Source organism: Kribbella aluminosa, assembly GCF_017876295.1.
In the GTDB taxonomy this organism is placed as follows: Bacteria; Actinomycetota; Actinomycetes; order Propionibacteriales; family Kribbellaceae; genus Kribbella; species Kribbella aluminosa.
Map to the genome: position 1 here is coordinate 1,354,820 of NZ_JAGINT010000002.1, position 461,373 is coordinate 1,816,192.

General features: G+C 68.0%; 416 protein-coding genes, 1 tRNA gene and 4 pseudogenes (2 of these 421 only partly in view). 221 read left to right on the forward strand and 200 right to left on the reverse strand.

Annotated elements, in window-relative coordinates; genetic code table 11:
• The 5 genes from tgmB (JOF29_RS27930) to JOF29_RS27950 form a co-directional block, all read left to right on the forward strand.
• Positions 1-797, forward strand: partial view of an ATP-grasp ribosomal peptide maturase gene (gene tgmB, locus JOF29_RS27930; RefSeq protein WP_209697399.1) — the 3' portion only. The gene continues 163 nt to the left of window position 1, outside the view; the window shows 797 of its 960 coding nt (coding positions 164-960); its start codon lies beyond the left edge, outside the window; the stop codon is at positions 795-797.
• Positions 798-938: 141 nt separating this feature from the next.
• Entirely contained in the window at positions 939-2,294 is a 1,356-nt protein-coding gene (locus JOF29_RS27935; RefSeq protein ID WP_209697400.1) for a hypothetical protein, read from the forward strand.
• Positions 2,291-2,899: a hypothetical protein gene (locus JOF29_RS27940; RefSeq protein WP_209697401.1), complete on the forward strand. Its 609-nt coding sequence runs from the start codon at positions 2,291-2,293 to the stop codon at positions 2,897-2,899. Before JOF29_RS27935 ends, JOF29_RS27940 begins: the two co-directional genes overlap by 4 nt.
• A gap of 98 nt (positions 2,900-2,997) precedes the next feature.
• Positions 2,998-3,357, forward strand: a complete 360-nt coding sequence (locus JOF29_RS27945; RefSeq protein WP_209697402.1) for a hypothetical protein — start codon at positions 2,998-3,000, stop codon at positions 3,355-3,357.
• Between the two features lie 386 nt (positions 3,358-3,743).
• On the forward strand, positions 3,744-4,109 hold the full coding sequence (locus tag JOF29_RS27950) for a transposase (protein WP_209697403.1): 366 nt from the start codon (positions 3,744-3,746) through the stop codon (positions 4,107-4,109).
• Between the two features lie 108 nt (positions 4,110-4,217).
• Here JOF29_RS27950 and JOF29_RS27955 read toward each other — a convergent pair whose 3' ends face one another.
• Both JOF29_RS27955 and JOF29_RS27960 read right to left on the reverse strand, forming a co-directional pair.
• Positions 4,218-4,793, reverse strand: a complete 576-nt coding sequence (locus JOF29_RS27955) for an HD domain-containing protein (RefSeq protein WP_307863732.1) — start codon at positions 4,791-4,793, stop codon at positions 4,218-4,220.
• 60 nt (positions 4,794-4,853) lie between these two features.
• Positions 4,854-5,012: a hypothetical protein gene (locus JOF29_RS27960; protein WP_209700305.1), complete on the reverse strand. Its 159-nt coding sequence runs from the start codon at positions 5,010-5,012 to the stop codon at positions 4,854-4,856.
• Here JOF29_RS27960 and JOF29_RS46115 point away from each other — a divergent pair.
• From JOF29_RS46115 to JOF29_RS27980, 4 genes are all read left to right on the forward strand, one after another.
• On the forward strand, positions 4,977-5,537 hold the full coding sequence (locus JOF29_RS46115; RefSeq protein WP_209697404.1) for a DddA-like double-stranded DNA deaminase toxin: 561 nt from the start codon (positions 4,977-4,979) through the stop codon (positions 5,535-5,537). The genes JOF29_RS27960 and JOF29_RS46115 overlap by 36 nt on opposite strands.
• A 15-nt stretch (positions 5,538-5,552) precedes the next feature.
• Positions 5,553-5,951 carry an Imm1 family immunity protein gene (locus JOF29_RS27970; protein ID WP_209697405.1) on the forward strand — a complete coding sequence of 133 codons (399 nt, stop codon included), beginning with the start codon at positions 5,553-5,555 and terminating at the stop codon, positions 5,949-5,951.
• A 190-nt stretch (positions 5,952-6,141) separates the two neighbouring features.
• Positions 6,142-6,447, forward strand: a complete 306-nt coding sequence (locus JOF29_RS27975) for a hypothetical protein (RefSeq protein ID WP_209697406.1) — start codon at positions 6,142-6,144, stop codon at positions 6,445-6,447.
• 421 nt (positions 6,448-6,868) lie between these two features.
• Positions 6,869-7,999, forward strand: coding sequence for a DNA-methyltransferase (locus JOF29_RS27980; RefSeq protein WP_307863733.1), 1,131 nt, complete (start codon positions 6,869-6,871; stop codon positions 7,997-7,999).
• On the opposite strand, the gene JOF29_RS27985 is transcribed toward JOF29_RS27980, so the two are convergent.
• The 6 genes from JOF29_RS27985 to JOF29_RS28010 form a co-directional block, all read right to left on the reverse strand.
• Complete coding sequence (locus JOF29_RS27985) at positions 7,996-8,388, reverse strand: hypothetical protein (protein WP_209697407.1); 393 nt, start codon at positions 8,386-8,388, stop codon at positions 7,996-7,998. The genes JOF29_RS27980 and JOF29_RS27985 overlap by 4 nt on opposite strands.
• Entirely contained in the window at positions 8,385-10,334 is a 1,950-nt protein-coding gene (locus JOF29_RS27990; RefSeq protein ID WP_209697408.1) for an AAA family ATPase, read from the reverse strand. The genes JOF29_RS27985 and JOF29_RS27990 overlap by 4 nt, the downstream gene beginning before the upstream one ends.
• A 261-nt stretch (positions 10,335-10,595) precedes the next feature.
• Positions 10,596-12,737 carry a DEAD/DEAH box helicase family protein gene (locus JOF29_RS27995; protein ID WP_209697409.1) on the reverse strand — a complete coding sequence of 714 codons (2,142 nt, stop codon included), beginning with the start codon at positions 12,735-12,737 and terminating at the stop codon, positions 10,596-10,598.
• Positions 12,734-13,306: a hypothetical protein gene (locus JOF29_RS28000; RefSeq protein ID WP_209697410.1), complete on the reverse strand. Its 573-nt coding sequence runs from the start codon at positions 13,304-13,306 to the stop codon at positions 12,734-12,736. Before JOF29_RS28000 ends, JOF29_RS27995 begins: the two co-directional genes overlap by 4 nt.
• A gap of 169 nt (positions 13,307-13,475) precedes the next feature.
• Positions 13,476-14,102 carry a DUF1643 domain-containing protein gene (locus JOF29_RS46120; RefSeq protein ID WP_372446365.1) on the reverse strand — a complete coding sequence of 209 codons (627 nt, stop codon included), beginning with the start codon at positions 14,100-14,102 and terminating at the stop codon, positions 13,476-13,478.
• Positions 14,103-14,553: 451 nt separating this feature from the next.
• On the reverse strand, positions 14,554-14,856 hold the full coding sequence (locus tag JOF29_RS28010; protein ID WP_209697412.1) for a hypothetical protein: 303 nt from the start codon (positions 14,854-14,856) through the stop codon (positions 14,554-14,556).
• 287 nt (positions 14,857-15,143) lie between these two features.
• Between JOF29_RS28010 and JOF29_RS28015 the strand changes: the two genes are divergently transcribed.
• The gene (locus JOF29_RS28015) at positions 15,144-16,247 is read left to right on the forward strand and encodes a metallophosphoesterase family protein (RefSeq protein WP_209697413.1); all 1,104 of its coding nucleotides are present in this window, start codon (positions 15,144-15,146) and stop codon (positions 16,245-16,247) included.
• A gap of 1 nt (position 16,248) precedes the next feature.
• Positions 16,249-19,425, forward strand: a complete 3,177-nt coding sequence (locus JOF29_RS28020) for an AAA family ATPase (RefSeq protein WP_209697414.1) — start codon at positions 16,249-16,251, stop codon at positions 19,423-19,425.
• Positions 19,426-20,033: 608 nt separating this feature from the next.
• Here JOF29_RS28020 and JOF29_RS28025 read toward each other — a convergent pair.
• The 3 genes from JOF29_RS28025 to JOF29_RS28035 form a co-directional block, all read right to left on the reverse strand.
• Entirely contained in the window at positions 20,034-20,933 is a 900-nt protein-coding gene (locus JOF29_RS28025) for an IS3 family transposase (RefSeq protein WP_209695550.1), read from the reverse strand.
• Complete coding sequence (locus tag JOF29_RS28030; protein WP_209695549.1) at positions 20,930-21,241, reverse strand: transposase; 312 nt, start codon at positions 21,239-21,241, stop codon at positions 20,930-20,932. Before JOF29_RS28030 ends, JOF29_RS28025 begins: the two co-directional genes overlap by 4 nt.
• A 198-nt stretch (positions 21,242-21,439) precedes the next feature.
• Positions 21,440-21,718 carry a YciI family protein gene (locus tag JOF29_RS28035; RefSeq protein ID WP_209697415.1) on the reverse strand — a complete coding sequence of 93 codons (279 nt, stop codon included), beginning with the start codon at positions 21,716-21,718 and terminating at the stop codon, positions 21,440-21,442.
• Between the two features lie 151 nt (positions 21,719-21,869).
• On the opposite strand from JOF29_RS28035, the gene JOF29_RS28040 reads away from it, so the two are divergent.
• From JOF29_RS28040 to JOF29_RS28060, 5 genes are all read left to right on the forward strand, one after another.
• On the forward strand, positions 21,870-23,216 hold the full coding sequence (locus JOF29_RS28040; RefSeq protein ID WP_209697416.1) for an AfsR/SARP family transcriptional regulator: 1,347 nt from the start codon (positions 21,870-21,872) through the stop codon (positions 23,214-23,216).
• Positions 23,217-23,295: 79 nt separating this feature from the next.
• On the forward strand, positions 23,296-25,614 hold the full coding sequence (locus JOF29_RS28045; RefSeq protein WP_209697417.1) for a fibronectin type III domain-containing protein: 2,319 nt from the start codon (positions 23,296-23,298) through the stop codon (positions 25,612-25,614).
• A 5-nt stretch (positions 25,615-25,619) separates the two neighbouring features.
• The gene (locus tag JOF29_RS28050) at positions 25,620-26,618 is read left to right on the forward strand and encodes an AAA family ATPase (RefSeq protein ID WP_209700039.1); all 999 of its coding nucleotides are present in this window, start codon (positions 25,620-25,622) and stop codon (positions 26,616-26,618) included.
• Positions 26,615-27,733: a DUF58 domain-containing protein gene (locus JOF29_RS28055; protein WP_209697418.1), complete on the forward strand. Its 1,119-nt coding sequence runs from the start codon at positions 26,615-26,617 to the stop codon at positions 27,731-27,733. The genes JOF29_RS28050 and JOF29_RS28055 overlap by 4 nt, the downstream gene beginning before the upstream one ends.
• Complete coding sequence (locus JOF29_RS28060; protein WP_209697419.1) at positions 27,730-29,769, forward strand: transglutaminase TgpA family protein; 2,040 nt, start codon at positions 27,730-27,732, stop codon at positions 29,767-29,769. The genes JOF29_RS28055 and JOF29_RS28060 overlap by 4 nt, the downstream gene beginning before the upstream one ends.
• On the opposite strand, the gene JOF29_RS28065 is transcribed toward JOF29_RS28060, so the two are convergent.
• Positions 29,770-31,266, reverse strand: a complete 1,497-nt coding sequence (locus JOF29_RS28065) for a protein kinase domain-containing protein (protein ID WP_209697420.1) — start codon at positions 31,264-31,266, stop codon at positions 29,770-29,772.
• Between the two features lie 119 nt (positions 31,267-31,385).
• Here JOF29_RS28065 and JOF29_RS28070 point away from each other — a divergent pair, with 119 nt between their 5' ends.
• Together JOF29_RS28070 and JOF29_RS28075 are read left to right on the forward strand one after the other, a co-directional pair.
• Positions 31,386-31,940, forward strand: coding sequence for a hypothetical protein (locus tag JOF29_RS28070; RefSeq protein ID WP_209697421.1), 555 nt, complete (start codon positions 31,386-31,388; stop codon positions 31,938-31,940).
• Positions 31,937-32,458, forward strand: coding sequence for a hypothetical protein (locus tag JOF29_RS28075; RefSeq protein WP_209697422.1), 522 nt, complete (start codon positions 31,937-31,939; stop codon positions 32,456-32,458). The genes JOF29_RS28070 and JOF29_RS28075 overlap by 4 nt, the downstream gene beginning before the upstream one ends.
• Here JOF29_RS28075 and JOF29_RS43665 read toward each other — a convergent pair.
• The 8 genes from JOF29_RS43665 to eccD form a co-directional block, all read right to left on the reverse strand.
• Positions 32,453-32,683, reverse strand: a complete 231-nt coding sequence (locus tag JOF29_RS43665; protein ID WP_245359521.1) for a hypothetical protein — start codon at positions 32,681-32,683, stop codon at positions 32,453-32,455. The two genes, JOF29_RS28075 and JOF29_RS43665, sit on opposite strands and share 6 nt — an antisense overlap.
• Positions 32,589-34,103 carry a right-handed parallel beta-helix repeat-containing protein gene (locus JOF29_RS28080; RefSeq protein WP_245359524.1) on the reverse strand — a complete coding sequence of 505 codons (1,515 nt, stop codon included), beginning with the start codon at positions 34,101-34,103 and terminating at the stop codon, positions 32,589-32,591. The genes JOF29_RS43665 and JOF29_RS28080 overlap by 95 nt, the downstream gene beginning before the upstream one ends.
• Positions 34,100-35,134, reverse strand: a complete 1,035-nt coding sequence (locus JOF29_RS45575; RefSeq protein WP_209697423.1) for a helix-turn-helix transcriptional regulator — start codon at positions 35,132-35,134, stop codon at positions 34,100-34,102. The genes JOF29_RS28080 and JOF29_RS45575 overlap by 4 nt, the downstream gene beginning before the upstream one ends.
• A 203-nt stretch (positions 35,135-35,337) precedes the next feature.
• Positions 35,338-36,339, reverse strand: a complete 1,002-nt coding sequence (locus tag JOF29_RS28090) for a type VII secretion protein EccE (RefSeq protein ID WP_209697424.1) — start codon at positions 36,337-36,339, stop codon at positions 35,338-35,340.
• Positions 36,336-37,553, reverse strand: a complete 1,218-nt coding sequence (locus JOF29_RS28095) for a hypothetical protein (protein WP_209697425.1) — start codon at positions 37,551-37,553, stop codon at positions 36,336-36,338. Before JOF29_RS28095 ends, JOF29_RS28090 begins: the two co-directional genes overlap by 4 nt.
• A gap of 12 nt (positions 37,554-37,565) precedes the next feature.
• Positions 37,566-37,880 carry a hypothetical protein gene (locus tag JOF29_RS28100; protein WP_209697426.1) on the reverse strand — a complete coding sequence of 105 codons (315 nt, stop codon included), beginning with the start codon at positions 37,878-37,880 and terminating at the stop codon, positions 37,566-37,568.
• A 22-nt stretch (positions 37,881-37,902) separates the two neighbouring features.
• Positions 37,903-39,318, reverse strand: a complete 1,416-nt coding sequence (gene eccB, locus JOF29_RS28105; protein WP_209697427.1) for a type VII secretion protein EccB — start codon at positions 39,316-39,318, stop codon at positions 37,903-37,905.
• A gap of 3 nt (positions 39,319-39,321) precedes the next feature.
• Positions 39,322-40,626, reverse strand: coding sequence for a type VII secretion integral membrane protein EccD (gene eccD, locus JOF29_RS28110; RefSeq protein WP_209697428.1), 1,305 nt, complete (start codon positions 40,624-40,626; stop codon positions 39,322-39,324).
• A 114-nt stretch (positions 40,627-40,740) separates the two neighbouring features.
• Between eccD and eccCa the strand changes: the two genes are divergently transcribed.
• The 5 genes from eccCa (at position 40,741) to JOF29_RS28135 (ending at position 47,281) form a co-directional block, all read left to right on the forward strand.
• Positions 40,741-44,607 (forward strand): type VII secretion protein EccCa, encoded by a 3,867-nt coding sequence (eccCa, locus tag JOF29_RS28115; RefSeq protein WP_209697429.1) that lies wholly within the window; start codon positions 40,741-40,743, stop codon positions 44,605-44,607.
• Entirely contained in the window at positions 44,607-44,996 is a 390-nt protein-coding gene (locus JOF29_RS28120; protein WP_209697430.1) for a hypothetical protein, read from the forward strand. Before eccCa ends, JOF29_RS28120 begins: the two co-directional genes overlap by 1 nt.
• A 4-nt stretch (positions 44,997-45,000) precedes the next feature.
• Positions 45,001-46,452 carry a hypothetical protein gene (locus tag JOF29_RS28125; RefSeq protein WP_209697431.1) on the forward strand — a complete coding sequence of 484 codons (1,452 nt, stop codon included), beginning with the start codon at positions 45,001-45,003 and terminating at the stop codon, positions 46,450-46,452.
• Positions 46,453-46,595: 143 nt separating this feature from the next.
• On the forward strand, positions 46,596-46,973 hold the full coding sequence (locus JOF29_RS28130; protein WP_209697432.1) for a hypothetical protein: 378 nt from the start codon (positions 46,596-46,598) through the stop codon (positions 46,971-46,973).
• Positions 46,974-46,987: 14 nt separating this feature from the next.
• Positions 46,988-47,281, forward strand: coding sequence for a hypothetical protein (locus tag JOF29_RS28135; RefSeq protein WP_209697433.1), 294 nt, complete (start codon positions 46,988-46,990; stop codon positions 47,279-47,281).
• Between the two features lie 43 nt (positions 47,282-47,324).
• Here JOF29_RS28135 and mycP read toward each other — a convergent pair whose 3' ends face one another.
• Positions 47,325-48,524 (reverse strand): type VII secretion-associated serine protease mycosin, encoded by a 1,200-nt coding sequence (gene mycP, locus JOF29_RS28140; RefSeq protein ID WP_245360546.1) that lies wholly within the window; start codon positions 48,522-48,524, stop codon positions 47,325-47,327.
• Positions 48,525-48,625: 101 nt separating this feature from the next.
• Here mycP and JOF29_RS28145 point away from each other — a divergent pair, with 101 nt between their 5' ends.
• From JOF29_RS28145 to JOF29_RS28155, 3 genes are read left to right on the forward strand one after another with little or no spacing between them, the layout of a single operon-like run.
• Entirely contained in the window at positions 48,626-48,952 is a 327-nt protein-coding gene (locus tag JOF29_RS28145) for a YbaB/EbfC family nucleoid-associated protein (RefSeq protein ID WP_209697434.1), read from the forward strand.
• Positions 48,949-49,311 (forward strand): hypothetical protein, encoded by a 363-nt coding sequence (locus tag JOF29_RS28150; protein WP_209697435.1) that lies wholly within the window; start codon positions 48,949-48,951, stop codon positions 49,309-49,311. Before JOF29_RS28145 ends, JOF29_RS28150 begins: the two co-directional genes overlap by 4 nt.
• A gap of 5 nt (positions 49,312-49,316) precedes the next feature.
• Positions 49,317-66,251, forward strand: a complete 16,935-nt coding sequence (locus JOF29_RS28155) for a WXG100-like domain-containing protein (RefSeq protein WP_209697436.1) — start codon at positions 49,317-49,319, stop codon at positions 66,249-66,251.
• Here JOF29_RS28155 and JOF29_RS28160 read toward each other — a convergent pair.
• Positions 66,218-66,805, reverse strand: a complete 588-nt coding sequence (locus tag JOF29_RS28160) for a TIGR03086 family metal-binding protein (RefSeq protein WP_245359526.1) — start codon at positions 66,803-66,805, stop codon at positions 66,218-66,220. The two genes, JOF29_RS28155 and JOF29_RS28160, sit on opposite strands and share 34 nt — an antisense overlap.
• Positions 66,806-66,857: 52 nt before the next feature.
• Between JOF29_RS28160 and JOF29_RS28165 the strand changes: the two genes are divergently transcribed.
• The 5 genes from JOF29_RS28165 (at position 66,858) to JOF29_RS28185 (ending at position 69,845) form a co-directional block, all read left to right on the forward strand.
• Positions 66,858-67,277 carry a MarR family winged helix-turn-helix transcriptional regulator gene (locus JOF29_RS28165; protein WP_209697438.1) on the forward strand — a complete coding sequence of 140 codons (420 nt, stop codon included), beginning with the start codon at positions 66,858-66,860 and terminating at the stop codon, positions 67,275-67,277.
• Between the two features lie 63 nt (positions 67,278-67,340).
• Positions 67,341-68,174, forward strand: a complete 834-nt coding sequence (locus JOF29_RS28170; protein WP_209697439.1) for a hypothetical protein — start codon at positions 67,341-67,343, stop codon at positions 68,172-68,174.
• 68 nt (positions 68,175-68,242) lie between these two features.
• On the forward strand, positions 68,243-68,650 hold the full coding sequence (locus JOF29_RS28175) for a DoxX family protein (RefSeq protein WP_209697440.1): 408 nt from the start codon (positions 68,243-68,245) through the stop codon (positions 68,648-68,650).
• Positions 68,651-68,676: 26 nt separating this feature from the next.
• Complete coding sequence (locus JOF29_RS28180) at positions 68,677-69,186, forward strand: sigma-70 family RNA polymerase sigma factor (protein WP_281067438.1); 510 nt, start codon at positions 68,677-68,679, stop codon at positions 69,184-69,186.
• Positions 69,183-69,845 (forward strand): anti-sigma factor family protein, encoded by a 663-nt coding sequence (locus JOF29_RS28185; RefSeq protein WP_209697442.1) that lies wholly within the window; start codon positions 69,183-69,185, stop codon positions 69,843-69,845. Before JOF29_RS28180 ends, JOF29_RS28185 begins: the two co-directional genes overlap by 4 nt.
• Positions 69,846-70,182: 337 nt before the next feature.
• On the opposite strand, the gene JOF29_RS28190 is transcribed toward JOF29_RS28185, so the two are convergent.
• On the reverse strand, positions 70,183-70,422 hold the full coding sequence (locus tag JOF29_RS28190; protein WP_209697443.1) for a hypothetical protein: 240 nt from the start codon (positions 70,420-70,422) through the stop codon (positions 70,183-70,185).
• A 63-nt stretch (positions 70,423-70,485) separates the two neighbouring features.
• On the reverse strand, positions 70,486-71,163 hold the full coding sequence (locus tag JOF29_RS28195) for an ArsR/SmtB family transcription factor (RefSeq protein ID WP_209697444.1): 678 nt from the start codon (positions 71,161-71,163) through the stop codon (positions 70,486-70,488).
• A gap of 66 nt (positions 71,164-71,229) precedes the next feature.
• Between JOF29_RS28195 and JOF29_RS28200 the strand changes: the two genes are divergently transcribed.
• Positions 71,230-71,844 carry a flavin reductase family protein gene (locus tag JOF29_RS28200; RefSeq protein ID WP_209697445.1) on the forward strand — a complete coding sequence of 205 codons (615 nt, stop codon included), beginning with the start codon at positions 71,230-71,232 and terminating at the stop codon, positions 71,842-71,844.
• A gap of 947 nt (positions 71,845-72,791) precedes the next feature.
• Positions 72,792-73,493, forward strand: coding sequence for a hypothetical protein (locus JOF29_RS28205; protein WP_209697446.1), 702 nt, complete (start codon positions 72,792-72,794; stop codon positions 73,491-73,493).
• A 622-nt stretch (positions 73,494-74,115) separates the two neighbouring features.
• Here the strand turns inward: JOF29_RS28205 and JOF29_RS28210 are convergent.
• Positions 74,116-74,901, reverse strand: a complete 786-nt coding sequence (locus JOF29_RS28210) for an arylamine N-acetyltransferase family protein (protein ID WP_209697447.1) — start codon at positions 74,899-74,901, stop codon at positions 74,116-74,118.
• Between the two features lie 41 nt (positions 74,902-74,942).
• Positions 74,943-75,716 (reverse strand): GntR family transcriptional regulator, encoded by a 774-nt coding sequence (locus JOF29_RS28215; RefSeq protein ID WP_307863734.1) that lies wholly within the window; start codon positions 75,714-75,716, stop codon positions 74,943-74,945.
• An 86-nt stretch (positions 75,717-75,802) separates the two neighbouring features.
• Here JOF29_RS28215 and JOF29_RS28220 point away from each other — a divergent pair, with 86 nt between their 5' ends.
• On the forward strand, positions 75,803-76,909 hold the full coding sequence (locus tag JOF29_RS28220; protein ID WP_307863735.1) for a YeiH family protein: 1,107 nt from the start codon (positions 75,803-75,805) through the stop codon (positions 76,907-76,909).
• Here the strand turns inward: JOF29_RS28220 and JOF29_RS28225 are convergent.
• From JOF29_RS28225 to JOF29_RS28240, 4 genes are all read right to left on the reverse strand, one after another.
• Positions 76,894-78,696 carry a glycoside hydrolase family 2 protein gene (locus JOF29_RS28225; protein WP_209697449.1) on the reverse strand — a complete coding sequence of 601 codons (1,803 nt, stop codon included), beginning with the start codon at positions 78,694-78,696 and terminating at the stop codon, positions 76,894-76,896. The two genes, JOF29_RS28220 and JOF29_RS28225, sit on opposite strands and share 16 nt — an antisense overlap.
• 160 nt (positions 78,697-78,856) lie before the next feature.
• Positions 78,857-79,027, reverse strand: coding sequence for a hypothetical protein (locus tag JOF29_RS28230; protein ID WP_209697450.1), 171 nt, complete (start codon positions 79,025-79,027; stop codon positions 78,857-78,859).
• Positions 79,024-79,782, reverse strand: coding sequence for a class I SAM-dependent methyltransferase (locus JOF29_RS28235; RefSeq protein WP_209697451.1), 759 nt, complete (start codon positions 79,780-79,782; stop codon positions 79,024-79,026). The genes JOF29_RS28230 and JOF29_RS28235 overlap by 4 nt, the downstream gene beginning before the upstream one ends.
• Positions 79,783-79,791: 9 nt before the next feature.
• Complete coding sequence (locus JOF29_RS28240; protein ID WP_307863736.1) at positions 79,792-80,274, reverse strand: GNAT family N-acetyltransferase; 483 nt, start codon at positions 80,272-80,274, stop codon at positions 79,792-79,794.
• A 176-nt stretch (positions 80,275-80,450) separates the two neighbouring features.
• Between JOF29_RS28240 and JOF29_RS44765 the strand changes: the two genes are divergently transcribed.
• Positions 80,451-82,226, forward strand: a complete 1,776-nt coding sequence (locus JOF29_RS44765) for a class I SAM-dependent methyltransferase (protein WP_209697452.1) — start codon at positions 80,451-80,453, stop codon at positions 82,224-82,226.
• 382 nt (positions 82,227-82,608) lie between these two features.
• Here JOF29_RS44765 and JOF29_RS44770 read toward each other — a convergent pair whose 3' ends face one another.
• Entirely contained in the window at positions 82,609-84,093 is a 1,485-nt protein-coding gene (locus tag JOF29_RS44770; RefSeq protein ID WP_281067534.1) for an HNH endonuclease, read from the reverse strand.
• Here JOF29_RS44770 and JOF29_RS28260 point away from each other — a divergent pair.
• A complete protein-coding gene (locus tag JOF29_RS28260; RefSeq protein WP_209697453.1) occupies positions 84,059-84,346 on the forward strand; it encodes a hypothetical protein in 288 nt (95 codons plus the stop codon). The two genes, JOF29_RS44770 and JOF29_RS28260, sit on opposite strands and share 35 nt — an antisense overlap.
• A 215-nt stretch (positions 84,347-84,561) precedes the next feature.
• On the opposite strand, the gene JOF29_RS28265 is transcribed toward JOF29_RS28260, so the two are convergent.
• The 4 genes from JOF29_RS28265 to JOF29_RS28280 form a co-directional block, all read right to left on the reverse strand.
• Entirely contained in the window at positions 84,562-85,428 is an 867-nt protein-coding gene (locus JOF29_RS28265; protein ID WP_209697454.1) for an amidohydrolase family protein, read from the reverse strand.
• A complete protein-coding gene (locus JOF29_RS28270; protein WP_209697455.1) occupies positions 85,421-86,650 on the reverse strand; it encodes an ATP-grasp domain-containing protein in 1,230 nt (409 codons plus the stop codon). Before JOF29_RS28270 ends, JOF29_RS28265 begins: the two co-directional genes overlap by 8 nt.
• A 120-nt stretch (positions 86,651-86,770) precedes the next feature.
• Complete coding sequence (locus tag JOF29_RS28275) at positions 86,771-87,517, reverse strand: esterase family protein (RefSeq protein WP_209697456.1); 747 nt, start codon at positions 87,515-87,517, stop codon at positions 86,771-86,773.
• Entirely contained in the window at positions 87,477-88,553 is a 1,077-nt protein-coding gene (locus tag JOF29_RS28280; RefSeq protein ID WP_209697457.1) for an alpha/beta hydrolase, read from the reverse strand. The genes JOF29_RS28275 and JOF29_RS28280 overlap by 41 nt, the downstream gene beginning before the upstream one ends.
• 43 nt (positions 88,554-88,596) lie before the next feature.
• On the opposite strand from JOF29_RS28280, the gene JOF29_RS28285 reads away from it, so the two are divergent.
• Positions 88,597-88,959 (forward strand): MmcQ/YjbR family DNA-binding protein, encoded by a 363-nt coding sequence (locus JOF29_RS28285; RefSeq protein ID WP_245359528.1) that lies wholly within the window; start codon positions 88,597-88,599, stop codon positions 88,957-88,959.
• Here JOF29_RS28285 and JOF29_RS28290 read toward each other — a convergent pair.
• The 3 genes from JOF29_RS28290 to JOF29_RS28300 all read right to left on the reverse strand — a co-directional run bounded on the left by JOF29_RS28290 (position 88,944) and on the right by JOF29_RS28300 (position 92,340).
• Positions 88,944-90,038, reverse strand: a complete 1,095-nt coding sequence (locus tag JOF29_RS28290; protein WP_209697458.1) for a winged helix DNA-binding domain-containing protein — start codon at positions 90,036-90,038, stop codon at positions 88,944-88,946. The two genes, JOF29_RS28285 and JOF29_RS28290, sit on opposite strands and share 16 nt — an antisense overlap.
• Before the next feature lie 209 nt (positions 90,039-90,247).
• Positions 90,248-90,988 carry a response regulator gene (locus JOF29_RS28295; protein WP_209700045.1) on the reverse strand — a complete coding sequence of 247 codons (741 nt, stop codon included), beginning with the start codon at positions 90,986-90,988 and terminating at the stop codon, positions 90,248-90,250.
• On the reverse strand, positions 90,985-92,340 hold the full coding sequence (locus tag JOF29_RS28300; RefSeq protein ID WP_209700046.1) for a sensor histidine kinase: 1,356 nt from the start codon (positions 92,338-92,340) through the stop codon (positions 90,985-90,987). The genes JOF29_RS28295 and JOF29_RS28300 overlap by 4 nt, the downstream gene beginning before the upstream one ends.
• Before the next feature lie 179 nt (positions 92,341-92,519).
• Here JOF29_RS28300 and JOF29_RS28305 point away from each other — a divergent pair, with 179 nt between their 5' ends.
• The 3 genes from JOF29_RS28305 (at position 92,520) to JOF29_RS28315 (ending at position 94,090) form a co-directional block, all read left to right on the forward strand.
• Positions 92,520-93,215, forward strand: coding sequence for a M15 family metallopeptidase (locus JOF29_RS28305; protein WP_209697459.1), 696 nt, complete (start codon positions 92,520-92,522; stop codon positions 93,213-93,215).
• 16 nt (positions 93,216-93,231) lie between these two features.
• A complete protein-coding gene (locus tag JOF29_RS28310; protein ID WP_209697460.1) occupies positions 93,232-93,600 on the forward strand; it encodes a hypothetical protein in 369 nt (122 codons plus the stop codon).
• A gap of 103 nt (positions 93,601-93,703) precedes the next feature.
• Positions 93,704-94,090: a pilus assembly protein CpaE gene (locus JOF29_RS28315; protein ID WP_209697461.1), complete on the forward strand. Its 387-nt coding sequence runs from the start codon at positions 93,704-93,706 to the stop codon at positions 94,088-94,090.
• On the opposite strand, the gene JOF29_RS28320 is transcribed toward JOF29_RS28315, so the two are convergent.
• A complete protein-coding gene (locus tag JOF29_RS28320) occupies positions 94,087-94,791 on the reverse strand; it encodes a YqeB family protein (protein WP_245359532.1) in 705 nt (234 codons plus the stop codon). The genes JOF29_RS28315 and JOF29_RS28320 overlap by 4 nt on opposite strands.
• A 64-nt stretch (positions 94,792-94,855) precedes the next feature.
• On the opposite strand from JOF29_RS28320, the gene JOF29_RS28325 reads away from it, so the two are divergent.
• The 5 genes from JOF29_RS28325 to JOF29_RS28345 are packed head-to-tail and all read left to right on the forward strand — an operon-like array spanning position 94,856 to position 98,878.
• The gene (locus JOF29_RS28325) at positions 94,856-95,869 is read left to right on the forward strand and encodes an ornithine cyclodeaminase family protein (RefSeq protein ID WP_209697462.1); all 1,014 of its coding nucleotides are present in this window, start codon (positions 94,856-94,858) and stop codon (positions 95,867-95,869) included.
• Positions 95,869-97,269 (forward strand): aromatic amino acid lyase, encoded by a 1,401-nt coding sequence (locus JOF29_RS28330; RefSeq protein ID WP_209697463.1) that lies wholly within the window; start codon positions 95,869-95,871, stop codon positions 97,267-97,269. Before JOF29_RS28325 ends, JOF29_RS28330 begins: the two co-directional genes overlap by 1 nt.
• A gap of 60 nt (positions 97,270-97,329) precedes the next feature.
• Positions 97,330-97,665: an ArsR/SmtB family transcription factor gene (locus JOF29_RS28335; protein WP_209697464.1), complete on the forward strand. Its 336-nt coding sequence runs from the start codon at positions 97,330-97,332 to the stop codon at positions 97,663-97,665.
• Positions 97,662-98,135 (forward strand): SRPBCC family protein, encoded by a 474-nt coding sequence (locus tag JOF29_RS28340; protein WP_209697465.1) that lies wholly within the window; start codon positions 97,662-97,664, stop codon positions 98,133-98,135. Before JOF29_RS28335 ends, JOF29_RS28340 begins: the two co-directional genes overlap by 4 nt.
• Positions 98,132-98,878: an SDR family NAD(P)-dependent oxidoreductase gene (locus JOF29_RS28345; RefSeq protein WP_209697466.1), complete on the forward strand. Its 747-nt coding sequence runs from the start codon at positions 98,132-98,134 to the stop codon at positions 98,876-98,878. The genes JOF29_RS28340 and JOF29_RS28345 overlap by 4 nt, the downstream gene beginning before the upstream one ends.
• A gap of 13 nt (positions 98,879-98,891) precedes the next feature.
• On the opposite strand, the gene JOF29_RS28350 is transcribed toward JOF29_RS28345, so the two are convergent.
• The gene (locus JOF29_RS28350; protein ID WP_209697467.1) at positions 98,892-99,473 is read right to left on the reverse strand and encodes a hypothetical protein; all 582 of its coding nucleotides are present in this window, start codon (positions 99,471-99,473) and stop codon (positions 98,892-98,894) included.
• An 80-nt stretch (positions 99,474-99,553) separates the two neighbouring features.
• On the opposite strand from JOF29_RS28350, the gene JOF29_RS28355 reads away from it, so the two are divergent.
• Entirely contained in the window at positions 99,554-100,030 is a 477-nt protein-coding gene (locus tag JOF29_RS28355; RefSeq protein WP_209697468.1) for a DnaJ family domain-containing protein, read from the forward strand.
• On the opposite strand, the gene JOF29_RS28360 is transcribed toward JOF29_RS28355, so the two are convergent.
• Complete coding sequence (locus JOF29_RS28360) at positions 100,023-102,113, reverse strand: thiamine pyrophosphate-dependent enzyme (protein WP_245359536.1); 2,091 nt, start codon at positions 102,111-102,113, stop codon at positions 100,023-100,025. The genes JOF29_RS28355 and JOF29_RS28360 overlap by 8 nt on opposite strands.
• 145 nt (positions 102,114-102,258) lie before the next feature.
• Between JOF29_RS28360 and JOF29_RS28365 the strand changes: the two genes are divergently transcribed.
• Positions 102,259-102,924 (forward strand): hypothetical protein, encoded by a 666-nt coding sequence (locus JOF29_RS28365; RefSeq protein WP_209697470.1) that lies wholly within the window; start codon positions 102,259-102,261, stop codon positions 102,922-102,924.
• Between the two features lie 24 nt (positions 102,925-102,948).
• On the opposite strand, the gene JOF29_RS28370 is transcribed toward JOF29_RS28365, so the two are convergent.
• Positions 102,949-103,815, reverse strand: a complete 867-nt coding sequence (locus JOF29_RS28370; RefSeq protein WP_209697471.1) for a hypothetical protein — start codon at positions 103,813-103,815, stop codon at positions 102,949-102,951.
• Positions 103,816-103,912: 97 nt separating this feature from the next.
• Entirely contained in the window at positions 103,913-104,704 is a 792-nt protein-coding gene (locus tag JOF29_RS28375; RefSeq protein WP_307863737.1) for a sigma-70 family RNA polymerase sigma factor, read from the reverse strand.
• A 168-nt stretch (positions 104,705-104,872) separates the two neighbouring features.
• Here JOF29_RS28375 and JOF29_RS28380 point away from each other — a divergent pair, with 168 nt between their 5' ends.
• Positions 104,873-105,583, forward strand: coding sequence for an NIPSNAP family protein (locus JOF29_RS28380; RefSeq protein ID WP_245359538.1), 711 nt, complete (start codon positions 104,873-104,875; stop codon positions 105,581-105,583).
• Positions 105,584-105,732: 149 nt separating this feature from the next.
• Positions 105,733-106,614: a serine protein kinase RIO gene (locus JOF29_RS28385; RefSeq protein WP_209697472.1), complete on the forward strand. Its 882-nt coding sequence runs from the start codon at positions 105,733-105,735 to the stop codon at positions 106,612-106,614.
• A gap of 11 nt (positions 106,615-106,625) precedes the next feature.
• Here JOF29_RS28385 and JOF29_RS28390 read toward each other — a convergent pair whose 3' ends face one another.
• Positions 106,626-108,281, reverse strand: coding sequence for an FAD-binding dehydrogenase (locus JOF29_RS28390; protein ID WP_209697473.1), 1,656 nt, complete (start codon positions 108,279-108,281; stop codon positions 106,626-106,628).
• Between the two features lie 36 nt (positions 108,282-108,317).
• On the opposite strand from JOF29_RS28390, the gene JOF29_RS28395 reads away from it, so the two are divergent.
• Entirely contained in the window at positions 108,318-110,174 is a 1,857-nt protein-coding gene (locus JOF29_RS28395) for a DUF5107 domain-containing protein (RefSeq protein WP_209697474.1), read from the forward strand.
• A 211-nt stretch (positions 110,175-110,385) separates the two neighbouring features.
• On the forward strand, positions 110,386-110,784 hold the full coding sequence (locus JOF29_RS28400; RefSeq protein ID WP_245359540.1) for a DUF3592 domain-containing protein: 399 nt from the start codon (positions 110,386-110,388) through the stop codon (positions 110,782-110,784).
• Between the two features lie 30 nt (positions 110,785-110,814).
• Here the strand turns inward: JOF29_RS28400 and JOF29_RS28405 are convergent, their stop codons facing one another.
• Positions 110,815-111,432 carry a TetR/AcrR family transcriptional regulator gene (locus JOF29_RS28405; protein WP_209697475.1) on the reverse strand — a complete coding sequence of 206 codons (618 nt, stop codon included), beginning with the start codon at positions 111,430-111,432 and terminating at the stop codon, positions 110,815-110,817.
• Between the two features lie 88 nt (positions 111,433-111,520).
• Here JOF29_RS28405 and JOF29_RS28410 point away from each other — a divergent pair, with 88 nt between their 5' ends.
• Together JOF29_RS28410 and JOF29_RS28415 are read left to right on the forward strand one after the other, a co-directional pair.
• Positions 111,521-112,663, forward strand: coding sequence for a phosphatidylinositol-specific phospholipase C1-like protein (locus JOF29_RS28410; RefSeq protein WP_209697476.1), 1,143 nt, complete (start codon positions 111,521-111,523; stop codon positions 112,661-112,663).
• A gap of 3 nt (positions 112,664-112,666) precedes the next feature.
• Positions 112,667-113,110, forward strand: coding sequence for an OsmC family protein (locus JOF29_RS28415; protein ID WP_209697477.1), 444 nt, complete (start codon positions 112,667-112,669; stop codon positions 113,108-113,110).
• A gap of 276 nt (positions 113,111-113,386) precedes the next feature.
• Here the strand turns inward: JOF29_RS28415 and JOF29_RS44775 are convergent, their stop codons facing one another.
• A complete protein-coding gene (locus JOF29_RS44775) occupies positions 113,387-113,509 on the reverse strand; it encodes a hypothetical protein (protein WP_281067439.1) in 123 nt (40 codons plus the stop codon).
• A gap of 59 nt (positions 113,510-113,568) precedes the next feature.
• Positions 113,569-114,723: an FUSC family protein gene (locus tag JOF29_RS28420; protein WP_307863738.1), complete on the reverse strand. Its 1,155-nt coding sequence runs from the start codon at positions 114,721-114,723 to the stop codon at positions 113,569-113,571.
• 57 nt (positions 114,724-114,780) lie between these two features.
• Here JOF29_RS28420 and JOF29_RS28425 point away from each other — a divergent pair, with 57 nt between their 5' ends.
• On the forward strand, positions 114,781-115,281 hold the full coding sequence (locus JOF29_RS28425) for a DUF5709 domain-containing protein (RefSeq protein ID WP_209697479.1): 501 nt from the start codon (positions 114,781-114,783) through the stop codon (positions 115,279-115,281).
• Between the two features lie 49 nt (positions 115,282-115,330).
• Here JOF29_RS28425 and JOF29_RS28430 read toward each other — a convergent pair whose 3' ends face one another.
• Positions 115,331-116,656: a cytochrome P450 gene (locus JOF29_RS28430; protein WP_209697480.1), complete on the reverse strand. Its 1,326-nt coding sequence runs from the start codon at positions 116,654-116,656 to the stop codon at positions 115,331-115,333.
• Positions 116,657-116,790: 134 nt separating this feature from the next.
• Positions 116,791-119,805 (reverse strand): alpha-mannosidase, encoded by a 3,015-nt coding sequence (locus tag JOF29_RS28435; RefSeq protein WP_209697481.1) that lies wholly within the window; start codon positions 119,803-119,805, stop codon positions 116,791-116,793.
• Positions 119,806-119,984: 179 nt separating this feature from the next.
• Here JOF29_RS28435 and JOF29_RS28440 point away from each other — a divergent pair, with 179 nt between their 5' ends.
• Positions 119,985-121,121, forward strand: a complete 1,137-nt coding sequence (locus JOF29_RS28440; protein ID WP_209697482.1) for a TAXI family TRAP transporter solute-binding subunit — start codon at positions 119,985-119,987, stop codon at positions 121,119-121,121.
• A 19-nt stretch (positions 121,122-121,140) separates the two neighbouring features.
• On the opposite strand, the gene JOF29_RS28445 is transcribed toward JOF29_RS28440, so the two are convergent.
• A complete protein-coding gene (locus JOF29_RS28445; RefSeq protein WP_245359543.1) occupies positions 121,141-122,514 on the reverse strand; it encodes a sensor histidine kinase in 1,374 nt (457 codons plus the stop codon).
• A gap of 3 nt (positions 122,515-122,517) precedes the next feature.
• Positions 122,518-123,183, reverse strand: a complete 666-nt coding sequence (locus JOF29_RS28450) for a response regulator transcription factor (protein ID WP_012918592.1) — start codon at positions 123,181-123,183, stop codon at positions 122,518-122,520.
• 389 nt (positions 123,184-123,572) lie between these two features.
• Between JOF29_RS28450 and JOF29_RS43690 the strand changes: the two are divergent.
• Positions 123,573-124,022, forward strand: a pseudogene (locus tag JOF29_RS43690) (TRAP transporter large permease subunit); the annotation flags it as partial.
• Positions 124,023-124,092: 70 nt separating this feature from the next.
• Complete coding sequence (locus JOF29_RS28460) at positions 124,093-124,503, forward strand: TAXI family TRAP transporter solute-binding subunit (protein WP_209700052.1); 411 nt, start codon at positions 124,093-124,095, stop codon at positions 124,501-124,503.
• A 422-nt stretch (positions 124,504-124,925) separates the two neighbouring features.
• On the opposite strand, the gene JOF29_RS43695 is transcribed toward JOF29_RS28460, so the two are convergent.
• From JOF29_RS43695 to JOF29_RS28475, 3 genes are all read right to left on the reverse strand, one after another.
• The gene (locus JOF29_RS43695) at positions 124,926-125,282 is read right to left on the reverse strand and encodes a hypothetical protein (RefSeq protein ID WP_245359544.1); all 357 of its coding nucleotides are present in this window, start codon (positions 125,280-125,282) and stop codon (positions 124,926-124,928) included.
• Between the two features lie 752 nt (positions 125,283-126,034).
• Entirely contained in the window at positions 126,035-127,069 is a 1,035-nt protein-coding gene (mgrA, locus tag JOF29_RS28470) for an L-glyceraldehyde 3-phosphate reductase (RefSeq protein WP_209697483.1), read from the reverse strand.
• A gap of 97 nt (positions 127,070-127,166) precedes the next feature.
• Positions 127,167-128,066, reverse strand: coding sequence for a phosphotransferase family protein (locus JOF29_RS28475; RefSeq protein WP_209697484.1), 900 nt, complete (start codon positions 128,064-128,066; stop codon positions 127,167-127,169).
• Between the two features lie 87 nt (positions 128,067-128,153).
• Between JOF29_RS28475 and JOF29_RS28480 the strand changes: the two genes are divergently transcribed.
• The gene (locus tag JOF29_RS28480; protein WP_307863739.1) at positions 128,154-128,777 is read left to right on the forward strand and encodes a flavin reductase family protein; all 624 of its coding nucleotides are present in this window, start codon (positions 128,154-128,156) and stop codon (positions 128,775-128,777) included.
• A 93-nt stretch (positions 128,778-128,870) separates the two neighbouring features.
• Here JOF29_RS28480 and JOF29_RS28485 read toward each other — a convergent pair whose 3' ends face one another.
• Complete coding sequence (locus JOF29_RS28485; protein WP_209697485.1) at positions 128,871-129,827, reverse strand: DUF1444 domain-containing protein; 957 nt, start codon at positions 129,825-129,827, stop codon at positions 128,871-128,873.
• A gap of 148 nt (positions 129,828-129,975) precedes the next feature.
• On the opposite strand from JOF29_RS28485, the gene JOF29_RS28490 reads away from it, so the two are divergent.
• Complete coding sequence (locus JOF29_RS28490; protein ID WP_209697486.1) at positions 129,976-130,485, forward strand: acyl-CoA thioesterase; 510 nt, start codon at positions 129,976-129,978, stop codon at positions 130,483-130,485.
• A gap of 88 nt (positions 130,486-130,573) precedes the next feature.
• Here JOF29_RS28490 and JOF29_RS28495 read toward each other — a convergent pair whose 3' ends face one another.
• Positions 130,574-131,176 (reverse strand): TetR/AcrR family transcriptional regulator, encoded by a 603-nt coding sequence (locus tag JOF29_RS28495; RefSeq protein ID WP_209697487.1) that lies wholly within the window; start codon positions 131,174-131,176, stop codon positions 130,574-130,576.
• A gap of 53 nt (positions 131,177-131,229) precedes the next feature.
• Here JOF29_RS28495 and JOF29_RS28500 point away from each other — a divergent pair, with 53 nt between their 5' ends.
• The 9 genes from JOF29_RS28500 to JOF29_RS28540 all read left to right on the forward strand — a co-directional run bounded on the left by JOF29_RS28500 (position 131,230) and on the right by JOF29_RS28540 (position 137,725).
• Complete coding sequence (locus JOF29_RS28500; protein ID WP_209697488.1) at positions 131,230-132,285, forward strand: DMT family transporter; 1,056 nt, start codon at positions 131,230-131,232, stop codon at positions 132,283-132,285.
• On the forward strand, positions 132,173-132,586 hold the full coding sequence (locus tag JOF29_RS28505) for a MarR family winged helix-turn-helix transcriptional regulator (RefSeq protein WP_307863740.1): 414 nt from the start codon (positions 132,173-132,175) through the stop codon (positions 132,584-132,586). Before JOF29_RS28500 ends, JOF29_RS28505 begins: the two co-directional genes overlap by 113 nt.
• 1 nt (position 132,587) lies before the next feature.
• Entirely contained in the window at positions 132,588-133,829 is a 1,242-nt protein-coding gene (locus tag JOF29_RS28510) for a glycoside hydrolase family 3 N-terminal domain-containing protein (RefSeq protein WP_209697489.1), read from the forward strand.
• Entirely contained in the window at positions 133,826-134,161 is a 336-nt protein-coding gene (locus JOF29_RS28515; RefSeq protein ID WP_209697490.1) for a YidH family protein, read from the forward strand. Before JOF29_RS28510 ends, JOF29_RS28515 begins: the two co-directional genes overlap by 4 nt.
• Before the next feature lie 8 nt (positions 134,162-134,169).
• Complete coding sequence (locus tag JOF29_RS28520) at positions 134,170-134,478, forward strand: DUF202 domain-containing protein (RefSeq protein ID WP_245359548.1); 309 nt, start codon at positions 134,170-134,172, stop codon at positions 134,476-134,478.
• 140 nt (positions 134,479-134,618) lie between these two features.
• Positions 134,619-135,251: a DUF47 domain-containing protein gene (locus JOF29_RS28525; protein ID WP_209697492.1), complete on the forward strand. Its 633-nt coding sequence runs from the start codon at positions 134,619-134,621 to the stop codon at positions 135,249-135,251.
• A 2-nt stretch (positions 135,252-135,253) separates the two neighbouring features.
• Positions 135,254-136,252, forward strand: coding sequence for an inorganic phosphate transporter (locus JOF29_RS28530; protein ID WP_209697493.1), 999 nt, complete (start codon positions 135,254-135,256; stop codon positions 136,250-136,252).
• A gap of 89 nt (positions 136,253-136,341) precedes the next feature.
• Entirely contained in the window at positions 136,342-137,478 is a 1,137-nt protein-coding gene (locus JOF29_RS28535) for an inorganic phosphate transporter (protein ID WP_209697494.1), read from the forward strand.
• A gap of 13 nt (positions 137,479-137,491) precedes the next feature.
• Positions 137,492-137,725: a hypothetical protein gene (locus JOF29_RS28540; protein WP_209697495.1), complete on the forward strand. Its 234-nt coding sequence runs from the start codon at positions 137,492-137,494 to the stop codon at positions 137,723-137,725.
• Between the two features lie 20 nt (positions 137,726-137,745).
• On the opposite strand, the gene JOF29_RS28545 is transcribed toward JOF29_RS28540, so the two are convergent.
• Together JOF29_RS28545 and JOF29_RS28550 are read right to left on the reverse strand one after the other, a co-directional pair.
• Positions 137,746-138,270, reverse strand: a complete 525-nt coding sequence (locus tag JOF29_RS28545; protein ID WP_209697496.1) for a hypothetical protein — start codon at positions 138,268-138,270, stop codon at positions 137,746-137,748.
• Positions 138,271-138,387: 117 nt separating this feature from the next.
• On the reverse strand, positions 138,388-139,140 hold the full coding sequence (locus JOF29_RS28550) for a lysophospholipid acyltransferase family protein (RefSeq protein WP_209697497.1): 753 nt from the start codon (positions 139,138-139,140) through the stop codon (positions 138,388-138,390).
• A gap of 195 nt (positions 139,141-139,335) precedes the next feature.
• Here JOF29_RS28550 and thiC point away from each other — a divergent pair, with 195 nt between their 5' ends.
• The 3 genes from thiC to JOF29_RS28565 all read left to right on the forward strand — a co-directional run bounded on the left by thiC (position 139,336) and on the right by JOF29_RS28565 (position 142,224).
• Complete coding sequence (thiC, locus tag JOF29_RS28555) at positions 139,336-140,937, forward strand: phosphomethylpyrimidine synthase ThiC (RefSeq protein WP_209697498.1); 1,602 nt, start codon at positions 139,336-139,338, stop codon at positions 140,935-140,937.
• A 136-nt stretch (positions 140,938-141,073) separates the two neighbouring features.
• Positions 141,074-141,673 (forward strand): helix-turn-helix domain-containing protein, encoded by a 600-nt coding sequence (locus tag JOF29_RS28560; protein ID WP_209697499.1) that lies wholly within the window; start codon positions 141,074-141,076, stop codon positions 141,671-141,673.
• On the forward strand, positions 141,670-142,224 hold the full coding sequence (locus JOF29_RS28565) for a hypothetical protein (RefSeq protein ID WP_209697500.1): 555 nt from the start codon (positions 141,670-141,672) through the stop codon (positions 142,222-142,224). The genes JOF29_RS28560 and JOF29_RS28565 overlap by 4 nt, the downstream gene beginning before the upstream one ends.
• Positions 142,225-142,226: 2 nt before the next feature.
• Here the strand turns inward: JOF29_RS28565 and JOF29_RS28570 are convergent, their stop codons facing one another.
• Positions 142,227-142,673, reverse strand: coding sequence for an RDD family protein (locus JOF29_RS28570; protein ID WP_307863741.1), 447 nt, complete (start codon positions 142,671-142,673; stop codon positions 142,227-142,229).
• A 207-nt stretch (positions 142,674-142,880) separates the two neighbouring features.
• The gene (locus JOF29_RS45580; protein WP_209697502.1) at positions 142,881-143,618 is read right to left on the reverse strand and encodes an RDD family protein; all 738 of its coding nucleotides are present in this window, start codon (positions 143,616-143,618) and stop codon (positions 142,881-142,883) included.
• A 106-nt stretch (positions 143,619-143,724) separates the two neighbouring features.
• Between JOF29_RS45580 and JOF29_RS28580 the strand changes: the two genes are divergently transcribed.
• Entirely contained in the window at positions 143,725-144,165 is a 441-nt protein-coding gene (locus JOF29_RS28580) for a DUF2752 domain-containing protein (protein WP_209697503.1), read from the forward strand.
• Between the two features lie 37 nt (positions 144,166-144,202).
• Here the strand turns inward: JOF29_RS28580 and JOF29_RS28585 are convergent, their stop codons facing one another.
• From JOF29_RS28585 to JOF29_RS28620, 8 genes are all read right to left on the reverse strand, one after another.
• Positions 144,203-144,784: a DUF4190 domain-containing protein gene (locus tag JOF29_RS28585; RefSeq protein ID WP_209697504.1), complete on the reverse strand. Its 582-nt coding sequence runs from the start codon at positions 144,782-144,784 to the stop codon at positions 144,203-144,205.
• 145 nt (positions 144,785-144,929) lie between these two features.
• Complete coding sequence (gene pstB / locus JOF29_RS28590) at positions 144,930-145,706, reverse strand: phosphate ABC transporter ATP-binding protein PstB (RefSeq protein ID WP_209697505.1); 777 nt, start codon at positions 145,704-145,706, stop codon at positions 144,930-144,932.
• 19 nt (positions 145,707-145,725) lie between these two features.
• Positions 145,726-146,646 carry a phosphate ABC transporter permease PstA gene (gene pstA, locus JOF29_RS28595; protein WP_209697506.1) on the reverse strand — a complete coding sequence of 307 codons (921 nt, stop codon included), beginning with the start codon at positions 146,644-146,646 and terminating at the stop codon, positions 145,726-145,728.
• Complete coding sequence (pstC, locus tag JOF29_RS28600) at positions 146,643-147,800, reverse strand: phosphate ABC transporter permease subunit PstC (RefSeq protein ID WP_209697507.1); 1,158 nt, start codon at positions 147,798-147,800, stop codon at positions 146,643-146,645. The genes pstA and pstC overlap by 4 nt, the downstream gene beginning before the upstream one ends.
• Before the next feature lie 117 nt (positions 147,801-147,917).
• Positions 147,918-149,030, reverse strand: coding sequence for a phosphate ABC transporter substrate-binding protein PstS (gene pstS, locus JOF29_RS28605; RefSeq protein ID WP_209697508.1), 1,113 nt, complete (start codon positions 149,028-149,030; stop codon positions 147,918-147,920).
• A gap of 371 nt (positions 149,031-149,401) precedes the next feature.
• Complete coding sequence (locus JOF29_RS28610) at positions 149,402-149,875, reverse strand: bifunctional nuclease family protein (protein WP_245359553.1); 474 nt, start codon at positions 149,873-149,875, stop codon at positions 149,402-149,404.
• A 297-nt stretch (positions 149,876-150,172) separates the two neighbouring features.
• Positions 150,173-151,051 carry an NUDIX hydrolase gene (locus tag JOF29_RS28615; protein WP_209697510.1) on the reverse strand — a complete coding sequence of 293 codons (879 nt, stop codon included), beginning with the start codon at positions 151,049-151,051 and terminating at the stop codon, positions 150,173-150,175.
• Between the two features lie 109 nt (positions 151,052-151,160).
• Positions 151,161-153,293 (reverse strand): RNA degradosome polyphosphate kinase, encoded by a 2,133-nt coding sequence (locus JOF29_RS28620; protein ID WP_209700054.1) that lies wholly within the window; start codon positions 153,291-153,293, stop codon positions 151,161-151,163.
• Positions 153,294-153,413: 120 nt separating this feature from the next.
• Between JOF29_RS28620 and JOF29_RS28625 the strand changes: the two genes are divergently transcribed.
• The 3 genes from JOF29_RS28625 to JOF29_RS28635 all read left to right on the forward strand — a co-directional run bounded on the left by JOF29_RS28625 (position 153,414) and on the right by JOF29_RS28635 (position 156,037).
• Positions 153,414-154,514, forward strand: coding sequence for an alpha/beta hydrolase (locus JOF29_RS28625; protein WP_307863743.1), 1,101 nt, complete (start codon positions 153,414-153,416; stop codon positions 154,512-154,514).
• Positions 154,515-154,597: 83 nt separating this feature from the next.
• Complete coding sequence (locus tag JOF29_RS28630) at positions 154,598-155,014, forward strand: hypothetical protein (RefSeq protein WP_209697511.1); 417 nt, start codon at positions 154,598-154,600, stop codon at positions 155,012-155,014.
• Between the two features lie 315 nt (positions 155,015-155,329).
• Complete coding sequence (locus JOF29_RS28635) at positions 155,330-156,037, forward strand: hypothetical protein (RefSeq protein WP_209697512.1); 708 nt, start codon at positions 155,330-155,332, stop codon at positions 156,035-156,037.
• Positions 156,038-156,496: 459 nt separating this feature from the next.
• Here the strand turns inward: JOF29_RS28635 and JOF29_RS28640 are convergent, their stop codons facing one another.
• The 3 genes from JOF29_RS28640 to mshD all read right to left on the reverse strand — a co-directional run bounded on the left by JOF29_RS28640 (position 156,497) and on the right by mshD (position 159,123).
• Positions 156,497-157,393, reverse strand: a complete 897-nt coding sequence (locus JOF29_RS28640) for a PKD domain-containing protein (protein WP_209697513.1) — start codon at positions 157,391-157,393, stop codon at positions 156,497-156,499.
• A complete protein-coding gene (locus JOF29_RS28645; protein WP_307863744.1) occupies positions 157,390-157,998 on the reverse strand; it encodes a DUF6318 family protein in 609 nt (202 codons plus the stop codon). The genes JOF29_RS28640 and JOF29_RS28645 overlap by 4 nt, the downstream gene beginning before the upstream one ends.
• A gap of 201 nt (positions 157,999-158,199) precedes the next feature.
• A complete protein-coding gene (mshD, locus tag JOF29_RS28650; protein ID WP_209697515.1) occupies positions 158,200-159,123 on the reverse strand; it encodes a mycothiol synthase in 924 nt (307 codons plus the stop codon).
• 94 nt (positions 159,124-159,217) lie between these two features.
• Here mshD and JOF29_RS28655 point away from each other — a divergent pair, with 94 nt between their 5' ends.
• A complete protein-coding gene (locus JOF29_RS28655) occupies positions 159,218-161,041 on the forward strand; it encodes a bifunctional metallophosphatase/5'-nucleotidase (RefSeq protein WP_209697516.1) in 1,824 nt (607 codons plus the stop codon).
• A gap of 105 nt (positions 161,042-161,146) precedes the next feature.
• Entirely contained in the window at positions 161,147-161,455 is a 309-nt protein-coding gene (locus JOF29_RS28660; RefSeq protein ID WP_209697517.1) for a hypothetical protein, read from the forward strand.
• On the opposite strand, the gene JOF29_RS28665 is transcribed toward JOF29_RS28660, so the two are convergent.
• Positions 161,452-162,165, reverse strand: a complete 714-nt coding sequence (locus JOF29_RS28665) for a response regulator transcription factor (RefSeq protein WP_209697518.1) — start codon at positions 162,163-162,165, stop codon at positions 161,452-161,454. The genes JOF29_RS28660 and JOF29_RS28665 overlap by 4 nt on opposite strands.
• A gap of 161 nt (positions 162,166-162,326) precedes the next feature.
• Here JOF29_RS28665 and JOF29_RS28670 point away from each other — a divergent pair, with 161 nt between their 5' ends.
• Positions 162,327-162,566: a MoaD/ThiS family protein gene (locus JOF29_RS28670; RefSeq protein WP_209697519.1), complete on the forward strand. Its 240-nt coding sequence runs from the start codon at positions 162,327-162,329 to the stop codon at positions 162,564-162,566.
• Between the two features lie 36 nt (positions 162,567-162,602).
• Complete coding sequence (locus JOF29_RS28675) at positions 162,603-163,970, forward strand: hypothetical protein (RefSeq protein WP_245360597.1); 1,368 nt, start codon at positions 162,603-162,605, stop codon at positions 163,968-163,970.
• Here JOF29_RS28675 and JOF29_RS28680 read toward each other — a convergent pair.
• Genes JOF29_RS28680 through arfB form a run of 4 tightly spaced genes read right to left on the reverse strand, consistent with a single transcriptional unit; the run spans position 163,933 to position 166,178 of the window.
• Positions 163,933-164,538: a hypothetical protein gene (locus tag JOF29_RS28680; RefSeq protein ID WP_209697520.1), complete on the reverse strand. Its 606-nt coding sequence runs from the start codon at positions 164,536-164,538 to the stop codon at positions 163,933-163,935. The genes JOF29_RS28675 and JOF29_RS28680 overlap by 38 nt on opposite strands.
• Complete coding sequence (locus JOF29_RS28685) at positions 164,535-165,101, reverse strand: hypothetical protein (protein ID WP_209697521.1); 567 nt, start codon at positions 165,099-165,101, stop codon at positions 164,535-164,537. The genes JOF29_RS28680 and JOF29_RS28685 overlap by 4 nt, the downstream gene beginning before the upstream one ends.
• A complete protein-coding gene (locus tag JOF29_RS28690; protein WP_209697522.1) occupies positions 165,098-165,733 on the reverse strand; it encodes a hypothetical protein in 636 nt (211 codons plus the stop codon). Before JOF29_RS28690 ends, JOF29_RS28685 begins: the two co-directional genes overlap by 4 nt.
• 31 nt (positions 165,734-165,764) lie before the next feature.
• Positions 165,765-166,178: an alternative ribosome rescue aminoacyl-tRNA hydrolase ArfB gene (gene arfB, locus JOF29_RS28695; protein WP_307863745.1), complete on the reverse strand. Its 414-nt coding sequence runs from the start codon at positions 166,176-166,178 to the stop codon at positions 165,765-165,767.
• A gap of 42 nt (positions 166,179-166,220) precedes the next feature.
• Between arfB and JOF29_RS28700 the strand changes: the two genes are divergently transcribed.
• From JOF29_RS28700 to JOF29_RS28730, 7 genes are all read left to right on the forward strand, one after another.
• Positions 166,221-166,634, forward strand: coding sequence for an HIT family protein (locus JOF29_RS28700; RefSeq protein WP_209697524.1), 414 nt, complete (start codon positions 166,221-166,223; stop codon positions 166,632-166,634).
• 45 nt (positions 166,635-166,679) lie between these two features.
• Positions 166,680-167,111, forward strand: a complete 432-nt coding sequence (locus JOF29_RS28705; protein WP_209697525.1) for a TlpA family protein disulfide reductase — start codon at positions 166,680-166,682, stop codon at positions 167,109-167,111.
• 60 nt (positions 167,112-167,171) lie between these two features.
• Complete coding sequence (locus tag JOF29_RS28710; protein WP_209697526.1) at positions 167,172-168,125, forward strand: RDD family protein; 954 nt, start codon at positions 167,172-167,174, stop codon at positions 168,123-168,125.
• A 270-nt stretch (positions 168,126-168,395) separates the two neighbouring features.
• A complete protein-coding gene (locus tag JOF29_RS28715) occupies positions 168,396-168,842 on the forward strand; it encodes a DUF4395 domain-containing protein (protein ID WP_209697527.1) in 447 nt (148 codons plus the stop codon).
• A gap of 13 nt (positions 168,843-168,855) precedes the next feature.
• Positions 168,856-169,704: a sulfurtransferase gene (locus JOF29_RS28720; protein ID WP_209697528.1), complete on the forward strand. Its 849-nt coding sequence runs from the start codon at positions 168,856-168,858 to the stop codon at positions 169,702-169,704.
• Between the two features lie 3 nt (positions 169,705-169,707).
• Positions 169,708-170,004, forward strand: a complete 297-nt coding sequence (locus tag JOF29_RS28725) for a DUF1416 domain-containing protein (RefSeq protein ID WP_209697529.1) — start codon at positions 169,708-169,710, stop codon at positions 170,002-170,004.
• A 364-nt stretch (positions 170,005-170,368) separates the two neighbouring features.
• Complete coding sequence (locus JOF29_RS28730; protein WP_307863746.1) at positions 170,369-171,535, forward strand: choice-of-anchor P family protein; 1,167 nt, start codon at positions 170,369-170,371, stop codon at positions 171,533-171,535.
• A gap of 94 nt (positions 171,536-171,629) precedes the next feature.
• On the opposite strand, the gene dtd is transcribed toward JOF29_RS28730, so the two are convergent.
• The gene (dtd, locus tag JOF29_RS28735) at positions 171,630-172,055 is read right to left on the reverse strand and encodes a D-aminoacyl-tRNA deacylase (RefSeq protein ID WP_209697531.1); all 426 of its coding nucleotides are present in this window, start codon (positions 172,053-172,055) and stop codon (positions 171,630-171,632) included.
• A gap of 92 nt (positions 172,056-172,147) precedes the next feature.
• Between dtd and JOF29_RS44780 the strand changes: the two genes are divergently transcribed.
• Positions 172,148-172,363, forward strand: coding sequence for a 3-keto-5-aminohexanoate cleavage protein (locus JOF29_RS44780; protein WP_281067440.1), 216 nt, complete (start codon positions 172,148-172,150; stop codon positions 172,361-172,363).
• On the forward strand, positions 172,278-172,970 hold the full coding sequence (locus tag JOF29_RS28740) for a beta-keto acid cleavage family enzyme (RefSeq protein ID WP_281067441.1): 693 nt from the start codon (positions 172,278-172,280) through the stop codon (positions 172,968-172,970). Before JOF29_RS44780 ends, JOF29_RS28740 begins: the two co-directional genes overlap by 86 nt.
• Here the strand turns inward: JOF29_RS28740 and JOF29_RS28745 are convergent.
• Both JOF29_RS28745 and JOF29_RS28750 read right to left on the reverse strand, forming a co-directional pair.
• Positions 172,916-173,353 (reverse strand): hypothetical protein, encoded by a 438-nt coding sequence (locus JOF29_RS28745; protein WP_209697532.1) that lies wholly within the window; start codon positions 173,351-173,353, stop codon positions 172,916-172,918. The genes JOF29_RS28740 and JOF29_RS28745 overlap by 55 nt on opposite strands.
• Positions 173,350-174,429, reverse strand: coding sequence for a molybdopterin-dependent oxidoreductase (locus JOF29_RS28750; RefSeq protein WP_307863747.1), 1,080 nt, complete (start codon positions 174,427-174,429; stop codon positions 173,350-173,352). Before JOF29_RS28750 ends, JOF29_RS28745 begins: the two co-directional genes overlap by 4 nt.
• Before the next feature lie 214 nt (positions 174,430-174,643).
• Between JOF29_RS28750 and JOF29_RS28755 the strand changes: the two genes are divergently transcribed.
• Together JOF29_RS28755 and JOF29_RS28760 are read left to right on the forward strand one after the other, a co-directional pair.
• Positions 174,644-175,201, forward strand: coding sequence for a hypothetical protein (locus JOF29_RS28755; RefSeq protein ID WP_307863748.1), 558 nt, complete (start codon positions 174,644-174,646; stop codon positions 175,199-175,201).
• A gap of 2 nt (positions 175,202-175,203) precedes the next feature.
• On the forward strand, positions 175,204-177,144 hold the full coding sequence (locus JOF29_RS28760; protein WP_209697534.1) for a hypothetical protein: 1,941 nt from the start codon (positions 175,204-175,206) through the stop codon (positions 177,142-177,144).
• An 840-nt stretch (positions 177,145-177,984) separates the two neighbouring features.
• On the opposite strand, the gene JOF29_RS28765 is transcribed toward JOF29_RS28760, so the two are convergent.
• Entirely contained in the window at positions 177,985-178,347 is a 363-nt protein-coding gene (locus tag JOF29_RS28765) for a DsrE family protein (RefSeq protein WP_209697535.1), read from the reverse strand.
• A 201-nt stretch (positions 178,348-178,548) separates the two neighbouring features.
• Here JOF29_RS28765 and JOF29_RS28770 point away from each other — a divergent pair, with 201 nt between their 5' ends.
• Positions 178,549-179,043, forward strand: a complete 495-nt coding sequence (locus JOF29_RS28770; RefSeq protein WP_209697536.1) for a heme-binding beta-barrel domain-containing protein — start codon at positions 178,549-178,551, stop codon at positions 179,041-179,043.
• A gap of 2 nt (positions 179,044-179,045) precedes the next feature.
• On the opposite strand, the gene JOF29_RS28775 is transcribed toward JOF29_RS28770, so the two are convergent.
• Both JOF29_RS28775 and JOF29_RS28780 read right to left on the reverse strand, forming a co-directional pair.
• On the reverse strand, positions 179,046-179,723 hold the full coding sequence (locus JOF29_RS28775) for a response regulator (protein WP_209697537.1): 678 nt from the start codon (positions 179,721-179,723) through the stop codon (positions 179,046-179,048).
• A complete protein-coding gene (locus JOF29_RS28780; protein WP_209697538.1) occupies positions 179,716-180,972 on the reverse strand; it encodes a sensor histidine kinase in 1,257 nt (418 codons plus the stop codon). The genes JOF29_RS28775 and JOF29_RS28780 overlap by 8 nt, the downstream gene beginning before the upstream one ends.
• 131 nt (positions 180,973-181,103) lie before the next feature.
• Between JOF29_RS28780 and JOF29_RS28785 the strand changes: the two genes are divergently transcribed.
• Complete coding sequence (locus JOF29_RS28785) at positions 181,104-182,501, forward strand: cation:dicarboxylate symporter family transporter (RefSeq protein WP_209697539.1); 1,398 nt, start codon at positions 181,104-181,106, stop codon at positions 182,499-182,501.
• A 157-nt stretch (positions 182,502-182,658) separates the two neighbouring features.
• Here JOF29_RS28785 and JOF29_RS28790 read toward each other — a convergent pair whose 3' ends face one another.
• Positions 182,659-183,480, reverse strand: a complete 822-nt coding sequence (locus JOF29_RS28790) for an LLM class flavin-dependent oxidoreductase (RefSeq protein ID WP_209697540.1) — start codon at positions 183,478-183,480, stop codon at positions 182,659-182,661.
• 112 nt (positions 183,481-183,592) lie between these two features.
• Here JOF29_RS28790 and ygfZ point away from each other — a divergent pair, with 112 nt between their 5' ends.
• Positions 183,593-184,585 carry a CAF17-like 4Fe-4S cluster assembly/insertion protein YgfZ gene (ygfZ, locus tag JOF29_RS28795; protein ID WP_209697541.1) on the forward strand — a complete coding sequence of 331 codons (993 nt, stop codon included), beginning with the start codon at positions 183,593-183,595 and terminating at the stop codon, positions 184,583-184,585.
• Between the two features lie 3 nt (positions 184,586-184,588).
• Here ygfZ and JOF29_RS28800 read toward each other — a convergent pair whose 3' ends face one another.
• From JOF29_RS28800 to JOF29_RS28820, 5 genes are read right to left on the reverse strand one after another with little or no spacing between them, the layout of a single operon-like run.
• Positions 184,589-185,830, reverse strand: a complete 1,242-nt coding sequence (locus JOF29_RS28800) for an ROK family transcriptional regulator (protein WP_209697542.1) — start codon at positions 185,828-185,830, stop codon at positions 184,589-184,591.
• A gap of 9 nt (positions 185,831-185,839) precedes the next feature.
• Positions 185,840-188,284, reverse strand: coding sequence for a beta-galactosidase (locus tag JOF29_RS28805; protein WP_209697543.1), 2,445 nt, complete (start codon positions 188,282-188,284; stop codon positions 185,840-185,842).
• Positions 188,281-189,189 (reverse strand): carbohydrate ABC transporter permease, encoded by a 909-nt coding sequence (locus JOF29_RS28810; protein WP_209697544.1) that lies wholly within the window; start codon positions 189,187-189,189, stop codon positions 188,281-188,283. Before JOF29_RS28810 ends, JOF29_RS28805 begins: the two co-directional genes overlap by 4 nt.
• Positions 189,190-190,077, reverse strand: coding sequence for a carbohydrate ABC transporter permease (locus JOF29_RS28815; protein WP_209697545.1), 888 nt, complete (start codon positions 190,075-190,077; stop codon positions 189,190-189,192). It lies immediately after the preceding gene.
• Positions 190,077-191,396: an ABC transporter substrate-binding protein gene (locus JOF29_RS28820; RefSeq protein ID WP_245359559.1), complete on the reverse strand. Its 1,320-nt coding sequence runs from the start codon at positions 191,394-191,396 to the stop codon at positions 190,077-190,079. Before JOF29_RS28820 ends, JOF29_RS28815 begins: the two co-directional genes overlap by 1 nt.
• Before the next feature lie 244 nt (positions 191,397-191,640).
• Between JOF29_RS28820 and JOF29_RS28825 the strand changes: the two genes are divergently transcribed.
• Entirely contained in the window at positions 191,641-192,642 is a 1,002-nt protein-coding gene (locus JOF29_RS28825) for an asparaginase (RefSeq protein ID WP_307863749.1), read from the forward strand.
• Positions 192,643-192,659: 17 nt separating this feature from the next.
• Here JOF29_RS28825 and JOF29_RS43705 read toward each other — a convergent pair whose 3' ends face one another.
• The 3 genes and pseudogenes from JOF29_RS43705 to JOF29_RS28835 all read right to left on the reverse strand — a co-directional run bounded on the left by JOF29_RS43705 (position 192,660) and on the right by JOF29_RS28835 (position 194,417).
• A complete protein-coding gene (locus JOF29_RS43705; RefSeq protein ID WP_245359563.1) occupies positions 192,660-193,046 on the reverse strand; it encodes a hypothetical protein in 387 nt (128 codons plus the stop codon).
• A 118-nt stretch (positions 193,047-193,164) separates the two neighbouring features.
• Positions 193,165-193,581: pseudogene (locus tag JOF29_RS46125) on the reverse strand (GNAT family N-acetyltransferase); the annotation flags it as partial.
• Positions 193,578-194,417, reverse strand: coding sequence for a GntR family transcriptional regulator (locus JOF29_RS28835; RefSeq protein ID WP_209697548.1), 840 nt, complete (start codon positions 194,415-194,417; stop codon positions 193,578-193,580). The gene JOF29_RS28835 and the pseudogene JOF29_RS46125, both read right to left, overlap by 4 nt.
• A 237-nt stretch (positions 194,418-194,654) precedes the next feature.
• Between JOF29_RS28835 and JOF29_RS28840 the strand changes: the two genes are divergently transcribed.
• From JOF29_RS28840 to tgmC, 4 genes are all read left to right on the forward strand, one after another.
• Positions 194,655-194,993, forward strand: a complete 339-nt coding sequence (locus tag JOF29_RS28840) for a hypothetical protein (RefSeq protein ID WP_209697549.1) — start codon at positions 194,655-194,657, stop codon at positions 194,991-194,993.
• A gap of 127 nt (positions 194,994-195,120) precedes the next feature.
• Positions 195,121-195,435 (forward strand): putative ATP-grasp-modified RiPP, encoded by a 315-nt coding sequence (gene tgmA / locus JOF29_RS28845; RefSeq protein ID WP_209697550.1) that lies wholly within the window; start codon positions 195,121-195,123, stop codon positions 195,433-195,435.
• 7 nt (positions 195,436-195,442) lie between these two features.
• Positions 195,443-196,420 (forward strand): ATP-grasp ribosomal peptide maturase, encoded by a 978-nt coding sequence (gene tgmB / locus JOF29_RS28850; protein WP_209697551.1) that lies wholly within the window; start codon positions 195,443-195,445, stop codon positions 196,418-196,420.
• 32 nt (positions 196,421-196,452) lie between these two features.
• Positions 196,453-197,622 carry an ATP-grasp peptide maturase system methyltransferase gene (tgmC, locus tag JOF29_RS28855; RefSeq protein WP_209697552.1) on the forward strand — a complete coding sequence of 390 codons (1,170 nt, stop codon included), beginning with the start codon at positions 196,453-196,455 and terminating at the stop codon, positions 197,620-197,622.
• A 174-nt stretch (positions 197,623-197,796) separates the two neighbouring features.
• On the opposite strand, the gene JOF29_RS28860 is transcribed toward tgmC, so the two are convergent.
• A complete protein-coding gene (locus tag JOF29_RS28860) occupies positions 197,797-198,432 on the reverse strand; it encodes a TetR/AcrR family transcriptional regulator (RefSeq protein ID WP_209697553.1) in 636 nt (211 codons plus the stop codon).
• A 269-nt stretch (positions 198,433-198,701) separates the two neighbouring features.
• On the opposite strand from JOF29_RS28860, the gene typA reads away from it, so the two are divergent.
• The 3 genes from typA (at position 198,702) to JOF29_RS28875 (ending at position 202,259) form a co-directional block, all read left to right on the forward strand.
• Entirely contained in the window at positions 198,702-200,564 is a 1,863-nt protein-coding gene (gene typA / locus JOF29_RS28865; protein WP_209697554.1) for a translational GTPase TypA, read from the forward strand.
• A 180-nt stretch (positions 200,565-200,744) separates the two neighbouring features.
• Positions 200,745-201,344, forward strand: coding sequence for a L,D-transpeptidase (locus JOF29_RS28870; RefSeq protein ID WP_209697555.1), 600 nt, complete (start codon positions 200,745-200,747; stop codon positions 201,342-201,344).
• Between the two features lie 123 nt (positions 201,345-201,467).
• The gene (locus JOF29_RS28875; protein WP_209697556.1) at positions 201,468-202,259 is read left to right on the forward strand and encodes a L,D-transpeptidase family protein; all 792 of its coding nucleotides are present in this window, start codon (positions 201,468-201,470) and stop codon (positions 202,257-202,259) included.
• Here JOF29_RS28875 and JOF29_RS28880 read toward each other — a convergent pair.
• The 5 genes from JOF29_RS28880 to JOF29_RS28900 form a co-directional block, all read right to left on the reverse strand.
• Positions 202,256-202,600 carry a DUF2516 family protein gene (locus tag JOF29_RS28880; protein WP_209697557.1) on the reverse strand — a complete coding sequence of 115 codons (345 nt, stop codon included), beginning with the start codon at positions 202,598-202,600 and terminating at the stop codon, positions 202,256-202,258. The genes JOF29_RS28875 and JOF29_RS28880 overlap by 4 nt on opposite strands.
• A 101-nt stretch (positions 202,601-202,701) precedes the next feature.
• Positions 202,702-203,223 (reverse strand): hypothetical protein, encoded by a 522-nt coding sequence (locus JOF29_RS28885; protein WP_209697558.1) that lies wholly within the window; start codon positions 203,221-203,223, stop codon positions 202,702-202,704.
• Between the two features lie 22 nt (positions 203,224-203,245).
• Positions 203,246-203,632 carry a helix-turn-helix domain-containing protein gene (locus tag JOF29_RS28890; RefSeq protein WP_209697559.1) on the reverse strand — a complete coding sequence of 129 codons (387 nt, stop codon included), beginning with the start codon at positions 203,630-203,632 and terminating at the stop codon, positions 203,246-203,248.
• Between the two features lie 120 nt (positions 203,633-203,752).
• Complete coding sequence (locus JOF29_RS28895; RefSeq protein ID WP_209697560.1) at positions 203,753-204,493, reverse strand: SDR family NAD(P)-dependent oxidoreductase; 741 nt, start codon at positions 204,491-204,493, stop codon at positions 203,753-203,755.
• Positions 204,490-205,485: a hypothetical protein gene (locus JOF29_RS28900; RefSeq protein WP_209697561.1), complete on the reverse strand. Its 996-nt coding sequence runs from the start codon at positions 205,483-205,485 to the stop codon at positions 204,490-204,492. Before JOF29_RS28900 ends, JOF29_RS28895 begins: the two co-directional genes overlap by 4 nt.
• Positions 205,486-205,578: 93 nt before the next feature.
• On the opposite strand from JOF29_RS28900, the gene JOF29_RS28905 reads away from it, so the two are divergent.
• Positions 205,579-206,805, forward strand: a complete 1,227-nt coding sequence (locus JOF29_RS28905; protein ID WP_209697562.1) for a metal-dependent hydrolase family protein — start codon at positions 205,579-205,581, stop codon at positions 206,803-206,805.
• On the opposite strand, the gene JOF29_RS28910 is transcribed toward JOF29_RS28905, so the two are convergent.
• The gene (locus JOF29_RS28910) at positions 206,777-207,520 is read right to left on the reverse strand and encodes an SDR family oxidoreductase (protein WP_209697563.1); all 744 of its coding nucleotides are present in this window, start codon (positions 207,518-207,520) and stop codon (positions 206,777-206,779) included. The two genes, JOF29_RS28905 and JOF29_RS28910, sit on opposite strands and share 29 nt — an antisense overlap.
• A 103-nt stretch (positions 207,521-207,623) precedes the next feature.
• Between JOF29_RS28910 and JOF29_RS28915 the strand changes: the two genes are divergently transcribed.
• The 4 genes and pseudogenes from JOF29_RS28915 (at position 207,624) to JOF29_RS28930 (ending at position 211,021) form a co-directional block, all read left to right on the forward strand.
• The gene (locus JOF29_RS28915) at positions 207,624-208,493 is read left to right on the forward strand and encodes a helix-turn-helix transcriptional regulator (RefSeq protein ID WP_209697564.1); all 870 of its coding nucleotides are present in this window, start codon (positions 207,624-207,626) and stop codon (positions 208,491-208,493) included.
• A 100-nt stretch (positions 208,494-208,593) separates the two neighbouring features.
• Positions 208,594-209,779 (forward strand): annotated as a pseudogene (gene mshA, locus JOF29_RS28920) (D-inositol-3-phosphate glycosyltransferase).
• Positions 209,776-210,264, forward strand: a complete 489-nt coding sequence (locus JOF29_RS28925) for a type III secretion system chaperone family protein (RefSeq protein ID WP_209697565.1) — start codon at positions 209,776-209,778, stop codon at positions 210,262-210,264. Before mshA ends, JOF29_RS28925 begins: the two are co-directional and overlap by 4 nt.
• A gap of 10 nt (positions 210,265-210,274) precedes the next feature.
• Positions 210,275-211,021 (forward strand): phosphoglyceromutase, encoded by a 747-nt coding sequence (locus JOF29_RS28930; RefSeq protein ID WP_209697566.1) that lies wholly within the window; start codon positions 210,275-210,277, stop codon positions 211,019-211,021.
• Between the two features lie 132 nt (positions 211,022-211,153).
• Here JOF29_RS28930 and JOF29_RS28935 read toward each other — a convergent pair whose 3' ends face one another.
• Positions 211,154-211,402 (reverse strand): hypothetical protein, encoded by a 249-nt coding sequence (locus tag JOF29_RS28935; protein WP_209697567.1) that lies wholly within the window; start codon positions 211,400-211,402, stop codon positions 211,154-211,156.
• 314 nt (positions 211,403-211,716) lie between these two features.
• Between JOF29_RS28935 and JOF29_RS28940 the strand changes: the two genes are divergently transcribed.
• The gene (locus JOF29_RS28940) at positions 211,717-213,726 is read left to right on the forward strand and encodes a hypothetical protein (RefSeq protein ID WP_209697568.1); all 2,010 of its coding nucleotides are present in this window, start codon (positions 211,717-211,719) and stop codon (positions 213,724-213,726) included.
• A 56-nt stretch (positions 213,727-213,782) separates the two neighbouring features.
• Here JOF29_RS28940 and phoU read toward each other — a convergent pair whose 3' ends face one another.
• Positions 213,783-214,493 carry a phosphate signaling complex protein PhoU gene (gene phoU, locus JOF29_RS28945; RefSeq protein WP_209697569.1) on the reverse strand — a complete coding sequence of 237 codons (711 nt, stop codon included), beginning with the start codon at positions 214,491-214,493 and terminating at the stop codon, positions 213,783-213,785.
• 196 nt (positions 214,494-214,689) lie between these two features.
• Here phoU and JOF29_RS28950 point away from each other — a divergent pair, with 196 nt between their 5' ends.
• The 3 genes from JOF29_RS28950 to JOF29_RS28960 all read left to right on the forward strand — a co-directional run bounded on the left by JOF29_RS28950 (position 214,690) and on the right by JOF29_RS28960 (position 217,678).
• Positions 214,690-215,904 carry a sensor histidine kinase gene (locus JOF29_RS28950; protein WP_209697570.1) on the forward strand — a complete coding sequence of 405 codons (1,215 nt, stop codon included), beginning with the start codon at positions 214,690-214,692 and terminating at the stop codon, positions 215,902-215,904.
• The gene (locus JOF29_RS28955) at positions 215,901-216,578 is read left to right on the forward strand and encodes a winged helix-turn-helix domain-containing protein (protein ID WP_141858161.1); all 678 of its coding nucleotides are present in this window, start codon (positions 215,901-215,903) and stop codon (positions 216,576-216,578) included. Before JOF29_RS28950 ends, JOF29_RS28955 begins: the two co-directional genes overlap by 4 nt.
• A gap of 80 nt (positions 216,579-216,658) precedes the next feature.
• Positions 216,659-217,678 (forward strand): iron-siderophore ABC transporter substrate-binding protein, encoded by a 1,020-nt coding sequence (locus JOF29_RS28960; RefSeq protein ID WP_209697571.1) that lies wholly within the window; start codon positions 216,659-216,661, stop codon positions 217,676-217,678.
• 236 nt (positions 217,679-217,914) lie between these two features.
• Here the strand turns inward: JOF29_RS28960 and JOF29_RS28965 are convergent, their stop codons facing one another.
• Positions 217,915-218,613: a hypothetical protein gene (locus tag JOF29_RS28965; RefSeq protein WP_209697572.1), complete on the reverse strand. Its 699-nt coding sequence runs from the start codon at positions 218,611-218,613 to the stop codon at positions 217,915-217,917.
• A 298-nt stretch (positions 218,614-218,911) separates the two neighbouring features.
• Between JOF29_RS28965 and JOF29_RS28970 the strand changes: the two genes are divergently transcribed.
• Genes JOF29_RS28970 through ispF form a run of 3 tightly spaced genes read left to right on the forward strand, consistent with a single transcriptional unit; the run spans position 218,912 to position 220,575 of the window.
• Positions 218,912-219,397 carry a CarD family transcriptional regulator gene (locus JOF29_RS28970; protein ID WP_130446326.1) on the forward strand — a complete coding sequence of 162 codons (486 nt, stop codon included), beginning with the start codon at positions 218,912-218,914 and terminating at the stop codon, positions 219,395-219,397.
• A gap of 12 nt (positions 219,398-219,409) precedes the next feature.
• Positions 219,410-220,108 (forward strand): 2-C-methyl-D-erythritol 4-phosphate cytidylyltransferase, encoded by a 699-nt coding sequence (gene ispD, locus JOF29_RS28975; RefSeq protein ID WP_209697573.1) that lies wholly within the window; start codon positions 219,410-219,412, stop codon positions 220,106-220,108.
• Positions 220,105-220,575, forward strand: coding sequence for a 2-C-methyl-D-erythritol 2,4-cyclodiphosphate synthase (ispF, locus tag JOF29_RS28980; RefSeq protein WP_209697574.1), 471 nt, complete (start codon positions 220,105-220,107; stop codon positions 220,573-220,575). Before ispD ends, ispF begins: the two co-directional genes overlap by 4 nt.
• Positions 220,576-220,651: 76 nt before the next feature.
• Here ispF and JOF29_RS28985 read toward each other — a convergent pair whose 3' ends face one another.
• The 4 genes from JOF29_RS28985 to JOF29_RS29000 all read right to left on the reverse strand — a co-directional run bounded on the left by JOF29_RS28985 (position 220,652) and on the right by JOF29_RS29000 (position 227,408).
• Positions 220,652-221,317, reverse strand: coding sequence for a hypothetical protein (locus JOF29_RS28985; protein WP_209697575.1), 666 nt, complete (start codon positions 221,315-221,317; stop codon positions 220,652-220,654).
• Positions 221,318-221,321: 4 nt separating this feature from the next.
• A complete protein-coding gene (locus JOF29_RS28990) occupies positions 221,322-222,605 on the reverse strand; it encodes a M1 family metallopeptidase (RefSeq protein WP_307863751.1) in 1,284 nt (427 codons plus the stop codon).
• A 14-nt stretch (positions 222,606-222,619) separates the two neighbouring features.
• Entirely contained in the window at positions 222,620-226,561 is a 3,942-nt protein-coding gene (locus JOF29_RS28995; protein WP_209697577.1) for a Pls/PosA family non-ribosomal peptide synthetase, read from the reverse strand.
• A 64-nt stretch (positions 226,562-226,625) separates the two neighbouring features.
• On the reverse strand, positions 226,626-227,408 hold the full coding sequence (locus JOF29_RS29000) for a Rossmann-fold NAD(P)-binding domain-containing protein (RefSeq protein WP_209697578.1): 783 nt from the start codon (positions 227,406-227,408) through the stop codon (positions 226,626-226,628).
• Positions 227,409-227,491: 83 nt separating this feature from the next.
• Between JOF29_RS29000 and JOF29_RS29005 the strand changes: the two genes are divergently transcribed.
• A complete protein-coding gene (locus JOF29_RS29005; protein ID WP_209697579.1) occupies positions 227,492-228,412 on the forward strand; it encodes an AraC family transcriptional regulator in 921 nt (306 codons plus the stop codon).
• Positions 228,413-228,480: 68 nt separating this feature from the next.
• On the opposite strand, the gene JOF29_RS29010 is transcribed toward JOF29_RS29005, so the two are convergent.
• The 4 genes from JOF29_RS29010 to JOF29_RS29025 all read right to left on the reverse strand — a co-directional run bounded on the left by JOF29_RS29010 (position 228,481) and on the right by JOF29_RS29025 (position 231,311).
• Positions 228,481-228,924: a hypothetical protein gene (locus tag JOF29_RS29010; protein ID WP_209697580.1), complete on the reverse strand. Its 444-nt coding sequence runs from the start codon at positions 228,922-228,924 to the stop codon at positions 228,481-228,483.
• 183 nt (positions 228,925-229,107) lie between these two features.
• Entirely contained in the window at positions 229,108-229,503 is a 396-nt protein-coding gene (locus tag JOF29_RS29015; RefSeq protein ID WP_209697581.1) for a hypothetical protein, read from the reverse strand.
• Positions 229,504-229,510: 7 nt separating this feature from the next.
• Complete coding sequence (locus JOF29_RS29020; protein ID WP_209697582.1) at positions 229,511-230,188, reverse strand: DUF3558 family protein; 678 nt, start codon at positions 230,186-230,188, stop codon at positions 229,511-229,513.
• Between the two features lies 1 nt (position 230,189).
• Positions 230,190-231,311, reverse strand: coding sequence for a neutral zinc metallopeptidase (locus tag JOF29_RS29025; RefSeq protein ID WP_209697583.1), 1,122 nt, complete (start codon positions 231,309-231,311; stop codon positions 230,190-230,192).
• A gap of 79 nt (positions 231,312-231,390) precedes the next feature.
• On the opposite strand from JOF29_RS29025, the gene JOF29_RS29030 reads away from it, so the two are divergent.
• Positions 231,391-233,100, forward strand: coding sequence for a DUF2207 domain-containing protein (locus JOF29_RS29030; RefSeq protein ID WP_209697584.1), 1,710 nt, complete (start codon positions 231,391-231,393; stop codon positions 233,098-233,100).
• A 336-nt stretch (positions 233,101-233,436) separates the two neighbouring features.
• Here the strand turns inward: JOF29_RS29030 and JOF29_RS29035 are convergent, their stop codons facing one another.
• Positions 233,437-234,444 carry a neutral zinc metallopeptidase gene (locus tag JOF29_RS29035; RefSeq protein WP_209697585.1) on the reverse strand — a complete coding sequence of 336 codons (1,008 nt, stop codon included), beginning with the start codon at positions 234,442-234,444 and terminating at the stop codon, positions 233,437-233,439.
• A gap of 3,085 nt (positions 234,445-237,529) precedes the next feature.
• Entirely contained in the window at positions 237,530-238,855 is a 1,326-nt protein-coding gene (locus JOF29_RS45590; protein WP_307863752.1) for a neutral zinc metallopeptidase, read from the reverse strand.
• 130 nt (positions 238,856-238,985) lie between these two features.
• Here JOF29_RS45590 and JOF29_RS29045 point away from each other — a divergent pair, with 130 nt between their 5' ends.
• On the forward strand, positions 238,986-240,689 hold the full coding sequence (locus JOF29_RS29045; RefSeq protein ID WP_209697586.1) for a DUF2207 domain-containing protein: 1,704 nt from the start codon (positions 238,986-238,988) through the stop codon (positions 240,687-240,689).
• 62 nt (positions 240,690-240,751) lie between these two features.
• Here JOF29_RS29045 and JOF29_RS29050 read toward each other — a convergent pair whose 3' ends face one another.
• From JOF29_RS29050 to JOF29_RS29065, 4 genes are all read right to left on the reverse strand, one after another.
• Positions 240,752-242,062 carry a C39 family peptidase gene (locus JOF29_RS29050; protein ID WP_245359565.1) on the reverse strand — a complete coding sequence of 437 codons (1,311 nt, stop codon included), beginning with the start codon at positions 242,060-242,062 and terminating at the stop codon, positions 240,752-240,754.
• Positions 242,063-242,123: 61 nt separating this feature from the next.
• Positions 242,124-242,681: a GNAT family N-acetyltransferase gene (locus JOF29_RS29055; RefSeq protein ID WP_209697587.1), complete on the reverse strand. Its 558-nt coding sequence runs from the start codon at positions 242,679-242,681 to the stop codon at positions 242,124-242,126.
• A gap of 31 nt (positions 242,682-242,712) precedes the next feature.
• Positions 242,713-243,534, reverse strand: a complete 822-nt coding sequence (locus JOF29_RS29060) for a lysozyme (protein ID WP_307863753.1) — start codon at positions 243,532-243,534, stop codon at positions 242,713-242,715.
• Between the two features lie 102 nt (positions 243,535-243,636).
• Complete coding sequence (locus tag JOF29_RS29065; protein ID WP_209697588.1) at positions 243,637-244,821, reverse strand: neutral zinc metallopeptidase; 1,185 nt, start codon at positions 244,819-244,821, stop codon at positions 243,637-243,639.
• Positions 244,822-244,895: 74 nt separating this feature from the next.
• Between JOF29_RS29065 and cysS the strand changes: the two genes are divergently transcribed.
• The 4 genes from cysS to JOF29_RS29085 are packed head-to-tail and all read left to right on the forward strand — an operon-like array spanning position 244,896 to position 248,028.
• On the forward strand, positions 244,896-246,326 hold the full coding sequence (gene cysS / locus JOF29_RS29070; RefSeq protein WP_209697589.1) for a cysteine--tRNA ligase: 1,431 nt from the start codon (positions 244,896-244,898) through the stop codon (positions 246,324-246,326).
• Position 246,327: 1 nt separating this feature from the next.
• A complete protein-coding gene (rlmB, locus tag JOF29_RS29075) occupies positions 246,328-247,293 on the forward strand; it encodes a 23S rRNA (guanosine(2251)-2'-O)-methyltransferase RlmB (RefSeq protein ID WP_209697590.1) in 966 nt (321 codons plus the stop codon).
• A 52-nt stretch (positions 247,294-247,345) separates the two neighbouring features.
• The gene (locus tag JOF29_RS29080) at positions 247,346-247,627 is read left to right on the forward strand and encodes a type II toxin-antitoxin system Phd/YefM family antitoxin (RefSeq protein WP_209697591.1); all 282 of its coding nucleotides are present in this window, start codon (positions 247,346-247,348) and stop codon (positions 247,625-247,627) included.
• Positions 247,624-248,028: a type II toxin-antitoxin system VapC family toxin gene (locus JOF29_RS29085; RefSeq protein WP_209697592.1), complete on the forward strand. Its 405-nt coding sequence runs from the start codon at positions 247,624-247,626 to the stop codon at positions 248,026-248,028. The genes JOF29_RS29080 and JOF29_RS29085 overlap by 4 nt, the downstream gene beginning before the upstream one ends.
• 48 nt (positions 248,029-248,076) lie before the next feature.
• Here JOF29_RS29085 and JOF29_RS29090 read toward each other — a convergent pair whose 3' ends face one another.
• The 3 genes from JOF29_RS29090 to JOF29_RS29100 form a co-directional block, all read right to left on the reverse strand.
• Positions 248,077-248,961, reverse strand: a complete 885-nt coding sequence (locus JOF29_RS29090; RefSeq protein ID WP_209697593.1) for a S1 family peptidase — start codon at positions 248,959-248,961, stop codon at positions 248,077-248,079.
• Between the two features lie 125 nt (positions 248,962-249,086).
• Complete coding sequence (locus tag JOF29_RS29095; RefSeq protein ID WP_245359567.1) at positions 249,087-249,965, reverse strand: S1 family peptidase; 879 nt, start codon at positions 249,963-249,965, stop codon at positions 249,087-249,089.
• Positions 249,966-250,049: 84 nt separating this feature from the next.
• Positions 250,050-250,634: a TetR/AcrR family transcriptional regulator gene (locus JOF29_RS29100; protein WP_209697595.1), complete on the reverse strand. Its 585-nt coding sequence runs from the start codon at positions 250,632-250,634 to the stop codon at positions 250,050-250,052.
• 86 nt (positions 250,635-250,720) lie between these two features.
• On the opposite strand from JOF29_RS29100, the gene JOF29_RS29105 reads away from it, so the two are divergent.
• From JOF29_RS29105 to JOF29_RS29115, 3 genes are read left to right on the forward strand one after another with little or no spacing between them, the layout of a single operon-like run.
• Positions 250,721-251,872 carry an acyl-CoA dehydrogenase family protein gene (locus JOF29_RS29105; protein WP_209697596.1) on the forward strand — a complete coding sequence of 384 codons (1,152 nt, stop codon included), beginning with the start codon at positions 250,721-250,723 and terminating at the stop codon, positions 251,870-251,872.
• Complete coding sequence (locus tag JOF29_RS29110; RefSeq protein ID WP_209697597.1) at positions 251,869-252,636, forward strand: SDR family NAD(P)-dependent oxidoreductase; 768 nt, start codon at positions 251,869-251,871, stop codon at positions 252,634-252,636. The genes JOF29_RS29105 and JOF29_RS29110 overlap by 4 nt, the downstream gene beginning before the upstream one ends.
• 26 nt (positions 252,637-252,662) lie before the next feature.
• Entirely contained in the window at positions 252,663-253,088 is a 426-nt protein-coding gene (locus tag JOF29_RS29115) for an NUDIX domain-containing protein (RefSeq protein WP_245359569.1), read from the forward strand.
• 91 nt (positions 253,089-253,179) lie between these two features.
• Here JOF29_RS29115 and JOF29_RS29120 read toward each other — a convergent pair whose 3' ends face one another.
• The 3 genes from JOF29_RS29120 to JOF29_RS29130 are packed head-to-tail and all read right to left on the reverse strand — an operon-like array spanning position 253,180 to position 256,801.
• Complete coding sequence (locus tag JOF29_RS29120) at positions 253,180-254,403, reverse strand: glycoside hydrolase family 27 protein (RefSeq protein ID WP_209697599.1); 1,224 nt, start codon at positions 254,401-254,403, stop codon at positions 253,180-253,182.
• An 8-nt stretch (positions 254,404-254,411) separates the two neighbouring features.
• Complete coding sequence (gene dgoD, locus JOF29_RS29125; RefSeq protein WP_209697600.1) at positions 254,412-255,557, reverse strand: galactonate dehydratase; 1,146 nt, start codon at positions 255,555-255,557, stop codon at positions 254,412-254,414.
• Positions 255,554-256,801 carry an ROK family transcriptional regulator gene (locus JOF29_RS29130; RefSeq protein ID WP_209697601.1) on the reverse strand — a complete coding sequence of 416 codons (1,248 nt, stop codon included), beginning with the start codon at positions 256,799-256,801 and terminating at the stop codon, positions 255,554-255,556. Before JOF29_RS29130 ends, dgoD begins: the two co-directional genes overlap by 4 nt.
• 135 nt (positions 256,802-256,936) lie before the next feature.
• Here JOF29_RS29130 and JOF29_RS29135 point away from each other — a divergent pair, with 135 nt between their 5' ends.
• From JOF29_RS29135 to JOF29_RS29165, 7 genes are all read left to right on the forward strand, one after another.
• The gene (locus JOF29_RS29135) at positions 256,937-257,731 is read left to right on the forward strand and encodes an NAD-dependent epimerase/dehydratase family protein (protein ID WP_209697602.1); all 795 of its coding nucleotides are present in this window, start codon (positions 256,937-256,939) and stop codon (positions 257,729-257,731) included.
• A 10-nt stretch (positions 257,732-257,741) separates the two neighbouring features.
• Positions 257,742-259,115 carry an ABC transporter substrate-binding protein gene (locus JOF29_RS29140; protein WP_209697603.1) on the forward strand — a complete coding sequence of 458 codons (1,374 nt, stop codon included), beginning with the start codon at positions 257,742-257,744 and terminating at the stop codon, positions 259,113-259,115.
• Positions 259,112-260,095 carry a carbohydrate ABC transporter permease gene (locus JOF29_RS43710; RefSeq protein ID WP_209697604.1) on the forward strand — a complete coding sequence of 328 codons (984 nt, stop codon included), beginning with the start codon at positions 259,112-259,114 and terminating at the stop codon, positions 260,093-260,095. The genes JOF29_RS29140 and JOF29_RS43710 overlap by 4 nt, the downstream gene beginning before the upstream one ends.
• A complete protein-coding gene (locus JOF29_RS29150) occupies positions 260,092-260,913 on the forward strand; it encodes a carbohydrate ABC transporter permease (protein ID WP_209697605.1) in 822 nt (273 codons plus the stop codon). Before JOF29_RS43710 ends, JOF29_RS29150 begins: the two co-directional genes overlap by 4 nt.
• Positions 260,910-261,752, forward strand: coding sequence for a glycoside hydrolase family 16 protein (locus JOF29_RS29155; RefSeq protein ID WP_209697606.1), 843 nt, complete (start codon positions 260,910-260,912; stop codon positions 261,750-261,752). Before JOF29_RS29150 ends, JOF29_RS29155 begins: the two co-directional genes overlap by 4 nt.
• A 108-nt stretch (positions 261,753-261,860) precedes the next feature.
• Positions 261,861-262,133 (forward strand): type II toxin-antitoxin system Phd/YefM family antitoxin, encoded by a 273-nt coding sequence (locus JOF29_RS29160; RefSeq protein WP_209697607.1) that lies wholly within the window; start codon positions 261,861-261,863, stop codon positions 262,131-262,133.
• Positions 262,133-262,534, forward strand: a complete 402-nt coding sequence (locus JOF29_RS29165; protein WP_209697608.1) for a type II toxin-antitoxin system VapC family toxin — start codon at positions 262,133-262,135, stop codon at positions 262,532-262,534. The genes JOF29_RS29160 and JOF29_RS29165 overlap by 1 nt, the downstream gene beginning before the upstream one ends.
• Positions 262,535-262,751: 217 nt before the next feature.
• On the opposite strand, the gene JOF29_RS29170 is transcribed toward JOF29_RS29165, so the two are convergent.
• The gene (locus JOF29_RS29170; RefSeq protein WP_209697609.1) at positions 262,752-263,978 is read right to left on the reverse strand and encodes a DUF4032 domain-containing protein; all 1,227 of its coding nucleotides are present in this window, start codon (positions 263,976-263,978) and stop codon (positions 262,752-262,754) included.
• A gap of 109 nt (positions 263,979-264,087) precedes the next feature.
• On the opposite strand from JOF29_RS29170, the gene JOF29_RS29175 reads away from it, so the two are divergent.
• The 5 genes from JOF29_RS29175 to JOF29_RS29195 all read left to right on the forward strand — a co-directional run bounded on the left by JOF29_RS29175 (position 264,088) and on the right by JOF29_RS29195 (position 270,108).
• Entirely contained in the window at positions 264,088-265,080 is a 993-nt protein-coding gene (locus tag JOF29_RS29175) for a LacI family DNA-binding transcriptional regulator (RefSeq protein WP_209697610.1), read from the forward strand.
• Between the two features lie 162 nt (positions 265,081-265,242).
• Complete coding sequence (locus JOF29_RS29180) at positions 265,243-266,616, forward strand: ABC transporter substrate-binding protein (protein ID WP_245359571.1); 1,374 nt, start codon at positions 265,243-265,245, stop codon at positions 266,614-266,616.
• A gap of 188 nt (positions 266,617-266,804) precedes the next feature.
• Positions 266,805-267,623, forward strand: a complete 819-nt coding sequence (locus JOF29_RS29185; protein WP_245359573.1) for a carbohydrate ABC transporter permease — start codon at positions 266,805-266,807, stop codon at positions 267,621-267,623.
• Complete coding sequence (locus JOF29_RS29190) at positions 267,620-268,489, forward strand: carbohydrate ABC transporter permease (protein ID WP_209697612.1); 870 nt, start codon at positions 267,620-267,622, stop codon at positions 268,487-268,489. The genes JOF29_RS29185 and JOF29_RS29190 overlap by 4 nt, the downstream gene beginning before the upstream one ends.
• Positions 268,490-268,566: 77 nt before the next feature.
• The gene (locus JOF29_RS29195) at positions 268,567-270,108 is read left to right on the forward strand and encodes a glycoside hydrolase family 13 protein (RefSeq protein WP_209697613.1); all 1,542 of its coding nucleotides are present in this window, start codon (positions 268,567-268,569) and stop codon (positions 270,106-270,108) included.
• A gap of 110 nt (positions 270,109-270,218) precedes the next feature.
• Here JOF29_RS29195 and JOF29_RS29200 read toward each other — a convergent pair whose 3' ends face one another.
• The 5 genes from JOF29_RS29200 to JOF29_RS29220 all read right to left on the reverse strand — a co-directional run bounded on the left by JOF29_RS29200 (position 270,219) and on the right by JOF29_RS29220 (position 276,673).
• Positions 270,219-272,447, reverse strand: a complete 2,229-nt coding sequence (locus JOF29_RS29200; protein ID WP_209697614.1) for a heavy metal translocating P-type ATPase — start codon at positions 272,445-272,447, stop codon at positions 270,219-270,221.
• Positions 272,448-272,463: 16 nt separating this feature from the next.
• Positions 272,464-273,426 (reverse strand): DUF8832 domain-containing protein, encoded by a 963-nt coding sequence (locus JOF29_RS29205; protein WP_209697615.1) that lies wholly within the window; start codon positions 273,424-273,426, stop codon positions 272,464-272,466.
• Entirely contained in the window at positions 273,423-273,644 is a 222-nt protein-coding gene (locus tag JOF29_RS29210; protein ID WP_209697616.1) for a heavy-metal-associated domain-containing protein, read from the reverse strand. The genes JOF29_RS29205 and JOF29_RS29210 overlap by 4 nt, the downstream gene beginning before the upstream one ends.
• A gap of 58 nt (positions 273,645-273,702) precedes the next feature.
• Positions 273,703-273,999, reverse strand: a complete 297-nt coding sequence (locus JOF29_RS29215; protein WP_209697617.1) for a metal-sensitive transcriptional regulator — start codon at positions 273,997-273,999, stop codon at positions 273,703-273,705.
• A gap of 169 nt (positions 274,000-274,168) precedes the next feature.
• Positions 274,169-276,673 carry a YfhO family protein gene (locus JOF29_RS29220; protein ID WP_209697618.1) on the reverse strand — a complete coding sequence of 835 codons (2,505 nt, stop codon included), beginning with the start codon at positions 276,671-276,673 and terminating at the stop codon, positions 274,169-274,171.
• Between the two features lie 105 nt (positions 276,674-276,778).
• Here JOF29_RS29220 and JOF29_RS29225 point away from each other — a divergent pair, with 105 nt between their 5' ends.
• Complete coding sequence (locus JOF29_RS29225) at positions 276,779-277,729, forward strand: glycosyltransferase family 2 protein (RefSeq protein WP_209697619.1); 951 nt, start codon at positions 276,779-276,781, stop codon at positions 277,727-277,729.
• 59 nt (positions 277,730-277,788) lie between these two features.
• Here JOF29_RS29225 and JOF29_RS29230 read toward each other — a convergent pair whose 3' ends face one another.
• Positions 277,789-278,865 (reverse strand): ABC transporter ATP-binding protein, encoded by a 1,077-nt coding sequence (locus JOF29_RS29230; protein WP_209697620.1) that lies wholly within the window; start codon positions 278,863-278,865, stop codon positions 277,789-277,791.
• A gap of 223 nt (positions 278,866-279,088) precedes the next feature.
• On the opposite strand from JOF29_RS29230, the gene JOF29_RS29235 reads away from it, so the two are divergent.
• Positions 279,089-280,108 (forward strand): LacI family DNA-binding transcriptional regulator, encoded by a 1,020-nt coding sequence (locus tag JOF29_RS29235; protein ID WP_209697621.1) that lies wholly within the window; start codon positions 279,089-279,091, stop codon positions 280,106-280,108.
• A gap of 145 nt (positions 280,109-280,253) precedes the next feature.
• On the opposite strand, the gene snpA is transcribed toward JOF29_RS29235, so the two are convergent.
• The 3 genes from snpA to soxR form a co-directional block, all read right to left on the reverse strand.
• Positions 280,254-280,928, reverse strand: coding sequence for a snapalysin (gene snpA / locus JOF29_RS29240; RefSeq protein WP_209697622.1), 675 nt, complete (start codon positions 280,926-280,928; stop codon positions 280,254-280,256).
• Positions 280,929-281,092: 164 nt separating this feature from the next.
• The gene (locus tag JOF29_RS29245) at positions 281,093-281,296 is read right to left on the reverse strand and encodes a hypothetical protein (RefSeq protein ID WP_209697623.1); all 204 of its coding nucleotides are present in this window, start codon (positions 281,294-281,296) and stop codon (positions 281,093-281,095) included.
• A 131-nt stretch (positions 281,297-281,427) separates the two neighbouring features.
• Positions 281,428-281,901 (reverse strand): redox-sensitive transcriptional activator SoxR, encoded by a 474-nt coding sequence (gene soxR / locus JOF29_RS29250; protein WP_209697624.1) that lies wholly within the window; start codon positions 281,899-281,901, stop codon positions 281,428-281,430.
• Positions 281,902-282,243: 342 nt separating this feature from the next.
• On the opposite strand from soxR, the gene JOF29_RS43715 reads away from it, so the two are divergent.
• Positions 282,244-284,169, forward strand: coding sequence for a DEAD/DEAH box helicase (locus JOF29_RS43715; protein ID WP_209697625.1), 1,926 nt, complete (start codon positions 282,244-282,246; stop codon positions 284,167-284,169).
• A gap of 127 nt (positions 284,170-284,296) precedes the next feature.
• Here the strand turns inward: JOF29_RS43715 and JOF29_RS29260 are convergent, their stop codons facing one another.
• Positions 284,297-285,409, reverse strand: a complete 1,113-nt coding sequence (locus tag JOF29_RS29260; protein ID WP_307863754.1) for an aminotransferase class V-fold PLP-dependent enzyme — start codon at positions 285,407-285,409, stop codon at positions 284,297-284,299.
• A 92-nt stretch (positions 285,410-285,501) separates the two neighbouring features.
• On the opposite strand from JOF29_RS29260, the gene JOF29_RS29265 reads away from it, so the two are divergent.
• Genes JOF29_RS29265 through JOF29_RS29280 form a run of 4 tightly spaced genes read left to right on the forward strand, consistent with a single transcriptional unit; the run spans position 285,502 to position 291,911 of the window.
• Positions 285,502-288,654, forward strand: coding sequence for a penicillin acylase family protein (locus JOF29_RS29265; RefSeq protein ID WP_209697626.1), 3,153 nt, complete (start codon positions 285,502-285,504; stop codon positions 288,652-288,654).
• A 32-nt stretch (positions 288,655-288,686) separates the two neighbouring features.
• Positions 288,687-289,280, forward strand: coding sequence for a YbjQ family protein (locus JOF29_RS29270; protein ID WP_209697627.1), 594 nt, complete (start codon positions 288,687-288,689; stop codon positions 289,278-289,280).
• Positions 289,270-290,661 (forward strand): GH1 family beta-glucosidase, encoded by a 1,392-nt coding sequence (locus JOF29_RS29275; RefSeq protein ID WP_209697628.1) that lies wholly within the window; start codon positions 289,270-289,272, stop codon positions 290,659-290,661. The genes JOF29_RS29270 and JOF29_RS29275 overlap by 11 nt, the downstream gene beginning before the upstream one ends.
• The gene (locus JOF29_RS29280; protein ID WP_209697629.1) at positions 290,661-291,911 is read left to right on the forward strand and encodes an MFS transporter; all 1,251 of its coding nucleotides are present in this window, start codon (positions 290,661-290,663) and stop codon (positions 291,909-291,911) included. The genes JOF29_RS29275 and JOF29_RS29280 overlap by 1 nt, the downstream gene beginning before the upstream one ends.
• Positions 291,912-292,038: 127 nt before the next feature.
• Here JOF29_RS29280 and JOF29_RS29285 read toward each other — a convergent pair whose 3' ends face one another.
• Genes JOF29_RS29285 through JOF29_RS29320 form a run of 8 tightly spaced genes read right to left on the reverse strand, consistent with a single transcriptional unit; the run spans position 292,039 to position 298,361 of the window.
• Entirely contained in the window at positions 292,039-293,313 is a 1,275-nt protein-coding gene (locus JOF29_RS29285; RefSeq protein WP_209697630.1) for a winged helix-turn-helix domain-containing protein, read from the reverse strand.
• 36 nt (positions 293,314-293,349) lie between these two features.
• On the reverse strand, positions 293,350-294,018 hold the full coding sequence (locus JOF29_RS29290) for a dihydrofolate reductase family protein (RefSeq protein ID WP_209697631.1): 669 nt from the start codon (positions 294,016-294,018) through the stop codon (positions 293,350-293,352).
• The gene (locus JOF29_RS29295; RefSeq protein ID WP_209697632.1) at positions 294,018-294,524 is read right to left on the reverse strand and encodes an SRPBCC family protein; all 507 of its coding nucleotides are present in this window, start codon (positions 294,522-294,524) and stop codon (positions 294,018-294,020) included. The genes JOF29_RS29290 and JOF29_RS29295 overlap by 1 nt, the downstream gene beginning before the upstream one ends.
• Positions 294,511-294,870: an ArsR/SmtB family transcription factor gene (locus JOF29_RS29300; protein ID WP_209697633.1), complete on the reverse strand. Its 360-nt coding sequence runs from the start codon at positions 294,868-294,870 to the stop codon at positions 294,511-294,513. The genes JOF29_RS29295 and JOF29_RS29300 overlap by 14 nt, the downstream gene beginning before the upstream one ends.
• Positions 294,871-294,900: 30 nt before the next feature.
• The gene (locus JOF29_RS29305) at positions 294,901-295,335 is read right to left on the reverse strand and encodes an EVE domain-containing protein (RefSeq protein ID WP_209697634.1); all 435 of its coding nucleotides are present in this window, start codon (positions 295,333-295,335) and stop codon (positions 294,901-294,903) included.
• 10 nt (positions 295,336-295,345) lie between these two features.
• Complete coding sequence (locus tag JOF29_RS29310) at positions 295,346-296,854, reverse strand: tripartite tricarboxylate transporter permease (RefSeq protein ID WP_209697635.1); 1,509 nt, start codon at positions 296,852-296,854, stop codon at positions 295,346-295,348.
• Positions 296,854-297,366, reverse strand: a complete 513-nt coding sequence (locus JOF29_RS29315; RefSeq protein WP_209697636.1) for a tripartite tricarboxylate transporter TctB family protein — start codon at positions 297,364-297,366, stop codon at positions 296,854-296,856. Before JOF29_RS29315 ends, JOF29_RS29310 begins: the two co-directional genes overlap by 1 nt.
• The gene (locus tag JOF29_RS29320) at positions 297,363-298,361 is read right to left on the reverse strand and encodes a Bug family tripartite tricarboxylate transporter substrate binding protein (protein ID WP_209697637.1); all 999 of its coding nucleotides are present in this window, start codon (positions 298,359-298,361) and stop codon (positions 297,363-297,365) included. The genes JOF29_RS29315 and JOF29_RS29320 overlap by 4 nt, the downstream gene beginning before the upstream one ends.
• Before the next feature lie 196 nt (positions 298,362-298,557).
• Between JOF29_RS29320 and JOF29_RS29325 the strand changes: the two genes are divergently transcribed.
• Positions 298,558-300,213, forward strand: coding sequence for a sensor histidine kinase (locus JOF29_RS29325; RefSeq protein WP_209697638.1), 1,656 nt, complete (start codon positions 298,558-298,560; stop codon positions 300,211-300,213).
• Complete coding sequence (locus JOF29_RS29330) at positions 300,210-300,875, forward strand: response regulator (RefSeq protein WP_209697639.1); 666 nt, start codon at positions 300,210-300,212, stop codon at positions 300,873-300,875. Before JOF29_RS29325 ends, JOF29_RS29330 begins: the two co-directional genes overlap by 4 nt.
• 202 nt (positions 300,876-301,077) lie before the next feature.
• On the opposite strand, the pseudogene JOF29_RS43720 reads toward JOF29_RS29330, so the two are convergent.
• The 3 genes and pseudogenes from JOF29_RS43720 to JOF29_RS29345 form a co-directional block, all read right to left on the reverse strand.
• Positions 301,078-301,637, reverse strand: a pseudogene (locus JOF29_RS43720) (DinB family protein).
• A complete protein-coding gene (locus JOF29_RS29340) occupies positions 301,634-302,158 on the reverse strand; it encodes a gamma carbonic anhydrase family protein (RefSeq protein ID WP_209697640.1) in 525 nt (174 codons plus the stop codon). The pseudogene JOF29_RS43720 and the gene JOF29_RS29340 overlap by 4 nt, the downstream one beginning before the upstream one ends.
• A 10-nt stretch (positions 302,159-302,168) precedes the next feature.
• Complete coding sequence (locus tag JOF29_RS29345) at positions 302,169-302,615, reverse strand: T6SS immunity protein Tdi1 domain-containing protein (RefSeq protein ID WP_209697641.1); 447 nt, start codon at positions 302,613-302,615, stop codon at positions 302,169-302,171.
• Between the two features lie 85 nt (positions 302,616-302,700).
• On the opposite strand from JOF29_RS29345, the gene JOF29_RS29350 reads away from it, so the two are divergent.
• Positions 302,701-303,063 (forward strand): cupin domain-containing protein, encoded by a 363-nt coding sequence (locus JOF29_RS29350; RefSeq protein WP_209697642.1) that lies wholly within the window; start codon positions 302,701-302,703, stop codon positions 303,061-303,063.
• Between the two features lie 13 nt (positions 303,064-303,076).
• Here the strand turns inward: JOF29_RS29350 and JOF29_RS29355 are convergent, their stop codons facing one another.
• A complete protein-coding gene (locus JOF29_RS29355; protein ID WP_209697643.1) occupies positions 303,077-303,676 on the reverse strand; it encodes a TetR/AcrR family transcriptional regulator in 600 nt (199 codons plus the stop codon).
• 106 nt (positions 303,677-303,782) lie between these two features.
• Here JOF29_RS29355 and JOF29_RS29360 point away from each other — a divergent pair, with 106 nt between their 5' ends.
• The 3 genes from JOF29_RS29360 (at position 303,783) to JOF29_RS29370 (ending at position 306,537) form a co-directional block, all read left to right on the forward strand.
• Positions 303,783-305,171, forward strand: coding sequence for an MFS transporter (locus JOF29_RS29360; RefSeq protein WP_209697644.1), 1,389 nt, complete (start codon positions 303,783-303,785; stop codon positions 305,169-305,171).
• Complete coding sequence (locus JOF29_RS29365) at positions 305,161-305,622, forward strand: GNAT family N-acetyltransferase (protein WP_209697645.1); 462 nt, start codon at positions 305,161-305,163, stop codon at positions 305,620-305,622. The genes JOF29_RS29360 and JOF29_RS29365 overlap by 11 nt, the downstream gene beginning before the upstream one ends.
• A 75-nt stretch (positions 305,623-305,697) precedes the next feature.
• Complete coding sequence (locus JOF29_RS29370) at positions 305,698-306,537, forward strand: EamA family transporter (RefSeq protein ID WP_209697646.1); 840 nt, start codon at positions 305,698-305,700, stop codon at positions 306,535-306,537.
• Between the two features lie 54 nt (positions 306,538-306,591).
• Here the strand turns inward: JOF29_RS29370 and JOF29_RS29375 are convergent, their stop codons facing one another.
• On the reverse strand, positions 306,592-307,911 hold the full coding sequence (locus JOF29_RS29375; RefSeq protein ID WP_209697647.1) for an FAD-binding oxidoreductase: 1,320 nt from the start codon (positions 307,909-307,911) through the stop codon (positions 306,592-306,594).
• A 94-nt stretch (positions 307,912-308,005) separates the two neighbouring features.
• Complete coding sequence (locus JOF29_RS29380) at positions 308,006-308,380, reverse strand: nuclear transport factor 2 family protein (RefSeq protein ID WP_209697648.1); 375 nt, start codon at positions 308,378-308,380, stop codon at positions 308,006-308,008.
• A 178-nt stretch (positions 308,381-308,558) separates the two neighbouring features.
• Here JOF29_RS29380 and JOF29_RS29385 point away from each other — a divergent pair, with 178 nt between their 5' ends.
• Positions 308,559-308,783 (forward strand): hypothetical protein, encoded by a 225-nt coding sequence (locus JOF29_RS29385; protein ID WP_209697649.1) that lies wholly within the window; start codon positions 308,559-308,561, stop codon positions 308,781-308,783.
• A 306-nt stretch (positions 308,784-309,089) separates the two neighbouring features.
• On the opposite strand, the gene JOF29_RS29390 is transcribed toward JOF29_RS29385, so the two are convergent.
• On the reverse strand, positions 309,090-312,107 hold the full coding sequence (locus JOF29_RS29390; RefSeq protein ID WP_209697650.1) for a PQQ-dependent sugar dehydrogenase: 3,018 nt from the start codon (positions 312,105-312,107) through the stop codon (positions 309,090-309,092).
• Between the two features lie 170 nt (positions 312,108-312,277).
• Here JOF29_RS29390 and JOF29_RS29395 point away from each other — a divergent pair, with 170 nt between their 5' ends.
• Both JOF29_RS29395 and JOF29_RS29400 read left to right on the forward strand, forming a co-directional pair.
• Positions 312,278-313,165, forward strand: a complete 888-nt coding sequence (locus JOF29_RS29395) for a GIY-YIG nuclease family protein (RefSeq protein ID WP_209697651.1) — start codon at positions 312,278-312,280, stop codon at positions 313,163-313,165.
• A gap of 25 nt (positions 313,166-313,190) precedes the next feature.
• A complete protein-coding gene (locus tag JOF29_RS29400) occupies positions 313,191-313,934 on the forward strand; it encodes a SecDF P1 head subdomain-containing protein (protein WP_209697652.1) in 744 nt (247 codons plus the stop codon).
• Here the strand turns inward: JOF29_RS29400 and JOF29_RS29405 are convergent.
• Together JOF29_RS29405 and JOF29_RS29410 are read right to left on the reverse strand one after the other, a co-directional pair.
• The gene (locus JOF29_RS29405) at positions 313,931-314,692 is read right to left on the reverse strand and encodes a TrmH family RNA methyltransferase (RefSeq protein WP_209697653.1); all 762 of its coding nucleotides are present in this window, start codon (positions 314,690-314,692) and stop codon (positions 313,931-313,933) included. The genes JOF29_RS29400 and JOF29_RS29405 overlap by 4 nt on opposite strands.
• 15 nt (positions 314,693-314,707) lie before the next feature.
• A complete protein-coding gene (locus JOF29_RS29410) occupies positions 314,708-315,004 on the reverse strand; it encodes a DUF4287 domain-containing protein (RefSeq protein WP_209697654.1) in 297 nt (98 codons plus the stop codon).
• Between the two features lie 128 nt (positions 315,005-315,132).
• Between JOF29_RS29410 and JOF29_RS29415 the strand changes: the two genes are divergently transcribed.
• From JOF29_RS29415 to JOF29_RS29435, 5 genes are all read left to right on the forward strand, one after another.
• Complete coding sequence (locus JOF29_RS29415; protein ID WP_209697655.1) at positions 315,133-315,315, forward strand: hypothetical protein; 183 nt, start codon at positions 315,133-315,135, stop codon at positions 315,313-315,315.
• A 60-nt stretch (positions 315,316-315,375) separates the two neighbouring features.
• Complete coding sequence (locus JOF29_RS29420; protein ID WP_209697656.1) at positions 315,376-316,677, forward strand: MFS transporter; 1,302 nt, start codon at positions 315,376-315,378, stop codon at positions 316,675-316,677.
• A gap of 32 nt (positions 316,678-316,709) precedes the next feature.
• A tRNA-Thr gene (locus JOF29_RS29425) sits at positions 316,710-316,782 on the forward strand.
• 317 nt (positions 316,783-317,099) lie between these two features.
• Complete coding sequence (locus JOF29_RS29430) at positions 317,100-318,938, forward strand: ATP-dependent nuclease (RefSeq protein WP_245359577.1); 1,839 nt, start codon at positions 317,100-317,102, stop codon at positions 318,936-318,938.
• Entirely contained in the window at positions 318,939-320,645 is a 1,707-nt protein-coding gene (locus JOF29_RS29435; RefSeq protein ID WP_209697658.1) for a UvrD-helicase domain-containing protein, read from the forward strand. It abuts the gene before it with no gap.
• Between the two features lie 10 nt (positions 320,646-320,655).
• Here the strand turns inward: JOF29_RS29435 and JOF29_RS45595 are convergent, their stop codons facing one another.
• Positions 320,656-321,981 carry a helix-turn-helix domain-containing protein gene (locus JOF29_RS45595; protein WP_209697659.1) on the reverse strand — a complete coding sequence of 442 codons (1,326 nt, stop codon included), beginning with the start codon at positions 321,979-321,981 and terminating at the stop codon, positions 320,656-320,658.
• Positions 321,982-323,971: 1,990 nt separating this feature from the next.
• Between JOF29_RS45595 and JOF29_RS29445 the strand changes: the two genes are divergently transcribed.
• Positions 323,972-324,799, forward strand: a complete 828-nt coding sequence (locus JOF29_RS29445; RefSeq protein ID WP_209697660.1) for a restriction endonuclease fold toxin-2 domain-containing protein — start codon at positions 323,972-323,974, stop codon at positions 324,797-324,799.
• Entirely contained in the window at positions 324,799-325,203 is a 405-nt protein-coding gene (locus JOF29_RS29450) for a hypothetical protein (protein WP_209697661.1), read from the forward strand. Before JOF29_RS29445 ends, JOF29_RS29450 begins: the two co-directional genes overlap by 1 nt.
• Positions 325,204-325,253: 50 nt before the next feature.
• Here the strand turns inward: JOF29_RS29450 and JOF29_RS29455 are convergent, their stop codons facing one another.
• Together JOF29_RS29455 and JOF29_RS29460 are read right to left on the reverse strand one after the other, a co-directional pair.
• Entirely contained in the window at positions 325,254-325,676 is a 423-nt protein-coding gene (locus tag JOF29_RS29455) for a DUF1801 domain-containing protein (protein WP_209697662.1), read from the reverse strand.
• Positions 325,673-326,338, reverse strand: coding sequence for a DUF998 domain-containing protein (locus tag JOF29_RS29460; RefSeq protein WP_209697663.1), 666 nt, complete (start codon positions 326,336-326,338; stop codon positions 325,673-325,675). Before JOF29_RS29460 ends, JOF29_RS29455 begins: the two co-directional genes overlap by 4 nt.
• A 572-nt stretch (positions 326,339-326,910) precedes the next feature.
• Here JOF29_RS29460 and JOF29_RS29465 point away from each other — a divergent pair.
• From JOF29_RS29465 to JOF29_RS29535, 15 genes are all read left to right on the forward strand, one after another.
• A complete protein-coding gene (locus tag JOF29_RS29465) occupies positions 326,911-327,786 on the forward strand; it encodes a hypothetical protein (protein ID WP_209697664.1) in 876 nt (291 codons plus the stop codon).
• Between the two features lie 468 nt (positions 327,787-328,254).
• A complete protein-coding gene (locus JOF29_RS29470) occupies positions 328,255-329,331 on the forward strand; it encodes a toprim domain-containing protein (RefSeq protein ID WP_209697665.1) in 1,077 nt (358 codons plus the stop codon).
• Between the two features lie 150 nt (positions 329,332-329,481).
• Positions 329,482-330,321, forward strand: a complete 840-nt coding sequence (locus JOF29_RS29475) for a hypothetical protein (RefSeq protein ID WP_209697666.1) — start codon at positions 329,482-329,484, stop codon at positions 330,319-330,321.
• A 127-nt stretch (positions 330,322-330,448) separates the two neighbouring features.
• Positions 330,449-331,195: a hypothetical protein gene (locus tag JOF29_RS29480; RefSeq protein ID WP_209697667.1), complete on the forward strand. Its 747-nt coding sequence runs from the start codon at positions 330,449-330,451 to the stop codon at positions 331,193-331,195.
• A gap of 45 nt (positions 331,196-331,240) precedes the next feature.
• Complete coding sequence (locus JOF29_RS29485) at positions 331,241-331,411, forward strand: hypothetical protein (protein ID WP_209697668.1); 171 nt, start codon at positions 331,241-331,243, stop codon at positions 331,409-331,411.
• A gap of 1 nt (position 331,412) precedes the next feature.
• Complete coding sequence (locus tag JOF29_RS29490; protein ID WP_209697669.1) at positions 331,413-332,033, forward strand: hypothetical protein; 621 nt, start codon at positions 331,413-331,415, stop codon at positions 332,031-332,033.
• Positions 332,030-332,971: a C40 family peptidase gene (locus JOF29_RS45600; protein WP_209697670.1), complete on the forward strand. Its 942-nt coding sequence runs from the start codon at positions 332,030-332,032 to the stop codon at positions 332,969-332,971. Before JOF29_RS29490 ends, JOF29_RS45600 begins: the two co-directional genes overlap by 4 nt.
• A 37-nt stretch (positions 332,972-333,008) precedes the next feature.
• Positions 333,009-333,299, forward strand: a complete 291-nt coding sequence (locus tag JOF29_RS29500; RefSeq protein ID WP_209697671.1) for a DUF6112 family protein — start codon at positions 333,009-333,011, stop codon at positions 333,297-333,299.
• A gap of 136 nt (positions 333,300-333,435) precedes the next feature.
• Complete coding sequence (locus tag JOF29_RS29505; protein WP_209697672.1) at positions 333,436-334,533, forward strand: TrbL/VirB6 family protein; 1,098 nt, start codon at positions 333,436-333,438, stop codon at positions 334,531-334,533.
• 2 nt (positions 334,534-334,535) lie between these two features.
• Positions 334,536-335,963, forward strand: a complete 1,428-nt coding sequence (locus tag JOF29_RS29510; RefSeq protein WP_209697673.1) for an SCO6880 family protein — start codon at positions 334,536-334,538, stop codon at positions 335,961-335,963.
• Positions 335,960-337,363, forward strand: coding sequence for a putative type IV secretion/conjugal transfer ATPase (locus JOF29_RS29515; protein ID WP_245359580.1), 1,404 nt, complete (start codon positions 335,960-335,962; stop codon positions 337,361-337,363). Before JOF29_RS29510 ends, JOF29_RS29515 begins: the two co-directional genes overlap by 4 nt.
• 40 nt (positions 337,364-337,403) lie before the next feature.
• Positions 337,404-339,137, forward strand: coding sequence for a type IV secretory system conjugative DNA transfer family protein (locus JOF29_RS29520; RefSeq protein WP_209697674.1), 1,734 nt, complete (start codon positions 337,404-337,406; stop codon positions 339,135-339,137).
• Positions 339,134-339,502: a hypothetical protein gene (locus tag JOF29_RS29525; protein WP_209697675.1), complete on the forward strand. Its 369-nt coding sequence runs from the start codon at positions 339,134-339,136 to the stop codon at positions 339,500-339,502. Before JOF29_RS29520 ends, JOF29_RS29525 begins: the two co-directional genes overlap by 4 nt.
• Positions 339,503-339,980: 478 nt before the next feature.
• Positions 339,981-346,487 (forward strand): DNRLRE domain-containing protein, encoded by a 6,507-nt coding sequence (locus JOF29_RS29530; protein ID WP_245359582.1) that lies wholly within the window; start codon positions 339,981-339,983, stop codon positions 346,485-346,487.
• The gene (locus JOF29_RS29535) at positions 346,487-346,879 is read left to right on the forward strand and encodes a hypothetical protein (RefSeq protein WP_209697676.1); all 393 of its coding nucleotides are present in this window, start codon (positions 346,487-346,489) and stop codon (positions 346,877-346,879) included. The genes JOF29_RS29530 and JOF29_RS29535 overlap by 1 nt, the downstream gene beginning before the upstream one ends.
• Before the next feature lie 471 nt (positions 346,880-347,350).
• Here JOF29_RS29535 and mobF read toward each other — a convergent pair whose 3' ends face one another.
• Both mobF and JOF29_RS43730 read right to left on the reverse strand, forming a co-directional pair.
• A complete protein-coding gene (gene mobF, locus JOF29_RS29540) occupies positions 347,351-350,923 on the reverse strand; it encodes a MobF family relaxase (RefSeq protein ID WP_209697677.1) in 3,573 nt (1,190 codons plus the stop codon).
• 11 nt (positions 350,924-350,934) lie between these two features.
• Positions 350,935-351,321: a hypothetical protein gene (locus JOF29_RS43730; protein ID WP_245359583.1), complete on the reverse strand. Its 387-nt coding sequence runs from the start codon at positions 351,319-351,321 to the stop codon at positions 350,935-350,937.
• A 108-nt stretch (positions 351,322-351,429) separates the two neighbouring features.
• On the opposite strand from JOF29_RS43730, the gene JOF29_RS29550 reads away from it, so the two are divergent.
• Positions 351,430-353,541, forward strand: coding sequence for an RHS repeat-associated core domain-containing protein (locus tag JOF29_RS29550; protein ID WP_245359585.1), 2,112 nt, complete (start codon positions 351,430-351,432; stop codon positions 353,539-353,541).
• A 947-nt stretch (positions 353,542-354,488) separates the two neighbouring features.
• Here the strand turns inward: JOF29_RS29550 and JOF29_RS29555 are convergent.
• Positions 354,489-354,749: a hypothetical protein gene (locus tag JOF29_RS29555; RefSeq protein WP_209697680.1), complete on the reverse strand. Its 261-nt coding sequence runs from the start codon at positions 354,747-354,749 to the stop codon at positions 354,489-354,491.
• 233 nt (positions 354,750-354,982) lie between these two features.
• On the opposite strand from JOF29_RS29555, the gene JOF29_RS45605 reads away from it, so the two are divergent.
• The gene (locus JOF29_RS45605) at positions 354,983-356,125 is read left to right on the forward strand and encodes an RHS repeat-associated core domain-containing protein (protein ID WP_307863756.1); all 1,143 of its coding nucleotides are present in this window, start codon (positions 354,983-354,985) and stop codon (positions 356,123-356,125) included.
• 181 nt (positions 356,126-356,306) lie between these two features.
• Positions 356,307-356,453: a hypothetical protein gene (locus JOF29_RS29565; protein ID WP_209697681.1), complete on the forward strand. Its 147-nt coding sequence runs from the start codon at positions 356,307-356,309 to the stop codon at positions 356,451-356,453.
• Positions 356,454-356,659: 206 nt separating this feature from the next.
• On the opposite strand, the gene JOF29_RS29570 is transcribed toward JOF29_RS29565, so the two are convergent.
• From JOF29_RS29570 to JOF29_RS29580, 3 genes are all read right to left on the reverse strand, one after another.
• Positions 356,660-357,439, reverse strand: a complete 780-nt coding sequence (locus tag JOF29_RS29570; RefSeq protein ID WP_209697682.1) for a DUF5677 domain-containing protein — start codon at positions 357,437-357,439, stop codon at positions 356,660-356,662.
• Positions 357,432-358,196 carry a tyrosine-type recombinase/integrase gene (locus tag JOF29_RS29575; protein WP_209697683.1) on the reverse strand — a complete coding sequence of 255 codons (765 nt, stop codon included), beginning with the start codon at positions 358,194-358,196 and terminating at the stop codon, positions 357,432-357,434. Before JOF29_RS29575 ends, JOF29_RS29570 begins: the two co-directional genes overlap by 8 nt.
• 318 nt (positions 358,197-358,514) lie before the next feature.
• Positions 358,515-359,564, reverse strand: coding sequence for a recombinase family protein (locus JOF29_RS29580; RefSeq protein WP_245359587.1), 1,050 nt, complete (start codon positions 359,562-359,564; stop codon positions 358,515-358,517).
• An 833-nt stretch (positions 359,565-360,397) separates the two neighbouring features.
• Between JOF29_RS29580 and JOF29_RS29585 the strand changes: the two genes are divergently transcribed.
• Positions 360,398-366,724 carry an RHS repeat-associated core domain-containing protein gene (locus JOF29_RS29585; RefSeq protein ID WP_245359589.1) on the forward strand — a complete coding sequence of 2,109 codons (6,327 nt, stop codon included), beginning with the start codon at positions 360,398-360,400 and terminating at the stop codon, positions 366,722-366,724.
• Positions 366,725-367,260: 536 nt separating this feature from the next.
• Here the strand turns inward: JOF29_RS29585 and JOF29_RS29590 are convergent.
• The 6 genes from JOF29_RS29590 to JOF29_RS29615 form a co-directional block, all read right to left on the reverse strand.
• Complete coding sequence (locus tag JOF29_RS29590) at positions 367,261-367,788, reverse strand: hypothetical protein (protein WP_209697685.1); 528 nt, start codon at positions 367,786-367,788, stop codon at positions 367,261-367,263.
• Positions 367,789-368,141: 353 nt separating this feature from the next.
• Positions 368,142-369,371, reverse strand: coding sequence for a recombinase family protein (locus JOF29_RS29595; RefSeq protein WP_209697686.1), 1,230 nt, complete (start codon positions 369,369-369,371; stop codon positions 368,142-368,144).
• A 327-nt stretch (positions 369,372-369,698) separates the two neighbouring features.
• Positions 369,699-370,193, reverse strand: a complete 495-nt coding sequence (locus JOF29_RS29600) for a hypothetical protein (RefSeq protein ID WP_209697687.1) — start codon at positions 370,191-370,193, stop codon at positions 369,699-369,701.
• Complete coding sequence (locus JOF29_RS29605) at positions 370,190-371,173, reverse strand: NucA/NucB deoxyribonuclease domain-containing protein (RefSeq protein WP_209697688.1); 984 nt, start codon at positions 371,171-371,173, stop codon at positions 370,190-370,192. The genes JOF29_RS29600 and JOF29_RS29605 overlap by 4 nt, the downstream gene beginning before the upstream one ends.
• Positions 371,174-371,842: 669 nt before the next feature.
• Complete coding sequence (locus JOF29_RS29610; RefSeq protein ID WP_209697689.1) at positions 371,843-373,195, reverse strand: SAM-dependent methyltransferase; 1,353 nt, start codon at positions 373,193-373,195, stop codon at positions 371,843-371,845.
• 46 nt (positions 373,196-373,241) lie between these two features.
• Positions 373,242-373,517 (reverse strand): hypothetical protein, encoded by a 276-nt coding sequence (locus JOF29_RS29615; RefSeq protein ID WP_209697690.1) that lies wholly within the window; start codon positions 373,515-373,517, stop codon positions 373,242-373,244.
• Positions 373,518-373,703: 186 nt separating this feature from the next.
• Here JOF29_RS29615 and JOF29_RS29620 point away from each other — a divergent pair, with 186 nt between their 5' ends.
• Positions 373,704-374,603: a helix-turn-helix domain-containing protein gene (locus tag JOF29_RS29620; protein WP_209697691.1), complete on the forward strand. Its 900-nt coding sequence runs from the start codon at positions 373,704-373,706 to the stop codon at positions 374,601-374,603.
• A 66-nt stretch (positions 374,604-374,669) separates the two neighbouring features.
• Here the strand turns inward: JOF29_RS29620 and JOF29_RS29625 are convergent, their stop codons facing one another.
• Together JOF29_RS29625 and JOF29_RS45610 are read right to left on the reverse strand one after the other, a co-directional pair.
• Positions 374,670-375,365: an SDR family NAD(P)-dependent oxidoreductase gene (locus tag JOF29_RS29625; protein ID WP_209697692.1), complete on the reverse strand. Its 696-nt coding sequence runs from the start codon at positions 375,363-375,365 to the stop codon at positions 374,670-374,672.
• Positions 375,366-375,375: 10 nt separating this feature from the next.
• Positions 375,376-376,755 carry an NsdA family TPR-like regulatory protein gene (locus JOF29_RS45610; RefSeq protein ID WP_209697693.1) on the reverse strand — a complete coding sequence of 460 codons (1,380 nt, stop codon included), beginning with the start codon at positions 376,753-376,755 and terminating at the stop codon, positions 375,376-375,378.
• Between the two features lie 180 nt (positions 376,756-376,935).
• Between JOF29_RS45610 and JOF29_RS29635 the strand changes: the two genes are divergently transcribed.
• The gene (locus JOF29_RS29635; protein WP_209697694.1) at positions 376,936-377,133 is read left to right on the forward strand and encodes a hypothetical protein; all 198 of its coding nucleotides are present in this window, start codon (positions 376,936-376,938) and stop codon (positions 377,131-377,133) included.
• 571 nt (positions 377,134-377,704) lie between these two features.
• Here the strand turns inward: JOF29_RS29635 and JOF29_RS29640 are convergent.
• The 3 genes from JOF29_RS29640 to JOF29_RS29650 form a co-directional block, all read right to left on the reverse strand.
• Positions 377,705-378,172, reverse strand: coding sequence for an MFS transporter (locus JOF29_RS29640; RefSeq protein WP_209697695.1), 468 nt, complete (start codon positions 378,170-378,172; stop codon positions 377,705-377,707).
• A 177-nt stretch (positions 378,173-378,349) separates the two neighbouring features.
• Entirely contained in the window at positions 378,350-378,697 is a 348-nt protein-coding gene (locus tag JOF29_RS29645; RefSeq protein WP_209697696.1) for a nuclear transport factor 2 family protein, read from the reverse strand.
• Positions 378,698-378,753: 56 nt separating this feature from the next.
• Positions 378,754-379,161: a YceI family protein gene (locus tag JOF29_RS29650; protein ID WP_209697697.1), complete on the reverse strand. Its 408-nt coding sequence runs from the start codon at positions 379,159-379,161 to the stop codon at positions 378,754-378,756.
• Positions 379,162-379,660: 499 nt separating this feature from the next.
• On the opposite strand from JOF29_RS29650, the gene JOF29_RS29655 reads away from it, so the two are divergent.
• Positions 379,661-381,196, forward strand: coding sequence for an MFS transporter (locus JOF29_RS29655; RefSeq protein ID WP_209697698.1), 1,536 nt, complete (start codon positions 379,661-379,663; stop codon positions 381,194-381,196).
• Positions 381,197-381,298: 102 nt separating this feature from the next.
• Here JOF29_RS29655 and JOF29_RS29660 read toward each other — a convergent pair whose 3' ends face one another.
• The 9 genes from JOF29_RS29660 to JOF29_RS29695 form a co-directional block, all read right to left on the reverse strand.
• Entirely contained in the window at positions 381,299-382,549 is a 1,251-nt protein-coding gene (locus tag JOF29_RS29660) for an amidohydrolase (protein ID WP_209697699.1), read from the reverse strand.
• 7 nt (positions 382,550-382,556) lie between these two features.
• Entirely contained in the window at positions 382,557-383,192 is a 636-nt protein-coding gene (locus JOF29_RS29665) for a trimeric intracellular cation channel family protein (protein ID WP_209697700.1), read from the reverse strand.
• A gap of 48 nt (positions 383,193-383,240) precedes the next feature.
• On the reverse strand, positions 383,241-384,188 hold the full coding sequence (locus tag JOF29_RS29670; protein ID WP_307863757.1) for an NAD(P)/FAD-dependent oxidoreductase: 948 nt from the start codon (positions 384,186-384,188) through the stop codon (positions 383,241-383,243).
• A gap of 2 nt (positions 384,189-384,190) precedes the next feature.
• Positions 384,191-384,517, reverse strand: a complete 327-nt coding sequence (locus JOF29_RS44795) for an FAD-dependent oxidoreductase (protein WP_281067544.1) — start codon at positions 384,515-384,517, stop codon at positions 384,191-384,193.
• A gap of 338 nt (positions 384,518-384,855) precedes the next feature.
• Positions 384,856-385,788, reverse strand: coding sequence for a lactate/malate family dehydrogenase (locus tag JOF29_RS29675; protein WP_209697701.1), 933 nt, complete (start codon positions 385,786-385,788; stop codon positions 384,856-384,858).
• 258 nt (positions 385,789-386,046) lie between these two features.
• Positions 386,047-386,715, reverse strand: a complete 669-nt coding sequence (locus tag JOF29_RS29680; protein ID WP_209697702.1) for a type IV secretory system conjugative DNA transfer family protein — start codon at positions 386,713-386,715, stop codon at positions 386,047-386,049.
• Positions 386,712-387,083, reverse strand: coding sequence for a hypothetical protein (locus JOF29_RS29685; RefSeq protein WP_209697703.1), 372 nt, complete (start codon positions 387,081-387,083; stop codon positions 386,712-386,714). The genes JOF29_RS29680 and JOF29_RS29685 overlap by 4 nt, the downstream gene beginning before the upstream one ends.
• 530 nt (positions 387,084-387,613) lie before the next feature.
• Complete coding sequence (locus JOF29_RS29690; protein ID WP_209697704.1) at positions 387,614-388,942, reverse strand: 6-phospho-beta-glucosidase; 1,329 nt, start codon at positions 388,940-388,942, stop codon at positions 387,614-387,616.
• The gene (locus JOF29_RS29695) at positions 388,939-389,706 is read right to left on the reverse strand and encodes a DeoR/GlpR family DNA-binding transcription regulator (protein WP_209697705.1); all 768 of its coding nucleotides are present in this window, start codon (positions 389,704-389,706) and stop codon (positions 388,939-388,941) included. The genes JOF29_RS29690 and JOF29_RS29695 overlap by 4 nt, the downstream gene beginning before the upstream one ends.
• Before the next feature lie 103 nt (positions 389,707-389,809).
• Between JOF29_RS29695 and JOF29_RS29700 the strand changes: the two genes are divergently transcribed.
• The 11 genes from JOF29_RS29700 to JOF29_RS29750 all read left to right on the forward strand — a co-directional run bounded on the left by JOF29_RS29700 (position 389,810) and on the right by JOF29_RS29750 (position 405,077).
• Positions 389,810-390,928 (forward strand): carbohydrate kinase family protein, encoded by a 1,119-nt coding sequence (locus JOF29_RS29700; protein WP_245359594.1) that lies wholly within the window; start codon positions 389,810-389,812, stop codon positions 390,926-390,928.
• A 23-nt stretch (positions 390,929-390,951) separates the two neighbouring features.
• Positions 390,952-392,313 (forward strand): extracellular solute-binding protein, encoded by a 1,362-nt coding sequence (locus JOF29_RS29705; protein ID WP_209697707.1) that lies wholly within the window; start codon positions 390,952-390,954, stop codon positions 392,311-392,313.
• Positions 392,285-393,175, forward strand: coding sequence for a carbohydrate ABC transporter permease (locus JOF29_RS29710; protein ID WP_209697708.1), 891 nt, complete (start codon positions 392,285-392,287; stop codon positions 393,173-393,175). Before JOF29_RS29705 ends, JOF29_RS29710 begins: the two co-directional genes overlap by 29 nt.
• Positions 393,172-393,972, forward strand: coding sequence for a carbohydrate ABC transporter permease (locus JOF29_RS29715; RefSeq protein ID WP_209697709.1), 801 nt, complete (start codon positions 393,172-393,174; stop codon positions 393,970-393,972). The genes JOF29_RS29710 and JOF29_RS29715 overlap by 4 nt, the downstream gene beginning before the upstream one ends.
• Before the next feature lie 50 nt (positions 393,973-394,022).
• Complete coding sequence (locus tag JOF29_RS29720) at positions 394,023-397,079, forward strand: PIG-L family deacetylase (RefSeq protein WP_209697710.1); 3,057 nt, start codon at positions 394,023-394,025, stop codon at positions 397,077-397,079.
• Between the two features lie 297 nt (positions 397,080-397,376).
• Positions 397,377-398,657 (forward strand): ABC transporter substrate-binding protein, encoded by a 1,281-nt coding sequence (locus JOF29_RS29725; RefSeq protein WP_209697711.1) that lies wholly within the window; start codon positions 397,377-397,379, stop codon positions 398,655-398,657.
• Positions 398,654-399,577, forward strand: coding sequence for a carbohydrate ABC transporter permease (locus JOF29_RS29730; RefSeq protein ID WP_209697712.1), 924 nt, complete (start codon positions 398,654-398,656; stop codon positions 399,575-399,577). The genes JOF29_RS29725 and JOF29_RS29730 overlap by 4 nt, the downstream gene beginning before the upstream one ends.
• A 4-nt stretch (positions 399,578-399,581) precedes the next feature.
• The gene (locus JOF29_RS29735) at positions 399,582-400,370 is read left to right on the forward strand and encodes a carbohydrate ABC transporter permease (RefSeq protein WP_209697713.1); all 789 of its coding nucleotides are present in this window, start codon (positions 399,582-399,584) and stop codon (positions 400,368-400,370) included.
• A gap of 17 nt (positions 400,371-400,387) precedes the next feature.
• A complete protein-coding gene (locus tag JOF29_RS29740) occupies positions 400,388-401,521 on the forward strand; it encodes a glycoside hydrolase family 99-like domain-containing protein (protein ID WP_209697714.1) in 1,134 nt (377 codons plus the stop codon).
• 11 nt (positions 401,522-401,532) lie between these two features.
• Positions 401,533-402,588 (forward strand): LacI family DNA-binding transcriptional regulator, encoded by a 1,056-nt coding sequence (locus JOF29_RS29745; RefSeq protein WP_209697715.1) that lies wholly within the window; start codon positions 401,533-401,535, stop codon positions 402,586-402,588.
• Complete coding sequence (locus tag JOF29_RS29750) at positions 402,555-405,077, forward strand: LamG-like jellyroll fold domain-containing protein (RefSeq protein WP_209697716.1); 2,523 nt, start codon at positions 402,555-402,557, stop codon at positions 405,075-405,077. Before JOF29_RS29745 ends, JOF29_RS29750 begins: the two co-directional genes overlap by 34 nt.
• A 125-nt stretch (positions 405,078-405,202) precedes the next feature.
• On the opposite strand, the gene JOF29_RS29755 is transcribed toward JOF29_RS29750, so the two are convergent.
• A complete protein-coding gene (locus JOF29_RS29755; RefSeq protein ID WP_209697717.1) occupies positions 405,203-406,765 on the reverse strand; it encodes a right-handed parallel beta-helix repeat-containing protein in 1,563 nt (520 codons plus the stop codon).
• Between the two features lie 290 nt (positions 406,766-407,055).
• Between JOF29_RS29755 and JOF29_RS29760 the strand changes: the two genes are divergently transcribed.
• From JOF29_RS29760 to JOF29_RS29770, 3 genes are read left to right on the forward strand one after another with little or no spacing between them, the layout of a single operon-like run.
• Complete coding sequence (locus JOF29_RS29760) at positions 407,056-408,363, forward strand: ABC transporter substrate-binding protein (RefSeq protein WP_209697718.1); 1,308 nt, start codon at positions 407,056-407,058, stop codon at positions 408,361-408,363.
• The gene (locus JOF29_RS29765) at positions 408,363-409,361 is read left to right on the forward strand and encodes a carbohydrate ABC transporter permease (RefSeq protein ID WP_209697719.1); all 999 of its coding nucleotides are present in this window, start codon (positions 408,363-408,365) and stop codon (positions 409,359-409,361) included. Before JOF29_RS29760 ends, JOF29_RS29765 begins: the two co-directional genes overlap by 1 nt.
• Entirely contained in the window at positions 409,358-410,185 is an 828-nt protein-coding gene (locus tag JOF29_RS29770) for a carbohydrate ABC transporter permease (RefSeq protein WP_209697720.1), read from the forward strand. Before JOF29_RS29765 ends, JOF29_RS29770 begins: the two co-directional genes overlap by 4 nt.
• 19 nt (positions 410,186-410,204) lie before the next feature.
• On the opposite strand, the gene JOF29_RS29775 is transcribed toward JOF29_RS29770, so the two are convergent.
• A complete protein-coding gene (locus tag JOF29_RS29775) occupies positions 410,205-411,080 on the reverse strand; it encodes a helix-turn-helix domain-containing protein (protein ID WP_209697721.1) in 876 nt (291 codons plus the stop codon).
• A 97-nt stretch (positions 411,081-411,177) separates the two neighbouring features.
• Positions 411,178-412,026 carry a TIGR03619 family F420-dependent LLM class oxidoreductase gene (locus JOF29_RS29780; protein WP_209697722.1) on the reverse strand — a complete coding sequence of 283 codons (849 nt, stop codon included), beginning with the start codon at positions 412,024-412,026 and terminating at the stop codon, positions 411,178-411,180.
• Positions 412,027-412,191: 165 nt separating this feature from the next.
• On the opposite strand from JOF29_RS29780, the gene JOF29_RS29785 reads away from it, so the two are divergent.
• Positions 412,192-412,740, forward strand: coding sequence for a CGNR zinc finger domain-containing protein (locus JOF29_RS29785; protein WP_209697723.1), 549 nt, complete (start codon positions 412,192-412,194; stop codon positions 412,738-412,740).
• A 16-nt stretch (positions 412,741-412,756) separates the two neighbouring features.
• Here the strand turns inward: JOF29_RS29785 and JOF29_RS29790 are convergent, their stop codons facing one another.
• From JOF29_RS29790 to JOF29_RS29810, 5 genes are all read right to left on the reverse strand, one after another.
• Positions 412,757-413,710 carry a pyridoxal-phosphate dependent enzyme gene (locus JOF29_RS29790; protein WP_209697724.1) on the reverse strand — a complete coding sequence of 318 codons (954 nt, stop codon included), beginning with the start codon at positions 413,708-413,710 and terminating at the stop codon, positions 412,757-412,759.
• Between the two features lie 14 nt (positions 413,711-413,724).
• A complete protein-coding gene (locus tag JOF29_RS29795; RefSeq protein ID WP_209697725.1) occupies positions 413,725-414,879 on the reverse strand; it encodes a M20/M25/M40 family metallo-hydrolase in 1,155 nt (384 codons plus the stop codon).
• Positions 414,876-415,682, reverse strand: coding sequence for an amidohydrolase family protein (locus JOF29_RS29800; protein ID WP_209697726.1), 807 nt, complete (start codon positions 415,680-415,682; stop codon positions 414,876-414,878). Before JOF29_RS29800 ends, JOF29_RS29795 begins: the two co-directional genes overlap by 4 nt.
• A 65-nt stretch (positions 415,683-415,747) precedes the next feature.
• Positions 415,748-416,698: a Gfo/Idh/MocA family protein gene (locus tag JOF29_RS29805; protein WP_209697727.1), complete on the reverse strand. Its 951-nt coding sequence runs from the start codon at positions 416,696-416,698 to the stop codon at positions 415,748-415,750.
• Positions 416,699-416,852: 154 nt separating this feature from the next.
• On the reverse strand, positions 416,853-417,527 hold the full coding sequence (locus JOF29_RS29810) for an SDR family NAD(P)-dependent oxidoreductase (protein WP_209697728.1): 675 nt from the start codon (positions 417,525-417,527) through the stop codon (positions 416,853-416,855).
• A 254-nt stretch (positions 417,528-417,781) separates the two neighbouring features.
• Here JOF29_RS29810 and JOF29_RS29815 point away from each other — a divergent pair, with 254 nt between their 5' ends.
• The 3 genes from JOF29_RS29815 to JOF29_RS29825 all read left to right on the forward strand — a co-directional run bounded on the left by JOF29_RS29815 (position 417,782) and on the right by JOF29_RS29825 (position 422,027).
• Entirely contained in the window at positions 417,782-418,498 is a 717-nt protein-coding gene (locus JOF29_RS29815; RefSeq protein ID WP_209697729.1) for an SDR family NAD(P)-dependent oxidoreductase, read from the forward strand.
• 141 nt (positions 418,499-418,639) lie between these two features.
• Complete coding sequence (locus JOF29_RS29820) at positions 418,640-419,485, forward strand: hypothetical protein (protein ID WP_209697730.1); 846 nt, start codon at positions 418,640-418,642, stop codon at positions 419,483-419,485.
• 22 nt (positions 419,486-419,507) lie between these two features.
• Entirely contained in the window at positions 419,508-422,027 is a 2,520-nt protein-coding gene (locus tag JOF29_RS29825; RefSeq protein ID WP_209697731.1) for a DUF4838 domain-containing protein, read from the forward strand.
• A 42-nt stretch (positions 422,028-422,069) separates the two neighbouring features.
• On the opposite strand, the gene JOF29_RS29830 is transcribed toward JOF29_RS29825, so the two are convergent.
• The 4 genes from JOF29_RS29830 to JOF29_RS29845 form a co-directional block, all read right to left on the reverse strand.
• Positions 422,070-422,942 (reverse strand): carbohydrate ABC transporter permease, encoded by an 873-nt coding sequence (locus JOF29_RS29830; protein ID WP_209697732.1) that lies wholly within the window; start codon positions 422,940-422,942, stop codon positions 422,070-422,072.
• Positions 422,939-423,883, reverse strand: a complete 945-nt coding sequence (locus tag JOF29_RS29835) for an ABC transporter permease (protein ID WP_307863758.1) — start codon at positions 423,881-423,883, stop codon at positions 422,939-422,941. The genes JOF29_RS29830 and JOF29_RS29835 overlap by 4 nt, the downstream gene beginning before the upstream one ends.
• On the reverse strand, positions 423,880-425,496 hold the full coding sequence (locus JOF29_RS29840; RefSeq protein WP_209697733.1) for a type 2 periplasmic-binding domain-containing protein: 1,617 nt from the start codon (positions 425,494-425,496) through the stop codon (positions 423,880-423,882). Before JOF29_RS29840 ends, JOF29_RS29835 begins: the two co-directional genes overlap by 4 nt.
• A gap of 228 nt (positions 425,497-425,724) precedes the next feature.
• The gene (locus JOF29_RS29845) at positions 425,725-426,435 is read right to left on the reverse strand and encodes a GntR family transcriptional regulator (protein WP_209697734.1); all 711 of its coding nucleotides are present in this window, start codon (positions 426,433-426,435) and stop codon (positions 425,725-425,727) included.
• A 134-nt stretch (positions 426,436-426,569) separates the two neighbouring features.
• Here JOF29_RS29845 and JOF29_RS29850 point away from each other — a divergent pair, with 134 nt between their 5' ends.
• Genes JOF29_RS29850 through JOF29_RS29860 form a run of 3 tightly spaced genes read left to right on the forward strand, consistent with a single transcriptional unit; the run spans position 426,570 to position 430,101 of the window.
• Positions 426,570-428,237: an FAD-dependent oxidoreductase gene (locus tag JOF29_RS29850; protein WP_209697735.1), complete on the forward strand. Its 1,668-nt coding sequence runs from the start codon at positions 426,570-426,572 to the stop codon at positions 428,235-428,237.
• On the forward strand, positions 428,237-429,412 hold the full coding sequence (locus tag JOF29_RS29855; protein ID WP_209697736.1) for a prenyltransferase/squalene oxidase repeat-containing protein: 1,176 nt from the start codon (positions 428,237-428,239) through the stop codon (positions 429,410-429,412). Before JOF29_RS29850 ends, JOF29_RS29855 begins: the two co-directional genes overlap by 1 nt.
• Complete coding sequence (locus JOF29_RS29860; RefSeq protein WP_209697737.1) at positions 429,409-430,101, forward strand: SGNH/GDSL hydrolase family protein; 693 nt, start codon at positions 429,409-429,411, stop codon at positions 430,099-430,101. Before JOF29_RS29855 ends, JOF29_RS29860 begins: the two co-directional genes overlap by 4 nt.
• Here the strand turns inward: JOF29_RS29860 and JOF29_RS29865 are convergent.
• The 4 genes from JOF29_RS29865 to JOF29_RS29880 are packed head-to-tail and all read right to left on the reverse strand — an operon-like array spanning position 430,089 to position 433,637.
• Positions 430,089-431,102, reverse strand: coding sequence for a Gfo/Idh/MocA family protein (locus tag JOF29_RS29865; RefSeq protein ID WP_209697738.1), 1,014 nt, complete (start codon positions 431,100-431,102; stop codon positions 430,089-430,091). The genes JOF29_RS29860 and JOF29_RS29865 overlap by 13 nt on opposite strands.
• The gene (locus tag JOF29_RS29870; protein WP_209697739.1) at positions 431,102-432,166 is read right to left on the reverse strand and encodes a Gfo/Idh/MocA family protein; all 1,065 of its coding nucleotides are present in this window, start codon (positions 432,164-432,166) and stop codon (positions 431,102-431,104) included. The genes JOF29_RS29865 and JOF29_RS29870 overlap by 1 nt, the downstream gene beginning before the upstream one ends.
• Complete coding sequence (locus JOF29_RS29875) at positions 432,166-433,038, reverse strand: Gfo/Idh/MocA family protein (RefSeq protein WP_209697740.1); 873 nt, start codon at positions 433,036-433,038, stop codon at positions 432,166-432,168. The genes JOF29_RS29870 and JOF29_RS29875 overlap by 1 nt, the downstream gene beginning before the upstream one ends.
• Before the next feature lie 44 nt (positions 433,039-433,082).
• Positions 433,083-433,637 (reverse strand): CGNR zinc finger domain-containing protein, encoded by a 555-nt coding sequence (locus JOF29_RS29880; protein WP_209697741.1) that lies wholly within the window; start codon positions 433,635-433,637, stop codon positions 433,083-433,085.
• Positions 433,638-433,866: 229 nt separating this feature from the next.
• On the opposite strand from JOF29_RS29880, the gene JOF29_RS29885 reads away from it, so the two are divergent.
• The 3 genes from JOF29_RS29885 (at position 433,867) to JOF29_RS29895 (ending at position 438,221) form a co-directional block, all read left to right on the forward strand.
• On the forward strand, positions 433,867-436,074 hold the full coding sequence (locus tag JOF29_RS29885) for a hypothetical protein (protein WP_209697742.1): 2,208 nt from the start codon (positions 433,867-433,869) through the stop codon (positions 436,072-436,074).
• A 155-nt stretch (positions 436,075-436,229) separates the two neighbouring features.
• Positions 436,230-437,498, forward strand: coding sequence for an alpha/beta hydrolase (locus JOF29_RS44800; protein WP_209697743.1), 1,269 nt, complete (start codon positions 436,230-436,232; stop codon positions 437,496-437,498).
• Positions 437,499-437,564: 66 nt separating this feature from the next.
• Positions 437,565-438,221: a polysaccharide deacetylase family protein gene (locus JOF29_RS29895; RefSeq protein ID WP_209697744.1), complete on the forward strand. Its 657-nt coding sequence runs from the start codon at positions 437,565-437,567 to the stop codon at positions 438,219-438,221.
• A 51-nt stretch (positions 438,222-438,272) separates the two neighbouring features.
• Here JOF29_RS29895 and JOF29_RS29900 read toward each other — a convergent pair whose 3' ends face one another.
• The 3 genes from JOF29_RS29900 to JOF29_RS29905 all read right to left on the reverse strand — a co-directional run bounded on the left by JOF29_RS29900 (position 438,273) and on the right by JOF29_RS29905 (position 440,453).
• Positions 438,273-439,847, reverse strand: a complete 1,575-nt coding sequence (locus tag JOF29_RS29900; RefSeq protein ID WP_209697745.1) for a N,N-dimethylformamidase beta subunit family domain-containing protein — start codon at positions 439,845-439,847, stop codon at positions 438,273-438,275.
• Between the two features lie 124 nt (positions 439,848-439,971).
• Complete coding sequence (locus JOF29_RS46335; RefSeq protein WP_486327224.1) at positions 439,972-440,082, reverse strand: N-acetyltransferase; 111 nt, start codon at positions 440,080-440,082, stop codon at positions 439,972-439,974.
• Positions 440,083-440,270: 188 nt separating this feature from the next.
• A complete protein-coding gene (locus JOF29_RS29905) occupies positions 440,271-440,453 on the reverse strand; it encodes a hypothetical protein (protein ID WP_209697746.1) in 183 nt (60 codons plus the stop codon).
• Here JOF29_RS29905 and JOF29_RS44805 point away from each other — a divergent pair.
• Together JOF29_RS44805 and JOF29_RS29910 are read left to right on the forward strand one after the other, a co-directional pair.
• Positions 440,439-440,567, forward strand: a complete 129-nt coding sequence (locus tag JOF29_RS44805) for a hypothetical protein (protein WP_281067443.1) — start codon at positions 440,439-440,441, stop codon at positions 440,565-440,567. The genes JOF29_RS29905 and JOF29_RS44805 overlap by 15 nt on opposite strands.
• 246 nt (positions 440,568-440,813) lie before the next feature.
• Positions 440,814-441,200 carry a hypothetical protein gene (locus tag JOF29_RS29910; protein ID WP_209697747.1) on the forward strand — a complete coding sequence of 129 codons (387 nt, stop codon included), beginning with the start codon at positions 440,814-440,816 and terminating at the stop codon, positions 441,198-441,200.
• Positions 441,201-441,212: 12 nt separating this feature from the next.
• Here the strand turns inward: JOF29_RS29910 and JOF29_RS29915 are convergent, their stop codons facing one another.
• Entirely contained in the window at positions 441,213-441,656 is a 444-nt protein-coding gene (locus JOF29_RS29915) for a hypothetical protein (protein ID WP_209697748.1), read from the reverse strand.
• 91 nt (positions 441,657-441,747) lie between these two features.
• On the opposite strand from JOF29_RS29915, the gene JOF29_RS29920 reads away from it, so the two are divergent.
• The 3 genes from JOF29_RS29920 to JOF29_RS29930 all read left to right on the forward strand — a co-directional run bounded on the left by JOF29_RS29920 (position 441,748) and on the right by JOF29_RS29930 (position 445,368).
• Positions 441,748-442,398 carry a DUF1345 domain-containing protein gene (locus JOF29_RS29920; protein WP_209697749.1) on the forward strand — a complete coding sequence of 217 codons (651 nt, stop codon included), beginning with the start codon at positions 441,748-441,750 and terminating at the stop codon, positions 442,396-442,398.
• Between the two features lie 104 nt (positions 442,399-442,502).
• Complete coding sequence (locus tag JOF29_RS29925; RefSeq protein ID WP_209697750.1) at positions 442,503-444,689, forward strand: carbohydrate-binding protein; 2,187 nt, start codon at positions 442,503-442,505, stop codon at positions 444,687-444,689.
• Between the two features lie 55 nt (positions 444,690-444,744).
• Positions 444,745-445,368 (forward strand): VOC family protein, encoded by a 624-nt coding sequence (locus tag JOF29_RS29930; protein WP_209697751.1) that lies wholly within the window; start codon positions 444,745-444,747, stop codon positions 445,366-445,368.
• Here JOF29_RS29930 and JOF29_RS29935 read toward each other — a convergent pair.
• Both JOF29_RS29935 and JOF29_RS29940 read right to left on the reverse strand, forming a co-directional pair.
• A complete protein-coding gene (locus JOF29_RS29935) occupies positions 445,365-446,090 on the reverse strand; it encodes a FadR/GntR family transcriptional regulator (protein ID WP_209697752.1) in 726 nt (241 codons plus the stop codon). The two genes, JOF29_RS29930 and JOF29_RS29935, sit on opposite strands and share 4 nt — an antisense overlap.
• Positions 446,091-446,100: 10 nt before the next feature.
• Positions 446,101-446,937 carry a phosphogluconate dehydrogenase C-terminal domain-containing protein gene (locus JOF29_RS29940; RefSeq protein ID WP_209697753.1) on the reverse strand — a complete coding sequence of 279 codons (837 nt, stop codon included), beginning with the start codon at positions 446,935-446,937 and terminating at the stop codon, positions 446,101-446,103.
• A 146-nt stretch (positions 446,938-447,083) separates the two neighbouring features.
• Between JOF29_RS29940 and JOF29_RS29945 the strand changes: the two genes are divergently transcribed.
• The 12 genes from JOF29_RS29945 to JOF29_RS30000 form a co-directional block, all read left to right on the forward strand.
• On the forward strand, positions 447,084-448,334 hold the full coding sequence (locus JOF29_RS29945; protein WP_209697754.1) for a RuBisCO large subunit C-terminal-like domain-containing protein: 1,251 nt from the start codon (positions 447,084-447,086) through the stop codon (positions 448,332-448,334).
• Complete coding sequence (locus JOF29_RS29950) at positions 448,331-449,602, forward strand: four-carbon acid sugar kinase family protein (protein WP_209697755.1); 1,272 nt, start codon at positions 448,331-448,333, stop codon at positions 449,600-449,602. Before JOF29_RS29945 ends, JOF29_RS29950 begins: the two co-directional genes overlap by 4 nt.
• Positions 449,563-451,503, forward strand: coding sequence for a glycoside hydrolase family 127 protein (locus JOF29_RS29955; RefSeq protein WP_209697756.1), 1,941 nt, complete (start codon positions 449,563-449,565; stop codon positions 451,501-451,503). The genes JOF29_RS29950 and JOF29_RS29955 overlap by 40 nt, the downstream gene beginning before the upstream one ends.
• Entirely contained in the window at positions 451,500-452,144 is a 645-nt protein-coding gene (locus tag JOF29_RS29960) for an aspartate/glutamate racemase family protein (RefSeq protein ID WP_209697757.1), read from the forward strand. The genes JOF29_RS29955 and JOF29_RS29960 overlap by 4 nt, the downstream gene beginning before the upstream one ends.
• A complete protein-coding gene (locus JOF29_RS29965) occupies positions 452,144-453,556 on the forward strand; it encodes an alpha-amylase family protein (protein ID WP_209697758.1) in 1,413 nt (470 codons plus the stop codon). Before JOF29_RS29960 ends, JOF29_RS29965 begins: the two co-directional genes overlap by 1 nt.
• Complete coding sequence (locus JOF29_RS29970; RefSeq protein WP_209697759.1) at positions 453,553-455,007, forward strand: ABC transporter substrate-binding protein; 1,455 nt, start codon at positions 453,553-453,555, stop codon at positions 455,005-455,007. The genes JOF29_RS29965 and JOF29_RS29970 overlap by 4 nt, the downstream gene beginning before the upstream one ends.
• Before the next feature lie 10 nt (positions 455,008-455,017).
• A complete protein-coding gene (locus tag JOF29_RS29975; RefSeq protein WP_209697760.1) occupies positions 455,018-455,902 on the forward strand; it encodes a carbohydrate ABC transporter permease in 885 nt (294 codons plus the stop codon).
• A 4-nt stretch (positions 455,903-455,906) separates the two neighbouring features.
• Positions 455,907-456,815, forward strand: coding sequence for a carbohydrate ABC transporter permease (locus JOF29_RS45615; RefSeq protein ID WP_209697761.1), 909 nt, complete (start codon positions 455,907-455,909; stop codon positions 456,813-456,815).
• Positions 456,812-457,660, forward strand: a complete 849-nt coding sequence (locus tag JOF29_RS29985; RefSeq protein ID WP_209697762.1) for an amidohydrolase family protein — start codon at positions 456,812-456,814, stop codon at positions 457,658-457,660. The genes JOF29_RS45615 and JOF29_RS29985 overlap by 4 nt, the downstream gene beginning before the upstream one ends.
• Positions 457,657-458,745, forward strand: coding sequence for an NAD(P)-dependent oxidoreductase (locus JOF29_RS29990; protein ID WP_209697763.1), 1,089 nt, complete (start codon positions 457,657-457,659; stop codon positions 458,743-458,745). Before JOF29_RS29985 ends, JOF29_RS29990 begins: the two co-directional genes overlap by 4 nt.
• Positions 458,746-459,013: 268 nt before the next feature.
• Entirely contained in the window at positions 459,014-460,480 is a 1,467-nt protein-coding gene (locus tag JOF29_RS29995; RefSeq protein ID WP_209697764.1) for a sulfatase-like hydrolase/transferase, read from the forward strand.
• On the forward strand, positions 460,477-461,373 hold the 5' portion of the coding sequence (locus JOF29_RS30000) for an ABC transporter substrate-binding protein (RefSeq protein WP_209697765.1). The gene runs 363 nt beyond the window's last position; only the first 897 of its 1,260 coding nucleotides appear in the window; the start codon lies at positions 460,477-460,479; its stop codon lies off the right edge, out of view. The genes JOF29_RS29995 and JOF29_RS30000 overlap by 4 nt, the downstream gene beginning before the upstream one ends.

The window sequence follows — 461,373 nt, forward strand, 5'->3', positions numbered from 1 at the left end:
TCGGGGTTATCAAGCACGCTGATCGCGTCGTCGATCTGGCTGATATCCGCGGCATCTACTGCCGGAGGCCCGCGGCGTTTCGGCTGCCAGCAGACATGACCGACGACGAGCAGGAGTTCGCCACATCGGAGGCGCAGGCCGGCTTCACCGGAGTGCTGATGGCTTTGCCCTGCCGCTGGATCAATCATCCTGCGGCTGAACGGATAGCGTCGTACAAGCCATATCAACTGAGACTCGCCAGCGCCTCCGGCCTCGTCACGCCTCGATCCATCATCACGAACAATCCGACGGCAGCTCGGACGTTCGCCTCCGAAGCAGGCCGGCAGGTGATCTACAAGGGCATCGGGCGCGACTTCGCCAACAGTCCTGTCAGCACGCCAGCAGTCCGTTTCGTGGCGCCGGACGAGATCGACGACTCCGTGCGGCTCACGGCGCACCTGTTCCAAGAGTTCGTGCCCAAGCGCCACGACATTCGCCTGATCGTGGTCGGATCGCAGCTGTTCGCAGTTGAGATCCACGCGCACAGCTCGCAGGCAGCACTCGACTGGCGTACCGACTATGACGCCTTGACCTACAAGCATGCTCAGGTGCCGGACGAGATACGCGTTGGTGTCGCCGGGCTGATGACTCGCCTCGACTTGGTCTTCGGCGTACTCGACTTCGTCGTTGGTCCCGACGGCCGGTGGTACTTCCTGGAGATCAATGCAAACGGCCAATGGGCCTGGCTTCCTGGGATCGCGGACCTAGTCGCCTGCGCGATCGCTGACGAACTCACGACACCGAGCGAGCCAGTTTGATCGAGGTCGTCGCGCGGACGCTGACTGGTCTGACGCGCGACCCACGAATGAGAGGCGATGCCGGGTCCAGCTGACGGTACTCTTCGTAGCGGGAGTGCTACATCTGGTTGTGGTCTGCGCCGACCGCGGATGGAGGAACGAGTGTCCGAGCTGAGAGGTCGGCGCGGCGACGACCCTGGTGAGGGCAGTGAGCCTGGTGAGTGCGCAGGCAGACCTGACGACGTTCGTGATGCCGACGATAGATTGCCGACCTCTGCTGATCGGCCGGCGAATCGCGTGGATGGTCAACAGCCGGTTGATGGCCACGACGCGGATCGCGAGACGCGGCGGCCGCTGACCGCGCGCGAGAAACTCGAGCAACGCCTCGATGAGATGTACTGGCCGGGATACTCGAGTTGGTCGTCAGTGCACCGCGATGAGACGACTGACCGGCGGCCGCGAGCCGAACCGTCATCGACTGACGCAGACCGGTCGGCCGATGCCCGGCTGGAAGACGAGGACCCATTCGCGTCCTACACACCAGAGCTTCAGGCGCATATTCGCCACGATGACACCCTGGCCCGACTCCAGTACCTCAGCCCGCGACAGGACGAAGCGGACGCAGAGTCGCCGGCTTCAGTTGAGTCCCGTGACGTTGACGATCCGAGCAGCCGGCATGGCTTGCACGACGAACCAGCAAACGGCATCTCGCCAACCGACAACAGCCGCCCAGCAACATCACAACCAGCCGGCGAATCTGACGAGTCGCTCGCTCTCGGCCAGCCGGAGCCCGATGATCCGGCCGCCCGCGTCGGGAAGGTGGAACCAGCGAAGGAAGAGCGGGTCACTGATGAAGGTCTCGCAGTTGTTAGTCCCCTGCCAAGGAGGGAGGATGTTGCTGCTGGCATCGATTCTGCGGTCGAGCATGGCGTCGGCACCGACGAACTAGCAGAGGCCGGTCATGAGTTCGTCGAGGACGCTACTCCGGAGGAAATGGACCAGTACCGACGCATCCGGGAGACCGATGATTTGGACGCGCTCGCAGAGAACAGTGAGCTGCCACGCGATGTGATCAATGAGGCGAAGCAACACCTGTTCCAGCGCGAACATGACGTGGCAGTCGGACCAGGCGATATCAGACACGGCTACTTCACACCGAACGCCGTGTACGGCGATCTGTGGGAACAAGTCGCGTCCGGCGTCGGTGTGACGGACGAAAACCGAGTTCAATTCTGGTCCCTGCTGGCGCACGAGTACGTCGAATCGAAGCTGATGGAGGCTGGTTTGCCGTACGTGTCGTCCGAATCGGGAGCTTGGAGCGAGGACGGGAGGCCAGAGGTCCTCGCTGCGTATCCGTCAGCGCACAACGTGGCACCGCTGAGCACACAGTCGCAAGTAAAGGATCTACTGAGGCATTGGGCCAAGTTGGACCTCCCGCGAGATGACCTTCAGGTGGCACCGGATTTGTCGAATCTGGACAATGTCGTACGAGTAGCGAGGGAAAGGCTGGGGTTGTGACAGACACAGCGGCATGCGAGCGACTGCTAGCGCGGCTGGTGGCGGCCAACTGGGACGATGACGAGGCTGAGGATCGCCACGTAGCGTCGCGTGGACGGTTGGCGGTTGAGTACCTGCGGCGGACTGCGGCCTGGGCCAATGCGCTGGGTGTGCCCAGGGAGTGGCCGTTCTTCGGCCTGGCCGTGGCGCTCGATCCCTCGGTTGAGACCGATTCAGTCTGGATGGAACGTCTGGAGGCTGACAGCGGCCACAAGCTGTGGACCCTGTCCAGAAAGGTTGTCACCGACATGTTCCGCTGGGCCTCTTTGGGTGATCTCCCGAAGGAACGGTTCCCTGAGCTGGACGACCCGTACGAGCCGATGATCCAGCTGCTCGAACGCGGCGGCGAGATCTGGCCGGGCCACGGCTCGATCGAGTTCTACCTGGGCTCTGTGCCGTATCGCGGCATCGCTGACCGACTGTCACAGTCCCCTCTTCCGATTGACCCGGCCACCTTGGACGCCCTGGACGAGGACTATCGGATCAGGTCTGAGGAGTCCCGTGCCCGTGCAGCTGCCCAGCGAGCGGCCGACTCAGCGCCGCCACCCACACGAGAGGCGCAATGAAACGGAGGCAGTTTGGCCGACCTGACACACCTCCGCACGCCTGTCCCTGGAATGCCACGCCACTGTAGGAACCTTCTCCGTCCAAAGGAGTAACGCTGTTGTCGAACGAACAAGGCCGCGTCTTCCGTGACGCATGGATCTCGAGCGTCATGAAGCACTACCCCGGCGAACCAAAGCCCAGGTACGTCGCGCCATGGGAAGCGACACCTGATTGGGAGCGGGAGAGCGCGGCAGCCGTCTACGACCAGGTTCGGGCGTTCGTCGAGGTGTCGGAGGGAGGCACGAGCAAGCTCAGCCGAGAGCAGAAGGGCCGGTTTGTGGCGCTGTGCTGGATCGGGCAGATCTACCGTCATGTCCCCGACCCGAAGTCCAGTCACGTAGCCGACTGGGACGAACTTCCAGCCTGGCAGCGAGAGACTGACGCGGATATCTTCGAGCGCATTGAAGGCGTGAGCTGACATCGGCTGCATCCGCACAGGTGTAATTCCTCCCGTCCATTGAGGCGTGCGGGCCAGGTCTACGCCTCATTACGGTCGGCTGTGTCTGACTGGGCGGACGATCTGGTGCGGCGGTGCAACTCCGTGGGGTCGGCCTGGCATGCCGTCAGAGGGCAAGATTGCCTCATACGACTCCTCGTCCTCGGTGGCAGCTGGTTCCTGGGACGAGCCCTGATCGTCCATGCCTTGCCTGGGGGTGGGAGGTCACGGCTTGCTCCCGTGGCAAGAATGGTCAGCCGCCGTCTGGCGCGACACACGTTCTCGGCGATCGTCAGTGGGCCTGCCCCGTCTCGACGGACATCCGAGATCAGGAGCTTGTGATCCGGAAGATGTTCATCATGGAGTCCATGAGCAAGAAGAAGCCGCGGCCTCGTCGTTCGTTCACGTCCGAGTTCAAGGCAGAGATCGTCGAGCTGTGCCAGCGCGGTGACCGGTCGGTCAGGTCAGGTCGCGAGGACTTCGACCTGACCGAGACCGCGGTGCGGGAGTGGCTGAAGCAGGCTGAACGCGACGCCGGTACCCGCACCGACGGTTTGACCACGAGCGAGAAGGACGAGCTCGCGCAGCTGCGGCGGGAGAACCGGCGGCTTCGCGAGGACGTCGAGATCCTCAAGCGGGCCACGGCTTTCTTCGCGTCAAGGAGATCCGGTGAACTGTTATCCGTTCATCGAGGCCGAGAAGCAGGGCGACCACATCGTGAAGCGGGCGTGTGAGTTGCTGCAGAGTCGCGCCGACGCGTCTGGTGAGCCGACGAGATAGTTGCTCGATTCGTCCTCGGACTCGCTATCAGATTGCGGTCACCCGACCACGAATGGGCAGTATCAGCGGTCACGCCAGGCGAGTGGTGAGGTTTGAAGAGCGGCCTCGGCGAGACGCTTGCCAAACGGGGTCTGGATGCGGGCGCGGGACGATGCGATCCAGCCGGCGACGCGTTTGTAGCCGGCTTCGCCGTACTCGACGGCTTGCATGAGGCACTCGAGGCGATCGGCGTCTTTGGCGCAGCGGGCTTCGATTGTCTCGGTGGCCTCGTACTCGGTGACAGCTTCGCGGATGCTCTTGGCGGCCGCCTCCGGAAGGACGGCGACCTGGTCCTCGGTGATGCGTTCGTTGCTCGCGACATCCATGTACGGCTTGGCGCTGTGCGGGATGTCGCCGATCCGCGTCTCTTGCGAGTCGTGCCACATTCCGAGGTACGCCGCCCGCGCCGGATCGCCGCCCTCCTCGCTGGCAATCAGCGCCGCGAGCTGGGCAACGCGCAGGCTGTGCTCTGCGACGGACTCGGGGTCGCGGACGCCGACCTGCCACCATCCGGCCCGACGGAGCCGCTTGAGTACGCCCATTTCGTAGGCGAAGGCGACGACTCCTGCTGCGTCCCGGTCGGTAGCGTCATCGGTCACGATTACTCCGTTTCGATCATCGGTTGGCAAACTGCACAGCGCACCGCAGATTGTTCAACTCTACGGTGCTGCTGTCAGCGGGGTTGTCGTCCAGCACTGCTTCGACCCGCTCGCCGGCTCGTTGCCGTAGCTCTCGGTCGTAGCCCAAAAGCTCCGGAGTGCGAGCACCAATTGCCACAGGCTGTGGATCTCCAGCGGAGCATTCACCTGATCTGTCATGACGACGAACCCGAAGCCGACAATCTGGGCAAGCCGGCGCCGGCCGTCGATGAGACAAGTTCGGAGGAAGATGGACCGCCGTCGCGGGGCACCGCCGACGATCGGCCGCAGGACAGGGGCGCCGGTGATGAAGCTCGAGATCAGCCGGAGCCCGCTCCGTTCATCGAGCAGGTTTTCCGGCGACTACCCGAGCGGCCGGGAGACGTCGGGCCGACATCCGGCATTCTGACCAGGCTGGACGGTGGAGGCCTGATTCATGTGCGCAGCGGAACGCGAGGACCCGGAGGCACGGCGCCAGGTCTCGGCGGCCGAACCGCCAGCCTCGACTCCGCGCGAGAACACGCTGAGGGTCACGCAGCGGCTCTCATGCGCCGCGCGGGGATGCCTCGAGAAATGACCCTGTACGTGAACAAGCGTCCCTGCGGCGGACGGTACGGCTGCGACAACACGTTTGCCGTGGCAGTTGCCACCCGGAGCCAAGCTGACGGCCTATTGGCCAGGCGGCTATTAGGTCTGCATCGGTGATGGGAGAGGACTCGCATGAACGACTTCTTGACGGCCTACTACGACGATGACGCGGGACAGCAGCGCATCGGCAGCCACGCCGCGTTCGACGAGCTCCTTGACCGAGTCGCAAGTATGCCCCGGTCGACCTGGGTTGAATTGGTCAGTGCGGACGAGCTCACCACGATGAAGATTGGGCTAGGGGCGGCCTTCAGTTCCTTGACGCTCCACCACGACGTCGAAGGCTCCGCGAAGTCCTGCTCAGATGGCAGCCTCGACGAGCCGCAGGAGGCCACCTTCAACCATGGCGGCGTGCCGACGACCATGGGCAAAGGCAGCGCGATCACCGTGAAGGTGGCTCGTGCAGCGGCCTCTCAGTTCTTCGCCACTCGTAGACGTCCTGAACTGGTGGCCTGGGAGCCGGCAGTCGACTAAGCACTCACATGGCGAAGATCGAACATGCGTGTTCTACGGTGTGACCGGTCGAGGCTTCGTCCTGTCGAACTGCCGCCACTCGTTGCCAGGGATAGGCTGATCGCTCACGTTGAGCGGCCACGTCTGTCTTCTGGTCCAGCCATTGATGCCTGACTCGAGGACATCAGCGGCTTGCTCCGAAAGAGACAGCATGGCCCTGGCCTTGACCCGCCATACGGGGACCGAGACGCTCGAACTCGTCCCGAGGCTCAAGCCGCGCTATGTGAACGCCTACTCCGAACCTCCGTACGAGATGTCGGATGAGGGCATTGAGAAGTTCGAGATCCGGATTACGAAGCTCGCCAGCCTGGAAGGCTTCGTCCTGGTCACCGGAGAGATCGACGGGCGACTCGCCTGGGTCTCATACGGATTCACCTTCCCGCCTGGACGATGGTGGCCCGGCGTCAAGACTGACCCGCCTCCTGCAGACGTTGCTTCAGGCCCTCTTTCGCGGTGATCGAGCTCGGCGTACACACGGACTTCCGTGGCCGCGGCTTCTCCCGCCGGCTCGTCGACACTCTCCTCGCCGACCGGCCAGAGCCGTTCGCGAGTCTCATCTCCGGCCCAGGTGCACAGGCTCACGCGATGTATGAACGCTGGGGATAGAAGACGGTCGGCGCCACGCAGACGTACCCGCACCGGCCCATTGAAGACGTCGACATCCTTCCTCTGTGCGACAGCAACTCCGCCTGATTGGCGCAGAGCCTGGATCATGGCGGTTGAGTCTCCGCGTCACTAACCAGGGTCAGTTCGTGTCGGCGCTCCCTTGTAGTCTCCTGAGGGGGTGGTCGGCGTGTCAGAGCTAGGCCCTATGATCACCCGATGCCACCCTGTGAGAACCGCAGAGGCTGAGGCGAGGGGTCCTCGACCATCGAGAAGTGATCAACAACGGAGGAGGTCGTCGGGTGACCGGATCGAGACGGCGCCAGGCTCAGTCGGCCAGCACGTCGCCGGTCGGCGATGCGCTTATCACCGCTCGAGCACCACTCAATGTGTTCGAGCCAAGCTCTGTGGTGTACGGAACGCAGCTCGGTGCACAGATCGTCGGTGACAGCATCGACCTGCTCGCGTTGCTGCCCGAAGAGTCGGTCGACCTGATCGTCACGAGTCCGCCGTTCGCTCTCCTGCGGAAGAAGAGCTATGGCAACGAAGAGCAATCAGCCTACGTGCAGTGGCTAGCCGGATTTGGCAAGGCAGCGTTGCGGGTTCTGAAACCGACTGGGAGCCTCGTCTTGGATCTTGGTCACGCTTACAAGCGCGGGGTGCCAGTCCGAAGCCTCTACAATTATCGGGTTCTGCTCACATTCGTCGACGAGCTTGGGTACAACCTGGCGCAAGAGTTCTTCTGGCACAATCCAGCTAAATTGCCGTCGCCGATCGAGTGGGTGAATAAACGGAAGGTGCGCGTCAAGGACTCGGTTAACACCATTTGGTGGTTGTCAAAGACGGAGCATCCCAAGGCGGACGTTCGCAAGGTTCTGGGTCCGTATTCGCCTCGAATGACGCAACTGCTGAAGGATGCTGAGGGCTTCTACGCTCCCGCTGTGCGGCCGTCGGGCCACGACATTGGCAAGGGATTCCAGCGCAATAATGGTGGCTCGATCCCGCCCAACCTCTTGACATTGCCGAACACCGAGAGTAACTCGTACTATTTGCGCACGTGCAAGCAGCTCGAGCTCCGCAGCCATCCGGCGAGGTTCCCCGCCGGTCTTCCACGGTTCTTTATCCAGATGCTCACAGATCCAGGCGACCTCGTCGTCGATATCTTTTCTGGCTCCAACACGACTGGTCATGTCGCTGAACTCGCTGAGCGGCGGTGGTTGTCATTCGAGTTGGACCGCGACTTCGCAGCGCTGTCGGCGTTGCGCTTTCTTGAGGGCGAAGATCTCGACTCAGTGCGTGCTGTCCTAGAGACGATGAATCGCGGCACTACGGCTCGGCTGCGAGCCCGTGGCCATGCTGGGGAGCCTGCGGAAGAGCCCAGTTCCTGGGTGGGGCCGAAAGGCTAGGCGTCCGGTAGGCTGATCATGTCCCGCAGTGACAGGACTTCGCCAGCTGCTACTTTCTGCTCCAACGCGATTGCGCCAAGGCTCATTAACGTCTCCACAACGCGGTAAGGATCCTCATCGATCTCTGGGTGGAGGGCAAGCAGAAGATCGCGTAGTTCCCCCTGCGGATCGACCGATCCAACATTGAAGTTCGAGCCGTTGGCTGAACCAAAGTCTGCTGGTCGCGTCAGAGGTACGTTGGTCCGCAGCGCGAAGGCTGTCGCAACCCGTGCGACGTCGACCAGGTCAGGGAGCGGAAACCGCTCCTGGAGGCGCCGCGCGGCCGTTGTCGCATCGGGTGTGAACGCAATGTTGACTCGGCCTGCCATACGACCGCCGCCATCCGTCATGGGTGGGCTCCTGACTCGATTTCTGTGTGTCGGGCCGCTTGGCGCCGGAGGTAATGCTCGGCGACCAGGTTGGTCCCGAGGTTGTCCAGCGCGACTTGCCGGTCCAGTTCGTCGTCGTGGACAAGCAGCAGTACTTGGTCCGTGATCTGCGGCAGCGCCTGCAGCACGTGCTCCTTATGAGCCTTGTCCAGTCGGCCGAACGGCGAGTCCGTGATGATTGGTCCGCTCATCGGAGAACACCGCTGGAGGGCGGCGATAAGCGACAGAGCTACCACATGTTCGTATCCACTAGACCGATTGAGAACCTCACTGCCATCTGCGTGCAGGATCGTAAGCCCGTAACTGCCGTTGATGCGGAGCCGGTCGTAGTCTTTCTCTGCGGACAACGCACGAAACACCTCGCTGGCTTGCGCTTCGACGCGATCGCGCAGCCGATCTCGAAATTCATTCACCGCGTGGAGCAGTAACTCATGGAGTTGAGTCAGTAAGGTGACCTTCCGGTCTTCCAGTCCGGCTCCCGGTGTGCCAGCTTTGCTAAGTTTCTCGGATAGCGCTGTGACGGCATTACCTTTGCGAATTAGCTCCTCGCGGCTTTCTTTCAGGCGGGTGCGCGTATTCGCCAGGCTAACGTTCTTCTGGGCGAGCTCATCGATTAGGTGGGTGATCGTCTGGGCTGTGCCTGCCGGCGCGTCCGCCAGTTCGCTCTCGAGTTCGCGGAGCTTCCCTTCGGCATCAGAGAGGTCCACTCGTGCCTGGCTGGCTTCCTCTTCCAGAAGGACGATGCGCTCCGAATCGACGCGCATCCGGCGCAGGGCGTCGCGCCGCGCTCGCAGCCCACTTAGGTCGGCCTGAAGTGCATCGGAGTCCTCGCTATGCTCGTGGTCATTCAACTCCTGCCCTGCGTTAGCGCCAACTGCTTGGTGGCATGTAGGACACACCCCCGTCGCAACCGCTATGGCAACTTGCCGCGACGCGAGGGCCGTAGTTAGCCGACTCGTGAGGGCATCGCTTTGCGACTCGATCGTGGTCAGCTCGGTCCTAATCACTGGGGCCAGGACAGCTCGCCAGGTGTCGTGAGCCGCAGTGCGCAGATCGTCGATGCGGTCATCAACCTTCGCCTGGAGAGCATCGACCTCCTTGCGCTTGGCATCGCGCGTCGCCATCAATCCGCGGAATCGACTATTGCTGGTGAGCGACTTCTCAAGCTCGTTTACGTCGTTTTGCAGCTCGACTACCAGGTCATTCAAGGCCATGACGTTGGCGCGTTCGTTCTCAGCCTCTTCTGCTGCCAGCTGCAGCGCGTTGCCGAGATCCTTCGTCGCCTTGTCCTTCTGTGCGGTCTTGTACTGAGCGGTCCGGGCGGTAGCCAGCATCGCGGCCACGTCGTCACGAGCCTGGGTGAGCACAGGAACGCCGAGGATCCGCTCGATCGACGCCTTGAGCCTTTCGCCCGCGTCGCTGCCAGGTACTAGCAGCTGTTCGTACTCCTGCAGCAGTTCGGCGTCAAAGAGAAAGAATCGCGCGATCTGCTCAGGAAGCAGCCTCGCCAACTCGCGGTCGCGATCGTCGGGCCCGAGCACATTCCCGTCCTTCACCATGCTCACGGTGGTCCGGAATGCTTGCGACCCTGCACTTCCATCCTGGACATAAGCCCGCGTCAGCTTGTAGCTATGACCTTCATGGGTGAACGCGAGGACCACTTTGAATGGTCGAACCGTGGAGCTATCAGCGTCGTCCCGGTTACCCACTCTGGCAGGCTCGATCTGGCTCGATCCGCGGCCCAGAACCACGCCGAAGAGTGCCCAGCGCAGCGCGTTGAGGAAGGTGGTCTTGCCGCGTCCGTTCTCGCCCCAGATGAGCTCGACGCCTGGGTTTGGTGCGAACTCAAACCGCTGAGATCCGCGGTAGGGGCCAAAGTCAGTCAGGTCGATGGCGACGAGTCTCACGAGCCTGTCCCTCCACTTAGGCCGCTCGTTGTTGGTGTGACCGCGGGCTCGTCGGGATGTTCGACCAGCCATGCTTCGACTGCGTGCGCGACCGCCCGTGCCGCAGATATGCGATTGTCAGGATTGTTCTGTTCTGCAGCGAGTACAGCGGCGAGCAACTCGGCTGGGACTTCAGGGAAGTCTGCGGCCCGGACCTCCTCGGTCGCAGCGAAAACGTCTTCTGCTGGAGGCTGTGGCAGCTGAAAAGGTGGCGGTACAGAATCAGTCATCGTTGTCCTCGGTCTCGGAATCCACTTCGACGCCCGCTGCTCCCTGGGCCGCATCGAGTTCGATCGGGACCCCGTGGCGGATGCACAGTGCCTCAATATGGGTGAGAGCTTGGGGGTTGGCCGCACCGTGAGCGAACTCTAGGACGCGATGGAGTTCTCCAGCGAGTAGGCGGTCGCCGCCAACTGCTGGGCGGTCCGACTCCGGTGCGGGAACCACGATCGCATCATGGAGGAACGCCAGACTCTTACCCGGATACCGGCGAAGGATCCTTCCGCGGCGCTGGATGAACTCACGTGGGTTACGGCTGCTGGCCAAGATCAGGGCATGGCTAACTGCGGGGAGATCGACGCCCTCGTCAAGACAGCGCACGCTCACAAGGATGCCCCCGTTGATATCCATCTCAGCGAGGGTGGCGTCCCGGTCGCCGCTCATTGAGCTGTGATACTCCAGGGAATCCAGCCCCGCGTCAGAAAGCGCGCTCCTGATCTGACCAAGCTGTCGCAGCCCGTCGCAGTACACCAGCCATCGCTGACCATGTTGATAATGCTCTGTCAACACGCGAACGGCCAGCGGCACCTTGCCGGCTGCTCTCTTCAGAATTCGAGCACGTGCGATTGCAAGCTTCCGAAGTCGGTCGTTGCTCTCGACATCGTCCAGGGCGTTACCTCGGCGGCCCGCCTCTCGGCGAAGTCTTCGCGAGAGATCTTCGTATTCCGCCTGTTCCGCGGCCTCAAGAGCGACCTCATGGGGGATATAATTGTAGGGCGTTAGGACGCGGTCTCTGATCGCGTCCTGCAACGTGTACGGAGGCGGCAACACTCCGCCAAAGAACTCAAACAGACGGGAGGTGCCTTCTGGGTCGCCGGCGCGCTCCGGTGTTGCGCTCAGGCCGAGCCGCCAGGGGGCTGCAAGTGTCAACAGGTTCTGTGCACTGGAGCTTCCCAGCCGATGAGCTTCGTCTGCGACGACAAGTAGCCGATCATTATGGGCGACTCTGGTGAGGAAGGCATCAGTTGCCGCAGTTTGGATCATGGCGACAACGACTCGTGGGGGATTGCCAGTCGCTGGAGCGCTCGTCCACGGGTAGAGCAGGTCGTCTGTGCGCCATTCATTGTTTCCCGAGCCGACCAGCAGGATCTGTGGTGACAGGTCCCCAAGATGGTAGGTGAGCTCTCGATGCCACTGATCAAGGAGAAGCGCGCTGGGGACCAGGACGATCGCGCTGCCGCCCTCCGTCAGCACGACGCGAATGGCTTGCACAGCCGTATACGTCTTGCCGCTGCCTGTGGCATGCTCAAGCAAACCGCGGCGGCTATGGAGCTCCCACGTCGCAAGTGCCTGAATCTGATGGTCGCGGAGCGGCCTCGCATCGGTTGGCGTTGCGGCCCGGATTGCAGCCTCGGCCACGGCCTCGTCGACCAGCACCTCCCAGTCCGCCGGACTGGCGTCGCGGATTGCTTGTGCGGCGCCTTCTGGGATGGACCGGACGTCGACGCTCTCGATCTCATTACGCCACAATGCTTCGAAACGAATGCGAGCATCAGTAACACGTTGTGCGTCGCGGCCACCGACCCAGGACGGAAAGACGTCTATGCTTTCGAGATTTCCGTCAGCCGATAGGCCTAGAAAGGTCTCATTCATAGAGCCGCGGAAGCCGACAGTGTCGTCGAGATTGTCGGTGAATAGTCCAACCTTGTCGTGGAAGAGTCGACGATCGCCCGGAGTCGACGAGGCCGTCAGGATCGCAAGCCGGATGTCGACCACCTCGGCCGCGATCAGTCCCGCCAGAACCTGGGCGGGTTTGCGCGACCGCTCGCTCTCTAGTAGGAGGCGCAGTTCGGCGACGAGGGCCGCCCCGAGCTCCTCGTCGCTGAGGGCGGCATAACCCTGTCGCAATGCTCCGGCGTCGATGCTCGAGAAGACTGGTGAGCAGATCAGTCTCATCCGACCACCGGCGTTGATGAAGTCTTTCAACGCAGGCCATGCGATAGAGAAGACGGCGGAGGAAAAGTAGCCAGCAATCCGGTCGTACCGCACGGATGTTCGCATGCATGGCAGGTAAAAATCGCTGGCAAGGTCGTCAACGCTCTTGTCATAGCTCGGGGCGAAGTCATGGTCGCGGAGGCCGCTCATGACATCACCGACGGAGGATCGCCGAGCAATGATAGGCGAGTAAGTTCTTCTCGCCGCTGCAGTCCCGATAGCAGCCGGTCAGCTCGAACCGCGACGACATGCTCGGGGTAGCCGCCGTTGCGACGTACATCACGACGCTGATCGCTCTGACCATGGATTGCGGCCTGGTGTACCGTGGCTGCGCTGACCTGAATGCCCTTCGAGTAGGGGAACTCAGAATGAGCGTTGGCGTCCCAGAAGACGAAGATGTCAAATTCGGCGATGTAACCGGCTAACAGGACGAGGACGCCAGGGTCCAGCGCCAGTTCACCTCTTTGTCGCCTCTTCTGGCCGGGCAGTCGTAGCTGGATGCGGTAGTCGCCGGCCTTCCGCTCGGAAGGATGATCGGTGCAGTTGAAGACGTACAGTCGTACGTTACGAGGCAGAGGCGGTTGACACACGAGGTCCAGAGGCTTGGACATCGCCGACTCTGGGTCGAGATCGTTCATGACCGAATCTCCCAGCGCGTCGACAAAGCGCCGGTAGAGCGCAGGCAACGGCTGCTTCTCGCTCGGTGTCCACGCTCCCACGGCGATTAGACTACGGCCTCTCCGGGAATCTCGCGATCTTTTCGACACCGGAGATCTGGACTCTGCTGCCGGAACCTACTGGGCGTCTGGCAGTGGAGTAGCTTCAGCAGGCAGGCCGACTTCGATGGCTGAGCTGTGCGAACCTCTCCTTCCTTGTCGGGTGGAGAGATCACCGAGCTGGCAAGCCGGCGAGCAACGCCGCTGCGAGTGCGCTACCGAAGGGCCGCCCAGGATAGGCGCGACAGGTGTGTCGCTGCCACCGAGAGGGGTGCCGGGGTTCGCCACCGACTGTCCAGACCTGGAGAGAACGAGACTCCAGCTCGGTCATCAGCCATTGGATCTGTGACCGATGATGGATACGCGCTGCGCCTGCGGGTTCGGCACGCCCCCAGCCCAGCAGTACGTCATCCGCGCCGAGAAGCAGTCGGAGTAGGCCGTCTCTCGCAGCCAGCCACTGATCGCTGTCCGCGCCGAGTGTCCCCAGCGCGGTGACGTCCTTCGACGCGATTGGAAACAGGTTGCCCACGACTACGTCGTCACACCCGATCAGGCGAGCAGCGAGCGATACACGGTTCAGCGTCCTCTGCCCTGAGGTGGCCAGCGGCGGATTGGCAAGGACTGCGAGCAGGCGACGTACAGATGACATGTCGGCAGCATTATGCGACGACACGTCGCTGGCTGCGCGACCGGGACCCATGCTCCAGGAATCGCGCGCCGCGAAGGCTTGCGCTGTCTGGTCAGTTCGCGGCATCCAAAATCCGCTAAGCCCGCTGGAACGGTGGCGGCCGGCGCCCATGCCTTATGGTCGCCGTCACAGCTACTGGCCGAGCGGCTCCTGAGCGCGATTGGGAAGACTCGATGCGGCGTCGCGCGGTCCGCGCGGAGCTCGGCTAACTTGCGGCCGCACGCGGCCCCTCCGTCTCCTCCGCTCAACGAGCCGTCAAACTCCTCGCCGAATGGGGCCCTTGTAGAGCTCAATGCCGGCCGCCGCACACTTGTGAATCACACATCTCCTGCAGAGGCGTCAGCTGCAGCGAAGTTCCTCGGCGGTCGCAAGGATTACACTCGTCCGTCCGACGGACAAGCCCGATCGCTCGACCTGGAGGTCCGTCAACTTGGCGAGCCGATCGCCAAGTCCCGTGCCGATGCAGACCCGGAGGACACCGCTGACCTCCGCGATCTGCTTGTAGGCGCGATTCGAGGCAGCGGTGGCGAACTCGCCGAGATCGCTGACTACGACCTCGCTATCAGACTGGTCGGATCTGCAGCAACCGCGCCATGCGCAGCGCATCCCGCGGGTCGGTCTCGAGCCGATCGCCGGCCGGACGCTGCAGCTTCGACGACGCTGCCACCTCGCACCGCACCCCCGCCCCGATCAGCGCTCGCGCCAGCCTGAACCCAGTCAGCCCGGGCTCATATACCACCGCGCACGGGCTCGGCAGCCTTGAGATCCACGCCAGCACCTCCCCGAACGACGACGTCAACCGCGCCTTGGACACCTCGCCGGTCAGCCCATCGATCGCCGCCGCAGGGACCGGCCGGGCGTGCACATCCAGCCCAACACTCGTACTCTCAGTAAAACACCGGGGTCTCCTCACCCTCGGAAAGGCCAAGCACGGAAACGCGCTCGGTAACCCACAATTGCGCGAGCGAGGTCCCGGCCAGCACCTACCTCCCCTAAGACGAGAAGCAGTCCTACATACGGTCTAAAGCCCACCCGCCGGCGCGCCGATCTGCCGTGGGTGACTCGGACGGTCGCCGGAAATTGCTGGCGGAGCTGGCGCCCTGGGACGGCGGAGGTTGCGCGGTCGGGCGCACGAAGGAAGGCGGGGAGTCCGTGAAGCTGGTGCTGTTCTCCGATTTGCACCTCGACACACCGTTCCGGTGGGCAGGCCCTGAGCTGGCGCGCGCCCGGCGGCGGGCGCTGCGCGCGACATTGAGGCGCATCACTGATCTCGCGAGTGCCGAGCAGGTCGATGCGCTTCTGTGCGGGGGCGACCTGTACGAGCACGACAAGTTCTCGCCGGACACTGCCCAGTTCTTGCGCGACACGTTCGCCGAGCTTGAGCTGCCCGTGTACCTTGCGCCCGGCAATCATGATTGGTATGGGCCGACAAGTCTGTATCGGCAAGTCGACTGGTCACCGAACGTGCATGTGTTCACCGAGGACCGGCTCACCCCCGTCGAACTGGCTGAAGGGCTCACCCTTTGGGGAGCCGCACACCGGGCGCCGGCGAACACCGACGGCTTCTTGGAACGCGGGTTCACCGTCGGACGCGGTGGAGTCAACCTCGCTTTGTTCCATGGCTCGGAGGTCGCACGTCTCCGCTTCGAGGAGTCTGGCAAGGCCCCGCATTCCCCGTTCAGCGAGGAGGAGATCGAGCGCACCGGTCTCAACCATGCCTTCCTCGGACACTTTCACAACCCGCGCGACGCCGAGCGGCATACCTATCCGGGCAATCCCGACCCATTGACCTTTGGTGAAGGCGGTGAGCGGGCCGCGGTCGTGTTCACAGTCGCCGGGAACGGGACCGTGACACGAGACCGCCGCCGGGTCGCCGTCAGCGAGGTCCACGACCGCGACATCAGCCTCGACGGCGTCACACACTCCGGTCAGATCCGGGACCGGGTCGAAGCTGCGGTCACTGGGCTCTCCGGTGTGGTGCGGGTAACGCTGGCCGGCGAGATCGCCCCCGGCGTTGACGTGCACCTGGCGGATCTAGCGGGTGTCGCGCCCCACCTGGAGGCGCTCGTGCCTCGGCTGGGTCGCGTCGGTGTCGCCTACGACTTCGCGACGCTCGCGGAGGAGCGCACCGTGCGCGGGCAGTTCGTCCGTAGCGTGCGGGCCGCCGCCGACCTCGATGACGACGAACGTCGTCGGGTCCTCATCACCGGGCTGCGGGCTCTCGACGGTCGCACCGACGAACTGGAGGTGCACTGACATGCGCATCGTGTCCGTCATCGCGCACGCGTTCGGCCCGCTGGTGGACGCCTCTCTCGAGTTCGCGCCTGGCATAACGGTGCTTGCGGGCGGCAACGAGTCCGCGAAGTCCTCTTGGCACGCCGCGGTGTATTCCGCGCTCTGCGGTCGCCGCCGCGCAAGGGGCGCCCCGACCAGGGAGGAGAGGCGGTACGCCGATCTGCACCGGCCGTGGGATGGCACGGCGTGGCGCGTGTCGGCGGTGGTCGAGCTCGACAATGGCCGTCGCATCGAGCTATCCCAGGACCTCGAGGGCATGGTCGACTGCCGCGCGATGGATGTTGCGCTCTCCCGCGATGTCAGCGCCGAGATCATGTTCGACGGATCCCCGGACGGCAGCCGGTTCGTCGGGCTGGACCGCAAGTCGTTCGCTGCGACCGCGTGCGTCAACCAAGCGGAGTTGCTCGCGGTCCTCGATGCAGCCGGCGGCCTGCAGGATTATCTGGCACGGGCAGCGGCCACCGCTGGCACGGATGCGACCGCGGCCGCCGCCCTTGAGCACCTGAGTAACTTCTATCGCGACCACGTCGGGCAGGACCGTGCCAACGCGACCAAGCCGCTGCGCACCGCTAAGGTCCGGCTCGCATCCGCCGAGGAGGCCCTGGCACGGGCACGGGCCGAGCACGCGGACTATCTCTCGCGGATTGAGGCCGCCGACGACGGCCGCGACGAGGCGAGCCGCGCCTGGGCGGCGACCGTGGCCACCGAACAAGACGCGCACGCCGTCGAAGAGCTGCTCACAGCGGCTCGTGTCGCCACACTGGCGCAGACGGACGCCGAACGGGCGCGGGAGCGCGCCACGCAAGTCGCTGGCGAGCTGTCTCGCTTAGACCGGCGCCGAGCCCGCGCGACCGAGATCCACAGCCGTTTTGGCGGGGTCGCTCCCAGCGGCATCGCCGACCAGGAAAGCAGCGCCCAAATCGTGTCGCGGGCACTGGCCATGTGGCAGGCTGCGCCAACCCCGCGCCCGCTCGCCGGGCCGACCGCCGAGGAGCTGCGCGCCGAGCTCGAGACGCTGCCTGCCGCACCAGATGGGGACACCACGGTCGTCCCGACCGTGCGCGCCCTGGTGTCCGCTTATGAGCAAGCTACCGCGGTGGCGGCAGCGTACGACCGGCGCCGGCCAGCCTCGGACGGCGCCACGGACGACCCGACGCTGGCGGCCGCAATCGCGGCCGGCCCAGCAATACTGCGTGAGCTGGCCGCATCCCTGGCGGCCATCGACGCGCCCGGTAGCGTCGACGTGTCCGACCCATCGAGCCTGCCGGCGATCGAACGAGAACTGGACGATGCCCGTGCCCAGCACCGGCAGGCCGCCGAGGCCGCCGGAGCCGCAAGCCACGCCGCCGACGAGATAGCCGCGGCGGACCGGCAGGCGGCTCGCGTTTCGGCACCCGGCGTCGCGGCCCAGACCGCAGGCGACTCCAAGTGGCGGACCGCGCTGCTAGCCGCGGCGGGCGTCGCCGCACTGGTCGGCATCGCGCTGCTTGTGGCGGGGCTGCCGCTGCCAGGCGGGGTTGCGGTCGCGGTAGCCGTGCTCGCTGGCGTGCTCGGCATCAGGCGCACGACCGCTCCGGCATCGGCCCGCCTGACCGGACCGAGCCCGACCTCCGCGGCCGAGCAGGCCCGGCAGACCGCAGCAGCGGCCGAGCACGCACTCCGGGAAGCCGACCGGCGTGTCGCGGAGTGCGAGGGGCGTCACAGCGCCGCCGCTGCCGCGGCCCGCCGCGCAGAAAATATCCGCGCGGACAGCGCCGCCCAATGCGCGGCACGCGGTGTGCCGGACGACATGACTGTGCTGCGGCAACTAGCCGCGCAGACCGAGGTACTGCTGGAGGCGCGGATTGCCACCGCCCGATGGATCGCGGACGTCGAGCAGCTCCGCACCGACGCGGGCCGCGCCGAGGACCGGTTGCGGACCGCGCTCAGCTCCCGCGGAGTCGCCGCTGCGGACGACACGGGCGTGCCCATCGCCGACGCCTTCGCCACCTACGAGCAAGCGTGCGCAGCGCGAGCGGAGAAGACCACCGTCGCCGCGCGCCGGGCGCCGCTGGAGCATGCCCTGGCCGATCGGGTCGCCGCCGAGGACGCAGCCGCGGAGGCCGAGGCGACCCGTGCCCACGCTGTCAACTTACTCCGGGACGCCGCCCGCGTCGCCGGGCTTCCCGCCGACGCCGAGCCGACAGCCTTGGCCGTGGCGCTGCCCGCCTGGCAGGACCAGTGGGCCGAGCAGGTCCAACACGCTGAGGGCGAGCAGCGGGACTGGGCTGAGCTCGTCACGCTGCTCGAGGGCTGCACCCTGGAGTCGTTGAGCGAGTCCGTAACTTCGCTGCGCACCGAGTACGCGGCCCTGGTGAGAGCTGCGCAGGACGCCGACGCCGCGTCACGGGAGGCGATACGGGAGCGCGACGTGGTCGCGGCCGGCGCCGAGGTCGACGCTGAGACCGGCGGTGACTGCGACGCCATTGCGAAGCTGGTCCAACGCGCCCAGGAGCAGGTGGCCGTGGCCCGCAGTAACGCGTCAGCGCTGGCAGCTGATGCGGACAACGCGGCAGGCGCACTGGCCGAGCGGGCGAGGTCGCTGTCAAGCGTGCCGGAGGCAGAGGAGGAGCTGACCGCCGCGCAGGCGGAGATGGAGCGCGTCGACAAACTCGCAGCTACGTTGGAACTCACTAGACGCTTCCTCGCCGACGCGCAGGAACAGGTGCATCGCGACATCGCTCCGGTGCTCGCGGGCACGCTGCGGCAATGGCTGCCGTCGGTGACCGAGGACCGGTACGTCGACGCGATGGTTGATCCGGCGACTCTGCAGGTGAAGGTGCGGGGCGCGTCGGGCCGGTGGCGGCGCGCGGACCTGCTCTCTGTCGGCACCGCCGAGCAGGTCTACCTATTACTGCGGGTTGCTCTTGCCCAGCATCTGACATCCGGCGAGTCGTGCCCGTTACTGCTCGACGACGTCACGGTACAAGCCGACGAGGTGCGCACCCGCCAGCTTCTCGAGCTGCTGCTGCGGCTCTCGGACCAGCGGCAAGTCGTGCTGTTCGCGCAGGAGGCCTCGGTCGTCGCTTGGGCTCGCGAGTACCTGGCTGGCGACCCGCGGCACGCCTTATATGAGCTGGACCGCGTCGCGACCGACTGATGAAAGACCCAGGGGCCGCCGAGCTGAGGCCGCGCCACTGTCCCGGTGACGTCAGGCCTCTTCGTCACGACGTGACTAGGCCACTTCTTCACACCTGCTTAACGGCAGTTCGTGCCACGAGTAATGTCACGCCCGGAGCAGCGCAGACGCGACAGCCGGGCTCGGACGGTAGGCCGCGCTCATCGCGAATCGTCCGCATCTCCAACTACCGTCGTCTGGACTGGCCTACCAGGTTGGCTGAGGTGGATATCAGTGTTCTTGCTGTTTTGGGGCGGGTTGGTGTCGGGGTTTTGGGTGGGTCGAATGTTTTGTGGGGTGCTGGAGGTGGGGCTAGCGTCGGTGGGTGTTGCGTAGGGCAACGAAATTGACATTGAGGGAGATGGTTATGAGGGCGATCGGGCGAGTGATGGTGATGGGGGCGGCTGTGGTGTTTGGTGGGGCGGCGGTGGCTCGGGCGCAGGCGGAGGCTGAGCACACGACCACCTGTGCGATCCAGGATGCGTGCCTCAAGTTGTAGAACATCACGCGGCATAACGGGTACCAGGTGTCCGATGTTTGGTGCCGGGTGGGCTTGACCCGTTTCGACGGACAGGGTCGATATGAGGTGGTCAGGCTACCTGCTCGGCCGTGACCGTGAGGCTGGATTCGTACTGTGTAGGGCTGAGATAGCCGAGGGTGGAATGGCGCCGGCGGGTGTTGTACCAGCCCTCGATGTAGTCGAAGAGCGCGCTGCTGGCGGCCTTGCGGGTCGGCCAAGCACGGCGGTGGATCAGCTCGGTCTTCACGGTGGCGAAGAAGGACTCGGCCACGGCGTTGTCCCAGCACTGACCCTTGCGACCGACCGACAGTGTCACGCACAGATCCCTTGCCAGGTTGGCGAACTGGGCCGAGGTGTACTGACAGCCCCTATCGGAGTGGAACACCACGTCGGCCGCGGGCCGGCGCCGGTTGACGGCGTCGGTGAGCGCGTCGGCGACCAGGTCGGTGCGCAGATGGTCAGCGACGGCCCAGCCGACGACCCGGCGGGAGGCGAGGTCGATGACGGTGGCCAGGTAGAGCCAGCCTTGCCAGGTGTGGATGTAGGTGATGTCACCGCACCAGCGGCGATCCAGCTGACCGGGGTGGTCGGGGTCGATGTCGAAGTCGCGGCCGATCAGGTCCGGGCGGGTGGCTGCGGCCGGGTCGGCGATGGTGGTCTTCTTCCATCTTCGTGGGGTTCGCCCGTACCGGTCGGCGGCCCGCATCAGCCGGACGACCCGTTTGCGGGAACACCGCTCGCCTTGGGCCCTCAGCTCGCGGTGCACCCGCGGCGAGCCGTAGGTGTAGCGGGAGTCGTCGTGGATCTCGACGATCTTGCCGGTCAGTTCGGCGTCGCGCTGCTCGCGCAACGAGGGGCCGCTGGTGCGGTCGGCGTAGTAGGCGGAACGGGAGACCTGCAGCAACTCACACGCCCGCTTCACGCTGTGATTGCCCGCCTTCTCCGCCTCGATGAACGGGTAACAGTTCACCGGGTCTCCTTCGCGAAGAAAGCCGTGGCCCGCTTGAGGATCTCGACATCCTCACGCAGCCGGCGAGCCTCCCGCCGTAACTGGTTGAGCTCGTCTCGCTCGCTCGTGGTCATCCCACCGTCACCGGTACCGGCGTCACGCTCGGCCTGGTTCAGCCACTGCCGGACCGCGGTCTCGGTCAGATCGAAGTCCTTCGCGACCTGACCCACCGACCGGTCGCCGCGCTGGCACAACTCGACGATCTCGGCCTTGAACTCAGCAGTGAACGAACGACGAGGCCGCGGCTTCTTCTTGCCCATGGACTCCATGATGAACATCCTTCCGGAGCACAAGCTCCTGATCTCGGATGTCCGTCAAAACGGGGCAGGCCCAGGGATCCGGACACGACCTGTGCGCCGGAGTGGAATTGTGCGCACGGGTGGCAGTTCCAGTGGTGGGACTGAAATAGCTGAGTGACACGGCGGGTGGCGTCCTCTCTCGGAGGTGGGATGCCGCCCGCCGGCATGTCAGCTGAGATGTACGGCGTTCCACTCGAGGATGCGGGGTGTCGCCAGGCCCTCCAGGACGAACGGGTCGTTGGTGATGAAGTGCTCGGCGTCCTCGCGAGTGCGGAAGATGCCCATCGATGCGGCTGCCGAGTCGGGGGCCTGGAATGGGCCTAGTGCGATCAGTCCACCGCCGGCTGCGTGGAACTGTTCGTAGTAGGTCTTCTGGCTGGGGAACACCTCCAGGAGGCGTGAGCGGTCGGCGCCGTCGGTGAGGTTGTACAGCACGACGTATTCCACAGGGCCAGTGTGACCCACCTGTTCGGTTTGATGGGAGCGGTGTGGGTAATTACCTTCTGTAGCTGATTGTGGTCTGTGGGTGTGGAACCGGCGTGCGGATCCCTGCGTCGGAGTGGTTCGTTGAGTCCAGCGCAGGTGGAGGTGTGCGGCGGTGTTGTTCCGGGTGCTGGGGCCTGTAGAGATCGATGGCACCGATGCGGTCAGCTATATCCGGGCCGACAAGCCCCGGGCGTTGCTTGCCCTGCTGTTGGTGAAGGCGAACAGCTGGGTCGGTGTGGGCGAGATCGTCGATACGGTCTGGTCCGGTAGGACGCCCCCGGTTTCGGCTGAGCGCAATATTGGTACGTACATCTGGCAGTTGCGTAGGACCCTGCCGCCGCTCGGTGTGGACGGGCAGCGGATCGAGAGTCGCTCCAAGGCGTACCGGATCCGCGTGGAGGCCGGTGAGCTGGACTCGGATCGTCTGCAGGCGCTGCTGGCCGCAGGTGGTGACGCCCTGTGGGCTGGAGATGCTCCGACGGCGCTGAAGCACCTGGAGGCGGCGCGGTCGCTCTGGCGGGGTACGCCGTACGAGGGGCTGGTCACTGATCAGCACCAGCCGGAGGTGACGCGGCTGGCTGAGCTGCACTGGTCGGTACGGGAGCGGCTGGCGGATGCGTTGATCGGTACGGCGCGGTTCGCGGACGCGGTGGCACTGTGCAAGAGCCTGACGACCGAGGACCCCCTGCGGGAGACGAACTGGGCGCGGCTGGTGGTTGCGTACCGGGACGCGGGACGGCGGGCTGATGCGCTCGCGACGTACCAGAAGGCCCGGGCTGCGCTCGTGGGCGAGCTGGGTACTGAGCCGGGGCAGGAGCTCCGGGCGCTCCAGCAGCAGCTGTTGTCCGACGTACCGGAGGAGCATCCCAAGCCGGAGCCCACTGGGCCGGACGCGTATGTGCGGACCGTACTGGAAGCTGCTGGTGCGTTGGACGGCGAGCACGCTGTGGCTGCTCACCATTGGTTCACGACGCGACACGTCGAGTTCACGACCGCTGTCCGCCAGCTGCTGGCCGAGAAGGACGTGGCCAACGCGTGGCTGTTGACCAGTGCACTGCACCAGTTCGTGGAGACCGGTGGTGACGTACCGGACTGGGCCCCTCTGGTGTCGGACGTCGCTGCAGCGGCCCGTGCCGGCAAGGACTGGTACGGCGAACTCATCACCCGCAACATCCTCGGGAGCGCGCTGACACGGACAGGGCGGCTCACGGCCGCCCGTGCCGAGTTCACGGCAGCTCTGGGGATCGCCTCGGTGCACGACGACCGGGACGCCGAGGGGACAGTACTGGTGAACCTGGCGATGGCCGAGGCGAGTGGTGGTGCCCGTCAGCAGGCCGCCGAGTACTTCCGCCGCGCACTACGGCTGCTGCGGGAGGGCCCGATCGCGGCGGAGGCCCGCCAGGCCCTGGCCGAGCTGGGCGAACCCGAGGATCCCGCACGCGCCACTGTCGCCTCCTGAAGACAGCTTCCGGACGTCTCGTGGCCGGATGTATCGCCGCTGTACCGCAGCTGGACAAAGGAAGGGCACGTTTAGCCTCATGACTCGCCTCGCCAGTGCGATCCGCCGCCCCGTCGCGTGGTGGACGATCGCGGCCCTGGTCCTCGGGACGTTCATCGGGTACTCGGCGCTCGGCCGCGGCGCCCCGGCGGTCGCGTTCCAGCAGGCCGGGCACTGGGTCTACAACGCCACCCTCGGCGCGGTCTTCCGGGTCGACGGCGGCGGCAAGAACGTGAACGCCGAGGTCCGCGGCGTCCAGGCCGAGACCGGCAGCCAGGTCGTCCAGGGCACCACCAACGGGTACGTCGTGCGCTCCGACGGCGTGATCGTGTTCGGCAAGTCGAACCTGACCGTGAAGAACTCGGTCCGGATCGGCATCCCGGAGGAACCGATCGGTATCGAGGCGCAGAGCGGCCCGTACCTGGTGTACCGGCAGCACGGCCAGATCGTCCGGCTCGGTGACCAGCTGCAGACGATCACTGTCGGCAGTGCGGTATCCAGTGCGATCGCTACCGCTGACGGTGCGCTGTGGCTGCGCGACTCGGACCACTTCTGCAAACTGGCGCCCGCGACGACCACACTGGCCTGTGAGCTGCCTACCCAGGGCAGTGACGCCGGAGCACTGCTGAGCGTGGCCGGCAAGCCTGCCTTCGCCAACTTGAGCAAACGCACCCTGACTCCGCTGACCGGCGACAAGGCCGGCCATGCGGTGCCACTGGACGTTTCTGGTGCTCTGCCGACCACCTCTGTCGTAGCGCAGTCGGACGTCAACGGGCGCATCCCGATCCTGGCCGGTCAGCGGCTGCTACTGGTCGACGCTGCCGGAGCCAAGGCGGCCGAGAGCATCAACCTGCCGCCGGGCCGGTACGACGCTGTCGCCACGGCCGGGGCCTCCGTCGCAGTACTGGATGCCGACAAGCGCGTCGTACGCACGTTCGCTCCGGACGGCAAGCCGCTGCACACGCACGACCTAGGTAAGAAGCAGGGCGACCGTCAGGGCGGGCCGCGGGTCACGGCTGGGCAGGACGGCCGGCTGTACATCGACGACGAGACCGGCCAGGTGGTGACCGTGGTCGACGGTGACGGCTCGGTCAGCGAGGTGGACGTCAACGGCGGCGACAAACCGGTGTCCCCGACCGCGAGCGAGTCGCCGACACCGACACCGACGCCGACCGCGCCGACCCCCAGCAGCACGCCCACGCCGACGTCGACCCCGTCCACCCCGACGCCGACGCATCGGCCGATCCTGCCGCCGGTCCAGGTGACCATCGGCAAGCCGCACCCGACCGGGACCGTGCTGCCACCGCACCCGACCGAGCACAAGCCGAAGAAGACCGAGACCACCCGCCCGACGACGCCGCCGCCGACCTCGAAGCCGACGAAGCCGATCGTGAAGCCGACGAAGCCGACCGTCCCGCCGCCGGCCGCACCCGGCGCGCCTGGAGCGGTGACGGCCAAGCCCGGTAGCGGCAACGCGACGGTGACGTGGACGGCCGCGCGGGCGAACGGTGCCGCGATCTCCGGCTACAAGGTGAGCTTCCGGGTCGCACCAGGCACGTACGTCGTCGGCCTGCCGGCATCGGGTTCGGGCACCGTCTCAGGTAGCGCCCGGAGCCACAGCTTCAGCCAGCTGCTGAACGGCGGTGGCTACGTCTTCACCGTGCAAGCGATCAACAGTGTCGGCTCCGGCCCGGCCGTGGACTCCAAGGTGATCTCGATCAACGGCAAGGCTGATCCGCCGGGGCCGCCGACCAAGGTCAGCGCCGCCGCCAATCCGGACGGCTCGGTCGCCGTCTCCTGGACAACGCCGAGCGCCGCGGACTACACGCTCAGCGGCTACACCGTGATCGGCTCCGACGGTACGAAGACCCAGGTGCCGACGTACCTGACCTCGACGACGCTCAACCCGTCCAAGGGGAAGGGCGTGAGCTACCAGGTGACAGCCACGAACAGTGCTGGTACGTCGGTGCGCTCCGCCGCCAGCCGCACCGTCTACCCGTACAGTCCGGCCGCAGCTCCTAAGGTGACTGCCACACCGGGCAAGGGGTCGGTAACGGTGACCTGGACCGCGCCGAACCTCAACGGCGGTCAGCTGGTGCACTACGTGGTCTCCGCGACCGGCCAGGCGGACAGGACCGTCACAACGAGAAGCACGCGCTACACCGGTCTGACAGCTCTCCAGCTGACCATCTCGGTCACGGCGATCACCCGTGAGCGCAACAACAGCAGCAGTACAACAGCAACTGGTACGGCGGGCTCCACCACGGCGACGCCGGCGGCGGGTGCTCCCGCGCTGCCTCCGGCGAGTGCGCCGTCCGGGGTCGTACGACGTACCGCGCGGCGACGGAAGGACAGGTAGTGGGGATGCGGGACGCGGGCGGCAGCATGGAGCCGCAGCAGGCGTACGAGCTGATCGCGGCCAACGTGCAGCGGGTGATCCGCGGTAAGCCACAGGTCGTACGGCTGGCGGTCGCGACGCTGTTCGCCGGCGGGCACCTGCTGATCGAGGACCTGCCCGGGCTCGGCAAGACCAGCCTGGCCAGGAGCCTTGCGCGCAGCATCGGTGGCCGCTGGAGCCGGATCCAGTTCACGCCCGACCTGCTGCCCGGCGACATCACCGGTGTGGTCGTGTACGACCAGGGCCAGGGCCGGTTCGTCTTCCACCCGGGCGGCGTGTTCGCGAACATCGTGCTCGCCGACGAGGTGAACCGCGGTACGCCGAAGACCCAGTCCGCGCTGCTCGAGGTGATGGCCGAGCGGCAGGTCACCGTGGACGCGGAGTCCCGTCGGGTGCCGGACCCGTTCATGGTGCTGGCCACGCAGAACCCGATCGAGATGGAAGGCACGTACCGGCTGCCCGAGGCGCAGCTGGACCGGTTCCTGCTGCGGATCGAGATCGGCTACCCGGACCACGACGCCGAGGTCGAGGTGGTCGCGCTGGACGGTGCCGGTCCGACGCCTGACGACCTGGAGCCGGTGATCGACCCGGAGACCCTGCGTGGTGTGGTGGCTGCGGTGAAGTCGGTGTACGTCGACGAGGCGGTGATGGCGTACGCCGTCCGGCTCGCTGCGGCCACCCGTCTGCACAGCGCGGTCCGGTACGGCGCCAGCCCGCGCGGCAGCATCGCACTGGTCCGGGCGGCCCGAGCGATGGCTGCAACGGACGGCAGGTCGTTCGTGACGCCGGACGACGTGAAGAACATCGCCCACCCGGTTCTTGCGCACCGTCTGGTGCTGACGGCAGACGCCGCGCTGGCTCGTCGTACTGCGGAGAGTGTCGTGGACGACGTACTCGAAGACACCCCGGCGCCCGGCAATCCCGTACGACGTGATCTCAAGCGGGCTCTTGGCGTCGTGTCATGACGACGCGGCTCACGCTGCGAGCCTGGGGAGTACTGGGTGGCTCGATCGCCCTGCTGGTGGCGGGTCAGCTGCTCGGGTACCCAATGCTGCAGGTGCTGGCCGGAGCGGGGCTTGCTGCAGTGCTTCTGAGCGTGCTGACCGTCGTACGGCGTCCAAAGGTCACCGTGGAGCGCGTGTTGTACCCAGACCGCGTCGAGTGTGGTCAGCCCGCGCTGGCGCGGCTGGTGGTGCGTAATGAGGCCACGCGGCGGCAGCCGGCGTTCGTAGCGGCTGACACGGCCGGCCCGCACCAGTCCGAGGTAGCCGTCGCGGCCCTGGCACCCAACGGCGCTGCCACGTACCACTACGAGCTGCCGACCTCCCGTAGAGGCCCTGTGTCGGTAGGGCCGTTGCTGTTGCGTCGGTCGGACCCGTTCAGTCTCGTGTCCTGTCGAGTGTCGATCGGTAGCGCTGCAACGCTTCTGGTGCATCCGAAGCGGTACGCCGCGCGTACGGCTGCCGGCATCCGGCAGCGGCACCACTTCGAAGGGCCGGTGTCTGCCGGTCCTTTGCGTGGCTCGATCGACCTGCGCCGGCTGCGTGAGTACGTGCCGGGTGACGAGGTCAGACACGTGCACTGGAAGGCGTCTGCGCGCGCGGGGCGGCTGATGGTGCGTGAGTACGTCGACCCGGACCAGCCGCGGCTGCAGGTGTTGCTGGACACACGCACGTCGGTGTTGACCGCTGACCAGTTCGACACCGCTGTCTCAGTCGCGGCCTCGATCCTGGTTGTTGCCGCACAGTCCGGCCAGCGTCTACGGCTCACCACTCCGTGCGGTACCGACCACGACGTACAGTCCGTCGGCGATCTGCTCGACGAGCTGGCGAGGATCGAGCAGTCGACGACCACGACCAGCCTGCTGGAGTTGCTGCCGGTCGCACGTGACGGTGGCGCGCTGGTGGTGCTGACAGGGGACGCGGCCGACCTGTCGACGGTGCGGACGAGCTACCGGCCCGTCGTGTACGTCGACGTGACGCACGAGGAGGCGGCGCTGCACACGGCGTCCGGCGTACACCGCATCCACGCGGACAACGCGCAGAACGCAGTCGACGCCTGGAACGTCGTACCGACATGAGCCGACGGCTACCGATCCTCGGAGTACTCGCCGCTGCCGTCGTAGCGGGCCTGTTGTTCGCACCGCTCTTCGGCACGGCGGCTGTGCTCTGGCCGATGCTGGCGGTCGCGGTTGTCGCCTACCTGGTTGAAGAATCGATCCTGCACCGGCCAGGGCTCGCTCGCTGGCGGGTGCCGTTGACGCTGGTCGGTGGCATCGTCGCGCTGCTTGCGGTCATTCCTGGCGCCGCTCGACGCCCCCTGTCCTTGTGGGAGGCCGTGACCTCCGGTTGGCGCCGTACGCTCGAGTCGACGTGGCCGGCCAGTCCTGTGCCTGACTTGGTCGCGTTCGTGCCTGTACTCGTTCTGCTTGCCTGTCTGATCGGGGCACGGGTGTTGCAACGCTCGCGGCTGTTGGCTTTGCTGCCTGCGGTCGTAGTGGCTGGGCTGTCGCAGGCGTACGTCACTGTCAGCGGTGTCGACGCAGTGCTTGCCGGGCTGGCGCTGACGGCTTGCTGCGCGCTGGTCCTGTTGCAGTGGCCGGGTGATCGCGGGTCCTGGCTTCGGCTGGTCGCAGCACTCGCCGCTATGACGGTAGCCGCAAGCACGCTTAGCGTGGCGTTGCCGACGTCCAGTGCGGTGCACCTGCCGAAGCCGAGCCCACCTGATTCTCCAACGGTGTTGAGCAACCCCCTGACCGAGATTGCCGCGCGACTGCACTCACCGGACACCGTGGTCTTCACAGCACGTGCCAACGGGCCCGTGGACCGTTGGCCGGTCATTGCGCTCGACTCGTTCGACGGAGTGACCTGGACGGCCGCTCCGAAGTTCCAGCGGCTCGGCCGCGAGCTCCCGCTCGACTCACACGTGACGGTCCCGGTACGGCGGCAGTCCGCCGACGTAGCGCTGGCCGACTGGTCCCTGCCGTGGCTGCCGAGCCAGAGCCGCACGCTGTCTGTGGTGGACGACAAGCCGCTGCTGGTCGACCCGGCGTCGGGTGCTCTGCTGGCAGAGGACTCCCGGCCCTCGCAGTACCGCGTCAACTGGGCCGAGCCGACGGTCGACGTCGACGCACTGGCGTCGGCCGGCGTCGACTCGGATCTGCGCAGTGGTGACGACCTCGGCGAGGTGCCGGCCGGTATCGACGAGCTTGCCCGCAGCATCGCCGGTGACGTGCGGCCGTCGTTCGAACTCGCCCTGGTGCTCGAGAAGTACCTGCGGACCAACTACAAGCTTGCGACCGGCGAGAACCTCCCGACCGGCCACGGGTACGCCCAGCTCAACTACTTCCTCCAGCACAGCAAGCGCGGTACGTCGGAGCAGTTTGCGGCCGCGTACGTCGTGATGGCCCGTCTGCTCGGGCTACCGGCGCGCCTGGTGGTCGGGTTCAAGCAGCCGGACACTCCGAGCCCCGACGGTACGTACGTGATTCGCAACCGCGACGTACTCGCCTGGCCGGAGGTTGCGGTGACGGGGGTCGGCTGGGTACCACTGGACCCGACTGGTACGGCTACATCCACGACAAGCAAGGGCGGCCTGGCCGGTGCGGCGGAGACCGTGCGCAAGAACCTGCCGTCCACCAAAGAGATCGAGCGCGAGCACCAGTCCGAGCCCAACCTCCCTGCCCCGAAGACCCCCACCACGAACCACTCCCCGGGCTGGGGCGCGTTGCTGGTCGCGGGAGGCGTCCTGGTCGTCGTGCTGCTGCTGTGGCTCCTAGGAGTCCCACTGGCAAAGGCCGTACGTCGTCAGCGCCGTCGGCGGCACGGGACGCGCGGGGCGTGGGCGGAGGCCCGTGACCTGCTGCGGGACCACGGCATGCGGGTGACGCCGGCCGCGACCGCACGGGACCTGGCGCGTGATTCGGACGGGGCTGTGTCGCAGGCGATGACCTTGCTGGCTGGGTGTCTGGACCGGGCGCTGTGGTCCGGTCAGGACTCCGACCCGGACCGGGAGTTCGCGTGGTCCGCCGTACGGAAGGCCCGTCGCGGGCTGGCCGAGGGACGGTTGACGCAGCGGATCCGGACGACGCTCAATGCGCGCAGCCTGATCGGCTGATCAGTGCCCCTCGCACTGGGCGTCGCGGATCGGGCGTGACTGGGACTGGCCCGGGTTGAGCCCGTCGGTTGCCTGGATCGCGAAGCAGTACTGCACACCTGGCACCACGGGTACGCGGTACTTGGTCGCCTTGTAGACGAGCGTCGTGGTGGCCTTCTGGCCGGCCTGGGCGACGACGACCGCGTAGTTGACGTCCGACGGTCCGCTCCAGCTGAGGACGACGTACGTACTGTGGTCGGCCGGTGGGTTCAGCGTGATGACCAGCGCTGGTGTGGACGACTGGGTCGGTGTGGGCGCGCTGATCGGTGGCTGGTCGGTCTGGTTCTTGCGGTTGGCCAGGGCAAAGCCTGTGATGAGCGCTGCGGCGAGCACTACGCCACCTGCCACCAGCAGGCGGTTGCGGCGCTTGGCTGGTGGCTTTACAGGGGCAGGCGGCTCCGGTGGTGCTGTCTGCTGCTGTTGAACAGGCGCAGGCGGTGGAGGCGGCGCTGCTACCGGCTGGCGTGGCGGCTGCGGCTGCGCCTGTGGTTGGGGCTGCGCCTGTGGTTGGGGCTGAGGCTTCGGAGGAGCTGGATTGGTTGCCGGAGGCCATGACGGCAGGTTCCTGCGGTTCAGGACCGTTGGCCGCGGCCGCAGCGGCGACGAAGCGACCGGCTTCGGCGGAGGAGCCATCGATGGCGCGACCGAGCGTGCAGCCGGCATCGGCGTCGTGGATGCTGCGAGCACGCCCAGCGCAGCCGCTACCTCTGCCGCGGAGCCCGGGCGCTTGGCTGGGTCCTTCTCGAGCAATCGCGCGATCAGCCCGGCGAACGAGTCCGGCAGTACGTCGAGGCGTGCGGGCGGGTCGTTCAGCACCCGCAGGATGTGTTCGCCGGCGGTCTCGCCCATCCGCGCTGCGAGCGGTGGCTTGCCGCTGCCGGCGGCGTATAGCACGGCACCGAGCGCGTACAGGTCGGACGAGGCGGTGAGGGTGCCGTCGCGCAGGGTCTCCGGCGCGATGTACAGCTGGCTCGGTGAGTTCAGGGCGGCGTGGCCGGTGTGTTGACCGAGCCCTAGCGTCAGGGCGGACAGTTGAGGTCGGCCGTCCTGCTGCAGCACCACGGCACCTGGTGCGAGGCCACCGTGGACCAGCCCGGCGGCATGGATCGCTACTAGCCCTTCTGCGAGCTGCTGGCCCAGTACGGCGAGGTCCGCGGGAGAACGGAGCTGATCGCGCAACTGGTCCGCCAGCGTGCCTGCGTCGGCAGTGGTGACCAGGTACGGGTAGCCGTCGGTCATGCCCGGTTCCAGGACACGTGCCACCTGCGGGTGGTCCACGCCCTGCAGTGCCTTCGCCTGTTTGGCGAACGTGGCAGCCGTTCCGGCGTCGACGCGCACCGGGTACACCAGGGCGCTGACCGTGGTCCCTTGCCATAGGCATCGGTACACCTGTGGGATACCGGACCGGACCAGCACCACGTCCGTGCAGCCTGGAACAGCCGGTCCTGTGTCTGTCACGTTGTCTATCTTCTCTTGTGAACAGGTCGTTCGCCGCGACACCGGCGGCTGCGGCCACACTCTGGCCACATGCTGCAACCCGTCTGCTCCCGTCCGCCGTGGCTGTCACCGTGAGTCGCATGACCACGTTGATGTTCCCGATCGGCCATTGCCTCGGGACGTACTACGCCAGCGCAACGGACAGCCATGTCCAGCAGGTGCGGCTCGGTGGTGAGATCGTGGGGTTGACCGACGAGGAGTTCGCGGTCTGGTCGCTGGCGCACGGTCTGGCCGACGACCGAAGCCGCTGGGACCGGAACCGGATCGTCGAGCTGCTGGCCGGCAGCGAGATCCCGGACAGCATCGATCAACTGCTGGCCAGGCACCTGCTGGCCGAGGTGGACCTGGACAGCCTGGCGGACTTCGCAGCACGTCACAGGCTGCTGCCGCTGCACTTGGGCCTCGGGAACACGCCGGAGATCACTGCTGTGTTCAGATCGGGTACGACGGAGTTCCCGCTGGCTGGGATGACCCGTACGCTCTACGACCTCTGGCTGTCCGGTCACCTGTCTCCCAATCTCCTGGTTGCGTGCAAGGCCCACGACGCCGAGCTGTCCGCCGTACTGGCCTCGCTGCACGCGCTGCTGGCACCGAGTGCCGCCTGCCTCGACCTGGCGACGGAGGAGCAGCCGTGATCTTCCCTGTCGGCCACGGCGCCGGTCCGCGGGCCAGCGACCAGTACGTAGTCCGCGTTGGCGGTACGGCGGAGCAGTTGAGCGAAGCGGAGTTCGGTGTCTGGGTCTGCGCACACCAGTCCGCCGACCTGGACGAGGTGCTCGCCGTGTGCGCCGACGCCGACATCGAGGACGCCGGGCAGCACCTGGACGAGCTGCTGCGTCGCGGGCTCGTAGTGCAGGTCGACGACGTGACTGCCTTCGCTCAGCAGTACAGGTTGCTGCCGTTGTTCATCGGGCTCGGCAACCGTCCCGACGACCCGCAGCAGTTCGCCATCGGCCTACCGGGCCTGGAGCCGCTGGCGGTAGTTCCTGCGACGACGTACGAGCTGTGGCAGTGGGGCTGGGTGGCTCCCTCGCTGTGGGCGCATTGTGAAGTGCTGGGCACCATCGGCGAGCGGCCACAGCTCGACGTCGTACTCGACGGGGTCTCCGCGTTGCTGTCGGACTTCGTCGCGGTTCTCGACCCGGTGTCATGAGACGGCGGCGGTCACGTCGTCCAGGCGGAGCCTACGCAGTTCGCTGAGGCCTGGCATCCCGCCCAGTCGCCGTAGCCGTTGTGACTGTGCCTTGCGGACACGGTCGAACAGCCGGCGGGCGTCGCGGGCGTTACCGAAGTTGGCGGCCTGTGAGACGACGGCGAAGTGCCGGTGCAGGAGGGGCTCGGCGCCGTCGTCCAGGTCGTACTCCTGGGCGGCGACCATCCGCTGCACGATCAGCGTGAGCTCGTCGGGGGAGTAGTTCTCGAAGTCGATGGTCTTCGAGAACCGGGACGCGAGACCCGGGTTGGCGTCCATGAACCGCAGCATCTCGTCGCTGTACCCGGCCACGATCACCGCCGCCTCGTCGCGGTGGTCCTCCATCAGCTTCACCAGGGTGTCGATCGCTTCCTGGCCGAAGCTGTCGTTCTCGGCACCGGCCCCGGGACAGCGTGTACGCCTCGTCGACGAACAGCACGCCGCCGGTCGCACCCTCGAACACCATCGTGGTCTTCTCGGCCGTGTGACCGAGGTACTGACCCACCAGGTCCCGCCGGGCGACCTCGTTGAACTGGCCTTTCGGCAGCACGCCGAGCGCAGCGAGCAGCTTGCCGTAGATGCGGGCCACGGTCGTCTTGCCGGTACCAGGAGCGCCCGCGAACACCAGGTGGTGGCTCAGACTGCCAATCGGCAGCCCGGCCCGCCGGCGCCACTCGTTGACCTGGATCTCGTCGATCAGGCTCCGTACCTCGTCCTTGACACCCGCCAGACCGACCATGGCATCCAGCTCGGCGAGCAGGGACTCCACGTCCGCCCCAGTGGGCTCGTCGGTGGTCATTCGGGAGTCCAGCTGCTCAGCAGCCGTCACCGAGACCAGCTCAGGCTCGGCCAGCTCCAGTGCGGGCTCTGCTGTGTTCTCCCAGCGGCAGGACACCACCTCACCGCGGCACCGCCTCCCGTACGCGACAGCCGGTCCGGCTGCGTCGCGGACCACCGTGTGCCGCAGTACCGCGGTGGAGTCGTAAGCGATCAGGATGCCCGCTTCCGACGTACCCGAGACCTCGCAGGTGTCGATGGTCGGGCGGCCGTACTGGTACGCGTAGACGCCGCGGCGGCCGCAGTCGGTGATCTGGCAGTCGTGCAGTACGACGGTCGCGCCGAGCCGGACGATGACGCCGTCGGCGGACACGCCGGTCACCTTGGTGTGTTCGACCTTCGCCGTGCAGTCCTCCAGCACCAGGCCGTGCTCGCCGCCGCTCACCTGGCAGTGCGACACCGCTACCTCAGCCGGACCGGTGACCTGTACGACGGGACCGAAGCCGGCCGACAGGACACACCGTTCGGCTCGGAGCGTCCCGCCGTCCAGCTGGATCGCCGGTGCGTCGCCCGCGCGGATCGTCACGTCCCGGAGCGTCAGCCGGCCGCCGGACGCACGCAGTACGGGCGCCGGCGCGGTCGTGGCGTCGATGACCACGTCGTCGCCGTCCGCGGTCAGCGTCACCGACCGGTCGGCCAGATCGATGGTCTCCAGGTAGACGCCTGGCGCGATCGAGATGACCGCGTCGTCGGGTGCGTCCAGTACGGCGGCCCCGATGCTCGGGTACGCCCCGGGCCGGTCCGGCGACACCAGCAGCGTGCGGCTCATCGCGTCCCCAGCCAGCCGCGCTCGGACGCCTTCAGCCCGGCCTGGAACCTGCTCTGCGCGCCGAGGCGGGCCATCATCTCCGACACCATCCGGCGTACGGTCCGGACCGAGACGCCGAGCTGTGCGGCGGCAGAGGCGTCGGTGCCGCCGTCGCTGAGCAGCGACAGCACCTCACGTTCGCGGACGGTCAGCCCGGACGCGTCGCCCAGGCCGGTCGGCTGGCGGAGCGGGGTGGCCGCGTGCCAGACCCGCTCGAACAGTTCGGTCACGGCGCCGACAGCAGCTGCCAGCCGGAGGATGCTGACCGCTCCGCGACCAGTGCGGTCAGCGGGGAGCGCGACGGTCGCTGTGTCGACGATCATCGCGCAGAGCGGGACCGTGGTCGCCGTACGGACCTGGGCCCCGTTGCGGGTCAGCTGTTGCAGCCGGCGCGCCAGCATGGGGTCGGTGCGGGCAGCGTCCGGTACGAGGATGCGGTAGCGCACCGGCGGGGCCAGGACACCCGTACCGAGCTCACGGAGACCCGCGATCGGGTCTGCGAGGCCGGCCGTGGCCGGCGTACTCACCAGCACCTCACCGGAGGCCGACTTGAGCAGGCCCTCGATGGTGCGCTGCGCGGCGGCCGGGCTGCCTGCCCAGTCCAAGGCGCCGTTGCTGTCGCCAAGTGGCGCCGGGTGCCGGCGGGCGAACTCGCCGGCGATCTCGGCCGCGGCCACCCGGCTGCGTTCCAGGTCACGGGTGACCCGCGCCAGGTCGGCCTCGCGTTCGGCGAGCAGGGCGGTCAGGCTGAGCCGCGGGTTGAGCGGGCGGACCACGGCACCTGTACTGTCCCGGGTCAGCAGGCCGAGAGCGGTCAGGTGCCGGATGACCTCGTGGGTGGATTCCTCGTCGAGGCCGAGCCGCTCGGCGAGTTCGGCGGCGGTCCAGGACGGCCGTTCGAGCACCATCAGGTACGTGCGCTCGGCGGTCGCGTCGACGCCCAGATGGGCGAGTCGCAGTCCGGTGCTGCGGAGCTGCGGAGTGGTGGGCACGGCACGCGGGTAGCGGACCGCACGGGGGTACGAAGCGCCTTCGACAGGCTCTGACTGGGACACGGGACACCTCGCTGGATTCGGTGAGTCGGACGGACTCGATGGCGAACACCAGAACCATCCCGGGCCGTCATCCAGCGGGAATCTTGCGGCTGTCCACGCCTGATACAGCCGATACAGCCGCTGTCCAGCGGCCGCCTGTATCAGGGCAGAGCAGCCACAAAAGCAGACCTGTGCCGGCCGGTCTGCGGTACCGCGTTCGGCGCCACTGGAGCGTCCGCGGGAGCCAGTACCAGCGCATGGTCCAGGTCGCTGAACGTGCTGACAGCGACCGCGCCTGGTTGTTGCAGAGCGAGGTTCGGAGGCACGGCGTACATCCGGAAGTGCCCAGGGCCGACAACCAGCGCGTCCCACTCCTCGGTGAGCTGTTCAGGGGTAAGCGCGCCGAGTACCTCGGTCAGCTCGGACGGGTCGAGTGGTACAGCCCGGAAGTTGCGGCGGCGCAACCGCCTGGTCAGCCGGCGGACCGTGTTGGTCAGCAGCAGCTCCAGCTCGGTGTCCTGCGGGCGGTCCGCAGAGCGCAGCGCGGTCAGTGCGATCCAGGCCCGGCCCGGCCGACGCAGCAGCTTGAGCCGGAGGCCGGTGCTCTCGTCCAGCAGCTCCGCCGGGGTCACCTCCGGGGGTACGTCGGTCTCCAGCAGCACCGTGAGTCCGTCGGACCGGACGATGGTGCCCGCCCCGTCCTCGAGCTCACCCCGTGCCCCGTCCATCCCGTGGAACCGGGGACCGCGCACCAGGTACGCGCCGGCGAGGTACAGCCACTGGTAGGACCACAGCCCGCGCCGCCAGCTCGCCGTCAGTACGACGACGACCAGCCCGACCAGTGCGGCGACAACCGCACTCACCCAGCCCCGGCCGACCGCTGCAGCGACCACCCCTGCCGCGAGCTGCCAGCTGACCACCTGACCCACCCGCACGCGCGGCGTCCGCCGTACCTCGGCTGGAGGCGCAGCAGCCGGTGCAGGCGCCGCAGCAGCAACCACCGGTGCCACGGGCGCATGAGGTGCCGGCCGTGCGGCGGTGGCCCGGACTGGTGGTGGCGCCGGTACAGCCCGCGGCGGCGCCACCGTACTCGTGACCGCACCGGCGACCGCGGGCACAACCGCGGCCGCTACCTGCGGGGCCGATGTCGGAGTGGTCGTCATGTGAAGAGCTCGTCGTCCAGGACCGGGCCGGCAGCGGTACGGCGGCGGGCCGGTGGCAGGGTGAACTGTTCGGGTGCCTCCCGCGCCGTACGGCCCTGGAGGTCGGACTGGACACCCCTACGGCGCAGGGTCTCCGCAGAGCTGCGCTTGCGGTTCCCGGAGCGGCTCTCGTTCGACCCGCCGCCCCCGCCGCCGCCCGACATCGGCGGTGCGATCGTCGGCATCGCCTTCGCCGCCGTCGTGGCAGCACGCGCCGTACCGCCGGCCAGCGCTGGCTCTGTCCCGGCCGCGATCCGCGCACCCGCCGAACCCAGGCCGCCCGGCGTAGCGGACGCCGCCGAGCTGGTCAGCGCCCCGAGCGACCCGGCCAGCGCCGCCGCGGGCATCCCGCCCGACAGAGTTGCCCCGGCCGAGGTGATCGCGGACGCCCCGATCGGCTCCGGCAGAGTGGTCGGCGGCGTGGTCGTCCCACCCGCCAGCGTCGGCAAGTCCGAGTGGATGAGCGTCCCGGGCAGGTTCTTGAACTGCGGCAGCTTGGTCGTCGCCCCCTGCGTACCCCCGAGGCTGCCGCCCGACTGCATGAGCCCGGTGATCGTCGTCAGCAGGCTGACGCCCTTGTCCATCGTGCTGAACAACTTCTCCGTCGCGTCGAGCACATCGGTCGCCGGTACGGCGGGAACCGGTGACGCGGGCGCCGGCGCAGCGTCAGCCCCCGGCCCCTGCCAGCCCTGAGCCGGCGGCGGCACCGCGGTCGGGGCCTGCATGACCACGCCGACCGCCTCCATCATCCCGGCGCCGACCTGCTGCAGCCCGACCGCGACCTGCGCGGCGAACGGGCCGATGATCGGTACGGCGCTCAGCGAGACCGCGGTGTCGTACCCGCTCTGCAGCGCCGGCATCACCGCCTGCGCCGCGTTCAGCGCCGTACCGCCGAGTCGAAGTGCGGCGGACATCGCACCGGTGTAGGCGGCCCACTCGCCGAGCGAGGCCAGGCTGCCGATCACCTGCCCGTTGAACGCCAGCTGCGACACCGAGCCGATGCTGAGCGGCCAGGTGGTGATGGCGGCGTTCGCGGCGCCGAGGTCGCCGTGGGTGGCGAGCAGCTGCTGACAGGCCGAGCCCCACATGTCGGCACCCGCGTGCCAGGGTTCGGCGCGCTGCCCGTAGAGCATCGCCGCCATCGTGTTCAGTTCCATCCCGAAGTACGCACCCATCGCCATCCCCGATCAGGCCCGGAGCTCGTCGGCCAGCGCCCGGTGCACGGTCGCGTTGGCCTGGTCGGCGGACTCGAAACGACTCGCGATCGACAGCGCGGCGTCGATCAGTGAGGCGATGCCGTTGGTCGCCTGCAGCGTGACTGTGCCGGTGTGCTCGACGCAGAACCGGACGTGCGCCTCCACGGTCGCGCTCTCCGGCATCGGCCCCGCCAGCGGCGGCGTCGCCTGGACCGTGCCGGACACCGGTGTGACCGTGGCCAGCGGTGCCAGGGCCGCGAACTGGCGCAACTCGTCGGGCACGCAGGTCAGTGTGCCGATATCCATGCTTCCTCCTGGGTTGATGGGATCAAGGGCCGATCGGGTACGTCGCCGCGGACGGGTCGAGCGCGTGGCCTGCGGGCATCCGGCTGATCAGCTCGGCAGGCAGCCGCACCACCGGCGGCTGGTCGTAGCCGAGGACACCCAGTACTTCGCGGCCGGCCAGCTGGTACCGCCGTCCGAGATCACTCACGAACGACAGCGCCCCCGACCCGGCCGGTTGTGCAGGTGAAGCCATCGACTCCACGACGGCTCCGTGGCCCGGCGGTACGACGACCACGTCAGCCAGCGGCAGTCCGCTCGGATCGCGTCCCGCTGTCACACCGGCATCACTCCCTGACGGCAGCGAACCAGCCAGCGTGAACCGCGGCCGGAACTGGCCGTTGGAGAACACCGCACACACCGACACCCCGGACGAGTCCGGCCGCGCGAACGTCGGCCTGGTCGCCGGCAGGGCGGAGTCGGAGGTCGTAGTACCCACACCGCCGGACACCTGCGCCACCACAGCCGGATCCAGCGAAACGGCCTCCGGCACAGCACCCGGGTACGCCGCACGTGTCGCGGGAGCAGTCCGCTGTACGTCGTACTGCAACGAGGTGATCGCGACCAGCCGGTCCCGCTGCAGCAGGTAGTACTGTCCCTGTCCGGTCGACGTCTGTACGACGTACAGCGTCCCGACGCGGCCTGGTCGTAGGAGCGCCGACGGGGTGCCCGCACCGGGTACGGAGATCGGGCCGAGCGGTGGGCCCGAGGGGATGAGGTCCAGCCAGACGGCTGGTACCTGCAGCCAGGCCTCGTCGTTCAGAGCGAGTGCTGCCGCGACTGTGGCCTGCTGCTGGATCAGGTGCCGGTAGCCGTGCCAGATCAGGTACCGGCGGCCCCCTGGTCCGAAAACGAGCAAGGAGTCCGCCGTTGCACCCCCCTGCTCGGTTCCGACGAGAAGAACGGACTGGACGATGGGGCTGCCCGACGAGTCGGCTCCGGGCTTGGCGCACATCGACCAGCCGTCGCCGAGCAGTCGTCCCTTGTCGGGCAACGAGTCCGGCGCGTCCGCGATCCCTACCCGCTGGCCGCGCGGAACACCGAGCAAGGACTTGGCCGACACCATCAGCGGCGCGCTGTACTTGTTCGCCAGCAGCAACGCGGACACGTAGTTCGCAGCCGGATAGAGGACCCCGTCGCGGTACACGTACCGGGTGCCTGTCTCCTTCTCCACGATCACGTGATCTCCGGACTTCCACGAGGTCTTCCCGCCCGGTGAGAGCTGCCCGTAGACGCCTGAGCCGACCAGCACCAGTACGGCGAGCCCGATACCGACGAGCATGGCCACGATGCCGCGGCGGAACGGCGGGTACTCCGGGTCCGTCTCGCGCAGCAGCAACGCATGGGTCATCCGCTGCTTGACGAACTGGTGTGACTGCAGCTGATCCCGCTTGGATGCCATCGGTCACCCACCCAGCCCACGGACGTACGAGTACAGCCCGAGCACCCACAGCACGATCGGCACGACAAGCAGCACCAGTACGACCTCGGCCAGCTCTGCGTACCTGGCCAGGTACGCCCCTGGTCGGTGCCGCGCGTACCAGAGCCCGAGGAAGGCAGCCACTGCAGCAAACACCAGCAGGGTGTACGGCGACTGCACCAGCAAGCAGCCGAGTCCGACGAGACCAGCGACGACAAGACTCACGCGATGCGCCACCACTGGCAGCAGCCGTGCCCGTAGCAGGCAAATGCCGACGACCAGTACCACCAGCAAGCGTCCAGGCGTCGACGTTGACCGTGCCAGCACGTACAAGCAGGAGGCGAGTCCAACAGCCAGTCCGGCGAGGATGCCCGTGTAGAGCGCAGCAGACCGCAGTACTGCGGCGTGCACCAAGCGGCGAGGTGGTTGTGGCGCGTCAGCCAACAGGTCCGCAGTACTGGTAGGCAGAACGGGCTTGGGGAGCCGGCCGATCCGCATGGCCAGCGGTGCGGCTACTGGGATCAGTGCGACCGCTATGGACCCGACTACGGCCGCTGACCGCGTACCGTCCAACGCACCACCTAGCCAGCCCGCAACGAGTGCGAGCACACCCGTGGTGACAGCAGCCGCGAAGACCGCGGTATGGCGAGCGATGCCGACGTATCCGAGCAGCCCGAACAAGAGGAGTGCGGCGCCGCCCGCAGTCAGCTGCGGTGCGCCGAACTCTGACAACCGGATGGACAGCGCCCCGCCCGCAACAGCGAACACCAGTGAGACCGCACCTGTCATGGCAGCGGCGGCCGCGTCGCCAACAGCACGCGACAGCAGGACCCCGACCGCCATCAGCACGACCGCGACCGCAAAGGCGAAGGACGTGCTGTGCATCAGGATCAAGCACGTCAGCAGTGCGGCCGTAGCGGCGATCAGTCCGCACCAGCGGCTCGCTACAGGCGTCCACGCGCGCCCGCCGGACCGCGCGTCGGTGGCGATCGCGTCCACGAGGTCGTCGTACTCCAGCTCCGGCCAGTGCTGGTGGGCCGGAGCGAGGTGCAGGATCTCCCCGTCGCGGACGCCCTGACCGGCCAGGTCCAGGTGTGTCTCCAGGGCCTCGCCGTCGGGACGGCGCAGTACCCAGCCGCCTTGCAGTGCGCCGAAGTCGGCGAGGTCGTCGCCGGCGTGCCGGAGGATTCCGGGCAGCACCTCGGCCACCGTCGACCGCTCCGGCAGCGCCAGGTCGATGCGGCGTTCGGGTGCGTCGATGGTGACCTTGACCAGTCCGCGAATGCTCACGTCCGTCACCGTGACACGCACACAACGGCAGTTCCTGGTGCTTGCAGCTTGTGGACAGTCCGCTAGTGGCCGCCGTCCCCTGTACCGCGGTTCCGGCGCCTAGCGTCCTGGAACATGTCGACAGTCATCGTCAGCAGACCACCGCGGCGCGAGGGTCCCGCGTTGCCGAGCGGCGACGTCACCCTCGACCCGCCGCCGGCGCTGCCGCGTCCGGCGAGCAAGCAGTTGTCGCAGTACGTGATGATGGTGCCGATGCTCGCCGGCGGCGGCGCGATGGCGTTGATGTACTCGACGCTCGGCGGTGGCGGCCGGACGAGCTACATCGTCGGCGGGCTGTTCGGCTTGTCGGCGCTGGGCATGGCCGCGGTCGCGTTCGCCGGCCAGGGCGCTCCACGCCGGGAGATGGCGCGGGCGCGGCGCGGGTACCTCAGACACCTGTCCCAGCAGCGCATCCGGGCCCGGCGGGCCGTCGTACTGCAACGTACTGCGCTGTCGTACCTACATCCGGACCCGACGCAGCTCTGGACGCTGGTGGAGAGCTATCGGCTCTGGGAGCGTCGCCGCAACGATCCTGACTTCGCCATCGTCCGGGTTGGCACAGGGGTACAACCACTGGCCACACCGGTCGCTCCACCCGACACGGTCCCGCTGGAGGAGCTGGAGCCGCTGTCAGCCGGTGCACTGCGCCGTTTCATCACGACGTACTCCTCCGTGCCCGGGCTGCCGGTAGCGATGGCCCTCCGTGGTTTTGCCCGCGTGTACGTCGACGGTGAGCCTGACCGTGCTCGTAGCTTGGCCCGTGCGCTGGTAGCGCAGTTGGCCACGTTCCACTCACCGGATGACCTCCTGATCGCGGCTGTCATCGCTCCGGAGACCAGAGCGGACTGGGAGTGGCTGAAGTGGCTACCGCATGCGCACCACCCGGACAAGTCTGATGCCCTAGGTCCGATCCGCCTGATCAGCAAGAGCGTTCCGGACCTGGAGTCCGTACTGGGCGATCTGCTCGCACAGCGCCCTCGGTTCGACCCGGCGGCCACGAGCCGCGTTGACGGGCCGCACATCGTCGTACTGATCGACGGCGGGGACGTACTCGGCTCTGACCACCTGATGACCGGCAACGGCGTAGAGGGCGTGAGCGTCATCGACCTGACTACCCAGCCGCCCAGGCTGCTCGACAGATCCAGCGTGTTGCTTGACGTCGCTGACGACGGCGCACTGACCAGCGTCACCATGGACGGCGACTCTGACGTCGGTACGGTGGACGGCTTCACCATCCAGGACGCTGAGGCTCTCGCGCGACTACTCGCGCCGTTGCGGCTCTCGAAGGTAGGCGACGGCGAGGAGAGCTTCGCCTCGGTGTTCGGCCTCACGGACCTCCTAGGGCTGGGAGACCCGTACAAGTTCAACCCCGCACGGCACTGGGGACCCAGGCCGAACCGGGACCGGCTGCGGGTCCGCTTTGGCGTCACGGCGGACGGTACGCCGGTAGAGCTCGACCTGAAGGAGTCCGCGCAGGACGGTATGGGACCGCACGGGCTCCTGATCGGTGCGACAGGTTCTGGCAAGAGCGAGTTGCTGCGGACGCTGGTACTCGCATTGGCCGCCACCCACTCGTCCGACAGCCTCAACTTCGCGCTGGTGGACTTCAAGGGCGGTGCCACGTTCACCAAGCTGGACAGGCTGCCTCACACCAGTGCGGTGATCACCAACCTCAGCGAGGAGCTGGCACTCGTCGACCGGATGTCCGACGCGATCGGTGGCGAACTGATTCGCCGGCAGGAGCTGCTGCGGCGAGCCGGCAACTACGAGTCGGTCCGCGAGTACGAGCTCGCCAGAGCAGCAGGAGCCGACCTGCCGGAGGTCCCGACGCTGCTGGTGATCTGCGACGAGTTCTCCGAGCTCTTGTCGGCAAAACCCGACTTCATCGACATGTTCAACCAGATCGGTCGCCTGGGCCGCGCTCTCGGCGTACATCTGCTGCTGGCCAGCCAGAAACTGGAAGAGGGCCGGCTGCGCGGGCTGGACGCCCACCTGTCGTACCGGATCGGTCTGCGGACGTTCTCCGCGATGGACAGCCGGGTGGTGCTCGGCATGCCGGATGCGTACGAGCTGCCGCGCGCGCCGGGCCACGGGTTCCTGCAGATCGGTACGGAGACGCTTGTGCGCTTCCGGTCGGCCTACGTGTCCGGTGTGCACCGGGCGGCAGCTCACTCGGTTTCCAATGAGGTCGCGGACGACGTCGCGGAGTACACCAGTGCATACGTGTCGATGCCGGCGACCGAGGTTCAGGAGCAGCCGGAAGAGGACGGGGTGGGCGAGAAGCTGCTCGACATCCTGGTGGATCGCCTGGAGAACAAGGGCAAACCGGCCCACCAGATCTGGCTGCCGCCGCTCGACGACCCGCCGCCGCTCACCAGCCTGCTGCCGGCGCTGACCGTCGACCCGGACCGCGGGCTCACCGTTGCGGCGGCCGGAGCACAGGGGACCCTGCGCGTGCCGATCGGCCTGGTGGACAAGCCGTTGGAGCAACGGCGCGACCCGCTCGTCGTGGACCTCGCGGCCGGGGCCGGTCACGCGGTTGTGGTCGGTGGTCCGCGCAGCGGCAAGAGTACGGCGATCCGCACGCTCGTGTCGGCGCTCGCGCTGACGCACACGCCGCGGGAGGTGCAGTTCTACTGCCTGGACTTCGGTGGCGGCTCGCTCGCTGGGCTCCGGGAGCTGCCGCACGTGGGCGGCGTCGCGTCCCGTTTGGACGTCGGCGCTGTACGCCGGACGGTCGCCGAAGTACAGCAGCTCCTCGTCCATCGGGAGCGGTACTTCGCTGACCACGGCATCGAGGGCATGACGTCGTACCGGCAACGGAAGGTGGCGGGGGAGTTCACCGACGACCCGTGGGGCGACGTGTTCCTGGTGATCGACGGGTGGTCGGTACTGCGGTCCGACTTCGAGGACCTCGAGGCGACGCTCAGCGAGATCGCCGGGCGAGGTCTGGCGTACGGCGTGCACGTGGTCGCGACCTGTTCGCGCTGGTTCGACCTGCGCGGCACGATCCGCGACCTGTTCGGGACGCGGATCGAGCTGCGGCTGGGCGACCCGTCCGACTCGGTGGTCGACCGGCGGGCGGCGATGAGCGTGCCGGCCGACAAGCCCGGTCGCGGTCTCGCCGACAAGGCGCAGCACTTCGTCGTGGCCACACCGGACGCCGACCTCGGCCCGCAGCTCGCGGCAGCCTGGCCGGTGTCGGGTGCGCCGCGTGTGCGGCTCCTGCCGCTACACCTGCACGAGGAGGAGCTGGCCGCCGTACTGCGGAGGAAACCCGTGCAGGGGCTGCCGGTCGGGCTGGCCGAACGTGATCTCGGACCGGTGTCCATCGACCTCGAGGCCGACCCGCACTTCCTGCTCTTCGGCGACACGGAGTCCGGGAAGACCGGGTTCCTGCGCTGGATCGGGCGATCGCTCGTCGAGCGGTACCGGCCGGACGAGGCGCGGATCATCCTGGTCGACTACCGGCGGACGCTCGGCATCACCGGTGAGCACGTCATGGGTGCGTTCTCGGAGCCGCGCGGCGTCGAGGCGATGGTCGCCGACCTGATCCCGGTGCTCGAACGCCGGCAGTCCGGCGAATGGACCGGCCCGCAGATCCACGTCCTGGTGGACGACTACGACCTGGTCGTCGGCCAGACCAGCAACCCGCTGGCCGGCCTCATCGACTACCTGGCCCACGGCCGCGACATCGGCCTGCACCTGATCGTCACCCGCCGCAGCGGCGGCGCCGGCCGCGCGATCTTCGAACCCCTGATCGCCCGCCTCCGCGACCTCGGAACCCCCGGCCTGCTCCTCAGCGGCGACCGCTCCGAAGGCCCCCTACTCGGCACCACCAAACCCGAAACCCTGCCACCGGGCCGCGGCCGCCTCGCCGGCCGCCGCGGCGACAGCCAACTCATCCAACTCGTCGAACCCGCCGACCCGAACGGAGCCTGATGAGCGACCTGAAGTTCTCCTCTGCCGAGCTGTCCAAGTTCAGCGCCGACGCCGGTGCGGTCGTCGTCCCCGGCTTCGCGGACGACGACGGCGGCGACCTGCGCGGCGGTGTCCTCGGAAGCGACACGGCTGCGGCCAAGTACGGCGCGATGTCGAACGCGGCCGAGTTCTACCTCGATCGGGCGCGCCGGGGCCTGCAGGCGTTCGAGCAGCTCTCGCGCGACATCGTCCAGCAGTTCGGCGATGTCGACAACGTCAATGCCGACGCGCTGAAGAAGGTCTGGGACGGCGAACACGCGACGCTGCTGGCAAACCGCAACTCGGACGCGGAGCCGCCGGTACCCGCGCAACCGACTGGTCCCCCCGACCCGGCGAAGCCCCAAGGATGACGAGATGAACGAGTTTTTCCTGCTCGGCGACGGGCCCTACAAGGGCCGGACCGACGTCGACGTGATGTCCAGGGATCTGGAGAGTCAGAAGTCCGGTCCGTGGCGGGCTCACGCCCAGCACTGGACGGACGCGAGTACTGCGCTGCACAAGGCGTCCGGTGACCTGAGCGCTGCGCTCAACAAGGTCACCATCTGGCAGCAGAGCAGCGGTTCCGAAGCGTTCCGGACGTTCAAGGACGAGGTCACCGCCGGCGTCACCTTTCTCGAGAGCTGGAGTGGCCAGGCGACGACAGTCGCGCACCGGCTGAACCAGGTCGCAGATGTGCTCGACGGCGCGGTCGGGCTGATAGCGCAGTACTTGAATGCGTGGAACGACGGGAACACGAAGGCGAAGTCGACCGACAGCGCGGTGAGCAGTGCCGGCAGGAGTGCGGCGGACAGCGCCGCCTTCTGCGCGGCGATGGAGATGAACATCGTGTCCGGCGTCATGTCCGGTGCGGTCGACGGTCTACAGGCAGAGTTCAGCAAGCACAACTGGCTGGGGCCGGAGGTTGCCAAGCCGGGGGCAGGCGACCCGAAGGTCCAGGACAACGGGGGCGACAAGGCGAAGGCGGGTGGGGGTGGCGGTGCTGATGGTGGGGCGCAGGCGAAGGCTGATGAGAAGGCGCCGACGGATACCAAGCCGGATGCCAAGCAGCCCGACGCCAAGGATCCGGTGGACGAAGCCGGGAAGATCATCGATGTCGTCGGTAAAGGCATCGACCTGATCGGCAAGGTGCCTGACAGCCTGGACAAGTGGATCACGTTGGCGCAGCACGCCAAAAGTCTGGTGGATCCGGCGACCGCGGTGACCACCCCGGATCCGGCGAAGTCGTTGACCAACGGGCTGATGACCGATCACCCGGCACTCGCGGGTGGTGCGGGGACCACGACCGCGCCGACGTTCCATTCGGGTTCGTCCCTGCCGCCCGTGACCGGCAGCCACCTCCCGACCGGGTCGCTCGGCGGGGTCGGTGCTATCGGCAACAGTTCGTTCGGGCATGTTTCCGGTACGACGGAACGCATCACGCCCGTCCAGAAATCCGCGACCGCCGCCGGTTCCGCGGGCACCGAGCCTGCGCTGTCCGGGCGTACCTCGACGACCGGTTCGACGGGCACCCAGCAGAGTACGCCGCCGATGTACCCGCCGCAGAACGGTGGCATGGGGGCCGGTGGCAACGGAGTACGCGACGTCAAGTCCGGCGCCGGGGCGAACCGGAAGCCCGGGTTCAACGTCCCGGCCGAGCAGAGCGAGACCGAACGGATGCGCCGCAACGGCGTCCAGTCCGACCTGCAGGGACGCACGAACGGTGAGCAACGCGCAGCCGCCGGCGTACCTCCGCAGCGGAAACGCAAACGTACCCCCACCCGCGCGGCCGAGCGCGACGTACTCGACGAAGACCTGTGGCGGATTTAGGTCCTGTCTGGTGATCCAGCAGCCGCCGCACAACCGGCCATCCGATGGCCGCAACCGGTACCCGCCGGACCACCGGCGGGCACCGACCTAGCGTGACACCGACCGGTGATCACGTGCCGGCAACCAGCAGAGGAGGAAACACCATGGCCGGTGTGCAGACCGAAAGCGCCAGGATGGTGCAGACGGCCGCGGAGGCCGCCCGGATCGGCGACGCGTTGAAGTCCGTGATGACAGTGCTCGACAACTCGATGAGCGGCCTGAGTCCGATGGACGGCGAGATCAAGAACGTCTTCTGGCGGGGCCACCACAACCACCTCGAAGCGGTCGACCAGCTGTGCGTGAAGCTGCACCGGATGGCCGACGGAATCTCCACGGCGAATACGGGCTACGAGGCCGAGGACGCCAGCAGCCAGGCGGCGTTCAGCCGGCTCGGGTCCGAGGGTGCCGGCGGTGCGCCGATCGGTGGCGGTGGTGGCGGCGGCGGGACCGTTGGCGTGTCCATCGATACTACGGTCCTCTAGGGAGGGATTCAGTCATGATGCTCAACTACCCGTTCGACCAGATGGCGCAGGGTGCCGTCGACATGGTTGCCGCGAACAAGCAGGTGACCGATCTGCAGGAGCAGTTCCAGACCGCGATGCGGTCGCTGCTGGACGCGTGGAGGAGCCAGGAAGGCTCGCCGCAACTCCAGCAGGTGCAGCAGCTCTGGGTTCAGGCCAACGAGGAGATCAACATGGTGCTGCAGCGCCGTGGCAACGCCCTCGACGAGTCGTGGATCGGGATGAAGCGGGCCGACAACATCGCCGCCCGCGGCCTCGAACAGGTCTGACGTACCGCAAACCGGCCCGGCCCCCGCGCAGGGGGCCGGGCCTTCAGCTTGCCCGCCAGCTCCGACGCCGGCCGAGCGGTACGACGAAGGCCGCGATCAGCACCAGCCCTGCGAAAACGCCCGCGAACAAGGCGATCCGGTGACCGTCCTGCCCCGCGGCGTTCCAGGCCGCGGTACGTCGTTCCGCGGCGGCGTCGACCTTGACGGGACGGACCCGCGGCAGTACCGCGGGCTTCGCCGTCGCGAGGACGTCCTGCACGGCCCGGTACGGGTTCACCACGCCGGCGCCGTACTGATCCGCCGGACCGGGTGCGGGCGTAGCCGTGGCGATCAGGCGGTTCGCCACCTCGCTCGCGGACAGCTGCGGATCGGCCGAGCGGACGAGGGCCGCCGTACCGCTGACGAAGGCCGCGGCGAAGCTGGTGCCGTCGTAGTACCGGTGGCCGCTGACCCGGGTCGCCGCCAGTACGCCGCCGCCGGGCGCGGAGATGTCGACGTACGAGCCGACCTGCGAGTTCGACAGCCGGTTGCCGTCGATCGTGATCGCGCCGACGCCGACGACACCGGGGTACGCGGCCGGGTACGTGACCGGGTCCGGTCCCTGCTGGGCGTGCGCGTTGCCGGCCGCGGCGACGATCAGCGCGTTGTGCCGCTGGGCGTACCGGACGGCGTCCCGGACCGGTTTCAGGTCGGCGTACATCGACAGCGAGATGTTGATCACCGACGCGCCGGCGTCGGCGGCGTACCGGATCGCGCCGGCGAACACCGCGACGTCGACCGCCTCGCCGGTCTGCTCGCTCGCGTCCCGTTCGCTGACCCGGATCGGCAGGATCCGCGCGCCCGGTGCGATCCCGCGGAACCCGATCCCGAGGACCGGCCGCGCGGCGATGATGCTCGCCACCGCCGTACCGTGCGAGACGCAGTCGAAGTTCGCGCGGAGGTCTCCGGGGGTCAGCAGGTCGCGGCCGGGCAGTACGGCGCCGTTCAGTTGGGGATGATCGGCGTCCACGCCGGAGTCGATCACCGCGACGGTCACGCCGCGGCCGGTGACCTGCGGCGGCACCCGGTCCGGGGCCAGCCAGGTCTGTGCCCACGGCAACTTACTCACCGGAGTGCCGCCGGCTTCGGCGTTCTGGCACATGCCTGCCGGAGGTACGGCGACTGCGGTGGGCGCCATCGTCGGCAACCCGGCCAGCAACACCCCGGCGGCGGCCGCGGTCCAGCGGCCCGTCCTGACAGTCATCACGTTCCGGACGGTAGGCCCCGGCCCGATCGGGCCACGGGTTCTGACCCCTTGTGGCCAAGGGGTGACCACGACCGCCTTCCGGAACGGACCCTGTTCACATGGAACCGTCGGAGATCGGACTCGGCCGGCAACTGGCCGCGATCGGGCTGCAGAACGAGCTCGAGCGTTCGCTGGCCGCGATGAACGCCGTACAGACCGAGCTGGAGTCCGTCACCGCGACCGCGGTCTCGCCGGACCGGCTGATCAAGGTCACGATCGGCGCCCACGGCGACGTCCGGGAACTCCAGTTCGACCCGGACGTCTTCCGCACCCAGGACCCACAGGGCCTCGCTGCCGCAATCCTCGCCACCCTGTCCGAAGCCAGTACCGCGATCGCCGGCAAGATCGCCGAACGGTACGACGAACTCGTGGAGCGACTCGCATGACCGACGTCGATCTGCAGGCGGTGTACGGCGCGGCCGAAGGGTTGCTCCGGACCGGGATGGACGGCGGTCCGGCGCTCACCGCCGCGCTGAACGCGATCGGTGCTGACGGGGTCCGCTCCGCCTGCGGGGACGACGAGACCGGCCGGGCGATCTTCGACGGCTTCAACGCCCGGGTGGCGAACCTGGCCGACGCCGGTACGGCGCTGCAGCAGAGCATGACGAACATCGCCGCCGGACTCGCCGCTGCCGCGACCCTGCTCCGGCAGACAGACGGGCACAACGCGGAAGCGATCCGGGCCGCCGACCTCGGCCTGCAACCCGACGGCAAGCCGCTCCCGGCGACGCCCGGCCCGACGTAGCCGGCATGAGCTTCTGGCATCCGATCGTCGAGTTCCTCGGCGCGATCGTCGGCGTCGACCCCGACGACTACCCGGCCGGCGACGAGGACGCGATGCGCGAGTACGCCCGCCAGTACGACGCGATCGCGGCCGAGCTGCGCAAGACCGTCGCCAGCGGATGCACCACCGCGGCGACCGCCGTCGAGGCGGCCTGGAACAGCGAGGCCGGGAAGGCGCTGGGCGCGCAGGTCCGGGACTACGGGACGAACCCGGAGTCCGGCGGGGTCGAGGCGATCGCGCAGGCCGCCGAGGAGGTCGCGAAGTACCTGCGGGACCAGGCGGACACGATCGTCCGGGCGAAGGTGATGATCTGGGCGCAGGTCGCGCTCGGCATCGCGATGTTCGCGATCCCGGCCGGAAAGGCGCTCAGCCTCGGGATGCGCGAGGCACTCAAGCGCGCGCTGAAGGACTTCATCCACAACCGTTCGAAGGGGATCATCAAGGCGGCGCTCGCCGTACTGAAGACGCGGGCGCAGAAAGCGCTGGCGATGACGCCGGTCAAGGTCTTCCGGGGCGCGCTGCTCGCGGGCGTCGGGGCCGGGGTGTACGGGCTCGGACCGAACACCATCGCGCAGACGTACGGCGTACTCACCGACCAGTCGCGGCGTGGTGTGGTCGATGACCAAGGCAACTATCACCACGAGGACGGGTGGAACTGGGACGAGACCCGGAAGGACGCGCTGGTCGCGGTGGCCGCGATCCCGATCGCGGTGGTGCCGAGCCTGGGCTTGGGGTGGGTCGGCAAGAAGCTGACGACGAACGTCGCCGCGCTGAACGGACCGGTGACGAGGTTCGTCGGGCGGCGGGCGGCCGGTGCTACGACGCTGGCGGTGACGATGCCGACGGCGACTGCCCTCGGCACATGGCACATGCCGACCGCCGGGCAGGCGCTGGACGAGGCGTGGCGCGCCGGGGTGATGGGCGCGGCGGTACCGGGTGGCGGGTCGCACGGTCCGTCGCTGCCTCATGGTGATCCGATCGAGGTCGCGCAGGTCCGCACCCACTCAACCATCGGCGACCACCCACCGCGAGACGACCCGCCTCAGACAGCCGTCCAACCCGGCGCCGAAGCCGGTACGACGGGAGCGCACACCGGAGTCGCGGACGCGTCGACCGGGGTTGCCCAAACCGGCAGCAGCACTACGCAGACCGGCAACGGTACGGCACACCAGTCCACCGCGGACGCCCGCGCGGAATCCACCGGCGCCCTAGCCCCCGGAACGGCCCAACCCGCCGCCGCAGTAACCACCCCAGAAGCAGCCGCCCGCGCAGCCGCCCGCCCCGGCACCTCCGAGGGCTCGACCCCCACCCCGAAGTCCACAACCACAGACCACCAACCCACCAAGCCCACCCCCGACAAACCCGCCCCCACCACCAAAACCTCCACCCCCGACAAACCTCCCTCAGGCCCAGACAAACCAACCGAAGCAACCAAACCGCCCGAAGCAAGCAAGCCACCCGAAGCAACCAAACCACCCGAAGGAAGCAAGCCGGAGGGCGCGGGCGGGCCGGGGGTTGGGGAGAAGCAGGCTGTTCCGGTGGCTGGTGGGCCGGGGAAGAAGGTCGCGCATCCCGCGGAGCGGCAGCCTGACGCCGTACCCCGCCCCGAGCAACCGAGCACCCACCCGGACAACACTCCAGCCGACAAGCCCTCACCCACCAACCGCCCGCCCACCAAGCAGCCCCCACGGGACCAGCAGGCTCCGCACGACGACCAACCCTCACCCGACAACAACCGAGCGCGACGCGACGAGCAAGCCGCTCGCGACGAGCAGGCCTCTCGGGATGAGCAGGTACGCCGGGACGAGCGGGCCGCGCGGGACGAGCAGGCTCCTCGGGACGAGCAGGCGCGCCGGGACCAGCAGGCCGCGCGGGACGAGCAAGCTCCTCGGGACGAGCGGGCTCCTCGGGATGAGCGGGATGTGGGTGAGGGGCGGGGGGTTCGGGATGCGGAGGGGGGTTTGGAGCTGCGGGAGAGGACTGAGGGGCGGGCGCATCGGGAGGAGGTGGAGCGGCGGGAGCAGGCGGCGGAGGCGGCGCGGCGGAGGTATGAGGAGGTTCGGAAGGGCGAGCAGGAGACCAAGGAGGCGGAGCGTGCGGTCAACGCCGCGCGCCGGGAGTTGAAGGATGCGCGGAGGGAGCTGCGGGACGCCGAGCGGGCGCGCGACAAGTACGCGAAGAAGCACGGCGAGGCCGACCGGCCGGCTCGCAGGCTGGACGAGACGGCGGACGCGCGGGAGCTGGGTGGGGAGGCGGGCGCGCGGGAGTCGGGTGGCAAGGCGGACGCGCGGGAGCTGGGTGGGGAGGGCGCGCGGGAGTCGGGCGGGGAGGCGGGCGCGCGGGAGTTGGGCGGGAAGGTGGGGGCGCGGTTGCGGGAGTTGGAGGGGAGGGTGGCTGCGGCGGCGGAGCGGTGTGCGGGGGTGCGGGAGAGGGTACGGGCGGCTGAGGCGGTGGGGTTGCCGGTGCGGGAAGCGAAGTTGTTGGCTGACGCTCGGCGGATTTCGTACCTGACGGCGAAGCTCGACTATGCGCTCTCGCGGCTGACCCCGACCGAGATCCGGCGGCTGGGGCAAGGCAAGCTCGACGTGCTCAAGGATGCGTTGCCGCCGGACCTGACGCGTGACGAGGCGTTGCAGCTCGCGATTCACGAGATGATCCACCGGACGAAGGACGGCTGGGGTTTCGCGCTGAACTGGACGCAGTTCCAGGCCGAGCTGGCGTTGCGCGACGACCTGATGGTGCAGATGATGGCCGGCGAGGGGAAGACCGCGGTCGCCGCCGTCGCGCTGGCCACGATCGCGGCGGACCGCCCGGTGCACTTCATGACCTCGAACCGGAGCCTCGCCACGCAGGCGTACGGCAAGCTCCGCGCCGTCCTCGAACCGCTCGGGTACGACGTCATCCAGGTCGACCCGGCCGTCCGGTACCCGAAGCCGCGCCGCCCGACCGTGTACGTCGGTGACGTCGCCGCGTTCGGGTGGAGCATGGGTCGCGGGCACCGGGTGCCGGGCAAGGACGTGATCGTCGACGAGGTGGACGCGGTCGCGGTCGACCTCGCCGCGCAGGTCTACACACACAGCTCCGGCGCCGCCGGCAAGGCGAGCGCGCGGACCGAGGCCGAGGTGATGCTCGCGAGGCGGGCGTTGACCGACCACACGTTCGACCGCGCCGACTTCGGGCTGCCGCCCGAAAACGCGCTGCCCGAGAACGTGCTGCCCGAGAACGCGCTGCCCGAGAACGTACCGGCCGAGAACGTACCGGCCGACGGGATGCGGGCGGAGCTCACCGGCGACGCGCGGAACAAGCTCGCCGAGAAGCTCGGTACCGAGATCACGTCCCGGCAGTTCGAGCGCCAGGTGAAGCGGCTGGAGGATGCGGCGCAGGCCCAGTGGGTACTGCGTGAGAACCGCGACTACATCCGGGCCGAGATCAACGGCAAGCAGACCATCCTGATCGTCAGCAAGCACTCCGGTGAACCGCTGATCGACCGCGAGACCCTGCTGGAGCAGCGCTGGACCGACATCGCCCAGGCGCTCGAGGCGCACCACGACATGGAGGTACGGGCGGACCCGTCCCACACCAGCGCGGTGACAACCCGGGATCTGCTGGACAGCTACGACCACGTGAGCGGCATGTCCGGTACGGCGAAGGACGCGGCACACGCGATCCGCGACCTGTACGGCGAGGACAAGATCGGCCACGCGGTCGAGATCACGCGGTTCAACGAATCGAAGCTGGAGTTCCGGAAGCCGCAGCAGTTCGCGACCGTGGAGCAGAAGTACCAGGCGATGGTCGACCAGGCGATCGCGGACCTGGCCAAGGACGGCGACCTGTCGACCGGCCGCCCGCAGGCGATCGTCACCGAGCACAACGACGAGGTCGCCATGGTGGAAGGGATGCTGAAGAAGGCACTCGAGGAACGTCAGCTCCCGGCCGGGATCCGGATCCAGAAGGTCGACGCCCAGCGGATGGCCGAGATCTACAACGAGGCGCACGGGACCGCCGAGCAGTCGGACGATCCGGCGGCTGTCGCCAAGCAGGTACAGATGGAGATGGACGCCATCTGGGACCGGGCCGGCGAACCGGGCATGATCACGATCGGGAACAAGGTGCTCGGTCGCGGCATCGACATCAAGCTGCACCCGGATGCGTTCAAGTACGGCGATCGGCCCGACGCCACGACGCACGTGTTCACCGTGAGCGGTCGGACGGCCGAGAGCGGCGGCCTCGCGGTACGTGTCGGGTTCCACGACCCGGACTCGCCGCGCGGCACCATCCAGGCGCTGAACCGGGCCGGCCGCCAGGGCGCGCCCGGCGAGGCCTCCCTGTACTCGTCTCACAACGACGACCTGTTCCGTCGCCAGGGCTCCACGCTCGAGGCCGCCGTCGCGTACCACGACGCGCCGTCCACCGCCGTCCGGAACCAAGCCCTCCACGACTACGTCGAGGCCGCGGTCGCACACGCGAAAGCGACCGCGCTCGGCCAGGGCAGCCAGACCGCGGACGCCGTGAAGGTCGCAGCCGAAGCCCTGCAGGCGGCCGAGCGGGAAGTTGCCGTGGACAACTACAACACCGCGGTCGAGACCGGTCAGCTTGTCTCGCAGGCCGTCAACCTCGCGCACCTTCGCGTCCAGCACACCGTCGTACCCGACACCCAGACCGGCGGTACGCCGCAGTACCACGACGACACCGCCCGCAGTCGTCGGCTGCCCGAGCAGCCCCAGCCCCAACCGCAACCGCAGCCCCTCGACGGGCTGGCCTACCGGAGGTTGTCGCAGGCCGAGCAGGGAGAGGCCCGCGGGATCGTCAGCACCCTGACCGCGAACGACCCGGTCCGGCTCGAAGGTCTCCGGCCGTTGCTCGAAAGTCCCTGGCTGCGGGCGCTCGACCCGGAGCGGCTGATGCAGGAGATCCGGAGCTGGGACGGACTCGGCTACTCGGACGTGTTCGGCAAGGGCGTCCTGTTCGGCGTCGGGCTGGCCGACGCGCCGGCGCCGGTACCGCTCGTCCGTCCGTCGCGGGACTTCGCCGACGCGGCGGACTTCGGCGTACACGTGACCCTGCCGGACCGGCTGAGCAGTGCCGGGAAGGCCGGCCGGTTGGCCACCGAGGCTCCGCATTCGGGCGCCTACCCGATGACCGGGCCGGACGGCCGTGACTGGGTCGTCAAGCTCTACGCCGACAGCGACTTCAACAGGGAGCGGGTCCAGTCCGAGCTCGACGGCCTGTACGGCGCCTACCTGACCGGCTTCGGCCCTCCGCCGTACGGGCTGGTCCGCGTGACGGTCGGCAACCGGCAGTACGTCGGCGTCGGGATGGCGCCGATGGAGGGCGGGCTGATCGAGGCCGAGGAGCGGGACGCCACCGCGGAGGCGATCGCCGAGGCCGCGCACTGGCACTCTCGGGTGACCTTCCGGACCGCGCAGCAGCTCGACGTGTTCGGGCGGGCGCTGCTGGCCGCCGGGTACTCGATCCGTCGCGACCTGGAGTACTTCGTCGACGACGCCGGGAACTTCCGGCCGATCGACCTCGCCGGTGTCGAAGAGTTGCCGGCGGACCCGTTCTACCGGGAATTCTGGATCGCACGGCACTTCGACATCCTCGCCGAGCGTCGCGGCCCGCTGCTGGCGGCGGCCGTCGAGAACGGACCGGGTCCGCAGTTGGCATCGGCGCCGGTGCAGGTGGCGGCCCCGGACCCCGCCGTTCCCGGTAGGTTGCGCGAGCTCCCGGCGTACGACGGACTCACCGTCGATCAGCAGCGCCGGATCGTCGCGATCGTCGGAGGCGTCACCGCGAACGACGCAGTACTCCTGGACGGGCTCCGGCCGCTGCTCGAGAGCCCGGGCCTGCGGGCGCTCGACGCAGAGGCGTTGCTGGCGGAGATCGAGAGCTGGGACGGTCTCGGGTACGGCGAGGTCTTCGGCAGGGGACCGGCGTTGGACGTGGTGGTCGCCGGGGCGCCGCTGCTCCCGGACGGGCAGCCGACGTACCCGATGACCTGGGACGAGGCGACGGATCTGAAGGTGCTCCCGACGACGGTGCGCAGGTTGAGCAGCGGGGGTGTTGCCGGATCCGTTGCGTCGCTTGGCGAGCACTCCGGGGTGTTCCTGGTCGACGGGCCGGACGGCCGGGAGTGGGCCGTGAAGCTCTGGCCGAGTGGGCGGTACGACAAGCAGATCATGACCGAGCTGGAGGGCCAGCGTGGTGCGGCGCTGACCGGGTACGGGCCGGAGCTGTACGGGCTGGTCAAGGCGACGATCGGCGGGCGGGAGTACGCCGGTGTCGCGATGGAGCCGGTGCCGGGCGGGTTCACCAGCACCAGCAGTCTCGACCCCGGGGTGATCGCGGAGACGGACCGGTGGCGCGCGGCCGTCACGTTCGACACCGTCCGGCAGCTCGACGACTACCTGCACCGGCTGCTGGAGGTGGACTACCACGTCCGGCTCGACCTCCAGTGCTTCGTCGACGGCACCGGAACTCTGCACCCGATCGACTTCGAGTTCGTCCGCCGGCTGCCGGCCGACCCGGCGGCCCGCGCCACCGCGATCGAGGAACACGGCCTGGGCTCGTACGTCGCCCGCAGCGTCCGCGACAACCTGCTGACCGCCGCGATCGAAAACGCCCGGGCAAAGGCGGAGCAGACCGGTCGCTCCCGACTGCAAACGAAGACACCACTGCACGACGAGGCGCCGGCCACCCCGAACGGGATGACGGGGGACGGTGCGCGGCGGGTGGTGGAGGCGGTGGCGCGGGAGCTGCGGCTGCCGCGTGGCATCAGGCTGAAGTTCGTCATCGACGTGGACACTCCGACGTTGGTTCGGAAGTACGGGATCGGACCCGCCGACGGACCGCGCCCGGGCTACTTCCGGATGGAGGGCGGGACTGGCGTGGTCTACGTGTCCGCTCGTGATCACCTGACCGCGAGCGACGTCAGAGCGACCGTCTGGCACGAGGTGGTCGGGCACTACGGCTGGCGGTTGTTCAGCCCGGAGCAGCGGGCGCAGACACTGGCCGAGGTACACGCGCTCCGCAGCCTCGCCCCGGAACTGTCGGCGCGGATCGAGGACCTGTACAAGGACGAGCCGGCCGACATCCGCGACGAGGAGTTCCTCGCCGCGCTGGCCGAGGGCGGCGTACCGAAGCGGATCCTGCGCCCGTGGAACCGCCTGCTGACCACGAGCATCGGCGACCTCTTCCGCAAGCTGCACATCATCACCGACGAACAGCTCGACAACGCCCGCCGCAACAACGAACTCGAGCCGCTCTACAAGATCCTCCGGTCCCTGGTCCGCGCCGTACGCCGGAACCGGCCGGTGTACGACGCCTCGGCGGCCGTCGTCCGCACCCGCACCAACCAGCCTGGGCCGAACATCTCGCGGATCCGCCCGGCGCGAGCGAACAAGTACGACGGCGGTGGTCTGCCCGCGTTCACCGCCGGACTGGTGGAGTCGTCGTACGACGACCTCCTGAACGGCACCGCCGACGACCAGGCGCTCGCCGCGGTGCTGTCAACCGGCACCGTCAAGCGGTTCCTGGTAGACGCAGCGGACGAGAACCACTTCGAGATCGAAGGCGCCCGCCTGGCACCGCACCACCTCGCGGTGATGGTCGACTTCTACCGCGACGTGTCGATCGTGCTCGACGGCGCCCCGCGCGACCTCGCCCAGCGACTCGCGAACATCATGGGCGTCGACATCACGATCCGTACGGCGAACGGCTGGCAGGTCCTGCACCCGAAGCCGGAGCCGCAGCGCGAAGGCACCGTCGAGCTCCGTCCGGACGGTACCTACCTGGTACGGACGCCCGCGCACCCGGACGGCGTACTGATCGAAGACGTCGAGCCGCACCTCGGCCGGCTGCTCGGGATCGGCGGGTCGAAGGCGGCGTTCGCGTTCTACGACAAGGTCGTGCTGATCGCGCTGCCGACGGTCGAGGTGTCGCTCTTCACCCAGCTCGACCGGCTCGAAGGGCTGCTGGATAAGCCGGGAGCGGCGGACGTGATCGCTCCGCTGCACTACACGACGGTGTTCGGGCGGGACGTGTTCGTGGCCGACCGGTTCCCGCGGATCAGCCGCGACGTGTGGGTCAGCGTCCCGGACTTCGCCGCACCGGACGCGCTCCGCCCGACGCAGGCCTCGCTCGACAGCCTGCTCGCGATCCGCGAGTTCTTCGTCGCGAACAACCTGATGATCGGCGACCTGCAGTTCGGTATCGACCGGGACGGCCGGTTCTGGGTGTACGACGTCGGCCGCGTCCGCCCGCTCGCGTACGACCTGCCCGCGGGCACTAACGTGGACATGTTCGCGAAGGCGAACCCGCTCGAGGTCGTCGACGCCTGGATCGCCTGGGCGGCGGCCGGGCACACATTCACCCCGAACGGCCGGCCCCGCAGATCCCCAGCGCCGCGCGCAGACCTGCAACCTCCGTCGTACGACTGGAACACCGCGACCCCGGACCACTCGCCCGCGCAGCTCTACCCGGACACACCGGAAGCTCGTGAACGCGTAGCCGCGGAGCTGGAACGCGCGTACGTCGCCGCCCGCACCGGCTACGGCCCGGTCCCGGTCGGTCTGGTCAGGACAGAGCTCGACGGCGCGCCGTACGTCGGGTTCGCCGTGCAGCCGGTCGATCCCGCAGTACACACCGAGGCGGTCACGCTCGACACCGTCTACCAGCTGCACGAGTACGTACGCCGGTTGCATGCCCTCGGCTACTACCCAGCGGGCGAGCTGCAAGGGGCCGTCGACGTACACGGCACCTTCCACGCCGTCGACTCGATCGGAATCGAACCTCTGCCGGGCGACGCGGAGTTCGCCGATCAATTGCTGCAGGCAGCGTTCGACAACGTGAAGCGTGCCGTCGGCAACGAAACCGGCCGGGACCGGCGGGTGCACCGGGATCAGCCGCGCGGTGGTGCCGGCAGCATCTATCGCAGCAACTTCCGCGGCGACGGCCGTCGCAAGCAGAACCCTGCCGCCGTCTGGGCGGCCGCCGAGCAGGCGCTGCCGCAGATCGCCGCCGCGGTCGGATCGGTGCGCAGCGACGTACGGGCGATCGCCCTCGACGCGAACCGGATCACGATCACCTTCTGGCGCAAGCCGGACCTCACCCTCGAGCTGAGCGTTTCCGGCGACTTCACGAACGCCGGGCCGATCCGCTGGGAACGGACCGCCGAGTCCATGCACTGGGCCCGGATCACGCTGTCCCCGCGGACCCGCGACGAGGTCGTCGGCCGCGCGATCACCAACGCGCTCGCCGGCATCGTCGCGGCACACGACGGCGCGACGCCGGACGCGCACGCCGAGGTCGCGCGGCACGCCGAGGTGGGTTACCTGGTCGGCCGGGTGGAACGCGGCGAGTCGCGGTACCACTTCCGCAAGGAACTCCGGATCCTGCTGCACCACCTGGGCAAAGCCGGCAGCGACCTCCCACCCGCTCTCCAGCAGCGCGTCGCGGCCGTGCTGCGTCGTGGCGCGATCGGCACATGGGTGGTGGAGAAGGCCACCCCGAAACTCAACGAGCTGGAGGACGGCTGGACCGACCCGGCCGCGTTCCGTCCGGCGCAGCTGCCGGCGCTCGACACCAGTCAGCCGTTCGCGCAGGATCCGGCCGTGGATCGCTTTGTGCACGGGCTGTTCCAGCACTTCGCGAAGCAACCGGACACGTCGCCCGAGCCCGGTCATTCGGTGAGCCGGCTGACGGTACTCCGCGAGCAGCCGATGCTGCGGCAGTTCGTCAACTGGCACGGCCCGGTCAAGGCCGCCGAGCTCGGCAAGCTGGACCCGAGCCAGTTCGCAGCCCAGCTCAACGCCTCCGACCGGCAGTCCGTCGCGGCGGCGTTCGCCCGTCTCCGCAGCCTGCTCCAGCAACGCGAGACCGCGACGTCCGTACGGCGCCGTCGTACCGCGGCTCGGCAGTTCTCCGAGCTGGCCCACGCGCTCGGGGTGGCGACGCACGACGACCTCCGCTCCGCGCTGCCACACGACCTCGCGGCCGCGGTCGCCGACCTGGAGCCCAGCCTGCTCCAGCGGGCCAACCGATCCGTCGACGGCGGCGCCAAGTCCATGCCCGGACTACGCGCCGACCTCATCCTCGGATTCTTGGAGACCGTCCCGGCCGGCATGGCGTCCGCCGCGGTGCTCGCGGGCAACGGCCGGGTCGGTCTCGCCGCCGCGGTACTGATGGGCGCCGTCGCACTCTCCCCGGTGCGCACGATCGCCAACCGGTACGTCGAATCCCGCGAGGAGCAGGTGAAGTCCGACCGCCGGACCTACCGCCGCGCCCTCGACGAGCAAGCGCGCGAACCGCAACGCGCCGTCCTCGGGAACGCCGTTCGGACCGCCTATCAGAAGGTCCTGTCCGCGGCCGGCGTACCGAGCAGTCCGCGCCCGGTGCCGCGCGCGGACCTGCCTGTCCCGGAGAAGAAGGCGCCGGCGCTGACCACGCCGTGGTGGTCGTTCCCAGTGCGCAGTTCGATCCCGATCGCGGCCGCGGCGATCCCGATGACGTTCGTCGTATCGCCGGTGGTCGTCGGCGCCACGGTCGGCCTGGCGGTCGCGGTCGTCAGCTCCACCCAGTACCTGTTCGCCCGGCATCAGGCGACGCTGGACGACGAACGCCGTACCCGTGACTACGAGTGGCGGAGCTGGCGGCAACTGGTCGAGGAGATCCGCGGTACCGCCGACCAGCTCGTCCGGTTGCGGGCCCTCGGCAACCAACTCGGTGAGCCGGGCGTCACGGTCCCGGCCTTCGACTTCGAGGCGCCGACGGATCACACCGGCCGTGGCGTGGTCCCGGCCAAGCCGTACTTCGCCGGCCGCGAGCTGCCGCTCGGCACGGTACCGATGGCGCACCGCGTCACCAGCGTGTACCTCCAGCAGCAGCTCGACGCGGCGCCGACAGCCGTACTGGAGGCGCTGTCCCGGCTCGGGACGATCGGTGCCGTGTCCGGACTCGTCGAGGCGTTCCACGCCGAGGCTAACCGGAACGCGTTCGACCGCCGGATGCACAACTGGCTGGACCTGCTCCGGCTCGCGGTCCAGGCCTGTACGGACGAGATCAACGATCCGCTGCTCGCCCGGCTGGACGCGCTGCTGGCCGAGGCATCCGAGGGGACGGTGCCGATCCCGGTGCTCCCGCCGTGGTCTCCTGTCCTGCATCCCGACCGCGAGGCCACGACACCGCGGCGCTGGTACGCCGTCGGCGCGTTCGCGATCGGGGCCTCCGGCATCGGCGTGGCCAGCTCGATGGTGTACGCCTTCCACCTCGATCCGCTCTACCTCTGGCAGGCCACGTTCGCCGGCGTCGTGCTGCCGGTCAGCTTCTACGCGAAGTACCTGCGCCGGCGGATGCGGGTCAAGGCGGACATGGCCGAGCGGGACCGCGGTGCCGAGAAGCGTGCCGCCGACGAGCTCGACCGGGATCGCGCCACCGCCGCCGACGCCGCGCACGAGGTCGACCGGATCGAGGACGCCGTCGCCGGACAGACACCGCGGACCCGGCCGGCGCCGACCAGCGAACTGACCGCGTTCATCGCGTTCGAGCGCCGTGAGGACCGCGGCTCCGCCGAACTCAGCCGCCTGCTGATCAAGCTCGGAAAGCTGGACGCCGAGTGGCACCGGCTTCTGCCGGGGTACGACGAGCTGCACGAACTCACCGACGTACTCGTGGCGATCTCCACCACGCTGTCGCAGTACGCCGACGCGCTGCACAAGCTCGGCGTCGACCCGCACCTGAGGCTCGCGGGCCCGCAGGACCGTCCGGTCAGCGACTCGGTGCTGCACCACGACCCGGTGCACGCGCGGATCCTCTCGGACCGCACCTGGACCTCGAGCGCTCCTGCCGAGGACGCGGCCCTGATCGCCGCCAAGATCCACCTCGCCACCGGCAACCGGTACGGCCCGTTCTCGCTCTCGCAGATCAAGGCACAGGCGACGACCGGCAAGCTCCTGCTCGACATCGCCGCAGACCTGGTCGCCGATGCAGAACGCCGCCGCGGGCCGTCCCGGTCCGCCGACAGCCGAGCGCTGAAGGCCCGTGTGGACTTCCTGCGCAGCCTGACCGCGGACCGGGCGCGGGCGATCCCGGCACGCCTCCTCCAGCAGCAACAGATCCCGATCGACTGGCCGACGTACGCGCGGATGCGGATCAACGCGATCCAGCAACAGCGCAGCGAACTCACCGAACGGGCCGCCGCCCGCACCGAGAGCGCGGCCGAAACGAAGGACAAGGACAAGGAAGCCCGGCACACGGCGATCGCCGCAGCCTGTGCGGCGGCCGCGGACCAAGGCGAACGGGCACGCCTTGCGTGGCAGGCGTTCCGCACCAGCAAAACACCCGCCACGCTGGCGATCGCCCAGCAGGCGGAGGCGCTGTATCAGCAGCGGCTCGCAGAGAGTCTGCCGTCGAAGGACGTGCTGCAGACCGCGATCGTCTCCGGCGACCTCCCGCACCTGACCGCACTCGCCGACGAGCTGAACTCCGCGCTTGCGCAAGCAGGCAAGGAGTTCCGGTTCACGCCCGAGCTGCTGCACCGCACGCTGCGGGCGGAGACGCGCCGGCTGCTGTCGCCCGGCGGGCTGGTCCTGACAGTCGGCAACGACCCGCAGGCGGACGTCAGCGAGCTGGTCCAGTTCGAGCTGGTTCTCGATCCGAGCCAGTTGCGGGAGGTACTGAACCACCCGGTCACGTTCGAGGAGGGTCAGCTCGGCCAGATCGTGCAGGGTGGCACCAGCATCGGTACGACGACCACCACGACGTACGGCGCGAACGGCGCACTGAAGCTCGGCACCGCACTGGCCGGACTGCCGGACCACAACCCGGTGAAGGCGGTGTCGACGGTCGTCTCGCCGAGTATCGAGTACGCGAAGCACACCGGCCTGAGCGTGACCGGCGGCGCGACGGAGTACGGACTCCCCGGCGCGGTCGACGTGATCCAGGGCGAGATCCTCCGGTTCCGCGCGAGCCGGCCGCGCTGGACCTGGCGGATGCGGACGTCCGCGGTCGGCGCCTGGTCGGAGCAGCGCGTGGTCGCCGGCCGAGAGACGCTCGACCTCGGGATCAGCCACGCGTACACGGTCGGCGCGCCGACGGACACGGTGACGATCGAGGACCTCGGCGGCACCCGCGGTACGGCGTTGCCCGAGCATGCCGCATCCCGCGTCGACGGGCTGAACGACCTGGCCGACCGGGCGATTGCTGGCCTGCGGCAACGACTGAAGAAGCTCGACCGGATCGGTCACGACCAGCTCCGGAGCATGCTCACCGACGACGTACCGGGCCGGCTCGCGCAGACCACCCGTCCGGGCGGCCTGATCCGGCCGATCACCACCGACGGTCGCGTCGTCGCGTACGCACAGCTCGAGACCGTCGTGGTGTGGGAGCAGACGACGATGCTGGGCGACAGTTCGAAGGACCACAAGGTCGAGCGGCTCCGGGTCGGCTTCTCGGGTACGTCGGGAAGCCAGACCACCTCGGCCGGGCAGTCGTACGCGATCTCGGCCGGCGGTACGGCGATCCACGACGTGCTCGGCACGCCCTGGGACGTCGGGGCGAGCGGCAAGGCGGGGCTCAGTACCGGGTCCGACGTCACCGCGAGCACCGGCGACCTGGCGATCCACCCGAGCGTGCAGCGGGTCCAGCCGACCGTCGGCGTGAAGCTCCGGCTGGTGCATCGCCTGACGATCCACCGCGTCGACGAGCGCGACAGCTTCACGCTGAGGACCGAGGGCGACGCCGTACTGCGGATGCCCGAGAACGACGCGTTCCGCTACGGGCTTCCCGTTCCGGCGGCCGCGATCGTCCGGGGCGAGGACGGGCAACCGAAGTACGGCAAGGACAAACGGTTGCTGCTGCGCGGTGATCCCGAGCCGCAGGAGAAGGCGTACAAGCTCCCGGCCTGGATGCAGGCGATCCGGGGCGCGGGGCCTGCGCTCGTCCAGGAACTCAGTGGTGCCGACAAGGTGCTGAAGGACTTCCTCGACCACCTGGCCACGAAGGGGCTGATCCCGAACGGCGAGCTCGGCGGCAAGAACCCGGCGCTGGTCGCGAGCCAGCTGGCGAACCTCGAACGGGTCCGCGAGCAACTGTCGCGTCATCGCCTGGAGACCGGCTACGACCTCGCGGCCCAGGAAGGCATCCTGTTCCAGCTCGACCTGCACCGGCCCGGCCGGCTGCCGGAGCAGCACACGTACCGGATCAAGATCTACCCGGAGACGGCGAAGGCCGAGTTCCTCGGACTGACCGAAGGCCAGACCGTGGTCAACCTGGACATCGGCTCGAACAGCACCGGCAAGTCCGGCGGCTGGTCGCACAGCCTGCCCTGGCAGTTCCGGGGCGGCCTCAGCAACAAGGCGAAGGTGGGAACGACCCCCGACGGCGGGGTGACGCGCGGGCGGTCGGCACTCGGCCGGTTCGTCAGCTGGGCAACCGGAAGCACCGTGAACCGGGTGTCGCTGACCGAGAGCACCGCGAAGGTCGCCGTCTTCGACGTACCGCACACGATCGTCGTCACCGACCTGACCGACGAGTCCACGCCGATCGCCGTCGCCGACGGAACGGCCCGGATCTCGATCGACAGCGAGTTCTGCGCCGGCGACACCGCACCGGTGCCGGCGATCGCCGACCAGGTCGATCCGTTGCTGTTGCGCTCGGCAACTTTCCAGGCGGTCGACATCGGTGACCCGGTCGGCCGGCTGCTGAAGGTCCTGCCGCAGCTCGCCCGCGCGGACAGCTCGGCGTTGCACCACCTCAGCGCGTTCCTGAACCCGCGCAACCTGGCGGCGCGGCCCGAGCTGCTGGTCGCGCCGTACCGGACCGGCCTGCTCGTCACACCGGTGCCGTCGACGCCCGGACAGGCCGTCGCGCAGGGCCGCATCACCACGGGCCGCGCGAAGCTGACGGTCACCTCGGCGCTGCGGAACCTCCGGTACGTCGGCTTCGGCAGCCCGGTGAACGGCGAGATCAACCTGACCCTCGGCAGCACCACCCTCACCACCGGTACGTCGACCGGCCGGTCCGTCACGGCCGGCTTCAGCGACGGAATGGCCGAGGCGGACGGATCGTCGTACGGCGGATCGTTCAGCGGGAGCCGCTCGGTGAACGGATCGGCGAGCCGGACCGAGACGCAGATCGGCGGCATCGAGCGGCTGATCATCCGCAACGGCCAGCAGTACCAGTTCTGGGCCGATCTCGCGGTCGTCGCGGAACTGGAGGAGGCCGGCGCGAAGCCGCAACAGGTTGCGGTGGGCAACGGCGGGCTGATGCTGACGATGCCGGAGCCCGACGTACTGCGGCTGTACGGCCGCGATCAGCTCGACCTTCCGGAGCAGAAGGTTGCCGACGTCATCGACCGCCTCCGTGAAGGCAAGCTGACGCTCGACCGGCGGACGGCGGTGTCGGTGATCCATCGGTACGTCCTCGAGGTTCGTCCCCAGGACGTGGCGCCGCTGATCCACCAGCTGACCGGCGCGGAGAACCCCCGGCTGGCGCAGCTGCTGCCCAAGGCGAAGGCGCTCGCCGAGCAGCGCGCCGACATCACGCTGCCGCAGTACTACGACAGCACGATGGGCGCGGCGATGATCGACAGCTCGTCGGTCCGCGCTCCGGACGGCACCGAGTCCGACCTGTACCGCGAGGTGCTCGCCGCACTCGACGAGTACACACTCGAGGATCCAGTACTCTCCGCGGGGTTGCGCGGCGACCTGGCCGGTCTGCGCTGGCACGGGCACATCGACGATCTGCTCAGCCCCAGCGGGTTCGTCACCGAGTACCCGACCGCCGACGGGCGGCGCGTGAAGGTGCGGAGCACGCTGCGCTACACGGGCAAGTTCACGATGGACCGGCTGCCGGCCGCGGAGCCCAACGCGAACGCGCTCACGATCCTGCAGGTCTACAACTACCTCGAGCTGAGTCGCGGCGTCACCAGTACGACGTCGTACGGCGGTGAGATCGACGGCTCGCTCACCGAAGGGGCGCCGCACAAGGCCGGCATCGGCACCGACCTCAGTACGTCGACCAGCGTGTCGAGCACCGATCAGAACACCCGGATCACCCGGGCGCTGTGGGATCGGACCATGCGGGTGACGCGCGGTTTCGAGCTGACCGTGCAGATCGACGACTCGGTGTCCCGCAAGCTCACCGGCGAGCTGACGTTCCTGGTGCCGCCGTCGATCATCAACGCTCAGCCGGAGCAGGGTCCTGCCGACGGTCGCACGGTCACGCTACCCCGCGGCGCGGTCGCCGAGGGGACGACGGCGGACGGGCTGTTCGACACCGTCCACGAACGGCTGGGCAGGCCGGACATGCTCACCCAGGCGGGCGTGGCACTGCATCAGACAACGTTGGAGAACGTCCTGTCGGCCGCGACCCGGATGGCCGCGTTCGAACGGATCGCGTCCGCTGACGGCTACGCGGCGGTGCGGCTGCCGGTGCCGGGCCACCGGTCCCGCACGGTCGCCGTCCACGTCCGGGCCGAGCTGTCCGGGATGTTGCTGGTCGTCGAGGACAACACCCAGCTGGCCCAGATCGACCGGGAGCAGCACAGCACTCAGCTGACGACGAGCAGCACGCATCTGCTGCCCGCCGCCGGATCGTACGGATCCGCGAACCCGGGCGGTGTCGTCGACCTCGGCCTGTCCGGCGGCGAGCAGGCCACCGAGAAGGTCAGCGACGGCACCGGGGGCCGGAACGAGACGTCGATGTACGAACGCGGCCCGGTCGTGACGGTGCGGGTCGACGTCAGGTACCACCTCACGTACACCCGTCTCCACCCCAGCCGCACCGGCCGCCCGGACACCGCGGTCGTGCCCGGTACGGCGTACCTGACCATGCATCGCCACGAGTACGAGGCGATGCTCGATCGCCGGCGTCAGCTCGGCCAGGACGGGTTGCGGCCGAGGTAGGCGACGATGCCGTCGAGCGTGTCGTCGCCGGACCACGGGATGTCCACCGCGAACGCTGCGCCTGGAGTGACTCGTAGGTCGCCGGGCGGGACGATCTGGGCCAGGGTGTGGGCCGCCTCGAGGACCTCCGGGCTGAAGGACACCGTCGTACCGAGGGACTTCGCGACATCCCAGCTGTGCACGACGTAGTCGATGAAGTGGAAGCTGATCGCCTGCGCGCCCGGGAAGTCGGCGCCGAACTCCGCGAGCGGGAACGTCCGCTCCGCCACACCGGGCTGCGCGAACGCGTCCAGCACGTGCTCGGCGGACTCGGCGTACGCCTTCACCGGGTCGTCGCCCAGGTCGCGGAGCTTCCAGATCGCCGGGTCGTCCTCGCCGCGGGAGGCGGCCGCGAATCCGTAGTGCTGGGTGGCCATGTGGGCGAGCAGGCCGTAGAGCGTCCAGGCCCGGCAGGGCGTCGGCCTGGACAGGTCGGCCGCGGTCGCGGTGCCGACGAGCTCGATGCTGGTCCGGACGGCGGTGGCGTCCAACGGAAGGTAGTCAATAGTAGGCATGCGCATATCGTAAGCTCTCGCATATGATTGCGCCAGTGTTACCTTTTCGGGCATGGCAAGCGAGCGCCCCGACCTGGCAGCGATGCTGTACCCGCTGGTGCGGGAACTGATCGCGATCGAGCTGCCGATCCTCGCCGGGCACGAAGTCTCGATGTGGGGCTACTCGGTGCTCGCCGCGCTCGACGACACCCCGGTCCGGACCCAGGCGGCACTCGCGACGGCGATCGGCGCGGACAAGTCCCGGATCATCGGCACCCTCGACGAGTTGCAACAGGCCGGCCTGATCGAGCGCACCCCGGACCCCGACGACCGGCGCGTCCGGCTGCTGTCGATCACCCCGCGGGGCCGGACCGTTCGCCGTGCCATCCGCAAGGACATCCAGTCCGCCGAGCTCCAGGTCCTCGACAGCCTCCCGGCGGCCGACCGCAAGACGTTCCTCCGGCTCCTGCAGCAACTGCACACCTCCCGCTGACGATGGAGGGCGTTCACCCGCTCGGGTGATCCGGGGAATGGTTTCCGTCGAAAGACTGGCGGTATGCGACGAGCGGTGGTGGTGTGGGCGGCGGCGTACGGCGCCCTGCGGATCTGGTACGCGACCAGCCATGCGCCGGCCTGGAAGCTCCCCGGCGACGATCTGCTGATCCCGGGATGGGTCGCGGTGGCCGGCTGCGTGGTGACCGCGCTCGCCGTGATCCGGATCCGCCCGCGGTTGCTGTGGGTACTCGCGGCGGGCTGGCTCGCGGCGGCCGCGTTCATCCTGCTCGACGGGGTCGCCGCCGTACTCCCGGGCCTCGGCATCCCGTTCGACGTCCTCGGGATGCTCAGTCGCCTTGGGGCGGTCTCGGGCGCCGTACTGCTCGGTCTGCTCGCCCGCTCGCACCAGCCGGCGGCGACTCCCTGGCCACCGTGGATCTCGACCGTGGGCGCCTGCCTCGCCACCGCCGGATGCCTCACCCGGCTCGGGGCGCAGGCGGTCGTCGGCTTCGAGAAGACGCCGTACGGCAACAGCCTGTCGCTGCTGCTCTTCGAAGGCGGGTTCGTGCTCGCCGGGACGTTGCTGCCGTTCCTGCTCGTGCATCGGCTCGGGCGGTGGTTCCCGCGGTGGCTCCTGCTGCTGCCCGGATACGCGATCGGTTGCGGCATCACGGCGTACTTCGGGGTCGGACTGATCCAGATGATCGCCAACGCGGTCCAAGGGCAACCGGTGTTCGGCGATGTCGCGCTCGGGCTGCCGGACAGCTTCTTCTGGGTCGCGGTCCCGGCGTACCTGGTCTGGGGTGTCGGGTTGACCGTCGCAGCCCGCGGTTACCAACTCGCGACCCGGAAGGCAAACGATTCGGTATGTGATCTTCAAATCACTCAGCGTTGAACCAAGTAGAGCGTTCAATCGTTCGAACCAGGCACAGACACCAACCCCGCCCCGAGGAGTGAGGCCCTGTGCAGGTGCTCGAGCGTTTTCAGAAAGAAGTAACAGGAGTTTTCCGGATCGTCGTCGGATTCCTGTTCGCCAGCCACGGTGCCGCGGCGCTGTTCGGCGTACTCGGCGTCGAGAAGGCCGGCCTGCTGGTCTGGCCGTCCTGGTGGGCGTCGCTGATCCAGACGGCCGGCGGCGCACTGGTGATGATCGGCCTCGGCACCCGGTACGCCGCGCTGCTCTGCTCCGGGTCGATGGCGTACGCGTACTTCAGCGTCCACCAGGCGGGCGCTTTGCTGCCTGTGCAGAATGGTGGCGAGAAGGCGGCGCTGTTCTGCTTCGCCTTCCTGCTGATCGCTTTCCTGGGCAACGGTGCCTGGTCCGTGGAGCGGCCGGCCAAGGTGACCGTGCAGACAACAGCGTCCCGCTAGGGATGATCGACAGGGCAGGAGCGCCGATGGCCGACGACCGGGCGACGCTGCTGCGTGAGCTGCACGACGTGCACGCTCCCGCGCTGTGGCGGTTCGTCGTCCGGCTGACCGGCGACGACCGGCTGGCCGAGGACGTCGTCCAGGAGACCCTGCTCCGGGCGTGGCGGCGGCCGAACATCCTCGCCGAGGACGAGCCGGGCGCCCGCGCCTGGCTGTTCACGGTGGCCCGCAACCTGGTCATCGACGACCGCCGCAGCGCCCGGGTCAGCCGGGAGGTCGCCAGCGACGACCTCCCGGAGAACCCGAGCGCCGACCACGCGAACGCCGTACTGGACGCCTGGCTGGTGGCCGAATCGCTGGCCCAGCTGTCCGAGGAACATCGGCAGGTGATCGTCCGCGCGTACTACGGCCGCCGGACGGTCACCGACATCGCCGAGGAGCTGGACATCCCGTCGGGCACCGTGAAGTCACGGCTGCACTACGGGCTGCGAGCCCTCAAGCTCGCACTGCAGGAGAAGGGGGTCACGAGTCAATGACCGACCCGTACCGTGAGTGGGACGCGGCGTACCTGCTCGGCGCGCTGTCGGCGAAGGACCGGCACGTGTACGAGGAGCATCTGCACGACTGTGCCGAATGCTCGGTCGCCGTCGCGTCCCTGGCCGGCGTACCCGGGATGCTGGCCGCGCTGCCGGCCGAACGGGCGCTGGCCACCGTCACCACCGAGCCACCGAACCTGCTGCCGGGTCTGACCCGCAGCGTTCAGCGCGACCGGCGACGGCAGCGGATCCGGTACGGCGCACTGGCCTCCGCGATCGCGGTCGCCGCGGCGGTCGTCGGCGCGGTGGTCGCGATCCCGTTGACCAAGGACGACCCCAAGGGCGACTACGTCGTACTGTCCCAGACCGTGTCCAGCAAGCTGTCCGCGGACGCCCGGCTGGTGCCGGAGCCGTGGGGTACGACGATCGAGATCAGCTGCAAGTACGACGAACTCGCGACGCCGAGCGAACGCTCCCGCGGGTACGAACTGTTCGTCACCGACACGTCCGGGAAGGTCCAGCTGATCGCGAGCTGGACCTCCGCGCCCGGCACCACGGTCAAACCGGCCGCCACCACCAAGCTGAAGCGCGACCAGATCCAGGCGCTGGACATCCGCAGCTCCGAGACCGGACGGGTGTTGCTCGCGGTTCGGTTCTGAGCACGAATGAACACGGCTGATCGGGGCACAGAAGGGGCACGAACGGCGGATCGCTCGAGCGGCCGTCGATCCAGACCCCGGTGTTCAGGGACGTGCGCCGGGGTCGCCGCCTTTCCTGATCGAACGGTCGTGATCGAACTGAAGAAAGTTCCGGTTCGGCTGTAACGCTCGCCTCGTCACTGGCGATACACCGTGTGTAACGCCACTGAGGATCCCGCCCCAGGTCGTCCGCCCGAAGGGCCTGGGCCGGGATTCTCGATGCGTATGAGGCGCCCGCAGCGTTACGTACGAAGGCCCCCGGTGAGATCACCGAGGGCCTTCGCGCTGCGTACCCTCCCTAGGACGCTTGCTCAGTCGGGCCGTCCGACGGCGGCAGTGCGATCCGGTCCGCCGGCAGGCGTTCCGTCCGCTCGTTCCCGTCGTCGCCCTCGTACTGCACCAGAGCGGTCCATCCCGATTCCTCGTTGTCGCGGCCGATCAGCCAGCCGCGGCGCCACGTGCCGTCCACGCGGACGACGACATGGCTGGGCAGAGGGAGTCGGGACACCAGATCGGTGCCGGGCTCGAACTCAGTCATGGCCGAAGGCTAGGGGCAATCCGGTCGCGGCGCCTCTTGAAAGCGTGTTCCGTCATACCTTTCTCAGACTCCGGACTCGAGTCCAAACGCTTGTACTGCGCCGTGCACCTTCAGCGCGCGGCCGCCCGGGATGTGGGTGACCCAGCCCTCCCGCAACGCGTGCGCGCACAATGCGGCGCCGACCGCACCGGCCAGATGCGGGCGGCGTTCGGTCACGTCCAGGCAGGACCGGACGGCCGGGCGGCCCCGGCGTACGTCGAGCTCGATGCCGAGATTCCGCAACCAGGTTTGGCCTTCCGGCGTCAGCGCGATCCCTTCGGACCAGTCGATCAGGCCGCGCTCGGTCATCGCGTCGGCGAGCGCGACCCCGAGCTTCCCGGCCAGGTGGTCGTAGCAGGTCCGGGCCCGCGCGAACGCGTCCCGCTTGCTCACCGCCGACAAGCTGTTCGCGACCTCGGTACGCCGGGGCGCCAGCGCCGCGAGCCCCTCGATCAGCTCGGCGGTGTCCGGTCCGGCGAGCTTCACGTACCGGTGCCGGCCCTGCCGTACCTCGGTCAGCAGCCCGCCGTTCACCAGCAGATTGAGGTGCTCGCTGATCGTCGGCCGCGACACCTTCGCCAGCCGGGCCAGCTCACTCGCGGTCCACGCCCGCCCGTCGAGCAACGCCAGACACACGGACGCCCGGGTCCCGTCCGCCAGCATCCGCGCCCAGCCGGCCAGCTCGTCACCCTCGGCAGTCATACCGCCATCATGCCGCCCCGACGGTTAGGCCCCCGCCGAACGGTTCCGTACCTAGCGTCGATCCTCATGACCCACCTGACGATCGAACCTTCCATCCTGTACGTCGGAACGCCGGTCGCCCTGCTCAGCACGCTGAACGAGGACGGCACCGCCAACCTCGCGCCGATGTCGTCCGCGTGGGCGCTCGGCGACGTGGTGGTCCTCGGCGTCGGCGTCGGCGGCCAGACGGCAACCAACCTCCGGACCCGCCCGGAGGTGGTGATCAACTACCCCTCCCCTGACCAGTGGCAGGCCGTCGAACGCCTCGCCCCGTTGACCGCCGCCGATCCGATCCCGCCACACAAACAGGCCCGCTTCCACCACAACCGCCAGAAGTTCACCGCCGCCGCCCTCACCCCCACCCCGTCCGACCTGATCACCCCGCCTCGGGTAGCCGAGTGCCCCCTCCAGTTCGAGGCCACCGTCGTACAGGCCGATCTAGATGCCAAAGGCAACTTCCTGATCGCCCAAGCCCGAGTCCTGAGAGTCCACGCCGCCCCTCACCTGGTCATCCCCGGCACCTCCCACATCAACCCCGCCGCCTGGTCCCCCCTCATCTACAACTTCCGCCACTACTACCCCCTAGGCCCCGAACTAGGCGAATCCTTCCGCACCGAAACCCCAAGCCCCAAAGGCGTGTAAGCCTCACGCGGTACGTGGAGTGGCATGTGATCGACCCGCCGCCTGCCACGCAGGCACACCTGCTACACGCGCTCCCACCTGCACCCGCTGCGCGCGCTCCCACCCGCCCCCGGCTTAGCGCCGGATTGCCCGGCTGGCGCCGGGAGTTGCAAACTACCGCTCGCGAGCGACTGCTCAGCGGGCGCTGTCCGTAAAGACGGGCGCGCGCGAGTGGCGCGCGCCGGAGCGTGAATGGCGGACCTGGCGACGGCTGGGTGTGGATCCGGGAGATGTGCAGGAGGTTGCCGGTTCGATCAGATCGCCGTCAAGGAGGGTAAGAGGTGACGTCGTGAGCGAGGAGTTGACCACACGCCCCGCCTGCCACTTCACCACTCGCCGGTCACAGACCGAAATGAGCGCTCGCCGCCAACGTGCGCGTGACACGCACTCGGCGCCATCTTCGTCAGGAGGCCTGGCGGACGAACGGATCTCGTCAGCCTGTGCCAGCGGCCGACGCCGAGATGTACCGGTCAGCCCGAGCGAGACAACACCCCCTCCGCTCGGCCCTCCAGACCAACCTCCGGCAACTGCTCAGGTCACGCCGCCCCGGGCCTTCCAAGCCGTCAGAAGTCCACGCTGTTAACGCCCGGAACGGAAATCCCCAGTCACGTCCCGTACGGCTCAACCCACAACCCGCGGATTGGCTATCCAGGTTATGCGGCGCTACGCGTCGCTGGTCGGATCTTCCGCGTGACTGGTAACTCCCACGCAGAGCAGTGGCCGTCGATCGGCGACGTTTTGGGGCGTTTCGTATCCAAACAGGTGGCCTCTACTCACGGCTTGTTCTGCTTCCCCCGCTTTCACGCAGCTTCGACCCATCCCAGGACAAACGCAGAAGCGCCAAGAGCGATCCGGTCACTGGCGGAAACCAGTCGCTCGGGGGCAGCGACGCTGCAAAGGTTGGTGGCATGTTGCTGACACTGACCGGTTCGAGTTGTTCGGGCAAGACGACGCTGGCTCGTGCCTTGGGCGCCAGGCTGCATGGCCTGGTTATCCATGACCACGACGAGATCGGCGTACCGGAGGATGCGGACACACGTTGGCGACACCGCACGACAGAACTGTGGATCGGCCGAGCGTTGGAGTGTCAAAGCCGCGGGCTGGATCTTCTTCTGACCGGACAGTCGCCGCTCGGTGAGATTTTGGCTTCACCCTCCGCGCCGCTGCTCGACGGCATCGCGGTGTGTCTGGTGGATGTCGCAGATACCGAGAGGCGTCGGCGTCTCAGTTCACGCGACGGCGACCGGTGGCCGCCAGCAGTCGTTGATGCGTTCGTCGGTTGGAGTACCTGGCACCGTGGACACGCGGAAGATCCTCGCTACCGCCCAGACGTCATCATCGACGGCGGCTGGCCGGAGATGTTCTGGGATCGGTGGTCGGCATGGACCAAGGACGATCCCAGGTGGGACACCCAGTTACTCGACACCACTGGGCGATCAATAGCCCAATCGGTGGATGACTTGGAGCAGTGGATCACACAGCAACGCAGTGCTTGTCGGTCTGGGCGCAACCCTCGCACTGTCCAAAGGCGCCTCGTCTCCTCGCGGTTGGAGATCTCTCTACACAGCAGATCGTCCGATGCGCAGGCGACTGTCGTCCCGACAACATGAGTCGAGTGTCGACAGGTGGTGACGGTGCGCGTGCCAAACCGCCGTGCCGCGTGATCGGCCGATCCGGACGCCGGCCGAGCCCCGGCAGCGTGACTGTGAACAGCTCGTGGGGTCTAGGAACACGCCATAGCTTGTCCCCAGACCCCACGAGGTGTTCACAGGTCCGCAGGATGACCAACCTCCGCGCGCTGGAACTCAAGTTTGCGATCTCGGCGGACCTTCCGCTGTGGTCTCCCGGAGGGTCGTCCGGTGTGGTCGCCCCGGGGACATCGGGAGCCGGTCCGCTTCGGGCTGGATTTACTGCCGCGGGACGACGCCCGCGCCACTCACCACGCGTCGCCCTGCGAAGCGCGTCCGCCAAGCAGTCACTCGCGAGCGGCAGCTCGCAACTCCCGGCGCCGGCCGGGAACTGCCGACCCTGGGCCGGTGGGTGGGAGCGCGCAGAGCAGGTGCGGGAGGGAGCGCAGCGACCGGAGTACCTGCGTAGCACGCGGAAGGCGGACCACATCCGAACTCGAGCACCTGCTGGATCCCCGCCGAGTCGCGCGGTTCGCCCCATGCGCGCGGTTCGCCCCATGCGCGCGGTTCGCCACATGCGCGCGGTTCACCGTGTGCCCGTGGGTTACAGCAGGCGGAGGCGGTCGATTTCTTCGTCGTTGAGGACTACGTCCAGGGAGGACAGGACGTCGGGGAGGTCGGCTGGTGGGACTGGGCGTTCGGTGGTTTGGCCGTTGGGGTGTTCGGTGGTGAGGGTGTCGCCTACCAGGCGGCGTACCTCGCCTTCGGCTACTCGCATGACCACCGGGCGGCCGGTGAAGGGGGAGTTGGGGTGGGTGGAGACGTAGTGATGGTAGACCTCGTAGTCGATCGGCCGGACCGGTTCGTCGTTCGAGGCGTGCTGGGGGATCCAGCCGTCGGGCGTCTGCTTCGACAAGGTCCACACATCGCCGTCGTGGGTCAGGCGGTGGTCCCACCCGGCCTGGTCGACCACGACGCCGTCCTTCAGCGGCGTCGGATACAACTGCCCCGCTCCGAATCCCACATCCGCCAGGAACTCCTCCCCGTCGACCCCGACCTTCAACAGCGCATGCGTCCGCGGCCCGGACTTGTGCGGTTGTACCCGCGCAACCCGCCGTACGACGTCGAACCCGAGCTGTTCGAGCGCCGCCCCGAACAGCAACGCATGCTCGTAGCAGTACCCGCCCCGCTGCCGCCCGACCAGCTTCGCCTGGATCGCGTCCAGCGAGATCCCGGGATGCGTCCCGAGCACCACGTCGACGTTCTCGAACGGAATCGCCAGCACATGCGCCCGGTGCAAACTCCGCAACGCATCCGCCGACGGCGCAACCCGCGCATGCCCGATCCGCGCCAGGTAGGCGTCCAGGTCCAGCTTCTCGATGTCCCACATGGCGACTACCTCAACACCTCCAGCGCACTTGAGGTCAACCCTCACCAGGCCTGGGTAAGAGCGGTGCTGCTCGGGGTGAGGCGGTAGCCGGCGTGCGCCGAGAACTCGGCCGACAGCGCGAACCGGTCGCCGCGGACGATCGTGTGCCGCCATTCGACCGAACGGTTCTGGGCGCTGCCCTGGCGGACGATCGAGAAGACGGCAGCGTCCAAAGGGCAGTGCAGGATCTTGCGTTCGGCCGTGGTCGGCGTGACCGCGCGGATGTCCTCGCGGCCGTGATCCAGTACGACGCCCGTACGGTTCGCGAGTTCGTTGTACAGGCTGGTGTGGGTGAAGTCCGCGTCGAGCAACGGTTCCGCGAGGGCCGCGGGGAGCCAGACGCGGTCCAGCGCGAGCGGCTCGTCCCCGGCGTACCGGAGGCGTTCGAGGTACAGCAGCGGGATCGACTCCTCCAGGTCCAGGCGGGCCGCGACCACGCCGTCGGCGCGGACGTCGAGCGCCCGTACGACGCTGCGCTGCGGCAGGCCCGAGGCTTCGACCGAGGAGAACAGACTGTAGAGCGCGCCCATCGGCTGCCGGATCTCCGGCATCGCCGCGACCCGGGGCTGCCGGCCGCGCTCGGCGACGATCAGGCCGTCCGTGCGGAGCTGGACGAGGGCCTGCCGGACGGTGTGCCGGCTGACCGCGTACTCGTCGACCAGCGCGAGCTCGCCCGGGAACGCGTCGTCGAACTCCCCGGACCGCAGCCGCCGGACGAGGTCCGACTGCAGCTGCTTCCAGAGCGGCTCGCCGCCGCCTCGCTCAAGCTTGCGCACACGGGTTCCTTCCAGAGTTGCCAAATGTCCGGTCATCTCCTACCGTGAATGTACGTACATTTCTCGCAGGAGGGAACCGGCTAGTGGTGCAGCTCGAGGTTAGGACACCTCACTACCTGACCGCCGCTGTTCCCGTCCTCCGTCGCTTCGGTACGGCGTTGTCGCGGCGGCGCGGGCTCGCGATCGTGCTCGCGGTGACGGCCGTCGCCGTACCGCTCGGCCGGTTGGTTCCGATCGTCGGCGGCCCGGTGTTCGGCATCGTGCTCGGCGTTATCGCCGGCAGCGTGATCCCGGTCCTGCGCTCCGAGGTCTGGCGCCCGGGCTACGACTTCGCCTCGAAGACGCTGCTCCAGTTGTCCATCGTCGTACTCGGCACCGGGCTGTCGTTGCAGCAGGTGGCGCGGGTCGGCGTCTCGTCGCTGCCGGTGATGCTCGGCACGCTCGCGATCGCGCTCGGCGGCGCGTGGCTGTTCGGTCGCATCCTCGGCGTCCGCGGCGACACCCAGACCCTGATCGGCGTCGGTACGGCGATCTGCGGCGGCTCGGCGATCGCGGCGGCCACCGCGGCGATCGGCGCCAAGCGCTCCTCGGTCGCCTACGCGATGGCGACGATCTTCACCTTCAACATCGTCGCGGTATTGACGTTCCCGCCGCTCGGCCACCTGCTCGGGATGAGCTCGGAGGCGTTCGGCCTCTGGGCGGGTACGGCGGTCAACGACACGTCGTCGGTGGTCGCCGCCGGGTACGCGTACAGCCAGGCGGCCGGCGATCAGGCGATCGTCGTGAAGCTGACCCGGTCGCTGACGCTGATCCCGATCGTGCTGACGCTGGTCGCGCTGAAGATCCGCCGCGAGAACCGCGCGGCCCGGGCGCTCGACGCGACGTCGGACGGCTCCTATGCGGGCGCCACGGCCTCGATCCGCAAACCGTTGCCGTGGCGCAAACTCGTACCGCTGTTCCTGATCGGCTTCGTCGCCGCCGCGGGCCTCCGCTCGGCCGGCGCCGTACCGTCGAGCTGGCTGCCAACACTGACTCTCGTCGGCAGCACCCTGATCACCGCCGCACTGGCCGGGATCGGCCTGTCACTGCGCCCCCGCGAGCTCCGCGACGCAGGACCCAGGCCGCTCTTCCTGGGAGCGATCCTCTGGATCCTGGTCGCGGTCGGCAGCCTGCTGCTTCAGTCCTTCTCGTAAGCGGCCTTACGTTCCTGGATCGCCTTGATCCGCGGGACGTCGAGCTTGTTGCTGCGGTCGAAGTTGTAGATGCCGTTCTCTTCCTGGAACACGTCGGTCAGCTGCGTGTAGCAGTAGCCGAACATCAGCTCGTTGTCGAGCAGCGCGTCGATCAGGCCGGCGAAGCGGACGTAGAAGTCCTCCTCGGTCGCGACCCGCTGGCCGTAGCCCCAGGAGTCCGCGGAGTTCCCGCTCCTCCCGGCGGCGGCCTTCTCGGCGTTCCACCAGATGCCGCCGAACTCGCTGCAGAAGTACGGCTGGCCGTCGTACGCCAGGGAGAGCGGCTTGTCGTCCCGGGTGTTGCCGTACGGCTTGTCGTTGACGAGGTCCGCCATCTGCTTCGCGAACTCGGCCGGGTCCTGCTCGTAGTTGTGCGAGTCCCAGACGTCGGTCTCGGGGACGCGGTGGCTGTAGCCGGACGCGTCCAGCACCGGGCGGCTGGTGTCCGCGGCCTTGGTGGCCAGGAACATCGCGCGGGTGACGTCGTCGAGCTGGGTGATCCGGTCGTGCAGCAGCTGGTGCGTCTCGTTCAGCGGGCACCAGCCGACGATGCTCGGGTGGCTGTAGTCCCGCTCGACCGCCTCCAGCCATTGACCGACGTACGTCGCGGTCGGCTGCTGGTTGTCGTTGCCCGTGTCGCCGACGCCGGAGCCCCAGTCGCCGAACTCGCCCCAGACCAGGTATCCGAGCCGGTCCGCGTGATACAGGAACCGCTCCTCGAACACCTTCTGGTGCAGGCGCGCGCCGTTGAACCCGGCCGCCAGGCTCAGCTCGATGTCCTTGACGATCGCCTCCTCGGACGGCGCCGTCATCAGGCTCTCCGGCCAGTACCCCTGGTCCAGGACGAGCCGCTGGAAAACGTGCTTGCCGTTGATCAGGATCGCCTTGCCGTTGATGCTCACCGACCGGAGTCCGGCGTAGCTGTCGGCGGCATCGGTGATGTTGCCCTCGGCATCGATCAGCTCGAGGCGGACGTCGTACAGATGCGGGTCGGTGGTGTCCCAGAGCCGGACGCGGTCGGCCGGCACCTGCAGCGTGAGACGTGGGGCGAGGTCGAGGTCGGCGCGTACCTCGGCGGTGGTGATCTCGCCGTCGGCGTCCTTCAGGTATGCCTTGATCTTGTAGCCGGGCTTGTTCGCGGAGACCGGCACTTCGAGGTGGAAGCTGGAGCCCGCGACGTCCGGGGTGATCCGCGGCCGCTTCAGGTGCACCGTGGGCACGGCTTCCAGCCATACGGTCTGCCAGATGCCGGTGGTGCGGGTGTAGAGGCAGCTGTGGTTGGCGTACAGCTGGCTCTGCTTGCCGCGGGCCTGCGGGCCGCGGTGCGTATCGCGGGCGCGGACGACGACGGTCGCCTGCTCGCCGGGCTTGGCGACGTGCCGCAGGTTCACGCTGAACGGGGTGAACCCGCCGCGGTGCCGGACGACCTCCTCGCCGTTCACCCAGACGGTCGCGTCGTGGTCGACGGCCTGGAAGTGCAGCACCGCGTCCTTGCCGTCCCAGTCGGCCGGGATCGTCACGGTGGTGCGGTACCAGACCGCCTCCATGAAGTCGACGTCCTCGATCCCGGACAGCTCGGTCTCCGGGGCGAACGGTACGACGATCCGCCGCTCCAGCTCACGCTCCCGGAGGCCGCGCTCCAGTCCGGAGTCCGACCGGTCGATCTCGAACTGCCACTCACCGTTCAGGTTCAGCCAGTCGGGCCGAACGAACTGCGGACGCGGGTACTCCGCACGAGGCTGCGTCATGAACTCTCCCGTGATGCTGATCTGGTAGGGGCAGCAGCACTTTACAACGTTGAAATAGCCTGGGCAACGGCGTACCGACCTCAGCTTCCCGCCAGTCAGCCGACTGGTTTCCGACCGATCGCCTCGAGCGCGAGCGCCTGCGGGCGTGGTGCTCTTGCCGTCAGGTAGGCGACGTGTGCGCGGAACAGGCGAGTACGCCGAGCCCGGCGCGTGCGACAGCCGCCGCGGGAAGCTCGGTCAGGTCGGCCGACGGGCGCGCGAACGCCATCAGCGTGACGGCTTCGACCGCGCAGTACACGACGTTCAGGCGCAGGGTTCTGTCACCGGTCATGCGGCCTGCGTAGGCGGCCGGGTGAAGAGCGCGGCGTTGAGGAAGTCCGCGGCGAAGGTGCCCGGGCGGTCTGCACGGTCTGCGCGGTCTGGTGGGTCTGCGCGGACCGCGCGGAGCTCGATCGGGGTGAGGCCGGCGAAGATCGTGCGGAGGTCGTCGAGCGAGAACGCCATACCGCCGTACGTGTCCCCCGTGGCGACGACATCGAGGTCGCTCGGCGCCTCCATCCGCTCCGCCGCGAACGTCACGATCCCGAACCGCCCGCCGGGCCGCACGAGCGGCAGCACCCGCTGCAGATAGGTGATCCGCCGGTGCGGCGCGATGTGGTGGAAGCACCCGGAGTCGTACACGACGTCGTACGCACGCTCCGGCAGCGGATCCCGCAGTACGTCGGTAGTCGTCAGCGTGACCGCGCCCGGCATGTCCGGCCGAAGCCGGTCGAGAAGATCCTCCGCGAGGTCGATCCCGTCGACGATCGCCCCCTGCCCGGCGAACCATCGGGTGTTCCGCCCCGCACCACACCCGACATCAAGAACGCGGGCCCCGTCGAGCTCCCCGAGCAGCCCGCGCTGCTCCCAATCCACCAACGCCTCGTCGGGAAGCTGCGTCGCGAGCGGATGCCCCGGCGTGGTCAGCAAACCGCTCCAGTACTCCGCAGCGGACGCGTCCGACCGATCACCCCGGCCGCTCGCACTCACCACCCGATCCAGCACGTCCAGCAATTGGTCCACGGTATGAATCCGAGTGTCCGTCACCTCCGAATTCTACTGCAGAACAAGGCGAATCTCGTCCTCCAGGACCTTCGCGTAGCAGTACGTCGAGGGCTCGTTCACGTACTTGCCCCATGGGTCGGTGCGCGCATACCCGCTCGACTCGTAGAGCGCGATCGCCTCGGGCTGCCGATGCCCGGTGGACAGCCGGAGCGCCGGGTGGCCAGCCGCGCGCGCCGCCTTCTCGAGCGCCGCGAGGACGGCCCGCGCGAACCCACGGCCGCGTGCTTGCGGAGCGACGTACATCCGCTTGAGCTCGGCGTCGCCGGGGTGCTCGCTGCCGGGCCCGAACGTCTGCAGCGCCCCGCATCCCACCGCGTGCCGCCCGCCGTCGAGCACGACGAAGTACCGCGCACCGACCTTGACCCGCGAGCGCCCTTCGGCCCCGTATCGGCCGACCAGTTCCGCGAACGCGGCCTCCAGAAGCGCCACCAGCTCCGGGTCATACGGCGGTCGCTCCTCCACGATGTGCTCCACCCCCGCATCGTAAAAGCAGCTGAGCCAGTACGCCGAGGAGCCTTAGGCTGATCCTCGATGCAGCGTTCCTGAAGGTGTAGGCAGACCGCGGCAGGCCCCGAACGGGGTCGGCCCGACACGGCATGCCCACACCGCGCTTCGACCACCCCGTCGATCGCAACCTTCCAGGAGCACCCGTGCCCAGCACCAACAACCACCCGCCCACGGAGCCCCCGCCCACGGAGCGCCCGCCCACGGAGCGCCCGCCCACGGAGTACCCGCCCACGGAGTACCCGCCCACGGAGTACCCGCCCACGGACCACCCCCGCACCGAGGCCCCACTCACCGAGGCCTGGCTCACCGAGCCCCCGTTCACGGACCACCCGCTCACCGAAGCCCCGCTCACCGAGCACCCGCCGCCCACCGACCGTCCCTGCACCGAGGCCACGCTCACCGAGTTCCCGCTCACGGACCACCCGCTCACCGAGGCCCCGCTCACCGACCGCCCCCACACCGGGCACCCGCTCATCGACCGCGTTGTACTGCGCACCATCGACGGTGCCGCCGACCTCCTCGCTGGGGACCTGCGAGCGATGCCGTCCGTGCACTCCATCCGCCAGACGTCCGCCGACACTGTCGAGTGCACCCTCGACGGACCCATCGACGAGCTGGCCGCCTGCCCGCACTATTCGACGGTCGAACTCCCCGACCTCGACCTGTCCCTCCGGACCGGACTCCTCAGCACCCTCGCGCCTCCGATCAGATTCCGCGTCGGCACCTCCGATCCCACCCGCCGCCACCACCTGATCGCCGCGACAGAACACCATCACGGCTGGCAGAACTCCCCCGCGAACTGGGACGTCAACCTCACAGACTCGCCCGACGGTTGCATCGCCCAGTTCGGCCCACTGACCTGGACCCGCCGCTTCGGCCGGCCCGAACGGTTGCCGTGGTCAACCAACCTGATCGTCGCCGAAGTCCTCGTACGGATGGCGAAACTCCGCCCCGGCCACCGCCTCCTCGACCCGTTCTGCGGCACCGGCACAATCCTCCGCGCCGCCCACCACCACGAGCCGACCACCCACCTGCTTGGCGCCGACCACCACCGTCCCGCCCTCGAACTGGCCACCCAAAACGCCCACCCCACACCCACCCAGCCCATCGAAAAAGCTCACCTCACGGACGCGCAGCCCGTCCAAAGCGCTCACCCGACGGACGGGCAGGCCGTCCTAAACGCCCACCCCACCGACATACAGCCCGTCCAAAACGCCCACCTCACGGATGCGCAGGCCGTCCTAAACGCTCATCTCACGGACGCGCAGGTCGTGCAAAACGCCCACCCCACCGACATACAGCCCGTCCAAAACGCCCACCTCACGGACGCGGAGCCCGTCCTAGACGCTCACCCCACGGATGGGCAGGATGTCTGCGGCGCTGACCGCACGGACGGGCGGGCTGTCTGGGACGTCCACCGCACGGACGGGCAGGCTGTCTGCGCCCATCCCACGGGCACACCCCGGGTCGTCCACGCCATCGTCCCCGGGGGGTTGGTGGTGGGTGGTGCTGGTTTTGCGGGGGTGGAGGGGGTTGTGCCTGGTGCTGGTACGGCGGTCGTCGGCGAGGGCCGGGTCGGTGTGGGGGCGTTTGGGGTGGTGGAGGCTCGGGCGGAGGCGCTTCCCTTGGCTGATGGGTGTGTGGATCGGGTGGTCGCGAATCTGCCGTTCGGGAAGCAGGTCGGCAGTCATCGCGAGAATCGGCGCTTGTATCCGGCAGTGCTCGCAGAGCTCGAGCGGGTGCTGTCGTCCGACGGGCGTGTGGTGCTGCTGACCGAGGACAAGCGGCTGTTGCGAGCCGCCGTACAGCAGACCTCGTTCAAGGTCGTGCGGGAACGGTTGCTCAGATACAACGGAGCGACTCCGACGGCGTATGTACTGACTCGCCGCCGGCAGTCTAGGACCGGACCTTCCCGGTAGCTGCGCCACACAGCTGAAACTGCTCTGGCGGCGGTACGTGACGGCCGCGATCGGGCTCGCGACCGACACGGCGGCGCTAGCGGTGGTTGCGTCGGAGCGGTGTGAGGCGAGCCTGGGGCGGTTGTACACGTTGGAGGTGGGAGCCGTCGCCGTCGGCCGTCGGCCGCCGTCGCCTCCTCCTCCTCCTCCTCCTCCTCCTCCTGCCGCTGCCGCTGCTCCTGCTCCTGAGGTGTCTTCACAGGCTGGCGGCGTGTTTTCCCAGCGCGGTGGGGCGGGGCCGCCCGGATAGCTCCGTAGCCGGTCGGTGTGCATGTGTGGGCATACCGACTTCGCCGGGGGTGCTGGGCGCGAGTCGTCAGTACTCGGGTGGACCTGCGCCAGGTCAGCGGGCGTGGTCACGGGCGGGTGAGGCTGGGGTGGGTTGGGGTTCGCTCCATGGGTCGATCGGGGTGGGCTTCGGGAGCCCGTGCGGCGGCTTGTCCTGGTGACTGGTTGGAAGAGGCTCGCCCCAGATCGCTAGGTAGGTCGCGGCGCGTAATGCTTCCGGATTCTGGCCGTCCGATCGTGGGTCCGTGACCGATCGGCTTACGGCCGTACGGCGCGGGAGTGGATCTTCGAGGCGTACGTCGGCCGTGGGCGTTCGACCGGCGTCGGAGTGGCCGGGCGATGCCGGTGCCGGTCCTGGTGCAGGTGGCGGTGCTGGTGCAGGTGGTGGCGGTGCTGGTGCAGGTGGCGGTGCTGGTGCTGGTGGTGATGCGGTGTCCGGGGGTGGGCCTGGGTGGGATGGCGGGTCGGCCCAGGTGGGGCGGGCGACGTGGACGGTGTTGCTCGTGATGGTGATGTTCCAGTGGCCCTTGTGGAGGTCGGTGTGGTGCCGGCGGCAGAGCAGCACGAGGTTTGTCAGGGCTGTCGGGCCGCCGTCTATCCAGGAGATGAGGTGGTGTGCGTCGCACATGACGGGTGGGGCTGCGCAGACGACGCAGCCGCGGTCGCGGGTGTTCAGGGCGCGGCGGATGGCTTTGGTGACGAGGCGTTCGCGGCGGCCGACGTCGAGGGGTTCGGACTGTGAGCCGAGGACGATGGGGATGATGTTGGCGTCGCAGGCGAGGCGGCGGATGGTGGCTGCGGACAGGCCGTTGCTGTAGACGGTTTGGCCGATGGCGTCGGCGGTGGCTGCTTTGAGGTCTTCCAGGTCGATGGTGACGGTGATGTTCGCCTTGGCCCCGAACCCAGGCACCACGTCGCTACCCGTACCGGTCGTCGCGGTAGCACCTGCAGGAGTCGTCGCCGTGGCACCGGTGCCGTGTGTGCGGGTTGGCGTCCCATTCCCCAGGTCGGCGGTTGCCCCGTGGCTCGGGCCGGCTGGTGCAGCTTGGGTCGGGTTGGGCGTTGCAGCGTGGGCCGGGTTGGCTGTGGACGCGTTGTTCGTGGGGGTTGCTGTGGTGCGGGGGTCTGCTGTGGTGGGGGTGTTTGGGGTGGGGGTGTTGGTGGTGGGGCGGGGGATGGTGGGGGATGGGGTGCCGGCGTCGAGGGCGGTGGCGGCGAGGGTCAGGGTTGTGGTGAGGGCGTCGGCTTGGCGTTTTTCGCGGGAGCGGGGGTCGGGGGTGCCGTCGAGGGTTTTGTGGGGGCGTGCTCCGGTGGTGATGAGGGTGCGGAGGAGTTCGGCGTTTTCGTTGGCGAGGTAGCCCTTGAACTTCACGCCGCGGTCGATGGAGGCGAGGGTGAGGGTTTCGCGGGCGGCGGCTTTGTGTTCTTCGGGTTCGGGGCCGTCGGTGTCGAGGATGTTGCGGGCTGCGACGGTGGCTTTGCGGAGTTCGGAGGGTGGGAGGTGGGTGAGGGCGGCGAGTTCGCGTTCGGCGCATTCCAGGTCGGGGGGCCGGGACGGTGTTGGGGGTTTTTTCGAGTTCGAGGACGATGGCTTCGGCCTGGGCGGGGTGCAGGCTCAGCTCGTCCAGGCACCCGGTGATCACCTGGTACTTGGGGAGGGACCGGGCGAGTTGCACCTCGCGGTGGGCGCGGTAGTGGTCGAGCCGGAAGCGGTACTCGATGAACTGGCAGGTGTCACGGGCACCGACGCGTTCGGCGTAGCCGGCCTTGTCAAATGCGGCGATCATGCGTAGGCGGTCGGTGTGCAGGCGTGCGGTGTCAGCGACGTTCTGGTCGAGGGCGCGCACGAGTTCCTGCTCGCTCATCAACTCAGGTGCCCGTTCCATGCAGCAAACTCTAGACACGCCCTCCGACAGTTTTCAAAGCCGGATCCCCTTCAAAACAAGGGAAAAATGTTATCCACAGATCTACGCAGCGACCACAAGCCTGTGGATATTGCCTAAGGCAACTATAGGGCGAGCAGTCGGGTGCCGTTCTCCCAGCACACCGCGCGCAGCCAGTCGTCGCCGAGGTCCAAGGACTCCAGTGACGTGAGCTGTACGGCGTACTCGTAGGGGATGTTCGGGAAGTCCGATCCGAGCACGATCCGGTCCTGCAGGTCGCGCAACCGCGGCACCAGTTCCCGCGGGAACGGCATCATCGCCTCGACGAACGGCGTCAGCGCCATGGTCGTGTCCAGATGCACGTTCGGGTACGACGTGAGCGCCAGATGCTCGGCGTACTCCGGCATCCCCAGATGCGCGATCACCGCCGTCAGCGAAGGATGCCGCCGTAGTACCTCGCCCATCGGCCCCGGACCGGTATGCCGCCCGGGGATCGGCCCCGACCCGCAGTGCACGACGACGGGTACGCCGGCCTCTGCCAGCTGTCCCCAGACGTCGTCGAGCTCGCCGGACCGCGGGTCGTAGTCGCCGACCTGCACGTGCACCTTGAAGATCCGCGTCCCCAACTCGAGGGCTTCACGCACATAGGAAGCCGCCGACCGCTCCGGAAAGAACGTGCCACTCGAGACACAGCCCGGTGTCCGGGATGCAAAGTCGCGCGCCCAGGAGTTCAGCGACTCGGCCATCCCCGGTTTGTGCGGGTAGACCAGCGCCGGAAACGCCCGTACACCAAGGGAATCCAGTGTCTTCAGCCGTTCCTCCACCGACGTCCGATAGGTGATCGGCCACTCGGTTCCGTAGTGCGAGGACGCCTGGTCGAAGTAGGCCCAGACCGCGTTCAGTACCCGGTCCGGCAGGAAGTGCACGTGTACGTCGACCAACCCGTCGAGCCCGAGCCGCTGCCACCACGCCGGCACGTCGGAGTCACGCATCGGCGACCCACAGATCGGTGAGGCCCTTGAAGTGTGCGAAGAACTTCTCCTGCTCGTGTGGCGGGTACGTCGCCGCCACCGTCGCGCGCAGCACCCGCTCGAAGTCCGGTCCCGCCACCCAGTCCCGGACGCGCAGGTCGAAGTCGCCGAGGTGGGCGGCGCACCACTCCTGGTACTTCGCCGTCTCGAAGTGCTCGTCCGCGAGGGCCAGGTACCCGTCCAGCTTGGCGTCGTAGTCGAGGTCGGGATTGTCCGCGATCTCGAAGTACCGCTCGGTGTGCAGGTCGATCGACGAGCGCCTGCCGGTCGCCAGGCAGAACACCGACCACTTCACCAGCGCGCTCAACGCCCACGGGAAGTAGTAGTGCAGCGACGTGACCGCGACGTCCGGGCAGGCGTTGGCGTAGTCGATCGGGTACACGTCGTCGCCGGCGACCAGCATCTCGCAGGAGTTGAACTCCCAGCCGAAGAACGCGTTCACGATCCGGCTGATCGCCACCGTCTGATGCCCCGCGGACGGACTCAGGAAGTCGTGCGAGACGGCGTACCGGTTGTGCATCGGCTCGTCCGGGCGGAAGTCCATCACCATCGTCTCGGCGCCGATCGACAGCGCCCGGGCGAACTTGTCGTAGTCGACGGTGGCCTGCAGGTGCATCAGCATCTCGCCGGACTCGTCGTACGCGCGGTGCAGGTCGTCGGCGTTCTCGATCCGGGACACGCCCCGCCAGCCGCCGCCGTCGAACGGTTTCATGTACAGCGGGTACCCGAGGTCCGCGGCCAGCGCGTCCAGGTCGAACGGCTGGTTGTACTTCGCCGACGTGTACGCCCAGCGCACGTTGTTGACCGGGTTCTTGTACGGCACCAGCACGGTCCGCGGGATCTTCAGCCCGAGGCGGAGCATCGCGCAGTACGCCGAGTGCTTCTCCATCGACTGGAACGTGAACGGGGAGTTCAGCAGGTACGTCCCGTTCATCAGCGCGGCCTTCTTCAGCCACTCGCGCGGGTGGTAGTACCAGTACGCGAGCCGGTCGATGACGAGCCCGACCCGGACCGGATCGTTCAGGTCGAACGGCTCGATCGTCAGCCGCCGGGATCCGAACTCGTGCTCATGCCCGTCCAGGGAAACCGGCCCGACCCGCTGCAGCAGCGCCTCGAACGCCTGCGGCCAGTCCTCCTCGGCGCCCAGCAACAACCCGATCAGATGGCGGGAGCGGTCGGTCACGGTGGTCCTCCGAAGTTCGGCGTGGATTCGAGGGTAGACCGGACCGCCACGCAGGCAGAACCCCGTCCGGAGTGCCGCAAAGACCCCCGATTCCGGGGTTCTGCCTGCGTGGAGGTCCGCCTAACAGAACCGCGGCAGATGGTGGGCGATCTGCTGTCGCCACCACGGCCAGTCGTGGGCGACGTCGTACCCCCAGAGGTCGAGCTCGTGCGGGATGCCCTTCGCCTCCAACAGGGCGGCCGTGGCGCGTGCCGACGGCAGGGAGCCGGTCGGGTTCGTCTCCCAGTCGCCCTGCCCGACCGTGAGCAGGATGAACAGCCGCGAGCGTAACCACTCCAGGTGGTCGCCCGACAGCCCGGGCAGGTAGTCGGCGGGGTTGTTGAAGTACGTCGCGTGGCCGCGCTCGCCCCACGCGTGCCAGCTCGCCGCGTCGTAGTTCCCGGACTGGCAGATCGCGACCGGGAACAGGTCCGCCCGCTTCAACGCGAAGTTCAGCGCGTGGAACGCCCCGAGACTGCACCCGGTCGTGATGATGTCCGCGCCGCCCGGCGAGTCCGTCCCGATCGTCGGCACCACCTGGTTCACGATCCAGGACTCGTACAGCTCGTGCCGTCGCGCGCGGAGCTCCAGCTGGATGCTCCGGTCCGACCAGCTGACGTGGTCGTACGAGTCCACGCAGTACAACTTCACCCGGCCCGCCTCGATCAGCGAAGCGACCGCGTCGACCATGCCGTTGTTCTCGTAGTCCCAGGCCCGCCCCTGCTCGCTCGGGAACACCAGCACCGGGCGGCCGAAGTGGCCGTACCGGATCAGCGTGCCGCGGCGGTCAAGCCCCGGCGCCTCCAACTCGACCTGCTCCCGTTCCATCGGCCCCACCCCAGGTCTGTCGCAGTAGTTCCGTCAGCTCAGGATCCAGTACATCCCGCCAGGCTGTGAAGTTGTGCATGTCGGGAGTTTCGTCGAGTACGACGGACAGCCCGAGCTCGGCCAGCTTCGCCGCCAGCACCCGGTTGTTGTGCACGTTCTCCTCGGTCGTCCCGGCCGTCATCGCGACAAGCGGCGTACTCGGCGCCGCGGCCGCCGTCAGCACCTGCTCCACGAACCCGGCGACCTGGGCGAAGCACTCGAACTTCGACTCCTGCGGATCGGTCTCCGGCGTGAAGAACGACCCCGACTGCAGGAACAGCCCGGAAAACGTGTTCGGAAAGTGCCATTCCGCATGCAGTGCCGCGAGCGCGCCGAGGCTCGCCCCCATCAGCACAGGCCGCCGGCTCCGGTACTGCGCCTGCACGGCCGGTACGACGTACTGCGTCAAACTTGAGGCGTACTGCGGATTCGCCGCGTACCAGAGGTTCCGCGACGTCGGCCGGAGCAGCGCCAGCCGGAACGGCGAGAGGCTGCCCGAGGCAACGAGAGCCCCCGCGTAGTGCGTGAGGCCGGCGTACGACGCGAACTCGGGGCCGTCGTGCGCCAGCAGCAACGGCAGCTCGAACCCGGGCGCGATCCCCTCCGGCGCCCACACCTGGACGTCGACGGGCCCGACCGGCGAGTCCACGGTCAGCGGCGTCAACGTCGACGGCAGCGGCGGTACGGCGATCCAGGCCGGCTCGACGTACCCGGGCAGCGGCAGCCACGAGTGGTCCCCGAACGCGCCGCCGACCACCCGCGGGTTGGTCGGATCGGTCCGCATGCCGAGGTCGGCGATGTCGAACAGGTATTCCATCCGGTGCACCGACGGCCGCGGCAGCCGCAGCTCCCAGCCGTAGCCGACCGGCTTGAACTCGAGCAGCTCCGCCGGAAGTCCCAGCTCCTGCCACAACCGGACGCCGGTGAACGCATGCGGAGCGTCACCGAGGCGGAACACCACCTCGGCCCCTTCGACCGCGCTCACGACACCAGGCATCCAACCAAGGTACCGGCGGAAACACTGACACAAGCTGTCAGCGATGGCTGTCTATCGTGGGAACGTGGTCGATCTCACCGACATCCGCGCCATCACCGCGGACCTCCCGCGCAGCTACGAGGTACTGGTCCGGGACCGGATCAAGTTCCGCGTCGGCCAGATCGTGTACCTCGCGGTCGCGGCCGACGAGCAGACCATCGGCCTGGGCTTCCCGCGGGAGGAACGCGCCGCCGCGCTGGCCGCCGAACCGGACAAGTTCCTCCCGCCGCGCCCGTCCGACGAGCGCTTCCAGTGGATCGAGCTCAACCTGGCGGCCGTCGAGTACGACGAACTCCGCGAACTGGTCCTGGATGCCTGGTCGATGTGCGTCCCGAAGAAGGTCCGCACCGCCTATTTCGGGGACTGACCGACCACGACCGGCGTGTCCGCACTGCCGATCAGGCCGAGCAACTCGGTGGCTTCGGCCGCGACTGCCTGCTGTTCGTCTGCGGTGAGCGGCTCGTGGGGGGTGATCTGCAGACTCGTGCCGCGGTGGTGACGCCAGTCGGCCCGGTAGTCGCCGTCGATCAGGACGGTGCCGATCGCGGCGCCGTTGCCGGGCGGGAGCGGCACCGGGCGTCCGGCCGGGTTCACGCGCCGCCGGTCGGCGTGCGACAGCAGCAGGTTGTCGTACTCCGGGAGGAACCGGACCGGCGCGGGCGTCCCGGGATCAGGCAGCGGTCCATCCGGTACGTCGAACAGCTCCCGCCCGTCCTCGTCGGCGTACACGCGCAGTCCGGGGCGGAGGCGGTCCACCACCTCACGCAGCTTCGTCAGGCCCGACCAGGTCTGTACGTCGGCCACGCTCGCCGGGCCGAACACCGCCAGATACCGCAGTACCAGGGCGTCGATCGAGGGATCCGGCACCGGTGGACGGCCCAGCCAGCTCTCGATCGTCTGCAGCGCGGCCGGGCCGGTCTTTCCCCACACGCCGCGCGGAGTGACCTGGACCGTGCCGGTCAGGTAGCTCACGGCGTACGCCAGCGCGTTCGCGTCCCAGTCCGGCCAGCGCTCGCCGAGCACGTCCCGCAGCCGGGCGCGGCTGTACGGCTCCCGGCTCAGCAACTCGGCGCCAAAGGCAACGACCGCGTCGACGTCCGCCCCGGCCAGCTGCTTGCCGAACGAGCCCCGGAGCCCACGGTCCGCGACCGGATGCACAAGCCCCCACAACCGCAGGCAGTCGTCGCCCGTGACCAGGTGAATCGTGGCCCGCATCAGTGAAGCCCGGACGGCCTGCCGTGCGGTCATCAGCGACGACAGCTCGGCCGGGTCGAAGTTCTCCAGCCGGGACCACAACGCGACGTACGCCGCCAGCGGCGCCTGCGCCTGGAGCCCCACCAGCCGCTCGATCAGCTCGGCCGCCGATCCGGGTTCCCGGCGCAGCAACTGCTGCCGTTGCAGGAACGCACGATTCAGCTCACGCCGGCTGAGCACACGGGTATTCACCGCGACAGCCTACGAAAGCCACGGCCGGTCATCCTCAGGTAGTAGACCGGAACCATCCTGACGGCCGATGGGTACGCCGGTTCCGCGAGCGACTCTGGAGATATGAACGGGGACTTCCTGCCCCGACGCCAGTCGGCGTCGGCGCTCAGCCAGATCGTGACCGTCGTGATCCTGCTTACTGCCGCAGCGGTAGGGGTCTGGATGTTCGTCTAGGTTTCCCAGCGGACGTCCGCCTCGCCCGGCCGGACCACTCCGGCCTCGTAGGCGACGACGACCGCCTGGACGCGGCTGGACAGGCCGAGCTTCGACAGGACCGAGCTGACGTGGGTCTTGACCGTCGTCTCGCTGACGAACAGCTTGGTCGCCAGGTCGCGGTTCGACAGGCCGCGGGCCATCCAGACCAGGATCTCCCGCTCGCGTTCGCTGAGCTGCGCCAGCAGTCCGACCCAGCGCGGGTCCGGTTGCGCCGGCGCCTGGCTCGCCGTACCGCCGTCGAACTGCCGTTCCAGCTCCATGCAGCGCTCCAGCAGCACCCGGGTCGACGCCGGGTCGACGAGCGAGTCGCCCCGGTGCACCGCGCGTACGGCGGACACCAGCAGATCAGGGTCCGTGTCCTTCAGCAGGAACCCGGACGCCCCGGCCCGGACCGCCGCCAGCACATACGCCTCGTCGTCGAACGTGGTCAGCACCAGTACGGCGGGACGCGCCCGCCCGGCCGCGCGGTTCGCCGCGGTGATCCGCTCGGTGGCGACCAGGCCGTCCATCACCGGCATCCGGATGTCCATCAGCACCACGTCCGGGTCGTACTGGTCGATCAGCCGGAGCGCGTCCTCGCCGTTCTCGGCCTGCGCGACCGTGCTCAGGTCCGGCTCGTGGTCGAGGATCATCGCCAGGCCCATCCGGATCACGCCCTGGTCGTCCGCGACCAGGATCCGGATCGGCTCGCTCACTTCTGCGGCGGCAGCCATGCCTGCACTCTCCATCCACCCAGGGGGCCGGCCGCGACGGCGAGGGTGCCGCCGACCGCTGTGGCCCGTTCCCGCATCCCGATCAGTCCGTTGCCGCGACCGCTTTCCTTGCGGCGCGCCGTCTCCAGTACGTTCACCGGCGGCGGGCCGCCGTTCCCGTTGTCGTCGATGGTCAGCAACTCGCCCTGCGGTCCACTCTGCCAGGTCACCCGCGCCGCGGTGGCCTTCGCATGCACCATCACGTTGGTCAGCGCCTCCTGGATGATCCGGACCGCGGTCAGGTCGGTCGCCGAGCTGAGCTGCCGCTGCCGGGGCGGGAGCACCATCGTGACGTCGATCCCGACCGCCTTCAGCCGTTCACCCATCCGGGCCACGTCGGCCAGGTCCGGCACCGGCGCGGTCCCGCCGCCCGAACCGGTGTCGCCGGCGATCTGCGGCGACGCGGTGTTCAGCACCCGTACCGTCTCGCGCATCGCGGCCAGCGCCTCCTTGCCGCTGACGATGATCCAGCGGATCGCCTCCCGCAGTACTTCGGGCCGCTGGTCGGCCACCCGGTCCGCGGCCTGCGCCCGGATCACCACCGCGCTGACGTGGTGCGAGATCACGTCGTGCAGGTCGCGGGCGATCCGGGTCCGCTCGGCCACCGCGGCCCGCTCGGCCTCGACCGAACGCAGCCGGACCAGTTCGGCGTTCCGCTGCTCCAGCAGCGCGACCGACTTCCGGCGCCGGCGGGTGTCCGCGCCGAGCAGCACCATCCCGCAGATCAGTGCCTCGGCGAACACGAACAGTGAGACGTCGATGTACGTGTACAGGCTGCCGAGGTCGCGGGGCAGGGCCTTGTACCGCGGGCCGTGCAGCACCGCCCGGTTGACGTGGCTGAGGACGATCGCGACCACGGTCGGCAGTCCGATCATCAACCCGGCCAGGCTGCCCATCGTGAAGAACAGACAGGTGAACCGCCGGACGCCCGCCGACGCCGCCAGGTATCCGACGACCAGCAGCGGGACCAGGTGGATCTCCGACTGCAGGGCCGCGTCGCTGATCTCCGGCTGCCCGAAGATGGTCAGTCCGAGCTGAGCGGCCAGACCGGTGCCGACCGCGGCGTACAGGAACGGGTACAGGACCGAGACGATCACCAGCATGGTCCGGGGGATCCGCCGCGCGAACGCGACCGTGGCGACCAGGAAGGACCCGGTGACCACCGAAACCGCCGGGTTGTGCGGGCGCAGCCAGGTGTCGTTGATCAGGTTCAGCGCCGCGAACCAGATCACCCCGACGACCGCAGCAACCAGCAGATCCTGCTGCCCCTGCGTCAATCGCCGCCAAAGTCCCATCACGTCGCCCAGCGTAGTCAGCCTCTGTTTGCTGAAGCTTCATCTGACCGGAGGGGCGTTCTCTCCAACTTTTGGAGGAGGCTCGGCGTCCGAACTGATACTCAGGGCCGACAGATAGGGCTGAAGGACGGTCCCTGGGACGGATGCGTCGACCGCCCTGATCAGAAAGGCTGTACCCCATGACGGAGCACCTCCCGCACCGGGCGCCGCGGACGCGGTTGCTGTCAGTGGCCGGCGTGGTCGGGGTCGGTGCGGTCGCCGGGTCGCTGCTGATCTGGCACCAGCAGGTCGGGGACGCCGTGGGCCTCGGCGGGGACAAGCGGCCGGTGGTGTCGACGAACAGCGCGCCCGCGTACAGCGTCCCGCCCGCGACGGCGACACCCACTCGGACGCCCACAGCCCGCCGTACGACGACGACTCCGTCGCGGACCACCACGAGTCCCACCGAGAAGTCCACGAAGACGACGACCCAGGTGCCGCGCGAAGAGGACATCGACGCGCTCTCCCCGAAGCTCCAGTCCCGGCTGAAGAAGGCCTTCGCCGCCGCGACGGCCGACGGCGTCCCGATCCGGATCAACTCCGGCAGGCGCAGCGCCGCGAAACAGCAGCGCCTGCTGAACGAGGCGATCGAGAAGTACGGCTCGTACGCGGCGGCGACCCGCTGGGTGCTGCCTCCCCAGTACTCCGCCCACGTGCTCGGCAAGGCCGTCGACATCGCTCCGGCGGCCGCGATGACGTGGCTGGACAAGAACGGCTGGCGGTACGGCATCTGCCGCCGGTACGACAACGAACCGTGGCACTTCGAGGCGATCACCACGCCAGGTACGAAGTGCCCGCCGCGCGAACCACATGCGCTGGCCAAGGCAGACAACTGACCAGGGGGATCCTGAAATGACCATGACCTACGCCCAGCCCTTGACCCGGCGCTACACCCGCGCCCGGCTCGCCGTACCCGCCCTCTGGCGGCAGGTGATCCGAACCAGTGACAAGGGAGAGCACACGATGGCGGAGCCGGACCGGTCCGCGTACACCCAGCTGGAGATCTACGACGGCGTCCTGGCCGCCTTCGAGCGCCGCGACGAGGTGGCAGCGGTACTGCGTTCCGCCGCCGACCGTCCGGCCGCCGTACGCCGGTTGCGCGCCGAGTTCGGGCTCAGCCACCTGCAGGCGACCACGCTGATCGACCTGCCGCTGACCACCGAGTGCCGGGACCGGATCGCCCGCCGCGCCGAGGAGCTCCGGACCGCCCTGCACCGCTGATCCTGCGTCACATCCTGCTTCACGGTCCGTGCGCGAGCCGCATCTCGGTGGTGGCGGCTCGCGCCGACCTGCGGTATTTGCCTGCCGTGGGGAGGATGGAAGGGTGATCACGATCGAGCAGGCCGGACGACTGCGCAAGGCCGGGGTGCTGTGGGCGCCCGGCGCCGGGGACCGGTTCGTCGTACCGGACCGGGACATGGACGACGACGTGTTCGTGGTGAGCGACATGACCGTCGAGGTGCACGACTACCAGGGCAGCAAGGTGATCGGCTTCAACGGCACGACCGAGTGGGCCCTGGACAGCATCGAGCAGCGCGAAGTCATCTGGCTGCCGCGCGAGGAGCAGCTGCGCGCCCTCCTCGGCCGGCACTTCCGCTCCCTGGAAGCAATCCCCGACGGCTACCGCATCACGCTCACCGACAGCGTCCACACCGCCCCGGACGCAGAACAGGCGTACGCCGACGCGGCGATCCACCTCCTCGGCGCCTAGACCCGCCAGTACTGCTTCTTGTCCTTGTCCTTCACGGTGTAGCCGAGGTTCGTCAGCTCGTCGCGGAGTTCGCGCAGGTCGGCCTTGCCCTTGTCGCCGTCGTCGAAGGCCTTCGAGCGGACCTTGAGGATCGCGTTCACGGCCGGCGGCAGGTCCGGGTCGTCCTCGATCCAGCGCCGGAAGTCCGCCTCGCGCGGGTCCCCGGCCTCGGACCACGGGTACCCGTGGGCGCGGAACGCGGCCGCGATCTTCGGTGTCTCGGACTTGAACTGGTCGTGCTTCTCGCGGGCCAGCTCCCGGGAGCTCGTGTCCTGGAGGACGATCTCCTTGCCCTCCAGGAACGCCACCGACACCTTCTCGCGCGGCACGGCCACGGTCTTCTGGTGCTTGAGGAACTCCACCGACCGGTTGCTGATCGTCACCCGCAGCGTGTCGTCGAGTGCCATCCCGGCCAGTACGACGCCGACAACCAGCCCGACCAGTACGCAGATCACCACCACCCACCAGCTGTCCCAGGCGGCGATCAGACGCAGCGGTCCCTGGAACGGCACCCACTCGTGACCGCCGGCCCAGTGCGCGATCCGCGGCAGGAAGAAGCCGAGCACCAGCCCGGCCAGTGGCAGTCCGCCGAACAGCAGCACCTTGTCTCCGGCCGAGTGCCCGATCACCGTGCTTTCCGGCGTACCTGTCATCGACCCCATGTCCTGAACGTAACGTGCGCGCGCGAAACTTAAGTATCGATCGACGGCAACCGAAGGAGACCGAGTGTCCGACGGAATCTGGCTGCGCTTCCTCAGCGGCCCCGACATCGACGCACTCGGTCTCACCCGGCTGGAGATCGTCGACGCCGTCGAGGAGGCGGTCCGCGAGCACGGCGAGGGCCGGACCGCGTTCGAGCCACGCGTCCACCTCACACCGGACAACGGCGGCATCGGTCACTTCAACATCCTCCGCGGCCACCTCGACGGGCTCGGTGAGCACGGCATCAGCGGCGTGAAGGTGGTCGGCGACTTCGTCCCGAACTACCTGAGGGGCCTGCCCAGCGAGCTCGCGATGGCGACGCTGTTCGACCCGACCACCGGCGTACCGCTCGCGGTGCTCGACGCGACCATGATCACCGCGGCCCGGACCGGCGCGATGACGACCGTCGGGGCGCGGCACCTGGCGCGCCGGGACAGCAAGATCCTCGCGCACGCAGGCGCCCGGGGTACGGCGTGGTGGAACGTGACCATGCTCGACGACCTCCTCGACCTCGACGAGATCCGGGTGACGTCCGCGCGCCCGGAGTTCCGGGAGAAGTTCGCCGCGGACCTCGCTGTGGAGCTGTCCACGCCGATCCGGGTGTGCGCGACCGCGGCGGAGGCCTTCGACGGCGCCGACGTACTCGTCGAGGCCACCCGTCTCACCGAGCCCGAGCCGCTGCTGCGGACGGCGGCCGTCCGGCCCGGCGCGTTCGTCGTACCGTACGGGACGGTCTCCGCGGTCGAGCTGGACCTGCTGGACGTGATCGACAAGGTGGTCGTCGACGACTGGCGGGAGGCCCGGTCCGGCCGCTTCGGGTCGCTCCGCCGGCACGTCGACACCGGCCGCCTGTCGCCGGACACCCTGTACGCCGAGATCGGCGAGATCGTGGCCGGCCGCAAGCCCGGCCGCGAAACCCCCACCGAACGTACCCTCTTCTGGCACCGCGGCTTGTCCCTCCTGGACGTGGCCATCGCCCACCTGATACTCCGCCGCGCCGAGTCCGCCGACGCCGGCACGATGCTCCGGTTCCACTGATGATCAAGGAACCAAGCGATCTGGATCCGGCCGGCGCCGAACCGATCGAGCTGGCACCCGCCCTCCTCGAGCGGCTGGCCGCCATCCGCGCCGAAGCCCTGCAGACGTTGGGATCCGGCGACCCGGTGTACGGCGTGAACACCGGGATGGGCAACCTCAGCAAACGCCGCCTCACCGACAACGAGCAACGCCGCCACCAACGGAACCTCCTCCTCGCCCGCGCAGCCGGCGGCCCGCCCTGGCTGCCGCCCGAAGAGGCCCGCGCCGTCCTGATCGGCCGCCTCCGCACCTTCCTCACCGGTGACGCCGCGGTCTCCGTCGGCCTCGTCAACCAGTTGGTTGCCCTCATCAACAGCAGCCACGTCCCCGCGATCCCCTCCGAAGGCGCCGGATCGGCCGGCGAGATCATCCCGCTCGCTCACGCCGCTGGCCCGCTGGTAGGCCTCGGCTGGGTGACCGACGGCGCCGACGTGCGCCCGGCGGCCGGGCTGCTGCCGCCGTTCGAGCTCGGGCCGAAGGAAGGTATCGCCTTGCTGGCGGGCATTCCCGGCGCCACCGGCCGCGCCGCGCTGAACGCCACCAGAGCACGCCGCCTGGCCGATCACCTCACCGCGGTATCCGCCGGAGCAATCGCGGTCGTCGGAGCGAACCGCGATCCGTATCAAGCTGTGGTCGGCCGTGGCGACGACGTACTGGCCGCCGAGCTCACGCGCCTCAGAGAGCTGGCCGGCCCGGAGCCGGACCCACGCGGCTTGCAGGCGCCGGTCTCGTTCCGGATAGCCGGGCAAGTAGTCGCGCATGTACGGCGAACCCTCCAGCAGCTCGACGACGCCGTGGAGCGCGCGTTCGACGGCGTCACCGACTCACCGGCCTACCTGGACGGCGAATTCGTCGGCACCGCCGGATTCCACGGCCTCGACCTGACGGCGTACTGCGACCACCTGACCGCGGCTCTCGCCCACGCGGCCGAGGTCTCCACCGCCCGCCTGCACCGTCTCCTCGACCCGACCGTGACTGGGCTCCATGCACAGCTGGCCCGCGATCCCGGACCACAAGCAGGCCTGGTAGCAGTCCACAAACGCGCCGTCGCGATCACCCATCAGCTCCGTCGCCTGACGTTGCCCACGGCAATCAGTACGGCGGAGACGTCCAACGGCCAGGAAGACGTCCAGACCTTCTCCTGGGAAGCCGTCGGCAACCTGGGCGAAGCGATCCGTCATACCCGCGAAACAACAGCCTGCGAACTCCTCGCGGTACGGCAAGCCTTCGCGCTGTCCGAACGCCCGGTCCCACCCGGCCTTCAACCTCTGCTGGAGGCGGTCGACGACGTCGTACCACCGATCGACGCCGACCGCCCGTTCGGCGACGACCTGACCGCGATCCTCACCCACGTGCTCTAAGCCGGCGCCCACTCAGGAACACCTTGACAGCGCCGCCGGCTGCCGTGCATTGTTAACCACATGGTTTCAGAACCATTGAGTTATGAATCTGGATTGACCGGCGTCTTCGCGGCGCTCGCCGATCCGACCCGGCGCGCGATCCTCACCCGGCTGAAGGGTGGTGACGCCACCGTCGCCGAGCTCGCGGCGCCGTTCAGCATGTCGCAGCCGGCCGTGTCCAAGCACCTGAAGGTGCTCGAGCAGGCCGGGCTGATCAGCCGCTCGCAACGAGCGACCGCGCGGCTCAGCCATCTCGAGGCCGAGCCGCTGCGGAGCGCGGTCGACTGGCTGATGGACTACCGGGCCTATTGGGCGGAGAGCTTCGATCGGCTCGACGACCTGCTGGAGGACTTGTGAAGATCATCGCTGAGCCCGGTTCGCCGCAGGTCGTCATCATCCGGACGTTCAACGCCCCGCGGGAGCTGCTGTTCCGCGCGTACACCGAGCCCGACCTGGTGAAACGCTGGCTGGGGCCGGCCGGGCTCGAGCTCGTCGTCAACCAGCTCGACCCGCGGCACGGCGGCCGCTGGCGCTGGACGCACTACGACGCCGCGGGCAAGGGCTACGTGTTCCACGGTCTGTACCACGGTGAGCCGACGCCGGAGCGGATCGTGCAGACGTACGAGTTCGACCAGGCGCCGGGCACCGTCTACCTGAACCTGATCACGTTCGACGAGGCCGACGGGGTCACCACCCTCACTCAACGGACCGTGTTCTTCGCGGTCGAGGACCGGGACCTGTACGTCGACGGCGGCATGGAGCGCGGCATCCGCGCGTCCATGCAACAGCTGGCGGACCTCGTCACCGAACTGGAGGCAACCTCATGACCCTCATGGATGGCAAACACGCGATCGTGTACGGCGCGACCGGACCGATCGGCGGCGCGGTCGCTCGAGCGTTCGCCCGGGAAGGCGCCACCGTCCACCTGGCCGGCCGGACCGCCGAAACTCTCGACCGCCTGGCCGCCGAGATCCGCACTGCGGGCGGCAAGGCCGAGGTCGCCGTCGTCGATGCGCTCGACGAGCAGTCGGTCGACCGGCACGCCGCCGTCCTCGACCGGATCGACGTCTCGTTCAACCTGATCGGCCACAAGCAGTACTTCGGTACGCCGCTGGTCGACATGTCCCTCGCCGACGTCGAGGAGCCGGTGCGGAACATGCTGCGCACCTTCTACCTGACGTCCCGCGCGGCCGCCCGGCGGATGATCCAGCAGCGCTCCGGCGTGATCCTGACCTTCGGCGGGTACGGCGACCCGGCGGCGAACCTCGGCGGCTTCCAGGTCGGTTTCGGCGCGGTGGAGGCGCTCCGCCGCAGCCTGGCGCGCGAGCTCGGCCCGCACGGCATCCGCGTCGTCACCCTGCAGACGAACGGCATTCCGGAGTCGAACCCGGACACCTACCCCGAGGACTTCCGCCGCGAGGTCGCCGAACGGACCGCCGCCCAGACCATGCTGAACCGCGCGGCAACCCTCGCCGACGTAGCCGCCGCGGCCACCTTCGCCGCCTCGGACCGAGCCGCCGCCTTCACCGGCACTGCCCTCAACCTCACCGCCGGCGCCGTCGTCAACTAGCCAAGTCGAGCGTTCACGGGGTCGGCGGTACTTGGTGGTCGGAGTACAGGTCTGGGATCGGGATCGGCATTCGCCAGAAGTGTGTGTCGGCCTGGATCACGCCGTGCCGGACCGCGAGGTAGCGGAGCAGGCGGAGCGGGCCGGCGATCAGGACGAAGGCCAGCGGGAGCTCGACCAGGACCGCGCTGAGAAGCGCCTGGGTGAGGTCGTCGCCGCGCTGGCTGGTCATCACGTCCACCCAGGCGTCGCAGAGCAGCAGTACGCCGGACGCGAACGCGGACGGGAACACGAACTGCTTACGCTTCCAGCCGCCGATCGCGGTCAGCACCAGCATGGTCAGCAGCAGGATGTCGAACCCGACCCAGGTCGCGCCCCAGTTCCGGGCGACGTAGTGGTCGGGCAGGGTGAGCGCCAGGTACACGGTCCAGGGGACCAGCACCGCAACGCAGACCATGATCAGCACGGTCCGCCACTTGCGGATCCGGTCGATCGTCCGCCGGGACGGCAGTCCGCCCGGCCGCGGCACCAGCCGCAGGATCAACGCCCGCCGCTCCGCCGGCGTCATCGCCGCGATCTCTTCGTCGGTCAGCTGCACATCTCGAGTATGCCTTGTGATTGCATTCACAAACTTGTAGGCTGAGATCCCGAAGCAACTCCAAGGGTGAGGTGCCGAGCATGACCGAGCGCAAGCCACCGGGCATGAAGACCCAGGACTGGGTCGAGGCCCAGATCAAACAGGCCCAGAACGCGGGCGAGTTCGACGACCTGGCGCTGGCCGGGAAGCCGCTGCGGCTGGCCGACGGGCACGACCCGGACTGGTGGGTGAAGGACTTCATCCGCCGGGAGAACATCGAGACCGACGCGCTGCTGCCGTCGGCGATGCAGCTCCGCAAGGAGAAGCAGCAGGTCCACGAGAAGGTCCGCGGGATGCGCCGCGAGTCCGAGGTCCGTGAGTACCTGGCGGAGCTGAACCAGCGGATCCGGCTCGCCATCCGTGACACCACCGGCCCCGTGGTCCCGACCGGCCCGGTCAACGAGGACGCGGTCATCGCCCAGTGGCGGATGGAACGCCCCGCCCGCGAGCCGGCCACTCCGCGCTCCGCGCCGCCGAAACCGCAGAAGAAGTCCTTCTGGCAGCGTCTCTTCAGCTGAGCAGGTCCCGGGCGGCCTGCTCGATCGTCTGTTCGCTGAGGAGTACCTCGTGCGCGGCCGCGCCCAGCGGGACGTACGAGTCGTAGCTCGTCACCCGCGCAAGCCGGCCGGCGTACCCGTGGTCGATCAGCGTGGCCAGGACGCCCTCGGACACCCCGCCCGACCGGCGGGTCTCGTCGGCGACCAGCACCTTCCCGGTGATGTTTGCCTCGCGCAACAGATCCTCGACCGGCAGCGGCGCCAGCCAGCGCAGGTCGAGGACCCGGATCCCCGGCACCCGCGCGGCCACCCGAAGGCTCATCGGTACGCCGTTCCCGAACGTCACGATGGTCAGCCCGGTCCCGTCGCCGTACGTCCGCCCGCGCCCGATCGGCACCGGCTCGCCGGCGTACGGCGCCAGCCACTGCTCGTCGCCGTCGGCGTACAGGTCCCGCCGGTGGTAGAGCGCGATCGGCTCCAGGTACACGCTCACCGCGCCGGTCGCCCGCGCCGCGGCCGCGCACGCGTGCAGCATCCCGGCCGCGTCGTCGGGCCGCGACGGTGACGCGATCACGATCCCGGGGATGTCCCGCAGTACGCCGATCGCGTCGTCGTTGTGGAAGTGGCCGCCGAACCCCTTCTGGTACCCGTACCCGGCGATCCGCAGCACCATCGGATTCGCGTACTGCTCCTGCGAGAAGAACTTCAGCGACGCCGCCTCACCGCGCAACTGGTCCTCGGCGTTGTGCAGGTACGCGAGGTACTGGATCTCCGGGATCGGCAGCAGCCCCGAGACGCCCGCACCCAGCGCGAGACCGAGGATCGACTGCTCGTCGAGCAAGGTGTCGAACACGCGGGCCGGCCCGTACGCCTTCTGCAGCCCGCGCGTCACGCCGTACACCCCGCCCTTGCGGCCGACGTCTTCGCCGAACACCATCGCCTCCGGGTACGACGCCAGTACGTCGCTGAGCGCCCGGTTGATCGACTGGCTCAACGTCAACGGCTCGTCGGCGGGAGTGCGCCGCGGCAGCGCGGTCCGGATTGCGTCCGGCGGTGGGAAGCGGAGCGGTGCGGCGATCACCTCGGCCGAGGTCAGTTGCGGGAGGCCGGCGATCTCGGCCGCGATCCGGAGAGCCTCCGCCTGCTTGTCCTCATACAGCTCGACGATCTCGTCCACGGAGTAGCCCGACCCGAGCAGGTAACGCGCCGTACCCAGCAGCGGGTCGAGCTCCTCGTCCGCGGCCAGTTCGGCGGCGGAGCGGTACGCCGTCTCCACGTCGGAGCCCGCGTGGCCGAGCAGCCGGACGGTCCGCAGCCGCAGGAAGGCCGGGCGCCGGTTCCGCCGTACGAACGTCGCCGCCTCGGTCGCCAGCGAGAGCGCCGCGTCCAGGTCGGTGCCGTCCGCGTCGAAGTACCGCAGGCCGGGGCGGGAGCCGTACGCCTGCCGGATCCAGCCGTCCGGGGTGCGCACGCTGATCCCGATCCCGTTGTCCTCGCAGACCAGCAGCAACGGCATCGGCAGGCCCTGGTACGACGCGTGCAGTGCGGCGTTGATCGCGCCGGTCGCGGTCGAGTGGTTCGCGGACGCGTCGCCGAAGCTGGTCACCACGATCGCGTCGGCCGGCCACGGGGACGGTACGCCGAGCTTCGCCGACCGGTTCATCGAGAACGCGACGCCCATCGCCCGTGGCAGGTGGGACGCGATCGTCGACGTCTGCGGGATGACCGACAGCTCGTGCCGGCCGAACACCTTGTGCCGGCCGCCCGCGATCGGCTCGCTGGTCGCCGCGGCGACGCCGAGCAGGATGTCCCGCAGGCCCTCCTTCGAGCCGCACTGCGCCGCCCGGGTCAGGTAGAACGCGCCGGAGCGGTAGTGCAGCAGTGCCGGGTCGGTCGGCTGCAGGGCGGCGGCGACGGCCGCGTTCCCCTCGTGGCCGGCCGAGCCGATCGTGTAGAAGCCCGTGCCCTGGGACTGCATCCAACGGGCTGCCAGGTCCGCGTGCCGGCTGCCGAGCTGAGCGTCGTACAGGCCGCGGAGCAGGTCTGCGTCGTGCTCCCACGGGGCCGGGGCGAGGCCGCGGACGCGTTCGGCGAAGGTCCTCATTTCAACCATGATCCGGGAAGTGCGCGCCGATGACAGCAGCGACCACGAGTTGAACAGGTCACTCGGGGAACCGCGGCCCGGGGTTGTTCGTTCACCGGGCGAGGGGGACTCTGTGGGGTGTGGTGACGGTGAGTGAGCTGTGGTGATGCACCTTTCGCGGGTCGTACGGCGGGTGGGCGTCGCGGCCGGTCTCGGAGTCGGGACCGCCGGGGCGATGGCCGGTGTCCTGCTGCTCGGCCCGCTGGCGGCCTCGGTGCTGCTGGTCGTGGTGTTCGTGCTGGTCTGGCCGTTGGCCGCGGTGGTCCGGCACGTGACGGAGGAAGCGCCGTACGGTTCGGCGGCCCTGGTCGCGGCGTCGGCTGCGGGCGCGGTGCTGTGCCTGCCCGGGCTGGTACGGCTGCTCGCTTGGGGAGCACTCGGCGTGACCGCGGGGCTGATCCTTGCGGTGGTGTTCGTGCTGATCGATCTCGTCGTACCGGATCGGGGCGTGCACCGTCCTGCGTCGCCGCGGAAGTCTCTCCGGCAGCGCAACCTGGAGCGGCTGACTGACGCGCAGCTCGCCGAGGACGAGCAGCTGATCGCGTCCCTGCAGTGCCCGTTGTCGATCGCCGAGCTGTGCGGCGTCTGGTCGGAAACCGCGACCCAGTTGGCCCACGGCGCCGGCGCGCGCGACCGACAGGCGGTCGCCGAGGTCCGTCGCATCTGCCTGGACGAATTCGAACGCCGCAACCCCACCGGCTTCCACCGCTGGCTCGACGCCGGCGCCCCCGCCAACCCCAGCCGCTACCTACTCCCCATCCCCGGCGAATAACCCCACACCCGGGCCGGCGCCTGCCTACAGGCGGTTGTAGTGCTTGCGGGCCTCGCGGCTGTGTTTCTGGGCCTCGCGTGCTGTGCGGCGGGCTTCGTCCAGGTCGGTGCCGAGCTGGTGGACGAGTGCCTGCGCCTCGGAGAGTGCATCGCGGGCGTCGTCCAGTTGTTTGTCGAGTTCCTCGACCTTCGCCTCGGCGTCCTGTGCCGCGGCGACCGCGTCCTCGAACGCCCGCTTGGCCTCCGCCTTCGCGGCCTGCTCGCGTTCCTCCCGCTCCTGCTGCTCGCGCTCTTCCTGCTCGGTAGCCCCTTGCTCCTCGGCCGCCTCTTCGGCTTGTCGCGCCGCCCGCCGGTCCTGAGCCGCCTGCCGGCGGTCGTCGGTCAGCGGTGTGACGTTCGACGGCTCGCCGTTCTCGTCGACAACCCCGAACCCGACATGCCGCAACGCACTACTCAGCCGCCCCTCACGAACAGCATCACCAGCAGCCGGATCCACCAGCGCGGCATCCAGTGTCTCGCGCAGCTTCTGCCCGACATCAGGACTGAGCTTCTGCCCCGCATCGCCCGCCAGCCGAGCAGCTTCCTTCGCCAACTGATCCAGCAACTGATGCCGCCGCGGCGTCAGCTCCCGCAGCCGTTCGCCGTCCAGATCCGCCGTCGCCTCCCGGAACTCGTCCCCGAGCGCCAGCAGATCATCCAGCTCATCCGGCAACGTCCGAGCGACCAGATTCGCGATCCACGCCGCGACGGTCGGCTTGCGCAGCGCCTTCAGCCGGGTCGACCCGAGCGGGTCACCGGCGGCCTTCAGCTGCTTGGCCAGCTCGTTGCGAGTAGCAATGAAGTCGGCCGCCGGCGCCGCGTACACCGCATCCGCCGCCTCCTCGAAGTCCACACCTGCGACGCTACCGCACCGAAGAACGGGCAGTACTCGGCTCGCGCGCTCCCCGTCCCGCCTGGCCGCAGCCATGGAACCCGCCAGGACGGGACCACTACCCGTTCTTCGGTACCGTCTCGGCCAGCTCGGAGCGGAGGGTTTCGAGGATGCCGCGGAGCAGTCGCGAGACCTGCATCTGGCTGACGCCGAGCTCGTGCCCGATCTCCTCCTGGGTGAAGCCGTTGCAGAACCGCAGCTGCAGGATCCGCTTGTCCCGGTCGCCCAGGTTCGCCACCGCCGGCGTGAGCCGGTGCACGTCCTCGACCAGGTCGTAGCCGGCCTCGGCGTCCGCGACCGTCTCCAGCAGGCTGGTCCCGCCCTCCGCCGCACCGGGCGCGTCCAGAGACAGCGTGCTGAAACAGCCGCGCACCGACGCGGCCTCGGCGACCTCGGCCGGATCGGTGCCCAGCGCCCGCGCGGTCTCCTCGTCGCTCGGCACATGACCGAGCCGCTGGATCAGCTCCGGTTCCGCGGCCGCGATACTGCCCTGCATCTCCTGTACCCGCCGCGGCGGGCGGATCGTCCACGCGCAGTCCCGGAAGTACCGCTTCAGCTCGCCGCGGATGGTCGGTACGGCGTACGACAGGAACGCCGTCGCCGCATCCAGCCGGTACCCGTTGGCCGCCTTCACCAGGCCGAGGTACGCGACCTGTTCGAGGTCGTCGGCGTCGACGCCCTTGCTGCGGTAGCGGGAGGCGATCGACCGGGCCACCGGTGCATTCAGCATCACGACCTGATCGAGGCAGGCCTGGTGCCGGGGATCGGGGACGCTGTCCGCTTCGAGCAGCAGCTCATGGGTGACGTCGGCGATGCTCTGCTTGGAATCTTCGATAGCTGCGATCGTCACGGGAGATACCTCGTCGTGTCGTCGTGAAGCTTCTGGTGGCAGGGGGCTCAACCACTGACTCCACCAGATCAAACTCGGCCGGAGCTTGCAAGTACCCGCCTGTTACGGCTGTTTGAAACGAGTGTCGCCTGACAGTAACTGTCAGGTTTCGGTGCTTTGCTCGCACTCATGAACGAGTGCTGCGCCATCGTCGACCTCCGCCAGTACACCCTGCGCCCTGGCCGGCGGGACACCCTGATCGAGCTGTTCGACACGTACTTCGTCGACGGGCAGGAAGCCACCGGGATGCACATCGCCGGTCAGTTCCGGGATCTCGACGTCCCGGACCGGTTCGTCTGGATCCGTGGTTTCCGTGATCTGCCTGCGCGTGCGGACGCGCTGAACGCCTTCTACTACGGCCCGGTCTGGCGCGCGCACTCGGCGGCCGCGAACGCGACGATGATCGACTCGGACAACGCGCTGCTGCTGAAGCCGGTGCGGCTCGGTCCGGCGTACCCCGCCCTGGACGCGCCGCGACCCGGCGGCACGGCGTCCGTGGTCGCCGGGGCGGTGTACCACCGCGGCGCCGCGGACGACGGGTTCGTCGAGTACTTCGAGGATCACGTCGTACCGGTGCTGACCGCGACGGGGGCCGAACCGGTCGCGGTGTTCGAGACCTTGGTTGCCGAGAACAACTTTCCGCCGCTGCCGTTGCGGGACGAGGTGGTGCTCGCCTGGTTCGCGCGCTTCCCCGGGATCCCGGCGTACGACGAACACCGCCGGCAACTGGCCGCGTCATCGGTCTGGCAGGAGCAGGTACTGCCCGAGCTGGTCTGCCGGTCGGTGAGGCCGATGCAGGAGCTGCGGCTGAGCCCGACCGCGGGGTCCCAGTTCCGGTAAATACGTTGCGGGACCCGGAACGGGCGGGCATCCTGGGTTGACCGAGCGGCGGCGAGCGCTGCCTGGACCTAAGGAGGGCTGACGGATGGCCATCTCTGTGCTGCGGCATGTCCGCGTCAGCCTCACCTCTTCGTTCAGGAGCACACCCGTTGTCTTTCCCCGAGTACGAACTCACCGATAACTACTCAGACCTGGGTTCGGCCGACCCGTTCGTCTTCGACTTCCATTCGGTCGACGAGCAGCTTCGGCCGGATCAGCGGTGGTCCACCTGGCTGGACGTCGAGCGCGGTTCTCGCGGCCCGGAGCCACGACCCGATTGGGTCGTGACGGAACAGGCTGCGATCGACACCGAGCTCGGCGTCCTCAAAACCGGTAAGGAAGCCGACGTCTTCCTGGTCGAACGGGCCGTCGAAGCCATCGGCGACAACCCGGCGAAATCCTCGCTGCTGGCCGCGAAGCGGTACCGCACCGAGGAGCACCGGTCCTTCCACCGCAGTACGTCGTACGTCGAAGGCCGGCGGACGCGGAACAGCCGCGACAGCCGGGCGATGGCGAAGAAGTCCGCCCACGGGCGCAGCGTCGCGGCCGGCGGCTGGGCGTACGCCGAGTGGGAGGCCCTGAACCGGCTGTGGACGGCCGGCGTCCCGGTGCCGTACCCCGTGCAGGTGGACGGTACCGAGCTGCTGATGGAGTTCATCGACGACGGCGAGGGCGGTGCCGCACCACGGCTCGCCCAGGTCCGGCCGTCCAAGGAACTGCTCGGGGTGTACTTCGAGCAGCTCCGCGACGGCATGCGCGAGCTGGCCCGGGCCGGACTCGCGCACGGTGACCTCTCGCCGTACAACGTCCTCGCCCAGGCCGACCGGATCGTGATGATCGACCTCCCGCAGGTCGTCGACATCGTCGGCAATCCGAAGGGCATGGACTTCCTGCTGCGCGACTGCCACAACATGGCCACCTGGTTCACGAACCGCGGCCTGGAAACCGACGAACAGGAACTCTTCGCCGACCTCCTCACGATGGTGTTCTAGCTGATGGTGTTCTAGGAGACGGCCTTCGCGGCGGCGCGGCCGGCGGTTCTGCCGGTGAAGAGGCAGCCGCCGACGAAGGTTCCTTCGAGTGAGCGGTAGCCGTGGACGCCGCCGCCGCCGAAGCCGGCCACCTCGCCCGCGGCGTACACACCGGGGAGCGGGGTGCCGTCGGCACGCAGTACCCGGGAGTCCAGGTCGGTCTGCAGGCCGCCGAGGGACTTCCGGGTCAGGATGTTCAGCCGGACGGCGATCAGCGGGCCCGCCTTCGGGTCCAGGATCCGGTGCGGCGGCGCGACCCGGATCAGCTTGTCGCCGCGGTAGTTGCGGGCGCCGCGGAGTGCCGTCACCTGCAGGTCCTTGGTGAACGTGTTGGTCAGCTCCCGGTCCCGGGCGAGGATCTGCCGCTCTATGTCGTCCAGGTCGATCAGGTTCTCACCGGTCAGGTCGTTCATCCCCCGGACCAGATCCGGAAGGTTGCCGCGGACAACGAAATCCGCGCCCTTGTCCATGAACGCCTGCACCGGCGCGGTCGCTCCACCGCGGGCGCGGCCCAGGACGCCGCGGATGTCCTTGCCGGTCAGGTCCGGGTTCTGCTCCTGGCCGGAGAGCGCGAACTCCTTCTCGATGATCTTCTGGGTCAGCACGAACCACGTGTAGTCGTACCCGGTCGTCATGATGTGCTCGAGCGTCCCGAGAGTGTCGAACCCGGGGAACAACGGCACCGGCAGACGCTTGCCGGTGGCATCGAACCAGAGCGACGACGGACCCGGCAGGATCCGGATCCCGTGCTGCGGCCAGATCGGGTCCCAGTTCTGGATGCCTTCGGTGTAGTGCCACATCCGGTCCCGGTTCACGTACCGGCCGCCGGCCCGCTCGGTGATCGCCAGCATCCGGCCGTCGACGTGCGCCGGTACGCCGCTGATCATCCGCTTCGGCGGCTTACCCATCCGCTCCGGCCACTGCTGCCGGACCAGGTCGTGGTTGCCGCCGATCCCCCCGGACGTGACGATCACGGCCTGCGCCTTCAGGTCGAAGTCGCCGACCTCGACGCGCGAACTCGACACACCCCGCGGTACGTCGCTGGGCTCGAGCACCTTGCCCGCGACACCGTCGACCACCCCACCGGTCACGGTCAGCTCGTCCACCCGGTGGCGGAACCGGAACTCGACCAGCCCTCTCGCGACCGCCTCCCGGACCCGGCGCTCGAACGGCGCGACCAGCCCCGGCCCGGTACCCCAGGTGATGTGGAAACGCGGCACCGAGTTCCCGTGGCCGTCCGCGTGGTACCCGCCGCGCTCGGCCCAGCCGACCACGGGGAAGAACCGCACACCCTGCCCGTGCAGCCACGGACGCTTCTCGCCGGCGGCCCAGTCGACGTACGCCTCGGCCCACTGCCGGGCCCACTTGTCCTCGTCGTCCAGCCGGTCGAACCCGGCCGAGCCGAGCCAGTCCTGCAGCGCGAGGTCGTGGGAGTCCTTGATCCCCATCCGGCGCTGCTCGGGGGAGTCCACGAACAGCAGCCCGCCGAACGACCAGAACGCCTGGCCACCAAGCGACGCCTCGGGCTCCTGGTCGAGCAGCAGCACCTTCCGGCCCGCGTCCGCCAGTTCGGCGGTCGCGGCCAGCCCGGCCAGCCCCGCCCCGACGACGATCACATCAGCGTCCATGTCGACCATGTATAGCGCACTTGGGAGGATGGGGCTGTGACGATCCTTTCTGCGCAGAACCTCGTACTTCCTGCAGCTTCGCTCGGTCCGGAGAATCCGCTCGCACCGCTCGGCACGCACCGCGAGGCCCACGAGGTGGTGAACCTCGCGGAGTTGCCGCCCGACCTGCGGGCGAACATCGAGTACGGGCGGCTGCACAGCCCGCTGCCGTGCCTGAACCAGGACGCGTACGACCGCACGCTCGTCGAGACGCCGCTGCCTGCACTCGTGCTGGAGAACGACCACGTCCGCGCGACCGTGCTGCCGAGTCTCGGCGGCCTGCTGTACTCACTCGTCCACCACGGCACCGAGCTGCTCTACAGCAACCCGGCGTTCCAGCCCGCGAACCTCGCGCTGCGCAACGCCTGGTTCGCGGGCGGCGTCGAGTGGAACGTCGGCAGCACCGGCCACTGGACGGGTACCTGCGCGCCGATGCACGCCGCGTCCGTCGAGGGCCCGGACGGTACGCCGGTCCTGCGCCTGTGGGAGCTCGAACGCACCCGGAACCTCGTCACCCAGCTCGACTTCTGGCTGCCGGAGGACTCGGAGTTCCTGTACGTCGGCGTACGCCTGCAGAATCCGTCGGACGTCGAGGTCCCGGCGTACTGGTGGTCGAACATCGCCGTACCGCAGTCGCCCGACCGGCGGATGCTGGTGCCGGCGGACCAGGCGTGGCAGTTCGGGTACGGCAGCCGGCTCGATCTGGTCGACGTGACCACGGACCTGACGTATCCGATGCGGCATCCGCGGGCGATCGACTACTTCTTCGAGCCGCTGGCCGACGAGCGGCCGTGGATCGCGTCTGTCGACGCTGATGGCGACGGGCTCGTGCAGGCGTCGACCGAGCGGCTGCGTGGGCGGAAGCTGTTCGTGTGGGGGCAGGGGGACGGCGGGCGGCGGTGGCAGGAGTGGCTGGCGCCCGGTCTGTCCGGTGACGGGTACGCGGAGATCCAGGCGGGGCTTGCTCGCACCCAGATGGAGCACCTCAAGCTGCCGGCTGCTACCTCGTGGACCTGGCTGGAGGCGTACGGGCGCCTGTCGATGGACGCCGGTGTCGCGCATGCGCAGGACTGGAAGACGGCCCGCGACGGTGGGGCTGCTGCCTTGGCTCCTCTGCTGGAGGGGCTGGCTGCGCGCGAGGAGGCCTGGCTGACGGTCGTCGATGCCGCGCCGGTGGAGCGGCTGGCTGTCGGTTCGGGGTGGGGCGCGTTGGAGTCGAAGCGCACCGGTTGGACGGTGTCGGGTGGTACGCCGTTCAGTGAGGACACCCTGACGGCGCGGGAGCGGGCCTGGTTGCCGTTGCTCGACGGGCAGCTGCCGGCAGAGGACGACGTACCGGACGGGACCCTGGTCGCGTGGCGGGAGCTGCTGGAGGCAGCCGAGGACAACTGGCTGGTCTGGTACCACCGGGGCGTGGCGCGGCACTACGACGGTGACGTGGACGGGGCCGTTGAGGCATGGCGGCGGTCTGGGGACAACGCCTGGGCTCTACGCAACCTCGGTGTAGTTACGGGCGAGTTGGATTACTACGAGCGCGCCGTCGCCCTCCAGCCCCAGCTGGTACCGCTGGTGGTCGAGGCGGTCGCGGCTGCGCTCGACTCCGACGTACCGCGGGCGGAGCGGATGCTCGCGCAGGCGCCCGACGATCCACGGATCCAGCTGCTTCGGGTACGGCACGCGTTGGCGACTGGAAATCCGGCGAAAGCCCATGAATTGCTGGCCGCTGGGATCCAGCTGGCCACCGTCCGGGAGGGCGCGAACCCGCTCACCGACTACTGGCTGGCGACGGAGGCGGCGCTTGGCACCCAGCGGCCAGTACCGCCGCAGTACCGGTTCGGAATGGGCGAAAACTGACAACTACAGGTCAACTCTACCTCTAGAAACACCGCTCCACCGGACTCTACTATGGTCCTGTAGACGAAAAAGTGATCCTGTAAAGGTTTCGTGAAGTTACAAGGAACCAAGTGGAGTCCGGTGGCGTCCCACCGGTGTACGGCAAGGGCCGTGCAGGCAGTTTCGACAAACGACCGCGTCGCTCGCGGGCGGCGCGTCGGGGGTGAGTGCCATGTTGACGATCGTTGTACTAGGTGGGTTCGGCCTGGTGCTGGTGGTCGCGGCTTTCATCGTGACCGAGGTTCTGGCCGGCCTGCGCCGGACCGAACTCTCCACCGGCACCGAGGAGAAGACCGCGGGACGAGTGGTGCGGGTGCGAGGCCCGGTCCGCGGTCAGCTGGACAGCGGTGCCCCGGCGATCTACACCGAGGTCATCGTCGAGTACTACACCCGCCGGGGTGAGGGACCGTACCAGGTCGCTCGGAAGTTCCCGGTCGGGAGCCGCATTACTTACGTGAAGGGTGACCGGGTGATCGTCGCGTACGACGTCCGGAACCCGCGCCAGGCCCGGCTGGCAGGCCGGGTCAGCCACTGGCCGACCATGGGGCCGTACTCCGCCACGGCGGCCTGACGGTTCACCTGCTTGAGCCTCCTCTCCGGCTCAAGCAGGAAGATGAGGGGCGAGCAGGTTGTAGAGCACCGGCCGGCCCCGATCCAGAACGTACTCCGCCTCGTCCGCGGACAGCCGGTCCGCGAGATGCGCAAGCGCCTCGCCCATCGCGATGCAGAGCGTCACGGCCAGGCGGAAGTCCCGAGTGTCGCGGGCACCGAACCGCGCGGCCAGCAGTTCCGCGAACTCGCCGGCGTGCTGGTCGTCGAACTCGCCCGGCTTCGCCTCCAGCTCCGGATCGCCGAGCCCGCTGAGCACGACGGCCTTGAAACCCGGGTCCGTGCGGTGCATCTCTCGGAACGTCTCCAGCGTCACGTCCACGGCCCCGCGCCAGCTGGCCACCTCGGCCAGCCGCTCCCGGACCGCCTCCGTGTAGCGCGCCTGGTTCCGGCGCTCGATCGCCTGGATCAGGCTGCGCTTGTCCGGGAAGTACCGGTACACGCTGCCGACCGCGATCTCGGCCCGCTTCGCGACGCCGCTCGTCGAGGCCGCGTCGTACCCACGCTCGACCACCTCGGCGCAGGCCGCGTCCAGGATCCGTTCGACCTGGCGGCTGGCCCGGTCCTGGGTGGGCGTACGGCGGAGCGGATAGGCCCCCGATGTCACCATTCACTCATTGTCCACACATTCAGGGGACAGCGTTGCCACCTCTTTGTGACAGATTGCCGACAGTTGGTCATGAATGGGGAGGATTCCTATGCGCGTCAACAAAACCGTGGTCGCCGGGCTGGTGTCGGTGGCCCTCGCCGCGTCCGGGGTGGCCGGTACGGCGTACGGCCGGCACGGCTCGGAGGGCAGCGACCTGCGGCTGAACCAGCTCCAGGTGGTCGGGTCGCACAACTCGTACCATCGCGAGCTCAGCCCGGCCGAGCAGAAGGTGCAGCAGCAACAGAACGCCGGCTCGGTCGACCTCTGGTACTCACACGCTCCGATCACCCAGCAGCTCGAGGACCAGGACGTCCGGGCCCTGGAGCTCGACCTGTACCCGGACCCGCAGGGCGGTCTGTACACGTACCCGCTGATCCGCAAGCTGACCGGGCAGGGCCCGCTCACCGATCCCGCGATGGCCAAGCCCGGCATCAAGGTCATGCACATCCCGGACTTCGACTACAACACGAACTGCGACACGTTCGTGGTCTGCCTGCAGCAGGTGAAGACCTGGTCCGACGCGCACCCGAACCACGTGCCGATCGCGATCAACCTCGAACTCAAGCAGTCCGACCCGCAGGTGGTCGCGGCCGGCGGGGTCAAGGCGCCGCCGTGGGACGCCGCCAACCTTGACAGCGTCGACACCGAGATCCGCTCGGTGTTCAGCGAGCAGCAACTGCTCACCCCGGACGACGTCCGCAAGCCCGGCCTGACGCTCGAGCAGTCCGTGCTGACCAAGGGCTGGCCGAAGCTGAACAGCGTCCGCGGCCAGGTGATGTTCTACTTCGACAACGGCGGTCCCGGCGAGATCCGCGACACCTACACCGTGGGCAGGCCGAGCCTCGAAGGTCGCGCGGTCTTCACCCGTGGACCTGAGGGCGCGCCGGACGCGGCGGTCACCGAGGTGAACGACCCGCGGGGCGCGAACCAGGCCGAGATCCAGCGGCTGGTGCAGAGGGGGTACCTGGTCCGTACCCGCTCCGACGAGCCGATGGCGACGATCCGGGACAAGGACTACGGCCGGCTCGGGATCGCGCTCGCGAGCGGCGCCCAGTGGGTGACGACGGACTTCCCGGTGGCCGGCATGGCGGCCCGCTACGACAGCGACTACGTCGCCAAGCTGCCCGGACACACTCCCGTACGATGCAATCCCGTCACCGCATCGGCGAAGGCGGCCATCTCGGAAGGGTGAGCCATGTCGGAGCACGTGGTCGATGTCAGCTGGAGCCGTGGTGAGCACGACTTCACCTACGACACCTACAACCGCGACCACGAGTGGCGTTTCGACGGCGGTATCACGGTGCCGGCGTCGGCGAACCCGAAGTACCTCGGGAATCCCGGCCCGGTCGACCCGGAGGAGGCGTTCGTGGCGGCGTTGTCGTCCTGCCACATGCTCACGTTCCTGGCGATCGCGGCCCGGAAGCGGCTGCTGGTGGACGCGTACGACGACCACGCGGTCGGCGTGATGGCTCCGAACGAAGCCGGCCGGCTGGCGATCACGCAGGTGACGCTGAACCCGAAGATCGTCTGGAACGGTGCCGAGCCGGACGCCGCGACGCTCGGCAAGCTGCACCACCTGGCACACCAGGAATGCTTCATCGCAAACTCGGTGACGACCGAAATCACCATCTCCAGATAGCGCCTGCCCGGCGCCGAGCACCGCCGCGGATCCTTCGTCCTTGTTTTCCTTCCCTCAAGGAAAAACCACCCGCCGACCGGCCTGAGCCTCGCGCAAGCGGCGTCAGGACGGTCGGCGGGTGGTTGGTGCACCTCTGTGGCGGTGCACCGGTAACGGGATCCGGGGGCGCCTCGCACCGGGGCGCCTCTGCGTTTGATGTGCGACTTCCGTGCGGTCTGGCTCGGTGGGCCAGGCCGTCCGGGTGCGCCGCCCGGTCCCGTTCGTCCGGCTGGCGCCTTACTGCTCGGCGGCGGCGTCGGTCCGGTCGTCGGTGGTCTGGTTGCTGTCGATCGCCAGCAGGTCCTCGAGATCACGAACCTGCTCGGTGGCCATCGTGGTCATCAGTCGGTGGATCGTCATGCTGGTGAGACGCGGAGGGTCCGCGGGTATGACGGGAAAACGAGTTGTGACCTGAGTCACTACTTCTCGTCGAGCCCGTCCAGGCGCAGCGGGACCAGCTTGCGGGCGTCGTCGTACGACGTACCGGTGAGTTCGAGCAGGTCGATGATCGTCGAACGGAGCTGGCCGAGGACGACGACCGCGGACAGGCCGGTCGGCAGCGGGAGTTCCGCCGTACGGCGGCCGAGCTCGCCGAGCACGCGGTGCGCCGCGACGTCGGCGGCCGGCTCGAACAGCGACTCGCCGATCAGCCGGGTACCGTCCGCGAGCCGCTCCAGCAGCATCGGGTACTCCGCGGGCATGCCCTCGTCCCGCCAGACCGACACCGCGCACCGGCGGACCAGGACCCGGATGTTCCGGATCGCCCGGTCCAGCGGTACGACGAGATCCGCGATCTCCTGGACCCGGCCGCGGTGCCGCCGACGGAACGGGGACAGCCGGACCACCGCGACGCCTTCCTCGGCGGCGCTGCGCAGGTCGTCGAGCCGGGACTCGCTGGCGCGGGCCCGCCGGAGCGCGTCGGTGACCGCCTCCTCGTCGCGGGACCGCAGGCCGTCCGCGGTCTCGTTGAGGATCTCGGCCAGTTCGCTGAGTACCCCGGCGGCTTGCTGCCGAGGGCGCCGGATCGCCGCGGCTGGTGCGATCGTTGCCGCCGCCAGCGCGACCAGACCGCCGAGCGCGGCGTCCTGCCAGCGGCTGAAACCGGCGTTCGGGTTCGGGAGCAGGGTCGTCACGATCGCCGCCTGGACGCCTGCCTGGGTGGTCATCAGGTTGCCGGCACCGAGCAGTACGGCGACGCTCATCGCGAGCGCGATCACGAAGACCAGCTGCGCGACGCCGGTACCGAACACCTTCACGAACAGGTCGCCGACGCCGACACCCACCGCGACGCCGACCATCACCTCGGCGACCCGGCGGAGGCGCTGGCCGAAGCTGAACCCGAGACAGACCATCGCCGCGACCGGTGCGAAGAACGGCTGCTTGTGGCCGACGACGTACCGCGCCAAGGCCCACGCCACCCCGGCGGCCAGCGCGCACTGGGCGATGAAGAAGGCCCGGCTGCGCCAGCGTTCGACCCGGCGCCGGATCGAGGCACGCGACCGCCGCGCGGCCTGCGGGGCGATGTCGTCCCGCAGTTCCCGCAACTGGTCCAACGTCAGCCTGACCGGATCCACGCGCCCCATTCTGCGTCGTGCTTGATTCTGCTGCCTGCGACGCGCCAAGGTTTGCACATGAGCGAGAACAACCGTGAGGACTACGGCAGCTACTCCGTCGACGACGAGGATCAGCTGCAGCCGGGGGACACCCTGAACGACCGTGGCGTGGAGGACCTGCTCGACGAGGGGTACTCGCCGCCGGAGAAGTGGTCCGCGGGCGAGGGCTTCGGGACCACGGCCGACGAGGCGCTGCAGGGCGAGACCCTGGACCAGCGGATCGCCCAGGAGGTCCCGGACGTCGACCCGTACGCCGAGGACGGTGAGGACGTCGGCGGACCCGAGGTCGGCAACGCCCGCTCCGGCCGGCTGGTCGCGTCCGACGAGGGCACCCGCGAGGATGACGACAGCGAGCTGTACGCGTCGGACGTCGGCATCGACGGCGCGGCCGCCGGCGCCGAGGAGGCCGCCGTGCACGTCGTCGACGAGGACGACTTCGAGCTGTCCGACGACGACGAGACCGACCGCGGGAGTTACCGCGACGTCGACCTGGGCGACGTCGGCGACCTCGAGGACTGAATCTCCGGAACTGGGGTGGGCGCGCGGAGCTCACCCCAGTTGGTCGTGCTCAGCGGTGGGTGACCGTGACCTCGGCGCCGTGCCGGGGGACCAGTGTGACGTTCTTCGGCTGGGCCGGTTCGGGCTCGGGGTTCGGGGCCTGGAAGTTGAAGGCGGTGAGGGCGGCGCGGAGGATCTCGGTGCCCTCCATCAGCGAGAAGCCGGCGCCGATACACCGCCGGGCGCCGCCGCCGAACGGGATCCAGGTGCCGGGCGCCGGCGGGTCGTCGGACAGGAAGCGCTGCGGGCGGAAGTCCTTCGGGTTCGGGAAGTGCTCGCCGTCCCGCTGGACCAGGCCGATCGCGGCCATGATCGTCGTACCGCGCGGCAACCGGTAGCCCGCGACGTCGGCGGTCTCGGTCAGCCGGCGCCCGACCTGGTAGACGACCGGGTGCAGCCGCAGCGCCTCCTTGACGATCGCCTCCAGTTCGTCGTCCGCGCCGGCATCGGCCGCCCGCTGGCCGAACTCGAGATCCGCCGGCCGCCGCGCCAGCTCGTGGAACGCCCAGGCCATCGCGGTCGCCGTCGTCTCGTGCCCGGCCAGCAGCAGCGTGACCAGCTGGTCCCGCAGCTCCACGTCCGACCAGTTGCCCGCGGCAAGCAATCGCGACAGTACGTCGTTGCGCCCGGCGAACGTCTCGCGACGGCCGGCGATCTCGTCGTACAGGATCTCGTCGATCCGCTGCTGGGTGTCCAGGAACGTCTTCCAGGGCCGGACCTTGAGCAGCGGCGGGTAGAAGCCGCCGAGCATGATCACCGGCGACACCGAGACGATCTTGTCCAGCAACGGGCGCAGGGTGTTCAGCCGGTCCACGTCGGTGACGCCGAAGATCACCTGCAGGATGATCTCGAGCGTCAGGTTCCGCATCCGCTGGTGCATCTTGAACGGCGTCCCGGTCGGCCACTTCGCGACCTCGGCCTTGGCCAGCTCGTGCACCATCCCGGCGTACCCACGCAGCGCCGGCCCGGAGAAGGCGGGCATCAACTGCTTGCGCATCCGGACGTGGTCCTCGTCATCGAGCAGCAGCAGCGAGTGCGAGCCCATGATCGGCTCCAGCACCGTGTTGCCCTCGCCGGCGTGCATCACCGCGGGCGGGCTGCCGAACACCTCCTTGATGTGCTCCGGCCGGCTCAGCACGACGCAGACCCGGCTCGACGGCACCAGCCGGATCGTGAACACGTCGCCGTACTTCTCCCGCATCCGCGGGAAGAACGTCTTGCGGTGACTCGCGAACAGCACGGTCTGGGCGAGGGTCGGGAGCTTCGGCCCGGGCGGCAGCGTGCGCGCCGTCTGCCGGTCGAGGGTGCGGGAACCGAGCAAAGGTGTCGGAGCCATACCGGCACGCTACGTCAGCCGGGTGAACGCCGGACGTCGAACGGGGCGTCGGACAGGAAACGGGGGCCGGAGACAGGTCATTGCCTGTCTCCGGCCCCCGGAGGGTGTTCAAGCCCCATCGAAAGGGCGGGCAGTCAGGAGCGCGTGAACCGCAGCGTGAGGATCTGGAACGGGCGGAGTTCGAAGCCGACTCCGTTGTCCTTCAACTCCCGCTCGGCGAGCCCGCGCTCGAGCAGGTCGACCTCGGTGACGGACGCGGCCGCGAACGACGGGGTCACCGTCGCGCGCGAACGGCCGCCGCTGGACTCGTACAGCCGGACGATCACGTCGCCGGACTGGTCATCGGCGAGCTTGACCGCCTCGACGATCACGTTGCCGTTGTCGACGGCAACGATCGGGTCGACCACGCCGGCGCCGCTGACGACGCGCTCCGGCAGGTTGATCCGGTAGCCCTCCTCGATCGCCTCCGGGATCCCGGCGCCGACCACCAGCGCGTGGTTCACGGTGTGCACGCCCTGGTCGGTCTTCGGGTCGGGGAACCGCGGCGCCCGGATCAGCGACGTACGGATGGTGGTCGTCGTACCGCCGTCCTCCCGCGCGGTCCGGTTGATGTCGTGGCCGTACGTCGAGTCGTTGACCACGGCAACGCCGTACCCCGGCTCGCCGACGTGTACCCAGCGATGTGCCGCGATCTCGAACTTCGCCGCGTCCCACGAGGTGTTCTGGTGGGTCGGCCGGAAGATGTGCCCGAACTGCGTCTCGGACGCGGACCGGTCCGCGTGGACGTCGACCGGGTACGCCGCCTTCAGGAACTTCTCGGTCTCGTGCCAGTCCATCTCGGTCTCGATGTCGACCCGCTTCGCGCCCGGGCGGATGCGCAGCGTCTGGGTCACGGTGGACCGGTTGAAGGACCGCTTCACCACGACTGTCGCGACACCGCCGGCCACCGAGAAGTCGACGCTGTCGACCTCGGTCACGTCCCGGACGTTGTTCTTGTAGAAGGAGTCGACGTCCCACGCGTCCCAGTGGTTCGGGGTGTCGACGTGCAGCTGCAGAAGGTTGCCCACGGCACCCGGTGCGATGACCTCGCGCCCGGCCTCGACGTCGTACAGCGAGGTGATCAGGCCGCGCTCGTCGATGGTGACCCGGATCAGGCCGTTGTCGACGACACCGTTCTCGACCGTGACGTCCTGGCCCTCGACCGCCGCGACACCCGCACCGAGGCCGGCGACCCCGTTACGGCCGTGCGGCGCGGCGTTGAACACGATCTGCTCGTCACCGGAGCCGGCCAGCGCCTGCTGCGCCGTGGCGATGATCGCGTTCAGCTCCTCGGCGACCCGCGCGTACGTCGCCTCGGCCTCGCGGTGCACCCACGAGATCGACGAGCCCGGCAGGATGTCGTGGAACTGGTGCAGCAGCGCGACCTTCCACAGCCGGTCCAGGTCCTCGTACGGGTAGGTGTCGAGCTTGCCCGCGACGACGGCCGCGGCGCTCCACAGCTCGGCCTCGCGGAGCAGGTGCTCGGTACGCCGGTTGCCCTGCTTGGTCTTCGCCTGTGAGGTGTACGTCGCCCGGTGGATCTCCAGGTACAGCTCGCCGGACCAGACCGGCGCGTGCTCGGAGTACTCGTCCTCGGCGGCGCTGAAGAAGTCGGTCGGGGACTCGATCGTCACCTTCGGCGAGGACTCCAGGTCCTTGACCCGGCGCGCGGTCGCGACGAACTCCCGGGTGGGCCCGCCACCGCCGTCGCCGTACCCGAACGGCACCAGCGACCGGGTCGCCGCACCGTTCTCGGCGAAGTTCCGCTGGGCGTGCGCGAGCTCGCGACCGGACAGGTCGGAGTTGTACGTGTCGATCGGCGGGAAGTGGGTGAACACCCGGGTCCCGTCCAGGCCCTCCCACCAGAAGGTGTGGTGCGGGAACTTGTTCTCCTTGTTCCAGGAGATCTTCTGGGTCAGGAACCACTTCGAGCCGGACAGCTTCACCAGCTGCGGCAGCGCCGCGGTGTAGCCGAACGAGTCCGGCAGCCAGACCTCCTGGGTGTCGATCCCGTACTCGTCCAGGAAGAACCGCTTGCCGTGCACGAACTGCCGGGCCAGCGCCTCGCTGCCGGGCAGGTTGGTGTCGGACTCGACCCACATCCCGCCCACCGGAACGATGGTGCCCTCGGCAACGGCCTTCTTCAGCCGCTCCCAGACCTCCGGGTAGTTCTCCTTCACCCAGGCGTGCTGCTGTGCCTGCGAGAACGCGAAGACCAGCTCTGGGTACTCCTCGGCGAGAGTGGCAACGTTGGACACGGTCCGGGCCACCTTGCGGCGGGTCTCCCGGAGCGGCCAGAGCCAGGCGGAGTCGATGTGCGCGTGCCCGACCGCGGACAGCTGGTGCGCGCTGGCGTGCGCGGGCCGGCTCAGTACGTCGGTCAGCTGGGCGCGGGCGTCCGCGGCGGTACCGGCGACGTCCTCGTAGTCCAGCGCGTCCAGCGAACGGCTGAGCGCGCGCAGGATCTCCTTGCGGCGCGGCTCCTGGATCGACAGCTCCCGCTGCAGGCCGTCGAGCGCCTCGAGGTCGAGGATCAGGTCCCACACCTCGGCGTTGAAGATCGCCAGGTCGGCGCGGGTCAGCTGGTAGATCGGGTGGTCGCCGAGCCCGGCGCCGATGTCGGTCTTCGCGTCGGCGTTGTCCAGCGGGATCTCCGGGTTCGCGGCGGCCTCGACGTAGAACTCGACGGTGTCGCCGGCGGAGGCCGCCGTACCGTCCGGGCCGAGGATCGACAGCGGGGCGTACGTCTGCCGCGGGTGCAGGCCCTTGAGCGGCTTGCCGGAGGTGGTGTGCACCAGGCCCTCCGCGGAGAACCCGGGGCCGCCGCTGAAGCCGAGGTCGATGACCGCCTCGATCTCGCGGCCGGCCCACTCGGCCGGCACCTGGCCGCTGAACTTGAACCAGGCGGTGCCCCACGCGGGTCCCCACGGCAGGCCGATCTCGGCCTTCTCGTAGGTCTGTGCCAGCGCCTCGGCGGGGGACACGGGCTCACCGGGTGCGTGCCACACCTCGATGTCCAGCGGGACGGCCGCGCCGTAGATCGCGGGGCGGAGCCGCTCCCGCAGGGCGCGCCTGAGCCGCTCCTCGATGAGTTGACGGTCGTCGTGCACGAAATCAGCCTCCGGGAAAGGATCCTCACACGGCCGCGACGGCCGCACGGATGACAACGCTGTCACACCAACCCCGCGCGCGTCCAGACGCAGTTTCGCCACGAAACTCCCGGTAGCGGTTGGGTTGCGGGCACCGGCACGGCTACCCGCTCGGCCTGATTGTTGTCTAGGTTGTCTGCATGGATCGCCCCCGCCTGCTCACCCCTGCCCGGCCGACCGGCCTGACCCGCCGCAGCCTGCTCGGTTTCGGCGCCGCCGCCGCGTCCGGGCTGCTGCTGCCGGGCTGCTCCCGCGGCCGCGCGGACGAGCCTGCACCGTCGGAGAAGGCCGTCTTCGCGACCGGTAACGCCGGCGGCGTCTACAACGTCTTCGGTGCGGCGCTCTGCAAGCTGGTCGGCGAGGTCACCGGTGTGGAGCTGACGCCGCAGGTGAGCGACGGGTCCGTGGACAACCTGGTCAAGGTCGCCAGCCGCAAGGCCGACCTGGGATTCTGTACGTCGGACACCGCGCTGGCGGCGTACGAGGGAACCGACGCGTTCGCCTCCGGGCGGTTGCGCTTCAGCGCGCTGGCCCGGGTGTACGACAACTACGTCCACGTCGTCGTACCGATGGCCTCGAAGGCGACGGGCCTCGCCGACCTGTTCCCGAGCAAGGACGCCCCGACGCGGCGAATGGTCGTCGGCGTCGGCCCGAAGGGCTCCGGGACGGAGATCGTCGCGGACCTGATCCTGGACCGGGCCAAGGCCGACGTGATCAAGGCCAACCCGACCCTGGACCCGGCCAAGGTCGACGTGATCCGGCGGAACCTGAAGCTCGAGGAGATGGCGCTCGCGGTGCAGCCCAGGGGCACTGCGCTCCGCGGTTCGATCGACGCGTTCATCTGGAGCGGCGGCGTCCCGACCGATCCGATCGCCCAACTGCAGAAGACCATCGGGTTCCGGCTGCTGGACATCGGCGGCGTCGCGGAGGCGATCGCGCTCAAGGAGTTCGGCGGGTTCCTGGTCGCGCCGATCCCGCCGTCGCAGTACGGGCTGGCCAGCTCGGTGCCGACGCTCGCGATCCCGAACTACCTGGTCGCCAGGACGGACCTGTCGGACTCGTGGGCCTGGTGGACGGTCAACACCCTGTTCCGGCGGCAGAACGACCTGGTCAGGGGTGTTCTGATCCCCGGGGACACCCCTGCGACGCCCGGAGCCAGCCCGACGCCCACCGGCAACCCTGAGGCCGGTGCGCTGGACCCGCGGTCCGCGATCGCGACCATGCCGGTCCCGCTCCACCAGGCCGCCGAACGCTGGTACCGCCAGAACCACATCTGACCCGCCGAGCGCCTACGGGTCAGGTGTCGTAGTCCTCGAGCAGCGGGACCCGGACCTCGATCACCAGGCCGCCGCCGATCGGCGGGCGGGCGACCACCCGGCCGCCGACCCGAGCCGCCTCGGAGCGGACGATCGCCAGGCCGAGCCCGGTGCCCGGCATCTCCCGGTGGTGGGCGCTGCGCCAGAACCGCTCGCCGACCTTCTTCAGGTCCCGGGAGCCGAGGCCGAGACCGTGGTCGCGGACCGACATCACGACTTCGGTGCCGTCCCGGGTGACCGACACCTCCACCGGCGGGGAGCCGTACTTGGAGGCGTTGTCGAGCAGTACGTCGAGGATGTCGTCGACCTCGAGCTCCGGCGCGACCCCGCCCGGGACCATCTCGCCGACCACCAGCTCCATGTCGTCGGCGGCGTACACGGCCTTCCAGCCGACCAGCCGTTCCTTGACCGCCTGCGCCAGGTCCAGCGGCGCGTCGTTGCCGTCGGCATCGGCCGACGGGCGGTCCGAGCCGGCCAGCCGGGACAGCCGCTGGACGATCCGGCCGAGCCGGTCGATGTCGCTGAGCGCGAACCGCGCGGTCGGCGACAGCCGGGACAGGCCCTCGATGTGGATCCGGGCCGATGTCAACGGTGTCCGCAGCTGGTGCGACGCGTCCGCGACGAACTCGCGCTCGCGCTGCCGGGCCTGGTGCAGGCTCAGCGCCATCGAGTTGAAGCTGTCACCCAGTCGTCTCAGTTCTGGTGCACGGCCGTCGGTGGACACTCGCGTGTCGAGCGCGCCGCGGGTGATCTGGTGGGTCGCGTTGTCGAGGTCCTGCAGCGGCCGCAGCACCCAGCGGGTGATCGGCCGGACGATGCCGACGATGATCGCGCCGATGCTGATCAGCAGCCCGCCGAGGAGCAGCAGCAGCCCGCTCTGCACCTGGTCACGGGCCTTGGCGGTCGGAACCCGCAGTACGGCGGCACCGAGCACGGAGCCGTTGTTGACGACCGGACGGGAGACGATCATCTCGCCGGAACGCCACGGCCACAGCGCCGGCGGCTCCGGTGGCAGCCGGCCCGCGAGCGTGCTGTGCAGGGCCGTCGCGATGTCGTCCTCCTTCACGTCCACGCCGGACACCGACGTGGCGATCACGCGGGAGTCGACGTCGACGACGAAGACGGGGGTGTTGTAGAGCTCCTGGTAGCGGACCGCGAGCTCTCGCAGGTTCGCGATGTCGCCGGTCTGCAACGGGCCTTCCGCCATCGCGGCGAACCAGTCCGCGTCGTTGCTCCGGGACAGGAAGAGGGTGCGCGACGTACTCGTGGCGATGAAGTTCGCCAGCGGGATGACGGCGACGATGGCCAGCGCGACGACCATCGGGACGAGGGACTGCAGTAGTCGACGGCGCAACGGTCAGTCCGAACCCAGGCGGTAGCCGACGCCGCGGATGGTCTGCACCAGTTCGGGCCGGCCGAGCTTGGCTCGCAGGCTGGCGACGTGCACGTCCATCGTCCGTGAGGACGCCTCGAACACCGACTGCCACGCGTACAGCGCGACCTGTTCCCGGGGGACCACCCGGCCGTGGTGCGCGGCCAGTACTGCGAGCACGTCGAACTCCTTGCGGGTCAGACTGATGGGTTTGTCCGCCACCTGGACCGTGCGGGCCTCGATGTCCACGGTCAGGTCGCCGACAGTCACCCGGGGGCGGGGCTGCAAGAGACCGGTACGGCGAAGTACAGCATCGATGCGGGCCAGTAGCTCGGAAATGGCAAACGGTTTCACCACGTAGTCGTCGGCGCCGCTGCGCAACCCGCGGACCCGGTCGGCGGCCTCACCACGCGCGGTCACCGCGATCACGGGGACATCGGACACGGTACGGATCTGCCGGCACACGTTGATGCCGTCCCCGTCCGGCAACCCGAGGTCCAGCAGGACCAGGTCGCCGGGGTCCGCCGCCAGGGCGTCCGCCGCCGTCCGCACGTGCGTCACCATCAGGCCGTAACGCCGCAAGGCGGGTATCAGGGCATTGGCGATATCGAGATCGTCCTCGACCAGCAGAATCCGGACCGCGCCACTCATGCGGTGATCGTAGGCCAGGTCACGGCCTCATGTGTCAGATCTTGGTAAAGACGTAATCACGTGACTCCATGCAGTGGTCGGCAACATTAGCCTTCCGGGCACAAGAGGGAGTCGGTCGATGACTGTCGGTATTGATGACGGGGAAAGGGCCGCCGCGCCGTCCGACGAGGAGCTGGCCGAGTACGAGCAGGAGCGCCCAGCACGGCGGCTACGCCCCGCGTTGGACCTGGTGCTTTCCGTCTGGTGTGCGATCGTCAGCGTCGGCGTGCTTGCACAGGTCTTCTTCCCGTTACCACAAGGCACGCAGTTCTACCTGGTGATCTTTCTCGCAGCGGTCCTGCCGATGACCTTGCTGTGTTACCGGGGCATTCCGGGTCGTAGGGGCACGCATGACGACCCTGGGATCTTGGACTGGGCCCTGGCGCTGGTTGCGTTGGCTGTTGTGTCTACCGCTCCTGGGCTTCGACGGGTACCTGGAGCGTCGTCAGGCTCCCACTACGTTGGACGTGGTGGCAGGTGCCCTCTTGCTGGTGCTTCTACTCGAGGCCTGTCGTCGTACGACGGGCTGGGTCTTGCCGGTGTTCAGCCTGGTCTTCATTGCGTACGCCTACTACGGCGGGTACTTGCCGTACACGTGGGCGCTCGCGCACCAAGGCTTCAACTTCGACGCGATCATCGCCCAGCTCACGATGGGTACGGCGGGCTTCTACGGGACCCCGTTGAGCGTGGCCGCGTCGTACATCGTGCTCTTCACCATCTACGGCGCGGTGCTCGACTACTCGGGCGCGGGCAAGTTCTTCATCAACCTGTCGTTCGCGGCGTTCAAGCGCAGTCGTACGGCGCCGGGCCGGACCGTCACGCTGGCAGGATTCCTGCTCGGCACCGTGTCGGGATCCGGTAGTGGACGCGATGAAGTCCGGGTCGATCGACGCACTGGTCTGGTCCGGCGGGCTGCCGACCGGCGGCATCACCGACCTGGTCACCAGCATGGGAAACGGCGTGAAACTCTTGCCTATCACGGATCTGCTGCCCAAAATGCAGGAGAAGTACGGCGAGGTGTACTCGGCGGCACCGATCCCGGCGGCGACCTACAAGCAGCCGGCCGACGTCGCCACGATCGTCGTACCGAACGTCCTGCTGGTCCGCAAGGACATGAAGGACCAGCTCGCCGAGCAGCTGACGAAGACGCTCTACGACAACATGGATGCGCTGGTCACGGTGAACGCGGCCGCGAAGGGCATCACGCTGGACAACGCCGACAAGACCGACCCGGTGCCGTTGCACCCCGGCGCGAAGAAGGCGATCGACGGCCTGCGATGACCCCACGAACCGTCCTCCCCCGCACACCAGGCGCAGCGGGGGAGGACGCAGGGCCCCGGCACCGCACATCAAGGCGCAGCGACGCCGGGCCCCGGGCCGGCTCCCACGACCAGGCGCAGTGAGAGCCGGCCCACCCGCCGAAGCCATCCCCCGAATCCGAGCCTCCCACCGCACCTCATCCCCGCCAGAGGCATCCACGGGGCCGTCGTATACCGCGACCCGGTCCCGCCGGAGGCATCCACGGGGTGCAGGACCTTCCACAGCGCCTCGGTTCCACCGGAGCCACCCGCGAGGGCCGGATCTTCTACTGCGGCTCGGGTCATCTGCCGCGGTTCGGTTCCGGCGAGGCATCCGTGGGGCGCGGGTCTTCTGCTGCGGCTCGGGTTCCGGTGGAGGCATCCGTGGGGGTAGGGGTGGGTCTACTACTGCGGCTCGGTTTCGGTGGCGGTGGCTGGGGGCTGCTGCGGCTGCTCCTCGTGGGGCATTGGGGTGCCGTACAGGTAGTGCGAGAGGGCGGAGTCGCGCTTCGGGTGGGCGTGGTACTTGATCGGAACGACACGGCCCTCCGCGCTGTCCCAGGCATTGTCGGCCATCCGCCACATCCGGTGCGCGATCCGGCCGGCCATCCCGGTGTGCGGGGAGGCGGGGTGCGCCCTGGTCGGCGCGACCTCCTCGGCCTCCAGCAGGTTCTCGGTCAGCGCGTTCACGTCCGGGTCGGCGAGCTCCTCGGTGATCTGCCGGCTGTACGTCGCCTCCATCGCCTCGTGCTCGTCGAGCAACCGGTCGATCTGCTGCCACAGGTCGTGGTGCTGGAGATGCAGGAACCGGCTGTCGCCGTACTGCCGTCCCTTCAGGTACCGCAGCGAGCGCTCCAGTTCCTTCGCGTTCCCGACGTACCTGCTGACCAGCCCGGCCCCCGTCCGGGAGCCTCCGGATGTGCGGTATCAGCACGTCCTCGGCCGCCGCCAGATGCTGCGCCGCGATCGCGTAGAACCAGTCCGTCTGATGCCGGTGCTCAGGATGCGCCGCATCCGGATGATGAGCCGGCTCGGCCAGCTCCCGAATCCGCGCGTGTTCGTAGGTCAGGGCCATTTCGAGCGTCGAAGCGGTCACGACAACCACCTCCAGATGTCACTCCCCAGCGTGTGCCCATCCGCCCCAAACCGCAACCACCCCTAACCCCTCCGTAACCCCCACCCCACCCACCCGAACGCCCTGGACGTGCGCCCTGGACGTGCGCCCTGGACGTGCGCCCTGGACGTGCGCCCTGGACGTGCGCCCTGGACGTGCGCCCTGGACGTGCGCCCTGGACGTGTGCCCTGGACATCCGATCCGACGCCAGCCTCCGGATGCCTGCAATCGGACGCCTGCCCTCGGCGTCCGCACCCGATATCCGCTCCGAGGCTCGCCATGGGCGCTCGGTCCGAGGCTCGCCCCTGGTCTCGCGCTCGGTAGCTCTCGGCTGTTCGGTAGGGGGAGACGACGAACGCCCGGCGCGGGGGCGGCGGGCGTTCGGGGGGAGGGGGAGAGATCAGGCGTCGGAGCTCTTCTTCCAGAGGTTGATGCCGGCTTCTACGGCGTCGGCGTCGATGGCCTCCAGTTCCTCGGCGGAGAAGCCGAGGTTGCGGACCGTGGCCAGGTTGTCCTCGAGTTGTGCCACGCTGGATGCGCCGATGAGCGCGCTGGTGACGCGGTCGTCGCGCAGCGTCCAGGCGAGTGCGAGCTGGGCGACGGACTGGCCGCGCTCCTTCGCGATCTCGGCCAGCGCGCGGACGTGCTTCAGCGTGTCCTCGGTCAGCGAATCCGGGTTCAGCGACTTGCCCTGCGCCGCCCGCGAGTCGGTCGGGATGCCGTCCAGGTACCGGTTCGTCAGCACGCCCTGGGCCAGCGGCGAGAACGCGATCACGCCGACACCGAGCTCACCCACCGCGTCCAGTAGGTCCTCCTCGATCCACCGGTTCAGCATCGAGTACGACGGCTGGTGGATGAGCAACGGCGTACCGAGCTCCTCCAGGATCCGCGCGGCCTCCCGGGTCCGGTCGGCGGAGTACGACGAGATCCCGGCGTACAGCGCCTTGCCGGACCGGACCGCCGCGTCCAGCGCGCCCATCGTCTCCTCGAGCGGTGTGTCCGGGTCGAACCGGTGCGAGTAGAAGATGTCGACGTAGTCGAGACCCATCCGGCTCAGCGACTGGTCCAGCGACGCGAGCAGGTACTTCCGCGACCCGCCGCCCTGACCGTACGGCCCCGGCCACATGTCGTACCCGGCCTTGGTCGAGATGATCAGCTCGTCCCGGTACTGCTTGAAGTCCCGCGCGAAGTGCGTCCCGAAGTTCGTCTCGGCCGAGCCGTACGGCGGACCGTAGTTGTTCGCCAGGTCGAAGTGTGTGACGCCGAGGTCGAACGCCCGCCGCAGGATGTCCCGCTGCGTCGCGAACGGCTTGTCGTCACCGAAGTTGTGCCACAACCCCAGCGAAATCGCCGGAAGCCGCAGCCCGCTCCGGCCCGTCCGCCGGTAGCTCATCTGGTCGTCGTACCGGCCCGCAGCCGCCACATAGTCAGTCACGAAGCCCCAGTCTGCCCCATGGATCAACGAGTTCAAACCCCCTTGTTTTTCAGCAGAAACCCCATCACTGACACCAAGAACCCCACCTTCTTGATTCTCAGACGAGATCGGCCCACGGGGCGGGCGGGGTGGTGGTGAAGAAGTGCAGGAGGCCGAGGAGGCGGCTCGTCGTGGGGGCGGTCCAGTGGCGTTGGTTGGGCCAGGGTGCGGCGGGCAGTTTGGCGAGGGCCCAGGAGAGGTGGAACCAGAGGACCGCGGCGGCCAGGTCGTGCTCGGAGTCCCGGGAGTGTGCGTGATGCAGATAGGCGGGGAGGAGAGCGGCGACCTCGGGCAGGGGGAGCTTGGCGAAGTCCATGGCGGCCGGGGCCCAGGCGGCGTCGCCCCAGTCGATGAGGGCGCGGAGATCATTGCCGGCGCCGGCCAGAAGGTTGTGGGCGGCAACGTCTCCGTGGATCAGCACCTTCGGGCCGCCCGCGTCGACGCGCTCGGCCAGGCGGGTGAACCAGCCGGTCAGCCAGGTACCTGTTCCGGGATCGATGTAGCCCCGGTCGGCGAGGTCGTCGATCGTCCGCCACGGATCGCCCCAGCCGTCCTCCGGCACATCCGACAGGTCGCTCGGCAGCGTGGCAGGACCGGGCTGCTCGAGGTGGTGGAGTAACGCGAGCTGTTCGGCGAGACCGGCTGGGACGTCGGTGGGCTCGGTGCCGTGGACGCGCTGCATCACGACGTACGGCGCATCGATCAGCCGGCGGGCGGCGTCGTACTCGATGATGGCCGGGGTCAGTACGCCGACGGACCGCGCGGCCGGGACGACGTGGGTCTCCTTGTGGAGGTCGTCCTCGTACCCGGGCCGGCTGACCCGCAGGAACAGCCCCTCGCCGAGCACGAAGCCCCGGTTGGCCACACCACCGGCGACCTCCCGCACCTCTCCGGGGTCGACCCTGTGCCGCCGTGCGACCGCAGCTACCTGGTCGAGGAAGTCGTCCTGCTGGCTCAATCCACATCTCCGTCGTCCGCGCGGACCGCCGTCCCGGTCCCGAGAGGTGGGTACGGCGGCATCCACCGAGTTTGATGTACTGCGGGCGTGCGTGTCGATGTGGATCCGGAGAGCGCCGGGCGCCGGGAGTTCTATGCACTGCTGAACTCCGTGGTCGTCCCGCGGCCGATCGCGTGGGTGTCGAGCCGCTCGGCCGACGGAGTGCTGAACCTGGCGCCGCACTCGTTCTTCACGGTCGCCTCCGTGCAGCCGCCGATGGTGCAGTTCACCTCGGTCGGCCGCAAGGACAGCCTGAACAACGTCGAGGCGACCGGCGAGTTCGTGGTCAACTTCGCCGCCGAACCGCTCTACGAGCAGGTGAACGCCTCCGGGACGAACTTCCCGCCGGAGGTGTCGGAGTTCGAGGCGATCGGCGTCACCGCCGAGCCGTCCCGGACGGTCGCCGTACCGCGGGTCGCGGAGTCGCCGGTCGCGCTCGAGTGCACGCTGCACACCACGCTGCCGATCGGCGACTGCACGCTGGTCATCGGTCAGGTCCGGCACCTCGCGATCGACGCCGCCGTGCTGGACGGCAACCATCCGGACGTCCGTCGGCTCCGCCCGCTCGCCCGGCTCGGCAAGGACGAGTGGAGCACGCTCGGCGAGGTCCGTGAGATCTCCCGGATCCGCTACGCCGACTGGCCTGGTCATTTCACACCTCCTCGTAGTTGAGAACAGCTGCTGGTCAGAACAGCCGCTGGTGGGAAGCGCAGCTGGTTGGGACGGCTGCTGGTAGGGAAGGGCTGCTGGTGGGGACCGTGGGTGTTAGTGGGTCTCTTCGCGGGTGGCGAGGCGGGCTGCGAGTGCCTCGAGCTCGGTGGACAGGCGTAGTGGTGGCTCGTCGGATGGTGCGGTCGTGGCGGGGTGCCAGGCCAGGTCGGGTGTTACCAGGTAGACCTCCGGTGACAGCGGGCTTGGATCTCGGGCGTAGCAGCGGGCGGCGAGATTCAGCATCAGACCCAGCGCCGGGATCACGCCGAGGTCCTCGATGACGTGCAGGATCAGGGTGTCGCGGGCAGGCAGAGCGGCGAGCACGCCGTACGGCGCGGCCTGCACCTGCAGGCTCTCGCGGAGCACGGTGTCGAGGACGAGCGCGCGGGAGGCGGCATACCCCTGCCCGCTGACGAAGGCGATCCGGATGTCCTGGTCGTCGACGTACGTGACCTCGTCCTGGAGCCGACGAAGGTTGGCGAGGCCGAACCGGTCGGCGTCCGGCCGGCTGACTCCCAGGTCGGCCGGCTCCAGGAACATCGTGATGATGCCGCCGTCGTCCGTGGACGGCACGGCGATCAGTCCGGGCAGGAAGTCGGGCCGGTCCGCGGTCCACTTGGCCGGCAACGAGTCGCGGGCCACGATCCGCTGGATCAGCTCGTGCTCGGGGTCGTCCGGCGGCAGCGGTGCACCCGCGCGGAACTGCTTGACGATGGCATCGAGATGTTCCGCGACGATCTCCGGCCAGCGGTCCTCCTCGTGGTGGCCGACGGCGCGGGCGAGATTGTTGAGCCCGAGTACCGGTTCGTCGACAGACCTGTCCGCCGGCACCAGCGCCGCGTCGCCGCGATAGGTGAGTGACAGGCCGAGGCCGGCGGCCGCAGTCAGCGCGAGCTGCACCATCCGATCGGCCTGCCGCCGGGTCAGCGGCGGCAGCGCCGGGTCGGGGAGGCCCGGGTGGTCGAGGCAGTAGTTGTTGCCGTGGGCATGTTCTGTGGTGTCGACGGGCATCGCTGGCCTCCAGATCGGCGGAGCTGCGGGGGAAGTCGGCAGAGAAGGTACGAGGATCGGGCCCGCCCGGAACCGCCGATCCGAACCTGTGGACAACCGTCCGGATACGCTGCGGCCATCCCGGCAGGAAGTTCGAAGGAGCGTGTGCATGTCCAGCAGCCCGTTGTCGCGGCCGACCTCGGAGACGCGGCTGTCGCTGTCGCACATCACCGCGCAGAACGAGACCAACCTGCTCGGCACCGTGCACGGCGGCGTGATCATGACGCTGGTCGACTCGGCCGCGGGCGTGGTCGCCGCGCGGCACTCCGGCGGGGCGGCGGTCACGGCGTCGATGGACGAGATGGTGTTCCTGGTCCCGGTCCGGGTCGGCGACGTCGTGCACTTCAGCGCGCAGGTGAACTGGACCGGCCGCAGTTCGATGGAGGTCGGCGTCCGGATCACCGCCGATCGCTGGGACGCGGTCGGCCCGCAGGTGCACGTCGCGTCGGCGTACCTGGTGTTCGTCGCGGTCGACGAGGACGGACAGCCGCGCGAGGTGCCGCAGGTACAGCCGGTCACGGACGAGGACAGGCGGCGGCTCCGGGAGGCGGAGATCCGCCGCAATCACCGGCTCGCGAGGCGGGCCGCGATCATCGCCTCGCGCGAAAGTGACCGCTGAAGGACCGGGCCGACGCGGAGGTCGTCGGCACGACGGTAGGTTCCCCGGGCCGATCGGGCCGGCCGTGACCGAGCCGGAGGAGCAGTAGCTAGCGCGGCCAGCCGGCGAGCAGATCGGCGGCTGCCCGGGCCGCGACCTCCGGCGCCGAGGTCATCGCCGCGACCCGATAGCTGACGAGCGCTCCTTCGTGGAGCAGCAGCAGCCGGTCGGCCAGCTCGCCAGGATCCGCGAAACCGGCCGCCCGGGCCTGCGCCTCGAACTCAGCACGGAGCCATTGCTTCTGGCCGACGATCACCGGCATCGCCGGGTGGTCCGGCGCGGCCAGCTCGACGCTCGCGTTGATGAACCCGCACCCGTTCCGGGACCCGTCCAGCCAGTCCGTCAACGCCGCGAACAGCGCCAGGATCATCGCCTCGGGCGTCGTCGGATTCCGCTCGGCCAGCTGGTCGTCGAGGAACCGGTGCCAGGTCCGGTCCCGTTCCTCCAAGTACGCCGCGATCAGCCGATCCTTCGAGCCGAACCGGTCGTAGAGCGTCTTCTTGGTCACGTCCGCGGCCGCGGCGATCGCGTCGACGCCGACGGCCCGGATCCCGTGCTCGTAGAAAAGGGTCGAGGCGGCCGCCAGGATCCGCTCGCCCGCAGGGGTCAGTCGCGGTGTCGCGGGCACCCGGCGGTCGGCAAGCAGTCTCATCTGCTGATCCAGCACACTGACAGTATACCTACCGGTATGGTTACCGTCTCGGCATGAAAGTACTGAGCTTGGCCGCCGGCGCCGGTTTCGTCGTGTTCTGGAGCTGCGGCTTCATCGGCGCGCGGTGGGGAACGCAGTACACGAACGCGTTCGACCTGCTCGCCTGGCGGTTCCTGGTCGCAGGGGCGATCGCCGTCGTGATCCTGGCCGTCCGGCGGCCGCGGATCTCCCGGCGCGACCTGGCGACCCAGGTGTGGATGGCGTTCCTGACCCAGTTCGTCTACCTCGGCCTGATCTTCACCGGGATCGACCACGGCATCACCGCCGGCGTCACCGCGCTGATCGGTTCGCTGCAGCCGATCCTGATCGCGACCGTCGCCGGCCTGCTGCTCGGCGAACGGGTCAGCCGTCGCCAATGGCTCGGCCTGGTCGTAGGTCTTGTGGGCGTCGGCTTGGTCGTCGCCGACGACCTCAGCGCGGGCCACGGTTCGCCGCTGCTGTTCCTGGTACCGATCGGCGGCCTTCTCGGTCTGGTCGCCGGCACCTGCCTCGACCGTCGGAGGCGACCAAGCACGAGCTCACTCGACGCCCTCGCCATCCAAAGCCTCACGTCGGCTGTCCTCTTCACTGCACTGGCCGCGTCGACCCATCGACTGACCGTGCCGAGCGAGCCCGGCTTCTACGGCGCGGTCCTCTGGCTGGTGCTGCTTGCGACCGGTGGCGGATGGGGTCTGTACCTCGTGAACCTCAAGCTCTCCGGCGCTACAAGGATCAGCTCACTGCTCTATCTGGTTCCGCCGACCACGATGCTGTTCGCGTTCCTGATCTTTCACGAGACGATCGGTGTACTCGCCGTCGTCGGAATGCTGATTTGTGCGGTCGCCGTACTGCGGATCCGGAGCGGTGAACAAGTACGCTGCGGGGATGGCGGAACCCCGGTGGCTGAACCAGACGGAAGCGCAGGCGTGGCGTGCGTACATCGCAGCGCAGCGCGTAGTGAGCAGCCGGATCGAGCAGCAGTTGCAGCGCGACGCAGGCATTCCGCACACGTACTACGAGATCCTCGTCCGGCTGTCCGAGGCGCCGGGCAACCGGCTCCGGATGAGTGAACTCGCGGTCGCCACGCTCGGGTCCCGCAGCCGGCTCTCGCACGCGGTCAGCCGGCTCGAGCAGAACGGCTGGGTGCGGCGCGAGGGGATCGAGTCCGACCGCCGCGGCCAGGTCGCGATCCTGACCGAGCTCGGCCGCCAGAAGCTGGTCGACACGGCCCCCGGGCATGTCGAGGAGGTCCGTACGTCGATTTTCGACGCGCTCACCCCTCAGCAGGTCGAGCAGTTGTACGACGTCTGCGCGACGCTTGCCCGGCACTCGGGCGACACCGTGGACCGCGCGGCGTGGGAGCGAAACTGAGATGAGACGCCCGGTCGCGCTGATCGCGCTGATCGCACTCGTCGTCACCGGCTGCGGCAAGGGGGCCCAACCGACAGCAGGACCGAGCACTGTCCCGTCGTCGACCGTCCCGGCAACAGTCCCCACAATTGAAGAACCGAGCAGCCCAGCCAGTACCCCCACCTCGGCGACGCCGGCGGAATCAGCGAGCCCGACCGAGGCGCCGAGCTGTGTCGACCAGAAGGTGCAGGCGCTCACCCTCCGCGAGCAAGCCGGCCAGCTCATCATGACCGGCATCAACGGCACCGGTATGACCCCCGCCCAGCGTGCCGTCGTACGGCAGCAGAAGTCCGGCGGCGTGTTCCTGGTCGGCAACGGGGGAAGCCTGTCCAGCACCCGTACGGCGACAGCGGCAGTGAACTCGGCGGCCACCGTCGAAGGTGTCCGCCCGTTCATCGCGGCGGACCAGGAGGGCGGCAAGATCCAGCGGCTCAGAGGCCCTGGATTCGACCGCATCCCCGCCGCGACGGTCCAGGGCACCTGGTCGGCCTCGAAGCTCACCGCACAGGCTGAGGAGTGGGGCAGCCAGCTGAAACAGGCCGGCGTGAACGTCGACCTCGCACCGGTCGCCGACGTCGTACCCGCGTCGGCCAAGTCCCAGAACGCGCCGGTCGGCCAGCTCGACCGTGAGTACGGCGACACGCCGCAGCAGGCGGGTCAGGGCGTCACGGCGTTCGTCCAGGGCATGCGCAACGCCGGGATCGCGACCTCGGTCAAGCACTTCCCGGGCCTCGGCCGGGTCCGCGGCAACACCGACTTCGCGGTCGGCGTCGTCGACAACGTCACGGTCCGCGGCGGCGCCGACCTGCAGCCGTTCGCGGACGGGATCAAGGCCGGTACGTCGATGGTGATGATCTCGACCGTGACGTACAGCAAGATCGACCCGGAGAACCGGGCCGTGTTCTCGCCGACCGTCATCCAGGGCATGGTGCGCGGCGACCTCGGCTGGCAGGGCGTGGTGATCACCGACGACGTCGGCTCCGCCGCGGAGGTGAAGGCGGTACCGGCGGGCGACCGGGCGACCCGCTTCGTGGCGGCCGGCGGCGACATCGTGATCAACGCCGAGTCCGGGCTGACCGCGACCATGGTGAACGCCCTGGTCGCCAAGGCCGAGCAGGACGAGCTCTTCGCCGCGAAGCTGACGAGTAGCGTGCGGCGTGTGCTGACACTCAAACAGGACTACGGCCTCGTGAGTTGCGGATGAGCGAGGAACAAGAGCCCGACTACCGGTTCACCCTCGCGAACGAGCGCACTTATCTGGCGTACCTGCGTACGTCGCTCGCCTGCTACGCCGGCGGTCTCTCCGCGGTGCAGTTCCTCGACCTCGGGCCGGACCGCTGGCCGGCCCGGATCATCGGGATCGTGCTGGTCCTCACCGGAATCGTCACCACCGCCGGGGCGTTCCGGCGCTGGCAGCTGAACCTGACCGCGATCCGTCGTGGCGGTGCGCTGCCGGCCAGCCGGCTGCCGCTGATGCTGGGGGCAACGATCGCGACGGTCGGCCTGATCGGGCTGCTGTTCTCCCTCTGGCGATAAGTGTGGCAATGAGCACACCGGATCCAGGAAGGCAGCCGGAGCGGACGCTGCTCGCGTGGCGCCGTACGGCCCTCGGGCTGATTGCCAACGGCACGCTGTTGCTCGTCTCCGGCCATGGGTCGTCACAGGTCCGGACCGGTCTCGGAATCGTCGTTCTCGTGCTGTCGCTGGGCTGCTGGACCGCGGTCGGCGCCGTCTACCGGCGGTCCAAGGGCGGCGCTGTGCACGCTCTCGGGCACGACCACGTGCTGCGGGTCGCGGCCGGTCTGGTGCTCGTCGTCGGGCTCTTCGACCTGTACGCCGTGATCACGAGATGAAACCGATCGGTTACCCATCGTGTGCGCCGTGAAAGGCCAGTTCATGACGACGCGATACGTTGAGCCGGGCGGATGCCACGTCACCGGTCGGTTCCCCCTAGCATGTTCACGGTTTGTCCCTCGTTCACCCGGAGCTTGAAGTGCCGTTACGTCTGCGTCCGAACGACCCGACGTTCTACGACCTTTTCACCGAGTCCGCCAACCACCTCGTGGAAGGATCCCGGATCCTGGCGGAGCTGCTCGGCAGTACGGCGGGTACCGGGCTGTCCGCCAGCCACCAGATCGCCGCCCAGATGAAGGACGCGGAACACGCCGCCGACGAGACCACGCACTCGATCATCCGGCGGGTCAACTCGACCTTCGTCACGCCGTTCGACCGCGAGGACATCTACCGGCTGGCCTCGGACCTCGACGACGTCATGGACTTCATGGAGGAGGCCGTCGACGCCGTCCACCTGTTCAACCTGGAGAAGCTGCCGGAGGAAGTCGCTGAGCAGATCGAGGTGCTGCAGCGGGCCGCCCAGCTGACGGCGGAGAACATGCCCAAGTTGCGCACCATGAAGGACCTGGCGGAGTACTGGATCGAGATCAACCGGCTGGAGAACACCGGTGACGCGGTGCACCGCCGGATCATCGCGAAGCTGTTCAGCGGCGAGTTCGACGCGCTGACGGTGATGAAGGTGAAGACCGTCGTCGACCTGCTGGAGGAGGCGCTCGACGCCTTCGAGCACGTCGCCAACACGGTCGAGCAGATCGCCGTCAAGGAGAGCTGAGCGTGGAGTTCACGCTCGTCATCGCCGTCGTCGTCATCGCGCTCGCGTTCGACTACACCAACGGCTTCCACGACGCCGCCAACGCGATCGCGACCTCGGTCTCCACCCGGGCGCTGACGCCCCGAGTGGCGCTGGCGATGGCGGCGGCCTGCAACTTCCTCGGCGCACTGGCCGGTACCGAGGTCGCCGAGACCATCGGCAAGGGCATCATCGCCACGCCGAGCGGCAAGCACGGTCTGGTGATCGTGATCGCGGCCCTCATCGGTGCCATTACCTGGAACCTGATCACCTGGTACTTCGGCCTGCCCAGCTCGTCGACGCACGCGCTGATCGGCGGGCTCGTGGGCGCCGGTCTGGCCTCTACCAGCACGGTCCTGTGGTCCGGAATCGTCGACAAGGTCGTGATTCCGATGGTGCTGTCGCCCGCGGTCGGGTTCACCGGTGCGTTCCTGCTGATGGTCGCGATCCTCTGGCTGTTCCGGCGCAGCAATCCGGGCAGGACCACGCGCGGCTTCCGGATGGCGCAGTCGCTGTCGGCCGCCGCGATGGCGCTCGGCCACGGTCTGCAGGACGCCCAGAAGACGATGGGCGTCATCTTCCTGGCGCTGGTCACCACCGGCCATGCCCAGCAGAGCGACGGTATTCCGCTCTGGGTGAAGATCTCCGCCGCGACGGCGATCTCGCTCGGGACGTACTCCGGTGGCTGGCGGATCATGCGGACGCTCGGCCGCCGGATCATCCACCTCGACCCGGCCCGCGGGTTCGCCTCCGAGGCGGTCTCCGCCGTGGTGCTGTACGTGATGGCGATCGGCCTGCACGCCCCGGTCTCGACCACCCACACGATCACCTCCGCGGTGATGGGCGCGGGCGCCACCAAGCGCCTGTCCGCGGTCCGCTGGGGTGTGGCCAAGGGCATCGTCACCGCCTGGGTCCTGACCATCCCGGCGGCCGGCGTCGTCGCCGCCCTCGTCTACGGCCTGGTCCATCTGATCTTGGAGTAGGTTCCCCGGACCGGTTCATTCAGAATTCACTCATCGAGCCTACGGTCGATCCAGGTTGCTGATCGTCCGCCTAGGGGAAGTGATCGCGAATGGACCTGTCGTTCCTGGTCGTCGTGGTGATCGTCACCGCGTTGGTGTTCGACTTCACCAACGGGTTCCACGACACAGCAAATGCGATGGCGACCTCGATCGCCACCGGCGCACTGAAGCCCAAGATCGCGGTCGCGGTCTCCGCGGTGCTGAACCTGGTCGGCGCGTTCATCTCCACCGAGGTGGCCAAGACGATCTCGAGCGGCATCGTCGACGACGCCAAGGTGACCGTGCCGGTGATCTTCGGCGGCCTGGTCGGCGCCATCCTGTGGAACCTGCTGACCTGGTACGTCGGCCTGCCGAGCTCCTCGTCGCACGCGCTCTTCGGCGGCCTGATCGGCGCCACCTGGATCGCCTCCGGGAGCAGCGCCGTACATTTCGGCACCGTCGTACAGAAGATCATCATCCCGGCCGTGGCGGCCCCGATCGTGGCCGGTGTGGTGGCGCTGCTCGGGACCTTCCTGGCGTACAAGATCACCGCTCGCGCCCGGAAGAAGTCGGTCGAGGACGGGTTCCGCGCCGGCCAGATCGCGTCCGCGTCGCTGGTCTCGCTCGCGCACGGTACCGGTGACGCGCAGAAGACGATGGGCGTCATCACGCTGGTGCTGATCATCTCCGGCAGCCTGCACTCCGGCGCCAAGCCGCCGATCTGGGTGATCCTGGCGGCCGGTACGGCGATCGCGCTCGGCACTTACCTCGGCGGCTGGCGGATCATCCGGACGATGGGCAAGGGCCTGACCGAGATCGAGTCCCCGCAGGGTTTCGCCGCCGAGACCAGCTCCACCTCGGTGCTGCTGATCTCCTCGCACCTGGGCTTCCCGCTGTCGACCACGCAGGTCTGCTCCGGCAGCATCCTCGGCGCCGGTCTGGGCAAGAAGCTGGCCGAGGTGCGCTGGACGGTCGCCGGCCGGATGGCCGTGGCGTGGCTGCTGACGCTGCCGGCCGCCGCGATCGTCGGTGCGCTGTCCGGTGAGGTGGCGGACTCCGGCAACGCCGGTGTGGTGATCATCGCGGTCCTCGCGATCGCTGCCGGTGGCGCCATCTACGTGGCCTCCCGGCGCCGCCCGGTGACGCCGGAGAACGTCAACGAGTACCCGAGCTCGACCTCCGCCGCGACCACGCCCGCAGCGGCCTGAGAGGAGTACGGCGATGCACATCAACTGGGGTGCCCTCAGTGAGGTCGCACTGGTCAGCCTGACCTTCGGCGTCGGCCTGGCGGTGCTCTTCGCGTTCGGAATCACCGCGATGTCGCGGCGTGCGGTAGCGATCGACGAGAAACGGCAGCCGTCCTTCGTGGACACGGGCGTCGCTGCGCTGTGTTTCGCGGCCTGCCTGGCCGCTGTGCTCTACGGGCTGTACCTGATCATCCCGCAGTTCCACTGACCGAGGGCATGGCCTAGCTCTTACCGGTTCCAGCGACGTACAGCCTTGGTCACGTCCCTAGCGCGGATGGAGCCAAGGTTGTACTCCCATGCGGCCAGCAGGCGGCTGCCGAGCAGCTCTGCGTCCAAGAACGTGCGCGGGCGTACAGCGACCGCCCAGGTGGCCGCGGCCGCGTGTCCCTGCTGGTGGAGCAGGTGGTCGACGGTCGCCTCGATACGGCTGCTCTGTTCGCCCTGGAGCCCGCCGGTGGCCCACTCCTGCACGATCTGCGGGTCGTCGGCCGTCATCCGCGCCAGATAGGTCAGCGGGCCCCGCCAGAAGCCCTTGCTGCCGATGCTGTCCAGCGTCTCCAGCGGGAACCAGCCGTTCTGGTTGCGACGGCCGTTCACCGCGGACTCGATCTCGCGGGCGTGGTCGGCGGACAGATCCCGGGTCGCCCAGCCCACGAAGTACGCACCGGCGTCCGGGATGTGTTCGGCCACGTGCGGCGCGGGCGTCAGCGCACCGGGCTCGAAGAGATGCAGCTCCTCCGGTGAATCGAACACTTGCCTGCCCCCGCCTGCTCGAGTACGCGGGCCGCAGCCGCCGCCCGCCGAACAGGAACCCCCCCAGATGCCTGTTAGGTCAACGAATGCTTTCGTACCCTCGATCCGCCCCGAGGGTCAAGAGCTCCTCCGTCGTTCGGCCCGCTGGGCCAGCTCCTCGCGGTCCAGCCGCTCGGCCTCCTCCGGTGTCGGCGCGCTACCGCCGTACGCGGCCGGCAGCCACCAGGCCCCGGGCGGCTGCTCCGGGTACCCGCGGATGCTCTCGTCCAGCATCCCGCTCATCGTCGAGCGCAGCCGGGCGGTCGCCTCCGCCGGCTCGTCGTCCGGCGTCACGCTGATCGGCGCGCCGATGCTGATCGAGATCGGGCGGTGCCGGGTGAAGTCCCGCGCGTGGTCCTTCGTGAACATCCGCTGGGTGCCCCACAGGATCATCGGCAGCACCGGTACGCCGGCCTCCGCCGCCATCCGGACCGTGCCGGACTTGAACTCCTTCAGCTCGAACGACCGGCTGATCGTGGCCTCCGGGAACACCCCGACCAGCTCACCGGCCCGGAGAAAGTCGACGGCCGTCCGGTACGACGTGGCGCCCGCCTCCCGGTCCACCGGGATGTGGTGCATGCCGCGCATCAGCGGGCCGGAGTACCGGTTCCGGAAGAGCACCTCCTTGGCCATGAAGCGGACCAGCCGCCTGGCCGGCACTGCGCCGTACCCGCCGAGGATGAAGTCGACGTAGCTGATGTGGTTGATCGCGATCAGCGCGCCGCCGGTGTGCGGGACGTGCTCGGTCCCGGTCCGGCGGATCTTCAGGTCCAGGGCCATGAAGGCGGTCTTGGCGAAGCCGATGACGGGCGGGTAGACGAGGTCTCGCATGAGCCGACGCTACAGGCTTCGTACAGGCCGTCGCTGGATCACCAGACAGGACCTATACGGTGGGCGCTGACAACTACAGACCGCGGGAGCTCGCACCGTAGTGGGCTGAGAGGGCGGCTGGACCAGGAATCTGACCTGGCCGGCGCCGCCGACCGCCGAACCTGTCCGGGTAATTCCGGCGTAGGGAGCAGCACCATGGTCACTGTCAGCACCGGCCCGATCTCGGGGTCGGAGAAGATCTATCGCGGCGAGCTCGGCGTGCCGGGGCGTCGCGTCAACCTCACCAACGGCGAGTACTTCGACCTGTACGACACGTCCGGCCCGTACACCGACGCGGCCGCGCACATCGACGTACAGGCCGGCCTGCCCGCGCTGCGGCGGGACTGGATCGCCGCACGCACCGGGCTGACCCAGCTCGGGCATGCGCGCGCCGGGACGATCACCGAGGAGATGCGGTACGTCGCCGTGCGGGAAGGGCTCGATCCGGAGTTCGTCCGGGCGGAGGTGGCGCGCGGCCGGGCGGTGATCCCGGCGAACAGGTGCCACCCGGAGAGCGAGCCGATGATCATCGGGAAGAAGTTCCTGGTGAAGGTGAACGCGAACATCGGCAACTCGGCGGTCAGCAGCTCGATCGAGGACGAGGTCGAGAAACTCGTCTGGGCGACCAGGTGGGGCGCGGACACGGTGATGGACCTGTCCACCGGGAAGAACATCCACGAGACCCGGGAGTGGATCCTGCGGAACTCGCCGGTGCCGATCGGTACGGTGCCGCTCTACCAGGCGCTGGAGAAGGTGAAGGGCGACCCGGCGGCGCTGTCCTGGGAGGTGTATCGCGACACTGTGATCGAGCAGTGCGAGCAGGGCGTGGACTACATGACCGTGCACGCCGGGGTACTGCTGCGCTACGTGCCGCTGACCGCGCGGCGGATCACCGGCATCGTGTCGCGGGGCGGGTCGATCATGGCTGCGTGGTGCCTCGCGCATCACCAGGAGTCCTTCCTGTACACGCATTTCGCCGAGCTGTGCTCCATTCTGCGGGAGTACGACGTGACGTTCTCGCTCGGCGACGGGCTGCGGCCCGGGTGCATCGCGGACGCCAACGACGAGGCGCAGTTCGCCGAGCTGCGGACGCTGGGGGAGCTGACCCGGATCGCCTGGGAGCACGACGTACAGGTGATGATCGAGGGGCCGGGGCACGTTCCGATGCACAAGATCGCGGAGAACGTGCGGCTCGAGGAGGAGCTCTGCGGCGAGGCGCCGTTCTACACATTGGGGCCGTTGGCAACTGATGTGGCGCCGGCCTACGACCACATCACGTCGGCGATCGGGGCGGCGCAGATCGGCTGGCTGGGTACGGCGATGCTCTGCTACGTCACGCCGAAGGAGCATCTCGGGCTGCCGGACCGCGACGACGTGAAGACCGGCGTGATCACGTACAAGATCGCTGCCCACGCGGCCGATCTGGCGAAGGGGCATCCCGGTGCGCAGGCCTGGGACGACACGTTGTCCAAGGCGAGGTTCGAGTTCCGCTGGGAGGACCAGTTCAACCTCTCGCTGGATCCGGACACCGCGCGGTCCTTCCACGACGAGACGTTGCCCGCGGAGCCCGCGAAGACCGCGCACTTCTGCTCGATGTGCGGCCCGAAGTTCTGCTCGATGCGGATCACCGCCGACATCCGCAAGTACGCCGAAGAACGCGGGCTGACCTCGACCGAGGCGATCGAGGCCGGCTTCGCCGAGAGGTCCGAGGCCTTCCGGTCCACCGATCAGAAGCTGTACCTGCCAGTCGCGGACTGAGTACGCCGTTCCGGCCCGGGGTGCCGTCCTCCCGGGCCGGACACGGGGAGTGATCGGCTGAACCGATTCAGGTTTTAGCCTTCACTCTACGTGAATAAGACTGTAGCCTTAAGCCGTTCGGAAGGAGGTACGGGCGATGGTCTTCGTTCTCACCGTAGATCAGCGCGGCAGCCGAAGCACGAGTGATCTCGTACCCGAGCTACTGACCGCCCTGAACCGCCGGCCGCGGCGGACCGGGCTGTTGCGCAAGTTCGAGCGGACCGCCGGCGACGAGGTGCAGGGCGTGCTGTCGGAGGCCCGTGCGACCGTCGACGTGATCGTGGAGCTGCTCCGGTCGGACGGCTGGTACGTCGGCCTCGGCATCGGCGAGGTCACCGAGCCACTGCCACGCAGTACCAGGGCTGGCAGCGGCGACGCGTTCGTGTTCGCCAGGGAGGCGGTGACGCGCGCCAAGTCCAGCCCGCACCACGTGAACGTGGCCGGAGCGGATCCACACAAAGCAGAGCAGGTGGAGACGGTGCTGTGGCTGATGGCGTCCGTACTGCGACGCCGTAGCGAGCGCGGCTGGGCCGTGGCGGACCTGCTGGCCGAAGGACTCACCAGACGGGAGATCGGCGTGAAACTCGGCATCAGCCAGTCGGCAGTGACCCAACGGGCCCAGGCGGCCGGCTTCGCCGAGGAACAGCGCGGCCGGGCGCTTGCGGCGGATCTCCTCGAGCACGGGGTCGCTGCGTGACGGCCCTGGTCCTCTCGCTGACCGCGGCCGCGCTTGTTCTTGCAGTACTGGCGTGGATCCCCAAGTCGGGCTCCAACCTCGAGATCGCCGTCAGCGGCGTCATGCTCGCCTGTCTGGCCGCTGTCGGCGTACTGCTGCTGGTTGGCAACGGTGTGGCCGGCTGGGCCGAGCACTGGTGGGACGTGCTGCTCCTGGTCGCCGGAGCGCTCGCTGTCACCGGGGGAGGTCCGCTGACGACGTCTGTGCTGGCTTTGGCGGACAGGCGGAGTACACATGCCCAGTCGACGCAGAAAGCCGGAGAGGTCTTGCGTGGCGGCGCCCTGATCGGTGCGCTCGAACGGCTGGCCGTCTACGCCTCGCTGGTGTCAGGCTGGCCGGAGGGCATCGCGATCGTGCTGGCAATCAAGGGCCTGGCCAGGTACCCGGAACTACGCAGCCCTGACCAGCCGGCCTCTGTCACTCCCCAAGCCGTCGCAGAACGCTTCATCATCGGCACGTTCACCAGCGTCCTGTGGGCAGTAACCTGCGCGGGCCTCCTGCGCTCCCACTGACCTCAGGTCCGCACCACATACGTGTTGACGACCTTGTCGTGCCAGGTCTGCTTCTGGTCGTCCCACAGCGGCCAGAGCGAGTCGAAGAAGCAGGCGTTGTTGAAGACGCCGCTCAGGAATTCGCGGAGGAATGCCCGGCCTGCTCCGATGGGCTGGCCGGTTCTGGAGTCGACCAGGCGGAGGTGCAGGACGCTCTTGCCTACGCTCTGACCGGTCCTGCCTTGACGGAAGACCCGGTTCCACAGGCCCAGTCCGAGGCTGGCGAGCATACCGACCAGGAGCAGGATGAGGGCGAACGCGGGTGGCGCATCGTTCGACGAGTCGTTGGCCGACTGACTGATGGCCGCCCCGATCATCACACCGTACCCGATCAGGATCGGCACACCGGTGATCAGACCATCGATCAACGACGCGCCGACCCGCGGCAGCCAGTCCGCCAACGGCGGCACCGGCGGGCCATAGCCGTACCCGTACCCAGGCTGACCGTAAGGCTGTTGTCCGTAAGGCTGACCGTAGGGTTGCTGCCCGTACTGTGGGCGGTCTTCGGGTCGTTGGCCGTAGCCCGGTGTGCTCATCCGAGGGGTTCCGTTCTTTTCGGAAAGCGTCGGACGCCGTGGCCAGTTGCCGGCCACGGCGTCCGGAGGCTATCGGTGCGGTCAGACCTTGACGACGTACGAGTTGTTGATCTTGTCCGCGAACGTCTGCTTTTTCTCGTCCCACAGCGGCCACAGGAAGCCCAGGTAACACGGCAGGGCGTCGAGGATGTGGGTGATGTCGCGCAGGATCGTCCTGCCGATGCCGAGCGGCTGACCGGTGTCGGCGCCGACCAGCTTGATGTTGACGATCTTCTTGCCCCAGGTCTGGCCGGTCCTGCCCTGCTGGATCCAGCGGTTGTAGACGAACAGACCGAGACCGATCAGCGTGAGGATCAGGCTGACGATGGTCAGGCCGGTGCTCGAGCTGCTGCCGTTGCCGTTCAGGGCGTTGCCGATACCGCTCGGCACGCCGACGATGAAACCGTCGATCAGGTAGCCGCCGACACGCAGCGGCCAGCTCGCCAGCTCACCTGACGGCGCACCGCCGTACCCGTAACCGGCCTGCCCGTACTGCCCAGGCTGTCCGGGGAAGCCGGGCTGCTGCCCGTACTGTCCCGGCTGCTGCGGGTACCCGGGCTGCTGCCCGTAACCCGGCTGCTGCCCATACCCGGGCTGTTGACCGTACTGCCCAGGCTGCTGGCCGTAACCCGGCTGCTGCCCATACCCAGGCGGCTGCTGCCCGTACCCGGGCTGCTGCCCGTACTGCCCCGGCTGTCCGGGCTGCCCAGGCTGTCCCGGCTGACCGGGCTGTTGTGGGTCTTGCGGGCCGTAACCCGGCGGTGGCGTCGGAGTGCTCACGACGATCCCTTCTGGCGATGGTGCATTGAGGAGTGAGTTGCAGGCTAATCGTCGGACGGATCAGATCCGCCGACGGATCCCAGGAATTGAGAGATACCTTTGTGCGGTGAGCCTCTCGCAGAGCGTCGTACTCCGGCCTACCGGCCCGGTCCAGCCGCTGGACCGCCGGGTGTGGGGCCTGACCGCTGTCGGCGTCGGCGGCTTCCTGCTCGCCGGTGTCTACCAGCTGTCCGGCCAGCGGATCGGCATCCCGTGCATCCTGCACGCGACCACCGGCCTGAACTGCCCGCTCTGCGGGTCGACGCGGATGGCCGCGGCCATGCTCCGCGGCGACTTCGGCGGCGCCTGGCACTTCAACCCCGTGGTGTTCGTGCTCGGCCCGCTGATCGGAGTTGCCGTCGGCTACCAAGTGCTTGCCTGGGCGCTCGAATCGCTGCGCCTGGTCCGGCTGCCGCGGCTGCAGCTGAGCCGTCGCGCTGCCGACTGGACGGTCTACAGCATCGTCGCGCTGCTGATCGTGTACGGCGTCGCGCGCAACCTGTTCTGACGGCCGGGCGGGCGACAACTGCCGCCCGCCGCACTGCCTACTGGTTCTGCAGCCGGACGATCGTGCTGATGATGCCGATCACCAGCGCGACGATGCCGCCGATCCAGGCGACCCGCGCCAGCGTGTCGGACTGACCCTGCTCGCGGAACTTACCCTGCGCGATGACGCCGAGGATGATCGCGGCCGGGGAACAGCAGAACCAGCAGACGATGCCGATGATCGACATGATCTTCGGCGCGTTGCTCGGCGGTGCGGTGGCGCCGTAGCCGGCGTTCCCACCGGGGTACTGACCGTAGCCGCCGGGCTGCTGCCCATACCCACCAGGCTGCTGCTGCCCGTATCCACCAGGCTGCTGCTGGCCGTACGGACCGGGCTGCTGCTGGCCGTATCCACCAGGCTGCTGCTGGCCGTACGGACCGGGCTGCTGCTGGCCGTATCCACCGGGCTGCTGCTGACCGTAGCCGCCAGGCTCCTGCTGACCGTAACCAGGCTGCTGGCCGTAGCCCGGTTGACCTGGCTGGCCAGGCTGCCCGTACTGACCCGGCTGCTGCCCAGGATAGCCCTCCGGTCCGTTCGGGTTGTTCTGGTCGTCGCCGGGAGGTGGCGTCGGTGTGCTCACCGCGGTTCCCTTCTGAGAACGTCGTGGAATCAGCGCAGCCTATCTTTCCCACAGGTTCGCAGTCATGCCCCCACACCGTGCCCGGAAACCGCGACGGCCGCCGCGACAGGGCGTCGCGGCGACCGTTCGGCGGGTGACGGGTGGATCAGCCGAAGCGGCCGGTGATGTAGTCCTCGGTGGCCTTCTCGGTGGGGTTGGAGAAGATCTGCTTGGTCGGGGCCATCTCGATCAGCCGCCCCGGCTTGCCGGTCGCCGCCAGGTTGAAGAACGCGGTCTGGTCGGAGACCCGGGCCGCCTGCTGCATGTTGTGCGTGACGATGACGACCGTGAACTTGTCCTTCAGCTTCTCGATCAGGTCCTCGATCGCCAGCGTCGAGATCGGGTCCAGGGCCGAGCACGGCTCGTCCATCAGGATCACCTCGGGCTCGACCGCGATCGCCCGGGCGATGCAGAGCCGCTGCTGCTGACCGCCGGACAGGCCGGCGCCGGGCTTGTCGAGCCGGTCCTTGACCTCGTTCCAGAGGTTGGCGCCCTTGAGGGACTCCTCGACCACCTGGGTGAGTTTCTTCTTGTCCTTCATGCCGTTCAGCTTCAGGCCGGACGCGACGTTGTCGAAGATCGACATCGTCGGGAACGGGTTCGGGCGCTGGAACACCATGCCGACCACGCGGCGGACCGCGACCGGGTCGATGCCGTTGCCGTACAGGTCCTGCTGGTCCAGCGTCACCTTGCCCTCGACGCGGGCGCCGGGGATCACCTCGTGCATCCGGTTCAAGGTCCGCAGGAAGGTGGACTTGCCGCAGCCGGACGGGCCGATGAACGCGGTGACCGAGCGGGGCTCGATCGTCATCGACACGTCCTCGACGGCCTTGAAGTCGCCGTAGAAGACGTTGAGGCCACTGACCTCGATGCGCTTAGCCATATCGGATCGGAACCTCTCGCTATTTCGACTTGACGGCGCTGAACCGGGCGATCAGCCGGGCCAGCAGGTTGAGGACGAGCACCAGCAGGATCAGCGTCAGTGCCGCCGCCCAGACCCGGTCCGCGGCGTGCGGCAGGGCCAGCTCGGTACGGTCCTGGTTGATCATCGTCGGCAGTGCGCCCATGAAGCCGTTGAACGGGTTCAGGTTGATGTTCTTCGAGTAGCCGACCAGGATCAGCAGCGGCGCGGTCTCACCCATCACCCGGGCCAGACCGAGCATCACGCCGGTGACGATGCCGCCGAACGCCGTCGGCACGACGATCTTCAGGATCGTCTTCCACTTCGGTACGCCGAGCGCGTACGAGGCCTCCCGCAACTCGTCGGGCACCAGTTTCAGCATCTCCTCGGTGGACCGCAGCACGACCGGGAGCATCAGCAGCACCAGCGACAGCGACACCGCGAAACCGACCCGGTTGAAGCCGAAGACGGTGATCCAGACGGCGTACACGAACAGCGCCGCGACGATCGACGGGACGCCGGTGAGGATGTCGATCATGAAGCTGACCACCTTGGCGACCCTGGTGCCCTTGCCGTACTCGACCAGGTAGATCGCGCCGAGGATCGCGATCGGGACCGCGATCACCGCGGTGATCAGGGCCATGATCAGCGTGCCCATGATCGCGTGGTACGCACCGCCGCCGGCCCGGCGCACGGTGATGCCGCGCTGCGACTGGCTCCACCAGTCGGCGTTCAGCAGCAGGTGGTAGCCCTTGCCGATCACCGTGATCAGGATCCAGGCCAGTGGGATCAGCGCGATCACGAACGCCAGCACGATCAGCACGGTGGCCAGCGTGTTCTTGAACGCGCGGGCCCCGGACCGCCCGGTCAGGTCCAGCGCCTGCCCATCGTACGCAGGCTTGTTCTCTGCGATCGTGGTCATGCCGTTGCTCCTTCGGCGCGGCGGTTGCGGCGCGGCCGCTTCTTGGCACCCGGCGTACTGCGGTCGACGATGATCCGGGCCGCGGAGTTGACCAGGAACGTGACCACGAACAGCACCAGGCCGGCCGCGATGTACGCGCCGGTCTTCTCCGGCGAGTCGAACTCGGCGGCGTTGTTGGCGATCTTCGACGCGAACGTCTCACCGCCGGCGAAGATCGACGGGTCCCACGGGTCGTTGCCGTTCGGCACCGTCAGGATGATCATCACCGCGACGGTCTCACCGAGCGCGCGGCCGAGGCCGAGCATCGAGGCGCTGACCACACCGGAGCGCCCGTACGGCAGGACCGCCATCCGGATCATCTCCCACTTGGTGGCGCCGAGCGCCAGTGCACCCTCGCGGTGCGCGATCGGCGTCTGCGCGAAGATCTCCCGGCTGATCGCGGTGACCACCGGCAGGATCATGATCGCCAGCACCACCGACACAGTGAAGACCACGCCGACGTTGTCGCCGATCGGCTTCTTGAACACCGGGATCCAGCCGAGCCCGTCGGACAGTCCGTTGATCACCGGGAGCAGGATCGGCGCGAAGAACAGCGCGCCCCACAGGCCGTAGACGATCGACGGTACGGCGGCCAGCAGGTCGACCGCGTGCGCCACCGGAGCGGCCAGGCGTTTCGGCGCGTAGTACGTGACGAACAGTGCGACGCCGATCGCGACCGGTACGGCGATCAGCATCCCGATCAGCGAGCTGATCACGGTGGTGTAGAAGAGTGCGGCGATACCGAACTGCGGGTGGCTGCCGCCCGGGCTCCAGACCCGGGAGAACAGGAAGCTGCTCTTGTCGTCGGCGAGCGCCGGGATCGCCAGCGCCAGCAGGAAGATGCCGACGAACGCGACGATCAGGATCACCAGGCCGCCGGAGCCGCGGGCGAGCCCGCCGAACAACCGGTCGCCCAGGTGACCGACCGGGCCGAGGGCCAGTTCGCGATCGTCGCCGGCCTTGGCGGCGGCCGGCGTACCGTCCGTGGCCTCGACGCCGGACTCGGTCAGTACCTCGGTGGACTGCTGTGCTGTCGGGGCCGGATCCGCGGCCACCTGGTCCGCGGCCGTGCCGTCCGGCCGGTCGGGCGGTGCCGTGCCGTCTGGACTACTCATCGATGGTGCTCCAAGCGCCTGAATCGTGACGGGTGACGTCTGGTCTTCAGTGGCACGAGCCCCGGCCGCCTCCGATGACTCGGACCGGCCGGGGCTCGCATCAGTACTGCTTCGCGATCAGCTGATCGCCTGGATCGCGGCGTCGACCTTGGTCTGGATCTCGGCCGGGAGCGGCGCGTAGTTCAGGCTGGTCAGCGAGGACTGGCCGTCCTTGCTGATGAAGTAGCTCAGGAAGCTCTTCACCAGCGCGGTCTTCTCGGCCGGGAGGCCCTTGGTGCAGGCGATCTCGTAGGTGACCAGGATGATCGGGTACGCACCCGGGGCCTTGGTCGCGTAGTCCAGCTTCATGGCCAGGTCGGAACCGGTGCCGGCCGGCTTCGCGGCGGCCAGCGCCTTGCCGGCGGAGTCGGCGGACAGCTCGACCGGGGTGCCGGAGCCGTTGTCGATCAGCGCGATGCCCAGCTTGTTGTCGACGGCGTACGACCACTCGACGTACGAGATCGAGTTCTTGGTGCTCTTCACGCCCTCGGCGACACCGGCCGACTTCTCCTTGCCGGAGCCCGTGCCGGTCCACTTCTTGGCCGGCTCACCCTTCCACGCACCGCCACCGGACGCCTTCAGGTACTTCGTGAAGTTCTCGGTGGTGCCGGAATCGTCGGACCGGAAGAACACCGAGATCGGCGCCGACGGCAGCGTGACGCCGGCGTTCAGCTTGGCGATCGCCGGGTCGTTCCAGGTCTTGATGGCGCCCTGGAAGATCTTCGCGGCGGTCGGGCCGTCGAGGGTCAGCTTGGAGACGCCGTCGACGTTGTAGGCGATCGCGATCGGGCCGATGACCATCGGCAGGTCGACGGCCGGGTTGCCCGCGCAGCGCTTGGTGGCGGCGGTCATCTCGTCCGGCTTGAGGGCCGAGTCGGAGCCGGCGAAGTCCACCTGGTTCGCGTTGAACTGCTTGATACCCGCGCCGGAACCGGTCGGGTTGTAGTTCACCGTGACGTCGGCGCACTTCTCGTTGTACTTGCTGATGACCTCGTCGATGGCGTTCTTCTGCGCCGAGGAACCCTCGGCGTTCAGGGTGCCCTTCGGGCAGTCGGCACCGGTGGACGACGACGAGGCGCCCGGGCTCGAGGAGCCGGACGGCGTCGGGTCGCTGCCACAGGCGCTGAGGGCGAGGACGCCGACGGAAGCCACGGCGACGGAGCCGACGCGGAACAGGCGATTGACGGACACGAGAGTGTTGCCCTTCTGCGGGAATCAGACTTCTGAACTTCCACAGACGGTAGGGAGACCAGGTGACGCGGCGGTCCGTCGCTGGTGAACGAGCGGTGAACGGTTCCGGTAGCGTGTGCGACGGCTGGCGTGCCGACAGGCGGCCAACAGGTGAACTCAGTTAAGAGCTGTCACTCTCCGTAGATGTAAACAGCCCTCTGCTCACGTTTTGGTAACGCTCGGCGCATCTGCGACCTGAGCGTTCGCCCCCCCGGCGCCCCGCGGAACAGGTTGCCGGGACAGGCACACGGTAGTACGCCGCCGTGCCAGCGGCGACGTCACGTTCGGTGTTTGCCGTCACATCAGTGGTTGGACCAATTAACCGGACGGGTTCAGCTGGAGAAGTCCTCCGGGGCGACGCCGTCCAGGAACTCCCGGAAGCGCTCCAGCTCGGCCTGCTCCTCCTCGGGAGTGGCGACGCCGGCCTCCCGCAGTACCTCTTCGGTGCAGCGGATCGGCGTACCCAGGCGGACCGCGAGCGCGACCGAGTCGCTCGGTCTGGCCGACACCCGGACGCCGTTGGCGAGCAGGAGCTCGGCGTAGAACACCGCGTCCCGGAGCTCGACGATCTCGACCGCCTCGATGTGTACGTCGAACGCCTGGATCAGGTCGCGCATCAGGTCGTGGGTGAGCGGCCGCGACGGACGCAGGCCCTGCTCCTCATAAGCGATCGCGGTCGCCTCGACCGAGCCGATCGAGATCGGCAGGTAGCGGTAGCCCTCGGTCTCGCGCAGCATCATCACCGGGGCCCGGTTGGGCGATTCCATCCGGATCCCGATCAGTGTCAGTTCTCGCATCATCGTCATGGTGCGCCCCGAACCTCTCCTCAGACCGGCACCCGGTGGGACGCCGGTTCCTCGGGTAGGAACATACCCGTCACCTCCAGTGTCACCCGGCACACCCGTCGCCCGTACCGCGATCTTCACCGAGCCGTGTCGCTAGGGCATGTCTCCCGATCCCACACCTACTGCGCGGCACTCGGCACGGCACCTCGCCGCACGGGTGCAAAGGCCACGATGCTCCGCATCGAGACCTTCGCCCCCGCGCGCCGAGCTACCGCACCGAGCACCTGCTCGCGACGGCGTGGGATCGGGAGACATGCTCTAGGGCGCACTGAAGCGTTCGGTGACCACTCGGCCGTCTTCCAGCCGGTGTGCGACGAGGAACGACCCGGTGGCGAACTTGCCGACCTTCAGGCCCAGCTCGCGGGACAGCGCCGGCAGCACCGGGCGGTGCGAACAGACGACCGTCACCTTGCCCGGGCGCCACACCCGGTCCGCTAGACCGCGCAGGCGGTCCGGGTTCGCGTCGTACCCGCGTTCGGAGATCTCCGGCCACAGGTGGATGTGGCGCTCGATCGAGGCGGCGTACGGCGCGACCGTCGCGACACAGCGCTCCGCGTCGCTGCTGATGATCCTGTTCGCGCCGAGGGCCTGCAGTACGTCGCTGAGCCGCTCCGCCACCGCGGTGCCGGTACTGCTGAGCGGACGGAGCGTGTCCTTCCCGTCCCAGTCCTTGCGTTTCACAGCATCCGCATGCCGTACGACGATCACCGTGGCGACCACAGGCACCACATGCTCGAGCGCGTCCAGGATGTCCACGTCGCGCGGATAGCTGAGCTTGCCGCGGGCCTTGTCGACGGCCAGCCAGCTGATCTGGTCCACCTCGTCGTTCGGCTCGAAAGCGCCGTCGTCGACCGGTACGGCGGACCAGTAGTGCACGAGCTTCTCCGCCGTACCGCCGTTCTTGCGGACCGGGTAGCGCTGCGTGCCGAGCGGCGGCCCGAACACCACGCGCTGCCCGGTCTCCTCCTCGATCTCCCGCTGTGCACCGAGCAGGACGTGCTCGTGCGCGGTCAGCTTGCCCTTGGGCAGCGACCAGTCGTCGTACCGGGGACGGTGCACCAGCAGCACCTGCCGGGTGTCGCCGCGTTCACGCCAGACGACACCACCCGCGGCGATGACCGTCGCCGGGAAACTCATGCACGTCCTCGCTTCGCTCCGGGCGCGCATGAGGCACTAGTTGCGCTGTGTTTGATGATGAGCTCGCTACGCTCACTCATGCCCTCACCCTAGAAAACGCGCTCCGTGGTCAGCTGATCGGGTCCGGCGTACGGCGGCGGCCGCGGGTCGCGATCAGCCTCTCCTGCATGTCACGCAGCGGCGTGCCGTCCGGGCCGTTCAGCCGGGGCTGCCAGTTGTCGTCGGGCTGCAGCCACCAGGAGCCCGTACCCTCGTCCATCGCCAGGTCGAACATCTCGCCGAGCTCGGTGACGTGGTCGGGCTCCTTCAGTTGCACCAGCACCTCGACCCGGCGGTCCAGGTTCCGGTGCATGAGGTCGGCGGAGCCGATCCACACCTCCGGCTCACCGCCGTTCTCGAACAGGAACACCCGGCTGTGCTCGAGGAACCGGCCCAGGATGCTGCGGACCTGGATGTTCTCCGACAGCCCGGGTACGCCGGGCCGCAGCGTGCAGATGCCGCGGATCCACAGGTCCACCGGCACGCCGGCCTGCGACGCCCGGTACAGCGCGTCGCACAGCGCCTCATCGACCAGGCTGTTCACCTTGATCCGGATCCGCGCCGGGCGGCCGGCGTGGTGGTGCTGGATCTCCCGGTCGATCCGCTCGAGCAGGCCCCGCCGTACCGACTGGGGAGCGACCAGGATCCGCCGGTAGCCCGCACTGCGACCGAAACCGGACAGGTGGTTGAAGAGCAGCGCTACGTCCTCGGTGACCACCTTGTCGCTGGTGAGCAGCCCCAGGTCCTCGTAGAGCCGGGCCGTCTTCGGGTGGTAGTTGCCGGTGCCGATGTGCGCGTAACGGCGCAGACCGTCCGGCTCGTCGCGGACGACCATCGACAACTTGCAGTGCGTCTTCAGACCGATCACGCCGTACACGACATGGCAGCCGGCATGCTCGAGCTGACGGGCCCACTTGATGTTCGCCTGCTCGTCGAACCGCGCCTGGATCTCGACCAGCACCAGGACCTGCTTGCCGGCCTCGGCCGCGTCGATCAGCGCGTCGACGATCGGGGAGTCACCGCTGGTCCGGTACAGCGTCTGCTTGATCGCCAGCACGTGCGGGTCCGCCGCGGCCTGCTCGATGAAGCGCTGGACACTCGTCGAGAACGAGTCGTACGGGTGGTGGACCAGTACGTCGCGCTGCTTGAGCGCGTGGAACATGTCCGCCGGGTTGGACGTCTCCACCTCGGACAGGTGCGGGTGCGTCGACGGCACGAACGCGGGGTACTTCAGCTCGGCCCGGTCCAGGCTCGCGATCGTGAACAGGCCGCGGAGGTCCAGCGGGCCGGGGAGCTCGAACACCTCCGCCTCGGTGACGCCCAGCTCCGACAGCAGCAGCGCCTTCACCTGCGGGTCGATCGACTCCTCCACCTCGAGCCGGACCGGCGGGCCGAACCGGCGGCGCAACAGCTCCTTCTCGAGCGCGGCCAGCAGGTTCTCCGCGTCGTCCTCCTCGACCTCGAGGTCCTCGTTACGGGTCACCCGGAAGGTGTGCTGCTGGATCACCTCCATGCCCGGGAACAGCTGGCCCAGGTGGGTGGCGATGACGTCCTCGAGCGGCACGAACCGGCCCTCGGCGACCTTCACGAACCGGGGGAGCAGCGGCGGCACCTTGACCCTGGCGAAGTGCTCGCCGCCGGAGTCCGGGTTGCGGACCACGACCGCCAGGTTCAGGCTCAGGCCGGAGATGTACGGGAACGGGTGCGACGGGTCCACCGCCAGCGGCGTCAGCACCGGGAAGATCCGGTCCCGGAAGAAGCGGGTCATGTCCTCGCGCTCGCTGTGCTCCAGCTCGTCCCAGCGCAGGATGTCGATGCCTTGCTCGGTCAGTGCCGGCTGCACCGACTTCCGCCAGGTCTCCGCGTGCCGGTCCATCAGCTCGCGGCTCTTCCGCAGGCTGCGGTCCAGCACCTCGCGGGGGAGCAGCCCGCTGGCCGCGCGGACCGCGACCCCGGCCGCGATCCGGCGCTTCAGGCCCGCGATCCGGACCATGTAGAACTCGTCGAGGTTGCTGGCGAAGATCGCGAGGAACTTGGCCCGCTCGAGCAGCGGGATCTGGTCGTCCTCCGCGAGCTCGAGGACCCGCTGGTTGAACGTCAGCCAGCTCAGCTCACGGTCCGAGAACCGGTCCTCGGGGAGATCGCCGGCCGCGTCGATGTCGTACGGCGGTTCAACGTCGTACTCCCGGTTGTGGGACGCCAGCAAGTCTCCAGCCACGTCGACAAGGATCCCACCCTTTGGTGAACAACGGGTAGCCGTCCGCGCGTTGCCGAATGTGACGTTTTCGTTGCCCGCCCGACGTTCTTGCTAGCGTCACTCCTTGTGAACCTACGACTGGACTCGGTACTGCGTGACACGGTGAGCGCCGTACAGGCGAATGCGCTGGCCCCGCTGTACGCGCTGCCCGCCGCCGTACGCCGACGACTCGCCGGCGCACCGATCCAGATCGACGGCAACACCCTCGACCCGGACATCCAGTTGCTGCTGCGCATCGACAACCTGTTGCCCGACACAACCAAGACCGACGCCGCGACCGCTCGTGCGCACTTCCGCCAGCTGTGCAAGCTGATCCCGGGTACGCCGGCCGAAGTGCAGCGCGTGACCGAACTGACCGTCCGTGGCGCCGACGGCCAGTTGGGCGCCCGTCTGTACGTCCCCCGTGGGGCGGGTGCCGGCCTTGGCTCCAACGCCGGTGATGTTCCCGGAGAGGTGGGGCGCGGTCTTCTGGTGTTCTTCCACGGCGGTGGCTGGGTGGTCGGCGACCTCGAGACCCACGACGCCGTCTGCCGCTCGATCGCCGCCGACGCCGGGATTCGGGTGCTGTCCGTCGACTACCGCCTCGCCCCCGAGGCGCCCGCCCCGACCGCCGCCGAGGACGCGATCGCCGCCTTCACCTGGGCCGTCGACCACGCGGAGGACCTGGGCGTCGACCCTGCCCTGGTAGCCGTCGGCGGCGACAGCGCCGGCGGCAACCTCGCCGCGGTCGTAGCCCAGCAAACCGTCCGCCGCGACCTCCCCCACCCGGCCCTGCAGGTCCTGCTCTATCCCGCCGTCGACCTGGTCGCCCGCCGCCCCAGCCGGGACCTCTTCTCCGAGGGCTTCATCCTCACGGAGGCCGACATCATCTGGTACCGCGACCACTACACCCCCGACCCCACCCTCCGCCCCGACCCGATCGTCTCCCCGCTCCGCGCCGAAGACCTCACCGGCCTCCCCCCGACCTACCTCACCACCGCCGGCTTCGACCCCCTCCGCGACGAAGGCCGCGAATACGCCGCCGCCCTGGCCGCCGCCGGCAACGCCCTGACCCACACCCACCACCCCACCCTCCCCCACGGCCACACCAACCTCCTAACCGTCCCCGGCACCACCCGCCAAGCCCACACCCACCTCACCAACCACCTGAAGTCAGCCCTGCACTAGCCGCCTGTGGATAACTTCCACAGCACCGCGGCGTACGCCGATATCGTGGCGAGCAGTAATCGAAGGGTCCCGAAGGAGTCGCCATGACGTTCGACCTGGCGCGGTTCAACTCCGCCTTCGCACAGGCGCGGTACGAACAGAAGACCGACCGGTCGTTCGATCTCGCGGCTGCCCAGCAGCAGTTGCGAGAGCTCATCGCGGACGAGCCGGAGAGCGACGAGCGGGCTTGGGCTGTGCGGATGATCACCAAACTCGCCGTACCGCCGCCCCCGCCACGTGAGTACGGCCCGCTCTACCACGAGGCCGGCGCGATCCATGCCGCGGCCTTTCTCGCCGAGGGCACGGACGAGGAGAAGGCCGACGCTCTCGCGGAAGCCCGGCACAAGATCTGGGCGATCGCCGACCGGGCCTCGGATGACGAAGAAGCCGACATCCGGGCGATGACGCGGGCGCTTGATCACCTGGAGACGATGCTGCGCGGGGACTGGCCGAAGGACTGACGGTGGACCTCGACCGACGGGTCTCCCCGGACTCGCCCCTGTACAGCGAGGTCGCGCGCCTGTACCGGATCGCTCAGGCGATGCGCCCGGCGGCAGCCAACCGTTGGAGCGGCGAGCTCTATGCGACGAGTTCGGACACCGTGGGCGGTCTCAACCCACAGACCGGCGCCCTCAGGCTGTCTGCTGAGCGGGTGCTGCCGTACCTCACCGGTGTCGTGTCTGCGACCCGTCCCCGCCAGCATGCGCAGGCGTTGGCGACCGTTCTTCACGAGGCCACGCACGGCAGCATGCACATCAAGGCGCCAGGTGAGCCGAATGCGGTGGGCCGAGCATTCGCGCGGTGTGATGGAAGGCTTCGCGGAGGTCCGGGCCTTCGAGGACTTCGACGCATACGCAGACCTCGCCGGGTACGAGGGTCTGTCACTGGGCGATCCGCAGTACCCCGGAGCCTTCGCGGCAACCAGCGACCTGATGGCGCACGTCACCGGACCGTCCTACTCACGCAACGACCTGATCAACGACGCCTGCCGCGGCCCGGGAATCATGCACTTCGACCAATTCGCCCACGCCGTCGTGGCCAACCGCCTGACCGAACTGACCCACCGCGACCCCTACACCCAACAAGCGGTCCGCGCCCAGCTGATCCAACCGATGCTCCATGCCCACTGGCCGACTCTCCCCAACACCGAAGCACCCACCGGCCACGCCGTCGCCACCGAAATCCGCTCCAGCCTGGACGCCAAGGTCGCCGAGATCCGCCACGACCACCGCCTCCCTCCAACACCACCCACCCCACAACCACCCACCCCACAACCGCCCGCCGCCCACCAACCAACTGCTGCCACTGCCGACCCAACTGCTCCCACTCCCGACGCCCACAAAGACACCCTCAACGCCCTCGGCTTCCTCACCGCCCAGGCCCCGCCCGCCGGCGCCACCCGCCAAGGCCCACCCCTCGGCCGCGGTCCAACCCCGTCCCACCAGCCCCGGTCCACCAAACCGCCGAACCGCACCCGAGACTGACATCCCCCGGCCACAGCCCAACCGGCCGGGCCGCCAGCCCCTCGATCCCAAAGCCAGCGCTGCAGGCAGGACAAGAAGCTTTGCCGCACAATCCCTCGCACTGCTCGAAGGAACGTCGGCTGGTACCGGCTGTGGGTCGCATTGTGCGTCCGGGCCGGTTGGTCCTGTCAGTTGGCGAGTTGCACCCCTTGATGCAAGGCGCCAACGCAAGCTCAAGGACTGACGTCTGACCTGACCATCCCCAGGTGCGGCCGGGCATGCACCCGGTCGCTTGGGGAGGATTCCTTCCCGAATCGGGACGGAAATCCTCCCCAGGTCGGCCACTCGGGCAGTTGGGGATGATCCGGACGCGGGTGGCCGGCTTGCGAGCGCTGGCCCGTCTGAGGTGCGTGATGACCGTCAGCCTCGTCGGCGCCGCGGAATGCCGCTCCGGGTTTCGCCGACAGGTGACACCGGCGGTCAGCGGCCCGGATCCACCAGAACTGGGATGGCTTCGCGAACCTGGAGGAGGGTGGCGGGGCCGGTGATGGGGACGGTGCCTTCGACGTACTGCCAGCCGGTGTCGGCGACGTTGAAGCGGGCCGCGTAGTTGGTGGTCACGGTGATGCCGACGCCTTGGCGCTTGCGGTACTTGTGGGTGATGTCCGCCGACGGGTACGGCTTGCCGGGGGTGCTCGTGGTGACGGTCGGACTGCCGTCACCGAAGTCCCAGGTGTAACTGATCGGCGTGGCTTCCACCACGACAGGAAACCCGAGCAGCGTCACAGTAGTCGTCGACACCTTGCTGTCGTCGGTGTAGACGATCGTCGCCATATTCACCAACGTCCGCCCCTTCGGCTGGACCTTCACAGTGAGCCCAGGAAAGACGATGTTCTTGGTCTCCGACCGCACCTGCTCCCAGGTAATATCCTCCGGCCGCGGCGGCACCACCTTCGGCGGCACAGTGGGCCGAATAACCCGGCCCCTCTCACGACCGGGCTGACACCGGGTCGGCCCAGGAACGGTCCCATCCGGCTGCATACGACCACAGATGCCGATGTTCAATTCGAAGTCGTCCTTGACCGATTTCGGTGGATTGTCCCGGCGCTGATTGCCTCGCGGGTGCCGGTTGCCGGACGCCTGTGTGGTCTTTGGCGTGATCTTCTTGGCCGGAGGGGTGTGCTTGCCGTGGCGCTTGATAATGCCCCGCTGGCTTGCTTGGGCTCCTTCTCGCGTCGGTGTGACATCCACGTCAGACCGGGTAGGCATCTGCACGACTGACGAGTGCATATCCGCGCTCGCCTCCACGGTCCCCGCGAACGCGACGCCGACGAATATTGACAGCGTCAGACCTGCTGTGGCAGCTGGATTCATCATTGTGGAACCAGGCTCATTGCCGACATGGTCCAGGAGCCGTTCACTGCGCTCAGCGTGAATTCTCGCTTGTACTTCCGCACGGTGCTCGTCACCGGCTTCGCTGACGGAGAATCCTTCGAGGTGTACGCGCCGATCGTCACCGCCGCGTATCCGCCGACACGCCCTCCGTCTCCGCGAAAGAGGTCGGGTACGTCATTGACGCGCTCAAGGTAGTCGCCGGCCAGGCCTCCGTTGGCTGCGTTCACCTTCGAGACATAGTCGGCGTAGAGCTTGCACTGGCTGCACGCCGGTGACGTCGCGGACTTCATCGGTGCGACATCACCGGTCGTTGAGGCGTAGTTCAGGAGGTCGACGTAGTACCTCACGAAGGACTCCGCCGCGGACAGGCTAAGTCCGGTAGCAGCCTTCGGGCGTTGGGGTGCACCGGTGGGCGTAGCTGAGGTCGCGCTAGGCGAGCTTGTCGCCTGGCTGGTTGCCGAAGAAGTCGAGGGTGGGGCCGTGTTGGGTTGGCCGGCTTCTGGGCTGCCGTTCGTGCAGGCGGCGAGCAGGGTAGTTGTGGCTAGGCAGGCCAGTAGGGCTTGGGTTGGCCTGTTGCGGTGTGTCACGTGTGTCAGCCCTCCGTAGTTGACACGAATCGTAACGGGGTGGTGGGGCGGGGAGCGATGTCAAAAGGTGCAGTCGGAGTGGGGGCCAGGAGCCGCTCGGCTGGGGGGTAAGAGGCTCGGGCGGCTCCTGGTTGATGGGGGGACGGGTGGGGGCGGGGGATTATGACGCGAAGTGAGCGGAGGAATTCGTTGTGATGCCGGTCACTCCGTGTGACTACTCCTCGGGGCGTACTGGACGTCCAGGGCGGCGGTGGTGAAGCCGAGGGAGGTGTAGAGGGCGCGGGCGGCGGTGTTGGTGCCGTCTACGTAGAGGACGATCGCGTCCAGGTTGCGGTCGTGCTGGAGGTGGTGGAGGCCTTGGAGGGTCAGGGACTTGCCTAGGCCTTTGCCTTGGTACGCGGGGGAGACGCCGACGACGTACACCTCTCCTACCCCGTCCTCGACCTTGGTCCAGTGGAAGCCGGCCACCGCGCCGGTCGCGGAGTCGACGGCCAGGAAGAAGCCGTGAGGGTCGAACCACGGTTGCTGGAGGCGTTCGGCCAGGTCTGCGGCGGTCCAGCTGCCCTGTTCGGGGTGGTCGGCGAACGCGGCGGCGTTGACCTCCAGCCAGGCGGCGTTGTCCTGGCCGGGGACGAACGTGCGTACGGCGATCCCGTCAGGCCACACGGGATCAGGCAAGGAAGCCCGGGTACGGCGGAGGAAGTACAGCTCGCGTGTTACCTCGAGATCGAGGCGCTGGGCGAGTTCGTCGGCGCCAGGGAGGCGTCCGTGCGCCCAGACCCGGGTACGGCTGCCCCCGTGGTCGAGCAGCATCCGGAGCAGCGCCGTACCGAAGCCCTGGCGGCGAAAGCCGACGCCGACGACGAGTTCGGCGGAGCCGTCGGGGGACAGGGCGGCGTACCCGGCGAGGTTGCGGGCGCTCTGTAATCCGCTGACCTCGATCGTGCCGGGCTCGCCGAAGTACGCGAGGACGTGGACGTCGCCGGGATGCTCGCCGTCGAGGTGCAGCAGGGTGCGTTCGGACAGCGGGTGGACGCCGTCGCTGTCCGCAGCGGTACGGGCGAGTTCCGTGATGGCGGCGGCGGTGGCCGGGGGCAATGGTGAGGGAACGGCTTCGAGAGTCACCGGAACACAGTAAAAGGTTCAGCTGAGTTCCTTCTCAGGTTCTGAAAACAGGGGTAGCTTCAGCGGACTCACCAACCACAACGACGGAGAAGACATGGCCCTGACAGGACGAGACCGAGCACGGCTGGGGGGACGGCGGGCAGCTGGTCTGCTCGCCGCCGGGACGGCCGTGGTGCTCGCCTTGGCCACGGGGGGATCCCTGAGCCAGGCGGGGGCTGCGACCCAGCCCGACGCCGCCGCCCAGGCGACCGCCGTAGAGGCGAAGAAGCCGAAGCCGACGCACTCGCAGATCCAGTTGCTGGCGATCAACGACTTCCACGGCAACCTGGAGCCGGCGACCGGTTCGGGCGGGAACATCAACGGCATCCCGGCCGGCGGTGCGGCGTACCTCGCCACGCACCTGAAGGAGCTCCGGGCCGCGGCCGCGGCGAAGGGGCAGGACTCGGTGACGGTCGCCGCGGGTGACCTGATCGGTGCATCCCCGCTGCTGTCGGCGGCGTTCCACGACGAGCCGACGGTGGAAGCGCTCAGCGGGATGGGACTCGAGGCTGCGTCGGTGGGCAACCACGAGTTCGACGAGGGCTGGCACGAGCTGCTCCGGATGCAGACCGGCGGTTGCCTGCCGGACGGCGACGGGCAGAACAACCAGAACTCCTGCCCGGACCCGAAGCACCCGTTCACCGGCGCCAAGTACAAGTACCTGAGCGCGAACGTGTTCTTCACGAACACGCAGAAGACGCTGTTCGCGCCGTACACGATCAAGACCTTCAAGGACGGCAAGAAGGTCGCGTTCATCGGTATGACGCTGGAGAACACGCCGAACATCGTCACCAAGTCCGGCGTCGAGGGCCTGACCTTCAAGAACGAGGTCGCGACCGCGAACGCGCTGGTTCCGGAGCTGAAGAAGAAGGGCGTGAAGTCGATCGTCGTGCTGCTGCACGAGGGCGGGTTCCCGGCCGACCCGAAGGCGTACAACAGCTGCCCGGGGATCTCCGGCCCGATCGTCGACATCAACGCCGGGCTGGACCCGGAGATCGACGCGATCATCTCCGGCCACACCCACCAGGCGTACAACTGCTCGCTGCCCGACAAGGCCGGCAAGCCGCGGCTGGTCACCAGCGCCTCGTCGTTCGGCCGGCTGGTCACCGAGGTCCGGCTGAGCATCGACAACGCGACCGGTGACGTCGACCGGACGAACACCCTGGCGCAGAACCAGGTCGTCACCCAGGACGTCGTCCAGGACCCGAAGACGGCCAAGCTGATCGCGAAGTACAAGGCGCTGGTCGCCCCGATCGAGAACAAGGTGATCGGCCACCTCGGCACCCCGTCGGTGGTACGGACGAACGACGACTCGCTCGAGTCGCCGCTCGGCAACCTGATCGCGGACGCGCAGCTGGCCGACCCGTCGGTGGTGTCCGGCGGCAAGGCGCCGGTGGTGGCGTTCATGAACCCGGGCGGTATCCGCGCCGACCTGGCGTCGAACGGCGGTGCGGTCACCTTCGGGCAGGCGTTCACCGTGCAGCCGTTCAACAACTTCCTGGTCTCGATGGACATGACCGGGACGCAGCTCAAGGCCCTGCTGGAGCAGCAGTTCTCCGGCGTGAACGGCCCGGACGCGCCGAAGTACAAGGTGCTCCAGGTCGCGGGTATCACCTACACCTGGAACCCGGCCGCCGCGGCGGGTTCGAAGATCGTGGCGGGCTCGATCAAGATCGCGGGCCAGCCGCTGGTCGACGGTACGTCGTACCGGATCGTGACGAACAACTTCCTCTCCGACGGCGGCGACGGCTTCCCGGCCTTCGCCACCGCGACGAACAAGGTGTTCGGCGGGCTGGACATCGACGCGTTCGCGAACTACCTGAGCGCGCACGACCCGTACACCCCGGTCGCGACCGACCGGATCTCCGTCGGTTCCTGACGATCAGCTGACGCGAAGGGGCCGGTGCGGTGACGCACCGGCCTTTTTCGTCTCGGTCAGTGATCCTGGTACCTTGCGTACTCAGGAACTTACGGAAGGTGAGCGATGGCGCACGTTGCTCCGACCTCCCACCGGCGGGCCACTCGCGCGTCGCACCGGGGTCATCGCAGCGCGGACGGGCCGGTGCAGATCAGCAGTTGGCTCGGTCTGGCGTTCGGTTTCGTGGTCGGGTGGATTCTGACGTTCCAGTCGCACGTCGGCGTCCATGCGGCCGGGGTCACGCTGCTGGTGATGCTGGTGCCGATCACGATCGGCACCTTCGTGGCCGCGTTCAAGCAGGGCGTCGGGTCCTGGACGGCGGCCCTCCTTACGGCGGCCGGGCTCGCCTTCACCGTGCTGAAGTTCTTCTTCTAGGACTTGGCTTCGGCCGGCTCACGGGTGGTCGGCGTGGGCGGTACGACGAAGCGGTAGCCGACGTTGCGGACGGTACCGATCAGCGCCTCGTGCTCGGGGCCGAGCTTCGCGCGCAGCCGCCGTACGTGCACGTCGACCGTCCGGGTGCCGCCGAAGTAGTCGTAGCCCCAGACCTCCTGGAGCAGTTGCTCGCGCGTGAACACCCGCCCCGGGTGCTGCGCGAGGAACTTGAACAGCTCGAACTCCTTGTACGTCAGGTCGAGCGCCCGCCCGTTCAGCTTCGCGGTGTACGACGCCTCGTCGATGACCACGTCGCCGCTGCGGATCAGCGTGGACTCGGGCTCGTCGTTCCGCGTCGCCGCGAGCCGCCCGATCACCAGCCGCAGCCGGGCCTCGATCTCGGCCGGGCCGGCGGTGTCGAGCAGTACGTCGTCGGCGCCCCAGTCCGCGTTCACCGCGGTCAGTCCGCCCTCGGTGACGACGAGGATCAGCGGTACGTCGATCCCGGTCGTACGGATCAGTCGCGAGGCGCTCCGGACCGCGACCAGGTCGCGCCGGGCGTCCAGCAGCACCGCGTCGGCATCCGGCGCGTCGACGAGCGCGGAGACCTCGGTGGGCAGAATGCGGATCTGGTGGGGGAGCAGGGCGAGCGACGGCAGGACCTCGGTGGAGGCCTGCAGGGCGTTCGTCAGCAGAAGCAACGTGCTCACGCCGTCTCCTTGTGCTGATCGTCGGATCCTGCCGCAGCGATCCGGTCCTCGTGCACGTCAGGCCCCGACGGCGTCGTTGCCGGGGGCCTGGGACACACTGGGTCTAACAGCAAGCTGACATAATACCGGAAGACCTACCAGACCAGTGAGGCGCGGATCAGATGCCGGAAGTGACCATCAGGTACTTCGCCGCCGCACGCTCGGCCGCGGGTACGTCGACGGCGACCGCGGAAGCGGGCTCGATCGGTGATCTCGTGACGTCGGTCTCCTCCGATCGGCCGGAGCTGGCACGGGTGTTGTCGATCTGCACGTTCCTCCTGGACGGTGAGCGGGCGGATGCAAGCACAAAACTCACCAAGGGTGCGTTGGTAGATGCCCTGCCGCCCTTCGCCGGCGGCTGACCGAACTCCTCGCGAGGTACATTCGTCGCCGTGGCGATGGAGTCGGGGACGCTACTCACTACGGTGGGGCGGGCGGGGGTTCTGTTCGGCAAGGCCTGGCCGCGGCTGGCGGCGGTCTTCCTGGTGGCGCAGTTGGTGCACCGGGGCCTGCAGTGGGTCGCCGTTCAGGCAGGTGCCAAGGCCGAGGCGGCCGGTATCGCAGTACTCGCGTTGCTGGTCGTGGTCTCGCTGGCGATGTACGTGACGATGTTCCTGGTACTGCGTGGTGAGCTGCCGTTCCACCGGCGGGCCGTTGCCGAGGGAACGCTCGCTCCGGACGGGATGGAGCCCGGCAACGAGCATCGTCCGCTCGACGCGATCGCCGCGGCGATGCTGCCGTTCCTGGCGTTCTACGCGGCCTACAAGTTCCTGCAGAACGAGGCGCTCAACTACGAGTACCAACTGGCCGTCAAGAAGGTCAACGACATCGCGGCGACAGTACTGACCGGCGGTACGGCGCCGCAGCAGTCGGACGGCCTGCAGTCGCTGTCGACCTGGCTGTTCATCGGGCTCGGCGTCACGGCGTACCTGCTCCGCTTCGTGTTCAAGAAGTGGCGGAAGGACAGAGAAGGCCCGGTCCGCAAGCTGTTCGTCACGTACCTCGAGGCGCTGTGGATCTTCGTGGTCGCGTACCAGGCCACGTCCGTGATCCCGCCGCCGCTGACCTGGCTGAAGGGGCGCCGGCTGTGGCAGTGGCTGCAGGACGGCTACACCTGGGTGCTGGACCATGTACTCGGTGTGAACCAGGTCCGTGAGGTGTGGGACTCGGTGACCGGCTTCATCGCGTCCGGCATCGGTGACCTGTGGAGCGCCGCCGTACTGCCGCTGATGTGGATCACGATGACGGCGGTCATCTACGGCCGCGTCGTGCAGAAGCTCGAGAAGCCGCGCTGGAGGTTCGACCGGATCACCAACCGCTGGCAGCAGACGCCGCGGATCGTCCGCGTCGCGGGCAACTCGGTGGTCGCGGACTGGAAGGACCGCTGGAACCCGGTGATGAACGCGTTGCGGCTGGTACTCCGCTCCGGGCTGCGGCCGATGCTCGGCTACTTCCTGGCGTGGGCGGTGGTCACGTTCGCCGCGAGCGCGGTCTGGATCATCCTGAAGCTGTGGGTGCTGGGGCCGCACACGTTGCAGTTCTGGCTGGTGATCGACGAGCCGTTGAACCTGATCACCGACGGGCTCAAGACGATGCTGCAGGTCTGTCTGCTGGCCGCGGCCTACGACCGGATGATCGGCGGCCTGGCCGGGTACCTGGCCCCGCGGCGTACCCGTGCGGTGCACGAGCAGTCGTCCGGCGACCACGGCGTCACCGACCTCGGCGCTGCTACCTCGGGAATGCCAGGTACTGAGGGACCTTCGTAGCCCACGTGATCATCGGCTGCACGCTGCCGGCGACGGAGGACGGTACGACGAACACGGCAACCGTCTCGAACGGCTTCCCGGCCGTCGGCTTCAGGTAGTACTGCGCGGCCGCGCCCCGCCAACTCGCCGGCTTGTCGTCAGAACCGCCCGTGCAACCGGTGGGACGGTCCTGGTAGTTGTCGGCAACGACCGTCTCGTTCCAGATCCGGCCGTCCGGTGCCCTCAGGTGCAAGGTGCAACCGCCGAGTCCGTCGAGTGCGGACAGCTTGTCCACCTGCAACCGGAAGTGCACCCGGATCCGGGCGGTCCCAGGAGGCAGTACGTCGTTCTCACCGGCCTGCAGCGGTTGCGGGTCCTGCTGCACGCTGGCGGCGTACCAGGTCGCGCCGTTGTACGACGTACCGCCCGCAGCCACGACGACGGGATCGCGGGGCTTCGCGTCGTACCAGGACTTGTAGTCGCTGCGTGTGGTCCACCAGCCCGCCAGCGGGATCGCCACGACCAGGGTCGCGAGGGCGATCGAGTTCGTCCGGAACCAGCCGCGGCGGGCCCGGCGCGCGCCACTCACGTGTCGCTCGCAGCGGTCAGCGCCACGACGTCCTCGAGCTTCGGAGCGTCGTCGCCGAGCGGCACGGTGACCTGCGGCTCGAGGTCGTTCAGGATCGACTTCTCCATCACCAGCAACGTTGCCCCGGGCACCTTGCCGGCCGGCATCTCGACCACGAACGAGCCGCGCACCGGGATGCCCGGCGCGAACTCGCTGCCGGTCAGGTCCACCTGGTCCAGCCCGTTCCGGTTCGAGCCGAGGTAGGTGACGCCGTCCGACGACTTGATCCGGACGTTGAAGATGTGCATCGGCTCCCGGTTCGCGGTCACGGTCGCGTCCACCACCACGAAGTCGGTCAGCGAGTCGCGGTCCGGCGTGGTGTGCGGGATCCGCAGCTTCTTTCCGAGCCGTACGTCGTTCACGGTCAGGTCGAAGCGCGGCGTGTGCACCGCGCGGCCGACGATCCCTTGCACAGGCGTCGGTTTCTGGATGTCCTGCTGCGTCGGGGTCAGCCGGTACAGGCCGACGATCGCGACCAGCACGGCGAGCGTCAGGCCGATGTTGACCAGTCTGCGGGTACTCACTTGAGGTTGTCCTTGACCTTGACCGTGGTGTCCGCGACGAGCTTGTCGGTCATCCACTTCTCGTGGTGGTCCAGGATCGAGTCGTCGATGTGTTGGTAGCCCTGCACGGTGAGCTTGACCTCGGTCGGGAGCTGGGTCGCCTTGGGCAGCTTCCAGACGTACGCGACGTTCTCGCCGGCGTCCGGGGTGAGCACCGGGTTCATCGTCTCGTCACGGATGTTCGTGGTGCCGAGCGGCGGGTCGGTGTCCTTCACGCCCGGGACGCCGATCAGCCGGATCAGGTCCGCCGGGGGCGTCGTACCGTTGACGTCGGTGACCTTCAGCTTGGTCACGACCGCGATCAGGGCGCCGCCCTCGTCCGGGGTGAACAGCGGTTTGAGGTCCTTCACCGCGACGACCCGCTGGATCGTGACCTCGAACTGCCCGGCGTCGACCGCGGTACCGGCGGCCACCTGCGGCGTCTCGTCGGCGGCCTTGTTCAGCCCGCCGAACGCCGCGGCGATCACCAGCAGTACGGCGCCGCCGCTGATCGACCAGGTCTTGACCGAACGGCCGCGCAGCCGGAGGTCCTGGAACTCCGGAAGCTCCTCCGGCTCCTCGTCCCCAGCTCCCCCGCTCCCCGTTTCGCGCACGCCCGCAAGCCTAACCAGGCCAGGGGGCGTGTCAGTCGTTCGGCCGGCTGCGGAGGCGCTTGGTTTCGCCGCGGCGCTTCTTGTCGTCCAGGCGGCGGCGTACGGACGCCTTGCTCGGTTTGGTCGGGCGGCGCTTGCGGGGCGGCGGGGCGATCGCCTCGCGGAGCAGCACCGCCAGCCGCTCCCGCGCGGCCTCCCGGTTGCGGAACTGCGACTTGTACTCCGACGCCGCGACCGTCAGTACGCCGTCCACCAGCCGCGACTGCAACCGCTCCAGGGCCCGCGTCTTCAGTACGTCGCTCAACGCCGACGTGCCGGCCACGTCGAAGCTCAGCTCCACCCGGCTGTCCGTGGTGTTCACGGACTGCCCACCAGGACCACTCGACCGCGAGAACCGCCAGGCCAGCTCAGCCTCCGGAACCACCACCCCCGACCGCACCGTCACTCCGCTCTCCACACCACCATTAGACCGGAGCACAATCACCAGATGGATGCCTGCGTCTTCTGCGGACTCATTTCGGCGGACTCGGCCCGCTGGATCGCCAAGGAGAGCGTCGTGGTCGCGTTCCTCCCGCTGCCCGGCCAGGAGATCGCTCCCGGGCACACGCTCGTCGTACCGCGTCGGCACACCGCGGCCGGCGTGCTGGACGTGCAGGCGGCGGACCTGGCGCAAGTGATGGACCTGGCGCAGCGGATCGCCCAGAAGATGGTGCAGCGGCTCGGTGCGACCGGGGTGTGTCTGCTGAACGCCAGCGGCCCCGGTTCCGGGCGGAGCGTCGATCACCTGCACTTCCACGTCGTACCGCGGTACCCGGGAGATGATGACGACAGCCTGCCCTGGCCGACCGGCCGGTCGGTCCACCACCTGACCGGGGACGTGCAGCAGCTTCTCAGTACGTGAAACGGGCGGTTGAAACGTGAACGGGGCGTCGTACCGTGGGTAACTGTGAGACTTGGGTTGTGGGTGCTGGCCGGCGCAGTGGTCGCCGGTGTGGTGCTCAGTGTGCTCAAGGCCTGGGTGGACGGGCGGTTTCGCGGGAAGAGCGAGGACGACGTGGAGCGAGTGACGGCCGCGGAGGTCGGTGCGGAGCTGGGGGAGCGGGCGACGCTGCTGCAGTTCTCGTCCGCGTTCTGTGCTCCCTGCCGCGCTACAAGGCGGACGCTCGCCGAGGTCGAGGGCATGGTCGACGGGGTGCGCCACGTCGAACTGGACGCCGAGTCCCACCTCGAACTGGTCCGTCGGCTGGACATCCTCCGTACGCCGACCACGCTGATCCTGGACGCGACCGGGGCCGTGGTGAAGCGCGCCAGCGGAGCGCCCCGGAAGCCGGACGTGATCGCCGCGCTCGCCGCCGCGATCGACCGCCAGCCGAGCTGACACCGTCCGCTAGGTGCCACCGGATGGCCAATGCCCCGGGGAGTAGGCAAGACTCTCCCGGTGAGCTCTCAAGCAGCAGGTTGGTACGACGACCCCGAGGACCCGGCCCAGCAGCGGTACTGGGACGGCAACGCCTGGACGGATCAGCGTCGGCCGCAGCAGGGCCCACCTCCGTTCCAGGGGCAGTTCGGTCAGCAGCGACCTGCTGACTTCCCGCGGTACGGCGAGCCAGCGCAGCACGGCCAGGTGTACGGCAGCCCGCAGCCGGGCCAGCCGCAGCAGCCTCCGCAGCAGAACGAGCCGCAGTACGGCCAGCGCATCCCGGGGTACCAACCGCCGCCTGTCCAGCCCCAGTACGGGCAGCAGCAGTACGGCCAGTACGCGGGCCCGCAGCAGCAGTACGGGCAGCCGCAGTACGGTCAGCCGCAGTACGGTCACGGCCAGCCCGGCTACGGCTACCCGGGCCGGCGGGTCTACACCACCCCGGACGGCCAGATGCTCTCCGGCTGGTGGCGTCGGGTGTTCGCACGCATCCTCGACGGGATCATCGCGGGCATCATCGGCCTCCCGCTGACCGGCTACTTCATCTACCAGTACTCCAAGGTGCTCTGGGCCTACTTCCAGAACACCCTCGACCAAGCCGCGGCCGGTACGCCGACAACCAGCACCACCCTGCCGCCCGAGATCTACAAGTGGATGATCCCGGCCACGCTGATCGGCCTGCTCGTGTCGTTCGTCTACGAGTACCTGTTCCTCACCAAGAAGGGCGCTACACCCGGCAAGATGGCGCTCGGTATCGCGGTCCGGCTCCGCGACGTACCGGGCAACCCGCCGGGGATCGTGGTGCTCAAGCGGTACGGCGTGTACATGGGCATCAGCCTGCTCAGCGCGATCCCGCTGGTCGGCACCCTGTTCAGCTTCCTGGCGCTGCTGAACGACCTGTGGCCGCTGTGGGACGACAAGAAGCAGGCACTGCACGACAAGGTGGCCGCGACCAACGTCGTTCGCACCTGATCCAGAATGTGATCAGTTGTCTCACTGTATGGGACCGACGGTGGCAGGCCCGCCCGGGTTCCGTACTCTCGACACGTGGTTTACACGACATGGCTGACGAAGCGCAGGGCAGTGGACAACTGCCGGGTGCGCTCATCGCTGTGTCGACGCCGCTGACCAGGCGGCGTCCCGAGCGCTGCGGAACCGGTCGCTGAGCACGGTTCCGCGTACGTCGTCTCCCGCACACTCGGGCGGGTTCCGGCTCGACATCCTCCTTCACCGGGAGTCGTCATGTCCGAACAACAGGCGGCACAGCAGGTCGATCCGCGCGGTCTCCGGTTCGCGGCCGGTATCACCACGGTGGTCCTGGCGCTGACGCTGATCCTGAACAACCCCTGGCCGCTCGCGGTCCAGGCCGTGGTGTTCGCGATCTCGGTCGCGTTCGGCGTCCATGCCTCGCCGTACGGCTGGCTGTTCAAGCGGCTGGTGCGGCCCCGGCTGGGCAAGCCGAAGGAGCTGGAGGACGCGGCCCCGCCGCGGTTCGCTCAGCTGGTCGGCCTGGTCTTCGCGGTCGTCGGCCTGGTCGGGTACCTGACCGGCGCAGGAGTGCTGGGAGTGGTCGCCACCGGATTCGCCCTGGTCGCCGCGTTCGTGAACGCGGCCGTCGGGCTCTGCCTCGGCTGCGAGGCCTATCTGCTGATCCACCGCATTCGTACGCCATCCACCGCTACCAACTGAGAGGCAGCACCACATGAGCAGGGAATCCGCTCTCGTCTCGGCCGACTGGGTCGAGGAGCACAAGAACGACGACGGCGTTGTCCTGATCGAGGTCGACGAAGACGTCTCGGCGTACGACGCCGGCCACATCGCCGGCGCGATCAAGCTGGACTGGAAGGACGACCTGCAGGACGCGGTCCGTCGCGACTTCGTCAACCAGGAGCAGTTCGGCGCGCTGCTGTCCGGGCGGGGCGTGAAGAACGAGGACACCGTCGTGCTGTACGGCGGCAACAACAACTGGTTCGCGGCGTACGCGTACTGGTACTTCAAGCTCTACGGCCACGGTGACGTCCGGCTGCTCGACGGCGGCCGCAAGCGCTGGGAGCTGGACAGCCGCGAGCTGACCGACGAGGTCGTCAAGCGCGACGCCACCGAGTACGCCGCGAAGGAGCCGGACCTCGACATCCGCGCCTTCCGCGACGAGGTCGGCGAGGCCATCGGCGTGAAGAACCTGGTGGACGTCCGAAGCCCAGACGAGTACGCCGGCCGGCTGCTCGCTCCGGCGCACCTCCCGCAGGAGCAGGCGCAGCGTGCGGGCCACATCCCGACCGCGGCGAACATCCCGTGGAGCAAGGCGGCCAACGACGACGGCACCTTCCGTGCCGACGAGGAGCTGAAGACGCTGTACGCCGACGCCGGCGTGGACTTCGGCAAGGACACCATCGCGTACTGCCGGATCGGCGAGCGCTCGGCGCACACCTGGTTCGTGCTGCACGAGATCCTCGGCCAGCAGAACGTGAAGAACTACGACGGCTCCTGGACCGAGTGGGGCTCGCTGGTCGGCGTACCCGTTGCCCTCGGCGACGAACCCGGAAAGGCCTGACACATGTGCGGAGCGAAGCAGGGCGGCCTCGACCTGAAGGGCGTCGACGTCGACAAGGAGGCCGTGATCCAGGGCCAGGTGCTGCGCGGCGAGGAGCCGGTCGGCGGCGCGTACGTGCGGCTGCTGGACAGCACGGGTGAGTTCACCGCCGAGGTCCCGACCTCGGCCACCGGGCACTTCCGGTTCTTCGCGGCGCCGGGCAGCTGGACGCTGCGCACGCTGGCCCCGAAGGCCCAGCCGGTCGACCGCCAGGTCGTGGCGCAGTACGGCGAGGTCGCGGAAGTGGCCGTCACTGTCTGAGTCGTTGCTCGTTACACAAGGTGCCACCTCCACCGGACGGTGGCCCACCCTGAAGTAAGCACCGAGGGGCCCGGACCTTGCGCGTCCGGGCCCTTCGGCATGCCCGGAAGCTCCTTGGCGGGCAGGGTTTCCGGACATCGCATCCGGGTTACGGGGCGACGGGGGAAATCTCGCTGACCGGGCCGGGAATGTAACGGTTTGATCTCGGAGCGGGGTCGGCTCGTCACCTAACGCAATCGGCTGAGTTGTGTCTGTGTCCTGACCCGCAGTTCGGGTCACGTCATCACTCAGGGAGGAGGGGTCAATGCGACCCCGCATCGGATACAAGAAGCTCGCCGCCGTCGGAGTTGCGGCGGTTGTCGGCGTGGCTTCTACGATTGCGCTGACGTCTGGTTCCGCGTCCGCCTCGCCGGTCTTCGGCTACAGCGGTTACTCGTACGGAACCGATGTCGAATCCGGGCTGGCGAACAGTGGCCCGCAGGTGATCAGCAAGTTCGGTTGCACCACGGACGCCAACAAGGCTGACAAGAACGACATCGCCGCGGCGAACGTGAACGGGCAGGCCATCGCGCGCTCGGTCAAGACCGACACGCACGGCTTCAACAACGCCAGTGGCACCGGCGTCACCAGCACCGCGGTGGCCGCCGACGTCAAGGTCGGCAACCTGCTCGCGCTGACCGGCGTGAAGACCACCACCACGTCGAAGTACTCGAAGGGCCAGCTGTCCTACACCGGCAGCACCACCTTCGCCGGCGTGAAGATCGGCGCGATCACGGTGCCGTCCCTGATCAACCCGGGGCCGAACACCAAGGTCGCCGTGCCGGGCCTCGGCTACATCGTGCTGAACCGTGTCGGCGGCGTGAAGACCGCGTCCGGCATCTACTCGTACGCGCAGGCGGTTGTCATCCACGCGACGGTGAAGAACCAGTTCATCCCGCAGGGTGTCGACGTCGCGGTGCTGAAGACCCGCGCGGAGATCTCCAAGCCGGCGACCGCGCTGGTGATCGGCGACGCGTACGGCACCAAGGCCACGGCCGACAAGCTGGTCGTCTCCGACGCCACTTCGCTGCAGACCACCTGCCAGGGCACTGAGGGCAAGACGGTCCGGGTCGCGGTCGGCGAGCTGAACATCCCGAAGGTCGCCTACGTCGGCGGTGTCTACACCACCAAGAACGGCGCCATCGGCGAGAGCAAGTCCTACATCAACTTCACCTCGCACGTCGCGGGCGTGAAGGTGGGCACGCTGTCCATCGGCGCGATCGAGTCCTCGGCGTCGGCGTGGAAGACCAAGGACAACAAGGCCGGCGTGAGCTCCTCCTCGAGCATCGCGTCGATCAAGGTCGGCAACAAGACCTACCCGGTGAAGACCGGCGAGAACCAGACCCTGGACATCCCGGGTGTGGCCAAGCTGACCTTCAACCAGGTCCTGCGGCAGAAGCGCTACATCTCGGTGAACGCGCTGGTCATCGACGTCTACAGCCTGAACACCAAGGTTGTCGTCGGCCACTCGGCCGCCGGCGTCGTCAGCTGATCACGGCAGACACCATCTGAACACGGCTGAGTCGAACCTCACCGACCCAGAGCACCGGCCCCCGGATCCCGCACGGATCCGGGGGCCGGTTCCGTTATGCGTCCAGAATCAGGGTGACGGGTCCGTCGTTGATGAGCGCGACCTGCATGTCCGCTCCGAAGATCCCGCGCTCGACCTTGGCGCCGAGGTCCTGCAGCGCGGCGCAGAACGCGTCGTACAGCGGCTCGGACACGGAGCCTGGGGCGGCCGCACTCCAGGACGGGCGGCGGCCCTTGCGCGTGTCGGCGTACAGCGTGAACTGGCTGATGGCGAGGATCGGCGCCTGTTCGTCGGCGGCCGAGCGTTCGCCCTCCAGGATCCGCAGGGTCCAGATCTTCGTGGCCAGCGCGGCCGCCTTCTCCACGGTGTCGTCGTGCGTGACCCCGAGAAGGATCAGCAGTCCCGGCCCGTCGATCGCCCCGACCACCTCGCCGTCCACGGTGACCGACGCCTGACTGACTCGCTGTACTACGGCTCTCATGGTTGTATCTTCTCGTGCAGGAGATCGTCCGGTCATCGGACCTGCTGACCGGCGAATATCCGTTTCAGAACCCGATCTGGCAGGATTTGTCCATGGCGTCGACTCTGATCACTGTTGCCCCGACCGGTGCCGAGACCGCGAAGGCGGACTGCCCGGCGTTGCCGACCACGCTCGACGAGCTGGTCGAGACCGCGAAGCGCTGCGAGGCCGCGGGGGGCCGCGATGATCCACATCCACATCCGCGACGGCGAGCACCGGCCGACGCTGGACCTCGGCCGGCTGACCGAGACCGTCGCGGCGGTGCGTGAGAACACCGCGCTGATCGTCCAGCTCTCGACCGGCGGCGCTGTCACCGATCCGTACGAGCACCGGCTGCGCGTGCTGGACGCCGCGCCGGACTCCTGCTCGTTGACGATGGGCACGGTCAACTTCGGCGACGACGTGTTCATGAACCCGTGGCCGTTCGTCACGCAGCTCTTCCAGCTGACGCGGGAGCGCGAGGTGGTCCCGGAGTTCGAGCTGTTCGACCTCGGCCAGGTCGCCGCGCTGCACCGGCTGCTGGACAAATACGGCCTGCCGTACGGCGGACGCGTGCACTGCGACCTGGTGATGGGTGTCCCCGGCGGCATGCCCGGTACGGCGGACGCACTCGTCGCCGCGGTCAACGCACTGCCCGACGCCGTCACGTCCTGGTCCGCCGCCGGCATCGGCCGTACGTCGCTGACGGTCGCACTGGCCGCCCTGTCGAAGGGCGGCAACCTCCGCGTCGGGATGGAGGACACCCTGACGCTCGCGAAGGGCGTACCGGTCACGCACAACGCCGAGCTGGTCGAGCGCGCCGCCGCCCTGGCTACCTTGGCTCAGCGCCCGCCGATGTCGCCCGACGAGGCCCGCGCCCTGCTGAACGTGAAGTAGCCAACGGCACCGATCACCACAATCGTTGCCTCCAGCAATAACCAGTCCCGGAGGTAGTTGCGCGGCAGCACCGTCGGATTCGCCCCCGTGCCCTGCCTGAGCAAGAGCGGTACCGCGATCAGGCTGGTGATCCCTACATACAACAAGGTCGTTCGCACGACGCCCACCGTCCGATGCGCATCCGGCCGTCGCGACCACCTCGCGACCAACCATCCAGCACCAACGCTCAACGGCACCAAGAACAGGTCGTCGGCCACCACAGCCCCACCCAGCCAGAGCGGCAACCGCACCAGCCCGTGCACATCAACGCCCTGCAACAGTTTCCAACCACCCCAGCCGGCCATCAGAACGCCGACGACGACCAGCGAGATCCGCGTCCTCATGCGATCACCTCCAACCGATGCACCCATTTGGTCTGCAACACCCCGGGCCGATTAGGCGCGATGATCCGCGCCGGAAACCCGTGATCCAACGCGAGCTCGCTCCCGTTCAGCCTGAGCGCCAGCAACGTCAACGAATCCGCCGCGAAGTCCTCCGGCAGTTCACTCGTCGCATAGAACCCACCCTTCTCCATCGACACCACCCGCACCCGGGACTTCGCCGGAGCCCCACACAATGCGAGCAGATCCCGCACCCGAACGCCCTCCCATCGAGCCCCCTGACTCCAACCCTCCACGCAAGCGATCGGCAACTCGGCCCGGCTCTGCGGCAGGTTCCGCAGCTCCTCGAGGCTGTACGACAGTTGCCGCGGCCCCGCGACCGTGAAGCGCCAATCCGCGCCGATCCCGGCGACGCCCGCCGCGGCCGCCGTACGGTTCACCGGCAACCCCTGCGGGCCGACGTTCGGCTTCCGGGGCGCGAGGACAGCGATCGAGCCGAGCGGCGTCGCGGACTGCCCCGCCGTGGTGATCCCGACCAGGGTCGCCGCGCCCGCGACCGTACGGAACAGTCCACGGCGCGTGAGCCCGGTGGTCTCGGCCGGGAGCGATTCGGGCCGACGTTCCGGCGTACGCCGCCAGTTGGCGCGGATCAGCGGGAGCTTGACCGCGACATGAACGAGTAGCGCGCCGACGATGATCCACGCGAGCGCGTAGTGCGTCTGCCGGAACGGGAACGGCCACGGATACCACTGCAGCGTGTTCACGAACCCGATGAAGAGTTCGAGCGCCATCGACGAGACGAGGACGAGGATCGACAGCCGCTCGATCAGCTGGCCGATCGCCTTCAGGTCCGGCTTGGCGAAGAGCTTCGGGTAGACGGTCCAGAGCTTGGCGAGCAGCAGCGGTACGGCGACGGTGCCGCTGATCACGTGTACGCCCTGGGTGACGCGGTACAGGTTCGCGGGACGGCTCGGGACGGGAAGCCAGCTCGGGGTGTCCTGGAGGACGTGGCTGTAGAGACCGGTCAGGAAGCAGATCACCACGGTCGTCCCGAGCCAGCGACCGATGACGGTTGCCACCCGCGGATGGTGCAGGGGCGACGAGAACGTCGGTGGTGCCGGGAGCTTCATGTTTCCACTAGAACGCAGTCGGGGCCGCGTGACCGCCGTACGGCGGTTACTGCTCGCGAACGGCGTACCCGGAACCAGTTATCCACAGGTCTGCGATCAGCGGCTCTTAGTGGTACCGATCGGGGCATACTCTGGGTCAACTTGACGAAGGGAGTGTGGCGGCGTGAAGACGCAGGAGCGGTCGTCCGACGACGACGAGCGCGCGATGGCGGACCTGGCCGAGGTCAGCGACTGGCGGTCGATCTGGGGTCCACCGGCCACCGGTGCGGAGGCGATCCGCGCGATGGTCGACCGCGTCACCACCGCCACCGGCTGGCGCCCGTGGGCGCCGGGCGACATCGACCCCGACCGCTACACCTGGGGCCTGGTCACCCAGCGTGAGACCGTGATGCTCGTGCTTCCTGACGCCGTTCTGCCGGAGAGCCCCCGCAGCGGCTGGTCGGCGTACGAGATCGGCCCGTCCGAGGTCCCCCTCGCCGAGGACGGCCTCGACCTGCACTGGCCGGCCCAGCTCGAACTCGCCCGGCAATACTGGGGACCACCCGTGTACGTCGGGCCCGGCGACGACGTCCGCATTCCCCCGGAGTGGCGAGGCCGCCGTCGGCACCTGGCGGTCTGGCTCCGTCCAGGGGCCGAGTTCCACCTGTACGCATCCCAGCCCGGCCCCGACGAAGACGCGGCCGGCTTCGCATACTCCGTCTATGCCAGCGAGGTGGCGTAACCATGTCGATGACGCACACCGGCGACGAGCATCTCGACGAGATCTTCGACGCACTCCGGCGCGCCGGAGCGGACCTGAAACGCATCGTCAGCTCCGGTCGCCGCTTGTCGCAGAACCTCTGGTCCAGGCTCAACCGCTCGCAGCGGCAACGCGCGGGCATCGAGCGGGTCGTCAACTCGCAGAGGTTCGACCCGCGGGTCGACCGCGCGATGCAGGGCGTCGACCCGCAGGTGCGCACCCGGGCGGCCGAGGTGTCCTCGCTGCAGGCCGCTGCCAACGACGGCGACCGCCTGATCCGCGATCTGGAAGCCCAGCGCCAGGAGCAGCAGCAGCGGATCGACACGCTCCAGCGTGATGTGGACCAGGCTCGGAACAACGACCGCGACGGCAACGGCATCGACGACCGGATCGACGACCGGACGGACCGCGACCGGAACGGCATCGACGACAACGTCGACCGGGACGACCGCCTCGACGAGCAGAACAACGACGCCAACGACCGCGACGGCGATGGTGTCGACGACGCCGTCGAACGCCGCGAGCAGCAGGGCGCCGAGGCGGACGCCGAGCGGGCCAAGCGCGAGGAGCAGGACCGCAAGGCCCAGAGCGAAGGCGAACGTGGCGGCATCGACCCGGCCGCCGCCGCGGGAACGGCCGCCGGCGCAGCCGTCGCCGCCGAGGAACTGAACGACCTCCAGGACGAGCGCGAGCAGGCGGACAAGGCCGACGACCAGCAACAGGCCGCCCCCGACAGCGACCTCGATGCCGCCCCCAACACCACCGACCCGGACCGCGACCCCGCCCTGGACCCGAACGACCCGGCCAACGCGTCCGCCCTCGACGCGAACGACCCGTCCTTGGACCAGAACGCACCGGCAGTCGACGCCACCGACCCGTCCCTGGACCTCAACAATCCCGCGCTCGACGCGAACGAGTCTGGGGTCGACGGCAACGACCCGTCCCTGGACACGAACGATCGCGCGAACGCCCCCGCGGTGGACGCGAACGACCCGGCGCTCGACCCGAACGATCCGTCGAACCCGTACGTGACGGACAACCCCGAGTTGGACACCCCCACCGCCGAGGCCGACAACCCCCAGCAGAACGCGGACCTCGAATCCGCCGACGACCTCTCCAACTCCGGCCCCGAGCCCACCACCAACCCGGATCTCGGCCCAGAACAAAACGGCCCCGACCCGTACGCAACGGACACGTCCGTCGACAACAACCTCCAGGACGGCCCGGACCAGGCCGGCACCGACCCGTACGTGACCGACACAGCCCGCGACACCGACCTGGCCCAGGACGAGGCAGACCCCGGCCAGGACCCGCAGACACCGAACGGCCCCAACCCCGAGCAGACCCTCCAGGCCGACACGCAGCAGGCGCCCGCGCAGCAGCCGCAGGCCCAACAGGTCGACGCTCAGGCCACCGAGCAAGGCCAGGCCCAGCAGCAGGCGCCCGAGCAAGGTCAACAGGCCGACGCACAGCCGGCCCAACAGGCCCAGCAGACCACAGCACCTGAGCAGGGACAGCAGGTCCCGACGCCGAACGCACCGAACGCACCGAACGCACAGCAGATCGGCAACGCCGCAAACACCGCCGTCAACGAAACCGCCGGCCTCGGCGACGAAGGACCTGCCGACCAGGGCCAGAGTCAGGGCGGCCAGGCCCAGAGCCAGTGGCGTCCGCCGGAGCAGGCCCCCGAGAACAAGGCGATCGACGCGGCCCGCGAGGGCAATCAGATCCCACCCGGCCGCGACTTCTCGTCCGACGAGAAGGCCGCACTCACCAAGGTCACCGGGGACACCGCCGCCGCCCACGAAGCCGTCAGCTCCAGCCCCGCAGCAGGCGACGGGGGCCGCTCCACAAGAGACATCCAGCAGTCCAGAGGCGACCGCGACCGCGGCCGCGACAACGACGGCCCCGGCCTCAGCCGCTAGCCCCACCCAAGCCCCAACCACCACGAACCACTCACCCACGCACCAGCGACCAGCACGGCAGGCGCGACCCGCCCGCGCAGGCGTCAACCACGGCTGGCGCGACCCGCCCGCGCAGGCGTCAACCACGAGCACGGCTGGCGAACTGCCCGCGCAGGCTCCGAACCACCAGCACCGCAGGCACCAACCACCCGCCTGCGGTGCTGTACGACGACCTCTGGTTCCGGTCAGCAGGAACCACCTGCGGCCGGGCACTGGCCTGAACGCCGCGCCCTGTCGCCGGGTCATCCGGTCGCTGGTGAGCAACCGCCGTCGACCTGCGCTGGACTGCGCCGCGCCCGCCCTCGGATGACTCGGAGGCCGGTGGGCAGCAACCCGCCGTCAACGGGCGCCGATGTACGCCGCGCCTTCACATGCCGCTAGGCGATCCGACAAGGCGCTCGAGACGCAGTACGACGACGTAGGCCGGCCGGCAAGTAATCGCCGTCGACCGGTGCAGGCCTGAGCACGTCCGGTCGCCGGGACCGGGGCGGTGTACGCCGTGCCTAGGCCCGTCGTCGGGTGATTCGGTGGCGCCTGCGCTCGTGCTGTGTTGGTATGCGCCTGGCTCTCAGGTGCCGGGTGATCTGGTGGTGAGTGGCGACCGCCGCCGGGTGGTGCCGCCTCGTCCCGGCCGATCACGCGCCCGACGTACTGGTGGGTGGAGTAGGCGTGCCTGTGGCGGCTGGTCTGTTTGCCGTTCGGGCCTGGCCGCAGTACAGCTCAGAACTCAACTGCTGAAGAGCACCGCGGCCATCCCAACCTCGACTCACCGCAGCGGTTCAGGGGGCGTGTTGAGGGACGTCAGTAGACGATCGCCTGGGTGTTTTCGGTGAGGATTTCTTCGGTGAAGGTGGGGGCGCCGGCGATGCGGGTGCCGGGGAGGACGTCTGCTTCGGTGAGGTTGCGGCGTTTGGCGCATTGGGTGCAGACGGTGAGTTGGCCGCCTTCGAGTACTGCGGTGAGGAGGTCGGTGAGTGGGGCGGCGTAGGGCAGTTCGAAGGATTCAGCTCGGCCGGGGACGGCGAACCAGACGGCTTCGCCGGTGAGCCAGAGGGAGACCGTCGCACCGGCTGCGACTGCGGAGGCGGCGACGGTGAAGGCCTGGTTGGCGCGTTCGGCTTCCTCGGCGCCTGCGGTCAGTTTGATCACCAGCGTGCGAGACATCCTCTTACGGTAGCCCGCCGCGGCGTGCGGGATCTCACGTGGTGGCTGCCGGAGCCCGCCGTACCCATCCTCTAGACTGGCGAACGTGCTACATGTTGTGTTCACCACGTTGCTGATTCTGGTCTGTGTGTTCATGGGCTGGTTCTCGGCGTTTGTCGTCTATCGGCTGTATCGCGGCCGCAACGCGGGCTGAGTGATCCCATGGCGTTCGAGATTCCGCAGGATCTGCACCCGGATCTGATGCCGCTTGCGTGGCTGCTCGGGCGGTGGGAGGGTCGCGGGCACGGGGACTACCCGACGATCGAGAAGTTCGAGTTCGGGCAGCAGATCGACTTCACGCACAACGGGAAGCCGTACCTGCACTACGTGAGCCAGACGTTCGTGGTCGGCGAGGACGGTACGAGGGAGCGTCCGCTCGCGGTGGAGACCGGGTTCTGGCGGCCGCAGCCGGACAACAAGCTCGAGGTGATCCTGGCGCATCCGACGGGGATCGCGGAGATCTGGTACGGCGACATCGACGGGGCCAAGATCGAGCTGCAGACCGACGTGGTGGCCCGCACCACCTCCGCCAAGGAGGTCACCGCCGGCCACCGGCTGTACGGTCTGGTGAACGGCGAGCTGCTCTGGGCGTACGACATGGCCGCCGAGGGCCAGTCGCTCCAACCCCACCTCTGGGCCACCCTCATCCGCTCCTGACGTCAGCTCTCGGCGACCCAGGAGTACTCGACCTTCGGGCGGCCGCTGCGGCCGTCGTAGCGTTGGGTGCGCAGCGCCTGGCCCTGGTCGGCGAGGTGTTCGAGGTATCGCCGCGCCGTGATCCGCGACGTACCGAGCGACGTGGCAACCTCCTCGGCGGTCCACCCCTCCCGGTTCCCCAGCAGCTGTACGACACGATCCAGCACGCCCCCGGCCAGCCCCTTCGGCACCGACGAGACGGTTGCCGGGTGCAACAACCGGTCCACCTCGTCCTGATCCGCGACGACCTCGCCCAGCGCGGCGGCTCGGCGTTGCCGTGCGTACGCCGTCAACCGGTCCCGCAAGGTCTCGAACGCGAACGGCTTCAGCACGTACTGCACAACCCCGATTCGAGCCGCCGCCTGTACCGCGGCGACCTCCCGGGCGGAGGTCACCGCGACCACGTCGGTTTGGTTGCCGAGAGCACGCATCCGCCGGACGATGTCCAACCCGTGCCCATCCGGAAGGTTCATGTCCAGCAGCACCAGATCGAGGCCCCCGCGGGCAAGCACCTGCAGCGCGCGCCCCGCAGTACCGGCGACGCCGACGCACGTGAAGCCCGGCAGGCGATCGACGTACGTTCGGTGCGCCTCCGCGGCGACCGGGTCGTCCTCGACGACCAGCACCCGTAGGTCAGGCACTCGCGCTCACCGCCCGCGGCAGTCGCACCCGCACCGTCAACGCGGGTACGTCGTCCAGCTCGGAATCCGGGTCGACCATCAGAGAACCCTGCCACCGCTCGACCGTGCTTCGCACCAGCACCAGCCCCAGCCCGTGTCCCGGCTCGGCCTTCGTCGTCCAGCCGCGCTCGAACATGCGCGCCAGCTCCACCGACCCCAGTTCGCCGCCGGTGTTCGTCACGATCAGATCGATCGCGTCCGCCAAAGCTACCGCCCGGAACTCGACCTTCCGCGGCGCCGGACCCCCGCGCGCGGCCTCGATCGCGTTGTCCAGCAGGTTTCCGACGACGGTCACCACGTCCTGCGCCGGCAGCCGGGTGTTCAGCGCCTCGTGCCCGAGGTCGAGCGACAGTACGACGCCGCGCTCCTGCGCCTGCGACAACTTTGCCAACAGCAACGATGCGAGCACCGGATCGCCGACCGTACCGACGACGCGATCCGTCATCGCCTGCGCGAACTGCAACTCCGACACTGCGAACTCCCGGGCCCGTTCCGGCTTGCCGATCTCGATCAGACTGACCACGGTGTGCAGCCGGTTCGACGCCTCATGATTCTGTGCCTGCAGCGATTCCGCCAAACTCCGTACGGCGTCCAGCTCGCCGAGCAACCGCTGCAGCTGGGTGTGGTCCCGCAGCGTGACGATCCGCCCGCGCCCGGACGGCTGCTGGTTCACGACCACGACGCCCCGCGCGCCCAGGTGCAGTTCGTCGTACGCCGTGCGCCCGGTCGCGAGCAGTTCGGCCAGCGGGGCGCCGAGGTGCAGGTCGTCCAGCGGCGTACCGGGAACGACGGTACGCAGCCCGAGCAGCGTCAGGGCCTCGTCGTTCGCGAGCTGTACCCGGCCGTCGAGGTCGAGCAGGATCAGCCCTTCCCGCGCGGCGTGCAGCACGCCTTCGTAGAAGTCGAGCATCCGGGCGAGCGACTGCGTGCCCACGCCGCGGGTGGCCCGCCGGACCCGCCAGGTGACGAGCGCGTTGCCGGCGATCGCGATCCCGAGCATCAGACTGGCGATCCCGAGCATCGAACGCAGGTCGATCCGGACCAGCTCCCACCAGCTCGGAGCGGCCAGACCGCTCACCGCCGAGTCCCGCACGGCCTGCGCGTGGGACCGGCTGACCATCACGATCCAGACCATCGCAATGAGTACCGTGGCCGTGACGGTCTGCAGCCAGAGAACCTGGCGGCGCAACTCCCACGGCCTGTGCTTCATGCCGAACAGTTTGCCCCAACCCTGCGCAGCGAACGATATGAACGAAACGTGCGCTTCTCCTGTGCGTCACGTCACAGTTACTCACCAGGTACCCAACACCCCTCCGCCACGGCCGATACAGGAGTCCCACCATGTCGAGCCCGACCGAACCCCGCCCGACGCCGGTCCGCAACGACCGCACCCATTTCCTCTACATCGCCGTCATCGTCGCCGTCTTCCTCGGCATTGGTGTCGGATTCTTGTTCCCGGACTTCGCCATCCAGCTGAAGGATGTCGGTACCGGGTTCGTCAACCTGATCAAGATGATGATCAGCCCGATCATCTTCTGCACGCTGGTTCTCGGCATCGGATCGGTTCGGCAAGCCGCCAGTGTCGGCAAGGTCGGCGGTCTCGCGCTCGTCTACTTCCTGGTGATGTCGACGGTCGCACTGGCCATCGGACTGGTGGTCGGGAATATCGCCCAGCCCGGCTCCGGCCTGAACCTGACCGACAAGCTCCGCGCGGCCGGCCAGAAGCAGGCAGCCGGGGCGCACACCAGTACGTCGGACTTCATCCTCGGCATCATTCCGAAGTCGTTGCTGTCCTCGCTGACCGAGGGACAGGTACTGCAGACGGTGCTGGTCGCCTTGCTGGTCGGGTTCGCGCTGCAGGCAATGGGCGCGAAGGGCCGGCCGATCCTGACCGGCATCGCTCACATTCAGCGGCTGGTCTTCAAGGTCCTGTCGATGATCATGTGGGTCGCGCCGGTCGGTGCCTTCGGCGCGATCGCCGCAGTGGTTGGTGCGGCGGGCTCGACCGCGCTGGTCAGCCTGCTGAAGATCATGGTTGCCTTCTACATCACGTGTCTGCTGTTCGTAATCGTTGTCCTGGGCACCATCCTGCGGGCGGTGGCCGGAGTCTCGATCTTCCAGTTGCTCCGCTTCCTCGGCCGTGAGTTCCTGCTGATTGTGTCGACGTCGTCGTCGGAGACCGCGTTGCCGCGGCTGATCGGGAAGATGGAGCATCTCGGGGTCGACAAGTCCGTCGTCGGTATCACCGTGCCGACCGGGTACTCGTTCAACCTCGACGGTACGGCGATCTATCTGACGATGGCGTCGCTGTTCATCGCGGAGGCGATGAACACGCCGTTCTCGATCGGGCAGCAGATCTCGCTGCTGCTGTTCATGATCGTGGCCTCGAAGGGCGCGGCCGGTGTCACCGGTGCGGGCCTGGCGACGCTGGCCGGCGGTCTGCAGTCGCACCGGCCGGAGCTCGTCGACGGTGTCGGTCTGATCGTCGGCATCGACCGGTTCATGTCCGAGGCGCGGGCGCTGACGAACTTCGCGGGTAACGCGGTCGCGACGGTGCTGGTCGGCCACTGGGTCGGCGAGTTCGACAAGGAGCAGGCCAAGCGGGTGTTCTCCGGCAGCGACCCGTTCGACGAGGTCGCGTTCGCCGCCGGCGACACCCACGCCGGCGACACGCACGGCGGCGACACGCACGGCGGCGAGGCCCCGGCGGCCGTCGAGGCCAGGACCGCGAACGTATAGACCATCTGTCCCACCCCTCAAGCGCTGCCCGCCGGAACCACAGCCCGGCGGGCAGCGCTGTGTGCGGACCGCCAGGCCATCACAATCGCCTCCCCGGCGGCGCCCCAGGCGGGGGAAGCCCGGGCGAGCGCACATTGTGATGGCCTGGGCGTCCGCACTACTTTCCGTGCAGGAGTTCCACCACCGGGGCCAGGTCCTCGAGGTACGTCGAGTTGACGGTGATGTACGACGTGCCGAACTCGTCGCGGCGCCGCTGCAACTCGTCCGCCATCTCCTCGGGCGTACCGCGGAGCAGCATCAGCGAGTCGCTGGCCTCGAGTACTTCGGGATCGACGCCGGTCGCGCGCTTCGTCCACGGTGGCAGTTCGCGGGTGCCGGCCGCGAACAGGTTCATCGCCAGCTCGATGTCGTCCGCCCGCGCTCCGGCCAGCTTGCGCAGTTCCTGCACCAGCTGAGCGACCTCGGCGCGCGGCGTCATCGCGTCCTTCGCCAGCGAGACGATGTCGGCGCGGGCGGCGGCCAGTGCGAGCGCCCGCGGACCACCGGCGGCCAGCATGATCGGCGTACGGAGGTCCCCGTCGAGTTCCTGCAACGTGTCCAGGGTCCGGCGGACCTGGTCGCGGCGCTCCTTGGCCGAGCCCCACGGCAAGCCGATGTCCGCGGTCTGCTGCTCCGCGTCCGGACGCCCGGTGCCGATTCCGAACTCGAACCGCCCGTCCGTGAGCACGGTCAGCGTGTGCGCCTCCCACGCGGCCGCCCGCGGCGTACGCAACGGAGCCGCCGCGACGAACGTGCCGACCCGGATGTCCGCGACCGCGGCGGCCATCGCCAGCGACGGGAACGGCGACGGCAGCTGCAGCCCGTCGGGCATCAGTACGGTCGCATAGCCGAGGTCCGCCGCCCGGCGTACGGTCGTCGTCCACTCTGCACCGGTCCGCGGGCTGCCGACCACGCCGAACCGGAATCGCCTGTCGCTCATCGCCCCTGCTCCCTCCGATGGTTTGATGACTCCACACTGGCCGTAGCAGGGGTCTGTCCACATCCCACGGCGGGAGTCCTTCGGTGTACGCCGAAGGACGTACTCTGGTGACATGTCACGCAACCGCAGCCCCCTGTTGGACCGGCCCGGCGCTGTCGAGGCCGGCGGACTCGACGCCGGTGTCGCCGCGCACTACGGCTCGGATCTGCGCGAGCAACGTGCACTGGTCGCCGGTTCGGCGTTCGTCGACCTCTCGCACCGCGACGTCGTCACGATCACCGGGCCGGACCGGCTGACCTGGCTGCACGCGCTGACCACGCAGTACTTCGAGGGGCTCAAGCCCGGGACCTCCACGACGGCGCTGCTGCTGTCGCCGACCGGGCATGTCGAGCACGTGATGTACGGCGTGGACGACGGTGAGACGTTCTGGTTGCACACCGAGCCGGGCGCTGCCGCGGCGCTGGTGGACTGGCTGCAGAAGATGGTGTTCATGTCTCGCGTCGAGATCGCGGACGTGAGCGACGAGTATGCGATCATCTGGCGGCCGGGGGCGCCCCGAGGTGAGCACCTGACGCGGAGTGGTGAGGATTCGCTGGCCGGGCATGAGGTGTTCCTGCCGCGTGCAGAGTTGGCCGGGCTGGAGGCGGACGCCGCGGGAGTCTGGGCGTACGAGGCGCTTCGGATCGCGGCAGGGCAGCCGCGGTTCGGGCTGGACACCGACGAGCGCGCGATCCCGAACGAGCTCGGCTGGCTCGGTGTCGGCGTACATCTGAACAAGGGCTGCTATCGCGGTCAGGAGACCGTCGCCCGTGTCCACAACCTCGGACGCCCACCGCGCCGCCTGGTCCTGCTGCACCTGGACGGCTCGGTCGACCACCTCCCGGCGCACGGGTACACCGTCCGCGCCGGCGACAAGCAGGTCGGTTCGATCGGCTCCGCCGCCCGTCACCACGAGCTGGGCCCGATCGCCCTCGCCCTGGTCAAGCGCAACGTCGACCCCGACGGCGTGCTCGAGATCGTCGCCGAGGACCAGCCGATTGTGACCGCCACCCAGGAAGTACTGGTCGACCCTGAGGCCGGCCTGCACGTCCGCGCTCGCTTGTAGTACCTACACGCGGAGCCGGCGCCCGCTCGCCGGCAGGCCGGCCTTGCTCGACAGGCCGAGGGTGCGCAGGAACTGTTCGAGGCTGAAGGCCGCCATCCCGAGCGCGACCGGGTTGCCGGGGACCTGCGACGCCTCGACCGTCAGATCGGGCAGCGAACCGGGCAGGACGTGATCCGGCAGTTCCAAGCGGACCGCGGGGATCAGCCAGTCGCTCAGCGCGGACGTCGTCCAGCCGGTGAGGGTGATGTGCGAGATGTTCAGCAGGTTCACCAGGTCGCCGAGCGACGCGGCCAGGTAGTGCGACGTACGGCGGGCCAGTTCCGCCAGCGCGCTGTCGTCGTGCGCCAGACCGTCCGCGACCGCATCCACGAACCCCCGCTGCTGCGCTTCCCGGAGCGCGGCGTGGTCCGGGGCAATCTCGGTCAGTGTGGTCTGCAGGCCGCGGACCCCCAGGTACGCCTCGACGCAGCCGCGCCGCCCGCACCGGCACGCCCGGCCGTCGAGCTGCAGCAGGGTGTGCCCCCACTCGCCGGCGTTGTTCGCCTCGCCGCGCAGCAGCGCGCGGTCGATCACGATCCCGGCGCCGACGCCCGTACCGAGGTTGACCACCGCCATGCTCTTCGTCGTCCGGCCGACGCCGAACCACAGCTCCGACAGCGCGACCGCCTTCAGCGGGTTGTCGACGTACACCGGCAGGCCGAGACGCTCCGCGAGCAGCGCCTCGATGGTCACGTCGTGCCAGTCCCAGTTCGGCGCGAACACCGAGACGCCGGCGTCCGGCCGGACCTGGCCGGGCATGCTCACCCCGGCGCCGATGATCTGGTCCCGCCGGATACCGCCGTCCGTGACCGCCGCGTCGATCGCGCGGACGATGCCGTCGACGACGTACGCCTGCCCGTTCTGGTGCTCGTCGAGCGGGACCTGGCTCTGCCCGAGCGGCTGCAGCAGTACGTCGTACACGGTCGCGTCGACGTACGTCTCGGCGACGTCGATGCCGAGGATGCGGCCGCGGTCGGGGTCGATGGTGAGCCGCTCGTACGGGCGGCCGACCGTGTTCTGCTCGACGGTCGCGATCCGCAGCACGCCCTCGGACAGGAACTGGGTGACCAGCGTCGCCACCGTGGCCGTGCTCAGCCCGGTGTGCCGGGCGATCTCCTGCCGGGTCGACGGCCCCAGGGCGAACAGCGCGTGCAGCACCTCGAACCGGCTCTCGTTGCGCAGGTCCCGAGATGTCTGCCGCGGCAAGGTTCTCCCCTAGGTACTCTCGATCCTGACTGCCCGAAGCTCCGGTGTGCCCGGTCCGTCGACGCCCTGGACCAGCAGCGCCAGCCCGGACCAGCCCGGCGGGATCCACAGTACGTCGGGATCGCCGCCGGAGAACGCCGGCCGGTCGCCGAGCCAGACGCGTCCGAGGCATTCCCCGGACGCCCACCCGGTGACCCGGACCTGAGCGCCCTCGGGCCGTACCAGCGCCCCATTCTCCAACGTTGGAAGCGTCAGGTCGAGCCAGGCCTCCTCGCCCGGCCGGAGCGTGAGCGGCAGCTCGATGTCGAGACCTGCCTCGCGCCGGGACGCGAACTCGGTCAGTAGCTCGTCGTTCTGCGCCGAGCACGTCCAGTCACGAACCGGGCTCAGCGTGAGCAGTTCGGCACGGAGACCGCCGGCGCTCGGGTCGTGCGGGAGCGTCAGTGAGACCTGCTTGGTGCCCGCGGGCAGGAGCGCCCACGGATCCTCGCGGTGGACCGTCAGCGCCTCGCCGTCGTCGACGGTCACGCTGACCGGGGCGCGGACGCCGTCCAGGTGCAGGGCGGCCGGCGTCTTGGTGTCGACCCGGCGCGTGTAGGTGATCGGCGTCCCGACTCGGGTGCTGCTCCAGCCGGCCAGGTTGCGCACCGGAGCCGGGGCGCCGGCCCAGTGGCCGTCGACCGTCCAGAGCGCGGAGATGTCCTGCGCCCCGACGACGTTCCACATCGTGCCGAGGCCGCGCAGCGAACCGAGCCGCATCGACGGCAGCCGTACGTCGTCGAAGTTCGCGTGGCCCCAGATCTCGGCAGTGGCCCGGAGCTCGCCCTCGAGCCCGCGGACGTCGATGCGCTCGGTCGCCCCGAAGCCGGCCAGTGTGTGCACGCGGCCGCCGATCGACAGGTCGACGATGTCGGCCGCGCCGACCAGCAGCAGCTCGCCGGTCAGGTCGGTGGTCGTCGCGTACGTCCCGCGCCCGCGGTGCACGCCGAGCAACTCCAGCGGCGGTGGAACCTCATACGTTCCGGCCGGGATCGCGGGCGGCGCCGACGTACGTCGCTGTACGTTCGGACGATGCGTGCCGGGGGCGTCCGGCGGAGCGACCTCCGGCGGCGGCTCGACGGTGACCGTGACGCCTTCGACGATCCGCGACGTACCGACCGGAATCTCTTCGGTGGTGCTCCCAACGATCACGGTCACCGGCACGGACGAGCAGAACAGCAGGTCGTCCCGCGCAGCCATCAGATCGGCCGACGCGAGGCGCAGCGTGGTCTCGCCGAGCGGCAGGTCGAGCAGCATCAGCGGGCAGGAGTCGGCGGCCACCGCGACCGTGGTCCCTGCGATGGTCGCGTGACCGTCCTCGGTGCCGAGGTTCGGTACGGCGACCAGGCGGCCGCCACCGTCCAGGTCCAGCACCGAGTGCGACGAGCTCGTCGGGAAGTCGGCGCTCACCTCGATCGGCGCGCCCGGAGTGGCCGCGGCCAGTCGCGGCCCGAGCGCCTGCAGCACCCACGCGAGCACCTGCGCCTCGGCGTACTCCGGACGCTCCACGCCGGTGGACGACACGTAGCCGCCGAAGTCGTACCCGTGGCTCATGAAGTTCCCGGGCCGTCCCCAGTTCCCGGTCGAGGGGGCGTAGCCGAAGTTCCATCCCGAGGACTGCAGGTACGGCGCGATCAGCGAGGCGCCGCTCGCGAGCAACCGGCGGAGCGTCCGGTGCCGCCGGTTCGTCTCGGTGACGAGCAGCGGCAGCCCACGCTCCGCGAGCAGTCGCGCGTACCGCCGTACCTCCTCCTCCACGAACGGCGAGCCGTCGTCCGGATAGAAGTTGCAGGCCGGTACGACGTCCGCGACGTCGCCGGTGGCCCCGAACAGATCACCCTGACCGGAACACGCGATCAGCGGTACGTCGATGCCGTGGGCAACGGCCAGGTCGCGCAACGCGGAGATGTAGCCGGGCCGGTCGGCGCAGTCGAAGAAGTCCAGTTCGTTCTCGAGCTGGACCATGATCACCGTGCCGCCCGCACCGTGCTGACGGGCCGCCAGGATCGGCAGCACCTGGTCGAACCAGGCAGTCACCTGCGCGAGGTACCGCGGCTCGTTCTGCCGGACGCGCAGCGCGGGGTCGAGTCCGAGCCAGGCGGGCAGCGCACCGCCGTCCCATTCCGAGCAGATGTACGGACCTGGGCGGGCGATGACGTGCAGCCCGGTCTCGGCCGCGAGGTCCAGGAACGCGGCGACGTCCCGGCGGCCGTCGAACGCCCAGCGACCGGGGGAGAGCTCGTGGAAGTTCCAGGGCAGGTAGACGTCCACGCACGTGTACCCGGACCCGCGGACCTGCTCGAGACGCTCCCGCCACTGCTCCCGCGGCAACCGGAAGTAGAACAGCGACGCGCACAGCACGACCTGCGGTGTGCCGTCGATGGTGATGCCGCGCGCATCAAGAGAGACTGTCACTTGACCCCTGCGCTTCCGCCGCTGATGTCCATCTCGTACAGGTACCGCTGTCCCAGGTAGTACACCAGGATCATCGGCAGCGTGAGCAGGATGGACCCGACCATCACCAGGTTCCACGGGGGCGACTGCAGAGCCTGCGACGTACTGGTGATGTACTGCACGCCCAGTGCGAGCGGCATCTTGGACTCGTCGTTCAGGTAGATCAGCGGGCCCATGAAGTCGCCCCAGGTAGCGGTCAGCGTGAAGATGCCGATCGCGATCAGGACCGGTGCAAGCATCGGCAGCATGATCCGCCGGTAGATGCCGAAGAAGCCCAGCCCGTCGACCATCGCGGCCTCGTCGATCTCGCTCGGCAGCCGGGAGACGAACTGCCGGACCAGGAACACGTTGAAGGCGTTCGAGAAGAAGTTCGGCACGATCAGCGGCAGGTAGGTATTCACCCAGCCGAGGTCCTTGAACAGGATGAACTGCGGGATCATCGTGATCTGGGACGGGATCATCATGGTCGCGATCACCACGATGAACAGCGCGTTCTTGCCTGGCGCCCGCAACCGCGCGAACGCGTAGCCCACCAGCCCGCTGGACAGCATCTGGCCGAGCACCGCGCCGGCCGAGATGATCACCGAGTTCAGCAGGAAGCGCTGCATCGGCAGGTCGGTACCGAACACCCGGGTGAGGTTCTCCCAGTGGAACTCCCGCGGCAGGATCGTGAAGGTGTTCGCGTTCACCGTCTGGTCGCTGGACAACGCGATCGACACCACGAACACCAGCGGCACGCACAGCACCGCCGACACCAGGATCAGCGTCGCGTAGCTGAACGGAGACGCGCGGAACACCCCGACGACGCGTTCCTTCGTCGTACTGCGCTCCCGCGCCGGAGTCGCTGCGGAGAGTGCGGTGGCCATCTACTTCACCTCGGTTTCGTAGAACACCCAGCGGCGGGCCGTACGGAAGGCGAGCAGCGTGAACACCAGGATGACCAGGAACAACAGCCACGAGACCGCCGAGGCGTAGCCCATCTTGTAGAACGAGAACGCCTGGTCGAACAGCAGCGGCACCATCGTCTGGCTGGCGTTGTTCGGCCCGCCCTTGGTCAGGATGTACACCTGGGAGAACACCTGGAACGCGCCGATCAGCCCCATGATCAGGTTGAAGAAGATGATCGGTGTCAGCTGCGGGACGGTGATGCTCCAGAACTGCCGGATCGGTGAGGCGCCGTCCACCTCGGCTGCCTCGTAGAGCTCCCGCGGGATGCCTTTCATTGCCGCGAGCAACAGTACGGTGGCACCGCCGGCGCCCCACACGGACAGCAGGATCAGCGCGGGCTTCACCCACGCCGCTTCCAGCAACCACGACGGGCCGGGAATGCCGAACAGGCCCAGTGCGTCGTTCAGCGGGCCGGACGGCGCGAGCACCATCTTGAAGATCATCGCGGTGGCAACCAGTGGGACCAGCGTCGGCAGGTAGATCAGCGTCCGGAACAGCTTGCGGGCGCGAACCTGCTTGTTCAGCAGGTTCGCCAGCCACAGACCGATCACCAGTCCGAGCGGAACCGAGATCGCGGCGTAGTAGAACGTGTTCCACAACGCCTTCCAGAACACCGGGTCGTCGGTGAGCAGCCGGGTGTAGTTCTGCAGCCCGACCCACTTCGGCGGCGTGAACGAGTCCCAGTCGGTGAGCGAGATGTAGATCGACGCGATCATCGGCCCCAGCAGGAAGACCACGAAGCCGATGATCCACGGCGATGCGAACAGGTAGAACCAGAGCGCCTCGCGGCGCCGCAGTTTCGACATCAGCTCGACTTGACGATGGACTCGAGCTGCTTCTGGATCGCGGTCAGCGCGGTCCGTGCGTCCTGCTTGCCCAGCCAGAAGTCGGCCAGCCCGTCGTCGAACGCCTTCTGCAGCTCGTTCCACTGCGGGATGAACGGCGCCCGGTAGACGAAGCCGCTCGACTCACCGAACACGTTCAGGTTCACCGGCTTGGTCATCCACGACGGCTTCAGGAACGCGTCGCTCTTCTGTACGTCGAGGTTCGCCGGCACGTCCTGGCCGGTGGCGATGATCTGCTGCTGCGCGTCCGGTGACGTGAGGAAGTCGATCGCCTTGAACGCCGCCTGCGGGTTCTTCGCCGTACGGGAGATCGCGAGGCCACTGCCGAACGCGGTGACAGCCTGCTGCTTGCCCTTCCACAGCGGTGCGATGTCCCACTCGATCTTCGACTTCGTCAGGCCGCCGATACCCCAGAAACCGGTGGTGTTGACCGCGACCTTGCCGTTCGCGAACGCCTGGTCGCCGCCGACGTCCGCGCCCATGTTCGCGTAGTCCTTCTGGGTCGGTACGACGCCGTGCTTGAAGATCAGGTCGCCGGCCCACTGCAGCGCCTCGACCACCTCGTCGGAGGCGACTGCCGGCTTGCCGCTGTCGTCGATGATCTTGCCGCCGTTCTGGTACACGAAGCTCCACCACTGCGCCCACCAGCCCGAACCGGCGTACCCCCACTGCTTGCCCGGCACGGTCAGCTCCTTGAACGCCGACAGCGCGTCGTCCCAGGTCCAGTCCGCGCTCGGTGCCTTGACGCCCTTGGCCGCGAACAGCGCCTTGTTGTAGAACACGATCATCGCGCCGGACCGGTCCGGGATCGCGTAGACCTTGTCCTGGTACGAGTACAGCTTCCCGATCGAGCCGAACCGCTTCTGCAGGTCGAGGCCGGCCTTGCTCGCCAGGTCGTCGAGCGGCTGGATCTGGTTCTTGCTCGAGTACACGTTGACGCTCTCGGCGACCTGCATGATGTCCGGACCCTTGCCGCCGGCAATCATCGTCTGCACCTTCTGCGCGTACCCGTCGTTCGGGATCAGCTGCAGCGTGATCTTCAGCTTCGGGTACTTCCGCGTGACCAGGTCGATCCGCTTCTGGTACGTCGTCTTGTCGTTCTCGCCGCCCCACACCGTCATCACCAGGTCGGCGGCTTCCGCGTCGCCCGAGGCGGTGGCGGTCTTGTTGTCCGATCCGCAGGCCGTCAGCGTGATGACGCCGGCCGCCAGTCCCATTCCGAGAAATCCACGCCGTCCCAGCCGTGTCCCGTCCATCGTCATCGCCTGACCCTCCAGCATGTTGGACCCTGAGGGTTTCTGTTCAACCCTGAGGGTTTGGGTGGCGGTTAAACTAACCATTGGAATAATCGTTGACAAGACCTCGGCCCCCGAAACCCCAAACCGTGACCCAGCCCCCGCCCTCCCCGGCGGTGCGTCGGGATCGGGAGGGTTCCGTCCCGGATCGGGGAGAATCCTCCCCAAGTGGGTGAGCTGTGTGCCGGATCATTCGCAACAGGGTGTTTTGCACCTGTACAGTTCAGCCGTGACCGAACCTGTGATCCTGGCCGACGTCGTCCGCAGCGGCTTCGTCGAAGGCCACCACCGCGGCTCCGTCGTGGTGACCAGCCCCGACGGCTCCGTCGAGTGGTCCGCCGGCATCGTGGACGAGCCGATGTTCCCGCGCTCCTCCAACAAACCCATGCAAGCCCTCGGCATGCTCCGCAACGGCCTCCCCCTCACCAACGAACTCCTCGCCCTGGCCGCCGCCTCCCACTCCGGCGAACAGTTCCACCTGGACGGCGTACGCGAGATCCTCGCGGGTGTCGGTCTGGACGAGACCGCGCTGCGTACGCCGGCGTCCTACCCACTGGACGATCAGAGTCGCGACGAATGGATCCGGGCCGGTCACGCGCAGGAACGCATCACGATGAACTGCTCCGGCAAACACGCCGCGATGATCGCGACCTGCGTCCAGAACGGCTGGCCGATCCACGACCCGGCCCGCGAGAAGAGCCCGGACGGCGTCTGGGGACGCGACGACTACCGCTCTCCGGAACACCCGCTGCAGCAGGCGATCCGGCTAGCCATCGAGGACACTGCGGGTGAGAAGGTCGCCCACGTGGCGGTCGACGGCTGCGGAGCTCCCCTCGTCGCCATCAGCCTCGCCGGCCTCGCCCGCTCGTTCGGCCTGTTCGCGGCGGCACCTCCTGAAACCTTCGAAGGACGCATCGCAACGGCCTTCCGGCAGTACCCTGAGTACGCCAGCGGAAGCAGACGCGACGAAGCCGCTCTGATGCGCGCCGTACCCGGTCTGTTCTGCAAGATCGGTGCGGAGGGCGTGTACGCCGCTGGGCTCGCGGACGGTCGTGGAATCGCGGTGAAGATCGAGGACGGCGCAACGCGAGCCTCGTCGGTCGCCATCGCTGCCACCCTCCGCCGTTTCGGCCTCGACCACGAGGCAATCGACAAGCAAGTCTGCTTCCCGCTGTACGGCGGCAGTGTCGAGGTCGGCGCGGTCCGACCGAACCCCGCTGTCTTCGGCTGAGTCCGAGGCGGACGGGACTACAGCGCCTCGACATACGGTCGCGGCGCCCAGGCGGCGTCGACTTGCTCGCCTAGCAGTACGACATGGCAGTCGCCGGGGACGCCCTTGTGTGCGATTCGGTACACGAGTCCTGGTTGCAGGTTGTCGAGAAGGGGGCCGGAGACACGCGCACCGTCGAGGCGCCACGCATCACCGGCGTGGAACAGAATCGACGGGGAAGTGTCGGTCGGGCTGACCGTCACGGCCTGCGTTGATGCGGCCGTGCTCAGGTCGACCGTCGTGTGGACGTGATCGGCGCGGGTCGGCTGAAGGCGGTCGCAGGCGTCGGCTCCAGCCCGCACAACGGTGTGCTCCGTGACGGAGCCGAGCAACTGGATCTCTCCCTCCGGCGCATCGATCGTCACAAGGCCAGGTGACCCGGCCCTGCCAGACAGCGCGGTCCATCGCTCTCCACTCGAACAGCGCGCCGCTGGACCTTCCTGGTACTTCGACGACTCGGAGGAGCCGCGCGCCGAGGGACTGGTAATACGTCTGCAAGCTCTGGTTGGTGCGCCAGACGTCCCATCGCAGAACCGAGAGTCCACGACGGCGCGCGTACATGAATCCCGCGTGCAGGAGGAGCTGGCCGAGTCCTTGCCCCGCGTATTCGAGACCGGTGGCGATCTTCGAGGTGTAGAGGGCCGGAACGCTTCGCTCCGATCGGCTCCAGAAGTCGTGGTCGGCGCGGGTGCTCAGCGTGATCGTTCCGACGGTGCGGCGGGCTTCGTCGAGAAGCAGCCATGTCTCGCCGGCGGCGATCGTCGCCGAGGTGTCGCGTGCTGGGTCCTTCTTGGACCACTGAGCGAAACCGCGCTCGGCGAGCCAGGTGGCCCGTGCGGTCAGAAGCTCAGCGACAACTGCCGTGTCGTCCGCGGTTGCTCTAACGAGAGTGAACGTCACAACTCTTGTCCCTCGATGGATTCGCCGTACCCGTCGCTCGGAGCTTCGTCGTCGGCGTCGGACAGCCTGCTTCCTTCCGCGAGCTGACGGCGGATCGCGTCGACACCCTCCGCGCTGCCGGTCTCCCAGATCAGCCGATTACGACCGCCCAATCGCACCGTCTGGGTCACGCGTGTCACGCGTGTATCGGTGGCTGCCGTACGCGTTTGCACCAGCAACGGCGCGCCGAGGATAACGCCGAGGTCCGTCGAGTCCTCATCGTTGGCCGCAGCATCGGTTACTTCGTCTCGATGCGCGGTTTCCCGAAATCCCCGTTCCGTCAGGCGTCGGATGGTCCCTTCTTCGATGTCGTGCGGAGTGTCGAGCCCGGTCTGCGCTGCGAGATCGGGTGCGTACCAGCTCCGCTCCCGTGACCAAGGTTCGCCGTCGAGCAACTGGAGTGTCGTTCGTTCGACGACGATCGTGTCGGTGGGAAGCCCGAGACGTTGGGCAACGTGAGCCGGTGGCACACGCATGACCATCGTGAACCGCTTCGTCGGCACCCGTCGGGCTCGGCGCGCATTCTCCGTGAATGCGTCGGTTCCGGATCCCGAGCGCCCCGGTCGGAGCGCGTCGGTCGCGTGAAAGTTCGTCCGGCCGCGGGATCTGACGATGACGCCGCGCTTGCCGTTGACGTAGCCGGAGTAGGCGAGGCCCATGCGCTGTAGTTCGTTCACGGCCTGGCGTCCGGTCGATGGTGAGATCCCGTACTCGTCGGCCAGGTCGCGGACGGTCGGCAGGAAATCGCCCGGGCGGTACTGGCCGGCGTAGATCGCGCGGGTCAGGTCCTCCAGCACCTGCTGATAGGCGTGCGCCACGTCTCGACTCCTCCTGCGTGCTCGGCCGTCAAGCTCGCTTGACTCCCACGCCGTCACACTACCCTTGAATGAACCAAGTTACTTGATTGCTTGGTTGACACAACCTCTCAAGGCGTGCACAGTTGCACTGAGCGTTCCGAATCTGACGTTCAGTGAACGGAGGTCTGCGATGGCGGGCGAATGTGTGCCGGTGATCGGCTTCGAATGGTTCCGGTCATGCGGCCGCTGATGCTGGGCTTCGTGCGGGTCAACGGTGCACCGGCCGCCGAGCTCGAACTGACGGGCCGGATGGCGGGTTGGGCCTTTCGCGAGGGCTATGTGCTTGGAGTGACCTATCGGGAGCAGCCGGGGAACGGTGCGTTCGAGTCGTTGCTTCAGGCAATTACGAGGCATGGTGCGGCCGGTGTGATCGTGCCGAGCTTCGAGCACCTGGGGCCGCATCCGGAGGCGAGGGTGCGGGCTGTTCGGGACGAAACCGGAGTCAGCGTCTACGCGGTCGAACCCACAGCCGATCGCTCCGGCCGGAGCCCGGCGAGGTGCGGAGACGATGGCTGACGAGCGGCAGTACGGCGCGTTGACCTGCGGCTCGGCGATCACCTGATCGAACAGCACATTGCGCCCGCAGCTCTCGGCTCGGCTGCCGTTGACAACCATTGGCACGTTGCGAGGAAAGGAATCTGAGATGTTGCGATACGCAGATCGTCTTCCGCTCGGTGCGCCCTCCGGGCGACAGTCGGGTGTTTGTTCGCGGCCCTGGGGCCTGTCACGCCTCGAGCCGTTCCTGTCGGTCGATCAGGTGCCCGAGACGGTGGTTGATCTCGATCCGAAAACCCAGCTCGCGCGGTATGTCACGCCGAACGGCGTGATCACGATGGCTCCTGGTAAGCACTCCAGGTCGCGGCGCGGTACGGAGAAGGGCACCAAAACCGGCAACCGCAAGGACGGCTCTCGACCAGGTGGCGACACCGACCACGAGCAAGACACCAAGCTGGATTGAGCCTCTGATGGCGGACAAGGACCCGCGGCCGGTCATGGTCGTGACCGAACTGGATGATGCACATGCGGACCTCGTGATCGCGGAGCTCGGCGAGCGTGGCGTGCCGGTAGTTCGGTTCGATCCCGGCGACTTTCCCGATCGGTTGTCGATGTCGGCGTACATCGACGATGAGACCGACCCCGGTGGGTTTCTGGGCTGGATGACGACGCCGAGTCGGGTGGTGGCGCTCGGTGCCGTCAGGTCGCTGTATTACCGGCGGCCGACAGGCTTCGCCTACCCCCGGCTGGAGCCGCAAGCAGCGCGGTTCGCCGCGGCCCAGGCACGCTTCGGCCTGGGCGGTGTACTGACCGGGCTGACCGGGTGCCGTTATGTGAACCACCCGCACGCGATCGCGGATGCGGAGTACAAACCTGCCCAGCTTGCGGTTGCCGTCGAGGTAGGCCTGAACGTGCCGTCGACGCTCATCACCAATGATCTGATGGACGCCCGCGAGTTCACGGCGCAGCAGCCGACGATCTACAAGCCGCTGTACGTCGGTGAGTACCAGAGCGACGACGGGCAGCCTGCGTCGATCTGGGTGCGTGAGGTGACCGTTCAGGACCTGGATGAATCGGTCTCGTCGACCATGCATCTGTTCCAGGCGCGCGTCGAGAAGGAGGCCGATCTAAGGGTTACGGTGATTGGTGATGCAACGTTCTGCGTCCGCATCGACACGGATGATCCGACGCAGCTCGACTGGCGATACGACTACGATCAGCTCGGCTACACCGTCGTACAGCCTCCGGCCGGCCTGGTCGCGGCCATGCAGAGTTATCTGAAACGCTTCGGACTGATCTTCGGCTGCTTCGACTTCGCGTTGACGGAGGCGGGTGAGGCCGTGTTCCTCGAGTGCAATCCCAACGGTCAGTGGGCCTGGCTGGAGGACGAGACCGGCGAACCGATGGTCGCCGCGATGGCAGACCTGCTGGCAGGAGGCGTCCGGTGATCCACGCGACAGCTGACGAGCTGAGGAGGCGTTTGGCCGACAGCTTGGCGGTGACGGGCGACCTCCGGACCGAACCGTGGCGGCGTGCGGTGGAGACAGTGCCACGGGAGGCGTTCATCCCGTCCTTCTTCCGGCCGGTCGACGGGCCGGGTGAAACGTTGTGGGCGCCCGTGACCACCGAGCTGGTTGCCGGTGCCGAGCTGCTGCAGTTGGTCTACTCCGACGCGACCTGGGTGACGCAGCTCGACCGCCGTCTGACTCCGGAACAGACCGATCTGCCGATCGCAGGTGTCCCGACGTCCTCCTCGACCATGCCGGGCCTGGTGGTCCGGATGCTCGAGGAGCTCGGCGTCGAAGACGGCAGCAAGGTCCTGGAGATCGGCACCGGCACGGGCTATTCGACGGCGCTGCTCAGTGAGCGCCTTGCTGGGGCCGCGGTCACCTCGGTCGAGTTCGACCCCGAGGTCGCGGGACGTGCTGGTCGTGCACTGCGCAGTACAGGGTTTGATCCGACCCTTGTGGTTGGCGACGGAATCGACGGTCACGCGGCGGGAGCGCCGTACGACCGAGTCGTCGCTACTTGCTCGGTCCGGCACATTCCGACGGCATGGATCGACCAGACGCGGGCCGGCGGCTCGATCCTCACCACACTCACGGGTTGGCTCGACGCGTCCGCGGGCCTGGTACGCGTCGAGGTCTTCGAGGGCGGCTCGGCCGAAGGGCGATTCCTGGGTACGACGGACTCGTTCATGCCCGCGCGGCCGCACGATCGTCCACCCTTGCCGGACGATCTGTTCGACTGGCTCAGCGACTCCCCGGTCGAGGAGCGCGTGACCTCGGTCGGGCCCGACGTGCTCGATCAGGCAGTCGACTGGACCGCCGCGTTTGTCGCACAACTCGCCGTACCCGGGTGCCAACCGTTAGGCATCAGTGAAGACGACGGGCCGATGGTGAACTACCTGATCGACGCGGAGCTGGAGGCGTTCGCGGCCCTGATTCCGCAGTCAGACGGCTCGTGGCGCGTCCGAACAGCCGGTCGGGTGGACCTGTGGGCGCGGGTGGAATCAAAGCTTGCAGCTTGGGATGCCTTGGGGAGGCCATCGCTCGATTCGTTCAGACTCGACATCACAGCCACTGCTCAGACGGTTCGCTTGTCGGACTCCGTCGGGTCCGAGTTCGCCGCGTTACCTCTCGGGACCTGACCCCATCTGCCCAACCGCTGGTAGGCGCTGGCGTGACCCAGGCCCTACCACTCCAAATTCTCTCCTTCTTTGGCTTTCCTCTGTCCTCAGCCGGCCTCATCCCTGGGGCAGGTTCGGAGACACGCCGGCTGTCGTGTGTCCGCGGCGGGTGGCGATGATGTCGGGTCGTTCGGGTTATTTGGCGCGTAGGCGGTCGGCTGGGGGTGAGGTGAACGGGAGCGGTGTGGCCGGGGCGGGGAGTGAGTAGCCGGCGTACAGGCGGTGGCGGATTGCTTCCAGGGGGAAGGTCTCGCGGTAGATCGCGAGCTTCACGGTCACGCCCTCCAACGTTGCTCTGAGCAACATCTCCTCGACGGCCGGGTCGGCGGCGCCGCGGGCGGCGAACACGTCCCGGATGGCGTCCTCGACCAGCGACAGGCGCTCCGACTTGGCGTCCTCGACGCGGGCGAACACGTCGTGCGTGCCGGGCTGCATCATCAGGCTGATGGCCAGCCGCTGGATCGGCAACGTGCCGGCCGCCGCCAGCAGGGTGCCGTCGATGATGCCGGCCAAACGTTCATCAGGAGTTCCCTGGATGGTCAGGATGCCCGCGACGCCGTCCAGCCAACGGTCCAGGAGTTCCGCGGCCAACTGCTCCTTGGTGGCGAAGTAGTACGAGACGAGGCCGCGGGAGACGCCCGCAGCGGTGGTGATCTCGGAGATCGACGCGGCCTCGTACCCCTTCGCGGCGAAGACGTCGAGGGCCGCGGCCAGGATGCGTTCGCGGGACCGCTCCCGCAGTTCCTGGTTGACGCTCGGCGATCGCGGCACCGGTTCCTCGCAATGGTCAGGGCCCCGAAGCGCCGGACAATCCCATACCCCTTGTGTCCGGCGCCTCCGGGCTGACCCCCCGTCGTACGGCCCCTCCCCAGGCGCCGTCTATAGACTGGACGTCCAGTCAACGAAAGTCAAAGATCATCCCGTTTTCCGGACACGCGCCGTCAACAGGTAGAATGAGGTCGCTGCGCCCTGTGTCGAGTGGCACGTGAAACCAGCCGTAGCCACCGCCAGAACCCTCTGACTGCTTGGAGCGCTTCCTCATGCCTTTCCGTAACGACCTGCGCAACGTCGCGATCGTGGCCCACGTCGACCACGGGAAGACCACCCTCGTGGACGCGATGCTCTGGCAGTCCGGCGCGTTCGGTGCCCATCAGCACGTCGACGAGCGGGCCATGGACTCCGGCGACCTGGAACGTGAGAAGGGCATCACGATCCTCGCCAAGAACACCGCCGTCCGGCACAAGATGGCCAACGGCGAGCAGATGACGCTCAACATCATCGACACCCCGGGCCACGCCGACTTCGGCGGCGAGGTCGAGCGCGGGCTGTCGATGGTGGACGCGATCGTGCTGCTGGTGGACGCCTCCGAGGGCCCGCTGCCGCAGACCCGGTTCGTACTCCGTAAGGCGCTGGCGCGGAACATGCCGGTGATTCTCGTGGTGAACAAGGTGGACCGTCCCGACGCCCGGATCTCCGAGGTCGTCGACGAGACGTACGAGTTGTTCCTCGACCTGCTCGACCACGACGCGGACCAGAGCGCCCTGGACTTCCCGGTCGTCTACGCGTCGGCCCGGGCGGGCCGTGCGTCGCTGAACCAGCCGGCCGACGGCGGGCTGCCGGACTCCGAGGACCTCGAGCCGCTGTTCGAGACGATCCTGGCGAACGTCCCCGCCCCGGAGTACACCGAGGGCGCGCCGCTGCAGGCGCACGTGACCAACCTCGACGCCTCGCCGTTCCTCGGCCGGCTCGCCCTCGTCCGGGTGCACGAGGGCACGTTGAAGAAGGGTTCCCAGGTCGCCTGGTACCGGCACGACGGCACGATCCAGAAGGTGAAGATCACCGAGCTGCTGGTCACCGAGGCGCTCGAGCGGGTGCCCGGCGACTCGGCCGGCCCGGGTGACATCGTCGCGATCGCGGGCATCCCGGAGATCATGATCGGCGACACCCTGACCGACCCGGACAACCCCAAGCCGCTGCCGCTGATCACCGTGGACGAGCCGGCCATCTCGATGACGATCGGCACCAACACGTCGCCGCTGGCCGGCCGGACCAAGGGCACCAAGGTGACCGCGCGGCTGGTCAAGGACCGGCTCGACCGCGAGCTGGTCGGCAACGTGTCGCTGAAGGTGCTGCCGACCGAGCGGCCGGACGCGTGGGAGGTGCAGGGCCGTGGTGAGCTGGCGCTGGCGATCCTGGTCGAGCAGATGCGCCGCGAGGGCTACGAGCTGACCGTCGGCAAGCCGCAGGTGGTCACCCGCGAGATCGACGGCAAGCGGCACGAGCCGGTCGAGCGGCTGACGATCGACTGCCCGGAGGAGTACCTCGGTACGGTCACCCAGTTGCTCGCGGTCCGGAAGGGCCGGATGGAGCAGATGACCAACCACGGCACCGGCTGGGTCCGGATGGAGTTCCTGGTCCCGGCGCGTGGCCTGATCGGTTTCCGGACCGAGTTCCTCACCGACACCCGCGGTACGGGGATCGCCCACCACGTCTTCGAGGGGTACGAGCCGTGGTTCGGCGAGCTTCGCACCCGCCCGTCCGGCTCGCTCGTCTCCGACCGCTCGGGCGCCGCCACGTCGTACGCGATGATCAACCTGCAGGAGCGCGGCACCATGTTCGTGGAGCCGACCACCGAGGTGTACGAGGGGATGATCGTCGGCGAGAACTCGCGCTCCGACGACATGGACGTGAACATCACCAAGGAAAAGAAGATGACCAACGTCCGCTCGAACGCGGACGAGTTCGAGAAGCTGGTGCCGGCCCGGAAGCTGTCGCTGGAACAGTCGCTGGAGTTCTGCCGCGAGGACGAGTGTGTCGAGGTCACGCCGGACGCGATCCGGATGCGGAAGGTCGCGCTGACGCAGATCGAGCGCGCCAAGCTTGGCCGCAAAACCAAGTCCTGACGCGCTCAGGACACGAACCGGAAACGGTCGGTCACGGGATGCGGTGAAGATACATCCGGGTGTGATACACCATGTCTCGGTCGGTGGCGGGGGAAGAAAGTTTTGATTCGTTACCAACCAGACGTGAGTTAGCGACGTCTGTCTTGTGGAAGCACACTTTGGGGGAAGGACAACGGAATCATGGGCATTCTGCGTAAGCTCGGCGCGACCTTGACGGCTGCCGCGTTCGTCGGCGTCGGAGCACTTTCGGCGACCACCGCGGCCGAGGCCGCACCGCGCCTTGCGGGGACGGCGCAGAGCTCGGCGACCGCGCCGAAGCCGGCCGGCCTGCCGCCGTCGGCCGCACCGGCGGCGGCGAAGACGAGTACCGCCGCGAGCCAGGCGGCTGTGATGCGCAAGTACAAGCTCGACAGCCGCTGTATGACCCGGGGCCGGGTGCTGTGCATCAACAAGCACACCCGGAAGCTGGTGTACCTGGTGAACGGCAAGCCGGTGCAGGTGATGGACGTCCGCTTCGGCGCGATGAAGACCCCGACCCGGAACGGCGTCTTCAAGGTCTACCGGAAGTCGAAGAACCACGTCTCGACGCTGTACCACTCGAAGATGCCGTACGCGATGTTCTTCAGCGGCGGCCAGGCGGTGCACTACTCGTCGGACTTCCGCGCCCGCGGCTACAACGGCGCGTCGCACGGCTGCGTGAACGTTCGCGACAAGAGCAAGATCGCCTGGGTGTTCGCCCGGGTGCACGTCGGCGACAAGGTCGTCGTCTACAGCAAGTGAGCTGACTGTACGCCGGCGGCCGGGGAGCGATTGCCCGGCCGCTGTCGCGTTTCACCGGAGTACTCTGAGCAACCAACCATTTCGGGGGCTCGGGCGTCCTACGGGTGGTGGAAAGGGGGCCCGATGCGCGGGCTGATCATTCGCAAGCTGCTCACGACGATGGTTGCCGGCGGTGCGATCGCGGCGCTCCTGGGTGCCGGAACGACCGCGACCGCGACGACCGCCGACGTTCGGGCGACGCCGTTCGAGATCAGCGGTGAGTTGCCGATCTACCCGAAGGCCGTGCTCAAGAACGGGTCCACCGGGGCGAGCGTGCGCACGGTCGAGGCCCGTCTCGTACAGCTGAAGCTGCTCGAGAAGCGCTACCAGGATGACAGCTTCGGGACGATGACCCGGTCCGCGGTGAAGAAGTTCCAGAAGTCCAAAGGCATTCCCCAGCTCGGGTATCTCGACCAGAACACCCTTGACCAGCTGGTCAGGGTGACCCACGAGCCGACGCAGACCGAGCTGTACCCGCCGGCGCCGGTGGTGGACGGCAAGAAGCTCGACCCGCGGTGCGCGACCGGGGTGGCGCTGTGCATCGACAAGTCCACGCGCCAGCTGCGGTACGTCGTCGACGGCGTCGTGAAGATGCAGATGGACGTCCGGTTCGGCGCGGTGAAGACCGCGACCCGGGAAGGCAGCTTCACGGTCGGCTGGAAGAGTCGGTACCACGTCTCGACGCTGTACCACTCGAAGATGCCGTACGCGATGTTCTTCAGCGGCGGGCAGGCGGTGCACTACTCGTCGGACTTCGCGGCCCGTGGTTACAACGGTGCGTCCCACGGCTGCGTGAACGTCCGTGACCTGGCCAAGATCAAGGTCCTCTTCGACGAGGTCCAGGTCGGCGACAAGGTGATCGTCTACCGGTCCTAGAGCGGGCGCGGCCCCCGGCGGCGGCGCAGGGCGCCCCAGCCGCCGCGGCCACGGCCGGTGGCGGCGCGCAGTGCGGGACGGGCGTCGACCAGGTAGACGGCGGACGCGACGATGCCGATCAGGCCGAAGAAGCTCAGCCAGCCCTGGAAGACCTGGCTGAGGGCGAACACTGCCAGAACGAGCACCCAACCGGGCTTGGTGAGCTTGTCGGCGGCGATGAACACGGCTCGCGGCCGGACCGCCGCGTCGGCGAGGGCGACCAGCTTGATGGCCATCAGGACCCACCAGATCACCGACAGCGGATCTGTGAATCCGGGGATCAGGCTCTGCCAGATGCTCATACTACGAGCCTAACCGACAGCCGGGCGGCCCACCGCTGCTCGAGCACAGCTGGGGACCGCCCGGACGCAGGATTCACCCCGAAGTGGGGGAATCGTCACACTCAGTCGCCGATCTTGTCGGCGGCGTCCTCGACGGCCTTGGTGGCGGCCTTCGCGGTCTTGCGGGCGCTGGTCGCGGTCGCCTTGATGTTGCGAGTCGCGGTCTGCGCGGTCTTCTTGGCGGTGGTGCGGGTGGCCTTGGCCTTGCTCACCGTGGTCTTGGCGGCGGATTCGAGGTCCTCGGTCGCCTGCTGGTGGCGGATCCGCTCGACCAGGTCCTTGCCGCGGCCGGCCAGGTCCTCGTACGTCTCCTCGGCCTGGCCGAGTACGACGGTGAGACCACTCTGCGCGGTCTTCGGCAGCTCGCGGAGCTTCGTCGGAGCGGTCCGGGCGTCGGCGACGATCGCCTCGAAGCGCTTGGTCAGCTCGGACTGCGCCTTGGTGAGCTCGGCCTGCAGGGTCTTCTGGTCGAGCTTCGCGAACCGGGCGGTCACGTCGACGCCGACGGCGCGGACCTTCTCGACCGCGAGGTCGCCGGCGCCGGCGATCGCGTAGAACGGGGTAACGGGCGTACGGGTAGCCATCAGGCTTCTCCTCGGGGTGATTTCAGTCAGCAGTGGGGGTGTTCTCGCGGACGAACGACGCGTACACGTCCAGCAGTACACGCTTCTGCCGTTCGTTCAGCGCCGGGTCGAGCAGGACGGCGTCGACCACTCCGGAGGGCTGCTTGCCCTCCTGGCTCTCGTCCGGATCGAGAATGCCGGCCCGTACGTACAGGGTCTCCGCGGAGATCCGCAACGCCTTCGCGAGCTGTTGCAGCACCTCGGCCGACGGTTTCCGCAGGCCGCGCTCGATCTGGCTGAGGTACGGGTTCGACACTCCGGCCAGATCGGACAACTGCCGCAGCGACAACTGCGCATGCCGCCGCTGCTCGGCGAGGTACTCCCCTAGGGAGCCCACCGCCCCAGCCGCCCGATCACTCAACTTGGCCATGCCCCCAGTGTGCTAGCAGAGCGCTTGCAATTGCAAGCACCCCCGCCGTGACCCCCCTCACCCAGCGCTGACGTCCGAAGAAGTGAGGGCGCGCACCCGCACTTCTTCGGACGTACAGGATCAGGGCTCGCGGTGGACCTTGTGCTGGGCGGCTTGGGCTCGGGGGCGAACCGTGATGCGGTCGAGGTTCACGTGGGCGGGGCGGGTGGCGACGTACGCGACGATGTCGGCGATGTCGTCGGCGGTCAGCGGTTCGCGTACGCCGGCGTACACGGCGTCGGCCTTGGACTGGTCGCCGTTGAAGCGGGTCAGCGCGAAGCCTTCGCTCTGGACCATGCCGGGGGCGATCTCGGTGACCCGCACCGGCTGGTCCCAGAGCTCCAGGCGGAGCGTGTCGACGACGGCCCTCGCGCCGTGTTTGGCGGCGGCGTACCCGCCGCCGCCCTCGTACGCGACCTGGCCGGCCGTCGAGCCCATCACGATGATCGTGCCGCGGCCCGCGATGAGGGCCGGGAGCAACGACTTGGTGACGGCGGCGACCGCGATCACGTTCACCTCGTACATCCGCCGCCAGGCGTCCAGGTCGGCGTCGGCCACCGGCTCCAGCCCGAACGCGCCGCCGGCGTTGTTCACCAGCACCTGCAGCTGGGAACCGGCCGCCTCGGTCAGCGCCGCCACATCGGAGGCGGACGTGACGTCGCACTGCACCGCGCGGCCGTCGATCTCCTTGGCCAGCGCCTCGATCCGGTCGAGCCGCCGCGCGGCGCAGATCACCTCGAATCCCTCGCGGGCCAGGTACCGCGCCGACGCGGCCCCGATCCCGCTGCTAGCACCGGTCACCACCGCAAGAGGACGAGTCATACACCAAGCTTCTCAAAGTCCTCGGCCCGCTCGACAGGCAGTCTCACGGGTCGTCGGGCCGCCGCGACGACCCCGGCGAGCGCGGTCAGGCTCACCGCCATGAACCCGCCGAACATTCCGAGGGTCTGTCCGTCGGGGTGGATCAACGACTGTCCGCGGAAAGCCTGTACCGCGACGGTCACCATGACACCGGTGTACGCGAAGGCAGCCACGCCGACGAGCCGCGCCCGTACCCGCTCCGGCTGCAGCCAGGTCATCCGACGGCCGAGGAAGTGCAGCGCGAGCAGGACGATCAGCAGGAAATGGATCGCGTGCAGGCCGACGAAGTGCGGGATCCGCAGGTCCCCGCCGACCGTGCTCCAGTGCGTCAGCGGCATCCCCGGTCCACCCGCCTCGACGCCGATCCCGTGGCTGCCGGCCAGCGTCACCGGGTGACCGTACGCGTCCTTGACCTCCGTACGCTGACCGTTCGCCCCGACCAGGTAGAACGCGAGCGCCATCCCCGCGACCGCCAGTCCTAGACCGGCCCGGATCGCCCGGTTCAGCGGCGCGTCGCCGACCCGCTGGAACAGCAGCATGATCGCCACCACCAGGCTCGCCCCGAACAGCCCGAGTACGCCGGACATGAACACCTGCTGCCCGACCTGGTTGAAGGTGTCGCCGGTGGCGTTGAAGTGGCTGAACGTACCGCGCGCGGCCTGTACGGCGATGAACCCGACGTCGACGATTCCGGTGATCGCGAACGCGGTCCCGGTCCACCAGCCGAGGCGTTTCGCCTTGCGCAGCTTGGAAAGCAGCCACGCGAGCGTCGCGCCGTACAGGACGAACGAGATGCCGAACTTGAACGGCTTGAGCCACACGGACTCGTTGAGGATCTCCCGGTGGTCGACCGCGAGACCGACCCCGGACGTCAGGACCAGACCGGCCATGGCGAGCACCATCAGCATCAACGGGCGATGCCAGGACTTGACTTCTTCAAGGGCTGTACGCATGTCTCCATGCTTTCGGCGGACGGCCGGTAAAGCAGTGGTGCGAATCCGCCAACCGGGGTGGTGGTAGACCCACCCTGAGGCAGACTGCGAAGCATGATCGGGTTGCGGGCGGAGCGAATCTTCGACGGCGAGCGGATCGTCGACGGCAACCTGGTACTGATCGAAGACGGGAAGGTTGTCGCTCTGACGCGGGAGGATCCGCAGGGCGGGGTGGGGCCGGCGGGTGTAGAGGTGCGGGAGCTGGCGGGGTGCACGATTCTTCCGGGGCTGATCGACGCCCATGTCCACCTGACCGCCGATGCCGGACCTGGCGCACTGGACCGCCTCGCCAACTTGCGTATCGCCGCCCAGACCGCCGGGCTCGCCGCGACCAGGCGGGCCTTGGCCGCGACCATCGAGCAGTCTCTGCGGCTGCACCTCGCGGCCGGTGTCACCACGGTCCGCGACCTCGGCGACCCGTACGACGCAGTCCTCAAGTGGCGCACGACAGCACCGGGCGGGTTACCGACGGTCGTCGCATCCGGTACGCCGATCACCAGCAGAGGCGGACACTGCTGGGGCCTCGGCGGCGAGGTCTCCGGCCCCGATGCGATCCGCGCCGCTGTCCGGGAACGTGCCGCGAACGGAGCCGACGTCGTCAAGATCATGGCCAGCGGCGGCGTCATGACTCCCGGCAGCGACACGATGAGTCCGCAGTTCACGCTCGAGGAGCTGGCGGCCGCGGTCGACGAGGCGCACGCGCACGGCCTCCCGATCACCGCCCATGCCCACGCGCTGTCCGCCGTACGGCAGGCGATCGAAGCCGGTGTCGACGGGATCGAGCACTGCACCTGCCTGACGCCGGACGGCGTGGTCATCGACGACGGGCTGATCGCGGGTCTCACGGGCATTGCCGTCTGCGGGACGCTCGGCTCGGACCGGTCGATCGTGGTGCCGCCCGAGATCCTGGAGCTGGTCGCGAAGGCCGGTCTCAGTGCGGCTGCGCTTCAGCAGGCGGTCCGTCGGTTGTCCGACGGCGGCGTCCGGATCGTGGCCGGCTCGGACGGCGGGATCGGTCCCGCGAAACCGCACGGCCTGCTCCCGGCAACGCTCGCCGAGTACGTCGAGGCCGGGATCCCCGCGACTGCTGCCCTGATCACCGGTACGTCGTCCGCGGCCGACGCGCTGCACGTCCCGAAGGGCCGGATCCGCCCCGGCGCCGACGCGGACCTGCTCGTCGTACCTGGGGATCCGACGACGGACATCAGTACGTTGGCCGCCCCAACAGCTGTCTACCTCGCCGGGCAGGACGTCACGCCTGGCGGGTCGGCAGCGCGATGATCTGGCGGAGGTTCAGCTCGCGGCGGCGGCTGACCGCGAACGTGACCACGTCGGCGATGTCGTCGGCGTGCAACGGGCCGATCTGCTCGTTCATCGAGGTGATCAGCTCCTGCCCGGGGGCGTCCAGGTGGGTGGCGAGTTCGGTGTCGGTGAGGCCCGGTTCGACGTTCGTCACGCGGACGTCGTACGGCGAGAGGTCCGCGCGGAGGGCCGCCGACAGCTGGGTGAGGGCGGCCTTCGTCGCGCCGTAGACGGCGTACCCGGGGAAGATCGCGTGCGCGCCGATCGACGAGATGTTGACCAGGTCCGCCGTACGTCCCTCGCCTGCTGCCTTGATCAGGTCGGGCGTGAACGCGTGGACGAGCCGAAGAACGCCGGTGACGTTGGTGTCGATCATCCGGGTCCAGTCGTCGAGCCGGCCGTCGGCGATCGGGGCCGCCAGCATGACGCCGGCCGCGTTCACCACCAGGTCGACGGTGCCGAGACGTTCGTGGATCCGTGCGACTCCGGCGTCGACGGACTCCTGCTGCGTGACGTCGAGGCCGACGCCGAACGTGCGCTCGCCGAGCTTGCCGGCCAGGTCGTCGAGGCGGTCCTGGCGCCGGGCGACCAGCGCGACCGAGGCGCCGGCCTCGGCCAGCTGGGTGGCGATCGCGGCGCCGATTCCGCTGGCGGCGCCGGTGACTACTGCGTTCCGAATGCTCAAGTTGGTCATGGCATCGATCCTGGGGCGGTCGCCGCGGCTTACCCAGGTGTCTGTCGAGCCTGGTTCTAGCAGGACCAGGTTGCGGATCCGGCCGGTATGGATACTGGAGGGCATGGATCGTCGTGCGGAGCTGACCGAGTTCCTCAAGTCCCGGCGGGCCCGCGTGCAGCCGGAGGAGCTCGGCATCAAGGTGTACAGCGGGCGCCGCCGGGTGCCCGGCCTGCGCCGCGAGGAGCTCGCGCAGGCCGCGGGCGTCAGCGCCGACTACTACGTCCGGTTCGAGCAGGGCCGGGCCGACAACGTCTCGCAGGAGATCCTGGACGCGGTCGCCGACGTACTCAAGCTGACCGACGACGAGCGGAGCCACCTGGCTCTGCTGGCGAAACCTGTACGCCGTACTCCGCGGCGTCGTCCGCCGCAGCGCCTGCGACCGGGGATGCAGCGGCTGCTCGACTCGATGCCGGACGTGCCCGCGTTCGTGCTCGGCCGCCGGATGGACGTCCTCGGCTGGAACCGGCTCGCGGCCGCGCTGATCGCCGACTTCGACAGCCTGGACCACAAGGACCGCAACATCCCGCGGCTGGTGTTCCTCGACCCGGCATCGCGCGACTTCTACCCGGAGTGGGCGGCGGTAGCCGACGAGACCGTCGGCTACCTGCGGATGTACGCGGGCCGCTACCCCGACGATCCCGAGCTGACCGAGCTGGTCGGGGAGCTCTCGATCCGCAGCCCGGAGTTCCGGGAACACTGGGCTCGGCACGACGTGAAGGACAAGACGTTCGGCACGAAGACGCAGCACCACGCGCTGGTTGGCGACATCACCGTGGGATACGAGACGCTGCAGCCGCCGGGCGAGCCGGACCAGTTGCTGGTGACGTACACGGTCGAGCCGGGCTCCACCTCCGAGCAGAACCTGCGGCTGCTGGCCAGCTGGACCGCTGCGGACGCGGGTCTCCCTGTGGAAGTCCCGGAGATACCCTGACCAGGTGACCGAAACCCCCGACCGTCCGATCCGGCGGGTCGCGATGATCAGCCTGCACACGTCACCGCTCGACCAGCCCGGTACCGGGGACGCGGGCGGGATGAACGTGTACGTCGTGGAGCTGTCGAAGCAGCTGGCCGGGCTCGGGATCGAGGTCGACGTCTTCACCCGGGCGACCGCATCGGTGCTGCCGGCCCCGCGTGGAACTGCTGCCCGGCGTGACGGTCCGCAACGTTGCCGCCGGCCCGTACGAGGGCCTGACGAAGAACGAGCTGCCCGCCCAGCTGTGTACGTTCGCCCGCGCGGTGCTGCGCGCCGAGGCGATCCACGAGCCCGGCTGGTACGACGTGATCCACTCGCACTACTGGTTGTCCGGCCAGGTCGGCCTGCTCGCCCGTGATCGTTGGGCGGTCCCACTGGTACACACCATGCACACGATGGCCAAGGTGAAGAACGCCAGCCTGGCCGAGGACGACGTACCGGAGCCGCCCGCGCGGCTACTCGGCGAGGAGCAGGTCGTCGAGGCCGCGGACCGGCTGCTCGCGAACACCGACGACGAAGCGCGGGAGTTGATCGAGCTGTACGGCGCTCAGCCCGCGAAGGTCGAGGTGGTGAATCCGGGCGTGGACCTGGAGCTGTTCAGCCCGGGGTCGCAGGCGGCAGCGCGGCGGGAGGTGGGGTTGCCGGAGGATGCCGTCGTACTGGCGTTCGTCGGGCGGATCCAGCCGTTGAAGGCGCCCGACCTGCTGATCCGGGCCGCGGCGCGGATGCTCGACCGGGACCCGGGGCTGCGCTCGCGGCTGGTGGTCGCGATCATCGGCGGGCCGTCCGGGAACGGGATTGAGCACCCCGAGTCGCACGCGGAGCTGGCGCGGGCGCTGGGGATCGACGACGTGACGCGATTCGTGAAGCCGATGGAGCGGGCGCGGCTGGTTGCCTGGTACCGGGCGGCGTCGGTCGTGTGCGTTCCGTCGTACTCGGAGTCCTTCGGGCTGGTCGCGCTGGAGGCGCAGGCATGCGGTACGCCGGTGGTCGCGGCGGCGGTCGGCGGCCTGAGTACGGCGGTACTCGACGGGCGGACCGGGTACCTGGTCCGCGGGCACGGCGTCGACGACTTCGCCGACGCGCTGGCGCGGATCGCGACGGATCCGGCCGTCCGCGAGAGCATGGGCCGCGCGGCGGTCGCGCACGCACGGGACTTCGGCTGGGAACTGACCGCACGGAAAACGCTGGCGGCGTACCGGACCGCGGCGCGGACAATGATCGCTGCGGAGGTAGCCGGGTGAGAGTTTCTGCGGCGGACGTGATCCGCCAGGTGCTGACCGAGAACGAGCTCGAGTTCACCGAGGGGGAGCCGGGCGCGTTCGCCGCGGACCTGCCGGGCGAGCGGAAGCTCAAGACCACGGTCACGCTGACCGTGGGCCTGCAGGCGGTGCATGTGCATGCCTTCGTGGCACGGCACCCGGACGAGAACCACGCGGCCGTGTACCAGTGGCTGCTGGAGCGGAACCTGAAGATGTACGGCGTCGCCTTCGCGGTGGATCACCTGGGCGACATCCACCTGGACGGGCGGGTGCCGCTGCACGCGATCACGCCCAGTGAGGTGGACCGGCTGCTCGGGGCGGTGCTGGAGTACGCCGACACGTCGTTCAACACGATCCTCGAGCTCGGGTTCGCCACCTCGATCCGGCGCGAGTACGAATGGCGCGTGTCCCGTGGCGAGTCGACTCGAAACCTGGACGCTTTCAAGGGCTGGCTGGAGCCTCGATAGACTCCGAGGCATGACCTATCGTCTGATCCTGCTCCGCCACGGCCACAGCGACTGGAACGCCAAGAACCTCTTCACCGGCTGGGTCGACGTCGACCTGAACGCGCAGGGTGTCGAGGAGGCGCAGCGCGGTGGCGAGCTGCTCCGCGACCGCGACCTGCTGCCCGACGTACTGCACACCTCGGTACTGCGCCGCGCGATCCGGACCGCGAACATCGCCCTCGAGGTCGCCGAGCGCCAGTGGATCGACGTACGTCGCTCCTGGCGTCTCAACGAGCGGCACTACGGCGGCCTGCAGGGCAAGGACAAGAAGCAGACCCTGGAAGAGCTCGGCGAGGAGCAGTTCATGCTGTTCCGGCGGTCCTACGACACCCCGCCGCCGGCCATCGAGCGCGGCTCCGAGTACGACCAGGCCGGCGACCCGCGCTACGCCGGCCTCCCGCCGGAGCTGCTGCCGAGCACCGAGTGCCTGAAGGACGTCGTCGAGCGGATGCTCCCGTACTGGTACGACGCGATCGTCCCCGACCTCCGGGCCGGCAAGACCGTACTCGTCACCGCCCACGGCAACAGCCTCCGCGCCCTCGTCAAGCACCTCGACAACCTCGACGAGAAGACCGTCGTCGGCCTGAACATCCCGACCGGCATCCCCCTCTTCTACGAACTCGACGACAACTTCAAGCCGCTAACCCCCGGCGGCGAATACCTCGACCCCACCGCCGCCAAGGAAGCCATCGAAGCTGTCAAGAACCAGGGCCGGTAAAACAGCCAGCCGCGCCGAGACAACACACCCCCGGCGCGGCTGCCTATTGCCGGCTTCGCGGGGTGTGCCGTGCGCGACCTGTTCGACGCGGTCGTTTTCGCCGCGTACGACCGCTGCGTGACTGGGAGTCCGTCAGGTCCTCGACGGCGGGTCGTCAAAGGTGAGGTCCTCGAGATCCAGGCCGCGCAGATGGTCGAGCCGCGCCTGGAGCTCTGGCCGCTGTCCGACGATCCCAGGACTGGCCTCCAGGAGAGCGAGTTCGGTCCTGCGCAGCCTTCTCAGGTGCTGCTCCACCGCGTCGAGGTGCGCGACGAGCTCAGGCCCGCTCATGCCTGACAAGTCGACGTTGGTCAGCCGGTCGGTCTCGGACTGGTCGTTCATGCCGGTGAACATATCCGCGACCGACAACCCCAGGCGCCCCCACCCCAAATCTGTGAACAACTGACCGACCCCGGACACGCGGAAGGGCCGCCCGACTGCGCGCGGCGCCTCCGGCTGGACATCGGTACGCATTGCCCGGACGAGCACAGCAACCAGCACTCGTCCTTCCACAGCACTGCAGCTGTTCGCCAGCCGGAGGTGTGGCATTCGGGGTGAGGTCTTGCTGAGGCGGCGAAGCGGTTCTAATCTCTTATTTACGGGAGATAGTTTCAGAATGCCGAAGATATCCGTATTCCACCGCTCTGGAGGACGGAATGATGCGTCGTGTCTGGATTCTGCTGGTTGCGTTGTTGCTGATCCCGGGAGCCGTGCCGCGGGCTGCGGCGGGTCCGCCGGGCGACATACCCAAGCCGTTCGAGCCGTTCCTGTCCGCGATGGAGGGCGGGAACACCGTTGAGGCCAAGATCCGGGAGACCGCCCCGCGGGCGGACGGGTTTCGGCATATCGATACGCCGGCGACCATTCACCGGCTGCAGCAGATGCACGCGACGATGTACACGTTCGGCATCTGGGACAAGGCCACCGACTGGGACGACCTGCGGCTGGAGTTCGCGCCGGCGGCGGCCCGCGCGGGCATCGACGTCATGGTGTACCTCGTACCGCCGTCGGAGTGTTTCCGCAACTCCGCGCGGCATCTCGACGGGCGGTGCTCGCGGCCGTTCGACACCGACTACGTCCGCTGGGCGACCGAGATCGCCAAGCTCTCGCTGACCTACCCGAACCTCAAGTCGTGGGCCATCGACGACTTCCTGGCCGGCCCCAACGGGAGCCTGTTCACCAAGGACTACCTCGGCCAGGTCCGCGCCGCGATGAACGCGGTGAACCCGCACCTCAAGTGGTACGTGACCCTCTACTCCTGGGACATCACCCCCGCCACCGCCGACAGGATCAAGGGCGCCCTGGACGGCGTGATCTTCCCGTACACGGGCTACATCAACAACTCGATCGACCCCACCTGGCTCGAACCCCGCCTGGACTCGTCCCTCGATGTACTGCGTCCCGCCGGCCTCAACCTGGTACTACTCGCCTACACCGGGAGGTTCCTCGACGGCATGATCCACCCGGACGAGCGGTACGTCGCGGACGTCCTGCGCCGCGCCACCCCGTACCTCACCGACGGGCGGCTCGACGGAATCATCGCGTACGGCGCCCCGCTGCGGACCGATCTCCAGCAGCCGAGCTGGGACTACTGGGGGTACAGCGGGAACGGCCGGCTGAGCCTCAGCGTCGGCAACTTCACGGCCACCGTCGACGGGAGCTACGCCGCCGCCTCCCAGCAGATGGTTGTCTCCGGCAACGGATCGCGCTCGATCACGTTCAGGCACCGGGATCCGGACGTGGGCGGGCTGCGCGGGTACCAGTTCAAGCAGGTGCTGGTCGACGACCAGGTGGTCTGGCAGAGCGATGTCGAGGACGACCCGAAGGAGACCTGGATCACCACGACGGTCGACCTGACCGCGGCGCTGCAGGGCAAGACCTCCGCCAAGGTCACGTTCCGGCTGTTCGACCAGCGCGGGGTCGGCTGGTGGCCGCTGGACTGGAGCATCGACGACGTCTCCGGCCGCGGGGTCGTCGTACGCAACGGCGGCTTCGAGCAGAACCGGGACTGGGAGCTGTCCCGCAACTACCCGACCATGCAGCCGTACATCGACATCTACTCGATCGACCGGCCGGCGCGGATCTTCGACGCGATCGGTACGGCGTACGCCGGGTACCGCGGCCAGTCGTTCGTACCGGTGCAGGGGCCGCGCGGGAACGCCGTACGGATCGGTCCGAACAACCGGGCGATGTACGGCAACGGCCGGCTGGCGTTCACGGTGCCGAACGGGCCGGTGCCGGCGAACACCTGCGCCACCGCGACTCAGCAGGTGCGGGTGAAGGCCGGTCAGCCGCGGTACGAGCTGTCCTTCTGGCACGCGGATCCGGAGCAGGCGCGGTTCGGCGAGATCTTCAAGCAGTTGCGGATCGACGGGCAGCTGGTGTGGGACCGCGACGCGGGTGACTACTGGCCGTGGTTCTACCTGAACGGGTCCGACCACCAGGGCGGGATCGACGTGACCGACTTCGTGCAGGGCAAGCCGTCGGTGTCGATCCAGTTCGGGATCTGCACCAAGCAGGCGGTCACCAGCCCCGGCGTGGTCGTCGGCTTCGACCACGTGGAGGGCATCAACCTGGACATCCACAACCCCGGGTTCGAGAACCGGTCGGCCTGGTCACTGACTGCCGGCGGGCCGCTGAAAGCAGCGATCGACATCGCCCGCTGAACGAAACAGGCGCCCCCGGCAACCAACTGCCGGGGGCGCCTGCCTGCGTCGAGCGATCAGTCGTTGCCGTTCGGGTTCGGGGCCGAGGCGCCCGCGCCGGAGCCGGCCGCGGTGCCGCCGACGGCGACCGGGAGCTCGCCGGTGACCAGGTACACGACCCGGCGGGCCATCGCGACCGCGTGGTCGGAGATGCGCTCGTAGTACCGGCTGAGCAGCGCCATGTCGACGGCGACCTCGACGCCGTGCGGCCAGTCCGCGTCCATCATCAGCCGGAACTGGTTGGAGCGCAGCTTGTCCATCTCGTCGTCGGTGGCCTCGAGCCGGCCGGCCGCTTCGACGTCGCGGGACGCGATCACGTCGCCGGCGGCGTCGACCATCTTGCCGGCCACCGAGCCCATCTCCTCGATCACGTCGTGCAGCTCGGTCGGGATCGCGGGCGCCGGGTAGCGCATCCGGGCGATCTTCGACACGTGCGCGGCCAGGTCGCCCATCCGCTCCAGGTCGGCGACCATCCGGAGCGCGGCGACCAGCATCCGGAGCTCGTTGGCGACCGGCGACTGCCGCGCCATCAGCTCGAAGACCTTCTCCTCCACGCCCTCACCGGCGGCATCGAGCTGGATGTCGGCCGCGATGACCTCCTCGGCCTTGCGGATGTCGGCCTCCAGCAGGGCGGCCGTCGAGCGGCGTACGGCGGTGGACACCGTCCGCGTCATCCGCTCCAGCTCGGCGAGGATGTCGTCGAGCTGCTCGTGGTAGCTGTCACGCATGGTGTTCGAATCCGATCTGTGGTGTCCGGTGCCGCGGCGGCGCACTCGCACGGTACCCGCCCGCCGGTGACTGTATGCCGTCGAGGTTGCCGGACGGCGACGAGTGGTGAACGACCGATGAACAGTTGAGTCGTGTCCCGGTCATCCGGTGCTCATTCGGTCTTTCCCTGCTGGTTGCCCGCGTAGCATCGTTGCCGTGGACCCCACGCTGGCTGCGGTGCTGGGCGGCGTCATCGGCGCGGCCCTGGCCCTGCTTTCGCTCGGAGCGATGATGCTGTCCGAGCGGGCCCAGCGCAAGATCCCGGAGAGCCCGGAGCCGATCGTCCCGAACGGCGTCGCCACGGTGCTGTCGGTACTGCGGTCCTCGGCGGTCGTGATGGGCCCAGAGGACCAGGTCCTGCAGGCCAGCGCCCCGGCGCACGTGCTCGGCATCGTCCGCGGTGAGCGGCTGGTCGTCGACGACATCCTGACGATGGTCCGCCAGGTCCGCCGGGACGGGGAGATCCGTCAGCAGGACCTGGAGATCGTCCGCGGCCGGCTCGGCGCCACGCAGTACGTCAGTGCCCGGGTGGCGCCGCTGGGCAGCCAGCTGGTCCTGGTGCTGGTCGAGGACCGGACCCGGGAGCGCCGCCTGGAGGCGATCCGGCGGGACTTCACCGTGAACATCAGCCACGAGCTGAAGACGCCGGTCGGCGCGCTGATCCTGCTCGCCGACGCGGTCTCGGAGGCTTCCGACGACCCGGAGGCGGTGCAGCGGTTCTCGGACCGGATGCGGATCGAGGCGTCCCGGCTGAGCCAGCTGGTCAAGGAGATCATCGAGCTGTCCCGGCTGCAGGGCGACGACCCACTGGAGAACCCGGGCCCGGTGGACATCAACTCGATCATCGAGACCGCGGTGGACCGCTGCCGGATCGACGCCGAGGACCGGGACATCAAGATCGTGGTGAAGACCGAGCCCGAGCTCGAGGTGCTGGGCAGTGCGGACCAGCTGGCGATGGCGATCGGCAACCTGGTCGAGAACGCCATCAACTACAGCCCGGACGGCACCCGGGTCGCGGTCGCCGCGCACCCGATCGGCGACCTGGTCGAGGTGACCGTGTCCGACCAGGGCGTCGGGATCCCGAGCAGCGACCTGGAACGGATCTTCGAGCGCTTCTACCGGGTCGACCGGGCCCGCAGCCGGGAGACCGGCGGGACCGGGCTCGGCCTCTCGATCGTGAAGCACATCGCCTCCATCCACGGCGGCGACGTCCGGGTCTGGAGTGTCGAGGGCCAGGGCTCCACCTTCACCGTGAGACTCCCGTTGCGGTTCGAACCCGCGCCGGGCCAGACCGACTCGTCCAGCCAGGCCGAGACGGCCACAATCCTGACGCCTACCCCGTCGGAAAAGACAAAGGAGACAGCTTCGTGACCCGAGTGCTGGTCGTCGAAGACGAAGAGAGCTACAGCGATGCGCTGTCGTACGTACTGCGCAAGGAAGGTTTCGAGGTCGCCGTCGCGGAGACCGGGCCGGACGCGCTGGACGAGTACGACCGCGCCGGTGCGGACATCGTCCTGCTCGACCTGATGCTGCCGGGCCTGTCCGGCACCGAGGTCTGCCGGGCGCTGCGCAGCCGGGGCAACGTCCCGGTGATCATCGTGAGCGCCAAGGACACCGAGGTCGACAAGGTCGTCGGGCTCGAGCTCGGCGCGGACGACTACGTGACCAAGCCGTACAGCCCGCGCGAGCTGCTGGCCCGCGTGCGCGCCGTACTGCGTCGTGGCCAGGACGTCGAGCTGCTGCCGGACACCCTCGAGGCAGGGCCGGTACGGATGGACGTCGAGCGGCACGTGGTGACGGTCGGCGGCACCGAGATCCGGCTCCCGCTCAAGGAGTTCGAGCTGCTCGAGATGCTGCTCCGGAACACCGGGCGGGTGCTGACCCGCGGCCAGCTGATCGACCGGATCTGGGGTGCCGACTACGTGGGCGACACCAAGACCCTGGACGTGCACGTGAAGCGGCTGCGCTCCAAGCTCGAGAAGGACCCGTCGAACCCGCAGCACCTGGTCACCGTGCGTGGCCTCGGTTACAAGTTCGAGTCCTGAGTCACACCCCCGCGGGTCGCGACGACCTGTCGGGTTAGCTTAGGCTCTCCTTAGTTTAGGCAAGCTAAGGAGAGTCACTCATGTCCTGGTCCCGTACCAAGGTCGTCAGCGTGGTCACCACTGCGCTGCTCGCCACGACCTCGCTGGCCGCCTGCGGCAACGGCGACGGCAAGGCGGCCGGCAGTTCGGCCGGTACGGCGTCTTCCGGGTTCCCGGTCACGCTGAAGAACACGTTCGGCGAGACGACCATCACGAAGAAGCCGGAGCGGATCGTCACGCTCGGCTGGAACGCCCAGGACGTGGTCTACGCGCTCGGCGAGACCCCGGTCGGGATTCCGAAGGTCACCTACGGGCAGACCACCGACGGCGTCACCGCGTGGGACGCGGAGAAGTTCGACAAGTCGAAGACGACGCTGCTCGACACCGGTGACAAGTACCCGTTCGAGAAGATCGCCGCGCTGAACCCGGACGTCATCCTCGCGCCGTACGAGGGGTTCGACGCGGCGACGTACAAGACGCTGAGCGACATCGCGCCGACCGTCGCGTATCCGGGGGCGCCGTGGCAGACCACCTGGCAGGACCAGACGCTGCTGGTCGGGGAGGCGCTCGGCAAGAAGGCCGACGCGGTGAAGCTGATCACCGGGATCCAGGACAAGATCAAGCACGTCGCGGCCGAGCACCCGGAGTTCAAGGACAAGACCATCACGGTCGGCTCGTTCGGCGCGGAGAACTACATCTACATGCCCGGCGACCCACGGGTGCAGATCCTGAACGAGATGGGCTTCAAGAACGCGCCCGGCGTCGAGGCGCTGGAGAAGACCAACTCCAAGAAGGAGTTCTCGATGACGATCAGCAAGGAGAAGGTCGCGGACGTGGACGCCGACGTGCTGATCGCGTACGTCGACGGGATCGGGCCGCAGAAGTTCCTGTCCGACCCGGTCTACTCGACGCTGAAGGCGGTCAGGAGCGGCGGCGCGTACCCGTTGCAGGACCAGCAGGTGATCTCCGGCATGAGCGCGGTCAGCGTACTGAGCGTCCCTTGGGTGCTCGGCAAGGTCGTCCCGGGCCTGTCCAAGGCAGCCTCGGCAAGCAAGAACTGAGCTGAGCGCAAGGGGCCGTTTCGGGGGTTAACCCCCGAAACGGCCCCTTCGCATGCCGCATGCGGGTAGGGAAGGGACACGGCGAGGGGTTAACCCCTGAAATGGGCGGACGCCCGTGAACGTGATCCGCCAGTCCGTCGCCCACGCGTGTCTCCCGCTCCCACGCAGTCGCGAGCAGGTACCGGGTGGAGCGGCTGCCGCAGGCCGGGTGTTACTGGGGACGGCGGCGCGAAGCGTTACTGGCCGGCCGGTGGCGGGGTCGGGGAGTAGTGGTCGTCGGTGAGGACCGGAACGTACGCGGAGACCGGTGCCGCCGTACCGAAGGTGATGGTCACGTTGACCATCTGGCCCGGCTTCGCGCCGGTGACGACGATCGCCGGACCACTGTCCTCGGCGCCCGGGGTCGGCGCCGTCGGGGTCTCGGTCGGGCCCGCCGGAGTAGCCGACGTACCAGGCGTCGCCGACTTGCCGGGGGTCGCCGAGGTACCGGGAGTGGCCGGGGTGGCGGGCGTCGCGGTGCCGGTGGCGGAGGCCTCGGCGGCGGTGGTGCCGGCCAGCAGGAGCGCGGTGCCCGGCTGCAGGGCGACCGGGGCCTTGAGACCGGTAAAGGTGACCTGGCCGGCCTGCCAGCTGCCGTCCTGGCCGTCCTGGGTGCCGGCCGGGGCCTGCGCGATCCCGACCAGGGTGTCGGGCTCGGTGCCGTCGTTCACGATCACGCCGTGCAGCTCGCCCTTGCCGGCCGCGTCAGCCAGCACCAGCAGGTTGCGGAGCTTGATCTGACCGCTGTCGACGCTCGTCCCCTCGGCGGCCTGGTACGGCTGCAGGGTCGGCGCATCGAAGCTCGCGCTGCACGCCCCCAGCGCGAGACTGAGAGTGGCGGCGGCACCCACCAGCGCGGCGCGCCGGGCGAACCGCGAGGACAACGTGATCGGCACTGGAATCCCTCTCGTGCAAGCTGATTCGGCACTGGGCCGGCAAGGTGTGCGGACAACTGTGGAACTACCGTGGACACCGTCAGGCAGCGGCCTCCGGCGCCCCAAAGCGTAGCCCTCGGTCGTCGCGGGCCGGACGCCGGGATCCTCAGCACCGATGTCCGAGGCAACGGCACCCGCGCGCACGAGGCATGCCGGAGATCGTTTGTCAAGGCGGGAAGTGGGCCCTGACCAGCGCAAACGCCCCGACCGGACCACGCGGCACGTGGTAGGATAGATCTCGGAAAGGGGCACTTCACACATGACTTTCACAGTCGGCGAGACGGTTGTTTACCCCAATCACGGAGCGGCCGTCATCGAGGACATCGAGACCCGTCAGATCAAAGGTGAGGACAAGACCTATCTGGTCTTGAGGATCGTCGCTCAGAACGACCTGGTCGTCCGGGTCCCCGCGTGCAACCTCGATCTCGTCGGCGTGCGTGACGTCGTGGATCAGGCTGGCCTGGAGCGCGTCTTCGACGTGCTGCGCGCACCGCACACGGAGGAGCCGACCAACTGGTCGCGTCGTTACAAGGCGAACCTGGAGAAGCTGCACTCCGGTGACGTGCTGAAGGTGGCAGAGGTCGTCCGCGACCTGTGGCGCCGCGAGCGTGACCGCGGTCTGTCCGCCGGTGAGAAGCGGATGCTGGCGAAGGCTCGCCAGATCCTCGTCTCCGAGCTGGCCCTGGCCGAGCACACCAACGAGGACAAGGCCGAGGCCATCCTCGACGAGGTCCTCGCTTCCTAACGCAAGAGTCGCATGAGCAGCGCGGTCGTGATTCCCGCGGCCGGGTTGGGCCTGCGGCTCGGTGGTGAGACACCGAAGGCGTTTCGAGAGGTCGGTGGCGATTCGCTGCTGGTCCACGCGGTGCGTGGCCTGAAGGCAGCGTCCGCCGCCGACCTCGTCTGTTTCGTGGTCGCGGTGCCGCCCGGTTCCGAGGAGACGGTCGGCAAGGAGCTGGCGCCGTACGTCGGTGACGCGCGGCTGCTGGTGGTCGCCGGTGGTGCCGAGCGGCCCGATTCGGTGCGGGCGGCGCTGGACGTGCTGCCGGTCGACGGGATCGACTGCATCCTGGTACATGACGCGGCCCGGGCGTTCGTTCCGGCGGACGCGATCGAGCGGGTGGTCGCGGCGGTCCGCGGCGGCGCCCAGGCCGTCGTACCTGTGGTGCCGGTGACCGACACGATCAAGGTGGTCGGTCCGGGCGGCGAGGTCGTCGACACACCCGACCGGTCGACGCTGGTCGCCGTACAGACGCCGCAGGGGTTCGCGCCCGAGGTGCTTCGGCGTGCGCATGCGGCCGGGGCCGATGCCGGGGTGACCGATGACGCGATGATGTGTGAGCGGATGGGGGTCATCGTGCAGACGGTCGAGGGGTCGCCGGACGCGTTCAAGGTGACGCGACCGCAGGACCTGCTGCTCGCGGAGGCGCTGCTCGCGGAGAGGCGGCTGTCGTGAAGGTGCCGCGCGTCGGCAGCGGCGTCGACGTACATCCGTTGGAGGCCGGCCGCCCGATGTGGCTGGCCGGGTTGCACTGGCCCGAGGAGACGTCGGGTCCGTCGGGGCATTCCGACGGGGACGTTGCCGCGCATGCGATCTGCGACGCGCTGCTGAGCGCCGCCCGGCTCGGCGACCTCGGCTCGAACTTCGGTACGTCGGAACCGGAATGGGCCGGCGCCTCCGGTGCCGCGCTGCTGGCCGAGGCCGCGCGCCGGGTCCGCGCTGCAGGCTTCGAGATCGGGAACGTGTCGGTCCAGGTGATTGCCAACCGCCCCCGCTTCGCCGCCCGCCGCGAGGAGGCCGAAAAGGCCCTCAGCGCCGCCTGCGACGCCGAGGTGTCGGTCAGCGCCACCACCACCGACGGCCTGGGCCTCACCGGCCGAGGCGAAGGCATCGCGGCCCTCGCCACCGCCCTCATCTACTGACTGCCGCCCCACCCGCCCTGGCGGCCGCGACCTGGTGGACCGGCGTCGCCCTTCGTGAAAGCAGCCGTCGAGGTGGCTAAGGCCCCGAGCTGAATCTGGGGTTGGCGACATGCGGCACTTCGCCACGCATCCGCCGGTTGTTGATGGCCGCGGCCACGATGATGCCCGAGGCCCCGAGCAGCAGGAGGACGCTCGAGACGACCTTGGTGGTGACGTGCAGCGGCCCGGCGAACTGCGCCGGCAGCACGTTGTTCGGATCGACGATCAGCTGGACCTGACCGTTCGGGAAGTGCCGGTAGTCGCCGCTGCTCAGGTCATGGCTGTGACCGTCCGGGCAGTCCGCGGTGAACGACTTGACCCCGGTACCGTCGTAGCCGCGGACCTTGCAGGTCACGGTCCGGCCGACGTGCGACAGCAGCAGCGGCGTCGGCGTCATCATCCACGGCACCGCCGCCATCCCGGCCGCCGCCGCACCGAGGTACCCGAAGTAGCCGCCGCCCAGCGTCGCGATGCCGATCACGAAGAACCCGCAGCCGGCCAGCATCGCGAGCACCGCGAAGATGATGTTGTGCGGCGGCAGCGTGTACAGCCCGCCGGCCAGCACGAACAGCACCGCGCCGATCGCGATGTTGCGCCAGGTCGGTCCCTTCGGCGAGCCCGGGCGGCGGAGCCGGCGGCCTGCCACGACGATGATCAGCAGGACCAGCGCGGTGCCGCCGAAGAACTCCCACCCGATACTCATCCGGTCAACGCCTCCGAGGCAGTGATGGCAAAGCGCACGCATCCAGCCAGGAGGCCAGCAGGCGCCGCAGCGCGTCCTCGTCGGGGCTGAAGGTCGTCGCCAGTGCGATGAACTCCGCCGTACTCACGGACCCGTGCCGGTGCGTCTTCGTCCAGGTCCGGAGCAGCTCGAAGAACGCCTGGTCGCCCAGGTGTTTCCGCAGTACGTGCAGGGTGATCGCGCCGCGCTTGTAGAGCCGGTCGTCGAACATCAGCTCCGGTCCGGGGTCCGACAGCAGTAAGTCCTGCGGCAGGCCCTTCAACCGGGTGTGGGCCTTCGCGACCTGCTGGTCGGCGGTCGGGCCGCCGGACTCCTCCGACCACAACCACTCGGCGTAACAGGCGAAGCCCTCGTTCAGCCAGATGTGCTGCCAGCTCGACGGGGTCAGGCTGTTGCCGAACCACTGGTGCGCCAATTCGTGTGCGACCAGCCGTTCGGAGCCGCGCCGCCCGTCCACATGGTTGCTGCCGAACACCGAGATGCCCTGCGCCTCCAGCGGAATCTCGAGCGGGTCATCCGTCACCACGACCGTGTATCCGCCGAACGGGTACGGCCCGAACAGCCGGCAGAACAGCTTCATCATGTCCTGCTGGCGCCCGAAGTCGTGCCGGAACTGGCGAATGTGCCCGCCCGGCAGCACCCCCCGGATGGTCACCGGGGACGCGGCCAGGTCGACCTCGTCGTACCGCCCGATCTGCACGGTCGCGAGGTACGTCGCCATCGGCGCCGCCTGGTCGAACACCCACGTCGTCCGGCTGGCCTTCACCCGACGGGACACCAGCCGCCCGTTCGCGACCACCTGGTACGGCGAGTCGGTGGTGATCGAGATGCGGTAGTGCGCCTTGTCGCCGGGGTGGTCGTTGCACGGGAACCAGGTGGCCGCGCCGCTCGGCTGGCTGGCGACGATGACGCCCTCGGTGAGTTCCTCCCAGCCGAGCTCGCCCCACGGGCTGTCCTCGGGCTTCGGATTCCCGCCGTACTGGATGTCGATCGAGAACTCGGCGCCGTCCGGGATGCTCGCGGTGATGTAGAGCTTGCCGGCGCGCTGGGTGAAGCGCTGCGAGCGGCGGCCGTTCACCGACACCTTCGACGCCCGGAGGCCGGACAGGTCGAGGCTGAACCGGGTCAGCGGCTCGGTGGCGAACGCGGTGATCGTCGCCTTTCCGCTCAACCGGTTGCTGCTGACCCGATAGTCCAGCTCCAGGTCGTACGACTCGACCTTGTAGCCCGGGTTTCCGTGAGTGGGCACATACGGGTCACCCATCAGCCCTGCCAGGGTCCGCTGTGCTGCCAGGGTGCAATGGGGTTTCCCGCCCACCGCGTACCCGCAGGCACGCCTTCACCACGCATCACGAGAGACACCGGGCCGATGGTAGCGCCCGCGCCGATCGTGGCAGCCGGAAGGACGATGCCGTGCGGCCCGAGGGTCGCCCCGGGCCCGAAGGTGACTGTGTTCATGGAGAGAACTCGATCATGAAAAAGGTGCGTCTGCAGCACACAACCGCGATTCACCGTGGCGCCGTCGCCCAGGGTGACCAGGTCCGCCTCCGGCAACCAGTACGTCTCGCACCAGACGCCCTTGCCGATCTTCGCTCCGAGTGACCGCAGCCAGAGATTGAGCACCGGCGTACCGGCGGCGGCGTTCGCGAACCACGGCGCGGCGACCAGTTCGACGAAGCTGTCGACCACCTCGTTGCGCCACACGAACGAGCTCCACAGCGGGTACTCGACCGCGCGGGTGCGGCCGACGATCAGCCATTTCGCCACCGTCGCCATCCCGCCCGCGACCGCGCCGGCGGCCAGGATCACCGCACCGGAGAGCAGCACGGCGAGCCACGGGCCGAGCCAGATGTCCAGCGTCTGCAGCCCGAACAGCACGCCGAGCCCGATCAGCACCGTGCACATCATCGGCACGAACCGGCACAGCTCGACCAAGGCCCTCAAGACCTTGAGCTTGTACGGCGGGTTGTAGGTGCGGCTCTGGTCACCCGAGACGGCCTGCCGACGGAGCTTCACCGGCGGCGAGCCGAGCCACGACGTACCTGCCTTGGACTTCTTCGGCGCCGCGGACAGCACCGCGACCAGGCCGTTCTTCGGGACGCTCCGACCCGGCGCCGTCATCCCGGAGTTGCCGAGGAACGCGCGCTTGCCGACCTTCGCGCCGGCCACGTGCAGCCAGCCCCCGCCCAGCTCGTACGACGCGATCATCGTGTCGTCGGCCAGGAACGCACCCTCACCGACCGTGGTCATCTTCGGCAGCAGCAGCACCGTCGAGGCCTCGACGTCGCGGCCGATCTTGGCGCCGAGCGCCCGCAGCCACCACGGCGTCAGCAGGCTCGCGTACAGCGGGAAGAGCAGCGTACGGGCGGAGTCCAGGAGACGCTCGGTCGCCCAGACCTGCCAGCCGATCCGGCTGCGGACCGGGTAGTGACCTGGCTTGATGCCGATGCCGAGCAGCCGGACACCGATCAGCGTGAGCACCGCGATCGTCGCGAAGCCGACCACTGTCATCAGCGGGACGGCGCCCAGCGCGTGCAGCGCCGCCTCCTGCAGGCTCGACGTACCGCGCAGCGCACGACCGAGTACGGCGAACGCCGCCGCGGCCCCGGCCACCGGGACCAGGGACATGACCGCGGACTGCGCGCCGTACGCCGCGACCCACCAGGGTGCCCGGTTGGGACGGTGGTCGGGCCACGGGTGCCGCGCGCGACCGAGCCGGGCTGCGGGGGAGCCGGACCAGCGCTCGTTGTCGGGGACCTTGCCGGAGACGGCCGATCCGGCCATGATCTCGGCGGCCCGGCCGATCTCGGCGCCGGGGAGCAAGGTACTGCGGGATCCGATGACCGCGTCGGCGCCGACCGCCACCCGCCCGACGTGCAACTGGTCGCCGTCGGTCCAGTAGCCGGCCAGGTCGACCTCGGGCTCGATCGAGGCGCCGCGGCCCATCGTGAGCATGCCGGTGATCGGCGGGAGCGTGTGCAGGTCGACGCCGCGGCCGATCTTCGCGCCGAGCGCGCGGGCGTAGTACGTGATCCAGGGCGCGCCCGCTAGGTTGGCGGCGCCGGCCGCGTCGGCCAGGTTCTCCGCGGCCCACAGCCGGACGTGGACGGTGCCACCTCTCGGATAGGTACCGGGTTTGAGGCCCTTCAAGAGAATCCGGGCGCCGACGACCGCGATGCTCATCCGGCCCGCCGGGCTGATCAGGATCAGCCAGCCGGCCAGGATCCACCACCAGGACACGGTCCGCGCCCACGGCAGCGGGTCGATCAGCGCGGCGAGCAGGTTGTTCAGCGTGAACAGGTAGACCAGCCAACGGACGCCGACGACGGTCTGCAGGATCAGGGTCAGCGCCGTCTGCAGGAGCTGCGTGCCGCGCGGCGTCGGCCGGATCTCGCGCAGCTCGACGGGCTCCTGCGCCGAGGGCTGGAAGTCGTCGAGCCGCTCCGCGAGCGCGCCGAGCCGCGGGTACTCGTAGATGTCGCCGACCGTGACCTCGGGAAACCGTTCCCGCAGCACGGATACCAGCTGCGCCGCGGCGAGACTGCCGCCGCCGTGCAGGAAGAAGTCGTTGTCGGGGCCGGTGACCTTGGCGCCGAGGACCTGGGTCCAGCGCTCGGCCAGCCAGCCCGCCGTACCGCTCAGCTCTGCCGGCGGGCCGTCGCTGTCCATCCCGGGCAGCGGCCAGGGCAGGGCGTTCCGGTCGACCTTGCCGGACGTCCGGGTCGGCAGCGTGTCGACGATCGCGAGCAGCGGTACGAGCGCAGCGGGCAGCGCCTCCCGCAGTCGCTCGGTGGCCTTCGCGTTGTCGAACGCGGCCGGGTCGTCCGGTACGACGTACCCGACGAGGAGCTGGTTACCGGCGGCGCTGTTCCGTACGGCGGCCGCGGCGCCGCTGACCCCCGGCAGGGCCTGGAGGGCGGCGTCGACCTCGCCGAGCTCGATCCGGCGGCCGCCGAGCTTGACCTGCTCGTCGGCGCGGCCCTGGAACAGCAGGCCCAGCGGGTCCGACCGCACCAGGTCGCCGCTGCGGTACGCGCGCTCCCAGCCCAGCGTCGGCATCGGCGCGAACTTCTCGGCGTCCTTGACCGGGTCCAGGTACCGGGCCAGGCCGACGCCGCCGATGATCAGCTCGCCGATCTCCCCGTCGGCCACTTCGTTGCCTGAGGCATCTACTACCGCGAGGTCCCAGCCGTCCAGCGGGAGGCCGATCCGGACCGGGCCTTCGCCGGTGAGCAGCGCGGCGCACGCGACCACGGTGGCCTCGGTCGGGCCGTACGTGTTCCACACCTCGCGACCCTCGACCGCGAGCCGCTCGGCCAGCTCCGGCGGGCAGGCCTCGCCGCCGAAGATCAGCAGCCGGACCTGGTCCAGCGCGTCGCCCGGCCAGAGTGCCGCAAGGGTCGGCACGGTGGAGACCACAGTGATGCCTTGGGCAACCAACCACGGGCCGAGGTCCATGCCGGTCCGGACCAGGCTTCTCGGCGCCGGGACCAGGCAGGCGCCGTGCCGCCAGGCCAGCCACATCTCCTCGCAGGACGCGTCGAACGCGACGGACAGGCCGGCGAGGACGCGGTCGTCCGGGCCGATCGGCTCGTCCTGCAGGAACAGCCGGGCCTCGGCGTCCACGAACGCGGCGGCCGAGCGGTGCGTGACCGCGACGCCTTTCGGTACGCCGGTCGAGCCCGAGGTGAAGATGATCCACGCGTCGTCGGTCGGCTCCGGGCCGCTGCCCTTGGCCTCCGTCCTGCTCGAGGAATCCATTCGCGCGGAGTACGGGTAGTCGAAGGCGCCGTTGGCCGCGTCGTTGTCGATCGGGTCCGGCTGCGGGCGGGTCGGCATGAGCGTCAGGTCGTCGCCGACCGTCGCGGCGACGTCGGCCTCGCCGAAGACCAGCTCGGCGCGTTCCTCCGGGTCGTCGGCGTCGACCGGTACGTACGCCGCACCGGCCTGCAGGGTGCCGAGGATCGCGACGTACAGGTCGTTGTGGCCGGACGAGATCCGGATCCCGACCCGGTCGCCCGGGCCGATCCCGGCCGCGGTCAGCCGGGCCGCGAACCTGCCGGTCTGCACCAGCAGCTCGCGGTAGCTGAGGCTGACGCTGCCGTCGTCCAGCGCCGGCTCGTCGGCGTACCTGTTGGCCGTCTCCTCGAGAACATCCACCAACGTCCGCGCGGCCGTCGCCAACTCCCCGCGTCGCAACGTCACGGGCGGATAATACGCCGCTCGGTTACCAGTTCGATAACCCGAAGCAAACACGTGGGTGTGTCCATCAACCCCAGTCTGCGTTGCGGACAAAGGTCCTGAAGGACCGGGCGGGACGGTCGAGCGCTCGTTGTAGGTCGGTCGTAGGCCGGCCGTCGAGCCCTCCGAGAATCGCGGCGAGCAGTTCCGCTCCGGATCGCGGAACACCTTGGGCGACTTGTTCTTCGACGTACGTCGCCGAGTCGATCGCGACGTACTCGACGCGGTGTCCGGCGTCCTCGAGGTGTGCGGCGGCCTCGGCGAACGTGATCGCCTCGGGGCCCGTCAGCTCGTAGGTGCGGCCGTGATGGCCGGACGTGGTGAGCGCGGCGACCGCGACGTCGGCGATGTCGTCGGCGTCGACGAACGCGGTCCGTCCGTTGCCGGCCGGGAGCGCGAGGCGGCCGGTCCGGACCGCGGCGCGCCACGGGCCTTCGCTGAAGTTCTGCGCGAACCAGTTGGGGTGCAGGATCGTCCACTCGTCGGCGTCGCGCACTGCCTGCTCGGCGGTGTGCAGTGGATGGCCGGCGTCCGACGCGCGGGACGCCGACAGCAGGACGAGACGCCGTACGCCGGCCGCAAGCGCCGCTTCGGTGAACCGGGCGAGTCGGCCGCCGGGGCGGATGGTGGGTTCCATCAGGTACGCGGCCGCGATGCCGTCGAGGTGCCAGGTGGTGGGGTCGTCAAGGTCGAGTCGTACGTCGGCGCCGGTGCGGGCCGCCGTACGGACGTCGTGGCCGCCCGCGCGGAGGCGGTCGGCGATACGGCGGCCGGTGGTGCCGGTGCCGCCGAGGATCAGGAAGGTGTCCATGGAGTCCAGCCAACTGCTCGCGGGGCAGACGATCCATGGGCGTGCGTCGCGGATACCTTTGTGATCGTCTACCGTCGGACGGTGTGGACGTGTTGAGCGACCTGCTGCAGCGGGCGCAGGCGACGGATGCGCTGGTCCGGCAGATCATCGCGAGCGAGCCGTGGTCCGTGACGTACGCCGACGTGCCGTCGCTGTCGGTGGTCGCGACGCTCGGTGGCAACGCCTGCCTGCGGCTGGACGACGGCGTACCGCGGATGCTGGCGGCCGGGGACATCGCGTTGATCACCGGGGTCGGCAGTTACATGATCGCGGACGATCCGGAGACGCCGCCGTCGTACGTCATTCGCGGTGGGCGGAAGCACACGGCCGGCGGGGAGCCGGTGGAGTGGCGGGAATACCTGGCGCCGCGGACGTACGGCGACGGCCTGCCGGGAGCTACGACGATGGTGCGTGGTGCCTACGACCTCCGTGGCGGCGCGGGCGAACGGGTGCTCGCGTTGTTGCCTCAGCTTGCTGTTGTGTCGGCGACACCGAACACACGGCCCGCGCTGGATCTGCTGACCACGGAGATCGCCCGTGAGGAGCCGGGGCAGGACGCTGTGCTCAGGAGGCTGCTGGACTTCGTACTGGTGCTGGCACTGCGCGCTTGGTGCGCGGAGGTCCAGCTTCCGTCCTGGTATCAGGCACTGTCCGCGCAGGGCGTCGGTGACGCGCTACGCCTGATGCATGAGGACCCTGCACGCCGTTGGTCGGTGGCAGAGCTGGCAGCTGAAGCCGGTCTCTCTCGCGCTACGTTCGCCGCCCGCTTCTCGAAGCTCGTAGGCCAACCGCCTCTGACCTACCTGACCAACTGGCGCATGACCCTCGCGGCGGATCGCCTGCGCACAACCACGGACACCGTGGCTACGGTTGCGCGCGAGGTCGGCTACGAGGATCCGTTCGCGTTCAGCGTCGCCTTCAAACGCATCTACAACCAGCCACCGACGACCTGGCGAACAGCCTGAGCCACCAGCTCCGGCTGGTCCTGCTGGACGTAGTGGTCAGACGGGGACGTTGACGGCGTTGTCGCGGGTCACGGGGCGCACTCCGGCTTCAGGCCCCGGTAGCCGGTGCGGGACGAGTCGTCGATGCCGACGTAGCACTCGATGCCGGGGCTGACCTTGTTGGAGCCGATGGTCGCGTTCGTGGAGTTGATCGCCAGGCCGACCACCCTGCCGGGCTTGGCCGCGAACGTGTTGCCGTCGCCGTCACCGGCCTGCGGATCGGTGATGGTCAGGTGCGAGACCGTGATGTTGTTGCCGGTCACCTCGACGCCGGGCGCGTCCGGCTCCTCGAGGACGTAGTTCTGTACGACGACGTTGTCGGCCTCGACGGTGATCCCGCCGACCGACTGGCCGTGGCCGTCGTACACCTTAGGGCTGGTCGCCGTACCGCCGGAGGAGATCTCCAGCCGGTCCGGGGAGGCGTGGGCATGCAGTGGGACGAGCAGAGTGAGGGCCATGAGGAGCTTGAACATCGCGAGGACTCCTGCGTGGAGGGGGTGTCGCCGCGAAGCTAGGACAGGTCGCCGGGGACCCCTCCCGAGCTCACTCGTCCAGCACTTCCAGGTCCCGCGGGACCAGCGTGGTGGTCAGCAACAGCACCCGGAACGGGTTGTCGTTCAACGCGTTGCCAACAGGCTCGCCGACCTCCTCACGGGTCAGCCCGGGTACGCCGTCCCGCGACAGCCTCGTGCGTACGTTCGAGACCAGGTGCCCTGTACGAAGAGCGGGGTGTAGCCGGCAGCGAGCGGCATCGGGTCCTCGCCGCCGAACAGCATCTGCTCGCGGGGGAACCGCACCGGGAGCCGCCCGGTCACTGCGACCCACCACTGACTGGTGCGATAGCTGATGGACCCGTGCATGCGGCTGACGCGCTGGTCGTCCTGTCCGGCCGACACGTGCACCTCTGCGCGGTTCCGCCCGAACAGGATCCGGTGCGCACCGGGGTCGGCGCTGACACCGCCCTCGACGCTCAGCACAAAGATGGTCCCGGGGCGTGCATCGGGTACGCCGCTTGCCAGGCTGGCCTGGTCCTGAGGGAGTCTGCGGATCACCTCCACGTCACGCCTTCGGGAGCTTCGGGGCGGCGGCCTCGGCCAGCTTCGTCGCCAGTCCGCACAGCGTGACGGGTTTTGCCGAGCCGGCGACCGACATGGTCACCAACTCGTCCTGCCCGTTCGCGTCGACGTACGTCCGGAAGACGATCACCACCGCACAGGTCCCCGGGCCGTCGTTCTCGTTCGACAGGATCGCGGATCGCCCGCCTATCCTGAGCGGCTGCCGGTCGGTTGAGCCCGGCTGGTCCCGGTCGAAGTACAGGTCCGCCGAGAGATCACTCGTCGTACTGTCCCAGCCGCACCTCGAGTTGCCGAAGGACCTGTCCGGCTGCGACGCGTCGACACCGGGGATCAGCTTGAGCGCCTTGCTGTCCAGCAACGTGCAAGCGTCGACGTGCGCCAGCGAGCTCCGTGACGGCAGGTACTCCAGCACCAGCCAGTGCTCGTCCCCGTCGGACACCACGTCGAAGATCATCACCACATGGGGATCGTGCAGCCGGGCACCGGTCCGGGCCTCACGGCGCAGCCGGCGGCCGTCCTGGTCGTCCACACCGGGGTGCGCACGCTTGAGCGCGACCGTACGGTCCAGTTGCTGATCGTGGGCACGCCAGACCGAGCCCATACCGCCCGAGCCGAGCGGTTCCCCCAACAGGTAGCGGCCCCCGATCAGGCGGGCCGTCACTTCACTTCACCAGGTCCGCCGATACCGCGAAGGTGTCACAGGCCTTGTTCGCGCCGACGTTGAACCCGTTCTGGATCCAGAACCCCTGGCTGGTCGCCAGACCGTGCGTCCGCTCGTCCTCCGGCGTGTCCGGCGTCTCACCGAAGCTGTTGCTGGACTGCTCCTTGAACTCGGCCAGCCGATCGGTCAACGGGTACGACTTCGCCACAGCCCGGCTGAACACGCCGCCGAAACAGGAGGCCTGCAACTCGTTCCGCCGCGAGCTCTCCAGCTTCTGGTCCGGGTGGTCCTGCAAGTACGCGGCCCGCGCGTAGAACAGCCCGGTGACGCCTTGCACATGGTGGCCGTACTCGTGCGCGATCGTCATCAGGTACGCCAGGTCTTCCTTGGGACCGAACGCCTTGTCCATCTGCTTCACATCGACGTACATGACATGGTTGCCGTAGCAGTAGAACGCCAGGACCCGTCCGGACAGCGGCTCGAAGTTGCCGCACGCGGTCTGCACGGGCTTGTCGAAGACGACCAGGCCCGGGTCCGGCTTGTCCTGCCCCAGCTCGTGGAAGACCGGGCGCCAGGCGTCGTTGAGGCACTTGAAGAGGCGCTGGTAGTAGACCTTCTGCGCGGCCAGACCACCGCTGCCGAGGTCGGCCGCCTTGCAGTTCTGTTCCGCCAGCGGGCCGGTGTGGTAGACGTCCGCGTTCAGCAGGAAGTCCTCGGCGGACCCCTTCTGCGGGTTGGTGGTCGGCGACGGCACGATCGACGGACCGGTCACCTTGGGCTCCACAGGCCCGGCGGCGGTGGAGCTCGTGCCACCGGTCCACAGCAGGACCGCCATGATCGCTGCGGCGACGCCGATCACGACCAGTAGCGAGAAACCGAGCAGCACCAGCCGGAACGAGCTGTCCCGCCGGGGCGGTGGCTGGAACCCGGTGAAGTGGCCGGGGCCGCCGTACTGCTGGCCCTGGTACGGCTGACCTTGGTACGGCGTTTGACCCTGTTGCTGGGGCCACGGTGCGGACTGCGGCGGCGGCAGGACACCAGGTGGCGGGCCGAGCGCCCGGCCCTGTGGTCGGCCCTGTGGCTGGCCCTGTTGCTGGCCACCGTAGCCGTACGGGCTGCTCACAGCTCTTGGCCTCCATGTGGTCGGGTAACCGGGTCTCTCGGGTTCGCTGCGCGAACCGGCACGAGACTACTCTCGACCCATGTCACCGAAGCGCCGCCTCGTCCCGGCTGCCCTCCTGATCTCCCTGACCGCCCCGGTCGCCGTCCTGTTCGTTGCCCTCAGCCCGGTGTCCGCCCAGGCTGCCGTGACCGCGGACGACCAGATCACGGCGTACACCGCGGATGTGACCCTGTCGAAGGCCGGTCAGCTGCAGGTCAAGGAGACCGTGGACCTGGCCGCCGGCGGTACGACCTTCAGCCGGACGCTGGCGACCCGGGTCCGGGCCGACGCCGACCGCGACCGTACGTACGACATCAAGGACGTGTCCGCGACGGTGAACGGGCAGCCCGCGCAGGGCTTCCAGAACCAGAGCGTCGACGACGGCCGCAAGCTGACGCTGAACGTCTCCGGGAAGTCCCAGATCGTCTACAACTACACCGTGGACAACGTGGTCGCCGACTCGGTCGACGGTCGCGAGGTGAGCTGGCCGGTCGTGCAGGGCTTCGGCGTGTCGATCCCCGAGGCCAAGCTGAACATCAGTATCCCGTTCGCGACCTGGGTGACCTGCTTCGCGGGCCGCACCGGGTCGAGCATGCCGTGTACGACGTCTCAGCTGGGGGAGTCCGCCGAGCTGGAGATCCAGCAGAACGGCGTACCGGCGGCGGGGCGCGTGACGTTCCTGACCGGGCTGAGCGACCAGGCCACGGTGCAGCCGAACGCGAAGTACACGACCCCGTGGTCGCTCAGCCGGGCCTTCACCGTCGACTCGACCACCGGCGGGCTCGCGATCCTCGTCTTCGGCATCGGGCTGCTCGGTGCGGTCGGCCTGTGGTTCTTCCGCGGCCGGGACGCCGCGAAGGTCGGGCACGGCGCGCCGGAGCGCCCGGTGCTCGACGGCGCCGACGGACCGCAGTTCGCCGCGCCGGACGGCATCCGGCCCGGCCAGGTCGGCACCGTGGTGGACGAGTCGGCCGACGTCGTCGACATCACCGCGACCCTGCTGGACCTTGCCGTACGCAACTACCTGACGATCGTCGAGCAGCCGCGGGACTCGCACTTCGGCAAGCTGGACTGGGAGCTCAAGCGGCTGCACCCGGGCGGCCCGGAGCTACTCGCGTACGAGAAGTCGCTGCTGGACGCGGTGTTCGCGGACGGCGACTCGGTCCTCGTGTCGGCCCTCGGGCACTCGCTGCGGCCGCGGCTCAACCTGGTCCGGGAGCAGCTGTACTCCGATGTCGTCACGCAGGGCTGGTTCAACAACCGCCCGGACGCCGTACGGAACCGCTGGACCACGGCCGGCGTGGTGCTGCTCGGTGCGGGCGTCGTACTGACCATCGTGCTCGCCGTCGTCAGCAAGTTCGCCCTGGTCGGGTTCGCGGTGATGGCGGCCGGTCTGGTGCTCGCACTGGTCGGCCAGGCCGCACCGGCCCGCACGGCGCGCGGTGCCGCCGTACTGGGCCGGGTGTTCGGCCTGCAGCACTACCTGGCCAACGAGACCTCCGCGGACCTGCCGCAGGGCAGCCGGCTCGAGTTCGCGTCCCGGTGCCTGCCGTACGCCGCCGTACTCGGGCTGACCGAGAAGTGGGCGCTGGAGATCGCCGCCACCGATGACGACGACGACCCGGACGAGGGCATCGGCTGGTACTCCGGCCCGGAGAACTGGCACCTTTCGAACATCGGCGAGTCGCTCAGCAACTTCGTCACGTCGTTCGGCGGCTCGTTGAGCAACGCGCGACGGCTGTTCGGTTGAGCCCGATGCCGTAGATGGTAGGACCTCGGCGCTGAAGCGACCGGGGAGCGTGCCATCTGAACTGGAGGTGTCGACCGGTGAGGTAGTGCACCTGAGCGTGATCGGCATCGCGCGTACGGTGTCTCGCCGGTGCTCTACCTGTCGACCGTGCACACGAACAGCCCGCCACGCGGTGTTGGGGAGACTCCGGGCGGGCAATCCACCCCAACCCCGATCGCCTCCGGACCCACACGTCCAGCACAAGAGCCGGTTGGCCTCTGAGATTGTGCCTTCGCCCCTGGCATGCAGTGGGCGAAGGCACAATGTGAGAGGTCAACCTCTGGTTGTGTCCGGAGGTCAGCTGACCCGGAGGTCTGCTGCGGTGAAGGTGTTGCAGGAGTTGGGCTGCTTGCTGTTGTAGCCCGCAACCGACCACTGGTAGTTGCTCACCCGGTTGCCGTGGTCGTGCCCGCGCGGCACCGCGTAGTCGTCACCCATGTGCGTGATCAGGATCTTCCAGTTCGCCAGCAACGGGCCGGACATCGGGGTGAACGGCGCATTCGCGCCGAGGTAGACCGCGCCCAGGCAGGTCGCCTGCAGCTCACGCCGGCGGCTCTCGGTCAGCTGCTGGGTCGCGTTCATGCTCTTCTGCCGGCTCAGCGACGAGGCGAGGATCCCGCTCAGCTTCTGCACGTGGTGCCCGTACTCGTGGGCGAACGTGTTCAGCATGACCGCCCGGGCGTAGACCGGGTTCTTCGTGTAGTTCACGTTGTCGACCGTGAACGGCAGGTAGATGGTCTCGTTCGCCAGGCAGTACGCCGCCCGTGCGCTGCGCTGGATCCCGCACGGCGACGACAGCTTGCCGACGTACACGACCGCCTTCGGGTTGCGGAACGGCAGGTTGGCCTTCTTCATCGCCAGCCACCACGTGTGGTTGAGGCACGGCAGCAGCCGGTTGTAGTACTGCTGCGCAGCCGCGACAGTGACCGGCGCGAACGGCGGCTCCGCACACTTCGACGCAGCCACCGGGCCGATCGTGTAGAGCCGGCTCCCCTTCACCACCTCGTCGACCGTCGGCCCACGCGGCCCGGACGGCGACGGCGAAGACGGACTCGGCGAAGGCGACTGCGAAGGCGACTCCGAAGCGGGCACCGACGGCGTCTGCTTCGCCTCCGCATCACCACCACCGACGCTCCGCACGATCAACGTGATACCGGTCCCCAGTACGAGCACTGCCAGCGCAACAATCCCGATCAGCAACGGCCGCGTGAGCTTCTTCTTCCGCCTCCGCCGCCCACCCGGCGGCTGCGGAATGGGAATCGGCGGATACTGCCAGGTAGGCGCCTGCTGCACCCGCTGCCCCATAGGCCCAACCTGCCCACCCTGAGAGCCCGGCGCACCCTGCCCACCCTGAGAGCCCGGCGCACCCTGCCCACCCTGCACACCCAGCCCGGGTTGCCCACCGTGAGCACCCTGCCCACCCTGCCCCGACTGACCGGCTTGCCCGGACCACCCGGCCTGCGCCGACTGCGCGCCCTGCGGTGCGGAGTGCCGCCCGCCGCCCTGCTGGTTCTGGGGCGGCAGCGCATTACTCCACGGCGAAGCCGGCTGCTGCTCCTGATTCCCCTGCGCCCCCCACAGATAAGACCCCTCAGAATGCGGCCCCGCCTGCTGCCGAGGCCCTTGCTGCGAAGGCGAAGCCTGCCAGGCACTCGACTCCGACTGCCCGGCCGCCCCACCAGTCTGCAAGGTCCAAGACTGACTCCCCCAAGAACCCCCCGCCTCACCACCCTGCGAGGCACCGCCGCGCGAGCCGCCCTGGGAGCCACCACCGTGCGCACCATCGCTCTGGGAGCTACCGCCGAGCGCACCATCGCTCTGGGAGCGACCGCCGAGCGCACCATCGCCCTGGGAGCTACCGCCGAGCGCCTGCCCCGCCGACGAGCTGCCCGCCTGCGAGCTGCCGCCCACCGCAGGCCCCGTCTGCGAGCCGCCGCCCTGCGGGCTACCGCCCCACATCCCACCCGCCTGCGAGCCGCCGCCCTGCGAGCTGCCGCCGTGCGTCTCATCGGACTGCGACGCCCACGGGGACTTCTGCTGCCCGGACCCGTCCGCGTACGAGCCGTCCCGCGTAGTACCTGACGTGCCGCCCTCCGACGTACGGGAGCTGCTGGCAGACGACGTACCGGAGGCGGCCGAACCCTCCTGCGACTGACCTGCACCGGACTCAGGCGGCTCAGACCAAGACGGCCGCGACTGCCACGGATCCGGGCTACCGGCTCCGGACTGCCCCTGGTTCGGCTGCCACAACTCGGAGGAAGCCGACCCAGACTCACCCGAACCCGGCTCAACCTGCGACCACGACGGCGTGGAAGGAGCCCAGTCCGGATTCGACTGCCAAGCCTCCTGCTCACCCCCCGCCTGCCCACCACCGAACCAACCAGACCCAGCCTGCCCAGAGCCGGGCTGACCGGGGCCCGGCTGCCCAGGGCCGGGCTGACCGGAGCCCGGCTGACCGGGACCGGGCTGACCGGGACCGGGCTGACCGGGACCGGGCTGACCAGCACCGGGCCGGTTGGAGTCGAGGTTGCCGGCCCCCGGCTGACCCCAGCCAGGCTGACCAGCACCGAACTGCTCAGAACCACCCTGACCCCGACCAGACGCACCAGCACCAAAGGGGCTCGGCCCGGACTGCCCCGAGCCGAACTGCCCCGAGCCGAACTGCCCCGAGCTGAGCTGCCCGGAGCCGCGCTGACCTGCGCCTGACTCACCTGGGCTGGACGGGCCGGTACCAAACTGCCCTGGTCCGGACTGGCTCTGGCCCGACTGGCCAGAGCCGAACTGCTCAGAACTTGACGGACCGGGACCAGTCTGACCTGGGCCTGACCGCGCGGAGCCGAACTGCCCTGAGCCGGGTTGACCTGGGCCAGGTTGACCTGAGCCGGGTTGACCTGAGCCGGGTTGACGTGGGCCGGGTTGACCGGAGCTGAACTGCCCGGAGCCGGGTTGGCCTGGACCGGACTGAGCTGGGCCGGGCAGAGCTGGGCTGAATGGGTCGGAGTTGGGCCGGCTGGGAGCTTGCTGGCCGGGACCGTACTGGCCCGGGGCGTACTGGCCTGGGGCGGGCTGGCCTGGCCTGGGGGCGCCTTGGCCGGGGGTGGAGGTGGGGCGGCTGCCTGGGGGCTGGATGGTGTCCGGCTGGTCGGGGTGTTCTCGGCGGTTGGGGTCCCAGCCGCCGTCGAACCAGTTGTTGGCGGGGGCGTCGGACTGACCCGGGCTCTCGAACTCGCGCTTGGCCTCGTTGTCGCCGCTCCACCAGCCGGAGGACTGACCTTCGCCGGCACCCGGCTGACCATCGCCGGAAGCAGGTGCTTGCGGCCCGCGGTCGTTGTCCCGCGCCCCGAACCACCCACCGGACGAACCCTGCCCGCCACCAGCACCACCAGCACCACTGGAGCCATCCTGACCGGCCGCACCCGAACCGCTCGCCTCAGGCCCACGCCGGGAAAACCAGCTCTCCCCAGAACCTTGCTCAGAACCCTGCCCAGCACCCGACTGCGCAGCACCCGATCGCCCAGCACCCGACTGCCCGGCGCCCGACTGTCCAGGACCTGCAGAGCCGCCTTGCACCGGACCAGCACCGTAACCACCGGAACCGGAACCACCAGGCCCACCCGGACGGCCGGAGCCCGTGCTGCCCGGACCGCCTGCGCCAGGACCACCCGCACCGGCGCTGCCGGGAGCGCCCGTACCTGCGGCGCCGGGGCCGCCCGTACCTGTGCTCCTGGGACCGCCTGGGACGGAGCCGCCGGAGGTGCGGACGTGCTGGGCGGGGGTGCCGGAGTTGTGCTGACCGGAGCCGTAGCCGCCCGGTCCGCCGGGGGCGGAGTTGCTCGGACCGCCGGGGCCGGAGATGCCTTGGCCGGTCGAGCCGGAGGCGCGTGCGTTGCCGGAGGCGAAGCCGCCCTGCCCAGGGCCGTAGCTCCCGGGCCTGCTCGCGCCGCCGGGGCCGGGCGTGTCTGGGCCGGCGGGATCGGATGTGCCCGGGCCAGATGTGCCCGGGCCGGATGTGCCCGGGCCGGATGTGCCCGGGCCGGATGTGCCCGGGCCGGATGTGCCCAGGCCGGATGTGCCCGGATCGGATGTGCTCGGGTCGGATTTCTCTGAGCCGGATGTGCTCGGGTCCGAGGTGGCCGGGGCTGAGGTTGGGCCCGCGGGGGTGGGGTGGGCGGGAACGGGCTCCTGTGGGCGGTCCGGCTGGGGGTCAGCCGGGTCGCTCCCCGGGGGCTGGTTCCTGTTGTCCGACATCGATGCTCCTCACGACCTTGCTTGGCGTAGCTCGTTGGTGGGGCGTCGAAGCCGCCTCCCCCGGCACATACTTTGCGCGATCCGGACCAACCAGGCTAGCTAGTTCGGCCAGTCGGTTGCCAGGAGTGATCGGACCGTGTTCTCACTGGACCTTGCCGGCCGAGGCGGCCCAGGTGTTGCAGACGCGTGGGTCGCGGCCGTTGTAGCCGCGCAGGGCCCAGTACTGGTGGTTGTTGGCGTCGCCGTGGTCGTTGTTCAGGTCGGTGGTGTGACCGATCAGCCAGCGCCATTGGACCTGGGACTGCCCGGTGACCGGGTAGCTGCTCCGGTTCGCGCCGATGAAGATGTCCGAGAAGCACGACGCCTGGAGTTCGAGCCGACGGCTGTCCTGGAGTTCCATCGCGTAGTTCGGCCGCTCGTAGCGGATCCGCGCGTACGCCTGCAGGATTCCCATGTTGTTCTGTACGTGGTGCCCGTACTCGTGGGCCATCTGGTGCAGCATCCACATCCGCGCCCACACCTTCTGGTAGCTCTGCGGGTACCGGTTGTAGTTGCCGGTGTCCTCGGTGAGGTTCATGTAGATGGTGTCGTTCGTACCGCAGAAGAACGGCGGGTTCGAGTCCACGTGCGTACCGCATGGTGACGACACCGACCCGCTGAACGTGATCACGTGCGGCGCCCGGAACCGTCCTCCGGCCTTGGCGACAACGGGGGCCCACGCCTTGTTCAGACAGGCCAGCAGGTTGTTGTAGTTCGCCCTGGCGCCGGCCGCGCTGTTCGGCCGTGCGCCCGACTCCCTGCAGTGCACCGACGACATCACACCGGCCTTGTACAGGCTGTTCTTGACCACCAGGTCACTGTCGGTCGGACCGGACTTGGTCGTCGTCGGCGTCGTGGTCGTCGTCTGCCGGCTGGCCGTAGGACGGGTCGGCTGCCTCGTGGGCTGTGTGGTGGTCGGCACACCCCGGGTCGACGGCGCCTCGGTCGGTTCCGTGGGCTGGGTCGGGCTGTACGTCGTCGTGACGCTCGGCTCGGACGACGGGTCGCCGCCGCCCTTCAGCGCCGACGAGAGCGCCTTCAGCGCCGTACCGCCGATCACCAGCACGCCGAGCACGACCAGTACGGCGATCAGTGCGCCGCGGCCCTTCTTCTTCGGCGGCTGTGGTCCGCCGGGCGGGGCGCCCCAGCCGAACTGCTGCTGCGGCGGCTGTCCCTGCCCGTGGAACGGCTGCCCCGGAAACGGTTGCCCTGGGTAACCAGGAGGTCCTTGTCGCGGCGGTCCCTGCGGAGGCCCTTGGTACGGCGGTCCCTGCGGGGGCCCTTGGTACGGCGGGCCTTGCTGAGGACCTTGCGGCGGCCGCCCGGGCGACGGTGTTCCGCCGTACCCAGGCCCCTGCTGCCACGGCTGCTGTGGCTGCTGCGGTGGGTACTGCTGACCGGGCGGTGGTCCCCATTGGTTGCCTGACACGTCCGCGACGCTACCGGAGTGCGGGCTCAACTTCGGCAGCGGTCGGGGTGCCCCGTTGGTTGCCTGACACCCGCCAGACGCTAGGGTGCCCGGTGTCAACCTGACCCTCTCTCTACGGTGTGATTGGGCGATGCGTCTACGTCTCCTCGGGCTATCCCTCTGTGCCCTCGGCCTGCTCGGCCTGTCCGCTGTCCCCGCGGGCGCGGCCGCTTCCGGCGCAGCCGCCGGAAGCAGCGCGACCGCCGACCCGGTGGTCACCAACTACGACAGTCAGGTCCGGGTCGAGCGTGACGGCCTCCTCCGGGTATCGGAGACCTGGAAGCTGAGCAACGTGAACGGGACCTTCACCCGGTTCGTCGTGACCCGTGACCACCTCGACAACGACATCGATCACGTCCAGGAGATCGGTGACCTGCAGGTCAAGGCCGGCGGCCAGGACAAGAAGACCGAGGTGAAGACGGACGGCGACGTCACGTCGATCGCCGTACCGGACGTGACCAGCAGTACGACGCAGCTCGACTTCACGTACACGGTGAAGGGCGCGGTGTCGAAGACCCTGGACGGCACCGAGGTGCAGTTCGCGCCGCTCACCGGGATCAGCATCCCGGTGCAGGAGGTGAACACGGTCTTCAGCGTCCCGGACGTCACGCACGTGGCCTGTTTCGCGGGCCCGGTGGACAGCAACGTCCCGTGTTCGCTGGCGCAGCTCGGCGAGACCTCCGGCCCGACGTTCAAGCAGACCGCGCTGCCGCCGGGCAACACGGTCCGGATGATCGTCGGCTTCCCGAAGGACCAGATCGCGGCGAACACGATCGTCGAGTACCGGCACACGTTCAAGCGCGCCTTCTCCACCGACGCCGCGCAGCTGATCACCGCCCTGCTTCTGCTGCTGCTCGGCGCCATCGCGCTCGGCGTCCTGTACCGGCTCCGCGGTCGCGACCAGGTGGACCCGCGGCGCGTCGTCCCGGCGTCGCTGTTCAGTCTTGGCACCGACGCGCGGATCGACTTCACGCCGCCGTCCGACCTGCGGCCCGGTGAGGTCGGCACGCTGATCGACGAGCGGATCGACCCGGTCGACGTGACAGCGACGATCATCGACCTCGCGGTCCGCGGCCACATCACGATCACCGAGCTGGACAAGCGCAGCGAGTTCGCCCGCGCCGACTGGGAGCTCCGCCGGGTCGCCAACGCGCCGGCCGAGGAGCTGCACCGGTACGAGAACGTCCTGATCCGGGCGATCTTCGGCGACGCCGACTCGGTACTGGTCTCCGAGCTCGGCAAGCAGGTCCGCGCCGGTCTCGAGCAGGTCCAGGACGCGCTGTACGACGGTGTCGTGAAGCGCGGCTGGTTCACCGAGCGCCCGGACCGGACCCGCTCGCTGTGGGCGACGATCGGGATCGGGACCACCGTGGTCGGTGTGGTCGCGACCGTGCTGCTGGCGCTGGTGTCGACCTGGGGTCTGCTGGGCATCGCGATCACGCTGATCGGCGTCGGGCTGCTGGTGGTCGGCCGCTACATGCCGGCCAAGGCCCCGGCCGCCGGCCGTGTGCTCGGTCAGGTCGCCGCGATCCGCGGTGAGCTGCTGGAGATGGACGTCAGCGAGCTCCCGGCCGACCAGGCGGTCGACCTGTGCTCGCGGGCGCTGCCGTACGCCGTCGTGCTCGGCGGCTCGAGCCGCTGGATCGACGCACTGGTTGCCACCGACACCACGCCGGGCGTGGAGGACGAAGGCTTCCCCTGGTACCGCGGCCCGAGCGGCTGGCACCTGCAGTACCTGCCGGACTCGCTCCGCAACCTCACCACGAACCTGACCGGCGCACTGTTCGACCGCTGACAACGCTCACAACGTCCGAAGATCTGAGGGCTGTAGGCCACAGATCTTCGGACGTTGTCGTTTCACCAGTTGTGTTGCGGGTCAGCGGGTGCGGGGAGGGGCGTGTTCTCCGGGTGGATCACGTAGACCAGTCCGCCCGAGTGCGGCACCCACGCGTTCTCGAACGCGGTCCGGTCGTACGTCGTACGCACCTGGTCGTCGCTGGCGATCAGGTGCGACGCCGGGTCGTTGACGACCACGTTGCCGGCCTGGTCGAACCCGACGATCACCATCAGGTGCCCGTTCGTCCCGTACCCCGCGCCAGGCAGGTCGCCCTTCTTGAACGACAGCGACGCGATCAGCGGGATCCCGGCCTTGATGAACCGCTCCGCCTCGGTCAGCGACCGCAGCCGCGTGACGAACGCGTCCACTCCGCGGGAGCCGGCGTACGCCGTGTTGAACGGCCAGTTGCCCGCCCCGTCGTACGAGTAGTCGAACACCGAACGCGCCGAGTGGTCCACTTGCGGATCCGGATCGGACGGGTCGACCCAGGACGTCTCGGCCCGCGTCGGGCCGGCGCCCCAGTAGTCGAGGACCATCGCGGTCGAGGTCGCCGAGCACCACGCCTCACCGCCGCCGTCCCACTGCGGGTAGTGGCCGACGTGGGTCTCCTGCGAGTACGTCGGTACGTCGAGCGTGATGCCCTCCGCGCCGCCGAGGGGGCTGACGGCAACCTTCTTGTCGGACGGCAGCCGGGACGCCATCGCGCCGACGGAGCGGACCACGGGGGACGTCGTCGTACCGCTCAGCCGGTACAGCGTGACCTTCAGCTGCCAGCGGTCCAGCCACTTGCCGGTCGCGGCCTGAAAGGTGTCGACGGCAACGGATCCGTCGGCGTCGCCCTGGCTCGGCACCGAGGTCCGGTGGATGTCGCCGGCGCCGGTGTCGTCGCCGCCGGACCAGCGACCGAGCACGTACCACTTGGTGGTCGTGCCGAGGTTCGTCGTACCGGCCATCGACACCTCGACCCAGGTGCCGGGCGGGGTGGTGGCGTTCCAGGACGCGACCAGTTCGGTCAGCCCGAAGCCGGTGCTGACGTGCGGCGACACCCAGCTCGTCCGGTCGTAGGACTTCGCGGTGCCGTCGCCGAACGGGTCGACGTACGACGTGGTGCCGGTCGACGTACCGAACGTAAGGGCGCCGTCGGAGACCGTCGTACCGGACGGCTCGCCGGCCAGGAAGTCCGCGGTCGACGTCCAGCTCCGGTACGCGATCTCGCGCGCCGGAGCAACCTTGACGGCCTGGCTCGGCAACGTGCCGGCACTGAGCACGGCCACCCCCAGCATCAGAGCGGTAATGGAACGGGCCCCATGACCCGGCATCAGCACAGTCATGAATCGACGGTAGACGCCTCGGCAGTTGCTGTCATGGCGTCGGCGTGCCGCGGCAAGAAATTTACGAGCGGTCGTCCCACTCGGTGTAGAGCATCGCGAAGACCAGTTCATCGGTCCACTCGCCCTTCAGGTACTCGTTCTGCACGAAATGCGCCTCCTGGCGCAGCCCGAGCCGCTGCAACAGCTTCACCGAGCCGGTGTTGCGGGCGTCCAGCCGGGCGATGATGCGGTGCAGGCCGAGCTCCTCGAATCCGAGGCGCAGCAGCTCCACGGAAGCCTCCGCGGCGTACCCGTGGCCGTGCGACTCCGGGTGGAAGACGTACCCGATCTCGCCGGTGCGCTGCTCGGTGCTGTTCAGGAACAGCGTGACCTCACCCAGGTGCCGGCCGGTGTCCCGCAGGATCACGGCGACGGTGAGCGCTTGACCGTCTACGTCCATCGGGACATCGGCCAGCCGGCCGGTGAGGGCCTCCTTGACCTGCTCAGGCGTCCGTACGTCGTACAGCAGGAACCGGGTGACGTCCGGGTTGGACTGCAGCTTCAGCAGGTCGTCGTAGTCGGTCTCGACGTAGCGTCGAAGGATCAGGCGGTCGGTCTCGATCGGCAGCGAGTAGCTCATCGATCGAGACTAAGCGACCGCCGCAACCCCTTTAGCCGTTGGCCAGTGCCTGCAGTCGGCTGTAGTCGCCGTTGAACCGGTCCTGGTCGATAGGCGTCGAGCTGTACTGCCAGATGGTGTGGAACGGCCAGCCGCCCGGCAGCGTGCCCGGGGAGGAGGCGTACTTCGCCACCCACAGCGGGTTCGTCGAGTTGAAGGCGCTGCTGTTACCGGTGCAGCGGCTCCACCAGTCCAGGTTCGTGTAGATCGGCACGTCCCGGCCGGTCGTCGCCTTGTAGGTGTTGGCGAAGTCGCGGATCCAGCTGACCATGGAGGCCGCGCTCAGCCCGTAGCAGGTGGCGCCGTACGGGTTGTACTCGATGTCGAGGGCACCCGGCAGCGTCTTGCCGTCCTTGGACCAGCCACCGCCGTGCGCCAGGAAGTACGTCGCCTGGTTCGCACCGCTGGAGTCGTTCGGCGTGGCGAAGTGGTAGGCGCCGCGGATCATCCCGACGTTGTAGGACCCGTTGTACTGCTGGGCGAAGTACGGGTTCGTGTAGTAGTTGCCTTCGGTCGCCTTCGTGTAGGCGAACCGCTTCCCGGCGTTCCACTGACCGGCCCAGTCGACGTTGCCCTGGTAGCTGGCCACGTCGATACCTTCGACGGTGGCGGCCGGTGCCAGCACGGCCGGCGTGGCGGCTGTGCTGCTGGTCTTGGTGTTCGTCCAGCCCATGTAGCCGCCGCCGGCAAGGGTGATTCCGTGCTGGCGGGCCTGCGTGGTTGGCTGGTGGATGGAGCTTGCTTGGGCGGAGCCGACCGAGGCCATCAACAGGCCAAGGGTTACGGCGGCACCCGTGAAAAGGGCGGACTTCACGGTTTCCTCCAGAGCGATATGAGGGGCGGACAAAGCGCTCGGCGGGGTTATTACCCAGTTTCGGAGGAAATCAACCCTTTACTCCTTCTGTTTGGTGATCATTTACCGGACGTACGTCGGTGACGCCGTGAACGTGTTGCACCCCCGCGGGCTCCGGGTACTGAACCCGGCGTCCGCCCAGCGCGGGATGATCGCCCGGCTGCCGTGGTCGCGCTGCGTGCCGTACTCGTCGCCCTGGTGCGAGTGCAGGTAGTCGAGCTGGCTCTTGAACGCCCCGGAGATCCTGTAGCTGCTCCTGTTCGACCCCATGAACACGTTGCCGAAGCAGGTCGCCTGGATCTCCAGCCGGCGGCTCATCTCCAGCGACTTGTCCCCGGAATACTCGTACCGGAGGTTGCTGTCGGCCTGCAGGATGCCCACCATGTTCTGTACGTGGTGCCCGAACTCGTGCGCCACCGTGTCGGTCATCTCGGCGCGGACCCAGGCCATCGCGTAGCTGTTGTTGCTGTACTGCTGGTAGTACTTGATGTCGGATCCGGCGTCCATGTAGATGGTGCGGTTCGAGCTGCAGTAGAAGGAGCTCGGCGCGCTGCCGCCGCAGGGGCTCGTCGCGGAGCCGCTGAACGCGACCAGGTTCGGCGGGACGAAGCGTCCGCCCGCCAGCCGTACCTGCTTCGGCCAGGCGCGGACCAGGCAGGAGATCAGGTTCGTGTAGTACTTGCGGGCGTTCGCCGCGGAGCTCGGGCGGGCGCCCGACTCCCTGCAGTTCACCGTGGACATCACGCCGGACCGGTAGATCTTGTTCCGGGCAACCAGGTCGAGGTCGGACGGGCCGGTTGGGGTGGTCCGGGTCGTGCTCGGCTCGGTCGTCGTCGTGGTCCTGGCCGGCTGCGTCGGGCGGGTGGTCGCCGGGGCGGACGTCGTCGCGGGTTCGGTCGGGTACTCGGTCGCAGTCGGCTGCGGTTGGGTGTAGGTGTCGTGCCCGTTGTGCTTGAGGATCGCGCTCACCAGGAACAGGCCGACGGCGCCGAACAGCACGACCAGCGGTACGACGACGAAGACTGCCTTGCTCTTCTTCTTGGGAGGCGGCGGGCTGAACCCGAAACCACGGCCCTGCGGCGGTCCCCAGTTCGGCGGGCCGGGCGGCGGGCCGTACTGAGGCCCACCCGGGTACTGCGGGGGACCGGCGTACTGCTGCGGCGGACCGGCGTGCTGCTGCGGGCCGACGTACTGCTGTGGCGGTGGGTACTGCCCTGGCGGCGGCCCGTACGGCCCTTGGTTCGACAACTGACCCGTCCTCCCGGAGATGTGCTGTGGATATCTTGTCAAGGGTCAGTGCCACTTCCCGTTACCCTTGACCGGTGACACTTCGCTTGTACGACACCGCAACGGCAGCAGCGAGGGATTTCGAGCCGGTCCATCCGGGCAAGGTCGGGATCTACCACTGCGGGCTGACGGTGCAGGGTGCCCCGCACGTCGGGCACATCTACAAGGAAGTGGTCTTCGACGTCCTGCGCCGCTGGCTGGAGCGCTCCGGCTACGAGGTGACCGTGATCGCGAACGTCACGGACATCGAGGACAAGATCCTCGCCAAGTCCGCCGAGCGCGGCATCCCGTGGTGGGCGCACGCCTACGAGTTCGAGCGCGAGCTGCACTGGGCGTACGACGTGCTCGGCTGCCGCCCGCCGACGTACGAGCCGCGCGCCACCGGGCACATCCCGGAGATGGTCGAGATGATCGAGCAGCTGATCGACCGCGGCCATGCGTACGTCGCGCCCGACGGGTCCGGCGACGTCTACTTCGACGTCCGCTCCTGGCCGGAGTACGGCGCGCTCTCGCACCAGAAGATCGACGACATGGAAGCCGCCGAGGACGCGGACCCGCGCGGCAAGCGTGACCCCCGCGACTTCGCGCTCTGGAAGGGGTACGTCGAGGGCACCCCGCGGACCGCCTCGTGGCCGACGCCGTGGGGCCGCGGCCGCCCGGGCTGGCACCTGGAGTGCTCCGCGATGGCCGGGAAGTACCTCGGCGACGAGTTCGACATCCACGGCGGCGGGCTGGACCTGCGGTTCCCGCACCACGAGAACGAGCTGGCCCAGTCGACCGCGGTCGGGCAGAAGTTCGCCCGGTTCTGGATGCACAACGCGCTGGTCACCACGGCCGGCGAGAAGATGTCGAAGTCGATGGGCAACAGCGCCGTCGTGCGGAACGTGGTCGAGCGGGTGCGCCCGATCGAGCTGCGCTACTACCTCGTGCAGTCGCACTACCGGTCGGTCGTCGAGTTCTCGTTCGAGGCGCTCGACGAGGCCGCGAAGAGCTTCCAGCGGCTCGAGGGTTTCGTGGACCGGGCCACCGAGGTGACCGGCGCAGTCGAGCCGGCGGCCGGGCTGCCGTCGGACTTCGTCGCCGCGATGGACGACGACCTCGGTACGCCGGCCGCGATCGCCGTGCTGCACAACACCGTCCGCGACGGGAACAAGCTGGTCGCGGACGGCGACTCCGCGGCGTTGCGCGAGGCGCTCGCCTCGGTGCGCGGGATGCTCGGCGTGCTCGGGCTGGACCCGTTGGCCGAGCCGTGGGTGTCGCGGACCGGTGGCAGTGATGAGCTGACCGAGGTCGTCGACGGGCTGGTGAAGGCCCTCCTCGAGCAGCGCCAGGCAGCCCGCCAGCGGAAGGACTACGCCGCCGCCGACGCGGTGCGCGATCGGCTGAAGGCACTCGGCGTCGTCGTCGAGGACACTCCGCAGGGACCCCGCTGGTCTCTCGCGGCAACTACTGACGAAGGAAACTGACGTGCCAGGCAGCAGCCAGCGCAAGGGAGCCATCCGGAAGAAGCCGCGGGGCAACCCGACGGCCGGTTCCGGCGGCCGGGTCCGCCGCGGTCTCGAGGGCAAGGGCCCGACGCCGAAGGCGGTGGACCGGGTCAAGCACCCCGCGCACAAGCGGGCGAAGGCGGCCGAGCGCTCGAAGGAACGCGACCAGCGCACCAGGCGTCCGGCGCGCAAGGACGCCGACTCGACGGTCGAGTGGGTGTACGGGCGGAATCCGGTCGTCGAGGCGCTCCGGGCCGGCGTCCCGGCCTCCGCGCTCCATGTTGCCGAAGGCACCGAACGGGACGCCCGGCTGCGCGAGGCGCTGCTGGTCGCGGTCGAGACCGGCGTCTCCGTGCTCGAGGTGCCGCGGTCCGAGCTGGACCGGGTCACCGCAGGCGGCTCGCACCAGGGTGTCGCGCTGCAGATCCCACCGTACGAGTACGCGCACCCCGACGACCTGCTGCAGCGGGCGTACGACGCGAAGGAGGTGCCGCTGATCGTCGCGCTCGACGGCGTCACGGACCCGCGCAACCTCGGCGCGATCACGCGGTCGGCGGCCGCGTTCGGCGCCCACGGTGTCGTCGTACCGGAACGCCGTACGGCGTCGATGTCGGCGTCGGCGTGGAAGACGTCGGCGGGCGCCGCGGCCCGGATCCCGGTCGCCCGGGCCGGCAACCTGAACCGGGCGCTCAAGTCCTACAAGGACGCCGGTCTGCTGGTGATCGGCCTGGACATGAACGGTGAGGTCGAGCTCCCCGAGTTCGAGGCCGCCACCGAGCCCGTCGTCCTGGTGATCGGCTCCGAGGGCAAAGGCCTGGCCCGCCTGGTCCGCGAGAACTGCGACCTGATCGTCTCGATCCCGATGACCAGCGCCACCGAATCCCTCAACGCCGGCATCGCCGCCGGCGTCACCCTCTACGAGATCTCCCGCCGCCGCGCGAGCTGAATCGAGCAGCGACCTTGATGTAGCTACATGATGTAGTTACATCGGTGGTGGTATGAGAACGATCGGACTGCGGGAGCTCAACCAGAACCCGTCGAAGGCGGTGGCGCGGGTGCGGGCCGGCGAGACGATCGTCGTGACCGACAGAGGTCGTCCGGTGCTTCGGTTGGTTCCCGAGGACGCGTGGCCGGGTGTCCTGCAGCACCTGCTGGACTCCGGCGAGGTGACGCCGCCTGCAGAGCTCGGGATGCCGGACCTGATGCTGGAACTGGCGCCCGAGGTCGGCAGCCTGTCCGACCTGCTGATCGAGGATCGGGACAAGGAGCGGCGCAGGTGATCTACCTGGATTCCTGCGCGTTGCTGAAGTTCATCAAACCGGAGGCCGAGTCGGCCGCCCTCCGTGCTTGGCGCTCCGGGTTGTCCGCGGATACCGAGCTGGTGACCAGTGAGCTGGCGAGCCTGGAGATCACGCGTACGTTGCTAGGTGCAGGGGTGGACCACCAGCGAGTGCCGTACTTCGCGGCGCAAGCGGTTCGCGGTGTGTACCTCGCGGACCTCACCTCGACAGTGCTCGGTCGGGCAATGGCTTACCGGACGGCGAAGCTGGGCTCGCTTGATGCGATTCATCTGGCGAGCGCCGAACCGTTCCGCCCGGAGCTGTCGGAGTTCGTTACCTACGACAAGGAGCTGAGTGCGGCGGCTGAGGAACTCGGGTTTCCGGTGCTGTCGCCGGTCTGACAGCTGACGGCGCCCCGGGCCGGGTGGCCCGGGGCGCAGTTTGCTGGATCAGTAGACGCTCACGCCGTAGCGGGAGAGGGCTTCGGTGACGGGCTGGAAGTAGGTGGTGCCGCCGGAGGTGCAGTTGCCGGAGCCGCCGGAGGTCAGACCGAGGGCTACGGTGCCGGCGAAGAGGGCGCCGCCGGAGTCGCCGCCTTCGGCGCAGACGTTGGTCTTGATCAGGCCGCTGACGGTGCCTTCGGCGTAGTTCACCGTGGCGTTCAGGCCGGTGACGGTGCCGCTGTGGACGCCGGTGGTGCTACCGCTGCGCTTGACCGCCTGGCCGACGGACGCGTTGCCGGCGGACGTGATGTCCTGCGAGGAGCCGTTGTACAGGTCCACCGTTCCGGGGTGGTTCGTGTACGACGCGCTGTACTGCACGATCGCGTAGTCGTTGCCCGGGAAGCTCGAGTCGTACGTCGTCCCGAGCAGCGTGGTCTTGGCGGAGTTCGAGTACCAGCTGGATGCGATGTTGCCGCAGTGGCCCGCGGTCAGGAAGTAGTACGTGCTGCCGCTGCGGACGTTGAAGCCGAGCGAGCAGCGGTACTGCCCGCCGTAGATGGCGTCGCCGCCGGCGATGAACTTGGTCAGCTTGCCGGACATCTTCTCGAGCTTGATCCGGCTGCCGAACTGCTTGGTCACGCCCGTCAGCTGCGCCAGCTTGGCACCGGTGACGGTGTTGTCGTACGAAACGATGATCCGGCCGTCGGGAGCGGTCTCCCACGCGGTACCCGGGATCGTCGCGTCCTCGCTCAGCGTGGATGTGATCGCGGCTGCGGAAAGAGTGGCCGGGTTGACCGGTGCGGCCGAGGCCTGCGTTGCCAGAAGTCCGGCGGCGGCAAGCCCGGCCGCGGCCAGGAGAGCGGTGGTACGGCGTAATGGGGACAGGTTCACGGTTTCAGCCTCCTCACGATGAGGACGCCTTCGGGGCGGGGCGTCCTTGACTTCAACCGTGACGAGTCCTACCCATAATCTCAGTGAGTATTCAGGCAATCTCGGAGCGTAGGGGAAACCTCCGCTCAGTAGATGTAGACCCCGTACGCGTTCAGCGCCTGCACGACCGGCTGGAAGTACGTCACGCCACCCTGTGTGCAGTCACCGGAACCACCGGACGTCAGCCCGAAGGCGTACTGCCGGTAGAACAGCGGGCCGCCGGAGTCGCCCGGCTCGGCGCAGACGCTGGTCTGGATCAGGCCGACCACACGGCCGTCGCCGTAGTTCACCGTGGCGTTCAGCCCGGTGACCCGGCCGCTGTGCAGCCCGCTGGTGGCGCCGGAGCGGTACACCAGCTGGTTGAGGCCCGGGTTCATCGCCTTGGTGATGTCCTGCGAGCGGCCGTTGTACAGGTACACGCTGCCGCCCGGCGGCTTCGTCTTGATGTCGGTCCGGTACACGACCAGCGAGTAGTCGTGGTACGGGTACGTGGCGTTCCAGACCGCGCCGGTGTAGACCTTGTGCGCCTGGTCCTGGTACCAGCGGGCAGCGTCGACACCGCAGTGGCCCGCGGTGAGGAAGTAGTACTTCCCGCGCCGTTGCACGTTGAAGCCGACCGAGCACTTGTAGTTGCCGCCGAACGTCGCCATGCCGCCGCTGATGTACTTCTGCAGCTTGCCGGGCAGCTTCTCCATCTTCACGTTGGTACCGAGCTGCTTGGCCAGGCCGGTCAGCTCGGTCAGCTTCGTACCGGTGACCGTGGAGTCGTACGACACCACGACGGTGCCGTCCGGCTTCGTCAACCACGCCGTACCCGCGGTGTGGATCTGGTCGTTCAGAGTGGCGGTGATCGCCTTGGCGGACAGCCGAGGCGGCTGCACCGGATCAGCCCCGGCCGGCGCGGCGGCGGTGAGGGCGAGCGCGGCGGCCGCCACCACGGCCGCAGTTCGTCGGAGAGATTTCATGGTCATCAGCCTTCCGGGGCGTACGGCTCTGATGCACGAGATGGCAGCAAGAGGACGGTTTCCCACCCTAAGGGGATGGTCGGTTCAGTCGAGGCGCAGGGAGTGCAGGACGAAGGAGGCTAGTTCGCGGTACGCCTCGGCGTCGTTCAGGCCGGTACGGCGGGCGATGTCGCCGCGCTGGATCGCCTGCATGGTGTGCGCGATCATCTCGGCCGCGAACGCGATGTCGACCTGCCGGAACGTCTTGTGGTTGATGCCGTCCTCGATCAGCTGCCGGACCCGCTCGGCGGCGATCCGGGTGTTCCGCTCGTACACCGACCGCGCCGGCGCGAACGTCGCCACGTCGTCGAGGAAGGTCCGGCTGGCCGGCCGGAGCGCGTCCGCGACCGCGCCGAGGTAGGCCGCGATCCGCCGGTCGTGCCGGGTCTGCCGGACGACCGCGGACTCCACCTGGGCGGTGGCATTCTTGAAGTAGTGCTTGACCACCTCGACGGCGAGCTGTTCCTTGCTCGGCGCCAACGCGTACAGGGTCGTCTTGCTGCAGCGCAGCTCGGCGGCCAGGTCGTCCAGCGTGAACCGGCTGAACCCTTGCTCGAGGAACAGGGACAGGAGTCGGTCCAGCAGCTCGGACTGCCGGCGGGTACGTCGGCCCGGAACGACTGTTGTCATATCGAGACAGCATAGAACGATACTCAGGTAGGTGCTTCAGTATCATTCCTAGTATCATTTTCGTCAGCTGTTGAGAGGGGTTTCTGATGGCTGTCGACCGGCTCCTGCCCACTGACGAATCCGTTGACCTGCTCGCCCTGGTCCGGGACCTGTGCGAACACGAACTGGCTCCGCATGCCGCGCACGCCGAGGAGACCGAGGCGTTCCCGCGGGACGCGTTCCGGACGCTCGGCAAGGCCGGCCTGCTCGGCCTGCCCTATCCGGAGCAGTACGGCGGTGCCGAGCAGCCGTACGAGGTGTACCTGCAGATGCTCGAGGAGATCGCGTCCGCGTGGATGTCGGTCGGCGTCGGCGTCTCCGTGCACACGATGACGTCGTACGGGCTGGCCACGTTCGGTAGCGACGAGCAGAAGGCCCGGCTGCTGCCGGACATGGTCGGCGGCGAGCTGCTCGGCGCGTACGCGCTGTCCGAGCCGCAGGCCGGGTCCGACATCAGCTCGATGACCACCCGCGCCGTCCGCGACGGGGACTCGTACGTGCTGAACGGTACGAAGGCGTGGATCAGCCACGGTCCGTACGCCGACTTCTTCACCACGTTCGCCCGTACGTCGGACGACCGGAAGCAGGGGATCTCCGCGTTCCACGTGCCGGCCGGCGTCGACGGCCTGAGCTTCGGCGCCCCGGAGCGGAAGATGGGGCTGACCGGATCCACCACGACGCTGGTCAACTACGACGACGTGCGCGTCCCGGCGGCGAACCTGATCGGCGCGGAGGGTGACGGGATGCGGATCGCGCTGTCCGCGCTCGACTCCGGGCGGCTCGGGATCGCGGCGTGCGCGGTCGGCCTCGCGCAGGCGGCCCTCGACCTCGCCACGTCGTACGCGCTCGAGCGGCAGCAGTTCGGGCAGTCGATCGCGGACTTCCAGGGGATCCAGTTCCTGCTCGCCGACATGGCGGCCGCGGTCGAGTCCGGGCGGGCGACGTACCTGCACGCGGCGCGCCGGCGCGACCTGGGCCGGACGTTCACCCGGGAGGCCGCGATCGCGAAGCTGGTCTGCACGGACGGGGCGATGAAGGTCACCACCGACGCGGTCCAGGTGCTCGGTGGGTACGGTTACACCCGGGAGTTCCCGGCCGAGCGATACATGCGCGAGGCCAAGGTGACCCAGATCTTCGAAGGTACGAACCAGATCCAGCGGCTCGTCATCAGCCGTGACGTCTTGAGGAGTGTGGGATGAAGTTCAGCCCGTCCGATGTCGCCCTCGTCACCGGTGGTGGTTCGGGGCTCGGGGAGGCGACCGTACGGCGACTGGCGGCGGACGGGCTCGGCGTGGTGATCGTCGACCTGCCGTCGTCCGCGGGCAAGGCGATCGCGGACGAGCTGGGCGACCGGGTGGTGTTCGCGCCGGCCGACGTCACCGACGAGGCCGCCGTGACCGCTGCGCTGGATGCTGCCGAGGCGCTGGGAACGCTGCGTGCGGTGGTGAACTGCGCCGGTGTCGCGACACCCGGCCGGGTGGTCGGCCGCAAGGGCCCGTTGCCGCTGGCAACTTTCCGGCAGGTGATCGAGATCAACCTGATCGGCACCTTCAACGTACTCCGGCTCGCGGCCGAGCGGATGATCGCGTCCGAGCCGTCGGCGGACGGCGACCGCGGCGTCGTGGTGATGACCGCGTCGATCGCGGCGTACGACGGCCAGATCGGGCAGGCGGCGTACGCGTCCAGCAAGGGCGCCATCGTCGCGCTGACGCTGACCGCAGCGCGCGACCTCGCCGACAAGGGCATCCGGGTGATGACGATCGCCCCCGGCACCATGGAGACCCCGATGCTCGCCGGCCTCCCGGAGGAGACCCGCGCGGTCCTGGAGCAGCAGGTCCCGCACCCGTCCCGCCTCGGCAAGCCGACCGAGTACGCCGCGCTCGTCCGGCACATCCTCGACAACCAGCTCCTGAACGGCGAGGTCATCCGCCTCGACGGCGCCCTCCGCATGCCCCCGCGCTGATGCACGTCCCCGCGATCCTGCTCCGCATGGGTTCGCCGTTCCTCCAACTCTGGTGGCGAATCCGTAAGCCCACCACCTTCGGCGTCAAAGCCCTGCTACGGCTGCCGGACGGGCGTTTCCTGGTCGTTCGGCACTCGTACGCCGACACCCACCGCTGGGCGCTTCCCGGCGGCGGCTACAAGCCAGCCCGCGAAACTCCCGCGCAAGCCGCCGCTCGCGAGGTCCACGAGGAACTGGGCCTGGTCGTACCGGCCGACGCCTTCCAGATCATGCGCAGCACCGTCACGACCCTTGAAGGCAAACACGACACCCTCACGATCCTCACCGCCTGCGCTCCCGACGACTCCGTCACCCGCTCCGCGGAGATCGCCGAGGCCCGCTGGGTGAGAAACCTTCAGGAACTAGGGGATGCGCCGCGGTCCAAGTGGTTGCTTTCGGCCCTCATCGAATAACTGTCAGGCCACTACGAGCTGTGGGTCGTCTACAAGTAGGTCCAGTCGGAGTCCGTGTCCGGGTGGTTCGCCCCGGACACGGACTCCCTGCTCAGATCGGTGAGCTCAGTTCGAGCCAGCGGACGCCGTGCGCAGGGACGGTGGACCCGCGCTCGGTAGTGGGCGTGTCCGTCCACAGGTCGCGAGCCGGAGCTGGGAGATCGGCAGGCAGCGTTACCTCTCGGGATGCGGCGCCGGTCCAGAACAGCGCTGCGTAGGAGCGGTTGTTGCCTTGGGCGGTCCAGACGATCAGCTCACCGTCGTCCAGCGGCTCGCGGATGATTTCGCGGCCGTCGGACGAAGACCGCAGAAGTTCGGCGAGTGCTGGATTGGCCAGCAGCGCAAGGGTTTCCGGCGAGGTGGTGGGCAGATCGCCGCCCATCATCAGCGGCGAGCGGGCCATCACCCACAGCGTCAGCAGGGTCTTCTGCTCGTCGACGGTGAGTCGGCTCATCCGGTCGTCGCCGCGCTCGGCGCGGATGCCGATGTGGCCGAGCGGGAGCATGTCCGCGTCCGCCCAGCCGCCGTCCTGCTGGAACGGCGCCCAGCGCGCCAGCCGGGCGAACTGCGCGTGCACGTCCTCCCACCGGTCCCACAGGTCGTCCGAGATCCGCCACAGCTGAGCGTTCGCCCGCAGGTGGTCCAGGTGATGCGTGGACAACTGGGTGCCCGGCGACAGCGACAGCACGATGTCCCGCCCGCTCCGCTCGATCGCCTGCGCGTACGCCGCGATCTCGCGGTCCTGGTACGGCGCCAGCATGTCGTCGGCCTTGACGAAATCCACACCCCACTCGGCGAACTGCGCCACCTGCGCGTCGTAGTACGCCTGCGCGCCGGGATGGTCGGGGTCGAGCCCGAGGTTGTCCGGGTTCCACGTGCAGACGTGCTCGTGGTCCGCGACGTCGCGGGCCGTCCACTCGGTCCCGTACACCGGCAGGTCCAGCTCGACCGCCCGCCGCGGGATCCCGCGCATGATGTGCAGCCCGAACTTCAGCCCGAGCGCGTGCACCTGCGCGGCCAGCGGCCCGAAGCCGGCGCCGTCCACGGCTGAGGGGAACCGCGACGGCGCCGGCAGTTGGCGGCCGTAGCCGTCCAGGACGACCGGCGCGTTCTCGTTGTACCCGTGCGACCGCGCGGTCGGGTCGTACCAGGCGATGTCCACGACGATCGTGTCCCAGCCGAACGGCAGCAGCTGGTCGTGCATCACCTGCGCGTTGGCCAGCACCTCGTCCTCGGTCACCGTGGTGCCGAAACAGTCCCAGCTGTTCCAGCCCATCGGCGGCGTCACCACTCGGCGAGCGATCCGTCGTCGTGCCGCAGCAGGGGTGATCGCCAGCGGTGCGGCTCCGCGGCCGCCGCCCGGACGACCTCCTCGTTGACCTCGATACCCAGTCCGGGACCGGTCGGGCGTTGCACGTGGCCGTCGGTGAACGCGAACACCTCCGGATCCACCAGGTAGTCGAGCAGCGCGTTGCCGCCGCCGTACTCGATGCCGAGGCTCTGCTCCTGGATCAGGAAGTTCGGGATCGCGAAGTCGATCTGCAGGCTGGCGGCCAGCGTGATCGGCCCGAGCGGGCAGTGCGGCGCGACGCTCACGTCGTACGTCTCGGCGAGCGCGGCGATCCGGCGGACCTCGGAGACGCCGCCGGCGTGCGAGATGTCCGGCTGGGCGACCGCGATCCCGGTGGGCAGCACGTCCCGGAAGTCCCAGCGGGAGAACAGCCGCTCGCCGATCGCGATCGGGATGCTGGTCGACTCGGTGATCCGGCGCAGGTCACGGGAGAACTCCGGGGTGACCGGCTCCTCGACGAACATCGGCAGCAGCGGCTCGAGCAGCGGCAGGATCTGCCGGGTGGCCGCCGTACTGAATCGGCCGTGGAAGTCCAGGGCGATGTCGATACCGTCGCCGAGTGCGTCCCGGAGCGCCTCGACCCGGCTGACCGCGGCCCGGAGTTGCGCGGCCGACGGGATCGGCGGCAACGCCTCGGACAGGTTGAGCTTGAGCGCGGTGAAACCCTTCGCCACCTTGGCCTGTGCCTCGTCGACCAGCTGGGCGTTGTCGCGGCCGTGGACCCAGGTGTAGACCCGCGCCCGCTCGCGGACCGGCCCGCCGAGCAGCTCGTGCACCGGGACCTCGTGGTACCGCCCCTTGATGTCCCACAGCGCCTGGTCGATCCCGGCCAGCGCACTCGACAGCACCGCGCCGCCGCGGTAGAAGCCGCCCTTCGCCATCACCTGCCAGTGCTCCTCGACCCGCAGCGGATCGGCGCCGACCAGGTACTCCATCAGCGCCGCGACCGCACCTTGCACGGCCTCGGCGCGGCCCTCGACGATCGGCTCACCCCACCCGCTGATTCCTTCGTCGGTGTCGATGCGCAGGAACTGCCAGCGCGGCGCCACCAGGAACGTTTCGTATCCGATGATCTTCACACGGCCTCACTTGGTTCGCGGTCGGGAGCGGAGAGCAGGGCGGCGACGAGCTGATCGGTCTGCCGAAGCACCAGGGCGGCGGCACCGGAGGCGCCGGCGCGGGCGCCGAGGTCGAGCTCGGCGGCGACCACCTCGGCGTCGCGGGTCAGGGTCATCGCGGTCCGGCGGAGGGTTGCGCGGATCGGCTCCAGGATCAGGTCGCCGGCCCGGGCGAGCTCGCCGCCGACGATGATCCGGGCCGGGTTCAGCAGGTTGCAGATGTTCGCGAGCACCCGGCCGGTCAGCTCACCGGCTTCACGGAGCGCTTGTAAGGTTTCCGGCTGTCCGTCCGCCGCGGCGGCGAGCAGCTCGTCGAGGCCGGCGTCCGCGCCGAGCACCGGCGCGAGCTTCGCGAGCACGGCCTGCAGCGATGCGTAGTGCACCAGGCAGCCGCGGTTCCCGCACGGGCACGGTGCGCCGGAGGTGTCCGCGGACAGGTGGCCGATCTCGCCGCCGCCACCGCGGGCGCCGCCGTGGTGAAGGTTGCCGTCGACAAGCATCCCGGACCCGATCCCGGTCGAGAGTCCGACATACAGGACGTCGGCGAGATCGCGGCCGGCGCCCCAGGTGAACTCCGCGACCGCCTCCAGGCGGGTGTTGTTCTCCACCAGCACAGGCACGGTGAGCCGGCGGCCGAACTCCGCCGCGACGTTGACCCCGGCCCACACCTGCCCCGGTAACGACGGACCGACCACGCCGGTCTGCAGGTCGAGCGGACCTGGCACGCCGATCGCGACGCCGACCAGGTTGGCGCGCTCCAGACCTGCTTGCGCGAGTAGCTCGTCGAGCAGCGTGAGCCCGGCGGTCAGCCGCTCCTGCCACGGCGTGTCCGGCGCTGCGCGCACGCCCTCGCTGGCGAGCGTCGCACCGGACAGGTCGGTGACGTGGCACCAGACGCGCTCGAGGGTGAAGTCGAGACCGGCGGCTGCGCCCGCCGCCGGGTTCGCGCGCAGGAAGCCGCGGGCCCGGCCGTCGACCTCGGACGCGTCGATCCCGGCCCGCTCGACCTGGTCGCCGATCACCTCGATCACCACGCCGCCGAGGATCAGGTCGGCGGTGATCGTCGACACCGTCGTCCGCGAGACGCCGCAGATCCGTGCCAGCTCCGCCCGGTGCAGTGCGCCGTGCTCCATGAGCGCGGACAGCATCCGTTCGGAGTTGGTGCGCCGTAGCGCTCGGAGAGATCCGGTGTCCTTCGCAGCCACGAGGTCGAGTATCGGCGATCCGGGGCACCGGAGTCAATTCAACTGACAATCTGTGTACGAAGACTTGACACAAACACCGAACTACTCGAACAATTTCGCCACAGCCCCGGGGATCGCTCCGGGCCCGGCGACCGGATGACCGACATGGACGGTGCGCAGAACGGCCAGCTGCCGCTGGTGGTGATCACCGGCGGGCTGGGGCGCGTCGCGACCGTGGTGCTGCCGTGGCTGCGCAAGCGCTACCGGGTCCGGCTGGTCGACCGCGCCGTGCCGGCCGGGCCGAGCGAGCTCCCGCTGGTCCAGGCCGACATCGGCGATCCCGCGTCGGCCCGTGATGCCCTGGCCGATGCGGACGCCCTCCTGCACCTGGCGGGGAACAGCAGTCCTTGGCAGAGCTGGGACAGCGTGTACGCCGCGAACGTGTGGCCGACCCAGGTGGTGCTCGACGCCGCGGCCGCACACGGCGTACCGAAGATCGTGCTCGCCAGTTCGCTGCATGCGTCGGGGGAGCACAACCGGCCGCGGTACTGGCCGGTCGATCCACGGCTCGACCCGCGTCCCTGCTGTCCGTACGGGCTGGGCAAAGCGGTGCTGGAGGCGCTCGGCCGGACGCATGCCGGTCGCACCGGCGGCTCGGTCACCTGCCTGCGGCTCGGCCTGACCGGCTGGCCGCTGACTGAACGCCGCTACCTCGGGCAGTGGCTCTCCGACGACGACGCAGGCCGCCTGACGCTCGCAGCGCTCCAGGCCCGCGAGCGGTTCGGCGTGCACTTCGGCGTTTCCGCGAACACCCGCAACCACTGGGACATCACGTCCGCCCGGCACGAGCTGGGCTACCGGCCCGAGGACGACAGCGAGGCCCTTGCAGAGCGGGCAGGCCCGGCGTCGGGCCCCGTCTGCCGGCTGTTCGACCCCCAGACTTCCGAATGAGAGGTTGACCATGACCACAACGACCCCGGGGCTGTCCCGCCGCAGGTTCCTGGCCATCGGCGGAGCTGTTGCTGCTAGTACGGCGGGTGGCGCGCTCGCGGTGGGCTGCTCACCGGCGTCCTCGACGAACACGCCGGTGGCCACCGGCAGCGGATCGTCCGCGAAGGGCGTCGTGACGGTGATGTCCCAGGCGGGAGAGTTCGGCCCGAAGGAGGCCAAGGCCGCGTCGCAGACGCTCGGCCTGACCGTGAAGACGGTCGAGTACGACCTCACCAAGCTCACCGCGATGCTTGCCAGCGGCAACCCTCCGGACGTGGTCCGGGGCATGGGCGCGACCGACACGCCGTACCTCGCGGCCCGGCAGGTGGCCGAGGACCTCGATCCGTACTTCGCGAAGAGCTCGCTGATCAAGGCCGACGACATCGACCCGGTGAACGACCTGTGGCGCTTCGACGGCCAGAAACAGGGCGCCGGCCCGCGGTACGGGTTCGCGAAGGACTATTCGCAGGACGCCATGCTCTGGTACAACTCCGCGCTGTTCGACGCTGCGAAGGTCGCGCACCCGAGCTCGGCCGAGCCCTTGCCGTTCGACGAACTGCTCGACCTGGGCCAGCGGCTGACCAAGCGCCAGGGCGCCAAGGTCAGCGTGTACGGGCTGAACCCGAACGGCTTGAGCGTGTTCATCACGCTCTGCGGAATGACCGCCTCGGCCGGCGGGAAGGTGCTCGCCGACGACCTCGCCTCGGTCGACCTCAGCAGCCCGGAGGCGTTGCGGGCGGTCACCTGGTATCTCGACTACGCCAAGGCCGGCATCGGCCCGACCGTGCTGAACCCGGATCCGAACGGCTGGGACGGCCCGACGTTCCAGGCCGGCCGGATGGCGATCGCCACCGACGGCTACTGGTTCGGCGGGCTGTTCGGCACCGACGCGAAGAACGCGAAACTCGCCCATCTGCTGCCGGCGCCGCAGTTCGGCACCGGCCAGCGGATCAGCCCCTGCTACGGCGCCACCGGACTGTGGATGCCGAAGGCCGGGAAGAACAAGGACGCCGCCTGGGCGGTGATGGAGTGGTTCCTGGCGGGCGCACCGGCCAAGGCTCGCGCGGCGGGCGGCTGGGGCATCCCGCCGCTGAAGTCGCTGCAGAAGCTGATGCCGCAGACCCAGCCGTTCCAGAAGGAGGCGTACCAGGTCCAGATGGCCGAGCAGAAGCACTTCTCGGTGATGTCGTTCACGCCGTTCGCGCGGCTGGACGCGATCGACGGGATCATCGGCCGGGAGCTGCCGAAGGCAATCAAGGGGACGAGCTCGGCCGCCCAGTTCGCGGACGCCGTGACGAAGCAGGTCAACGAGCAGCTCGCCGATGGAAAGAAGCGGTTGCGGTGACCTCCACGCCGACCGACGTACGACGGAGCCCTGCGCCGACCCTGGTGACGTCGCGGGAACGCCGGAAGAAGAAGCCGCCCAGCCTGAAGCGGGCGCGCACCTTCTACCTGTTCGTCGCGCCGTGGGTGCTGGGGTTCGTCGGGCTGACCGTGTTCCCGCTCGGCTACGCCTTCTGGCTCAGCCTGACCGACTCTGACGGGTTGTCGCCGCGGACGCACTTCGTCGGCTTCGACAACTACCTCGAGGTCTTCCGCGATCCGCTGACACTCAGCTCACTCGGCCGTACCGGGCTGTTCGCACTGATCACGGTGCCGCTGTCGATCCTGGCCGGGCTGCTGCTCGCGGTGATGCTCAACCAGCCGATCAGGGGGCGAGGTCTGCTCCGCGGGCTGATCTACCTGCCGGCAGTGGTGCCGCCGGTGGGTGCCGCGCTGACGTTCCGGCTGATCTTCGACCGGGACGCCGGCGCCGCGAACGGCATCCTCAGCGGCCTCGGCTCGAACCCGATCACCTGGCTGGTCGATCCGAACGTCCGCTATGTGCTGTATGCGCTGGTTTTGTGGGGCTGCGGCGGATCGATGATCATCTCGCTCGCGGGCCTGCAGGACATCCCGAAGGAGCTGCAGGAGGCCGCGCTCGTCGACGGCGCGTCGTACTGGCAGTCGTTCACGCGGATCACCGTGCCGTTGCTGTCGCCGGTGATCCTGTTCCAGGTGATCACCGGGATCATCGGATCACTGCAGTCGTTCGCGCCGCTGCTGCTCTCGTCCGGCACGTTGAGTGGCGCGGGGACGGTGCCGCAGGGCAACTACCTCTACATGATCCACGTGTTCGCGCAGTACTTCAGCGCCGCCCGGTTCGGGTACGCCTCGGCAATGCTGTGGCTGCTGTTCGGCGTGATTCTGCTGGTCACGCTGGTGATCCTGAAGGTCAGTGCGCGCACGGTCTTCTACACCGTCGAGCCGGAGGGCCGCCGATGAACCGCTCCTACCGCTGGGCTCTGTACGTCGTCCTGCTGGCCGTCGTCCTGGTGATGCTGAGCCCGATCGTGTGGCTGGTGTCGACGTCGCTGAAGTCACCGGCCGAGATGGCGTCGTTCCCGCCGACCTGGTGGCCGGCGCACCCGCGCCTCGCGAACTACAGCGAGGCCGTCAGCAAGGTCAACTTCGTCGGCGCCGCCCAGAACTCGCTGGCCATCGCACTGATCAGTACGACGCTGACCACGCTGAGCTCGGCGTGGGTCGGGTTCGGGTTCGCCCGGCTGACGGCGCCCGGGAAGAAGCAGCTGTTCGTGATCCTGCTCGCCACGATGATGCTGCCGGGGATCGTGACGCTGGTCCCGACGTACCTGATCTTCGCCAAGCTCCACATGGTGAACACCTACTGGCCGTGGGTGGCGTGGGGGCTGGGCGGCAGCGCGTTCCTGATCTTCCTGTTCCGGCAGTTCTTCGCCGGGATCCCGCGGGAGCTGGAGGAAGCGGCGATCATCGACGGCTGTGGGTACATCCGGATCTTCTGGCGGATCTTCCTGCCGCAGTCCTGGCCGGTGATCGCGGCGAGCGTGATCCTGTCGTTCACCCACGCGTGGGGCGACTTCGTCGGCCCGGCGATGTTCCTCAGCCAGGACAGCACGACCCTCGCGGTCGCGATGGCCTCCGGTTACGTCAACAGCCAGGGTTTGCCGTTGAACAACCTGGTAGCCGCCGGCGCCGTCCTCTACGTCCTCCCCGTCCTTCTCCTCTTCCTCTTCATGCAACGCCGCTTCGTCAGCGGCTTCACCACCTCCGGGATCAAATGATGAAGCTTCAGTTCGGAATAGCAGCGCTGCTCGTGGCAGCGAGTCTCACCGGCACCGCGCAGGCGGCGGACAGACACTTGCCGCGGGCGAGCGAAACCACCTGCACCGCCGGTGGGCAGCAACGGCCCGCAGGGATGCGGCTCACCTGGCACGACGAATTCGGTGGTCAGGCGCTGGACCGGCGGTTTTGGAGCACGGTGATGGACTTCCCGGGGCGCGCGGGTGGGCACTACCACAACACCTCGTACGGGAGTTACGCCGTCGACGACAACGTGGTGCTGTCGCGCGGCAAGTTGCGGCTGGTGACCGACAACAAGCCTGTGACGGGGACGGATCCGGTGGGGACGTACCAGTACACAGAAGGATTCATCTCCTCGCACGACAAGTTCTTCCAGACGTACGGGTACTGGGAGATTTGCGCGAAGTTCCCTGCCGGCAAGGGTTTGTGGCCGGCGTTCTGGCTGATCCCGCAGGATCGCAGCTGGCCGCCGGAGATCGACGTTGCCGAGTGGTTCGGTTCGATCGAGAGCATGCACAGCGGGCTGGCGTCGGGCACTTGGCCGGACGTCCGCTGGGACAGCCACTGGGCGACCGGCCTCGCACCGACGACCGGCTGGCACCGCTACGGCCTCCGGTGGCAACCGGGCCACATCACCTTCACGGTCGACGGCGTACCGACGTCTACCATCACAGGCGACCAGGTGCCGGACAAGCCGATGTACGTCGTCCTGAACAGCGGCACCTGGGCGAACGCCGACCGGGGCGGACCACCCGACGCGACCACCCGGTTTCCGAACTCGTTCGACGTCGACTACGTCCGCGTGTACAGCGCGAAATAGGGCGGAATTCGCCTGTGGACAACCCCGATCCGCCTCCGAATGCCCGTACCTTCTCTGCCGACCGACAAGGAAGGCGGGTGTCAGACAAATATGTACTATTCTCAAGCCATGGCTGAAGTTCCGATCCGGATGTTGAACCAGGAGACGGCCCGGGTGCTGGCCCGGGTCAAGCAGGGCGAGGAGATCGACATCACCGAGCGCGGCGTCGTCGTCGCTCGCCTGATCCCCACTGAGCCGGCGCCAACGGCCTGGCTGCTCGCGACGGGCAGTTTCCGGCCGGCTCGCCTGACGAGATCCTTCTCGCGACCGAAGGGAGAGGTTCGGACTGATCACGAGGCTGGTGCGCTCCTGGAGCAGATGCGGGACGAGGAGCGCTACTGATGATCTATCTGGACACCGCGGCACTGGTGAAGCTCGTCCGACGGGAGGCGGCGTCGGACGAGCTCGTCGATTGGCTCAACGGACAAGTTGATCCGATCTTCGTCTCGTCGGCCTTGGTGGAAGTGGAGCTGCCGCGCGCTCTGCGACGGTCGGAGCCTGCCCTGCTCACGGCCGCGCCGGCAGTCTTGGCGCACGTGTCGGTTTACGACGTCGACGAAACGGTGCGCAGTACGGCGGCCGCCTATGACGACCCGTGGATCCGCTCGCTGGACGGGATCCACCTCGCTACAGCGGACGCCGTACTGGGCGATGATCTGACCGCGTTCGTCACCTACGACCGTCGGCTCCTGGCCACCGCCAAGGCGATCGGGCTCCCCGTGGTGAGCCCTGGGATGGCGTGATCCACAGCGCCGTCAGGCGGCCTTGGCCGAGCCGTCGGCGAAGGCGGCGACAGCGGGTGTGGTCGTGAACGCGGGAGGGCAGTTGCTCGTCCCTCGGGGCGTCCTCGGCGTGCCTCGCGAGGCTGTCCACGATCAGCTGCTCCCATGGGTCCACCAGCGCCTCCCACTGTCAGCACGCCAGTGGGGGCCTGGATGTTGCAGCAACTCAGTCAGGTGATCAGTCAGCTTCTGGCAGCGGTTCGGTCGGAAGGGCCAGCTTCTCGTCGGGCTTGGCCGCGAGTACGTCGTTCACGTACGAGCGGGCCGCCTCCATCGTGTCGATCTCGTGACCCGCCTGCTCGGACAGGAACCAGCGGTGTTCGAGCACCTCGTGGAAGATCTCAGCGGGCTCGAGTTTGCGGCTGAGGTTCCGCGGTACCGACCGGACGACGGGCTCGAAGACCTCGGTCAGCCACTGGTGCGCGACGATCTCCTCGTCCTCGTTCTGCTGGTCGGTCGCGGCGGCGAACGAGTCCAGGTCGTTGAGCAGCCGCCGGGCCTGGTTCTCCTCGACGTCCAGGCCGGTGAGCCGCAGCAGCCGCCGCGAGTGGTGGCCGGCGTCCACGACCTTCGGCTGGATCCGGACCTGGCTGCCGTCCCAGTCGGTGATGATGTCGATCTCGGCGACGTCGAACCCGAGCTCGTTCAGCCGCCGGATCCGGGAGTCCAACCGGTGCATCTCGTCGTTCGCGAACTCCTCCGGAGCGGTCAGCTCCGCCCACAGCGCCTCGTACCGCTTCTGGATCGACTCGACCGTCTCCTGCGGGTCGATCGACTCGTCGAGCAGCCCGCCCTCCTGCAGGTCGAGGAGCTCGCCGAATAGGTTGATCTCCGCCGTGTAGAGGTCGTGCGCGCGTTGTCCGTCGGAGATGTCCTGGTGCAACTCACCGGTCTCGGCGTCCACGAGGTACGCCGCGAACGCGCCGGCGTCGCGGCGGAACAGCGTGTTGGACAGCGAGCAGTCGCCCCAGAAGAAGCCGAGCAGATGCAGCCGCACGATCAGCGCGACCAGTGCGTCGATCAGCCGGTTGACGGTGTCCGGGCGCAGCGTGCTGGAGAACAGCGCGCGGTACGGCAGCGAGAACTGCAGGTGCCGGGTGATCAGGATCGAGTCGATCGGCTCGCCGTTGCGGTCCATCCGGTCGGTGATCACGCCGACCGGTTCGACGGACGGCGCCTCCAGGCGTTCGAGGTCGCGGAGCAGCCGGTACTCGTGCATCGCCAGGTGCTCGAGGACCTCCTTGATCGCGTACACGGTGCCGTTGACGCGGACGAACCTGACCACGTGCCGCGAGATACCTCGCGGCAGCGCGACCAGTTGGTCTTCGGGCCAGTCCTCCAGCGGGATATCCCACGGGAGCGACAGCAGACCGGTGTCCGGGCGGGTGGCGACGAATCGAGGCACGAGTACCAGTCTGGCAGCAAGCTGACCTCGCAGGGAGCCGATCCGGCCTGCGAAACGGTGCCCGCAAGCTCTTGCAAGAATTTGCGTGAACTGGCGTAGAGTTTGCACCATGACTCGACGACTTGCAGAGGTGGCCAAGAAGGTCGGCGTCAGTGAGGCGACCGTGAGCCGTGTCCTGAACGGGAAGCCCGGCGTCTCCGATGCCACCCGGGAGGCGGTGCTCACCGCGCTGGACGTGCTCGGGTACGAGCGGCCGACCCAGCTCCGCGGCGACCGGGCGCGGTTGGTCGGCCTGGTGCTGCCGGAGTTGCAGAACCCGATCTTCCCGGCGTTCGCCGAGGTCGTCGGCGGCGCGCTCGCGCAGCAAGGTTTCACCTCCTTGCTCTGCACCCGGACGCTCGGCGGTGTGTCCGAGGCGGACTACGTGGACCTGCTTCTGCAGCAGCAGGTCTCCGGTGTGGTGTTCGCCGGCGGGTTCTACGCGCAGGCCGACGCGCCGCACCAGCACTACAAGCTGATCCAGGAGCGGAAGCTGCCCGCCGTACTGGTGAACGCGGCGGTCGACCACCTCGGCTTCCCGCAGGTCTCGTCGGACGACCATGTCGCCGCGGAGATGGCGATCGGCCACCTGCGGGCGCTCGGGCACCGGCGGATCGGCATGGTGCTCGGGCCGCGTGACCACATCCCTTCGCGGCGGAAACTGGACGCGTTCCTGGCCGCGGAGGAGGCGGATCCGGAGCTCGTCGAGCACAGCATGTTCTCGCTCGAGGGCGGGCACGCGGCGGCCACCAAGCTCGTGAACGCAGGCGTCACCGGCATCGTCTGCGCCAGCGACATCCTCGCGCTCGGCGCGATCCGCGCGGTCCGCCGGGCCGGGCTGAGTGTCCCGGACGAGGTCTCGGTGATCGGGTACGACGACTCCGCGATGATGAACTGCACCGACCCGCCGCTGACCACCGTCCGGCAGCCGATCGACGCGATGGGCCGGGCCGCCGTGGACATGCTGGTCGCGCTGATCGAGCGCGCCGCCGTACCGGCCGACGAACTGCTCTTCGAGCCCGAGCTCGTCGTCCGCGCCTCCACAGCGCGAGCCCGAATCTAGGCACCCCCGAGCAGCCGCCGACCGGTGCGGTCGGCGGCTGTCGTTTGCCTGCAGCAGGCAATCTCCCATGAGAAGTCACGTTTTTGCAATGTCAGATCGAAGTATTGCGTTCGTGAGTTCAGTTCCCTACGGTGTCGGCACGAGTCGAGGGAGAGGGTGGAAATGACCACAACGCGTCGCGGGCTCAGCCTGCTGCTGGTGATGGGACTCGGGCTGGTGGCCGCGTCCTGCGGAACGGCCGACAAGAAGCAGGCGGGGGACTCGGCCGGCGGCCAGGTGACGATCACGGTCGGCTGCGAGCCGCCGAAGAGCAACCCGAAGGAGCGCGAGGCCTGGGAGGCGGACGTCGCCACGTTCCAGAAAGCGCACCCGAACATCACGGTGCAGGGCAAGGACGCGTTCCCCTGCATCAACCCCGACACGTTCCAGGCCAAGCTGGCCGGTGGGACGCAGGAGGACCTGTTCTACGTCTACTACACCGACGTCCGGAAGATCATCGAGAAGAAGCAGGCGGCCGACATCAGTCAGTACGTCGGCACCGTCGGTGCGGTGAAGGACCTGCGGCCGGACGTGATGGGCGTGTTCAAGGCCAATGACAATACGGACAAGACGTACGGGCTGCCGCGGAACAACTACAACATGGGCCTGGTCTACAACCGGAAGCTGTTCACGCAGGCGGGGCTCGATCCGGCGAACCCGCCGAAGACGTGGGACGACGTACGGGCGGCTGCGAAGAAGATCGCGGCGCTCGGGCCGGGGTACGTCGGGTTCGGGGAGTACTCGGCCGGCAACACGGGTGGGTGGCACTTCGCCGCCGAGCTGTATGCGCGCGGCGGGTCGATGGTCAGTAACGACGGAAAGACCGCGGCGTTCAACAGCGACGCAGGCAAGGCTGTGCTGGAGAACCTGAAGCGGATGCGCTGGGACGACAACTCCATGGGCAGCAAGCAGCTGCTGCAGTGGGCGGATCTGATGCGCATGATGGGCGGCGGCAAGCTCGGCATGATGATCGGGGCGCCGGACGTCGTGCAGTCGGTGAACAACGACTTCAAGGGCAAGTTCGACGACTACGGGGTGACCGCCGTACCGGAGTCGGGTGGGCAGTCGTCGCTGAGTGGTGGCGACGGGTACATGTTCAACCCGAAGGCGTCGCCGGAGAAGATCAAGGCCGGGCTGCAGTGGCTGGAGTTCCATGAGCTCACGCCCGGGAAGGGGCAGTTCGACTACGCCCGGGCCAAGGCGCAGGGGCGTCCGGTCGGGCTGCCGATCCCGGACCTGTACGGCGAGAGTGCGCCCGGGCAGCAGATCAACGCACTACGGAAGCAGTACGCGACGGTGCCGGTCGACAACTTCACGCCCTACGTCGAGGCCCAGGGCAAGATCACCAACAAACTCGAGCCCCCGAAGGCGCAGGAGCTGTACGCCGTGCTCGACGTGGCGATGTCCGCGGTGCTGACCCGCAAGGACGCCGACGTCGGCAAACTACTGGCTGACGCCGAATCCAAGGCCAACAAGATCCTGGCGAAGAACACGTAATGGGAGACAAACTCACACACACCCGCCGCCCCCGCTCTGCGGGGACGGCGGGTGTTGGAACAGAGGAAGTGGTGCGGGCCGCGGAGGTGGTGAGGTGGACAGACGACCCTCCGGTCCCCGACACAGCAGGTGCTCTACGTAGGGCGGTTGGGCGGAATCTGACTGCGTATGGGTTCTTGTGTGGGGCAATGATCTGTTTTGCGTTGTTCTCCTGGTATCCGATGGTCCGGGAGATCGTGCTGAGTTTTCAGCAGAACAACTTCGTCGACCCGGGAAAGTGGGTCGGCTTCGAGAACTTCAGGACCGTGTTCGCGGATCCCGCGTTCTGGGCGGCCTGGTTGAACACGGCGGCGTTCAGTGGGCTGGCGCTCGTGATCGGGTACGCCGTGCCGTTCGTGCTGGCCGTCGTACTCAACGAACTGAAGCACGCGAAGGCCTACCTGCGGTTCGTCGTCTACCTGCCGGTGATGCTTCCCCCGGCGGTCGCCGTACTGCTGTTCAAATGGTTCTACGACCCCGGCTCGGGCCTGTTCAACCAGGCGCTGGGCGTCGTACACATCCCGCCGCTGAGTTGGCTGGACTCCACGAGCACCGCGCTGATCAGCCTGGTCATCGTCTCGACCTGGATGAACCTCGGCACCGGCACGCTGATCTACCTCGCCGCGCTACAGAGCATCCCGGGTGACCTGTACGAGTCCGCCGAGCTGGACGGTGCCGGCCTGCTGAAGCGCGTCCGGCACGTCACGATCCCGCAGACCAAGCTGATCCTGCTGGTGATGCTGTTGCTGCAGATCGTCGCCACCATGCAGGTCTTCATCGAGCCGTACCTGCTGACCGGCGGCGGCCCGGAGAACGCGACCGTCACCGTGGCGTACCTGATGTACCAGTACGCCTTCAACTTCGGCGACTTCGGCGGCGGGTCCGCGCTCGGCCTGATGCTGATGGTCGTACTGCTGGTGTTCTCCACGATCTACCTGCGGGTGTCGCGCGAGGAGGCTGAGCGATGAGGACGCTGGTCTCCCCGCTGGCGTTGCGTACGCCGCGCGGCCGGATCGTCTACTGGACGGTCCTCGTGGTGACGGTGGTCGGCTTCACCGGGGCGTTCGTGTTCCCGCTGTTCTGGATGGTGACCGGGGCCCTGAAGTCGCCGGACGAGCTCGCGCAGATCCCGCCCAGCTTCTTTCCGAAAACGTTTGACTTCCAGGTGTACGCCGACGCGTGGGATCAGCTGCAGCTCGGGGTGTTCCTGAAGAACACAGTGCTGTACGCCGGTGGCGCTTGGCTGTTTACGCTTGCCGTTGATGTGACCGCGGCGTACGCGTTGTCGAAGCTGCGGCCGGTGCTCGGAAAGCTGGTGCTCGGGGCGATGCTGGCGACGTTGATGATTCCGCCGATGGTGCTGCTGCTACCGATGTACCTGGTGGCCAAGGATGTGCCGCTTGTGCATGCTGACCTGCTGAACACCCCGTGGGCGATTTGGTTGCCAGCGGCAGCTAACGGGTTCTTCGTGTTCCTGCTGAAACGCTTCTTCGACTCGATCCCGAAGGAGCTACTGGAGGCGGCGGAGATCGACGGCGCCTCACCGCTGCGCATCCTGTGGTCGATCGTGCTGCCGGTCTCGCGTCCGATCATCGGCGTGGTGTCGATCCTGTCGGTGGTCACCGTCTGGAAGGACTTCGTCTGGCCACTGCTGGTGCTGCCCGAAACGGAGAAGATGTCGATCAGCGTAGGAATCGCGTCCCTGTCCGCCCAGATGCCCCAGAACGTCCTGATCGCCTCGCTGGTCATCGCCAGCCTGCCGACGATCCTCGTCTTCTTCGTGTTCCAAAGAAGCATCATGTCCGGCCTCACCGCCGGAAGCCTCAAAGGATGAGAGCACTCGCCGCTGGCGGGGAACTGAACAGATGCCCTCGGTCCGAGCGGAGCGAGGGGCGGGTTGAGAGGAGAACGATGGGTCACGAATGGTGGCGGGGTGCCGCGATCTATCAGGTGTATCTGCGGAGTTTCGCCGACGGGAATGGAGACGGGGTCGGGGATCTGGCCGGGTTGCGGAAGAGGCTGCCGTACTTGGCCGAGTTGGGGATCGACGCGATCTGGCTGAATCCGTGGTACCCGTCGCCGATGGCCGACGGTGGGTACGACGTGGCGGACTATCGGGCGATCGACCCGGTGTTCGGGACGCTGGCCGAGGCGGAGGAGTACATCGCCGAGGCGCACGCCCTGAACATCCGGACCATCGTCGACATCGTGCCGAACCACGGATCGGACCAGCAGGACTGGTTCGTCCGGGCCTTGCAGGCGGAACCGGGCTCACAGGAGCGCGAGCGCTTCCTCTTCCGTCCCGGCAAGAACGATGGTCCACCCAACGACTGGCAGTCGATCTTCAACGGTCCGGCCTGGACGCAGGTCGAGGACGGCGAGTGGTACCTGCACCTGTTCGCGCCGGAGCAGCCCGACTTCAACTGGCGCAACCCCGAGGTCGTCGAGGAGTTCCACGACATCCTCCGGTTCTGGCTCGACCGCGGCGTCGACGGCATCCGGATCGACAGCGCCGCCGTACTGTTCAAGGACCTGGACAGCGTCGCGGAGTCGTACACCGACCACGACGAGGTGCACGAGGTGTACCGCGGCTGGCGACGGATCTCCGACTCGTACGACGACCGGTTCTTCGTCGGTGAGATGTGGATGCCGGACCAGGAACGGTTCGCGCTGTACCTGCGTCCGGACGAGCTGCAGACCGCGTTCAACTTCGACTTCCTGTCCCGCCCGTGGGACGCCGCCGAACTGCGCGCCTCGATCGACCTCACGCTGTCGACCCATGTCCCGATCGGCGCCCCGCCGACCTGGGTCCTCTCGAACCACGACGTGACCCGCCCGGTGACGAAGTACGGCCGATCGGACACGTCGTTCTCGCATCAGGATCGCAAGCACGGCATGCCGACCGACCTCATCCTCGGCGAACGCCGGGCCCGTGCCGCGGCACTGCTGGCGATGGCGCTGCCGGGTGGACTGTACGTCTACCAAGGCGAGGAGCTCGGGTTGCCCGAGGTCGAGGACCTGCCGGACGAGGTTCTCCAGGACCCGATCTTCAGCCGATCGAAGGGCGCTGACCGGGGGAGAGACGGTTGCCGCGTGCCCCTACCGTGGTCCGGGAAGGAGCCACCGTTCGGGTTCGGCGACGGTACGCCGTGGCTCCCGCAGCCGCGCGACTGGAAGAACCTGACGGTCGAATCCCAGCACGACGACCAGAACTCGATGCTGTCCTTGTACCGCCGAGGGCTGCAGCTTCGCCGGCAGCTGCTGGGGGACGGGATGCTCAGGTGGATCGACTTCGCGCCGAACGTGCTCGCCTTCGAGCGGGAGAACCTGACCTGCATCAGCAACCTGAGCGCCGCGCCGGTGGACCTGCCTCCCCATGACGAGGTGCTGATCACGAGCAACCCGTTGGACAGCGGGCAGCTACGTCCGGAAACCACCGCCTGGCTGCGCTGAACTCGTCGCGGGACCGGGCCGGGCTGACCAGGTGAGGGGTTCACCCCTCCCGTTGAGGTGGTCGTACGGCCACATTTCGGATTGTTGCCGTACGACCACATGCCCAGTGATCACGTCAGTGGTTTGAACCGGCGTAGGCGGAGGCTGTTCGACACCACGAAGACCGAGCTGAAGGCCATTGCTGCGCCGGCCAGCATCGGGTTCAGCAGGCCGGCTGCCGCGAGCGGTAGAGCGGCCACGTTGTAGGCGAAGGCCCAGAACAGGTTGCCCTTGATCGTGCGGAGCGTGCTGCGGGAGAGCCGGATGGCGTCCGCGGCCGCGCGCAGATCGCCGCGGACCAGCGTCAGGTCGCTCGCCTCGATCGCGACGTCGGTACCGGTGCCCATGCTCAGGCCGAGATCCGCCTGGGCGAGGGCGGCCGCGTCGTTGACGCCGTCACCGACCATCGCGACCACGCGTCCCTCGTCCTGCAGCTTCTTCACCGCGTCGACCTTGCCAGCCGGCAGTACCTCGGCGATCACCTCGTCGATACCAACCTCACCGGCAACCTTCAGCGCGACCGCCTCGTTGTCGCCGGTGAGCAGCACCGGCCGAAGCCCCAGCTGCCGAAGGTCCCGGATCGCCTGCACCGACGTGGGTTTGACGGTGTCCGCGACGACCAGCACGGCCCGCGCTTCGCCGTCCCAGCCGACCGCAACCGCCGTACTGCCCTCGGCCTCTGCGTGCTCCTTGGCGTGCGCGAGCTCGGAAGGAAGGTGCTGGCTCCACTCCTCCAGCAGCCGCGTCCGCCCCACGAGTACGGCGTGCCCGTCGACAATCCCCTGTACACCAAGGCCTTCGACGTTCCCGAAGTCCTCGACCTCGGGCAGCTTGCCCTCGGCAGCCGCGGCCCGCGCCACGGCCTGCGCGATCGGGTGCTCACTCGAGTGCTCGAGCGCCCCGGCCAACCGCAGTACCTCGGACCGCTCCTGACCAGGAGCCAGGAGTACGTCGACCAGCTCCATCCGGCCCGTGGTGACCGTGCCTGTCTTGTCCAGTACGACGGTGTCGACCCGGCGCGTGGACTCCAGCACCTCCGGCCCCTTGATCAGGATGCCCAGCTGCGCGCCCCGCCCGGTGCCGACCATCAACGCGGTCGGCGTGGCCAGGCCCAGCGCACACGGGCAGGCGATGATCAGTACGGCGACGGCGGCCGTGAACGCGACCTCCACCGGCGAACCGTTGCCCAGCCAGAACCCGAGGGTCGCCAGCGCGAGCCCGATCACGATCGGTACGAAGATCCCGGACACCTTGTCGGCCAGCCGCTGTACGGCGGCCTTCCCGTTCTGCGCGTCCTCGACCAGCCGGGCCATCTGCGCGAGCTGCGTGTCCGCACCGACCCGGGCCGCCCGGACCACCAGCCGGCCGCCGGCATTGACGGTCGCACCAACGACCGCGTCCCCGGCACCGACCTCGACGGGTACCGACTCGCCGGTCAGCATCGACGCGTCGATCGCGCTGCTGCCGGTCACGATCACGCCGTCGGTCGCGACCTTCTCGCCGGGCCGGACGACGAACTCGTCACCCACGACGAGCTGGTCGGCCGGGATCCGGGTCTCGGTCCCGTTCCGCAGTACGGCGACGTCCTTCGCGCCAAGCTCCAGCAGCGCACGGAGAGCGGCACCCGAGCGGCGCTTCGCGCGGGCCTCGAAGTACCGCCCGGCAAGGATGAAGGTGGTGACACCGGCCGCGACCTCGAGGTAGATCTCCTCGGCGCCGCCGCCCCGGGACGGGATCAGCGTGAACGGCATCTTCATCCCGGGCGCGCCGGCGCCGCCGAGGAACAGCGCGTACAGCGACCACAGGAACGCGCTCACCACACCGAGTGAGATCAGCGTGTCCATCGTGGCGGCGCCGTGCCGCAGGTTCGTCCAGGCGGCCTTGTGGAACGGCCAGGCCGCCCATGTCACCACCGGGAACGCCAGCGTCAGCGACGCCCACTGCCACGAGTCGAACTGCAGCGCCGGGATCATCCCGAACGCGATCACCGGGACTGCGAGCACGATGCTCGCGATCAGCCGCTCCCGCAGGGGTTTCAGCTCGTCCGGTGCGTCCGCGGAGGCCTCGACGGCGGGCGACGGCAGCGCCGCCGTGTACCCGGTCTGCTCGACCGTGGCGACCAGGTCGTCGGTCGAGATGCCGTCCGCGTACGTCACCTTCGCCTTCTCGGTGGCGTAGTTGACGGTCGCGGTGACGCCCGCCATCCGGTTCAGCTTCTTCTCCACCCGGGCCGCGCAGGAGGCGCACGTCATGCCACCGATGATGAGTTCGACGGACTGACCGGGTTGGGGACTGGTCATGATGAAGTGCCTCCTCTCAGTGGCCGTGGGGCGTTTCCGCGTGCCCCGGGGTCGTGGTGGTTGCTGTCGGTGGAACGATCGCCGCTCGGGTCGAGCCGACCTTGACGGTGAACTCGGCGGTGTGGACCGCGCCGGCGTGCTGGAAGTCCAGGAACAGGCTGTACGTCCCCGCGGTCGGGAAGGTCGTCGCGAACGTGACCTCCGGACCGCCCTTCGCACCCGGCTCGGCGTGCTCCGCCGGATGGTTGTGCAGGTACGCCAGGTCACCGCCGCGCAGCGACACCAGGTGCCCGAAGGCGCCCAGGTACGGCTGCAGATCGGTGACGGGCTTGCCGTCGCGGGTGACCTTGAACGTCAACTCGGACTCCTTACCCGCGACCGGGGTGCCCTGCAGCGTCACGTCGTACCCGTGGAAGCTGTAGACGCCGGCCGGCTCGGCGACCGGGACCGGGACGTACATCCCGGTGACGTTGACGTCCGTACCGAGCGTGATCGTGCTGTCGTGCCCGGCCGGCTGGAAGTCGGCGTACAGCCGCCAGGTCCCGCCGGCGGTGAACGTGAACGGGATGCTCCACGTCCCGTCCGCCGCCAGCACCGGATGCACATGGTGGAACCCGGACAGGTCCCGCCGTACCACGATCAGGTGCAGGTCCTTCTCGTGGGTCTTCGTGTACTGCGTGACCGGCCTGCCGTCCGGCCCTTGGATCGTGAAGCGCAACTCGGTCTGCTGACCCGAGGTGAAGAACGTCTTCGCCGGCGTGAGCGTGTAGCCCGCGTCGGAGACTGCCAGACCAGGCAGTTGCCCGGCTGCGTCGTGCCCTTCCATTCCACCCATCTCCTCTCCGTGAGCAGGGGCCGCGGAGGTGCCGTCGGCCGCCGCGACCGGGTCGATCGCGGAGCCGATGCCGAACGCCGCGCCGAAGGCGAGCGCGATCGCACCGGCGAACGCGCCGAGCCGGAGCGCGGCGGCCCGGTTCACGACGCCGCCAGTGCGTAGCCCGCCTCGTCGACGGCATCCCGTACGGCGGACTCGTCCAGCGCGGACTCACTCGTCACGCGCACCGCGGAGGTGCCACCCGCGACGAGATCGATCTGCACATCCTGGACGCCGACCAGCTTGCTGATCTCCTCGGTAACCGCCGACGTGCAGTGCCCACAGGTCATGCCGGACACGGAGTAGGTAGTAGTGGTGCTCATATCGATGCTCCTTGCTCGAAAACGGTTCGCAACAGGTGGAGGGCTGGGCCGGACGTGGTCAGCTGCGGACGAGTCGGGCGATCGCCTCGGAGGCTTCGCGAACCTTCTCGTCGGCCTCCGGACCGCCCTTCTGCGCGGCCTCGACCACACAGTGCGACAGATGCTCGTCGAGCAACTCCAGCGAGAACGACTGCAACGCCTTCGTGGCCGCCGACACCTGAGTCAGGATGTCGATGCAGTACTGGTCCTCCTCGACCATCCGCTGCAGCCCACGAACCTGCCCTTCGATCCGCCGCAACCGCTTCAGATGCCGGTCCTTCTCGGCGCTGTACCCGTGCACGTGCTCGCTGCTCATCTCCGGCCCTCCGTCGCCTCGACTACCCCTCGGGGGTATCTCCACGCACCTGAAGGTACCCCCTGCGGGTATCGAACGCAAGTCTTCCGTCGATACGGGCAGGGGGTATACGCAGATCAGTTGTCACCGAGGGCGGGGGCTGACCGGATCTGCCCCCGAGCGAGCTACGTCAGCTCGTGGCGCGCCGGCGGCGGCGTACTGCTCCGATGCCCGCGATCCCGAGGGTCAGCACGGCGGCGGCCGCCGCGATCGCCAGCCCGCGGCTCAGGCCGGGCGGGGTGAACGTGCAGTCGACCGTGGTCGCCCCGTTGGTCAGCGGGACGGCCATCAAGCCGCCGAACTCGCTGGGGGCCTGTGCTTGGCCACCGGCCTTGCAGGACCAGCCGTCGATCTTCGGTACGCCGATGACCGCCCAGCCCTTGCTGCCCGCGGGGAGCGTCGCGTGCAAGGAGTGCCCGCCGGTCCGCACAACCTTGGCCCCGGTCGCGCGCAGCGTCGTCACAGCCTTCTCGAGCGCGACCGGGCTGAAGCAGCCGATCGCGTTGTGCGGCGGGATCCCCTGCGGATCCTCGCCGAAGTTGACCTCGACCTGCACGGCCCCGGACTTCGGCACCGTGCCCAGCTTGATCATCGCGCTGCTGGTGTTGATCCCGGGCCGGCGCGTCGCGCTCAGGTAAAGCCAGCCGCCGCCGGCCAGCCGGGCGCGCCCGCCGACGCGCGGCATGAACAGGTACGCCGTACTCGTGGGAGCACATGTCGCAACCAGCTTCACGTCGCCTGTGGCGAGCCGGGTGCCCTTGTACTCCGGGACCTCGTACACCGTCGACCCGAGCAGTCGCTCCTGCGCGAGGTAGGCGTTCGGCGCGTTGGTGTCGGTCGGGATCGCCGGGTCCAGGCGGCGGCGTACCGTGACCAGCGGGGGCACCGTCGCCTTGCTGATGTGCGGGTTGCTGTCGATCAGCCGCATCCGGGCGCCGACCGAGAAGATCGCGTCGGTCACCGGGTTGTCGAGCGTCCGCGACGCCCGCCCGTACCCGGACCAGCCGAACCCGAGGCCGGTCATCATCTGGTTGACGGAGTACGGCAGGAGGCTGCTGTACAGGCCCGCGCCCTGGCCCCCGAGCAGCATCGGGTCGTTCGGCGTGATCGAGGTCCCCGGTTCGGTCCGGTACTTCGGCCAGTCGCCGACCTTGCGGAGCTCGTCGTACCGCGCGGTCATCTTGGCGCTCCACGGGTCCGCGGACGCGCCGAGCATCTTGCTCCGGTACTCGTCGGTGACGACCGCGCTCCAGGTCGCCTCCAGCCCCACGACCGCCAGCAGTACGGCGAACGCTGCCGCCACCGGGAGCCGGAGCCGCCGGGTGTTCGGGCTTCGGCGCAGCAGCCAAATGGTGCCGAACGCAACCAAAGCGACCGCTCCGGAAACGCCCAGCGCCGTCAGCCAGCGCGCCTTCAGCAACGGGCTGCCGTCGGCCACTACGGCGATCAGCGCGAGCAGTGCACCGCCGCCGAGCAGCGCGAGCGGCCCGGGCAGCTTGTGCGCGACCGAGATCCACGCCGCCGCGACAAGCAGGCCGCAGAGGACGAACGCCTCGCGGTACTGGCTGCCGTTCGGGGTGTCGAACGCGTGCCAGAACGCCTGCGTCGGTCCCCAACGGAAGGTCAGCGCCACGCCGACGATCGTGATCACCCAGATCACCTTCGACCGCCACGGCACGAACTTGTTGAACGGCATCGTCAGCGCGAGCAGCAGGGCGAGCGTGCCGACGTACAGGCTCGCGGTCTTGCCGACGCCCTCGGTCAGCGGCAGCAGCCGGGACAGGAACACGCCGATGGACGACGGGTGGAAGTTCCCGGACGGGGACGGCGTTGCGGCGCGATTGGCGAGGATGATCGGTAGCAGGATGGGCGCGATCAAGCCCATGCCGAGCACGAACGAGACTCCGTGCCGCACCACCGACCGGAGCCGCAGCGACCAGCTGAGGTCGCTGCTCAGCAGCCGGGCGAGCAGGTAGACCCCACCCGCGAACGTTGCCATGTAGGCGGTGTAGAAGTTGGACAGCCAGAAGACTGCCACCACCAGCACACTCAGCACCCGGTTGGTCCGGCGCAGTGACCATTCCGCGACCAGGAAGAACATCGGCAGGGCGATCAGACCGTCCAGCCACATCGGCACGTAGGATCCGTCGTCGAGCGCCCATCCGCAGACGCCGTACGAGATGCCCAGCATCGCGGCGACCCACCGGGGGCCGGGACGCATCTTGAGCAGGGCGGCGGCCATCGCGGCGGCGGCCAGGCTGAGCTTGAGAGTGGTGATGACGAAGACGGCGAGATCGACCCGGTCGCGCGGGAACAGGCCCACCAGCAGGGACAATGGGCTGCCGAGATCGACGCCGAGGTCGGCCCAGAAGCCGACGCCGAACGCGCTCTGCCAGTTGAACAGCAGGTCGCCCTGGGCCTGACCGTGCAGGATGTCCCACAGGTGGGCGAAGAAGGGGACGTACTGCGTGCCAAGATCGTTGGTACTGCGGGACAGCGAACCGAAGGGATAGGTACCACGGATGAGTCCGGAGGCGACGAACACCACCGTCACCCCGACAGCGGCGACGCCGGCAGGGAGTAGTGCCGAACGCCCCCGCGGGGCCTGTTGTTCGACAGCGTCCTCGGAAACCACTGGCCGCCCCTTCGTTCCGATCGTTCGGCCGCCAAAGCTAGCCGGTAGTACTGGTCTGGATAAGAATCGCACCATGGTCTACGGACTGGGCGGGCGGGGACAACGATGCGGTTGAGTCTGGTGGTGCCGTGTTACAACGAGGTCGAGGTGATCTCCCGGTTCCATCAGGCACTGAGCCAGGAGCTCGCCGGAACCGGTCGTCCGTACGAGATCGTGTACGTCGACGACGGTAGTGCTGATGGGACGCTCGACGCCCTCGTCGGGTTGGCAGCCACCGACGAATCAGTCAGGTACCTGTCTTTCAGCCGGAACTTCGGCAAGGAGGCCGCGATGCTGGCGGGCCTCCGGTACGCGACCGGTGACGCGGTGGTGATCATGGACGCCGACCTGCAGCACCCGCCGGAGCTGATCGGCCGGATGCTCGCGGAGTACGAGCGCGGCTTCGACCAGGTGATCGCGCGCCGGAACCGGACCGGCGACCCGGCCACCCGGACGCTGTTCGCGCGGGCGTACTACTGGCTGATCAACAAGTGGGCCGACGTCGAGCTGATGGACGGGGTCGGCGACTTCCGGCTGCTGTCCCGGCGGGCGGTCGACGGACTGCTCGAGCTGAACGAGTACAACCGGTTCTCGAAGGGGCTGTTCGCCTGGATCGGGTTCGAGTCGATCCTGTTCGAGTACGACAACGTGCAGTCGTCGCCGGACCGGAAGAGCCGCTGGACGTTCCGTCGGCTGCTCGAGTACGGCCTGGACGGGCTGCTGTCGTTCAACAACAAGCCGCTGCGGGCCGCGATCTACGTCGGCCTGCTGCTCACCGCGGTCGCCGCCGGGTACGCCGTCTGGGTCCTGGTGGCGGCGATCCTGCACGGGGTCGACATGCCCGGGTACGTCACGCTGATCGCGGCGATCACCGGCCTCGGCGGGCTCCAGATGGTGATGCTCGGGCTGATCGGCGAGTACATCGGCCGGATCTACTACGAGACCAAGAAGCGCCCGCACTACCTGCTCAAACAGACCAACCTGGACCCGGTGGACCGGCTGGAGCGGAGTAGTTGAAGATGGCACCGGCCCCGGGTGGACGAGCCACCCGAGGCCGGTAGAGGTACTGCTGAGGCTCAGACGGTGAGCCGCTCCTCGGTGGACGTCGAGAACAGGTGCAGCTTGTCCGGCACCGCCGCGAGGCGGACCGTCGAGCCCTTCTCGACCGCCATCCGTGCGTCGATGCGGGCCACGATCTGCGTCTGGTCGCCGTGCTCCGTGGTGCCGTACAGGTACGCGTCGGCGCCGAGCTCCTCGACCACGGCGACCTTCACCGGCAGGCCCTCGTCGGCGACCTTGAAGGCCTCCGGGCGAACGCCGACGGTCAGGGTCTTGTCGCTGCCGGCCTTGGCCAGCACGTCGCGGGCGATCGGGATGGTGTAGTCGCCGACCTTCGCGCCACCGTCGACGATGTCGGCGGTCAGCAGGTTCATCGCCGGCGAGCCGATGAAGCCCGCGACGAACTTGTTCTTCGGGCCGTCGTACAGGTTCAGCGGGGTGTCGACCTGCTGGAGCAGACCGTCCTTGAGGACCGCGACCCGGTCACCCATCGTCATGGCCTCGACCTGGTCGTGCGTGACGTACACGGTCGTGACCCCGAGGCGCTGCTGCAGCTCGGCGATCTGGGTACGGGTCTGGACCCGGAGCTTGGCGTCGAGGTTCGACAGCGGCTCGTCCATCAGGAAGACCTGCGGGTTACGCACGATCGCGCGACCCATCGCGACCCGCTGACGCTGACCACCGGACAGTGCCTTCGGCTTGCGCTCCAGGTACTCCTCCAGGCCGAGCAGCTTGGCGGCCTCCATCACTCGCTTGGCGCGGTCCTCCTTGGACACGCCCTGCATCTTCAGTGCGAAGCCCATGTTGTCGGCGACCGACATGTGCGGGTAGAGCGCGTAGTTCTGGAACACCATCGCGATGTCCCGCTCTTTCGGCGGGCGGTGCGTGACGTCGCGGTCGCCGATGTAGATGGAGCCCTCGTTGACCTCTTCGAGGCCGGCGAGCATCCGGAGCGAGGTGGACTTACCGCAGCCCGACGGGCCGACGAGCACCATGAACTCGCCGTCCTCGATCTCGAGGTTGAGCTTGTCGACGGCGGGGGTGTCACCACCGGGGTAGATCCGGGTTGCCGCCTTGAACGACACAGTAGCCATGACTGTACTTCCCTTCACCGGCAGGAACGTGCCGGACGATCCGAGTAAAGGTTCGCCCCCGGGCGGGGGAGTCCGCCTATCCTCGCCCGGCGCCACTCGTCCTGACAAGGTTTGTGGGGTGTGATGTGTCCATTCTGTTCACGGAGTGGACACCGGCACGCAGTCTGCAAGTTCTTGCAGGATCTTGCTGAAATGTCAGCCGTCGCTGGGTACAGTGCCGGGCGTGAGCAGTAGAGCGCGGCTGGTGGACATCGCGGCCAAGGCGGGGGTCAGTGAGGCGACGGTCTCCCGGGTGCTGAACGGGAAGCCGGGGGTCGCGGAGGACACCAAACAGTCCGTGCTGACCGCTCTGGACGTCCTCGGGTTCGAACGGCCGGCGCGGTTGCGGCGGCGGTCCGCCGGGCTGATCGGGCTGGTGATGCCGGAGCTGATGAACCCGATCTTCCCGGCGTTCGCGCAGGTGATCGAGTCGGCGCTGTCGCAGCGCGGGTACACCCCGGTGCTCTGCACGCAGTCCCCGTCCGGCGCGACCGAGGAGGAGTACGTCGAGATGCTGCTCGAGCGCGGCGTCTCCGGGATCATCTTCGTCTCCGGTCTGCACGCGGACACCGGCGCCGACCACGAGCGGTACCAGGCGCTGGTCGAACGCCGGCTGCCGGTGGTCTTCGTGAACGGCTGGCTGCCGTCGGTGGAGGCGCCGTTCGTGTCGTCCGACGAGTACGCCGCGATGGAGCTGGCGGTCTCGCACCTGGTTGCCCTCGGCCACCGCCGGATCGGGTTCGCCTCCGGGCCGGAGCGGTTCCTGGTGGTGCAGCGGAAACTGGCCGGTTACCGGACCTCGATGAAGGCCCAGCTCGGGTTGTCCGACGACGACCTGGACCCGATGGTTGCCCTCAGCATGTTCGGCGTCGAGGGCGGCGAGGCGGCCGGCCGCCAGTTGCTGGACGCCGGCGTCACCGCGGTCGTCTGCGGCTCCGACATGATGGCCCTCGGCGCCATCCGCGCCGCCCGCCACCGCGGCCTGTCGGTCCCCGGCGATCTCTCCGTGGTCGGCTACGACGACGCCCCCATGATGGAGTTCACCGACCCACCCATGACCACCATCCGCCAACCCGTCCAGGCGATGGGCCTAGCCGCCGTCCAGTCCCTCCTGGAAGAGGTCCGAGGCCACGCCACCCCCCACACCGAATTCCTCTTCCGCCCAGAACTCGTCGTCCGCAACTCCACCGGCCCGGCCCGTTGAAACGAGCTCCGGCCCGGGGCCGTCCCCTGCCGGGCGGCTCCGGGCCGGAGGTTCGGGTGGTGGTGGACGTGGGTGCATGCAGAACCCCGCGATCTGGGGTGTTCGGGCCGTGGGAACGGGGGTTCTGCCTGCACGCAGGTCCGGACTACTTGGAGATGTGGAAGGGGGTGGCTGTGGTGGTGAGGCCGTTGGCCCAGAGTTGGTTGACCTTGGAGCGTTCGGTGGAGTCGGGGTACGGGTTGGTGCACGACGGGCCGGGGCCGCCGCCGGACATCAGCTCGGAGCAGGGGCCGGAGTAGTGGTCGGGGAGGCCGAGGACGTGGCCGGTTTCGTGGGCGACGATGCGGGTCTTGTCGTACTGCTGGGCCTGCGTGTAGTCGATGAAGACGTACCCGCTGCCGTGGCCGTCGGTCGACGCGTACGAGCCGCGTGAGTCGTTGCCCTCGGTGTAGTAGAAGTCGTAGTTGCTTCCCTCGGCGAGCTTCACGTTGCTCACCGACGAGTTCCAGATCTGCGCGCTGGAGGCGATCTGGGACGCGAACGTCGGCGCGTCGACCGCGTACGTCACGGTGACCGCACTGACCTTCTGGCCCTTCGCGGCCTGCTTGGCCAGCTTGGCCCGGGCGGACTTCATCACGGCGTCGTAGAACGCCTTGGTGGCGGCCTCGTCCTGGGGCGAGCCGACGTACGCCGCACGGGACGCGGCGGTGGAGACGGTAGTGGCAGGCGCGGCAGTCGAGGGGGACGCTGCGAGCGCGGGGACGGCCAGTACGGCGGCGGCGAGCCCCGCGAGACTGGACAGGATACGGCGATGCGACATGGAGGCCTCACTCCGAAATCGGTGGCGGATAGCGACGGGCGGATTACCGATCGCCACATTCGGATGCTGCCAAGAACTCCACCGGTCGCGCATCGCTTCCCGCGAAACCCTGGGGATAACCCGCGATTCCCGCCGGCCGTTCTATGCCGGCCATAACCGCTCGGCTATGGGCGAGCGGCCAGGAACGCGCGGTACGTCGGCCGCGATCCGGCCCGGGTACTCGCCGTTGATCGCATCGGCCTGGTCTGCACGCTCATGCCTGGCTCGCCGAGCGCGTCGATGGCGTACAGGTCGGTGATCGCCGCCAGCGACTTCAGGTCCGGCCATGCCCAGTGGGCAGCGGGAGTTGATGGTTTGTCGTCCCACACGGCGAACGAGCAGGTGTCAGGCCCGGTGCCGGCCGGTGCCGCGGCTGTCGCCGCAGCCGTCGACGCGGCCCCGCGGATGCGGTCGCCGGCGCCGAACGGGTGGTCGGCGTGGTGGAACGCGGGCTGCTGGCCTAAGCCTCGGGGATGCCGACGTTCAGCAGGCGGGCGCCGGGGCCGCGGGTGGAGAGGCGGTCCTCCTTGTTGTAGAGGTTGCAGCGTTGCAGGCTCAGGCAGCCGCAGCCGATACAGGTGTCGAGGTCGTCGCGGAGGCGCTCGAGCTCGGCGATCCGGTCGTCGAGGCGGCTGCGCCACGACTTCGACAGCTTGCTCCAGTCGGCGCGGGTCGGCGTCCGGTCCTCGGGCAGCGAGTCCAGCGCGCTCCTGATCTCGGCGAGCGCAAGCCCGACCCGCTGCGCGGCCTGCACGAACGCGATCCTGCGCAACGTACTGCGCTGGTACTGCCGCTGGTTCCCCGCGGTACGGCGGGACGCAATCAGGCCCTGGTCCTCGTAGAACCGCAACGCCGATGCCGCCACTCCGGACCGCTGCGCGATCTCCCCGATCGAGAGCCAATGGTCCTTACTCGGGACGTTGTCCTCTCCCATACCCGCCACCCTAGAACGGTGCTCCAAACACTCAAGCATGCTTGAAGTGTTTCAGTGGACCAGTCGGGTGGCTGGTCTGCTGGTCAGGGTGGTCGTCACGATCGGTTATACTTTTCTGGTGTCGGTGCGCGCGTCGCGTCACCAGAGATGTTCCCAGGCGCTCCGACCCGTCGGTTTCAGCATCCGGCTGAAGTTTCCGGCGACATGGGTGCAACGCGATAGCACCCGCAGGTCGATGCCCGTCTCCTGCTGAGTACGTAGTCCGGTCATGTTTTCCTGACCGGCGCTCACGTGCGGCTGCGATCCGGCGCCCCTCGTCCGTGAATACGAGAGAGAGTTTGCGTGACCCAGCACCACCAGTTCGACGCCGATTCCGCCGACGGGCGGTTCAAGAAGCCGCGGCACAAGAAGCACCAGAACCAGTCGTACGGCGAACGCCTGGCCGCGGAGCCGACGTACGAAGCACCCCGTGAAGACAGCACGCCGGTCAAGGGGTACCGCTCCGAGCAGCCCCGCGCCGACCGCGGGCAGCGCAACGGGCAGTCCAGCCGCGACGACCGGCCGCAGTACAACCGCACCGACCGGCCGCAATCCAACCGCGCTGACCGCGCCCAGGACCGGCCGTCCTACAACCGCGACGACAAGCCGTCGTTCAACCGGGACGACAAGCCGCAGTACAACCGCGACAGCCGTTCGTCGTACCAGCGGGACGACAAGCCGTCTTACAACCGGGACGACAAACCGGCGTACAACCGGGTCGACAAGCCGTCGTTCAACCGGGACGAGCGTCCGCGCTACAACCGGGACGATCGGCCGCAGTACAGCAATCGGGACAGCAACCGCGACAGCAACCGGGACAACCGGAGGTTCGAGCGGGACGAGAAGCCGCGGTTCGAGAAGAGCGACCGCAAGGACGAGCCGGTCGACCTCGGGACTGTTGCCGAGGACAACCAGTTCGCGGCGCTCGGGCTCGCCCCGCGGCTGGTCCAGCGGCTGGCCCGGGACGGCATCACCGCGCCGTTCCCGATCCAGGCTGCGACCATCCCGGACGCGCTGGCCGGCAAGGACGTGCTCGGCCGCGGCCAGACCGGTTCCGGCAAGACCCTCGGCTTCGGTCTCCCGACGCTGATGCGCCTCGCCGGCGGCCACACCGAGTCACGCCGTCCGCGCGGCATGATCCTGGTCCCGACCCGTGAGCTCGCGATGCAGGTGCACGACGCCCTCGAGCCGCTGGCGCACGTGATGAACGTGTCGCTCAAGCTGATCGCCGGCGGACTCCCGTACCCGAAGCAGATCGAGTCGCTGCGTCGTGGTGTCGACCTGCTGATCGCCACCCCGGGCCGGCTGATCGACCTGTGCGAGCAGGGCGCGGCCGACCTCGGCGCGGTCGAGGTCGCCGTACTCGACGAGGCCGACCACATGTGCGACATGGGCTTCATGCCGGCGGTCACCACGCTGCTCGACATGACCCCGCCCGAGGGCCAGCGGCTGCTGTTCTCCGCGACCCTGGACAACGACGTCGACAAGATCGTGAAGACCTACCTGAAGGACCCGGTGCAGCACTCGACCGAGTCCGGCCAGGCGACGGTCAGCACGATGGAGCACCACCTGCTGGTGATCGAGCCGGCGCACAAGCAGTCGCTGACGGCCGAGCTGGCCAGCCGCGACGGCCGGACCATCGTGTTCGTCCGTACCAAGCTGGGCGCCGACCGGATCGCCACCCAGCTGCGCGACCGCGGTGTGATGGCGGCGGCGCTGCACGGCGGCCTGACCCAGGGCATGCGGAACCGGACGCTCGACCAGTTCAAGGACGGGTCGGTTCCGGTGCTGGTGGCGACGGACGTCGCGGCCCGCGGCATCCACGTCGACGACGTCGGTCTGGTCGTCCAGGCCGACCCGCCGGCCGAGCACAAGGACTACCTGCACCGTGCCGGTCGTACGGCGCGTGCCGGTGGCAAGGGCGCGGTTGTCACGCTCGTGCTGCCGCACCAGCGGCGCGGGATGATCCGGATGGCCGAGTCCGCCGGTGTGAAGACCGAGCCGGTTCGGGCCCGTCCGGGCGACGAGCTGGTGACCGAGCTGACCGGCGGCAGCAAGCCGTCCGGGTATCCGGTGAAGCTCCCCGCCCCGAAGCCGCAGCGCTTCGCCAAGGGCGGCGGAAAGCGCTTCGGCAACAACCGCCCGGGGCGCGGTCACGACAGCCGCGGCGGCAACGGCCCGCGCCGCAGCGGACCCCGCCGTACCGACGGCAAGTCCTACCAGCACTAACCCTCGGCCGTTTGAGGGGTTAACCCCGTAAACCGCCCCTTCACCCCTCGCATGCAGGAGGTGAAGGGGCAAGGTGAGGGGTTAACCCCTCAAACGGTCCCCGCCGGCCGGAGCTGGCTGGGGTGGGTCAGGTGAGGACGGCCCAGAGGCGGGCCAGGACGGTGGCGATCTCGTCGGCGTTCAGGGGGACCAGTTCGAGCATCAGTTCGTCGTCGGCGACTCGGTCGGTCATCACGTAGATCGGCGGGGTACCGGCCTCGAGCTCGGTGGCGACGCGTTTGGCGTCCTCCACCTTCAGCAGTACCCGTGACACCTGCAGGCCGGTCGAGTCCGGGACCGCCGTGACCCCGGCGCCGGGGATCCGCGACACCGCGGTCACGAACGCGTCCACCTTGGCGCGCTCGTCCGCCTGCCATTTCACCCGGTCGATCGCCTGCCACTCCTCGAGCGCCGCGAGTACGCCGACGATCGCTTCCTTGGTCGGCTTCATCACCCGGCCGATGCCCTTGTCCTGCGCCCGTACCGCCTGCACCAGCGCCCAGGTCCCGGCGACCAGCCCGGCGGTCGGCGAGCCGAGGTACTTCTGCCCGCTGACCAGCACCAGGTCCGCGCCGGTGGCGAGCAGGTCCGCGATCTGCGGGAACTGCGCCGCACCGTCGATGATCGCCGGTACGCCGCGGCGGTGCGCGGCCTTGATCGCCGCCGCCAGGTCGATCGGCTCGCCGCGGGTCAGCCGCGACGACACCAGCATCAGGCAGGCGACGTCCGGCCCGTCGAGCTCGGCCTCCAGGTCGGCGAGCGTGCAGCCGTCCTCGTCGCCGGCCAGATCCACCTGGGCGCCGGCCAGCCGGATGCCCTGCAGGTTCGAGTGGCCGTAGTCGACCACGTGGCAGGCCGGCAGGACGACTCGGTTGTGCATGTCGGTCGTGTCCGGCAACGCCGCCGTACGGCGTGGATCGCCGCCGGTCATCGTGGCCGCGACCGCGAGCGTGATCCCGGCCGCGGTGCAGTGCACGACGGCCCCCGCCTGGGCGCCGGTGACCTGCGCGATCGCCTCGCTCGCCCGGTCGCGCAGCTCGTCCAGCACGAAGAACTCAGGCAGCGCCTGGGCGACGGCAGCCGCGACACCGTCGGAACTCCGGGACACCCCGAGCGGGGTGTACGTCCCCCTGGCGTTGATCACCACACTCAATCGATAACGATCGTGGATGCTCATGGTGTTGCTGAGCGTAGTGGTCACGGACCGCAATTGGCGAGAGTCTGTCGGTGGCAAGTTATTGACCTCAAGCTACTCGTGAGTCATTCTCACTTTTACCGACCTGAGGAGGGACCGTGCCCCGCCCCGCACTTCGCACCCGCCTTCGCGCGACGGCCGCCGTAGCCGCCGTCGTCGCCGTCCTTGCCGCGCTGCCGGCGCCGACCCAAGCAGCGCCGCGAGCAGTTGCCGCGGATCCCACGGATTATTGCCTTGGGCAATGTCGTGACATCCTGCCGCCAGGCCAGAACGGCAGCGCGACATTCACGGATCTCCTTGCCTTCAAGGCGTTGGGAGTCCGTCCGCCGCATTTCAGCGACAGCCTGAAGCCGTACCAGGACCTGGCCTGGAACTCGCAGGGCATCACCGACGACGGCCTCGCGCCGTACTACGACGACTCGTCGTTCGGGGTGAAACCGGACGACGTGGCAAGCACCGTCCAGCCGCGCAGCGACGTGACGATCGTCCGCGACAAGTCGCGCGGAATCCCGCACATCACCGGCACCACCCGGCTCGGCACGATGTTCGGTGCCGGGTACGCCGGCGCGCAGGACCGGCTGTTCGTGATGGACGTGTTCCGGCACCTCGGGCGCGGTCAGCTGACGCCGTTCGCGGGCGGTGCCGCGGCGAACCGCGAGTTCGAGCAGGAGTTCTGGCGGACCGCGCCGTACACCGAGGCCGATCTGCAGCGGCAGTTCGACGCCGCCGCCACGCTGTACGGCGCCGACGGCGTGAAGATGCAGCAGGACATCCAGGCCTGGGTCGACGGCGTCAACCACTACATCGACACGGTCGGGATCGGCTACCCCGGTGAGTACGTCGCACTCGGTCTGCAGTGGCCGACGCCGCACTGGAAGGTCACCGACGTGGTGGCCACCGCGGCCGTGGTCGCGGGCATCTTCGGCACCGGCGGTGGTTCCGAGGTGACGTCCGCGCTGGCGTTGCTCGAGGCGCAGGCGAAGTACGGCGTTGCCCAGGGCACCAAGGTGTGGGAGTCGTTCCGCTCGCAGAACGACCCCGAGGCCAGTACGACGGTGCACAACGGGACGACCTTCCCGTACGGGAGCACCGGGCCGAACCCGGCCGGTCGCGCGCTGCCGGACCGCGGCTCGGTCACCGCGGAACCCGAGGTGATCGACCAGACCGCGAACAAGACGGCGGCCGCAAAGCCCGCGCCGAAGGGATCCGAAGCACTCAAGGGCATCTTCGACAAGGGCCTGTTCCCGGAGGGCTTCGGAAAGAAAGGAATGTCGAACGCACTCCTGGTTTCCGGCGCGCACACCCAGAGCGGCAACCCGATCGCGGTCTTCGGCCCACAGACCGGGTACTTCGCCCCGCAGTTGCTGCTGCGCCAGGAGTTGCAAGGCCCCGGCGTCAGCTCGCGGGGAATCGCTTTCGCCGGGCTCAACTTCTACACGCTGATCGGCCGCGGCCCGGACTACTCGTGGAGCGCCACGTCCGCCGGGCAGGACATCACCGACACGTTCGCCGTACCGCTGTGCGAACCCGGTGGCGGAACGCCGACGAAAACCTCGCAGTACTACGTTTTCCGTGGCCAGTGCGTACCGATCGAGCGGCTCGAGCGGCACAACTCGTGGTACTCCAGCCTCGGGTCCTCGGAGCCTGCCGGGTCGTACACGTTGGTTGCCCTGCGCACCAAGTACGGCATCGTGACACACCGCGGAACGGTGGGCGGAAAACCTGTTCTGTTCACGAAGAACCGGTCGACGTACGGTAACGAGGCGGGGTCGGCGCTCGGGTTCATGCAGTTCAACGACCCGGACAGGATCCACTCGGCCGCCGACTTCCAGAAGGCCGCGGCGAACATCGGGTACACGTTCAACTGGTTCTACACGGACAAGAACTCGATCGCGTACTTCAACTCCGGCGACAACCCGGTCCGCGCGGACGGCGCCGACCCGAACCTGCCGACCTGGAGCTCGTACGAGTGGAAGGGCTGGAACCCGGACACGAACCGCGCCACCTACACGCCGCCGGCGCAGCACCCGCAGGTCGTGAACCAGGACTACCTGACCAGCTGGAACAACAAACAGGCACCCGGGTACTCCGCCTCGGACGGGCAGTGGGGGTACAACGCGGTCTACCGCAGCCAGCCGCTCGACGACCGGATCAAGGCCGTCATCGGCAGCGGGCAGAAGTTCACCCGCGGCAGGCTGGTCGAGGCGATGGAGGACGCCGCCACCGTCGACCTCCGCGGCGACCAGGTGCTGCCGTACCTGCTGCGCGTCCTGAAGTCCGCACCGATCACCGACCCGGCTATCGCCGACGCGGTCGCCAAGCTGACGGCTTGGCAACAGTCCGGCGCCCACCGCAAGACCCCCAACGCGTCGTCCCGGACCTACGGCAACGCCGACGCCATTCAGTTGCTGGATGCTTGGTGGCCCCTGCTTGTCCCGGCCGAGTTCAAGGACCTCGGACCGGATCTCTACAGCGCGCTGACCGCGAACCTGAAGATCGACGAGCGGCCGAGCGCGCAGGGATCGTCCTTCCAGAGCGGCTGGTGGGGCTTCGTCCAACGCGACCTGCGCAAGGTGCTCGGCGATCCTGTGAAGGCCTCGCAGCCGGTGACGTACTGCGGCGGCGGAACGTTGGCCGGCTGCAGGTCGGTGCTGACGGAGACCTTGCTGGGGGCAACCAAGACGCCGGCGACCACGACGTACCCGGCGACCGCCGACTGTGCGGCCGGTGACCAGTTCTGCGCCGACCAGATCGCGCACAACCCGATGGGCGGCATCACCCAGGACCGGATCGCCTGGGTGAACCGGCCGACGTACCAGCAGGTGGTCGAGTTCCCGGCGAAGCGCGGCGACGACGTCAGCAACCTGGCGGCCGGGAAGACGGCGACCGCGAGCAGTTACGAGAAGGGCTGGTACAACTCGCCGCCTGCGCAGGCGGTCGACGGCAAGCTCGACACCCGGTGGGCGAGCGACTGGTCGGATCCGCAGTGGCTGAAGGTTGACCTCGGCAACGAGCAGACGGTCGGCCGGGTGGTGCTGCAGTGGGAGGCGGCGTACGCGAAGGGCTACCGGGTCGAGGTCTCCCGGGACGGGTCGACGTGGCAGCAGGTGTACGCGACGACGGCCGGGAACGGCGGGGAGGACGTGGTCCGGTTCAGCGCCGTACCGGCCCGGTACGTGCGGGTGACGGGGACGCAGCGGGCGACGTCCTACGGGTATTCGCTGTATGAGCTGCAGGCCTACCAGCAATGAGACACAGCAGATGGTGATGCCAGGATGAGTGCATGACACAGAACTTTCCTCCGAACCAGCCGTATCCGCCGCAGCAGCCGGGCTACCAGCAAGGCCCGCCTCCGGGGTACCAGGGCCCTCCCCAGAATCAAGCCCCGCCCGGGTACCAGCAGGGGCCGCCGCAGCAGCAGGGGTACGGTCAGCCGGGTGGGTACCAGCAGCCGGCGCCGTCCAACGTGCCGCACGTCGCGCCGCAGGGGTCGCCGTACCCGGTGCTGGTCTCGACGATGAACGACCTGCCCGGGTACACCGCGGAGAAGGTGTTCGGCGAGGTGTTCGGGCTGACCGTCCGGAGTCGCGACTTCGGGTCGAACTTCACCGCGAGCTTCCGGTCGCTCGGCGGCGGCGAGGTGCCGGAGTACACCCAGATGCTGGCCGAGTCCCGGCACGTCGCCGTGCTGCGGATGAGCCAGATGGCGCAACAGATGGGCGCGAACGCGATCCTCGCGATGCGGTTCGACTGCAACGAGATCGCGAACACGATGAGCGAGGTGGCCGCCTACGGTACGGCGGTCGTGGTGCAGAAGGTGGAGCCGCCGCGTCCGCAGGACTCCAAACCCGATGAGGATGATGCGAATGACAGCTGACTTCACCCCGCCGAGCGCAGCGAGCGAAAAACTGGTACTGCCGCCCGGATTCCGCTGGGGTGTGTCGACGTCGGCGTACCAGATCGAGGGTGCCGTGGCCGAGGGTGGTCGCGGCACCTCCACCTGGGACACGTTCTGCGCCGAGCCCGGGAAGATCCTCGACGGCGACACCGGTGCCGTTGCCTGCGACCACTACCACCGGTACGCCGATGACGTCGCGTTGATGCGTGAGCTCGGGGTCGACACGTACCGGTTCTCGTTCGCGTGGCCGCGGATCCAGCCGACCGGGAGCGGCCCGGGGAACGCGGCCGGTCTGGACTTCTACGACCGGCTCATCGACGCGCTGCTCGGCGCCGGGATCCAGCCGGCGCCGACGCTCTACCACTGGGACACGCCGCAGCCGCTCGAGGACGCAGGCGGCTGGCTGAACCGGGACATCACGGAGCGGTTCGCGGAGTACGCCGGGATCCTCGGGGCTCGGTTCGCGGACCGGGTGCCGCTGTGGATCACCATCAACGAGCCGATGGTGCTGACGCTGATGGGGTACTCGCTCGGTGCGCACGCGCCTGGGAAAGAGTTGCTGTTCGACGCGCTGCCGGTTGCGCATCATCAGCTGCTGGCACACGGCCGCGCGGTGCAGGCGCTGCGGGCTGCCGGGGCTGAGCAGATCGGTATCGCGTCGAACCACGCGCCGGCCTGGCCGGCCAGTGACAGTCCTGAGGACCGGGAAGCGGCCGGGCTGTACGACAACCTGATCAACTGGATGTTCGCCGATCCGGTCATCCTCGGTGAGTACCCGTGGGGGATGGGCGACGGGATGCCCGGCCCGGTCGCCGACGACCTCGCGATCATCTCGACGCCGCTCGACTTCTTCGGCATCAACCACTACGCGCCGGTGTCGGTCGGCGCCGCTACCGGTCAGGCCGACACGGCCGCGACCGACGGCGTACAACTGCCGCCTGGTCTGCCGTTCGAGCCGCGGACCCTGCCTGGTTACCCGACCACGGACTTCGGCTGGCCGATCGTGCCCGATGCCTTCGGGGAGACTTTGCGGATCTTCCGCGACCGGTACGGCGACAAGCTGCCGCCGATCTACATCACCGAGAACGGCTGCGCGATCAACGACGGGCCCGTCGACGGGGTGGTGGCGGATCAGCGCCGGATCGACTACCTGGACGGGTACCTGCGCTCGCTGAAGTCGGCGATCGACGACGGGATCGACGTCCGTGGGTACTTCCAATGGTCTCTGCTGGACAACTTCGAGTGGGCGGCCGGGTACTCCCAGCGCTTCGGTCTGGTACATGTCGACTTCAAGACGTTGGAGCGGACTCCGAAGGCTTCGTACTTCTGGCTCCAGGCACTGATAGCCCAGAATCGCTGATGAATCGGGAGGGGGCCGAGCCGCGGGTCGCGGCTGCGTTGGTGGAACCTACCGCGCGGGTGCGGGGTGGGTGGACGGCGGCCGTCGTACTGGCGAATGTGGGGGTGTTCGCGGCCTGGCTGGGGCCGATTCAGGTGCTGCTGGCCAAGCAGTCGGAGGCGGTTGCTCCGGGCAACAAGGAGTTCGTGTTCGGGTTGGTGACCGGGGTCGGGGCGGCCGTGTCGGTGGTGGCCAATCCGGCGTTCGGGGCGATCTCGGACCGGACCAGTTCGCGGTTCGGGCGGCGGGTGCCGTGGGTGGTCGCGGGAGCCGTTGGTGGTGCCATCGGTCTCGGGATCCTGTCGGGCGCCCGGGTGATCGTGCTGATGCTGATCGGGTGGTGCCTGATGCAGCTCTTCGGCAACGCGCTCCTGGCGGCCGCCACCGCAGTCGTCCCGGACCGTGTCCCGGTCGCACAACGCGGAGTGGTCGGCGGCTGGGTCGCCATCTCGCAGGTCCTCGGCGCACTGGTCGGAACGGCCCTCGCGGTGGCCTTCAACAGCTACACCCTCGGGTACGTCGCCTGCGCCGTCTTCCTGCTGCTGTCCGTCGTCCCGTACCTGCTCCGCAGCCACGACCAGCGGTTGCCGGAGCGACCGGCGTTCGTCCTGCCCGACTTCCTGAAGAGCTTCTGGATCAGCCCGCGCCGCTACCCGGACTTCGCCTGGGCCTGGCTGACCCGGTTCCTGTTCAACGTGGGCAACGCCCTGGGCACCCTCTACCTCTTCTACTACCTCCAGGACGAGGTAGGGGTCACCGACCCGGACACCGGCGTACTGATCCTGACCGCGATCTACAGCGCCTGCGTACTGACGACCGCGATCAGCTTCGGCCGCTGGTCGGACCGCTCCGCCCGCCGCAAGGTCTTCGTCACCGCGTCCGGCTGGGTGATGGCCGTGGCCGGCGTGATCCTCGCCGTCTGGCCGACCTGGACCGGCGCGATCACCGGCGCGATCGTCCTCGGCGCCGGCTTCGGCGTGTACCTGTCCGTCGACTTCGCCCTGCTCACCGAGGTCCTCCCGAACGCCCGCGACCGCGCGAAGGACCTCGGCGTGATCAACATCGCCAACTCCCTGCCCCAGGTCCTCGCCCCGGTCCTCGCCGCCCCGATCGTCAAACACCTGGGCGGCTACCCGGTCCTCTACCTCCTCGCATCCGCCGTCACCGTCCTCGCCGGCGTCCTGGTCACCCGCATCCGCGCTGTCGCCTAGCCCGAAGGCGTACCGAAGAACGGGCAGTGGTGCACCCTCCGCCGCCATCTCCACCGCGCGCACGCCTGCCCAGCCCGCCGCAGCCGCACCACTGCCCGTCCGTCGGTACGCCGACCCCAGCATCTGTTCAGAGGTGGCGGGTCAACGCCTTCGCTGCGGGGGAGGTTGCGGTGACCTGGATGTGGTCGAGATTCAGCCAGGTGGCCAGCTGGTGGAGTTCGGCGGCCAGTGGGCCGGTGAGGTCGGGGGCGCCGGGCTCCGGGGTGAGCGTGGGGACGACCAACGTCGAGGCCTGGCGGTCCGACTTGAGGTCGACGCGGGCGACGAGTTGGTCGCCGAGCAGGAACGGCAGGACGTAGTACCCGTGGACGCGTTGCGGCGCCGGCGTGTAGATGCTGATCCGGTAGAAGAAGTCGAACAGCCGCTGGGTGCGATCGCGGTTCCAGATCAGCGGGTCGAACGGCGAGAGCAGCGCCCGAGCGTCCACCGGACGATCCGTCGCCTCGTGCCAGCGATAGGACTGCTGCTTCACCCCCTCGACCCGGACCGGCACCAGCTCACCGGCCTCCACCAGCTCCCCGACCACCTCGCGACCAGTTGCTGCCGGCAACGGAAAGTGTGCCTGCCCGGTACCGCCGCAGAGCTCGCGCAGGGTCCCGATCCCGAGCCCGCGCGCCGCGATCCGGACCAGCTCGCGGCGCGCCTCGGCCGCGGTCGGCTCCGGTGCGTCGAGTACGGCGGCGGGCAGCACCCGCTCGGTCAGGTCGTAGATCCGCTCGAAGTGCCGCCGCCCCGCGATCGTCACCCGCCCGGTGCAGAACAGGTACTCGATCGCGATCTTCGCGTCCTGCCAGTTCCACATCTTGCCGGTGGTCGGATCCGGGTCAGGGTCGGTGCGCTTGCGCCGTACGCCGTCCGGGCTCGCCTCGCCCGCGGTCAGCGGCCCCCGTTCGGCAACCAGTTGCAGCACCTGGTCGACGTACCCGGGCCGCTCCGCGGTCAGCCGTCGCATCCCCGCGACCACCGACCACGGCGCGGACACGTCCGGGCTGAGCTCCTCGTCCCACACCTGCCGCTCGGCCGCCCGCATCCGCCAGCGCATCAGCGGGTAGTTGGTGAGCGGGATCAGCGCGGCCTTGTGGCCCCAGAAGTACTCGAACAGCTCCCGCTCGGCGCCCCAACTCAGCTCGTCCAGCCTTGCCCGCGGATAGTCGCCGACCCGCGCGTACACCGGCAGATAGTGCGACCGGCACAGCACGTTCACCGAATCCAGCTGCAGTACGCCGGCCCGCCGGATCGCCCACCGCGCATCACCCGGTTGATGCGCCTCGCCGAATCCTTGTGCGCTCAGCGCGATCCGCCGCGCAACCCCCGTCGAGACCTCGTCACCCACGGCCACCATGACTCGAACGTATAGCGCGTCACCGGGTCATCGGCTCTACCGCTTGGACACGGTGTACGTCAGGTGGGTCACCTGGGACGACGGATCCACGCGCGTCTGCTCCAGCAGGATGCGGTCGGCGTCGACATTGTCGAACAGGCGGATGCCGGTGCCGAACAGTACGGGTGCGAGCGAGATCGAGAACTCGTCGATCAGCCCGGCGTTCAGGAACTGCTGGATCAGCTCGGCGCCACCGGAGACGCGGATGTCCTGGTCGCCGGCGGCCTCGCGGGCCTGGAACAGCGCGCTCTCGATTCCGTCGTTGACGAAGTGGAACGTCGTACCGCCCGGGCGCTCCCACGGCTCCCGCTCGGTGTGGGTGACGACGTACACCGGCGTGTGGAACGGCGCCTCCTCCGGCCAGGCCCGCTCACCACCGTCGAACATCCGCTTGCCCATCACGTTCGCGCCGATCCGCTCCTGCGTCGCCTTGGACAGGTCGTCGTCGAGCCCTTCCTCGCCGCCCTCGCCGAGCTTGAGGTTCTCCCGGAAGGACCGCTGCGGGAACAACCACGCCTGCAACTCCGACCACTTCCGCAGCCAGCGCTGGACCCGCGGATCGCTCTGGCTCTCGGGTGCGAACACCTCCGCGACGGTCACGTCCGGGACCGGCGCGATGAAGCCGTCGAGCGACATCGTCACGCCGAAGAATACCTTTCCGGCCATCAGTGCCCTTCCTCTCCTGTGAGTTCAGTCTTTCCGATGAGTTCGGCGACGTACGTCGCCAGGTTGTGCAGCGTCTGCTCTCCGCCTTCGATCGCGTGGTACTTCTCCACCGCGTCGTCGCGCAGCTCCCTGGTGGGGAACACCGCGCGCATGACGATCCGGGTCTGCTCGCCGGCCGGCTCGAAGACGATCTCCGACGCGAAGGCGTTCGGGTCGTCGCGGGACTCGCCGTGGACCATCGCGATCCGCTCCGGCGGGTCGATCTCGGACCAGGTGATCCACTCCTGGTACTCGGTCCCGTCCGGTCCGTGCATCACGAAGTCCCAGTCGCCGCCGACGCGGAACTCGAAGGACCGCGTCTTGGTGCTGAAGCCCGCCGGTCCCCACCACTGCGACAGGTGCCGGACTTCGGTGAACGCCTCGAACACCAGCTCCCGTGGGGCGCCGATCGTCCGGGAGACCACGATCTCGCGGTCCGCTACCGAGCCGCCGTTACTGGTCGTCATCCTGTGGTCCCTTTCGCCTTTCCTGCCTGAGCTCCTGCACGTACTCGTCCAGCCGGCCGAAGCTCTCGTTCCAGAACTGCTCGAACCCGCCGACCCACTCGTGCACCGGTCGCAGCCCGTGCGCGTCCAGGTCGTACAGCCGCTGCTTGCCCGCACCGCGAACCCGCACGAGACCGACCTCCCGCAACACCCGCAGGTGCTTGGACGCCTGCGGCTGACTCATCCCCAGATCCCTGGCCAACTCGGTCACCGGCCGCTCCCCGCCGCGCAGCAACACCAGAATCTCCCGACGCTGCGGCTCCGCGATCGCGTTGAACGCATCCGAGGTCGTCGCCGCCCGTGCCATACCGAAATCATATGCCGATATCGGCATACGTCAAGCGGTCGTCATGAGGTCGCGCAAAGCCTGGAAATCGGCGACCTCGAGCGGGACGAGACCGCGGCGGAGCTGGTAACCCCAGTTCGCGCCCCTGGTCAGCTCGAGCTCGACGTCGCGGAGCATCGCCCGGTGGACCGGCAGGAACTCGATCCGGCGGCGCCACGGCTGGATCGTGCCGCGGTCGCCCATCGCCATCGGTTCGGCCTGGTACGGCGCGTCGTCGGCAACCACTCCGAGCGCCGTGAACGCCCGCAACGGCTGCTTCTCGCGGTACCGCTCGGTCGGGGAGTAGATCGCGAACCCGTCGCCTCGCCGCAGCCGTGCGACGCCGTACCGCTTGCCGTGGTTGAGCTGGATGAAGCCGCCGGAAACAGCGCGCTGGGCGTGGTCCGCGGAGACCACGCCCAGCCAGGCCCTGTGCAGATCGTTCATGCACCCATCGTCAGGCCGAAAGTACGACATCCTTTGTCATGATTTTCCGGCGCAGTCTCGCGATCAGCGGCCAGGCGATCATCAGCAGGATCGCCACGTAGATCACATACGCGACCGGCCCGCCGACCAGACCGGAGACGTCGCCGTTGGACAGCTGCAGCGCCATCCGGGCCTGCCGTTCCGCGATCGGGCCGAGGATCACGCCGATGATCAGCGGCAGTACCGGCAGACCGAAGCGGCGCATCCCGAAGCCGAGCAGCCCGAGCAGCAGGAGCAGCAGCAGGTCGAGCGGCTGCGCGTTCACGGCGTACGCACCCATCGAGGCGAAGAAGATGATCCCGGCGTACAGGTACGGGCGCGGGATCTGCAGGAGCTTCGCCCACGCCGGCGCGAGCGGCAGGTTGAGCAGCAGCAGGAACAGGTTGCCGATGAACAGGCTCGCGATCAGCGCCCACACCAGCTTCGGCTCGCGCTGGAACAGCAGCGGTCCGGGCTGGATGCCGTACGACGTGAACGCGGCCAGCATCACTGCCGCCGTCGCGTTCGTCGGCAGGCCGAGTGCGAGCATCGGTACGAGCGTGCCGGCCGCGGACGCGTTGTTCGCCGCCTCCGGCCCGGCGACGCCCTCGATCGCGCCGTTCCCGAACTCCTCCGGGTGCTTGGACAGCTTCTTCTCGGTCGCGTACGACAGGAACGTCGGGATCTCCGCGCCGCCGGCCGGCAGTGCCCCGATGGGGAATCCGAACGCCGTACCCCGCAGCCAGGGCTTCCACGACCGTCGCCAGTCCGACTTGCCCATCCACGGGCGGCCGACCGGGATCACGGTGCCGGGGTTGCGCCGCAGATGCGCTGCCACCCAGAGCGCCTCGCCGACCGCGAAGATGCCGACGGCAACCACTACGACGTCGATGCCGTCGGCAAGCTGTGGAACACCGAGCGTGAGCCGCTGCTGGCCGGTCACCTTGTCGATCCCGACCAGGCCGATCACCAGCCCGAGCAGCAGCGCCGCGAGCCCGCGGATCCGCGACGACCCGAGCACCGACGTGGCGCCCGCGAACGCGAGCAGCATGATCGCCAGGTAGTCCGGCGCACCCAGGCTGATCGCGAACTTCACCACCTGCGGCGCGACCAGCACCAGCAGCATGGTCCCGATCGTGCCCGCGACGAACGACCCGATCGCGGCCGTCGCGAGCGCCTGCGCGGCCCGTCCGGCGCGGGCCATCTTGTTGCCCTCGATCGCCGTCACCACCGATGACGACTCCCCGGGCGTGTTCAGCAGGATCGACGTGGTGGAGCCGCCGTACATGCCGCCGTAGAAGATGCCGGCGAACATGATGAACGCCTGCACCGGCTCCAGCCCGTACGTGACCGGCAGCAGCAGCGCGACCGTCATCGCCGGACCAATCCCGGGCAGTACACCGACCGCCGTACCGACGGTGACACCGAGCAGCGCGAGCAGCAGGTTGACCGGGGCGAGCACGTCGCCGAACCCGTTCAGCAGGTTCATCAGGTTGTCCATCAGAGAATCCCTTGCAGTACGCCGGCCGGCAGGCCGACCCCGAGCCCGATCGCGAACCCGTAGAAGGTGATCAGCGCCAGCGCGACCGCGATGAACAGGTTGCGGACGTGGTGCCGGCTGCCGAGCGCGAACGCCGAACCCCAGAACAGCAGGGTCCCGCTGATCACCCAGCCGAGCGGCTCGATGGTCGCCAGGTTGATCACGAACGCGGCGATCAGCAGCAGTACGGTGCGCCAGTCGACCGGGGACGTCACGTCGACGTCCTCACCCTCCTCGGCCGCGCCGGTACCGCCGCGGGCCACGTTCACGGCGTACAGCGCAGCGACCACCAGCAGCAGTACGCCGAGCACGATCGGTACCGGTTTCGGCCCGATCGGGTCGTTGCTGGTGGCAATGTGCGGGAGCCGGGCGGCGTCGACGATCACCAGGACGCCGACCACCGCCAGGAACCCGCACACTCCGTACTGCGCCGTGTCCCGCCGAGTCTCGTGCTGAGCCTCGGCGGCGCTCACGAGGCCAGACCGAGCTTCGTCAGGATGTCCGCGACGGCCTTGTCCTGGTCGGTGAGGAACTTGCCGAACTCGTCGCCGGTGACGAACGCGTCGGTCCAGCCGTGCTTCTTCTCCTCGGCCTTCCATTCGGCGGAGTCGTGCATCTTGGTCAGCGCGTCGATCCAGATCTTCTTGTCCGCGTCGCTGATCCCGGGCGGTGCCACGATCCCGCGCCAGTTGGTGAAGACCAGGTCGATCCCGGAGCCCTTCAGCGTCGGCACGTCCTTCAGCGCCTCGATCGGCTGCTCGCTGCTCACCGCGAGTACCCGAACCTGGCCGCTGTCCACCTGGTCGAGGAACTCGCCGAAACCGCTGGTCCCGAAGGCGATCTTGCTCCCCAGCAGTGCGGGCAGCAGTTCGCCGCCGCCGTCGTACGAGACGAAGTTGACGTCCTTCGGCTCGATGCCGACCGCCTGCGCGAGCTGCATCGGCAGCAGGTGGTCCGGCCCGCCCGGCGACGAGCCGCCGCCGACCGCCATCCCCTTCGGGTTCGCCTTCCAGGCGGTGACCAGGTCCTGGATCGTCTTGTACGGGGAGTTCTTCGGCACGACGATCGCGCCGGCCTCCTCGATCATCTTCGCGATCGGGGTGGTCTGGGTGAGCGTGGCCTTGGACTTCGACGTGTACGTCGCACCGACGACGCCGAGGCCCATCTGCATCGCGAGCTTGCCGTTGCCCTTCTCGTTCACGACCCGTTGCAGGCCGACCGTGCCGCCGGCGCCGGGCAGGTTGAACACCTGTACGCCGGTGGCGATCTTCGCGTCCTCCATCGCCTTCGCGGCGACCCGGGCGGTGGTGTCGTACCCGCCGCCGGCCGTGTTCGGCACCATCAGCCGCAAACCGGTGGCCGGCTTCCCGCCGTCCTCGTTCGCCGCATCCGTCTTGTTCGCCGTCGCCCCGCACGCGGTGACGCTGAGCACCGCAAGTGCCGCGATCAGCAGTGGCCTGGACCTCATGTGGCGGATTCCTTTCGGGAGAGTTCAGGTGGCGACGATCGTGGACCTCCGGTGAACTCGACGTCTGCGTTGTGGCCGCAGCGGTGGTTGAGTTCATTGTGGTCACAGGCGGAATCAGGGTGAACTGTGGCACTCGGACGCTGCAACGGTGATCATGCGGCAGGACGTGCACGGAGCTGAACACAGGGAGGTGAAGATGGCGGTACGACTCGGCAGGTATCCGAGTTTGGGCCGGCCGACGCTGGCGGGGCAGCTGCTGGTGCTGCAGCTGGCGATCGTGGTGATCGTGCTGGTCGCGGTCGCCGCGGTCTCGCTCGCGCAGTCCGCCGCCACGTTCAACCGGGTCGAGGGGCGTCGGGTCACCTTGCTGGCGGAGCAGTTGTCGTCCAGTCCCGCATTGCGGTTCAACATCCGGAACCCGGCGCCTGCGGAAATGCTCGCGCCCACGCTGCAGACGAACCTCGCGCAGTCCGGGGTCAGCTCGATCACGGTCGCGAACCCGGACGGAAAGGTGATCGCGGCAACCAATCCGACGCTGATCGGGACCAGACTCACGTTCGGTATCCCTGACGTCGCGGACGGTCGCGGCTGGTCCGGTCAGCTGGGTGACGAGCTGGTCGCCCAGGTCCCGGTGCTCAGCGAGGGCAGAGGCGCGAACGGCAGGCCGGACGGGACGCTCGGCGACCAGATCGGGACCGTCATGGTCGGGGAGCAGTCTCCTTCCGTACTGCAGCGGCTGCGCGGCGCATCGTCGTACCTGGCGATCTATCTCGGGATCGCGTGCGTACTCGGGCTGCTCGGGTCGTGGCTGCTCGCCCGGCGGATCAAACGCCAGACGCTCGGCCTCGAACCGCGCGAGATCGCCGGGCTGGCCGAACACCGGGAAGCCATGCTGTACGGGCTCGCCGAGGGTGTCGTTGCCCTGGACCCCCAGTTGCGCGTGACGCTGGTGAACGACGTCGGACGGCGGCTGCTCGACCTGCCGGAAAACGCTGTCGGAAAATCGTTGCGCGAGCTTTCCGTCGAAGGCCGGCTGCGCGAGGTGCTGTCCGGCGAGGACGAGGCGCGCGACGCGGTCGTCGTACGGCGTGGGCGGGTGCTGGTGATGAACCGGATGAGCGTGCTGAAGGACGGCCGGTCGCTGGGGTCCGTCACCACGCTGCGCGACCGGACCGAGCTGGCCCAGCTGGAGCGGGAGCTCGGGTCGTTCCGCTCGTCCGCGGAGCTGCTCCGGGCGCAGACCCACGAGTTCGCGAACCAGCTGCACACGATCTCGGGGCTGATCCAGATCGGGGAGTACGACGAGGTGGTGACGTACGTCGGGGCGCTGAACCGCTATCGTGAATCGCTCGACCTGACCGTGACCCGGCGGGTCCACGACACCGCGGTCGCCGCCCTGCTGATGGCGAAGTCCTCGCTCGCTGCCGAACGCCGCGTCGAGCTCCGGGTGTCCGAGCGGACCACGCTGCTCCGCCTCGATCCGGCCCTGTCCGCGGACATCGCGACCGTACTCGGCAACCTCGTCGACAACGCCGTGGATGCCGCGGCACAGTCCGGTACGCCGCTGTCGCCGGCCTGGGTCGAGGTCGAACTCCGGCAGGACGCCGCGAGCGTGGAGATCGTCGTCCGCGACTCCGGGCCCGGGGTTGCGCCGGAGCTGGCACAGGAGGTGTTTGCGCACGGGTTCACCACCAAGGCGGCCGCCGAGGGCGAACGCGGGATCGGGCTGGCGATGACCAGGCTGATCTGCCGGCGCCGCGGCGGCGAGGTCGCGGTCACCAACCCGACCGCGGGCGGCGCCGCGTTCATCGCCCGGATGTCCACCCAACGCACTCCGGAAGGAGCCCGATGATCACGGTCCTGGTCGTCGACGACGACTTCATGGTGGCCCGCATCCACCGCGGCTTCGTCGACCGCGTGGACGGCTTCGAGGTCGTCGGTACGGCGAACTCCGGCGACCAGGCTGTCGCCGCACTGGGCTCGCTCGCGCCCGATCTGGTACTGCTGGACCTGTACCTGCCCGACGTCTTCGGGCTGGACCTGATCGCCCGGCTCCGCGCCGTACAGCCGTCCGTCGACATCCTCGTCATCACCGCCGCCCGCGAGGCGGAGGCCGTCCGGGGCGCCGTCCGCCAAGGGGTCGTGAACTACCTGCTGAAACCCTTCGGTTTCGAGGACCTCCGGGTCCGGCTGCAGGAGTACGCCCGCCGCCGCGCCAGCGTCCCCGACCCGGTCACGTCCCAGGCCGACGTCGACCGCGTCCTCGCACCCGCCCGCCCTCTGGTCAACCGCCTCCCCAAAGGCCTCTCCCAGGAAACCACCGACCTGGTCACGGCCGCCCTCCGCAACGCACCCGAGAACCTCTCCGCCGCCGAATGCGCCGAACGCATCGGCATCTCCCGCGTCAGCGCCCGCCGCTACCTGGAATTCCTCACCACCCAAGGCCAAGCCGACGTAACCCTCCGCTACGGCACCACCGGCCGCCCCGAACGCCGCTACACCTGGCGCCCCTAACCCACCCCACCCGACGCCCGGGCGCTCCGACGTCCCGGCCCGACGTCCCGGTTCGGCGCCCCCGCCCGGCGAGCCTCGGCCTCGGTTGGCGAACCCTCCAACTCGGTGGGCATCCCCTCAACTGGAGGGTTGCCCACTCAGAATTTGCACAGGCAACCCTCCACCTCAACGGGCAAGCTCGGGCCACGCCGAGCAGGCCGCACTAACGAGGGTCAGCGGCGCGGGCGGCGGTTTCTATCTGGGCTCGATGGGTGGTCCAGTCGACGGCGGGGTCGGCGTTTGTGGTGGGGTCGAGTTGTTCTCGGAGGATGTCGGCGTGGCCTGCGTGGCGGTTGGTCTCGGTGAGCACGTGGACCAGGACGTTGAAGAGCATCACGTCGGGGCGGGGCCACCAGGGACCGTGGCGCGGGTGTCGATCGGGAGGGCTTCGATGGTGGCGTCGGCGTGGGTGCAGGCGCGGTCGTAGTTGGTGAGGATCTGCGCGCGGGTCTCGTGCTCGGTCACCCAGAGGTGGTGGCGGTTCGCGTAGTTCGGGTCGGCGAAGCTCGGGAGCGGGTCGGGGTACGGGCGGTCGAAGGCGTCGCCGAGGTACCGGGCCTCGGTCAGCGTGAGGTGTTTGACCAGGCCGAGCAGGTTGGTGCCGGTGTGCGTGAGCGGGCGGCGTACGTCGTACTCGGACAACCCTTCGACCTTGCCGAGCAGGGATTCGCGGACGTACCGGAGCGCGTCGTGCAGGTAGGACTTGGCGAAGTCGTCGATCACGGGTCGACGAGTTCCACGGTGGCGGCGTGGCGTTCGGCGAGGGCGTGGTAGACGGCGGCGTTGTGGTCCACGAAGAGCTTGGCGGTGCCGTCGAGCGGGACGATCTTCTTGGCGGGGCTGCCCATCGCGACCGATTCCGGGGGGATGACGGCGCCGGGGGTGACCGTGGAGCCGGCGGCTACCAGGGAGCGTTTGCCGACGACCGCGCCGTCCAGGACGATGGCGCCGTTGCCGACGAGGGCCTGTTCGCCGATGGTGCAGTCGTGGACGAGGCACTGGTGGCCGATGGTGGCGTTCGGGCCGATCTCGCAGCCGTTGTGGCCGACGTGGATGACGGTGTTGTCCTGGATGTTCGCGCCGGCGCGGATCGTGATCGTGCCGAGGTCGGCGCGGATCACGGCGCCGTACCAGATGGAGACCCCGGCCTCGACCACCACGTCGCCGACGAGCGTCGCGGTCGGCGCGATCCACGCGTCGGGGTGCACGGTCGGGCGCTTACCTTCGAACGAGTACAGCGGCATGCGCAACACCTTAGAGCGAGATCGGCGTACCCGGCGGAAGTTCGCGGATCTGGGTGTGGATCTGCCCGAGGATGTTCAGCGACACCACGAAGTCCAGTACTTCGAGGTTGCCGAGCGCGATCTCCCCGCCGAGCTGCGGCGGGTGGGCGAACGAGTACACCTGGTCCCCGGACGGTACGACGCCCTCGCCGGCGGCGCCGACGACGAGCCCGGCCAGCAGGTACTGGTCCTGCCCGTCCTCCGTGTCGAGCTCCCGCTCCAACTCCTGCGCGCTCGCCCACGGGCGGGTCAGCGTGCCCTCGAGCGTGTCCAGCCACCAGAACCCGTCCTCCGCCTGGAAGACCACGTCCCCGAACGGCGACGTGAACACCGGAACCTTCCCGTCCAGGTCGAGGAACGTCCACGACTCGAGGGCATGTGCGTATTGCGTGTCGGTGAACGTCCGGGTCAACTCCATGCCCCAATGCTGCATCAGGGAGAAACCTGATGTGCGGAGAGCCGGAGCGCGGTTACGGTGGGCTGGATCGACCGAGGAGGGTGGCATGACCGAGATTGCGAAGTCTGGGGCCGCGGTGATCAGCCGGGCCGACGGGCGCGCCGACGGTGAGGAGTGGACCGAGAACTACACCGAACTGCCGGGCGGTGCCGGGGTCTCGCTGATTCTCGAGGCGACGACCAAGGAAGGCGCCGGGCCGCGGCTGCACAAGCACCCGTACGCCGAGACGTTCATCATCCGGCGTGGTTCGGCGACGTTCACCGTCGACGGCGAGGAGATCGTCGGTACGGCGGGCCAGATCCTGGTGGTACCGGCCGACACGCCGCACAAGTTCCGCACCGGACCGGGCGGCTACGAGGCCGTCCACATCCACGCGAACCCGACGTTCGAAACCATCTGGCTCGAGTAGGCGCTGGATCCAGTCAGCCCGGGACGCGCTCGCCTGGTGGTGTGTACGCCGCCAGCAGCGTCGCGGTGATGTACGGCGCTGCTTCGGCGGAGGTGATCCGCCCGGCCTGGAGCTCGTTGGCGGCGCCGTGCATCACGTTGTGCATGACGCCGACCAGCCACGTCGTCGGCAGGTCGGTACGAAACGCCCCCTCGGTACGCCCGCGTTCCAGCAGCCGCTCCACCCGAGCCATCGGGTCGGCGTGCAGTTCCCGTACGCGCGCGGGCGGCAGCACCTCCTGAGCCGCGATCAGCAGCGTCCGGAACCCGTCGACCAGCTCCCAGCTCGTCTCGATCAGCCGGATCAGCGCCGCGCGCGGGTCACCGGTCAGATCGACCTGCCCGAGCGCCTCCTCGCCGGTCGCGATCGACCGGACGAACACCGCGTCGAGCAGCTCGGCCCGGGATGGGAAGTGCCCGTACAGCGTCACCCGCCCGACGCCGGCCGCCTTCGCGATCTCCGACGTACTCGCCGCCGGGTTGCGGCTCAGGCACTCCGCGGCGGCGCTCAGGATCGCGTCGATGTTGCGCTGCGCATCCGCTCGTCTTGTCGTCACCTTGGTGGTCGCTGCCATCCGGCCTCCCTGATCTCGAACATCATTGTACGACTTCCTCTTGTCGAACAGCAGTGTACGAGTTACCGTCAACTCGTACATGTCTGTTCAACTTAAGGACGAGATCATGAGTCAACCCGACCCTCGGCGGTGGCGGTTGCTGGGGTTGCTCGCCGTCGCGCAGTTCATGCTGATCCTCGATGTGACCGTCGTCGCGATCGCGCTGCCGAACATCGAGACCGACCTGCACCTGCAGCGCGAGACGCTGACCTGGGTGGTCAGTGCGTACACGCTGATGTTCGGCGGCCTGATGCTGCTCGGTGGTCGTGCCGCCGATCTGTTCGGCGCCCGCCGCGTCGTACTGACCGGCCTCGCCGTCTTCACGCTGGCCTCACTGGTCACCGGCCTGGCGAACGGCCCGGAGGTCCTGCTGGGCGGCCGGGTCGCGCAGGGAATCGGCGCCGCGATGCTGTCACCGGCAGCGTTGTCCGTGGTGACGAAAACGTTTTCCGGAACGGAACGCAACAAGGCGCTTGGCATCTGGTCCGCGATGGGCGGCGGCGGTTCCGCGATCGGCGTACTGCTCGGCGGTCTCTTGACGGCGGGCCCCGGCTGGCAGTGGGTGTTCTACATCAACCTGCCGATCGGCCTGGTCGTGTTCACGCTGCTGCTCCGGATGCTCCCCGCCGGCAAGCCGGGCAAGCCGGGCGAGCAGCAGGGCCGCCTGGACGTACCGGGCGCACTGCTGGTGACCGCCGGCACCGGTACGGCGATCTACGCGCTGATCAACGCCGGCGACCGCGGCTGGTTGTCCGTCGCGACCCTGGGCACGCTGGCCGGGGCTCTTGTTCTGTACGGCGTCTTCGGCTGGGTGCAGCGCAGCGTCCGGTCGCCGCTGATGGACGTCCGGATCCTCGCCCGCCGATCCGTTGCCGCCGGCACCTTGATGATCCTGGTCGCGACCGCGCTGATGATCTCGATGTTCTTCCTCGGCTCGTTCTACCTCCAGCACTTCAAGCAGTACGGCGCTCTGCGTACCGGGCTGTTGTTCCTGCCGGTGGCGGTCGCCGCGATCGTGGGTGCACATCTGGCCGGTCAGCTCGTCGGCAAGGTCGGTGCGCGGCCGATCGCGATCGCCGGGTTCCTGCTCACCGCGATCGGCGTCGCGGCTCCGGCGTTGTGGGAAGGTGCGGCGGTGGTCGTCAGCGGGATGGCGGTCGGGACGATCGGGCTCGGCGCCTCGTTCGTGGCGTCGTCGACCACGACGTTCGCGCAGGTCGACCATCATGAGGCAGGGTTGGCGTCGGGCATCCTGAGTACGTTCCACGAGTTCGGTGCGTCGCTCGGTGTCGCAGTGGTGTCGAGTGTTGCGGCGGCGAGTCTCGCCGGGACCGTGACGACCGGGTTCACGCGTGGGTTCACGTTCGCGGCGGTCACGGCTGCGGTGGCTGCTGCGCTGACGCTGATCGTCGTACCGTCGTTCAAGCCTTCAGGAGAGCCGGTTCATGTCCATTGAGATTCGCCGCGCGGAGAGCGCGGATGCCGAAACGGTGCTGACGATGCTGGGGGAGTTGGCCGACTACCAGGACCAGCGCCAGTACGTGACAGCTGAGGTCGCCGACTGGGAGGAGTTCCTGGACCGCGGGGACGTGATCGTGCTGGTCGCGTCCGTGGACGGCGCGGTCGCGGGGTACGTGTCCGCGCTTCGGCGCGCGTACCTGTGGGTCGGCGGCGACCAGCTGGCTCTCGACGATCTCTATGTCCGCAAGCCGTTCCGCGACGCCGGCGTCGGGCGAGAGCTGATGCTGGCACTGGCCCGGATCGCGCTGCCGGAACGTCTCCCGATCGGCTGGGGTCTGCGCCTGGAGAACGCGGCCGGCTACCGCTTCTACGAACGCCTCGGCGCGAAGCTCGTCACGAAGACCGCGGCCAGCTGGTACGCGGACGCGTACGAGCGCCAGCTCTGAAACGGAAATCCGAACCCTAAAACGTTTTCCGAAACGGCATGGTCGTCCGTCGCGGCGCTTCCTACCGTGGGCCACGTGCGCAGAACCGTGCCGCCGCAGGCGTACTTCGTCGTCAGCGCCGTCTTCCACTACCTGGGGCCGGCGCTGGCGGTGTTGCTGTTCGCCCGCATCGCGCCGCTCGGCGTCGCCTGGGTGCGGATCGCCGCCGCCGGCCTGATCTTCGCGCTCTGGCGGCGCCCTTGGCGGGCCTGGCGGATCCTGGACCCGGGCACCCGCCGCCTGGTGGTCGCGTGGGGCGCCGTACTCGCGGTGATGAACTGCTGCTTCTACCTGGCGATCGACCGGATCCCGCTCGGCACGGTCGCGGCCGCCGAGTTCGCGCCGGTCGTCGTGCTGGCAGCAATCGCTGTCCGAAGCCTGCGGAATCTACTGGCGGTACTGCTGGCGGTGGTCGGGGTGTACCTGCTGACCGATATCCGCCTGTCGCACGACTGGGTCGGGCTGGTGTTCACCGCCCTCAACGCGATCCTGTTCGCGGCGTACGTCGTCCTCGGCCACCGGGTGTCGCGGGCCGCGGGGCTCCGCCGGATCGACGGCCTTGCGCTCGCGATGGCGACTGCGACGGTGCTCGCGCTGCCGATCGGCGCGTGGGCCGCGGTCCCGGCCTTCACCGATCTCCGGCTGCTCGGCGCGGCCATCGGTGTCGGGGTGTGTTCGTCGGTGATTCCGTACGTCGCGGATCAGCTCGCGATGGCGCGGCTGAAACGCTCGACGTTCGCGGTGATGCTGGCGTTGCTGCCCGCCACGGCGACGGTGATCGGTGCCGTCGTACTGCGGCAGTTCCCGCAGGCGGCGGAACTGCTGGCAGTCGCGATCATCGTCGTCGCGGTCGGGCTGCACCGCGAAGCTACCTAGCCTTCGCTGCAGGCCTTGCCGGTCGTCGTACAGCGAGATCCGGGCCGCCGGTCGTCAGGCGGGCCGCACGTTGTGGTTGCCGGCGAAAACGTTTTCGGAATCGTACTGGCGTTTGATTTCCGCGAGCCGCCGGTACGTCGCGGCCGGGTAGACGTCGGTGACGTCGTCGTCGGACAGGAAGTTCGCGTACGCGCCGTCGACGTGCGGGCTCAGGGTTTCCCACAGCTGTTCGCGGGCCGGCCGGGTCGCCTCGATCACCGGCGGCGGACCGACCGTGGTCGCGATGAACATCAGCTCCGCCTGCCGGTGCGCGTACGCCGTCGCGTCGCCGGCGACCTGCGCGACCGCGCCGCCGAGGCTGCGGACCGCGATGATCGGCGCACCCTGCGACGTTCCGGCTGCGGCGAGGATCCGCAGTACCTCGGGTACCGAATCCTTGTCGACAAAGGCACTTCGGGTCACCAGCTGGATCCCCGGCGGCGGTACGGCGCCGTCCACCAGCACCTCGGCGTACGGCGTCAGCGCGACGTCGTCGGTGAGCAGTGTGCCGAGGTCGCGGATCGGGTCGATCGCCTCCGTGGCGAGCTCCGGGTCGTCACCGTCGTACGCGACCTGGATCTCCAGCGGCGCCTCGGGACCACCGAGGAACGGATTCGCGAACGCGGCGATCGAGGTCAGCTCGGCCGGCGCCGTCCGCAGGTACTCCGCCCAGCGCGGCAGCACCTCGGCGATCTCGTGCGCCGGAAACGTCAGTTTCCCGAAGTGGATGTCGGTCGTCGGATGCGCCGCGAACTCGAACGCGGTCACGATCCCGAAGTTCCCGCCGCCACCGCGGACCGCCCAGAACAGCTCGGCGTTCTCGTCCGCCGACGCCCGCACGACCTCGCCCGCAGCGGTCACCAGCTCCACCGCGACCAGGCTGTCCAGCGCGAGACCGTACTTGCGGACCTTCCACCCGATCCCGCCGCTGAGCGTCAGCCCGCCGACGCCGACGCTCTTCGTGTCACCCGACGAGATCGCCAGGTTGTGCGGCGCCAGTGCGGCCGCGACCTGCCCCCAGGTGGCGCCGCCGCCGATCCGCACCACGTGCTTGTCCTTGTCGACGACGTCGATCCCGGCCAGGCCGGACAGGTCGATGACCACCCCACCGTCGTTCGTCCCGAACCCCGGGAACGCGTGCCCGCCGCCCCGCACGGCGAGCGGCAGCCCGCTGTCCACGGCGTACCGGACGGCCTTCTGTACGTCGTCGACGCTCACCGGCCGGAGTACGTACGCCGGGCTGCCGGCGACCAGCACGGTCCGGCTCGCCGCGGTGTACTCCGGGTCCTGCGGCCCGACGATCTGCCCACCAAATCCTTCGACCACTGCAGTCATGACGTTCCTTCGCGTTTGCCCTCATCGAACAAACACCTGACGTCCGCCGGCTGAGCGATGTGACGTGAACAACCCCACATCACACAACGCGGTGCTATTTCGTCTGAGCGTCGGACTTCTGGGCGAACGCGCACCGCCAGCCGGCCTGGGTCGGAACCCAGACCTGGCTGATCCACTCGTCCGCGGAGTACGGCGTACCGGCCCAGGTACCTGTGCTCGTCTTGCGTGCCGTGACGACGACCGCGTCACCGGCGCGCGCCACGCTCTCGCCGCCGACGACCTGCATGCTGTGGTGGGCGAGGCGCCCGTCCGCGATCCAGCTGACGATCTCAGCCTTGGTCACAGGTCCGGTCGAACTGACGTACACCCAGTCGTCCGTCATGAATGCGCCGACCTGCTGGGCGTCGTTGCCGACGACGATCCGATCCCACTCGGCCGCAACCGCGCGCACCTGCTCCTCGATCGTCATCCACCTATCGTGACAGGCCGCGCACGTGAACCATCCCATGCGTCACCAGTGACCGTGGACACTGACGTGATGTTCTTCCGGTTCGCGGTCGTGTGAGGCGATCGACGCTGACGTGTGGGTACAACTGGCCGTTCGTGAGTACGCCGGACGGGCCGGCCGTGGTCGATACCGGGCTGGGGTGAGCTTCCTCGGGTACGGCGAGTACGTCGAGCCGCTGGTCGGGCAACTCGATGCCGGGATGTCCGCAGCCGGCCTTCACGCGCGGAGTTGGCCGCCGTCGTTGTTCACGCACCTGGAACGCGCCGCCGACGACCAACTCCTCGTCCACCACTTGCCGTTGCCCGGTCTTGGCCACGTCCAACGCCAGGGGGCGACCGTCACCTGGCACCCCGTCCCCGTCTGACCGGCCCTGCGGCAATGCTGGTTCAGGTAAGCCTCGATCCGTGGACCGCAGTACTGTGCCGCTGCCTTCAGTGGCACGGCTTCGCCTGCAGTGAACCCCTGAGATAGCGGCGGTTCGGGCGGTGTCGGCAGGTCGTCATTCCGGCGGCGGGAAAGACCGGGACGGGTGTTGTGTGGTGACTGACGACAAGGCCCGGGGTCTCTGAACAAGCAATGGCCTGTTCACAGACACCGCGGGGTGTTCAACATCCCGAGACAGGGCGGTGCGCCGAACGATAGGCGCGCATCACCCCGTGGGCGGTCGAATTTAGGGCAGCACCCACCTCTGGTTCAGTCCGTTGTTACACGTGTAGACGATCAGCTTCGTACCGTTCGCTGACGATGCGCCGGTGGCATCCAGGCACATCCCGGACGCGGCGTTCATCAACGCACCGCTGACTTGCGGGATCCACCGTTGGCCGGTCGACCCGTCGCAGGTCCACAGCACGGCGGGCGTGCGCAGCGTCGTACCGCCGGCCGACAGGCACTTGCCCATCGTGCGGATCGTCCCGTCGTCGGTCGACGGGGTCCACTGCTGGTTCACGGCGCCCTTACATGTGTAGAGCGTCGTCGGCGTACCGTCCGCCGTCAGCGCCTGGTACACGTCGATGCACTGCCCCGCGATCCCGACCGCCGGCCCGGTGTCCTGGAACACCCCGAACTCCCAGAGCGAGTAGTAGCTCCCGGCAACGGCCCGCTTCGTCGCCACGATCCGCACGTACCGCGCGGAGATCGGCGGGAACGTCACGTTCTCCGTCCCGCCGGCTCCGCTGACCGTTGACGAAACCGTTTTCCATGAACGCCCGCTGCCCGACACCTGGATCTGGTACGCCTTCGCGTACGCCGTCGACAGCCAGTTCAGCAGCACCCGGTCGACCACCTGCGCCGAGCCGAGATCGACCTGGTACCACTGCGGATCGGCCCGCGCGCTCGACCACGCCGTACCCATCGAGCCGTCGACGGCCTTCGACGCCTCGCGTCCCGCGAGATAGGTGCTCGAGGCAAGGGCCGGTCGCCGGAGCGCCAGGTTCCGCTTCGCGCCGTACATCGCCGTGTACGTCGCGACGCGCTCCGGAGCCACCAGGTTGTGGTCGCGAGCCCCGCCGTCCGTCCACGCCCCGAACCGGTACACCTGGTTCGCCAGCCGCTGCAGCGGATCCGCCGACACCGACACGCTCGACCCGACGATCGTCGTCCCGGTCAACGGACTCTTCCCGCTCGTGTTCCCGAACGCGACCGGCATCCCGGGCGGCCAGGAGTTGAACGTCAGACCGACCGTCTTCGGATCCAGCCGCACGCTCTTCGTGTCGGTCAGACCTCCGTCGTCGGTCGCCGTCAGCTTCAGTTCGAGGTACGACGGATACTCGTGATCCGGCGCCACGAACGAACCACTCGCGCCGGTCATCGACGTGATCGTGTGCGTATGGCAGTCGCTCGGGCAGTGATGCATGATCAACGTCCAGGTCAGTGCCGACCCCGGCAGCGTGCCCTGCTCGGGATCCGTCGCGGACCCGGAGAAGTTGATGGTGTCACCAACCTTCCAGGTGGTCGCCGGACCGGGCGACGTGATCAGCGCGGTCGGTGCCGTGTTCGCCACGTTGATCTGCGTGGACGTGGTGGTCGACGTCTTCCCGTCCGACACCCGCAACCGCACGGTCACCGTCCCCGCGGTCGTGTACGTGTGCTGCACGGTCGCCGCCGTCGAGTCGTCGTACAGCCCGTCGCCGTTCAGGTCCCACGCGTAGGTGAGCGGATCGCCGTCGGCGTCGTTCGACGCGGTCCCGTCGAAGGTCACGGTCAGCGGTGTCGGCCCGCTCGCCGGATCGGCGTGGATGATCGCCGTCGGCGGGTTGTTCGTCCCGTTGTACACGTACCGCAGGATCCGGCCGTTGTCGTAGTCCACCGTGAACAGGTCGCCGCCCGGCCCGGTCTGCAGCCGCGTCGCGCCGTACCCCGACGCGAACAGCTGGATGTTCGCGGGATCCGGGAGACCGTTGCTGCCGGCCATCATCGCCCACGTGCACTTGCGGCTGTAGTCGGTGAAGAACAGCGCGCCGTTGTACTGCACGGGGTAGTTTCCGCCTTTGTAGAAGGACATTCCGGAGATCGACGAGCTGCCGGAGGAGCAGGTTCCGGCGATCTTGTCGCTGTGGTTGTAGGCGTAGTACGGCGGAGTCACGGCGGATGGGCCGGCGGCGTACAGGTTCTGGCAGATGTTGAGGTTTGCCTTGGCGAACGCGGGTTGCGGCGCGGCTCCTTCGTAGCACGGCCAACCGAAGTTCGTGACGCCCGCCTTAGGGTCGGCGATGCGGTCGATCTCCTCCCAGGTCGAGGCCCCGACGTCGCCGATCCACAGTTCGTTCGTCCCGGGCCGGAAGGTGAACCGCATCGGATTCCGCAGACCTTCGGCCACGATCCGGCGCGCGTTCAGGTCGGTGCTGCTGGTCAGCGGGTTGCCCGGCGCGGCCTGCCCGGTGTCCGGGTCGATGCGGATGATCGAGCCGTCCAGCGTCACCGGATCGCCCGGAGTCCGCAGGTCCTGCGCCCGCAGCGAGCCACCTTCGGCGGTCGGCGCCGAGAGCTTGGTACCGACCGCGGCCGGGCCGTCGCCGCACGGGTTGTCCGGCGAGAGGTCGGTCGGCGGACTCGTCGTCTGCCCGTAGTCGATGTAGTTGAAGCTCCCGCTTTCGCCGCCCCCGGCGTACAGCATCCCGTCCGGTCCGAACTCGATCGAGCCGATCGAATGACTCGGGAACACCTGGCACCAGTCCTCGACGAGTACCTGCTCCGCGCCGTTTCCGTTGATCACCGAGAGCCGGGCACTGGCCAGGCAGCCGCGAGCCGTCGGCCCGGGCGGCGTCGGGCACGGGTCCGCGTCGGTGTTCGGCGTACCCCACTTCGGCGTCGGGCCGCCGATCAGCCCGTCGTGCGTGTACAGCACGTAGATGCGCGGATCCGTGGGGAAGTTGGGATGCAGCGCGATCCCGAGCAGCCCGCGGTCCCAGTAGTTGTAGACCTCGGTGCGCAGGTCGGCGTACACCTTCGGGTTCGGGTCGTCGAGCGAGCTGAAGACCTTGATCAGCCCGCTCTTCTCGGCCACGAACACCCGGCCGTCCGGCGAGAACGCGACGTTCGTCGGGCTCGTCAGGCCGCTGAACACGACCTGCTCACTGAAACCGGACGGCGTGACCGCGGCGCGTGCCGGCGCGATCACGGCAAGCGGCAGCAGCAGTACGAGACACACAGTGGACAGCGCACAGCGCAGCCACCAGGCAGATTTCCTCACGAAGCCCCCAGGCCCGAAATCCGGCGCCTGCCCTCACAGCCCCCTGCAGGCACTCGAATTGGGCGTCAGGATGACTTGCTGTCTCGGCCCGGCGCAAGGCCCGGCAGGCATTCGTTTCAAACACTCCACCGGTCGGTCACTGCGCCGGTCGGACCGGGCACACTGGGGTGATGAAACGCAGCATCCGGGAGTTGCCGACCGGTCCGGGCGTCTACCGTTTCCGCGACGACGCCGGGAAGGTGCTGTACATCGGCCGGGCCCGTAATCTGCGGCGGCGCGTGCGGTCGTACTGGGTGAACCTCGGCGACCGTCCGCACCTTTCCCGGATGGTACGGCGGATCGCCCGGGTGGAAGGGGTCTGGTGCGACTCGGAGCATGAGGCGGCCTGGCTCGAGCGGAATCTGCTGGAGCATTCGAAGCCGCGCTGGAACCGGACCGAGGGCGGCGCCGAGGTGGTCGGGTACATCCGGCTCGGTGACGGTGCCCGGCCGGGGTTGCGGTTCGAGCACACGGTCAGCGGTACGGCGGCGCACTTCGGGCCGTACCTCGGTGGGTTGCGGATCCGGCAGGCGATCTCCGGGCTGCATCGCGTGCTGCCGTTGCAGTACACGGTGGAGGGGGGCGGGTCGGCCGAGGAGTTCGGACGGCTGTTCGGGATCGGGCCGGGGGATCGGGAGGCGTTGGTCCGTACGGCGATCGCCGTACTGGAGCGGGATGCGGCCGCTGTGGAGGCGTTGCGCTGCGAGTTGGTACGGCGGCGGGACCGGGCGGCGGGGGAGTTGCGGTACGAGTTCGCCGCGAAGGTGCAGGGGGAGATCGAGGCGCTCGACTGGATCGTTGCCGAGCAGAAGGTGGCGTGGCTGGAGCCGCGGGATGCGGACGTGTACGGCTGGGCCGATGGGGTGCTGGTGCGGTTCGAGCTGCGGGCCGGGCGGATGTGTACGTGGACACAGCGGGCGTGCGGTGCGGCGGCTGCGCGGGTCCGGGTGGCGTCGACGCCGGAGTTGTGGCGGACCTTCGCGCAGCGCAACGCGGAGCTGGCGGCTCGCCTGCGCTGACTTCCTGGTTACCTAGCATGTGCGTATGACACAGCCCCCGGTGCCGCCCAACGAGCCGCCGTACCAGCCAGGCCCACCACCTGGCCCACCACCAGGGCAACCGCAGTACCAGCCGGGGCAGCCGCCGTACCCGCCGGGGCAGCCGCCGAACCAGTCCTTCCAGCCCGGGCCGATGTTTGAGCCGGGGCCGGGCTATCAAGGGCCGCCGAGGCGGTCGCGGGGGCCGTTGCTGATCGTCGGCGGTCTGGTGCTGTTGCTGGTCCTGCTCCTCGGCGTCGGTGCGCTCCTGTTCGTGACGCGCAGCAGCGACGGCAAGCCGGCCGCGAAGGAGTCCCCGGCCGTCAACACCAAGCCGTCCGACCCGAAGGCCGTCGAGTTCCGCCGCGTACTCGCCAAGAAGCCCGGCACCTGCCCGAGCCCGGCACCCGACGGTACGGCGTGTGACGACAAGGGCATCGTCTACACGGTCGGCAAGGTCGAGCTCGACGGCAGCCACGTGTCCGAGGTGAAGACCGGCTACAACACCGGCGGCAGCACGTACTGGTACGTGAGCCTCGACCTCGACCCCGAGGGCACGAAGCTCTTCGGCCAGCTGACGGCAAGCCTCGCCAAACAGGTCCCGCCCGCGAACCAGCTCGCGGTCCTCGTCCACGGCCAGGTCGTCACCGCACCGACGGTCCAGTCCGCGATCTCCGGCAGCAAGATCCAGATCTCCGGCAACTACACCCGCGAGACCGCCGAGGCTCTCGCCAAGAAGATCACTGGCTAGTGTCCCGCAAGCGGGACACCAGGCCGGTTGGTGACCTCGAAGGCGACGATCGCGGCGGCGACCGCGACGTTCAGCGACTCGACGCCGGCGTGCAGCGGGATCTGCAGGTCGGAATCGGTGGAAACCGTGATTCCGTTCGTTTCCCCGCCGAGCACGTAGACCGCGCGCGGCGCGAGACCGGTCCGGAACAGCGAGTCCTGCGAGCGGGCCGACAACCCGTACACGTGGTACCCGGCCGTCCGGAGCAGGTCGACCGCGGCCTTGGCGGTCGACGTGTTCACGATCGGCGCCTGGAACGCGACACCGGCCGAGGCCTTGATGACCAGCGGCCCGACGTGCGGCGTACCGGCCCGGGGCAGGATCACGCCGTCGAACCCGGCGCCGGTCGCGGTCCGCAGGATCATCCCGACGTTCCCCGGGTTGGTCACGCCGTCGAGCAGGAAAACGTTGGTCGGCCGTTTTCCGCGGTCCCGGACGAACTCCTCCAGCGGCGTCATCCGCGGCGCGTTCACGTCCGCGACCACGCCCTGGTCGTGCTTGCCGTTCCCGGCCAGCCACTTCACCCGGCTGGCCGTCGCGCGCTCGACCGGCGTCCCGTCCTGCTCCGCGGCCCGGAGGATCTCCTCCATCGAGTGGCCGGTCGCGTTGTCCGCGAGCACGACCTTCGCCACCGACAGCTTCGGATCGTGCAGCGCCTCCAGCACCGGCTTCCGGCCGTAGACGGTGATCCACTTGTCGCGCGGCGATTTCTTGTCCACCCGCTTAGCCTAGTGCTAGGCGTTCAGCGGGTTCGTTGCCTTCCCGTCCAGCCAGAGCAGGTTGCTCGGGTCGGAGTGCGCGCCGTCGGTGCCGACGTGCTTGTCGCTGATCTGCGCGCCGTTCTTGATCACGTGTACCAGCGCCATCCCGTGCCCGCGGCCGAGTTCGTAGTCCGCCTTGAGCCAGTCCAGGATCGTCCCGGTCTTGACGTCCACGGCGCCGTACCCACGGCTGGTGGCCTCGTCGACCAGCTCCCGCGGGGTCTTGCCGGTCTTCTCCTCGATCTTGTCCAAGTACGCCTGGAACGACATCGTTTTCCTCCTGTGTGGTCGTCGTACATCCCTGCGTCGAGCGACCCCGCCGGAAATCGACACCATCGATCAGGAACTTTCCGCCCCGCTGCAACGAGAACCCGGCGACGTACCCCGACGATCGCGGTATGCGTTGCGAGCAGGCGGTGGACGGGGACGCCGCCGAGCTGGACCAGGTTCCAGCAATCGCGTCCACGCCTCGATCCCGGCCGACGACCGGCGCCACGTCGAGGATCAGCGTCGCCGCGCCGCAGCAGCACCTCGCGGTACGGGTGGTGACCGGCCGGACGCCTCCTACCCGCTGGTGGTGATCATCCCGACCACGGTTCGGATGATCACGTTCCTGGTCACGGCTGGACTACAGTTCGCCCATGCAGATCCGGAGTCGGTGGTCGGCGATCGTCGGCTACTCCCTGGTCGGCGCCGCGACCCAGCTGGTCTGGCTGAACTTCGCCGGCGTCACGACCGTCGCTGCCGCACGGTACGGCGTGTCCGAGAGCGCGATCGGCTGGCTCGCCCAGGTGTTCCCGCTGCTGTACGTCGTACTGGCGATCCCGTGCGGCCTGGTCCTGGACCGCTGGTTCCGCGCCGGGCTGGTCGCCGGCGCCGTACTGACTGCCGTGGGCGCCGTCGTCCGGTTGATCGGCGACGACTTCGGCTGGCTGCTCGCGGGCCAGATCCTGGCCTCGATCGCGCAACCGCTCGTCCTGAACGCGGTCACCGGCATCACCGGCCGCTACCTCCGCGAGAAGGACCGCCCGACCGGCATCGCAATCGGCACCGCCAGCATCTTCGCCGGCATGGTGATCGCGTTCCTGCTCTCCGCGATCTTCACGACCGCGGCCTCACTTCCCGCCATGCTGATCGCCGCCGCGGCGTTCTGTGTGCTCGCCGCAGTCGTGCTAGTGGTCGCGCTCTACACCAGCCCCACCCACAGCGCCGCCGCCCGCGAGGCCAACGACGCCCGCGCCGGCGAGAACCTCCCACCCGATGTCGGCGTCCCGCCTAGGTCCGGCGTTGAGCACGAGCCCGGTGTTCCTTCTGGGGTCGGCGTGCCGCTCGCGGTCGGCGCCGCCGCGGCCGGTCGCCGCGATCGAGGCGCATTGGCAGCAGCCTGGGGCGACCCGCTCATCCGCCGCCTGTGCGTCCTCGCGATCTTCCCGTTCGGCGTCTTCGTTGCCATGAGCACCTTCGCCCAAGCCCTCCTCGAACCCGCCGGAGTCAGCGGCGCCACCGCCAGCACGATCCTCCTGCTACAGGTCGTAGCCGGCGTCATCGGCAGCGCAACCATCCCCATCCTCGTCGTCCGCCGGCACTCCGAATCACTACTCCTGGTAGTAAGCCTCGCCACCACCGCCGCAGCATGCACCCTCCTCGCCATCGCCCCCAGCGCCGCCACCGGTTTCCTCTCCATCACCGTGATCGGCCTGCTCCTCCTCCCCGCCCTCCCAATCGTCCTGGAACTAGTAGAACGCCGCACCGGCGAAGCCGAAGGCACCGCAGCCGGCCTCATCTGGATGGCCGGCAACCTGGGCGGGCTGGTAGTAGCCGTAGCAGTAGGCCTCCTGGTCCACCACCCCACCGCGGCCTTCCTGCTGATGGCCGCCATAGCCCTACTGGCAGTCCCCGGCGCCCGAGCCCTCCACCGCCCGATAACCGAACTCCGCCCCTAGCTCCCCATCCTCTACTATGTATCCGCACACCCGCCGGTGTGGCGCAACTGGCAGCGCACCGCTCTTGTAAAGCGGGGGTTAGGGGTTCAAGTCCCCTCACCGGCTCCGTTACCTGGAAAGATAAGTAGCCGCTTATCCCTCAGCAGGTGGTTACTCCAGGTTTACTCGAGGTTTTGCGCCGGACATCGCGGCGGTTGTCAGCGGGTCGCGCCTTCGATCACGACCGCTCGATCATGCCCACACGCCGGCGGGCGACCACCCGAATTGGGGTCTCAGCTGCGTGTTCGGCTCGCCCGGCGATAACAGCCGGATGACGGTCGGTAACGGATCGCGTCCGAGGACCGATACCCCCAAGGGGAGGGAAAGCAGATCCGCGGCACCCCCAGACGTCGAGTAGGTCTACCGGGGGAGAGTGCGAAGCGATGCAGGTTCGGCGAGTGCGTATCAGGAACTTTCGTGGCGTCCAATCGGCCGATATCCGGCTCGACGGGCACACTCTCCTGGTAGGCGGCAACAGTGTCGGAAAGTCGACGATCTGCGATGCGCTGGATCTCGCCCTCGGGCCTGAGCGAATGTTCCGGCGCCCGGTGGTCGATGAATACGACTTCCACTCGGCCGCGTACCTCCCCAGTGATGAAGGTGCTCGACCCGAGATCCACATCGAGGTCGTGCTGGTCGACCTCTCGGACACTGCAACGCTACGGTTCGGCGCGCACCTCCGGAAGTGGGATGTCGAGAGCAACGACTTTGCGGATGTCGAGGCCGATGCCATTGATGAGGCTGACACTCGTCCGTGGTGTTTGCCTATCGTGTTCTTCGGCCGCTTCAACCCCGCAGAGGACGACTTCGAGGGCGGCACCTTCTTCGCTCACCCGGTGCCCATCTCAGACGACCTGACCGCCGAGATCGCCGACCTCGGTGGCGGCAGGCGGTCGTTCACTCGCGAAGACAAGCGCTACTCCGGATATCTGTATCTGCGCCCGAACAGAACCGGCTCCCGTGCCCTCAGCCTGCAACGGGGATCCCTGCTCGACACGATCATCCGCTTGGAATCGGACACCGAGGTCACTCTCTGGGAGAAGCTCCGCTCGGATCTCGCCGACGTCGCACTGGTTGCGAAGGATTCGAAGCTCGAGAAGATCCTTGGCCAGGTGAAGTCGCGCGTGAGTCAGTTCGTGTCGCTTGGCGGCGCCTCGGATGACGTGCAGCTCCATGCTTCAGAACTCACGCGGGAGAACATCCGCGAGGTCCTCCGGGTGTTCATCTCTAACAAGCCTGGTGCGTTCGCAGTTCCGTTCGGCCGCCTCAGCACCGGATCACTCAACCTTGTCGTCTTCGCTCTGTTGACCTACATCGCTGAGCTGAGAGGCGATACCTCAGTCATCTTCGCGATGGAGGAGCCCGAGATCGCCATCCCGCCGCATGCCCAGCGGCGTCTGGTCGACTTCGTCACCACTCACATGGGACAAGCGATCGTCACCTCGCACTCGCCGTACGTCATCGAGCGATTCGAGCCCGAGAACATCGTGGTTCTGAGACGCGATGACGATGGCCTACTGGGCAGCGGGCCAATCACCCTGCCCGTGGACTTCAAGCTGAAGCGCTATCGCGAGAATCGGCGCCAGTTCGCTGAGGCGATTCTTGCCCGAGCCGTCCTCGTCGTTGAAGGTGCCACCGAAGCGTCGCTAATCCCAGTTGCAGCGGACGTCATGGAAGCAGACCCGGCCTTGAAATACACCCATATCGACTTGGCCGGTGTTTCGGTGTTCGATGCGGGGAACGACGTCTCGGTTCCGCTGTACGCGCCGCTGTTCAGGAGCCTGGGCAAACCCGTCTACGGGATGCATGACACGCCGAGCCAGCCCCTGAAGGCCGACATCGCCGCGAAGGGACAGGACTTCACGGAGTACAAGGTGATTCCGTACTCCGGAGTTGAGGATCTGCTGATCACCGAGATGCCGGCGTCGACCAAGCGACGCTTTCTTGAGAAAGCGCCTGAGCGCCCCGACTACCCGAGCGATTGTGGCTCACTTGCGCCGAGCGCTTCTGATCAGGACGTGGACGCGTTGCTGCGAGATGTGCTGCGTCATCGCAAAGGCGCCTACTACGGCTACGCCGCGGCTCTTGTCGCGGAGGCGGAGGGCGCCACGGAGCTGCCTGCATCGATAGTCAGCCTGCTCGGCCTTATCGACCAACAACTGACAGCAGAGCCGGCAAGTCCCGCCGTGGACCACGCGTCGGATCCCGGGGAGGGCTCTTGAGTGGCCGAGATCGAGTTGAACGAGAAGCGCCAAGCGATTCTGCAGTCTCGAGGCCACGTCCTCATCGAGGGTGGGCCTGGATGCGGTAAGACGACGATTGCTCTGCTCAAGGCCCGAGGCGTCATCCCGCAGCTCCGCCTCGAGCAGCACGTTCTCTTCCTCAGCTTCTCGCGGGCCGCCGTCCGGCAGGTAACTGATCGCTTGCCAGGCGTCCTGACTCGTGCTGATCGGCGTGTGATCGAGGTGAGGACTTTCCATGCCTTCTTCCTCGAAGTTGTACGCAGCCAGGGCCAGCTCCTGACCGGTGCGCCGGTCAGGTTCATCACGCCTGAGCGAGAGGCGCAGCGACGAGCAGATCACGACGGTGACTGGCAGGTGGAGATCGATCGGTTGGCTCGACAGGAGTCCGTCTTCGTCTTCGAGACCCTCGCTCCGATCGCCGCAGAGCTTCTTGAGCGATCCGCTGATGTGCGCGCCCTCTACAGTGCCAGGTACCCGCTTGTGATCGTCGATGAGTTCCAGGACACCAACCGAGATCAATGGCGCGTGATCAAGGCCTTGTCAGAACGGAGCACGATCGTCTGCCTGGCCGATCCTGACCAACGCATCTTCGACCACCTGCCCGGCGTCGACGAGCACCGAATCCAGGATGTGCGCACTGCACTGGAACCCGTCTCGTTCGACCTGTCCGAGGACAATCATCGAAGCCCGGGGAGCGGTCTGCTCGACTATGCCAATGCGGTACTGCGGAACCGGCCGTCCGCACGGCCCGACAACGTCATCGTGAAGTGGTATCGGTACGACAATGCTGAAGCGTTGGCTCATTGGGCTGTGGTGGCGGTGCAACGCAAACTTGTTCAGGAAACAGGCGTTCCTCCCACGATCGCCGTCCTGACACGCACGAACCTGCTCGCAGCCCGTGTGTCCGAGGTCCTTGCACAGGATCGGACGGCGCCGGACGGAGGCCGTCTCGCTGCGATCGACCACGTGCTCCAGGTGGATCCCGAGTTGACGGCGGCGGCCGCTCTCGTGGTTGCGAGCGTTCTTGAGTGGCGACTGCTCGAACGGAACCAGGCCGTGGCCTACACCTTGCGGCACCTCGCCGGCTACTACCGGACCAAGTTGGGCCGCGGAACCAGCGGTGCTCGGAAGACGATCACCACCGTCCAGCGCGCGATCGAGGCGATCGACGCAGGCCGCGATCCTGTGTCGAAGACAGCAAAGGTGTTGCTCGAGCGGTTCGATAGGCCGGCCGAGCTCACCGGACGACCTGTTCGTGACTGGCAGGTCGCGCGAGCCAGACTGGCAGGGTCCGCAGAGCTGGATGAGATCAACAAGCGAGTGCGGCTGTTACGGGTGCTTCGTGCTACCGACTCCCTTGCCTCCGCACTGCAAGATGCTTGGGACGGAAGTGCTGGTTACCAGCGAGCAGCCGACGTGGTCCGCATTGCTCTCGCGGAGGACGCTGTCACTGTGGCGCGGCAGGAACCAGCGTTGGTGAGCGTCATGAATATGCACAAATCCAAGGGAAAGGAGTTTGACGCCGTCATCATCGTCGAGGGGCGCCATCAAGGTCAGCTCCTCAGCGACGACCTGAGTGGCCAGGAAGTGGAGCGTCGACTGCTCCGCGTGGCCATCACGCGTGCCCGTCAACTCGTCGTGTTTGTGCGCCCCGTTGGCGCCCAGCCCTTGACCCCGCAGACCTGATCAACCCGCACTAGGGCTGTGGACCTTGTACGTCGATCCGATCCTGGTCGTGGACATGGCGGAGAGCCTCTTCGAGGTGCTTCGCCGCTCCCGGGTTCCGGCGACGGCGGCCGAAGTAGTCGTCTACGGTGGTCGAGGTCTGTGCATGTCCGAGTTGGTCGGCGACTTGGCGTGGGGTCTGCCCGGCATCTTCCAGGATCGTTGCCGTGGTCTTCCTGAACACGTGTGCGGTTACCCAGGCCAGCTCATCCGCCAGTGACTGCAGGCCTGCCAGTTCGGTCAGTTCCAGGAGGGCGCTGCGGTCCTGTCTGCTGATTCCGTAGGTGTCGGCAAGGATCGCGGCCTCGTTGGCTGTCACTTTCACTCGGGCGGTTTCGATCAGACTGATCCGGGTCTTTCGCCAGCCGAGCTTCTCGATCGTCTGGGTTTGCGTGAGGCCGGCTTTGCGTCGGTGATCGCGCAGGAGCCTGCCTAGTTCGCGGCGACGTCGGCTGCCGATCGGCCGGCGGGCGTTCCGGATCGCCTTCTGTACGTTGTGCGGATCGCGGAAGCCGCCGTTCGTGTCCGGGAAGATTGGCGCGTCCAGCGATGTTCCGGGTAGCCATCTGCTGGTAAGCATCTCGATGGCCCAATGCGGAAGTCCGAGGATGCGATCGCCTGCCGCAGATTTCACGCGGCGCCGTACAAGTCCTTTGCCCTTGACCCGTTGGATCTGATGACTGCAGTCGATCTCTCCGGTCTGCCGGTTGAAATCCCGCCAGGTCACAGCGAGTGTCTCACCTATCCGCTCACCGGTGGCCAGCATGAACTTACTGATGTCGATCAGGTCGGCGCGGACCGCTCTCTCGTCCTGTCGCAGCAGCTCGAACCAGTACTCGCGCTCCCCATCTTCCAGTGCCCGTGGAGGCTGCTTCTTCGAGGTTGCGCGGATGGTGATTTCCCGGATCGGGTTCGTCGTGAGTGCCCCGTGCGTCACCGCCAGGGAGCAGGTCTTGCTGAGGATAGTTCGGCATGTCTTGGCGGTTGCGGCGCCGACCTCGTCGCGGATCTGTCTGATGACATCGTTTGCGCGAGGCGTGGTCAGCTCGTGCAGCCGGAGCTCTGCGACCCGCGGAGCGAGGTTCTTGTCGTACTGATACCGGTACGTCTGATAGGTGTTCGGGGCGAGGACGTCCTGCTCGATCAGATCGCTGACCTCAGCCAAGAAGAGTTCAACTGCAGTGGAGATCCGGTCACTCGACTGAAGCCCGTTGGCCTGGCCAAGGTGCTGCCGTGTCTTTAGCGCGGCGCGCAACTTGTTCTCCGCGTCGGTCTTCGAATTTCCCCACTTCGTCACCGGACGCGTGCGGCCATCCAGGTCCCGGTACCAGGCTCGTGCCTCGTACTTCCGTGGTCTTCCAGCCTTGTCACGACTGACAACGCGAGACGACACGGACCCCCACGTTCCAAGCGGCAGCGCTTCCCGTCCCATCCGACCTCCTCGACCGACACGCCCAGTTGGGCGAAACCCAGACATCTGCTCAACGTTTGAGGCCCGACTGTTCGCGCGGTTTGCCGCAGACGGAGGGCGGTTCCGTCGGATCGCAGGAGCTGACGCGGTGAAGCAGATCAGTGACTATTGAGCCGCGGCGTGGGCTGGCTCCGGCGAAGTAGCGGACTGCTCAGGCCGGTGACGTGGTGAAACCGAACGATCTGGTGATCGCGGTGTGCCACATCGCGTATGAGCATCTGCCGGCCGGGTCGCGGCCGCGGATGCATTGGTCGGTGCCGGATCCGACACGGACGCGGCTTTCGAGGCGGCGTAGGAGGAGATCGCCGGCCGGATCGATCGGCTGGCGCCACTGGTTTCACCGAAGGGGGCAGGGTCTGCAGCCACCTGTCTGATTGGTAGCGACGACGAGTGTTGCGATGCCGAGGACGACGACCGCGGTAGCGATGCTGAGTCGTCCCTGCGGCGCGCGGCTGAGCGGAGCACGGCGCCGATGACGGCGAACAACGGTCCGGGGCCGACCACGAAGCCGGCCATCACGGCGGCTCCGCCGATCGGTGAGCCTGAGGTGATCGTGGCCACTTCCGCAGGAGGCGCGGCCGCCGGGAGGCCCGACTCTGTCAACCGCTCGCATGATTGCGTCTTCCTTTGGCTGCATTGGTGTCACACGTCTGGCAGCTGAGGCTACGATCAGTGCTGAAGTCGTCATGCTCGGTAGTTCCCGAAGTAGAGCTGCGATGCCGTGCCCCCGCCGCGGCATGACGTGCGCGGATTGGAGCGCGGATAGGTGCGTGACTTCCGTCCAGGCGACGGCCGATCGGATGATCCGGCTCCTCGGGAGGCGGATGGAGACACGTCTGGCGCAGATGCGGACCGAGTGTCCAGCGAGCGGCATCGGGCGGCTGTGGAGGCTACGGAGCGTGCCGTCGCCCAGGCGGTTCTGCGGGCGCGGTTGCGGGAGCGGGACGATCGGTTCGCTGCGGCTGTCGAGCGGGGGCTGGACCGGGATGAGTTCGAGGCGCGGGAGGCTGCCGCGGCTGAGGACGGGCGATGTGCGCATGAGTTGGAGATCACTCGGTACGAGGTGAGACGCGGTCCTCCGGAGTACGACGGCACCATGAAGGTGAGTGATGCTCAGAAGGAGGCGTTCTGGGCGGAGCGCAACGCCAGGCAGGAGAAGGCGTTGGAGCGGTTTCGGTCGGAGCCAGTGGAGGGCCCTGACAACAGCCCGATAGATCCTGATCGGCACCGCGATTATGTGGCGGGTTGCTGGCGTGCTGGGGATCCGCCATTCCCTCCGGGGGATCTCGGCCGCCGAGATGAGTTGATCTACACGCGCCGTGAGTCGACCGAGCGGAATCGACCGGCCGACACGGATCGTGCCGAGCCAACGACCAGGCCGGAGTTGGCCGGAGAGACCGTTCAGGTGAAGGAGGAGCTCTCGGACCGATTTCCTGGCGGTGTTCGGTACGACGACGCCGGCCATCCGGATCTGTCGAGGTATGCCAGCAAGACAGTGCGCTTCGACCATAGGTACGGCGAACCGGACAGTCCTGAGCGTCCTGGTGCCGATGCTCGTGCCAATGAGCTGTTCGGGTGGTCCAGCACACCGGAGGGGAAGTCGTGGCACAGGACGGGTGACGGCCACACAGTGCTGCTGGTCGACTCGGAGCTGCACCGTGAGTTCGAGCCATCTGATCTCGCTGAGAGCGATGCAGATGAGCCCTCGCATCACCCCGACGAAGCGGCTGAGAACGCACCCGACGATCGGGAGCCGGCTCTACAGGGCGTGGACGAGAATGAAGGGGCGAGTCGCGGAGATGCCTCGGTATCGCTGGTGATTCGTGGGGATGCCGCCTTGGCCGGGTTGTTGTTCGACCCGTCGAAGGGCCGTGACGAGCTTGCTGACTGCTTCCGCCCGGGCATGTACGACGTACATGGTGTTCTCGATCGGATGCCTTCGAACGAGGCAGTCGGGCTTGCGCGCACCATGCAGCGGGCGGCTGTTCTCGGGGCACGCGTCGACGTACGGGAGGACCACCCCGTACTCGCGATCCGGTGGGACGCCCGCGATGCGGCCGCGTTGACAGATGGCGACGCACTCGCGGCGTTCCTCGACCGAGCAACCATCCCGGAGGGCGGGAACCGGTCGTTGCCGGCTCCAGATGCGTCGACCGAGCTCGCGGAAGACCCGTGGGCGGATCCCGAGACGCGTCGGGCCTGGGTCGATGAACGGCTTGCTGATCCGAAGCACACGAAGGCGGTCACGTCGGACGAGCCGTGGGCGCGCTATCAGCGGGCGCGGGTCGGAGATGTCGAGGTGGAACTTGCGACGGCCGAACCTGGCAGCACGATCTGGGCCGACGGTCTGGAGGTCGACCCGGACACCGTGGTCGTGGTGGAGGTGAAATACGTGATGCGACCTGATCGGAGCCTGTACGAGGGCAAGGTCCCGGCACGCATGCTCGAGGTGATGTTGCATCCGTTCGATGACGAGATGGAGCGGTATGCGAGTGTTGTTCAGCACAATGCGAACCCGGTCGAGAGGATCAGACTTGTGACGAGTACCGATGCCGCGGCGCGTTTCCTCGGAGAACGCGCCCGGAAGATCCTTGGCCAGGGCATCGATCTCGATGTCCAGGTCTGGTCGGAGGAGGAACGCTGATGCCGAACATCATCATCTTGTCGCCCGACGAGGACGGCTTCGACCTGTCCAAGGAGCGCTTCGAGGAAGCAGTCGTCACGGGCTTCGGGCCGGGTGTGACCTCGCTGGTCCAGCGGGCCGGCGACGAGTCGCCCGTGGATGTCGCGGCGCGCGTGGACCGCCCCGGTGAGCCGGCGTTCCAGATCTTCCACTTCCGCACCCGCGACGGCATCTCCACCGACGGCACTGCCGAACAGGCGGCGGAAGTCATGCTGTGGGTTCGATCTGTCCTGCCTGCGGATCCGGCAGGCCGGATCTGGGCTGTCGACGAGGCCTACAACGGCCACGTCGAGCTGATGCCAGGCATGACCTCCGACGACATCAGGTCGGGCTGGATCGATCACGCGGAGAATCCGCCGGATTAGGCGCATTCACCTCTCGGCCGAGTTGGTTCATCGGCAATCTCGGCTGCGGCCTACGGGTGATCGGTCTCGCGGGCGCGGAGCGGGTAGGTGCCGGCGGTGAGGGTTTGGTACGAACGCCGTACGATCGCCTCGAGTACGTCGAGGTCGACGTCGGTGAGGTCCTTGAGATAAAGGCATCCGACGCCTGTCGTGTGCGGTCCGAGCTTGTCCAGTAGGTCGGAGTGCGCGCCGACGCCGTCCGCGAGGTACACCGTGGTGGCGGCCGATCGGGCGGCGAACCCGGCTGCGGCGCTGTCACCCTCACGGCCGCTCACGTACTTGTAGTGGTAGGTGCCGAAGGCAACCAGTCCGGACCGGATGCGCGGCTCCTCGCCGGTGGCGCGATTGATCAGTTCGAGCATCGTCTCGGCGTCCCGGCGGCGCTTCGGCGATTTGATCCTGGCGAGGTACGCGGCGATGTCCGTGCTGGTCATGCCGGCATCGTCCCATTCGCTGCTGGAGGCTGAACAGACCGGCAGACGGTGATGCCGAGGAGGCAGGTCCAGATGGTGAACGGATCGAGCGCGAGTCGTTCGAGGAGGCCGAACGCTTGGGGAGGAAACCGGAGGGCGAACAGCACGGTCCCGGCGATGCCCACGATGCCGATGACGACCGACGATGCTGCGAGTACGGGGCGCCACTGATGGATGGCTATGCCGAACAGGAGCGGCGCGACGACGGCAGGAAGCTGTAGCAGCGCCCCGGCGCCGTGTGCGATGGGGGCGGTGTCGGACGGGGCGAGACCTACGAGAACACCGCCGATCCCGCCCAGGATCGCGCCGATGAGTGCCGCGCTCGTCAGTCGTCCGGTCGGCCAGGCGCGCCAGGTCAGGACCGATCCGAGGGCGGTCAACGTGCCGACAATCACGAATCCGGCGTTCATCACGAGATGCAGGGGTGAGCAGACGCGTACCTCACGGCTGGGAAACGGGTTGTACGGCCCGCAGTGGGTGACACCCAGGTCGCTGATTGTGTTGTCCAGCAACGAATACGGCCCGGGCCAGGCCAGCGCCACCACAAGCTGGACGGGGAAGTAGACGACCGTCAGAACCCACGCGACGCCACCCATCCGGACGTCCGGGCCACCTGCCGGCATACGTATCACCTGTCCATGGGGGCATGACGGACGGCAAAGGTCAACGGTACGGCGGTACTCGAGCGGCCATCCCAGCTCGATCGCTGTAAAAGCGTGCTGTAGGCGGACCAGGTTTGTGAGCCACTTCGGAGACGGTTCCGCAGGAAGGCACGGGCGCTGCGGGTTGCATCCCCATGGCGGGGTGTGTTCCCCGGTTCCACATGCAGACCAGGCTCCCGGCAAAGGGCCTGGGCACCTCAACCGGCCAGGACGCCAAGTCATTCACACCGGCCCGAGCCGCCACAGCCATCCGGGCCGGAGTCGCCGCCATCCTCACCGCCCACACCGGCATCGTCATCCAACTGCCCTGACGGCGAACGTGGTCACAGCGCACCGCGGCCCGATTGGCAGTTGAGGTGAGTGCGAACAGGCGTCTCCACGAACGCACCGCCGTCGGCGTACGTGCTGGTCGCCGGGTGAGCACGTCCCAGCACGAGGTCGCGTGCTGACTGATTGGGGAGTCCTGGATACGGAGTTCTGGGTTCTGTGCTGTTCCGGGAGGAGCGACCCTCGGACGGGTGAACCGAGTTCGGGTGACGGTGGACGACCTTCGGGGGGCCGTCGAGACTGATATACGGCGGAACTGGTCGGATGCGGCTTGGTGCCGGTGGCTCGACGCTGCCGCGGTTCTCCGTGATCAGTCGTTTCGCAATATCGTTCTGATCAAGCTGCAGATGCCGGGCGCCGAGTGGGTTGACGGGCGCCAGGGATGGCAGCGCAGAGGTCGTCGCATCGCACGTGGCGCCTCCGGGATCAGAATCATTGCCCCGGCGCCTGAGCGGGAGTGTTCAGCAGGGCCTGTGCAGGGACATGGCGTCGCGACTGTGTGGGATGTCAGCCAAACTGACGGCCGGCCACTCCAGCTGACGACAGGCAGACAGGCACAGGATGTCTTCGCCGCGCTGGAGCAGGTGGCAATCGCCGGAGGCTATCGGGTCGATCGTGGGCGGTTGGTGTCGGACTCGGGTGGCGCAGAGACTCTTCACCGAGGCCGACGGATCGTTGTCGCGGACGACCTCGACGTGCCGATGGCGACGATGGCTCTGGCCCATGAGTTGGCTCATCACAGGATGCACAAGCGGTCTCGTGAATCGAGCTGCCACGGTATCGCCCGGCTGGAAGCGTCATCAGTTGCATTCATGCTCGCCTCCCGCCTTGGCTGCTTACCTGATCAACCGACGACCGACCTCATCGCCACAACCGCGGGCATCGTCGGCAGGACCCCACCCGTTCGGCAGGTCGAGACCCTGGGCGGCCGGGTCGTAGCCGCCGCGAACCGTTTGTACGACGCGGTGGACCGCTACTTGTCGCCGCCGCAGATGCGTCCAGGCGCTCCGGCTGTCGCCTTCCCCGAGCTGGCCACTCACTCGCCTGGCGCGGAGGTTGCAGAGAGGGGACTCGAGCCATGAGCGATGCCGGGGCCAGCTGACGATCTGCTCCTTCGGTGGACCGCGGACTCCCGGAATTCGTGTTCCGGGTTCTGGCCGCGGTCCGACGCAAAGACGCTTACTCGAAGACGTTGCCGTCAGCAACGCGGGCACGAGGAGGCGGGATGCAGCCAGAGTCCGGACCAACGCCGCCGGAAGGGACTGCCGGAGAGGACGGACAGGACCAAGTCGGACCTCTGAGGTGGTCGATCCGGAGGGCTATTGACCTGCTGGATGAGGGAATCGACCGGATGGGCCAGCAACTCGCTCGATCTGCCGGCCTGTGGGATGACTCGCCGGCTGAGATGAAGCTGCCCTCGGATTTGCCCGAGAAGCCCCTGCGCGGACGGCGTGATCCAGTCGATGGCCATAGTCCGCCGATGGAGTACGAGGCGAACAACCTGCCCGGCGGCCCCGAAATGCCTTGATTGCGTGTGGCGGTGATGGGCGATGAGCTGTGATGATCACCGGTTGGTCGCGGCACATGTCGCGGCAGGCCAGTTCTTCCGTGAGCAGTTGCTGCAGTCTCGAGCCGGTTGGGCCACTGCGCACCTAACTCAGCGTGGGCTTGAGCATCTGGTGAGGACGACATCGCACTGGAATGTCGGCTACGCACCTGACGGCTGGTCGCGCTTGGTCGACCACCTCAGATCCCGCGGTTTCGACGACGAGACCTTGCTGGCCTCTGGGCTGGCAAAAGCGACCAAGAACGGATATCTGATTGATCGGTTCCGTGATCGGATCATGTTCCCTGCTTGGGATTCAGGGCAGATGCTTGTCGGATTCGTCGGACGCTCACGTGGCGGCCGGCCGAAGTACCTGAACTCGCCGACGACGCGCATCTATCGGAAGTCAGACACGCTCGTCGGCCTCGCCGAGCAGCGTGATCTCTTGGAGGGCAGCGCAACTCCCGTCGTCGTTGAAGGGCCAATGGACGCCGCGGCCGTTGATCAATTGAGTCGGCTCACGTCTCACGGGTGGGCAGGACTCGCAGTATGCGGGACGGCGCTGTCGTATGGCCAAGCCACGATGGTCCGCCAGTACTCGGATGGTGACACCGTGATCGTCGCGGTGGATTCGGATAGTGCCGGCCGCACTGCTGCGCTGAGGTGGCTCGATCATCTGTCGACGTTCTTCAAGCGTGTGCAGGTGGCTGAGTTGCCGTCAGGGCACGATCCGTCCTCGCTGCTTGCGACACCGGATCGGTTGTTCGAGGCGCTGAGCTCGGCTAGGCCGCTTGCTGAGTTGGCGATTGAGGTCGAGATGGCTCGGTGGTCGCGGATCCTCGATCACATCAGCGGACGAGTGAATGCGCTGCGCCGGGTTGCTCCATTGGTTGCGAGGTTGCCGCAGGACCGAGTGGCTGCGCAGGTGGTGGAGCTCGCAGAACTGCTGCAGCTCGATCGGGAGATCGTCTCCCGAGAGGTGGTCGAGACCCTTGATCGGCCAGTTCGTCGACGCGTTCCCGACTCGCCAACGGACCCACCTGCTGGCCTCGGGGCACCTGGAAACTCACCGACTCCCTGATGTGGAGATCGGGGTTCTTTGTCCGGGCGTCGGAGACCACCTTCGTAGCCAACGAGTTGTTGGTCTACGGAGGTTGTGATGAATGCTGTGTCATCGGATTCCGAGAATGCGCTGATCAGTGGTGAACGTCAACGAATGATGGTGGCGAACATGGCTGCTGCCAGGTTCTACCGTCGAGAGTTGCTCAGGGCAAACGTTGGCTGGCCGGTGGATCAGGTCCGGGATCGCGGCGTCGGCGAGGTACTGCGGGTGGATTCGCCGTGGCGGATCGGGTATGCGCCCGACGCGTTCACGCTACTCACTAGTCACATGCGTGAGCAGGGTTACGACTTCCGCACGTTGATCAGAGCCGGTCTGTCCGAATGGACCGAGGAAGGTACGGCGGTTGATGTCTTTCGCAATCAACTGATGATGCTCACCCGGGACGAGCGTCTTGACCCCGTCGGATTCGTCGGCGTCGGACCCGGAGCCAAGCCGGAGTACACGGCGTCGCCGACAACGTTGATTCATCGCCCGTCGAATGCCCTGGCCGGGATCGAGGAACAGATAGACATCCTGACAGACGGAGCCTTTGTTGTAGTCGTCAACGATCCGTTGGATGCGGTCGCGATCGAGAACCTCGGTCGGTTGGCGGGTGAGCGTTGGGCCGGCATTCCGATGTGCGGCGCGCAGATGTCGTCGGCGCAGGCGAAGACCTTGTACCGCTACACCGTCACGGACACGGTGATCGTCGCCCTGGATGGCGACCAGGAGTGGCGTCGTACGGCGATCGCCTCGCACCCGGACCTGTCGTACTTCTACAAACGGGTCCGCGCGGTCGAGATCCCTGATGGTCAGAGCGCGTCGAGTCTGCTGAAGACCGAGAACGGACCTCGACGCCTCTACGACGCGATGGTCTCGACGCGCCCATTGGAGGACTACAAGCCGAGTCGTCAGCAATTGCCGGAGCTAGACGATCCGAGCCCGTCGCCGACCGGCCCGTCCCTGTGACGGAATCCAGGACTCCGGGAGTTCGTGATCGGGGTTCAGATCAATCCCGTGTCCACCGAGATTGGTGCCGACAGCAAGCGTTAGCACTTGGGCCGACGCCCGAGGCTTCGGGAAACGGAGTGAGCCAGTGACTGAAGACCTTCAGGCGCTCCTGGCCGACGCAGTGGACTCAGGATGGGCGGAGGAGCCTTCGAAGCAGCTCGCCGCTGCCATCGAGGTCCGTATCGTTGCGGAGTTGCCCAGCCGGCTCCGGGCCGCCCTGGGCAACGACGAGGCAGCGCAGATGGCCCGAGTCGTGGCATGGGAACGGTGCCGGCGGTTGGCCGAGAGGCTCCCAGCCAGTCAGGTGACCTGGGGATATCTGGCGAACATGGTGCGGTGGCGGCTGGCCGACGTTGTACGCCAGGAAGCGAGACGACGACAAAGGCATCCGTTGCTGGACTACGTACCCGATTCCGAAGAACCAAGCCTGCTGGCGGACTTAGGGCCGATGCTGGACCGCGTTGGAATGCGCTTGGAGAACGCTGGGCTGCCGGTCGGCGAAGTACGGCGGCGGTTGGTCGTTGCGGCCGATGGGCCTGGTTTCTCCAAGCACGCGATCGCAGGACGGCTGCGGGCCGTCGGCGTACCCAAGGATCAGGCCGAAGGGTTGGCTTGGCTGCTGCACAACGGCTCGATCCGCACGTCGGCGCTCTCGCGTCTCGCAGGTGGGCAGTCACCGGATTCGGTGTTCGCAGACCCCGCCGTACGGCAATGGATCGACCAAGCGGTCGGGAGGTTACCTCGGACGTCCTACCGGTCCAGAAGGTTCGGTCGGCCGCCGGGTGCGTCGTGGCATGACGGTCTCGGACTGGGACTCGTTCTCGCCGCATGATCCGAAGTTACTCGGGGGTCATGAGGGCCCAAACGTTGAGCTTCCATGAACAACCTCGAGAGGCGTCCACGCCGCCGGAGCTGGCTGGTTCGGTACTACTTCGCTCAGTTCCGCTTCTACCTGCGCTTGCAGGCCGCGGTCCGCATCATTCCGGCGCCCATCGCGCGCGCACTCATCGGCCGGCTCCAGCCGGCAAAGTCACGAAGGGAACTCTGACATGCGTCGAGTCATGAGCTCGAAGCTCGCCGTCCCGCTCGTCATCCTCGTCCTGCTCGTCATCGTGGTCCTGGCCCTGGTGATCGGTTGGCGAGGCACCCCTGAGGTGGCTGGTGGCGAGTCCGGACGGTCCAGCACTGGCGAGGTGACGGGTACATCGACCCCCGGCCCGGCGCCGTTGTCGGCTTGGGTACGGCCGGCCACGACGGACCCGGTGCGGTATGCGGCCGCGTTCGGTACGACGATCTGGACCTACGACACGGCAGCGCACAGCTACGCCCAGTGGCAGAACGTCGTCTCGTCCTTCGCTGACTCGTTGGATGCGCCGGACTCCGCCGTCGTCGCTCGAAGCATGCTGCCGTATGCGAGCCAATGGGAGGCTTTGAAGGCCCATGGCGCACGGGCCGCGGTCCGAAACGTGACGGCCGCAGCGACACCTGAGCTGCAGGCCTTGGCGCGGGATCCCAGAGCGCCAAAGGGCTGGCACGCCGTTCTCGTCCGCGGAACGCAGGACAACGTGCTGGACGGAGCGAAGACAACGACTGATCGGCATGTGACTGTCGGGGTGATTTGCCGACCGCAGTGCACGTTCTGGTCGGCCACCAACGAACTGCCGCAGTGATCATCAAGCTCGTCGCCGTCGGGTCGCTTCTCGCGACAGCGACCGGTCTGGTGGCTCCGCTCGTCATCGTGGCCAAAGGGTCGGATGCCTGCGAGGCACGCCAGACCGTCGGCACCGTCAGCCTCGATGCCGAGCAGGCGTCCAACCTGGCGTTGGTCGTCGGCGTCGGCGAGCGCTATGGGGCGGGCGAGAAGGGCGAGGTCATCGCGGTCATGGCGGCCATGACCGAGTCGTCGCTACGGAACACAGACCACGGGGATAGGGCCGGTCCGGACTCGCGTGGTCTGTTCCAGCAGCGGGATGGCTGGGGACTGGTTGATGTACGCATGGACCCGGCGGGCGCTGCGGGACTGTTCTATGCCGCCCTCGCGAATGTTCCTGGCTGGACGTCGTTGGAGCCGTGGATGGCCGCGCAGGCGGTGCAGCGCTCAGCGTTCGCAGACGGTGCCAACTACCGCAGCAACTACGACGCGGCCGTACGGCTGGTTGGTGCGACACCGGAGGTCGGCGCCTGCGGCAGCTGGGGAGCTGGCGACACACGACAGCTTCCCGGTGCCGACCTCGCCGTTCGGCGAGCACTCGACCTTGTCGGTAGCCGCGGCTACTACCAGTTATGCGCTCGCTTGGCGTCGAACATCTGGAGCCGTCCGCACTCCGGCTACTACTCGGCGACCGAGCAGTGGGCGCAGATGGTCAGGAGTGGCAACGCCCACCCTGATGACCGCCGGCCGCCGATCGGCGCGCTGATGTTCTGGTCGACCCAAGGACCGTACGGGCACGTCGCGGTGTACGTCGGAAACGGCCAAATCGTTTCGAACGACATCGGTGACCGCGTGCCAGGCCAGGGCGGTGTGTACCTCGTCGGCGTCGAGTCGATCGAAAGGCAATGGGGCGCTACCTACCTGGGCTGGGCGCCACCGATCTATCCCATCTCCTAACAATCCAGTGGTGCTGTCCGGCGCCAGGAGGCAACCCATGCTCAGCTTCTTCCAACTCCAAGACCCCGGCGTGAGTCCCAACGCGAACGGCCTCCCCGGTCTCCCAGCACTCCGGCAGATTGTCGGTGCGCTGCAGACCTTCAGCCTTGTCGTTTGCGTGGCAGCCTTCGTGATCTCCGCCGTCGCGTGGGCGATGGGCAGCCTCGGTAGCAACTCGCACTACGCGGGGCGAGGCAAGATCGGCTGCCTCGTGGCAGCAGGCGCGGCGGTTCTGATCGCCTCGGCGAACCCGATCATCCGCTTCTTCAGCGGTATCCAGATCGGTTAGGGGCGGCGCAATGGCGTGGAGCGATTGTCTTCTCAGCCCGATCGGTTGTGCCGTCGGTGATCTGGGCAACAAGGCAGCCAACTCGGTATGGGACTCGTTCGTCAGATGGGCAGCGACCGGGATGTCTGATTTGTCGGTGAACGTATTTCAGACGTTCACCACGAGTACGTCGCCTCGGTTCGACCAGGCGTGGTGGCGCGAGAACCTGGACCTGATGATCGGGCTGTCACTCCCGATCCTGGTGGGCGTCTTCGTCTTGCAATGCGTCTCCGCGGTGATTCGCCGCGAGCCTGGGCGACTCGGGCACGCGGTCGTCGGAGCCTTGCTAGGGACGGCCGGCGTCCCAGTGGCGGTCGCTGTTGTTGCGGCCTGCGGGCGAGCGGTCGACCAGATCTCGACAGGAATCCTCGCCCAGCATGTCGCCACCGACGGCATCAAGAGGATGACCGACATCACGGTCTTCCTGACCGCGCCGACGATGGGCGGCATCCTTCTCCTGGCCCTCCAGCTCGGACTGCTGGCGATCTTCTCGCTGTACTTCGTCATGCTGGTCCGCGACGTCGCACTGATTGCGTTCGTCGTGTTCGCACCGGTGGCGATGGTCAGCTGGACCTGGTCCGCTACCCGGCACTGGCTACGGCGCTGGATCGAGATCGTCGGCGCGCTGTTGTTCTCGAAGATCGCGATGGCGCTCATCTTCACCCTTGGCTTCGCGGCTGTAGGGGCGCCTGGAAAGGAGGATGCCCCGAACATCGGCACCTTCATGGCCGGCGTCCTGCTGGTCGCCATGGCGGCCTTCGCGCCGCTGGCCACCTACTCGTTCATTCACTGGGCGGGCGATCAGGGCCAGGTAGCGACGCGCATGCTGCAGCAGGGAACTGCCGGAGTCGGAGCGGGCAAGGATCAACTCGAACGCCTCCAGCAATGGACTGCAGGAGATTTCAGCGGGTCGGACAAGGACGAGGAGTCACCGGTCGCGAGCAGCGATCAAGATCCCGATGGGGACTCGACCAATGATGCGACGGAGCACTCCGATCAGGTCACGGATCCGGTCAGTTCGGCAGATTCGTCGGCCGACGTGGACTCGACGACTCCACCTGCGCCGTCGGCGCCGACGGCAGATTCGGACTCGGGGAGCACCGTGATCGCAGTTGCTACCAGCGAGGTCTCTATCGATGGCGAATCGAGCGGACCGGGCGAAGGCTCTACCTCGACACCGGAGAAGGGGGACTGAGGATGTCCAACGCACTGTCCGCACGGTTCCCACGACCACAGCGGAACTCGCTGCTGCTGGGGCTGCGACCGATTCAGGTAGCGCTGGTGATCGTCGGTATTGTCTCGTCGTTGACCGCGCTGCTGGCAGGTTGGCCGGCGGTGCTGCGTACGGCTGGGATGACCACGACCGTCGCTTGCGCAGTCACCGCGTTCGGACGGTTCGAGGGTCTGCCGGCGTACCGATGGATCGTCCTGCGCGCAGCCCATATGGTTCGTGGATTGCGCAAGAACCAGTCGTACCGGGCCAACCTGCTGACACCACGGCGGACCGGATCCCTGCAACTGCCGGGCGAATCCAGCCCGCTGCGGATCCTGGACACCCGATCGTCCATTGGTGCGGTACATGATCCGCATCGCAGACGTCTGATCGCGGTTGCGAAGATCGAGGGACCGGCGCATCTGCTCCAGAACTCCGACGAACAGGACCGGCGCGTTGCGGCGTACGGTCGGATGATCGCTGGCCTGTGCCAGAGCAACCGGATCGCCCGCGCGCAGATACTCGAGCGAACGATCCCGGACCCGGGCGACGGTCTCGGTGATTGGGCGCGTAAGCGCGGTCTGGATGCATCCAGCGGTGCCGGGGGGATCTACCGGGACCTGCTGCAGCATGCAGCACCGGCCGCAGCGAGGCACGAGACCCTGTTCAGCTTCGCCTTGAACCTGGACGCGGTGTCGAAGGAGGTTCGCAAATACGGCGGGGGACTAGCCGGCGCCATGGCAGTTCTGGACTCGGAGTCACGCGCCTTTCAGACCTCGTTCTCCGCTGCAGGGGTTGCAGGCGTCTGGTTGAACGCGGGTGACCTGGCGGCTAGTCTTCGGGTCGCCTTCGACCCCGCCGCGACGCGGACGGTCATGGGCCAGATCGACCCTGCGGATGCGGCTCCTCTGGCCGTCGACGCTGCCTGGGACCATCTGCGCACCGACTCGTCGTTCCATCGGGTGTATGTCGTGACCGAATGGCCCCGGCTCCGGGCGACGCCGTCGTTCCTGAGTCCACTTCTGCTCCGGCCGGGGATTCGGCGGACGTTCTCCCTCGTGCTGCAACCGGTCCCTATCGGCAAGGCGCTGCGTGACGCCCGTCGTCACCAGGTCGAGCGGGTCACCGACCGATCGACGCGCAAGCGTGTCGGGCAGATGGAGACCGAGGAAGACCGTCAGCTCGACGCGGACGTTGCTCAACGGGAGAAGGACCTTGCCGCCGGCCACGGCGACGTGCGCTGGATCGGACTGATAGCGGTGTCGGCGGACACCGAGGATGCCCTCGACGAGGCATGCACCGAGATCGAGATCGCCGCATCCCAGGCGTTGCTGGACGTACGGCGCCTGGTCGGGCAGCAGGTTGAAGGGTTCCTCGCCGCGGCGCTGCCCTTCGGGGTGGGACTCGGATGAGACCGAGCACAGGGTGGTTCGAACCCACCGAGACAGACCGGCGAACCAGGCGAGCCAATCGTCGCGCGAGCCGAGCGCCGCAGCGCCGTACGACGCCTGCCAAGCCGACACAGCATCCGGCAGAGCAGATCCCAGCTGAGAACGCCCGTCTGCGTCGAAGGCTCCCACTACTCGTCGACAATCATCGCGCGACCACGAGGATCCTTCGGATCGCCTACCCGTTCCTCGCCGAAGGAGGACTGGGTGCCAACGGCACCTACATCGGCAACGACGTCTTCAGCGGCGGATCGTTCGTCTACGACCCGTGGGAGCTCTACCAGTCTCGTGTCATCACCAATCCCAACGTGCTTCTGGCGGGGGTCATCGGGAGTGGCAAGTCGTCAACGGCCAAGGCTTTGATCACCCGATCCATCGCGCTCGGCCATCGAGCCTATGTGCCATGCGACCCGAAGGGGGAGTGGACCGCTGTTGCAGAGTCCGTCGGGGGATCGGTCATCAAGCTCGGGCCGGGGCTGTCGACGAGGCTGAACCCCCTGGATGCCGGAAGCCGTCCGGGTGGAGTTGCAGACGAGGACTGGGATCGAATCGTTCGGTCGCGTAGACGCGCCTTGTTGGGCACGCTGGCCGAGTCCACGCTCGGTCGGCCACTGTCCGCGGTAGAGCACACCGCGCTCGATCTGGCCGTCGACCGAGCGTCCCGAATTCCGGTGCCGACGATCCCCGATGTTGTAGAGGCATTGTTCGCGCCCGAGTTGGATGCCGGCACGTCAGAGGCTGACAGCCGAGAGCTTGCACACGCGATCCGGCGGCTTGTGCATGGGGATCTCGCGGGTATGTTCGACGGCCCGTCGACAACGCGGTTCGACCCGTCGCTCCCGATGGTGACGCTCGACTCGTCCTGGATCGGTGCCGGTGGCAATGATCAGGCGCTGCGCCTGACGCTCGCATGTGCCTCGTCGTGGCTGGAGGCGGCGGTCACCGACCCTGCTGGGGGGAAGCGCTTCATCGTGTACGACGAAGGGTGGCGTGTCATGCGCGATCCTGCCCTGCTGCGTCGCATGCAGGAGCAGTGGAAACTCTCGCGTGCGTGGGGTGTCTCCAACATCCTGATCGTCCACCGTCTATCTGACCTAGCCGCAGTAGGCGATCTGGGGTCGGAAGCCAGAGCTCTCGCGGAAGGCCTGCTGGCTGACTGCTCCACTCGGGTCATGTTGCGGCAGGAGCCGGACCAGCTCGCTCGTACGGCGACCCTCCTCGGACTCACAGACGTCGAGATGTCCACCATCGCGAAGCTCCCGAAGGGGCGTGCGTTGTGGCGACTCCCGAGCCGATCGTTCGTCGTACAACTCGTTCGGCACGCACGCGAAGCGCAGCTATTCGACACCGACGGAAGGATGTGACATGGACACCGGTGGACGGTCTCCCAGAGATCTGTCGGACATGGTGATCGTCGGCGGGGTGCTACTGCTGTGCAGTGCCGGCATCCTCTACCTCGCTGGTGGACTCAGCAGCCTCCTTACGACGCACGAGTGGATACGCACTCCCTGGATCGGTGCAATGAAGGTCGTTGCCGAGCCCAATGACCCGGCGCGAGCGTTCGGACTGCCTGCACACGCATTCCCTGCCGGGCTCTATTGGATCGTCCTTGCCGTGCTACTGATGATCCCGATCGGAGGTGGGGCTGTCGTCCACTACGCGTGGGCGAGACGACAAGCTGGTGGAGCGCGTCGAGCCAAGTCGGTAGCCAAGCGTCCTGGGCTCGCGACGGCCGCGGACGTCGAGGCGGCTGTCGGGCGGCGGCAGGTACTGCGCCGCGGCCGGTCCGCGCGCCCTGCAGCACGGCGGCCGGAACCGTCAGACGTCGGACGGTACCTGGGACGATCGCACGGGCGCGAATGCTGGGCATCCGTCGAGGACTCCGAGATCGCACTCGGACCGCCGCGCTCCGGCAAAGGTCTCCACCAGATCATCGGCGCCATCATCGACGCACCCGGTGCAGTCGTCACAACGTCCACCCGTCCGGACAATCTTGTCGCCACGGTCGAACTACGGCGAACTCGTGGACCCGTCGCGATCTTCGATCCGCAAGGCCTCGGGCAGGTCGACGGCATCCGCTGGTCGCCGGTCCGTGGCTGCGAGAACCCGACCACAGCCATCGTCCGTGCCAGCGGACTGGCAGCCGGCGCAGGATTCACCAAGGGCGGCGTGTCCGACGGCGCGTTCTGGCATGGACAAACGGAAATGGCCCTGCGCGGGCTCCTGCACGCGGCGGCGATCGACGGTGCCGGTGTAGCGCAGCTCTACCGCTGGAGCCTCGAGCCGGCCTCAGCCATTGAGGCGGTCACCATCCTCAACCGGTCGATCGATGCCGCCGAAGGCTGGGGCGACACCCTTGACGGAATCGTCCGGATGGACGGTCGAACCCGAGACGCCGTCTGGGCAGGCGTGCGTTCCGCACTCTCCGCGCTTGCCGATCCCGCCGTACGCAAGTCGTTCGATCCGGCCGAGGGCGAAGGTCTCGATCCCAAGACGTTCCTCGCCAACCGGGGCACTATCTATCTCCTCGGAACCGGCATCGGCGCGAGCGCCACGTCCGCGTTCATTGCGGCTCTTCTGGAAGACATCACCGAGACCGCACGCCAGCTTGCGGCCGGCAATCCGGGCGGTCGCCTCGAGCCGCCTCTGGCCATGATCCTCGACGAGATCGCGAACCTGTGCGCCGTACCGTCCTTGCCGTCTCTGATGGCCGACGGCGGCGGCTCCGGAATCTCGACCCTCGTCGTCATCCAGTCTCTGGCCCAGGCACGAGACAAATGGGGTGAGCAGGCAGCCGCCGCAATGTGGGACGCCGCGACGCTCCGCCTCATCCTTGGCGGTTCCGCTCAACCGCGGGACCTACAGGACCTCGCCGCGGTCTGCGGCGACCGTGACGAAGAGGTCCGCAACTGGAGCCGCGGGCCTGACGGCAAGCGCACTATCTCCACCAGTACACGTCGCATCCCGATCCTCCCACCCGATGTGATCCGAACCCTCCCACTCGGCACCGGCATCCTCCTCGCCCGCACCGCCCCACCAATCCTCCTGAACATGACCCCATGGCCAGCCCGCCCCGACGCAGACCAGATCCACGCCAGCATCGCGCAATCGACCCGCCGCAGAAGGCAACCCGAATGACCCCACGCGACGACCTCCTCAAGTCCTTCGACCTCCCCACCAACGATCCGTTCATCATCTGCTGGCGAGACCTCGACCCAGCCACCGCCACCGAGGAACTCGAGCGACTCGCCGCTTGGATCGAATGGCTGGCAGGCCGCTACAACCTCGACCACAAAGTCATCCCACCCTGCTGGTCACACCACGGCGCCCTCACCGAAGAACTCTCCGCCCTCCGCACCCTCTGGGAAGCCTCCTACCTCGAAGACGCCGCCCCCTCCAGCCCACTCGCCTTCCACCGCGAACTAGACCTAGCGCTGCGCCGCCTCCGCGAATGGACCTCCCGCCTCGGCTGCTCCCGCACAGAACATCGGCCCGAGGCCTGAGTAGCAGATCCCGTCCGTACTCATCGCTCGCTGCTGCAGACGTCGACTGCGCCAAGCGCTCATCCACCACGAGTTCGAACCAGGCCACCAGAGTGCGCTGCCGCATATTTCCGAGGCTAGACCTGAACCGGAGGATGCTCTGGCCGTCGACAGCATCCCGTCGGAACCTCAGCGACCGCGGGCCGTAAGCCAACCGGACCCAGGGACCAGAACCCACAATTCGGGCTCGGGAAGCAGGTCACGGGGTGGATGCGCCGGGCCGACTGCTGTCAAGGATTGCATTAATACCCAATGTATTTATGTCCGATGTAAATGGTCTCCGACATCGGAAGAATATCTATGGCGCAAGAATGATGCAGCTTGTTGCAATCGATGTAACGTTCAAAGCATCTGCTGCGATGTAGCGGTCACTGGCCCAGCCCGATGACCCGCCTAGTTGTCGGTGCCTGTCCCCGGGCCGGCGTTAGGTGGGTTTGTCATGCCTGGTTCTCGGCGTGCCCGAATGCGGTGGCTGTCGCGTGCTGTTGCGGCTGTGGTGTCGTTCTCGTTGCTGGCGACTGCCTTAGAGGCGCATGAGCCTGCGGTTGCGGCTCCTGCGGCGAATCCGAAGCCGCCGGTGGCGAAGGTGGATTCGCGGCCGGACCTGGTGTCGGCGGTGATATCGGCGCGATCCCAGGGCTCGAAGGTCGAAGTCGAGTCCATGCGCTCGGAGACCTCGACGACGTGGGCGAATCCGGACGGCACGATGACCACCGAGGCGCATGCCGCGCCGGTCCGGTTCAAGGACGCCAAGGGCGGATGGCAATCGATTGATCTGACGTTGGCGAAGGGGGCCGACGGGATGGTCGCGCCGCGAGGCCACGGCTACGGTCTGCAGCTGGGGAAGCGGAACGCGGCAGTCGGTGGTGTGTTCGCGTCGGCGACCGCGGGCACGGGCCGCCAGGTGGAGTGGATGGCGCCGTGGAAGCTGCCCGAGCCGAGCGTCGACGGGACACAGGCGACGTATGCCGAGGTGCAGCCGGGCGTTGATCTGAAGCTGGACGCGCGCCGTACCGGGTTTGAGACTGACCTGGTGGTCAAGGAACGGCCGGCGGCGGCGCCGGTGTGGCGGATTCCGTTGCGTACCAAGGGTTTGACGGCCCGGCAGAACGCCGACGGCGCGATCGAGTTCGTGGACGCGAGGAACGTGGTGCGGTCGCGGATCCCGGTGGGACAGATGTGGGACGCGGTCCTGGACGAGCACACGCAGATGCCGGTGAACAACGTGCCGGTGAAGATGTCGGTGGAGCAGGCTTCGGCGGGGAAGGCGACGCTGGTGATCGCGCCGGACGCGGCCTGGCTGATGGATCCGGCGCGGGTGTTCCCGGTGACGGTGGACCCGACGTACGCGGTGTCGACGACGCTGCCGAGTTTCGACACGTGGGTGCAGTCCGCCTACCCCGATGACCTGTCGGGGACGATTGATCTGCGGGTCGGGATGAACGGGACGAAGACGGAGCGGACGTTCATGAATTTCGCGACCGCCCTGTTCAAGGGCAAGGACGTGGTGTCGTCGTTCCTGTCGGTGTGGCAGTACGGCGGCGTCTCCTGTACGCCGACGGTCGTCAACGTGCGGGCGGTGCAGCCGGTGTCGACGGCCACCCGCTGGTCCAACCAGCCCACGCTGGGGTCGGTGTACGGGTCGCTGAACGCCACCAAGGGATTCTCGTCGGCGTGCCCAGGTGGGCGGATCGAGATCCCGATGACCAGCCTCGCTCAGGCGTGGTCGAACGCCGCGTACGACACCGGTGGTTTGGCTTTGGTGGCGGCGAACGAGGCCGATGTGAACTCGTGGAAGCGGTTCTACGCCTCGGGCGGGCCGGCGGATCCGTACATCTCGTTCACCTGGAACCGGACCCCGAACGCACCGGCGTCGGTGGAGACGACCGAAGCGGCGGCGTTCGCTGCGCCGGGCGATTCGACGTCGTACATGTACTCGGGGAGTCTGCGGCCGTGGGTGCGGACGAAGGCGACCGACCCGGACGGCAACACGGTCAAGTACGTATTCGAGTTCATGACCGGCTCGAACACGGTCGTGGGCACGTGTACGTCGTCGGTGTACGCGTCCGGTACGACGGCGGGCTGCCGCCCGTTGAGTGATCTGCCGGACAACACCCAGTTGTACATCCGTGCGAAGGCGAACGACGGCCGCGTCGACGGCCCTTGGACGAGCTACCAGACACGGCTGCGCACCGGTGCGGCGCCGCCGGCGACACCGAAGGTGGTGTGCCCGGCGCCGTATGACGTGAACAACACCTGGACCGACGCGACCCCGACAGCGGATGTGAAATGCACGGTGACTGCGATGGGGACTGGGTACAGCGCGCCGGGTTACCTGTGGATGTTCATCGACGGCAAACGTCCGCCGTCGAACGATGTCAGCGGCGCGGTCAAGGTCACGCCCTCGAGTGACCCCGCGGTGGCGAAGTACGAGGTGACGTTCAAGGCCGGCGACAAGGGCCTGCACACCATCGTCGCCGAGGCGCAGACGCCGGGCGGCAACTACTCCTCGACGGCGACCCAGCGCCTCGGCTGGGGCAGCGCCTCCATGTCCTCGCCGCCGGCCGACCAGCGGATCACGACCGCGGACACGATCCCGATCGTCGCCGCCGGGCCGCCGAAGGGCAGTGCGCCGTCGGTGTCGGCGAAGATCAAGTGGCGGGTGTCCGGGTACGGCGGCGCGGACGACCTGGTCGGCTGGAACGACGGGGCCGATCTTCCCGTGGTCGATAACGGGACCGGTGGGGTCCTGGTGAACACGACCTGGGACACCAACAACGCCAAGGTAGACGCCTTCCTGGATTCCGACCCTGATGCCGAGGGCATCCAGCCCACGACGCTGAACCAGCGGGTGCCGGTCAAGCTCGACGTGCAGGTCTGCTTCACCTACAACCAGACCGTGCAATGCACCTGGTCGGAATCACCAGGCACGACGATCCAGCGGCTGCCGCACGCGTTTGGTGACGGGTACCCCACCGCCGAGGCCGGTCCCGGCCAGGTCGCGCTGTCCACGGGCGAGCTCAACGTCTCCGCCACGGACATCTCGGTCCCGGGCTACACCGGTGACCTGACCATCTCCCGGTCGCACATGACCTACGAGACACCCCGGACCCCGGTCTACAACGTGTTCGGCGACGGCTGGAGCACCCAGTTCGACGGTGCCGAATCCGGTGCCGCCGGCAAACAGGTCATCGACTCCACCCGCCTCGACGGAACCATCGTCTTGATGGACGGCGACGGCACGACCCTCATCTACCAGGCGCCTAACGGTCAGCGGCGCACAACCGCCGCGTTTACCACCGGTGACTGGGTCCCGGTCGACGACGACACGACGCAGGACGGTTCTCGGCTGACCGTGACGGGCTCGGGTGCGTCGACGGTCCTGTCTTACACCGAAGACGACGGCACCGTGACGACCTGGAGCCTGCTCACCGCACCTGCCGTGGGCAAGGACGCGGAATTCCGGCCAGCTGGGATCTCCGAGCCCGGGGTCGCGGGCAAGACCACGTTCTCCTACGACGGCACCGGCCGGGTCGTGCGCATCATCGCGCCCGCGCCGCCTGACGTGATGTGTGGCACCTACGACCCGAACAGCCCGCTGTCCGGGATGAACCCCGGCTGTCGCGCGCTGCGGTTCAGCTACACCACCATCGGCTCGACCAAGGTCCGGATCAGCCAGGCCTGGCTGGACATCTACAACCCCGACAAGACCGTCAGCGGCCAGCCGGCGCCGGGGATGGATTCGATCCAGGTCGCCGCTTACACCTACGACCCGACCACGGCCATGCTGAGCAAGGTCACCGACCCGCGCTCGGGGTTGTCGACGGAGTACACCTACGACGGCGCCAATCACCTGACTTCGATCAAGTCTGCCGGACAGGTCCCGTACCAGTTCATCTACATCACCGCCGACAACCGCCAGAAGCTCGACACCGTCACGCGTGCACGTCCCGCCGGCGACCCGACGGGCGGCACCGCGACGCTGGGCAAGTACGTGTACGACGCGCCGCTGTCCGGCGCCGGCCTGCCCGATCTGACCTCGTCGACGGTCGCGAAGTGGAACCAGAAGACCGTCCCCACACATGGGTACGCGGTCTTCGGACCCGACCATGTCCGGTCCGGTGCACCGACCGCTGACGACTGGCAGTACGCCGACCTGCAGTACACCGACGCAGCCAACTACACCGTCAACACCGCCAAGTACGGCGCAGGGAACTGGCAATACACCGCCACCGACTACAACGACCAAGGCAACCCAGTCCGTCAACTCGACGAACGAGCCCTGCGCGCGGTCATCGACACAGGCGCGGCCGCGGACCAACTCGCCACCACCACCGTCTACAACCCCGACATCAAGAGCACAGCAGGCGACACCGTCCTCACCCCGGCCGGCACCCTGGTGACCGACACCTACGGACCCGCCCGCTGGGCCGCGCTGAAGAACGGGACGATCGCCTGGGTCCGGCCGCACACCCACACCGAATTCGACAAAAAGGCCCCGAACGGCGGGATCAACCCGGACACCTCGCTGCCGTACCGGTTGGCCACGACCGAGACATCGTGGGTCAATGACCCCGGTACCGGAGGCGACCTCGAGAAGACCGGTCAAACCCTGACCGACTACAACGCGCCCGTCCAAGGCGATGCGGACGGCTGGAGCCGCAGCCTGCCCGGCAAAACCATCACCGATGTCGACTTCTCCGGCGACCAAAGCACCGGCGACATCGTCAAACTCACCCGCTACGACGCCGAAGGCAGAGTCGTAGAAACTAGGCAGCCGGGCTCCACCGGCGCGGATGCCGGTACGACGAAGACCGTCTACTACACCGCCGCCGCGAACACCAACTTTCCGGACTGCGGCGTGAAGCCCGAATTGGCCGGTTTGGGCTGCACGACCTATCCAGCCGCCCAACCCGCATCTCCCTCGACGCTGCCGTCCAGCACTACCAAGGCCTTCACATACCTACTCGCACCAAAGGTTGTGGAGGAGAAGTCAGGCACCGTTGTACGTACCACTAGAACGACCTACCTGCCCGATGGACGCACGAACTCGATCGCGGGTGCGACCGCGGGCCTGCCCGGGACGACACCCAACACCAAGAAGGCCGTCACCTACGACCCTGCGACCGGCCAAGCCACGAAGATCGAGGCACGCAACAGCGACGGCACTGTCGCCGGCGCCATCACCATCGGCTACGACGGCTGGGGCCGCCAGATCTCATACCAGCCGTCCGGTGAGACCGCGACGAGCACCGTCTACAACGCAGCTGGCTTGGTCGCCGCGGTAGTTGACCCGAACGGCACTACGGCGTACACCTATGGCGGCACTGACGCCGTCGGCAGGACCGAACGTCGAAACGTCGTCACCAAAGCCGAGGTCACCACCGCTGGCTCCACCTGGACGTCCACAGGTGCGTATGACGTCGCCGGCGCACCGATCGTGCAGGAGCTGCCCGGAGGCGTCACGCAGTACAACGACATCAACGACGCCGGTGAGCCCATCGGGCTGCGCTACAACGGTCAGGTCACGACCATCAACCCCGATGGCACGACCACAGTCGACCCGAACGGAGCCTGGCTGTCCTGGTCGCTGCAGAACGACGTCACCGGCCGGGTCACCCACGAATGGACCCCAGACGGCAACGCGTTCACTGCGCCGACCGGCGGCGCCATCCCGTACGACCGCCGCTACACCTACGACAACGCCGGCCGCCTTACCCAGGTCAACGACCGCACCGCCGCTTCGTCCGGCGTCGATGTCACCGACCCCGCCCAGATCCCGGCGTGCGTCACCCGCACATACGGCTTCGACGCCAGCGACAACCGGCTGACCAAGTCCACCGCCCCTGCCGCCGCGGACGGCTCGTGCAGCACCTCCGGCGCCGCCACGGTGACCCGCGCCTTTGATACCGCCGACCGACCAATCGCCGGAGCCAACGGCGCTGGCACCTACGCCTACGATGCTCTCGGCCGCACCACCACACTCCCCGCCTCAGACGCGCCACAACCGGCGGTCGCCAACATCACCCTCGCCTATTACGACAACGACCTCGCTCGCGCCATCACCAACGCAGGTACTACCACGACCTTCAGCCTCGACGCGTTCGACCGGCGCTCCACCGAGACACTTACGGACTCCGGAAGCACGACCGAGACAGTCCGGCACTACACCGACACCTCCGATAACCCCACCTGGGTCACCGAGGGCTCCACGACCCTGCGCTACGCCAAGCTCATCGTCGACGAGCTCTCCCTCACCATCGACCAGAGTGGTGCAGCGGAGCTGAGGCTCTCCAACCCCCACGGCGACATCGTGACCACGGTCGACCTGCCGGCCGCCACGAGCTCAGCGACGACGATCAACGGCTGGACCAACTACGACGAGTACGGCGAGCACACGAACGGCGGCGCGTCGTCCGAGCCCGTGGCATACGGTTGGATCGGCATAAAGCAGCGCGAAGCCTCAACGGGATCACTGATCCTGATGGGCAAGCGGATCTACAACCCGGCAACAGGTCTCTTCACCTCCGACGACCCGATCCCAGGTGGTAATGCGAACCGATACGCCTATCCAGCGGATCCCGTAAATCAGGTGGACCTGACAGGCTGTTGCAAGGAAGGCCGCATCATTGAGCAATGGTGGCTGGAACACTGGGAGGCCGGCCCCTGGCGGACGGTGGTCTCCGTGGGGGGCAAGATTTCCTGGGCAATGATTGGCGTCCAGGGACTAAAGGCAGATTTAGGTGCGATATTCTATAATATCGATGGCCTCATGATGCAGATGCGATTCCGAGTCTGGCCGTCCGTAATCTGTCGAAGAAATAATTGGGTCTTTTACGGGAAGAACGTCTATCTTGGGTATGTGCAAGCTCGATTCAAGGTTCATTACAACCTACTATGGATCCATCGCTGGAGTGGCTCTTCGCGATGGTATAGGTGGACCTAGTGAGTGAAGATGCCGTGAAGTTTGTGCCGACCTCACTGGTCTTATGGTCGCTCGTTGCGTGCGGCACCAGCCTTGGATTGGTGTTAAAAGCCGTCCTCCTGGAGGCAGGAACTCTGAGCTCTGGGGCTCGGCGACTAACGATCGTCTCGTCCGGCGTGATGCTGGGCCTGTGCGTTCTTGTGGCCGTAGCGAGCATCGCTACATATGAAAAAGGTCTGAGCCGTTACCTCGGCCTTATAACTCTCGCACTCGTAGTGGTCGACCTTGTGTGCCTGATTCTGGGGATCTTCAGATTGGCGTTCGTGCTCTCCGACACACCGCTCCTGTTGATCTCCATCCTGGCAGCTCGAAAGATTCTCAAAATTCGCACCGATCGGCTGAATGTTGAGTAACTTGAGGTAAAGATGGTCGGCAGCGAACTAGTGCCCTCAGTCGGTAGTTCGGGTGCAGTAGGCGGCGAGGGTGTCGAGGATCTGGTCTGCGGCCTTGGTCCAGACGAAGGGTATGGGGTATTCGGGCTCTTCGCAGCTGAGGGGGTAGCGCCGGTCGGCGCTACCCCCTCAACTGCGAAGAGCCCTATTCAGTCGGGGAGTTGGGCAACAGCCCGTTCAAGGGCCGTGTCGCCCGGGATGACGATCCCGCACAGGTCGCACAGCTCTGGCTCGAACCCGGCCCAATGGTTGCAGGTTCGAAGAAGCTCTTGAATGCGAAACGCCTGACGTGCCACGGCCCCGACCGCCCTCGGCGCCGGCACAGCGGAACACCCAGCTCGCTGACCGTCGCGGCAAACTGCAGTACGCAGAGCGGTCTGCGCGCCCTGCGCGGGAGCTCTGTCTAGTTTGGCCGCACCACGAACTCAGGCTCTACTGCTCGATCGTTCTCGAGGTCGGTGGGTTGTCAGGGGATGGCGGCCTCGTAGGTGTGACGGTGAGCGATGCAGACAAGCGCTCGTTGAGGAGTTGGTGATGTGCGTGTTGGTTGCCTGCAGAGGTGGACGGTGACGGGCCGAGCGGGTGGTTGCCGGAGGTCCGATAGCACTCCCGATAGGCGGCGATGTCGCGGATCAGCTGGTGTTGTTGCGCGTTCGGTTCGGGCGTCGAGTGGGTGATCTGCTCGTGCCACTCTGTTGAAGTGGCTTGATGGGCGAGCCAGTCGGCTCGCTGGGAGATTTGGGACTCGAGCTCGTGCAGTGCGGTCTTGTAGGTCGGGTTGGATACGTTCACGGCCGGAGTGGCCAGGCCGGCGATGAGCGGGGGTGAGGTGGTGCCGAGGCGCCGCTGGGTTCGTGTGATGAGGCGCTCGACGCGGGTGTGAAGGACCGCGGCGATGTCCTTGGCGTTGGTCAGGGATGACTGGTTGACGGTCTGGTGGAGGGTGGTGGGGATGTCGAGGCCGAGGTGCTCGGCTTGGCGTAAGGCGGTGATGAGGGGGCCGAAGGCGGGGGAGGATTGGAGGGCGGCTTGGTCGATGGGGTCGAGGCCGCTGTTGGCGATGGCGTGGCGGTAGCGTTCGCGAGCGTCTAGCTGGCAGAGGTGTTCGTGGATGGGAATCAGGCGGTCGAGGCGGGTGGCGTTGTCGAGTTCGGCGCGCATGGTCTCGTGGGCGGAGCGCTCGATTCCGTCTTGTTCGAGGACTGCTTCGAGGACGTCTTGCCTGGTTTGCCGGAACTGGGGTTCGTGCATCTCGGCGGTCGTCGTGTGGGTGGCGACGTAGGCGCGGTTGCTGTGGCGGCCGCGGGTCATGCCGACGTACATGAGGGCGCGGGTGAGCTTGTCCGTGACGAGGAGGTGGGCGGTGTCGACGGTGGCGCCTTGGGCGCGGTGGGCGGTGGTGGCGTAGGCGAGCTGGACTGATTCGCGGACGTACGCTCTCGGTAGGGTCACGGTTTGGAGGTCGTCGTTCTGGACGGTGAGGGAGCCGTCGTCCCAGCGGTGGATGACGGTCCAGCGGTTGCCGTTCTGGACGAATCCTCGGCGGCCGATGCGGAGGCGGCGGTTGTTGAGTCGGGTGACGATGTGGTCGCCGAGGCCGACGTGGGTGCCGTCGTGGAGGGGGATTCCGTCTGGTTCGACTTCGCCGGTGGTGACGCGGTCGAGTCGTGCCCGGGCGTTGAGGCGGGCGACGGTGGCGTTGTCTGCTGCGATCAGGAGACTGGTCTTGCCGGCGTTGGAGTCGCGTCGCCAGGCGAGATAGGCAGAGTCCTCCATGTCTTTAAGTGAGCCGTGTGAGAGTCGATCGTGAGCGGCGTAGAGGTCGATGACCTGTGGGTGTCCTTTGCGGAGCTCCAGGCTGGCTTCACGTTCCCACTGGTTGGAGAAGCGCCAGATGTCGCTGAGTTCGGCCGCGTTGGTGTCGCGCGCGATGAGGCGGAAGGCGCCACCGACATCCGCGGCGCCGAGTTGGGCGTCGTCCCCGACGAGGAGGAGCTTGGCGCCGGCCGTGTCGGCTTCGCGAGCGAGGGTGGCGAGTTCCATCGTGCCGGCCATGGACGCCTCGTCGACGATCACCAGCTGGTTCTTGCGGAAGTGCCATCGGTCGCGATCGGCGTACGCACGGGCCAGCTCCGCGATGATTCGCCGGTGGCGCCGTCGGCGGCCGGTTGTCTCGGCGGCTTGTGCTGCTCGTTCGAGTTCGCTGATCCATCGGTGGCGTTGATCGGCTGCGACGCCGACGGCCTCGTGGATCCACTTGGCGAGGTTGTCTGCGGGGAGAGACAGGGTGTCGGACAGTACGGTTGCCGCGGCCGAGGAGGGTGCGAGGGCGATGACTGATCCGTCGCCGTGCTGCGCTTCCCAGCTGGTTCGGAGAGCGGCGAGAAGGCTGGTTTTGCCGCTGCCGGCCGGTCCGACGAGAGCCTCGACTGTCTGACCGCTCTGCGCGATCCGCTGGAGTGCCTGGATCTTGTCGTCGCTGAGGCTCGAGGTCGTCAGGCGACGGTCGGAGATGGTTGGGGCGTCGAGCTTCGCCGCGAGGTCAAGGAGCAGGCTCTCGGCTCCTAGGATCACCGGAGAGGTGAAGATCTCGCCGTTGTGGATGGTGAAGATGCTCTGTCCGTCTGCGCGACGTTCTGGTGTGGTGAAGGTCGCGGCCGGAGAGATGCTGATCGACTGATGTTCTGCGTCGTGAACAATTGCCTCGAGCACCTGAAGGCGGTCTTGGGTGGTCGAGAGACGGAGGAGGCGGGTCTGGCGGGACGCTTCTGCGAGGAGGTTCCACCGTGTCCAGGTCGCACGCTTCGTTTGCAGCGCGAGAACTGTCGTCGCGCCGTAGGCGTGGATTGTCTCGGCACTCAGGCCGGCCGCGATGAGTGGCCGGTCGGGTGTTGAGTCGAGGACCTTCTCGATGATGGCGGCGGCCTGTTTGTGTGTGACTCGTTCGGCGCGGTCGCGCCAGCTGCGCATGAGGTCTGCGAGCGGTTTCGTCAGGTGTTTCGCCGGCCGGTTCATCAGCGTTGCTTGTTGCCGGAGTACGTACATCTCACGTCGACTGGGCGGCCCGGAGTCGTCGGCGCGGTGTTCCAGGAGCTTGGCGAGGTTCGCCTCGATCTGCTCGGTGCGTGAGGAGAACTCGCGGATCAGTTCTTCCGGGATCCCGTCGATTTCGAAGGTTGGTGATCGGCGTTCTCCACGATCGTGGAGTTGCCAGGTGACGCCGAGCCGGCGGCTGAGGTTGTCGGCCAGGAGCGTGTTGTGTACTTCGGACAAGGCGACGGCCGCGGCGTACAGAACTCTGCCATCGATGGTGCGCCAGCAGCCGTCGTGTCCCTGGACGCGGTTGGCGACGACGACGTGGGTGTGGAGTTGCGGGTCGCCGCTCCTGGTGTCCCAGTGGTCGAACGCGGTTGCGATGATGCCGCGGGTGTCGAGTTGTGCGACGCCGTCGTGGCCGGTTCTGGTGAACACTGCCTGGTCCTGAAGGACCTCGAGTACGTCGTGGATCGCCTCGTGGTGTGCCAGGACGATCTGTTCCTGCACGCCCACGTCGGCGGTGGCCCACATCGCCGAGACTGACTTGACCGGGGAGAACGTCAGGTCGAAGCCGGCAACGGCGTGCTTGGTCTTCTTGCGCGCCGCGGCCTTGCGTATCTGCTCGATCTCGAGCTCGCGCAGTGCTGCGGGGAGAGTTGGGTCGAGAGCACGTATCTGGTCCGCGACGCTCTCGCTCGGTGACTTGTAGGTGCGGTACGGCTCGCCGAGCGTTGCCCCGGTGATCGGGTCTTCTGCTCGCCCGAACAGAGCGGCCATCTGTTCCTCGGTGACCTCCAATCCGGCAGTGAGCTCAGCGTTGCCGAGCCCGCTCAGGCCACGTCCCAACCATCTACCTGCCGGGTAACCGGATGCCGCGTAGTACGCGGTGAGCGACGTGGCCATGCGCCGGTCCACGTCGCCTGCGGCGACGTGTTTGAGCAGATATACGTAGCCGTCGCCGGCAGTCATTCGGTGGATGGTCAGCACTCGATGCTGCGATTCTCCGACGGCTCACCGGGGGCCAGATTGCTTGACCGTGGTGCTGGCGTCTGACGCTGAAGCCGGATGATCGCCTGATCGAGTTTCGCCAGTTCGGCGAAGGCCACCCGAACTCGTTCGGCAACAGCAGCCCGTGGATCGGCATCGATCAGCCCCAGCAGGATCTGCCGGGCGGCCTGAACGTGCGACGCGGCTAGGAGGCCCTCATTCGTGGTCACGGAAGCAGCTGACTTCTGCAAGCGCCAATGGCGCAGTCGGCAACGATCCGAGCAGAACCGTTGGTCGGATCGACGGGCGATGAAGGACACGGCGCAGTGTTCGCACGCTCGATCGCTGATGTGGTCGGAGCTGATCGCGGTGTGGCTCATGAACGCTCAACGCCTGGGCCCGCGTCAGGCTGCTTGAAGGCGTTTCGGCGACAGAATGGCCTGGTCTGCAAGACCTCCCCAGCCGCGGCGCCCAGCGCCGGCCCAACCTTGCCGTCAACGACAACATCGGCCTTCAACTACCTGCTCTCGCCGACGACCGTCACCGAAACCTCCGGCACGGTCGTCCGCACCGCTACGACGACCTACCTGACGGACGGCCGCACCGGCACCACCACAACCACCGTCACCGGCCTGACCGGCTCCACGCCGAACACGAAGAAGACCACTACCTACGACACCAGCACCGGTCAGCCAACCGTCGTGACCGCCAAGAACGCCGACAACACGGTTGCCGGCACCATCACCACCGGCTACGACACCTGGGGACGCCAGACCACCTACCAGCCATCCGGTGACACCGGCACCACCACCGCGTACGACGCTGCCGGTGACGTGGCCAGTGTGACCGACGCGAACGGGTCCACGACCTACACCTACGACGGCACTGACGCCAACGGCAAAACCGAGCACCGCGGCATCGTCACGAAGGTCAACGTCACCACCGCCGGCGCCACCTGGAGCTCCACCGGCGCCTACGACTCCGCCGGCTCCCTCGTCACGCAGAAGCTGCCCGGCGGCGTCACGCAGTACAACGACATCGACAACACCGGCGAACCCATCGGCCTGCGCTACACCGGCCAAGTGACCACCACCAACTCCGATGGCTCGACCACTGTCGATCCCAACGGCGCCTGGCTGTCCTGGTCGCTCGAGAATGACGTCTCCGGCCGGGTCACCCACGAATGGACCCCCGACGGCAACGCCTTCACCACCGCGACCGGCGGCGCCATCCCCTACGACCGGCACTACACTTACGACACGGCCGGCCGCCTCATCCAGGTCAACGACCGCACCGCGGCGGCATCTGGGGTCGACGTGACGGATCCGACCCAGGCGCCGGCCTGCGTCACCCGCACCTACGGCTTCGACGCCAACGACAACCGTCTCACCAAAGCCACCGCGCCCGCGGCGGCTGACGGCTCCTGCACCACGACCGGCGCGACCACCACCACCCGGGCCTTCGACACCGCCGACCGCCCGATCACCGGCGCCGGCGGAACCGGCAACTACGCCTACGACGCGCTCGGACGCGCCACGACCATCCCGGCCTCGGACGCACCACGACCCGGTGATGGCAACATCGCCCTGGGGTACTACGACAACGGCCTCGCCCGCACCATCACCCAGGCGGGCGTCACAACCACCTACACGCTCGACGCACTCGACCGCCGCGCCACCGAGTCAGTCAGCAGCGGCTCCGGCTCGGTCGACACCGTCCGGCACTACACCGACACCTCGGACAACCCCACGTGGGTCACCCAAGGCGCCACCACCCAGCGCTACGCCGAACTCATCGGCAGCGACCTCGCCCTGACAGTCGACCAAACCGGGGCCGCCGACCTGACGGTCGCTAACCCCCACGGTGACGTCGTGACGACCGTAGGCCTGCCCTCGGCAGGAACCCCCGCGGCCGGCATAGCTGGCTGGAACAACTACGACGAATCCGGAAATGCCACCAGCTCCACTGCGGACACCGGCGTCGTCGACTATGCCTGGCTCGGCGGAAAGCAACGCGCGGTCAGCGGCGCCGGCCTCACCCTCATGGGCGTCAGGCTTTACAACCCGGCCACCGGGCTGTTCACCTCCACCGACCCGGTCCCCGGCGGCAACGCCAACGCCTATACCTACCCAACCGACCCCCAGAACAGCTTCGACCTCGACGGAAAACGCGAGTGGGACGGAGACAACGCGTCCCGCTTCGGATCCTCGACGCATGCCGCACACACGCGGCACACCGTCAAGCATCGGCGCACGCACCACAGGTCACACCACTACAGGCACTCGCGTCGGCATCATCACAGACACCATCGGTACGGTTACGGTTACCACGGTGGCGGACGGTACTCGTACTCAGTGGCCTACGCCTCTGGGAATGATCCTAACGGCGACGACTGGGGTATGCGTCGCCTCCGCGGAACCTGGCACTACGGGCTGAAGGGAGTTGAGTACGGTTTTGGGGCTGGCCTCGGTGCAGGCTGCTTTGTCGGCCTCGTAGTTGTGGGCGAGGGCTGTATCGCTCTAGGAATTGCAGGCGGCGAGTACATGGGAGCGTACGGCGGAATTAGTGGAGCAATATATGGATTCTTCAAGGGTTGGTGAGCAGGGTTGAATAAGCGCGCGCAACTATCCAGGGAAGAGCGGAGATCCAGGTATATCATCTGCTGCCTCGGAGGTCCTTTCGTTCTCGTGGCGCTGTTTCATGGTGACCATCACCCGATTCTCAGCTGGGGAACTCTGCTGATGATTGCGATCGGTATTCCCACTGGTGCACTGGCGGCCCGGATCGGAATCCATTTGGAGAATATGAGGCGGCGCAGGGGTGCGGCGAAGTAGCAAAGCAGGAAGTCGCCGATCCTCTTGAGAGAACGCGACGGACAGGGTCTGACTCTCGTGGTCCGGTCTTCAGGACGGACCACGAGATTCAGTACCATCGCGCAGCACACGCGGCGTTCGGATAGAGTGATGGGTCGGCGTTGAGCACACCCCCAAACAAGGGGCCCTTTGAAGTGGAGTTCGATTGAGGGAACCCGACGTCTACGCAGCCTGGACGGCTGAGATGGAGGCCGGTGGGACGCTCCACGTCCCGCCCCGCGCCCGGCGGCGGTGGGCGCGACTCAGTGGCTCTGTCGCGGGCGCGATCGTGACAGGAATCGGCGCAGGCACGAATACACCGCCCGGTGACCATGGTGACTGGGGGAACCTTGGTGTTCTATGTCGGGCTTGCGGCCCTACTGATATTCGCAGCATCCGCTGCGAAGGCGACTTATGGACTCGCCACCGGTCGTCCGGTCCTGACGATCAACCTGCACGGCATAGACCTAGGCGGGTGCGAACTGACCTGGAAACAGGTAAGGCGCATTGAACTGCGTCCGTCTTCCGCGACTCGGCGGCTCCTAGCGATCGGATATCCAACAGTCAGGCTGTCCGGAGACAAACCGCATGGGTACATCGATGTGAGCACAGATCACATCACAGATCTCGAGTCGTTCGCTGGCTGGCTGAGTAGCGAGCAGAACGAAATCAGCGGCCGCCGTACAGCAAACGGGTCATGAGTGCGTCCGGTCTCCTAGACGGAGCGTGCGGTCCGGGACTGAGCAGGCCGCCGGCCTCGACCTGACGCAACGCACGTCGGCGAGCCCGGCGCCGTCGAGCCAGGGCGGCGTACCGGTGCCCGCGATCGCCGCCGTGTCGACATCGGTCAGGGTGACGCCGCGCGCGTGGTGCCCGGCGAGGATCGTCTGGACGGTGAAGGGTTCCCGAAGCGCGACGTACGGTCGCCGACCACTGTGCCGGCGGGCAGTCGCCACCCGGTCTGCCGGGTCCGCTGTATCCCCGGTTACGCAGTTCCTCGGGTGTGACTCGTGGGCGTCGGCGCGCAGCGCTGTGGGCAAAGCCAGCCGGTTTTGTACGCCGTGCGTCCCCAGCGCCACCCGGTCCGGGTGAGTTCGTGGACGGCGACCTGAGGCAACGGGTCGGCGACCTGGCCCGGATCGCATAACTGACCGACGGCGGCGTTTCGCGTTCGGCATCTGGGGTCGACGTGACGGATCCGACCCAGGCGCCGGCCTGCGTCACCCGCACCTACGGCTTCGACGCCAACGACAACCGTCTCACCAAAGCCACCGCGCCCGCGGCGGCTGACGGCTCCTGCACCACGACCGGCGCGACCACCACCACCCGGGCCTTCGACACCGCCGACCGCCCGATCACCGGCGCCGGCGGAACCGGCAACTACGCCTACGACGTGCTCGGACGCGCCACGACCATCCCGGCCTCGGACGCACCACGACCCGGTGATGGCAACATCGCCCTGGGGTACTACGACAACGGCCTCGCCCGCACCATCACCCAGGCGGGCGTCACAACCACCTACACGCTCGACGCACTCGACCGCCGCGCCACCGAGTCAGTCAGCAGCGGCTCCGGCTCGGTCGACACCGTCCGGCACTACACCGACACCTCGGACAACCCCACGTGGGTCACCCAAGGCGCCACCACCCAGCGCTACGCCGAACTCATCGGCAGCGACCTCGCCCTGACAGTCGACCAAACCGGGGCCGCCGACCTGACGGTCGCTAACCCCCACGGTGACGTCGTGACGACCGTAGGCCTGCCCTCGGCAGGAACCCCCGCGGCCGGCATAGCTGGCTGGAACAACTACGACGAATCCGGAAATGCCACCAGCTCCACTGCGGACACCGGCGTCGTCGACTATGCCTGGCTCGGCGGAAAGCAACGCGCGGTCAGCGGCGCCGGCCTCACCCTCATGGGCGTCAGGCTTTACAACCCGGCCACCGGGCTGTTCACCTCCACCGACCCGGTCCCCGGCGGCAACGCCAACGCCTACACCTACCCAACCGACCCCCAGAACAGCTTCGACCTCGACGGAAAACGCGAATGGGACGGCGGCTCCCGCTTCGGACCGTCACCACGTCCGATCAAGCAGCACGTCAAGAAGCGGCGCACACACCACAGGACACACCACTACAGGCACTCACGACGGCACCACCACCGCCACCACCGCCACCATGGCTACAGCTACTACGGCAGCGTCCGGTACCACGGCGGGCGAGGGTGGGGCGTCCCATACAAGGTGACGTATAACCTCACCCCTGCGACTACCAGGGCGCCTTCTTTGGGTTCGTCTACGGCTTGCTCATCGGCCGCGCGGGACCCTGGGTGAGTGGTGCTGGTGGTACCGCGATCGGCCTCGCCGCGACCAGGGACTGCTATAACGGCGAGGAGAACCCGAATCCGGAAACATACGACGAGTACATTCACTGGGGTTGGGCCACCGATTGAGAGGCAGCGAGATGACCGGTCGCAAAGCCCGAGGCTGGCAGGGCGTCGTTGTAGGTGCCGTCATGATCGTCGTCGGTGTTGTGCTGATCGCCAAGGACATTCCAGTCTTGGGCATCTCAGCACTGCCGATCGTCGCCGCCGGAGCGGTCCCACTGCTAGTAGGTCTCTACCAGTTGTTCACGGCTCGACACGAGCACAGCGGGAAATAGATCCAGACCGTCGCTGCTGCTATGCCTGCTCGCGGGAACCGACTTCGTAGCAGAGGGACTCGACGGGGACACCAGCCGGGTCCCTGTGCAATGGGAAGTCTCCGTTTGCCTGGACTCCACGAGTCGGCCGCACCCGCCCCCAGGCGGTCTTGTCGGTGCCACCGGATAGCTTGCGGAAATGGTCATTCCCGTGGGCGATTCCGGCGTTATCGACGCGGGGGAAGGACGAGCTGGTGTACTCCCGTGGTGCCGGCGTATCCGAGCTTGGCGCTGACGGTGTTGACTGTCCGGACGAGTGGCCGGCCTTTGACCATCTGGTCGAATCCTGCAGCTGCCCACAGCAGGGACAGTGCCAGAGTGCTGCCCAGGATGGTGCGTTCTGACAGCAGAAGATCCGTGGGAGTAGGCCGCCAACCCAGCACGGGTGGATCGCCGCTCTCACCGATCCAGCGGTGGATGATTGGCGCACCGGCGTGAGCGTCAGCGGAGAGCGTGCGGTACATGACGTACAGGTCCCCGGCCGGGTCGACCTGCGCGCACACCTTCTCAAAGTTCTTCGAGGACACGGACTGCGGTGGCGGCGCGGGCCCGGCCGAAACTCGTACCGATTCTGCGTGACGTAGGAACCGTTGCGTCTTCGCCATGGTGCCGGCGAGCGCGATGCGCTGTCGGTGTGCTTCTGCTGCCATCGCAGTAGCCGCCTCCGGCTCGATCACCAGCCACTGCGCCGTCACACCGCACTCGAACACCACCCGGGTCAGCGGCGGTGCCGCACCGTACCGGCCATCACGGATGGCTCGGACTGCGTCCTGCCCGACGTCATGAGCCTGGGCGGCCAACCCGTAGGCCATCACAAGCCGGAGCGGCGCGACCTTCGGCCGGCTGGTGATCCCGTCTGATCGGGTACGCAGCTTCTCGAACGCGGCGATCAGATCGTCCGCGAGACGCAGCGGATCCCTGTCCACCGCGGACCCGCCCTCAGCCATGGGGCGTCTCCTGCCAGCGCCGGGCGGTCATGACGTCGACCAGCTGGCTGGGGTTGAGGCGCCGGAGGTACTCGTCGCTGGTCGAGGTCGAGGCGTGACCGAACTGGTCGGCGATCGCCCGCAGCGGCACGCCGGAATCGCTGAGGTCGACCGCGAGCGAGTGCCGTAGCCCGTGCGGGTGGACCCGCTTGTCCAGGCCGGCCTTGACCGCCAGGCGGGCCAGGGCCGCGCGGACGTAGCGGTCGCTCATCGGCTGACCGTGGTTGTTGGAGCTGTAGGTGGTGAACAGCCGGTGCCGGCCCCCGAGCTCGAGCGCGCTGCGGCGCTCCAGCCAGTGGTCGATCAGCGCTCCGGACTCCGGATCGATCCCGACCACGCGCCACTGGTCACCCTTGCCGTGCTGGACCCGGATCTTCCCGCCGGCGGTGTCGACGTCGCGCGGCCACAGAGCCAGCGCCTCGCTGACCCGCAGGCCGGCGCCGAACATCACCCCGACCATCGCCCGCATCCGGATCCCCGACGACGTCGTCCGCGACGCGGTCCCGACCAGCTGACGCAACTCGATCCGGGTCAGCGGTTCGGGCGGGAACCGCCGGCCCTTGTTCGTGGGCGGTGGTGGTGCGGGCATCGCGGCCTCCTGGTCGACGTCGTGGTCCTGGCCGACGTCGACGACCTGGTGCTCGCCGGCACCTGTCGTACGGCGTCCAGTACCGCTACTGCTGCGAAGCGGAACCGTTCCGACCGTACGACCAGCCACCAACCAAACCCGCCCCGAAAGCAGTACTAAACCTCGCGACAGCGACGGCGCGTCGACACGCTCACAGAGAGCGGTTTTGTGAACACCAGCGCCTGATCCCCGGAGAGCCTCATACCTCGTGGATGTGGTCCGTTCGGTTCCTCGGCGTTCCTTGCTGACCTGATAGGTGAAGCCCGGCATGAGGAGGACCACGAATAGCAAGAGCCCGGCCAGTGTGGCCTCGGGGCCTCTCCTGTCAGTCGTTCAGCGGCGGATCATTCTGACCCATCAGATCGACCGCGGACGTGCGTCCCCGGTCGGCACGAGCGACAACGTGCTCTATTCGTGCTCGCCGCAGATCCAGTGCTCGGCACGGCGAGCCCACCCGCGTGCGGCGAGCCACAGTGCGGCGGCTTCGGGGACGTGCTCGCCGGCGGCGAGCACGTTGCCGAGCATGACGATCGCGCCGCACTGGTCGCACATGATGATGCGGGCCTGGTGGGGCTGGCATCGTTCGCAGTGCCATCGCTCGACGACGGCCGCGGCAGGCTGCGTCGGGTCGGGGAGGAGCCATACGGTTTCGAGGCCTTCGCGGTGCACCTTCAGTTCGTGCTTGCTCTCCGGCCGGTACCCGCAGCTCGGGCACGCGGCGGACCGCGGCGGTTTCGGCATCGCTACGTGCGGGTCCGCCGTACCGGCGGCGTTCGCAGCCCCAGATGCCGGGAGCTCGAGCGGAGCCGACCCAGCGGGTACGGCTGGGGAGCGGAGTTCGGGGACGTACTTGTAGATGGTGGCGCGGCTGACGCCAAGCAACCGGGCGATCGAGGACACCGTGTTGTCGGGATCGCCGAGCAGATCCTTGGCGTGCTGAATCTGCTCCTCGTTCATCGCCGGCGGCCTGCCGAGGCGGGTGCCGCGCGCACGTGCGGCGTCGAGGCCTTCGCGAGTGCCCTGGACGATCATCTCGCGGATGAACTCGCCGAGGGCGGCGAAGACGTGGAAGATCATCCGCCCGCCGGGCGTGGTGGTGTCGAGGGCCTCGTGTAACGACTTGAACCCGATCTCGCGCTGGCGCAGGCCGCTGACGATCTGGATCAGGTCCTGGAAGTTCCGGCCGAGCCGCCACAGCTCGGTCACGACGACGACGTCGTTCGGGCGCGCGAACGCCAGGCAGTCCTGCAGCTCGGGACGGTCGACGTTCTTGCCGCTGAGCTTCTCCTGCCAGATCCGGCCGCAGCCGGCCGCAGTGAGGGCGTCGAGCTGGCGGTGCAAGTTCTGCTCCCTAGTGGACACCCGCGCGTACCCGAGCAGCATGCCGCCACCGATGACGCCGAGCGGGTCGGGATCGAGCGACAGGGCGCGCCGGCGGTCGAGCTCGGTGGTCGTCATACCCCGACTGTATGGAAAACGGTGCGCTTGGAGTTGTTAGACACTCCGAGTTCGCAACACGTTTTTCGACACCTGGAGCACGGCGTGTCGGGGTGGGCTGTCGATGTTCGAAGCCGTCTGCACAGATGCCCGAAGTCATCTGCACAGCGCGATGATCAGTCCGAGTGAACCGGTCGTGAGGCAAGAACCTGATCTCGGCCCGTTGTCCCGGAACGCGCGCACTAGAGACCCGGATAGGCGGCGTTCCACGGATCGACCAGGTTCTCAGAATGGTCGTCAAAGGGAGAGCTCTTTGTGGTGGTTGGTTTGCCGCCCCGGTTCGCCGCTGGGACGGAGTTCGCGCGGGTCAGTGCTGGTGATGAGCCTCCGCGAGACCAGACTGCATTCCAACGAGTTGGCCAGCGCGAAGTCCGATGGCTGTCAAGGGCGTAGACCGAAGTTGCAGCTTCTGGCAATTCCGGTAACGCCCGGAACGCCGCCAACGATGTAGCCGATGCTGGCCCGGCTTGGTGACCCGCCTAGTCATCGAAGCTTGTCCTGGGGCCGGCGTGATGTGGGGGGAAGTCATGTCTCGTTCTCGGCGTGCCCGCGGGCCGTTCTTCATCCGGTCCGTGGCGGTTGTTGTTTCGTTCGCGTTACTGGTGACAGGCTTGGAAGTCCAGGAATCGGCCGTTGCTGCTCCTGCGGCGGTTCCAAAGCCGGCGGAGCCGAAGGTCAACTCGCGGCCTGATCTGGTGTCGGCGGTGGTATCCGCGCGGTCGCAGGGCTTCAGGGTTGAGGTGGAGTCGCTGCGGTCGGAAACGTCCACGACGTGGGCGAATCCGGATGGCACGATGACGACCGAGGTGAACGCGGGCGAGGTCCGGTTCAAGGATCCTTCCGGCAAGTGGCGCGACGTCGACCTTACATTGCAGGAGGGCACGGACGGCACGGTTGCTCCTCGTGGCCACAAGTATGGGTTGCGGCTCGGCAAGCGCAATGGCGCGGTCGGGCAGCCGTTCGCGGTGTCGGGTTCTGGTGCAGGGCGGCAGGTGGAGTGGCTGTCGCCGTGGAAGCTGACCACGCCGACGCTGGACGGGACGAAGGCGACGTATGCCGATGTCCAGCCCGGTGTCGACCTGACACTGGATGCGCGTCGGTCCGGGTTCGAGTCCGACTTCGTGGTGAAGCAGCGTCCGGCTGATGGGGCGCCGCCGGTGTGGCGGATCCCGTTGCGCACCAAGGGCCTGACCGCGCGGCAGGCCGCTGATGGGTCGATCGAGTTCGTGGACGCGAAGAACGTGGTGCATTCGCGGATCCCGGTGGGGCGGATGTGGGACGCGGTCACCGATGAGAACACACATCTGCCGGTGAATACGGCCGCGGTGAAGATGTCCATCGAGCAAGCCTCGCCGGGCAAGGCAACCCTGGTGATCGCTCCGGACAAGGAGTGGTTCCTGGACCCGGCCCGGGTGTTCCCGGTCACGGTCGATCCGACCTACAGCAACACGCCGGTGTACTCGACCTTCGACACGTTCGTGCAGACCAGCGTGTCGACGGATTTGTCGACCACGGTGGATCTGCGAGCGGGCAAGAACGGGACGCATATCGAGCGGTCGTTCCTGAACTTCCCCACCTCCACTTTCGCCGGTAAGAACGTAGTGGACGCGACGCTGGAGCTGTACCAGTACGGCGCGACGACTTGCACCCCGACCCAGGTGAACCTGTACTCCGCGGACCCGGCCTCGACGACTACAACGTACGCGAACCAGCCTGCCACCAGTTCGACGCTGTCGGGTTCGGCGACTGTCGCGAAGGGGTTCTCGAGCTCCTGTGCGGCTGGCCGGATCGGGATCCCCATGACCAGCCTCGCTCAAGCTTGGGCGGACGGAACGATAGGCTCGTCCGGGACCGCGGGCGTGGCGTTGAAGGCCGCGAACGAATCGGACACGGCCTACTGGAAGCGATTCGTGTCCAGCGAAGGCGACGCCGACCCCTACATCTCATTCACCTGGAACCGTCCCCCGAACGCCCCCGCGACGGTAGAAACGACCGAGGCCGTTGCCTACGCCGCGCCGGGCGACCCGACGTCGTACATGTACTCGAAGAGCCAGACGCCGTGGGTGCAGACCAAGGCGACTGACGCCGACGGGAACACGATGACGTATGTGTTCGAGTTCTTCACCGGCGACGGCCCGACCTTCCACTCCTACGGCACCTGCACGTCCTCGGTGTACGCCTCCGGTACGACGGCTGGTTGCCGGCCCTCGACCCCGCTGCCGGACAACATGCTGATGTACATCCGGGCGAAGGCGAACGACGGCCGCGTGGACGGCCCCTGGACCAGTTACCAGACCCGGCTGCGGATCGGGGCCGCGACCCCGGCTGCGCCGCAGATTACGTGTCCGAGCCCGTACCTGATCAATTCCTGGCAGGACAACCCGCCAGCGGCGAACATCGACTGCACGGTGACCGCGACCGGTCCCGGGTACAGCGCGCCGGGCTACGTCCGGTTGACCGTCGACGGCCAGCCGTACAAGGGCGGCACCGCCGACGGCACACTTCCAGGCCAGGTAAAGATCACGCCGTCCAGCGATCCTGCGGTCGGGAAGGCCACGGTGACGATCAGCAATGGCACTCCGGGTCTGCACCGGATCACCGCGACCGCCGAGACCCCGAGCGGGATGTTGTCGCCGAGCAGTTCCTACAGCTTCGGGTGGGGCGGGTCGGGGATGACGTCGCCGACGTCGGATCCGCGGATCACAACTGCGAACACGATCCGGATCGCGGCGTCCGGACCGCCCAAGGGCCAGTCGTCGACGGTGACCGCGAGGGTGCGGTGGCGGGTGTCCGGCTATGGCGGCAGCGACTACGACACGGTCGGCTGGAACGTCGACGGCACCGACCTGCACGTCAACGACAACGGCACCGCCGGCGTCAATGTCGACACGACCTGGGACACCACGAACGCGAAGATCGATGCCTACCTCGACTCCGATCCGAACGCTCAGGGGATCCAGCCGACCGCGCTGAACGAGCGGTTGCCGGTCAAGCTGGACATCCAGGTGTGTTTCACCTACGCCTCGTCCAGCCAGTGCACCTGGTCGCAGACACCCGGCACGACGATCCAACGGGTTCCGCACGCGTTCGGCGACGGATTCCCAACCTCGGACGCAGGCCCAGGACAAGTCGCGCTGTGGACCGGTGAATTCAACACCTCCGCGACCGACATCTCCGTCCCCGGCTACACCGGCGACCTGTCGATCTCGCGGTCACACTCCACCTACGACGGCCCGGCGACCACCGTCAACGGCGTCTTTGGACCGGGCTGGACCGCCCAGTTCGACGGCGCCGACGCCGGAGCCGCCGGGATGCAGGTGATCGACTCCTCGCGGTTGGACGGCACGATCGTGCTGGTCGACGGTGACGGCACCAGCCTGGTCTTCGAGTCGCCGTCGGGGAAGCGCCGCGCCTCGGCGTCCTTCGAGACCGGCGACTGGGTCCCCGGCGACGACGCCACCGAGGAGGACGGGTCGCGGCTGACGATCAGCGGCACCGCGACGGCGCCTGTGCTGTCCTATATCGAGGATGACGGCACGGTCACGATCTGGAATGTGACAACCGCGCCATCGACCTCGGCGGACTCGGTCTTCCAGCCGGCCGGGATCGCGGAGCCGGGCGTGGCGGGCAACACGACGTTCGCCTACGACAACGCCGGCCGGGTCGCCCGGATCCTCGCGCCGGTCCCACCCGATGTCAGCTGTGGCGCCTACAACGCTTCGGTGCCGTTGACCGGGATGAACGCGGGGTGTCGCGCGCTGCGGTTCGAGTACGGCACTGCCGGCGCCACCGCTGGGCGTCTCATCAACGCGTGGGTCGACATCTACAACCCGGACAAAACCGGCGGCCCGGCGATGGACTCGATCAAGGTCGCGACCTACACGTACGACTCCGCTGGACGGCTCGCGACGGTCACCGACCCACGCTCGAGCCTGACCGCCCAGTACGGCTACAACTCGCTGAACCACCTCACGTCGCTGACGCCGCCCGGCCAGGTGCCCTACCAGTTCAACTACGTGTCCGACGGCGTCAAGGAGAAGCTCGACTCGGTCACCCGCGCCCGACCGGCCGGCGACCCGACGGGTGGCACCGCGACGCTGGGCAAGTACGTGTACGACAACGTCCCGCTGTCCGGGCCGGGAGCACCTGATCTGTCCGCGGGCACGGTCGCGAAGTGGAACCAGAAGACCGCCCCGACGAATGCGTTCGCGGTCTTCGGGCCTGACCACCCACTCAGCGGCACGCCGACCGCCGACGACTGGCAATACGCCCACCTGCAATACACCGACGCGGTCGGATACACCGTGAACACCGCCACGTACGGCGCCGGGAACTGGCAGCTGACGGCGACCGACTACAACGACCAGGGCAACGTCGTGCGACAGCTCGACGAACGCGCCCTGCGCCAGGTGCTCGACAACAACGTTCCGGCCGACCAGCTCGGCAGCGTCACGGTGTACAACGCCGATATCACGAACACCGCCGGCGATACGATCGTGACCCCGGCCGGCACGCTGGTCACCGACACCTATGGCCCGGCGCGCTGGGCGGCGTTGAAGAACGGCAGCATCGCCTGGGCCCGTCTGCACACGCACACCGACTTCGACGAAGACGCGCCGAACGCCGGCATCAACCCTGCCACCTTAATGCCTTACAGGCTGGCCACCACCGAAACGGTGTCGGCGCAAGATCCCGGCACCGGCACCGAACTCGAGACGATCGGCAAGACGCTGACCGGCTACACCGACCCGGTCAATCAAGACACTGCCGGCTGGGGACTGAGCCTGCCCGCCACCACCACCACCGACGCCAACCCCACCGCACCGCGCACCGACACAACCGGCGACATCACTAAGGTCACCCGCTACGACACCGAAGGCCGCGTCATCGAAACCCGGCAACCCCGCTCCAACGGCGCCGACGCCGGTACGACGAAGACCGTCTACTACACCGCGGCCGCCAACAAGGACTTCCCTGAGTGCGGTGCACCGCAGTGGGCCGGACTGGTCTGCAAGACCTACCCGGCCGCGCCGCCGAGCTCCGGTCTGGCGTTGCCGGCGACAACGAACTCGGACTTCTCTTACCTCCTGGCGCCGAAGACCGTCACCGAAACCTCCGTCACAGGCGCTAGCACGGTCACTCGAACGACCAACACGACCTATCTCAGCGACGGCCGCACTGACACCAGCACCACCACCGTGACCGGTCTGACCGGGTCGGCGGCGAACACCAAGAAGCGCACAACCTACGACCCGAACACCGGGCAGCCGACCGTGGTGACGGCATACAACGCCGACAGCAGCGTCGCCGGAAGCATCACCACCGGCTACGACACCTGGGGACGCCAGGCCACCTACCAACCATCCGGTGACACACCCACCACCACGGTCTACAACGCCGTCGGCGACGTCGCGACCGTGACTGACCCGAACGGCACCACGAGCTACACCTACGACGGCACCGACGCCAACGGCAAAATCGAACACCGCGGGATCGTCACCAAGGTCGACGTCACCACCGCCGGCTCCACCTGGACCTCCACCGGCGCCTACGACTCCGCCGGTACACTCATCACCCAGAAACTACCCGGCGGCGTGACCCAAACCCACGGCATCGACATCACCGGCGAACCCGTAGGCCTGAGCTACACCGGTCAGGTCACAACGGTGAACAGCGACGGCACCACCAGCGTCGACCCGAACGGCCCATGGCTGTCGTGGTCGCTGCAAAACGACGTCATCGGCCGGGTCACCCACGAGTGGACCCCCGACGGCAACGCCTTCACCACCAGCTCGGGTGGCGCCATCCCCTACGACCGCCGCTACAGCTATGACAGCGCCGGCCGCCTCACCCAGGTCAACGACCGCACCGCCGCAGCCTCCGGCATCGACGTCGAGGACCCAGCCCAGGCGCCGGCCTGTGTCACCCGCACCTACGGCTTCGACGCCAACGACAACCGCCTCACCAAGGCAACCGCACCAGCTGCCGCCGATGGCTCCTGCAGCACGTCAGGTGCCACCACGACCACCCGTGCCTTCGACACCGCCGACCGGCCCATCACCGGCGCCAACGGAACCGGCAACTATGTGTACGACGCGCTAGGCCGCACCGTCACGCTGCCAGCTGCTGATGCGCCCCGGCCGGCCAACGGCAACGTGACGATGTCCTACTACGACAATGACCTCGCCCGCAGCATCGCCCAGAACGGGACCACGACGACGTTCGGGCTCGATGCGGTTGACCGTCGCTCGACCGAGATAGTGACGAACGCTTCTGGTTCGACGCAGACCGTCCGGCACTACACCGACCCCAGCGACAACCCCACCTGGGTCACCCAGGGCACCACCACCCAGCGATACGCCGAACTCATCGGCAGCGACCTCGCCCTCACCGTCAGACAGACCGGAGCCGCGGATCTCACAGTTGCAAATCCTCACGGCGATGTCGTCGCGACGGTCGATCTACCATCGCCGACCGCAACCGCGACATCAATCGTTGGCTGGAACAACTACGACGAGCAAGGTAACCCGACTACCGCAACCGCGAGCACCAGTGCCGTCTCGTACGGATGGCTCGGAGCCAGGCAACGAGCCACCACCGATCCAGGTGTCTTGGCGATGGGCGTTCGGCTCTACAACCCTGTCACCGGGGTCTTCACGAGCATCGACCCTGTCGAGGGCGGTAACGCGAACGCGTACAACTACCCTCCCGATCCGATTAACCAGTTTGACACCACTGGAAGGTGGTGCGTCGGTGGGATCGGAACAACGTGCACCAGGTACGTGACAGACCGGTATGGCCGCAGCGTGCCGATCAGACACGACAGGAGATACAAATACGAAGCACACAACCTGACATTCGCCATCGTGGCCTACACCATCGGCCATGGTAAACAGGTCTCGAGTAGCGGGTCGTCCGTCAACTACGAGTACACTTTCCATCAAGTGCGCTGCACGTGGTCGTGGTTCGTCCGCACGTGCCGGCAAACCGGAGTCACGGAGAGAGTGCGCGTCGTTGTTGACTTCCGAAAGGCCAAAGACGGTAAAACATTCGGACTTGTTACCGCATACTGCCTGTCAGGAAGCTGGTGTCCCGCCTGGGTCAATCGGCTGATCGACTGAGGCGGGCAATCGCATCAGGATGGTCGCTGCCTATGTTCGAATGGGCCATTCTAGATGCAATGGCTTGCGCAGCTGAGGCTAGCGTCGGCGCACAGCTCCCTTTCGCCGTAGCGAGTTCCTCTCAGGAGTTCGCTACGGCGTTAATGCTCGCGTGACCCGAAATTCGGATCTGTTCCGTCGGACTGCGTTCATCGGCCCGCGCATTCGGCATCTAAATGTTCTCAGCCTCGACATCGACATTACCTGTCGTCGCGTACTCCACGCCAAAGTGGCCCGACAATCCCACCTCGGCTGATGACCGGCACGGACTGAGTGTTTGGTGGAGCGGCGAGGTTCTCCTGAAACATTCGGTTGATATGAATAGTGCTCACCCGGACCGCCAGTTGCGATCCAGTACCACATCGCCCGGTTCGGCTTGTGTGCCCGGCTGACCAAGGTGATGAGCGTGCCGGCCCCCGCCGTACATGGCCGCCGCCGCGTGGAACGACCCCGATCGCAGCAGCAGCGGATGTTTCAGCGCGGCTGGGATGCACAGGTCACACGGACTGAGGGGCTGGTACCAGTCGGAGCAGGTAGTCGCCGGTCGAAAATTGCCGCATCTCCTCGACCGACCAGGAGGCGCGTGTGTCAACCAAGTCGAAAGCCTCCCACTCATAGTCACCGATAACGAGGAATTCGCCACGGAGTCTCAGCCGGGAGCCCGGCTCGACATCACGTGCTCGCCCATCGACCTGCGCCTGTATCAGACGACCATTGACTGTCAGCACTAACTCGACGCCGGCGGACTGCCCGCCAGCGCCCGTGTCTACCTCGAAGTCTCTGGCCCTCGCCACGGAGCCCGTCACGACATACTCGACCGTGCCGCGCGGAGTTCCGGGGCTTTCCTCGCGTGGATCGATCCCGTCCTCTTCCGATGGGTCGGCACAGGCCACCGAGCCAAGCAATCGGATGCCGATGTTAGGCAGAACCGCACCCTGCACTGGCTCTGGCCACTCTGCTTCAACCGGAACCCAATGCATCATGCGAACCCATATCGACTCGTCAGACCGATGTGCGACGCTCACCTGCGGAATCATGCCACCCAGCCGTGGCGGCAGCTGCCGACGCCACGCCGCCGCACAAGCCTTAGTCGGGTCAAGGCGCTGTTGCCATTCTGGGCGAAGGAGATCAAGGTAGGTGCGGATGATCAACGCCCGCTGCCCGAGCAGTGGGCTGAGTGGCTCGACCGCTCAACCACGATGTCGACCAGGTCCGCCGTCTGAATGGCGCCGCCGGTCGACGGCAGTCTCGACATGTATGCGGTGTCGAAGGTCGTGAACAACGTGATGAATAACGGCCCCGAGTTGCTGGACCCCGTTGCCCGGCCAGCAGCTGAAGCACCGCGAGGCCAGGCGTTCCCGCGCTGCCCGGTTCGCTCTCATCGCCCACCACCAGCGGTCGACGCGGCGGCGGCCCGTGGCGCGGGTTGGCAGCAGACCCAGCCGCTGGCGTGAGGCGTTGTAATCCAGCACCACCCGGTGCGGATCAGCTCGCTGGTTACGAGGTCTGGCAGCTGGTGCGGTTCGGTGTTGCGGGCCAGATCGGCGAGCGCGCCGGTCAGGAGAGGTCCGTCTCCGCACGTGAGGCAGGCAACGGCGTAGACGTTGTGTGGCTGGCATCGGCCGCAGTGCTGTGTTATGTCGATCCGGACCGAATCGGTGCCGATGGCAGACCACCACCCGGTCTGGAGTTCTTCGCGCAGCCGCGCGGCGGCGACCTTGCCGTTCGGAACGGTGCCGCAGCCCGGGCAGGCGAGACGATGCAGGACGCCCTGATCGAACGCCGCCGGTGGATCGACTAGAACCGTGGCGAGGTTTGTCGTGATCGTGGTGGTGACGTCCATGGCGAGACTGCGGTGAACTGTCGCTCGGCTGGACCCGATGGCTTCGGCGATCTGGCGGATCGACATCCCGTCGGCCTTCAGCCGTCGGGCGGTACCGATCTGGGCCGGGGTGAGGGACTTGCCGCGATGGGCCGGGGTGAACGTGCGGCGCACGTTGTTCTTGACCTGGTGCTCGCGGGCGATCCGGTACGTCGTCGCGCGCGAGACGCCGTACTTCGCGGCGAGCTCGTCGACCGGCGTCCCGGAGGAGAATTCGCCGGCCAGGTCCTCCTCGAGCTGGGGCGTGAGCTTACGGGGCCGGTGCGCGTTCTTGCCGGACTCGCGCGCCGACGCGACGCGCTCGTTCTTGTAAATCAGCTCGACCTGCCCGAGGAACAGCAGCAGGGCCTTGGCCATCTCTGTCGCTGGGCCTGGGTTGCGGGTGTCGAACGGGATCGGGCCGCCGATGACGTTCACGTGCACACCCATGTCGGTGAGCTCGGTGAACAGGTGCAGCATCTCGGTCTGGGACCGGCCGAGCCGGTCCAGCTCGGACAGCAGGACGACGTCGCCGGCGCGCAGCCGTGGCCGGAGCTCCAGCCAGCCTTGGCGGTTCAGGTTCTTGCCGGTGAGCTTGTCGACGTACAGCCGCTGCCCGTCGCCGGTGTCCGGGTCGGCCGGGATGCCGTAGGTGGTGAGGGCGTGGATCTGGCGGTGCAGGTCCTGCTTCTTCGTCGAGACGCGGGCGTAGCCCCACTCGATCCCGGTGACGACCGTGGCTGTCATGTCCCGAATGTAGCGAAACTGACACCGCTACAGCGGTGAGACTGGGACGGCGGTTCGCGTGTTTCTGCCCCCCGAGCCGCCCCGTCTCGCGGCGGTGTCTCGGAACCGTAGTTTCGAGTACCCGGCGAGACGGCCAGGTCAGTAGTCGTCGGCGTTGCGAACGGCCAGATAACGAACACTTCGTCCCCTCAGTGCTCTCGGATGGCGTCGTCGGACGTGGCAAGGTCGAACCAGCCGGCCGACGCGTGCGTCGGGTCCACCTATAAGGACCAGATGATGAGGCGCAGGGTCCGTGAAGAACCCAGCGCCTCATCATCGGCTACTGGCTCACAGCCCAATGCCGTCGTCGCCGGCGTCAACTCGGCTGCGCGCTGATTCTACCGGCCAGAAGATCACTTCGTACTCTTCTCCCGAGTCGCCGACAAACTGATCGTAATGTTCGGCGCGGCCGCGGGCTAGAACCCTTACTCGATGTGGGCCCGGGGACGAAGGAGTCACGACAAGAGGGTCTGTCATGTTGACCGTGGGAGCGCCTAGGTGGAGGTTTGTTGTCAGGAGAAAATCGTCCTCGGCACCGATCTCCCAGCCCTCCATGCACTGATCCAAGTCACCAGGCGGTTCCGTAAGCAGTTTGAGCCTGAGCACGACGGTGCCGCTTGCACAGCCTGTGGAAACGAAGAGACTGGTGCCGTCTGAGCTGATGTTCAGCAGCCTGGCGTTCTGAGCGCGTGTCATCACCGGGTGCGTGTCGAATGGGGCGAAGAACATCTGATGATAGTCAACCTGCACCCGGTGATTCGCCCCGTTGGCACCTTGAGTCATTCCACAAATCCTACCTGGAACGGGTCGCCATCGAGCATCCTCTCGTTGCTATAGAAGGCGGACATCTGGCCGCCGCCCGATGAGTTGTCGCCAACAAGGATGAAGCAACGGCTCCATCCGGTTGGCCCGGTCCGCTCCGGATCGGGCATCTCGCAGCCTGGAAAGCTGCGGGCCTCATCGCTACCGCCGGTCGAGGCGCCCTCATAGGTACTTCGGAAGGGATACTCGTCACAAGACTTCCCCTGCGGGCGCGGGATACTGCTCGGGCAAGCCTTGTCGCCGTTGGCCTGCCTCAACGCCGGGTCGTCCAGCTTCGTCAGGTAGGTGTCGGAGTAGGGCGCGCCGGGTAATCCCGAAGCCTGCGCCTGCGAGACGTGGTCAGCGAATTCCGGCGCCGCAGATCTGCTCAGCCAGGCAATCTCCCAGATATTTCCGTAGACGCATCCCGGGCTACGATTACCGATTGCATTGTCGCAGCGCCCTACCACGCCGCTCGTCCATATTTCGATCGGATTTGCCCAACGTGGATCATTGAACTGGACCAGCCAGTTTCCCCAGCTTTCCAGAACGGTGCCGCTGGGCATGGCGACCGGCTGCAGAGATACCGATCCGTGCCATGAGTCTACCCCGGTCGGAAGATACGACTTATCGACTCCTAAGCAGTCGCCCGGGCAAGGAACAAATTCCGCCGAGCTACCCTCGGGATTTCCGAGTCCCGTGAACGAAGATACGGCGACGTCCTCAGTCCAGCTCCAGCCGACTGGAGTCGCGGTCGCCTCCGTCTTGCCGACGAATTCTACGGTCGCAGTGCCAACGAGATTTCCGGAAGGCACCTCATGAACCTCGATGAAACCCTGCTCATGATTACATGCAGTCCGGCGATCCGGCGCTGTCCAGTCGAGCAGATCGCTAGTGGTGGTACTACATTCTGGAAACCAGTCAACCAATGCCCGATTCCCAGTAATGATCTTGCCTGACACGCAGTTCCGCGGATAAGTCTTGAGCTTCTTGGCCCGGACATCTGCGATCAGTTGCGCACACTGCTCTGGTGTCTTAGAAAACTTGATGTGAGACGGCTCAATCGTCCTAGACGTCCCCGGCGAACCCAGTTTCTGTGGCCTCTGGGAGAGGCCTCCCCAAGGCTGGACACGTGGTGTGGGCTCCATCTCCTCCGCTGACGCTGCAACCGCCGGCGTCGTTGCTGCCAACACGGTCGTTAGGAGCGGCACCGAAAGCAGCAACGCTGCCCACCGCGGGACTCTCTGTGCTCGACCACGCTGCGAACGCTTCACGACAGACAAGGCGATCCCCTCTCCGCCAACCCAGAGGCGGGACACCGATGACCGGACGAGTCAGGGCGCTGGGTTGGTAGCGACTACATCGGGAATCCGGTCAAGACCGTTACGCCGCTTGCAACAAGCTGCAAGACTCCATCCGACACGCCGCCTCGACTCGACAGCAGGCCTCGGTAGTCCGGGTCGTCTACGGGGTTCCAGTCGGACCGGGGCCTCTATTGCCGTGGCGGCGGGGAGCCGGTTCGGGATGTGGCTGGGGGTCGAGAACTTCGCGGATGGCGTCGAGTTTCTGCTCGTCCGACAGCGTCGGGTCGCCAAGCAGGCGGTTGACCGCGGCAACTTTCTCGTCGTTCGTCACTGGAAGCCGTCCAATGGCATGGCAGGTTGGTGCAGGGGGAGGCGGCCGGGAGGCTTCAGGCCTTTGGCGGCAAGGTGTTTCCAGGTCGTGAGGATCTCGCGGACCTCGTCGGGGTCGAACTGGTACCGGCCGCGGGGGCCTTTGACGGCGGGTAGGAGCCCGCTCTTGGCCAGCGCGTTTAGCTGCCGCATGGTGTAGCCGGTGCTGCGGCTCACTTCAGCGGTTCCAGTCGAGTAGGGCGAGGGTGCGGGCGGCGACGAGCCCGTGACCTGGCCGATGCCGTCGACGACCCATGCGTCGAGCAGGCCGGGGGAAGGTGTCTCGCGGTCCGGGTCGCGGGTCGGGCCGGTGGAGAGTCCGTCGGGCATCTCCTGTTTCGGGAAGAGGGACTCGATCTCCTCGCGGGTCCGGAACCGGAGCGTGTCGATCGGCGTGCTGTCGAGCCTGGTGACGAGCAGCTGGGCGCGGCGGGCTCCTTCGTTGCTGTCGGGCTGCAGCAGGTGGGTCGACATGGTGTAGGAGCCGTCGACGAGCTGGTCGACCCAGTCCTGCATCAGCTCCGCGACCTGATCGGCGGGGCCTGGGTAGTGCATCCAGGTATCGCCGAATACGACCACGACCGGCTGGGACCAGTCGATCCAGCCGTCGAGCTCGGGGTGCCGGCGCACTTCGAGCGGCCGGAAAGGATCGGCAGTGATGACACGGACCTGGTCGGAGATCCCGGTCCTGCGCAGGGCGCGGGTGTGGGCGACGATGACCGGATCGTCGGTGAGGTAGAGAACCTTGCGGCGCGGATGGTTCGGCAGCACGATCCGGTACGTGTCGTTGGCCGATCCGGTCATCGGGTAGCCCGGGCTGCAGTGGATCCACTGCCTCAGCCGGGGATCGGCTGCCAGCCGCTTCACCGCGCGGCCCCGGCCGGCTTCGATGCGCCCGAACAGAAGACCGAGCTCGGGGAAGTCCTTCGCCAGCCCGCCGACGAGCTTCCGCTCCGGTGCCCAGGCCTCCTTTCCGTCCAGCGCGGCCTCACGGAAACGCGTCCAGTTCAGCCGGCCGAGCCGAGCGCTGCCCTGCCGCGATCTCGTTCCCGTTCGTGCTGCGCTGCGGTGCCACGTGGTTCTCCTCTCGGGTGTAGGGCGGGTTCGAGGCTCGTCAGGTGCGGTCAGTGCGGAAGGTGGGTCGGCGCGGCGGCGCCGAGTCAGTTCTCGTACGTCCGCCGCGCCGGCAGGGGAGGAGTCCTCGACCCCTCGGGGAGGGGAGTCGGCCGGCTCGGTGAGACTGGCCTGGGCCGAGGACTCCGGCAGGGTGGGGCGGGATCTGCTCCGCGTAGTGAGGAGGCCGCGGAGCATGCGGTCTGACGACAGCGGGTGAGGAGACCCGCGATCCCGCCCCGGTCTAGGTGGCCGAGCCGGCGAGCACGGCCGGCGTCGGCCCGGGCATCGGCTCCGGCCCGGGATCGGGGTCGGGGTCGTTGGTGATCCGGCACGACCGGAACTGGTTGCGCATCGCGCCTTCGAACCACGCTGCCTTGCTCGCGTCGGCCGCGGGGTAGTTGATGAAGGCGTGCTCGCCGAGCCATACCCGGACCCGGCGCGGGCCGTCAGCGGGCACCGTCGCCGCGGGGGCCGTCAGCGGCTGGCCTGTTCGTTGAGGATGACAGTCGTGACCCATGGTGAGGCTCCATCACTGTGTGGTGTCGAGCCACAGTGAACACTGGAACGTTCCGAATTGCGATGGAACGTTCCGGTTCGGCGTGTTTGCCCTACGGTGGATGCCGCGGCCGTCAGCGGCCTGGCTCCACGCCCCGTCGGGCCGGTCCTCGCGGGTGAGTATCTTGGTCGCTCCCAGGGAGGTCAGATGACGTCTGAATCAGCGCTCGACTCTGCGGCGTCCAGGTCCCTCCTGGGCCGCCGGCTGCGACGCGCTCGCGAGAGCGTCGGCTTGTCGCTGCGGGAGGCCAGCCGTCGTACCTCTGTTCCGCTGTCGCAGCTCTCGCGGTTGGAGAACGGCAAGGCTCCGGTGGCGCCGGACGACCTTGTGCCGTTCTTCAAGGAGTACGCCGTTACCGACGCCGAGCAGATCAGCGCGCTGACAGAACTCGCTCGCTCGACCAAACGATCGACGAACTGGCGCGACTCCTACGCGTCGGTGATCAGCCCGAATTTCGCGCAGTTCATCGAGCTGGAGGCCTCGGCGTCGGCACTGACCTGGTACGAGAACGCCTACGTCCCCGGGCTGCTCCAGACGCGTGGCTACGTACGAGGCCTGATGGATCTCGAGCCGACGGTCGGTATCGAGACGCCGGCTGCGGAACTGACGAAGCGGATCGAGGTCCGGCTGAATCGTCAGCGGATCCTCGATCGCGAGACCGGTGCACCCACGTTGTCGGTTGTGCTGACCGAGGCAGTGATACGGGTACGCGTCGGCAGCGCGGCCGTCATGGCCGAGCAGCTCAAGCACCTGGTCGAGATGGCGGCCCGGCCGGGCATCGAGATCCAGATCATGCCCGACGACCGGCACAACGCCGGATTGCTGATCATGCCGTTCTGCCTGCTCGACTTCCCATCGACGTGGCCGCTCACCGAGCCCTCACGTGTCTACATCGACCAGCGCGCGGGCTTCTTCTGGCTGGACTCGCCCACCGAGATCGATACCTACCGCAAGGCCCGCGCGAATCTGCGTGAGACCGCGCTCGACCAGCAACAGTCTGTCGACTACATCGAGCAGAAGCTGGCCGAACTCCAGAACCTCGCCTGATCAGCACGACTGCGCTCGTAGCGGATCGACCTTGCTGGGCAGGGTCTGGGCGTGTGGCCTGCCTCGCTACCAGGGGGCGGGTGTGTGCCCGGCGAAGAACTGGCCTGTGGGCCCGCCGTCGGGCAGTGTCGCCAGCCAGACAGGTGTTGCGGCGCCTTCTTCTACGGTGGTCGGCGCGTTCGGTCCGCCGAGCTCGGTGCGGACCCAGCCGGGGGAGCAGCTGTTGACCAGTACACCGGCGCCGGCGACGTCGGCGGCCAGAACGCGGGTCAACGCGTTGAGCGCGGCCTTCGACACGCGGTAGGCCGGCTCGGTCCCGCTGGTCATCGTGCTGAGGGAGGCCAGACGGCTGCTGACGTTGACGATCCGGCCGTATCGCTGGTCGCGCATCAAGGGGATGGCAGCGCTGGCGCATCGCCAGGCGCCGAGCAGGTTGACCTCGAGCACGCGGCGCACTTCAGAGGCGGGGATGGTGGCGGCTCGGTGATCGCCGTCGGTGACGCCGGCGTTGTTGACCAGGATGTCCAGCCGCCGTAGTTCGGCGATGGCCGCAGTGATCGAGCCGGGATCGGTCACGTCCAGGCGGGTGCTGGAGACCGCCAGGCCGTCGCCTCGGATCTCCGCTGCCGCTTCCTCGGCTGCGGCGTGATTCCGCGCCGTCAGTACGACGTGGATGCGCCGGGCAGCGAGCTGGCGGGCGATTTCGCGGCCGAGGCCGCGATTCGCTCCGGTGACGAGAGCGACACGTTGTTGATCCGGCACGCCCCTCAGGCTAGGCGGTGAGAGCCAGCAGGTGTTCGTCCAGGGCGCGTACCGCCGGTTCGGCGGCGTGCTTGTCCATCCGTTCCCGCAGGCTCTGGATCGTCGCGACCGATCGGGCCGATCGGGATTGCAGCGCAAGCCCGATCGCCTTGTGCAGCAGGTCGCAGCTGTACTCCAGCTCACCGAGCTGCAGGTGCGCCGAAGCCTGGCGGACGTGATAGATCGTCCGGTCCCGGACGTAGCTCGGGTCGATCGTGTCCAGGGCACGATCGAGCAGCCGCAAGGCGTCCTGTGGCTGCCGCAGATCGAGCCAGCAGGCACCGACCTGCGCGACGAGCTCGGCTTCGTCGAAGTAGTACACCCACTCCGGCTCGGTGCCGCTGTCGGTCGCGGACTCCAGGAACCGCTCGGCCCGCTGCAGGGCCTCACCACACTCCCGGTGGTTTCCGGCCTTGGCGTGGGCCCGGGCTTCACGGGTCGCGATCATCGCCTTGACCCGCGACACGCCGGCCGACGCCTTGACGCTGGCCTGGGCAGCTTGCGCAAGTTCGATGCCGTCGTGGGGGTGGCCGGTCAGGGCGGACTGGAAGCTCATGCACGCCAGCACGTTGGCGCCGAGCAGGCTGTCGTCGGCGGACTGCGCGGCGTGCAGGCCGGCCTGGTAGTAGCGCTGACCGGCGGACTGCAGGCCGGAGTCGAACGAGACCCAGCCGGCCAGCTGGGCGAGCTCGGCGGCCGCACCTTGCAGCCGCAGTCGCTGGGAATCGATCAGGGACGCTCGCGACAGCAGATCGTTGACCACCCGCAGGTCGGCGTCGATGACATTGCGCAGGACCTCGCCGCCGAGGCGGTCGTCCATGCGCCGCAGAGTGGGGACCTTCGCGTCGATCCAGGCCAGGACCTCCTCATCGATCCGGCCACCGTCGGCCGTGGCGCGGTCGATCTTCGCGACGGCCGGTACGGAACCGGCCCAGCCGCCGGCCACGGTGGTGAGGAGAGCTCCGGTAAGCGTCAGAAAGCCTCTGCGATCCTGCACTGCGTACTCCAAGGTGTCGGTCAGGACGGCGCGCGTGCCGTCGTCGGTCCAGGCGTAGTCCGTCCGGATGTTCTGGCCGGTGGGTAGCCACCTCGGCCAGGACAGCAACCGGACCTGTTCCAAGGAGACATCGAGAGCCGCGGCCAGCGCTTGCTGGCTTCGCATGTCGGGGACAACGCCCATGTGCTCCCAGCGCCTGACCTTCTGCCGCTGTGCGGCAGGCGAGCCGAGCCGCAGCTTTCGGGAGTGCGCCGCGATGGTGTCGGCGACATCCTGATGAGTCCAGACCCGTGCAGCACGGATCCACGCCAGCGCGTGCTGATGGATCGGCTCGCGCCCAACCTGATCGCTCACGATGCCTCCTGTTCGTCACTGAACGTACTTGCATCGTCGCGTGAACCTAACAAGCCTGCCAGGTAAAACCCGGTTCCGGCCACAGAAGACCACAAGGAGATTACGGATTCCGGAAGAGACCACAATGGGACTACAGGGAACGCCTAGTCACCGCGACATCACTGCGTGACGTTGGGTTCCATGAGCACAACGACGGGGACTCGGCAGTCGGCACCCGGTGCGGTACTGACCGAGACGGAACGGGCAAGGCTGATCGAGCGATGCCCCGCCGGTCAGCGCTGGGCGTTCGGCGACTGGCTGCGCGGCACCCGTGACCTGGCCGGAGACCCGGTCGGGTACGGCGCCGGCGATCTCGACCCGGGGCAGGTTCGCGGCTGATGGCGAACGCCACACACCGCGTAGGCACCCGGGACCGCCGAGTCGTACGCCTGTGGTACGGCGAACACTGCATCAGCGAACTCACAGCCGACGTGGAGCTCGCTGACCGAACTGCCGCCGCGTGGCACAGCCGGTTTCCGGGCTGCGGATCACCAACGGCCCGGCCGAGCTGGCACCAGCGGGACGACCGTGACCGCGCCGGCGGGGCGATTGCCCCTGGACTACCTGCGGCACCTCAGGCACGGCGCCCCCGTACGCCGGGAGGGTGCTGCTCGGAAGCAGGCGAGTGGGCGAGGTCGATCTGCGCATCCCGAGCCCGCTCGCCACACCACCTCCAGGATCGGGATCCGATCCCACGGAGAGCCCTGCCGTTCCCGCTCCGGGCGGGCCGAGCGGGAACGGCACGAGGGCCCCGATCCCGATCCCCACCCCTGCAGCAGCCCAGCGCCGATCTGACACCACCGACACCAGCGACTGTCGCGAGTACGACGACCTGCCCGGTGTGCTCGCGGCGGTCGCACGCGCAGGTCCGGCGACCGCTCCGACGTACCACCATCAATCAGACCGATCCTCAGGCCGATCCACGGAAGGGGATCAACTCGTCGATGGCGGAGTTGATCGCGGCGTACTCGCCGCCGATGCCGGCCCCGGTGACGAAGCGGCACATGACGAAATACCACGGGGCGAAGGCGAATCCGGTAGCGACCGTGGCAATGATGTACACGCTCAGCGTGATCATCATCAGCTTCTTCCGGCCGAACCGGTCGGTGAGTTGACCGAAGAAGAGCGCACCCACACAAGCACCACCGACGTAGATCGCCGCCGCCAGCCCGATTCCGGCCGCGTTGATGTCGATCCCGCTTCCAGATTCGATCAGCCGTGCCCCGATCGATCCGACAATGGTCACCTCGAGGCCGTCGAGGATCCAGACCGTGCCCAGACCAGCGACAACGTGCCAGTGGAACCGCGACCACGGCAACCGGTCTAGTCGCGCCGGAATCTTGGTCCGGATCGTACCGAGGTGTACCGCCGTACTCATCCGCGTCACCTTCACTACATCGAGCCGCCATGCACTTGGGCAAGCTCGATCCTTCAGCGTCTGCCGGCGTGAGTTTGGGATTCACGCTGCGCAGGAGGGCCGCTCCTGCACGATCGCCGTCGGCGATCTGCCGGTCATCTGGCCACAATTGGAGGACCGGTCCGGCTAACTCACCGGCTAGGACCAGATGTATTCCTCTGCGATTGCGCCGTTGACCCACTTGGCCACGGTAACCATGCGCCCGCCGCCTTCGAACTCCCCGATGACGCAGGTCCAGTCGCCTGAACCGAAGGCGATCGGGTGGGCGGTGATCTGTGGTGGTGTTCCACCAGCCGACTCGACGTAGGCCTTCATCGCATCGATGTGCTCGGCGATGCCGTGCGTTGGGGCCTGCCCTTTCCAGTCGACTAGGACGTCGTCGGTGTGGTGGTGGGCGAACACGCCTTGCCAGTCGGCGTTGTTCCAGCCGGTGAAGTCGAGATCGTCCATGCCCTTGAGGTTGGCTTTGACTTGGTCGTCTGCCATGGGGGTCTTCCTCCTGGACTAGAGTTGGATGCTTCCCAGCCGGGCAGCTGGGAGGCTTACAGCGGCCGGATCGCTTCTGCGTCGATGTCGATGGTGATGTCGTTGCCAACCAGTAACTCGCCGGCCTCTTTGAGCAGTTCGTAGGTGAGTCCGAAGTCGCTGCGCGTGATCGAGCCGTGGGCGTGGAACGCGACACGAATGTTGCCGTAGGCATCAGTGACTGCGCCGCCGAACCGTACCGTGAGCTCAACAGGATGGGTAACACCATGGATGCCCAGGTCTCCGGTGAGCGACCACAGGCCCGCGGGCAGCTCTCTCATGCCAGTACTGCGGTAGGTCATGGTCGGGTAGCGCTTGGTGTCCAGGTAGTGCTCTGAACGGACGTCGTCGCGAACCGAGTTCAGCGTGTTGATCGAGGCGTGATTGACGATGCGGCTGTGGTCGGACTCGAAAGTCGTGTTCATGTGCGCTTCCTGAGGATGCGATCCGATGCCCAGTGAGTACCCCCGGCATCGCCCCACCAGCGGGCTGCCGCGCCGGTCTCCGTCAATGACGCTACACCCGTCCATGCCGGGCAAGACAATAGCCAGGTGGGGTTTTCGAGACACGGTGTTGAGCCTGCTGATTGCAGCGTTGAAGTGCACGCTCTCGACGTCAATGCTGTGGCAATCCTTAGAAATACATGCATTCCGGCGGGTAGGCATTCGCCGAACAAGCATGTGCATCGTCGCGTCGATCGTCGATCCGGCAACCGTCCTCCCCTGACCGGATCCTCACGCGTAGACTGATTCGCATGGCTATGTTGCCTGAGGCATCTTTTCTGTTCCTGCTTGCACAGGTTCGACGATGCTGGCACTGCCTGGGATCCAGCGGTCTGGCTCGAGTGCCGGCGCTCTCACGCGGCCCCCGGCCGCGGAGTGCGGTCGGGCCAAGTACTCCCGATGGCTGTTCGGGACAGATCCTATGACTGCCGCGGCGCCCGGTCAGAATCTTCCCGGCGGTCCTGCGGCGCCTGCGACTTGGCGACCGACCGACGGGTGGTTGCTCGGGATTGTCCTCGCCGTCATCAACTTCTGGCTGTTCGCGCAGACTCTGCTCAACGTCATTCCGGGCGTTCAGAACTCCCTCGGGCTTGCGCCTACAGTCGCCAACCTCGCGGTCTCCATCACTGCGCTAATGTCGGGGTTGTTCATCGTCGTGTTCGGCGGCTTGGCAGACAGGGTCGGCCGCGTGCGGGTGATGAAGGTCGGAATCTGGCTCTCTGTCGTCGGGTCTCTGCTCATCGCCCTGACGCCGGCCAAGCACGGTGCTTTGACCAGCTCCTTGATGATGAGCGGACGGATCGTCCAGGGTCTCTCGGCGGCCTGCGTGATGCCGTCCACGATAGCGTTGATCAAGACCTTCTACGAAGGTAAAGATCGGCAGCGCGCGCTCTCGTTCTGGTCGATCGGGTCCTGGGGCGGATCTGGCTTCTGCTCATTGTTCGGCGGGCTGATGGCCGTGTCGCCGCTGGGATGGCGGTCTATCTTCTACATCTCCATCGTGCTGTCGCTGATCGCGCTGTATCTGGTCCGCTCCACCCCCGAGTCACGGGCAACCGCCGGCCCAACCGGGCAGTTCGACTGGGGCGGCCTGATCACCTTCGTCGTCGCCATGCTCGCGATCAACGTCTTCATCAGCCAAGGACCCAAGCTCGGCTGGTTCTCCTATGCCTCGCTCAGCCTGCTCGTAGTGTTCGTCACCGCGATCTTGGTGTTTTTCCACCTCGAGACCCACCGCACCAGCGCCTTCATCGACCTGGGTATCTTCCGCAATGCCACCTTCAGCGGTGCAACCCTGTCGAACTTCCTGCTCAACGGCGCGGCTGGCACACTCGTCGTCGCCCTCGGCTTGGTGCAGCAGGCGGCCGGATGGACGTCGCTGCAGTCTGGGCTGTTGACCCTCGGTTACCTCGGGGCCATCCTCGCCACGATCAGAGTGGGCGAACGGCTGCTGCAACGCTTCGGACCCAAACGCCCGATGTTGTGGGGCTCGGCAACGACCGCCGCCGGCGTCCTCCTCACGTCGATGACCTTCGTGCTCATCCGCCAATACGCCGTACTTGCGTTCATCGGCTTCACGCTCTTCGGCATTGGCCTTGGGATGTACGCAACGCCCTCGACGGACGCGGCCATGTCCAACGTGCCAGCCGACGAGGTCGGCGCAGCTGCCGGGCTGTACAAGATGGCCTCGTCGTTGGGGTCGGCGTTCGGTGTAGCCCTCTCAGCAACAATCTACGCCGCAGCCTCACACCTCCCCTCTGACCTGGTGCCGCACATCTTCTGGGGAAACCAGGCCAATGTGGCCCTACGCTTCGGTGGGGGACTGGCACTCCTGTTCAACGTCTTCATGTGTGTCGGCGCTCTCATCTCGATCATGGTTACGGTTCCCGCCACGCAGCCCCAGCCCGAGCGCGAGGCCAAGCCTGAAGTTCCAGCCGTCCCGAACTTCGGTAGCTGAGAATCCTCAATTCTCCTCGGTCGTCTGTCGCCGAAGACGCTCCAGACACAAGGCCATGCTGCGCCGTGGCCGCTCAGTCAAGATGTGACCTGAGAGCGGGGGTCAGGGCAGGTTCAGCCATGCCACGGCGGCTACGACGAGGGCTTGCGTGCCGGTGTCGAGGGTGGGCTGGAGGACTGGGGCGAAGTTCGCGGAGTGGTTCACGGGGATGTCCTGTGCGACCCGGCCGGCCCGTTCGGCGGCCCGGTAGGTGTCGGGGTCGATGCCGCCGATTCCCCAATAGGTGTACGGCGTACCGAGTGCGGCTGGGATGTCGCTGAAGTCCTCGCTCGCGCTCTGCTGCGGGAGGTGGCCGGCGCGGTCGCCGAAGAAGTCCGCGAACGCGGCGGTGACGCGGTCTGTGATGCCGGCGTCGTTGTCGGTGAGCGGGTAGCGGTCGAACAGTTCGAACTCGGGATCCCGCGGCGAACCGGATGCCTTGCACTCGGCGCGGACGATCCGCTCGATCGCGCCGAGCACGGTCGTCCGGGTGTTCTCGTCGTACGTGCGGACGTTGAGCTGGAGGACCGCATGGTCCGGGATGACGTTGCTCTTCGTACCGGCCTGGATGCTGCCCACGGTCAGGACCGCGGTGTCACCTGGAGCGACCTCGCGGGCGACGACGGTCTGCAGCCGGACGACGATCATCGCGGCGAGGACGACCGGGTCGACGGCGGCTTGGGGCATGGAGCCGTGGGCGCCGCGACCGTGCAAGGTGATCTTCATGCTGTCGGCGGCGGACAGCGTCGGACCCGAGCGGGTCATGACGGCGCCGGCGGTGAACGGCAGCACATGCTGGGCCATCGCTACGTCGACGTTGCCGATGAGCTTGACCAGGCCGTCGTCGACCATCGCTTGGGCCCCGTCGGCGGTCTCCTCGGCGGGTTGGAACAGCGCGACGAGGGTGCCTGACCACCGGTCGGGGGCTCGGGCCATCAAAGTGACCGCACCGAGTAGGCAGGTGACGTGGATGTCATGGCCGCAGGCGTGCATGACGGGGGTGCCGTCGTCCGAGGTCTCGGTGCTCGCGTAGGGCAGACCGGTCTTCTCGCGCACGGGAAGTGCGTCCATGTCGGCGCGTAGCAGCACGATGGGGCCTTCGCCGTTGCGCAGGATGCCGACGACGCCGGTGCCTCCGATGCTCTCGTGCACCTCGCAGCCCGTCTCCCGCAAGCGCGCGGCCACGTTGGCCGCTGTCCGCCGCTCTTGATGCGACAGCTCGGGGTGGGCGTGCAGGTCGCGGTAGAAGTCTTCCTGCCAGGCCTGGACCGTGCTGAGACTGTCGAGGATTGCGGTCACTGGTTGGCTGTCCATCTCTCCATCATGCGCCGCGCTTGCTCCCCGGCGGTGCCGGTGCGTCGAGGTCGTAGCGAATGCCGAGCATGCGGACGATGAAACAGACGGCCGCCGCGGCGATCGAGATGGGCAGATCCGCGGCGCCCAGTCGGTCTGCGGCCACCACCACTACAGCACCCAGCAGTGCGGGGATCGCGTAGAGGCCGCTGGTGAGCACCGACGGGATTTCGCGGATGAGGACGTCACGCAAGGTTCCACCGCCGACGGCGGTGATCGTGCCGAGGATGACCGCCTGGCTGAAGCCGACCCCGTGTTGGAGCCCCTTGAGCGCGCCGCTGACCGCGAACAGGCTCAGTCCGGCGGCGTCGAGGATCAGGATCGGTTTGGCGAGCCGGTTGAGGTGGCCGCCGAAGACGAACGCCACGAGGCCGCCGCCGGCGGCGACCGTCAGGTACCGCCAGTCGCTGAAGGTGGCCGGCGGTAGCGCGTTGAGAAGGATGTCGCGGATGATTCCACCGCCGAGTGCGGTGCACATGCCGAGCGTGACCACACCGACGATGTCGACTCGGGCGACCCGGAGTGCCGTCAAGGCGCCGTTCAGGGCGAACGCGAATGTGCCAGTCAGGTCCAGAACCAGAAAGGTCGACGACGCGGTGCTCACCAACCCTGTTTACCGGACCCGCACGAGGCGAACCAGCCCGGTCGGCGCTCAAATCCGGCGTGAGCGCTCGGATCGGCCGCTGCCGATGAACGTGACCGCCCAGTGCAGCAGGGCGGTGACCCGGCTCTTGAATCCGGTGATGTAGACCAGGTGGACAACCAGCCACGTCAGCCAGGCGAGGAAGCCGGTGATGTGCAGCTTGCCGATCAAGGCGACCGCACGGAAGCGGGAGATGGTCGCCATACTGCCCTTGTCGTAGTACTGGAACGGTCCTTCGGGAGCCTCGTCCTTGGTCCGGTGCTCGATCTGCCTTACCGCGTACCGGGCGCTTTGAATGGCGACCTGTGCGAGACCCGGGAGATTGTTCAGCTTGATCATGTCGCCGACGACGAACACGTCGGGGTGTCCAGGCAGGGTGAGGTCGGAGTTGACCTCGACCCGTCCGGCTCGGTCGATGCCCGCGCCGGTCTGCTCGGCGAGGATCCTGCCGAGCGGGCTGGCCTGCACGCCGGCCGCCCACACCTTGGTCACCGCGTTGATGCGGCGGCGGCTTCCGTCCTTGTCCTGGACCACGAGGCCGCGATCGTCGACGTCGACAACCAGAGCTCCGAGCTGAACCTCGACGCCGAGGTCCTCGAGGGCCTCCTGCGCCTTGGCGCCCAGCTTCTGCCCGAACGGCGGCAGCACTTGTGGCGCGGCGTCGAGGAGGATGACCCGGGCTTGGCGGGTGTTGATGCGGCGGAAGTCCTGGTGCAGGGTACGGCGGGCGAGTTCGGCGATCTCGCCGGCCATTTCGACTCCGGTTGGGCCGGCCCCGACGACCACGAAGGTGAGCAGGCGGTCGACGTCGTCGGTGTTGTCCGCCAGTTCGGCGAGCTCGAACGCCCCGAAGATCCGGCCGCGCAGCTCCAGCGCGTCGACGATGCTCTTCATCCCGGGCGCGAACCTGGCGAACTGGTCGTTGCCGAAATACGCCCGGCCCGAGCCCGCGGCCACGATCAGGAGTCGTACGGCGTGACGGTGACTCGATCGAGTACGTGGGAACTGACGGTCTTGTTCTCGACATCGATGTCGGTGACCTCGCCGAGGATCACCCGAGCGTTCTTCTGGCGCCGCAGGATCTCCCGGGTCGGTGGCGCGATCTCGCCCTCGGAGAGGATGCCGGTCGCCACCTGGTAGAGCAAGGGCTGGAACAGGTGGTGCGTGGTCTTGGCGATCAGGGTGATGTCGACCGGCGCATGCTTGAGCGCCTTCGTGCCGAAAAGTCCGCCGAAGCCCGATCCGATCACCACGACCCGGTGCCGATGCGGTCCGACTTGATTCATCGTCCCTCCCGGGCTCGATGACGTGGGGTCCAGTGGCCTGTGCCCATCTCTGTGCCCGGTCAAGACACAAGCGACGAGATCTTGGCTCCTTCCTACGCCGCACACGACGCGCGAGAATGACGGATGGCACCTACGACCGCAGGCGGAGGACGGCCGTCACGGTTGCTCGCAAGCAGTTGGCAGACAGCAAGCCGGTCCGCGAAAGCGGGGCCTGCCTGGAGGACAAGCAGTACGCGGTGGCGATCCCCACCCGACGCGTCCGAGCGGCTGATCGATGGGCCGAACCGAGGTGAGCCACGCTCGCCATGAGATCAGCCAGGACCCAGAGGCGATAGCGCTCAGGTGATCTTGGCTGTGGCCTGCCTGAGGATCTCGGCGCTGTGCTCGAGAGCTTGTTGCTCGTCCTCTGTCATGGCAGGCAGATACGTCTGCGTCACGCCGTGCGAGCCGAGCGCTGACAACAGGGAGAGCGTCACCCCGCGGGCTGGGTCGTGGGCGGCGACGGTGAACAAGGCTTGTTCGTTCCGGACGACCGCCTCCGCCAGGCGCGCCACCACGGCGCCGATGCCGTACTGACTGGCGCCGATGCCCTCGATGATGCTGATGTTCGCGAACCGGATCTCGGACTCGACTTGTGCGCGTGCCCGATCGATGGGCTCACTGCGGCGGGACAAGATGTCGAGCACGGGTACACCGCCGACGTTGGCGGATGACCAGAGCAGTACTTCGCTGGTGCCGTGCTCGCCGACGACGAGGGCCTGAACGTCCTCCGCGCGTACCTGCAGCAGTTGGCTGAGGTGGCGTCGGAAGCGGAGGGTGTCCAGGACGGTGCCGGTGGAGAACACGCGGCCGTGACCGGCAAGAGTTCGAGTGAGTGCCGCCAGCGGGTCCGGGGGATCTGTGACCACCATGATCGTCGCCTCGGGCGCGGTAGTCATCAGTTCGGGGACGAGGTCGCGGTAGATGGCGGCGTTGTGGTCGAGCAAGCGTAGTCGTCCGGTGGGGTCGTTCCGGTCGGTGGCGCCGCCCGCGGCCTCGTTCACGCCGGCGGTGATGATCAGCAGGTCGGCGCCGGTGAGGTCGGTTGCTTCGCCGGCGCTGACATCGGCCGGAGGCAACAGCGGCAGCCCGTAGTCGATGTCGAGCGCCACCCCCTTGGCGCGGGCACGATTCTGATCGACCAGCACGATCTCCCGCGCGCATCCGCGAGCGAGGAGTGCCATTGTCGCGGCCGCTCCGACGGCTCCGACACCGATCACGCCAACTTTCATTCGGCCTCCTCGGTTCACCCCCGCCGACCGGCAATCTTGGTCTTTCGATCATGGATCATCTCCAGACCCCGGTCCACCTGCCACCCTCTCTCCGCTGGCTGCCACTCTGGCGAGCTGGCCGGCCCGTTGGTCCAGCCTTGGCGGGGTTTACGTTAATTTGACCGGCCACGGCTTCGGCCTCGAGCCGCTCAGCCGGGTCGTCACCCTCGCCGTCGTCCTCGCTGTCATCGCTGCCGTCCCATTCGGTGTCGGTCAGGGTCACGAGGGTTCTCCTGTCGGCGGAACGTACGAGGTGCTGCTCGGCGTCGTGTGCGGTGCAGCGTTCTGGGCGGTGTTCGGTGCGACGGTACGGCGGGCGCCGGGGTCGAACTGTGCGATGGAGGCGCGGATCTGGTCGGCGTAGGGGCGTTCCATCCAGGGGATGGTCCGGATCAGGGTCGCGCGGGACCCGGACGAGAACACGATCGCGCGGCCGGCGGGTAGCGCGGCGAGATCGGAGACGTCGAGGATCTGTTCGCGTTGCAGGGACCTGCTGACCGAGGTGCCGTCTTTGTTGGTCGACGTGGAGCCGCGGAGCCGTTCGTGGTCGCCGATGATCTTGGCGAGGCGTTCGAGGAACGCGACGTCGTCGACGCCGCCGCCGTAGAGGCGCCGGTTCGCGGCCGACCACAGTTTTTCCATGCCGCGGTCGCCCCAGCAGGCCACGCCTTGGGCCCAGGATTGCAGGATCGTGTCGAGCACGATGCCGCGGGATCCGTAGTGGCTGTAGAGGTCGGGGAGGTCTTTCCAGCGGCAGACGTTCGCGGCCTCGTCGAGGACGCCGAGCATCGGCACGGGGAGTCGGCCGCCGGGGCGGGTGACGGCGTAGTCCTCGGCGGCTTTGACAATGGCCGCGGTGAGTGCGGTGACCAGGGGCCCGGCGTTCACGGCGCCTTCGCGGGAAGGCTGTAGAGGGTACCGGCGCGGCGGACGAACTGGTGCGGGTTGAACTCGGGCCGCGGGACCGTGCCGGGGTTGACCCAGGCCGCGATACGGCTCGACGAGAGGCAGCTGGCCATCTGCCGAGCGGTGTCGAACACGCCGCCGCGTTGCCGCTCGGGAGCGGCGCGGATCGATTCAAGGGCATCGGCGAGCGTCTGGTCGTGCGTCTTGCGCAGCAGCTCCTCGGGTTCGGTGGAGTTGACGTTGTTCAGCCACGTGTAGACCTGGCTGATCGGCCGGCCGCCGCGGGCGGCGGCGAGCAGCAGGCAGGCGAGCAGCAGGCAGGCGAGCAGCGTCGAAGAACGCGTCAGCACGGGCGTCAGCGGCCCGGGAGGCGTAGGCGAAGTGCTGGGCCAGGTCGCGCGCGGTGTCGTCGTCGACGACGTAGCTGAGCGGATTCCACCACCAGCTGGGTTCCTCGGCCGCGACGCGCTGGGGGTGGAACACCCACACGCCATCCTTGCCGTGGTCGCCGTCCTCACGCAGCCCGCGGGTGGCGTCGAGGACGTGCGATCTGGTACCCACCGTCGGAGCTCCTCCCTGAGCCGAGAGCTCACCGTTTTACTCACCGGAATGAACGCGAAGGTTTGAGCCATTTCGATCAACCGCGGGTGCTCTCCATCGAAGAGTGAGCAGGTCAGCGGCAACTCTCGGCTGCTGACGCGAACCGGCGCAAAGGTTGGCACGGTAAAGCGGGGGTTGGGGGTTCGAGTCCCCCCACCGGCTCTCACCTGGGGATATGCCCGGGAGGTCATGATCCTGAGACCTCCGGGCCATGGTTTACCCCATCGTTTCCTCGTCCGGGGAAACCGGCATTCCGGAAGACGTGCGACCCCGCCGAGTCTTAGCGCAGTAGTTGGGCGAGGTCTGGGTGGCGGGTGCGGTAGTTGGTGAGCAGGGTGCGGGCGGTGGTGACCGAGTCGACGAGGGGATGGAGCGCGAGAGCTTCGAGCGCCAGTGTGGGGGAGTGTTCGCGGGCGGCCTTGATCGTGAGTTGTTCCACGGCCTTCACCTGCTGGATGAGGCCGAGTTGATGGCCGGCGAGTGGTGCGGTGGCGAGTGGATGAGGGCCGTCGGCATCGACCGTGCACGGGACCTCGACCACTGCGTCGGCGGGCAGGCCGGGAAGCGTGGATCCGTTGCGGACGTTGAGGATCATCGTGCTGCGCTCGTTCCGCGCGATGGCGGCCATGATCGCGACCGCGACTCCTTCGTACCCGCCACCGGCGACGTCGGCTTCGTCGCGCGCTTCGGCCGCACCACGAGTCTCCTTCATGTACGTCGAATCGCGCTCCTCGCGGACCTGGCGCCAGCGGTTCAGCGCCGAGCCCGGGTCGGCGGCGACGGCGTCGTAGAAGGCGCGCTGCTGGTCGAGCAGGAACTCGCCACGGGTCTCCGCGCCGCCGCGGATCGAGGCGACGGCGTCCCGGGTGAAGTAGTAGTAATACAGGTACTCGTTCGGGATACAGCCCAGCGTCTGGATCCACTCCGCGCCGAACAGCCGCCCCTCCTCGATCGTGCCCAGCAGTTGGTCGTTCGAGAGGAGATCCGGGAGTACGTCGCGGCCGTCGTACCCGAGCTCGTTCAGCCAGCCGAGGTGGTTCAGGCCGACGTACCCGAGCGAGGCCCGGTCCGGGTCGTGGCCGAGGGCGCGGGCGGCGCGGCGGCCGAGGCCGATCGGGGAGTCGCAGATCCCGATCACGCGCCGGCCGAGCACCTGCTGCATCGCTTCGGTGATCATCCCGGCGGGGTTGGTGAAGTTGATGACCCAGGCCTGCGGGCAGATCGCGGCGACCCGCTCGGCGACGTGGATCGCCGTCGGTACCGTCCGCAGGCCGTAGGCGAGGCCGCCGGGTCCGGTCGTCTCCTGGCCGAGGAGACCGAGATCGAGGGCCACCCGCTCGTCCGCGGTCCGGCCTTCGAGTCCGCCGACCCGGATCGCGGAGAAGATGAAGTCCGCGCCGTCCAGGGCGACGTCGAGCTCGGTGGTCACCTCGACCTCAGGTGCATCCGGTTGCTCGGCGGCCAGTTGCCGCAGCACCTGGCCGATCGCCTCCAGCCGCACCGGATCGACGTCGTACAGGCACACCTGATCGACGCTCCGGTTGCGCAGCACCGCGCCGTACACGAGCGGAACCCGGAAGCCCCCGCCACCGAGGATCGCCAACTTCATGTGGTCAGTACCTCCACGCCATTGTCGCTGCAGATCTGGAGAGTGTCCGGGTCGGCCCCGGAGTTGGTCACGAGTACGTCGAGGTCGGCGACGCCGCACACCTTGAGCTTGCCGCTGCCCGGGAACTTGTTGCCATCAGCAAGCAGCACGGTCTTGTCGGCGGCGGCGATCATCGCGCGCTTCACCGGCACCTCGACCGTGGTCGTGTCGAGCACGAAACCGTCCCGCCGTACGCCGCTCGCACCGAGGAACGCCACATCCGCGTGGATCTGGCGCAACGCGTCCTCGGTCAGTACGCCGACCAGCGAGTGGTACGCCCGGCGGACCCAGCCGCCGAGGAGGATCAGCTCCACCACCGGGTCGTCGCGTAGTACGTCGAGGACCGCGAGACTCGTCGTCATCACGGTCACCTGACGGCCGCGCAGCTCGTCGGCGAGTAGCTGGGTCGTCGTTCCGACATCGAGCAGTACGACGTCGCCGTCGTGGATCAGAGTCGCCGCACGCCGGGCGATCCGGCGCTTCTCCGGGGTCGCGTCGGCGGCCACCGAGGCGAACGGCCGCTCCCGGTCGGCGTCCTCGCTGTCACCCGCCGGGATCATCGCGCCGCCGTGCACGCGGGTGATCTGGCCGGCCTCGTCGAGGTGCTGCAGATCGCGCCGGATCGTCGCCGAGCTGACCCCGAGCAGGCGGGCCAGTTCGTCGACCGAGGTGGCGCCGTCGGTCCGCAACCGCTGCACGATCTCGAGTTGCCGCTGGTGTCGCACGGCACGACGATAGCAGGCAAAACCAATCAAAAGTATGCAGATCCTGCAGATTCTTGCTCATAAATGCTTGCCAGGTGAGTTTGTCAGGAGCAAGATGACCGTCATGCCTGATCCGACCTACGACCCGCTCGCTGCTCTGCGCGGTCCTGGGACACCCGACTTCGACGTCTTCCTGTGGGGTGCGGTCTTCCTGGACATCATCTTCACCGGCCTGCCCGACCGCCCCACGGGCGGAACCGAGGTGTGGGCGGAGGGGATGGGCTCGTCGCCCGGTGGCATCGCGAACCTGGCGATCGCGGCGAGCCGGCTCGGCCTGCGTACGTCACTCGCGGCCGCGTTCGGCGACGACGACTATGCGGACTTCTGCTGGCGCACGCTGTCGGAGCAGGAGCACGTCGATCTCAGCCGGTCACGCCGTTTCGACAACTGGCATTCGCCGGTGACGATGTCGGTCGCGTACGACGGCGATCGCAGCATGGTCACGCACGGGCATCCGTCCCCGGTGCCGGCCACGGACATGATCGGGCAGCCGCCGAGGACCCGCGCGGTGATCGTCGACCTGAGCGACATCGAGCCGCTCGGCGATCCGGAGCGGGCAACCTGGGTCGACCTCGCCCGCGGCGACGGCGCGCAGGTCTTCGCCGACGTCGGCTGGGACGCCACCGGGACCTGGTCGCCGCGGGTCCTCGACCAGCTCGAGCACTGCAACGCCTTCCTGCCGAACGCCGGCGAGGCGATGGCTTACACCCGGACCGAATCGCCGCAGGACGCGCTCTACGCACTGGCCGACCGGGTGCCGCTTGTGGTCGTCACCAACGGTGCGGAAGGTGCCATGGGCATCGATGCACGCACCGGTGAGGAAGTCCGGGTCCCCGCGCTCCGCGTCCCGGCCCTCGACCCGACCGGCGCCGGTGACGTGTTCGGCGCCGGCCTGGTCCTCGGAACGCTCGCCGGCTGGGCGCTCGGCGACCGGCTCGCGTTCGCCAGCCTGTGCTCCGCTCTCGCGGTTCAGCAGTTCGGCGGTTCGCTCGCCGCTCCCGGCTGGGGCGACATCGCCGACTGGTGGCACGACTTGCGCAGCAACGACGACCAGAGCAGCTTCACCCGTTCGGTCCGCCGCAGGTACGAGTTCCTCGACGACATCATCCCGAGCGTGCCGGTCGGCGCCGTACGCCGGGCCGTGGCGACCATCGCCCGCAACGCCGACGTCACCAACAACTGACCACCAGGTCGGAAGGAGTACTCATGTCACGCATTTCCCGGCTCGGGATCGTCGCGGCGACCGGCCTGCTCGGTCTGGTCGCCGCCTGTACGCCGGGGTCGAACACCTCGGCCCCGCCGTCCCAGGCGAACCCGTCGTCGGTGCAGACCGACCCGGCGAAGCTGGGCGACGTCTCGCTGCTGATCTGGGACCAGGAAGTCCGCGGCGGGCAGGCGGCGCAGATGAAGGAGCTGAACGACGCGTTCCAGGCGAAGTACCCGAACATCAAGCTCAAGCGGGTGTCCCGGTCGTTCGACGACCTGAAGACGACACTGCGGCTGGCGCTCAGTGGCAACCAGCCGCCCGACGTGGTTCAGGCGAACAACGGCCGCTCGGACATGGGCGAGTTCGTCAAGGCGAACCAGCTGGTCCCGCTCGACCCGTACCTGAAGGCGTACGGCTGGGACAAGAGGTACCCGGAGTCGGTCCGGCAGTACTCGCAGTACACCGCGGACGGCAAGACGTTCGGCCAGGGCAACCTGTACGGGCTGCCGCAGGTCGGCGAAGTGGTCGGGATCTTCTACAGCAAGAAGAAGCTTGCCGCCGCGGGTCTGCAGCCACCGAAGACCTGGGACGAGTTCCAGTCCTCGCTGGCGACACTGAAGTCGAAGGGTGACGCGCCGCTGGTCCTCGGCAACCTGCAGAAGTGGCCGGCGATCCACGTGTTCGGCACGGTCCAGGGCCGTACGACGGCGCCGGACGCGATCAAGCAGCTCGGGTTCGGCCGCAAGGGCGGGTCGTGGAAGGCCGACGAGAACCTGAAGGCCGCGCAGACGCTGACGGACTGGGTGAGCAAGGGCTACTTCAACGAGGGCTTCAACGGCCAGGACTACGACCCGGCCTGGCAGTCGTTTGCCAAGGGCAAGGGAACGTACCTGATCGGCGGCACCTGGCTGGAGGCCGATCTCGGCAAGGCGATGGGTGACGACGCCGGCTTCATGCTGCCTCCCGGTACGTCGGCCGACGCCAAGCCGATCGCCACCGGAGGTACGGGCCTGCCGTTCGCGATCACCGCGAAGAGCAAGCACCCGGAGGCGGCCGCGGCGTACCTGAACTTCATCACCAGCGCGGACGCGATGAAGACGCTCGCCAAGACCGGCAACCTGCCGGTGGCCGACACCTCCCAGCAGGAGGTCAGCGGCGGTCTGCAGAAGGACGTGTTCACCGCGTTCGGCAAGGTCGTCGAGGCCGACGGCCTGGTCCCGTACCTGGACTACGCGACGCCGACGATGCCGGATACGATCGGCGCGGCCCTGCAGGATCTGCTCGCCGGCAAGGCGACGCCGGACAAGTTCGCCGACCGTCTCGAGAAGGACTATGGTGCGTTCGCCGAAGCCAACGGGTAGCCCTCCCGGCGAGCCGCGACGGATCGCGTACCTCTACATCCTGCCGGGGTTCGCCGTCTACGCAGCCTTCCTGCTCTACCCGTTGCTCCGCTCGGTCCAGCTGTCCTTCTACGACTGGGACGGGCTGACGCTCGGCAAGTGGGCGGGATTCGCCAACTATCAGGAGATCATCAGCGACGTGGGCCTGCGGGCCGCGTTCGGGCACGCGCTGGTCCTGATGCTGTTCTTCGCGGCGATCCCGGTCTGCGTCGGGTTGGTCCTGGCGTCGGTGCTGAACCGGGCGAAGGTCCGCGGACTGACGTTCTTCCGTACGGTCGTGTTCCTGCCGCAGGTGGTCGCGATGGTCGTCGTCGCGGTCGCCTGGCGGCGGATGTACGCGCCGGACGGCAGCATCAACGACCTGCTCCGCGCGCTTGGGCTCGGCTCGCTCGCACGGGGCTGGCTCGGCGACTACGCGCTCGCGCTGCCGGCCGTCGGGTTCATCGGGACGTGGTTCGAGACCGGCCTCGTGACCGTGCTGCTGCTGGCCGGAATGAGCCGGATCAGCGGCAGCCTGTATGAGGCGGCCCGGCTGGACGGTGCCGGACCGGTGCGGGAGTTCTTCGCGGTCACGTTGCCGTCGGTACGCGGTGAGATCGCGGTCGCGCTGACGCTGACCGTGATCGCGGCGCTGCGCACGTTCGACCTGGTGTACGTCACGACCAGCGGTGGCCCGGGCAACCAGACGTCGGTGCCGTCGTACGAGGTGTACCACCGGGCGTTCGAGCTCGGCCGGGTCGGCTCGGCCGCGGCGATCGGGGTCACGCTGACGGTCCTGATCCTGCTCGTCTCGCTGTTGATCAACCGGATCGGTGACCGATGATCTCGCGCTCGGAGAAGGTGGCGAACTACGTCGTACTGCTGGCCTTCGCCGCGTTCGCGCTGGCCCCGATCCTGACGGTGCTCCAGGCTGCCCTCGGGCGTGCTGACGCCGGTGAGAGCTCCGGCTTCGGGAACTTCGCCGAGGCCTGGAAGATCGGCCACTTCGGCACCTACCTGCGGATGAGCCTCGCGGTGTCGGTGTCCGTCGTACTGCTCAGCGTGCTGCTGTCGATCCTGGCCGGGTTCGCGTTCGGCACGATGCGGTTCCGCGGATCCGGCGTCCTGTTCTACCTGTTCCTGCTGGGCATCATGATGCCCAGCGAGGCGATCGTCGTGCCGCTGTACTTCGACCTGCGCACGCTGGGTCTCACCAACACGTTCTGGGCGGTCGCGCTGCCGCAGGTCGCGCAGTCCGTTGCCTTCGGCACCTTCTGGATGCGGACCTACTTCCGGGCCGGCGGTCGCGACCTGGTCGAGGCGGCCCGGCTGGACGGAGCCTCCACACGCCGGATGCTCTGGCAGATCCTGGTCCCGCTGGCCCGGCCGGCGATCGTCACGATGACCGTGCTGGTCTTCATGTGGACCTGGAACGAGTTCCTCATCCCGCTGGTCATGGTCACCGACGAGAACCTCCGCACCGCACCGCTGGGCCTGGCCTTCTTCCAAGGCCAGTACAGCCAGGGATTCACCCTGCTCGCCGCCGGTGCCGTCATTGTCGCGACCCCGGTCGTGATCCTTTACCTCTTCCTGCAACGCCACTTCATCGCGGGCATGCTCGACGGCGCAGTCAGGGAGTAAGGCACCGCCCACTCGGGGGATCCCCGCCCGCATCTCCAAGGGAGACAGCAATGAAGCGTTACCGCACGAGGGTTGCCCTGCTGGCAGCCGCTGTCCTGATCCCGCTGGGAATCCTCGCGACCGGTCCGGCCCAAGCCGGTTCCGGTACACCAGCGTCGTACGTCGCCGACAGCGCGACCAAGATCAACGTCATGGGGGAGTGGGCCCACCCCGACGACGACACCAGCATCATCGGGCCGTGTGGAGTATGGCATCAGCGGTACGGCGTGAAATGCGGCATCATCATGGTGACCCGTGGTGAGGGCGGCGGCAACGCGGCCGGCACCGAGCTCGGCCCGGACCTCGGGCTCCGCCGGGAGAACGAGGACCGCGTCGCGCACTACCGCTCCGGCACGGTCGACATCTTCAACCTGGACCGGGTCGACTTCTTCTACAACCAGAGCGCGCCGCTGACGCAGTACTTCTGGAACGACGAGGAGACCCTGCGCCGCGTCACCCGGGTGATCCGCCAGACGCAGCCGGACGTGTACGTCGGGTTCACGCCGACGCTCGCGGCCGGGCACGGCAACCATCAGCAAGCCGGCCGGCTGATCTGGGAAGGCGTCATCGCGGCGGCCGATCCCAACATGTTCCCCGAGCAGCTGAAGGGTCCTCACGCGCTCAGCACGTGGCAAGTGAAGAAGGTCTTCTCCGGCGGCAGCACGGCAGGCACCGGTGGTACGACGACTGCCGCCAACTGCACCACCGGGTTCACCCCGACCGGGCTGGACACTGTTGCAGGTGTGTGGACCGGGTACGACTCGCCGTACAAGTGGCCGGCCGGGAACCTGCAAGGGCAGCCAGCCGGTACGCCGAAGAATTGGCAGCAGGTCGCTGACGAAGGGCGCTCGGCGTACCCGACGCAGAGTCGCGTGATGTACAAGGGCACTTCGGCACCGGCATGTTCGCGGTTCGGGATGACCGAGTCGTTCGTACCGTTCCAGCCGAACTCCAACGCCGTGGCCGGCCGGGACGAGGCGATCCTCTTCGGGGCGACCAAGCCCGACCCGGGCGGGCTGCCGCTCGGCACGCTGGAGTACCTCACATTCGACCGTTTCCTGAACGTCGCGGGCACTCCGTTCCAGGCCACGGTGCACCTTCGCTCCGGTGCGCGGCCGCTGCAGCCAGGCAAGGTCGCGCTGACCGTGCCCGACGGCTGGCAGGTCAGCCCGCCGCAACGGGTGGGCCTGGTTACCGCGACGCGCGAAACCACGGTGACCTTCACCATCACACCGAGCGCCAACGCGCCGGTGAACCAGAACGCCAAGGTGTCCGCGGTGTACAGCACGGGCGCGAAGACCGGCTACACCGACAACGTGGTCCGGATCGTGTCCCCGACCGAGGGCCGGTTCCAGCGGTGGGGCAACTGGAAGGAGTACGACGACTGGCTGGCGAACGTGGCGCCGCAGGCGACCCGGCTCGGCCGCTCGGCCGCGATTCAGTCGATGGGGATCGGCAAGACGATCGACGTACCGGTCGTCGTGCACAACTGGTCGAACCAGCCGCAGAGCGGTGCGGTCAGCCTCGACCTGCCGGCGAACTTCACCGCCGACGCGACCTCGAAGCCGTACAGCAACCTGGCTGCGGGTGCCGAGACGACGGTGACGTTCAAGGTGACCAACACCGACACCACGCTGCCCGCGACGCAGAACGTGAACATCCCGATCACAACGACGTACAGCGCGCCGGCCGGCAGCGGGAACGAAGTACTGACACTGTCGCTCGTCCCGACGACTGCGATCGCGCAGGCGACCACGACGCCGACCGTGGACGGTGTTGCTTCGCCTGGTGAGTACACGGGTCCGACGCTCGACCTCGGCCGGATCTGGCAGGGTGCGTCCGGGTGCACCGGTGTGGACGACTGTGGTGCCTCGTCGACCGGCGACGGCAACACCGCCAAGGTCACCTGGTCCAACGACGCGCTGTACTTCTTCGTGCACATCCGCGACGACTACCAGTCGTACGCCGTGACGCCGGAGGAGTGCGTCGGGCACTGGCAGGCGGACTCGGTGGAGATCCTGATCGACCCGCGCGGTACTGCGTCCCAGGACCTGAAGGACACCGCGAACACGTTCAAGCTCGGGATCTTCCCGTTCACGAACGACCCCACGAACCGCAACGGCAACGGGGTGAACGGACCGTGCTGGGAGCGGGACGCCGACAACCACCAGGGATACTCGACCGGGCCGCTGGCTTCGACGGTCCACAACGCGCCGAACGCCCCCGGCGTGCAGGTCGCCTCGACGGCGAAGTGGGTCGGCAGCAACGAGACGACGGTGCCGCACGCGTACGCCGGCGGCGGGTACGACCTCGAGGTGAAGATCCCGATGGCGGATCTGCCCGCCGCCGTCGACCCGTCGCACCTCGGGCTGAACGTGACGCCGTACGACAACGACGACACCTCGGCCGCCGGTACGACGACGCTCCGGCACATCGACATGAGCACCCGGCTCGGCTGGTCGGCACTGGGCAGCGTGCAGTCCGACCCGTACCGCTGGGGTCAGGCGACGCTGACCGGCTACACCCCGCCGGCCGGTCGTCCGACCATCCCGTCCGCGCCGGACGTGTCGAACCCGAACCTGAACGGGGTGCTGTCGCCGCAGACGATCGCGCAGTCCGCGCGCAACGGCGTACCGATCTCCGGTCGGGTGCCGGCACCTGCTTCGAATTCGCTGAAGGTGAAGCGGGTGACAGTCGGTCATTCGTCCGTCGACGTCGACGTCGACCTGACCGCGACCGGATCGGGTAGCGCCCAGCTGTACCTGTGGACCGGCCTGATCGGCGCGATCCCCGTGTACACAACGAGTTGCTCACCGGCCGCGGACCCGGCGCCGGACTACGGCCTGACACCGTGCGCCGTCACCGACGGGGGCACCCCACCCTGGTCCCCGGACATGAGTGGTCACGTCGTGAAACACACGACCGGGCAGATCACGCCGAAGACCAAACACCTGTCCATCCCGATCACACCCGCCCAGCGGAGCACTCTCCTCCGTGACGGCAGGCTGCTGATCTCGTACCAAACCCCGAACGACGAGGTCCAGGCCCTTGACCTCAAACTGAACTGACGCCCTGGCCCCGTCCCGCCGCCCGCGGGGCGGGGCCCCTTGTTACGGACGCCGGTGAGCTGCTTGGTGACGGGCTTGCCGGACCCGACTACTCCTCGCGCGCGCCTGCTGCCGCTCTGCGACTGGCGAGTGAAATGATTCATTAGTCGATGCTGCTGTGCTCGGGCTATGGACAGCCTGAGCGCTCAGAGCTACGATCGCAGCCGATTGAAACATTTCACCCAAGCCGCATCCGAGTCGTGCGAAGGAGCTTGCGAGATGTATCGCTCAGCAACGAGGAGGGCCACCGTTCTGACGGTGATCGCCCTCGCAGCGGCCGGTCTCGTGGGCTGCTCGTCCGGGTCGAAGGAACAGGCCCAGAGCGGTCCGGTGACGCTCACCTGGTGGGGCTGGAACGCGTTCGACAACGTCCGGGCGATCAAGGACTTCGAGGCGGCGAATCCGTCCGTCAAGGTCACGTACAAGCAGTACGCGTACAACGACTACGTCACCGCCCTGCGTCCTGGGCTGTCGTCGGACAAGGGCCCGGACGTGTTCCAGGTCCAGCCCGGTGACCTCACCACGAACTTCGGCCCGCTGGCGGTGCCGGTCGAGGACCGCGTGTCGAAGGACCTGGGCAGCGACTGGGCGGGCAAGTTCAACCCCGAGGGGCTCGTCCAGCTGCAGCTGGACAAGAAGCAGGTGGCGTTGCCGGCGTACATGTCAGCGGCCGGCCTCATCTACTACAACAAGAAGATCCTCGACCAGTACGGTCTCGGCGTACCGACCGACTTCGACCAGTGGAAGAAGGTCTGTGCCGCCCTGAAGTCCCACAACGTCAAGTGCCTTGCGCACGGCGCCAAGGACGCGTGGGTCAACACCGACGTCTACCTGGCGCTGATCAACAGCATCGCCCCTGGCAAGGTGTACGACGCCGTCCAGGGAAAGGCGTCGTGGACGGATCCCGAGTTCGTGCAGGCGATGAGCGCGTGGTCGGACCTGTTCACCAGCGGCATCATCCCGGCCGGCGCGACCGCGGCCACGGAGTACCCGGATGCGCAGACGACGTTCCTGTCCGACCAGGCGGCGTTCATTGCCCTGGGCACCTGGAACACGCCGGCGACGATGACGAAGACCGGGCAGGTCGACGCCCAGAAGACCGTGACGAAGAAGATCGACGGGCTGTTCCTGTCGGCGCCCTTCCCGGCACCGGTCGCCGGAGGCGAACCGACCAAGCTGTTCGGCGGCCCGGACAACGGGTTCGCGGTGTCGGCGAAGTCGTCGAAGCAGGACGCGGCGTTCAGGTTCCTCGAGTTCCTGACCGCTGGTGACGGTCAGAAGATCCAGGCGGCGGGCGGGAACATCCCGGCGATCACGTCGGTGAAGGTGGCGACCACGGATGTGATCAACCCCAGCCAGGTCGCGGACATCGAACGCCAGCAGCAGTCGCTGACCGGCCTGATCGGTGCGCGGCAGATTCCGTACAGCGACCTGTCGGCAGCCCTTGGCGATGCTCTGTCCGCCGTTGCCGCCGGTACGTCGTCCCCGGAAGCCGCACTCAAGAAGGTCGAGGCCGCGTCAAAGTCCGTCAGCCGATGATCGCTCAAGTGGAGGAGGAGGTCGGGGTCTCGACTCCGCCGGAGACCCCGGACAGGCGCCGGCTCGCGCTGTCGGACTACCTGTGGGCGCTGCCCGCGCTGATCCTGGTCGTCGGCGTCATCCACGCGGGCATTGCCGCCAACGCGTTCTACTCGCTGTTCGACTGGTCCGGTGTGGGCTCGCCGAGCGACTTCGTCGGGGGCGCGAACTACACGAAGCTTCTGCAGGACCCGATCTTCTGGCAGGCGTTGCGCAACACGCTCGTCTTCGCGGTGGCGACGGTCGCGATCCAGCTCACCCTCGGCCTCGCACTGGCGGTCCTGGTACGCACCAAGGTACGGCTGCGGGGCCTGCTGCGGACGATGGTCTTCGTCCCTGTGGTCCTCGCACCGGCGGTGGTCGCCACGTCGTTCCGCATCCTGCTGACACCGGACGGCGGCTTCAACCATCTGTTGTGGGGCCTAGGGCTGGGCGGATTCGATCAGGCCTGGCTGGCAGACCCGAGGACGGCGTTCGGCGCGATCATCCTGATCAACGTCTGGCAGTACACCGGCTACAGCTTCCTGATCTACGACGCCGCGATCGGGCAGATCGATCGCGGGCTGTTCGAGGCCGCCCGCATCGACGGCGCGACGACCTGGCAGCTGAACACTGCGGTGGTGGCTCCGATGCTGCGCGGCTCGCACCTCGTGCTGATCGTGCTCGGCTTCATCAGCTCGCTGAAGATGTTCGATCTCGTCTTCCTGACGACCGGTGGCGGTCCGGGTACGACGACGCAGGTGCTGACCGGCTACATCTACAAGCAGGTGATCGCGCAGTTCCATGCCGGGTACGGCGCCGCCCTGTCGATCGTGCTGGTGCTGACAGCGCTGGTCTTCTCGATCCTGCAGGTTCGTCTCTCGACCAGCGAAAGCCGGTGACGGCATGTTCCAGTTCCAGCGGCTGCCGGGTCGCGTGCTCAGCCAGATCCTCGTGCTGGTCGCGCTCGTCGTGCTCGTCGTCCCGCTCGTGCTCATCGTCAAGGAATCCCTGGCCGGCGAGGGCTTGACCAACTACACGCTCGTCCTCTCGTCGACACCGTTCGTGCGGTTCTTCGCGAACAGCCTGATCGTCTCGGTGTCGACCGTGGTCCTCGTCATGTACCTCGGACTCAGCGCGTCCTACGGCTTCGCCGTACTGCGGCCGCGGGGCTCGACGATCGGAGCCGTGGTCATCCTGACCGGGCTCGCGCTGCCCGCGATCGCGCTCGTCGTTCCGTTGTACTACGTCGTCGAAGCGATCGGACTGCTCGACACCTACTGGTCGGTGATCATCCCGCTGACGGTGATCTCGATCCCGTTCGGAGTGCTTGTCAGCAGCAACTACATTCGCGGGCTGCCGGCCGAGCTCTACGAGGCCGGCCGGCTCGACGGGGCGAACTCCTGGCAGTTCTTCTGGCAGATCCTGGTCCCGATCTGCCGGCCGATCCTGTCCGTCGTCGCGATCTTCACCTTCCTCGCCGCGTGGAACGAGTACCTGCTGCCGCTGCTGTTCATCCAGTCGACCGATCTGCAGGTGCTCACCCAGGTTCCGACGTACTTCCAGAGCGAACGACTGGTGGACACCCCGAAGATCTTCGCCGCGAACATCCTGATCTCGCTGCCCGTCGTCGTGCTCTTCGTCGTCCTGCAGAAGACCTTCCGCACCGGCGTCTCGGCCGGTGCCGTCAAATGAACCAAGGAGTCCCATCGATGGATCGACCGAAGATACTCGCGTACTACTTCCCGGATTGGCACCGCGATCCGCGGAACGCGAAGTGGTTCGGCCAGGACTGGGACGAGTGGAAGCTCCTCGAAGCGGCGAAGCCGCGGTTCGACGGGCACCGGCAACCGCGCAGCCCGATCGACGGCCCGTTCGACGAGGCCACGCCGGCCGCGGCGGAACACCAGATCCGGCTCGCCAAGGAGTACGGCGTCGACGGATTCCTGGTCGACTACTACTGGTACGACGACGGCCCGTATCTCCAGGCGGCCCTCGACGACGGTCTGCTCGCGGCCCGCAACAGCGACGACATCACGTTCGCGTTGATGTGGGCGAACCACGAGCTCGTCGACATCTTCCCGCACGACGACCCGGCCAACGACTCGCCGCGGCGGCTCAAGAACGGCGCGGTCGATCGGGTCGCCTTCGAGAAGCTGGCCAGGCACGTGATCGACGCGTACTTCGCGCGCCCGAACTACCTCACCGTCGACGGCCGGCCGTGGTTGTCGGTCTACGAGCTCGGCAACCTCATCGCCGGTCTCGGCGGTGTCGAGGAGACAGCGGACGCGTTGCAGTGGTTCGACGAACAGACCCGGCTGGCCGGCTTCGAGGGGCTGCACCTGGATGCGGTGATCTGGGGCGTCGGCGTACTCCCGGCAGCGATCACGCTCGACAAGCCGGCCGAGTTGGTGCAGAAGCTAGGCTTCCGGTCCGCGACCTCCTACGTCTGGGTGCACCACGCCGACGTCGGCGGGTTCGACTTCCCGCGGTCCGGGATCGACGGGCTGCGCGCTGCGGCCTTCGCCGAGTACGAGCGGTACGCCGCGGAGCTCGACGTACCGTTCTATCCGAATGTGACCGTCGGGTGGGATCCGAGCCCACGCACCGACCAGAGCCGCGAGTTCGTGCGCGGCCGGTACCCGTGGACGACGACGTTCGATCCCTCGCCCCAGGACTTTGAGTACGGGCTGCTGCTGGCCAAGTCCTTTCTCGAACGGCACCGGCAACCGCATCCGATCATCACCGTCAACGCCTGGAACGAGTGGACCGAGGGTTCGGCGCTGCTCCCCGACAGCCACAATGGCTACGGCTTTCTCGAGATGATCCGGGATGTGTTCGGCTAGTGGGAGGGAAGTTGGCGAAGAACGTCACGATCAAGGACGTCGCCGCGCTCGCGGGGGTGTCGATCGGCACGGTGTCGAACTACATCAACGGCACCAAGACGGTGGCCGAGGCGACCCGGGCGCGGATCGACCGCGCGATCGAGGAGACCCGGTTCGTTCCCAACCGCGCCGTCCGTACGCTGCGGGGGAACCGTACGCACACGTTGGGACTGCTCGTTCCGGACGCCGCGAACCCCTACTTCACCGAGATCGCACGCGGGGTCGAAGACGTCGCCCGGAGCCGCGGCTTCGTGCTGGTGTACTGCGACACCGCAGGCGACCCGGTCCGCCAGGGCGTGTACGTGCGCAACCTGGCCGAGATGCGGGCCGGCGGCCTGATCATCGCGTCGGCGACCGCGGAGCCACCGGACCTCGGCGATCTCGAGTCCATCGGCACTCCGATCGTCGTCCTGGGGCACGAAGGAATGGCGCTGACGTCGTCGGCGGTCATCGTCGATCAGCACCGGGGCGGCTTCCTGGCGATGAAGCATCTGCTCGACCTGGGCCACCGGCACGTACTGTTCGCCGGTGGTCCCGGCGGCGATCTCGTCCTGAAGGCGCGCTTCGAGGGTGCGCTGCTCGCGATCGAAGCGGCCGGCGAGGATCCCGCGTTGCTGCAGCGCGCCGACGCGGCCGGCCGGACGGTGCGCGAGCGCAGCGAGCTGGCCGGCCTCATCACGGCGATGCGGCCCCGGCCGACTGCCGTCCTCTGCGGCAACGACATGATCGCGATCGCGATCGTCAACAAACTCATCCGGGACGGCTGGTCGGTCCCCGGCGACATCGCGATCGTCGGGTACGACGACATCGGCGAAGCACAGCTGGCCGTCGTCCCGCTGACCACGATCCGGCAACCGGGGCACGACATCGGCGAGTCGGCGGCCCGTCTCCTCTTCGAGACCTCCGACGACCCGACCCGGCCGCACCGGCAGGTCACCTTCACACCGGAGCTCGTCGTCCGCGCGTCAACGATTCAACAAGGGAGTCGAATGACATGGCGATCACCAGATCAAGGTTCCTCAGGGTAGCGACGGCACTCGTCACCGCGTTCGCGCTGGCGAGTGTCGCGGCGCCGCCCGGACATGCCTCAGGTGTCACCACCTGGAGCGGAGCCACGCCCCCGCTACCGACGCCGTGGACATCGCAGGTGTCGCCAACGAACGCGTTGCCGGACTACCCGCGCCCGCAGCTCGCCCGACCGACCGCCGCATCGCCGACCTGGACGAACCTCAACGGACTCTGGCAATTCGCCGCCTGGGACGGCTTCAGCACGATCCCCTTCGGCCGGAGCCTCGGCGGGAAGGTCCTCGTGCCGTATCCGATCGAGTCGGTGCTGTCCGGCGTACAGAAGCACTACGACTACATGCTCTATCGCCGCACGGTCGACGTCCCGAAGTCGTACACCAAGGACGGTCGGCACGTCCGGTTGAACTTCGGCGCGGTCACGTACGACGCCACCGTCTTCGTCAACGGTCAGCAAGTCGCGCGGCATCTCGGCGGGTACGACGCGTTCAGCGCCGACATCACCAGCGCGCTCACGGCGACCGGGCCGCAGGAAATCATCGTCGCCGTTCACTCGCCCGTCGACAGCGAACACATCCCGGTCGGCAAGCAGCGGCTCGCTCCGGGTCCACTCGGCGGCGTGTGGTTCACGGCGTCGTCGGGCATCTGGCAGACGGTCTGGCTGGAGCCCGTGGAGTCCACGAGTATCGCGAGCTTCACCGCGACTCCTGACGTCGACACCGGGTCGTTCGCGGTCACCGCGACGTACAACGGGGATGCCGGCGGCGCCCGCCTTTCGGTCGACGTCTTCGACGGTACGAAGAAGGTGGCGTCCGGCGGCGGCCTGGCCGGCGCCCCGATGAAGCTCGTCGTACCCAACCCTCATCTGTGGACACCGGACGATCCGCACCTGTACACGTTCAAGGCTCGCCTGAAGTCCGACACCGTGGAGAGTTACGCCGGGCTGCGCCAGATCTCCGTCGAGAACGTCGGCGGTAAGCAGCGGGTGACGCTCAACCACAAGCCGACGTTCCTGCTCGGCACTCTCGACCAGGGATTCTGGCCGGACGGCATCTACACGGCGCCGACGGATGCGGCACTCAAGTTCGACCTGCAGAAGACGAAGGACCTCGGCTTCAACACCATCCGCAAGCACATCAAGATCGAGCCGGCACGCTGGTACTACTGGGCGGACAAACTCGGCCTGATGGTCTGGCAGGACATTCCCTCGATGACGCCGGAGAGCAGCGGCAGCTTGACCACCGGCGAGAAGGCGAACTTCCGCGCCGAGGCGAGCCGGATCGTCGCTCAACTGCGCAACGTGACCTCGATCATCGGCTGGATCCCTTTCAACGAGGGCTGGGGGCAGTGGTCGGTGCAGGCCGCCGCCGACGTCGGAACCCAGCTCAAGGCACAGGATCCCTCCCGCCTGATGGACGAGCGAAGCGGATCCAACTGCTGCTATACGCCAGGCGATCCGGGCGGTGGAGACATCATCGACTGGCATGTCTATCCCGGTCCGGCGTTGCCGGCTCCGGATGCGCATCGCGCCTCGATGGACGGCGAGCACGGCAGCTACAACTACTCCGTCGAGGGCCATCGGTGGCCTGGTGCGCCCACGGATCTCTGGAACTCCGTGGACAGCAACGCGGCCCTCACTGATGCGTACGTCGCCAACACCGCAGTACTTCGGGACCAGGGAGCGCCGTACGGACTGTCGGGTTCGGTGTACACCGAGATCACCGACATCGAAGGCGAACAACCGGGCCTGCTGACCTACGACCGTGCCTACGAGAAGGTGGACGAGCAGCGAGTACGCACGGTCAACCAAGAGGTGATCGCGGCCGCCACCAAAGCGCCACCGACACCGCCGGAGGGGACGCCTGGTCTCAAGGGCGTCGACGCCTGGACCTTTGACGAGGGCTCCGGTACGTCGGTAGCCGATGCGGTCGGTACGAACCCTCTCAGTCTGACGGGCGGGTACCAATGGGCCGGCGGTCTTGCCGGTGGAGCGATCCAGTTCGGCGGCAACGGCTCCGCGGCCACGGCAGGCCCGGTCCTCAGGACCGACGAGCGCAACTACAGCGTGTCCGCGTGGGTTCGCTTCAACCAGCTGGGTGGGGGCTTTCAGACGGTCGTCGGCGAGGACGGCGAGCAGAACAGCGCCTTCTTCCTCCAGTGGTCGGGAGCTGACCAACGCCTTGCCTTCGCTGCACTGGGAACCCGCGCTGTTGCAAGGGACATCACTGTGCAACCGGGCCGGTGGTACCACCTCGTCGGCGTGCGTGATCTCACCGCCTCGACACTGACGATCTACGTGGACGGACAGCAGGCGGGATCGACGTCAGTGCTCGGCTTCGGCGACAAGGCGACGGGTCCGTTGACAGTCGGGCGGGGCCGCTTCGGCGGCGGACCTGTCGACTTCCTCAACGGGAGCGTCGACGGAGTACGCGTGTTCGACCGCGCGCTGTCTGCGGAGGAGGTAGCGGCCCTCTTCGCTCAGAACGGATCCTGAGGTGAACAGTCACCAGCGCCCGGGTTGCGCGGTCCGCGCGTCGACCACGTGACCACCGAGTTCTCCGAGTAGGAGGTCTCCGAGCGCACCGACATCGACGGTGACCTCGCCACCCGGTTCAGCGACTACCAGAAATCGGGAACCCTCGACGGCCGGCCGGCTGCTGGTCGTTCGGCTGCGCCGATCGTCGGGGGACGGTTGGCGGGGACGGGTCGGCCGAAGACGTCGCGGCCGCCGTTGCCCGGGATGATCGTGCCGGCGTGAAGCGCGGGGGAGCCGGTCAGGACGTGATACCCGTCGAGGTCGTCGATGCCTGTTGCGCTACGGGGGGTGTTCAGTAGCGGGTCGGCGGTTGATCCGCCGGGGTTGTCGACGGTGCCGGTGACGCCGTACAGGAGGTTGTGGGTGGTGCGTACGGCGGTGCCGGGCTGGAGGCGCATCGCCGCGGTGCCGGATCCTTCTTTGGTCACGAGGTTGTTGTCGAAGCGGACGTTGTGCGGTGCTGTGGTGTTCTCGTTGATCACTGTCATCGATCGCCCGGGGCCGACGTAGATCGTGTTGTTGTAGACGTGTGCACTCTCGAGTCCGCCGGAGCACATCTCGACGCCGCGGTAGGAGTCGTTCTGGCTGATGTTGTACCGGATCACGGCGTTCGCGACGCGGCCTGCGGCGTTGCACAGGAGCAGGAATCCGCCGGCGTTGTCGTGGCTGTAGTTGTACTCGAAGGTCGTACCGTCGGTGCCTTGGTCGACGTCGAAGGCCATCCCGTCGCGGGTGGTGGTCCCGCCGGAGACCTCGTTGTGGCGGAAGGTCGTGCCGTCGGAGTTCCACGGCCACAGGCCGGCGTTGTAGCCGGCGGAGCGGCGCTGGAACCCGGCGATGTGGTTGCCCTCGACAACGGCGTCGCGTGCGGTCAGGATCACGATGCCGTCGCCGCCGATGTCGCTGACCTGGTTGTTCCGAACCACGATGCCGGTGTTCGGGGTCCATGGTTTGGTGTACGGCGCGGTGCTGCCGGCCTGGGCGCGTTGTTCCCATTGCGAAACGACGAGCCGGATGCCGCCGCGGTTGACGCCGGCGACGCGGTTGCCGACGACGCGGACATCGTCGAAGCTGCTGGGCCGTTCGTCGCCGGTGACGGAGAAGAGGATGCCGTCGCTTCCCGAGGTGCTCTTGGTGTCGTCGCCCCAGATGTCGTGGACGTCGAGGTTCTGCAGTACGTAGTGCCGGCCTTGGCCGTAGTTCTCGAGCTGGACATGGACGCCGCGCCGGTTGGAGCCGGGCGCGGCGCCGTTGGTGATCTCGAGGTCGCGGAGCTCGATCCACTGTGTGTTGCGCAGCAGGACCGTGTCCGGTGCGCCCGCGCCGTCGATCACCGGCTGCGCGCCAGGGCCGTAGGCGCCGATCTGGATCGGCGCACCGGGGCGGCCTTCCCCGGACGGGGCGAGGGTTCCGGTGCAGCGTGAGCCGCGCCGGAACAGTACGAGCTGACCCGGACGGAGACGGGTCGCGTTCACGGCGGCGAGGCTCGTGACCGGTCGTGCGGCCGAGCCGTCGCCGGGCGCGGTGGCGCTGCAGTCGACGTGGATCGTGCCCGGGCCGGCGGCTGTGGCGGGCGCCGCCGGAGCGACGACAGCCAGGCAGACCGCGGCCACGGCAAGGGAAGCGGGTGAACGGAACCTGGTCACGAGAAGACCTCCGCGGGCGGTTATGAGGTGAGTGCTAGTGACGTATTCCCCAGAACTACGTGCATAAACGCGCATTGCGCCTGAATGTGCCCGGGACGACTGCTCTCGGATCAGGTGGCGTGTCCTGCGGCGTCTCCAGGAACACGAAAGTCCAAGACTTGATTCTTGGGAGTCCATTCCGCCGATGACAGGCGTGTCTCACTGTGGCTAGACCCGGACGGAAGTCCATGCCCGCATCCGAACGCCGGCGGAGGCGTTGACCGCCTACGCCTCGAAGAGAGCGAGAGCCGATGACCCGTTCCCCTGCGTCCCGGCCGCTCAGCAGGCGGGCCCTGCTGGGCGGCGCCGCTGCGCTCGGAGCAGCTGCCGCCACTGGCGGACTGTCAGGTTGTGGCTCACCTGCCTCGCTCTCCGCGGACCCGAGCGAGCTGGTGCTGTGGTACTGGAACCGTGCGGTGACGCCGGAGCTCCTGGCGCAGGCCGCCGAGCACATCCCCGGCAGTCCCGGTCGTCGTGTCCGTGGAGACCTCATCGGTGCCGGCTTCGACACCAAGCTACGGACGAGCCTGGCAGGTGATGCCTACATCCCGAACATTACGCTGATCAATTCCAACTGCGCGCTGTACTTCCCGAACGAATCCCTGTTTCTCGACTTCTCCGAGCTCGGTGCAGCGCAGTACCGCGACCTGTACTACCCGTGGAAGTTGAAGCTGGGCACGACCCCGTCCGGCCGGTTGTGCTTCTGGCCGCTCGACACCGGTCCGACCGGCTTCTACTACCGGGCGGACCTGTTCGACAAGGCCGGGCTACCGTCTGCGCCCGACAAGGTCAGCGCCGCGATCCGTACCTGGGACCAGTGGATCGAGCTCGGCCGGGAACTCCGGGCCAACGGCGGACCGGCGATGGTCAACTCCGCCGCTGTCGTCTTCGGGCAATTCATCAACGCCAGCCCCGAGCGCTACTTCGACGAGCAGGACCGCCCGATCTTCGCAGCCGAAGGCAGCGCCGTACGGCGAGCCTGGGACACGGCGGTCAAAGCCGTCGACGCCGGGATCACCGGCAACCAGCAGACCGCGACCGGTCAGAACTCCGCCTGGGTGACCGGTGCGACGGCTGGGCACATCGAGGCTGTCTGGTGGGCGGAAATCCTCGGTGACACCGCACCGAAGACCAAGGGCCTCTGGCGGATCGCGGATCAACCGGTGGCGCCGGGGAACAGCGGTGGATCGTTCGTCGCCATTCCCCGGTCCTGCAAGGATCCCGAGGCTGCCTTCAACTTCACCACCTGGTTGACCAGTCCGGCGAACCAGGCCGTGGCGTTCAACAAGATCCAGCTGTTCCCGTCCTCGCCGGCGTCGTTCGAGCGGGGTGGCCTGCGTGCCGATGCAACGTTCTTCGGCAGCCAGAACATGCTGCGGTTCTTCTCCGACGCCGCTCGAAGAGTGCCGTCGACCTTCGTCAGTACCTACGAGAGTCAGGTTGAGGCCTTTGCCGCCGAGCTCGCGAACGTGGAGAGCGGTGGCAAGGCCCCGGAGCAGGCCTGGGAGGACGCGGTCGCCCAGGTGAACCGCGTGCTGAAGAAGCGAGGAGTGATCTGATGACGCTGAGCTTGACCACTCAACCGGCCGGCCGAACCGCGGGGACCGGTGCAGTTGCCAGAGGCCCCCGTCGCCCGCTGCGGTCATTCTGGCCCCAGTATCTGGCCGTAGCGCCGTTCTACCTGCTGTTCTTGATCTTCGGGCTGTTCCCCATCGGGTTCTCGATCTACTTGTCCTTCACCGACTGGGACGGGATCGGGAAGATCAAGTTCGTGGGCCTGGCTCAGTACCAGTACCTGATCAGCGACCCGCGGTTCTGGAACGCGGTGGGGAACACCTTGGTCATCTGGTTGCTGGCTACCGTTCCGATGCTGTTTCTCGCGCTGGTGCTCGCCTTTCTGCTGCACCAGAACATCCGGTTCAAGTCGGCGTACCGGGTTGCGTACTTCCTTCCCAACGTGACCAGCATGGTGGCGATGGCGATCGTCTTCGGGTCGGTCTTCTCGGACAGCTTCGGGCTCGTCAACTCGGCCCTCACCGCGCTGGGCGTGAACGAAGTGCCGTGGCTCTCCTCGAACTGGGGGATCAAGATCACCATCGCGGTCATGGTGATCTGGCGCTGGACCGGCTACAACGCGATCATCTACCTCGCCGGTCTGCAGGCGATCCCGACCGAGCTGTACGAGTCCGCCCGCGTCGACGGTGCCGGCAACTGGCACATCTTCAGCAAGCTCACTGTGCCGCTGCTGCGTCCGGTGATCCTGTTCACGGTGATCACCTCCACCATCGGCGGTCTGTCGCTGTTCACCGAGCCGCAGGTGCTGCTGGGCAACAACGGCGGCACCGACGAGGCAGGCATGACGATCGTCCTCTATCAGTACAACCAGGCCTTCACCCAGTTCGATTTCGGCTACGGCTCCGCGATCGCCTGGGCCTTGTTCATCATCGCCTTGGTGTTCGCGGTCATCAACTGGCGGCTGGTACGCGAGCGTAGTACGGACTCTTCGTCGCAGCGACGGCTGTGGACCGCCACGACGCGGAAGGGGATCACCCGATGACCGTCAGAGTAGTCTCCCGGCTCGTCACCCATCTGTGCGTGCTCTTCGGCGTGCTGCTGTCGGTGTTCCCGTTCTATTGGCTGGTGGCGATGTCCACTCAGACCACTGCCGAGATCTTCGGCTACCCGCCGCGGCTGACGTTCGGCCCGGAGCTGCTCACCAACATCCGGTCGGTGATCCACAACGTCGACCTGATCCAGGCCCTGTTCTACACGGTGATCGTGTCGGCGGCCTCGGCGCTGCTGGTGATGTTCTTCGACTCGCTGGCCGCGTTCGCGTTCGCGAAGTACAGCTTTCCCGGCAAGAGCGTCTTGTTCGTGGCGTTGCTGGTGACGATGCTTGTCCCCGGCAACCTTTCGCTGGTGCCGTCGTTCGTACTGATGAGCCACCTCGGCTGGGCCGGCAGCCTGCAGGCCCTGATCATCCCCGGGGCCGCCAATGCGTTCGGCATCTTCCTGCTCCGGCAGTTCGCGGCCGGGTCGATCCCCGACGAACTGGTGGACTCGGCGCGGATCGACGGCGCGGGGTTCTTCCGCACCTACTGGAGCGTGGGTGTGCCGATGCTGCGCGGCGGACTGGCCTTCCTCGGCATCTTCACCTTCATCTCGGCCTGGAACGACTACGTGTGGCCCCTGATCGTGCTGGTGAACCCGCGCGTGCAGACGCTGCAGACGGCGCTGTCGACGCTGAACTCGGTCTACGGCACCGACTACGGTGCGGTGATGGCCGGCGCGTTGGTGAGCTTGCTTCCACTGATCGGGATCTTCATCATCGGCTCACGGCACTTCATCGCCAACATCGCGGCGGGCGCGCTGAAGGGCTGAAGGGCTGTAGGCAGGCTGGTCAGGTCGTGGGGCTGTGGGTGACTGTGCCGTTGCGCCGGAACTCACGGGGCGGCAGGCCGACCCGGGTGGTGAAGAGCCGGCTGAAGTACGCCGGGTCGTCGTACCCCGTACGGTGCGCGATCGCGGCCACGGTGAGAGTGGATCCGGTCAGTAGCGCCTTCGCCTCGTTCAGCCGGACCCCGAGGAGGAACTCCTGCGGGTTCAGGCCGGACACGTTCCGGGTGGCGGCGCGGAGCCGCGGCACGGTGATGCCGAGCCGGGCGGCGTGACCGGGTACGGACGTCGGCGTACAGGCGCCGTCGCGCAGGCGTTCGACGAGTTCGGAGTCGTCCGGGCCGGTGCTGGGTGTGGCTTGGCCGGCGCCGATCAGCAGTTCGTGGAGGGCCGGGACGGCGCGTACGTCGGCCGCGGGGTGCGGCTGCCGGCAGAGGTCGAGCAGCCGGCCGAACGCCTGCTCGACGCGAAGCCGGTTCCCGGAGCGGGCGTCGAGTGGCAGTACCGGGCGTTCTGGGTCGAGGTAGCCGAGTGCGGAGTACGCCGCGGCGGCGGGACCGTCGTACAGCACCCAGGCCTGCGTCCAGCCGGACCCCGTCGGCCGATAGCCGTGCAGGACGCCCGGGAACAGCCACAGCACGGCAGGGGCCCGAACCTCGGTGATCCGACGGCTCGGGCCGTGCAGGAGGGCGCCGTGACCGGCACGGAGCAACACCGCCGCATGGCAGCCAAGGGCGCGTTCCGCGGTCGGCCCGGGCGGATTGCGCTCCTCGCCGACTCCGAGGCAGAAGAGTCCAAGTCGTCGATGTGCCGCGCCAGGAGTGAGATAGGTCGACCAGTCCTCAGACGGATGGGCGACGCCGGGGACCCGAGAACTCATACACCCAAGAATCCAACAGTCCGTCGACAGCTGTCCATCCGTAACTCTCGACGGTGTCGGCGTACGTGATGCTGCCGCCCGGCGCCAGTTCTCGTGATCAGGGTTGGTTGATGAGGGTTTGGGCGGCGAGGGTGATGAGGTGGTCCATGGCGGGGCCGTCCATGGTTGGGGGTTGGAGTAGGAGGCGGTGCACGCCTAGGGCGGCGTACTGGCGGGCGGTGGCCGGGTCGGGGATGCGGTCTGGGGTGACGGTGATCTCCAGGTTGCCGAGGTCGGTTGGGCGGTTCCAGCGCTTGGACGCTTCGCGGAGGCCGGTCAGTGCGGCCGCGGTTTGCCCGAGGTCGAGTTCCCAGCCGTACCAGCCGTTCCCCTGCTCGGTCGCGCGACGGTAGGCGGCCGGGGAGTGGCCGCCGACCACGATCGGCGGCCGCGGCCGCTGCACCGGTCGAGGCCGTTCGAAGACGTTGGCGAAGGCAACGAAACGCCCCTCGAAATGTGGAGCCGGTTCGGCCCACAAGGCCCGCATCGCGGCGAGGTACTCGTCGGTTCTGGCGCCACGTTCGGACAGCGGCACGCCGAGGGCAGACAGTTCAGGTTCGACGTACCCGACGCCGATCCCGACGGTGAGCCGTCCGCCGGACAGGTGGTCGATGGAGGCCAGCTGCTTGGCCAGCAGCACCGGCTGCCGCTGCGGCAGGACGATCACACCGGCTCCCAGGCGGATCCGGTCGGTGAGCGCCGCCAGATGTGCGAGCGCGACCAGCGCCTCGATCCGCGGCTGCTCGCGAGAGTCCTCGTCGTTGTCGGGCAAGGCGATGTGGTCGCCGACCCAGAGTGATTCGAACCCGGCGTCTTCGGCCAACCGGGCCCGGCGGGCCATCGTCGCCGGATCGGCGCTGCTGCCCCGATGCAGGCCGTACAGCCCGAACTTCAGTTCGTTCGCCATTCACGCTCCCGGGTTCCGGCAGCCGGGTTGTTCAGCTGCCGATGCCTGACGCTACACCGTAGACATGTGCATCAAAGCCTTTTGATCCTGTACGAAAGGCTGATCCTCACGAGCGTCCAGATCCACCGAGCCCCGGCCGCCCGCTCCTGGTAGCTTGGACTGAAGATGATCGAGAACATGAACGGGCACACGCTCCGAACGGTCGTGGCGATCGTGAACTCTGGGCCCGAAGTGGACGGCGTCGACCTGCTCGCCTCGATCGTGGACCTCTCCCAGGCGGTCGAGGAGTGGGTCGTCACCGACATTCCCCCGATCACGATCGGCGACCTGGAAGACGTTCGTTCGTTACGCGACAGACTCCGCCCCGTGTTCACGTCGCCGGACGACGAGACCCGGGAGCAGCTCATCAATGAGCTGCTCAGCACAGCTACGGTGCAGCCGAGGCTGGTTTCGCATGATCATCTCGGCCGGCATATTCACTACTTCCCTTTGCAGGCGCGTATTGCGGAGCACCTGCAAGCGGACTGCGGAATGACCCTGGCCATCGTCCTTGCCTCTGGGCAGGGGCGACGCCTGCGAGAGTGCTCGGCGCCGGACTGCGGCAGGGTCTTCGTCGACGTTTCCAGGAATGCAAATCGCCGCTATTGCGACTCCCGGCGCTGCGGGAATCGAATCAATGCCGCGGCATACCGGGCGCGACAGCGCAGTAGTTGACAGCTGCCGCCAGTGCCTACCCCTCAACGGTCATAGCGGTCTGGACGCTCAGAGCGTTCGCGCCGCACAGGATGACGACCGGTGGGGCATCGCTTGCGGAGCGAACCAGGCCACCCATCACTGCAGCGAATGCGGCACCAGCAGATGGTTCCACCGCCAGTTTGAAGTCTTGCCACAGATACTCTCGGGCCATCTCGATCGCCTTGTCGTCCACCAGGACGCTGGTGACGTCGGGGTTCTGGTGGCAGATTTCGAACGCCAGCGATCCGATGCGAGCAGCACCGAGGGTGTCGGCCGCCAGCGTGTCCACCTCGACGTCGACCGGCGCTCCGGCCCGAAGGGCTCGATTGAACGACGGCGCCCCCGTCGGCTCGACTCCGACGGTTTCATAGCCGAGGTACTCACCGGCAAGCGCAACACCGGCGAGGAGGCCACCACCTCCGACCGCGACGACGATCGGCCCGTGACCGGGTGACTGCTTGACCAGATCGAGGGCAACCGTGCCCGCACCTGCGACTGCATCGACAGAATTGTAGGGATGCAGCATCACGGCCTTCGTGCGATCGGCGATGGTTCCGGCGATCTCATGGGTTTCGGCATGTGTCTCGCCTTGTGCGACAACCTCGACACCGAGCTGGCCCAGTTGGGCCAGCCGGCTCGGTGACGCCCAGGTCGGGACCACGACAGTCAGAGCGACGTCGAGCGACTTGCAGGCTACCGCCGCCGCGATGCCGGCGTTTCCGCCCGAAGCGATGACGAAGCGCTTCGGTCCCGAGCGGCTGCTCTCGCGGGCCATTCGAATGACTGCGTTGTAGGCTCCGCGGGCTTTGAAGGTGCCCGAGACCTGGAGGTGTTCGAGCTTCAGGAGGACATCTCGCTCACCGTCCACCGTGCGCACCCGCGCCGGCCACAACGGTGTCTTCCGTACGAAGGGCGAGATGCGCCGTTCCGCCGCGAGTATCTCGCGCATCGATGGCACCGCACTCATGCCATCTCGCCGTCCGACAGGAGCGCTTCGACGAAGCGCACACCAGAACTCAGCTGACTGATCTCGATGAACTCGTCCTTCGTATGTGCCTGCTCGATCGATCCGGCGCCGAAGACGAGCGTCGGGATGCCGGCGCGCGCCAACTTCGAGGCGTCGGATCCGAACGGCACTCCGATCGGCGAGGGGTCGAGGCCCGCCGCGCGGAGCGATCGCCGAACATCGTGGACGAACGGTGAATCGGCATCCGCGTCCATGCCGTAGTCGATCAGCGAGGGCGGTCCTACTTCCGCCGCCGGCCACCGTCGCTCGATGTCCGCTTTGAACGCTTGCCAAATGTCCAGCGGGTCATCGGACGGGAGCGTCCGCTGATCGATCTCGATGGACGCCTCGGTCGGGATCAGGTTCACGCCTTCGCCGCCACGCATCGTCGTCACGGCGATCGTTCCCGCTCCGAGCAGCGGATGTACCCGATCGCGCAGCGCACCCGAGACGTCGTTGGCGATGTAGTTGGTGATCTCGGCACAGATGTAGATCGGATTGAGCTGAGCGTCGGGTCGCGAACTGTGTCCACCGGTTCCGCGCACGGATATCCGGCAGCGCAGCACACCCTTCTGGGCAACCACGAGCCGGAGGGAGGTCGGCTCACCGACGATCGCACCGATACATGCGGGGAGTTCGTCACACAAGGCCGTGACTCCTCGATAGCGTTCTTCCTCGTCGACGCAGGCGGCAATGACGACTCCGTGGTGCGGTCGCGCCCCACGAGACACGTTCTCGACCGCGGCCATGAAGATGGCGAGTTGCCCCTTTGCGTCGCAGACACCGCGTCCGGTAACGCGGTCGTGCGCTCCAGCCCGGCCCAGCGCGAACGGCGGAACGGTCATGCCGCCGACCTCGACGGTGTCGGTGTGTGTCTGCAGCAGGATCGTTCCTGGGAGCTCACCCGGCACGGTGACGTAGACGTTGGCCCGGGCAGGTACTGCGTCCTTCATGCGCGACGCCCAACCGTGTGCTCTCGCCCATTCGTCCACATACACAGCAACCTCGGTCTCGCCACCGTCCGTGGCACCAAGGCGTGGATTGACGCTCGGGATCGCGATGAGATCCTCGAGCAGTTCGATCACTCGCAGCGCGTTCACGTCCTGCCTCACGATATGCCTGCGCGCACGTGCGCAAGGAGTTGATCCAGGTTGTCCCTGAAGACGAGGCGCAGTTGCGAATCGTCGAGCGACTGCAGTCCTGGTACGTCCACTGCCTGCTGGAACGGTAAGAACTCGAGGACAGGCGAGTAGTCACTGCCCCATAGAAGTCGCTCAGGGCCGACGCTGTCGACGAGCCAATGAATCCAGTCGCACGCCGCGGCGGCGAGGTCATGAGCGCGCCCCGGTGCGACCGTTGCGTAGGCTCCGGAGAGTTTCGTGTGGCAGTTCGCCAGCATCAGCAGGTCCTTCGTCGCCGCCAGAGACTTGTCCAACGGATCCGGCTGTACGCCGGGTAACCCCAGATGGCTCATCATGAAGACCAGGTCCGGGCGGCGGCTCAACACGCCGTACAAGGCCCGGTGTGTGGCCGGGCCGGCGTTGATGCTGAGCAACAGCTGCTGCTCGTCGAGGACCGCCAGCGTCTGCGTCATCCAGCCGAACCAGTCGGGATCTTCTACCTGTTGCGCATCCACGTAAGCACTTGCCCCGACAAATCCTTTGGCACGGAGCTCGGCGATCGAGCTCGCCGTGGTTCCCGGCGCGATGTAGGCGACGGGATGCATCCACGCATTCGTCGTCGACAATGCGCGGATGAACTCGTTGTTCCCCTTGAACCGTGGGATGCCCTCGTAGCCGATGACAAGTGCGTCGGCGAGCTCATGTTGTCCGCGGAGCTCCGCATAGTGTGCGACTTCTCCCTCGGGATGTGCTGCCTGCTGACGATCGCTGTACGAGCCCTCGAAGAAGTGCACATGCGCGTCGGCGCGTCTGCGGGGTATCGGTCGGCGCATGGGCGGTCCAGTCCTCCTGATGATGATCAGGACGTCAGGTATTCGGGCGTGATCGGCACCGCAGTGCGGGTCGTTGCAGCGGTCGTTATGGCCTCGGCCAGGGCAATGCCGGCGAACGCGTCATCGAGCGAAACGATCTCGGACGGAACCCCCCGCCGTGCGCAGTCGACGAAATGGCTCAACTCGCGGCGCAAAGCCTGGTGCAGTACGTCCTCGTCGCTCCCGTCGAACCTGACGCGGAGGATCCCGGTTTTCAGAACCACGGTGAGCTCGTCACCGGGATACCGTTCGTTCTCGGTCAGCAGCCAGCTACTCGAGAACGACCAGGAAAGGCCGTTCGCCAGCTCCATGACGGCGGACAGGCAGACGCCGAGCTTGCCGTTCTCACCGACCGGCGCGACCGCGACGACGGAGGACGGCACCTCGCCGGTCAGCCACAAAGCCAGGTCGATGTCGTGGATCGTCGTCATCAGCGGGATGCCGACGTCGCTGAACAGGACCTGGTGGTCGCGGGGACGGTGGCGTTGTGCGTGTACGGCCAAGACGTCCCCCGGTTGCCCGGAACCGACGGTCCGGCGCAGTCCGAGGTATGGCGAGGCGAATCTCAGGATGTGCGCCGGAACGATCGGCGCGAGACGACTCGCTTCGCGGAGCGTGCCGAACTCGGCCCGGGAGACAGCGACCGGCTTCTCCACGAGTGCGGCGACACCGCGTGCCGCCGCCTGCGTCGCGAAGTCCGCGTGGGTCGTGCCGGGACTGACGATCGACACCGCATCGACGACATCCGCATCGAGCATGTCGACCGCGTCAGCGAATGCCGGAACACCGCCGGCCTTCTCCGCAGCCCGCGCGGCACGCTGGGGATCGGCATCTGCCACAGCGGTCACCTGGACACCGGGCATCTCCAGGTAGGCGTTCAAATGCGCAAGCCCGAATGTCCCCACACCGATGACACCGACCCGAACGTGATCAGTCATCGCACCACCCCCTCGCGCCAGAACGTTCAACCCATGGTCTTCGCCGCGAAGAGGCTCATGACCGTACTGCGTTAGCTGGTGATGGGAATCTAGAGGCTGCACGCGAGATCGTCAAGCGGACGGCGCTCGCGTGCGAGCCTCTGGCAGGCCTTCGTCAGTAGGTCGCGCGGCCGCCACTGATGTCGTAGACCGCGCCCGTGGAGAAGCTCACCCGGTCCGACGCCAGGAACGAGATGAGCTCGGCAACCTCCTCGGGCCGGCCGACTCGCTGCATGGGGATCAGGCTGGTGATGTGGGCGAGGACTTCGGGGCTGGTGCTGTCGTTCATCGGAGTGGCGATCACAGCCGGAGCGATCGCGTTGACGAGGACACCGGTGGTCGCGAGCTCCTTGCCGATGGACTTGGTCAAGCCGATCACGGCGGCTTTTGTGGCCGAATAGATGGAGAGATTCGGATTGCCGTCCTTGCCGGCCATGCTGGCGAAGTTGACGACCCGACCCCATCCGCGCTCGCACATGCCGGGTACGAACGCCCGCAAGGTGTTCACGGTGCCGACGACGTTCACGTCGATGACCCGGTGCCAATCGTCGGAGGTGGTGTCCAGCAGCGGTTTGTTCGGCCCCACGATGCCGGCCGAGTTGATCAGTACGTCGACGGGCCCGAGCTGTTCGGCGACCCGACCGAGTGCATGCTCATCGGTGACGTCGGCGGTCAGGTCCGCGCCCTGCAGGTCGAGTGTGTGTACTTGCAGCCCGTCGGCGCGAAGCCGTCGGGCCGCCGCGGCGCCGAGTCCACTGGCGCCGCCGGTGACGAGTGCGGTTCGAGTCATCGCTTCCCCTCGGATCAGGTGATCGGTTGGATCGCAGCTGACGGCGTGGTGCAGCGCACGTTGCCCACCAGGCAGTGCCGTATCCTTGCACGGCCTGAACGTCGAACATCCACACAGCCGACCGCCCTGGTGGGGCAGCGGTCGAAGATCGCAGTGCGATTCTCTCGCGTGCGATCCCGCACGCCCAGGGCCGTCGCCCAGATCGTCGAGGCTCTCGGACATTCGCCGGGAGCTCCTATTCAGAAGGGCTTCGCATGACATTGACGGGTCAACGTGTACTGGTGACCGGCGGCACCCGGGGGATCGGACGAGCCATCGCCGATGCGTTCCTAGGCAGGGGATGCGAGGTCGTCACGATCGACGTCGATCCCGCCGACACGTCCTGGCCGCACTACCAATTCGATCTGGCGGACACCGCCGGGATCGCTGATCTGGTATCGACGATAGTGCAGCAGGAGGGACCGCTCGACGTCCTGGTCAACTGTGCCGCGATCCCCAGCCGGGTGGCGTTTGCGGACCTCGGGATCGACCACTTCGACCAGGTGATGAGCGTCAATCTCAAGGCGGCGGTCTTCCTGGCCCAAGCCGTTGCCCGTGGAATGGCTGACCGCGGCTACGGCCGAATCGTCAACATCACGTCGATCCACGGCTCCCGCGGTGAACGAGAGTGTCTTGTCTACGACATGTCCAAGGCCGCACTGGGCGCGTTGACCCGGACGCTCGGTGTGGAGCTGGCCGGATCCGGAATCCTGGTCACCGCCGTAGCGCCGGGTTTCATCGACACCCGTGGCGCCGATCTGACGACGGACAGCTTCACGACGGTCTACCAGCAGTTCGGCAAGCTGCCGCTCGGCCGTGCCGGGCGGCCCGAAGAGGTCGCCGAACAGGTCGTTTGGCTGGCCAGCCCGCAGAACAGCTACGTGACCGGAACCGCGTTGGCCGTCGACGGTGGCCTCTCGGCCACCTTCTGACCCTTTGGATAAGTCACGGGCAATCGTCGGCTAGCACCTGATGTGAGGTAGTCGAGATCCTGCTCTTTATCTTTTGCCGACAAGGTGCATAGTCTTGGTCCAGACCAGGCTACCCCCATTCACCGCTCGAAGGGGATCATCATGGACCGCATCATCACGTCAGGAGTAAACCGGAGAACGTTTCTGGTTGGCAGCATCGGCACTGCTGCCGCGCTCGGCCTGTCGAGCCGGCCGGGCGTCGCGTCGGCCGCACCGACGTTCAAGGTGTACAACGCCGTTCGGGCACGCCCCGACCTGAGTGCCTACGGCGTCCCCAAGCGCACGATGATCTACCAGAATGCGCTGGTCGTGAACGGGACCGGCGACGAGACCCTCGTGAAGAACACGATCCAGACCAACATGACGGCCGGGGTCACTCAGGCGTGCTTGGACATCGAGGCATGGCCGCTGGACAGCCTCCCCGATGCCGACTTCGCGGTGAACGCGGCCAAGTACAACGAGGTCGCGGGCTGGGTGAAGGAAGTGAGTCCGTCGTTCCGCCTCGGCTGGTACGGCATCCTGCCGCGGCGCGACTACTGGTCGGTCATCCAGGGGACCACGGCCGCCTGGTACGCGGACAATGCCCGGCGCCAGGTCATCGCGGATCACGTTGACGACGTCTATCCGTCGCTCTACACGTTCTACACCGACCAAACCGGCTGGGTGAACTACGCGAACGCCAACCTGACGCAGGCCGGGATCTACAACCGTCCCGGCTACGCGATCATCTGGCCGAAGTACCACCCCAGCGCGCCCGCGGACATTCGCGGAACCTTCATCGCTCGTGACTACTGGCGGCTGCAGCTCGAAACCGTCCTGGCCCACCAGCAGTCGGCCGGCTCTGCCATCGTCGGCGTCGCCATCTGGAACGACGACTCGACCTGGGACCCGACCGCCGATTGGTGGCTGGAAACGATCGACTTCGTCAACGATCACAATCTCGGCTAGCCGCCACCACCGAAGGAGACCCATGTCTTTCGAGCTGTCCAGACGTTCCCTGCTCGGTGGCCTCGGAGCGACCGCGGTCGCCTTCGGCCTGACCCGGACCTCGTCAGCGGCCGGCGCCACCGGCCTGCCTTTCGTGGTCGACGGGGCCGCCAAAGCAGTCGTCGTCGTACCGGACGCTGCCGATCCGCAAGTGAGTGCGGCGGCCGCGACATTGATTTCGACGATCGCGACCTCAACCGGCGTGACCCTCCCAAGGCTTACCGAGTCGGCAGCTACGGAGACCGCCTACCCAGGATGGACCCGGATCAGACTGCGCGTCGCAAGCGACCGAGACACCGACGAACTCAGCCGGCAGGCGCTCTCGTTACCCGGCGACGGCTACTTGATCGCACCGGCCCAGACGGCGGTCACCGTCATCGCGGCATCGCCGTGGGGTACTCGATTCGGAACCTACGCGCTGCTGACCAAGGTCGTCGGCGCCGAGTGGATCATGCCCGGCCCGTCCGGCGCGGACATCCCGGCGTCGACGAATCTCGACGGGCCGGCAGCGACGATCCTGTCGGTACCTGCCTTCGCCAGTCGTCAGCTCTATCCGCTGGGCATCGGAAACACCTGGGACAGTACGAACGTCCTGGCCAAGTGGGGCGCCCAGAACCGCATGCACGAGACGCGAAGCTATTCGCACAACCTGTCGCGGATCTTCTCTCCGGCCCTGTACGGCGATCCGCAGAAGCCGGATACCTATCGACCTCAGCTCTATCCCCTCCGAGGTGGCGTACCGTACATCCCGCCGGCGACGACGGCCACCGGCTGGCAGCCGCGCCTGACTGTGCCGGAAACGGTTGATATCGCCGCGCAGGCGGCGATCAGCGCCTTCGACGCGGACCCGGAACGCCGGGCGTTCTCGCTCGGCATCAACGACTCCGGCGGATTCAGCGAAGACGAGTACGAGCTGAGCGGGTACGACGAGTTCGGCCTCCGCAGCCTGTCGAACGTCTACTACGCCTGGGTCAACGCCGTCGCCGAAAAGGTCGCCGTCGCCTATCCGGATCGGCTGCTCGGGCTCATCGCCTACAACGAGGTGGCCGCCCCGCCGGACTTCGACGTACACCCGAACGTGATGCCGTATCTCTGTCGCGATCGGTACGGCTGGGTCGATCCGGGCACCAAGGCGGCTGATCTCCGCAGACACGAGGCCTGGCAGCGGCGGGCGTCGACCTTGGGCTGGTACGACTACGCGTACGGCGCTCCCTACCCGATCCCCCGGATCGCCGGCACGGCACTCCAGGACGCGTATTCGTACGCGGCCGGTCATGACGTTCAAGGCGTCTTCGCCGAGCTCGCGCCGAACTGGGGCGACGGGCCGAAGGCCTGGATGTTCACGAAGCTCCTGTGGGACCCGAGCCTGGATGCGTCAGCCCTGCTGGAGGAGTGGTGCCGGCGGGCCGTCGGGCCGGCTGCCGCCGCCGATCTGATCGCCTACTTCCAAACCTGGGAAGCGATCTGGACAGATCGGGTGCCTGCCACCGAATGGTTCGGCGCCACTGGTGGGTCGACCTACTTTCCCTTCTACCAGGCCGACTTCATCGACGTCATCGAGCCTGCCGAGATCGCCCAGCAGCGCCAACGCCTGGAACGCGTCGAGCTCCAGGCCGACTCCGCGCCGAGGAAGGCCAGGGCCGAGGTCCTGCAGCGTGCGTTCTCCTATTACGAGGCGTCGGTCCTCAGCTTTCCGCGCGCGACCCCGCCACCGGTTGACGAGATCACCGCGTCGGCCCTGTTGGACGACGTGACCGGCCGGCTGGACGATTCCATCGCCCTCGCCGCCAAGCGAGGCCAGCTGATCGACGAATTCAACGGGGACCCGCTGCTTCGCCACTCCACGGACGCCCGGAAGGTGGGGATGAACTGGTCGGGCTGGAACCTGCCGGTGCTCTGGCAGCTGGCCGAGTTCATCCAGTGCGGCGGCGCGGCTGCCGCGCACGTACGGACGAAGGTCCGGCAGCTGATCGATTCGGCAGCGTCGGCGAACGTCAAGAGCTACGCCGAGATGTTGCTGCAGGTGGCGGATCGCGAGGTGACCACGCTCGGTGTGAACACCCGGTTCGCCGACGGGACGATCGCGCCCTGGCTGATCGAGTCCAGCGAACCGCCGCGCGAACCCGCGGTCATCGCGACCGAGCACGGTCGCCACCTTCTCCGGGTGGCCGGCGGCTTTCGCTCGGGCGGTATTTCCCAGGCCATTGCGGTGCAGCCAGGGCTGATCAGGCACCACCTCCGGTACCGGGTCACCGCGGATGCAGGCTCCGGTGGTGCGATGCAGCTGACCTGGTACCTGCTCAACGCCACCGGCGGCCTCGTCCAGCTGTATCGCGGCCGCCGTCGTCAGCTGTCCGGCACCGGCGGGCACTGGACCGACCTGGTAGGACTGGAGATGCTGCCGGCCGGAGTGACCACGGCCAAGCTGTACGTGTCGTTCCTGGGCATCCCGGCCCAGACCACGGTTGATTTCGATCGGATCGAGTTCAACCAGCTCCGCTGACCACCACCGCCCCGCCGGTCGCAGTGCCACCGGCGGGGCACCTCAGCCCTTGACCGCGCCGGTGAGAACTCCCTTGGTGAAGTGCTTCTGCAGGAAGGGATAGACACAAGCGATCGGGATCAGCGAGAGCACCAGGATCGCCATCTGCAAGGCCGGCTGGGACGGTGGCACGGCGCCGGCATCGGTGACGCCGACTTGGCTGTTGTTGATGAGGTACTGCCGCAGGACCAGTTGGATCGGCCACTTCTTCTGGTCGTCGATGTAGAGCATCGCCGAGAAGAAGGTGTTCCAGAAGTTCACGGCGTAGAAGAGCCCGATAGCAGCCAGGATCGGCTTCGACAGCGGCAGCACGATGGTCCAGAAGATCCTGAACTCGCCGGCACCGTCGATCAGAGCCGCCTCCGTCAGTTCAGCGGGAAGGCTTCCGAAGAACGCGCGCATGACGATGACGTTGAAGGCGCTGACGGTCACCGGGATGATCAAGGCCCACAGCGAGTTCAGCAATCCGAACTGTTTGACCGTCAGATACATCGGGATCATGCCGGCGGAGAAGAGCATGGTGGCCAGGACGCCCAGCAGGATCACCCGCCCGAACAACAGGTGCGTGCGCGACAACGCGTAGGCCAGCGTCGACGTCACCGCCAGAGCCAGCAGCGTGCCCACGATCGTGACAAAGGCGGAGACTCCGAGCGCGGTCGTCACCTGCCCGCCGGCGAGGATCGACCGGTAGGCGTCGAACGTCGGACGCTCCGGCCACAGCACCAGGCCGCCACCTCGGCCGACCTGCGACGAATCGGCGAGCGAGGTCGAAACCACCATCACGAACGGGCCGAGCACGATCAGGCAGCACAGCGTCAAGATGATCATCTTGCCGACCTCGGCCGGTGCGTGCGGCCGACGAGTGAGCGAGGTCATTTGTCGGCTCCTTGGTAGATGCCGGCTTCACCGAACAGATGCGCCAGCTTGTTGGCGGCGAGTACGAGCACGACGCCGATCACACCCTTGACGAGACCGACCGCCGCGGACGTGCCCCACTCTCCGCCGACGATCCCGTTGTTGTAGACATAGGTGTCCAGCACCTCGGAGGCGTGCGCACCGACGGCAGCCTGCTGCAGGACGATCTGCTCGAAGCCGACCGACAAGAGGTCGCCGATGCGCAGGATCAGGATCAAGATGATCACCGGCCGGATACCTGGCAGCGTGATGTGGAACAGCTGCCGCCAGCGGCTGGCGCCGTCGACCTCGGCCGCCTCGTACAGGTTCTGGTCGATTCCAGCAAGGGCGGCAAGGAACAGGATCGTTCCCCAGCCGCAGTTCTTCCAGATGTCCTGGAGGATCAGCAGCGGCTTGAAGAAGCTCGGATTGCCGATGATCTCCGGGTGCGGTCCACCGAGCGCGGACATCAGCTGCTCCAGCGGGCCGCCGAAGCCCAGCACGTGCTGGAAGATCGCAACGACGACGACCCAGGACAGGAAGTGCGGCAGGTAGAGGACGGACTGCACGACCCGCTTGAACCGCTCGGAGACCAGGCTGTTCATCAACAGGGCCAGGGCGATCGGCGCCGGAAACGTGAAGATCAACTGCAGGAACGTGATGATCAGCGTGTTTCGCAGCGCGTTCAGGAAGGCCGGATCCCCGTCGAACAGGATCGAGAAATTGCCCAGCCCGACCCAGTCCGACCCGAGGATCCCGATGAAGGGCTGATAGTCCTTGAACGCGATCACATTTCCGAGCAGCGGCAGATAGTAGAAGCTCGCGAAGATCGCCACACCGGGCAATGCCAGCAGCAACAGACTCCAGTCTCGCCGCAGCCGCCGCGCGAGCAGGGCGCGCGGCGGTTCCGAACGGGAGCTCACCCGGCGGCCCGGCCCAACTCGTCCGCGATCTTGTCGCCGATCGCCGTCTTCCAGGAGCGGACCAGGTCGTCCCAGGTGGAGACCGGTGCGGCTCCGGTCAGGATGCTGCGCTGGGCATCGGTGATCCGCTTGGCGTAGCTGGCGCTCTTCGCGACGTCGGTCTCCGAGTACAGCCCCAGGGACGCGTCGTCGACACCGGACGGCATCTTCGCGGTCAGATAGGCATGCTGGGCTTTGGTCACGTCGTCTTGACCGGGCGTGTACAGGGCCGCCTGGGCGTTGCCGCCGCAGTACGACCAGCCGGCCAGGATGTTGGCGGACTGGCCGTCGCGGAACTCGGGATTTCCCTTGACCATGTCGTAGGTGACACCGGGCGCACCGTAGTTCACGTCCAGGAATTCCTGGGTGCCGAACGGTGAGGCCAGGAAGTCGGCGATCCGGAGAAGTTCCCGCAGCCGTTGGTCACTGCTCTGCTTCTTGATGGCGATGAACGCCGGGTAGCCGGCGACGCTCTTGAAGATCGACGCCCGCCCGCCGCCACCCCACTTCGGCAGGTCGACATGGCCGAGGTTCCACTTCGGCTCCTGCCGGGCCCACAGTCCCCAGCCGGTGAAGGACTGGTGATAGAGCGAGATGGTGCCGGCTCGCAGCCACTCGGCGGTCTGCGGTGAGAAGGACTCGGGGTGCAGGTAGCCGGCCGCGATGATCTTGGCGCATTCGTTGAGCGCGTCCTTCATCTGCGCCGACTCGAGCTGGTTGACGAACCGTCCGTCGACCTTGTGCCATCCGTTGGGCGCACCCATCATCTGGAGTACCAGCGGAAGGAGCCAGCTGGTCGGATCCTGCCCCATCGCGAACTGGTTCCGCTTCCGATCGGTCAGCTCGGCGAAGAGGGCAACCAGCTCCGGTCCCGAATTGATCTTCGGATTCGGATCGATGCCTCTGGCCCGCAGGAGATCGCCACGCGTGGACAGAATCGATCCGGCCGGTGGCCGAGGCTGGGCGATCCCCCAGAGCCGGCCTTTCACCTCGGGGATCTTCCAGGTGGCCGGCGGAATGTTGGCCAACGCCGGATACTCTTTCACGCCGTCCCCGCCGAGGACGTCCGAGAGGTCGGTGAAGTATTTTTCCAGCAGTTGCGGATATTTCGGCACCAACGCCATTTGGACAAAGTCGGGGAGGTCGTTGCCGGCCATCGTCACCTGGAATTTGTCCAGATAGTACGTCGCAGTGACGACGACGGCGTCCAGCGAATTCCCGGACTGTGTCCGGGCGAGCCGGTACGCCAGGTTCGCGTCCGGAGCGACGTTCGGAGCGGTGCCTTGGAGCAAGGCGGTCGCGGGCGCGGTACTCGGCAACGGGAATCCCGGACGTTTGATCGGCGGTGCCGGAAACCCGAGGAATCCGGGGGCTACTCCGTCGATGGTCCCCGGCAGATCCGGTTTCACGTCGTTGAAGGGCACATAGATCGGTGGCGTGTAGCGAGCGCCGGACGACCCGTTGCCGTTCGGCTGCTGACCTGACGCGCACCCGTCCAGGCCCAGCGCCAGTAGGGCACCGGCGCTGCCGCCAAGAAGGGTGCGCCGTGACAACCGCGACTCGTGGTAACTCATATCAGTCCTCCCGCTGGATGCGGTGTGCTCCGCCTTGGTGGCTAAGGAGCATTCGCGACTTGCCCCTGACGAGGCGATCGAGAGTGACAGTAGAACCCGGCCTGGTTCAGGTCAAGAGATCCGGACCGGCTTCCTTGCTGGTCGACCTGCGCGGGCGTCAGTGCGCAGGCTGTCTACGGCCCGCGGAGCGGGCCGGGTTGAGCGCCTCGATGCGGGCCGCTGGTCGGCTCAGCTCGACTGCCGTCGGATCAGGTGCGTGAAGTCGTACCGGTCGGCGCGGTACGTGGAGGTTGCGATCTCCACGACCTGCGAAGTAGTGTCACTGGTTATGCGCCTGACTTGGAGTGCGGGTGACTTTGCCGGCACCATCAGCCACCGGGCGATCGGGCGGTCGAGCGAGATCGCCCGCGTCCGCTGGATCGAGCTGGCCACCCGGATCCGGAAGTGCCGGCCGAACAAGTCGTACAGCGACCCCGTCAGGTCGGCGGTCAGGATGTCCGGCATCAACCGCAGTGGGACCCGGACCACCTCGTGGCACATGGGAATCCCGTCGGCCAGGCGGAGCCGCTCGATGCGGGCCAGCGGGGTGTTCGGTTCGAGCCCGAAGTCGCGGGCCTGGGCGTCGTCCGCCGGCTCCGCCGCCGCGTCGATCAAGCTCGAACTCGGGACCATGCCGCGGGTCCGCATGTCCTCGGTGAATGACGTGAGGGACCGGTCCTTCGAAATTCGCGACTCGGCGACAAAAGTCCCGGTGCGTCCGACTCGGTAGATCAGTCCGTCATCGAGGAGTCCGCCGAGCGCCTGCCGCAAAGTCATCCTGCTGACCTCGAACCGTGCGGTCAGTTCGCGCTCGGTCGGCAATTGCGCGTGCGGAGGCAGCTGCGCGATGTCTTTCTCCAATTCGCGCCGTAAGAAGAGGTGTTTGGGAATGTCATTCATCTCACCCGCCAGGCTACATGTCTTGACGCGGACGAGTGCAGCTGCCTAGCCTTGGTCTAGACCAAGGTGATTGGGCTTCGGCACCTGTCGTGCCAGGCCCGTTCAGCACATCGTCACGGACGCAGGAGTCATCCATGGTGCCGGGATCCGACCGCTCCCTCGAAGCTGCTTCTGCTCATTCTCCAAGCTCTGCGGAGGAATCCGAGTGGCCGGAGATCCTGGTCGTGGGCGGCGGTCTTGGCGGCATCGCCGCGGCCCTGGCGGCGGCCGAACTCGGCGCCCGCGTGCTGCTGACGGAGGAGTCGGCATGGCTCGGCGGCCAGTTGACTTCCCAAGGCGTGCCGCCCGACGAGAACGGCCTGATCGAGACGATCGGCGGCACCGGCACCTATCGCCGGCTTCGGCGGGGCATCCGTGCGTACTACCGGGATCACCAGAAATTGACCCAGGCGGCCGCCCGGTCCTCCTTCCTGAATCCCGGTAACGCCCACGTGAGCAGAATCGCCCACGAGCCTCGGGCCGCGTTGGCGGCCATCGATGAGTTGTGCGCCCCCCTGCTGGCCAGCGGTCGGATGCGGATCCGGCGTGGGTGGACGCCGGTCAGCGCGTCCAGCGAGGCCGACGCCGTCCGGTCCGTCACCTTCTCCACCGCGGACGGAGACCTGATCACGGTCGAGCCGAGCTATGTGCTGGATGCTACTGAGGACGGCGGTTTGCTCGACCTGGTCGGCTGCGAACACGTGCTCGGTTCCGAGGCACAGACCGACACCGGTGAGCCGCGTGCTCTGACGGGCGCCGCCGATCCCCTTGACCAACAAGCCATCACCTGGTGCCTCGCAGTCGAGCATCGCCCCGGCGAACGTCATGAGATCGGCAAGCCGGCTGACTACGACATGTGGCGTGCCTACCGGCCCGACTTCTGGCCCGGGCCGCTGCTGTCCTTTACCGGCTGCAACCCACACACGCCTCGAGAGGCGATCACCTGGCCGCTGTTCGCCGAGCCCGGCGGCTGGTCGCTGTGGACCTACCGCCGGATCCGCGACGGATCCCTGCACGATCCGGCGACGAGCGACATCTCGATCCTGAACTGGCCGCAGAACGACTACTTCGTCGATCCGGTCGTGGGCGTCACCCCCGAACAGAGAGAAGCCAGGCTGGCCGCGGCGCGCAACCTGTCGCTGTCGCTGCTGTACTGGCTACAGACCGAGGCTCCCCGCAGCGACGGCGGCACCGGCTATCCAGAGCTCGCGCCCGCCGCGAACGTGTTCGGCACCGCCGACGGGCTGGCTCTCCGGCCGTACCTCCGGGAAGGACGGCGAATCCAGGCAGTCACCACTGTCGTCGAGCAGGACATTGCCTTCGACAGCCGGCCCGATGGACCGCTCCAGTTCGCGGACTCGGTCGGTGTCGGTCACTACCGGATCGACCTGCACCCGAGCACCGGCGGCCGCAATTATATCGATTTCGCGGCCCATCCGTTCCAGGTGCCACTCGGAGCGCTGATACCGATCCGGTTGCGGAACCTGTTGCCTGCGGCAAAGAACATCGGGTCGACCCACATCACCAATGGTTGCTATCGCCTGCATCCGGTCGAGTGGACCATCGGCGAAGCGGCCGGAGCATTGGCCGCCTTCTGCCTGAGACACAACGTCCAGCCCGGCCAGGTCCAGGCGACCGCCGCACTCACCGAACAGCTGCAAAGCATTCTCACCGACAAGTTCGATACCACGCTGCGCTGGCCGACGGACTACACCGAGGGCTATATCGCCGGCGAGGTCGCCAAACGCCGAGAAAGAAGCTGATGATGACCCTCCCCATCGACCGTATCGACGATTCCGTCGGCCGCGCGATCCGCTGGCTGATCACCTTGCTGCCCGAGGAGGACGGCTCGGCCGGCATCTGGGAGCGACTGCGGATCGACCAGGACGATGCCGTCGTCCGGAGAGTCCGGCCCGACTGCACCGCGGAGACCGCGGCCCTGCTCGATGCTGCCGGGGCCGTACAGGAACGACCGGACTACGGGAAACTCGCGGGCTCGATGCGCGGCTGGCTTCAGTGCGTTCAACGGCCGGACGGCGGATTCCCCTTCTACGAGCTGACCCCGGCGCCCAACGGCACTGCCGACGATGGCGCCACCGCCGACCTGATGTGGCCGAACGACAACGGCAAGGTGCTGGAACTGCTGTGCCTGGGCGACTATCCACGCGAGTCGACGACGCGGCTCGCGTCGTACCTGATCGACAATCAACGCGAAGACGGCTGGTTCAGCCTGGACGCCGTCGACTATCGGGGTCCGTGTTTCGTGTCCTGGCCGGTAGTAGGCCTGGCCCGCTACTACGCGAGCTCCGGCGACGAGCGAGCCGCTGCCGCCGTCACCAAGGCGATCGGCTACTTGAGATCTCTTCAGTGTGCCGACGGCCGGCTGAAGACGACGTACGAGATCAGCGGAACGGAGAACTGGCGACCGGTGTCGTCGGAGACCGCCGAGGCGCTGCGGGCCTTCGCGCTGGCTCATCGATTGGTGGGCCTCGACACGCGCGCCGAGATCGCCGGCTGTCGGGAGTTTCTGACTCGCCTGACCACGGCCGAGGGGGCAATCCGCAACTGCGACGCAGCCAGCGTGGGCGCCTCGGAACAGGCGGATCCGGCACTCACCGATCTCGTCTACACCTGCGGGTACGCTCTGCACGGCTGGCTCGATGCCTGGCGGGCGACCGGCGAGCGAAGCGATCTCGCCGCAGCGGTCAGCCTCGGCGAGTTCTTGATCTCGATCCAGGTCGATGATCCGTCGGTGGCGTGGGACGGCGCCTGGCGTGGCTCGTACGACGTCGATCAGCGGACCTGGCGAGGACGTGCCAACCAGTCGAACCCGATCGACGAGGGTGGCGAGTTCTCGGTCTACACCGGCTGGACCACCGCCACGATCGCGACCGGTTTGCTCCGGATCCGGAACGAGCTCGCCCGGGCCCCTCGATGATCGCAACCCCGGCCGGCTTCGATCCGCCTTCGGACCCGATGGATGGCGTACGGTCGCTGTTCGGGTCTCCCGACCCGGTGACGTGGCTCTTTACCGGGGACAGCGTGACCCAGGGCTCCGCCTATCTGCACGGCCATCGCGACTACACCCAGCTCTTCGCGGAACGCGTACGGGTCGAGCTCAAGCGCTCGGCCGATGCCGTGATCAACACCGCGGTCGGCGGCCGTACGATCGCCGCGGTCGCAGCCGACGCCGATCGCGCGATTCTCCGCTATCGACCGGATGTGGTGATCTTCGGGGCCGGCCTCAACGACTCCCGCGGTGGGGCCGAGGGTGTGGCGTCCTTCGTCGACACCTACCGCGACCTGTGCCGGCAGGTGGGTGCGGCCGGCGCCAGAATCGTCCTCCAGACACCGAATGGCTTCCTGCCCTCGGCAGCCGATTTCATCGTCGATCATCTCGCCTCGTACACCGAGGCGATCCGGGCGCTGGCCGTTGAACTGGCGCTTCCGCTGATCGATCACGCCGAGGTGTGGGCGACCGCCACCGACGAGGCGGTGCCGGACGAGTGGATCGGCAGTGGCTGCCATCCGAACCACTTCGGCCATCGCGTGATGGCGAACGCCGTCTTGCGGAGCCTCGGCATCTTCGACCCGGACTCGGCGACCTGCCGACTCTACATTCCCTGAGCAGGCCGGTGGCCGGCGGCGGAGCGATAGATTCCATCGAGGACGGCGACGGTCGCGACTCCGTCGTCGGCTGTGATCATCGGTTCGGTGCCCGCGATCAGGGCTCGGAGCACGTCGGCCCATTGGGCGACATGGCCGGCGATGCCGATGGCTCTTGGATCCGAGGCGCCGCTGGGCGGCACCTCGATCTCGGTAGGACGCGGCGCGGTCGGGAAGTCCCACCGGCTGATGCCCGACTGGGTGAGGTGGACCGAGCCGGTGGTCGTCCAGATCGACAGTTCGGACGGCTCGCCCACGCGTGTGGCGGTGGTGGTGGCGATGACGCCGAGCGCGCCATTGGCAAAGCGGATTGCGGCGACCGCGGTGTCCTCGGCCGCGATGTCGTGGCCAAGTGTCGCCGTATGCCCGGCCACCGCGACGGCACCACCGAACAGCCAACAGAGCAGGTCGGCATTGTGCAGACCCTGGTTCATCAGGGATCCGCCGCCGCCGTCGGCATCGGCTCGCCAGTCAGCCTCCGCGTAGTACTCGTCAGAGCGGTGCCAATGGACGAACGTCTCGCCGAGGACGACACGACCGAGTCGCCCTGACGCGATGGCCGCCTTGAGCTCGAGGTTCAGCGGCTCGAACCGCCGTTGGGCGACCGGGCTGACGATCAGGCCGGCGGCGGCGGCCTGATCGCGTACGCGTTCGGCGTCCGCCGTGGTCAGCGCCATCGGCTTCTCGACCACCACGTGCTTGCCGGCACGCAGTGCAGCCGACGTGTGCTCGGCGTGCAACGCACTCGGCGAGCACACCGCCAGCACGTCGATGCTCTGGTCGGCGATCAGCTCGCCGGCCGCCAGACGTCGCGCATCGGGCCACCCGAACTCAGCGGCCGACTGTCCCGATCCGCTGAACGCCTCCAGCGACACCTCGGTACCCGAATCTGCCAGGGCGGCCAGCGCCTGCGCATGAGTCGCCCCGATTCCACCCAGCCCGAGGATGCCGATCCTGATCATCACGGGAAGTTCGACAGCCGCCGTGCAGTCTCCATCACGTCGACCACTCGACGTACGCTCCTCATCGTGACGAATGGTTCGGCCTTGTTGCGAATGGTGTCGTAGAGCAGCTCGTAGTATTGATCTGTCCGGCGATCCTCAGGATCGACCGTGACCGTGGTCTCCTCCCAGTCCAGCGCCTCAGAGGCTGGGTAGGCGCGGCCATCGGGCGCGGTGTCCTTGGCTTCGCGGACCGGAAGGCCGGACAAGTCGGTACGGCGGACGTGCAGCAGCTGCGCCGTACCGGTGATCGTGCCGAGAGTTCCGGCAACGAACCAAGGTTCCTGCGGGCTGGCGATCGCCATGCTGGACTCGAGATCGATCACCGGCCCGTGATCGGGCCGAATGGTCAGTTTGACGTGGTCCTCGGCATCACCGGCGCTGATCGTGTGCCGGAGATCGGCGAAGATCTGCAACTCGGCGTCCGGCACCAGCGTCATGAGCTGATCGAGGAAGTGCAGCGCGGTGTTCGGCAGTTCACCGCCGCCCATCCGCCGGAGCGTCTGCCAGTCGTCCCGGCGGGAGTAGCGATGCGTCGTACGACGGATCAGCAGCGGCTCGCCGATCCGGCCGGAGTCGATGATGTCGCGGATGGCCAGGAAGGACGGCTCGAGGCGCTGGTTCTGGAAGGCTGTGACGACGCGCTCGGCTTCGGCGGCCAGCTCGACCAGTCGGTCGACGTCCTCCACGGTCGTCGCGATCGGCTTCTCCACCACGACGTGCTTGCCGGCCGCCAGCGCTGCCGAGGCCACGGATACATGGGTGTGTGACGGCGTGGCCACGGTGACCACGTCCACCGCCGGATCGGCGAGCAGTTGGGACGGCTCGGCGTAGGTTTCGCAACCGAAACGAGCGGCCGCCTCCTCTCGGCGGCCGGCATCCGGGTCGGCCACGGCCACGATCTGGAACAGCTCCGGCAGCCGCGCGATGCCTGCGGCGTGGATGTCCCAGCCGCTGCGGCCAAGTCCGACGATACCGATCTTGATCTTGTCTTCGAGCACGCCTGTGCTCGGGTCGTTCGGCATCAGCTGAGCTCCTTGGCCTGCTGCAGTTGTGCACGGATTCGTTCGGTCACCGCGATCGGCGTGACGAGGCTGAGCCCGTCGGTCTGCGGTACTTCGCCGCCGACGACGGCCATGAATCGGGTCAGCAGGGGAAGGTTGTAGTCCGCGCCGAGGGTCAGATCGCGCGCCCCGGACCCGTGCCGTCCGACCACCTCCGCGTGAAACGGAACCTGACCGTGCTCGTCCGGAACGACGAACCGCATGGTGACCAGGACGCCGCCGACCGAGGTCGTCGCGACGATTGCCGACGGCTCCTGGTGAACCGTCAGCCGCTCGAGATCGGGGAGCTGGTCCGCGGCTCCGGCAAGCAGCAGCGCGGTTTCCACGGTGTGGATGCCGTAGAAGAAGATCCCCGAATACGGGCTGTCCGGGTCCGCTGGGCCGGTCACGGAGACCGCTTGTAACGGCCCCACCTGGTCGGTGAGCGCGGTCAGCTCGGAGATCTCCGGTGTGAATCTCACAGCCGAGGCGGACAGCAGTTGAGCCCCTGCTCTGGCGCTTCCAGCCACCAGCGCTTCTGCTTCGGCGGTTGTCGTGGCCAGCGGCTTGTCGATCAGTACCGGGATGCCCGCTTGCAGCAACGGCTCAGCTTGCTGTGGATGCAAGGCGCCGTCCCGGCTGCAGACAATGGCCGCGTCGACCACGCCGGCGAGATCTTTCGGGCTGTCGAGAACCTCGAGTGGTCCGCGAGAGCGGAGCTGGTCGACGCGGTCCGCGTCGCCACGGACGATCGCGGTGACGCGTGCGCCCGGGAAGCGCTGCTCCTCGTTCAGGTGCCGAAGGAAATGATCGGTATGGCTGTTTTCGATGCCGATGATGCCGACGCGGCACATGGCGACTCCTTTGAGCAGGTCGATTGCCGGAAACGCTGACAGGATCAGTTGGCGGTGGCGGCGCGGGCCCGGTAGGCGGCGGCGTGCAGGCGGTTGCCGCAGGCCTGGCTGTCGCAGTAGAGGCGGGACCGGTTCTTCGATCGGTCGATGAACACCGTGCCGCAGTCAGGGGCAACGCATTCCTTCAGGCGGTCGGCTTCGCCCGCCTCGAACATCAGACACAGCACCATGGCGCAGTCGGCCACCAGGTGATCGGCCAGCGAGGTGTACGGCTGAAAGTAATGTACGTGGAGGGGTAGCCCGTCGTGCTCCACGAGCCGCGGGTGGATGTCGGCGCCGCTCAGCAGCTCGTTGACGATGCTGATCTTGGCTTGCCTGTCAGGCGCGATGAAGACTGCCCGCAGTCGAGCACGGAATTTGTGCAGCGATTCCACGTCCGCCTTCGTCGGTGCGGCCGACTCCGTCACGATCCAGGTCGTCATCAGGCCTTTGAGATCCGTCACGTCCTGTATCAGTTCTGGCTGGTCGCCGTGTGGCATCGAGTTGGCCAGATCGACGATTACCTGTTGCACGCGAAGTCTGTCGGATTTGGTAGCCACATCATGAGTTTAGCTATGATCACTCCTGACTGCAAAGGTGCTGAGACGACGATCACCCAGGCTTAACACTCTCCGTCCAACGCACCGAAACCCTTGACAGTGCGGGATCTCGGGGCTTGGATCGACGTCATCAGTAAACGGCTAGCGATCCTTACGCTGCCGCCTTCCGCGGGGGCCGCGAGGCAGGAATCCGTGGATGACAAGACCCCGAGAGAGGACGACGCAGCCGATGGGAACACGGTCCGGTCAAGAGCAGCCCGCGGATCAGGCCGAGCCGGCGTACGGCTTCCGGCGACGGCTGGAAACTGTCCATCGGACCGATCGACGGGACCCCGCGGCCAACGCTCGAGGCGACGAGGTCGTCATCGACGACCGCTGGCGGATCGTCCTGCGCCCGGATGCCGGCGCCGTCGTCCGCCATGCGGCGGCGGACCTGTCCGACTACTTCTCCGCCAGTATGGATCTGCGGCTGCCGATCGTCGAGGAGGCCGTGACCGACGGCCGGGCCGAAGCTGCCGGTGGTCCGGCGATCTTCGTCGCAACGGCGTCCGACATTCCTGGTCTGCTGCCGGCGGGCATCGCCGATCGAGGCTATACGGTGACGATAGAGCCGCAGCGCATCGTTGTCTGCGGCGCGACCGACCGTGGGGCCGCACAGGCCTGTTATCACCTCGAGGACTGCATGAATCTTCGAGGTGCTCCGTTTCTGAGTCCCGGCACACAGACCCGCGAGCCGTTGTTCGAACCGCGGATGACCCACTCCGGCTGGGGACTCGACAGCTTCCCGGACGCCTATCTGAACCAGATCGCTCACGCCGGCATGGATTCGATCCTGGTGTTTGCGACCGGCCCGGACAGGACTCCGGATGCGTTCACTCATCGGCAACCGTCGAGGCACAGCCCAGGACAGCTGTGCGACTTCAACGAGCTCGTCGACCGCTGCGCCGGATTCGGGCTGGATGTGTACCTGTACGCCTACTTTCACGGTGCTCGACCGGTCCATCCCGATGACCCGGAGGCGGACGCGTTCTTCGACCGAACCTATGGTGCGCTGTTCGAGGCCTGCCCACGGGCGAAGGGCATCGTGCTGGTGGGGGAGTCGGTCGAGTTCCCCAGTCTGGACCCGAGAACGAACGGCCGGCTCCGGCTCGATCCGGCGCCGGACGGTTTGCCCTCCGACAAGCCGTTGCCCGGCTGGTGGCCCTGTGCGGACTTTCCGCAGTGGGTGACGAAGGTGCGGGACGCCTGCCGACGGTACAACGCGGAGGCGGAGGTCATCTTCTGGACCTACAACTGGGGTTGGGCGCCGGAGGAGGACCGGCTACGACTGGTCGAGAGCCTGCCGAAGGACGTCGTCCTGCAGGCAACCTTCGAGATGTTCGAGCCGGTCGAGCACGACGGCGTCCGAAGCGTCTGCGTCGACTACACGGCATCCTTCGTCGGCCCAGGCCGGTATTTCGCGAGCGAAGCCGCCGCCGCGAACCGCCGCGGGATGCCTCTGTACAGCATGGTCAATACCGGCGGTCTGACCTGGGACCTCGGTGTTGTGCCCTATCAACCGATCCCGCAGCGGTGGAGTGAACGGCACTCCGCGGTGCTGGCGGCCAAACGCGACTGGGGATTGACCGGGCTGATGGAGAACCATCACTACGGGTGGTGGCCGTCGTTCGTCAGCGAGCTCGCGAAGTGGGCCTATTGGGCTCCGAGTCCTGACCCGGAGGACCTGCTGGCGGCGATCGCGTCGCGGGACTTCGGTGCGGCCGCCGAGGACGCGCTGGCAGGTTGGCGACTGTGGAGCGAGGCTGCCGGCGACCATGTGCCGAGCGATGGCGACCAGTACGGTCCGCTGCGGATCGGCCCCGCCTATCCGCTCACCCTGTTCAGCCGACCGGCGTTGCCGGTGTCGGACGACGCGATGTTCGGCGATCTGATCGTACAGATTCCGTACGAGCCCGATCATCACAACACGGTCCCGGCAACCGCCAACGCACGACGCATCAGGGCGGAGATCACTGCCCTCGAACGGATGATCGGCCGATGGGACGCCGGCGTCAGCTGCGTCGATCGCGCGGCGGCAGCGGCCCCGGCGTACCGTCAGGAGGCGGCAGCGGAACTCGCTGGACTCGGTCGCTTCATCGGATGCTGCCTGCGGACCGCCCTTCATACCAAGCAGTGGTGGCTTCTGAAGGCCCAGCTGCTGGTGACCGCTGACACCGCGGCGGCGGAGGCGCTTGTTGCCGCGCTGTGCGCGGTCGGCGAGGCTGAGGTGGCCAACGCCGAGGCGGCGATTCCGTTGGTCGAGGCCGACTCACGGCTCGGCTGGGAACCGTCGATGGAGTACATCGGCGATGCCGATCATATTCGCTGGAAACTGGCGCACCTCCGGCACGCGCTTGACCTCGAGGTACCTGCGTATCGCACCACCCTGCATATCTGAGGGTGAGCGCCGCGGCCACTCAGCGCGGGTGGACTCGGCTGCACCTGACGCCCCACGTCACCGGGCGGGCGCGAAGGCGGTTGCATCCGGCAACGGTGATGCCGGTCGCCGCGCCGCCGCACGCGGGCGGTTTCCGGCGGAGCTACCCTCGGAACGTGGAGACGTGGTCGCTGCTCGGGGGATGGTTTCCGGTGACGGTGCAGGTCGTCGCCGGTGGGGTGTTGCTGGTTGCGGTGGGGTGGCGGGACCGGTGGTGGCGGTGGCGGGTGCTGCCCGTGATCGTCGGCGTGACGGTGATTCTGGCGGTGCTCGCGGCGTATCCGGGGGCCAAGGCGGTTCGGCAGGTGGATCCGGTGCCGTTCTTGGTGTGGTTCTGGCTGGGGGCGACGGTTGGGGCGTTGCTGGTGCTGGTGGTGGGGTGGCGGAGTGCGCGGTGGTGGCGGCGCGGTACGGCGTTGGTCGCGGTGGGGCTTGCGGCGTTTGCGGGTGCGAACGGGATCAACCAGTTCGTCGGCTACTACCCGACGCTCGGTGCGGCGTTCAGCGACTGGACGCACAAGCCGCTGCCTGGTGAGACGTCGCTTCCGGGTGCGGTGCGTGCTGCGGGGGCGGCGCACGTCCCAGCGGCGGGGAAGCTGGTGGCGGTGGACATCCCGGCGACGTACAGCCACTTCAAGCACCGGCAGGAGCTGGTGTACCTGCCACCGATCTGGTTCGTCGGTCATCGGCGGCCGACCTTGCCGGTCGTCGAGCTGGTCGGTGGTGAGCGCGGCGGCCCGGGCGACTGGGTGCGGCTCGGGAACGCCATCCAGGTCGCTGACGCCTATGCGCATCTGCACCGGGGATACGCGCCGATCCTGGTGTTCGCCGACGCGACAGGTCATTTCGACAACGACACGGAGTGCGTGAACGGCCCGCGCGGGAATGCCGCCGACCACCTGGCCAAGGACATCCCGAAGTACGTCGAGAAGACCTTCGGGGCCTCCAGCAACCCGCAGCAGTGGGCGGTCGGCGGGTTCTCGATGGGCGGTACCTGCGCGCTGGACCTGGTGGTCGAGTACCCGCACGTGTTCAACCACTTCGTCGACGTCTCCGGCGATCTCGCGCCGTACACCGGGACACCCGCCCAGACCCTGCAGGACCTGTACGGCGGGAACGTCGCCGTACAGCACGCCAACGAGGCACTCCGGGTGATGCGCGCGCACGGCCGCTATACCAACGTGACCGGGCTGTTCCTCACCAGCACCGAGGAGGTCCGCCACCAGCACCAGGCACAAGAGCTGTCGAGGGCGGCGGCAGCGGTCGGGATCAAGTCCCTCGTCGAGATCACGCCGGGCACCCACACCTGGCAGTTCGCGGCCCCCGCGTTCGGCAACGCGTTCCCGTGGCTGGTCGATCAACTCACCCACCGGGCGCCCGCGTAACGATCCGGTCAACCTTCTGGTGTCGCACCGCGTCGGCACTAGGTGAGGATGTGGAGAAAGGCCAGGTTGCCGATCGTCTTGCTGCTCGGGGCGGTCGTCGCGGTCTGGGGCCTGCATGCGCTGATCTCCGGCGAGAACCGGAAAGCGCGTGCCAGTGAGTCGGCACCTCCAGCTGCCACGTCGTCGCCGGAACCGTCGGCCCGGCCGACCGGTCCGATCAAGCAAGGACACGGGAAGGTCGTCTATCTGACCTTCGACGACGGCCCGGACCGAGTCTGGACGCCGCGGGTGCTCGCGATGCTGGCGAAGCACGGCGCGCACGCGACGTTCTTCATGCTCGCCCAGCACTCCCGCCGGCTCCCGGACCTGGTCGACGAGGTCCGCGCGGCCGGTGACGCGGTCGGAAACCATTCGGTGTCGCACCCGAAACTGACCAAGCTGTCACCGGCGGCGCTGCACGCGCAGGTAGCGAACGGCATCCAGTCGAGATGTTTCCGCCCGCCGTACGGCGCGACCGACCACCGCGTGCTGGCGGAGATCCGTCGCGACGGCCTGCAGCAGGTGCTCTGGGACGTCGACCCCAGGGACTGGTCGCGCCCCGGCGTGGCGGTGATCGTCAAAACGGGTGCTGGCAGCTGTGAAACCGGGTGCGATCGTGATCATGCACGACGGCGGCGGCAATCGGGCACAGACCGTGGCGGCGTTGGGCATGATCCTGCCTGATCTGTCTGCGCGGGGATACGGATTCCCCGCCTTGTCCTGCTGACGCGCAGGTCAGTCGCCGCTCGACCCTGGGGCATTGCCGATCGGGCCGCCGGTGCCGGTGGAGGTTGTGGGGAGGTCGTGCACCGAGGCGAGGTTGCCGACGGCGGGATGGGTTCGGCCCATCGGGCCGGCGGCCAGAGCGGTGAACAGGTTCAGGGTCACCTTCTGGGCGAAGGCCACCGATGCGGGGCCGGAGCCGTACTTCGCGTCCGGGCCGAGCAGCGCGCGGACCCACTCGATGCTGCCGGTGGCGAAGACGCCGGCGCCGGACTTCACGGTGTAGTACGTCGAGTCCGAAAACGTGTGCCGCTTGGCGCAGGTCGTCGGGGAGTGCGCCACCACCTGCAGGTTGGCCGGCGTTCCCTTGATCGGGTAGGCCCGGTCCGCCTCGTTGCCGACCAGACCCGGGTACGCCGATCCCGCCTTGGCGCCGGTGCCCGCGAAGAGGAAGAAGTTCGGGTCGTGGACCGTGAACGCGCCGCTCGCCGGGAAGCATTCGTAGAGCATGCCGACCAGGCTGTTCTCCGGGTTCGCGTGCGGGTTCTGCCGCCAGTTGACCGTGGTGTCGGGCGCGTTGTGGATCGGGTCCAGCCCGGCGTCCTTGTAGTCGACGATGATCCGGTTCGGGCCGTGCGGATCGGCGGCGTAGCGCATCCGCCGGTAGACCGAGTTGGCGCCGAGGAACGCGAGGTTCGTACCGGCGTCACGCGCCTTGGTGACCGCCGCGCGCATGGGCAGCGACCAGTACTCGTCGTGCCCGCCGAAGACGATCCCTCGGGCGCCGTTGAGTAACCCGGGGTCGGCCTGGAGGTCCACGCTGGTCGCGTACGCGAGTCGTACGCCGCTCCGCTCGGCCAATTGGACCAGCGGGAGGTTGTCGTGGAGGACCCCGCGGGCGGGGTTGTAGCCGTACGGACGGTCGAAGGTGACCATCAGCGACCGCTGGTCGTGCGTGTGCTTGGGCCCGCCGACGTACAGGTTGTATCCGCCCCATCCGTTGTAGGCCTGGTCGGTGTTGACCCCGCTGACGATCAGGACGGCGCCGCGGGCGGTGTCGGACCGGACCACGATCGGGACGTAGGTCTCCTTGCCCTTCGATGCGCCGTTGGATGCCCGGAGCAACAACAGGTAGCTGCCGGCGGGCCAGCCCTTGGTCTGGACGGTCGTCGTCGGCGACCAGTTGATCGCGGTGATCATCCGGTCCTTCGTCAGGATCTGTTTCGGCTGCGCCTTGCGCGGGAGGTCCGCCGAGGTCCAGATCAGCTTCGCGCCTGCACCGCCGTACCAGCCGATCCGGAAGGCCCGGACGGTGAAATCGCCCGCGGGCGAGGTGACGAACAGCCGGAACGACTGCCCGCTCCGGACGCTCACCTGGTCCGCGTACCCGGCCAGCTCCAGCGGCCCGGCCACCTGACGGACCGGAATCCGCCACTGCTCGTCGGCCTTGACCGGCGAACTCGACGTACCGCTCGTCGGTGCCGAGGTCGGCCCGCCGTCGTTCGACGCCTTGTTCGTCGAGCCCTGGCAAGCACTCGCCACGGCCAGCACGAGTACGCCGGCCGCCAGTGTCCGCGCAGCCCCCATGTGATACCTCCCAGATCGCGCTCCAGGATAGAGACGCACGGTTGCCTCGATCGGTTGTCGCGGCTCGACACGGTAACGCGGGCGACCCGGCCCGGGCCGGATGCTGGTGGTGTCGTGTCTACGATCAGCGGTCGAGCGGGAAACGAAGTGTGACGCTCTGTTCGACGAAGCCGAGTTGTTCGTAGAATCCCCGGGCGCCTTCGTTGGCGGCGTAGGCGGTGACCGCCACCGCCACGGCTTCGTGGGTGCGCGCCCAGCTTGTGAAACTGCCCTCTGACGTTCTCCTCGTACCTCGCGACGAGAACGATGGTGGAGTCACCGTCGATCAGGTGGATGAAGTCCTCCCGGGCATGGCGGGCCGGCCAGGTGGTGTCCACGAGCGGGTCGTGGGCGCCTGCCCGGGTGATGTGTCGACGCCGGGGACTAGTTGGGCGGGTGTTCGATGCGGTATTGGTCGGCTAGGTCGTCGAAGTTTCCGGGGACGCTTTCCGTTAGGGAGACCTCGTGGGCGGTGAGGCGGCGTACGGCGTCGGTGACGTCGGCGGCCTTCGTTGGGGTTGCGTAGATGCCCAGTAGGAGAGTGTTGTCGTCATGCTGAAGCCCCACGGCACCTCGCACGGGCTGTTGTGTTCCGGTTCGGGGCAGAGCAGCCGGGCGATCGGCTCCTGGTGGGCGAGGGCGTCGGCGCTGGTGGCGAAGCCGCTGATCCTGATCTCGTAGGTCATCACCTGACGGAAACTACCGACGTTCCGTAACTTTCCGCATCGGGGAATGGCCGGGGGTTCGCCCTGATCGGACGTCCGACCAGGGTCGTACGATCGGTTGCCGGACGTGCCACGACGTCCAGGCGCGGGCCGCGTCCGTACTGCTGCTGTCGGTCGCTCTGCACTGACGGCGGCGACAGAGTTTGTCGTCAGTGAGTACAAAGGTCGGCCCGCGGTGACGGATTCTGCGGATGATGGTGGTATGGCTACCTACTACACGGCTCGGGACGATGCGGGTGCTCCGCAGCAGTCCGAGGACGAGCAGCTGTCCAGTCCGATCACGGCCAGTGGCGGCGAGTTCCGCGTGCTGATCGAGCTGGTCTGGGGGAAGTCGGTGAACGACCTGCCGGACGCCGAGCAGCGCTGGGTGGAGACCTCAGTGGAAGGCCTCGCCCGGGTGGGGGACCGGCTGGCCGGCGAGATCGCCGATCGGGACCAGGACGAGCTCCAGGACCTGGCGACGCCGTGGGCGGAGCTGGTCCCGCAGCTCAAGGCGGCGGACCTGGTCGACTTCCTGACCGACCTGCAGCACCTCAGCCGGCACGCCAAGGCCGAGGGACTGCACGTGTATTCGCTGGAGCTCCGCTGACGGTTGGGCCCCCTAGTACACGGAGTCGATCTCGTGCTCCGTGGCGTCGTAGGTGAAGGTGTCGCCGCCGTGGAGGCCCTTGATCGCGCCGTAGAGCGGGGCGTCGGTGGTCATGCCCTCGTACGTCGCGCCGTCGCACTCGAACGGTGAGCTGATCACGCCGACGACGTACCGGCTGCCGTCCAGTACGACGATCGCGCCCGGCCGGACCTCGGTGGCCGGGCCGAAGTCCAGCTGCTCGGCCGCCTCGACGGTGCTGTGCTGGCGTTCCCCGACCTGTTCGAACAGCCCGCCGAGGTCGCCGGCCTCGTCGGACTGGGACTGGTCGTCGACCGAGAACACCGCGTCGGGATCGAGCCGGGCTGCCGAGTCCTCGCGGCCGACCGCGGCGTCGGTGGCGCGCAGGTGCGCCTCGAGGTGCGCGAGCAGAGCATCCTTGACCCGTAGCTTGTCCATCACGGAACCTCTCGTCGATCGTTGCCGGACCCGTACCAGTGTTGCGCACGACGGCGTGCGGCGGGCGACAGAATTCATTGGCGGTGGCAACATGTCTTCCGACGTGACACGTGCTGCGCTGCTCCATCCAGTCCTCCGGCTGACGATCGCAGTGGTCGTCGGTGGTGCCGCCCTGCTCGTCGTCGGCGTTTTCGGAAACTTTCCGCTGGGTGTGCTTTCCGGGATTTCCGTCGCGACCGCGACCTTCGTCGGGACCGGGGTCGCCGTGCTCTGGCCGATGTCGGCGGACCGGACCCGGGAGTTCGCGCGGCGCGAGGACTTCCGGCCGTTCGCCGAGGAGCTGATCGTCGTGATCACCGCGCTCGCCAGCCTGAGCGGCATCGGCGTACTGCTGGTGCTCGGCAACTCCGGGACCCGGCACACGGCCGCGGCGGTCGGGCTCGTCGGGGTGTTCATGACCTGGGCGACGGTGCACCTGATGTACGCCGCGCGGTACGCCCACCTGTACTTCCGGGAGCCCGAGGGCGGGATCGACTTCAACAACGAGGCCGAGGTCCCGTCGTACCGGGACTTCTTCTACTTCAGCTACAACCTCGGCATGACCTTCCAGGTGTCGGACACGAGCGTGTCCACCAGCGCGATCCGGGCGGTGGTGCTGCGGCACTGCCTGCTGGCGTACGTGTTCTCGACGGTCATCCTGGCCGCGACCATCAACCTGGTCGCCGGAATCGCCTCGAGCTGAGGTTCCGGAACCAGTTCCGGAACCGGCAGGGGGTGTTGCCGGGCGGTTTCCGAACCTACAGTCGGCCTGCCTGAAAAGGCTTTCCGGTCGACGTTGGAGGTTTCGTGAGGCGGACTCTGGGGCTGACGGTCGCCGTCGGAGTGGTGGCGGCAGGACTCGCAGCGGGCGGCGGGCAGGCGATGGCGGAGCGCGGGTCGGTGGTGCGGGGCACGTACTCGGCAGGCGCCGCGCACGCGTGGCAGCCGTTGCCGACGACGTACGTCGGGAACGACGGGCCGGCCGGTACGACGATCGTCGTGGACCCGAGCGCCGCCCGGCAGCGGTACACCGGGGTCGGGTTCTCGCTCGACGAGACCAGCGTGTCGAACCTCTGGAAGCTGACGCCCGAGCAGCGCGACCGGGCGGTCCGGCTGCTGGTCGACCCGAAGACCGGCGCCGGGTTCGACCGGTTCCGGCTGACGATCGGCAGCCCGGACCTGATCGAGCACCTGCCGTTCTGGTCGTACGACGAGCCGCCGGCCGGGATCGCCGAGGACCGGGACCTGAAGTACTTCTCGATCAAGCGGGACGTCGACCTGCACATCGTCGACACCGTGAAGCTGATCCAGAAGTACAACCCGCGGGCGACGTTCTTCGCCTCGGCGTGGAGCGCGCCCGCCTGGATGAAGACCAACAACCGGTTCACCGGCGAGGTCGCGCTGCAGCCGGGCAGTACGACGTCGTACTACCAGGTCGGCAAGCTCCGCGACGACTGCATCGACGTGTTCGCGAAGTACTACGCGAAGTACCTGCAGGCGTATGCGAAGTACGGGATCGACGTCGACGCGCTGACGCTGCTCAACGAGCCGGGGATCGACGTCGTCTACCCGGCGATGGACATCAGCGTCGCGCAGCAGCAGAAGCTCGCGGTCGCGATCAAGCGCGAGGTGCGGCGGGCCGGGCTGCGGACCCAGCTGTACGTGCACGACTTCAACTTCTGGGACTGGCGGGACCCGAACAGTACGGCGACCAAGAACTACCACCGGATCTTCGACGACCCGAAGACCCGGGCCGCGGCGGACGCGCTCGCGTTCCACCCGTACTGGGGCGACCCGACGGTGATGCGGGACGCGTACGAGGAGTTCGGAAAGCCTGTGGAGATGACGGAAACCAGCGATCTGAATCCGGAAACGATTCTCGACTACTTCCGCCTGGACGCGTCGTCGTACGTGATGTGGGCGCAGACCACCGACCAGGACGGCGGAACGCTGCACTGGACGCCGGCCCGGGACAACAACGTCGACTGGGCCGAGGTCGGCCGGACGACGAAGTGGCCGAACCGGCTGGTGACCGTGAACACGAGTACGAAAACGTTTTCGGTCCGGGACGAGCTGTATGCGATGGGGCAGTTCGCGAAGTACCTCGGGCCGGAGCACACGCGGGTCGAGTCGAGCGGTACGGCGAACGGGATCAGCAACGTGGTGTTCAAGGACGCGGGGGACAACTTCGTCGCGATTGTTGGGAACGCCAACGCAACACCGAGCACGGTACGGATCACGCTGGCGGGCAGGTCGTTCGCGGTGACCGTGCCGGCTGGTGCGTACGCGACGTACCGCTGGCACGGTCAGGTGCCGCACCGGAGTCATGCGCCGCGGTTCCAGGACGTCCAGCCGGTGATCGCCGACCAGTACCGGACCACGCAGTTCCAGTTGCGGGCGACCGATCGCGACGGCGATCGGCTGGCGTACTACGCGACCGACCTGCCGGCCGGTGTCACGCTCGACGCCGTCACCGGGTTGGTGACCGTTCATCCAACGGTTTCCGGCGAGCAGAATCTCAAGTTCCGGGTCACCGACGGCGCGGCGCACGACGACGTCACGGTGCTGGTCACAACGAGGCCGCACGGTGCGCCGGCGGGGGAGCGGATCGAGGCGGAGTCGTACGTCGCCCAGCACGGCTGGACCGAGGGCGGCGCGAACTTCATCGAGAGCAACCCGGCGGCGAGCGGCGGGAAGAACGTCGGGTGGACGGCGGCGGGGAACTGGCTGCAGTACCGCGTGGACGTCGCGCAAGGGACGTACAACCTCGAACTCCGGGTCGCCAACGGATCCGGTGCCCCGGCTCCCGATGCGATCTCGATCCGCGACGCCAGTGGTGCTGTCCTCAGCAAAGTCACGGTCCCCGATACCGGAGGCTGGGCCGGCTATCAGTCGATCAGCACCCGGATTCCACTTCCGGCAGGCGACCAGCCGCTCACCGTCTACTGCGAGACCGGCGGCTTCAACCTCGACTACCTCCAGTTGAGCAGCTAGCGAATTGGTCAGGAATCGAGAAGCGGGCCGGCTGCCGGATACCTAGCTTTGAGGCATGACAACTCTTGGCGGTGTGGTGCTGGAAGTGACCGACGTTGCGTCGGCGGAGCGATTCCTGACGGATGCGTTCGGGCTGGACGACCGTGTACGGGCGCGTGAGTCCAGCGCGGAAACGAACGGTTTCCGTGGGTTCACGGTGTCGCTGACCGTGGGACAGCCGAGTACGGTGACCAGTCTGTTCGAGTCGGCGGTCGCCGCCGGCGCGACGGTGGTGAAGCCGGTGACCAAGTCGCTGTGGGGGTACGGCGGCGTGGTGCAGGCGCCGGACGGGACGATCTGGAAGGTGGCCACGTCGGCGAAGAAGGACACCGGTCCGGCGACGCGCGAGATCGACTCCGTCGTACTGCTGCTCGGTTGCGAGGATGTGGCCGAGAGCAAGAAGTTCTACGTGGACCACGGGCTGACCGTGGCGAGAAGCTTCGGACGCAAGTACGTCGAGTTCGACGCCACCGGTCCGGTGAAGCTGGGGCTGTACGCGCGGAAGGCGCTGGCCAAGGACGCGGGTGTACCGGCTGAAGGCAGCGGCTCGCACCGGATCGCGCTCACCATGGACACAGGCACCTTCGTCGACCCGGACGGCTTCACCTGGGAGCCCGTACAGAAGCTGGCGCAGTCCTAGCTGGAGTGCCGTACGCGTTCGTCGGCGGCGGTCATCAAGCTGGCCATGGCGGACTGGGCCGCGGCGGGGTCGCCCTGCTCGATCGCGGTGAAGACGGTCTCGTGCTCGGTGAGTGTGGCCTCCATCGTGCCCGGCACGCGGAGGGTCCGCTCGAACCACTCGGTGAGCAGGGACTGCAGGCTCTTGAGCAGGCTCAGCAGTACGTCGTTCTGCGCGATCGTGGCGATCTCCAGATGGAACGCCAGGTCGGCGACCGCGAACGCCTCCACGTGGTTGCCGGCGGCACGCATCTCGTCGACGTGAACCCGGAGGCGCTCGATGTCGGTGTCCTTGGCGCGAGTGGCGGCCAGGCGGGCGGCGAGCAGTTCGAGATGTTCGCGGACCTCGACTAGGTCTGCGACCTCGGGCTCGCCCAGCGCCAGGCTCAGCTCGAGCGCCTTCGCGAGCAGTTGGGTGCTGTCCGCGCGCAGATAGGAACCCGACCCGGGGCGTACCTCGACCAGGCCGAGCAGTTCGAGCGCGGTGATCGCCTCGCGCAACGTCGAGCGCCCGACGCCGAGCATCTGGGCCAGGTCGCGCTCGGACGGGAGTCTGGCGCCGACCGGGAACCGTTCGGCGCCGAGTTGCTGGATCAGCTGGCGGGCGACCAGGCTGGCGGTCGACAGCCGCTCGACCGGCCGGAACCGGGTCCGGATGAACGGCGTGTTCTGCCCCTCGGTCACCTGGCCCCCTTCAGATCCTGAGCATTCTCGTGACCACCCGATCGAGCTCAGCGTCGTCGAAGATGCGCTTCCAGTCGTCCTTGATGATCGTCTCGCGGCCGTAGGCTATCGCGATCTCACACGCCTCGGAGAACGCGTGCGACCCGCGCAGCGCGTTCGTGAGCGCGATCTGGACATGCCCGTAGAGGATCGCACGAGCCGCCGGCTCGGGTACGCCGACCGTGTGCACGGTCTCGTGCAGCGCGTCCTTCAACAGTGTGCCGACCATGCAAGCGACTGTTTCGACCAGCGTCGGCTCCAGTACGGCGAGTTGCTTCACGGTGACCCAGTGCACGTCGAGGACCGGGCCGTAGATAGCCCGGACAACCGCCTCGACGCGATCCCGGCCGGCCGCCTCGTCGACCGCCGCGACGACATCCTGAGGCGCGCTGATCCCGCCGAACGTGTCGGCCCACTGCTCCGCGCTGGTCCGTTCGAGAAACACCGACGGGTGGCACGGATGCGCAACGGCCTGGACGACGCCCGCGCGAGTCGCGAGCAACCCCGCGTACGCCGCGGCCGGATCGAGCGTGAGGAGAACCGTGCCGTCCCGCATCAGCGGAACGAGTTCGTGCGAGACCTCACCGAGCACGGTGTCCGGTGTCGCGAGTACGACGACATCCGCCAGCGGCACGGCCTCGACGGCAGCAGTCACCGCACGTCCCGCGGCGGTCACCCGCTCGACGCCGGCCGCCGACGTCTCGCAGTACAAAGCGTCGTACGGGCTGGTGCCGAGATTCGCGGAGACCCGCATGCCCATCCGGCCGCCTGCTCCGATGACGACGATCGTCTCCTGGTGCGCACTCATGGCACCGAATGTAGGTCGCGAAGTCGGAACCGGTCAACTGGTTGACCAATTTGTGTGAAACGTGTCAATCTGTGGCTTCCAGGCGGCGCTCGACACCCCGTGGACCGGGGGCGCCGCGTCTTTGAAACGTCCCCTGAGGGGTCTTCGTGTCTGATCACGTCACTGCCGTTTACGAGCTCGAGAGCGCGGTTCCGCTGGAGCGTGCCGCCGAGGTGATCGCCGGTGAGCAGTCCTGCGGCACCTTCGTCCGGGTCGCCCGCGAGAGCGACGAACTGCGCGCCCGGCATGCGGCGCACGTCGTCAAGATCGAGGAGCTGCCGCTCAGCGGACGTCCGCCGCTTCCCGGCATGGTCGGTGACCCCAACCAGCTCAGGCGGGGTCGTGTCACGATCGAATTCCCGCTGGCGAACTTCGGCCCCTCGATCCCGAATCTCCTCGCGGCCGTCGCGGGCAACCTGTTCGAACTGCGGGAGGTCGGCGCGCTCCGCCTCGTCGACCTCGAGCTGCCGAGCGCCTTCGCGGACCGCTACCCCGGACCGCGATTCGGGATCGACGGGACGCGCAGCCTGATGGACCGGCCCGACGGCCCGATGATCGGCACGATCGTCAAGCCGAGCATCGGCCTCACCGGTGACCAGCTGGCCCAGCTCGTGACCGAGCTCGGCGACGCCGGCATCGACTTCATCAAGGACGACGAGCTGCAGGGCAACCCGCCCGGGCTGCCGCTGCTGGAGCGGATCCGCGTGGTGACGGACGCCCTGAAGAAGGTTGCCGATCGCAACGGCCGGATGCCGATGTACGCGTTCAACATCACCGACGACATCGATCGCCTGGAGCCGAACCACGATGCCGTACTTGCGGCCGGCGGCACCTGCGTGATGGTCTGCGTGAACATGGTCGGCCTCGCCGGGCTGGAGTACCTGAGCCGGCGGACCCAACTGCCGATCCACGGGCACCGGGCGATGTACGGCGCCTACGCCCGCTCGCCGCAGCTCGGCATCGACTACACCCCTTGGCAGCAGCTCGCCCGCCTCTCGGGCGCGGATCACCTGCACACCAACGGATTCGCGAACAAGTTCTACGAGACGGACGACGAAGTACTGGCGTCTGTCTCAGCCGTGCGCGCGCCACTGCTCGGCGGGTACGAAACGCTGCCCGTGCTGTCTTCGGCGCAGACGCCTGGGCTGGCTCACCTCACGTACGAGCGGACGCAGACCACCGACCTGCTGGTGCTGTCAGGCGGCGGGATCCACGGTCACCCGCAGGGCTCGGCCGCCGGCGTACTCGCGATGCGCGAGGCGTGGGACGCGGCGACCTCGGGTGAACCGCTGGACGAGCGTGCCGCCAAGGTGCCTGCGCTGGCTGCGGCGCTGGACACGTTCGGGAGGCCGACATGACGGTGGCCGGCTTCTACGGCGACGACTTCACCGGCTCGGTCGACGCGCTGCTGCAGTTCCGGCGCGCAGGGTTGTCGGGTGTTCTCGTCACGGGACCTGCGGTCGAGCTGGACGGCGAGCGCACCGACGTGGTCGGGATCGCGGGTACGGCGAGATCCATGCCGACCGAGCAGATGGCGGCCGAGGTCGTTCCTGCGCTGCGAAGGCTCCAAGCGCTCGGCCCGAGGATCGTTCAGTACAAGGCCTGCTCGACCGCGGACTCGGCGCCGCACACGGGCAGCATCGGACGCGTCCTCGAACTGGCGATCGAGCTCTTCCCCGGAGCGCCGGTGCCTATCGTCTTCGCGCAGCCTGATGCGGGCCGGTACACGGTCTTCGGCCACCACTTCGCGCGCGACGACGGCGTCGTGTACCGCCTGGACAGGCAGCCGACGATGAGCGCGCATCCGGTCACCCCGGTGCACGAGTCCGACCTGCGACTGCATCTTGCCGAGCAGACCGCGCTTGAGCTGGGCAGTCTCCAGTGGACCTCGTACGACGGTCCGCTGGTAATGGACGCGGACGAGCCGGGGGTGGTCTGTGACGCGGTTAGCGATGACCACCTGGACCGGCTGGCCCAGGCGATCCTCGAAAGCCGACAGCGGTTCGTCATCGGGTCGGGTGGGATCAGCGGTGCGATCGGTCGGTGCGCGGACGTCGCCAAGCGCCTTCCGCCCCTCACGACGGAAGCCGCGAAGGCATCCGGTCCCACGCTCGTCCTGAACGGTAGTCGTTCGCGGCTCACCCGCAGGCAGGTCGACGCGGCCGTCGCAGCTGGATGGCTCGTACTCGACCTGTTCGCGAAGGAAACGCCGGACCGCGTCCAGACTGCACTAGCGCGCGGCTCGGGAGTGCTGGTGGACTCCTCGGTCGGCCGGCGAACCGTTCCGAGTGCGGAGGTCGAGGACAGGCTCGCCGCGATCGCCGACACCAGCCTGCAACAGCGGAGCACCGACGGGCCCGTTCGCCTCGTGTTGTCCGGTGGCGACACCTCCGGCAACGTACTGCGTCGCCTCGGGGCCGAACGGCTCCGGATCGTGGCGCAGCCCTGGGGCAATGTCGCGCTCTGCCACGCCAGCGGTCCGGCCCCGCACCTGCAGAACGTCGAACTCGTCCTCAAGGGCGGGCAGATGGGACATGTCTCCCTCTTCGACGACATCCGCCTCGGTCGCCCCTCGAAGGAGGCTGCATGCTCACCGACACCGGTGCCAGCACTCACGCACGAATGACCTCGACGTCCGCCGTATCCCTCGCGGGCGACGGACCCCTGGCAGCGCTGCACGCCCGGGCCCTGACCGTGACCATCCCCTCGATGGGCGCGATCATGCTCGACCCGGCCACCTCGCACGCCGACGAGAACTTCCGGGTGGCCGCCGGCGACGTACTTGGCGAACATCAGGGACCGCCGTTCATGGACGGCGACCTCTACAAGTGGCTCGAGGCGGCAACCGTCACGCGGGACCCCGAGCTGCAGGCGATCGTGACCGACGCCGCCAAGCTCATCGCACGGGCCCAACGCGCCGACGGATACCTGCATACCAAGACCCAGATCGCGGGCGCCGAACCACTTGCCGTAGGCACCGACTTCGAGACGTACAACTTCGGCCACCTGATGACGCTGGCCTGCATCCACCATCGCGTCACCGGTGACGATGCCCTGCTCGCCGTCGCGACCAGGATCGGCGACTTCCTCGCCGTACAACGTCCCGAGCTGCTTGCCGAGTGCAACGTCTGCCCATCGCACTACATGGGTGTCGTCGAGCTGTATCGCGTCACCGGTGAGCGCCGATACCTCGAGCTTGCGAAGACCCTGCTGGACCTGCACGGCAGCAAGGGCAGCGCTGGTACGGACGACAACCAGGACGTCCTGCCGGTACGCGAGCAGCGCCGAGCGGTCGGTCACGCGGTCCGGGCCAACTATCTGTACGCCGGGATGGCCGACTACGCCGTGGAGACGGGGGACGAGACGGTGATCGCAGCGCTGGAGAGTATCTGGGACGACCTGGTGTCGAGCAAGCTGTACGTCACCGGCGGCTGCGGGGCCTTGTACGACGGAGCCTCGCCCGATGCCGGTCAGGACTACTACTCGGTGACGAAGGTGCACCAGTCGTACGGGCGCCCGTATCAGTTGCCGCAGACAACGGCGTACAACGAATCGTGTGCATCCCTCGGCCTGGTGTTCTGGGCCTGGCGGATGCTGATCCGCACCGGCGACGCGAAGTACGCCGACGAGATCGAGCGGGTCCTGTTCAACGCGCTCCCCGCGATGGTCGGGTACGACGGCAAGACGTACTTCTACGTCAACCCACTCCGGCAGGTCCGCGACCTCACGTACCCGCTGCGCCGGCCCGGCGATCCGAAGGACGTGGCGCCGCCGCCCTCGGACCAACGCGAACGCCAGGAGTACATGCAGGCCTGCTTCTGCTGCCCGCCGAACATCGCCCGCGTCAGCGCCGAGCTGCCGTACTACGTCTACGCAGAAGGCGATGACGAACTCTGGATCCACCAGTTCGTCACGAGCGAGGTCCGCACGACGTTCAACGGCGTACCCGTGACGGTGCGCCAGCAGACCGACTACCCGGTCTCGGGTGACATCGAGCTGACCGTCGAGGCGGAGCGTCCGGTGCGCGGCCGGTTGCGCGTCCGTGTACCAGGGTGGGCGGACAGCGTCGAACTCGAAGGCCCGAGGGACCGCGGGTACGTCGTCCTCGACCGCGAATGGCATCGCGACACGGTCACCGTGCGGATCCCGCTCCGGCCGCGCCTGCTCACCGCGCACCACTTCGTCGAGGAGGCGACCAACCAGGTGTGCGTCGTCCGCGGCCCGGTCGCGTACTGCCTGGAGACGGCTGACCTCAACGGCCTCGGTCTCGAAAACGTGGCCATCCCGCAGGACGCCAGCATCACGGTCACACCAGGCAGCGGGATGTTCGCCGGTCACGCCCTCCTGCAGGTCGATGTCGCCATCCTCCCCAGCTCGCACGGTCCGTTGTACGCCGAGCTCGACCAGACGCCGCCCCGTCCCGCCGCCCTGCAGTTCGTTCCGTACGGACTGTGGGCCAACCGCGGACACGGCGAGATGACCGTCTGGTTGCCGTTGATCCGCACCTTCGAGAGGAGCGTCGCATGACGCGTATCGCCTTCCTGCACACCGGAGCCGTCGTCATCCCCACGTTCGCCGGTCTCGCCGCCGAACTGCTGCCGGACGTCGAAGTGCAGAATCTGCTCGACGACAAGATCGTCGGCGACCTCGGCCGGGGCGTGGCCGCCGAGCAGATCGAGCAGCGGCTGGCCGACCTCGGTGGCGCGGCGGTCGCGGCCGGTGCGGAGGCCGTCATGTTCACGTGTTCGTCCATCTCGCAGTACGCCGGACCGCTCGCGGAGCGTCTCGGCGTCCCGGTGTACCGCGTCGACGAGGCGATGGCCGACGAAGCCGTACAGACAGGCGAGCGGGTGAGCGTCATCGCCACGCTGCAGACCACGGTGCAGCCGACTGCCGCGCTCCTGCGTGAGCGGGCCGAGTTGCTGGGGCGCGACGTGCAGATCGAGGAGATCGTCGTACCGGATGCCTTCGAGGCTGCTGTCGCGGGGGATCGTGATCGTCACGACGCGCTGGTCGCGGCGGCGATCAAGGATCGTGCCGCCGCGAGTGATGTCGTCGTACTCGCGCAGGCGTCGATGGCGTCAGCTGCGGCGGGTCTCGATCTGCCCGTTCCGGTGCTGACCAGCCCGGAGAGCGGCGTACGCCGGCTTGCCGAGCGGCGGTCGTGATGGAACCGCTCATCGGACTCCAGCTCGGCGCGATCTCGTTCGCCGACGAGGGGGTCGACGTCATCGACCTGCTGGCCGAGAAGGCCGGCGTGACGGCGCTGTTCGTCGCGACCCAGGCGTTCGACCGGGGCGTCCAGGGCCGTCAGATCACAGGCCGGCCGCACCCGGGTCATGGTCCGTACGACTTCGACGACGACCACTGGGGCGGGTCGTACGTCACCCAGCACGCGGAGCACTACCGCGGATCGGTCCTGCAGCCGTATCGCGCGCCGGATCGGGACGTCGAGGGGTACGACGTACTCGCCTCGGTGATCCCGAAGGCGCGCGAACGCGGCCTGCAGACCTACTCCTTTGTCCTGGAGAACAGCCACTCGGGCTTGACGCGCTACGTGCCCAACTGGTCCAAAGTACTGCAGGTCGACGCCTGGGGACGCAGTGACAGTTACGCCTGCGTGCGCAACCCGGACTACCTCGCCTGGTGGCTCAGCCTGGTCGAGGACCAGGTCCGGCATTACGAACTCGACGGCATCATGTTCGGCTCGGAGCGGAACGGGCCGCTCGGCAACGTGCTCGAGGACGGCGGGTTCGCTCGCGACGGACGCCCGTACTGCTTCTGCTCGCACTGCGTCGCCGCCGGTGAACGCCGAGGTATCGACAGCCGGCGCGCGGCCGAGGGCTACGTGAAGCTCTACCAGCTCGCCCGCGGTAACGACGACTCGAGCTTCATCCGGTTCCTGCGGCTGTTGCTGACGTACCCGGAGATCATCGCCTGGGAGCAGCTCTGGCACGAGGGCTACGAGGAGCTGCAGAAACGGCTGTACGGCGCGGTGAAGTTCCTAGCTCCCGACGTACAAGTCGGGTGGCACGTGTGGCACCACAACACCTTCTCGCCGCTGTACCGCGCCGAGATGGACTACACGCGCATCCGTGAGTACTCCGACTTTGTGAAGCCGGTGATGTACAACAACTGCGCCGGGTACCGCCTGCACCATCACATCTCCGCCTGGCGGCGCAGCATCTTCCGGGAGATCGACGAGCAGACGGTGTACGACCTGTTCCGCCAGTCACTCGGGTACGACGAAGCGATGCCGTTCGACGAGCTACCCGGCCGCGGGCTGTCCACGGACTACGTACGCCGCGAGACGACCCGCACGCTCAAGGAGATCGACGGACAAGCGCGGGTCTACCCCGGGCTCGATGTGAACGTCCCGACTCCGTCCCACGTCAAGCAGACCGGACCGGACGACATCGCCGACTCCTTGACCACCGCCCTCGACGCGGGGGCCGACGGCGTCATCCTCTCGCGGAAGTACTCCGAAATGGACCTCGGCAACCTCGAGGCCGTCGGCTCCACCCTGCGCCACCGCGCATCTGAAGCACAGCAGCACTCAGCGCAAGGGAGACCATCATGAAATCAAAAGCAACCCGCCTCGCTTCGCTCGGCGGGTGGGGTGGCCGGAAATCAGCAACCCGCCTCGCTTCGCTCGGTGGGTGGGGTGGGCGGAAATCAGCAACCCGCCTCGCTTCGGTCGGTGGGTGGGGTGGGCGGAAGGCTGTGCTCCGGCGGCCGGTCTTCTGGTATGCCGTGCTTTGCTCGCTTGCCCTGACCGTCTCCGCCTGTGGCGGCAGCGGCGGGTCCGCGGGCAGCTCCGGTGTCAAGGATGGTAAGGCCCTCTCGGTTCTGGTGACGACCGAGAACACCTCCGTTCCCGCCGAGCTCAAAGCTCTTGCCAACGGCAAGTGCAAGACCGAGGCGACGGCACTGCCGCTGGACATCCAGCAGTCGCCGAGCGCCGACATCCAGCAGAAGATCCAGTTGCTGGCAGGTCAGGACGCGCTGCCCGCACTGTTCGCCGGCGGCAACTCGTTCATCGACAAGGGCGGTGATCTGCAGAAGAACGGCCAGGTCCTCGACCTGGACAAGGCACTCACGGACCTCGGCGTGAACGACAAGATCACGCCGGCGGCGAAGTCGACCCTGAAGCAGCTCTACAGCGGGACAACTCCCTCACTGCCGTTCCAGTACAACATCGAGGGCATCTGGTACAACAAGAAGATCTTCGCCGAGCAGCACATCGCCGTACCGAAGACGTGGGGCGAGCTGCTTGCCGCGGCCGACAAGCTCAAGGCCGCGGGCATCACGCCGTTCACCGCCTCCGGTGCCACCAGCTGGACCATCAGCCGCTGGGTCGGGGCGTACCTGTTCCGCTCGCTCGGGACGAACGCCATGCTCGACGTCAAGGAGCACAAGGCGAAGCTCACCGACCCGCAGTACGTCGCGGCTGCGCAGGCGATCCAGGACCTCGGCAACAAGAAGTACTTCACCGACGGCATCAGCGGCATCGACTACGACACCGCGAACAACCAGTTCCTCACCGGGAAGGCCGCGATGATGTACATGGGCAGCTGGCTGCTTGCCCTGGTCAACGATCCGGGCAAGAACAAGATCGGTGACGCGGTCGGCCTGATGCCGTTCCCCGCGGTCGAGGGCGGCAAGGGCGACATCAACGCCTACCCGGCCAACACCGGCGCGCCGACGTCGGTGAACCCGAAGCTGTTCGGACCGAAGACCCAGGCCTGGGTGAAGTGCATCGCGACCAACTACGCCTCCGACTCGATGGAGCAGTCCGGCACGTTCTCGGGCTTCGTCATGGACCACCCGGTGAAGAACCTCCCGCCGCTGACGGCCGACGTACAGCAGCGGATCGACAAGTCGACTTCCACGGTGCTGTGGTTCGAAGCCCTCTTCAACAACAAGGCGAACCAGGACGCCGGCGGGTACGTCGTCAAGCTCCTCACCGGGAGCATGTCCGCGGCCGACTACATGGGCCTGCTGCAGAACGACCTCGACACCGCGCAGTAAGGAGAGCTCCATGGAATCGGTACTGGGGAACAAAAAGGCGGTCGCGGTCCTGCTCGGGCCGGCGCTGATCTTCTTCGTCGGCGTGATCGCCGTGCCGGTGGTCTGGTCGTTCGTCTACAGCCTGTACACCGGCAACGTCATCCGCGGCTTCACCTTCGTTGGTGCGGCCAACTTAACCCGGTTGTGGTCGGATCCCGAAGCCCACCAGGCGTTCTGGTTCACGCTCAAGTACGCGCTGGTTGTCACGGCCGGCCAGATCCTGCTCGGCTACGCGCTCGCGCTGCTGTACGTCTTCGTACTGCGTCGCGCCTCGACGCTCGTGCGCACGATGGTGTTCTTCCCGGTCGTCCTGCCGACGGTCTCGGTCAGCCTGCTGTTCAGCCGGTTCTTCCAGTACGCGCCGACCGACGGCCCGATCAACTCGATCCTGAAGGTGCTCGGTGCCCAGCACGTCGACTTCTTCTCCGCCGGCGGTACGTCGTTCATCGTCCTGGTCGTGATGGACCTCTGGCGGACGCAGGGCTTCTACGCGGTCTTGCTGTACGCCGGACTCGTGGAGATCCCCGACTCCGCCATCGACGCCGCCCGCGTGGACGGCGCCGGCGGGTGGCGGCTGGTGCGGCATGTCGTCGTACCGATGTCGCTGCCGGTGCTGTTCTCGGCGGTGATCTTCAGCTTCAACGCGTCGCTGAAGGTGTTCGACTCCGTGCTCGCCCTCACCCGGGGCGGTCCGGGCAGCGACACGACGCCGCTCAACCTGTTCATGTACAAGACGTCGTTCCTCAGCACCGACTACGGGTACGGCAGCACGATCGCCCTCCTGATCACCGGTGTCTGCCTCGTCGTCACGCTGGCCATCTTCCGCTCCTCGCGCCGCGACCTGACGAAGGGCTGAGACCGTGACCGTCGACACCGTCAGTCCGCCGGTGCACACCGATCCGCCGAGGGCGCCGGTCCCGCGCGCGACGGACCGTGCCATCGCGATGTTCGCCGGCAAGGGACTCACCCGGCTGCTGATCGCCGTACTGCTGGTGGTCGTCTGCTACCCGATGTTCTGGATCCTCGCGACCTCCTTCAAGAACCAGAACGAGTTCCTCGACAAGCCGCTCTGGAAGCTGCCGGCCACCCTGCACGGCTCCAACTACGTCGACGCCTGGACCAACGGCCGGCTCGGGCACAACGCGCTGAACAGCCTGCTGGTGACGGTGCCGTCGCTGGCGATGATCCTCGTCTTCGGTGCGGCCGCCGGGTTCGCGCTGGAGGTGATGGTCTGGCGGGGTCGCAGTACGACGCTGTTGCTGATCGTCGGCGGGATCATGGTGCCGGCGCAGATCATCCTGCTGCCGTTGTTCACGATCTACTTCAAGCTCGGTCTCAGCAACACGTTGTGGCCGCTGATCATCACGTACGTCGGGCACGGTCTGCCGCTGACCGTGTTCCTGATGGCGACGTACTTTCGCGGCGTACCACGGGAGATGTTCGAGGCGGCGACGATCGACGGCGCAGGGATCTACCGGATGTTCTGGTCGGTCGCCGTGCCGATGGTCCGGAACGGGTTGTTCACGGTCGCGCTGCTGATGTTCTTCTCGATCTGGAACGATCTGCTGATCGCGCTCACGTTCAACGTGGACAAGAACCTGCAGACCGTCCAGGTGGGGCTGCTGAACTTCAGCGACGAGTACGGCTCGCTGCAGTACGGACCGCTGTTCGCGGCGATCAGCATCACGGTCTTCTCAACGCTGCTGGTGTACGTCTTCATCAACCGTCAGGTGATGCGGGGTCTCACGGCGGGATCGGTGAAGGGGTGATCGTCGACGCTCACACTCACGTCTGGCCTCGCTGGCCGTACGATCCGCCGGTTCCGGATGACACGTCGCGGGGAAGCTACCAGAACCTGTTGCATGCGATGGACTCGGTCGGCGTGGATCGGGCGGTGCTGATCAACGCTCGGATCAACCGGAGCGCCGACAACAACGAGTACGGAGCCGCGGCGGTGGCGGCGTACCCGGATCGGTTCGTGCAAGTGGTGGACCTCGACGGGCGGTGGGATCCGGCGTACCACATCCCGGGCGCGGCGGATCGGCTTCGGGTGCTGGTCGATCGGTTCCGGCCGGGTGGTGTGTCGCACTATCTGGCGCCGGAGAACGACGGGTGGCTTCGGTCGGCGGAGGGCCGGGCGGTCTTCGAGGTCGCTGCTGAGGAGGGGCTGTTCGTCAACTTCGCGTGTGCGCCGAGTTGGCAGGCGGACCTGCGGGAGGTGGCTCGCGAGTTTCCTACGGTGACGATTCTGGTGAATCATCTGGCGGGGGTGACGCTGTGGGGTGGTGGGGTTGAGGAGGCGCTGGCTTTGACGCTGAGCGCGGAGGAGTTGCCGAATCTCCTGGTCAAGGTGTCCGGGTTCGCGTACGGCACCGATCGGCCGTGGGAGTACCCGAACCGGGAGGCGCTCGACGTCGCGCGGGCGTTGCACGATTCGTGGGGCCCGCATCGCCTGGTCTGGGGGTCCGACTGGCCGTCGGTCACCGCGCACCTGAGCTACCGCCAGTCCCTCGAACTCATCCGCGAACACGCCCCATTCATCGCCCCAACCGCCCTCCCACTGGTCCTCGGCGACAACCTCGAACGCATCCTCACCCGGGAGGCCAACGCATGAGCCGTACGCCGCCGGCGCCGGAGGTTCGCGCGCAGGCGCGCAAGACGGTTGGGATTGCTGGTACGCCGGCCTCGTGGGAGCGGTACGTTGCGTCAGCATCGGTCGAGCGGCTGCGACGGGTTGCGGACGTGAGTTGGCTGCCGTACGACGGTGCCGATCGGGGGTCGGGGCCGCCGCCATCGGACGGGGAGGCCGTGGGGCGGCTGCACGAGTTCGTGACCGGCCTTGACGCTTTGGTTGTCGGGTACGGCTGCCCGCGGGTGACTGCGGGCGTGCTTGCTGCGGGCAAGCGGTTGGTTGTTGTTGGTGATACCCATGGTGACCGCTTCGCCGAGCGTATCGACGTTGCCGCTGCGCGGGATGCGGGTGTGCTTGTCGTCGATACCACCAACGGGTCCTCGGATCCGGTCGCTGAGTGGGCGCTCGCGCTCATCCTCATCGGGCTCCGCAATGCGGGCGCTCACTTCCGCCGGCTCATCGGCGGCGAGGTGCTCTGGCCGGATCGCACGGTCTTTCAGGCCGACCCGGGGTATCTACGGGGCGAGCTCGCCGGCAAGACGGTCGGTCTGGTCGCGGCTGGGCTGATCGGGCGTCGGCTGATCGAGCTGCTGCGTCCGTTCGGCGTACATGTGCTCGTGTCGGATCCCGGCGTACCCGATCTGCTCGCCGGGACCTACGACCTCGATCTGACCGACCTCGACACGGTCATGGCCCGATCTGAGGTGGTCGTTTGCCTTGCCCCGCTGACCGCCGCGACGAAGGGGCTGATCGGCGCCGACCAGATCCGCGCGATGCGCCCGGGGACGGTCTTCGTCAACGTGTCTCGGGGCGCTGTGGTCGACTCCGAAGCCCTGGTCGAACGCCTCGCCACCGGTGATCTGATCGCCTGCTTGGACGTCTTCGATCCCGAGCCCTTACCCGCGGATTCGCCGCTCCGCGCGATGGGCAACGTGTTCCTCAGTCCGCACATCGCCGGCGTCACCGCCGCGGCTGAACCTCGCTTCTTCGACCTGATGGTCGACGAGCTCGAGCGCGTCTTCGCCGGCTACCGCCCCCGCTTCCCCCTCGTCCCGCGCAACGGGTGACTCCGTCCGGTGCTGCCTAGGCGGACATGGTCGCGCTGTCCGCGAGCCGGACCCGGACCCGGACCTCCAGGCACGCAAAACCCGCCTCAGGGCGCCGCGCGCACTCTCAGCCCGCCAGGACCGGGCGGGTTGTGTATGCGCGCACGTCCAGCACCGCGATCTCTTGACGCGGCGCACTGATCTGCGGCAGTGTTTACAGCGCTGTATTACAGCGCTGTAAACCTGCCTCGCTCCGATTGGGGCGGGGGATTGAGCGGAGAGCTGGTAGATGCGTCCGGACATCGTCATCGTGATGACTGATCAGCAGCGGGTGGGGCTGACGCGGCGGAGTGGGTATCCGGTGGACACCATGCCGTTCGTCGACGCGCTGGCGGCCGGCGGGACGGACTTCCGGAACGCGTACACGGCCGCGCCGGCGTGTGTTCCGGCGCGGACCAGTCTGCTCACCGGGCGGTTCCCGAGCGCGCACCGGGTCCGCCAGAACAGCAACGCGCAGTACGCCTACTACGAGCAGGACCTGCTCGACGTACTGCGGGCCGCGGACTACCAGCTGCACTTCGCCGGCAAGCCGCACATGCACCGGGGGCCGGCGGACTTCGACACGTACGCCGGGCCGTACTTCCACACCCGGGGACCCGAACGGTGCCCGGAGGAGAAGGCGTTCGACGAGTGGCTCGAGCGGCTCGATCACGGCGTCGCCGACGAGCCCACGCCGTACGACGTCACGACCCAGCTCCCGTACCGGATCACCTCGGACGCGCTCCGGGCGGTCCACGACGCGGACCCGGAACGACCCGGCCTGTTCTGGGTCTCGTACCCCGAGCCGCACAACCCGTACCAGGTCCCGCGGCCGTACTTCGACCTGGTCGCACCCGAGGACGTCCCGGACCGGATGACGGGGCCGGAGGCAACAAACATCAAGCAAGGCAACTACGCCTGGCTGCGGAAACTCCAGGAGGACAAGCGCCCCGGGTACGACGACAACTGGCGCCGCTACACCGCCAACTATCTCGGCATGCTGCGCCTGCTCGACGACCAGATCAGCCGCCTGCACGAAGGCCTGGCGCAGCGCACCAGGCCGCGACTCACGATCGTGCTCGCCGACCACGGTGACTACGTCGGCGAGTACGGCCTGCAACGCAAGGGCGCCGGGCTGTCCGAGTTCCTGATGCGGATCCCGCTGATCGTCAGCGGCGACGGCGTCAGCGTCCAGGAACGCGACGAGCCGGTCTCGATCGTCGACGTGCTGCCCACCATCTGCGAGGCCGTCGGCCAACCCATCCCCGACGGCGTCCAGGGCCGCAGCCTGCTGCCACTCGCGTACGGCGAGCCCGCCCCGGAAAGCGAATTCGGAAACATCATCGCCGAGCAGGGCTACGGCGGCCGCGCGTACGACGTGACCGCCCGGCCGCCGTTGCACTTCAGCTACGACGGCCCGACGTTCGACGAGCTCAACACCGTCACCCAGTCCGGCGCCGCCCGGATGCTCCGCAGCGGGCAGTGGAAGCTCGTCGTCCACGCGGACCTGCCGGGCGAGCTCTACGACCTGGACACCGACCCCGCCGAGCTCGTCAACCTCTTCGACGACGACCGTCACCTGGCCGTCCGAGCCCACCTGCTGCACGAGCTCACCCGCTGGCAGGCGCGGCTGACCGACGACCTCCCGAACGGCAACTACACCCCGCTCCGCCTGCCCCACAACTGGCGCTGGGCACCTGAAGGAGAAGCTCCATGACCACACTCAGCCGCCGTACCCTCCTAGGGCTCGGCGCCGCCACCGCCGCTGCGATCACGATTCCCGGCTGCTCGGGAAAGTCCGGGCCGATGCGGGTGTCCTGGTACGGGCCCGACCCGGTCACCAAGGCGCTCAACAAGGCGCTCGACGCCTGGAAGTCCAGCGGCGGCGCGGAGTACACCGCGGAGAGCGCGCCGTTCAACGACTACTGGGACAAGCTCGCCACGCGGACCTCCGGCGGCAACGCTCCCGACGTACTGCGGATGTCGATGAGTTACTTCAGCGACTACGCCGGGCGGAGCGCACTGAAGGACCTGAGCTCCTCCGGTATCGACACCTCCGGCCTGGACAAGGGCGTCGCGGACAGCGGGCTGATCGACGGCAAGAACTACGGCGTCGGGCAGAGCTCGATCAGTTACGCGATGTACGTCGACGAGGCGGCGGTGAAGAAGGCCGGGGCGACGGTTCCGGCGCAGGGCTGGACGTGGGACAAGTTCGCCGAGTTCGCCCGCGACTACAGTGGAGCGATCCAGGGGTCGTACGGGTCGACCGACCAGGCCGGGAACTTCCAGCTGTTCGAGGTGTACGCCCGTCAGCACGGCACGGAGCTGTTCTCCGACGACGGCGGAAAGCTTGCCACCAGCAAGGACACGGTCCAGGAGTGGTTCCAGTACTGGGCCGAGCTGCGGAAGGCGAAGGCCGCACCGGCGCAGAACGTCAGCGCCGAGACGACCGCGATCGAGAAGTCGCTGGTTGCCAAGGGCAAGGCTCCGCTGCAGTTCGGCTGGGTCCAGCAGGTCACCTTCTACCAGCCGGTGGTGAAGAACCCGTTGTCGGTGCTGCCGGTGCCGCAGGGTACGGCCGGTGACCTGAAGGGCCAGTTCGTCAAGGGC

Excerpts from the sequence above, each read along its gene's own strand:
- JOF29_RS29700 (WP_245359594.1), top strand. The coding sequence starts at position 389,810 with ATGCCTGATCCGACCTACGACCCGCTCGCTGCTCTGCGCGGTCCTGGG.
- JOF29_RS28330 (WP_209697463.1), top strand. The coding sequence starts at position 95,869 with ATGATCAAGGAACCAAGCGATCTGGATCCGGCCGGCGCCGAACCGATC.
- JOF29_RS28195 (WP_209697444.1), bottom strand. The coding sequence starts at position 71,163 with ATGACTGCCGAGGGTGACGAGCTGGCCGGCTGGGCGCGGATGCTGGCG.
- JOF29_RS28280 (WP_209697457.1), bottom strand. The coding sequence starts at position 88,553 with ATGCCTGGTGTCGTGAGCGCGGTCGAAGGGGCCGAGGTGGTGTTCCGC.
- JOF29_RS29840 (WP_209697733.1), bottom strand. The coding sequence starts at position 425,496 with ATGAGTTACCACGAGTCGCGGTTGTCACGGCGCACCCTTCTTGGCGGC.
- JOF29_RS29290 (WP_209697631.1), bottom strand. The coding sequence starts at position 294,018 with ATGGCCGGAAAGGTATTCTTCGGCGTGACGATGTCGCTCGACGGCTTC.
- JOF29_RS29030 (WP_209697584.1), top strand. The coding sequence starts at position 231,391 with ATGTCACCGAAGCGCCGCCTCGTCCCGGCTGCCCTCCTGATCTCCCTG.
- JOF29_RS29110 (WP_209697597.1), top strand. The coding sequence starts at position 251,869 with ATGAAGTTCAGCCCGTCCGATGTCGCCCTCGTCACCGGTGGTGGTTCG.
- JOF29_RS29045 (WP_209697586.1), top strand. The coding sequence starts at position 238,986 with ATGCGTCTACGTCTCCTCGGGCTATCCCTCTGTGCCCTCGGCCTGCTC.
- ispD (WP_209697573.1), top strand. The coding sequence starts at position 219,410 with ATGAGCAGCGCGGTCGTGATTCCCGCGGCCGGGTTGGGCCTGCGGCTC.
- JOF29_RS28985 (WP_209697575.1), bottom strand. The coding sequence starts at position 221,317 with ATGAGTATCGGGTGGGAGTTCTTCGGCGGCACCGCGCTGGTCCTGCTG.
- JOF29_RS28510 (WP_209697489.1), top strand. The coding sequence starts at position 132,588 with ATGAGACGCCCGGTCGCGCTGATCGCGCTGATCGCACTCGTCGTCACC.
- JOF29_RS29730 (WP_209697712.1), top strand. The coding sequence starts at position 398,654 with ATGATCGCTCAAGTGGAGGAGGAGGTCGGGGTCTCGACTCCGCCGGAG.
- JOF29_RS29820 (WP_209697730.1), top strand. The coding sequence starts at position 418,640 with ATGGACCGCATCATCACGTCAGGAGTAAACCGGAGAACGTTTCTGGTT.
- JOF29_RS29570 (WP_209697682.1), bottom strand. The coding sequence starts at position 357,439 with ATGGCTGAGGGCGGGTCCGCGGTGGACAGGGATCCGCTGCGTCTCGCG.
- JOF29_RS28550 (WP_209697497.1), bottom strand. The coding sequence starts at position 139,140 with ATGCGAGACCTCGTCTACCCGCCCGTCATCGGCTTCGCCAAGACCGCC.
- JOF29_RS28405 (WP_209697475.1), bottom strand. The coding sequence starts at position 111,432 with ATGGTGACATCGGGGGCCTATCCGCTCCGCCGTACGCCCACCCAGGAC.
- JOF29_RS29595 (WP_209697686.1), bottom strand. The coding sequence starts at position 369,371 with ATGACAGCCACGGTCGTCACCGGGATCGAGTGGGGCTACGCCCGCGTC.
- JOF29_RS28935 (WP_209697567.1), bottom strand. The coding sequence starts at position 211,402 with ATGAACGACCAGTCCGAGACCGACCGGCTGACCAACGTCGACTTGTCA.
- JOF29_RS29340 (WP_209697640.1), bottom strand. The coding sequence starts at position 302,158 with ATGCCGCTGTACTCGTTCGAAGGTAAGCGCCCGACCGTGCACCCCGAC.
- JOF29_RS29920 (WP_209697749.1), top strand. The coding sequence starts at position 441,748 with ATGTCTTCCGACGTGACACGTGCTGCGCTGCTCCATCCAGTCCTCCGG.
- pstC (WP_209697507.1), bottom strand. The coding sequence starts at position 147,800 with ATGAGTAGTCCAGACGGCACGGCACCGCCCGACCGGCCGGACGGCACG.
- JOF29_RS29650 (WP_209697697.1), bottom strand. The coding sequence starts at position 379,161 with ATGAACACGACTTTCGAGTCCGACCACAGCCGCATCGTCAATCACGCC.
- tgmA (WP_209697550.1), top strand. The coding sequence starts at position 195,121 with ATGTTGCGATACGCAGATCGTCTTCCGCTCGGTGCGCCCTCCGGGCGA.
- JOF29_RS29585 (WP_245359589.1), top strand. The coding sequence starts at position 360,398 with ATGACGACCGAGGTGAACGCGGGCGAGGTCCGGTTCAAGGATCCTTCC.
- JOF29_RS29115 (WP_245359569.1), top strand. The coding sequence starts at position 252,663 with ATGGGTTCGCCGTTCCTCCAACTCTGGTGGCGAATCCGTAAGCCCACC.
- JOF29_RS29010 (WP_209697580.1), bottom strand. The coding sequence starts at position 228,924 with ATGTTCAAGCTCCTCATGGCCCTCACTCTGCTCGTCCCACTGCATGCC.
- JOF29_RS29965 (WP_209697758.1), top strand. The coding sequence starts at position 452,144 with ATGGAACCGCTCATCGGACTCCAGCTCGGCGCGATCTCGTTCGCCGAC.
- JOF29_RS29120 (WP_209697599.1), bottom strand. The coding sequence starts at position 254,403 with ATGGGCTGGAACAGCTGGGACTGTTTCGGCACCACGGTGACCGAGGAC.
- JOF29_RS29950 (WP_209697755.1), top strand. The coding sequence starts at position 448,331 with ATGACGGTGGCCGGCTTCTACGGCGACGACTTCACCGGCTCGGTCGAC.
- JOF29_RS28360 (WP_245359536.1), bottom strand. The coding sequence starts at position 102,113 with ATGAGGACCTTCGCCGAACGCGTCCGCGGCCTCGCCCCGGCCCCGTGG.
- JOF29_RS29280 (WP_209697629.1), top strand. The coding sequence starts at position 290,661 with ATGAATCGGGAGGGGGCCGAGCCGCGGGTCGCGGCTGCGTTGGTGGAA.
- JOF29_RS29520 (WP_209697674.1), top strand. The coding sequence starts at position 337,404 with ATGGTGATCGTCGGCGGGGTGCTACTGCTGTGCAGTGCCGGCATCCTC.
- JOF29_RS27985 (WP_209697407.1), bottom strand. The coding sequence starts at position 8,388 with ATGACGGATGGCGGCGGTCGTATGGCAGGCCGAGTCAACATTGCGTTC.
- ygfZ (WP_209697541.1), top strand. The coding sequence starts at position 183,593 with ATGTCACGCAACCGCAGCCCCCTGTTGGACCGGCCCGGCGCTGTCGAG.
- JOF29_RS46120 (WP_372446365.1), bottom strand. The coding sequence starts at position 14,102 with ATGGGCGCCGGCCGCCACCGTTCCAGCGGGCTTAGCGGATTTTGGATG.
- JOF29_RS29415 (WP_209697655.1), top strand. The coding sequence starts at position 315,133 with ATGCGTTGCGAGCAGGCGGTGGACGGGGACGCCGCCGAGCTGGACCAG.
- JOF29_RS28365 (WP_209697470.1), top strand. The coding sequence starts at position 102,259 with ATGCACCTTTCGCGGGTCGTACGGCGGGTGGGCGTCGCGGCCGGTCTC.
- JOF29_RS28095 (WP_209697425.1), bottom strand. The coding sequence starts at position 37,553 with ATGGGTGCGTACTTCGGGATGGAACTGAACACGATGGCGGCGATGCTC.
- JOF29_RS29050 (WP_245359565.1), bottom strand. The coding sequence starts at position 242,062 with ATGACTGTGCTGATGCCGGGTCATGGGGCCCGTTCCATTACCGCTCTG.
- snpA (WP_209697622.1), bottom strand. The coding sequence starts at position 280,928 with ATGTCGCATCGCCGTATCCTGTCCAGTCTCGCGGGGCTCGCCGCCGCC.
- JOF29_RS28390 (WP_209697473.1), bottom strand. The coding sequence starts at position 108,281 with ATGGACGCTGATGTGATCGTCGTCGGGGCGGGGCTGGCCGGGCTGGCC.
- JOF29_RS29660 (WP_209697699.1), bottom strand. The coding sequence starts at position 382,549 with ATGGACAGCCAACCAGTGACCGCAATCCTCGACAGTCTCAGCACGGTC.
- JOF29_RS28560 (WP_209697499.1), top strand. The coding sequence starts at position 141,074 with ATGGTCTTCGTTCTCACCGTAGATCAGCGCGGCAGCCGAAGCACGAGT.
- JOF29_RS29655 (WP_209697698.1), top strand. The coding sequence starts at position 379,661 with ATGACTGCCGCGGCGCCCGGTCAGAATCTTCCCGGCGGTCCTGCGGCG.
- JOF29_RS29330 (WP_209697639.1), top strand. The coding sequence starts at position 300,210 with ATGATCACGGTCCTGGTCGTCGACGACGACTTCATGGTGGCCCGCATC.
- JOF29_RS29310 (WP_209697635.1), bottom strand. The coding sequence starts at position 296,854 with ATGGACAACCTGATGAACCTGCTGAACGGGTTCGGCGACGTGCTCGCC.
- JOF29_RS29375 (WP_209697647.1), bottom strand. The coding sequence starts at position 307,911 with ATGACTGCAGTGGTCGAAGGATTTGGTGGGCAGATCGTCGGGCCGCAG.
- JOF29_RS28425 (WP_209697479.1), top strand. The coding sequence starts at position 114,781 with ATGAGCGAGAACAACCGTGAGGACTACGGCAGCTACTCCGTCGACGAC.
- JOF29_RS29750 (WP_209697716.1), top strand. The coding sequence starts at position 402,555 with ATGGCGATCACCAGATCAAGGTTCCTCAGGGTAGCGACGGCACTCGTC.
- JOF29_RS29900 (WP_209697745.1), bottom strand. The coding sequence starts at position 439,847 with ATGGGGGCTGCGCGGACACTGGCGGCCGGCGTACTCGTGCTGGCCGTG.
- JOF29_RS28160 (WP_245359526.1), bottom strand. The coding sequence starts at position 66,805 with ATGCCTACTATTGACTACCTTCCGTTGGACGCCACCGCCGTCCGGACC.
- JOF29_RS28810 (WP_209697544.1), bottom strand. The coding sequence starts at position 189,189 with ATGGCCACCGCACTCTCCGCAGCGACTCCGGCGCGGGAGCGCAGTACG.
- JOF29_RS28210 (WP_209697447.1), bottom strand. The coding sequence starts at position 74,901 with ATGTGGGACATCGAGAAGCTGGACCTGGACGCCTACCTGGCGCGGATC.
- JOF29_RS28090 (WP_209697424.1), bottom strand. The coding sequence starts at position 36,339 with ATGACGACCACTCCGACATCGGCCCCGCAGGTAGCGGCCGCGGTTGTG.
- mobF (WP_209697677.1), bottom strand. The coding sequence starts at position 350,923 with ATGACTGCCGGCGACGGCTACGTATATCTGCTCAAACACGTCGCCGCA.
- JOF29_RS28540 (WP_209697495.1), top strand. The coding sequence starts at position 137,492 with ATGCACATCAACTGGGGTGCCCTCAGTGAGGTCGCACTGGTCAGCCTG.
- JOF29_RS44780 (WP_281067440.1), top strand. The coding sequence starts at position 172,148 with ATGGCGTCGACTCTGATCACTGTTGCCCCGACCGGTGCCGAGACCGCG.
- JOF29_RS29715 (WP_209697709.1), top strand. The coding sequence starts at position 393,172 with ATGATCTCGCGCTCGGAGAAGGTGGCGAACTACGTCGTACTGCTGGCC.
- JOF29_RS28170 (WP_209697439.1), top strand. The coding sequence starts at position 67,341 with ATGCGACGAGCGGTGGTGGTGTGGGCGGCGGCGTACGGCGCCCTGCGG.
- JOF29_RS29175 (WP_209697610.1), top strand. The coding sequence starts at position 264,088 with ATGACTCGACGACTTGCAGAGGTGGCCAAGAAGGTCGGCGTCAGTGAG.
- JOF29_RS44775 (WP_281067439.1), bottom strand. The coding sequence starts at position 113,509 with ATGACGATCCACCGACTGATGACCACGATGGCCACCGAGCAGGTTCGT.
- JOF29_RS28130 (WP_209697432.1), top strand. The coding sequence starts at position 46,596 with ATGGCCGGTGTGCAGACCGAAAGCGCCAGGATGGTGCAGACGGCCGCG.
- JOF29_RS28380 (WP_245359538.1), top strand. The coding sequence starts at position 104,873 with ATGAACGAGTGCTGCGCCATCGTCGACCTCCGCCAGTACACCCTGCGC.
- JOF29_RS29765 (WP_209697719.1), top strand. The coding sequence starts at position 408,363 with ATGACGCTGAGCTTGACCACTCAACCGGCCGGCCGAACCGCGGGGACC.
- JOF29_RS28150 (WP_209697435.1), top strand. The coding sequence starts at position 48,949 with ATGACCGACGTCGATCTGCAGGCGGTGTACGGCGCGGCCGAAGGGTTG.
- JOF29_RS29200 (WP_209697614.1), bottom strand. The coding sequence starts at position 272,447 with ATGACCAGTCCCCAACCCGGTCAGTCCGTCGAACTCATCATCGGTGGC.
- JOF29_RS28700 (WP_209697524.1), top strand. The coding sequence starts at position 166,221 with ATGGATGCCTGCGTCTTCTGCGGACTCATTTCGGCGGACTCGGCCCGC.
- typA (WP_209697554.1), top strand. The coding sequence starts at position 198,702 with ATGCCTTTCCGTAACGACCTGCGCAACGTCGCGATCGTGGCCCACGTC.
- JOF29_RS28030 (WP_209695549.1), bottom strand. The coding sequence starts at position 21,241 with ATGGAGTCCATGGGCAAGAAGAAGCCGCGGCCTCGTCGTTCGTTCACT.
- JOF29_RS28500 (WP_209697488.1), top strand. The coding sequence starts at position 131,230 with ATGAAAGTACTGAGCTTGGCCGCCGGCGCCGGTTTCGTCGTGTTCTGG.
- JOF29_RS28205 (WP_209697446.1), top strand. The coding sequence starts at position 72,792 with ATGTTGCTGACACTGACCGGTTCGAGTTGTTCGGGCAAGACGACGCTG.
- JOF29_RS28760 (WP_209697534.1), top strand. The coding sequence starts at position 175,204 with ATGTCGATGACGCACACCGGCGACGAGCATCTCGACGAGATCTTCGAC.
- JOF29_RS29470 (WP_209697665.1), top strand. The coding sequence starts at position 328,255 with ATGAGCTGTGATGATCACCGGTTGGTCGCGGCACATGTCGCGGCAGGC.
- JOF29_RS28060 (WP_209697419.1), top strand. The coding sequence starts at position 27,730 with ATGAGCCGACGGCTACCGATCCTCGGAGTACTCGCCGCTGCCGTCGTA.
- JOF29_RS29395 (WP_209697651.1), top strand. The coding sequence starts at position 312,278 with ATGAAACGCAGCATCCGGGAGTTGCCGACCGGTCCGGGCGTCTACCGT.
- JOF29_RS29870 (WP_209697739.1), bottom strand. The coding sequence starts at position 432,166 with ATGCCGAACGACCCGAGCACAGGCGTGCTCGAAGACAAGATCAAGATC.
- JOF29_RS28080 (WP_245359524.1), bottom strand. The coding sequence starts at position 34,103 with ATGAGCCGCACGCTGCTGGTGTCGCCGGACCGGCCCGGGGCGTACCCG.
- JOF29_RS29095 (WP_245359567.1), bottom strand. The coding sequence starts at position 249,965 with ATGAAATCTCTCCGACGAACTGCGGCCGTGGTGGCGGCCGCCGCGCTC.
- JOF29_RS28630 (WP_209697511.1), top strand. The coding sequence starts at position 154,598 with ATGACGTTCGACCTGGCGCGGTTCAACTCCGCCTTCGCACAGGCGCGG.
- JOF29_RS29990 (WP_209697763.1), top strand. The coding sequence starts at position 457,657 with ATGAGCCGTACGCCGCCGGCGCCGGAGGTTCGCGCGCAGGCGCGCAAG.
- JOF29_RS28895 (WP_209697560.1), bottom strand. The coding sequence starts at position 204,493 with ATGACTCGTCCTCTTGCGGTGGTGACCGGTGCTAGCAGCGGGATCGGG.
- JOF29_RS29850 (WP_209697735.1), top strand. The coding sequence starts at position 426,570 with ATGGTGCCGGGATCCGACCGCTCCCTCGAAGCTGCTTCTGCTCATTCT.
- JOF29_RS28285 (WP_245359528.1), top strand. The coding sequence starts at position 88,597 with ATGGCTGTCTATCGTGGGAACGTGGTCGATCTCACCGACATCCGCGCC.
- JOF29_RS29825 (WP_209697731.1), top strand. The coding sequence starts at position 419,508 with ATGTCTTTCGAGCTGTCCAGACGTTCCCTGCTCGGTGGCCTCGGAGCG.
- JOF29_RS29155 (WP_209697606.1), top strand. The coding sequence starts at position 260,910 with ATGATGAAGCTTCAGTTCGGAATAGCAGCGCTGCTCGTGGCAGCGAGT.
- JOF29_RS28050 (WP_209700039.1), top strand. The coding sequence starts at position 25,620 with ATGCGGGACGCGGGCGGCAGCATGGAGCCGCAGCAGGCGTACGAGCTG.
- JOF29_RS29500 (WP_209697671.1), top strand. The coding sequence starts at position 333,009 with ATGCTCAGCTTCTTCCAACTCCAAGACCCCGGCGTGAGTCCCAACGCG.
- JOF29_RS29620 (WP_209697691.1), top strand. The coding sequence starts at position 373,704 with ATGACGTCTGAATCAGCGCTCGACTCTGCGGCGTCCAGGTCCCTCCTG.
- JOF29_RS29775 (WP_209697721.1), bottom strand. The coding sequence starts at position 411,080 with ATGAGTTCTCGGGTCCCCGGCGTCGCCCATCCGTCTGAGGACTGGTCG.
- JOF29_RS27970 (WP_209697405.1), top strand. The coding sequence starts at position 5,553 with ATGAACGACTTCTTGACGGCCTACTACGACGATGACGCGGGACAGCAG.
- dtd (WP_209697531.1), bottom strand. The coding sequence starts at position 172,055 with ATGAGAGCCGTAGTACAGCGAGTCAGTCAGGCGTCGGTCACCGTGGAC.
- JOF29_RS29230 (WP_209697620.1), bottom strand. The coding sequence starts at position 278,865 with ATGGCTACTGTGTCGTTCAAGGCGGCAACCCGGATCTACCCCGGTGGT.
- JOF29_RS29410 (WP_209697654.1), bottom strand. The coding sequence starts at position 315,004 with ATGTCGTTCCAGGCGTACTTGGACAAGATCGAGGAGAAGACCGGCAAG.
- JOF29_RS29845 (WP_209697734.1), bottom strand. The coding sequence starts at position 426,435 with ATGAATGACATTCCCAAACACCTCTTCTTACGGCGCGAATTGGAGAAA.
- JOF29_RS29185 (WP_245359573.1), top strand. The coding sequence starts at position 266,805 with ATGATCTGTTTTGCGTTGTTCTCCTGGTATCCGATGGTCCGGGAGATC.
- JOF29_RS29970 (WP_209697759.1), top strand. The coding sequence starts at position 453,553 with ATGAAATCAAAAGCAACCCGCCTCGCTTCGCTCGGCGGGTGGGGTGGC.
- JOF29_RS28185 (WP_209697442.1), top strand. The coding sequence starts at position 69,183 with ATGACCGACCCGTACCGTGAGTGGGACGCGGCGTACCTGCTCGGCGCG.
- JOF29_RS28875 (WP_209697556.1), top strand. The coding sequence starts at position 201,468 with ATGCGCGGGCTGATCATTCGCAAGCTGCTCACGACGATGGTTGCCGGC.
- JOF29_RS29580 (WP_245359587.1), bottom strand. The coding sequence starts at position 359,564 with ATGACGACCACCGAGCTCGACCGCCGGCGCGCCCTGTCGCTCGATCCC.
- JOF29_RS29300 (WP_209697633.1), bottom strand. The coding sequence starts at position 294,870 with ATGGCACGGGCGGCGACGACCTCGGATGCGTTCAACGCGATCGCGGAG.
- JOF29_RS29600 (WP_209697687.1), bottom strand. The coding sequence starts at position 370,193 with ATGACTCAAGGTGCCAACGGGGCGAATCACCGGGTGCAGGTTGACTAT.
- JOF29_RS28790 (WP_209697540.1), bottom strand. The coding sequence starts at position 183,480 with ATGAGCGACAGGCGATTCCGGTTCGGCGTGGTCGGCAGCCCGCGGACC.
- JOF29_RS28740 (WP_281067441.1), top strand. The coding sequence starts at position 172,278 with ATGATCCACATCCACATCCGCGACGGCGAGCACCGGCCGACGCTGGAC.
- JOF29_RS28200 (WP_209697445.1), top strand. The coding sequence starts at position 71,230 with ATGACCCACCTGACGATCGAACCTTCCATCCTGTACGTCGGAACGCCG.
- JOF29_RS29705 (WP_209697707.1), top strand. The coding sequence starts at position 390,952 with ATGTCACGCATTTCCCGGCTCGGGATCGTCGCGGCGACCGGCCTGCTC.
- JOF29_RS29365 (WP_209697645.1), top strand. The coding sequence starts at position 305,161 with ATGTCCATTGAGATTCGCCGCGCGGAGAGCGCGGATGCCGAAACGGTG.
- JOF29_RS29740 (WP_209697714.1), top strand. The coding sequence starts at position 400,388 with ATGGATCGACCGAAGATACTCGCGTACTACTTCCCGGATTGGCACCGC.
- JOF29_RS28415 (WP_209697477.1), top strand. The coding sequence starts at position 112,667 with ATGTCGGAGCACGTGGTCGATGTCAGCTGGAGCCGTGGTGAGCACGAC.
- JOF29_RS29720 (WP_209697710.1), top strand. The coding sequence starts at position 394,023 with ATGAAGCGTTACCGCACGAGGGTTGCCCTGCTGGCAGCCGCTGTCCTG.
- JOF29_RS28265 (WP_209697454.1), bottom strand. The coding sequence starts at position 85,428 with ATGCGTGACTCCGACGTGCCGGCGTGGTGGCAGCGGCTCGGGCTCGAC.
- JOF29_RS28890 (WP_209697559.1), bottom strand. The coding sequence starts at position 203,632 with ATGGCCAAGTTGAGTGATCGGGCGGCTGGGGCGGTGGGCTCCCTAGGG.
- JOF29_RS28055 (WP_209697418.1), top strand. The coding sequence starts at position 26,615 with ATGACGACGCGGCTCACGCTGCGAGCCTGGGGAGTACTGGGTGGCTCG.
- JOF29_RS28100 (WP_209697426.1), bottom strand. The coding sequence starts at position 37,880 with ATGGATATCGGCACACTGACCTGCGTGCCCGACGAGTTGCGCCAGTTC.
- JOF29_RS29270 (WP_209697627.1), top strand. The coding sequence starts at position 288,687 with ATGACACAGAACTTTCCTCCGAACCAGCCGTATCCGCCGCAGCAGCCG.
- JOF29_RS28535 (WP_209697494.1), top strand. The coding sequence starts at position 136,342 with ATGGACCTGTCGTTCCTGGTCGTCGTGGTGATCGTCACCGCGTTGGTG.
- JOF29_RS28745 (WP_209697532.1), bottom strand. The coding sequence starts at position 173,353 with ATGAGGACGCGGATCTCGCTGGTCGTCGTCGGCGTTCTGATGGCCGGC.
- JOF29_RS29360 (WP_209697644.1), top strand. The coding sequence starts at position 303,783 with ATGAGTCAACCCGACCCTCGGCGGTGGCGGTTGCTGGGGTTGCTCGCC.
- JOF29_RS28135 (WP_209697433.1), top strand. The coding sequence starts at position 46,988 with ATGATGCTCAACTACCCGTTCGACCAGATGGCGCAGGGTGCCGTCGAC.
- JOF29_RS29140 (WP_209697603.1), top strand. The coding sequence starts at position 257,742 with ATGACCACAACGACCCCGGGGCTGTCCCGCCGCAGGTTCCTGGCCATC.
- JOF29_RS28780 (WP_209697538.1), bottom strand. The coding sequence starts at position 180,972 with ATGAAGCACAGGCCGTGGGAGTTGCGCCGCCAGGTTCTCTGGCTGCAG.
- JOF29_RS28450 (WP_012918592.1), bottom strand. The coding sequence starts at position 123,183 with ATGAGTGGCGCGGTCCGGATTCTGCTGGTCGAGGACGATCTCGATATC.
- JOF29_RS28045 (WP_209697417.1), top strand. The coding sequence starts at position 23,296 with ATGACTCGCCTCGCCAGTGCGATCCGCCGCCCCGTCGCGTGGTGGACG.
- JOF29_RS44805 (WP_281067443.1), top strand. The coding sequence starts at position 440,439 with ATGCTGAAGCCCCACGGCACCTCGCACGGGCTGTTGTGTTCCGGTTCG.
- JOF29_RS27995 (WP_209697409.1), bottom strand. The coding sequence starts at position 12,737 with ATGAGCGGCCTCCGCGACCATGACTTCGCCCCGAGCTATGACAAGAGC.
- JOF29_RS43665 (WP_245359521.1), bottom strand. The coding sequence starts at position 32,683 with ATGGTCGCCGCCCAGGAGTACGACCTGGACGACGGCGCCGAGCCCCTC.
- JOF29_RS29955 (WP_209697756.1), top strand. The coding sequence starts at position 449,563 with ATGCTCACCGACACCGGTGCCAGCACTCACGCACGAATGACCTCGACG.
- JOF29_RS29790 (WP_209697724.1), bottom strand. The coding sequence starts at position 413,710 with ATGCGCGAGATACTCGCGGCGGAACGGCGCATCTCGCCCTTCGTACGG.
- JOF29_RS29610 (WP_209697689.1), bottom strand. The coding sequence starts at position 373,195 with ATGCTCCGCGGCCTCCTCACTACGCGGAGCAGATCCCGCCCCACCCTG.
- JOF29_RS29325 (WP_209697638.1), top strand. The coding sequence starts at position 298,558 with ATGGCGGTACGACTCGGCAGGTATCCGAGTTTGGGCCGGCCGACGCTG.
- JOF29_RS29455 (WP_209697662.1), bottom strand. The coding sequence starts at position 325,676 with ATGACCAGCACGGACATCGCCGCGTACCTCGCCAGGATCAAATCGCCG.
- JOF29_RS28640 (WP_209697513.1), bottom strand. The coding sequence starts at position 157,393 with ATGATGAATCCAGCTGCCACAGCAGGTCTGACGCTGTCAATATTCGTC.
- JOF29_RS29215 (WP_209697617.1), bottom strand. The coding sequence starts at position 273,999 with ATGAGCAGCGAGCACGTGCACGGGTACAGCGCCGAGAAGGACCGGCAT.
- JOF29_RS29940 (WP_209697753.1), bottom strand. The coding sequence starts at position 446,937 with ATGAGTGCGCACCAGGAGACGATCGTCGTCATCGGAGCAGGCGGCCGG.
- JOF29_RS29615 (WP_209697690.1), bottom strand. The coding sequence starts at position 373,517 with ATGGGTCACGACTGTCATCCTCAACGAACAGGCCAGCCGCTGACGGCC.
- JOF29_RS28165 (WP_209697438.1), top strand. The coding sequence starts at position 66,858 with ATGGCAAGCGAGCGCCCCGACCTGGCAGCGATGCTGTACCCGCTGGTG.
- JOF29_RS29785 (WP_209697723.1), top strand. The coding sequence starts at position 412,192 with ATGATCGAGAACATGAACGGGCACACGCTCCGAACGGTCGTGGCGATC.
- JOF29_RS29345 (WP_209697641.1), bottom strand. The coding sequence starts at position 302,615 with ATGGAGTTGACCCGGACGTTCACCGACACGCAATACGCACATGCCCTC.
- JOF29_RS28310 (WP_209697460.1), top strand. The coding sequence starts at position 93,232 with ATGACCATGACCTACGCCCAGCCCTTGACCCGGCGCTACACCCGCGCC.
- JOF29_RS29810 (WP_209697728.1), bottom strand. The coding sequence starts at position 417,527 with ATGACTCGAACCGCACTCGTCACCGGCGGCGCCAGTGGACTCGGCGCC.
- JOF29_RS29975 (WP_209697760.1), top strand. The coding sequence starts at position 455,018 with ATGGAATCGGTACTGGGGAACAAAAAGGCGGTCGCGGTCCTGCTCGGG.
- JOF29_RS28610 (WP_245359553.1), bottom strand. The coding sequence starts at position 149,875 with ATGACGATGATGCGAGAACTGACACTGATCGGGATCCGGATGGAATCG.
- JOF29_RS28725 (WP_209697529.1), top strand. The coding sequence starts at position 169,708 with ATGTGCGGAGCGAAGCAGGGCGGCCTCGACCTGAAGGGCGTCGACGTC.
- JOF29_RS29400 (WP_209697652.1), top strand. The coding sequence starts at position 313,191 with ATGACACAGCCCCCGGTGCCGCCCAACGAGCCGCCGTACCAGCCAGGC.
- JOF29_RS29640 (WP_209697695.1), bottom strand. The coding sequence starts at position 378,172 with ATGAGTACGGCGGTACACCTCGGTACGATCCGGACCAAGATTCCGGCG.
- JOF29_RS28910 (WP_209697563.1), bottom strand. The coding sequence starts at position 207,520 with ATGACCAACTTGAGCATTCGGAACGCAGTAGTCACCGGCGCCGCCAGC.
- pstA (WP_209697506.1), bottom strand. The coding sequence starts at position 146,646 with ATGACCACGATCGCAGAGAACAAGCCTGCGTACGATGGGCAGGCGCTG.
- JOF29_RS28515 (WP_209697490.1), top strand. The coding sequence starts at position 133,826 with ATGAGCGAGGAACAAGAGCCCGACTACCGGTTCACCCTCGCGAACGAG.
- JOF29_RS43730 (WP_245359583.1), bottom strand. The coding sequence starts at position 351,321 with ATGAGCCACACCGCGATCAGCTCCGACCACATCAGCGATCGAGCGTGC.
- JOF29_RS28660 (WP_209697517.1), top strand. The coding sequence starts at position 161,147 with ATGGCGCACGTTGCTCCGACCTCCCACCGGCGGGCCACTCGCGCGTCG.
- JOF29_RS29780 (WP_209697722.1), bottom strand. The coding sequence starts at position 412,026 with ATGGCGAACGAACTGAAGTTCGGGCTGTACGGCCTGCATCGGGGCAGC.
- JOF29_RS29805 (WP_209697727.1), bottom strand. The coding sequence starts at position 416,698 with ATGACTGATCACGTTCGGGTCGGTGTCATCGGTGTGGGGACATTCGGG.
- mycP (WP_245360546.1), bottom strand. The coding sequence starts at position 48,524 with ATGACTGTCAGGACGGGCCGCTGGACCGCGGCCGCCGCCGGGGTGTTG.
- JOF29_RS29000 (WP_209697578.1), bottom strand. The coding sequence starts at position 227,408 with ATGGACACCTTCCTGATCCTCGGCGGCACCGGCACCACCGGCCGCCGT.
- JOF29_RS29295 (WP_209697632.1), bottom strand. The coding sequence starts at position 294,524 with ATGACGACCAGTAACGGCGGCTCGGTAGCGGACCGCGAGATCGTGGTC.
- JOF29_RS28915 (WP_209697564.1), top strand. The coding sequence starts at position 207,624 with ATGGATCGTCGTGCGGAGCTGACCGAGTTCCTCAAGTCCCGGCGGGCC.
- JOF29_RS29150 (WP_209697605.1), top strand. The coding sequence starts at position 260,092 with ATGAACCGCTCCTACCGCTGGGCTCTGTACGTCGTCCTGCTGGCCGTC.
- thiC (WP_209697498.1), top strand. The coding sequence starts at position 139,336 with ATGGTCACTGTCAGCACCGGCCCGATCTCGGGGTCGGAGAAGATCTAT.
- JOF29_RS29735 (WP_209697713.1), top strand. The coding sequence starts at position 399,582 with ATGTTCCAGTTCCAGCGGCTGCCGGGTCGCGTGCTCAGCCAGATCCTC.
- JOF29_RS28355 (WP_209697468.1), top strand. The coding sequence starts at position 99,554 with ATGACCGAGCGCAAGCCACCGGGCATGAAGACCCAGGACTGGGTCGAG.
- JOF29_RS28070 (WP_209697421.1), top strand. The coding sequence starts at position 31,386 with ATGACCACGTTGATGTTCCCGATCGGCCATTGCCTCGGGACGTACTAC.
- JOF29_RS28870 (WP_209697555.1), top strand. The coding sequence starts at position 200,745 with ATGGGCATTCTGCGTAAGCTCGGCGCGACCTTGACGGCTGCCGCGTTC.
- JOF29_RS29475 (WP_209697666.1), top strand. The coding sequence starts at position 329,482 with ATGGCTGCTGCCAGGTTCTACCGTCGAGAGTTGCTCAGGGCAAACGTT.
- JOF29_RS28655 (WP_209697516.1), top strand. The coding sequence starts at position 159,218 with ATGGCCCTGACAGGACGAGACCGAGCACGGCTGGGGGGACGGCGGGCA.
- JOF29_RS29915 (WP_209697748.1), bottom strand. The coding sequence starts at position 441,656 with ATGGACAAGCTACGGGTCAAGGATGCTCTGCTCGCGCACCTCGAGGCG.
- JOF29_RS28670 (WP_209697519.1), top strand. The coding sequence starts at position 162,327 with ATGCCGGAAGTGACCATCAGGTACTTCGCCGCCGCACGCTCGGCCGCG.
- JOF29_RS29430 (WP_245359577.1), top strand. The coding sequence starts at position 317,100 with ATGCAGGTTCGGCGAGTGCGTATCAGGAACTTTCGTGGCGTCCAATCG.
- JOF29_RS28155 (WP_209697436.1), top strand. The coding sequence starts at position 49,317 with ATGAGCTTCTGGCATCCGATCGTCGAGTTCCTCGGCGCGATCGTCGGC.
- JOF29_RS29525 (WP_209697675.1), top strand. The coding sequence starts at position 339,134 with ATGACCCCACGCGACGACCTCCTCAAGTCCTTCGACCTCCCCACCAAC.
- JOF29_RS28900 (WP_209697561.1), bottom strand. The coding sequence starts at position 205,485 with ATGCGTACAGCCCTTGAAGAAGTCAAGTCCTGGCATCGCCCGTTGATG.
- JOF29_RS29995 (WP_209697764.1), top strand. The coding sequence starts at position 459,014 with ATGCGTCCGGACATCGTCATCGTGATGACTGATCAGCAGCGGGTGGGG.
- JOF29_RS27960 (WP_209700305.1), bottom strand. The coding sequence starts at position 5,012 with ATGACAGATCAGGTGAATGCTCCGCTGGAGATCCACAGCCTGTGGCAA.
- JOF29_RS28675 (WP_245360597.1), top strand. The coding sequence starts at position 162,603 with ATGGAGTCGGGGACGCTACTCACTACGGTGGGGCGGGCGGGGGTTCTG.
- phoU (WP_209697569.1), bottom strand. The coding sequence starts at position 214,493 with ATGCGTGACAGCTACCACGAGCAGCTCGACGACATCCTCGCCGAGCTG.
- JOF29_RS29210 (WP_209697616.1), bottom strand. The coding sequence starts at position 273,644 with ATGAGCACCACTACTACCTACTCCGTGTCCGGCATGACCTGTGGGCAC.
- JOF29_RS29135 (WP_209697602.1), top strand. The coding sequence starts at position 256,937 with ATGACCGACATGGACGGTGCGCAGAACGGCCAGCTGCCGCTGGTGGTG.
- JOF29_RS28145 (WP_209697434.1), top strand. The coding sequence starts at position 48,626 with ATGGAACCGTCGGAGATCGGACTCGGCCGGCAACTGGCCGCGATCGGG.
- JOF29_RS28615 (WP_209697510.1), bottom strand. The coding sequence starts at position 151,051 with ATGAGTTTCCCGGCGACGGTCATCGCCGCGGGTGGTGTCGTCTGGCGT.
- JOF29_RS28770 (WP_209697536.1), top strand. The coding sequence starts at position 178,549 with ATGGCGTTCGAGATTCCGCAGGATCTGCACCCGGATCTGATGCCGCTT.
- JOF29_RS29565 (WP_209697681.1), top strand. The coding sequence starts at position 356,307 with ATGATCGTCGTCGGTGTTGTGCTGATCGCCAAGGACATTCCAGTCTTG.
- JOF29_RS29355 (WP_209697643.1), bottom strand. The coding sequence starts at position 303,676 with ATGGCAGCGACCACCAAGGTGACGACAAGACGAGCGGATGCGCAGCGC.
- JOF29_RS28840 (WP_209697549.1), top strand. The coding sequence starts at position 194,655 with ATGCGGCCGCTGATGCTGGGCTTCGTGCGGGTCAACGGTGCACCGGCC.
- JOF29_RS29875 (WP_209697740.1), bottom strand. The coding sequence starts at position 433,038 with ATGTGCCGCGTCGGCATCATCGGCATCGAAAACAGCCATACCGATCAT.
- soxR (WP_209697624.1), bottom strand. The coding sequence starts at position 281,901 with ATGGGAGAGGACAACGTCCCGAGTAAGGACCATTGGCTCTCGATCGGG.
- JOF29_RS29320 (WP_209697637.1), bottom strand. The coding sequence starts at position 298,361 with ATGAGGTCCAGGCCACTGCTGATCGCGGCACTTGCGGTGCTCAGCGTC.
- JOF29_RS28320 (WP_245359532.1), bottom strand. The coding sequence starts at position 94,791 with ATGGGGTCGATGACAGGTACGCCGGAAAGCACGGTGATCGGGCACTCG.
- JOF29_RS29865 (WP_209697738.1), bottom strand. The coding sequence starts at position 431,102 with ATGATCAGGATCGGCATCCTCGGGCTGGGTGGAATCGGGGCGACTCAT.
- JOF29_RS29710 (WP_209697708.1), top strand. The coding sequence starts at position 392,285 with ATGGTGCGTTCGCCGAAGCCAACGGGTAGCCCTCCCGGCGAGCCGCGA.
- JOF29_RS29420 (WP_209697656.1), top strand. The coding sequence starts at position 315,376 with ATGCAGATCCGGAGTCGGTGGTCGGCGATCGTCGGCTACTCCCTGGTC.
- JOF29_RS29645 (WP_209697696.1), bottom strand. The coding sequence starts at position 378,697 with ATGGCAGACGACCAAGTCAAAGCCAACCTCAAGGGCATGGACGATCTC.
- JOF29_RS28300 (WP_209700046.1), bottom strand. The coding sequence starts at position 92,340 with ATGGGACTTTGGCGGCGATTGACGCAGGGGCAGCAGGATCTGCTGGTT.
- JOF29_RS28020 (WP_209697414.1), top strand. The coding sequence starts at position 16,249 with ATGCGCATCGTGTCCGTCATCGCGCACGCGTTCGGCCCGCTGGTGGAC.
- JOF29_RS28885 (WP_209697558.1), bottom strand. The coding sequence starts at position 203,223 with ATGGCTACCCGTACGCCCGTTACCCCGTTCTACGCGATCGCCGGCGCC.
- JOF29_RS28180 (WP_281067438.1), top strand. The coding sequence starts at position 68,677 with ATGGCCGACGACCGGGCGACGCTGCTGCGTGAGCTGCACGACGTGCAC.
- JOF29_RS29635 (WP_209697694.1), top strand. The coding sequence starts at position 376,936 with ATGAGCACAACGACGGGGACTCGGCAGTCGGCACCCGGTGCGGTACTG.
- JOF29_RS29225 (WP_209697619.1), top strand. The coding sequence starts at position 276,779 with ATGCGGTTGAGTCTGGTGGTGCCGTGTTACAACGAGGTCGAGGTGATC.
- JOF29_RS28970 (WP_130446326.1), top strand. The coding sequence starts at position 218,912 with ATGACTTTCACAGTCGGCGAGACGGTTGTTTACCCCAATCACGGAGCG.
- JOF29_RS28930 (WP_209697566.1), top strand. The coding sequence starts at position 210,275 with ATGACCTATCGTCTGATCCTGCTCCGCCACGGCCACAGCGACTGGAAC.
- JOF29_RS29460 (WP_209697663.1), bottom strand. The coding sequence starts at position 326,338 with ATGCCGGCAGGTGGCCCGGACGTCCGGATGGGTGGCGTCGCGTGGGTT.
- JOF29_RS28880 (WP_209697557.1), bottom strand. The coding sequence starts at position 202,600 with ATGAGCATCTGGCAGAGCCTGATCCCCGGATTCACAGATCCGCTGTCG.
- JOF29_RS28345 (WP_209697466.1), top strand. The coding sequence starts at position 98,132 with ATGACCCTCATGGATGGCAAACACGCGATCGTGTACGGCGCGACCGGA.
- JOF29_RS29675 (WP_209697701.1), bottom strand. The coding sequence starts at position 385,788 with ATGAAAGTTGGCGTGATCGGTGTCGGAGCCGTCGGAGCGGCCGCGACA.
- JOF29_RS29100 (WP_209697595.1), bottom strand. The coding sequence starts at position 250,634 with ATGACAACAGTCGTTCCGGGCCGACGTACCCGCCGGCAGTCCGAGCTG.
- JOF29_RS28820 (WP_245359559.1), bottom strand. The coding sequence starts at position 191,396 with ATGCTGGAGGGTCAGGCGATGACGATGGACGGGACACGGCTGGGACGG.
- JOF29_RS29860 (WP_209697737.1), top strand. The coding sequence starts at position 429,409 with ATGATCGCAACCCCGGCCGGCTTCGATCCGCCTTCGGACCCGATGGAT.
- JOF29_RS28430 (WP_209697480.1), bottom strand. The coding sequence starts at position 116,656 with ATGGCTCCGACACCTTTGCTCGGTTCCCGCACCCTCGACCGGCAGACG.
- JOF29_RS29180 (WP_245359571.1), top strand. The coding sequence starts at position 265,243 with ATGACCACAACGCGTCGCGGGCTCAGCCTGCTGCTGGTGATGGGACTC.
- JOF29_RS28720 (WP_209697528.1), top strand. The coding sequence starts at position 168,856 with ATGAGCAGGGAATCCGCTCTCGTCTCGGCCGACTGGGTCGAGGAGCAC.
- JOF29_RS29380 (WP_209697648.1), bottom strand. The coding sequence starts at position 308,380 with ATGACGATCGAGGAGCAGGTGCGCGCGGTTGCGGCCGAGTGGGATCGG.
- JOF29_RS29770 (WP_209697720.1), top strand. The coding sequence starts at position 409,358 with ATGACCGTCAGAGTAGTCTCCCGGCTCGTCACCCATCTGTGCGTGCTC.
- JOF29_RS29035 (WP_209697585.1), bottom strand. The coding sequence starts at position 234,444 with ATGGGGCAGCGGGTGCAGCAGGCGCCTACCTGGCAGTATCCGCCGATT.
- pstB (WP_209697505.1), bottom strand. The coding sequence starts at position 145,706 with ATGGCTAAGCGCATCGAGGTCAGTGGCCTCAACGTCTTCTACGGCGAC.
- JOF29_RS29855 (WP_209697736.1), top strand. The coding sequence starts at position 428,237 with ATGATGACCCTCCCCATCGACCGTATCGACGATTCCGTCGGCCGCGCG.
- JOF29_RS29885 (WP_209697742.1), top strand. The coding sequence starts at position 433,867 with ATGGGAACACGGTCCGGTCAAGAGCAGCCCGCGGATCAGGCCGAGCCG.
- JOF29_RS28635 (WP_209697512.1), top strand. The coding sequence starts at position 155,330 with ATGCGGTGGGCCGAGCATTCGCGCGGTGTGATGGAAGGCTTCGCGGAG.
- JOF29_RS29910 (WP_209697747.1), top strand. The coding sequence starts at position 440,814 with ATGGCTACCTACTACACGGCTCGGGACGATGCGGGTGCTCCGCAGCAG.
- JOF29_RS29350 (WP_209697642.1), top strand. The coding sequence starts at position 302,701 with ATGACCGAGATTGCGAAGTCTGGGGCCGCGGTGATCAGCCGGGCCGAC.
- eccB (WP_209697427.1), bottom strand. The coding sequence starts at position 39,318 with ATGGCATCCAAGCGGGATCAGCTGCAGTCACACCAGTTCGTCAAGCAG.
- JOF29_RS28490 (WP_209697486.1), top strand. The coding sequence starts at position 129,976 with ATGTCCAGCAGCCCGTTGTCGCGGCCGACCTCGGAGACGCGGCTGTCG.
- JOF29_RS29450 (WP_209697661.1), top strand. The coding sequence starts at position 324,799 with ATGCCGAACATCATCATCTTGTCGCCCGACGAGGACGGCTTCGACCTG.
- JOF29_RS28230 (WP_209697450.1), bottom strand. The coding sequence starts at position 79,027 with ATGACCGGTGACAGAACCCTGCGCCTGAACGTCGTGTACTGCGCGGTC.
- JOF29_RS28765 (WP_209697535.1), bottom strand. The coding sequence starts at position 178,347 with ATGTCTCGCACGCTGGTGATCAAACTGACCGCAGGCGCCGAGGAAGCC.
- JOF29_RS29515 (WP_245359580.1), top strand. The coding sequence starts at position 335,960 with ATGAGACCGAGCACAGGGTGGTTCGAACCCACCGAGACAGACCGGCGA.
- JOF29_RS29690 (WP_209697704.1), bottom strand. The coding sequence starts at position 388,942 with ATGAAGTTGGCGATCCTCGGTGGCGGGGGCTTCCGGGTTCCGCTCGTG.
- JOF29_RS28440 (WP_209697482.1), top strand. The coding sequence starts at position 119,985 with ATGGATCGCCCCCGCCTGCTCACCCCTGCCCGGCCGACCGGCCTGACC.
- JOF29_RS28715 (WP_209697527.1), top strand. The coding sequence starts at position 168,396 with ATGTCCGAACAACAGGCGGCACAGCAGGTCGATCCGCGCGGTCTCCGG.
- JOF29_RS29760 (WP_209697718.1), top strand. The coding sequence starts at position 407,056 with ATGACCCGTTCCCCTGCGTCCCGGCCGCTCAGCAGGCGGGCCCTGCTG.
- JOF29_RS28120 (WP_209697430.1), top strand. The coding sequence starts at position 44,607 with ATGAGCGACCTGAAGTTCTCCTCTGCCGAGCTGTCCAAGTTCAGCGCC.
- JOF29_RS28410 (WP_209697476.1), top strand. The coding sequence starts at position 111,521 with ATGCGCGTCAACAAAACCGTGGTCGCCGGGCTGGTGTCGGTGGCCCTC.
- JOF29_RS44795 (WP_281067544.1), bottom strand. The coding sequence starts at position 384,517 with ATGAATCAAGTCGGACCGCATCGGCACCGGGTCGTGGTGATCGGATCG.
- JOF29_RS29930 (WP_209697751.1), top strand. The coding sequence starts at position 444,745 with ATGACAACTCTTGGCGGTGTGGTGCTGGAAGTGACCGACGTTGCGTCG.
- JOF29_RS28125 (WP_209697431.1), top strand. The coding sequence starts at position 45,001 with ATGAACGAGTTTTTCCTGCTCGGCGACGGGCCCTACAAGGGCCGGACC.
- JOF29_RS27975 (WP_209697406.1), top strand. The coding sequence starts at position 6,142 with ATGGCCCTGGCCTTGACCCGCCATACGGGGACCGAGACGCTCGAACTC.
- JOF29_RS28905 (WP_209697562.1), top strand. The coding sequence starts at position 205,579 with ATGATCGGGTTGCGGGCGGAGCGAATCTTCGACGGCGAGCGGATCGTC.
- JOF29_RS29055 (WP_209697587.1), bottom strand. The coding sequence starts at position 242,681 with ATGAGCTACTCGCTGCCGATCGAGACCGACCGCCTGATCCTTCGACGC.
- JOF29_RS29195 (WP_209697613.1), top strand. The coding sequence starts at position 268,567 with ATGGGTCACGAATGGTGGCGGGGTGCCGCGATCTATCAGGTGTATCTG.
- JOF29_RS29080 (WP_209697591.1), top strand. The coding sequence starts at position 247,346 with ATGAGAACGATCGGACTGCGGGAGCTCAACCAGAACCCGTCGAAGGCG.
- JOF29_RS28495 (WP_209697487.1), bottom strand. The coding sequence starts at position 131,176 with ATGAGACTGCTTGCCGACCGCCGGGTGCCCGCGACACCGCGACTGACC.
- JOF29_RS29105 (WP_209697596.1), top strand. The coding sequence starts at position 250,721 with ATGGCTGTCGACCGGCTCCTGCCCACTGACGAATCCGTTGACCTGCTC.
- JOF29_RS29830 (WP_209697732.1), bottom strand. The coding sequence starts at position 422,942 with ATGACCTCGCTCACTCGTCGGCCGCACGCACCGGCCGAGGTCGGCAAG.
- JOF29_RS28815 (WP_209697545.1), bottom strand. The coding sequence starts at position 190,077 with ATGTCGAAACTGCGGCGCCGCGAGGCGCTCTGGTTCTACCTGTTCGCA.
- JOF29_RS29815 (WP_209697729.1), top strand. The coding sequence starts at position 417,782 with ATGACATTGACGGGTCAACGTGTACTGGTGACCGGCGGCACCCGGGGG.
- JOF29_RS29285 (WP_209697630.1), bottom strand. The coding sequence starts at position 293,313 with ATGGTGGCCGTGGGTGACGAGGTCTCGACGGGGGTTGCGCGGCGGATC.
- JOF29_RS28335 (WP_209697464.1), top strand. The coding sequence starts at position 97,330 with ATGGTTTCAGAACCATTGAGTTATGAATCTGGATTGACCGGCGTCTTC.
- JOF29_RS29165 (WP_209697608.1), top strand. The coding sequence starts at position 262,133 with ATGATCTATCTGGACACCGCGGCACTGGTGAAGCTCGTCCGACGGGAG.
- JOF29_RS29510 (WP_209697673.1), top strand. The coding sequence starts at position 334,536 with ATGTCCAACGCACTGTCCGCACGGTTCCCACGACCACAGCGGAACTCG.
- JOF29_RS28520 (WP_245359548.1), top strand. The coding sequence starts at position 134,170 with ATGAGCACACCGGATCCAGGAAGGCAGCCGGAGCGGACGCTGCTCGCG.
- JOF29_RS29960 (WP_209697757.1), top strand. The coding sequence starts at position 451,500 with ATGACGCGTATCGCCTTCCTGCACACCGGAGCCGTCGTCATCCCCACG.
- JOF29_RS28275 (WP_209697456.1), bottom strand. The coding sequence starts at position 87,517 with ATGGAACGGGAGCAGGTCGAGTTGGAGGCGCCGGGGCTTGACCGCCGC.
- JOF29_RS29190 (WP_209697612.1), top strand. The coding sequence starts at position 267,620 with ATGAGGACGCTGGTCTCCCCGCTGGCGTTGCGTACGCCGCGCGGCCGG.
- JOF29_RS28190 (WP_209697443.1), bottom strand. The coding sequence starts at position 70,422 with ATGACTGAGTTCGAGCCCGGCACCGATCTGGTGTCCCGACTCCCTCTG.
- JOF29_RS29275 (WP_209697628.1), top strand. The coding sequence starts at position 289,270 with ATGACAGCTGACTTCACCCCGCCGAGCGCAGCGAGCGAAAAACTGGTA.
- JOF29_RS28485 (WP_209697485.1), bottom strand. The coding sequence starts at position 129,827 with ATGCCCGTCGACACCACAGAACATGCCCACGGCAACAACTACTGCCTC.
- JOF29_RS27950 (WP_209697403.1), top strand. The coding sequence starts at position 3,744 with ATGAGCAAGAAGAAGCCGCGGCCTCGTCGTTCGTTCACGTCCGAGTTC.
- JOF29_RS29305 (WP_209697634.1), bottom strand. The coding sequence starts at position 295,335 with ATGAACGATCTGCACAGGGCCTGGCTGGGCGTGGTCTCCGCGGACCAC.
- JOF29_RS29530 (WP_245359582.1), top strand. The coding sequence starts at position 339,981 with ATGCCTGGTTCTCGGCGTGCCCGAATGCGGTGGCTGTCGCGTGCTGTT.
- JOF29_RS29485 (WP_209697668.1), top strand. The coding sequence starts at position 331,241 with ATGAACAACCTCGAGAGGCGTCCACGCCGCCGGAGCTGGCTGGTTCGG.
- JOF29_RS28940 (WP_209697568.1), top strand. The coding sequence starts at position 211,717 with ATGATGCGTCGTGTCTGGATTCTGCTGGTTGCGTTGTTGCTGATCCCG.
- JOF29_RS28960 (WP_209697571.1), top strand. The coding sequence starts at position 216,659 with ATGTCCTGGTCCCGTACCAAGGTCGTCAGCGTGGTCACCACTGCGCTG.
- JOF29_RS29490 (WP_209697669.1), top strand. The coding sequence starts at position 331,413 with ATGCGTCGAGTCATGAGCTCGAAGCTCGCCGTCCCGCTCGTCATCCTC.
- JOF29_RS28400 (WP_245359540.1), top strand. The coding sequence starts at position 110,386 with ATGTTGACGATCGTTGTACTAGGTGGGTTCGGCCTGGTGCTGGTGGTC.
- JOF29_RS28225 (WP_209697449.1), bottom strand. The coding sequence starts at position 78,696 with ATGACGCAGCCTCGTGCGGAGTACCCGCGTCCGCAGTTCGTTCGGCCC.
- JOF29_RS28785 (WP_209697539.1), top strand. The coding sequence starts at position 181,104 with ATGTCGAGCCCGACCGAACCCCGCCCGACGCCGGTCCGCAACGACCGC.
- JOF29_RS28460 (WP_209700052.1), top strand. The coding sequence starts at position 124,093 with ATGAAGTCCGGGTCGATCGACGCACTGGTCTGGTCCGGCGGGCTGCCG.
- eccCa (WP_209697429.1), top strand. The coding sequence starts at position 40,741 with ATGTCGACAGTCATCGTCAGCAGACCACCGCGGCGCGAGGGTCCCGCG.
- JOF29_RS28305 (WP_209697459.1), top strand. The coding sequence starts at position 92,520 with ATGACGGAGCACCTCCCGCACCGGGCGCCGCGGACGCGGTTGCTGTCA.
- JOF29_RS29160 (WP_209697607.1), top strand. The coding sequence starts at position 261,861 with ATGGCTGAAGTTCCGATCCGGATGTTGAACCAGGAGACGGCCCGGGTG.
- tgmB (WP_209697551.1), top strand. The coding sequence starts at position 195,443 with ATGGCGGACAAGGACCCGCGGCCGGTCATGGTCGTGACCGAACTGGAT.